We start from the raw sequence: 365,511 nt of genomic DNA on the forward strand, positions 1-365,511 counted from the left end.
GACAGACACTACGGAGAGGCGATCCGATCATCTGTGGACGAATCCACACACCGCATGTGATCGCCGCCACACAGCCGACAGCCCCGGTCAGCCGGCCCTGACCGCGGACGGCGGCCGGGTGACACGGGCACAATCGGTTTGTGATGCCATCGGTTACGTTGCGCAGGATCGAACTCGCGGACTGGCGAGCTGTCCATTCCTGGGCTTCTCTGGCCGAGGTCTGCCGGTTCCAGACCTGGGGTCCGGATACTGAGGAGCAGACTCGCACGTTCGTGACGACCGCGGTTGAGGCGTGGTCGCAGGCACCCCAGCTGCGCTTTCCGTATGCGGCGCGGATCGGCGGTGACGTGGTCGGCATGGGTGAGCTGCACATAAGGAGTCGAGAACAACGTCAAGGCGAGATCACCTACGTTGTCCACCCGCATAGGTGGGGCCAAGGGGTGGGAACAGCGATCGGTAATGAGCTTCTCAGCCGAGGATTCGAGGAGAACGGCCTGCACCGGATCTATGCCACCTGTGACCCGCGAAATGCCGGATCGGCTCGGGTGCTCAGGAAGCTCGGCATGACCTGGGAGGGACGGCATCGCCACACCGCGCTGATTCGTGACGGCTGGCGAGACTCTGAGCTGTTCAGCATTCTCGAAGATGAATGGCGCGCGACCACGCGGCGGTAGTCGATGCTCGTTCAGGTGCCTCCGGTCATCATGATGAGGTGCGCGGCCCAGGGGCCATACGCGTACGACGGAGTGTTCACCGGCGTACGGCGCGGATCAGTACGGGCAGGGCGGCCAGCAACGCGATCCCTCGCAGCACCCCCGCCACGGGGTACGGCGCGCGCAGCCCGAACGTGTCCGCCACCAGCCCGCCGGCCAGCGCTCCGAGCGGGATGAGGCCCCAGCCGAGCATCCGGTAGACGCTGTTCACCCGGCCGAGCAGTTCGGACGGCACGCTGCGCTGGCGCAGGCTGACCGTCACAATGCTCCACAGGGTCGTGACGAAGCCGTTGGCGGCCAGCAGGGCGCCGAGCACGATCGCGTTCGGGCTCAGTCCGATGCCGACGAAGACGATGACGTTCGTGACGAGCGCGGCGAGGAGGGTGGGGAGCTCTCCCGTCCTTGCGACTAGGCGCGCGCTGACCAGCCCGCCGAGCAGGCTGCCGATCGCGGCGCCGGCGAGCAGCAGCCCGTAGCCGCGGGTGTCGAGGCGCAGCGTCTGGGTCGCCAGGAGGACCAGGGAGACGTTGCCGAGGTGGAAGCAGAAGGTGTTGACGCCGAGCAGGACGGCGAGGGTGCGCAGAAGTTCGTGCCGGATCGGCCGGCGCAGGCCGTCCGCGATGGCCGTTCGCATCGGCGGCGGCTTGGTTCGCTCGCGCCCGTGTCTGGGCAACGTCGCCAGCAGCGCGGCTGACAGGGCGAACGAGGCGGCGTCCACCCCGAAGGGCAACGCCGCGGCGACCGCGAACAGCAGGCTGCCGAGCGGTGGCCCCGCGAACTGCGCGCCCGCCGTGGTGATGGTCTGCTGGTAGCCGTTCGCCTGGTGCAGCAGCGGCTCGGGGACGACGTCCGGCAGCACCGCCTGCGCCGCGTTGCCGAAGACGACCGCGCACGCGCCCAGCCCGAACGCGGTGAGCGCGAGCACCGGGATGCCGATCCGGCCGAACGCGGCGAGGATCGCGATGCCGGCGACGATCAACGCTTGGATCGCCTGCGCGCGCCACATGAGAGCGACGCGGTCGTGCCGGTCGACGAGTGCGCCGGCGGGCAGCGACAGCAGCAGCCAGGGCAGGTACGTGGCCGCGGACACGATCGACACGAGCCGAGGGTCGCGGGTGACCGTGACGGCCAGCAGGGGGACGGCCGCGGCGAACGCCCCGTCGCCGACGCCGTTGACGCCGGTCGCCCACCACAACCGCCAGTAGCTCCTGGACAAACGCTGCTCAGCTGACATGGGGCGATCTTCAGGTGGTAACCGGTCGTCACGACAGCATTTAGGCCAGTGCTACATAATCGGACCCGTGGCGCTGACGATCGATCTCGGGGTGACCGAGTTGGCGGCGACCCGGTTCGCGATCTCGCCGCTGTCGGAGACCGTGTCCGGCCTGCAGCAGCTCGGCGGCCTCGATCGGAATCCGGTCAACCTGCGGTGGCTGCGGTGGGCGGCCGACGAGCTCGCCAGGCGGCCACTGGATCTCTCGCGTACGTGGCCGCTGATCGTCAACGACAGGCTGAGCTGGCCGGAGTTCCTCGTCCCTGCCCCGTCCGGCTCGGGCGCCTCGATCGACGACGACCTCGCCGCGTTGTGCAGGACGCCCGCCTCTCACGTGCGGGTCAGCCTCCGGCGTGTCTTCGGTGACGACAGGCCGGCCGCGGCCGCCGTACTCGCTGAACGGCCTGCGGCAGGACTACGGGCGATCGCCGCGGAACTGCGCGCGGCCCACGATCGGCTGATCGCGCCGCACTGGCCGCGGATCCGGGCCGTACTCGACGCGGACGTCATCCATCGGGCCAGGCAGCTGGCCGCGGGCGGGGCCGAGCGGCTGTTTACCGACCTTCATCCGGATCTGCGCTGGCGTGATGGCCGGCTGAAGCTGGGGGAGACGCGCTGGCGGGTCGAGCGGGTCGTGGAGCGCGGTCCGGGTGGGCTGGTGCTCATGCCGGTCGCTCTCGGATCACCGTACGTGCTGATCAAGAAGCGGACGTCCACGCAGACCACCGTGCGTTACCCGGCACGAGGCGTCGGGACGCTGTGGACCGCCGGCACGCGGGCACCCGCCGGCAGCACGGTCCGGCTGCTCGGCCGGGCGCGTGCCGAACTGCTGGAGGCCCTGCGGTCTCCCGCGACGACGACGGACTTGGCCCGGGCGCTCGGGATCACGCCCAGCGCGGTCTCGCAGCACCTGCGGGTGCTGAGAGAAAGCGGGCTGGTCGCGCGTGAACGGTCGGGGCGCAGCGTGTTGTACATGACGACTCCTCTCGGGGCGTCTCTGACCGGAACGGCTACCTGAGTTCCGCTGCGACGGCGCACGTGAGACCGGCGAAGGAGATTGTGGTGGCCGATCCCCTCGCCCCTTTTCGTTGGTTGGCAGCCTCGCCAGGACAGCGAGCCGGACCGGCTCACCGAGCTCATGCGCGAAACCGCCGGCCGCGTTCGCCCTGGCAGGGCGAACGCGGCCGGCTTCGGGCGGGTCGCTCTGGTCGAGCGTTCAGCAGGTCTTGGTCTTCTGGTACGGCTCGCGGTCGTGGGTCGTCGTGATGGACTCGGAGGCCGTGCGGCCCTTGGAGATGTAGCGGCAGTTCGAGTCAGAGGCCCACGACCAGGCCACCTTGACCTTCACGGCGTTCTTGCAGTTGTTGGTGAGCTTGACGGTGGTCTTCACCAGCACCTCGCCGAGACTGTTCCGCTTGCCCGTGTACGAGCGGGTCACCTTGCGGTCGACGCAGGAGGGGGCGTTGCCGAGGATCTGGACCGCGCCGACGGCCTGGGTGGCGGTGGCGGCCTGGGTGGTGCCGGCGTGGGCCGGGGCCGCGAACGCGGTGATTACGGCGGCGCACGCGAAGGCAGTGCTCAGAAAGCGCATCGACATTCTCCGGTTTCTTTGGTGCCAGAAATGAGTGGTGCTGTGCTTCGGGTGATCGTGGGTCCGGTTCAGTCGCTCGAACCGGCATCGGGTCCACTGGTTCCGAGCCAGGTCCACATGTTTAGTGGGCAGCGGTATATGGCGGGTATGTTGTGCGCCGCTGCGCCCGTGGCGGGCTGTCGGTCACGGATCGCGGAGGCGTACCCGATGATCGGTCGTCGCGCGCCATACGCACGCACCTGCGGGCCTTGCGCGCTCTGCAGGTGGCCGACGAACTGGAGGCGGTCGGACGCGGCCGGATGGCTCAGCTGCCTGCGCGCCCACCAGGGGAGGTGGCTGATCTCTGCCGATCTGGCGGGGCCATGCTTATTTGCCGCCTTTATCGCTGCAGATGCGGGTCGTGTTCATGCCGCACCGGCTCGGGCTGGGCGCGGCACCAGTCCACGACGCGGTATGTGATGCGGTCGAAGGGTGCGTCATGGGTGAGGGGGCGTTCTAAGTCGGCCAGGCGATCCAGGTCCATGGCCAATTCCGCCAAGGTCTCCGCGGTGAAGAGCCCCGATCTGGTGAGCGTCTCGCGCAGGTAGGCCAGGAGTCGTTCATGGTGCTCGTCCCAGTTGCTGTTGCCGTTGCGCTGCGCCTCGTCCCGGAGCTTCTCGACCGCACGCAACAACTCGCCCTGGACGGTGTCCGCCTGGCCGCGGCGTGGCACATGGGTCTGCCAGATTCTGCGAGCATCGGCGGCATATGACGCATCCATGCCGGCACCGTACAGTCAGGTCGTCGGCGCGGCCTATGCAAGCACGAGATCGTGAATCCGTGACGGCTCCGCCAACTCGCGCAGACATCGAAGCGCACTTTGAGGGCCTTATCAGCGGCGCCATGACCCGGGATGAAGTCGACCGGTGGGCGGCGCGATGGGTAGCTGTCGAAGTCGCCGACGTAGACGATGACCTTGTGTGGTGGGCGCTGGAGCGCTTATGGGGGATCGACCTGCGTATCGGGCCGGAAGGCGAGTATTTGCATGACGAGGATCAGATGGCCGGCTGGCTCAGCGAATTCCGTAGGCGGGCACGTACTTCACGCACTTGGTCTGGCCGGAGCTGGCCGATCAGCCGGTGAAGATCGTCGTACTCTTCCTGCGGTGCCGTCATACTGTCGGATCTACGACGTGATCGGCGCAGGACGGCACTCGTCGATCGCGTCGGCGCAGGTAGAGGCACGTCGACGCTCGCGCTCTGCCACCTCGGATCACCGGTCTCAAGCGTTCACGAGCAAGTCTGTGCGGCGCGGCTGGGATTGTCGGTGGGGGGGGGGTCATACTCCAGCAAGCCAGGATGATCACCGACGCAGGCGAGGCACGGGCATGGCGCAGTTGTTACGGAGGCTCGACGACGAGGTTTACGTCGAGTACAACAGGTTCGGGCTGGACGGCACCGACCTGCCGGCGTGGGGCTCGCCCACCGATGAGATGTACCACTTCACCGCGGCCGTACGGCTGGAGTCGTGGGACGCCGAGCCGGAGGCCGCGGACGGCTCGTGGACACCGGTCAGTTCGGCGACGTTCGTCGCGGAGAGTGGCGTGGTCGCGATCCTGTCGATGATGGACGGCAAGGGGCATGACTTCCTGATCGGGCCGCCGCGTTTCGAGTACGGCGTGTCCATGTACCTGCGTGAGCCCAAGCCGGGCGACGGGCATGCCACGGGTGACTGCGAGGAGACGTGGCTGCTGAGGTTCTGGCCGATTCGGGATGTCTTCGATCCGATCGCGCATGCGGCGCCGTTCTCCTACATCGCGCGCGGCGTGCTGTACTACTCGATCGACCTTGAGCCCGAGCAGTTCGTGCAGCCTCCGTCGCGGCGGGAGGTACCGGTGCCGGTGTCGGCGGTGGCGGACTGGGCGTCGCTGCGGGTGGACCCGGACCTGGACACCTTCGACGGCTGGTTGCGCAGGGTGTACCGCAAGGCCGAGGGCGCGGGCGTCGGCGTTCACGAGTGGTTGCGCGCAGCCGGGTTGGATATCGCGGACGGTGTGGATCTCACCCCGGCCTCCTGCAGTCCGCCGCACGTGCGTCCGGGGCGGTTCAGTGATCCGCTGATCGACCGGTACTACGCGGAGCAGGCGCTGCGGTACGGCTCTTTGCCGAAGGAGGAATCAGGCGTGGATCGGCTGCGTGAGGCCGCCGACGCCGAGCGCATCGCCAAGGAACTGTGCCGCGGCGACAGCCACACGTTCTCGGTGCCCGTCGACGGACGTGGCGCCCTGTACGTACCACCGGGTGTCAGTCGTCGCGTGTGGCGGTGGGAGGACGACATGCTCGGCGGTGAGCTCATGGACGGCGGGCTGACGGTGGACCGGCAGGTGCTGGCCAGGAACCCGTGGACCAGGCAGGTCCTGGCCTCCGGCATCGTGACGATCCTGCGCCGCGATCCCCAGAGGCGCGGTGACGGCGACACCGTCTGGTACATGGCGCGCGACGCCGAGCCGCACGAGGCGGCCAGGGTGTTGTGCGCGGAGGCCACCTGGGAGGAGGACCCGGATCAGCGCCGGGCCCTCGACGAGGTGGCCAAGGAGAAGCTGATCGAGCTGCGGGCCACGTACAGGAGCCGGGAGAGGTGATCACGATTTCCGTCGCTGGCCGGGATGATGGTGGCGGGGTCGGGGTTGAGGATCGACAGTTCGCGGCGGGGCCGGGCGCCTTTCTCGCGCAGGTACGCGTCTGTCGTGGGCATGGAAGTCAGGCGATCAAGGCCGGAGGGGTTCGGATGGGGGTCTTCTACGACTATTACCGGGCGGCGAACAGACAGGCGGCCGTGGAGAAACCGGATTACCCCCGCGTGGTCGGGATACCTGGCAGACCGGCCTTCGATACCGTAGAGAGCAAGTGGTTCAACCCGTGGGATTCGCTATCGGGACTGATCGCGGTGATCAGGAACGTGCCCTACAGCAGTGATCTCGTGCGGACGGTTGAGCTCTATCCTCCTCCGGAGAACGCGCCCAAGACCGATCAGGAATTGGCGGCCCTTCCAGAGGATTCGCCGTACTTGGTGGGCCCGGGGATGGAGGAACTGCCGGTGGACGTTCGTGACACGCTCGCGGACGTTTCCGACGGGAGACTCGGCGAGCTCGGCGAGCGATGGGCGGCGGAGAACGGCTCTGATCCCGACTCGTTAGCCGGTCTGATCGCGGAGCTGCGAGACTTGGCTCGCCGCGCTCGTGACGAAGATCAGTCGCTGTATTGCTGGAGTTTCGGTTAGCGGGGTCAGTGCGAGCCGGTCAGGGGTCGTGGCGGGGGGTGACCTGGCTGATGATCTGTGGTTCTAACGTCTTGCGAGCTCGTCGGAGTGAACGATGATCTTCAAGAAGAGCCGGGCTTGGCTGATGGTGCTCATGAGCGTCGCTTTGGTGCTCGTGGTCGGGGTTCGGGTGGTGGATCGCAGTGAACCGGAGTCGGCCCGTCGATCCGTTCCGGCGCCTGCCGTGAGTGTCAGCGCACCGAACGCGAAGATCATCGACAAGGACCAGCGGATCGATCTCGACACCTTCGATCAGGAGGACAGCCCTCTGTGGCCGTTCGTCGAGGAGCTTCAGAGGGCCGCCACGACGCGGCCAGGTGGGTGATGCGCGTCGTTCATCCGCGCGGATCAGTCCACGTCGACGTGGTCGAGGAAGTGCAGGAGGTGGGTCAGGACTCGGATGCAGGCGGTGACGTCGGCCTCGGTCAGGTCGCCGCCGGCCTGCCGGAGGACGGCGCGTTCGCGGTCGAGTACGGCGGTGATGGCGGCTCTGCCCTCCTCCGTGAGGCGGATGAGTGAGGAGCGTTTGTGGGCCGGGTTGGGCATGGACTCGACCAGGTCGCGTGCCGCCGCGTCGTTGATCATGCGCTGGACGAACTGGCGGCTCAGCGCCTGCGCCCTGCCCAGCTGAGGGACGGTCATGGGGCCGTGTTCGCGTAGCAGGACGAGGACGGCGCGCACGCCGACCGACAGGCCCTCGATGGGCGCGTCCTGCTCCACCTTGCGGTGGGCGCGCCGGTAGAGCGGGCCCACCAGGTCGAACACCTCGGCGAGGCGGTCGGGGAGTTCGGGGAGTTCGGACGGCGATGGGGGTGGCTGGGGCCGGTCTGGTTCGCGCACCGTTTCATGATGACACCTGAGTTGTCATATTCGGGCCAAGATGACACCTTGGTTGTCATGAGTGATGTGTTCTGGCTCGACGTCGGCAGCGGCCGGCCCCTGGTCCTGTTGCACGGGGGCTTCGTGGATCACGGCATGTGGGAGGCGCAGATTGCGGAGTTCGCCGGGCGCTACCGTGTCATCGCGCCCGATGCTCGCGATCACGGCCGGTCCGCCAACGCCACCCAGCCGTACCGGCTCACCGACGACCTCGCCGCCCTGCTGCGTCATCTCCGTACGGGTCCGGCCGTGCTCATGGGTGTCTCCATGGGCGCGAGCGTCGCGGTGGAGACCGCGCTGGAGCATCCCGAACTGGTCAGCGCCGTGGTCATCACCGGCGCGGGCACCGGCGAGCCCTACTTCACCGATCCCTGGACCGTCCAGCGCATGACCACCTGGCACGCGGCCATGGGGGCCGGCGACCTGGAGGGGTCGGTCGAGGGGTTCATGGCGTTCGTGGCCGGCCCGCACCGCAGCCTCGACGACTGCGATCCCGAGGTCGTGCGCCGGCTGCGGCACATGGCCAGGCGGACCATGGCCAAGCACACCGCCGATGAACCTGATCTGCTCGTCCCCGTACGCGACACCTGGGAGCGCGTCGGCAAGATCGACGTGCCCGTGCTGGCCGTCAACGGCGCCCTCGACTCACCCGATCACATCGGCATGGCGGAACGGGTCGCCTCCGCCGTCGCCGACGGCCGCACCATCACCGTCGACGGTGCGGCCCACTATCCGAACATGGAGCGTCCGGACGTCTACTACGAGATCCTCACGGACTTTCTGCGGCGCGCTGCTGCGGAGCCGGGACGTCCAGGTCATGGATGGTGACGAGCTGGCTGATCTACGGGGGGCCAGTGCGGCTGCCGCCGCGCCAGCGCACGGTGTAGGTGTACTCGCCGGCCTCTGGCGTGTCGGGGAAGGCGTACGACCCATCGTTCCTGATCAGCGCTGACGAGCTTCGGGGTCGGCCGCCCTCCACGTTCAGAGTATGCACGATGTCGACTCGGGCGTTACGCGGCAGAGCGTTGCCTTCCAACAGGCTGGAGATGACAGCACTTCGCTGGCAACCTCACCCTCCGGGGAGTCGGCGATGTAGATTGGCGCGCGCCCGAAGCCCTGTCGTACAGCGTCGTTCTGACGCCGAGGGTGCGCGCGCCCGCGATGTAGGCGCCGGCCGAGCTGATGGAGACGTTTCCGGGGTATCCCTCGGCTTCGGGTCCTAGCTCTTAGGCGCGCGTCTTGGCCAGGGTGGCGGCGGAGTCGCTGGCAGGTCGGGACCGTTTAGTGCCGATGCCTCTGCAGAAGGTTGAGGCGGGTGAGCGCCCGCGCGGTGGTGTACGGCATGCTGCCCGCCTGCTGCAGAACGAGGACTGTTCGTGTCCGCGACCGTGGCCCCGCAGCGCGTCCTGTGCGACGCGCTCAGTCCGCCGGGCGGCTGTGCTCCCAGGCGGTGGCGAACAGGAGCAGGGCGTGGTCGTACAGGACGCTGGGCCGGTGGACGACGATGCAGGGGCTGTTGCGGCCGTGTTCGGTCTGACGGTACATGGTGAGGTACGCGACGTCGTCGGTGATCACTAGCCGGTGTACGTTCGGCAGGTTGTAGAAGCGCAGTGACACCAGCTCGCGCCGACGCCGCACCTCGCTGACGTAAGTGGCGTTGACCCGCACCTGATCGGCCAGCAGGCCGGCGGAGAACCCCAGGTCGACGTGGCGCATGTCGGATTCCCGCTGCGACAGCCAGGAGTCGTGGCCTGCCATGGTGTCCGGCAGCAGCACCTGCACGGAGTCCAGGCCCTTGCCCGCCGCCTCCCAGACCTGGGCGAAGCTGTCCCGTGTAAGCTCGTTGCCGCGTCCGGCGAGCACGCGCACCCAGCGTGCCCGCGCCAGGTCGGCGGCCAGCTCCCGGGCAGCCAGTTGCTGTCTCGGCAAGACGCGGATCACTCCCAGCCCGAGCAGCCGGGACAGGACGGCTGTCGGCCACCGGCGGGAGTTCGGGGAGAAGGCCCAGCCGCCGAGAACGGTGAGCGCGGCGGCGAGCAAGGAGCTCACCACGCCGAGCACGAACTCACTCATCTCGCAGGTCTTCCCTCACTCGCTCTGCAGGTAGGGCAGCAGGCGGCGCAGGGTGATGGCGGCGTGCCGGGCCGCGACGCGCTGATGGTCGTCGTTCTTGGCCGAGTTGGAGTCGTCGGAGATCCCCCGGATGACGGTCCAGCCGCGGGCGAGGCCGGGCCCGTCCTGCTCGTGGAAGGCCTGGGTGAGCCCGCCGGCCTCCATGTCCACGGCGAGGATCTTGTCGTTGAACGCTTTCAGGTAGCGGCGGATCTCCGATTCCGCGTCCGCGATCACCGCTTCGCCCGAGCCGATCGGCCCGGTCAGCACACGGAAGGAGGTTCTGCCGGTTCGTACGGTGGCCGGTTCCCCGTGCGTGGTGAAAAAGGAGTTGACCGCGTGTCCCGTCGTCGCTGGAGCCTGCCGTTCCTCGCCTCTGCGCCGCTGCCCTTGGGACGTCTCCTTGCGCAGGTCGTAGTAGACGACCCGGGTCGTGACCACGACGTCGCCGACCCGAACGCTCGGGTCAATGCTGCCGCCGATTCCGGTCAGCACGACGACGGAGGGGGAGTAGTGCCGCCGCAGGTGCTCGAAGGCGATGACGGTCGACCGTTGTCCCTGTGACAGGGCGCGGATGGCCACGACGCGCCTGGTGGTGCCGTCGGCGGCCACGTCTCCCTCGTAGAAGGGCAGCGTGCTTCGCCGCACCGGCCGCAGTCCCAGGACGTCGTGGACCGCGCCGGCTTCCACGCCGAGGATGGTGATGACGCCGATGTCGGCGCGTCTGGCGGGCTCCCGCTCCGGCGTGGCAGGGGAAAGGGGCTCCTTCTCCGGCGTGGCCGGGAGGATGACCGTCGCTCCGTCTCCAACGGCGGATTGATGGAGCTCCACGGAACCTCCGTAGCTGACGATGCCGCTGTTGCCGTTCATCGGTGATCTCCGTTCATGCCGTGGACGGGCCGCTGTGCTGGTCGGGTTCGCGGCTGTCGGCGCGTACGTGTGCTTGGGGGCCGATCGCCGACTGGCTCATGTCGACTTTGCCGCCCATGTTGAGTACGCCCGTGTTGACGATGCTGTCGGCGCGTTTCTTGAAGGCGGAGGTGTCGACCTTGCGCTCTTCGAGAAAGTCCTGGACGGCCTTGAGCAGCCGCTGCTCGATGAGCTTCATGTGGTCATGGATCGTGACGTCGTCCAGCCGCGTGTCCTTCCATGGCGTCGACTTCTCTTCCCTGACGCTGATCCGGGCGGCGACGGCCGTCCTGCGGTGCGGCTTGAGCACGCGGTTCCTGCGCGCTCGAAGTGCCCCGATGATCAGGGCGGGCGCCTGGGCCAGGTGCCATGCCGCCGTGACCTGGGTGGGGAGGGCGAGGAGCGCACGGAGCGTGGAGCGCAGCACCGCGCCCGCGCCGCTCTCACGGTAGAAGTTGAGCACGTGGTACTCGGCCGGCGTCCGGGTCAGCGCGCATGTGGCGAAGTCGAGGCTGAGCGCCTTGCCCTTCACCGTCACCCGGAGGAAGACCGTCGTGACGATTTCGCCGGCGACGCTCGCGCCGATTTCGAGGAAATGGTGTTCGGCCAGGTAGGGGGCGTCGATGATCCGGTCGATGGCAGGCTGGCCGGGCGTCGTGCGCAACCAGGCGGCGGCCGGCGGCACATCGGACTCGGCGATGTAGAGGCGGTCGTTCACGGTGAATCCGCGCAGGGCGTTGGGGTCGTCGGCGTCCCCCATCGGCGCCATGGCCCGCTTCAGATAGGCGACGAGTTCGTGCGTCTGGAACGGCGCGTTGACGTATTCACGCGCCTCCATCGGCCGGTGTTCCATGGCGTCCACGATGCTCACCGGCTCCAGGAGTTGGATGGTGAGCGGGGGAAGCCACCGGTGCACGAGGGTGCCGCTCCCCACGAAGGGGCTCTGGCCCTCATCGACCAGGTCCCAGCCGAGCCGGTCCGGTTCCGCCTCGGGATCCTTCGGTACGGGCCTGCGGTAAACCACGTACGGATGGGACTGCTGATCGGAGATGGCCTGTTGGCGCCGGGAGAGCCGTCGGGGGCGCAGCGAGTCGGCCCCGTGCATGTGGTTGAGGCTGAGCTGGCGAGCGGCGCCCTTTCCTGCCACCACCGCCGCGGCCAGCAGTAGGAGGACGGCTGCGGTCCGCGCTGTGCCGGCCGGCGGATCCTGGGCGAGCCCGGCGGCGAGGAGGGCGGCGACGACGGACAGCGCGCATCCGGTGCCGCTGAGCCGCAGAAGGCGCGCGTGATGCCGCAGTTCGTCGCTCTCGCTCCGCCACCGCGTACGCCGGAGCCAGTGGTCGGCGACCTCCTTGGCCCGCAGGGGCAGCACCACCAGCGCGCTCCTGCCCGCCAGGCGGGCCAGCTCCCAGAACGCCAGCACACAGAGGGCGGCCACGGCGGCGGCCGGGATGACGGCGAACCCCACGCCGAACACCGCGAGGACGCCGAGGTGCTGCGCCGTCTCCATCCACCAGGCTCGCCAGGCATGCTGGACGACGGCTACGAGGTCGAAGCCGTATGACGGGGCGACCAGGTGGCGCGAGTCGTTGTGCACCTGGCGCAGGACGGTCGTGCGGAACGCCGGATCGAGGTGTACGCCGGTGCACAAATGCCTGGTGGCCGCGTCCTGCCGTAACGCTCCTGCGTGTTCGGGTGTCCCCCGACGTGCCCTGGAACGACCCATAGGGTCCTCCGTCTCGTATTTAGGTCCTCCTGACCATAAGTCGCGAGGGTCCTCAGGTCAAGGTGACCTTAGGTATTCTGAGGCCGTGGTGAACAGGGCCTTGAAGCACGACGGGACCATGCCGGCGGCGGTGACCGTGGATCTGGTGATCTTCACCGTCCGTGCCGCCGCCCTGCACGTCCTCCTGATCGAGCGGGGCATGCCGCCCTTCGAGGGAGAGCTCGCACTGCCAGGCGGCTACGTGCGGGCAGGTGAAGACCTCGACCAGGCGGCTCTGCGCGAGCTGGCGGAAGAGACCGGTATCAACGGCCACGAGCTCCACCTTGAGCAGCTGCGAACGTTCGGGGCGCCGGAGCGTGACCCGCGTGGCCGCACCTTCACCGTTGCCTATCTCGCGCTGGGGCCCGATCTGCCCACGCCGGTCGCGGGCACCGACGCCGCGACCGCCTGCTGGGTGCCCGTCGACGTCGCGCTGTCGTCCGAGCTGGCCTTCGACCACCTGATAATCCTCAAGGAGGGGCTCGACCGGGCCAGGGCCAAACTCGAGTACACGACGGTCGCAGCGGCCTTCTGCCGGCAGCCGTTCACCATCGCGGACCTGCGCCGCGTCTACGAGGTCATCTGGGGATTTCCGCTGGATCCCAGCAATTTCCGCCGCAAGGTGACCAAGGCGGCGCACTTCGTGGAGCCCACGGGAGAGTCGCGAACGCCGGAGATTGGCCGTCCCGCCGCGCTTTATCGCCGAGGGTCGGCGGAACTGCTGTTCCCGCCCATGCCCCGGTCGGCGGACGGGGAACACGAGGTCCAACCGTCCGCCGCCACCGGCTGACGTACCGACCTTCCCGCAGCGACACCGTCTGGAAAAGAACGCTGCGCCGCGCACCCGAATACGGCATGGTGGAGCCGTGTCGACTGAGCGCTCGTCGAAGGCTCGTCGGGGGGAGAGTTTCGCAACACCGCTGTCGTTTCGCGCCGCGCGGGAAACGGCGGCGGCGCTGCGCCGTACCGAGTGCTACCGCGCGATGATCGACACGCTGCGGCCTCGCGGGATCTCCGGGCTGCTCCGGTCGCGTGCCCCGTTGCCGGCCATCCTGTATCTGGCGGCGAGGGACGGACGGCTGGTCCGGCAGGACGCCGGTGGGCTCGCGTTGTTGGAGCCGCCGTACGACGCGCGCGACCTCGGCCGGCCCGGCGGGTTCCTGCGACGGCTCGACCGGCACTGGGACCTGGCGATGTTCGCGCTGCCTCCTGCCGTGTCGCTGGTCATGTCGCTGGTGACGCTGGCGCTGGGAATGGCGTTGAGCTGGTCGCCGTGGCTGCTGGGCGCCGCGCTGGTGCTCTGTCTGCTGGCCATGCTGTACGTTGCCCTGCTCATGCTCACGATGGTCTGCACCCTGCTGTTCCGCTGGATCTTGGGCCTGCCGGTCAGCTCCCGCGAAGCACGGCGGGCGGCCGAGGAAATGAGATTCCTGCACTGGTCCATGCCGTTGTGCCACTGCCCGGACCCGGCGCGGGCCCCCCAACTGCTGGGCCTGGTCACCGACCGTCTGCGCGGACTGGTGCGGGCCCAGGTGGCGCGGGCGGTGGGTGATCTGAGCGCGCGTACGGAGACGTTCGAGGTCAACGAACCGCTGCTGTGCCTGCTCGGCGGCGCGACGACCACGGCGATGCGGGACGCTGTCACCACGGCGGCCAGAGGAGCCGCCTCCGGCGGGGTGACCTTCCTGGCGACGGGTTCCGAGTCGGGCGTGCGAGCTCCGAAGACGGTGGGCCTCGGCTCCGGGCTCGCTCTCTACTTGGTCGCGGTCGCCGTCGTCCTGGCCGCAGAGTCGTATCTGGTGGCCGTCTTCGAACGGGCAGAGTGCGACCCGGCCTGCGCCGGCCGGCCCGCCTCCTACGGCACCGCGTTCCGCTGGCTCGCCTGGCGGCTGTTGAACGGGAACCCGGCCGATCTCGTGCCCGCCACGACGCCCGCGTGGGTGGTCGGCTGGCTGACCACGCTCATGGGTTTCATGGCGGTCGTGTTGTTCCTGGTCACGGTATGGCGCTCGCGCGAGACGCACGCGGAGCGGCTGCGCAGCTTTCACGAGGAGATGGAGCCGGTCTTGGGCACGACAACCGTTTTGATCATGGTCGCCACGACCGAGGAGAGGCAGGCCGTGATCACGGCCGTCACCGGTGTCACGCAGGCGAAGCCGGTCCGCCGCCACTTGGGCCCGCACACCGCGTTCGAGCTGGGTGTGGTGAGTCGCGCCCGGGCGCTGGTCGCGCAGACCCAGGCCGGGACGGTGGCGCCGGGAGGCGCGGGATTCGGCGCCCAGGAGTTGATCGAGCGGCTCAACCCCGACTACCTGCTGCTCACCGGCATCTGCTACGGCCTGCGGGAGAAGGAGCAGCAGCTCGGGGACGTCCTTGTCTGCACCCAGCTGCGGGTCATGGACCACAAGAAGATCGTTGAGTACGAGCCGGGGCAGCCGGTCGAGATCATGCGCGGCGACCGGGTCGCCCCGTCGGTGACCCTCCTCGATCGCTGCCTGCACGCACGGCTGGAGCAGGACGAACCCAAGGTGCACTTCGGCCCGCTGCTGTCCGGGAACGTGCTGCTGAACTCGCCGATGATCCGCGCTCGACTGAAGGCGGCGGAGCCGGACGGGATCGGCGGCGAGATGGAGGGGCTGGGGGTCTACGGGGCGGCGGCCAGGAAGAAGGTCGAGTGGATCGTGGTCAAGGCCATCTGCGACTGGGGGATGGGCAAGACCGACGACTGGCACGAGGCCGCGGCGCGCAACGCGGCGGAGTTCGTCGTGGATGTGCTGCGCAATCAAGGCCTGGACGAGCCGCCTCACCGAGCATGAGGCCGGAGATCCTTAAGGTCATGTTGACTTAAATCGCGGGGGCGCGATATGGTCCACATGACCTTAAGGCGGCGCTTGACGGTTGGGCGGTGGATTTGTCGCCATTCTGCTGAATTGCGAATCGCATCATGTCAGGCGAGTCCGAGCTGTTGCTGATCATTTCTTCGTAGCGGCGAGTAGCGTCATATTCTGATTTCTCGTTCCCCGTCGTAGTGGAGGTCAATATGACGGAAAGCCGACCTCGACTCCCCGGGAATTCCCCGGGGTGGCTGCCCGGCGGAGTGGGTGGGGATCCGCCGGGCAGCTCAGGGAAATTATCCGGGCTTGTGATAATTGGTGTGCTCTTGCTGGCGGTCGGCGTCGCCGGTGGGATCTGGTACCTGAACGGCGGTGGGCAGCGCGAATCGCTCGGTGGGGCCACGCTGGTCGGCACACGGCAGGCGCAAGGGGTCGTCTGTCTCGACGTGGCCGGCGACTTCTCCGCCTCCATGGACGACAGCGCCGAGATGAGAAGCGAGGCGCTGGCCCTGCTCAAGCCCTTCATGGCCCGGGAGATGCGGCCGGACGACCTGCTGACGACGGTCGCGTTCGCGCGTACGGCGTCGCTGACCCTCCCGCCGACCCGCGTGGCGGATCTCGCGACGACCTCCGACTCGCCGGGCCGGCAGGTGTCGGGCCAGTTCACCTACTTCGTCCCCGCGCTCAAGGCGCTGGACCGCGGCCATGCCGAGAGCGGCGGGAAGTGCGTCAGGCGGGTCCTCGTGGCGATCACCGACGGCGAGTTCGCGGACGACGTCAACCAGATCGTGTCACTCGTCCACCATTTCGACCGGGTCTACCTGGCGGTGCCCGACCAGGCGTCCGGTTACCGGCCGCGGATCTTCAAGAACTACAAACTAGCCGCGGTCGCGACGGACGGCTTCGACGATGCCGAGACCCTCAGTCTGCTGTACGGCCAGGCGCTCGCGGTGGCCACGGGTCAGCGGCTCGCGCGTGAATAACCGAAAGTCCGAATAAGTGCATTCCGAATTCTGGTAAGACCAGTTTCTGAACAAATTTCACGTTCAAAATGACACGCTTCGCGCAGTATTCATGGCTCGACTTGCTGGATACACTCTGGTGCGCAAGATCCCACGTTCTCGTCGAGAAAGCGGAACTCGTCATGGTCATCCCCCCATCGAATCCGGACATTCCCCCAGCGAATCGCGAAATAGGGGATATGTCGGATAACACTCCTGTGGCGGCGGTCCTCGATCGGCTGACCGAGGAGATCAAAGTCAAGTTCAAGAACGACATGGAACGTGCCAATCACCGTGAAGAGATCATCGACCGCCTCTTCGAGGAGAACAAGGCACTGCGGCACGGCCTGCTGCAAGAGGCACTGACGCCTGTGCGCAGCGGCCTCTACCGCCTGTACGACCTGGCCGGGCGGGAGGCGGCCAGGCACCACGGCGCCCCCGGAGGCGATGAGCATCTCGCCTCTCTCTTCGACGCCATCGCGGCCGAGGTAGCCGAGGTGCTGGCGCGAACCGGCGCCGAACTGCTCGACGTGTCGCCAGGAGACCCCTACGACTCCGCCAGGCACCGGGCGACGCGGACGGGGCCGGGACCGGAGGGCCAGGTCATGGCGGTGGTCGCGGCGGGTTTCCACCTCGGGGAGCGCGTCCTGCGCAAGGCCGACGTGGTGGTCGGCAAGAGCGTCGACGACCGTCAGGAGTCGTCGGAACCGCAGAGAAAGGACGGGTAGATGGCCGTTTACGGGATCGACCTCGGCACCACGTACTCGTGCATCGCCAGCATCGACCGGGTCAACCGGGCCGAGGTGCACCGCAGCGGGGAAGGCGCCGACACCACGCCCTCCGTGGTCTTCTTCGAGACGCCCGACAACGTCGTGGTCGGCCAGCACGCCAAGGACAGCGCCGTCATCAAGCCGGATCTGGTGATCAGCCGGATCAAGCGCGACATCGGCCAGGAGGTCGTCAGGACGCTGCACGGCAAGCCGTACACGCCCGAGGAGATCTCGGCGCTGATCCTGCGCAAACTGGCGGAGGACGCGCAGGTCGCGACGGGGGAGACCGTGTCGGACGTGGTCATCACGGTCCCCGCGTACTTCGGCGCGGCCGAGCGGGACGCCACCAGGAAGGCCGGCCGCATCGCCAGGCTGAACGTGATCGACATCGTCTCCGAGCCGGTCGCCGCCGCCATCACCTACGGCGTGCTCAACCCGCAGGAAGACTGCCACATCCTGGTCTACGACCTCGGCGGCGGCACGTTCGACACGACCGTCATGGCCCTGCGCGGCGGCGACATCGAGGTCGTGTGCACCGACGGCGACCACGAGCTCGGCGGCGCCGACTGGGACGATCAGCTGGTCGAGCACCTGGCGGAGCGCTTCAGGCGGGAGCACGCGGACGTCGGCGACCCGCTGGACAAGGGCGAGACCGAGCAGGACCTGCGGAAGATCGCCGAAGACCTCAAGAAGACCCTTTCCGCGAAGGTCAAGCACACGGTCAGGGTGATGCACGAGGGGCGCGCGACCACGGTCGAGATGACCAGGGAGGAGTTCGAGTCGATCACCAGGAACCTGCTGGAGCGCACCCTGGAGATCACCCGCCGGACGATGGAGACGGCGCGGGCGAAGGGGGTCACCACCTTCGACCACCTGGTCCTGGTGGGCGGGCTGTCGAAGATGCCCGCGGTCGCCGAGACCCTGCAGAAAGAGCTCGGCCTGACCCCTCAGCTTCAGGACCCTGACCTGGCGGTGGCCAAGGGCGCTGCGCTCTACGCGTTCGAGGAGACCTACCGGCGGCTGCTGAGCTCGGGCGAGCGCGACAAGGCCGAGGCGATGGCGCTGGAGTCGGGGCTGTCCGGTACGCAGCGCCGGCAGATCGAGGGGCGGACGATCAAGACGGTCGCCTCGCGCGCGTTCGGCATCATCACCACGCGCGGATCGACGCGAGAGAGCTACGTCGCCCATCTCGTCCACGCCAACGACTCGCTTCCCGCCTCGGTCACCGAGGGGTTCCAGACCCTCGACGACAATCAGGTGTCCGTGGCCATCCGGGTGATGGAGCAGGCGGGCAGCGTCGAGTCCGAGGTGGTCGAGAACAACAACCAGATCGGGGAGGGCGAGCTGCGCATTCCGCCGGGCAAGCCCAAGGGCTTCCCGATCGAGGTGACGTTCGCTCTCGACGCCTCTGGCTTGCTCCACGTCACCGCTCGTGAGAACGAGCAGGGCGGGCAGCTCGACCTCGACATCCAGATCGGCGGCATGTCGGAGGAAGAGGTCGCCTCGTCGCAGACCGCGCTGTCCCGGATTCGCGTGGAGTGACGCATGCCGTTCGATGAGGAGCGTTACCTGCGGGAAGTCCTGGAGCCGGCCAGGCAGGCCGGTGGCACACCGCCGCTTGACCTGTGCCGGCGCTACCAGATCACCGACCGGATGAGCGCCGCGGAGGTCACCGAGATTGTGGGGCAGGTACGGCAGTGCTGGCGGCGGTCGCGGCAGAAGCTGAAGTTCCGCAAGCTGATCGACGCACTGGAGGTCGAGCACGACCAGCACTACCGGGCGATCTTCAAGGCGGCGGCGGATGGTGACCTCGCCAAGCTGCGCACGGAGATCAAGCTCGCCGCCGAGCGCGAGGGCAAGCGCGTGGTGGACCTGCGGCGGCGGCTGGACGACGCGGCGGGGAAGCTGCGACTGCTGCCCCCCGACGTCGTCGAGGGCATCGGAAAGTCGGCGGGAGTCAGCACACAGGCCGTGATGGCCCTGGCCGCGGAGCTCGGGATCGACGTGCGCGAACCCGACCAGCTCCCGCAGTCATCGCCGTACGAGCCCTACGCCAACGTCCGCACCGCGCTCGACCTGCTCGGCCAGCGCCATCTGGCTGGATACGTCCTCGCCGAACGCCCGGGCGGGCTCCAGATCATGGGTGACATTCCCGGCATCCTCGACCGGGTCGCCACCTTGGAACAACGCACCCAGGTCCGGCAGCGGGGAGCGGGGACGACGATCGCCGACGGCATCCTCGCCGCCCTGCGCAACACGCCGGATCCCGTGGCGCTCCTGCGGTACGACATCGCCGTCCGGCTGCGCGAACGCGTACGCGAGCACCCGTACGACGACACGCTGATGCGGCACGTCACCGACGACCTCGGCATCGAGGCGGGCGACGCCAAACGGCTCATCTACGCGATCCGCCAGGAGAGCGGCGTGTCGGGCGGCCCGGCGAGCCGGCTGCGCGAACTGGTGGACGCGGGGAGGATTCACGAAGCGGTGGGCTTCCTCGCGGTGCTCTCGGCCGAGACGCTGAGCGGCGAGGCGGCGGAACTGGCCGCGGAGGCCCGGGCCCGGCTGGCCGAGGCCGTGCGGCTGCGTGACGCGGCACGGACCGAGAGCGACGCCGACCAGGCGTGGACGATGCTGGACGAGGCACTGAGCCGGGTGCCCGATCTGCCGGGAGCCGAGGCCATGCTGGCCAGGCTGGCGCCGCGGCCGCCGGGCGCGGTGCGGGCGCGGCTGCACGGCGACGTGGTGGCCATCGTCTGGCAGCCGTCACCGTCCCGGGCCGGCGACATCGACTACGAGGTCTACCGCAACGGCGTCCCGTTCGCCGAGACTGGCCGGCCGAACGCCTCCGACGAACGCCCGCCGGTCAACACGCCCGTGACCTATTCGGTGACGGCCCGCCGCGGGCAGGCCACCTCGGCCCTAGCCGTGTGCGCGCCGCTGACGTACCGGCCGGAGCCGGAGGACCTGCGGCTGAGCGCGGTGGACGGTGTGGTAACCGGCCGCTGGCGGGTCCCCGCCGAGGTGCTGCGGGTCGTGGTGACGCGCGACGGCGGCCCCGTCCGCGTGGAGTCCACTGGCTTCCGCGATCAGCAGGTGCGCAACGGCATCACCTACGAGTACGTCATCTCTGCCGTGTACTCCGACGGCCGGGGCGAGGTAACCACGCCGGGTCTGCGCCGCTCCGTCACGCCGCAGGCCAAGCCGGTGCCGGTCGCCGACTTCACGGTGGAGCCCGACCCGGCGGGCCGGGACGAGTTGCTGATCCGCTGCGCCGAGCCGGCGTCGGGCGTGCTGGAGTTCGTGCTGCTCGCGTCGGAGCCACGCTGGCCGTTCGGGACGGACGTGCCGATCGCGGAGGTTCGCGCGGCCGGCCGGGTCCTGCCTGCCACCGCCACGCGCGAAGGGTACGTCCTGCGCGCCGCCCGGGTGTCCGGAGTGCTCCTCGCCATCACCGTCGTGGAGGACACCGCGACCGTCGGCGCGCATCGCGAGCACGTGAACCTTTCGGTGCCACGACGGGTGAGCGCGGTACGGCGCGGTGGAACGATCCACATCGGCCTGGAATGGCCTAAGGACGTGCCGGAGATCGAGGTCAGGTGGGGGAGCCGGACCATGGTCGTCTCGTCCGCGGCCTACCGGTCGCAGGGCGGCATCCGGCTCGACATCCCCGAGAACGAGGCGCCGAGGGTCGAGCTGGCTCCGACGACCGTGGTCAAGGGCGCCCGGGTGCGCGGCCAGGCCGTGCGGGTGCCGCTCTCCTCCGTCGTGCCGCTCCGCTACGACGTGCGCAGAGAGGGCGCGGTCTGGAGGCGGCAGCTGGTGGTCGAACTGACCTCCGAACAGCCGGCCACGGTGAACAGGTTCGTTCTCGTGGTCAAGTCGGGCCGGATCCAGCCCGGCTCGCCCGAGGACGGCCGCGTACTCGGTGAATGGTCCGGGCTCAGCGCTCCGGCCCGGCTTGTCGTTCCGATGCCGAGACAGCCGAAGCCCTACTGGGTGCGCTGTTTCGCCGAAGGGCCCGTCGAGCTCATCGATCCGCCCGTACGCGTACTGAAGGTGGGTTAGACCTGTGATCACCTGCCCGTACTGTTTCGTCAAGGTGCCCCCGGCCCGCATCGCGTTCCGCTGCCTGGGGGGCAGCGGCCGGATCAAGGGCTGCGAGCCACGCAAGGACGACGTGCTGAGCACGTTCACCGGCGTCGCGCAGGAGCTGCCGCCCGTCTTCTCCGTTCGGCGTCCAGGGCGGCGGGCGGTCTGTCCGGCTTGCCGCAGGGAGACCGCCTGGCGGGCCTGCCCTTCGTGTCACAGCAGGCTCGCGGCCGAATACTGTGCCAATCCCGGCAAGATCGTCGCGCTCGTCGGGGCCAAGCACGCGGGAAAGAGCACCTATATCGCGGTCCTGATCCATGAGCTGATGAACCGGGTCGGCGAAGAGCTCGACGCCTCGCTCGTGCCGTGCGATGACCGGACCATAGAACGGTACAAAACAGACTTTAATCGCCCGCTCTACGGCGACCACCGGCTCCTGTCCTTCACCCAGTCGGCGAAGACGGCCGCGCGCGATCCGCTCGTGTACCTCTTCACCCGCACCGGAGGCGGCTGGCGCCGCCGGACGGCCTCACTGACCCTGGTCCTGTTCGACACGGCCGGCGAGGACTTGCGTGAGCGCGAGATGAGCGAACTGCATCTGCGCTACCTGAACGCGGCCGACGCCGTCATCTTCCTACTGGACCCGCTGGAGCTGCCCGGCGCCCAGGCGGCGCTGCACGGCTCGGCCAGGGAACGCGGCGGGATACTCGCCGACGACCTGATGAGCGATCAGATGGACGTCGTCGTCCGGGTCACCGAGTTGCTGCGCAAGCGGAACAGCGGCCGACTGGCCATCCCGGCCGCCGTGGCCCTCAGCAAGATCGACGAGCTGCGGCCGTCGATGGAACGTCAGTCGGCCCTGCACCGCACCCGCGACCCGCTCGGCGCGCTCGACCTGGACGACAGGGAGGCCGTGGACGAGCAGGTGCGTGCGCTGCTGCACCAGTGGCAGGCGGGCATGATCGACCGTTACCTGAGCCAGCAGTACAACGACTACGCCTTGTTCGGGCTGTCGGCCCTCGGCGAAGTGCCGGAGGGCCAGAAGGTGGCACGCAGCGGAATCCGTCCCTATCGCGTTGAAGATCCGCTGCTGTGGCTGCTGTACCGGTTCAAGATGCTCGACGGCATACGGAGGTAACGTCGTGGCTTGGCAGCTCCACTACAGCTCGGCGGAGACAGGACCGTCGGGGCGCGCCGGGTTCCAGATCGTGGCCGACAGCCGGGGGCTGCCCGCCGGGTCGGCCGCCGAGGTCGCGCCATACCTCACCTACCGGCCGCCACCCAGCTCGCCGACCGCGCCCACGCGGCAGCAGATCGAGGCGATGCCGGTCGCTCTGTCGTACGGACCGGTCGGCGACAGGCACGCCCTGGTGCGCTGCTCCTACCTAGGACAGGACTATTCGGGCAGATTCGGAAACTTCCTCGGCCACGCCCTGGTGCTGGCGGAAGGAGACCTGGTCGGGGTGCGGCCGGTCGAGTTCTGGAAGGCGCCGTTATGGGCGCAAGCACCGGCCCGTCCCGGCACAACGCTGCCGGAGCTGACCGAGCTCATGCCGGGCGCGGAGCTGGACCCGGAAAGCCTTGGGCAGTGGCTCGGCGCCGGTGGGCAGGCCGCCTACCAGCGGCTCGGCGGCCTGCTCGAACTCGTCCGGCGCAACCTCGTCCGCGGGTACGGTCGGCTCATCCTGGTCGGCGCGGAGTGCGAGGAGATCGTCCGCTGGATCGCGGTGATCTCCTACTCGTTGCCGTGGGAGGCGGTCACCCGGCTGTCCTTCGTCACCTACAGCGGCGACCCGGCCTCCACCAGGCAGCTCATCGTGGGCACTACGCCCGACGTGTGGATTCCCTCCGACGTGGACGCGACGGTGCTGACGCTGGCCGAGGAGCCGCAGTCGGTCGAGATCGGCCGGTTCGCGCAGACGGCGCGAGACTTGTGGCGCTCGATGGACTTCGACGGGATCGACGAACTCGCCGCGTTCGACACCTCGGACCCTGATACGGCGGCCGCGCTCGTGGCGCTCTGCCTGACCGGCGCCGCGCTGTCGGAAAAGGAGCAGTCGGCGGTGGCCGAGCTGATCGAGGCCGGGGTGCCCGGCTGGGTGTGGCCGCATCTGGGCCGGCGCGCCGAGCTGCTCGGGCAGCGTCTCGCCCACGCGGTCACCGTGCACGGCCCCGCCGAGGCCGCGGACCCATGCGCCGCGCGGTGCGTCCTGCTGGCGTTGCGCGACCCCGGCGTGGCGCCCCCGCCCAGGCCGCTTCCCGAGGCGTACCGCGAGCAGGTGATGGCGGCGGCGCTGGCCGCCCTGAGTACCGCCGACCGGCTCGACCGCCTGGTCGGCGTCCTCCGGGTGGCCGACGCGGCGGACCTGCGCATCGCCGGTGCCCGGGTGGAAGAGGCTGCCGCCGCGCTCGTCGGATCCCGGCCGACCGGGGTGCCCGAGCAGCTCGATCGCACTCCGCGCAGGTGGCGGGAGGACCTGCTGGCAGGGCTGGTCGCCGGACTGGAACGAAGCCGGCCGGACGTCCGGGCGAGCGTGCTCACCCCGGAGCTGTGCCGTTGCCTGGCCGACCGGGATCTGCGGGCCGCGCCGGGCACCGCCATCACTGTGATCGCTTGGCAGGTGCGCTCGGACGGCCTCGACCGGGTCCAGGCGACCGTCAGGGTGTTGCGGCTCGACCGGGGCCGAGCGGCGACGAGCGAGCAGGACGCCGCCTTCGGGGACATCTGGCAGGAGGAGCCGACGGCCGCCGAGGTGTGCGAGCTCGTCGACGCCGCCGGTCCACGGCTGCCGGACTACTACACGCTGAGTACCCTGCCCGCACGCCTGTTCGTCCGTACCCGGCTCAAGGGGAAGGAGGCCGTGGAGGTCGCCACCCGGATCCGGCAGGCCGGGCTGACGGGGATCGCGGCCGAGGACGCGGAGGCGGTGCTGCTCGCCACCGGACTCGCCGACATGCGCAGCCTCGGCCACGCGTACACCGAGGTGGAGCAGCTCACCGCCCTGTTCCGCGGCCTCGATCCCAAGCTGGCCACGCTGGTTCGCACGCGGGCGGCGAAGAACCTGGCCCAGTACGACCCGTTGTTCCGCATGGCGTTGACGAAACGGCTCCCCGGGGCGTCCCGTGACTGGCTGCTCGACGAGTGGCTGGCCGCCCGCGCGAATCGGGACGAACAGGCGGCGCTCCTGGAGATCGCGATCCGGCTCAGGGAGGCCGGTGTGCTGCTGCCCGCGCTGGAGAAGTGGGCACAGAGCATGGTGAACAGCTGGTCGCCGTTCGGGTCGATGGAAGGCCGGTTCAGGAAGGACCCGGTGTTGTCAGACGGCCTGCGCAGGCTCATGAAGCCGAAACGCCGAGGGTCCTGGCTGCGGGGAGGCCGCTGATGTTCTACCTGATCCTCCTCGTCATCGCCTGGGTCGCCGCGATGTGGGCCGGCTCGATCGCCGCGGTCGTCCTCTATCCCGTGCTGCTGCTCACCAGCACGGTGGTGGCGATCGGCCTCTACCTCATGCAGGTACGCGCGACCCTGGTGCCCGACTCCTCCGCCGGGCTGTCGCCGGTCGTGCCCGTGGCCGCCGGGAAGGGACGTGATCCCGCCTATCCCCACTACCTGTCCCGTCAGGTGTGGAAGGACTGGACGGCGATCCTGCGCACCGCGTCCCCGCGCATCGCCGCCAAGGCCCAGAAGGCGCTGGGCACGGTCAGCGGCACCCTCATGGGCGGGCAGCAGGGCTGGTTCCTGTTCCCCGTCTGGCTCGCCATCTGCGGCGGGATTCTCTCGGCGGCGGTCCCCGTCTTCGTGGTCGCCGTGCTCATCATGACGTTGTACGCGGCAACCGTGGTGCTCGGCCTGCTCGTCTGGCTGATCTGCGTGGGGCTGCTCCGGCTGGTGGACCAGGCGTTCGTGCTGGCGTACCGGATTTTGCAGACCTGCCCCTATCCCGGCTGTTACTCCAGGTTCACCCTGCCCGTCTACGCCTGCCCGACCTGCGGCAACAAGCATGCCAAGCTCAGGCCCGACCTGAACGGCGCGGCCCGGCACGTCTGTCAGTGCGGCACCCGGCTGCCGACCACCATCCTGCTCGGCCGCTACCGTCTCCAGGCGTTCTGCCCGCACTGCGAGCGGTTGCTGCCCACGCGGGTCGGACGGGTGCGCATCGAACCGCTGCCGTTCGTCGGAGGGCCCGATGCGGGCAAGACGACGTTCATGGCGCTCAGCGTGGACGCCATCCACGGCGCGGTGAACGAGGCCGGTGGCCGGGCGTTCTTCGCGGACAAGACCGATGAGCTGGCGTTCCGGCGGCTGCGCGTCGAACTGTCGACGGGACGGATCAGCAAGACCGGGGCCGAGCTGCCCAAGGCGGTGATGCTGGACATCGCGCTGCCCGGCAAGACGGGCGGCGACCGGATCCTCTACCTGTTCGACCCGTCCGGTGAGCACTACACCGGAGCCAGCAAGGTCGAGGAGATGCGTTACCTGTCGCACGGGGAGGCCTTGATCCTGGTCATCGACCCGTTCGCGCTGCCCGACGTGCAGGCGCACCTCCTGCAGTCCGAACGCGAGATGCTGACCGCCAAGGGGGTCAGCCTCTCTCCCGAGGACCCGGCCGACACCTTCACCCGGCTCCGCAACGAGCTGGCCAGCCGGGCCGACGGCGGTAAACAGCGCCGGGTCGCGGTCGTGCTCTCCAAGGCCGACCTGCTCCGCGGGACCACCTCCGGGCGCGGCATCGACGATCTGCGTACCTGGCTCAAACTCATGGGACTGGGCAACCTCGTCAGGGAACTCGACCACCAGAGGGCCGACGTGCGATTCTTCGCCTCGGGCCTCCCACCGCGCGGGGCGGAGATCGCCGAGCTGCTGGGCTGGCTGGCCGGACTGCGGCTCAGCGCGCACCCGGCCGAGGCGGCCGGCGGCCACGCCACCGAGCCGGCGGCCGGTGATGCCCGGCGGCCGTGGGACAGCAAGCCGCGTCCCAGCGGCCGCCCGCCCCTGAGCTACCTGATCTTCAGAAGAGGGCTCGCCGCAGCGATCACGCTGACCTCCGCTCTCACCGTCATCCTGTTCAGCGTGCTGCTCCTGAACATGTGGCTGCCGAACGACGCGCCGGCGCTGGACTCCACGGCCTCCGCGATCGATCCGTCCGCGACGGCGGCTCCGATCGGCGAGGCGCTCGCCGGGCGGTGGCGCGGGCTCGTGCACCAGTCCAACGTGCGGGACTACCACGTCGAACTGACCCTCAAGGAGGGCGCGGCGCTCGGCGACCGGGCGGGCGCCGTTAACTATCCGGAGCTGGACTGCTCGGGCACCCTCACCCTGGAACCGGTCACCGCCACCGGGGCGACCATGCTCAGGGAGGAGATCGACGAGGACCCGGAGGACAGGTGCATCCCCACGTCGTGGCTGGCGTTGCAGGCGGACGGGTCAGGCGAGGTCAGCCTGTTCCTGTACGTGCAGCCGGAGGACGCCTCCGGGGGGAGTCCCCTCGCCTACGCGCAGTTGTCTAAGGACCCCTGACGGTCAGGGGTACAGCCAGCAGCGGGTCCAGTGACCGGTGGTGAACGTGTGCGTCGGTGGCGCCTCGGTGGAGCAGGTCGGGGTCGCGTGGGGGCAGCGGTGGGCGAAGGGGCAGCCGGTCGGTTCGGCGAGCAGGTTCGGGGGTTCGGCCAGGTCCTCCTCGTCGAGATCGTCCAGGTCGTCCGATCCCGAGGAGGCGGTCGGCCGGTCGGGGTCGGGGGAGGCGGCTAGCAGGAGTTTCGTGTACGGGTGCTTCGGATCCTGGGTGACCTGCTCCACGGGCCCCGTCTCCACTATGTGACCGGCGTACATGACGCTGATCTCGTCGGCGAAGTAGCGGGCGCTGGCGATGTCGTGGGTGATGTAGAGCATGGCGAGCCCGTCGCGGTTGCGCAGCTCGGCGAGCAGGTTGAGGATGTCGAGGCGGATCGAGACGTCCAGCATCGACACGGGTTCGTCGCCGAGCAGGACGGCCGGTTCGGCGGCCAGGGCCCGGGCGATGGCGATGCGCTGCCGCTGGCCGCCGGACAGCTCGTGCGGGTACTTGTCGATGAAGTCGTCGGCGGGGGTGAGGTTCACCCGTTCCAGCAGGTCCAGGACGCGCCGCTCCAGGTCGGCGGCCGGCGTGCGGCCGAAGTTGCGCAGCGGTCTGGACAGGATGTAGCGCACCCGGTGCAGGTTGTTCAGCGACGAGAACGGGTCCTGCAGCACCATCTGGACCCGCCCGAAGTGGGCACGGCGGTCCGCGCGCCGGATCGGTTTCCCGGCGAACCGGATCTCGCCGCCGGTGGGCAGGTCGCCGAGCGCCAGCAGCCGGGCCAGGGTGCTCTTGCCGGAGCCGCTCTCGCCCACCAGCGCCAGGATCTGCCCCCGCCGCAGGGTCAGGTCGACCCCGTTCAGCGCGTGCACGACACGGCCGCGGTCGCGGCCGTGCAGCGGGATGCGCTTGGTCACGGCGACCGCCTCAAGGATCGCCTCTGTCGATGACATCAACGCACCGCCTTGCTTCCGGGGAGGTCGGCCGGCTGCTGCAGCAGGCAGGCGGCGCCGTGCTCGGCCGCCGGCGGCAGTTCCGGCCGGGTGGTCGTGCACTCCGGCTGCCGTTTCGGGCAGCGCGGCTGGAAGGCGCAGCCGGGCGGCAGCGCGCGCAGGTCGGGGGGCGAGCCGGGGATGCCGCGCAGCTCGCGCAGCGGCCCGTGCAGCGGCGGGAACGAGTCACGCAGCCCCTGGCTGTACGGGTGCCGCGGGTCGTGGTAGAGGTCCGCGGCGGTGCCGAGCTCGACGATGCGGCCGGCGTACATGACCATGATCCGGTCGGCGAGCTCGACCAGCAGCGACAGGTCGTGCGTGACGAACACGATGGCGAAGCCGAACTGCTGGCGCAGCCGCATGAGGCGGCGGACGATCTGCCGCTGCATGACGACGTCGACCGCGGTGGTCGGCTCGTCCATCACGATGATCTCGGGCTCGCAGGCGAGCGCGAGGGCGATCGTGGCGCGCTGCCGCATGCCGCCGGAGAGTTCGTGCGGATAGCTGCGGACGCGGTTGGCCGGGATGCCGACGAGTTCGAGCAGTTCCTCGGCGCGGGCCCAGGCTTCCTTCCTGCCGACCTGGCGATGGGCCCTGATCACGTCGACGAACTGGGCGCCGAGGCGCATGACGGGGTTCAGCGCGGCCATCGCGCTCTGGAACACCACCGCCAGCGAGTCCCAGCGCAGCTCCCGCAGCCGGGCCGGGGACGCGGCGAGCAGGTCGATGCCAGGATCCGAGCTGCCGGGGTGGTAGGTCACCGCGCCGCCGGCGATCCTGGCCGGTGGGCGTTGCAGCCGGGTCAGCGCGGTCATCAGCGTCGACTTGCCGCTGCCGCTCTCGCCGGCCACGCCGAGGATCTCGCCACGGCGCAGCCGGAAGCTGACGTCGTCGACCGCGCGGACCGCGCCGGGGCCGGAACCGTACTCGACGGTGAGGCCCGCCACGTCGAGCAGAACGGGGGAATCCTTCATCAGCTCGCCTCCGCGATCGCCGCCGTCGCCCGGCCCGCCTTACGGGACGTCTTCTGGCCGCGGGCGCGCAGCCTGGGGTCGGACAGTTCGTCCACGCCGAAGTTGATCAGGCCGGCGGCGGTGCCGATCAGCGCGATGCACAGGCCGGGCGGCGCGAACCACCACCAGGCGCCGCTGAGCAGGGCGCCCTGGGACTGCGCCCAGAAGAGCATGGTGCCCCAGCTGACCGTGTTCGGGTTGCCGGCGCCGATGAAGTTCAGCCCGGCCTCGGCCGCGATCGAGCCGACCACGGCGAACAGGAACGTGGAGGCGATCAGCGGCGCCAGGTGCGGCGCCACCTCCAGCAGCACGATCCGTACCTTCGACTCGCCGGCGTAGCGCGCGGCCTGGACGAAGTCGCGGTTGCGCAGCGACAGCGTCTGGGCCCGTTTGACCCGGGCGCCGCCCGGCCAGCTTGTCAGCCCGATGATCAGCGCGACCATGATCCAGCCGCCGCGGCCCTGGGTGTAGCTCGCGATGATGATCAGCAGCGGCAGCCCGGGGATGACCAGGAAGATGTTCACGAACGCGGTCAGCAGCGCGCCGGCCTTGCCGGTGCTGTAGCCGCTGATCACGCCGAGCAGGACGGCGAGCGTGGTCGAGATCGCGCCGCCGGTCAGCCCGACCAGCAGCGAGGTACGGGTGCCGGTGACGAGCTGGGCCAGCACGTCCTCGCCCGCGGTGGTCGTGCCCAGCCAGTGCCGGCCCGACGGCGGCTCCAGCGGCCCGCCCGCGTGCAGGCGCTCCGCGCTCTGGCCGAGCAGCGCCGACACCAGCACGGGCCCGACGATCGCGATGACGACCAGCGCGACCAGGATGACCAGCCCGACCGCGACCTTGCGGTTGCGCGGCCGGCGGAGTTTGCGGCGCAGCCGCATCAGGAGACCTCCCGGGTCCGTGGGTCGAGCAGGACGTAGATCGAGTCGGCGATGAAGTTGATCACCAGCACCGTCAGGGAGATGACCAGGAACAGGCCCTGCATCAGCGGATAGTCGAGGTTGAGGATGGCCTGGTTGAGCAGGCTCCCGAGCCCTGGATAGTTGAACACCAGCTCGGTCAGCAGCGAGCCGCCGACGACCATGCCGATCGAGACGGCGAAGCCGGAGATGCTGGGCAGGATCGCGTTCCTGGCGGCGTAACCGGAGACCACCCGGGCGGTGTGCAGGCCCTTGGCCCAGGCCAGCAGCACGTAGTCCTCGTTGATCACCGAGGCGGTCATGTTGCGCATGTGGATCAGCCAGCCGCTGATCGAGGTCAGCACGATGGTCGCGGCCGGCAGGATCGCGTGTTCGAGCGCGCTGCCGATGAACTCGGCGGTGAATCCCGGCTCGACGTTGCGCCCGGCGCCGCCGGCCAGCGGCAGCCAGCCCCACTGGAAGGCGAAGACGAAGGCGAGGATCAGGGCGATCCAGAAGTACGGCACCGAGTGCACGAAGATGGACAGCGGGCTGGCGATGGAGTCGAACCGCCGCCCCGGCCGCCAGCCGGCGATCGCGCCCAGGACCGTGCCGATCACGAACGAGATCACCGTCGCGGTGCCGACCAGGACCACCGTCCACCAGAAGCCGGAGCTGACCACGTCGGTGACCGGCGTCGGATAGAAGGCGATCGACAGCCCGAAGTCGCCGCGGAACAGCCCGCCGAGGTAGGACACGTACTGGTCCCAGAGCGGGCCGCTGTTCGCGCCGCCGAAGAGCCGGTGCACGACCGCCTCCCGCTGCGGCGACACCGGCCCCAGCTCGGTCATCTTGAGCAGGATCGCCGAGGCCGGGTCGCCCGGCATCAGCCGGGGCAGCAGGAAGTTGAGGGTGATCGCGGCCCAGCCGGCGACCAGGTAGAACGCGATCCGCTTGACCAGCACGCTGCCGGCCAGCGCCCGCAGGGGGCCGCTGAGGGGGAGGGCCGTCGCCTGGGCTGCCATGACGCTCCTAGAGGGCCGGCTTGAGCGACAGCACCAGCTTGGCCGCGTAGACGCCGCTGATCGCGCCGGGATCGGGCGTGGTGTACGGGTTCCGCTCGCTCGGCCAGCCGGTCCAGTTCATCGTGGAGTACATGTACGGTGTGCCCTTGACCAGCAGCGGGACCACCGGCACCTGCTCCACCATGATCTTCTCCAACGGCAGCGTCGCCTCCTTCTGCTGCTCGGGAGCGGCCTTGGCGAGCGCGGCCAGCGCCTTGTTCGTGGCGGGGTCGTCCCAGCCGACGAAGTTGTGCTTGCTGTCGGGCGCGAGCATCGAGGAGTAGAAGTTGTACGGGTTCGCGCCATAGGTGAAGGCGTCACCGTAGATCGCGTCGAAGTCGCCCTTGCCCTCGCGCGTCGTGTACGCCGTCGGCGGGACGCCCTCGACCGTGGCCTTGACACCGATCTGGGTGAGCTGCGAGACCAGCTCCTGCGTGTAGGCCATGCCGTCGGCGAAGGTCGAGACCGTGAGCACGCCCATCGTGAGCTGCCTGCCGTCGGGGCCGACGAGCTGGTCGCCGTTCTTGTGATAGCCGGCCTTGGCGAACTCCGCCAGCGCCTCCTGCTGGTTCTGGGCCAGCGGGGCCCGGTCGGCTTCGGGGATCCAGTCGGTCCAGTCCTCCTGGTAGAGGCCGGTCGCGGACACCGGCGCGTACACGCCCGGGTTGTAGGCGTTCGCGATCTGCTCGCGGTTCAGCGCCAGCGCGAACCCCTTACGTACGTGCAGATCCTGGAACGGCTTGCGCTTGAGGTTCAGCAGCAGCGGCTTCATGCTGGCGTGCACCGGCCACAGGTGGTTGTTCGCCGGGTCCTTGGCGACGAACTGCTGCATGTCGGGAATGCCGGCGTAGGCCAGATCGACCTCGTGCCGGACGAGCTGCTGGGCCAGCAGGCTGGTGCTGCTGGTCGTGATGTAGTTGATCTGGCCGACCGGCACCTTCTGCTTCCAGTAGTCGTCGCGGGCCTCGAAACCGGCCTGCTGCCCGGTGACCCGGCCCAGTTTGTACGGCCCGCTGCCGACCGGGACGGTGTTGAGCTCGGTGTCGGGGTTCTTGCCCTGCCAGAGCTTGGCGGGCACGATCGCGGTGCGGCCGATGTCCTGGACGATCGCGTACGCCGGTTCGGAGAACTCCAGCCGGACGCCCTTGTCCGTCTTCGACGCCTTGGTCAGCGGCAGGGCGAGCAGCTCGTGCTCTTTCATGTACTCGAACGTGAAGACCACGTCGTCGCTGGTCAGCGGGCTGCCGTCGGACCACTTGGCCCGGGTGTCCAGGGTGACGTCCAGGGTCTTGCCGGCGTCGGCCCAGGCGATCTCGGTCGCCAGGCTGGGCATGAACTCGAACTTGCCGGCCGTGTTGAAGTCGTACAGCTGCTCGTAGATCAGCCCCATCGTGCCGCGCAGCGCGTTCGGCGAGAACGGGTTGAAGTTGGGCTGCAGCGTCGGCTGCGAGTAGGCGGCGACGGTCAGCGGCGCGCCGCCACCCGCGTCACCGCCTCCGCCGCCGTTCGCGCCGCCGCCGGAACAGGCCGCGAGCGAGGCCGCCAGCACCGCCGACACGACACCTGAAGCGATTCTTTTCGACTTCGTCACAGTCAACCCCTCTCGGCCGCACAGGGCCGGCTTCGTCGCCATGGCTCGCCACAGGCGCAGAGTCACGGGCAATCGCGACCGGGAGTCTTCAGCGGTACTGGAGCAGGGTCGCGGCACGATGCTGCCAACGCTTGCAGCAATTGTCAATGAATTGTCGGTTATGATCCGGTCGCGAGGCTTGTTTCCGCGCATACAGTGAGGCTGCGGCGCTGTCAGCAGGCTGCAAAACGCTTGCGGTGAGGTGGCAGTCATTGCAGCGACGACATGAAGGGGGCCGGGATGACGGTGACGCTCGCGGACGTGGCCGCGATCTGCGGGCTGTCCATGTCGACGGTCTCGCGGGCCCTGTCGCACCCCGAGCGGGTGAACGCGCAGACCCGCTCCCGGATCGAACGGACCGCCAAGGAGCTGGGGTACGTGCCCAGCCGGGTGACGCGCCCGCGGTTGTCCCGGCGGACGGCGACCATCGGGCTGATCGTCCCCGACATCGCCAACCCGTTCTTCGCCGTGCTGGCCAAGGCCGTCCAGGACCGGGCCTGGAAGAAGGGGTATCCGGTGCTGCTCGTCGACACGGGCGAGCGGGCGGCCGACGAGCTGGACCGTGCCCGTACGCTCGGCGGACGGGCCGACGGGCTCATCCTCGCCGCGCCGCGGACGGACGACGCGCGGCTGCGTGAGATCGCCGGGAGCCTGCCCGTCGCCCTCGCCGGCCGGGAGGTCGAGGGCGTGGCCGGCGTGGCGATCGACGAGTTCACCGGCATGAACGAGGCGGTGCAGTACCTCGTCTCGCTCGGGCACCGCGGCATCTGCTACCTGTCGGGGCCGAGCCGGTCCTGGTCCGATCGGCGGCGGCGGGCGGCGATCGGCGCGGCCTGCCGGACGCACGGGGCCGAGCTGATCGAGCTCGGGCCGTTCGAGCCGCAGGTCCAGGCCGGGATGCGGGCCGCGGACATGATCCGGTTCCGGGGTGCCAGCGCCGCCGTCGCGTACGACGACATGATCGCGCTCGGCGTGATCGCCCGGCTGGCGGAGCGGCGCGTGCGGGTGGGGCGGGAGATCAGCGTGATCGGCGTGGACTGCGGGGCGCTGCCGGGAGCCGCGTACCCGACGCTGACCACGGTGCATCTGCCCGCGGCCGAGATCGGCGCGCTGGCCGTGGACCTGCTGCTCGACCAGCTCGATCCGGTCGCCCGCGGCACGGCGGACGGACAGGCGGCGCGGCTGCGGCTGGAGAGCCGGCTGGTGATCCGCGGCTCCACCGGCCTGCGGATGCCGTCACACGCCCGTCCCTCAACGTGGATGCCGTGACGCGCCCGTCCCCCAGCGTGGGGGACGGGCGTTCCGGTCAGGACTTGCTGAGCACGAGACCGGAGTTCGGCGCGAGCGTCACCGAACGGGTGTAGGTCCGCCCTTGCAGGTCGGTGTAGGTGCCCCGGGGCAGGTGCAGCACGCCCGACTTGGTGGAGGAGGGGTTCACCACGGTCAGGCCGTGCTCGTAGCGCCGCTGCCGCAGCGTCGGGCCGTGCTTGACCGGCGGCGCGACCGGGCGGCCGATGTCGGCGCGCTGCTCGGGGACGTCGTTGAAGCCGGCGTAGTCCTTGAGCCCGGTGCTGGCCATCATCGTCGGCTGCTCGCGGACCAGGAAGTAGTTGGCGACCACCCATTCACGCTGCTCGGGCGTGGACTCGTACCAGTAGTCGGTGGGCAGCTTGCTGTCCACCACGATCGGCTTGCAGCGGTACTTCCTGAACAGCTCGAACGTGCCGAGCCACTCGTCGTCGTTGACGTTCTCCACCCGGTGCACGGTGAAGCCCTGCTCGTTCAGCCAGATGTCGGAGATGTCGATCGCCCGGCTGATCGCGGCCAGATACTCGGGCGAGCTGTCCTGGTACTGGTCGTGCAGCCCGCCGTGATAGGTGACGTTGAACGCGGCCGTGGTGCCCCGCGCGTGCAGCCCGTCGCGCAGGTACGTCAGCCAGTCGGTCAGATAGTCGATGTAGGCCGGGTCCTTGGGGTCGTCGGTGAACTGCTGCACCCAGTTGCCCTGCTCGTCATAGTGCCCGGCGCGCTTGAAGTCGTTGCGCACCTGCACGTTGTCGACCGCGATCACCTTGAAGCCCTCGGCGATCTTCGGGTCGATCATGTTCTCGAACATCCACTGCCGCACCTCGGGGTTGCCCACGTCGAGCGGGGTGTAGACGTGGTTGTTGAACTCCCAGGCCGGGGTGACCCGGTCGGCCGTGTAGGCGATCCAGGTCGGGTGGTTCTCCTTGAACCACTCGAAGGTGTACTGCCGTAGCGGGGCATTTCTGAACATCGTGATGTACGTGCTCGCGACGACGCCGGGCGGCTGGTTCGGGCTGAGCGCGGCCCAGACGAACTGGACCCGGCCGTCGTACACGGAGGGGTCGGGGACCTGGCGGTCGAAGACCTGCGCCTGCGAGACGCCGTGGTCGGGCGACTGGGGGAGGGTCAGGTCCGGGTTCAGCGGCGGGCACGGCGCGTTGGAGCTCGGCGCGGCGGCGCTCGTCGCCGCGCCGGCCGGCAGCGCGACCGCCGTGGTGGTGAGGAGGGCGGCGAGCCCGGCGGCGACGCCGGCGCGCCGGGCGAGGGTGGCAACGGGGGGTTTCATCGGGTTCCTTTGCTGGTTGGGACTCAGATGCTGAGCACGGTGCCGGAGTTCGGGGGCAGGGTGATGTGGCCGCTGTGGGTCGCGCCGTGCAGGTCGGTCCAGGTCCCGGCGGGCAGCACCATCGTCACGGCCTGCGTGGAGCTGGGATTGACCAGCACGCGTCCGCCGGTGTAACCGCGCTTCCAGCCGCCGGTGGTGTCCTGGACGGGCGCGCTCGACGGGGTGCCGATGTCGGTGTGCAGCTCCGGGTGGTCGACGAAGACGTGATACTGGCCCACCCCGCAGAGCGTCATCATGCTGAGCCGCTCGCGGTAGAGGAGGTAGTTCGCGATCGCCCAGTCGACCTGGGCCTGCGAGGCGTCGGCCAGGTCCGCGGCCGTGGTCTGGTTGATGGCCAGGTAGAGCTTGCCCGGCGCGACCGACCTGGCGAAGTCGAACTTGTCCCGCCAGGCCTGGTCGTTGTAGTTGGAGTCGCGGTGGACGGTGAACCCCTGCTCGTCCACGTAGATGTCGACGAGGCCGACCGCCTGCTGGATGTCGGACAGGACCACCGAGGCGTTCCAGGTGATGTTCGCCGCCATGGCGACGTCGCGGGCGTGCAGCTGACCGGCCAGGTAGCCGAGCCAGCCGAGCACCGCCGCCGGCCACGCGCGGTCGTCGCGGCCGTCGTACTGCTGGACCCAGGCGCCGTCCGCGTCGTAGTGCCCGGCGCTGTTGTAGACGTTGGGGGTGGCGACGTTGTCGAAGCCGATGATCGGGTAGCCCTGGTCGATCAGCGGCTGCACGAACGTGCTGAAGTAGTACGTCCGCACGGCCGCGTTGGTGATGTCGATCGGCACGTAGAGCGTGTTGCCGAACTCCCACGCCGGCGTGACCCGGTCGGCCTGGTAGACCACCCAGTCGGGATGGTTGGCCTGGTACCAGGCCAGGGTGTGGGTGCGGTCGAAGTCACGGAAGGCCGGCAGGTAGCCGGAGGGCACCGCGCCGGCGGGCTGCGTCAGGGTGGAGGCTCCCCAGACGAAGTCCACCAGCCCGGCGTAGACCGATCTGTCGGGGATCTGGTTGTCGAAGATCTGGCCGCGGGCGATGCCGTTGGCCGACGGGTCGGGCAGGAGCAGCGACGCGGCGTTCGCCGGACGTGCCCCCGGCCACAGAGCGCCTGCCGTCAGTGCCGCCGCGCCGGCCAGGATCTGCCGGCGGCTCGGGTGAGATTCGATCCGCGGGCTGCTGTCCATGATCAACTCCTTCGTCGAAGGCGTCCCGACGCCACGGTCGATGACATCGAACCTAGTGACCACAAACGATTGTCGCAATACCGCAAACGCAATCATTCACGTTGCAAGGATTTAGGAGCAGCACGATCTGGGATCGTTTGCCGCAAAGCAGTCGTTCAGGCGCCGCTGAGGCAGTCACGCACGCCGTACGCGGCGAAATCGGCCAGGTCGGCTCTGATGCGGCCGGCGACCTCCGCGTGGTCGGCCAGATCGGGAGCCACCGCGGCGAGCAGCCCGCGCGGGTCGTGCGCCAGTCGCCGCAGCTCGTCGGCGCGCGGATCGCTGACCTCGACCGGACGCCCGGCGTCGTCGGTCGCGACGGTGACGTGCCTGAGCCAGACGGCCACCGCGAGGCAGGCCCAGCGCGGCATCCCCCCGGCGGCCAGCCGGTCCCGCACCGTGCCGAGCAGGCGGATCGGCACCTTGAGCGACCCGTCCATGGCGATCTGCGCGCACCGGTGGCGCAGCGCCCGGTTCCGCATCCGGGATAGCACCCGCTCGCCGTACTCGCGCAAATCCACGCCGGGCGGCGCGGTCAGCGTGGGCAGCACGTCCTCGCGGATCAGCCGCCCGGCCAGGCGGGCGAGCACGGGGTCGCCGAGCGCGTCGGCGACGTGCTCGACGCCGGTCAGCGCGCCGGTGTAGGCGAGCGTGCTGTGCGCGCCGTTGAGGATGCGCAGCTTGGCCCGCTCGTACGGCTCCACGTCGGCGACGAACCGCGCGCCCGCCCGCTCCCACGCCGGCCGGCCGCCGGGGAAGTCGTCCTGGAGCACCCACTGGCTGTACGGCTCGGCCACCACGGCCGCCAGGTCCTCCCGCCCGGTCAGCTTCGCCGCGGTCGCCAGGTCCTCCCGGGTGGTGGCGGGCACCATCCGGTCCACCACCGTGGCCGGGAACGACACCCCCTCCGGCACGCTGCCGCAGGCGTTCCGCACGGCCTCGCGCAGCCGCCGGCCGTTGGCGAGCAGGTTGTCGCAGCTGACCACCGCCACCGGGCCGCCTCCGTCCGCGGCCCTGCGTGTCAGGCCGGCCGCCAGCAGGCCGATCGCGCTGCCCGGCCGGGTGTCGGCGTAGGCCTTCTCGGTGATCGTCAGCGTGATCACCCGGGTCGCGGGGTCGGCCACCTGCCGGACGACCTGCTCGGTCTCGGTGGGGGCGTGCAGGACCCGCCGTACCGAGGAGATCTCGGTGGCGGAGACGTCGTCGCCGTCGCTTACCAGCAGGGTGTAGCGGTGGTCCTGGGCGCGCAGCGCGCGGACGACGTCGGGGGAGCGCGGCGCGACCGCGCAGATCGCCCAGCCGTCGCCCGCCTCCTGCGTGTGCACGGCCTGGTGGGCACGGTGGAAGGCGCCGAGCCCGAAGTGCACGATCATGACTGGGCGAGGAGTTCGGCGATGTCGATCGGGCGTGCCTCCACCGCCGAGCGCCAGATCGCCTCGCCCGTCGCCACCGCCAGCGCCCCCTGGCGGGCGTCGGCGAGCAGGTTGTCGCGCAGCGACTCCGGCGCGGGCTCGCCGAACAGGTCGCTTCGCTGCAGCGGGTCCGCGCCCTCGTGCCCGCCCTCGCGGACGATCACCTCGATCGTCTCCGGCTCGCCGAACAGGGGTGAGAACGTGAACGTGTCCGAGCCCGGCAGCGGTGTCCCGTCCGGGGTCCTGCCGTGGCGGGACTCGATCTGGCCGTGCGTGCCGCTGATCAGCACCCGGTAACCCTCCCAGGGGGAGGAGAAGTCGAGGCTGTAGGCCAGGCTCGCGCCGCTGTCGTAGCGGACCAGCGCGGAGTAGGTGTCCTCGATGTCGATCTCGTCGTCGTAGAGGTAGGTGTCGGTGGGGTACTGGTGCTCGTAGGCCAGGCCGTACAGGCCGGTGCGGACGCCGCCGGGCTCGGCGAAGGCGAAGGCGCCGCTGCCCGCCTGCGCCCGGTAGTAGGGGTCGCGCTCGTACAGGTCGGCTCCCGTGTACGGCACGCCGGCGGCGTCGCGGGGGCGGTGCGGGCTGCCGGGGCCGTAGTAGTTGAGCGCGCCGTAGGCGAAGACCTGCTCGGGAGCGGCGTCGATCCACCAGGAGACCAGGTCGAGGTGGTGGCAGCCCTTGTGCACCGACAGGCCGCCGGACAGCGCGCGCACCCGGTTCCAGCGCTGGAAGTAGCTGCCGCCGTGCCGTACGTCCACGTGGTAGTCGAGGGCGACGTGGGTGATGCGGCCGAGCCGGCCGTCCTGGATCAGCCGCTTGATCTGGCGGTGCCGCGGGATGTAGCGCATGTTGTGCGTGACCAGCACCGACCCCTTGCTGTCACGCTCGGCGTTGAGGACGCGGACGGCGTCGGCGGCGGTGGTGACCATGGGCTTCTCGGAGATGACGTCCAGGTCGCGGGCGAGCGCGGCCACGATGTAGCCCGCGTGGGTGTGGTCGGGGGAGGCGACGATCACCGTGTCGGGCGCCAGCTCGTCCACCATCCGGTCGAAGTCGTCCGGCGCGTACCAGGGCAGGCGCTCGTGCCCCTCGGGCAGCACCGAGTCGTTGAACGACTCCACCCGCGCCCGGTCGGGATCCACCACGCCCGCGACGGTGTCACCGTGGTCGAGCAGGGGCAGCACGAAGCTCGCCAGCCCCCGGTTGGACAGCCCGCATACGACGTACCGCTTCATACGTGTCAGCCTCCTGCAAACGCAGTCATGTGATCCTCGTCGGGTTCCGTGCCATAATGCCGAGACTGCCCATGAAATTGCAACAAACGCTTGCAGGAGGACTTTCGTGGACGACCTGACGGCGATCGGCGATCTGCTGGCGGGCGAGACCCCCGTCACCTGGGTGTTCGCCGGCGACAGCATCGTGCAGGCGGCCCGGTGGACGGCCGGGGCGCGCGGCTACGCCGAGCTGTTCTCGGAGCGGGTCAGGTACGAGTGCGGGCGGTCCATGGACGCGGTGATCAACACGGGGGTCAGCGGCTGGCGGGGCGCCGACCTGGCCGCTCACCTGGACCACGTCGTCCTGCGGCACGCGCCCGACGTGACGGTGATCGGGGTCGGCACGAACGACGCCAAGGATCACTCCGTCGCGGAGTTCCGCGCCGTGATGACGCCGCTCCTCGATCGGGTACGGGAGGCGGGGTCGCGTGTCGTCCTGCAGACCCCCGTTCCCGGGGCGGTCGCGGCCATCCCCGCCTACGCCGAGGCGATCAGGGAACTGGCCGCCGAGCGGGGCGCGGCGCTCGTCGATCACCACGCTCGCTGGCAGGAGGCCGATTCCCGCTGGTACGGGGACCCGGTGCATCCCAACGCCGAGGGGCACCGGGTGATGGCGGGCACGCTCATCGACGCGCTCGGCGTACCGGAGCGTCCGATTGCAAGCGATAGCTGAAATAGCAGCATCGACCTGCAACGAGAGAACGCTTCCTCAGCTCCGCCCGTGCGATATCGTCGCTTCGTTGCAGCAAACCAGGAGGGTCAGGCTCATGCCAGTCACGCTTGCGGACGTCGCCCAGGCCACGGGGCTGTCCGCGTCGACCGTGTCACGGGCGTTGTCCGACCCCGACAAGGTCAACGTGCACACGCGCGAGCGCGTCCGCCGCGCGGCCCGCGAGCTCGGCTACGTGCCCAACCAGACGGCGCGCTCGCTGATCTCCGGCCATCACGACATCTTCGGGCTGATCGTGCCCGACATCGCCAACCCGTTCTTCCCGCCGATCATCAAGGCGATCCAGGCGCGGGCGGGGCTCAAGGGCAAGACCGTGATCATCACGGACGTGGACGAGCACCCGGGCGACGAGGTCGAGCGGGCGCAGATCCTCCGTAAGCGGGTCGACGGGCTGATCATGGTCTCCCCGCGTACCGGCGACGATCGGCTGCACGAGCTGGCCCGGCTCAAGCCCATCGTGTTCGTCAACCGGCGGGTCCCCGGCGCGGCCAACGTGCTGGTCGACAACGACGACGGCATGATCGAGGCCGTCGAGCACCTGACCGCGCTCGGCCACAGGAAGCTCGCCTACCTCAGCGGCCCGCGACGCTCGTGGTCCAACGCGCAGCGGCGCGAGGCGGTCGTCGCCGCCTGCCAGGCACAGGGGGTCGAACTGGTCGAGTACGGGCCGTTCGAGCCGCAGGTGCAGGCCGGCGTGCGCGCGGCCGACCTGGTGCACGCGGGCGACGTCACCGCGGTCATCGCCTACGACGACCTGATCGCGCTCGGCCTGATGACCCGGCTGGCCGAGCGCGGGGTGCGCGTCGGCCAGGACCTCAGCGTGATCGGCATCGACGACAGCCCGATGTCCGGCATGGCCTACCCGACGCTGACCTCGATCCACGTGCCGGGGACCGAGGCCGGGGTGGTCGCGGTCGATCTGCTGCTGGACATGATCAACAATCCGGGGGAGGAGGAGCCGCCGGTGGTCCAGCTGGAGACGCGGCTGGTGGTCCGCGGCTCCACCACCCTGGCACCGTCCAGGTGACGGCCGTCCCGGGCCGCCGGGCCGCGTGAAACGGCCCTCCGGGGTTGAACGGCCCTCCAGGGCTGCCGGCCTGTGTGAACGGCCCTCCAGGGTTTCCCGGGCTCGCGGCGGTGCAGGACTACATGACGGCGCCGAGCTGCCAGGGGGCGAACTCCTCGTCGCCGAACCCGAGCAGCTCGCTGGCGGTCTGCCGCCCCGACGCCGTGGCCAGGATCAGGTCGTAGACGGCCCGGCCGATCTCCTCGATCGTGCGCTCGCCGGTCGCGATCGGCCCGCAGTCCAGGTCCATGTCGTCGCGCATCCGCCGGTAGACGTCGCTGTTGGTGGCCAGCTTCAGGCTCGGCACCGGCTTGCACCCGTAGACGGAGCCGCGCCCGGTGGTGAAGCAGACGATGTTCGCGCCGCCCGCCACCATGCCGGTGACAGAGACGGGGTCGTAGCCGGGCGTGTCCATGAAGGCGAGGCCCGGCCGGCGTACCGGCTCGGCGAAAGAGTGGACGCCGGTCAGCGGCGAGCTGCCCGCCTTGGCCACCGCGCCCAGCGACTTCTCCAGAATCGTGGTGATCCCGCCGTCCTTGTTGCCCGGTGAGGGGTTGTTGTCGAGCGAGCCGCCGTGCCGCGCGGTGTAGTCGCGCCACCAGTCGATCCGGTCCAGCAGGGCCCGCGCCACCTTCTCGTCCACCGCCCTGGCCGCCAGCAGCCGCTCGGCGCCGTAGATCTCCGGCGTCTCGGCCAGGATGGCGGTGCCGCCCTGCGCGACCAGCAGGTCCGCGGCCACGCCCAGCGCCGGGTTCGCGGTGATGCCCGAGTAGCCGTCGGAGCCGCCGCACTTGAGCCCGAGCACCAGGCGCGAGGCGGGAACCTCCGTCCGCGCCACGTCGAGCGCGGGCAGCAGCTCGCGGATGGCCTCGACGCCCTTGCGTACGGCCGCCGCCGTCCCGCCCGCCTCCTGGATGGTCATCGTCGCGATCGGGGTGGCGGCGGGCAGGTCGAGCTCGGCGATCTGGTTCACCTCGCAGCCCAGCCCCAGCACCAGCAGCGCGCCGAAGTTGGGGTGGGCGGCGTAGCCGGACAGCGTACGGCGCAGCAGCTCCAGCCCTTCGCCGTCGGAGGCCAGGCCGCAGCCGCTGCCGTGCGTGATGGCCACCACGCCGTCCACTCCCGGCGTCGCGTCCAGCATCCCCGAACGGCGGGCCTGGTCGGCGATGAGCTTGGCGACGGTCGCCGAGCAGTTGACGGAGGTGATGATGCCGACGTAGTTGCGGGTGGCGACCTGGCCGTCGGGGCGCACGATGCCCTGGAACGTCTCGGGCTCCTGCCGGGTGACCGTCCCCGGTGTGGGGACGACCTCGGTCCGGGCGGTGTCGTGGAAGCCGAGGTTGTGCGTGTGCACGTGCTCGCCCGGCGCGATGGGGGCGGTGGCGTGGCCGATGACCTGGCCGTACTTGACGATCTCCGCGCCGGGTCCGACCGCCGCGAGGCTGACCTTGTGGCCGGGCGGGACGTCCTGGGCGGCGGTGAGTCCGTACCCGAAGGAGTCGCCGGCGGCGAGCCCGTCGAGCGTGACGGCCACCGTGTCGCCCTCCCGCAACCGGATGACTCTGCTCATGCGCTGATCCCCTCTTGACCGGTGCTCATGCCCTGATCCCTTCTGGGCCGATCCACCTGCCGCGCAGGACGGTCGCCCACGGATGGAAGCCTTCGTCGAAGACGGCGAGGTCGGCGTCGGCGCCGGCCGCGATCGTGCCCTTGCGGCCGGTCAGGCCGAGCACTCGCGCCGGGGTGCTGGTGGCCGCGGCCACGGCTTCGGGGACGGGCCAGCCGAGGTCGCCGGTCAGGTGGCGGAGCATGTCCGGCAGCGCCGAGGTGGAGCCGCCGAACGCGTCCGCGCCCACCACCAGCCCGACGCCGTCGCCGACCTCGCAGGTCACGGTGCCGAGCCGGTAGCGGGAGCCGCGCGGCAGGCCGGTGCCCGGCGTGCCGTCGGACACCACGCACAGGCGCTCGCCCACGCAGCGGCGGGCGATCTCCAGCAGCGCGGGCGGCAGGTGGCGGCCGTCGGCGATCACCTCGGCGGTGAGGTGATCGGCGGCCAGCGACTCCTCCAGCAGGCCGGGGACCCGCCACGGGCCCTGGCGTACGGTGCCGGACTGGCCGCTCCACAGGTGCGTGATGTGCGTGAGCCCGGCGTCGACCGCCGCGCGCAGGTCGTCGCCGCGGGCGTCGCTGTGCCCCGCCGCGACGACGACCCCGGCGCCGGCGAGCAGACCGGTGGCCTCGACGGCGCCGGGGAGTTCGGGGGCGAGCGTGATCATGCTGAGCACGTCGCGGTGCCGCAGCAGCAGGCCGACGTCGGCGGAGGTCGGCGGGCGGAGCACGGCCGGGTCGTGCGCGCCGCACTGCGCGGGCGCCAGGAAGGGGCCCTCCAGGTGCAGGCCGAGCAGCTCCGCGCAGTCGTCGGCGGTACGGTCCACGGCGGCGAACGCGGCCAGCAGCTCGGTCAGCCGCTCCACGGACGCGGACACCAGCGACGCCTGCACACTGGTGACTCCCTGCCGGGCCAGGCCCCGCAGCACCTCGGCGGCCTGGCCGGGGCCCGCGTCGAAACACGCGCCCGCGAACCCGTGCACATGCAGATCCACCAGCCCGGCCGTGACCAGCCGCCCACCCACGTCGACCACCCCGTCGGGGTGGCCGGTCGTATGGGGTCGGGGCGGCGTACCCACGTCGCCGGTCGGGCGGGGCGGCGGTGACGGGTCGCGATCGTCCGTCTCCTGCGGCGGCGGTGACGTACCCACGTGGCCGGTCGTGCGGGGTGGCAGTGACGTGATCCGGCCGCCGGTGATCATCACGTCCACGTCGTCACGGATGCCCTCAGGGAGCAGCACCCGTCCGCCGGTGAGGATCACCGCAGAGAGTCGATCTTGCTGGCGGAGTCCGTGTCGAGGAACAGCGTGGCGTGGGGGGAGCGGCGCAGGATCGTGGCGGGGCAGGCGGTCGAGACGGGATCGTTCAGCGTGGCGGCGATGGCCGCCGCCTTGCGCTGCTCGGGGACGCACACCTGGACCGCCTCGGCCGCCAGCAGCGCCGGCACGGTGAGCGAGATCGCGGTGGCGGGCACGTCCTCGACGGTCGCGAAGTGCCCCTCGCCGACCTGCTGCTCGCGCGAGCGCGGGGTCAGCGTGATCACCCGCGCCCACCGGTCGTCGTCGAAGCTCGCCTGGTACGGCTCGTTGAAGGCCAGGTGACCGTTCTCCCCGACACCCATGCACACCAGGTCCAGCGGCAGCTCACGCAGCTCGGCCTCGTATCGGGCGCACTCCGCCTCCGGGTCGGCGGCGTTGCCGTCGATGTAGTGGACCGCGGCGGGGGCGAAGGGGACCTCGATCCGCTCCCTGATCCAGCGCCGGAACGAGGCCGGGTGGTCGGCCGCGATTCTCACGTACTCGTCCATGTGGAAGACCGTCACCCGACCCCACGGGATCTCCTGCTCGCGCAGCGCGTCGGTGAACGCGTACTGGGAGTTTCCGGTGGCGACGACGACCCGGGCGGCGCCGCGCCGCCGGACCGCGTCCCGGATGGTCGCGGCGGCGCGCTCGGCCGCGGCGCGGCCCAGGTCCGCCTCGCTCGCGTACACCTCGACGGGCAGGCTGTCCGCCGTGAATCGGGAAAGTGGGGTGGACAAGTGATCCTCCTCGGACTAGGCGAACACCACCATACTGCAAACGTATGCAGCACTTGCAAGAAGCCTTGGCGACCGTTCCGGTGAAAGCTGCCCAGACTTCGGTGACAGCGCTTGCTACGACCAGCCAGTGCCGCGCCCCACGTCTGCCCCTGCCCACGGCTGGCCGCGGTGTGCGTATTGCCGCCGGATCACCACCTGATCCATGATCATCGGATAGTCCGTACCCGCGGAAAGCGAGGGCCACGTGCGCCGACTCCTGTCCAGGATCACCGCCCTGTGCTGTTTATCGCTGGGCCTCACCCTCGCGGCGCCCTTTCCCGCCCGGGCGGCGGATGCCGACCCCATGGCCGACCACCTGGCCAAGTCGTCGATCTCCCCGTTCACGCTGCGGAACATGGCGACGGGCAAGTACGTCACCACCGAGCTGAACGGCGAATCCGGTCGATGGGCGCTGCTGCGGGCACGCGGCGACAGCGCCGGCTCATGGGAGAAGTTCGTCCGGCTCTCCGATGACAACGGCGCCACCTGGTCCGTACGCAGTATCGCCAGTGGCCGCTATGTCAGCGCCGAGATCGGCGATTCCGGCACCGACAAGGGACGGCTACGGGCGCGCGGTCACAACACCGGCTCCTGGGAGAAGTTCCGCTTCGTCCGGCGCCAGGTCGGGGCCGACGTCTATTACGCCGTGCAGTCGGTGGCGAACGGCCTCTACGTCTCCGCCGAGAACAACGTCACCGGCGCGAACGCGGGCATGTTGCGGGCACGGACACCCGCGAACCAGATCGGCTCGTGGGAACTCTTCACAATGGACTTCCCCGAGCCCTACCCCGGCCAGGGCGAACCCGAGGCGCCGTCGCCCACGCCACGGAGACAGGCCCAGGTCATGTCCTGGAACGTCTGCGCCAACAACAACTCCGCCTGCGGCGATTACCGCGACGACGGCGACGCCGTCGCGACGGCGCTGGTCCAGCACCTGAACGCGACGCTGGGCAGCGCCTACCACCCGGACGTGCTCCTCCTCCAGGAGATCTGCGAACGGCACACCAGGACGATCGAGTCGTCCCTGGAGAGCCGTACCGGGAGAGGCTGGGACGTGCGATTCGCCCCGATCAAGGTCGAGTCGGAATACCCCGATCTCACTTTGGAAAAGCGCTGCAGGGACGACCAGAGCGGAAACGACCGGGGCCTTTACGGGGTGGCGGTGGCGGTCCCGGAGGAGAACACGAAGTACTTCTCCCGCGAATTGCGAGCCGCGTGGGGAACGGTTTCGGAACAGCGCGTCGCCCTGTGCGCGTACGTCCCGTCGCACGCGGCCGCCTACTGCTCGGCCCACCTCAGCACTCCCGGCGAGGACCCCTCAGGCGAAACCCGGCGAGGCCAGGTGAACGCCCTGCTGCGCATCGCCGGCGACATCGAGAAAGAGGGATACGCCCCCGTCATCGGCGGCGACCTCAACACCACACCTGCCACGGGCGGCATCCTGGACCCGCTCTACACGACATTCCAGGAATGCTGGTCCGCCCCCGGAACGACGGGCACGGGCGCCACGTACGGCACCGCCAAACTCGACTACATCTTCGCCCGAGGACACACGTCCTGCACCGTCTCCCGCGACAACGCCCACTCCGATCACCGATCCCTTCATTCCACGGTGACCCTGCACTGAGGTGAAGTCCTCTCCGCCCGACCGATGAGTTTCGCCGCCGTATCGGGTCTGCAGCACATACGGACGACTGTCAGACCCCACGGAGGACGCCATGACGACCACGCCGAGTGACCCGACCACCGCCCTGCCCGGGCGTCCGCCCGTCGTCGACCTGGCCACCTGGCAAGCCGCGCGGGACGAGCTGCTGGTGCGGGAGAAGGCGCACACCCGGGAGGGTGACGCGCTGGCCGCGGCCCGCCGGCGGCTGCCGATGGTGGAGATCGACGGGACGGTCGAGGTCGTCGGGCCCGACGGCCCCGTCCCGTTCGTCGAGCTGTTCGAGGGGCGTGACGAGCTCGTGGTCTACCAGCACATGTGGTACGACGGCGCGCCGCACCAGGGGCAGTGCGAGGGCTGCACCACCACGGCCTGGCACCTGAAGGACGCCGTCTACCTCAACGCGCGCGGCGTCTCGTTCGCCGTCCTGACCACGGGCCCGTGGGAGGAGGTGGCTGCCTACGTCGAGTTCATGGGCTACACCCAGCCCTGGTACTCCGTACGCGGGCTGGACGAGCCGGTCGGCGGGGAGATGGGATACCTCGCCTGTTTCCTGCGCGACGGTGACCGCGTGTTCCTCACCTACTCCACGACCGGCCGGGGCAACGAGCGGGTCAACGGGTCGATGGGCCTGCTCGACATGACCCCGTACGGCCGCGGCGAGTCGTGGGAGGACAACCCCGACGGCTGGCCCGAGGGGCGTCACGGCTCCTGGTCGTGGCGTACGGACGCGGACGGGAACGCCACCTGGGACGGGACCAGCCGCCCCGTACCGCAGTGGAGCCGCCCCGGCGCGACCCTCGTGCGGACCCTCGGCCGCCGCGGCCACCACCACTGAGCAGATGAGCAGATCCGGTCCGGCCGCTCGGTTCCTGTCGGTCGTGGGCGGTACGGTCGGGTCTCATGAAGGAGCCGGGTGGTGCGGTCGTGGTGGAGCGGGACGACGCACGGGAGCGGCTGGCGCGGCAGTTCGCCGGCATCACCCCCTGGGACGAGCAGGAAGCCGCCCATGTGGCCGAAGGGCTGGACTGGATCTCCAGCGGGGCGCCGCTCTACCGGACGGACGCGCCCGACGTGCCGGATCCGCACCTGGTGGCCTACACCGTGGTCGTCAGCCCGAGCGAGGAGATCCTGCTCGTCGACCATCGCAAGGCGCGGCTCTGGCTGCCGAGCGGCGGGCATGTCGAGCCCGGCGAGGACACCTGGCAGACCGTCGAACGCGAGTGCCGGGAGGAGCTGGGCGTAGCGGCCCGCCCGACCGGGACGGCCGGGAAGAGCCCGTTCTTCGTCACCGCGACGCGGACGCGCGGTGCGCGCTCCCACACCGACGTGTCGCTCTGGTTCCTCATCGAGACCGACCCCATCACCTCCTACGACGAGGGCGAGTTCGCCGGCATCAGGTGGCTGTCACCTGCGGAGGTCCTCGCGGAGCCCGTCGAACGGCTCGATCCGCACATGCACCGGTTCACCGGGAAGCTCGTCAAGGCGCTCGGCTGATCGAGCCGTCCGGTCAGCCCAGGGTGTGACGGGCGAGGCGGACCATGGCGCGATACAGGGCGGTCTGGCTGGGCGGTGGCGCCAGCGGCGGCAGCGGGGCGCCGGGGGTGGCGTAGGCGCGCAGCATCTGGCCGACAAGGCGGCGCCAGGTGTCGGGGGCCGCGCCGGCGGTGGCGGCGACGACGCCGGCGTTGGCCATCAGCAGGATGACGAGGTCGTCGGCGGTGAAGTCGGCGCGCAGGTGACCGCTCTCCTGAGCGCGGGCGATGATCGCCAGGAACCCTTCGTACGCCTCCGCGCGCCGCGCCTCCACGGCCTTGGCGGCCGGGAAGGACCTGGCCAGCACGTCGGCGAAGCCCCGGTCGGCGGCCTGCATGGCGCACACGGTCTCGATGAAGCCGGTGAAGCCGCGCCACGGGTCGGGGTCGGCCAGGGCCTGGGCGGTGGCGGCGGCGTAGGCGTCCATGCGGTCGGCGAAGACGGCGTTGATGAGTTCTTCGCGGCTGGCGAACCGGCGCGACAGGGTGGCCTTGCCGACGCCCGCCTCCCTGGCCACGCAGGCCATCGAGACGCCCAGCCCCTGTCCGGCGAACAGGCGGCGGGCCGCGGCCAGGATGCGGTCGCGGTTGCGTTCGGCGTCGGCGCGCAGTCCCGGTCCGGGCTGCCGGTCGTCGAGCGGGTCGGGGTCCGCGCTGCAGCTCATGTCTCCACTCTACCCAAGTGGAACGGTCTACCCACTTTGTCGCGGGACGTGGCATGATAAACCGGGCAGGCCGTTCCACTTACGTGGTGGACGAGGGCTCAACGTGCCCGAGCGCTGTCGTCGCACCGGATTCGCCGCACCCCCGACCATCAAGGAGATCCCCCGTGAACGTCGTCCTGTGGATCGTGCAGATCGGCCTGGCCGCGATGTTCGTCATGGCCGGCGTGATGAAGTCCACGCAGCCCAAGGAGAAGCTGGCCCCGAGGCTGCCGTGGGTGGACGACTTCTCCGCCGGCACCGTCCGCTTCATCGGCGTCGCCGAGCTCGCGGGCGGGCTGGGACTGGTCCTGCCCGCGCTCACCGGCATCGCCACCGTGCTGACTCCGCTCGCCGCGGCCGGCCTGGCGCTGACGATGGTGCTGGCCGCGGTGGTCCACGCCCGCCGCAAGGAGCCGTCCGGGATCGCGATCAACGCGGTCCTGTTCCTGATGGCGGCGTTCGTCGCCTGGGAACGGTTCGGCCCGTACGCCTTCTGACGGCCGTTCCCCTGTCACCACCAGCCGAAGGCGGCCCAGGTGAGGACGGGGGCGACGACGATCGAGATCAGCCCGTACACGAGCAGCTGGCGGAACAGGCGGGCCCGGGCCGAGGGCTCGGCGGCGCCGAGGATGAGGCCGCCGGTGATGCCGAGCGGGTTGAGGTCGACCAGCACCGAGGCCAGGGCGACGGCGAGCACCCCGCCGACCGGGGAGACACCGGCGGCCACCAGCGGCGGCAGCAGCGGCATGACGGTCGCGAACACCGCGATGGAGCTGGCGGCGAAGGAGGTGATCCCGGCGACGTAGCAGAGCACCAGCAGGCTGAGCAGCGGCGAGCCCGCCACCCCGAGCAGCTCGCTGATCTGCTTGAACGCGCCCAGGTGCTGCATCAGGCCCACGTACGTGAGCAGGCCGCCGATCAGCAGGACCACGTTCCACGGGATCCTGGAGACGATCGCGCCGAGCGGCAGCCGGAAGGCCAGCTGCAGCACCAGGGCGGCGGTGAGGCCGAGATAGCCGACGTTCATGTCGAAACCGACGGACAGGACGACGACGGCGGCCATGCACAGCAGCGTGAAGGCCCGCGTTCCGGAACCCGGGTCTCGTGTCGCCGCCGCCGTGGGTGCGACCGTCACGGTCGCGGTGCCGGAAGTGGCGCCGGAAGCCGTGTCGCCGGAAGTGGCGCCGGAGGTGGTGGTGCCGGACGCGGACTCGAGGCCGGTGGAGCCGGGCCGGGCGGCCGGCTCGGCGGTCCCGGACGCGGGAGCGGGGCCGGCCGGGTCGGTGGTGCCGGACGCGGGAGCGGGGCCGGCCGGGTCGGTGGCGCCGGGCGCGAGCGGCGCGGCCGTGGCCGGGACGGAGGCGCGGCCCCGGGGGATGCCGCCGGTGAACCGGCCGACGACCAGGCAGCCCGCGCACACGACCAGCCCCGCCAGCAGCCCCCCGGCCAGGAACGTCACCGGCGCCGACCCGGGCAGGTCGATGCCGAGCTTGTCGCTCAGCGAGCGCGCGGTGACCCCGTACACGGCCAGCGGCGACAGCAGCCCGCTGATGATGCCGGTGACGCCCAGGACGGCGGCCAGCATCGGCGAGATCCGGTACCTGGCGGCGAAGCCGAGGGCGATGGGGGAGACGATGGCGGTCGCGGCGGCGGGCAGGGTGCCGGCCGCGGTGAGCACGGCGCCGATGGCGAACGGCGCCAGCGCGATCAGCACGAGCCGGCCACCAGCGGCCCGCAGCAGCACGTCCAGTAACCAGTCGAGGGTCCCGTTGAGCTGCGCGACCGCGAACAGCGCGGTGATGCCGACGATGAGCACGAAGAAGTCGGCCGGGAAGAAGCCCGTCACGTCGTTCGTCGGGACGCCGGCCGCGAGCCCGAGCAGGAACGCCGCCGCCAGGGCGCCGAGGCCGAGGTCGAAGCCGGGGATCAGGGTCGCCGCGAGCAGGGCGGCCAGCACGATGATGGACAGGGTGGCCATGGTCATGGGCACGCCTCTTTCGGGTCAGACCACTCCTCGGTGGCGCAGGTCATGGATCTCCGGCTCGGCCAGCCCGGCGAGGTCGCGGAGAACGTCGGCGGTGTGCTCGCCCAAGGCGGGCGCGGCGCCGCCGATGGTCGGGTCGAACCCCGAGAAGCGCCCGGCCGGGGCCTGCATGAGCCGCGGGCGGCCCGTCCTGGCGTCCGGCACCTCCACGATCGAGCCGCGGGCCCTGATGTGCGGGTCGGCGCAGATGTCGGCGGCGGAGTTGACCGGCCCGGCGGCCACGCCGGCCTCGGTGAGCAGGGACATGAGCGGTTCGAGGTCGTGGGCGGCGACGAAGGCGGCGACCCTGGCCTCGATCTCCTCGCGGTGTTCCAGCCGGGCGGTCATGGAGTTGTGGACGGCGAGGTCGCCCGCGTCCATGACGGTGACCAGCCGGCGCCACATCTGCTCGGTCGAGGCGGGCAGGGCCAGCCAGCGGCCGTCGCGGGTGCGGTAGAGGTCGTTGGGGCTGATGTGCGGGTTGCGGTTGCCCTGGCGTTCGCGGGTCTCGCCGGTGACGCCGTACTCGACGACGAAGTCCTCCATCATCCGCAGCAGCGGCTCGTACAGGGGGATGTCGGCGAGCTGGGCCTGGCCGGTGAGGTCGCGCTGGCGCAGCGCGAGCATGGCGGCGAACGCGGCGTAGATGCCGGTCACGCCATCGGCCACGGGATAACCGGCGAAGACGGGCGGCCCGTCGGGGGTGCCGGTGCGGTGGGTCAGGCCCGCGAACGCCTCCGCGACGCGGGCGAAGCCGGGCCGGTCGGCGTACGGGCCGGTCCTGCCGAACGCGCTCACCTGGATCATCACCAGATCGGGCCGGTAGGCGCGCAGGTCGTCGAAGTCGATGCGGAACCGGCGCAGCGTCGAAGGGCGGAAGTTGGTCACCACGATGTCCACGGCCGCGGCCAGCCGGCCGACCAGCGCGGCCGCCTCGGCGTGGTGCAGGTCGATCGTGACGCTGCGCTTGCCGCGGCCGATCATCGACCAGGCGGCCGACTCGCCGTCCTCCAGGGGCGGGTAGTGGCGAGCCGGATCGCCCGTGGCGGGATGCTCGACCTTGATCACCTCGGCGCCGAACTCGCCGAGCAGCGCGGACGCGAGCGGCCCGGCCAGGATCGTCGACACGTCCAGGACACGCACTCCGCTGAGCGGACGGTCAGCCACTTGGTATTCCTTTCACCTCGGCTTCATCGGCCACGATCGCGCGCCGTCGGAGCGACGGGAAGACGTGGAAGCAGTTCACAGGTGAAAGGTTCTGCCTTTATGGTGGCCGCGTGCGGGTGGAACGGGCCCGGTATTTCCTGGCCGCCGTCGAGACGGGGTCGCTGCGCGCGGCGGCGGCCCGGTGCGGCGTGAGCCAGCCCGCGCTCGGGCAGCAGATCGCGCTGCTGGAGGAGGAGCTCGACGTCGTGCTGCTCACCCGCAGCCGGCACGGCGTGCGCCCGACCCCGGCCGGGCAGGCGCTGATCGAGCCGCTGCGCCGGCTGGTGGCGGCCGAGGAGGCGGTGCGCGAGTCGGCGATGGAGTCGAGCGGCACCTACCGGGGCCGGGTGCAGATCGGCGGCGTCACGGTGACCGTGGAGACCATCATCGCGCCGGTCGTGGGCCGGTTGCGGCAGTACCACCCGGGCCTGCGGTTCGCGGTCCGCGAGGGGGCGTCGGCCGCCGTCGAGGCCGACGTGCTCGACGGCGCGCTCGACTTCGGGGTGGTCACCATGCCGGCCGGGCCGCCCGCGCCCGGGTTGCGCCGGATCCCGCTCATCTCCGCGCCCGTCGGCGCGTACGTGCCTACGGATCATCCGCTGGCCGGGCGGGACCGGATCCAGTGGCGCGACCTCGCGACCTGGCCGATCGTCACCATGCGGGCGGGCACCGTGATGTGGGAGACGCTGCACCGCCACGTGCCCGCGCCGGACGTCGTGGTGCAGGCGATGTCGGCGCGGACCGTGAAGGTGATGGTCGGCCAGGGCGCCGGGGTGGGCATCCTGGCCCGGTTCGACACCTCGGCCGACATCGCGGACGTGGTCTGGCTGCCGCTGTCCGACGCCGAACCCGTCCACCTGTGCCTGACGCAGCGTCAGGACAGCCGGCCCTCGCCCTCCGCCCTCATCGTCAGGCGGCTCATCAGGGCCAGGGCCGGCGAGCTGGCGGTCAGCTGATCGAGCAGGTGTTGGCCACGTCGCCCGAGGTCTGGCGCGGGATGGTGGCGCTGGGAGGCGGCTGCTGCTGCCCGGCCGTCCAGCGTTCCAGCGCCTCGAACGCGGTCCGCATGCACGGCAGCAGGGGCCGCATCCGGTCGGGGAACATGTCGTACTCGATGTCGAGGTGGGAGGCGCCCTCGATCCGGTAGTAGCGGTGCTTGGCGGCCCGGCCCTGCGCGCGCACCGACTTGGCGTACGCGTCGCCGTGCACCTTGATCGGCAGCAGCGTGTCCAGCGTTCCATGCACGGTGATCAGCGGCTTGCCGATGCGGCCGGTGTGCGAGGCCCGCTTCACCGCCTGGTGCACGCTCTTCGGCCGCGCGTAGAAGTCGTAGTCGGCGTCACAGTTCGGCGTGCCGCTCTGGCAGAACGGGATGCCCGCGTCGAGGTCGCCGTCGAAGTCCGGGTCGAGCTCCTCGCGGACTTTGCGCTGGGTGGCGTCCCACAGGATGCGGTAGTTGAAGTCCCACAGGAACTCCGAGCCGGGGGCGAAGCCGGCCCGCAGCATCGCGGCGTGCGCCTCGGGGTCCCCGGTCGCCGCGTACTTGGGATATTCGCGCAGCGCCACCGGCAGGTAGGTCAGCGCGTTCGGCCGGCCGTCCGGCGGCCAGAAGGTGCCTTCCGAGTCGACGCCGCCGTCGTACAGCTCGGGGTGGTTCTCCAGGGCCCAGCGCACGAGCTGGCCGCCGTTGGAGATGCCCATCGCGTACGTCTTGCGCAGCTTCTTCCCGTAGTGGCGGGCCACGGTCACCCTGGCCGCGACGGTGACCTCGATCATCCGCCGGTACCACTCGGTGATGGCGTCGCCAGGGCGCTTCCCGTCCTTGTAGAACTCCAGGTCGACGTTGCCCTTGTCGGTCGAGGCGTAGGCGTAGCCCTTGGCCAGCACCCAGTCGGAGATGGTGAAGTCGTTGGCGTACTGGCGGCGGTTGCCCGGCGCTCCCGCGACGACCAGCCCGCCGTTCCACCGCTCGGGCAGCCGGATGACGAACTGCGCGTCGTGGTTCCAGCCGTGGGTGGGGTTGCTGGTGGAGGTGTCGTCGAAGTAGCCGTCGATCTGGATCCCCGGCACACCGCTCGGGTTGCGGGTGGCCGTCGAGTGCAGCCCCGTCCAGTCGGCCGGATCGGTGTGTCCCGAGGCGGTCGTGCTGGCGGTGGTCAGGTCGTCCAGGCAGGCGGCGACCTGGTGCCGGGCACCCGGTACGTGCAGACTGCCCAGGCGGCCGCAGCGGGCGTCGGCCGGCGCGGCGGAGGCCACCGGCGCCAGGGGGAGAGCCAGGAACGTGGCCACCAGGGCCGGGAGGAGGGCGGATCTGCGGAACGGAAAAGACATGTGCGACTCCCATCGGTCAGGCCGTGGTGGACGCCATGGTGATCGACGGCGGCGGGCGCGGCGACGTATGCGGTCGCCACTGTTCCCCGGCTACCTGTGGACACGTCCTCCACCGCCGCGCCGCCGGCGAGCCGGCCGGACCGGTGGCGGGCGTCACGGAGGAGTCCGCCCGCCGAAGAGGTGTGTACCACCGCACATCGGGCGGGACGAATGTGGAGGCACGTCACCTGGTCCCCCGTCCTGGCCGCCACCTAGCGTTCACGGTGTTCCAGCTCACCTTGTGAGTCGTGAGGAGGGGTGCATGGGCGAAGGTCCCGCGGCGGGCCCGCACGATGCCGGATCCGTCCCCGTCCTGCGGGCGCGAGGACTGGTCAGGGAGTTCCGCGGCTTCCGCGCCGTGGACGGCGTCGACCTGGACGTGGCCGAGGGCAGCGTGCACGCCCTGGTGGGACCCAACGGCGCCGGCAAGACCACCCTGTTCAACCTGCTCACCGGATTCCTCAGGCCGACCGCGGGCAGCGTCGTGATCGACGGCCACAAGGAGCTGGTCGGGCGCACCCCCGAGGCGATCAGCCGGCTGGGTTTGGCGCGCTCGTTCCAGATCACCAGCCTGTTCGCCGAGCTGACCCCGCACCAGCACCTGGAGCTGGCCCTGGCCGGGCCGACCGGGCTCGGCTGGCGCTTCTGGCGCTCCGACCGGGCGCTGGCCCGCTTCACCGCCCCGGCCGCCGAACTGCTCGCCCGGGTCGGGCTGGCCGGCCACGGCGACGTGCCCGCGGGCTCGCTGTCGTACGGACGCAAAAGAGCCCTGGAACTGGCGCTCGCCCTGGCCCTCGACCCCAAGGTGCTGCTGCTCGACGAGCCGACGGCCGGGATGGGCGCGGAGGACGTGGACCGCACCATCGAGCTCGTCCAGGAGATCCGCGCGGGCCGCACCGTGGTCATGGTGGAGCACAACATGAACGTGGTCGCCAGCCTCGCCGACCGGGTGACCGTGCTGCAGCACGGCAAGGTGCTGGTCGAGGGGCCGTACGCCGAGATCCGCCACGACCCTCGCGTCATCACCGCCTACCTGGGGGACTCCGATGTTGCGCGTTGACGGACTGTCCGCCTGGTACGGCGAGGCGCAGGCACTGCGCGAGGTGTCGATGCGGGTCGACGAGGGTGAGATCGTCACCCTCGTCGGCCGCAACGGCGCCGGCAAGACCACCCTGCTGCGCTGCCTGATGGGCCTGCACGGGACCTACGGCAGGACCATGGGCACGATCTCCGTCTCCGGCGTCGACGTCACCGGGCTGCCCCCGCACGCCAGGGCCCGCCGCGGCCTCGGTTACGTCCCGGACGACCGCGGCATCTACGCCACCCTGTCGGTGGAGGAGAACCTCATGCTCGCGCCCGTGGTGAAGAGCGGCGGCGGCCCCGAGCCGTGGCCGCTGGAGCGCGTGTACGAGACGTTCCCGCACCTGAGGGAGCGGCGCCGCTCGCCGGGCACGACGCTGTCGGGCGGCGAGCAGCAGATGCTCGTGCTCGCCCGGGTGCTGCGCACGGGAGCCAGGCTGCTGCTGTGCGACGAGCCGACCGAGGGCCTGTCGCCGCTGTTCGTCCAGCGCATCGGCGAGATCCTGCGCGAGGTCAGGGAGGCGGGCACGACGGTGCTGCTGGTCGAGCAGAACGTGCACTTCGCCGCCTCCGTCGCCGACCGCCACTACCTGCTCGCCGAGGGCCGCATCGTCGAGTCGCTGGACCGCGACCAGGTACGCGAACGCGAGCACCAGCTACTCGAATACCTCGGAATCTGACGACCGCCACCCAGTGACAGAACGGCCGAGCGCCCGGGAACAGAGGAGATGCCGTAATGCGAATCACGGGCTGGAGCGGCGGGCTGGCCGCCGCCGGGCTGCTGCTGGCCGGCTGCGGAGGCGGGCCGGGCGGCGGCGGAGGAGCGATCAGCGACGGCGGGGTGACGCTGGCCGTGCTGAACGACCAGTCGGGCATCTACGCCGACACCTCGGGCCGCAGTTCCATCGAGGCGGTCAAGATGGCCGTGGACGACTACAAGGCCAAGTACGGCGACAAGGCGGTGGCCACGAAGATCGAGGTGACCGGCGCCGACCACCAGAACAAGCCCGAGATCGCCAACTCCAAGGCGCAGGAGCTCTACGACCGCCAGCACGCGGACGTGATCCTCGACGTGCCCACCTCGTCCGCCGCGCTCGCCGTCGCCACCGTGGCCAAGAACAAGAAGAAGGTGTTCATCGACGTCGGCGCCGCCAGCACCGAGCTGGAGGGCAAGTCGTGCAACAAGTACACCTTCCACTACGGCTACAACAGCTACATGCTGGCCCACGGCACCGGCACGGAGGTCACCAAGGCCGGCGCCAAGAACTGGTACATCGTCTACCCGGACTACGCGTTCGGCCAGGACATGACCAAGACGTTCAGCGCGGCCATCAAGGGAGCCGGCGGCTCCGTGGTCGGGTCCGACCCGACCCCGTTCCCCAACGACAACTTCTCCACGTTCCTGCTCAAGGCGCCGGGGCTCGACCCCAAGCCGCAGGTGCTCGGCACCATGCACGCCGGCGGTGACCTGGTCAACCTGGTCAAGCAGTACAACGAGTACAAGCTGCGCGACAAGAACGTCACGCTGGCGATCGGGCTGCTGCTGCTCAGCGACATCCACTCGCTCGGGCCCGACGCCCTGGCCGGCACCCGCTACACCACCATGTGGACCTGGAACTTCGACGAGAAGACCAGGGCCTGGGCGGACAGGTTCCAGGCCAAGCTGAACAAGCGGCCGACCGCCAACATGGCCGCCAACTACTCGGCCGCCCTGCAGTACCTGGAGGCCGTGCAGCGGGCCGGCACCGACAACGCCGACAAGGTGGTCGCGCAGCTGGAGGGCCAGAAGGTCGAGGACATGTTCGTCCGCAACGGCACCATCCGCGCCCAGGACCACCTGCTGCTGCACGACTCCTACCTGGCGGAGGTCAAGGGATCCGCCGACGTCAAGGAGCCGTACGACTACGAGAAGGTGCTCAACACCATCCCGGCCGCTGAGGCGTTCCAGCCGCAGCCCGACCCGGCGTGCAAGCTGTAGGCGGCAGGACGTGCTCCAGCAAGCGTTCAACGGGCTGGTGGGCGGGTCGTTCTACGCCCTGCTCGCCCTCGGCCTGGCCGTCATCTTCGGCATGCTCGGCGTGGTCAACCTCGCGCACGGCGCGTTCTACATGCTCGGCGCGTTCGGGGCGTTCATCGCGCTCGACGCGTTCGGCCTGAACTTCTGGGTGGCACTGGTGCTGGTGCCGCTGCTGCTCGGCGTGGCCGGCGCCGTGCTGGAGCGGCTGTTCGTGCGGCGGCTGACGCCGCTCGACCCGCTCTACAACTTCCTGTTCACCTTCGGGCTCGCGCTCATCCTCCAGGACCTCGTCCGGCGCGAGTACGGGGTGAACTCCCAGCCCTACCCCCGGCCGCCCGAGCTGGCCGGCACGGTCGACCTGGGGCTGTTCACCTACCCGGCCTACCAGGTGTTCGTGCTGGCGGTGTCGGCGCTGATGTGCGTCGCGGTGTGGGTGGTGCTCACCAGGACCCGGGTGGGCATGATCGTCCGGGCCGCGACCGAGCGGCCTGAGCTGACCAGGGCGCTCGGCATCGACGTCGGCCGCTGGGTGACGCCGGTGTTCGGCTTCGGGATCGCGCTGGCCGCGTTCGCCGGGGTGCTGGCCGCGCCGATGCGCGCGGTCAACCCGCTGATGGGCGCCGACCTGATCATCACCGTCTTCGCCGTGGTCGTGATCGGCGGGCTCGGCTCGGTGTTCGGCTCGGTCGCCGCCGGGTTCGCCGTCGGGCTGGTGTCGGCGCTGGGCAACCTGTACGTGCCCGCGCTCTCCCAGATCACGGTGTTCATCCTGATGGCCGCCGTGCTGCTGTGGCGCCCGGCCGGGTTGTTCGGACGTGAGGAGGCGTACCGGTGATCTTGTCCAGGCTGGCCCGCTCGGGCCGGGGCGGGATCGTGCTCCTGGTGCTCGGGCTGCTGGCCGCCCTCGTCCTGCCGTGGCTGATCTATCCGCCGGTCGCGCTGGACATCGCCTGCTGGGCGCTGTTCGCCGCCGCCGTGGACCTGCTGCTGGGCTTCACCGGGCTGCTGTCGTTCGGGCACGCCGCGTTCTGGGGCGGGTCGGCGTACTGCACGGGGCTGATCGTGCTGCACGGCGGGATGCCGTTCCCGGTGGCGATCATCGGCGGCGCGCTGTTCGCGGCGCTGCTGGCGCTGCCGATCGGCCTGCTGTCGGTCCGGCTGACCGGCATCTACTTCGCCATGGTCACCCTGGCCTTCGCCCAGATGATCTACTTCGTGGCCAACCAGTGGCGCGACGTCACCGGCGGCGAGAACGGGCTCCAGGGCATCCCCCGCGAGTTCCTCGGCCTCGACCTGTCCGATCCGTTCTTCTTCTACTACGCGGGGCTGCCGTTCGTGCTGGCCGGGCTGTTCGCCGCGTGGCGGATCGTGCGCTCGCCGTTCGGCCGGGTGCTGGTGTCGATCCGCGACAACCCGGCCCGCGCGCGTGCCCTCGGCTATCCCGTCGAGCGCTACCGGCTGCTGGCCTTCGTCCTGTCAGCCGCGCTGGCGGGCACGGCCGGCGGCGTCTTCGCCATCGGCCACGGCTTCGCCGCGCTCGACGGGCTCTACTGGACCACCTCGGGCCAGGTGGTGATGATGGTCATCCTCGGCGGCATCGGCACGCTGTGGGGCGGGGCCATCGGCGCCGCCATCGTCGTCCAGCTCCAGGACTTCCTCGCGACCGCCGGGTTCGAGGGCGTCGGCATCGTCACGGGCTCGATCTTCATCGTGATCGTGCTGCTGTTCCGGCGCGGCATCTGGGGGACGGCCCGGCACCTGCTGATCTCCCGGCGGCAGGCCGATCCGCCGGTCAGCCCCGCAGCCGGTGCAGCCGAAGAGCCAGTTGAATCTCCAGAGCCCGCTCCGGCTCCTGCCAGTCCTCACCCAGCAGGCGACTGACCCGGTGCAGGCGCTGGTGCACGGTGTTGATGTGGACGTGCAGCCGCTCGGCGGTCTTGGACAGGCCGCACCTGCTGCTGAAGTACGTCTCCAGCGTCCTGACCAGGGACGTGCCGCGCCGGGCGTCGTAGTCGAGCACCGGGCCCAGCGTCGAGTCCAGGAAGCCGCGCGCGTCGCGGTGCGTGCCGATCAGCAGGCCGACGAAGCCGAGCTCGCGGGCGTCGGCGCCGTCGTCCAGCCGGTCGAGGGCGAGCAGCGTGTCGGCGCAGCGCCGCGCCTCCTTGTGCGCGGCGGGGACGCCGGTGAGGTCGCGGATCGGCCCGGCCGCGCCGACCGTCACGGGCGCGGCCAGAGCCGCGCCCAGCTCCTTGGCGACGCGGCGCGCGGTCTCGCCCGGCGCGTCGCCCGGCAGCAGCAGGACGACCTCCTCGCCGCGGGCCGCCGCCAGGCCGTGCGCCGCCGCCGCGTGCGCGGCCGCCCAGAAGGCGGCCCGGCCGCGATGCCTGGGGGAGGTGTAGCGGGCCGACAGCATCACGTACGAGGCGTCCGCGTCCAGCCCGGCCCGGCGCATGCGCGCCTCCAGCGCCGCCGACCCCTCCACGCGGCCGTCCAGCAGGTCGTCCAGGAGTTCGCCCTGCACCCGCGCCTCGGCCTCGGCCGCGCTGCACCGCAGCAGCAACAGCAGCGCGGTGACCAGCGCGGCCCGTTCCAGGATGCGCCGGTCGGCGTCGCCGAGCTCCGCCTCGGTGCGTAGCACCAGCGCGCCGAGCACCTCACCGGGGGTCGCGATCGGGGTGACCCACAGGTCGCCGTGCCTGGTCGTGCCGCCCCGCGTGTGCACGGAGCCGGCCACGGCCATCGCGGCGGAGATCTCGTCCTCGGCGAGCGGCACCTGATCGCCCGACACGGCCAGGCACCGGCCGTCGGCGTCCAGGACGTGCAGCGCCCCGCCCAGCACCTCGGTGACCACCGCGGCCACGTCGCCGGCGTCACCGCCCCTGACGACCAGGGCGGTCATCCGGTCGTGCGCCTGGGCGGCCCGCTCGATCGCCGCGCAGCGCGCCCGGATCCTCCCGTTGACCTCCTCCTGTTCCGCCAGCGCCGTACGGGTCCGCTCCAGCAGCCGCGCGTTGTCCACGGCCAGCGCCGCGTGCGCCGCCAGTGAGCCCAGCAGCACCGCCTTCTCCGGGGCGAACGGCCGCTGGCTGCGGTTGGCCGCGTACAGCACGCCGACCACCCGGCTGCCCAGCCGCATCGGCACGCCCAGGATCGCCACCAGCGCCTCCTCGGCCACCGCCGCGTCGATGAAGGCGCGGTGCCGGAACTGCGGATCCGCCGCGTAGTGGTCGGTGCTGTACGGCATCGCCGTCTGCGCCACCAGCCCGCCCAGCCCGTCGCCCAGCGGGACCCGCAGCCGCCGGAAGGCCGCCGAGATCGACCCGTCGGTCATCCGCATGCGGGTCTCGCCGCTCTCGTCGTCGTTCAGCGTCACGTACGCGACGTCCGCGTTGAGCAGCCGCCTGGCCCGGCGTACGACCGTCTCCAGGATCGCGTCCAGGTCGCGCAGCGCGGCCAGGTCGCCCGCCAGGTCGAACAGCGCGGTCAGCTCGGCCTCGCGGCCGGCCTGCCGCCGCAGGTCCGCGCTCACCCGCAGCGCCGTCAGCTTGGCGGCCTCCAGCTGCGCCAGCGTCTCGGGCGGCGCGCCCGCCGCGCGGGCCGAGAGCACCGGCTCCTCGAACTCGGCGGGCGCGGCCTCGCGGGCCAGCAGGTCGAGGAAGACGGTGCTCGATGCGAGGGGCGCGGGGGGAGCGAAGGGGGACTGCACGGTCAATGGCACGGTCATCGGTGCATCCGTCCATGTGCGGTGGGTCGGCGCTGGTCGGGGCGCGGGTACGGCATGGTCACGCATGCGGGCGGGGAACGGCGGGCCGTCCGCGTGAGAGGGTGGTCAGGTCCTGCGTCAAGGCATGCAAGGGGGCCTCCAGAGCACCACGGGCCGGGGTCTGATCGGGAGTCCGCCGAGGTTACTAAGCGCATAGTCAGGCTGTGAGCGGTCGCTTGTCAACCGGTCCGGCACAGCCCGTGCCGATTCCCCGGCCGCGCGTCAGCCCGGGGCGAGCAGCTTCATGGACAGGTCGGCGTAGAACTCGCCGAGCTGCTCGGGCGAGTCGGGGCCGTCCAGCCGATACCACCGGACCAGGTCTATGGCCAGCGACAACATCGCCCGCGTGACCCTCGTGACGTCGACCTTCGCGAACGACCCGTCGGCCACGCCGCGCGCGACCGCGCCCCTGAAGTAGCCGTTGGTCTGGTGGCGCAGCTCCACGATCTCGCCGTAGTGCTCGGGCGTCAGGCCGTGCAGCTCGATCTGGCAGACGCGGGCGGTCACGTGGTGGCGGGCGTGCCAGACGGTGTACGCCGAGACGATGGCGCGCAGCCGTTCCGCGGAACCGTCCAGGCCGGTGATGGAGGGATCCCTGACGTGCGCCAGGACCCGTTCGTGACCGGCCCTGACGATCTCGTACAGGACCAGTTCCTTGGACGGGAAGTGGACGTAGAGCGCGGCCGGGCTGAGCCCGACGCACTCGGCGATGTCGCGCGTGGTCGTGGCGTGGAAGCCGTTCGCGGCGAAGCAGCGCACGGCCGACGACAGCAGCCGGCGCTGCACCTCCCCCAGGTCGTCTCGCCACAGCTCGGGGGAGTGGTCCCGCAACCGGGAGTCGTCCGCCAGGTCCTGCGCGGTGAATCGGGCCTGCCGTCGGGCCATCTTCGATCCTCGTCCCCTTCGACCCCGAGTGCGTGGTCTCGATGCCGCCCGCGCTGCCCACCGGACATGCCGGCCACGATGAGGGGGTGGCCCGCCGCGAGTCTCTTGGTCACTCGCATTCTAGGGCTGACTATGCGCTTAGTCACCGGCGATATGTGACATGCCTGCATACGATACGGCGGAGCACTGCCGGAGTGCTCCGCCGCGGGGAACGCGAGAGTGACGGGACGGGTGGTGCGCCGGGGACGAAGGCGATGGACCGGGCGGGCCGGCACCCTGGTCAGGCGGCGTCGAGAGCCTCGGTGATCTTGCGGATCATGTCGGCCACCGCGGGGCTCGGCTGACGGCCCCCGTCGGTGTGGGTGGCCGCCTCGACGGCGACGAGGACGGTGTGGCGATAGTTGTCCGCCTCCGCCGAATCCCGCTCCTTGAGCAGGCTCATGGCCGCGGTCAGGGCGGGCAGCACGTGGTCGGCGATGGCGGCCACGGACTTGCCGCTCAGGTCCATGCCCCCCGACTTGTCGGCGAGCACGTGGCCGATCGGGCCGGTGGCGGAGTACAGGGCGATGGAGCCCTTGGTGGCGACCTGGTGCGGGCTGCCCGCGGTGTCGGCGGCGGCCAGCAGCGTGACGGCGCCGTACGCGGCGGTGCGCAGGGTCAGCTTGTCGTGGTCGGTGAAGGTGATGGTCATCGCGGGTGTGCTCCTTCTACGGGGTGTACGTGGACGGGGGTGGGACGGCGGTCAGTCGTCGATCGCCTGGTAGAGGGTGGTCCAGAAGTCGTGGATGAGCTGGGCCGGGTCCGGGACGGACATGCCGACCTGGGTGAGCAGGATGCCGGTGAGCTGCTTGGCCGGGTCGGCGTAGGCCGTGGTGCCGCTGCCGCCGTCCCAGCCGAACTGGCCGACGGAGGCGTAGTCGCCGCGGTGGGTGCGCACCGCCATGCCGAAGCCCCAGCCGCCGTGCTGGCCCTGGCCGAAGGACACGTGCACGTTGTCGGTCGCCATGGCATGCCGGGCGGCCTGCTGGGCGGGGGTGAGCCGGTTGGTGGTCATCAGCTCGACGGCCGGCCGGGACAGGATCCGCTCGCCCTCGTGCGTGCCGCCGTTCAGCAGCATGCGGAAGTAGGCGTGGTAGTCGTCCACGGTGGAGACCAGCCCTCCGCCGCCGCCCTGGAACGCCGGCGGCTTGCTGTGGCGCCCGCCCTCGGCCTCGTCCCACACGTGGAACTCCCCGGTCGAAGGGTCGGGGGCGTAGAGGACCGGCAGCCGGTCGATCTTGTCCGCGTCCAGGTGGAAGCCGGTGTCCTTCATCCCCAGCGGGTCGAAGACGCGCTCGCGCAGGAACGTCTCGAACGTCTGGCCGGTGACCCTGGCGACCAGGACGCCGAGCAGGTCGTTGCTGATCTGGTACTGCCACTGCTCGCCCGGCTGGCGCATCAGCGGCAGCGTGCCGAGGCGGCGCATCCACTCGTCCGGCTCGGGCATCGGCTCCGGCAGGTTGGGCGTGAGCCCCTGCTCGAAGATCGCGTTCATGATCGGGGTGCCCAACGACGTCATGTCCATGCCGAGGCCGAACGTGGAGGTCAGCAGGTCGCGGACGATGATCGGCCGCCGGGCCGGCACGGTGTCGTCGAGCGGGCCGTCGATCCGCTTCAGCACCCGCCGGTCGGCGAGTTCGGGCAGCCACTGCTGCACGGGATCGTCGAGCCGCAGCCGGCACTCGTCGACCAGGATCATCGCCGCGGCCATCGCGACCGGCTTGGACGTGGACGCCATCCGGAAGATCGTGTCCCGGCGCATCGGCGGGCCGCCGTCGTGGCGCATGGTCCCCAGCGCCTCGACGTGCGTCTCGCCGCCCCTGCTGACCAGGGCGACCAGGCCGGGGATCTTGCCGGACTCGACCCGCCGGGCCAGCACGTCGTGCAGCCTGCGCAGCCCGCTGACGGAGAATCCGCCGTTGCTCTGTTCCATCGCGAATCTCCTCAAGGATGTTTTGGAATCGCTGAACAACCATGAAGGTACATTGCGTTCACGAAGTCGTCAACAAGCAAAAGCGAGCGTATAACCTGTAGATACGCATCATAATTCTGATCTTTGCAATGATTGAGACGGTGAACGCAATGGCCGGATCCGAGCAGGTATTGCAATGAGGTGCGAGTGAACGCATACTGTGCAGCGGAACGCGCACGTCGGACAGACAGGAGCCGAGCACCGATGCCCGGAGGCAGACTCACCGGCCAGGACCGCCGGCACATCGCGACATGGCTGGCGGAGGGCCTCGGCTACGCGGAGATCGGCCGCCGTCTCGGCCGGCCCGCCTCGACGATCATGCGCGAGGTCACCAGGAACGGCGGCCCAAGCGACTACGGCGCGGACCGCGCGCACGAGGCCACCCGGCACCGGGCCCGCCGCCGCAAGCAGCCGCAGCCGCAGTCGCCGCAGATCCCGGACGGCGGCCACGGCCGCGACCCCCAGGCGGTCCAGGACTTCACCGAGTCCTTCACCGATCTCCTCGTCGGGCAGGGCCTGCCCCGGATGGCGGCCAGGGTCCTGGCCTGCCTGTACGTCACCGACGCCGGCAGCCTCACCGCCGCCGACCTGGTGCAGCGGCTGCGCATCAGCCCGGCCTCGGTCTCCCACGCCGTCACCTTCCTCGAACAGCAGGGCATGCTCAGGCGCGAACGGACCCCCGGCGGGCGCCGCGAACGCTACGTCACCGACGACGACATCTGGCTGCGTTCCATCCAGGCGTCCGTACAGATGAACGAGGCGCTGACGGCCGCGTCGCAGCGGGGCGGCGAGATCCTCGGGCCCGGCACCCCGGCGGGCGCCCGCTTCGAGACCGCCGCCGAGCTGCTGCTCCTCGTGAGCGGGGCACTCAGGCAGGCCATGGAGCAGTGGCGGCAGAACATGGCCGCGCGGGGGCGCTGAGGGGGTGGGCGGACGACGCCGGGAGCGTGGCGGACGGTGCTGAGGGGGTGGGCGCATGACGCCGGGAGCGTGGCGGACGGCGCTGAGCCCGTGGCATACTCCGTCACCATGAGGGACCTTGATCGCGTTCGCCTGCGGCTCGATCGGGTCCGCGCGGCGGCCGGCGAGATCGATCCGGTGTTCCTCGACACGCCGTCGCTGCCGTGCGCGCCGCTCGGCCAGGCGCTCGGATGCGCGGTGACGCTGAAGGTCGAGACGCTCAATCCGGTACGGAGCTTCAAGGGCCGCGGTACGGAGACCGTGGCGGCCCAGGCCCGCAGGCAGGGCGCGACGCGCATGGTGTGCGCGAGCGCGGGCAACCTCGGACAGGCGCTGGCCCACAGCGGCGCACGCAGGGGGCTCGACGTCACCGTGGTGGCCGCGACCACGGCCAACCCGCTCAAGCTGCGCCGGATCGCCGACCTCGGCGCGGAGGTGCGGCTCGAAGGCGCCGACATCGAGGACGCCCGGCTGCTGGCCCGCGAGCTGGCCCAGGCCGGCGGCGCGTACCTGGTCGAGGACAGCCTGGACCTGGCGACCTGCGAAGGCGCCGCCACCATCGGACTCGAACTCGTCCGCGACGATCCCGAGCTCGACGTCGTCCTCGTCGCCCTCGGCGGCGGGGCGCTGGCCGGCGGCGTGGGCTACGTCGTCCGCTCCCTCGCCCCGCACGCCGAGGTGATCGGCGTCCAGCCCGCCGGCGCGCCCGCCATGGCGCTGTCGTGGCGGCGGGGCACGGTCGTCGAGACCGACCACATCGACACGATCGCCGACGGCGTCGCCGGGCGCTGCCCGATCCCCGAGGTGCTCGACGACCTGCTCGTGGTGCTGGACGACGTCGTGCTCGTGGAGGAGGAGTCGATCAAGGCCGGGATGCGCGCCCTCTACGAGCACGCCGGGCTCGTCGTCGAGCCGTCCGCGGCGCTCGGGATCGCCGCCGTGCTGGAGCGGCCGGAGCGCTTCGCCGGGCGGCGCGTCACCACGATCCTGTGCGGCAGCAACGTGGTGCCGGCCGACTTCGCGCGGTGGGTCCTGGAACCGGCCGCACGCGCCTGACACGAGGGCGGCGCTGAGGGTTCGGAAACGGGAAAGGAGGAGAGACCACTCCCTTCCACTCTCAACGTATAGCGCACAGGGGGGCTTGCCACAAGGCCCCGGTCATGGCGCAGAATCGGCGGCCGAGGCCGACAGCTGCGCAAACGGGAGTCAATGACTGTGAACCACCTGACCATCAGCGCGTTCGACCTTCCCGCCCGGCTCGCCCCCAAGGCGGACCCGGCGCTGATCGCCCGGGACGAGGAGCGGTTCGCGGCCATCGCCGAGAGCCTGGAAGCGTCGATCGCCGAGTTGTCCGCCCGCCTCGACGCCGAGCGGAAGGCGCCCGGCGGGCTCGGCAGGCAGGCGATGGACCGGGACCTGGAGGTGCACCGGCTGACCGCCCGCCTGCGCGCTCTGCGCCGCTTCGGCCTGGACCTGTGTCTCGGGCACATGGTCGGCGCGGACGACTCCGAGCCCGTCTACATCGGCCGGCTCGGCCTGACCGACAGCGCGGGGCGGCGGCTGCTGCTCGACTGGCGCTCACCCGCCGCCGAGCCGTTCTTCGGCGCCACCCACGCCAACCCGATGGGCCTGGCCAGCCGCCGCAGGTACCGCTGGACCCGCGGCCGGATCAGCGACTACTGGGACGAGGTGTTCACCCCCGACGGGATCGAGGGACACGCCGCGCTCGACGACCAGTCCGCCTTCATCGCCAGCCTGAGCGGCAGCCGTTCGGCCCGGATGCGGGACGTGCTCGGCACCATCCAGGCCGACCAGGACGCCGTCATCCGCGCCGGATCGCGCGGCGCCCTCGTCGTGGACGGCGGCCCCGGCACGGGGAAGACCGTCGTCGCCCTGCACCGTTCCGCCTACCTCCTCTACTCCGATCCCCGTCTCGGCCACCGCAGGGGCGGTGTGCTGTTCGTCGGCCCGCACCAGCCGTACCTGGCGTACGTGGCCGACGTCCTGCCCAGCCTCGGGGAGGAGGGCGTACAACTTTGCACCTTGCGCGACCTCGTCGCCGAGGGCGCCACGGCGGCGATCGAGAGCGACCCGGAGGTGGCCCGCCTGAAGTCGTCCGCCGAGATGGTGAAGGCGATCGAACCGGCCGTCAGGTTCTACGAGAACCCCCCGGCCGAGGGGATGACGGTCACCACTCCCTGGTCCGACCTCTGGCTGAGCCCCGAGGACTGGGCCGAGGCGTTCGAGGCGGCGGAGCCGGGCACGCCGCACAACGAGGCGCGCGAGCAGATCTGGGAAGAACTGCTCACGATCCTGATCGACAAGCGCGAGGAGGACGTTCCGGACGGCCTGCTGCGCACGTCGCTGCTGCGCAACAGGGAACTGCGCACGGCCTTCAACCGCGCCTGGCCGCTGATCGAAGCCGCGGACCTCGTCGGGGACCTGTGGTCGGTGCCCGCCTACCTGCGGATGTGCGCCCCCTGGCTCAGCCCCGACGAGGTCAGGCGGCTGCGACGTCCGGACGCCCAGGCCTGGACGGTGTCCGACCTGCCGCTCCTGGACGCGGCCAGGCAACGGCTCGGCGACCCGGAGGCGTCCCGGCGCCGGCGCCGGCACCAGGCCTCCCTCGCCGCCGAACGCGAGCGCATGGACAAGGTCGTCGACGCCCTGATCGAGGCCGACCCCGACGGCGAGGGCCTGGTGACCATGCTGCACGGGGAGGACCTGCGCAACAGCCTGATCGAGGAGGGCACGCCGCCCGGCACCGAGCCCGACCTGCTCGCCGGGCCGTTCGCGCACGTCGTCGTGGACGAGGCCCAGGAGCTGACCGACGCGGAGTGGCAGATGCTGCTGCTGCGCTGCCCGTCCAGGAGCTTCACCATCGTCGGGGACCGGGCCCAGGCCAGGCACGGCTTCACGGAGTCGTGGCGGGAACGGCTGGAGCGGATCGGGCTCGACCGGATCGAGCTGGCCTCACTCAGCATCAACTACCGCACGCCCGAGGAGATCATGGCCGAGGCCGAGCCGGTCATCAGGGCCGTGCTGCCCGACGCCAACGTGCCTGCCTCCATCCGCGCCGCCGGCGTCCCCGTCGGGTACGGATCCGTCGCGGAGCTGGGCCCGATCCTCGACGCCTGGCTCGCCGAGCACGCCGACGGGACCGCCTGCGTCATCGGCGATCCCACGTTCCAGGAGACGCCCCGCGTCCGGTCACTGACCCCCGAGCTGTCGAAGGGCCTGGAGTTCGACCTGGTCGTCCTCGTCGATCCGGAGCGGTTCGGGGAGGGCGTCCAGGGAGCGGTGGACCGGTACGTCGCGATGACCAGGGCGACCCGTCGACTCGTCGTCCTCACCGGCTCCTGACGCCTGCTCAGCGGTGGTGCGAGCCGTCCGCGCGACCGCACCTTCAAGGCCCTGGCGACCGGCCGATCGGTGGAGGCGGGTCAGCCGTCCGGTGGAGCGGCGGTTCAGCCGCCGTACCGGGCGCTCGGCCGATGTGCGGGCGGCCGCGGCGCTGGGACGGTGAGGGCACCCCGGTCCTCTGGGGACCGGCGCCGAAAGGATGGGCATGAGTCAGTCGGAGCGAGACCAGGTGAGCCGCCGCAGGCTGCTGGCCGGCGCGGGAGTCGTGGCGGGCGGCGCGCTGGGCGCGGAGGTGACGGGTATGGCGATGGCGGACGCGGTCGCGAACGCCACCGGCTCGGCCGGTGGAGCCCTCGGGCCGGGCGGCGCGGCGGAGTTCGGGCCGGTGCGGATCCGTCCCGGCGACCCCCGCTACGACGGGCTGCTGCGCGGCAACAACTTCCGCTTCGCGGGCCGGCCGGACGAGATCCGCGTGGTCGGCTCGACCGACCAGGTGGTGCGCGCGGTGACGGAGGCGGTCCGCGCCGGACGGCGGATCGCGGTGCGCAGCGGCGGCCACTGCTTCGAGAACTTCACCGCCGACCCGGCGGTGCGCACGCTGATCGACCTCTCCCCGATGGACGCGGTCGGCTACGACCCGAAGATGAAGGCGTTCGCGGTGGAGCCGGGAGCCACGCTCGGGCAGGTCTACCGGACCCTGTTCAAGGGCTGGGGCGTGACGATCCCCGGCGGCGGTTGCCCGGCTGTGGGCGCGGGCGGGCACTTCGCCGGCGGCGGGTACGGCGCGCTGTCGCGCCGGTACGGCTCGGTGGTGGACCACCTGTACGGCGTGGAGGCCGTCGTGGTCGGCGCGGACGGCGCCGCCCGCGCGGTGGTCGCCACCCGCGAACCCGGTGACCCGAACCGCGACCTGTGGTGGGCGCACACCGGCGGTGGCGGCGGCAACTTCGGCGTGGTCACCAAGTACTGGCTGCGCTCGCCCGGCGCCACCGGCTCGGACCCGGCCGGGCTGCTCCCCGCCTCCCCCGCGGAGATGCTCGAACGCGTGGTCGCCTGGGCGTGGGAGGGCATGACCGAGGCGGCGTTCACCCGGCTGGTGCGCAACTTCGGCACCTGGCACGAGCACAACAGCGCGCCGGGCTCGCGCTCCGCCGGCGTCTACGCGATCCTGCTGCTGTCGCACCGCTCCGCCGGATACCTCTCGCTGGCCGTGCAGATCGACGCGGACCTGCCCGGCGCGGACGGCCTGGTGAACGAGTTCGTCGCCGCGGTGACCGCGGGCACGGGCCTCGCTCCCATCGTCGACACCCGGGGGACGACGCCGTGGCTGCACCGGATGACCTGGCCGGGCACCGGCGAGGCCGGCGACGCGACCGCCCGCCGGTACAAGAACAAGGCCGCCTACCTGCGCAGGTCGTTCACCGACCGGCAGCTCGCCGCCGTCCACCGCAACCTGACCGCCGCCACCGGGAACGACCGTTCCGGCCTGCTGCTCATCGGGTACGGCGGCCAGGTGCGCGCGGTCGCGCCCGAGGCCACCGCGGTCGCCCAGCGCGACGTGGTGATGAAGGCGGTCTACTACACGACGTGGGCCGACGCGGCCGACGACGCGAGCAGCCTGGCCTGGGTGCGCGGCTTCTACCGCGACGTGTACGCCCGCACCGGAGGCGTGCCGGTGCCCGGCGAGGTCGACGACGGCTCGTACATCAACTATCCCGACGTGGACCTGATCGACCCGGAGTGGAACACCTCCGGCGTTCCCGGGCGCACCCTCTACTACAAGGACAACTACCCGCGCCTTCAGCGGATCAAGGCACGCTGGGATCCGCGCGGCGTCTTCCGGCACGCGCTCAGCGTCGAACTGCCCTGAGACGGGCCCGCCGGGCGCGGCTAGGTTGTGGGCAGGGACACGAGTGCGGGAGGAGCGCGGCGCATGGACGGTGCGGTCACCCGCCTGCCGCCGGTGGTGACGGGCGTCGTGCCGTACGCCCTGCTGGCGGTTCTGGCGGTCGTCACGGTGCCGATCAGGTGGGCGCATGGCACGTCCCCGGCCGTGGACCTGGCTCTGTGCGCGCTGACGGCGGTGTGGATGCTGGGCGGCTTCACGCTGCGGCCCGCCTGGCGGGAGCGCCCGCCGGCGATGGCGGTGTTCTTCGCCGGGCTGGTCGTGATCATGATGGTGCTGGTGGTCAGGGCGCCGTGGTTCGGGTTCTTCACGCCCGCCGGCTACATCTTCGCGTTCGAGGTGCTGCCCTGGCCGTGGCGGCAGGTCGGCGTCGCGTCGGTCGCGGTGGTGGCGGGTACGGCGCAGTCGTACGCGGTGGACATGAGCACCGTCATGGGACTGGTCACGTACGCCGCCGTGGTGGCCGCGAACGCGATCCCCATGTGCGCGTTCGCCTGGCACGCCCGGCGCGACGACCGGCGCAACGAGGAGCGCCTGCGCGCGCTCGAAGAGGCGCGCGAGGCCAACCGCAGGCTGGAGGAGACCCTGGCGGAGAACGCCGCCCTGTACGAGCGGCTGGTGGCGCGGGCCAGGGAGGCGGGCGTGCACGACGAGCGGCAGCGGATGGCCAGGGAGATCCACGACACGCTCGCGCAGGGCTTCACCGGCATCATCAGCCAGCTCCGCGCGGCCGAGCAGGCCGGCGACGACCCGGCGGACCGGCGCCGCCACCTCGCCGCGGCGGCCGGGCTGGCCAGGGAGAGCCTGTCGGAGGCGCGGCGCTCGGTGGACGCGCTGCGCCCCGAGCCGCTGCGCGCGGCCCGGCTGGAGGAGGCGCTGGCGAGCGTGGCAGGCCGCTGGTCGGACCTGCACGGCGTTCCGGTACGGGTCACGACGACCGGCACGGCGCGGTCGATGCCGCCGGAGGCCGAGGTCGCGCTGTTGCGGGCCGCGCAGGAGGCGCTGGCCAACGTGGCCAAGCACGCCGGGGCGACTCGTGTGGGGCTGACCCTGTCATACCTGGAGGACGAGGTGGCGCTGGACGTGCGCGACGACGGAAGCGGCTTCGACCCGGCCCGGCTCGGGGGCGACGCCGCCCGCGCCGGATTCGGGCTGGAGGCGATGCGGCAGCGGATCGAGGGGCTGTCCGGCACGTTGGCGGTCGAGTCGGAGCCGGGCGCCGGCACGGGCATCTCGGCCCGCGTGCCCGCCGCGCGTGAGGAGGCCTGCCCGTGATCAGACTGCTGGTCGTCGACGACCATCCGGTGGTCAGGGACGGGTTGAGCAGCATGTTCGCCCGCGAACCCGACTTCGAGGTGGTCGGCGAGGCCGGCGACGGGGCCGAGGCGGTCCGGCTGGCCAGGTCGCTGCGGCCCGACGTGATCCTCATGGACCTGCGCATGCCGGGCACGGACGGCCTCGGCGCGATGCGGGAGCTGGCGCAGGACGGGGGTGGGGCGCGGGTGCTGGTGCTGACGACGTACGACACCGACAGCCACGTGCTGCCCGCGATCGAGGCCGGCGCCACCGGCTACCTGCTCAAGGACGCGCCCCGCGACGAGCTGCTGCGCGCGGTCCGGGCCACGGCGCGGGGCGAGGCGGTGCTCGCGCCGTCGGCGGCGGCGCTGCTGATGAGCCGGGTCCGCTCGTCCGCCACCGGGCCGCTCAGCCCGCGCGAGCTCGAAGTGCTCCAGCTTGTGGCCGCCGGGGCCACCAACCGGGAGGCGGCGGCGAAGCTGTTCGTCACCGAGGCCACGGTGAAGTCGCATCTGCTGAACATCTACGGCAAGCTCGGCGTCGGCGACCGGGCAGCCGCGGTCACCGAGGCGTTCAACCGGGGCCTGCTCGTCCCGCGCTCCCCCTGAGCGGTCCCGCGTTCTCCCTGAGCGGTCCCGCGTTCCCCTTGAGAGGTTGTCGGGTTTTCAGCGGATCTCGGCCATGACGCGTCGCATGTCGGAGACGGCGCGCAGGGTGCCGCCGAGGGTGCCGGTCACCTTCGAACGCCCGGTCCTCGGCAGGTAGTCCACCCGCACCTCGTCGATCCGCCAGCCGGCCGAGGCGGCGCGCAGCACCATCTCCAGCGGGTAGCCGAAGCGGCGGTCGGTCAGCGCGAGGTCCAGCAGCGCCAGGCGGTTCGCCGCCCGCATGGGGCCGAGGTCGTGCAGCGGCGCACCCGTACGGCGGCGCAGGTTCGCGGCCAGCACGGCGTTGCCCAGCCGCGCGTGCCGGGGCCAGGCGCCCGCGCCCCGGGGCGTACGCCGTCCCATGACCAGGTCGGCGCGCCCGTCGAGCACCGGGTCGGCCACCCGGGGCAACTGGCCGGGGTCGAGCGAGGCGTCGGCGTCCATGAAGCAGACCAGGTCGGCGGTGGCGGCGAGCAGCCCGGCATGGCAGGCGGCGCCGAAGCCGCGCGCGGGCTCGTGCACCACGAGCGCGCCGAAGTCGGCGGCGACCTCGGCCGACCGGTCCGTGGAGCCGTTGTCGACCACGATCGGCCGGTAGCCGGCGGGCATGCGGCCGAGCACCCAGCCGAGCGCGTCCTCCTCGTTCAGGCAGGGCAGAATCACGTCCACCGTCATGATCGGCGGGCCTCCTCGTTGCGGCGGTGCGGGATCACGTACTTCATGACCAGGCGAACTCCTTCACGCCCGCCTCGAAGCCGATCTCGGCGTGGAAGCCGAGCTCGGTCCTGGCCCGGGCGGCCGAGGCGACGATGTGGCGGACGTCGCCGAGCCGGTAGGCGCCGGTCACCTGCGGCTCGGGCCCGCCGCGCTCGGCCGCCAGCGCGGCGGCCATGTCGCCCACGGTGTGCGGGGTGCCGGAGGCGATGTTCCAGGCCCGCAGCTCACCGGCCGGCACGGTCGCCGGAACCGCCGCCGTCACAGCAGCCGGCACAGTCGTCGGCTCGGTCGGCCCGGTCGGCGCGGTCGCCGACATGGCCGCGAGGTTGGCCCTGGCCACGTCCCTGACGTGCACGAAGTCACGCCGCTGGCGGCCGTCCTCGAACACCTTCGGCGCCCGGCCCGCCTCCAGCTCGGAGCGGAAGATCGCGGCCACCCCGGCGTAGGGCGTGTCGCGCGGCATACGCGGCCCGTAGACGTTGTGGTACCGCAGCGCCGCAACTCTCCCGCCGGTCTGCCTGGCCCAGTTGGCGGCCAGGTGCTCCTGCGCGAGCTTGCTGGTGGCGTAGGCGTTGCGCGGATCGGGCTGGGCGTCCTCGTCGATCTCGGCGCTGGTCAGCGGCGCGCCGCAGCGCGGGCAGGGCGGCTCGAACCGGCCGCGCTCCAGGTCGTCCACGGTCCGCGGCCCCGGCCGGACCCGGCCGTGCTCGGCGCACTCGTAGCGGCCCTCGCCGTAGATCACCATCGAGGAGGCCAGCACCAGCCGGCCGATCCCGTGCCTGGCCATGGCGGCGAGCAGGACGGCCGTGCCGTACACGTTGACGCGGGCGTAGTCGGGCAGGTCGGAGACGTCCACGCCGAGCCCGACCTTGGCCGCCTGGTGCACCACGACGTCCGCGCCGGGCAGCAGCGCGTCGAGGACGTCCGAGTCCTGGACGTCCTGGCCGTTGCGCAGGTCGAGACCGACGACGTCGTGATGCGCCGCCTCCAGCGCCTCGGCCACGTGCCCGCCGATGAAACCGGCCGAGCCGGTGACCAACACTCTCATGCCGCCGACGCTAGGCCGCCGGACCGCTTGCCATAAGGGACGTTCGCAGTTCGTAAGGCTTCTTACGGAGATCGAACGGAGAGCGCACAGGCGGCCGTGAAGGGGGTCGCGGATGCGAGGCTGCCGCCTGTGAGCCGGAACACGTACGTGACAGGGGCGGTGCTCGTCCTCCTGGCGGCCACCGTGGCCGGGATGGTGACGGGGCCGCCCCGCCTGGGCTGGTACCTGACCGCCTGGGCGCTGTTCTGCGCGGCTCTGTGGCTGTCCAGGCGGGTGCCGGAGCGGCGGCTGACCGCGCTCGTCGTCGGCGGCGGGCTCCTGCTGGCCGCGATCGGGCTGGTCGCGCCGCCGAGCAGCAGCACCGACTCCTTCCGGTACGTCTGGGACGGCAAGGTGCAGGCCGCGGGCATCTCGCCCTACGACCACCCGCCGTCCGACCCGGCGCTGGCCGGGCTGCGCGACGGATGGCTCTTCCCCGCCGACTGCGCCGGGCCCGGCCTCTACCCGCTGCCGGACGGCGGCTGCACCCGGATCAACCGCCCCACCGTGCCGACGATCTATCCGCCGCTCGCCCAGGGTTACTTCCTGCTGGTGCACTGGCTGTCGCCGGAGGGGTCGCGGCACAAGGCCCTCCAGCTCGGCGGCTGGGCGATGGCCGTGCTCACGCTGCTCACGCTGTGCCGGCTGGCGGGCGCGCGGCGGGCGGCGCTCTGGGCGTGGTGCCCCGCCGTGCCGGTCGAGGCGGTGAACAACGCGCACGTCGACATGGTGGGCGTGCTGCTGGTGGCGCTGGCCTTCTGGACCGTACGGGGGCGCGGCGGGCCGCCGGTCGCACCGGCGTCCGGGGCGCCGGGGGGACTCTGGGCGCGCGGGGCGCTGCTGGGCGGCGCCGTGGCGGCCAAGCTGCTGCCCGCGACGGCGCTCGTGGGCTCGCTGTCCGGCGTGCTGGCGAACGGGGTGGCGTGGCGGCGGCTGCTCCGGGTCGGGGTGCCGGCGGCGGCCGTGGTCGGGCTGTCGTACGTGCCTTACGTGCTGGCCTCGGGCCCCGCGGTGGCGGGTTACCTGCCCGGCTACCTCGAGGAGGAGCGCTACGAGGGCGGCGGCAACCGTTACCTGGTCCTGCGGCTGCTCCTGCCGGACGCGTGGGCGCCGTACGCGGCGATCGGGGTCCTGGCGCTGGTCATCCTGGCCGTCCTGCGGTACGGCCGCCAGGAGCGGCCGTGGCTGGGCGCGCTGGTCGTCAGCGGCTCGCTGCTGCTGCTGTTCACCCCCGGCTACTCCTGGTACGCGCTGCTGGTCGTCGCGCTGGCCGCCATGACGGGCCGGTGGGAGTGGCTGGGCGCGGCCCTGGCGGGCGCCATCGCCTACGTGGACGGCCCGATGGGCGCCGGCATCCTCGCAACCGTCTTCTACGCCGCGGCCGTGGTGGCCGTGCTGATCGGCTGGGCCGTACGCCGCCCCAGTGGAAGGACTGAGCACGCTGAGCATTCCCGATCATCTGCCACAGATCCTGATCATCGCCAAGGAACCGGTGCCCGGCCGGGTCAAGACCCGGCTGACCCCGCCGTTCAGTCAGGAGGAGGCCGCGGCCCTGGCGCTGGCCTCGCTCCGTGACAGTCTGCGGGCGGTGGCGGCGACGCCGGCCACGCAGCGGGTGCTGGCCCTGGACGGCCTGCCGGGCGGCTGGCTGCCGGAGGAGTTCGTGGTGATCCCGCAGCGCGGCGACGGCCTGGACGAGCGCCTGGCCGCGGCCTTCTCCGACACGCACCGGCTGCGGCCGGGCCCGATCGTGCTGATCGGCATGGACACCCCGCAGGTCACGCCGGAGCTGCTGAGCGAGGCGGGGGAGGCGCTGGCGGAGCACGACGCGGTCTACGGCCCGGCCGCCGACGGCGGGTTCTGGCTGCTCGGCCTGCGCAGGCCCGACCCGGAACTGCTGCTGGGTGTGCCCATGTCGCATCCGGAGACCGGCAAGTTCCAGCTCGACCGGCTGGACCGCGCGGAGCTGACCGTCCACCAGCTGCCCGAGCTGATCGACGTCGACACGGCGGCGGACGCCGACGCGGTGGCCGCGCAGGCACCGGCGTCCTGCTTCGCCGCCGAACTGAGGAGGCTGGGCCGATGATCGGCGAGCTGTACGCCGACGCGCTCGCCGGGGAGAGCGCCGAGATCGAGTACGTGGACGGCACCCGCGTCACGCTGGAGGCCGCGCGCTGGTTCGAGCCGATCGACGGGGACGAGGAACTGCTGAGCCGGTGCGCCAGTCCGACGCTGGACATCGGCTCGGGCCCCGGACGCCTGACGGCGGCGCTGACCCGTCGCGGCGTGACCTCGCTCGGCATCGACATCACGCCGCGCGCCGTCGCCCTGACCCGCCGCGCCGGCGGGTTCGCCCTGCTCCGTGACGTGTTCGACGACATTCCCGGCAGCGGCCGCTGGGCGACCGCGCTGCTCGCCGACGGCAACATCGGCATCGGCGGCAACCCCGAGACGCTGCTGCGCCGGGTCAGGCAGCTCATCAGGCCGGGCGGCACGGTCCTGGCCGAGGTGGCGCCGCCGGGAACGCGCAGCCGGGTGGACCGGGTCCGGCTGCGCAGAGGGCAGCTGGCCGGCGAGTGGTTCGCCTGGGCGACGGTTTCGGCGAGCGACCTGCCTCGGGTGGCGCGGGCGGGCGGCTTCGACGGCGCCGACCACTGGAACGCCGACGGCCGCTGGCTGGCCCGGCTCTACTGACCCGGCTCAATGGGGACCGGCTCAATGGGGACCGGCTCAATGGGGACCGGCTCAATGGGGACCGGGTCGATGAGGAGGGCGGCTGATGGGACGGGGCCTGATGGGGATCGGGGCATGCCGATGGCGCGACGGTGGTGGGCCGCCGCGCCGCCGGAGATCCGCCCAGAGGGTCAGCTCGCGCTACAGGAGACCGTGGGCCAGGTGTAGTTGCCGTTGTGCTGGATCGTCACCCCCCAGTTGTTCCCGCTGCCGTTGGGTCTGGCGCTCAGCACCTGGGCGCTGGGATAACTGGCGCTGATGTTCCAGGTGGCCAGGACCTTCGCCGGGGACGGCACGTTCATCGTGACGGTCCAGTTGCTCGAACCGCTGACGGCGACGTTGAGGTTGTACCGGTCGCTCCACTGCTCACCGGCGGAGAGCGTCGCGGTGCAGCCGCCGCCCCCTCCTCCTCCGCCGCCACCACCGCCACCGCCGCCTCCGCCACCGGAGCCGCCGATCGTGATGTTGGAGTTGCCGCTGCTCTGGTAACCCTCGGTCGCCATGATCATGTAGTCGTGGTTGCCCAGGCTCATGCCGTTGCGGGCCCAGGCGTCGAAGTGGTTGCCGGCGGTGATGGTGCCGCCGGTCTTCTTCTGTTGCCGTACGCTCCAGTACTGGTTGAAGGTCCTGGTGCCCTCGATCGAGGGGGCGTTGTAGCGGGTGGTCTGGTAGATGTCGTACGTGCCGCCGTCACTGGTGACCGTGCCCTTGTACGTCCCCGTAGGCCGGTAGGTGCCCCAGTTGTCGACGATGTAGTACTCCACCAGCGGATTCCTGGTCCACCCGTAGAGGGTCAGGTAGGCGTTCCCCGACGGGTTGAAACTGCCCGAGTAGCTGACGGTCCTCCGTCCGCCGGGGTTCCAGCCCTTGCCGGCGACGAAGTTGCCGGTGTTGCGCCAGGACGTGCTGTAGTTGCCGCCGGATCCCAGATCCATGGAGACCGTTCCGGCACTGTCGGTCCAGAACGAGTAGAAGTAGCCGTTGTTGGTGCCGGTCTGGTTGGAGTTGATGGGAGCCGCGTGGGCGATGCCGGGCGTCATCGCCGTGGCCGCGACCAGGGCGACGACGCAGACGCGGCTGACGAGCCGTCTGACGCGGCCCTTCGAGGGAGCGGGGGAGTCGTTCATGTGACGGTGCTACCTCCCGTCGATGTCGAAACTATCGGCGTTTCGGCGAAAGTATCGGCCCGGTTTCCCGAGGCTGTCAACGGAGCCCGTCAAGGTGAGCGATCCCGCTCTGGTCAGGGGTGTCACAGGGTCGTGAAAGTTTCAAGAATGATCCGAAAATTGCCGTTGCGTACGTACGTGTCAATCAACCGAACGGTGGGTTCCAGGATCCGCCGCAGCCACCCCTGACGGTGGCCGTCGGGACGATTCGCCCAGGACGCCGCCGGAAGATCCTTGAGTCATGTCAGTCATCGAGGTCACCGGCCTCACCAAGAGGTACGCGGCTCAGACGATCCTGGACGGGGTGTCGTTCTCCGTCGAAGAGGGCGAGATCTTCGGCATCCTCGGCCCCAACGGCGCCGGCAAGACCACCGCCGTCGAATGCGTCGAAGGGCTCAGGCGGCCCGACGGCGGAACGGTCCGCGTCCTCGGGCTCGACCCGGGCGCGGACGACCGGACGCTGCGCGAGCAGATCGGCGTGCAACTGCAGCACACCCAGCTGCCGGAGAACATCAAGGTCTGGGAGGCGCTCGACCTGTACGCCTCCTTCTACGCCGCCCCGCGCGACTGGCGTGAGCTGGTCGAGCAGTGGGGGCTGGCCGACAAGCGCGACGCCCGCTTCGGCAAGCTGTCAGGAGGCCAGAAGCAGCGGCTGTTCATCGCTCTGGCGCTGGTCGGCAACCCCCGGGTGGCCTTCCTCGACGAGCTGACCACGGGCCTCGACCCGCAGGCGCGCCGGGTCACCTGGGAGCTGATCAAGCGGGTCCGCGCGAACGGCGTGACCGTGGTGCTGGTCAGTCACTTCATGGACGAGGTCGAGGAGCTCTGCGACCGGGTCGCGGTGTTCGACCGGGGCCGCATCGTGGCCGTCGACAGCCCGGACGGGCTCATCGAGGGCACCGGCGCCGAGCACCAGATGAGGTTCACCCTGATGGCGCCGGCCGACCCGGGGACGCTGCTCGGCGACGTGCCGGGGGTGTCGGGCGTGACCAGGGACGGTGACCAGGTGGTCGTCACCGGCAGGGGCGACTTCGCCACCGCCGTCACGGCCCGGCTCGCCCGCCACCACGTCCTGGTCAGCGACCTGCGCATCGACAAGCGCACGCTCGACGACGCCTTTCTCGCCCTCACCGGCCGTACCTGGGAGAACTGACATGACCGCGCTCGCCAAACTCACCACCGTCGAGCTGAAGCTCCTGGCCAGGGAGCCGGGCTCGCTGTTCACGGTGCTCATCCCGCTGTTCATCCTGGTCATCTTCGGCAGCTCGATCGAGCCGGGCGACACCGTGCTGCTGCCCATGGCGCTGGCCATCGCCGTCGGGCTGGTCGGGCTGTACATGTTGCCGACGACGCTGGCGACGTACCGGGAGAGGGGGATCCTGCGACGGCTGTCCACGACGCCGCTGCGGCCGGGGAACATGCTGGCGGTGCAGCTGCTGCTGCAGCTCGTCCTCACCGTCGTCACCTGCGGGCTGCTGGTGGCCGTCGGCGTGAACGTGCTGGGCGCGCGCCCGCCGGGCGCGGTGTGGGCGGTCGTGGTGACCATCGTGCTGGGCACGGCGGCGATGTTCTCGATCGGGCTGCTCATCGCCGCCCTCGCCGCGAACGGGCGCAGCGCGAACGGGATCGGCGTGCTGCTGTACTTCCCGATGGCCTTCCTGGCCGGGCTGATGCAGCCGGTGGACCAGATGCCGGTGCTGCTGGCGCGGATCGGTGCGTACACTCCGTTGGGCGCCTTCCGGCAGTCGTTGCAGGACGTCTGGACGGGCGGCGCGCCGAGCCTGCCGCTGCTGGCGGTGATGACCTGCTACGCGGTGGTCCTGAGCGTGGCCGCGGCCAGATTCTTCCGTTGGGAGTGAGCGTGACGAGGCTGGACCGGTGGGAGCGGCACCTGCAGCGGTACATGAGCGCCGTCCCCTACCTCCTGCTCGCCGTCTCCACCGCGCTCTACCTGCTCACCGAGCAGGGCGACGGCTGGGGCGAGCGGCTGGTCACGCTCGGCCTGGCGGCGCTCGCCGCCGCCTGGACGGGCCTCATGTCGCGCGGCCAGATGAAGGCCCTGTACGTCACCGGCCTGATCGTGCTGATCGCGGTGCTGAGCCTGCGGAGCGTCTGGTTCGCCAGCTTCTTCGGCTTCGTCGGCCACCTCCACTCCTGGCAGTACCTTCAGGGCAGGTGGCGCTTCGCGGGCGTGAGCGCCACCGCCGCCGCCACGGTCGCCGCCTACAGCGGCGGCCTGCCCGAGCCCACCCCGGCGGGCATCCTCACCTTCTCGTTCTTCACCGCCACCATCGTGGCCCTGGTCGGGCTGTTCAGCTTCGTCGGGGAGATCACCGCCGAGCGCAGCGCCGAGCGGAAGAAGATGGTCACCCGGCTGGAGGAGGCGATGCGTGAGAACGCGGGGCTGCACGCCCAGCTCCTGGTCCAGGCCAGGGAGGCGGGGGTCATGGACGAGCGGCAGCGGATGGCGGGCGAGATCCACGACACGCTCGCGCAGGGGCTGACCGGCATCATCACCCAGCTCCAGGCGGCCACGCAGGCCAAGGACGACGAGAGCGCGCGCGAGCGGCACATCGGCCACGCCGTGCGGCTGGCCAAGGAGGGGCTGTCCGAGGCGCGCAGGTCCATCCACGCCGTCGGGCCAGGACCGCTGGAGTCCGCGCCGCTGCCCGACGCCCTGGCCGAGGTCGCGGCCGAGTGGTCGGCGCTGAACTCCGTAGCGGCCGAAGTGCACACGACTGGTACGGTCCGTCCCATGCATCCCGAGGTCGAGGAGACCCTGCTGCGCACGGCTCAGGAGGCGCTGGCCAACGTGGCCAAGCACGCGGGGGCCGGTCGGGTCGGGCTGACGTTGTCGTACATGGAGGACGTGGTCGCGCTCGACGTGCGCGACGACGGCGCCGGCTTCGACCTGGATCGGGTACGCGAGGGTGGCGGCTACGGCCTGACCTCGATGCGCAGGCGGGTGACCCGCCTGGCGGGCGCGCTGGAGATCGAGTCCGAGCCCGGCGCCGGCACCGCGATCTCCGCCAGCGTGCCCGCCGTGCCCAGGGAGGTCCCGCGCACTGAGACCTCCGAGGCCGGCGAGGTCTCGCGCGCCGAGATCCCCGTGACCAACGAGGTTGGGCGTGACTGAGGCCCCCGTGCGGCTGCTGATCGCCGACGATCATCCCGTCGTCCGCGACGGCATCCGCGGCATGTTCACCGGCGACCCCGGCTTCGAGGTGCTGGGCGAGGCGGGCGACGGGGCCCAGGCCGTGGACCTGGCCCGAGTGCTCGACCCCGACGTCATCCTGATGGACCTGCGCATGCCCAGGATGGACGGCGTCGCGGCGATCAAGGAGCTGGCCAGGCTGGGGGTGCGGGCTCGCGTCCTCGTGCTGACGACGTACGACACCGACAAGGACGTGCTGCCGGCCGTCGAGGCCGGCGCGACCGGTTACCTGCTCAAGGACACGAGCCGGGACGAGCTGGTCCGCGCCGTGCGCGCGGCGGCGAGGGGCGAGGCCGTGCTGTCGCCTTCGGTGGCCACCCGCCTGCTCGGCCAGGTCCGCGCCCCCGCCGACCCGCTGAGCGCGCGGGAGCTGGAGGTGCTGCGCCTGATCGCCGACGGCGCGACCAACCGCGAGGCCGCCGCCCGCCTGTTCATCAGCGAGGCCACGGTCAAGAGCCACGTCCTGCACATCTACGCCAAGCTCGGCGTCAACGACCGCGCGGCGGCCGTCGCGGTCGCCTTCCGCCGCGGCCTGCTGAGTACCGACAAAGACTGAAACGGCTGGCTAGCATGCGCCGTATGAACGAGCCACAGCCCGTCACCCTGCCCCACGGCGCCAACCTGCGCTGTGACACCTGCCAGAACGAGCTGTTCGAACAGCACCGTTGGAAGCTCCAGACCACCGGCATGACGTTCATGAACCTCGACTGGGCCAACCGCGACGCCTCCTGCTTCGTGTGCACGGTCTGCCGCCGCATCCACTGGTTCCACCTCTGAGACGGTCTGCCGGGGGTCGCTTCTGTACAAGACCCCGGCGGCCGGCCGGGAGCTGAGGCGCTGCCGTACGCGCAAAATATGTCCAAGTTTCCACCCGTTACTGATTCTTCGTCCCTTTCCTGGGCAGGCCACGGTCGAGTGACCCGGTCATGGCCTTGGGGAAGGAACGCCGATCATGTCGAACACGTTGCGGATCGCTTGTGCCGTGCTCGCCGGCTATTACCTCGGACGACGCAGGAAGCTGCGCATGGCCGCGGCCTTGGCCGCCGCCGGGCTGGCCGGCCGGGCCAAGGGCGGCAAGGGCGGGGGCCTGCTGGCCCAGGGGATCAAGGTGCTGGGTTCGTCGCCGGAGGTCGGGCAGCTCACCGACCGGCTGCGCGGCGACCTCATGGAGGTGGGCAAGGCCGCCGCGGTGGCCGCCACCAGCAGGAAGATGGACACCCTGAGCGACAAGCTGCACGAACGCGCCGAAGCGCTGCGCACCCCTGACGAAGGTGCGGCGAAGCAGAACGGCGCGGCGAGCCAGAACGGGGAGACGGACCAGGGCGAGACAGACCAGAACGGCGAGACAGACCAGAACGGCGAGACGGACCGAAACGGCGAGACGGACCGAAACGGCGAGGCTGAGCAGAACGGGCAGGCCAAGCCGGGTGCCGCGGGGAAGCGGAGCGGTGCCGCCAAGCCGGGCGGCGAGGCGAAGCCCACGGGGGTGAACGGCCGTGGCTGAGAACAAGACGAGCCGGGTCGGCAACCCGGTCGGCGCGGCCGGCCGAGGTCTGGGCGGCGCGGCCAAGAAGGCCACCGGCGCGACCAGAGGCGTGACCGGCGCGGCCAAGGACACCGGCGAGCAGGCGGCCGGAGCAGCGAAGGACACCGGCGGCCAGGCGGCCGGAGCGGCGCAGGGCACGGCCCAGAAGGCGGCCGGCGCGGCGCAGAAGGCAGCGGGAGCGGCGCAGGGCACGGCGCAGAAGGCGGCGGGAGCCGCGAAGGACGTCGGCCAGGGCGTGGCGGGAACGGCCAAGGCTGCCGGAAAGGGACTTCTCGCCGCACTGCCCACCGAACGGCTCACCCAGGAGGCGCAGAACCTGCTGCACGCCGCCGGTGCCCGGCTGCTCGCCAAGGCGGGCGACAAGATCGAGGGCCTCACCGGCCGGCTGTCGGAGTACGCGGAGAGCGGCGGCGAAGGCGGAAAGGGCCTGATCGGCACGCTGACCGGGTCGGACAAGTCAGGTGGTGGCGGCGGGGTCATGGGTGAAGTCGTCAAGGGCGGCCTCAAGGGCGGCCTCAAGGGCGGCCTCAAAGGCATCATGCAGAAGATCACCGGCGGCAAGGGCGCGAAGGGCGGCTTCGAGAAGGTCACCAACATCGTCGAGACGATCGACGTCGGAGCGCCCCGCCGCCTCGTGTACGACCAGTGGACCCAGTTCCAGGACTTCCCGACCTTCATGAAGAAGGTGGAGACCGTCAAGCAGGAGTCCGACGAGGACCTGATGTGGAAGGCGCAGGTCTTCTGGTCGCACCGCAACTGGAAGGCCCACATCATCGAGCAGCTTCCCGACCAGCGGATCATCTGGCGATCCGAGGGCCAGAAGGGCTACGTCGACGGGGCGGTGACCTTCCACGAGCTGAGCGACGATCTCACCCGGATCCTGGTGGTGCTGGAGTACCACCCACAGGGGCTGTTCGAACGTACCGGCAACCTGTGGCGCGCCCAGGGACGGCGGGTCCGGCTGGAGCTCAAGCACTTCAGACGGCACGTGATGGCGCACCTCCTGCTGAATCCCGATGACCTTGAGGGCTGGCGCGGCGAGATCCGCGACAGCGAGGTCGTCAAGGACCACGAGACGGCCATGGAGGAGGAACGCGCCGCCCAGGAGGAGGAAGAGGGCGCAGAAGAGGGCGAGGACGAGGGCGCCGAGGCGACCGGCGAACGCGCGGAAGCCGAAGAAGGCGAAGAAGAGGGCGAAGAGGGGGAAGAGGAGGAAGGCGAAGAGCCGGAAGAGGGCGAAGGCGAGGAAGCCCGCCAGACGACCGCCGAAGACGAGCAGAGCACCGAGGACGAAGAACCGGAGGCCGGCGAGGGCGAAGAGCCGGAAGGCGGCGACCAAGAAGCCGGCGAAGAGCAACGAGGTAGCGAAGAGCAACAAGGTAGCGAGGACCAAGAGGGCAGCGAGGGCGAAGGGGACGAAGAAAGCGAGGCCGGGGAAAAGCCGCCAACCGGAAAGCAACGCACGTGGGACAAGCCCACGTCCCGCTCAGGCCGCAGCCCCAGAATTCCCCGCCGCATGCCCATCCGCCGCCGCCGATCCGAGTAGCGCCAAGGCCCGACGCGAGCACCCGCGACCCAAGGCCGGTCACCGCGACCCAAGGCCGGTCACCGCGCCCCGAGGCCGGGTGCCGCGCGCCTCGAGTCCTGGCACCGGAAGCCCGGCACCCGGGGACCGCGACCCGAGGACCAGCGTCGCCGCGCGGGTTGGAACAGAGGTCCGAAGGTCGCCAGCGTAAGGCGGTGGCCTGGCGGGACAGTGGGTGCATGAGCACTGTGGCCGCGTCGCATGTCCCCCTTGAGCCGAACATCCTCTACTTCGGCACCCCCGTCGTCCTGGTCTCCTCCATGAACGAGGACGGCACACCCAACCTGGCCCCCATGTCGTCCGCGTTCTGGCTCGGCTGGCGGGCGGTGCTGGGCTGGGGCGCGCGGTCGCAGACGGCGCGGAACCTGCTCAGGACCGGCGAGTGCGTGCTGAACCTCCCGTCCGACGCCCTCGCCCCCGCCGTCGACCGGCTGGCGCTGACGACCGGGTCGGATCCCGTCCCCGAGGGCAAGGCGCGGCGCGGATACCGGTACGTGGGGGACAAGTTCCGGCGGGCCGGGCTGACCGAGGTGCCGTCGGAGACGGTGAAGGCGCCGCGCGTGGCCGAGTGCCCGGTCGCCATGGAGGCCGTGGTCGAACGCTGCCATCCGGTGGGCGACGAGGGCGGGGTGCTGGCGTTCGAGGTGCGGGTGCGGCGGGTCTGGGTGCACGAGGAGATCCGCCTGGCGGGCAGCGACGACCACATCGACCCCGACGCGTGGCGACCGCTGATCATGAGCTTCCAGAAGTTGTACGGCCTGGGCCCCCAGGTGCACCCCTCCACGCTCGCCCAGATCCCCGAGCACCTGTACCGCCCCGACGCGGACCTCGAACGCGCCCGCAACACCTGATCGCCCGCGCCGGCAACGCCCGACGGGCCGTGCCCGCGAAGCCTGATCGCCCGCGCCGGCACGCCAGATAGGCCGTGCCCGCGACGCCTGATCGCCCGTGCGAAAGGCTAACCCGCCAGCAGGGCCAGCCAGGTGCGGCCGGCGCAGACGCGTTCGATCTCGGGCCGGGTCAGCCAGTCCGCATGGGTGCTCTCCGATCCGGCGGGCGGCCGCGTCGGAGCGCCCGGTTCAGGGAGCGCGGCCCGGAACATCGCCATGTACGCCAGCGCCGGATACCGGTAGGAGGCGGGCGGCGGCTCCAGGAGTTCGATGCGCTGCCAGGCGAAGATCGACAGGGCCGAGGGCGGCAGGTGGAGGCCGGTCTCCTCGTACAGCTCCCGGGAGGCCGCGTCCACCGCGCTCTCGCCCGGCTCCAGGTGGCCGCCCGGGATGTCCCAGCCGCGTCCCTCCCGGCCGACGCACGTCATGAGCGTCCGCCCGCCCTCGTCCGACACGAACGCGAACGCCGACGTCGTCCGTTCGGCCGGAGGAAGGGACTCGGAGAGGATCACGTCGAGGCGGTGCGCCACCGGGATCCAGGGCACCGTCTCGGTCGCCAGCACGAAGGTCATGCCTCACTGTCATCCGCACGGGAAACCGCTGTCAAAGCGAGGGCGCCGAATGCCGGGACGCGCTCGCGTCAGACGCCCAGGCACAGCGCGTCGGACGCGCTCCCCGTCAGACGCCCAGGCGCAGCGCGTCGGACGCGCTCCCCGTCAGACGCCCTGGCGCAGGGCGCGGTTGCCCAGGTAGAGGCCGGCCGCGGCGACGGCGCAGGCGGCGGCGGTGCCGTACAGGACCGAGGGGGAGGTCAGGTCGCCGGCGAACAGGGCCCGCTGCGCGTCCACGATGTAGGTGATCGGGTTGAGCTGCCCGGCGGCCCGCAGCCAGCCCGGTGCGGACTCCAGCGGCAGCAGCACGCCGGAGAGCAGCAGCAGCGGAAAGACGATCGACTGGCTGACGATGTAGAACAGGGTGCCGCCGGGCGCCGACTTGATGGCCAGCACGAACGAGAACGCGCCCAGCCCCACCCCGAAGAGCACCAGTTGCGCCAGCCCGGCCACGACCCCGGCCGCGTGCAGCTCGAAGCCGAGCGGAATGGCCAGGGCGATGATCAGCACCGCCTGCACGAGCAGGGTCAGCATGGCCTTGGCGCTCTTGCCGACCAGCATCGCGGTGCGGTTGAGCGGCGTGACCAGCAGCCGCTCCATCGCGCCGCCGATCAGCTCGACCAGCAGCGTGTATCCGGCGCTCATGGGCCCGGTCAGGCACATCATGACCAGGATCCCCGGCACGAACCACTGCCAGGACGAGCCCACGGCCCCGTCCAGCAGCGACCCGAACAGGAACAGGAACAGCAGCGGCTGCCCCATCTCGAACAGTAGCCCGGCGGGGTTGCGCAGGCTCGGCCGGAACTCGCGGGTGAAGACGGTGGCGGTGTCACGCAGGAATGTCGTCATCGGTGAGGCTTCTCCCGGTCAGGGTGAGGAACACGTCGTCGAGGGTGGGGCGGATGGTCTCGGCGGTCTTGACCTTGATGCCGGCGGCGTCGAGGCCGCGCAGGTAGTCGGGCAGGGTGGCGGTCGCTCCGGCGACCCGGAGGCGCACGGTGACGCCGTCCGCGCTGCCGCCGCCGATCTCGGCGGCCCGCGCGGCCTCCCGCTCAGTTGCCGTGGTGATGACGATGTGGTCGCCGGCCAGGTCGTTCTTGAGCTGCTCGGCGGTGCCGTCCGCGATGATCCGGCCGCCGTCGATGATCACCACCCGTTCCGCCATGTTGTCGGCCTCCTCCAGGTAGTGGGTGGTCAGGAACAAGGTCGTCCCGTACGTCGCGCGCAGGCGCAGGATGTGCTCCCAGATCTCCGCGCGGCTCTTCGGGTCGAGGCCGGTGGACGGTTCGTCGAGGAAGAGCAGGTCGGGCCGGTGGATGAGGCCGAGGGCGATGTCCAGGCGGCGGCGCTGCCCGCCGGACAGCGTGCCGGGCACCCGCCCGGCCAGCGGCGCCAGGTCGAGCAGGTCGAGCAGCTCGTCGGCGCGGGCGGCCGCCTCCTTCCGCCGCAGCCCGTAGCAGCGGCCCTGGGTGACCAGCTCGTCGCGGACGTGGAACTCCTCGCCCGCGCTGTTGCGCTGGCCGACGTAGCCGATGCGGGACCGTACGGCGGCGGGGTCGCGGGCCACGTCGTGACCGGCCACCGTGGCGGTGCCGGAGGTGGGCGGCAGGAGGGTGGTGAGCATGCGAAGGGTGGTGGATTTGCCCGCGCCGTTCGGCCCCAGGAAGGCGACGAGCTGACCGGCCTCCACGTCGAGGTCGATGCCGCGAACGGCCTCCACGGCCTCCTTCTTCATCGTGAACACTCGGGTCAGGCCCCGGGCATGGATCATGATCGGCCTCCTCCAGGCATGGCGAAGAAACCCCTGGTCGGGGGCGTTTTCGAAGGATCGGACTAAGTTTGGGCAGTTTCGAGGGGCTTTGGCAAACGTGAACATGACTTACACATACGGCTCTGACCTGCGAGAACGCCGTCAAAGACGATCTTGGCCGAGAACGAATTTCCGCCCCCTGAACTGCGGTTTCCGCACCACATCCGCACGAATTCTGCACACGGCTCTGTCACCATGCTGATCATGTGCGAACGCGTCGTCCTGGTGAACGGCCTGCCGGGGTCGGGCAAGTCCACACTGGCCCGCGCGCTCGGGCGCGAGCTCGGCTGGCCGGTCCTGAGCAAGGCGCGAGGTCTGGTGCGACGTGCCGGCCGAGGTCGCGCGGGGCCGGTACGAGCGGCGGGTGCGGTACCCCGTGCACCGGGACCCCTTCGTCGGGGACGAACGATGGCGGGAATGGGCGGCGGGCGCGCGACCGCCGGCTCTCGGACCCGTGTATTGGCTTGATACCGCGAAAGAAGTGGAAATTACTGGACTTGCGGAATTGTGCAGGGCTCCGCAATGATCTGCGGCGTGAAACGTCTGTGGTTATACACGGTAATTGCAACGCTTGGTATGACCGGCGTCGCCCACGCGGCCGAGGTGCCCGGGGTCGACGTCAGTAACTGGACCGGCGAGATCGACTGGGCCGCGGTGTCCTCCGGCGGCGCGAAGTTCGCCTTCGTGCACGCCACCGAGGGGACGGACTACACCAATCCCAGTTTCGACGCCCAGTTCGGTGGCTCGGCGTCGGCCGGTCTCGTTCGCGGCGCCTATCACTTCGCGCAACCGCATGAATCCGATGGGACGGCCCAAGCGGACCATTTTCTACGGAACGGCGGTAACTGGATCAGCGACGGCCAAACGCTTCCCGGTGTTCTCGATTTGGAGGACAACCCGTACACGAACACCAACGGCAAGAACAACTGTTACGACCTGTCCGCCGCGGACATGGTCACCTGGATCAAGGACTTTACCAAGAAGTACCGGGCGGCGACCGGCCGGCACGCGATCATCTACACCACGACGAGCTGGTGGCAGACCTGCACGGGCAACACCACCACGTTCAAGTCGAACCCCCTGTGGCTGGCCCGCTGGGGCTCCGAGGTGGGCGAGCTGCCGAAGGGCTGGAAGAAGCACACGTTCTGGCAGTCGGCGGAGAAGGGCACGCTGGCCGGCGGCCAGAACGTCTTCAACGGCTCCGAGTCGCAGCTGAAGTCGCTGGCCAACCCGCCGGCCGAGGTCAAGGTCGGGGGCCGGGCCGTGAGCAGGAAGTCGTACACGGTGACGATCTCCAACACGGGCCCGCATCCGGTCAAGGACGTCAAGGTGACCGGGCGGACGTTCGGCGGGCAGCGCGTGGTGAAGGCGCCGGGGTGCACGTTCAGTGGCACCGCCGTGACCTGCCGGATCGGGGAGCTGCCGCGCGGGCAGAAGAAGACGTTCGCGATCACGACCAGGCCCACCAGGTCCAAGGGCACCGTCGGCCTGAACGTGACGGTGGGTTCGGTGAAACTCGCCCTCAAAGCCCGATAAGGCAGGATAAATACGAAGGCTGATGCTTCGGGGGGTGTGGGATGAAACGGCGGTTAGCTGTGGCGGCGGCGCTGCTCCTGCTGACCGCCACGGCCTCGGTGCCGCTCGGGCTGTCCGTGCCGCCGCTGGTCGTCCGGATCGCGTACGAGATCGAGCGGCACGGCATCGTGTACTCCTGGGGCGGCGGCCACGGCGTGGACCCCGGCCCCTCCAAGGGGACGTGCCGGGGCTACCGGGGCAGCATCAGGCCCTGCCCGGCCGCCAGGACGCGGGGGCTCGACTGCTCGGGCTTCACCCGGTGGGTCTACGCCCTGACGTACGGCGAGGACGTGCTCGGGCCGGGCAACACCGACGACCACCTGCGCAAGATGCGCCGCGTCTCCCGCGCCAGGCCCGGTGACCTGGTCTTCTTCGGCAAGGTCACGAAGCGGTCGGTCAGGACCCACCACGTGGGCGTCTACCTGGGCGGCGGGAAGATGATGAACGCGCCGGAGACCGGGGCCCTGGTCAGGATCGACACGATCAAGAAGAAGAAGGACTTCGCCGGCTTCTACCGATACCGACGGTGACGCCTACCGGTTCGGTATGGCCGGTAACGGGAGTGACGGGGCAAAAATGAGAGACCCCGAGGCTAATGTGTGCGGCTATGGAGAGGCGATGGGTCGGCCTGGACGGCATTGAAGTCGTGGGCGCCCTGCGGGCCGGGCGGCAGGTGCTCCGGGTGCGCAGGAACGGGTGGGTGGTCGCCGACTGCACCTCTGTGGCGGAGGTGGCCAGACACGTCGATCTGGCCGACCTGTGCGAGGTGATCGAGCTCGCGCCACGGCGCGGCGCGACGCCGCGGGCGACCGCCGGAACGAGTTCGCATCATGGCTGAGCGCCGTGTATGGTTATGCCTGTCCGCAGCGCCGGACAGGCCCCTATAGCTCAGTCGGCAGAGCGTCTCCATGGTAAGGAGAAGGTCAACGGTTCGATTCCGTTTGGGGGCTCGCACACTGAACAGGCAGAACGCCCGGTCCGATGAAAATCGGAGCCGGGCGTTTCCGGTTTCCGGCACCTTCCGCCGGGCCGCGCCAAGGACGCGCGAGGGCCGCGCCGGGGGTTCGCGAGAGGACCCGAGCCGCATACGAGGCAGGGGCGCTTAAGGCCCTCTCCGCGGACCCGCGACTGGATAACGGAACGGTCACGATGACAGTCTCGAGCGGCGGCGCACGCGGCCACCGTAGTGTCACCCAGGTCGGCTGCCGGTAGTCCGGCGGAGAGCTGCTACGCTGACCCTGCTCGTATGGGGGGCGGCAGGCGGGGCTGTCGTTAATGATTTCGGTTGCGGGGCCTTCCTGAGGCATACTGGGAAGCACCCCGCCCGACCGGGTGAGTTACTAAGGTGCTCGCCGTGTCGGGTATCCTCTACGGGCCGGGTCGATTCCGGCCCAAAGGCGGAGTAGCTCAGTCAGGCAGAGCAAACGGCTCATAATCGTTGTGTCGCCGGTTCAAGTCCGGCCTCCGCTACTGCCCCAACCCAGGTCCACCGGCCTGGGTACGGGCGTGTCCATGTCCCGAACGTAGAAAGGCACTCCCAAGTGGCTGCCACCGACGTTAGGCCTAAGATCACGCTGGCCTGCCAGGAGTGCAAGCACCGCAACTACATCACGCGGAAGAACCGGCGCAACGACCCGGATCGGCTTGAGCTGAAGAAGTACTGCCCCAACTGCCGCTGCCACCGCGCGCACCGCGAGACCCGCTAGGGTCCAGGGCAGGGCTGCTGGCCCCACTCTTTTCACAACGCGCAACCGGCGTCCCCTAGCAGGGCGCCGGTTTCGTCGTGTCTGCGTGTCCCTCCGCTCGCGTCCAGGGCAAAAAGCAGGCCATCACCAGGGACAGCCGAACCTTGTTCTGTTAGCGTCGGCCTCATCAGCCGCCGGGACGGACATGCGAGGGAGCAGCGATGGCCCTGAATCGTGACTTCGTGGGCAGAACCTATCCGCCCAGTGCCCCGTACGAGGTCAGCCGCGTGAAGATCAGGGAGTTCGCCGCCGCGATCGGGGACCACAACCCGCTCTACCGCGACCAGGAGGCCGCCCAGGCCGCCGGATACCCCGACGTGATCGCGCCACCCACCTTCCCCATCGTGTTCAGCCTGCAGAGCGGCGGCGGGGCGCTGGTGGACCCCGATCTCGGGCTCAACCTGGCCATGGTCGTCCACGGCGAGCAGCGTTTCGAGTACACCCGGCCGGTCCACGCCGGCGACCGGCTCGTCATGACCTCCACGATCACCGACATCCGCACCGCCGGGCGCAACGAACTGCTCACCGTGAAGAGCGACGTGCGGACGGTCGAGGGTGAGCCGGTCTGCGTGACGTACAACACGATCGTCGAGCGCGGAGGGGCGGGCTGAGATGAGTGCCGCGGTGAGGTACGACGAGGTCGAGGCGGGGCAGGAGATCCCGGCCGTGGACTACAACGTGCGCCGGCTCAATCTGGTGATGTACGCCGGCGCGTCCGGCGACTTCAACCAGATCCACTGGAACGAGCGCTTCGCCAAGATGGTGGGCCTGCCCGACGTGATCGCGCACGGCATGTTCACGATGGCGCAGGCCGGGCGGTTCGTCACCGACTGGGCCGGCGATCCGGGCGCGGTGGTGGACTTCGGGGTGCGGTTCTCCTCGATGGTGGTCGTGCCCGACGACGACCAGGGGGCCACGGTCACGGTCAGCGGGGTCGTGGAGGAGAAGCTGGAGGACAAGAAGGTGGTCATCGGGCTGACCGCCCGGTCGGGCGACGCACGGGTGCTGTCCAAGGCCCGCGCGGTGGTCCAGCTCACCTGACGTCCGGGCTCACCTGACGTCCGGGCTCGCCCGGCCCCGGCTCGCCCGACACCCCGCCCGCCCGCAGGCCCGCTCGCCTCACGTCCCGCCTCGGCGGTGATAGGGCGGACGGGTCTCGGGTAGCGCGTCTCCGTATGAGTGATGTTGTGCGAAAGGTCTGGCCCACCGTTCGATCGATCCCCGTCTCCGCGGTGACCGACACCAAGCCGCCGGGTCACCTCAAACCCGCCCGGATCGAGCAGGTGGCCGGCACGGCCGGCACCGGCCGCGACACCGCGGGCGGCGCCGGCGAACCAGGCGCGGAGGCCGCCCCGGCCCCCGCGCCGGTGGCGGCGACGGGCGTCGGCACGGCGGGCACCAAGCGGACCAGGAGGAGCGCGGGAGCCGCGGCCACGCGAACGGGCGCGAGCCCCAACCCCGCCGCCGACCTGGGCTTCTCCGGCGACCCCGGCCAGCACGGCGACCCCGATGACGGGATGTTGCACGCCCAGCGCGCCTGGGACGCCTCGCTGGCCACCAACCGCCTGGACGACCAGGGCGTGAACCTCGAACGGCAGCGGGTGGAGACCAAGGGCGTCACCGCCGGCGTCGCGCTGCTGGTCGACGGCTGGCCCGAGGACGTCAGGCGGTGCGTGGAGTCGGTGATCGAGCACACCGGCGCGCACGTGCTCGCTCTCGACCTCGGCGACGTGGACGGCGCCGGCGACGTGCTGGAGGAGCTGGCCGAGCGCCACCCCGAGCGGATCACCGCCTGGCACGTGAGCGAGACACCCCACTGGCGGGGCGGCACCGCGACCTGGGGCGAGAGCAGGGCCAAGCTGCTGCGGCTGGACGAGTCCGAGGTGCACGTGCTGATGGAGACGAACGTCGTGCTCCGCGGCGACGCGCTGACCCCGCTGATCGCCGCAATCGTCGAGGGCGCGGTGGCCGCCGGGTGGAGAGGGCTGAAGCCGGTGGCGGCGGAGGAGCCCGACCCGGCCAGGGAGAGCACTGGCGACGTCGGCCCCAGGACGGTGTGGCGGGAGGCGGATCCCGGCACCGTACGGGCGCTGAGCGGCGAGCTCATCGCCGTCCGCAGGGCCCAGGCGTTCGGCGCGCTGCCCGAGGACGCCCACTACGGCCGGTACGCCGATCTGGAGCTCTCGCTGGCCCTGCCCGGCCACCTGGTCGTCCCCCACCGGCGGCTGCCGGTGACGCTGCTGGGCCGGCACGACGTGGCCGGCGACTACGCGGAGCGGGAGTCCCGGCGCAACTATGACGGGGTGCTGCGCAGGCTGCGCGCCTCATAAGCTGTCTGGTCATGGAGAACCTCGCGCCGTACACCACGCTGAGCCTGGGCGGCCCCGCCCGCGAGTTCGCCGAGGCCACCTCGGCCGAGCAGCTCGTGTCCCTGATCGCCGACGCCGACAGGAACGCGGTGCCCACGCTGGTGCTGGGCGGAGGCAGCAACGTCGTGGTGGCCGACGAGGGGTTCGACGGGCTGGTCATCAAGGTCGCGACCGAGGGTGTGACCGTCTCCCGCGACGGCGAGCAGGCCGTGGTGACGGTCGAGGCGGGCGAGGACTGGGACCGGCTCGTGGCCCGCGCGGTGGCCGAGGGCTGGTCGGGCATCGAGTGCATGTCCGGCGTGCCGGGGCAGGTGGGCTCGACGCCCATCCAGAACGTCGGCGCGTACGGCCAGGAGGTGTCCCAGACCGTCCGGTGCGTCCGCGCCTACGACCGGCTCACCCGGCAGGTGATCGACCTGGAGGCGCGGCAGTGCGGCTTCGCCTACCGCGACAGTGTCTTCAAGCGGGACCTGAGCCGGTACGTCGTGCTGGCGGTGACGTACGCGCTCGACCAGTCCGAGCTGTCCGGCCCTGTGGCTTACGAGGAGCTGGCCGCGCGGCTGGACACCGTGGCGGGAGGCCGGGTGCCGCTCGCGCGGGCCCGTGAGACCGTGCTGGCGCTGCGGCGGGGCAAGGGCATGGTGCTCGACCCCGACGACCCCGACACGAGGAGCGCCGGCTCGTTCTTCACCAACCCGATCCTCACGGCGGAGGAGGCGGAGGAGCTCGCGGTGCGGGCTCCCGGGCATCCGCGCTGGGACGTGCCGGGCGGCCTGATCAAGGTGCCCGCCGCGTGGCTGATCGAGCAGGCCGGCTACCCGAAGGGTTACGAGCGCGGCCCGGCGCGGATCTCGACCAAGCACACGCTCGCCCTCACCAACCCGACCGGCCGCGCCACCACCGCCGACCTGCTGGCCCTGGCCAGGGAGGTGCGCGACGGCGTCCGCGAGAAGTTCGGGGTGACGCTGGTCAACGAGCCGGTGCTGGTGGGCTGCACCCTGGGGGAATAGCTCCCGCGCGACGCCTGTTAGGGTGGTGCGGAATTACCGAAGGGGAGTAGTCCCAATCGCGTGGTCGACACACTGGCGCTTCACCGCGCCCGGTCACGCGGGCCTCAGACGGGCGGACGAGACCTTCGGCCTGGCAGTCATGGTGACCAAGACGCTGCCGGGCCGAAGTCGTGCCCGAAAAACTCCCCGGGCGTCTGCTTCCGGCCCGGTCGCGCGGAAGAGGACCGTTGGAAGCGTTCTGGATCAGTCTCGCCGTCATCTTCGTGGCGGAACTGGGCGACAAGAGCCAGTTGATGGCGATGACCTTCGCGACCCGTTTCAAGGCCTGGCCCGTGCTGGCCGGCATCACGATCGCGACGACCGTCGTGCACCTGCTCAGCGTGGCCGTGGGCGGCCTGATCGGCGGCGCGCTGCCGACGACGGCGATCAGCGTGGTGGCCGGGCTGGCCTTCCTCGCGTTCGCCGTGTGGACGTGGCGGGGCGACGAGCTGACCGAGGAGGAGTCGAAGAAGGCCCAGCGCACCACCAGGAACGCCCTGATCGCGGTGACGGTGGCGTTCTTCCTGAGCGAGCTGGGCGACAAGACCATGCTGGCCACCATCACGCTGGCCACCCGGCACGACTGGGTGGGCACCTGGATCGGCTCCACGGTCGGCATGGTGGCCGCGGACGCGCTGGCCATCGTGGTGGGGCGGCTGCTCGGCAAGCACCTGCCCGAGAAGGTCATCCGTTACGGCGCCGCCGCCGCGTTCGCCGTCTTCGGCGTCGTGCTGCTGGTCGAAGCCCTCATCTAGCCGGCAGCGACGCTCAGGACAGCAGGGACAGCCGGTGGGCCGCCGCGGCGGCCTCGCCGCGCGTGGTGACGCCGAGCTTGCCCAGGATGTTGGACACGTGCACGCTCACCGTCTTAGCCGAGATGAACAGCTCGGCGGCGATGTCACGGTTGGTGCGGCCCTGGGTCACCAGGCGCAGCACCTCCAGCTCGCGCGGCGTCAGCAGCTCAGACGGCTCCTGCGCCTCCTGGAGGCCGCCGACCCGGCGGGCCAGCATCTCGATCTCCTCCACCAGCGGAGTCGCCCGCAGCGCCTTGGCCAGCGGCAGCGCCGCCTTCAGCCGTACCGCCGCGCCCTCCCTGTCGCCGGCCGTGGCGGCCACGGAGGCGGCGCGCAGCAGGGCCTTGGACTGGTTGTGCGGGCGCTGCAGCCGCTCCCAGGCCGCCGCCGCGGCGTCGAAGTCGCCGGAGTAGGACAGCCGGTACGCCTCCACGACCGGCCCGATCACCGACAGCATGGCGGCCACCTCGGCGGCCTGCGCCCGCACCGCGGCGGCCCGTTCGCGCTCGGTGTCCTGGGCGGCGTCGCAGACCGTGCGCAGCAGCGCGAGCAGCCGCCAGCCCAGCATGGCCTTGCTCGACTGCTTCGGTTGGGAGAGCACCTGCTCGGCCACGCCGAGCGCGGCGCCCGGCTCGCCCCTCGTCAGGTGCCAGCCGATGAGCAGCCGGGCGTTGCTGATGATGTCCTGGACGAACTCCTCGGGACGGTTCTTGGACACGCCGACCTCGGCCAGGATGCCCTCGACGAGCTGCAGCTCGCCTCTGGCCAGGGCGATGTCGGCGCGTACCCGCAGCAGGCTGTAGCGGGTGCGCAGCACGGGGCCGTGGCTGAGCGCGGTGTCGACGATCTCGATGGCCTCGTCCCAGCGGCCGAGGGTCTCCAGCACCTCGGCCCAGTTGTTGGCGATGAACAGGCCGCTGCCGCGCAGGCGCCCGTACTTCTTGGCGACCGTCCAGCCGTGCTCGGCCATGCGCAGGGCGTCGTCCTGGCGCCCCATGTCGAGCAGCGCGTCGATGTTGTTGCCCATCGCCCGGGTGATCAGGCGGCCCGCGCCCTCCTCCCGGCCGATGGCCAGCGCCTGCTCGTTGACGGCGATGGTGGACTCGATCTCGCCGTTGAGCGAGTGGCCGAGGGCCCGGTTCATCAGCAGGTCGCCTTCGAGGCAGCGGTCGCCGTGCTCCCTGACCCAGCGCAGGCCCTCGATGATGAGCTCGTTGGCCTCCTCGATCTCGCCCCTCAGCATCAGGTGGCGGCTGAGCGGCGTGACGACCTCGGCCCGGTCGAGGCTGTTCTCGGGGACGAGCCGCAGCGCGTGCCGCAGGTCGTCGATGACGCCCGCCTGCCCCTTGGAGTTCTTCAGCCCGGCCCTGCGCACGATGAGCTGGGCCACGCGGCCGGGCTCGCGGGTCTCGTCCAGCTGGGACAGCGCGGCCTTGACGAACTTGCTGGCCTTGTCGGCGTCGCCGCCGGAGTTGGCGGCCTCGGAGGCCCGCTCCAGCACGCCGGTGTGGTCGCAGCCGATCAGCTCGGCCGCGTCGGGCACCCGGTCCCAGAGCGTGAGCACGCGTTCGAGCAGCGGGACCGCCTCGGTGTAGGCGAACGCCTTGGACGACTTGCGGGCCGCCTCCCAGGCGGAGATCAGCGCCCAGCGGTCGTTGCGGGCGCCGTACCAGTGGTGGGCCAGCTCGACGGCGGCCCGGTCGGACGGGACGAGCGTGCGGTCCTTGGAGATCTCCTCGGCGAACCTGCTGTGCAGGCGCTGGTGCTCGCCCGGCAGCAGCTCGTCGTGCACGGCCTCGCGGATGAGGGAGTGGCGGAAGACGTACGCTCTGCTGTCGGCGATCTGCAGCACGTTGCCCATGATGGCGGGGCGGAGCGCGGTCTCCAGGTCGACGTCGGACAAGCCGCTGACGGCGGCCAGCAGCGCGTGGCCGACCCGGTTGCCGCCGGCGGCGGCGACGCGCAGCACGCGCTGGGTCTCCTCGGGCAGCCGCTCGACGCAGCCGAGGATGAGGTCCTGCATCGAGTCGGGGAACGTGCACTCGTCGCCGCTCTCCAGCATGGCCTCGACGAACAGCGGGATGCCCTCGCTGCGCTCGTAGACCGTGTCGACCTTGCCGTAGGCGGGGGTGCGGCCGAGGATCGCGGTCATCTGCTGGGCGACCTCGTCCCGCGACAGGCGGGGCAGGTCGAGGCGGTGCACGCCGTGCACCCGGCCCAGCTCGGCCAGCACCGGCCTGAGCGGATGCTGGCGGTGCAGGTCGTCGGAGCGGTAGGTCATGACGATCAGGACCTGCGGCGTGTGCAGGTTGCGGCTGAGGAAGGCGATGAGGTCGCGGCTGGACCTGTCGGCCCAGTGGATGTCCTCGATGACCAGGATGGTGGGGCGGTGCTCGGCGAGGCGTTCGAGCAGGCTGAGGAACTGCTCGAAGAGCCGGGCGCGGCCGGTCTCCGTCTCGCCGTCGCGGCTGGGCTCGCCGAACTCGGGCAGCAGCCGGGCGAGGTCGCGCTCGGCCCCTTCCGGCAGCAGCCCGGCCACCGCTGCCGGACCCTGCTCCCTGACGAGCTGGCGCAGCGCGGCGGTGAAGGGCGCGTAGGCCAGGCCCTCGGTGGACAGCTCGACGCAGCCGCCGAACAGGACGTGGGCGCCGCCGGCGGTGCGGCTCGCCGCGAATCGCTGGACGAGCCTGGTCTTGCCGACCCCGGCCTCGCCCCCCAGCAGGACCGCCGTGACCTTGCCTTTGATGGCCTCGTCGAAGCTTTCGGCCAGAGCCGCCAGCTCCTCTTCCCGTCCGACGAAGACGGGACTTACCGAACGTCCCCGCATGTCATCCAGCATGCCATTCCACATCCGCTGCTTTCGACGTTTTTTGTGGTGGTTCGCGGGGTTCTACGGGCCCCGTGCGACCCGGCCGCGCGGATGCCGGCGGCCGGGTGCTCGTGGAGTGGTCATGAGGAACGGCGCTTGCCGAAGAGCGAACGGCGCTCGCTCTTGTTGCCCTGCTCCGCCTCGCGGACGCGGCGGTGGTGGGCGGCCGCCCGGCGCAGCTCGCTCGCGTGGTTCTTCATGAGCTCGAACTCGATCTCGGGGTTCATCATCCTCATCCTTTGCTGTGGTGCTTTTTCCTGACATCTTCAAGAATCGGGCTAAGGCCCGGCCCGCCACATCGGGTGGATGTCCTATCTCCTGCGCGGGCTCAGGCCCGGAATCCCTATGTAGGCGTGCGCGGAGGCGTACGGCATGCCTAGAAGAGGGGACGGCATGCCTAGGACCTGCGCCCGCGCTGCCCTAAGGTGATCCGGTTTGGAGGTAGAGGCCCTGGTCGGCGATGCTGTCTAGGTGTCAACTGTGACTACCTCGCTCGCGGACGTCGCCTCGTCCGACTCGGCGTTGCGAGCCTTCCTGCACGGCCTGCCCGGGGTTGACCGGGTCGGCGCGGACCAGCGGGCGGCGATGCTCGGCACCCGTTCGATCAAGACCACGGCCAAGGCCCAGGCCATCGACCTGGCCATCTCCATGGTGGACCTGACGACCCTCGAAGGAGCCGACACGGACGGCAAGGTGCGCGCGATGTGCGCCAAGGCCGTGCGGCCCGGCGGCGACGCCCCCTCGGTGGCCGCCGTCTGCGTCTATCCCGACCTGGTGGCGGTGGCCGTCGAGGCGCTGAAGGGCACGGGCGTCAAGGTCGCCTCCGTCGCCACCGCCTTCCCCAGCGGGCGCACCTCGCTGGAGGTCAAGGTGAGCGACACCACGCTCGCGGTGGCCGCGGGCGCCGACGAGATCGACATGGTGATCGACCGGGGCGCCTTCCTGGCCGGCCACTACATGAAGGTCTACGAACAGATCGTCGCGGTGAAGGCGGCCTGCGGCTCGGCCCACCTGAAGGTGATCCTGGAGACCGGAGAGCTGGCCACCTACGACAACGTGCGGCGCGCCTCCTGGCTGGCCATGCTGGCCGGCGCCGACTTCATCAAGACCTCCACCGGCAAGGTCGCCCCGGCGGCGACGCCGCCGGTGACGCTGATCATGCTGGAGGCCGTACGCGACTTCCGCGACGCGACGGGACGCCAGATCGGCGTGAAGCCGGCCGGCGGGATCCGCAGCACGAAGGACGCGATCAAGAACCTGGTGCTGGTCAACGAGACGGCGGGCGACGACTGGCTCACCCCCGAGTGGTTCCGGCTCGGCGCCTCCTCGCTGCTCAACGACCTGCTGATGCAGCGCCAGAAGCTGGCCACCGGCCGCTACGCGGGCCCCGACTACTTCACCCTGGACTGACGATGTTCGAATATGCACCGGCCCCCGAGTCGCGCGACGTCGTTGACCTGAAGTCCTCCTACGGGCTGTTCATCAACGGTGAGTTCGTCGACGGCTCCGGCACTCCGTTCAAGACCGTCAATCCCGCCACCGAGGAGACGCTGGCGGAGGTCGCCACGGCCTCCTCCGACGACGTCGACCGCGCCGTGCAGGCGGCACGCAAGGCGTTCGGCGTCTGGAGCGCGCTGCCCGGCGCCGAACGCGCCAAATACCTGTTCCGCATCGCGCGGATCATCCAGGAGCGGGCCAGGGAGCTGGCCGTGCTGGAGTCGCTCGACAACGGCAAGCCGATCCGCGAGTCGCGCGACGTGGACGTGCCGCTCGTGGCCGCCCACTTCTTCTACTACGCCGGCTGGGCCGACAAGCTGGAGTACGCCGGGTTCGGCAGTGCCAAGCCGCTCGGCGTGGCCGGCCAGGTCATCCCGTGGAACTTCCCGCTGCTCATGCTGGCCTGGAAGATCGCCCCGGCGCTGGCCTGCGGCAACACGGTGGTGCTCAAGCCGGCCGAGACGACGCCGCTGACCGCGCTGCTGTTCGCCGACATCTGCCGCCAGGCCGACCTGCCGCCCGGCGTGGTCAACATCGTCACCGGCGCGGGCGAGACCGGCGCCGCCGTGGTGGCCCACCCCGACGTGAACAAGGTGGCCTTCACCGGCTCCACCGAGGTCGGCCGGATCATCGCGAGGACGGTGGCCGGCACCGGCAAGAAGCTCACCCTGGAGCTGGGCGGCAAGGCCGCCAACATCGTGTTCGACGACGCGGCCGTGGACCAGGCGGTGGAGGGGATCGTCAACGGGATCTTCTTCAACCAGGGCCACGTGTGCTGCGCGGGGTCGCGGCTGCTGGTGCAGGAGTCGATCCAGGAGGAGCTGCTGGCCGCGCTCAAGCGCCGGCTGGGCACGCTGCGCCTGGGCGACCCGCTGGACAAGAACACCGACATCGGCGCCATCAACTCCGCCGAGCAGCTGGCCAAGATCCGGCGGCTCAGCGACCTCGGCGAGTCCGAGGGGGCCGAGCGCTGGTCGCCCGCGTGCGAGCTGCCCGGCAAGGGGTTCTGGTTCCCGCCGACGCTGTTCACCGGGGTGGCGCAGTCCCACAGCGTCGCCAGGGAGGAGATCTTCGGGCCTGTGCTGTCGGTGCTGACCTTCCGCACCCCGGCCGAGGCGGTGGAGAAGGCCAACAACACGCCGTACGGGCTGTCGGCGGGGGTCTGGACAGAGAAGGGCTCCCGCATCCTGTGGATGGCCGACCGGCTCAGGGCCGGCGTGGTCTGGGCCAACACCTTCAACAAGTTCGACCCGGCCTCGCCCTTCGGCGGGTTCAAGGAGTCCGGGTTCGGGCGCGAAGGCGGACGCCATGGTCTGGAGGCCTACCTTGAGGTGTGACAGCCGCCGGCCGCGCCGGCGCGACCAGGTGACCAGGGGCCACGCCTTCGCCAGGGCCGGCCGACCGGTGCGCGAGGGCTGGTTCGCCCACCGCTGCGGCGTCAGCCGGTGCGGCCAGATCTTCGTACCGGTGCAGGTGGAGCAGGAGTCCACGTGGAAGGGGCGCGGCGATGAGTAGGTTGTCCGTCAGAAAGACCTACAAGCTCTACATCGGCGGGGCGTTCCCGCGCTCGGAGAGTGGGAGGTCCTATCCCGTGACCTCGGCCAAGGGAGACTTCCTCGCCAACGCCTCGCGGGCCTCGCGCAAGGACGCCCGCGACGCGGTGGTGGCGGCGCGCAAGGCGTTCCCCGGCTGGTCGGGCGCGACCGCCTACAACCGGGGGCAGATCCTCTACCGAATCGCCGAGATGCTGGAGGGCCGGCGCGCGCAGTTCGCCGACGAGCTCGGCGGCGGCAAGCGGGCGGCCCTGGAGCAGGTGGACGCGACCGTCGACCGGCTGGTCTGGTACGCCGGCTGGTCCGACAAGATCGCTTCGGTGCACGGCGCGGCCAACCCCGTGGCCGGGCCCTACTTCAACCTGTCCACGCCCGAGCCGACCGGCGTGGTGGCCGTGGTCGCGCCCGCCGATCCGCTGCTCGGCCTGGTGTCGGTGGTGGCCCCGGCGATCGTGACCGGCAACACCTGCGTCGTGGTCGCCTCGGAGCCGTCGCCGCTGGGCGCGATCACGCTGTCGGAGGTCCTCGCCACCTCCGACCTGCCGGGCGGGGTCGTCAACGTGCTGACCGGGCGGCAGAGCGAACTGGCGCCGTGGCTGGCCGCCCACATGGACGTCAACGCGATCGACCTGACCGGGGTCGCGGACGCCGACCTGGCGCTCAGCTGTGAGCAGGCCGCCGCCGAGAACCTCAAGCGGGTGCTGCGGCCGGCGGCGGCGCCGGACTGGGCGGCCGATCCGGGGATCGGTCGCATGACGGCCTTCCTGGAGACCAAGACGGTCTGGCACCCCGTCGGCATCTGATCAGCGCGTCGGATCACCGCATCCCCTCGGCCTGGTCTCAGGCTGGGGGGATGTTGTGGTTCAGCCGGAACAGGTTCTGCGCGTCCCACGTGGTCTTGAGCCTGGTCAGGCGCTCGTAGTCGGCCGGTTCGTACGCCCTGCGCACGTTCTGCGGCGTGGCCTGGTCGCCGTACAGGAAGTTCAGCACCTGCCCGCCCGTCGCCCACGGCGACAGCGCCCGCGTGACGACCTCGTGGGCCGCGCGCACGGCCGTCAGGTCGGAGCCCGGGGCCAGGCCTGGGGTCAGCATGCCGGCGTAGTAGAGCGCGTCCCTGTTCCCCACCGAGTTGGCCGCTGACTGTGGCTTGGTCAGCGCGCCGCCGAGGTGGCGTACCTCGACCACGGCCCGCGCGCCGAGCAGCGCCCCCAGCGCCTCCTCCGGCAGCTCGCGCAGCAGTGAGTGGGTGGAGTAGTAGCCGGAGGGCTTCGTGGGGTCGTTGTGGATGGCGGCCGAGCCGGTGTAGGGCAGCTCGCCCACGGTGTCCGTCAGCCGGGGGCCGACCGCGCGCAGAGGAGCCAGCAGCTCCTCGCCCTCGGCCGCCTCTCCGGTGTACGCGACGCGTACATGGGCCACGGTCTGGCCGCGGAAGGGCGCGGGGGCGTGCGGCGAGTCGGGGAACGGGATGACGGCGATCGAGGAGGTCATCTCCTCGGGCAGCGACCGCGTCCAGTCCCGCCAGGCGCGCAGCGCGGGCCCGGCGAGGTCGGTGCCGAAGTAGAGCGCGCCGCCGTAGAGCCGCTGGACGGGCACGAGGCCGATCTCCAGCGCGGTGGCCACGCCGAAGTTGCCCCGGCCGCCCACCAGCGCCCAGAACAGGTCGGGGTCGCCGTCAGGGGTGACGCGGCGGAGCTCGGCGTCGGCCGTGACGACCTCGACGGCGCGCACCTGGTCGGCGGCGTACCCGTAGCGCCTGGCCATGAGGCCGATGCCCCCGCCCAGCGTGTACGAGACCGCCCCCACGACCGGCGACGAGCCGGACAGCGGGGCCAGCCCGTGCCCGGCCGCCGCTTCGATGACCTGCTCCCAGCGCACGCCCGCCTCGATGCGCGCGGTGCCGGCGGCCGGGTCGATCGTGACGGCGTTCATCACGCCGGTGGTGATGAGCAGGCCGCCCTCGGCGGCGACGGGCAGGCCGTGCCCGGTCGCCTGCACCGCGACGGGCAGCCCGCGCGCGGCGGCCTGGGACACCGCCTGCCGGACGTCATCGGCGCTCGCGGCCGGGACGATGAGCTCTGGGCGATGGGAGGCGAGCGTCTGGAAGCCGGCTCGCTCGGCGTCATATGCGGAATCGTGCTGGTCAAGGGTGGAACTCATGGTTCCAGCCTGTCGGCCGCGCTGTCATAAGTCCAAGAGATGGATCTGCTGATCACCAGAAGTGAGCGTTATGGAAGGTTCGTAGTGGCTCAGGACGGCTGGGGACAGCTGGGACGGCCTCGGCGGGACGGCCCGGGACGGCCTCGGGACGGCTCGGGACGGCTCAGTAGGTGAAGCCCGGCGGTCTGAGCGGCGGATGCGCGGACTGGAGCTGGGCGGCCAGGCCGAGCAGGTGGGGCTCGCCGCCGGGCGGCGCCACGAGCTGGACGGCGATCGGCAGCCCGCAGGAATGGGTGGCCAGGGGGACGGCCATGGCGGGCCAGCCGCACATGTTCCACGGGCCCGTGGCGGGGGCGTACCTGATGTTGGTCTGCGCGTTGCGCAGCAGGCCACGCCGCCCGTAGCGCTCGGCCCGCGGCGCGACGGCGGCCAGGGCGGGCATGATCAGCACGTCCGCGTCGCCGAGCCACTGGTCGGCGCCGTACCCGTGCCAGCGCGCGCGACTCCGCGCGCCGTCCAGCTTGAGCGCGGCGAGCACCCGGCCGGCCCGGGCCAGCGCGCGGGTCCGGCGTTCGAGCCGCCACCGGTCCAGCCCTTCGACCGACTCGGCGGCCCTGACCAGCCACGTCGCGACCGTGGCCGGGCCGAGCCAGGCGGGCAGCGTGCCGTCGTGCTCGACCACCGTGTGCCCGGCCAGGCGCAGCGTCTCCGCCGCCCCGCGCACCGCGGCCCGGAACTCCTTGTCGACCGGCAGTCCGGGCGGCAGCGGCTGCGGCGCGTAGGCCACCCGCAGGTCGAACGGCTCGGGGCCGGCGGGCGGCGGCTGCGGCTCCCACACCTCGTCGTCGTCCGCCCAGACCGAGCGGAGCATGCGCGGCACGGGCTCGACCCGGCGGCCGCCGCGCCACGCCTCCGCCAGCGACGGGTCCGCGGCCAGCACGGACAGCGCCAGCGACAGGTCGGCGGCGGTCGTGGCGATCGGGCCGTTCTCGGTCAGCCGGTCCCAGTCGTCCGTCGGCGGCGGCACCAGATCCGCGCCCGGCTTGATCGCCAGCACGCCGCAGCAGGCCGCGGGGATGCGCAACGAGCCCATGCCGTCGTTGCCGAGCGCGATCGGCACCATGCCCGCCGCCACCGCCGCGGCGCTGCCCGCCGACGATCCCCCCGCCGTGCGCGCGGGGTTCCAGGGGTTGCGTACGACGCCGTACGCGCTGTCGCCGAACGCCACCAGCCCCAGCTCCGGCAGGTTGGTCACGCCGATGACCACCGCGCCCGCCGCGCGCAGCCGTGCCACCGTCACGTGGTCCTCGGCCGCCGGTGCGTCGGAGGTGGCGGCCGACCCGCCGCGGGTGGCCTCGCCCGCGACCTCCAGGTTGTCTTTGACTGCGACCGGCACGCCCGCGAGCGGCAGATCCGGCAGATCGCGCCGTCTCTGCAGCTCCCGCGCCTCGTCCACGGCCTGCTCCCTGACCGCACGGAACGCCCCGACCCTGGTGTCCCGCTCCGAGATGGCATGGAGATGCTCCTCGACGACGGTCGTGGCCTTGACGTCCCCGTGCCGTACGGCCGTCGCGATCTCGATGGCGGACCTGCCTGCCCACAACATGATTCGAGTCTGCAGGTTTTCCCGCATCGTGGCGAGGCTCGATAGGGTCGATCCACGTGAACGGATCTTCGCTCGCCCTGCGCCAGCGTTCGCTGGGCGACCCCTCGGCCGAATATCCCCTGTTCCCGCCGCTGACGCGGGGCTGCCCCAGGACCAGCACCGACGAGATCGCCTATCCGCTCGACGTCGTGTACGACTACGCGAAGGCGGACCGCGCCCTGTTCGACCAGGAGCCGGGCCCCGACCTCGCGCGGTGGTCCCCGCTGCTGCCGCCCCTGGCGGTGCCCACGCTGGGGGAGGGCGGGACGCCGCTGGTGGAGTTCGGGGACGTGCACATCAAGGACGAATCACGCAATCCGACGTGGTCGCACAAGGACCGGCTCAACCGGGTCGCGGTCAGCGCCGCCGTGGCCGCCGGCGCGCCCGGCGTGGTGGTGGCCTCCTCGGGCAACCACGGCGCCTCCGCCGCCGCCTACGCGGCCAGGGCCGGGCTGCCCGCCATCGTGCTCTCCTCGGCCGACTCGCCGCCGGCCGTGCAGACGTTCGCCCGCGCGTACGGGGCGAAGGTCGTGTCCGTGCCGGTCGCGGCGCGCTGGCCGCTGCTGCGGGAGGTCGTCGACCGGCTCGGCTACCACCCGGTCAGCAACCAGACCGTCACCCACACCGGGCACCCGTTCGGGCCCGAAGGCTACAAGACGATCGCGTACGAGCTGTTCCTGCAGCTCGGCCGGACGGTGCCGGCGGCCGTCCTCGTGCCCACCGGCTACGCCGAGCTGCTCTACGGGGTGTGGAAGGGCTTCACCGAGCTGCGGCTGCTCGGGCTGGCGGAGCGGACGCCGCGGATGTTCTCCTGCGAGTCGGCCGCCGGTGGGCCGCACGCCAGGGCCCTGGCCACCGGCGCGCCCGCCGCGATCGTCGAGCTGGGCCCCACCGAGGCGTACAGCGTCGCGGGCACCGTCGGCGGGCACCGGGGCGTGCTGGCCGTGCGCGACAGCGGCGGCGAGGCCGTGCTGGTCACCGACGACGAGCTGCGGCGGGCGCAGCGCGACCTGGCCGGGCAGGGGCTGTGGCAGGAGCTGTCGGGCGCGGCGGGGCTGGCCGGGTACCGGAGGCTGCGGCGCGAGTTCGACGGGCCCGTGGTGTGTGTGGCGACGTCCAGCGGGTTCAAGGACATGGGGGTGGGCGGGGAGCGGCATCCGATGATCGAGAACCCGACGCTGGACGATCTCGTCAACTGACGTACGGCCTCAGGGCTTGATCCACACGCGCAGGGCGCCGGTCGTGGTGAAGCCGTGGCGGAGGGCGGTGGCCGGGTCGATCTCGTAGCCGACCAGGGGGCGGCCGGGGAAGAGCTCGGCTGCCATGGCCAGGGTGCCCTCCCAGGCTGCGTCCTCGTCGGGGCCGAAGACGTTGGAGACGCCGACGGCGGGGCCGCCGGTGGTGAGGATCGCGCCGGCGGTGATCTCGCCGTTCGTCCGGCCGGACACGATCGTCGCCTCTTCGAGCAGCGCGGGCGGGAACAGGCCGGGCTCGCCGAAGGCCCGCTCCCAGTCGCGCAGGGTGTCCGCGTCCTCGACCACCGTCCAGGCGGTGGGCGTGCGGCCGGGAGCGTCGCGGTGGATCCAGCGCGCCTCGAACAGCACCTCGAAGCCGGGAAGGGCGAGCGTGGCGAAGCTGTCCTTGACCGAAGCGCCGGGACCCGCGTCGATGCGGCCGAGCACGTCGGCCGCCGTGGCGTCGGGGGAGAGCGTGACGGCGTCGGGGTAGAAGGGCGGGGTCCTGGCCGGGTTGGTCCAGGCGCGCTCGGTGAACGTGCCCGGCCTGCCGTGGGCGCGGCACATCAGGTCGCACCACGAGGCGTTGTCGCGGGCCGCCACGGTCTGCCAGCCGGTCATGTCCGTCCTTTCGTCCGGCGGGTGGGCGGCGCGGTGAGCGGGTCCTCCGGCCAGGGGTGCTTGGGGTAGCGGCCGCGCATCTCCGCGCGTACGTGGCGGTAGCCGTCGCGCCAGAACGAGGCCAGGTCCGCGGTGACCGCCAGCGGCCGGCCCGCGGGCGACAGCAGGTGGACCAGGACCGGCACGCCCGCGATCAGCGGCGTCTCCTGCCGGCCGAACAGCTCCTGCAGCTTCACCGCCAGCACCGGCTGCTCACCCGAGTAGTCGACGCGAATGCGCGAGCCGGTGGGGACCTCCAGGCGTTCCGGGGCGACCGCGTCCAGCCGTTCGCTCCACGGGATCAGGCGGCGCAGCGCCGAGGCGACGTCGATGCGCTCCACGTCGGCGCGGCGGCGGGCCCTGGACAGCTCGGGCTCCAGCCACTGGTCGGCCAGGTCGACGAGCGCGTCCATGGACGGCCAGGGCGGGCCGATCGCCCGGTGGCAGAACGCCAGCCGGTCGCGCAGCTCCTTGGCGGGTTTCGTCCAGGTCAGCAGGTCTTCCGTACGCAGGCCGTACCGGATGGCCTCGTGGACGTCGGCGTCCTTGAGCGGGCTGGCGGACAGCTCGATCGCGCCCAGGCGCTCGACCCTGCGGGCGGACACGTCGCCGCGGCGCCCGCCCGGCGGCACCTTCCACTCGACCTCGTCCTCGACCGTGGTGCCCGCCGCCATCCTGGCCGTCGCCTCGTCGATCACCACCGCCTGCCTGACGCGGGCCGAGGCCGAGCCGGTCGGACGGTCGGCGACCGCGACGGCCAGCCACTGCGCGGTCGCGAGCCTGGAGCCCTCGGCCGGCTGCGCCTGGGTGCCCGAGGCCATGAGGAACCCGCCACCGCGCCTGCGCGCCACCCGCTCGGGAAACGCCAGCGCCACCGCCATCCCGGCCAGCGCGTCCTCCGACAGTTCCCGCCCGAGGGCCGCCGCACCGGTGGCGGTGCGGCGGAGGCGGGTGGATTCCTGGCGCCAGCGGACCGCGAAGCCGGTGCCGCCGCGGCGGGCCGTACGCCAGACCTCCACCAGGTCGTCGGAGGCGTCCCTGGGCAGCTGCTCCGACAACAGCGCCACCACCTCCGCGGCCCGGGGACCGAGGTCGAGCAGGGCCCTGGCCAGCCGGGGATGCACCCCGGCCAGCGCCATCCGGCGGCCACGGGCGGTGACGCGGGAGGCGTCGTCCAGGGCGCCGAGCAGCCGCAGCGTCGCGGTGGCGGCGGACATGGCGGCGGCGGGCGGCGGGTCGAGCAGGGCGAGGCCGTGCGCGTCCCGGCTGCCCCAGCAGGCCGCCTGGAGGGCGAAGCCGGTCAGGTCGGCGAGCGCGATCTCCGGCCGGGCGTGCTCGGCCAGGCGCTCGTGCTCGGCCGCCGTCCAGCAGCGGTAGACGGCGCCGGGCGCCTCACGGCCCGCCCGTCCGGCCCGCTGGGCGGCGGAGGCTCTGGAAACCCGGACCGTGGTGAGGGAGCCCAGGCCGCGCGCGTGGTCGGTCCGCGGCTCGCGGGCCAGCCCGCAGTCCACCACCACCCGCACGCCGGGAACGGTCAGGCTCGACTCGGCGACGGACGTGGCCAGCACCACCCTGCGCCCCGCCCCCGGCGACAGCACGGCGTCCTGAACGTGAGCTGGAGCCTGGCCGTGCACCTGGAGCAGCTGCTCGACGTCGCCGGCCAGCATGCCGGCCACCTTGGCGATCTCGCTCACGCCGGGCAGGAAGCACAGCACGTCGCCGTCCCGTTCGGCCAGCGCCCTGCGGACCACCGAGGCCACGTGCGACAGCAGCACGGGATCGACGCGCAGGCCGTGCGGCGGCGCGACCGGGCGCGGCGGCGGGGCCCAGACCGTCTCCACGGGGTGGGTGTTCCCGGTGGCGGCGACGACGGGGCCGCCGAGCAGTCCGGCCCACGGGGCGGCGTCGGCGGTGGCGGAGGTGGCCAGGAGGCGCAGGTCGGGGCGGAGCGTCTCGCGTACGTCGAGCAGGAACGCCAGCGCGGTGTCCGCGTCGAGGTGGCGTTCGTGGCATTCGTCCAGCATGACCGCGTCGACCCCGGCCAGCTCCTGGTCCCGCTGGAGCCGCTGCAGCAGCACGCCGGTCGTGACGACCTCGACCATGGGGTTGGCGCCCACGTGCCGCTCGCCCCTGATCGTGTAGCTCACGCCCATGCGCCGGGCCGCCGCGCGTACGGCCAGCCGCCGCGGCTCGGCCACCACCACCCGCATGCCCGCCCCGGCCAGCGCCAGGGGCACCACGGTGGTCTTGCCGGTGCCGGGCGGCGCGGTCAGCACCGCGCTGCCGTGCCCGTGGAGCGCGGCCAGCAGCTCGGGCAGCACGTGGTGGATGGGCAGGGCGCCGTCAGGCACGGGCATCAGCCTGGTGCGCTGAGACCGGGCGTCTTGAGGGGCGGTTCGCCGCGTGCAGGACCGCGTCGAGCAGGCCGGGGAAGCGGGCGTCGAGATCGGTGCGGCGCAGGCTCATGTACTTCAGCCGACCTTCCTGCTTCGTCTCGACCACGCCGGCCTCCCGCAAGGCCCGGTAGTGGTGCGAGGCGGTCGACTTGTGCACCCCGAGGTGGTCGGCCGCGGTGGTGCAGTTCATCTCCCCGGCGATGGCGAGGCGGATGGTGATCTCCAGGCGGACGGGGTCGGACAGCGCCCGCAGAACCTCTGTGAGCTCGATGTCCTCCGTCGCGGGGTGCGGTAGCAGGCGCATGACGGAAGCCTACCTTCGTCTCATTGTTTGACAACGATCCAACTATAAGTCAGTTTGATGGGCATCAAACTTTTGCTGGAGGAGGCTTCCGTGAGTTCACGGCTCTATCCGATGGCCGCCGGAAATTTCGCGATCGGTACGGGCATGTTCGTCACCGCCGGGCTGCTGGGCCCGATCTCGACCGACCTGGGGGTCTCCCGGTCGGCCGCGGGCCAGCTCATGACGGTGTTCGCGCTGGCGTACGCGGTGCTCTCGCCCCTGCTCGCGGCTCTGACGATCCACCTGCCGCGCAGGACGCTGCTGTTGCTGGCCATGGGGGTGTTCGTGGCCGGCAACGTGCTGAGCGCGCTGGCGCCGACGTACCCGCTGGTGATCCTCACCCGGGTGATCGCCGCGGCGGGGGCGGCCATGTTCACGCCGACCTCGTCGGCCGTGGCGAACGCGCTGACCACGCCCGACCGGCGCGGGCGCGCGCTGGCGCTGGTGATGGGCGGGCTGAGCGTGTCGTCGGCCATCGGGGTGCCGCTCGGCACCTGGCTGGGTGAGACGGCGAGCTGGCGGGCGACGTTGTGGATGGTCTCAGGGCTGGGCCTGCTCGGGCTCGTCGGGGTGGCCGCGCTGGTGCCCGACGTGCGGATCCCGGCGTCCGGGCGGCTGCGGGAGCGGTTCGAGCCGCTGCGCGACCGGCGGGTGATGGCGGTGATGGCCACGCAGTTGCTGGTCTTCGCGTCGGGGTTCAGCGCCTACACCTACATCGGCTCGCTGTTCGACCTGCCGCTGCCCGCGCTGCTGTGGGCCTGGGGGCTGGGCGGGATCGTGGGCAACCTGCTCGGCGGGCGGTTGTCCGACGCGTACGGGCCGCGCCGGATGATCCTGATCGGGATGTCGGCCGCCTTCGTGTTCGTCGCCCTCATCCCCGTCGCGAACCTCGCCCTGCCCCTCGCGCTGCTCTGGGGCTTCCTGTGGGGCGCGGTCGGCTGGATGATCGCCCCCGCCCAGCAGTTCAGGACCGTCACCGCGATGCCCGGTAACGTCTCGATCGGCCTGGGCCTGCTGTCGTCGGCCCAGTACTTCGGCCTGTTCGTGGCGGGGCTGGCCGGTGGGGTGGCGCTGGACGCGTACGGACGAGTGGGCGTGATCACGCTGTCCGCCGGCCTGGGCCTGGCGGCCCTGCTGTTCACCCTGGCCACCTACCGCGCACCGAAGCTCGTCCCTCAGGTGACCGAACCGGTCGGCTAGTGCCGGGTGCCGGGCTCGTCGGCTTTCCCCGCTGGGGAAGGCTGTTGGCCATAATGTCGGATGTGTCAGACGACCGTGACCCGAGCGACGAGCCCGTGCCCGGCCAGGACGAGCGGGCCCCCACGCCGCAGCCCCAAGACGAGCCGGTTCCTCGCCAGGACGAGCAGGCCCCCGCGCCGCAACCGGAGGACGACCCGCGTGACGAACCCGCGCCGCTGGCTGCCCTCGTCCTGCTGACGGCGGGGTCGGCGGTGGCGGTCATGGTGCTGGCGGCCTTCCTCTCCCAGCCGCCCCGCCTCAACTTCCTGTTGTTCGGCCCGGTCGCCCTGGTGGCGTTCGAGGTGGTCGCGTACGACGTGTGGTGGCGGCGGTGGTGGGGCGCGATACCGGGGGCACTGCTGGGCCTGCTGATCTATTTCGAGGGCCGCGCGGCACTCAGCGACGTGATCGGTGAGGTCTGGGCGCATCCGGTGGCGTACGTCCTGGCGTGGACCCTCTTCGCCGTCGTCTTCGCCCTGTGCAGCCGCTACCCGCGCCGGGTTTCCTAGCTGGTCGGCGCCGCCGCCGAGGAAGGGTTCACGGGGGGAGCGCGTTGAGGCGAGGGTGGCCGGGAACGAAAGACCCGGGTCGCCGGGTGCGGCTGAGGTGTGCGCTTCCAGGAACGATGACGACGGGGTGGACCGCGTTTCCGCCCAGGAGAGGGCGGAGCCGATGAGTCTGCGTCAGTTCGAGTACGCCCTGGCGGTCGCCGCTGAGGGCTCGGTGACGGCGGCGGCGGAGTCGCTGAGCGTCGCCCAGCCGTCGATGTCCCAGCAGATCCGCAACCTGGAGCGCGACCTCGGCGTGACGTTGTTCGACCGGACGCCGGCCGGGCTGGTGCCCACCGCGGTCGGCCGGGCGTTCCTCCAGGAGGCGGAGATCGCGGTGAACGCGGCGCGGCGGGCCAGGGAGACGGCGCGGGCCGGTGCGGACGACCTGGTGGGCGAGCTCGTCGTCGCGGCGCAGCTGGGCTTCGGCACCCGGCAGCTGCCGGGCGCGCTGGGCGCGCTGCGGCGCCGCTTCCCGCGGCTGGAGGTCACCGTCTTCGAGGAGTCGAGCTCCGCCGAGATGGAGCAGCTGTGCCGCAGGCGGCTGACGGATCTCGCCCTGATGGCGCAGTGCCGGCGGGGCCCCGCCGACGCCCACCGCCTCGGCGACGAGGAGTTCGTCGCGGTGCTGGGCGCCGGGCACCGGCAGCTCGCCGCGGACCGGGTGGACCTGCGTGCGCTGGAGGGGGAGCCGTGGGTCAGGTTCGACCGCGAGAGTGCGCTCGACGGCGTGCTGGAGGAGGTGGCGAGCGACAACGGGCTGAGGCCGGCCACGGTCGCCCGCGTGTCCCAGACGGCGACGGCGGTGCGGTGGGCCGCCCATGGCCTGGGCGTGACGCTCGTCCCCGCCTCCGCGGTGCCCAGCGGCTACGAGCACCTCGCGCGTCCGGTGTTCCCCGCCGTGTCCCAGCCCGTCATCGCGGTGGTCCAGCCCGACTCGGGCCCGGCGGCGACGGCGCTGCTGGAGCTCCTGCGCCAGGAGACCTGGAACAGCTCCGCCTCCTTCTGGTCACGCGCCGATGAGCCGCACGGCGAAGGTGGCGCGGTGAACGACGCGCGGCCGCTCAGAGCTGGGTGACGCCGCCGTCCACGGCGAGTTCGACCCCCGCCGTGTACGTCGCGTCGAAGGCGAGGAACGCGGCCGCGGCGGCGATCTCGTCGAGGGCGCCCAGCCGCTTCATGGGATTGTCCGCGACCCGCTCCGCGATGAACTCCGCCGCGGCCTCCTTGGACATCGAGCGCTCCAGCACCCCCGTGTCGACGGGACCGGGGCTGATCGCGTTGACCCGGATCTCGCGCGGCAGCAGCTCGCGGGAGAAGCTGCGGGCCATGGAGCGCAGCGCCGCCTTGCCGGCCGCGTAGACGCTGCTGTCCTTGATGCCGACGACGCCGGCCACCGAGGTGGTCAGGACGACGCCGGCGCCCCTGCTCAGCAGCGGGGCGAGCTTCTGCACGGTGAAGAAGGCGCCCTTGACGTTGATCGCGAACAGCTTGTCATACGCCTGCTCGGTCGTCGACTCGAACGGCGTGAGGGCGGTGACGCCCGCGTTGACGAACAGCGCCTCGATCGTGCCGAACTCGGCCTTCACCCGGTCCGCCAGCGTGTCCAGGTCGGAGAGCGAGGAGACGTCGCCGCGGACGGCGATCGCGTTCGCGCCGATGCGCTCCCGCGCGGCGTCGAGCGCGGCCTGGGACCGGCCGGTGATCGCCACCCGGGCCCCGCCGGCCGCCAGCGATTGCGCGATGGCGAGCCCGATGCCGCTGCTGCCGCCGGTGACCACGACATTCTTGCCGCTGTATTTACTCATGTCACAATTCCTTCGTTAATAAACAACGACAGGTCGCCGTCAATTCCTGGGATATTCGCCGCCGTCCACGGAGAAACTGGTCCCGGTGATCCAGCTCGACTGGTCGGACACGAGGAAGAGCACCGCGTTCGCGATGTCGCCCGGCAGGCCTTCGCGCCCGAGCGGCGGCGTGCCGGTCGCGCCCGAATCCTCGTCGGTGCTCGCCCACCGCCGGCGCGTCTCCTCGCCGCCGGGGGTGGCGGTCCTGCCGGGGGCCAGGGCGTTGACCCGGACCCCGAACGGGGCCAGCTCCGCGGCCAGCGCCCGGCTGTAGCTCTCCAGCCCCGCCTTGGCCGCCTGGTAGTGCGCGAAGACCGGCACCGGCGGGAGCAGCGCGGCGGTGGAGATGTGCACGATCGCCCCCGAGCCCTGGTCCCGCATCCCCGGCGTGAGCAGGGCGTTCAGCCGCACGGCCGCGAGCAGGTTGAGGTCCAGCGCGTCCTGCCAGTCCGCGTCGGGGATCGTCACGGCGCTGTCGCCGGCCCGGGCGCCGCCCGCGTTGTGCACCACGATGTCCACCCCGCCGAACGTCTCCTGGACGGTCGCGGCCAGAGCCTGGGTTCCGGCCTCGGTGCGGATGTCGGCCGTCACGAAGGCGGCCCCCTCCGGCGCCGGGTACGCGGTCGTCCTGGCGGTGGCCAGCACCTCGGCGCCCTCCTCAAGCAGCCGCCGCACGACCGCCGCCCCGATTCCCCGGGAACCTCCCGTGACGAGGGCTCGTTTTCCCCTGAGCTCTCCTGATCCGTTTCCGAGCGTCATGGCCCCTCCTGAATTGCCGAATTCGCTCGGCGCGGATATTCGCGGGCCGAGCAGGTTCACCGTACGCAAGGAAAAGAACGAGGAGCAAAGACGAAATCCGAGCGGCCGCCATAGGAGATGCCTATAACGGGTCACTCGCGAAGGGGACGGGCGGTAGCCCGGCAGGCGGACGACGGGCGGGGTCCGGCGCGCCTACCGTCGGCGGCATGTTCAGAGACCAGGTGACCTTCCGCCGCGTCACGGCAGGAGTCCTGCTCATCGTGGCCCCGCTGCTCCAGGCTCTCGCCGTCGTCGTCGATCCCGGCACCTGGGGCGACGACCGCGAGGCGGTCAGCTTCGGCGCGAATCCCGTGCTCGCCCAGATCCAGTCCGTGCTCTACCACTGGAGCTGGATGCTCATGGCCGTGGCCGTGCTCGGCCTCGTGCACCTGACCAGGCGCAGGGCGACCAGGCTCGGCCACGTCGCGGGCGCGCTCACGATGCTCGGCTACCTGCAGTTGTCCGGGCTGTTGCTCAGCGACCCCGTCGAGTGGTGGCTGGGGCGGCATCATCCGCCGGAGGAGGCGCAGCGGATCCTGGACGAGATGCTGGGGCTGCCCGGCGTGGTGTTCGGGTTCCAGCTCCCGTGGATGTTCTTCGGCTTCCTCGGCCTGCCGGTGCTGACCGCGGCCGTGTGGCGGGCCGGGTTCGTGGGGTGGTGGGCGCCGGCGGTGGTGACGGCCGGCTATCTCGGGTCGTTCGCGGTCTCGTACGGCCCCGCCACCGTGCCGTTCTGGGCCGCCCCCGTGACCGCGCTCGGCTGGATCGGCTGGAAGATCCTGCGCATGGGCGACGAGGCGTGGGCGGCCTGCTATCCGGCGGCGCGGGTCAGCCCTGAGCCGGAATCCAGCCGACGCTGACCGCGAAGATGACGAAGACGCCGAGCAGGATCCGGTAGATCACGAAGAGGGTGAAGCGGTGGGTGCTGATGTAACGCAGGAACCAGGCCACCGCCAGATAGCCGACGACGAAGGAGATGACGGTGGCGAGGATCGTCGGCCCCCAGTCGGGGGCCGGGCCCTCGCCGATGTCCTTCAGCTCGAACAACCCCGAGGCCAGCACGGCGGGGATGGCCAGCAGGAACGAGTATTTGGCCGCGTCCTCGCGGCGGTAGTCGAGCAGCAGGCCGGCGGTCACCGTGCCGCCCGAGCGGGACACGCCGGGGATGAGGGCCAGCGACTGGGCGAAGCCGTAGAGGACGGCGTGGGTGAAGCTGAGGTGCTTCTCCAGCGTGAGCTTGTTGCGGGCGGTGTGGTCGGCGTACCACAGGATGCAGGCGAAGACGATCAGCGTGGTGCCGACCAGGCGCAGGTCGCGGAAGCTGGTCTCGATCTGGTCCTTCAGCGTGAGGCCGAGGATGCCGATGGGCAGCGTGCCGACGATGACGTACCAGCCCATGCGGGCCGCCCAGTGGCCGCGCAGGCTCTTGTCGAAGAGCGAGCGCGTCCAGGTGGAGATGATCTCCCAGATCTCCTTGCGGAAGTAGATCAGCACGGCCGCCTCGGTGCCGAGCTGGATCACCGCCGTGAAGGCGGCCCCCGGGTCCTTCCAGCCGGCGAACGCGGAGACCACCCGGATGTGGGCGCTGGAGGAGATCGGCAGGAACTCCGTGAGCCCTTGGACCAACCCCAAGATCACCGCTTCTAGCCAGCCGATCACGACGACACCTTTCCAGCACACGCGGGAGTGACGAGGGTGAGGTTAGCGGAATCGGGGGTCCGATCGGGTGTCCAGGAGTTGCCGTCGTAGCGCGTTGAGCTGGTGGGAGTTCTCGACAGAGCGGGACTCGTCGAGCGAGTCGAGCGCCAGCAGCAGCGCGTCGGCCACGATGATGCCGGTCAGGGGTTCGGCCGTGATGCCGGTGGGCGTGTGCGGGGCGGCCAGCACGGCGTCCACGCGGTCGGCGAACGAACCGCCGAGTTCATCGGAAATTAGCACGATGTTCGCGCCCACGGCGTGCGCCCGGTCGATCAGCACGGTGAGCTCCTTGAGCTTGCGGGCCGGCTGGAAGATCACCAGCACCTCGCCGTGCGCGAGCTGGATCAGGTCGTCCGCCAGGGCGAAGCCGGTGGTCGAGACGGCGCGGGCGCGGTGGCCGCGCCGGTTGAGCTTGAGCGCCAGGTGGTGGCCGGCCGGCTCGGAGGCGCCCGCGCCGTAGACGAACACGCCGGGCGCGTCGACCAGCAGCTCGACCGCCTTCTTGAACGCCTCCGCGTCCAGCAGCCCCCTGCAGTGTTCGACCCGTTCGCGGGCCTCGTCGAAGACCCGCTCCCAGATGCCGGTCAGGTCCTGGCCGACGTGGCTGACGCGCTGCCGCAGGCGGACGTCGGGGGCCACCGCCGAGGTGAACTCGGCCGCCAGCGCCCGCTTGAGCCCCGGCAGGCCGCCGAAGCCGAGCCGCTGCATCGTCCGCACCACCGTGGCGTTGCTGGTGCCGGTGGCGGTGCCGAGCTCCTGCGCGCTGGCGAAGAGGATCTGCTCGGGCGAGGCGGAGATCAGGTAGTGGCACACCGCCCGCTCGGCCGGCGACAGCTCCTCCCAGAGCTGCCGTACCTGGGCCCTGAGCTGTTCGATCGGGCTGTGTGTATTTTCCATTACGGTTCTTGACTCCTGTGTAGCGCTCATTACCCTGTCTTGGAAACGACCGCTACAGACTCGCCGCTTCCTGAAATGGACATTACAGGCACCGGGTCGGTCCAAGGAGCACCATTGAGCCTCACATCCCTGCCTCTCGTCGAGATCTCCGGCGCTCCTCGCGAACGCGGGCGGCAGTACGGCGAGCAGGCGCGCGAACGGATCGAACGCGCGCTGACCTACTACGCGGAGGCGTTCGCGCACTCCAGCGGCCTGTCATGGGAGCAGGTCGTGGAGCGGGCGGCGCACTGGATCGAGCCCAGCAGGGCGTTCGCGCCGGAGCTGGTCGAGGAGATGGAGGGCATCGCCGAGGGGGCCGGGGTCGGCTTCCTCGACGTGCTCGCGCTCAACGCCCGCGGCGAGATCATCTACGACACCACCTTCAGCTCCATGGAGCCCGACGGCTGCACGTCGTTCGCGATGCTGGGGGAGGTGTCCGGCGACGGCCACGTCTACGCCGGCCAGAACTGGGACTGGCGCGACGGCGTGTCCGACACGCTGATGGTGCTCAGGGTCGTCCAGCCGGGACGGCCGACGGTCATCATGCACGTGGAGGCGGGGCAGGTCGGGCGGCAGGGGGCCAACTCGGCGGGCATCGCGCTCAACGCCAACGGGCTCGGCGGGCGCTTCGACGACACCGTGGGCGTGCCGCAGACCCTGATCAGGCGCAGGGTGCTGGACAGCGACAACCTCAACACCGCGCTGGAGGCGCTGACCAAGTCGCGGGCCCACATCGCCAGCAACGCGCTGGTCACGCACCGCGACGGGTTCGCGATCGACCTGGAGACCACGCCCGGCGCCGTGGGCTGGATGTATCCCACGGACGGGCTGCTCGTGCACGGCAACCACTACCAGGCGTTCGTGCCGCCGCAGCTCGCCGCCACCTACCGGCCCGGCTCGGCCGACTCGCTGTTCCGCGTGCCGCGGGCCGAGGGCGGGCTGCGTACGGTGCGCGAGGCGTCCGGCACCGACGAGGTGCGCAAGCGGATCAGGTTCGCCATGTCCGACCACCTGGGCTACCCCGAGTCCCTCTGCACCCACCCCGACCTCACCCAGCCCGCCGTGAAGCGGTGGGCGACCCTGCTGTCGAGCTGCGTCGACCTGACCACGGGCGACTACTTGATCGCGGCCGGCACGCCCTGCGACCACGAGTACGAGCGCGTGCCCTGGAACCTCTACGACGGACCGCATGGAGAAGTGACCCCGTGAAGAAGCTGCTCGCCCTCGCCGGGCTGGCCGGCCTGGTCGCCGCGTGCGGCGGGCCCGCCGCGACCACCAAGGCGCCCGATCCCGCCAAGCTCACCCTCGTCGACCGCACCGCCAGGGCGGCGGGGCCGCTCGACCGCGCCGTCTGGCTGCTCGACGAGGAGCCGGGCACCCTCGACCTCGACTCCGACGGCGGCACCCCCAACCGCACGGTCATGGCGAACGTCTGCGAGCGCCTCATGCAGACCCAGCCCGACATGACCGTCAAACCCTGGCTGGCCGAGCGGACCGCGCGCCCCGACCCCAAGACGATGGTGCTCACGCTGCGCGGGGACGCCACGTTCCACGACGGCTCGCCGGTCACGGCCGACGACGTCGTGTGGAGCCTGAAGCGGCACGCGGGCGAGGGCATGGACGAATCCGACGAGTTCGAGGACGTCGAGTCCATCGCCAAGAGCGGTGAGCACGAGGTCACGATCACGTTCAAGCGGCCCAACGCTCTGTTCGAGCAGGCCATCGCCGGGGGCGCGGGCATCGTGCTCAACCGGAAGGTGGTGCAGGCGCAGGGCGAGGACTTCGGCTCGCCGGGCAAGGAGGACGCCTGCGGCGGGCCGTACCGGCTCAAGGAGTGGAAGTCCGGCTCGCACATGACCATCGAGCGTTACGACGCGTACTGGAACAAGGACGTCAAGCCGCTCACCAGGACCGTCGTCTTCCAGTGGGCCCAGGACACGGCGCTGGTCAACAGCCTCGTGACGGGAGCGGCGCAGGGCGCCTACCTGTCCGACACGGGACCGGCCGTGGCGCTGCAGAGCAACCAGGCGGTCAGCGTGGCCTACGGCACTACCACCCGGGTGTTCGTGTTGCTGCCGACCGACCGCGGCGTGATGAAGGACCCGAAGATCCGGCGGGCGCTGTCGCTGGCCGTGGACCGGGCCGGCATCGCCAAGTCCGGGTTCGCGGGGCTGGCCAGGCCGTGGAAGGTGCCGGTGGGGGCCGGGGCGTGGTCGTACGAGAAGGAGGCGTTCCAGACGGCCTTCGACGAGCTGACAGGCGCTCCCGACACGCCCCAGGTCGAGCAGGCCAAGAAGCTGGTGGCGGAGGCGGGCTCGCCGAAGGAGCCGATCGTGGTGGCGACCGACGGCGAGCAGTCGCGGACGGTCATCGCCAACGCCGTCGTCGACGCGGCCACGAAGATCGGCCTGACCGCGCAGATCAAGACCGTGCCCTCGTCCGAGTTCGGCAGCTTCTACACCGACAAGTCGCTGCGTGCCCAGGTCGACCTGGTCCCCGACGACTGGTACATCACCAAGTCCGACCCCATCGGCTTCTACGACAACGGCCTGACCGGCTCGGCCAACAACTGGGTGAAGTACAGCTCGCCCGCCTACGACAAGCTGGTGGCCGAGGCGCTGGAGACCACCGACACCGCGGCCCGCGCCAAGCACGTCATCGAGCTGCAGCGCATGTTCACCGCCGACATGGTGTGGATCTCGCTGGTCGAGGTGCCCAACGCGGTCGTGCTCGGGGCCAAGGTCACGGGCCCGCCCGCCTCGCAGGTGCACATGGGCTACCCGTGGGCGGCCGATCTCGGGGCCAAGGGCTGAGCCGGTGGTCCGCAAGCTGGCCGGGCTGGTCGCCACGCTGCTCGCCACCTCGTTCGTGATCTTCGCAGCGTCGTACGCGGCGCCCGGCGACCCGGTCACGTTCCTGGCGGGCGGCAAGGAGAACCTGACGCCCGAATACCTGGCCGCGATCCGGGCCCAGTACCACCTGGACGATCCGTTCCTGGTGCAGTACGGCCGCTGGCTCGGCGACGCGGTGACCGGCGACCTCGGGCGTTCCACGCAGTACCACGACCAGGTGTCCGACCTGATGGCGGCCCGGCTGCCGAGCACGCTCGCGCTGGTCGCCTACGCCTCGGTGCTGTTCGTGGTGTTCGGGATCGCGCTGGGGGTGCTGGCCGCGGTGCGCGGCGGGCGGACCGACTCGGCGGTGGTGGCGGGCACGACGTTCGCCACCTCCGTGCCGGCGTTCGTCACCGCGACGGTGCTGATCTCGCTGTTCGGCGTGCAGCTCGGCTGGTTCCCCGTCATGGGCGGCGGCTCGCTGTGGCACCTGACGCTGCCGGCTGTCACGCTCGCGCTCGGCGCGCTGGCCATCATCAGCCGGGTGACCAGGCAGTCCATGATCGAGCAGCGCGAGCTCGACCACGTGAGCGTGGCCCGCGCCGGCGGGCTGTCCGAGCGGCTGATCGTGGTGCGGCACGTCTTCCGCGGCGCGCTGGGGCCGATCGTGACGATGTGCGGGCTGGTCACGGCCGGGATGCTGGCCGGGACGGTGACGGTGGAGACCGCCTTCGGGCTCAACGGGATCGGCTCGTTGCTGGTGAACGCGATCAACACGCACGACTTCCCCGTCACGCAGGCGGTGCTGCTGCTCATGGTGGCCGCGTACATCGCCGTGACCACCGCGGTCGAGCTGCTGCATCCCCTGATCGACCCCAGAGTGAGGAGCCGGGCATGACCACACTCGTCGCCACACTCTCCCCGAAGCCCGCGCGGCCGCTCGGCCAGCTGCTGGCCACGGCGTTCCTCGGCCTCGTCGTCGCGGCGGCGGTGCTGGCGCCGCTGGTCGCCCCCTACGCGCCTGAGGCGGTCGACTTCGCCGCCACGCTCGCGCCCATGTCGCCGGGCCACCCGCTCGGCGCCGACCAGTCCGGCCGCGACCTGCTCACCAGGGTCCTGTACGGCGCCCGTACCTCGCTGATCGGCCCGCTGATCCTGCTGGCCATCGCCTCGGCGCTGGGCGTCGCGCTCGGCACGCTGGCCGCCTGGCACCGGGGCTGGGTGGACGCCGTCGTGTCCCGGCTGACCGACGTCATGTACGCCTTCCCCGGGCTGCTGTTCGTGGTGCTGATCGTGGCCGTGTTCGGCAACGGGATGACCACGGCCGTGGTGGCGCTGGGGCTGGCGTACACGCCGACGATCGCCAAGTACACCCGCAGCGTGGCGCTGGGCGAGTGCGGCAAACCGTACATCGACGCCTACCGGGTGCAGGGCATGGGCGGGTTCGCCATCTGCGTGCGGCACCTGGTGCCCAACATGGCCCGCTCGCTCGTGGGCTACCTGGTCGTGCTGTTCGGCGAGGGGCTCATGAGCCTGGCCACGCTGAGCTTCCTCGGGTTCGGCGCGCAGCCGCCGTCCTCCGACTGGGGGCTCATGGTCAAGGAGGGGCAGCCGGCCATCGTGCAGGGGGCGTTCCTGCCGGTGCTGGTGCCGGGCGCGGCCATCGCCCTGGTGGTCGTGTCGTTCAACGTGATCGGCGTGCGCCTGGCCGACCGCATGGGGGTGAGGGGGACGTGATGCTGCTGTCCGTGGAAGGGCTGACGATCGAGGCGGGCGGGCGGCGGCCGATCCTGCGCGAGGTGTCGCTGTCGGTCGGCAGGGGCGAGATCGTGGGGCTGGTCGGCGAGTCCGGCTCGGGCAAGTCCACGATCGCCCGCTCGGTGCTGCGCCTGCTCCCCGCCGGCGCCCGCGTCTCCGGGCGGGTCGCGGTCGAGGGCGAGGACGTGCTGACGATGGGCCAGGGCGCCTTGCGCGACCTGCGCGCCTCGAAGGTGTCGATGGTCTACCAGGATCCGCGCTCGTCGCTCAACCCGGTGCGCAGGATCGGCGACTTCCTGACCGAGCGTATGGTCCGCACCCTGGGCCGGCCCAAGGCCGAGGCGCGGACGCGGGCGCTGGAACTGCTGGACGCGGTGGGGATGCGCGACCCCGGGGCGCGGCTGCGGCAGTATCCGCACGAGCTGTCCGGCGGCATGCTCCAGCGGGTGGTGATCGCCGCCGCGCTGGCCGCCGACCCGGCGCTGCTGCTGGCCGACGAGGCGACGAGCGCGCTCGACGTCACCACGCAGGCCGAGACGCTCGCGCTGCTGCGCCGGGTGCAGGCGGAACGGGAGCTCGGCATGTTGTTCATCACCCATGACCTGCACCTGGCCGCCGCCTTCTGCGACCGCGTCCACGTGCTCTACGCGGGCACGGTGGTGGAGTCGCGGCCGGCCAAGGAGCTGTTCGCCGACCCTCGCCACCCCTACACCGCCGGCCTGCTGGCCTGCACGCCCGAGCTGGGCGACCCGCGGCCGATCCGGCCCATCCCCGGCCGGCCGCCCTCGCTGGACGACGCCTTCACGGGCTGCCCGTTCGCGCCCCGCTGCCCCGAGGCCACGGCCGCCTGCGAGGAAGAGCCGCCGCGGCCCGTGGCCGTCTCCGGCGGCACCGCCGCCTGCCGTCTGGTGGAGGCCTGATGCTGTCCGTACGCGCACTGCGCAAGTCCTTCGGCGCCACGGTGGCGGCGGACGACGTCACGTTCGACCTGGCCGCGGGCGGCTCGCTCGGGCTGGTGGGCGAGTCGGGGTCGGGCAAGACCACGATCGCCCGCATGCTCGTCGGCCTGGTCGCCCCCGACTCGGGCACGATCGCCGTGGCCGGGCGGGAGCGGGGCACGAGGGAGCGCGGCCGGGCCGCCAGGCTGCGCCGGGCCAGGGAGATCCAGATGGTCTTCCAGGACCCGTACCTCTCGCTCGACCCCCGGCTGACGGCCGAGGAGTGCCTGCACACGGCGCTCAGGCTGCACGGCAGACCCCGGGCGCGCGCCGCCGAGCTGCTGGAGCAGGTGGGGCTCGGCGCCAGGGAGGCCGGGGCGCGGCCGCACCGGCTCAGCGGCGGCCAGCGGCAGCGCCTGGCCATCGCCAGGGCGCTGGCGGTGGAGCCGTCGGTGCTGGTGCTGGACGAGGCGGTGGCCGCGCTCGACGTGTCGATCCAGGCGCAGATCCTGGAACTGCTGGCCGGCGTACGCAGGGAGTCGGGGGTCGCGCTGCTGTTCGTCAGCCACGACCTGGCCGTGGTGCGGCACCTGTGCGAGGAGACGCTGGTGCTGCACCGGGGGGTCGTGGTCGAGCGGGGGCCGGTGGAGCGGGTGCTGGCCGAGCCGGAGCACCCGTACACGCGGCTGCTGCTGGACTCCGTGCCCAGGCCCGGCTGGGACCCGGCGGCGGTGGTGCGGCCCTGACGCTCAGCGATCCCGAGGCTGCCAGACCTGTGCGGAGTCCACGGCGGTGGTACCCGGCTCTAGCGCTTCCAGACCTGTGCGGAGGCGCGCGCGAAGTCGGTGAAGTCCCTGGCCGGGCGGCCGAGGGCCTGGCGCACGCCGTCGGTGACGGTGGCGTTGCGGCCGTCCAGGATGTCGGTGAACAGGTGGGTCAGGCCGTGCGCCTCGCCGACGGTCACGCCGTGCTCGACGGCCGAGGTCACGTACTCCTCTGGCGTGACCCGGAGGAACACGATCGTCCTTCCTGTGGCCCGGGAGAGCTCGGCCGCCACGTCGGCGAACGTCAGCAGCCGGGGCCCCGTCAGCTCGTACAGCCTGCCCGCGTGCCCCTCCTCGGTGAACGCCGCCACCGCGACGTCCACGATGTCCTCCACGTCCACGAACGGCTCGGGCACGTCGGCGGCGGGCAGCGCGATGACGCCGTCGAGGACCGAGCCGAGCAGGAAGTCCTCGCTGAAGTTCTGCATGAACCAGGAGCAGCGCAGCACCGTCCACTCCGCGCCCGACTCCCGCACCGTCCGCTCGCTGGCCTGCGCCTCCGGCTCGCCCCGGCCGGACAGCAGCACCAGCCGCCGCGCGCCCGAGCTCACGGCCAGCTCCGTGAACGCCTTGACGTCGTCGTACGCGCCGGGAAAGGCCAGGTCGGGATAGTAGGACAGGTAGACGGCCGTCACGCCGTCGAGCGCGTCGCGCCAGGTCGAGCGGTCCTGCCAGTCGAAGGCGGGGGAGGCGGAGCGCGACCCGATCCGTACGGGCAGGCCACGCGCGCTGAGCCGGTCGGCGATGCGGCGGCCGGTCTTCCCGGTGCCGCCGAGAACGAGAATCGTCATGCCTCTAGTAAGTCCCGATACCGATAAGACTCTCCATGGTTGAGAAGCGCAATCCCATATGCGATCGTCTACCCCATGGACCAGCTCGCGGCGCTCCTGGACGGCCCGAGAGCGCGCGGCGCCTTCCTGCTCCGGACGATCCTGGCCCCGCCCTGGGGGCTGCGCATCCAGGACGAGGCGCCGCTGTCGCTGGTGGCGCAGGTCCGCGGCGATTCGTGGATCACGTTCGACGGCGGCGACCCCGTTCACCTGGAGGCGGGGCAGGTGGCCATCGCGCGGGGGCCGGAGCCGTACACGATGACGGACGAACCCGGCACCAAGCCGCAGATCATCATCGACCCGGGCCAGCGCTGCACCACCCTCGACGGCGAGTCGCTCTACGAGAGCATGGACCTCGGCGTACGGACGTGGGGCAACGACCCGGAGGGCCCCACCGTGCTGCTGACCGGCACCTACACCATGGAGGGCGAGGTCACCCGGCGGCTGCTGGAGGCGCTGCCCCAGCTCATCGTGCAGCCGGGCGGCCCGCTGATCTCGCTGCTCGGCGCGGAGATCGTCAAGGACGAGCCGGGCCAGGAGGCGGTCCTCGACCGGCTGCTCGACCTGCTGCTCATCGCGGTGCTGCGGGCCCACTTCGCCACGAACGAGGCTCCCGCCTGGTACCGCGCGATGAGCGACCCCGTCGTCGGCAAGGCCATGCGCCTGCTGCACAACAACCCCGCCCACCCGTGGACCGTGGCCGCGCTGGCCACCGAGGTGGGCGTGTCCAGGGCCTCGCTGGCCAGGCGCTTCACCGAGCTGGTCGGCGAGCCGCCGATGGCCTTCCTCACCGACTGGCGCCTCGCCCTGGCCGCCGACCTGCTGCGAGAGCCCGACGCCACGATCGGCTCCGTGGCCAGGAAGGTCGGGTACGGCAGCCCGTTCGCGCTCAGCGCGGCCTTCAAACGCGTCCGCGGCATCACCCCGCAGGAACACCGGGCCGTCCGGTGAAGCCGCTGCTCCTGCTCGACGTGGACGGCGTGCTCAACCCGATGGGACGGCCGAACCCCGACTTCCGGCGTTACCGGTGCACGGTCGGCGGCGAGGTCTACACCGTGCACCTCAACCCCCGCCACGGCCGCCGCCTGCTCGACCTGGCCCTGACCACCGGCTCCGAGCTGGTCTGGGCCACCACCTGGGAGCACCACGCCAACGACTGGATCGCTCCCCGGATCGGCCTGCCCTCCCTGCCGGTCATCTCCTTGAGCCCCGACGTGCCCTGTGAGCAGGGGGAGATGTTCAAGACGCCGCACGTGGCGGCGTACGCGGGGCGGCGGCCGTTCGTCTGGTTCGACGACCAGGTGTGGGCGGAGGACGAGGAGTATCTCAGGGTGCGTCAGGGTCTGACCGACTTCCTGCTCGTTCACGTGGATCCGGAACGGGGACTGACCAGCCGACATCTGGGCATGGCACATGATTGGCTGACCCTTACAGGGTTTTCTCAGGGTTCCTGACGGGAGTCTGACGGCCCGCTCGTCCGTTCTCCCAGTAGGTTCGACACCACACGGAGGAACAGCATGTACCGCTCACGAGAGCACAGGATCCTGGCCGGCGTCTGCGGCGGTCTGGCCGACAAGATGGGCCTGCCCCCTACCCTCGTCCGGATCCTCTGGCTGCTGCTGTCGCTCATCCCGGGACCGCTGTGGGTGGTCTACGTCGCCATGTGGATCCTGGTCCCGGAAGAGCCGAAGGGCTACCGGGCCGCCTGAACGTGAGGGAGGGCGGGGACGAAGGCGTCCTCGCCCGCCCGCGTGCGTCTCCATCGAGGGCCCGGCATATCCTCGAACCATGAGGGCAAGGCCGCTGACGCTCATCCAGGATGAGCTGGTCGACTACGACAAGGCGATGGAGCGCATGACCGACCTCGTCGGGCAGCGCCAACGGGACGAGCGTCCTGACACGCTCTGGCTGCTCAGCCATCCGTCCGTCTACACGATCGGGCGCCGCACCCCGACCGCCCACCTGCCCGACCCCTCCCGCGGCATCCCCGTCATGGAGACCGGGCGCGGCGGCCAGCTCACCTATCACGGTCCCGGCCAGCTCGTCGGCTACCTGATCGTCAAGCTGGGCGCGGACGAGGGCATCGTCGACTACGTGCGCGAGGTGGAGCTGCGGCTGGTCGAGGCGCTGGGCAAGCTGGGGCTGCCCGCCGAGCGCCGGGACACGCCACCGGGATCCGAGCTGCTGACCGGGGTCTGGACGGCCGAGACCGGGCGCAAGATCGTGTCCATCGGGATGCGGCAGAGCCGGGGCGTCACCAGCCACGGGTTCGCGCTCAACGTCGACGGCGATCTGACGCCGTGGGACTGGGCGGTCGCGTGCGGCATGCCGGACGTGGACATGACCTCGCTCAAGCGGGAGCTGGGCGACACTGCCATGGACGACGTACGCGCGACCGTGGCGGGGGCCTTCGAGGCGTCCTGACGGGAGCGCTCCGCGGTCGGTTCTCGGAGGATGGCGGCGCCTGACCGGTGTCGTCATCCTTTCGGAGGAAATCTGGTTATTTTCCGCACGGCCACGGCCGTGTATGCGCGATGATCCGCTTCGGTCGCACGCCCCGACGGGGGGATCGACTGATGATAGGAGCATCGTGCGAAGCAGATTTTCCCTGGTCGCCGCCGCCTTCCTGGCGCTGGCGACGGTATTACCCGTCTCGGCCGCGCACGCGGACACCGGGACGACGCACACCACCACCGCTGACACCATCGCCTGGGCGCCGTGTGAAGAGGTGCCCGAGGCCGAGTGCGGCACGCTGAGCGTGCCGATCGACTGGTCGAAGCCCGCAGGAGCGAAGGTCGACCTCGCGGTCGCGCGGCGCAAGGCCACCGACCCGGCCGCCAGGATCGGCTCGCTGGTGATCAACCCGGGCGGGCCGGGCGGCTCCGGTGTGGAGGCCGTCTACGGCGCTCCCGGCTCCTACACCGAGGAGTTGCAGCGCCGCTTCGACATCGTCGGCTTCGACCCGCGGGGTGTCGGGCGCAGCCATCCGGTGATCTGCTCGGCGTCCGTCTACAACCAGATGCCGCACACCGTCATGAAGAGCCAGGCCGACTTCGACGCCTGGAACACCTTCACCAAGAAGCTGCACGCCGACTGCCGCGCCCGTACCGGACCGCTGTACGACCACGTCGACTCCACTGACGTCGCCCGCGACCTGGACGCGCTGCGCGCCGCCCTCGGTGAGGAGAAGCTCACCTACTACGGCATCTCGTACGGCACCCTGATCGGCCAGATGTACGCCGAGCTGTTCCCCGGCCGCGTCCGGGCACTCGGGCTGGACAGCAATATGGACCACAGCCTCGGCGTCGCGGGCTTCCTGTCCACCGAGGCGCTCGCCGTCGAGGACGCGTTCGACCAGTTCGTCGGCTGGTGCGAGCAGGACACCAGTTGTGTGCTGCACGGCCAGGACGTCCGCGCGATCTGGAAGTCGCTGCGGGAGAAGGCGCAGCGCGGCGAGCTCGTCTACCCGAGCACCGGCACGAAGATGACCGAGCTGCAGCTCATCTACAACGCCGCGCTGGGCAACGAGGGCCCCGACTGGCAGACGCTGAGCCAGGTGATCAACTGGCTGAACGGCGGCGCCGAGCCGGAGTGGGTGCCCCCGCTGCCCGGCCGCGGGCCCGTGGAGGGGGACGTGGCGGAGCTGCCGACCACGATCCTGTGCCAGGACTACAACCTCCGGGTGCGCAACTACACCGAGTACGCCGCGCTCATGCGCGTGTCCAACGCCCTCGCGCCGGACACGCGGTACCACCCGTACCCGATCGACGACCTGCCGATCTGCATGAACTACCCGACCACCAACCCGCCGCACGCGCTCAAGTACACCGGTGAGGCTCCGCTGCTGCTCGGGAACTCGCTGCACGACCCGGCCACCCCGTGGATCTGGTCGGCCAACGCGGCCCGCCAGCTCGGGTCCAAGGCGGTGCTGCTCACGTACGAGGGCTGGGGTCACCGCATCTACGGCAAGGACAAGTGCCAGACGGACATCTTCGACGAGTACCTGATCTCGCTGAAGGTGCCGCCGCACGGCACGAGCTGCGCCGTGGGCACGCCTGAGGAGAGCCTGCTCAAGCAGCGCTCCCAGCGGCCCGCGTGGCCGACGGACCGGCTCTCCTGGGCCGCTCCGGGCACGAAGTAAATCCTGAGGGGTACGGCGCGGCCAGGGGGTCGCGCCGTACCCCTTTTTTCAGGAGACGGGCATTTCCTGGTCGTCGACCGTGCGGCGCGGACCCGTGAACCAGTGGCGGGCCGACAGCGCCCACCACAGCGCGATCCCGATCAGCACCACTCCCACCGCGATCGGCGCGTAGTTGACCGACGTCCAGGTGAAGTCGGCGCTGCCGGGCACGCCGGCGGGGGAGAACGGCATCACGAAGTAGATCGACACGATGACGATCTCGACGCAGGCGATCCAGCACAGCGCCTTGTACTTCCGCCCCAGCGTCCACGGCCCCGGTTTGAACGCCTCTCCCATGCGCAGCCGCAGCCAGATCGGGATGAGGAAGGCCAGGTAGAGGCCGATGACCGCGATCGAGACGACGGCGTAGAACGCGACCGGCGTGGTCAGCCCGGGAGGGGCGTAGAGCGCGGGCAGCGTGATCAGGGCGGCGGCGAGGCAGCCGGCGATGATCGCGTTGACCGGGGTGCGGTTGCGGTCCACCCGCGACCACAGCCGCCAGCCGGGCACCGCGCCGTCGCGCGAGAACGCGTACGTCATGCGCGACATCGAGGTCACGCAGCTCATCCCGCAGAAGAACTGGCCGATCGTGGAGATGGCGAAGATCGCCGTGGCGAGCGGGGACGACAGGGCGCTCTCGAAGATGGACCCGACGAACCCGCCGTCCTTGTTCAGCTGATCCACGTTCGTGGCGGCGAACAGGAACGACAGCAGCAGGATCCAGCCGCCGATCGCCGAGTAGAAGATCGACTGCCACAGTCCTCGGGCCGCGCTGGTGGCCGCGCCCTGGGTCTCCTCCGACACGTGGGCGCAGGCGTCGAAGCCGGTGATCGTGTACTGGGTGAGCAGGAAGCCGAGCGGCAGCACGTACAGCCAGAAGGGCAGCCCGTCCGAGCCGTCGCCGAAGCCCGAGTTGTCGTTGGTGCCGAAGAAGACGAAGGACGCCGACTGGTGGTCGGACGGGGCGAAGATCAGGATGGCCACCACGATCGCGGCGCCGACCACGTGCCACCAGACCGAGACGTTCTGCAGCAGCGAGATCAGCCGGTGGCTGAAGATGTTGATCAGCGCGTGCAGCGCCAGGACGATCACGAACAGCAGGAACGCCTGCGGCAGCGTGCCCTCCCAGGCGCCGCCGGTCAGCCGGTTGAGGGTGATGTTGAGGAAGGTCGCGCAGCCGTAGTCGACCGACGCGGTGACGGCGATGAGGCCGATCAGGTTGAGCCAGCCGGTGAACCAGCCGTGGATCGGCTTGCCCAGCTTGGCGGCCCACCAGTAGATGCCGCCCGCCGTCGGGTACGCCGACACCAGCTCCGACATGCAGAAACCGATGATCAGGATGAACAGCGAGATGATCGGCCAGCCCCACGAGATGGCGATGGGGCCGCCGTAGTTCCAGGCTTGGCCGAAGGTCGTGAAGCAGCCGGCGAGGATGGAGATGATCGAGAAGGAGATGGCGAAGTTGGAGAAACCGCTCCAGGTGCGGGCGAGCTCCTGCTTGTAACCGAGCTCGGCGAGTCGCCTGGAATCCTCTTCCGTGGTCATTGAGGTCTCCCTGGGGGGCGGGACGCTCCTTTTGGTCTACCTCTAGACCATTTCTGCCCAGGGAACAAGGCGTTACAGCGGCTTTTCGATCTCGTCAGGCCCGCCCGCAGGCCGGGCGCGGTTGCGGGCCGGGCTCAGGTCATGGGCCGGGCCGGGCCCGAGGCCCGGCCCGCGCGCTCACATCACTGGCCGAAGACGTCGGTGACGGCCTGGCAGAACGCCTTGAGGTCGTCCGGCTTGCGGCTGCTCACCAGCATGTTCGGCCCGTCCGTGCAGACCACGACCTCCTTGTCCACCCAGGTCGCCCCGGCGTTGCGCAGGTCGGTCCGCAGACTGGGCCAGGACGTGATCGTCCGGCCGCGTACGACGTCCGCCTCGACCAGCGTCCACGGCGCGTGGCAGATGGCGGCCACAGGCTTGCCCGCGTCGAAGAAGGCACGGGCGAAGCGCACGGCGTTGTCGTTCATGCGCAGGAAGTCGGGGTTCGCCACGCCTCCCGGCAGGACGAGGCCGTCGAAGGAGGCCGCGTCCACGTCGTCCACCGTGTCGTCCACGGCGAAGGTGTCGGCCTTGTCCAGGTGGTTGAACCCCTGGATCTGGCCCGGGGCGGTGGAGACGAGCCGGGGTGTGCCGCCCGCCTGCTTGACCGCCTTCCAGGGTTCGGTGAGCTCGACCTGCTCGACTCCCTCGGGGGCGACCAGGAACGCGATGGTCTTGCCGTCCAGCATGTCTGTTCTCCCGTGAATCGCGTCTTTTCTCCCTTGAACCGGGACTCGCCATCCCCCTAACCGAGGCGGGGGGATGTATGCGTCTCTACCCCTGGGGGGTATAGTCGGGCTCATGACTGTCACGACATACCAGGTAGAGGGCATGACCTGTGGTCACTGTGTGAGCGCTGTGACCCAAGAGGTGGGCAAGGTCGCCGGGGTCAGCGGCGTCGAGGTGGATCTGGGATCAGGGTCCGTCAAGGTGACGAGCGCGGCCCCGGTCGACGCCACGCTCATCGGCGCGGCCGTCGAGGAGGCGGGTTACGAGCTGGGCGGCACGGTCGAGTTGCTGCCCCAGGCGGGTGGGTCGTGCTGCGGCTCGGGCGGCTGCCACTAGGGGCTCATCGCCTACCGGCCGGTCCGCGCGGGTGCGGGCCGGCCGTCCGCGTCACCACGGGAGAGGGCCGGCCTGGGTGAAGAAGCCGCCGGTCGGGCCGTCGCGGCCCACCTGCGCCATCCTGACGATGATCTCCGCCCCCTCCTCCACGGTCTGCGTGCCCGTGCGGCCGTTCAGGTCCGTGGCGGTGTAGCCAGGCTCGACCGCGTTGATCCGCATCTCGGGGAACGCCTTCGCGTACTGCACGGTCAGCACGTTCACCGCCGCCTTGGAGGCCGGGTAGGCGAGCCCCGGATACGCGTACGCCGGCGTCCCCTCGGCCGTGATGCCCGCCAGCGAGGCCAGGCCGCTGCTCACGTTCACCACGACCGGGGCCGCGGAGCGGCGCAGCAGCGGCAGGAAGGCGTGCGTCACGCGGACCACGCCGAAGGTGTTCGTCTCGAAGATCGTGCGCATGTCGGCGGCGGTCAGGTCCGCCGCGCCGATCACGCTGTTGTCCTCCCGCCGTCCTTCGACGCCGGCGTTGTTGATCAGCACGTCCAGCCCGCCGTCGGCCTCGACGGCCTTCGCGGCGGCGGCGACGGAGGCGTCGTCGGTCACGTCGATGAGCAGCGGCTTCGCGCCCAGCCGGGCGGCCGCCTCGCGACCGCGCCCGGCGTCGCGGCTGCCCACGTAGACGGTGTGGCCCGCGGCGATGAGCCGGCGGGCGGTCTCGAAGCCGAGACCCTTGTTCGCTCCGGTGATGAGTGTCGTCGTCATGCCGTCCACGCTGCCCGCGACGAGGGCGGACAGCCAGGCGTCCCGCTTTCCGGGGACTGCCAGTACCAGGATGAACGCGCGGGAAGGGTGTTGACTGAGGGCATGGCGGCGAGCGAGTTCGGACAGGCGGTGCGGCGCTGGCGCGACCGCGTCTCGCCCGCGACGGTGGGGCTGCCCGCCGGCGGCCGGCGGCGCGCGGCCGGGCTGCGCCGCGAGGAGTTGGCGCTGCTGGCCGGCATCTCCGTCGACTACGTCACCCGCCTCGAACAGGGCCGGGCGGACAATCCGTCGCCGCAGATCGTGGAGGCGCTGGCGCGGGCGCTGCGGCTGTCGGCGGAGGAGCGGATCTACCTGTTCCGGGTGGCCGGCCTCGCGGTCCCCGGTCCCGAGACGGTGCCCGCCTACGTCACCCCGAGCGTCCAGCGGCTGGTGGACCGGCTGGACGGCGCCGCGGTCGGAGTCTTCGACGCGGCCTGGACGCTGCTCATGGCCAACCCGCTCTACGCGGCACTCATGGGCGATCCGTCCGAATGGCACGGCATCGAACGCAACGGGGTGTGGCGCAACCTGGTCGGATCCGGCGGCCGGGTCCGGTACACGCCGGAGGAGCGGAGCGCGTTCGAGGCGGCGCTGGTCGCCGACCTGCGCGCGACCGCCGGCCGCTATCCGCGTGACCAGCAGCTGCGCCGGCTGATCGCGCGGCTGCGCGCCGACAGTGAGCGCTTCGCCGAGCTCTGGGACGCGGGCGTGGTCGAGTCGCTGCGGGCCTCCCGCAAGATCGTCGACCATCCGCAGGCCGGGGCCATCACGCTCGACTGCGACGTGCTCAGCGTGGTGGGCGACGACCTGCGCGTCATGGTCTACACGGCCGAGCCAGGCACGGCCGACGCCGAACGCCTCCGGCTGCTCGCCGTCCTCGGCACGCAGTCCCTCGTCGGATGAACCTCAGTGGGGCGCGCGTCTGAGCCACAGCGTGTGGGCGATCAGGCAGGCCGCCGCGCCCACGGCGTACCAGAGCAGGTCGGGCGGGTGGAAGGTGCTGCCCAGCAGTGGCCACAGGACCTCGGGGATGCCTCCGAGCTGGGCGAACTCGATCGCCCAGCTCAGCCCGCCCGACACCGCCGCCGCGGCCCAGGGCCGCGCGGCCGGCCGCACGAGCAGCACCACTCCGTAGATCGCCGCCGTGTAGAGCGCGTCGCCGGCGAACTTGGGCGCCGGACCGTCCCAGAGTGCCCGTACGATGAGCCCGCACGCCACGATCGCGGCGATGGACAAGGCGGTCAGGAGGCGGGGCAGCGGGCGGGACACCAGCTCAAGCTACTGCCAAGCCGACTGAAAATTTACACCGCCGAAAGAAACGAGACTGAAACAATTTTCCGCCACTCGTTGACACGCGGTCTCCGTATGGTGTGCCTTTTGCTACACAGGAAACCCCCGCCTGAAGGTGAGGCACTTATGAGGAAATGGTTCGCACGCCTGGCTGCGCTGGGCGTCGCGCTATTAGTGGCCGGTCAGGGCGCCACGGCGGCCCTAGCCCAGGACCCGGCGGCGGGGAAGAAGATCGTGCGGGTGGGCGCGACGCAGTCGATGGACTCGATGAACCCGTTCATCGCGGTCCGCCTGGTCTCCACGTCGATCCACCGCTGGATGTACGGCTACCTCACGGTGCCCGACTCCAAGACGCTTCAGCCCAGCCCCGACCTGGCCGAGTCGTGGACCACGTCGGAGGACGGGCTCACCTGGACGTTCAAGATCCGCGCGGCCAAGTGGTCCGACGGCAAGCCCGTCACCGCCGACGACGCGGCCTGGACGTTCAACAAGATGATGACCGACGAGGCCGCCAAGACCGCGAACGGCCCCGCGGTGGAGAACTTCGAGAGCGTCACGGCCAGCGGCCAGGACCTGACGATCAAGCTCAAGTCCCCGCAGGCCAGCATGCTGGAGAACCCGGTCCCGATCATGCCCAAGCATGTCTGGGAGTCGGTCACCGACATGGCCAACTACGACGCGGAGAAGTACCCGTCGGTCAGCAGCGGCCCGTACATCGCGGTCGAGCACAAGAAGGACCAGTACGTCAAACTGCAGGCCAACCCCAACTACTGGCGCGGCAAGCCCAAGATCGACGAACTGCAGGTCGTCTTCTACGACAACCCGCAGGCCGCCATCGCCGGGCTCAAGACGGGTGACATCGACCTGCTCGGCCGGATGACCCCGCAGGAGTTCGAGGCCATCCAGAACGACCCCAACATCGAGGCCTGGAACACCCAGGGCCGGCGCGCTTCGTACCTGCAGATCAACCACGGCGCCACCACGACCGACGACAAGTCCGTCGGCGACGGTCACCCCGCGCTGAAGGACCTCAAGGTCCGTCAGGCCCTGCACTACGCCATCGACAAGCAGAAGCTGGTCGACGAGGTGCAGAACGGCCTGGCCAAGCCCGCCGACGGCTCGATCGTGCCGCCGATCTACAAGGAGTTCTTCTGGGAGGCCGGCGGCGAGGAGAAGGTCTCCTACGACCCCGCCAAGGCCAACAAGATCCTCGACGACGCCGGCTACAAGAAGGGCGCCGACGGCGTCCGCACGATGCCCGACGGTGACCGCAAGCTGGAGTTCCGCTTCACCATCCACACCGAGACGCCGATCGAGGACAAGCTGGCCGAGTACCTGACGGCCTTCTTCAAGGAGATCGGCATCACGCTCACCACGGTGAAGCTCGAGTCGAGCAAGTTCACCGAGGAGACCGGCGTCACCGGCAACTTCGACATCGCGATCAGCGGCTGGTCGGTCAACCCCGACCCCGAAGAGGTCATGGCCACCCACCTGTGCAGCCGCAGGCCGGCCCCCAACGGCGAGGGCGGCGGCACCGAGTCGTTCTTCTGCGACGACACCTTCGAGCAGCTCTACAAGGACCAGCTCAAGGAGCTCGACCGGACCAAGCGGGTCGACCTGCTCAAGCAGATGCAGGAACGCCTCTACACGCAGGCGCCGATCATCGCGATCTACTACACCAACGACCTTGAGGGCTACCGCAAGGACAAGATCACCAGCATCACCCCGATCCCCGAGGACAAGGGTCTGCTCTACGGCGGCAGCGGCTACTGGCCGTTCTACACCGTGGACGCCAAGGCGACGGGGGGCAGCGCCACCGGCGCCGAGGGCGGCTCCAACACGGGGCTGATCGCCGGCGTCGTCGGCGGCGTGGTGGTCATCGGACTCGCGGCGTTCTTCCTGACCAGGCGGCGCAAGGCCGTCGCCGACGAACGCGAATGACCACACCGCTCGAAACGACAGAGCCCGCCGCCGCCCAGGCGGCGGCGGGCGCTGGCGATGAGCGCCCCGCCTGGCGCGGTACGCTGCGGTACGCGCTGGCCAAGGCCGGCGGGGCGCTGTTCAGCATCGCCATGGTGATCGTCGGCACGTTCTTCCTGTTCCGGCTGCTGCCCGGCGATCCCGTGCGCAACATGGCCCAGGGCCGCAACATGACCCCGGCCCAGCTCGACCTCGAACGCCACCGGCTCGGCCTCGACAAGTCGCTGATCCAGCAGTTCTTCGACTTCGTCGGTGACACGCTCAGGCTCGACCTCGGCATGTCGTACGAGTACAAGCGGCCCGTCCTCGACCTGATCGGCGAGCGGCTCGGCCCCACACTGCTGCTGGCCGGCACCGGCCTGGTGATCGCCGTCAGCCTCGGCATCTGGCAGGGCACCCGCGCCGGCTGGCGGCACGGCAGCCGCTTCGACCGCTTCTCCACCGCCACGTCGCTGCTGCTCTGGTCGGTGCCCACGTTCTGGCTCGGCCTGCTGCTCATGATGGTCTTCGGCGTCGGCGTCGGGCCCATCCCCGGGATCTTCCCCTTCCGCGGCATCGAGAGCGTGGACGCGCCCGACGGGTTCGCGTACGTGCTCGACGTGGCCTCCCACATGGTGCTGCCGTGCCTGACGCTGGTCGCCGTGGTCTACGCGCAGTACCTGCTCGTCATGCGTTCCTCGCTGGTCGAGGAGATCAGCCAGGACTACGTCACCGTGGCCCGCGCCAAGGGGCTGCGCGACGACGAGGTACGCCGCCGGCACGCCGTGCCCAACGCCCTGCTGCCCACGGTGACGCTCGTGTTCATGCGCATCGGCTTCGTGGTCGGCGGTGCGGTCACCGTCGAGACGATCTACACCTGGCCCGGTCTCGGGCAGCTGTTCTACGAGGCGGTCAGTGTGCCCGACTTCACGCTCATGCAAGGGACGTTCATGCTCATCACGGTGGCCGTCATCGTCATGAACACGCTGGCCGACGTGGCGTACCACATCCTCGACCCGAGGGTGAGGTCGGCGTGACCAGTGTCGCCGCGGCCCGCAGGAAACTGGCGCTCAGCCGGTTCTGGGGCGAATACCGCCGCCACCGCGCCGGAGTGGCCGGCCTCGTGATCCTCGTCGCTGCCGTGCTGCTCGCGCTGATCGCCCCGCTGTTCATCGGCGACGAGGTGACCAGCGTGGTCGAGAGCGTCGGCGAGAAGTTCGCGCCCCCGAGCCTCGGCGAGCCGTTCGGTACCGACGAGTCGGGCCGCTCCATCCTGCTCATGGTGTGGTGGGGCTCGCGCACGTCCCTGCTCATCGGCTTCCTGGCCGCGCTGCTCAGCATCGTGATCGGCCTGGTGCTGGGCGTCGCCGCCGGCCACTTCCGCGGCTGGGCGGGCGCCGCCCTGATGCGGGTGACCGACTGGTTCCTCGTGCTCCCCTCGCTGGTCACGGCTCTCGTGCTGGCGGCCATCCTGGGCGGCAGCACCTGGACGATCATCATGGCCATCGGCATCACCACCTGGCCGTCCACCGCCCGCCTGATCAGGGCCCAGACGCTCGCCGTGGAGGCCAGGCCGTACATCGAGCGCTCCAAGGCGCTCGGCGGCGGCCACTGGCACATCACCACCCGCCACGTCCTGCCGAACGTGGCGCCGCTGCTGCTGGCCAGCACCACGCTGGAGGTGGCCAGCGCCATCGTGACCGAGTCCACCCTCGCCTTCCTCGGCGCCAGCTCCAACCGGACCTCCTGGGGCACCATGCTGCGGGCCTCGTACGACTTCGGCGCGGCCACGCAGGGCGCATGGTGGTACATCCTCATCCCCGGCCTGGCCATCCTCGCCGTCGTCATGGCGTTCACCCTGGTCGGGCGGGCGCTGGAAGCGGTGCTGAACCCCAGGCTCAGGAGGGCCGCGTGACCGAGCAGGCTCAGGAGGGCCGCGTGACCGAGCACGACGAGGCGACGCGGCCGGTGAGCCTGCTCGAACTCGATGACGTGTCAGTGACCTACCGCATCGCCTCGGGCGAGGTGCCCGCCGTGCGCGGGGTGTCGCTGACCCTCGACTCCGGAGCGGCACTCGGAGTCGCCGGCGAGTCGGGATCCGGCAAATCGACGCTGGCCATGGCGCTGCTCCGGCTCCTGCCCCGGGACGCGCGGGTCGGTGGCCGGATCCTGCTCGACGGCGAAGACGTGCTCGCCATGAAGTGGGGCCGCATGCGCGCCGTACGGTGGGCCGAGGCGTCCATCGTCTTCCAGGGCGCCCAGCACGGCCTCAACCCCGTGCGCAGGATCGGCGACCAGATCGCCGAGCCGCTGCTCGTGCACGGCCTGGCCAAGCCGGACGCCGCCCGCAAGCGCGTGGCCGAACTGCTCGACCAGGTCGGCCTGCCCGCCTGGCGGGCGCGCAGCTACCCGCACGAGCTGTCCGGCGGGCAGCGGCAGCGCGTCATGATCGCGATGGCCCTGGCCTGCTCGCCGCGCCTGATCATCGCCGACGAGCCGACCACCGCGCTCGACGTGATGGTCCAGGCCCAGGTGCTGAGCCTGATCAAGGAACTGATCGCCGAGCACGGGATCTCCCTGATCATGATCTCGCACGACCTGTCCGTGCTGGCGGACGTCTGCGACCGGCTCGCGGTCATGTACGCCGGCCGCGTCGTCGAACACGGCCCGTCCGCCGAGGTCTTCCACAAGGCCGAACACCCCTACAGCCGGGCCCTGGCCGCGGCCTTCCCGACCGTGGGCGACCCGGTGTCGCGGATGGCCCCCAAGGGCCTCGGGGGCGACCCGCCCGACCCCATGCAGTTGCCCGGGGGGTGCTCGTTCCATCCGCGCTGCCCGGTGGCGCTGGACGAATGCTCGACCCTGGACGTCCAGCTGTGGCCGGCGGGGCCGGCTCGCGCGGCCGCCTGCGTACACGTCAGGCCCACGGCGCCTTCAGACCCGGAGCAGGACGTCGAGGCGAAGAAGGAGGAGGAGTCCTCATGACCGAGACGCAGACCGCCGCCGACGCGGTCGCGACCACGCGGCCGACCCTGCTGGAGGCCCGCGACCTGCACGTCGAGTTCTCCTCCCGAGGCCGGCGGGCCCGTGCCGTGGACGGCGTGAACCTCGCCATCGGCGCGGGCGAGATCGTCGCCCTCGTCGGCGAGTCCGGCTGCGGCAAGACCACGCTCGCCCGTACGCTGCTCGGCCTCGAACGCCCCACTTCCGGCGAGGTCCGCTACGACGGCGACGTCCTGAACTACAGCTCGAAGGCGCTCAAGGAGTACCGCAGGCAGGTGCAGCTCGTCCTCCAGGACCCGACCGGCTCGCTCAACCCCCGGCACACGGTGTACGAGGCCGTCGCCGAGGGCGCGCGCATCCACGGCCTGCCGGACGAGCAGGAGGTCGTGACCAGCGCCCTGTCCAGGGCCGGACTGCGACCGCCCGACCGGTTCTTCCTGCGCTACCCGCACGAGCTGTCCGGCGGCCAGCGTCAGCGCGTGGTGATCGCCGGCGCGCTGGCACTCGACCCGAAGGTCCTCATCGCCGACGAGCCCGTGGCCAGCCTGGACGCCTCCGTACGCGGCGAGATCCTGGCCCTGCTGCTCAAACTACGCGCCGACCTGGGCCTCTCAGCGCTGGTCGTCACCCATGACCTGGGCCTGGCCTGGAACATCGCCGACCGCGTGGCCGTGATGTACCTGGGCAGAATCGTCGAGTCGGGCCCGGTGGAGCAGGTCCTCACCGCGCCACGTCACCCGTACACACAGGCCCTGATGTCGGTACTGCCAGAATCGCCGGAACGAGTGGTGTTGACCGGCGAACCACCGGACCCGACCAGAATCCCCGGCGGCTGCCGCTTCCACGCCCGCTGCCAGATCCTCGCCTCGGGCAAGGCCGCCGAAGCCGGAGTGGCCGACCACTGCCGCACCAACCCCCTCCCCATCCTCCCCTCCACCGCAGACGCCCAAGCAGCCTGCTACTACGCCAACAACACCACCTGACCAGCCCACCGCCCTGCCGCACCTCGGGCCGACCGGGAAACGACGCCTCTGCCCTGCTCGTATCGACAGGAGGGTGAAAGTTCTGCTCGGCCCGAGGCGGGTTCGGTGGGGTGGTTGTCAGGCGAGGTCGGCGTCGTGGACCAGGATGGCGGCCTGGACGCGGTTGGCCAGGCCCAGCTTGGCCAGCACCCGGCTGACGTGGGCCTTGACCGTGGCCTCGGTCAGGCGTAGCTCGCGGCCGATCTCGGCGTTGGACAGGCCGCGGGCCAGGGCCCTGATCACGTCCTCCTCGCGCCCGGTGAGCGCGGCGAGTTGCTTGCGGGCGGCCTGTGCCCGGGAGGGGGCGCGGTCAGCGTAGGAGGAGATCAGGCGCTTGGTGACCGACGGCGAGAGCATGGCCTGACCCCCGGCCACCGTCCGGACGGCGGAGGCCAGCTCCCGGGGCGGGGTGTCCTTGAGCAGGAACCCGACCGCACCCAGCCGCAGGGCCTCATGCACGTATTCGTCCAGGTCGAACGTGGTCAGCATGATCAGCTTGGGCGGCTCGGACTCCGCGAGGAGATGCCGTGCGGCGGTCAGGCCGTCCATGACCGGCATGCGTACGTCCATCAGCACCACCTCGGGCCGCAGCCGCCGCACAGCCGAGAGGGCCTCGGCACCGTCGCGCGCCTCACCGGCGATGGCGATGTCTCCCGACGCCTCCAGAATCAGCCGCAACCCGGACCGCACCAACTCCTCGTCGTCCACCAGCAGAACCCTGATCACCCGCACCCCTCACCACGCCCAAGTTTCCGATCACCGCCGCTCCGAGTCTCACTCGGGAGCACACCATCCCGTCCCGTTCGGGCACTCGGTCGGGGTCGTGCCATCCCGCCTCGTTCAGACCCTTCGCCTGGACCGTCCCGTCCCCGCCGAGTTCGCTGCTCGCGGTGGGTCGATCGCCGGCGGTGGGTGGGGTGTCTCACGGCGGGCTCGTCTCCCTGGACGGGAGTTTGGCGCTCACCAGGAAGCCGCCGGCGTCGTCCGGGCTGGTGCGCAGGGTGCCGCCGAGCAGTTCGACGCGTTCGCGGAGCCCGACCAGGCCCCAGCCCGCACCCGGCACGTCTTCGTGAGGGTCGTGCGGGGCCTGGTTGCGCACTTCGACCTCCAGTTGCCCTGTGCCGTAGCGGATGAGGACGTCGGTGCCGGCGTTTCCGGCGTGTTTGTGCACGTTGGTGAGGGCTTCCTGGATCACGCGGTACGCGGTCCGCTCCACGGTGGCCTCCACCGGACGCGGCTCGCCCTCGTCGTGCCTGGTCACCGTGATGCCCAGGGCGCGGGACTGGTCGAGCAGCCGGTCGAGGTCGCCGAGCGTGGGCGGCGGGCGTACGTCGGCGTCGAGCGCCTCCCGCCGGGGTGAGCGCAGCACGCCGAGCACGTCGCGCAGGTTGGTCAGGGCCTCCCGGCCGATCCCGCCGATCAGGGCGGCGGCCCGCGCGGTCTCCTCGTCGGACGTGCGCACCTCCAGCGCCCCGGCGTGCAGCACGATCAGCGACACCCGGTGGGCCACCACGTCGTGCATCTCCCTGGCGATCCTGGCCCGCTCCTGTGTCCTGGCCTGATCGGCCCGCATGACCTGCTCGCGTTCGAGCCGTTCCGCCCGTTCCTTGGCGGCCTCCAGCACCTCGTGCCTGGCCCTGGCCCACAGGCCGGCCACCAGCGGCAGGCCCATCACGGCCAGCGCCGTGAGCAGGGCGTTGCCCAGGGACGCGGTCATCATCTCCCGCCGGCCGCCGAACCACCCGCCGGCCAGCGCCGAGAGGCCGCACACCGCCACACAGCCGCCGCCGTAGGCGAGCAGGCCGCGCCTGCTCAGCGTGCGACCGGCGTGGAACGAGGCCACCAGCAGCGGTGGCCACATCGCGAGCCAGGCGTACGTGACGGCGCCCACGGCGGCCAGTGGCCACCAGGAGCGCCGGGCGTGCCAGGCGGTCAGGCCCGCGACGGCCGCGACCGCGACGAGCACGGGGAGCGGCAGGCTCGACGGCACCCCGCCCTGACCGTGCAGGGTGAGCAGTGAGGCCGCGAAGACTCCGGCGCCGAGCAGAACGAACCGCATGGTCACAGGGTAGGGGCAGGGCTGGAGATGGCATGACGACGAAAGTAGTAAGCGGCGGTCGACGATCGGAGCGTCCGCAGGAGCGCCCCTCGCGGCCAATGTGGAGCCCATGCGTAGAACCCTCACCGTAACGACGGTGGTGTCGCTGAGCGTCCTCGGCCTCACCACCCAAGCCCAAGCCACCGCCCTTTCTCGCTCGGGGTATCTCGCTGCTTCGGGGCAAGTTGCCCGGACGGCACACTCCTCATTGCCCGCCGACCTCGCCAAGGCAGCGGGTCTGGCTCTGCCTGCCCCGACAGGTAAGAGGCCCGTCGGCACGACCGGTCTTCATCTGGTCGACAAGAGCCGCCCCGATCCGTGGAATCCGGAGGCGAAGGAGCGGGAGCTGCTCGTCTCGCTCTGGTATCCGGCGAAGAAGGCCACCGGCAGGCGGGCCCCGTACATGACCGCGGCGGAGTCGCAGGCCGTGCTCAAGGACTATCCCGTGACGGACAAGGACGCCCTGGCCGGGGTCAGGACGCATGCCAGGGTCGACGCCCGGCCGGTGGGCGGGCGGCGGCCGCTGGTCGTCATGTCGCCGGGGTTCAGCTTCCCGCGCGCCACCCTGACCTCGCTGGCAGAAGACTTCGCCAGCAGGGGATACCTGGTCGCGGCCATCGAGCACACGTACGAGTCGGTCGGCACCACCTTCCCCGACGGCCGCACCACCTCCTGCCTGGCCTGCGTGAAGGGGCAGGACAACGGGAAGGTGGCGGCGAGCCGGGTGAAGGACGTGCGGTTCGTGCTCGACCGTCTGATCGACGGCCGCTGGGGCAGGGCCATCGACCGGTCGAAGATCGCCATGGTGGGTCACTCGATCGGCGGGCACGCCACCGCCCAGACCATGCTCACCGAGCCCAGGATCAAGGCCGGCGTGAACCTGGACGGCTCGTTCGAGCTGACCGAGCCGATCAAGCGGCCGTTCATGCTGGTCGGGACGGCCAGCGGGCACACGCCGGAGGACGAGAAGTGGCGGCAGGCGTGGGCCCGCTTCACCGGCTGGAAGCGGTGGATCACGGTGCGGGGCACCGACCACTCGGCGTTCGTCGACTACGCCGTGCTCAGGCCGGCGCTGGGGCTGCCGGCGCAGGAGCTCGACGGCGCACGGGCCCTGGAGATCACCCGCGCCCACCTCGCGGGCTTCCTCGACCTGCACCTGAGGGGCAAGCGGACCCCGGTCAAGAAGTATCCCGAGGTCACCGATCACACCCGGAACGCCTCAGCGGCGGCCCACTGACCGAAGCTGCCCGCCTCCCGGTCACACGCGTGACCCGCCGACACTCTCGGCGGTCCGCTGAGCGAAGTCGCCGGTGTCCCGGTCATCCGCGGAACGCGTCGGCGTGCTCCGTGGCCCACTGGGCGAAGTCGCGCGCGTCCCGGCCGGTCACTTCGCGTACGGTCGGGACCACGGTGTAGCCGGCCTCGGGCGTGTCGCCGAGGGCGCTCACGAGGAACTCGATGGTCTGCTCGGCCATGCCGTCCGCGGCCCACTTGGCGCGGGCCTCGTCCACGGTCAGCTCCACGAAGCGCACGTCCCTGCCGATGGCGGCGCCCAGGATCTCCACCTTCCGCTTCAGCGTGATCGCCTCGGGCCCGGTGATCGTGTACGTCCTGCCGCCGTGTCCCCCCTCGACCAGCACGGTCGCGGCCACGGCGGCGATGTCGCGTTCGTGCACGAGGGCGCTCAGCCGGTCGCCGAACGGCTCCTTGATGACGCCTTCGGTCCTGATCGCGTGCGCCCACCAGCGCAGTGTGTTGGACATGAACTCGACCGGGTTGAGCAGCGTCCACTCCAGCTCGTCGGCGGCCAGCGCCTGCTCAAGGGCGCCGTCCGTGCGCCCGCCGAGCACCGTGGCGCGCCGCACGCCGGCCGCGGCGGCCAGCTCGACCAGCCGGGCGGGGTCGGGAAGGGGTGTGTAGTCGTCGCCGGCGAAGGTGATGAAGTGCACGCCCGTGACGCCTTCGAAGGCGGCGGCCACGGACTCGGGCCTGGCCAGGTCGCCGGCGACGACCTCGACGCCCGCGGGCAGCGCGGCCTTGCCGGGGTCCCGGGTGAGGGCCCGCACCTGAGCCCCCGCGTCGAGGAGCTCCTGGACGACGAGACGGCCGACGGTGCCGGTGGCTCCGGTGACGAGGAAGGTCATGGCGAACCTCTTTCAGGAAGGAACGGAACGTTCTGATCCCAGAATACCAGAACGGAACGATTCATTCCACATACGACTTCAGCGTGATGGCGTTCGCGGCGCGGGCGATCGGGCCGGTGATGCGTTCGATCATCCGGTCCCTGCCGGGCAGGCGCGGCAGCAGCCGCATCATCCTCAGCTGGAACCACAGGGCCGCCCGCGACCCGCTGACCATGCCCTTGATGTTCGTGGGCCCCAGCGCCTGGTTCGCCTCGACGAACGGCCGCAGCTCGCGCTCGTACCCCTCCAGCCCGTCGCCCCCGCTCAGCTCGCCGGCCAGCACGTACGCCCCCACGAGCGCCAGGCTCGTCCCCTGCCCCGAGGCCGGCGAGGCGCAGTAGCCCGCGTCGCCGACCAGCACGACCCGCCCCCGCGACCAGCGGTCCATGTGGATCTGGCTGACCGAGTCGAAGTAGAAGTCGTCGGCCTCGCGTACGTCCTCCAGCAGTGCGGGGACCCGCCAGCCGACCCCGTCCATGGCCCGCTCCAGCAGCTTCTTCTGCCCGGCGACGTCCCTGTGGTCGTGACCCAGCGGCTCGGACGACCACATGAACAGCGCCTTGGCGTCGCGGTCGCGTCGCGTGCTGTAGACGTTCGCGGTCCTGCCGACGGTCGCGTGCACGGCCTCCTCGCGGTCCAGGCCCAGGGAGTTGGGCACGGTGCAGATGGAGATGTAGTGGCCGAGGTCGCGGGTGAAGCCCGGCTCCTCGCCGAACGCGATCCGCCTGGTCGTGGAGTGCATGCCGTCGGCCCCGACGACCAGGTCGAACCGGCGCGAGGGCGATCGCTCGAAGGTCACCGTGCCGTCCTCGGCGATGCCGGTGATCGAGTCGCCGAAGACGTATTCGACGTCGTCGCGGGTCAGGTCGTACAGGAGCTCGTTGAGGTCGCCGCGCATGATCTCGAGGTCCTCGCCCGTGCGCCCGCCGAACAGGGCGGCGTCCAGCGTGCAGACGACGCGGCCCTTGGCGTCGTAGGTGGTGGCGACGCGCATGTCGGTGCTTCTGTCGCGGACCGCGTCCAGCAGGCCCATGCGCTCGACGACCGTGAGCGCGGCGCCCCGGATGTCCACCTTGTAGCCGCCTGTGCGGATCGCGGAGGCGCGCTCGACCACCGTGACGGTGTGGCCGTGCCGCCGCAGCCAGTACGCCGACGCCGTGCCCGCGATGCCGGCGCCCGAGATGAGGATGTTCGTCATGCCGAGGACAATACATCTGTCTAAGACAACTGTCTAGGACGGTTGTGCTAAACTGAGCGCATGGGAAACAGGGAAGATCTGCTGGCCGGGGCGAAGCGCTGTCTGATCGATAAGGGCTATTCGCGCACGACGGCGCGCGACATCGCCACCGCCTCGGGCGTGAGCCTGGCGGCCATCGGCTACCACTTCAGGTCGAAGGAGGCGCTGATGAACGAGGCGCTGTTCCAGGCGATGCAGGAGTGGGGCGACGAGCTGGCGGCCACCCTGTCCGCCGACGTCAAGGCGGACGCCACGCCGCTGGAGCGGTTCGAGGCGGCGTGGGACCGCGTGGTCGAGTCGTTCACCAGGCTGCGGCCGTTGTGGGTGACGCAGTTCGAGCTGCTGGGGCAGATCGACCACGTGCCAGAGGTGCGCGAGCAGCTCGTGCGCGGCATCAAGGAGGCGCGGCTCGGGCTCGCGGAGCTGTTCGAGGGCATTCCGCAGGGCACCGACCCCGAGCGCGAGCGCCTCACCGGCACGCTCTACCAGGCCATGCTGGCGGGCTTCCTGTCGCAGTGGCTGCTCGACCCGGACAGCGCGCTGTCCGGGCGCGAGGTGACCGCCGCCCTGCGCCTGGTCGCGGGCTGAGCCCTGCGGAAAAGGGTCAGCAGGCGCTGATCAGCGCCGGAGCGCGGCCACATCGGGTCAGAAGGCGCTGATGGTGGCCGGGGCGCGTTCGGCGCGGCTCAGCGTACGAATGACCGCCGTGGCCCCATGACGGTGTACGGCCAGGCGGGCCAGCAGCTCGACCACCGGATCGATCACCGACGTGGGCAGCTCGGGGGTCTCCAGGCCGACGCTGGCCGCCAGGTCGTCGGAGTGCACGACCAGCTCGACCAGCCGGGTCAGCAGCAGGTCGTCCAGCCGCAGCGACCAGCCCGCCCAGGGCAGGTGGACGACGCGGTCGTCGGGCTCGGCGGCCAGCGCCGCGCCGAGCATCTCCAGCAGCGCCTGCGCCCGCTCGACCAGCACCGCGGGCCCGGCCGCCGCCGAGGCTTCACCGCCGCGCCGAATGCTCAGGTTGCTCTCGTGGTCGAGCCCCGCCTGCACCCACGGCGAGCGGGTGAAGTGCTCGATGAGCGGGATCGGCTCCTGGACCTGGTCGTTCGGCGGCAACACGTCCGCGACCCTGACCAGCTGGTGCGCCAGATGCCCGGCCAGCCCGGCGACGCTGAACTCCACGAGCGCGCTCGGCTTGTCCCATGACGCCGCCACGGCCGGATCGCGCAGGAGCGACACCGCCGACGCCGCGGCCACCAGATAGGACTGCCTGCTTTCCCCCATGTGTCGCCCTCTCCCGGGTTTCAGGTGGTGATGTGCGATGACACTATGCACCTAACAAACCGCCCGCGCATTGCCATCCTGCCTGATGAGACAGCTGATCTCAGGCGAGGGCCCGCCTGATCGCGGACCTGACGAACGCCCGCGCCAGCCGCGCCCGCCTGAACCGGCTGAGCACCGGAGGCCGCGTGCCGTAGCGGCGGGCGCGGATGTCGGCCACCACCGTCTCGGGCGCCCCCAGCTCGGCCAGGACGTCGAACGCCTCCCGCTTGCTGATCAGCCGCCCCTCCCGCAGCGTGACCGTGGCCCTGGCGACCGTCAGCATGCCCAGGTCCACCCAGATGTCCTTCAGCCAGCGCCGCCGCTGCTGCGCCTTGACCAGCCAGAAGTCCCGCAGGTCCGTACGGACGAACCGGGTCAGCTCCTCGTCCGACACCGGCGGCAGCAGTCCGTCCGGCGGCGGCCCGAACAGCACCATGGCCCCTTCGTGCAGCTCGCGCCGCGTGACCGCGGTGACCGGACGGCGGAAGATCTCCCCGAACGCCCACGTGATGTGCTCGGCGGAGAGGTCGTCCAGCTCCTGCCTGGCCAGATAGGAACAGTGCAGCTGCTCGGCCAGCGGCAGGCGGAGCCGGCGGTGCACGGCCTTGATCCGGCGCCAGTGGTCCATCGTCGCGGGAGTGTCCATGACCGCGATCAGGTCGAGGTCGCTGCGCCCCGGCTGGTAGTCACCGCCCGCGAGCGAGCCGTGGGCCCAGAGCGCGACCAGGGGAACGGCCGATTCGACACCCTCCTGAAAATCCTTGAGCAGTCTTTCGGTGGCTGCGTGCATGATGGCAACTATGATCGATTCGAGGCTCGGAGGAAAGGTCGCGCTGATCACCGGCGCCAATCACGGCATCGGCGCCGCGACCGCGGTGGCGCTGGCCGCGGAGGGTGTCGCCGTCTTCCTCACCTACAAGCGGCTGACCCCGTCCAACGAGCCGGCCTATCCGGCGGCCTACGACGAGATGCGGGCCGCGAGCGCCGACGAGGTGGTGCGGCGGATCAGGGCGGCGGGCGGTTCGGCGGAGGCGGCCGAGGCCGACCTGGCCGACCCGGGCACCCCGCAGGTGCTGTTCGACCTGGCCGAGAAGGCGTTCGGGCCGGTGGAGATCCTGGTCAACAACGCCAGCGGCTGGCTCAGCGACACGTTCACGCCGGCCGGGCGCGACGGCTTCGGCCGTCCCCTGCGCCTGGTGGACGCGGAGACGTACGACCGGCAGTTCGCGGTGGACGCGCGGGCCCCCGCGCTGCTGATCGCCGAGTTCACCCGCCGGCACCTGACCCGCGGCGCGAGCTGGGGCCGCGTCATCGGGCTGACCTCGGGCGGCCCCGACGGCTTCCCGGCCGAGGTCTCCTACGGCGCGGCCAAGGCCGCCCAGGAGAACTACACCATGTCGGCCGCGCACGAGCTCGGCCGGTACGGCATCACGGCCAACATGGTCTATCCGCCCGTCACCGACACCGGCTGGATCAACGAGGAGGTGGAGAACGCGGTCGCCGCCTCCAGCGTGCTGCGCGACATCGCCCAGCCGGAGGACGTGGCCGAGGTGATCACGTTCCTGGCCTCCCACCAGGGGCGCCGGGTGACGGGGCAGCGGCTCAGGATGTACTGAACAGGGCGCTCACCGACTCGCCGTCGTGGATCCGGCGCATGGCCTCGGCCAGGGCGGGCGCGATCGACAGGACGGTGAGCTTGTCGCCGGCCTTGGGTGGCGGCGGCACGGTGTTGGTGCAGACGATCTCCTCGACCTCGGGCAGCTCGCTCAGCCGCTCGATCGCCCCGCCGGAGAACAGGCCGTGGGTGCAGGCGATGCGTACGGACCTGACCCGCTGCTCGCGCAGGCGGTCGAGCAGCTCGATGACCGTGCTGCCCTTGGCGATCTCGTCGTCGAGGATGATCACGTCCTTGCCCGTCACGTCGCCGATCACGGAGCTGATCACCACGCGGTCGTCGCTGAAGCGCTGCTTGGCGCCCATCGCGACGCCGGTGCCGAGCAGGCGGGCGAAGTGGGCGGCCTCCTTGGCGTTGCCGAGGTCGGGGGAGACCACGACCGTGTCGGACAGGTCGTAACGGCGGAAGTGCCTGGCCAGCTCGCGCAGCGCGTGCAGGTGGTCCACGGGGACGCTGAAGAAGCCGTGCACCTGCGGCGAGTGCAGCGTCATGGCCAGCACCCGGTTGGCGCCCGCGGCCACCATCAGGTCGGCCACCAGCCGCGCCCCGATCGAGATGCGCGGAGCGTCCTTCTTGTCACTGCGGGCGTAGGCGTAATGGGGCATCACCACGGTGGTCCTGGCCGCGGAGGCGCCACGGGCGGCGTCGAGCATGAGCAGCAGCTCGACCAGGTGCTCCTGGACGGGCGGCACGAGCGGCTGGATGAGGAACACGTCGCGTTCGCGGCAGTTGGCCTGCAGCTGCACTTCGAGCACGTCGTTGGCGAATCGGTTGAGCTGGACGGGGTGCAGCGGGGTGCCCAGGTGGGCGCAGATCTCTTCGGCCAGTTCGGGGTGGGCGCTGCCACTGAAAACCGTGATGTCTCGCACGATTCCGTAATCGTAGCCACAGGGGGTGACGTTCTACGAGAGCGACCCGGGCTGAGGCCGTGACGACAGGGATTCCGGGGTGAGCGCGTCGAGGCCGGGCAGCACCCGCCAGGCCAGCGCGAGCGCGTCCGGCGCGGGCGGGTAGCGGGGGTGCGGCACGGCGATCACCCGCATGCCGGCGGCGTACGCCGAGCGCAGCCCGTTGCTGGAGTCCTCGACCGCCACGCAGCCGCCGGGATCGGCCCCGATCCGGCGGGCCGCCTCCAGGTACCCGTCGGGCGCGGGCTTGCCGCGCGGCACCTCCTCGGTGGAGACGGTGGCGGCGAACGACTCCGTCAGCCCGGCCGCGTCGAGCACCACGTCGATCAGCCGCCGCGGTGACGAGCTGGCCAGGCCCAGCGTGGTCCGCTCCGACAGCCGCCGCACCGCCTCGACGGCGCCGGGCATCAGCGGCACCTCGTCGCGGTAACGCGCGGCCATCTGGTCGACCACCCCGCGGGCGATCTCCTCGGGCGGCAGGTCCACGCCCAGTTCGTGCAGGTACGCGGCCCACTCGGGGGTGCTCATCCCCATCAGCCTGGACTGCGTGTCGGGCTGCCAGGCGCCGCCGTGATCGGCGACGAAGGCCCGCCGCACCTCCTCCCACACCGGCTCGGAATCGACCAGCACGCCATCGAGGTCGAACACGCACGCTTCCATGAAGAACAAGCCAATCACATGGCCGGCGATGGGAGATGTCCTTATTGCCCTAGATTAGGGGTTTTGTTGAGCTATGCCGACGGATTCCAGGGCATGCGGCAGGGCATGGCAGACCTTCCCTTCCACGACAGAGGCGACTTCGAGGACGCCGACCGCGGCTTCCTCGCCAAGCTCAGCCCCGCGGTGATCAAAACGGTGGACGGCCGGGTCGTCTGGGACAACGACTCCTACGACTTCCTCCAGGAGGACTGCCCAGGCACGGCGCATCCCAGCCTCTGGCGGCACGGCCGGCTCTGCGCGAAACAGGGCCTGTACGAGGTCACCGAGGGCGTCTACCAGGTACGCGGCCTGGATCTGTCCAACATGACGCTGGCCGAGGGCGACCACGGCGTCGTCGTCATCGACCCGCTCATCTCCACCGAGTGCGCCGCCGCCGCGCTCAAGCTCTACCGCGCCCACCGCGGCGACCGCCCCGTCACCGGCGTCGTCTACACCCACGCCCACGCCGACCACTACGGCGGCGTGCGCGGCGTCACCTCCGGCGGCGTGCCGATCCTGGCCCCCGCCGGCTTCATGCGGCACGCGGTGACCGAGAACGTCTACGCCGGCCCCGCCATGACCCGCCGCGCCGCGTACATGTACGGCCCCGCCCTGCCCCGCTCCCCTGATGGCCAGATCGGCGCGGGCCAGGGCCTGACCGCCTCGACCGGCACCATGTCGCTCATCCCGCCCACGGTCGAGATCGCGCGTACCGGACAGGAGGAGACGATCGACGGCGTCAGGATGATCTTCCAGCTCACGCCGGGCGCCGAGGCGCCGGCGGAGATGAACTTCCTGCTCCCCGGCCGCCGCGCCCTCTGCCTGGCCGAGAACGCCACCCACAACCAGCACAACGTCCTGCCCCTGCGCGGCGCCGCCACCCGCGACGCGCGGGCCTGGGCGCGCTACCTGGGCGAGGCCCTGTCCATGTTCGCCGGTCTGGCCGACGTGGCCTTCGCCTCCCACCACTGGCCCACCTGGGGCGCCGAGCGCATCGAACGCTTCCTGTCCCAGCAGCGCGACATGTACGCCTACCTGCACGACCAGACCCTGCGCCTGCTCAACAAGGGCCTGACGGCGGCCGAGATCGCCGAGACCGTACGGATGCCGCCCGAACTGGAGCAGGTCTGGCACACCCACGGCTACTCCGGCTCGGTCAGCCACAACGTCAAGGCCATCTACCAGCGCTACCTGGGCTGGTTCGACGGCAATCCCGCGCATCTGTGGGAGCACCCGCCGCGGGAGAGCGCGATCCGCTACGTCGAGTGCATGGGAGGCGGCGCGGCCGTGGTCGCCTACGCCAGGCGCTACATCGACGAGAACGACCTGCGCTTCGCCGCCCAGCTGCTCAACCACGCGGTCTTCGCCGACGAGGGCAACAAGGAGGCCAGGGACCTGCTGGCCGAGGTCTACACCCGGCTCGGCCACGGCGCCGAGAACGCGACCTGGCGCAACTTCTACCTCATGGGCGCCCTGGAGCTGTCCGACGGCATCGCGCCCGCCCTCATGGAGACTGCCTCGGCCGACTTCTTCCACGCCCTGACCGTGGAGCAGATCTTCGACTCGATCGCCATCCGGGTGGACGGCCCGAGGGCCTGGCACGAGCGGCTGAACATCGACTGGCACCTGATCGACCTGGGGGAGCGGCATCGTACGACGCTGTCCAACGGCGTGCTCATCCAGCAGTTCGACCCGCCGGGCGAGAGCGCGGAGCTGACCCTGCGGCTGACCAAGGCCCAGCTCGTCGGCCTGCTGTCGGGCAAGGGGGTGGAGGGCATCGAACGCGAGGGGGACACGACGGTGCTGCAGCGGCTGGTGGCCGTACTGGACCGGCCGGTGCCCGACTTCGCCATCGTGACGGCCTGACCAACCCGTCAGGCGGCCTCGGACGCGCGCAGCGTGCGGCGGACGGCGTCGCGCAGCCAGCGGTGCGCGCCGTCCGCCGCCTGGCGGGGGTGCCAGGCCATGCCGATGGTCAGCGGCGGCAGCGGCAGCGGGATGTCGAGGAGCCGCAGCCCGGCGGCGGTGGCGTCGTGGGTGAGAGGCGATTCCGGCTCGCCGGGGAGCGCGGCGGGGACGAGGACGACGACGTCACTGCGGGCCGCCAGCGCCATCGCCGCCAGGTGACTGGGGAGGACGGCGGTGACCCGCCGGTAGAGGTTCCGCTCGGCCAGGGCGGTGTCGAGCGGGCCGGTGAACCGGCCGCGCCGGCTGACCACGACGTGTTCGGCGGCGGCGAGCCGCGCCGCGTCCAGCGGCTCACCGGCGAGGGGGTGCCCCGGGCGGACGGCGGCCGCCATCCGGAGCGTGACCAGCTCCTCGACCTGGGTCTCCGGGTCCACGTGGTCGATGGACCCGACCTCCAGGTCGATCCGGCCGTCGCGGAGGGCCGGACCGGCCTCCAGCTCCTCCGCCAGGAACCGGAACGACAGGCCCGGCGCCTCCTGCCCGGCCAAGTTCAGCAGCCCGGGGGCGAGTGCCGCACCGACCAGGTCGGCCGCCTGGAGGGTGAAGGTGGTGCGCAGGGTACTGAGGTCGGTGGCGCCGGCGGGGCTGAGCAGGGCGCCGAGGCGGCGTACCACCGCGGCGGCCTCGTCGCGCACGGCCAGGGCTCGGGGCGTGGGGACCATGGTCTGCCCGGCCCGCACCAGGAGCGGGTCCTGGAGGGTACGGCGCAGGCGGGCGAGCGTGCGGCTCATGGCGGCGGGGGAGGTGCGCAGGCGGGCCGCGGCCCGGGTGACGCTCTGCTCGGTCAGCAGGGCGTCCAGCGCGACGGCGAGATTGGCGTCGAGGGCCGACCGTGAGCTGTCCACCAGCATCATTCCATTTCGAGCAACAATCCCTTGCTGAGCTTCCCATTGTGGCATCACCGGGACCTTCCTCAGGATGGAGGGCGTATCCGTTCCGAATTCCGACCTTCGAGGTTTTCATGATCGTCATCACCGCCCCCACCGGGAACATCGGCCGTCACCTGCTCACCCGGCTCCAGGAGTCCGCCGCCGGGGAGAAGCTGCGCGTGATCGTGCGCGACCCCGCACGGCTGCCGGACGCGGCCCGCGAACGCGTCGAGGTGGTCACCGGCTCGCACGGCGACGCCGCGGTGGTCGACCGGGCCTTCGAAGGCGCCGACGCCGTCTTCTGGCTCGTCCCGCCGGACGCCTCCCTGACCCCGGAGGACGCCTGGACCGGCTTCACCCGCCCCGCCGCGAAGGCGCTCGCCGTTCACGGGGTCGGGCACGTCGTCGGCGTCTCCGCCCTCGGCCGCGGCACCCCGATGGCCGGCCGCGCCGGACTGGTCACCGCCTCGCTGGCGATGGACGACCTCCTGGCCGGCGCCGGTGTCGCCTACCGGGCTCTGGCCTGCCCGTCCTTCTTCGAGAACCTCCTGGAGGAGGCCGCCTCGATCCGCGACGAGGGCGTCTTCACCGACGTCGTGGCCGCCGGCCGCAGGGCGCCCATGGTCGCCGTCGCCGACATCGCGGCGGTCGCGGCCGGCCTGTTGCTGGACCGCTCGTGGGCCGGCGCCGGCACCGTCCCGGTGCTCGGGCCCCGGGATCTGTCTCCGGACGACCTGGCCCGCGTCATGACCGAGCAGCTCGGCCGTCCCGTCCGCTACGAACGCCAGTCGCTCGACGCGCTGCGCGCCGGTCTCGTCGGCCACGGCCTCGACGAGGCGTTCGTCGAGGGCATCGTCGCCATGAAACGGGCCAAGGACGAGGGCCTCGACGCCGGTGTCACCCGCACCCCGGACATCACCGGCCCGACCACCTTCGAGCAGTGGTGCGCCCAGGTGCTCAAGCCCGCCGTCCTCGGCTGAGGTCTGTCGCCGCCGGCTCGCGCCTGCCGGGTATGTGGCGCTCAGGACTCTTGGGGGCGCTCAGGAGGGGTGCTCATCGCCTCGCAGGCGAGCGCGAGCAGCGTCACCACGAGCGCCGCGACGCCGGGACCGACCAGGAGCGGCACGGTCAGCTCGCCCGCGTGCCAGGCCGCCGCCAGGATCGCGGACGAGGTCAGCACGGTCACGCCGAACATGGCGGCCCACAGCGGCAGCACCCGCAGGTAGGCGAACAGCAGCGGGAACGCCAGCCACACGAACGGCGCCGCCGCCACGGCCAGCACGGCCCACCCGGCGGTCACCAGCCCCAGCCACACATGCGCGAGCCGCACCTGCCCGGTGCCCTCACCGCGCCGGAAGGCGGGCACGGCGACCGTCTGGCGCCGGAACGCGGGCGCGGCGGCGTACACGAGGGCGAGCAGTGCGCCTCCGGCCGCCACCTCCGCGCGATCCTCGCGCAGCATGGTGATCACGGCCATCGCCAGCAGCCCGCAGGCGGTGACGTGCACCGCCCACCTCAGCAGTCGCAACGGAACGTCCATCATCGATCACCAAGCGTAGTGGACGTTCAGGCGCGCGCGTCCTCCCGGCGGCGGCCGCCGACGGCGGTGATCGCGAAGTAGAGCAGCCCGGCCAGCACGAGCGCGATCACCACGCCGATGTTCGCGCTGCCGAACGTGCCGCCCTTCAACTCCTCGCTCATCAGGAAGCCGACCACCCTGGCGATGTACGGGTCGGCCGAGACGATGAGCCCCAGCCCCACGATCGACGCCACCACCAGCGACACCAGCCCCGCGCCGTTGAGCGCCGGCGCGCCCTGCCGCAGCAGCCGCTCGTCGTACGACGCGCCGCCCGCCCGCAGCCGCCACATGTCCACCAGGAAGATCGCTACCCAGGCCGCCATCACCACGCCCGCGATGGCGAGGAACGCCTGGAAGGTGGCCAGGAAGCTGGTGGAGACGAACAGCAGGTAGTAGCCGCCCAGCACCATCAGCACCCCGTCGATCAGCACCGCGTAGTGCCGCCTGACGGGCACGCCCAGGGCCAGCATCGACAGCCCGGACGAGTAGATGTCCATGATCGCCCCGGCCAGGAACCCGCCGATGGCGGTCAGCAGGTACGGGAGCAGGAACCAGGTGGGCAACGCCTCGGCCAGCGCCGCCACCGGGTTGGCGCCCGCCGCCTCGGCCAGCTTCGGATCGCCCCCGGCCAGCAGCACGCCGAACACGAGCAGCACCATCGGCGGCAGCGCGCCCCCGAGCATCGTCCACAGGGCCACCGAGCGCGGCCTGGAGTTCGCGGGCAGGTAACGCGAGTAGTCGGCGCCGCAGTTGACCCAGCCCAGGCCGAGCAGGGTCATGGCGAAGATCACCCCGCCCACCCAGCCGCCGGGCCCGGCCGTGGTCTCCAGCGAGCCGCCCAGCCTGGGCGCCATCAGGGCCATGTAGACGACCGTGAGCACGACGAACACGTACGTCAGACAACGCTGGACCACCATGATCATCGCGTGGCCGTACACGCCGACGGCGATCACGACCAGGGCCGCGACCGCGAAGCACACGGCGGTGGTCGTGGTGGCCGGGATGCCGGGCGCGAGCCGCCGCAGGATCTCCGCGCCGCTCTGCGCCGCGAGGGTGACCAGCACGATCTCCCAGCCGACGTTGGAGATGTAGGAGAACAAGGTGGGCAGCTTGTTGCCGTGGTAGCCGAACGGCGCCCGTCCCAGCGTCATCGTCGGCACGCCCGAGCGGGCGCCGCCGATGGCCACCAGGCCGACCAGCAGGAACGACAGCGCGTACCCGATCGCGCCGGTGACGATCGCGGGCACCACGCCGAGTTGCAGGCCGACGATGTAGACGCCGAAGGCCACGCCGAACAGCGACAGGTTGGAGCCCGCCCAGGGCCAGAACAGGTCTCTCGGCCGGCCTCGCCGCTCCCCCTCGGGGACCGCGTTGATGCCGTTCTGCTCGACCGCCATCGTTCCCATGATCGGACGTTACCCGCGGGCGGGGGCTGCGGGCAAAGAAATCATCGCTCAAAGATATTTCCGGATTTGTCGGGAATTATGAGCACGAAGGCAAGCACAGGGGCAGGCGCAAAGGGCAGACGCAGCGGGCAAGCACAGGGGGCGAGCACAGAGGGCAGGCGCAAGCGCGAGGGGCGCCGGAGAGGCACCCGAGGGGCTTGCCCGCGGGTGGCCGCCGGGGACGGGCACCTGACGGGGTGCCTGCGGGAGCCGCCGGAGACGGGCGTCTGGGAGGCACCCTTGAGAGGGCGCCTGAGGGGTGCCTTGAGGGGCGCCTAAGGGGGTGATTCGTGGCGGCGCCGGATCCGCGACGGCGCGCGTTGGCCGTCTGCCTCGTGGCCGCGTTCATGACGGGGCTCGACGTGAGCATCGTCAACGTCGCGCTGCCGTCGATCCGCGACGGGCTGCACGCCTCGGACGACGGACTGCAGTGGACGGTGTCCGGGTACGCGCTCACGTTCGGCCTCCTGCTGGTCCCGGCCGGACGGCTGGGCGACGCCAGGAGCCGCCGGACGATCTTCATGTGGGGCGTGGTGCTCTTCACCCTCTCCAGCGCCGCCTGCGGCCTGGCCGGCAGCATGAACGTGCTGATCGTCTCGCGGCTGATCCAGGGCCTGGCGGCCGGGATGATGAACCCGCAGGTCTCCGGCATGATCCAGCAGATGTTCCAGGGGTACGAGCGGGGCCGCGCCTTCGGCGCCCTCGGCGCCACCATCGGCGTGGCCACCGCCGCCGGACCGCTGATCGGCGGCGCGCTGGTGACCGCCTTCGGCGCCGCTCACGGATGGCGGTGGGTGTTCCTGGTGAACCTGCCGATCGGGCTCATGCTGCTGCCGCTGGCCTGGAAGCTGCTCCCGAGGCAGCGGCAGGTGCACCGGCGGCCGGAGAGCATGGACCCGGTGGGCGTGCTGCTGCTCGGGATCGGCGTGGCGGGGCTGCTGCTGCCGTTCATCCAGCGGCACCAGTGGGAGGGCGAGGCCAAGTGGCTGCTCGTGCCGGCCGCGCTGGTGGTGCTGGCCGGATTCGTGACCTGGGAACGGTTCTACCGGCGCGAGCCACTGATCACCCTGGCGCTCTTCCGCAAGCGCTCCTACAGCCTGGGCTCGGCCATCGCGCTGTTCTACTTCGCCGGCTTCACCGGCATCTTCTTCATCTTCACGCTGTACCTGCAGAGCGGGCACGGCTACAGCCCGCTGCTGGCCGGGCTGGCGATCACTCCGTTCGCGCTCGGCTCGGCCTCGGCGGCCGTGGTCGGCGGCCATCTGGTGGGGCGGCTGGGGCGGCGGCTGGTGGCCATCGGGCTGTCCATGGTGATCGCCGGGCTGCTCGCCACGATGGCGGCCACCGCGCTGGTGCCAGGACAGGCGACGGGGCTGGCGACCGCGCTGCCCCTGCTGCTCGCGGGCACGGGCAGCGGCCTGGTCATCTCGCCCAACCAGGCCATCACGCTGTCGGAGGTGCCGCCGGAGGGCGGCGGCAGCGCGGCGGGGGTGCTGCAGACCGGGCAGCGCCTCGGGTCGGCGATCGGGATCGCGGCGGCGGGCACGACGTTCTTCGGCTCGCTGGGGCAGGGCTGGGCGACGGCGTTCAGGCACGGGCTCCTCGTGGTGGTGCTCGCGGTCGCCATCGCCCTGTCCGCCGCCCTCTACGACCTCCTCCACACCTCCCGCTCACCCCGTAAGACCACCCACCCCTCACCCTCGTGAAGTCAGCCTCCGCTCACCCTCGTGAAGCCTCCTCACCTGCGTGACGCCATCTCCGGCCCAGCCTCTTGAAGCCGTTGCCCGTTCACTCGCCGAGCAGCTTGGCCTCCACTGCCGGGTCGAGGCCCACGGCTGGGCGGTCGGGACGCATGGGGGCCCTGCCGCCGATGCTCCGCAGCCAGGCCCAGGTGTCGGCGACGGTCTCCTCGACCGGCCGGATCTCCAGCCCGGCCGCGACCGCCTTGCCGACGTCGCCGCCGTACATGAAGGCGGAGTCCTCGCCCGTCAGCCAGATCGGCAGCTCGGTCCACGGCCGCACCCCGGCCGCCAGCAGCCGCTCGCCCTCGACCCAGCGCAGCTCGGCTCCCGCCCCGGTCACCCGCGCGCAGATCTCCAGCAGCTCCCGCATCGTGGTGAACCCCGGCTGGCTCACCACGTTGAACGCCCCGCCGACGCCCCGTTCGGCCGCCCGCAGGCACCAGGCGGCCAGGTCACGGGCGTCGATGTACTGCAGCCCCGCCTCCGCAGGGCCGGGCGCGAGCACCGGCCCGCCCCTGGCCATCCGGCTCAGCCACCACGGCAGCCGCCCGACGTTCTCATAGGGCCCGAGGATCAGCCCCGCCCTGGCCAGCAGCGCCCGATCGCCGAAGGCGGCCACGGCCCCCAGCTCGGCGCCCGCCTTGTTGCGCGCGTAGTCGCCGTCACCGTCGCCGGCCGAGGCGGCCACCACGGGCGCGCTCTCGTCCGCCCCGAACGGCACCGGATCGGCGTAGACCGACCGGCTGGAGACGTAGACGTATCGGCCGGCCCGCTCGGCCAGCAGCGCGGCCGCGTCCCTGACCGCGACGGGCGCCCACGACCAGGTGTCGACCACGACGTCCCACTCGCCGCGCTCCAGCGCCGCCAGACCGCCGGGAGCCGACCGGTCGCCGCGCAGCGCCCTCACTCCCGCGGGCGGGGTTTGGCTGCCCCGATTGAAGACCGTCACCTCCCATCCCATGGCCAGCGCCTCGTCCACGACCGCCCGGCCGACGAACTCCGTACCACCCAGCACCAGAACCCTCATGGCCTCCACCCTGCCCGCCGCGACCCGAGGGCGGAACCCGTGCACGCCGTCAGCGGAATCGCCCGGAGCGGAATGTACGGAGAGTAGCCGCCATTCGCTCAGCCTCCGGCGAAAGTCCATGTTGTGAAGCCCTGCGGCGGGTAAATGTGACACACAGTGATGCTGCACGGAGGGTGGGATGGGGTGTGCGGCTGTTTCCCCGCTCGATCCGGGCGCGCCTGACCACGTTGGCGGTCCTGGTGGCGGGCGTCGTCCTCATCGGCTCGGCCTTCCTCACGCTCGGCATCGTGCCGGACAGCCTGCATGGCGTCGTCCACGGCCGGGTCGAGCTGGCCGTACGACGGGTCGCCATCGAAGCCCGTAACGGCAACCTGCCCGCGCAACTGGAGCCGCCGGCCCGCGTGCCACTGCTCCGCGTGGTGGCGGACGACGGCACGGTGGTCGCGAGCAGCCCCTCCTTCCCCGAGGCGGCGCGCGTCACGGCGGCGCTACGGCCGGGCACGTTCGACCGGGTCGAGACCACCAGGATCGAGCTGACCAGGCACGAGGAGGACGCCGAGACCAACCACCTGGTCAAGGCCATCCGGGTGCGGACGCCCGACGGCCCCGTCACCGTGTACGGGGCCTCCTCCCTCGCCGACGTGGAGCGCGGCCTCATGGTGATCCACCTCATGGTGTTCCTCGGCATCCCGCTCATCCTGGGGCTGATCGGCAGCATCACCTGGGCCGTGGTCAGGGGCGCTCTGCGGCCGGTCGAGCGGATCAGGGCCGAGCTGGCCGAGATCACCGGGCGTGACCTGAGCCGGCGCGTCCCCGTACCCGGGACCGGCGACGAGATCGCGGGGCTGGCCGCCGCCACCAACCACACCCTCGACCGTCTCGAACGCTCGGCCGAGACCCAGCGCCGCTTCGTCGCCGACGCCTCGCACGAGCTGCGCAGCCCGGTCTCGGCCCTGCGCGCCCAGCTGGAGGTGGCCGGCGCCTACCCCGGTGAGACCGACTGGCCGGTCGCCGGGGCGCGTGCCCTGGCCGCCGCCGACCGCCTCACCGGCATCATCGACGAGCTGCTCATGCTGGCCAAGCTCGACGCGGGCGCGATCACCCAGCGCGGGGTGGTGGACCTGTGCGGCCTGGTCGCCGACCAGGTACGCCGCCGCGAAGGCGGCAAGATCCCCATTCATCCGGACCTGTGCGACCAGGCCCCGGTCCACGGCTCGTCGCTGCAGCTCGACCGGCTGCTGACCAACCTGCTCGACAACGCCGCCCGGCACGCCGCGTCCCGCATCGACGTCGAGGTGACGGTACGGGGGGACCGGGTGGTGCTGACGGTGACCGACGACGGCGACGGGATCGCGCCGCAGGACAGGGAGCGGGTGTTCGAGCGGTTCACCCGGCTGGAGGCGGCCAGGGCCAAGGACAAGGGCGGCAGCGGCCTCGGCCTGCCCTTGTCGAGGGAGATCGCCACGGTGCACAAGGGCACCCTCACCCTCGCCGACCACGAGCCCGGCGCCCGATTCGTGGCCGTCCTGCCCCTGCACCGATCCTGAGCCCCAGCCGTCTTGCCCCTGCACCGATCCTGAGCCCCGGCCGTTCTGCTCCTACAGCCGGGCCCGGTCCGGCGGACCGGCCGCCGCGGCGGCCCTAGACTCGGCGGAATGGATCTGCGTGAGCTCTCCGACGAGATCGAGCCGATCTCGGCCCGCTACGCGAACGCCATCGGGGTCGAACGCGACGACACCTGGTTCCTGCTCAAGCTGCAGGAGGAGGTGGGCGAGCTGACGCAGGCGTTCCTCATGCTCACCGGCCGGGCCAGGACCAAGGGCCGCACCGAGGAGGAACGTGACGCCGACTTCCGCGCCGAGCTGGCCGACGTGCTGTGTCATGTGGTCCTCATGGCCCGCAACCACGGCGTGGACCTGGAGGCGGAGATCGAGCGCAAGTGGCTGGCCTGGAAACGCTGAGGGCCCGCCTCCAGCACGGAGACGGACCCTCGTGACAGTGCTCAGTCCACAGCGGTGATGCGGTTCGTCGCCGGCGGGGCGATCGGGTTGTCGCGGCCGAGCTGGTCGACGAAGGCGTCGATGTCCAGCGGCCCGCTCCACAGCTCCGTGCCCTCGGTGAAGGCGAGGAAGGCGTCACCACCGCCCACCAGGAAGTTGTTGGCGGCGACCCGGATCGTCTGGGTGTCCGTCACCGGCACCCCGTCGATCTTCATGTCGGAGACCTTGGAGCCCCAGGCGGCGCTCCGGCTGTAGGTGTAGGTGAAGTTCGCCGACGGCTGCAGGATCTTGGTGAAGGCCTGGTTGTTCGGCCCGCCGGTGAACTGCTGCTCAAGCACCGTCTTGAGCTGGGCGCCGGTCAGCGTGACGACCTGCATCAGGTTGTTGAACGGCTGCACGGTGAACGCCTCGCCGTAGGTGACGACGCCGTCCCCCTCGTTCACGGGAGAGCTCGCGTACGCCAGCGACGCCCGTACGCCACCCGGGTTCATCAGCGCGATCTGCGCGTTGCCGCCCGTCCGCGTGGCGGCGAGCTGACCGTCGGCGATGAGGTTGCCGAGCGGGGACTCCCCGGACGGCGCGGCCGTGTTCGTGATGTCGGCGCTGATCGTCCCGACCGGGCGGTTCGCGACAGGGGCGACGCGGTCCTTCCAGGTCTGCACGAACGCCGAGATCTCGGGGTCGGCGGGGACCGTACGGGTCACGACGTGGTTGTCCGCGACGACGGAGGCGCGTTCGACGTCCCGCGTCTTGGTGTTCACCCTCAGGTCGACCTGCGTGATCACGCGCCCGAACGAGCCGCCCTGGGAGAACAGGCGGTCCTTGCCGGCCGGGTCCTTCACCTTGCACAGGTACGCCTGGTGGGAGTGGCCGCTCAGGATGAGGTCGACCTCGGGGTCCACCTGCGTGGCGATGCGGTTGCCCGCGCCCGGGACGGCGCTGCAGGCGTCCGGCGACTGGCCGGCCGTGACCTGGTCGCCTTCGTGCACCAGGACGACCTGGGCCTTCACGCCGACCAGCTTGAGCAGCTTGGAGGCCACGTTCGCCGCCTTGACCTCGTCCACGAACTTGAGGTCCTTGATCCCCTCGCTCGTGACGATGCTCGGCGTCGTCTGCGTGACCAGCCCGATGAAGCCGATCGGCACGCCGTTCATCATCTTGATGCTGACGGGCGGCAGCGCGGGCACGCCCCAGTCGGCCAGGGCCTGCTTGACCTTGGCCGAGTTCGACCCGCCGAGGGCGGCCAGCGCGTCGGTGCGCTCACGGGGGTTCTTGAACAGGACGTTCGCGCCCACGTAGTCGAACGTGGCGCCCTTCCACTTGCCGGCCGGCGAGCAGCCGTCGACCGGGTGGCAGCCGCCGTTCATGATCCGGCGCAGCTCGGTGTAGCCCTCGTCGAACTCGTGGTTGCCGACCGCGGCCACCTTGAGCCCCAGCTTGCCCATGAACTCGACCGACGGCTCGTCGTGGTAGGCCGCCGAGACCAGCGGCGTCGCCCCGATGAGGTCGCCCTGGGCGACGGCGATGGTGTTCCTGTCGGTCAGGCCCTTCATGTGCGTGGCCACGTAGGCCGCGCCGCCGGCGTCGACCGTGTTGCCGTTCTCGTCCACCATGCGGCCGGAGGACCCGGTCGGCGGTTCGAGGTTGCCGTGGAAGTCGTTGAGCGCGAGCAGCCGGACGGGAACCGTCTTGGGGGCTTTGCCCGCGTCCGCCGGAAGGGTGGTGAACAGGACCCCACCCGTGGCGACGGCTCCGGCCAGCGCCAGCCGGAGGAAGGAACGAGACGTCATGGCCCAAGACGTTACGGCGGGAAGCCATGCAGCCAATGTCGCAAAGGTAACGATTTGCCGGGCAGCCGCATGGCGTTATTTGCCAGTCGGCCGCCTAGAGTTCGTTCTGTGACTGCGCGCGTGGAGATCAGGGAACGGCTGGACGACCAGGAGATCGACGGGGTGCTCGGCCTGGTGGCGGCGGCGACGGAGACCGACGGCGTCCGCCCGCTCAACGAGCACGTGATGCTCCATCTACGCTACGGCGGCGACGCGCAGGCGCGTTCGCTGCTGGCGTACGCGGATGACGCTCTGGTGGGTTACGCCCACGTCGACCCGACCGACGAGGTCGAGGGGCCGAGCGTGGAACTGGTCATCCACCCCGCTCATCGCCGCCACGGGCACGGCACGCGCGTGCTGCGCACGGTCATGGAGCTGACCGGCGGCAGGCCGCGGCTGTGGGCCCACGGGGACCACGCCGGCGCCGGCGCCCTGGCCGCCGCGTTCGGCTTCGACCGGGTGCGTTCGCTGTGGCAGATGCGGCGTTCCCTGTACGCGCCGCTGGCCCCGTACACGCTGCCCGAGGGCGTGAGCGTGCGCACCTTCGTCGCCGGACGCGACGAGGAGGCCTGGCTCAAGGTCAACGCGGCCGCCTTCGCCCACCACCCCGAGCAGGGCGCCTGGACGATGGACGACCTGCTGCGGCGCGAGCAGGAGCCGTGGTTCGACCCCGAGGGCTTCTTCCTGGCCTTCAGAGGTGATCGGCTCGTCGGCTTCCACTGGACGAAGATCCACGGCTCGTCCGACCACGGCCACGAGCCGCTGGGCGAGGTGTACGTGGTCGGCGTCGACCCCTCCCAGCAGGGCACCGGCCTGGGCAAGATCCTCACCCTGGCCGGGCTGAGCCACCTGCGCTCGCGCGGTCTCGCCCAGGCGATGCTGTACGTGGACGAGACCAACACGGCGGCGATCCGGCTGTACGAGTCCCTCGGCTTCAACCGGTGGGACGTGGACGTGATGTACGCGCCGGCGGAGTGATCCGGCGGACTGGCTTCGTTACCCTTCCACGACGGCGTGCAGGACGAAGTAGGACAGAGCGGCCACCAGCGCGGCCGCGGGGATGGTCAGGATCCATCCGGTCACGATGTTCCCCGCGACCCCCCACCGCACGGCACTGAGCCGCTTGGTGGCCCCCACGCCCATGATCGCCGAGGTGATCGTGTGCGTGGTGGAGATGGGCGCCCCGAACCCGATGGCGGCCCCGTACAGGACGGTCGCCGCCGCCGCCTCCGCGGCGAACCCCTGGGGCGGGTCCAGCGCGATGATCCGCCGGCCCAGGGTGCGCATGATGCGCCAGCCGCCCGCGTACGTACCCGCGGAGATCGCTCCCGCGGCGGCGAGGATGACCCACTGCGGGATGCCGTCCGACGGCTGCGCGAAGCCGCCGACGGTGAGGGCCAGGAAGATGACGCCCATCGTCTTCTGCGCGTCCTGCAGCCCGTGCCCGAGCGCCATGGCGGCGGCCGAGACGGTCTGCGCGTAGCGGAAGCCGCGGTTCGTCTTGCCCGGCTGGCTGTTGCGGAAGATCCAGTAGATCGCGATCATGATCACCGCGGCGAGGGTGAACCCGATCAGCGGCGAGAGCACCATCGGGATGACGACCTTCGCCACCACGCCGTCCCAGTGCACCACGCTGGCCGAGGCCAGCGCGGAGCCCACCAGGCCGCCGATGAGCGCGTGACTGGAGGAGGAGGGCAGGCCGAAGTACCAGGTGATCAGGTTCCAGGTGATCGCGCCGATGAGTCCCGCGGCCACGATGACCAGGCCGTGCGAGCCGTCGGGAGCGTCGATGATGCCCTTGCCGACCGTCTGCGCGACCTGGGTGCCCAGGTGGGCGCCGATGAAGTTCATGGCCGCCGCCATGAACAGCGCGGCCCTGGGGGTCAGGGCGCGGGTCGAGACGGAGGTGGCGATGGCGTTCGCCGCGTCGTGGAACCCGTTGGTGTAGTCGAAGATCAGGGCTATGACGACCACGCCGATGACGAGGCCGAGCGTGAGGTCCACCGCTGGTCCTAGCTTTCCTTGACCGCGATCGACTCGACCGTGTTGGCCACGTGCTCGAAGGCGTCGGCCGCCTCCTCGAGCGCGTCGACGACCTCCTTCATCTTCATCACCGTGAGGGCGTCGTACTCACCGCTGAACAGCTTGGCCAGCAGCCGCCGGTAGACCTGGTCGCCCTGGTTCTCGAGCCGGTTGACCTCGATCCAGTACTCGTTGAGGTTCTTCATCGAACGCAGCCGCGGCATCGCCTCGGCGGTCAGCTCCGCTGCCCGCTCCAGCACCTCGACCTGCCGTACGACGTCCTTGGGCAGGTGATCGATCTGGTAGAGCACGATGAGGTCGGAGGCGGCCTCCATCGCGTCCATGACGTCGTCGAGGTTCGAGGCGAGCCGGTAGATGTCCTCGCGGTCGAACGGGGTGATGAAGCTCTCGTTGAGCCGGTTCATGATCGCGTGGGTGCGTTCATCACCGGCGTGCTCGCAGGCGCGCATCTTCTCGGCCAGGGCTTCCCTGTCCGAGCCGTCACTGATGATCTCGACCAACAGACGGGATGCCGTGACCAGGTTGTTCGCGGAGTCGGCGAACAGGTCGTAGTAGCTGTCCTCACGTGGCGTGAGACGCAGGCGCACGTCGTTCTCCAGATGTGCGGGGATGGTCCGTGGATGAGGTTATGGCTAACCAGGCGAAATGCGAACTTCATGTCCCCTTCGCCTACTGGCTACCCGGCGGAGGTTCTGCGACACCGCGATTCCACGTAGTTTTCGGCGTTTCTCTGCACCTCGAACCTCTTCGAGAGCCGGTCAAAACACCTCGTGCGCGGGCGATGTCCCGATCTTGGTCACCTACTTGTTCCGCTGATGTTCACCTGTTGTTCATCTAGTGCGGCTCTTCTCATTCAGATCTTCGTCCGATGAAAGTTCCGGTACGACCGCGACGGGGTCGGACCCCGCTGGCCCTGATAGCGCGAACCGTACTTGGCGGACCCGTACGGGTGCTCCGACGGGGAGCTGAGCCGGAACACGCACAGCTGCCCGATCTTCATCCCCGGCCACAACTTGATCGGCAACGTCGCCACGTTCGACAGCTCCAACGTCACGTGCCCGTTGAACCCCGGATCGATGAACCCGGCCGTCGAATGCGTCAGCAACCCCAGCCTCCCCAGCGAACTCTTCCCCTCCAGCCGCGAGGCCAGATCGTCGGGCAGGCTGACGACCTCGTAGGTGGAGGCCAGCACGAACTCACCCGGATGCAGGATGAACGGCTCGTCCCCGCTCGGCTCCACCATCCGCGTCAGATCCGGCTGCTCGACCGAAGGGTCGATGTGCGGATATTTATGGTTTTCGAAGACCCGGAAGAACCGATCGAGCCGCACGTCGATGCTGGAGGGCTGGATCATCTCCGGGTCGAACGGATCCAGAGCCAGACGGCCGGAGTCGATCTCGGCAAGGATGTCACGGTCAGATAGCAACACGGGGAGCAACTTACCGGTCGGGTGGGGATGGGGTGCGAAGTTGGGTGGGGCTGAGATTGCTGAAGTGCGCCAAGTTTCCGCTAGAGTGGGGGACGCGCCTTCGGGCCGCACGCGGGTGTAGTTCAATGGTAGAACATCAGCTTCCCAAGCTGACAGCGCGGGTTCGATTCCCGTCACCCGCTCCAAGCCTTTTCCTGGGCCTCACTGCATGGCCTTCCACTTGGGGCGCTTCGCGCACGGGTGCTCCAGTCTGTGTCGCCCAGGGGGCTCCGCCCCCTTCGACCCCCTGAAAACCCCGCTCGCTTCGCTCGCCCCCGCCCGTTGCCTGGTTACACGGTGGGCTGGCTGATGCCCGCCCCGAGCGGGCCTCGCTAGCGCTCCTCTCGGGCCCTTTCCACCGGGTCGGTGCGAGCTTGCCGCCCACGATCACTTAGCGGATTCGCTGAACAGAGCGGCAGAGGCGAGACTGACGCCGGCATCATGTCGAGGCAGCTCATGGGACACCGCCGCAGTCGTCGTCATCGCCCACCATGCCGGAGTCGTTTACCTCTGTGGCGAGTCGTCCCGTGCGGCCCACCCATTGGCTGGCCGGGCGGTCCTGCTGACTGCTTTCTACGAGACGCGAGACAGGCGCCACGGGATGGGGAGCGCGCCTGCAAGGCGATGGCTGAATGAATGGTCGGCGGCTGGAGCACGGTGCCGCGCATGGACTTTATGAGGGGAGGGGATGGCCGGGCACTGCAAGTGGAAGACGATCAAGGCCAAGCGGCTTTCTGGTGAGGCGGTGAGTCCCGAGTATGCCGCGATGGTGGAGGAGGCACGCTTAGGGCAGGAGCTTGGTGCGGCCGTCTATCGCCGCAGGGTCGAGCTGGGTTTGTCGCAGGCGGAGTTGGCTGAGCGGTCCGGTATGACGCAGCCGCAGGTCTCCCGCTTGGAGGGTGGGGCGCACATGCCGACGATTCCGCTGATGGTGCGGTTGGCGGCGGCGTTGGAGATCGATGTGGTGACGTCTCCGCGCCAGTAGAATTTCGGGCCATCACGGCCGCGTGAGAAAGGAAGTATCGCGACATCAAGCTGAAAGGTGTGTCTGCTTTCTCTTCGCGCGGGTCGGCGGCGGACGGGGTGATCAGACTGGCGGTATGTGCGCGTTGCGCGAGTGTCGGACGAGACGATCCGCTTCAACGTGATCATCGTGGACCGGGCGTTGTGCGTGGTCCAGTCCCACCTACCGCAGGCACACGGAGCCGATACACCTACCTTTGTGATCAGGGACAACTCTGCCGCAGAGGGCTGTTCCCCATCTTCGACCAGGTGTTCAGGGATATGTGGAGCGGAGCACACCCGTATGACCGTCGACGCAAGATCGCTGCTCCCCATCGCTGAACAGGCTGTGTCGATCGCCAGCAAGATCATCCGCACCAAGGCACCCGGCGTCGTCACAGCCAAGGGCGACCGTGACATGGCGACGGAAGTGGATTACGGCGTAGAGCACGCCGTACGGGAGTTCCTGTCCCGCGAGACATCCGAGATCGGCTTTCTCGGCGAAGAGGAAGGCATCAGTCGCCTGGGCAACGGCCTGATATGGGCTCTGGACCCTGTAGACGGGACGGCCAACTTCCTGCACGACATCCCGCTCTGCGGCGTCTCCTTGGGCCTGGTCGACCAGGACACGCCCACGCTTGGAGTGATTGACCTGCCATTCCTCAACCTCCGCTATGCGGCGGCCGAAGAGGCCGGCGCTTTCGCCAACGGGACTGCGATCCGGGTGAGCGATGCCCAAGAGATGCAGAGTGCGATTGTGGCGATAGGTGATTACGCCGTGGGGGAGAACGCGGAGGAGCGCAACCGGCCGCGGCTCGCCCTGACCCAAGAACTTGCCGCGCGCGTTCAGCGCATTCGAATGTTCGGTTCAGCCGCGATCGATCTCGCGTGGGTGGCACACGGCAGGATCGACGCCGCCATCATGCTCAGCAACAACCCACGGGACACCGCAGCGGGCGTCATCATCGCCCGAGAAGCCGGGGCGACAATGGTCGATCTCGACGGCAGCCCGCACAGCATGACCGCCCACGCGACGATCGCAGCAAGCCCCAAGCTCGTAGCCGACCTCGTGGAACTCATCGTCGAGACCCGCAAGGCCGTGGTGTTCGACCGGAACATTGCCGAATAGCTCTTGTAGATATCAAGGGCGGCGCTGCGCGCCGCCTCGCGGCCCTCCGCCGCTCGGCGGCCGGGCATGCGGCCTGGGGGCCGGTCCCGGCAGTCGGCGGCCCGGGCCGCCTTCGATTGAGATACCTTGTTGCAACCCCTCGCCAGTAGCTGGAGTCCTCGTGTGGAACGCTGATCTCGTTCATCGCCGTCTTGCCGAGATCAAGCGCCAGGACCCCAAGCACAGACGTTTTGGGGCGTCCCGGCATCACTACCGGCTGGGACGAAAACTCTCCGAACGGAAAGCCGCAAGGCTTGAGAATCAAGCAGGGATCAAATTCCCCGATACCTTCCGGGCGTTCTTGACGAAGGTTGGAAATGGTGGAGCAGGTCCCTCGTACGGGCTGTTCACCATCGAGGAAGCGCTGCGGCTGGATGCGAAAGAACACGCCTACCCCGACTTCTACGCAACGCCGTTCCCACACACCGAGGACTGGGCACCTCCGCTCGATGAGCAGCCCGAGGACTATGGGGAGCCGCGCTGGATCACCGGATCGTTAGTCGTGGCCGAATTCGGATGCGGAGCTTTCCACCGCCTGGTGGTGAACGGCCCTGTCGCTGGAGAGGTTTGGTTCGACGATCAAGGCTCTGACGGCGGCGTCGTCCGAGAACGAGACTTCTACGAGTGGTACATGGCCTGGTTGGACAACCCTGACAAGGGCTTCTTCTCAAGCCAAGCCTCCGGCGGGGGCGCTCCGGCTCTGGGATGATCGCCGCACGGCGCGGAGAGCCGTAGTGGGCTGAGGTGGAAGCCTGATCATCCCGCCCGCCATCGACCCGGGACAAGCCGAGCGGGCCAGGGCCACGGATACCAGATCGTTCGTCCGGTGGGGCGCTCCATCTGGTATCCGTGGCCCTGGCCCGCTTCCCCTTCGGGCGGGTCGACGGCAGACGGGATGATCAGGCGGGCAGGGTGCGCGCGTTGCGCGGGAAACACCAGGTCGCGGGCTGATCGTCGTGCCATTAGCGTGCCATTAAGGGCGGTAACGAGGGGTCAACCACGGTCACTCACGACCGGTCTTAGACCCAGGTCAACGCCCCTACGAGCCAAGATCCCTGCAATTCCCAAGCTGACAGCGCGGGTTCGATTCCCGTCACCCGCTCTCATAGGGAAAGCCCAGGTGGACCGATGGATTCGATGCCTGGGCTTTGATCTTGTCGGGGCCTGGTTCCGCTGTCGTGCCAGATTCGTCCGAGACAGTTGATCTTGCCGTGATCACCCGACTGGTTCGAGTGTTCGGCCGCCGTCGTCAGTCCCTGCGTCGTCGCTGGGCTCGAGCCCTTGCTTGACGAGTTCGCTCAGCTGCGCAGGGCCGCAACCGCTTCGACGAGGCCGGCGCGCTCCAGAGCGTCGAGAACGTCGTAGATAGTCTGTGGCGGCTGAGTGCGTGAGTCCGCGATCTGTTGCACGCAAGCCCAGACGACGCGGTCATCGAAGTCAATCTGATCAAGGACGAAGTCGTCCGGGCTTTTGGCTTCTACGCCCCATGTGGCCAGCGTTTCGACTGGGAAGTCCCGCAGGTTCGACGTCACGATCACCTGGGCGTTCGCCTTGATGGCCGCAGCCAGCACGTGCCTGTCGTCAGGGTCTGGCAGCTTAAGACCCTCGATGATCGGTTCGTACCCTTCGACAATGCAGTCGGGGACGGCGTCAATCACCAGTTCGCGCAGCCGCTCCAGCTTGGCTGGAGCGATATCTGGCAGCTTCGCGGCGAGGTTCCGCTGTACCTCATCCAGGATCGCGTGTGTCCACTTGGCCTGAACCAGGCCAGATTGCGCTAGCCGGATCAGCAGGTCCCTTTGCGTGTTGCCGAATAGGGCGTTGGCATCGTAGATCACGACAAAAGGCATGACTACAGCCCCAGCTCCTGGCCTAGTTCGCTCAGCTCGTCGGCCGCCCCTCTGCGCTTAACCGAGTCCCGACGCTTGTACTCCATGAGGTCGTCATGCCGGATTCGTCGATGCCTGCCGACCAGCCGGTACGGGATGGCGCCGGCCTCCAATAGGCCGATGAGATACGGACGCGAGACATTTAGCATGGCCGCTGCCTGCTGTGTCGTCAGCTCCGCGTGCGACGGCATCACCTGCACGCCTCGCCCCTCGGCGACCTGAGCAAGGATGAAAGCCAGCATCGACACGGCTTCGCGCGGGAGGACCAAGGCGTCGTCGCCAACCACCTCTGCCGCAACCTCGATGGTCTTTTCCTCCGGATGTCGCATCAGGTACTCCTTGATGCGACGTAGGGCTCGCTCTGACTGCTCCGGGTCAAGGCTGCCAGGTTTGATCGAGCTTGCGAGTTGCGTTCCTGTCATGTGTCTATCCTTCCCCGCTGTAAGCGAATTATCCGCAACAAGCGCAGCAAACGCAAGCGGCTGGCTGCCGATCTCGGCCTACCTGAGCTGGCGCTGTCGCCAACGGATCTGACATCCGGGTGGGCGATGCCCGTGAGCTGCAGACCGCAATCGTGGCCATTGGCGACCCATAGTGGGGACGGGATGATCAAGCGGACAGGGTGCGGGCGTCGCGCAAGAGATCCTGGATCGCGGGCTGATCGCCCGGCCATTAGCGGGCCATTAAGAGGGGTGACGAGGGGTCAACCACGGTCACTCAGGACCGGTCTCCCGCCCAGCTCAGCACCTCAGTGGGCCGTGATCGATGCAGTTCCCAAGCTGACAGCGCGGGTTCGATTCCCGTCACCCGCTCTCGTAGCGAAAGCCCAGGTAGACCGGTGAACTCGGGGCCTGGACTTTGTCTTTCCTCGGAGCCTGCGATCTCTGCATGTCATGCGTGCCGTCGGGTCTGTCTGGCAAAACGATCACTATGCGGTTCGCCTGGTAGAGGACCCCTCGGGATCACTCGACGGGAACATGTTTGGTGGGTCGTCCTCGTCATCATCACTTACCCGCTTCGACTTGCACCCTCGGCCCCGATTAGCACCGTGACAGCTCCGGCTTCCACTTCCTCCGTCTCCGAGGCCGAGAAGCCGGGCATTGCAAGCAAGGTACTCAACTGCCCCACAGGGCGAGGTTCGCGTCCAGGCCGAGATAGCGGACCAGCGCATACTCGACCTGTCCCATGGCGACGGAGTCCAGGTGGTCGTACAGCCCGCCGAGGACATATTGGGTGTCGATAGTGCGGATTTGGTCGATCAGCGCGCACGTCTCGCGCCCCTGAATGGTCAGCCTGGGCCGAAATCCAGCCGGTCGGGCACTAGTCGACGTAGGCACGATCGTCACCGTGGACCAGTGGTCCTGCGAGATGCTGGCGACGATGCCGAGGCGTCTGCCGCGCTGCTCGTGACCGCGCTTGGCATCACCGAGATCAACTGGATAAACGCCGCCGCGGATCACCGTCCGGCCTCACGGTGAGCCGGAACCACGATGCCGGTGTCGATGATCCGGATGTCGCCGTCCTCTGTGTATTCCCACTCGTCGGGAAGCTGCGACAGGTCCTCGCCCTCATTAGCCAGGCGCGCCATGTCGGCACGGGCCTGCTGCTCCCACTCCACGCGCTCCAGTGCGCGCAATCCCCGGCGCAGCACGTCGGAGTTGGACTCACCTTCGCGGCGAAGCGAGTCGATAATCCGACTGTCGTCATCGGTGGGTCGGAAGCCCACAGTGCTTGGAGTGCTCATGACACCATCGTACAACAAATGTTCAACAAGCTGTGAAGAGGGGTGACTCCCCCTCCAGCAATCTCTGTACGCCGATCAACCGGATCGGCTATCAACACCACCCGATCAGCCTCTACATCGAACCCAGATCCCGATGATCAAAGAATCCACCAGGAGTCGTCAGTGCGGACCCCCGAGAACGTGCCCGCTGCGGCGGCCGGGCCGTTGCCGTCATCCGTGTCGCGAGGAACGGGAGAGATGAGAGGAGGAGTTCAAGCCTCGGCCGCGAATACCGGCGACAGACCACCATCAGTGCTGAGGCCGTCAAGAACGTCGGCAGCAGCCGGCAGGGCCGGGACATGACTCAAACTCTGATGACAGTGACGCGTACACCGCACAGCACGGGCGAGGTCCTGGGGGTCGGAGGTGAGGACCGTGACGGGGCCTGGGGCTGCGAGGGCGGTGGCAGTGAGGAAGGAGTCGATGGCTCACTTGTGCCCGTGCAGGCCGGCGTTCGACAGGAGTGTGGCGGCGTGGCGGGCGATCGGTTCGGTGACCGGCTCGATGACGAGGCGGGACAGCGTCCATTCCAGCGCCGACCGGTCGACGCGGGGGTGGACCACCTCGACGAGGGTGGCGGTAGAGGTGATGACGCGGAGGTCGTCAGCACGAGCGAGAGCGAGCCATGCGGTGACCGTACGGTCGCGCAGGACAGCTTTGGTCAGTCCTTCGCTGTCGAGGACGAGGGTGCCGCCGGGAGTACAGCTTCACCCGGTTGAACCGGATCTTGGTCGCCTCATGGGCAGCTCCGGCACCGGGCCGACTCATGTTTCGGACTTCCTGTCGGCCCAAGTCCTACGCTCGCTCACTCCGCTCACTCCTCCATCAGTGGTGTGCGCCTCATGGATTGTCGCCGGTGTGACGGTGGTTGCGCAGGATCGCGAGACCGCTTGGCCGAACCGCTCAAAGAAGAAAGGCCGCGGCCCGCTCGGCCACAACCGGGGCCGTTTTTCCTTCCAGCCCGAAATGGTTGAGGCCGTTCAAGGTCTCGAGTGTGGCGTTGGCAAGAGTGTCGCGAACGGCCGCGAACTCGGCTCTGCCGGCGCGCGCGGTGCGGCTTCCGCAAAGAAGCAGCACCGAAGCGGTGACGGCCGCGAACTCGGCGAGCCTGCCCTGCTGGGCTGCAATCTGCTCGTGCTCGGCCAAACTGGCCGGCAAAAGGGGCCGCATCCGCTGCCAGCTCGGCCCGCGGAAGCCGATGCGCAACGCAAAACGCAGATACCAGTACGGCAGCTTGGCCAGGAAGGCCGGCGCACCACCCGACCCCCGGATGAAGTGAACGAACGCGCCATAAGAATCGTCCGCGGCCAGCCGTTCCCGGTACGGGGACATCCAGCCGGTGGGGACGGGAGCGACGGGCACGCCGGGCTCGTAGACCACAATGCGGTCGAACACCTGGAACGACCGTGCGGTCTCAAGGATGACGAGGCCACCGTAACTGTGACCGAACGCCAACCGCGCACCGGTTTTCGCCTGAACGGCAAGAAGATCTTCTACTTCCTTCGCTAAGGCGTACTGGGACCCCTGAGGGCCGCTGGCGCCGCGCCCTCGCCGCTCGACGAGATGCACCGTGAAGGAGCGGGCCAGGATGGAGGCTAGCGGCAGGTAGTCCTCCGAGGTGCGCAGGGCGCCGCCGAGCACAATGAGGTCCGGCCCGGTGCCCATCGTCTGATAACTGATCGGTGTGCCGTCAGCTGAGGAGACGATGTTCTGGTGGGCCGGCGGGGTGTGAATACTTTGGCTCATTCGGTTCTCTCCCGTTCTGCGCGGTCGAATGTGGACAGCAGCCGCGCGGTGTGCTCGGCGTATTCGGCGTACGGCACTCCGCTGTGTGCGACGAGTGCGGCCATCCGTTCTTCGAGGCCCTGCTGGACCGACGCCACCAGCTGCTTTCCTTTGTCCGTGAGGCTCAACTGCCGGCGATGCCCTCCGGCCGGGTCGGGCTGAACGTCGAGAAATCCCTCAGTGGCGAGGATGGCGGTCATGCGGCTCACCGACGGCTCGGTCACACCGAGGGATTCGGCGAGGGCCCGTTGCGTTGAGGCGCCCAGTTCCCCTACGAGGGTCAGCGCCAGAAAGCGGCTGTAGGAGATGTTGTGCTCCGCTCGCAGGATCCGGTCGGCCGCTCGGTCCAGACGGGCGGTGAGTACGTGCAGATTGAAACTCAGATTCCGGTCCACTCACCTAACTTAGCACTCTAACTTAGACATGCAAGATGCTGCCCGGGCCAGTGGCGCGCACGGCCGCGCGTAAGGGGTGAGGAGTCATCCATGGTCGCTCGCCACCAAGTTTCCGCCCAGCTCAAAGGCCCGCCCTCACATCTGGTTTCCGGGCGTAGATGCTCAAGGAGCAGGCCTGACCATCTCGCCCGCCATCGTCCGGGACAAGCCGGGCAGGCAAGGGTCGCGGCCTCGCTGTGGCGCTCCACCTGCTACCCGTGGCCCTGGCTCTCTTCGGTCGGGCCAACGGCAGAGGGGCTGATCAGTCGGACGGGGAAGTGGACGAAGCTTCCGTTCCCAGACCGTGCCATGAGAAGCTGCGCTGATGATCCGGACCGGGACGTAGGAGTCGATGATGGGCAGGAAAGCGGAGCAGGAACCGCCACCCAGCGACGCTGAGACTGCCGAACACATGCGAACCCTGGCCGAACTCTTCGTGGAGCACACACGCGAAGACGGATACGCCTTCGACTGGGACCCCGCGTTCATTCACCACCTCGACAACTACTGCGCCGAGTTCGTCGCGTCGAAGCCGCCTCCTGAGGTCATTCACAGCGTGATCATGGGTGCGGGGGCGTATCTGGGCGAGATGATCGTCCGGAACGGTGACTGGAAATGGGTGTACTGCACGGACGAGAAGGCCGCTGCGGTGGAGAGCCCTGAAGAACTCCGCGGATATCCGCATAACAAAGTCGCCAAGCGGATCCATGAGGGGAACGAGCACAATCTTGAGGCGTTCTTCAAGTACGCCATGACCGGCGAGGCACCGCACGGGACGATCGCCCGTGTCAGCAAGCCTTCATGGTGGCAACGGCTGAGGTCGAGAGCCTGATCGTCGTGCCATCGAGGGCGGTGGCGAGGGGGCGCCCAGGGTGGCTTGCGCCTGACTGGTTCGTTTGTCTCAGGCCCCAGGCTTTGATCATCCCGCCGGGACCACCGCCACCGCGATTCTGGGGTTGAGGAAGATTGCGATCACATCCGGTACGACAACACGCGGGATGCGGCTCACTTCTTGAATCTATGTCTTCGGTAAGGGACTCTGGCGGCTTCAGCACCGGGAGGGTCGCGGCATCGTGGTAAGTGGCTGGCCCTTATCGGCCAAGCGTTCTCGGCAAGTGCTGCCGGATGAAGGACCTGTACCAGGATCGAGAGAAACCCGATAGCGGTCGGCTTGCGTGCACCGCGATGATGTCCCGATGCAGAAAGCGACCGCTTACCATGACGGGCTCGGTGACTTCTTCGCCGAACGTGCTGATACGAGCCCCCACAACGCCTACACGGACAGACCCGCGATGCTGCGGCTCGCCGGCGACGTTTCCGGTGCTCGGATTCTGGACGTGGGATGCGGGGCGGGTCACTACGCGTCCGAACTGTCGGCTCGCGGTGCCCAAGTCGTCGGGATCGAGGGCAGTGCCACGCTGCTGCGCCATGCGCGAGTGCGCCTGAACGGGCATGCGGAACTGGTCCTGCACGATCTGGAAGAGCCGCTCGCCTTCGCTGCTGACGCGTCATTCGACGGTGCGGTCTGTGCCCTCGTGTTTCACCACATCAGGAATCGGGAGCAGTTGCTGAGCGAGCTATGCCGTGTGCTGCGACCAGGTGGATGGCTGCTGATGTCCACCAGTCATCCCACAGCCGACTGGGATCACTTCGGAGGTTCGTACTTCAGTCACGAATGGAGTGACCTGGTTCTCGCCGGTGGTGAGCATTCGATCCACTACCAGCGCATGCCGTTGGAGACCTTTCTGGGCGAGCTCCTGGCCGCCGGGTTCGTGCTGGAGCAATTGGTCGAGCCCCGGCCCACGGCCGCCTTGCGGGAATTCGATGAAGCTGCGTACGACAAGCTCCGCCAAGCGCCGTCCTTTCTCGCCGTGAGACTGCGGCGTCCCTGAGCGCCCGACCATCGCTGGCAGGGGCGATAACATGACGATCGTGGCGGATTGGGTGCTTCGACCGGCTTCGGTGGCAGATGTCGAGGCGGTGGCTGAGTTGCGGGCTGTGGTGTTGAGGCGAGATCTCCAGCGGCTCGGGCGATATGACGAACAGCGGGTGCGGCAGCGGTTGCGGGACGGATTCGTGCCTGCGCATACCTGGATGATCGAGGCGAATGGTGCTCTGGCCGGCTGTGTGGCACTGCGGTCGGCGGAGGACGCCTACTGGCTGGAGCACTTCTATCTGGATCCGGAGGTGCAGGGCCAGGGCATCGGTACTGCCGTTCTGAGCAGGCTGTTGGAACGGTGTGATGGCGAGGGCGCCGTGGTTCGGCTGAATGTGCTGCAGGGGAGTCCGGCCCGTCGGCTGTACGCGCGGCATGGATTCACGGTCGAGACGGAGGACGAGGTGGACGTGTTCATGGTGCGTCACGCTCCTTCGCCTGGCGATCAACTGGCCGAAACGGCCGCCGGCAGCCGTCGTCCATAGCGGGAAGCGCTCGAAGGGATCGGGGGAGGGCCGTTCCCCAGCCCTCGGAACGGCGGGCGTACCGGCGTTCGCGTGCGACCTGACTTTCGACAGGGTCGAGGGTTGACGATCGACAGATGATTCGCTCCGCTCATTCTTGACACGCTCGCCCCATGAATTCGTACTTTCCCGGGCGGTGGATCAGCGGTGCGACACTCACCCTGGGGCCGGTGATCATGTGTGCCGGATATCTGCTGCGTTACCTGAGCACAGTCACCGCTCTCACCCCTCAGCAGCAAGCGTGGGCCGAGGCGCAGCCCTTCGCCGCCTATGGCCAACTCCTCGCGTACACCTCGGCACCCGCCCTGCTCACCCTCGCCTATGCGGTTTTCGCGCTGGGGGTGATGTTGCTCTTCCCCGCTTTCGTCGCCCTGGCTCAGCGAATCGGTGGCAGCCTGGCTTTCTGGGGCGCCACCCTTTTGGTCGCCGGGCTTTTCTCCCGCCTTTACTTCGCCGGCGCCGACCAGACTGCCTTTCAGCTCACCGAAAGCCTTGGGCTGGACCAGGCGACGCAGGCGATCATGAAGGAATACGTCGACATTTCTTACGGACCGTGGCGGATACCGGTCTGGGCCTCGGTCGGTCAGTACGCGGGCTCGCTCCTCCTGGCCGTCGCCGCCTGGCGATCAGGGCTCTTCGGCACCGCCCGCGCCTTGATGCTGCTGCTGGCAGGAGGCACCTGGATGGGCGTACTGAAGAGCGCCTCCATCCCTGACGTACTGGTCACCGGCCTGCTCTGTGTGGCCCTGGTTCCGCTGGGTGTGCGGGTGCTGCGGGATCGGCTGCCTGCCCCAGGCGGCCGTTCGAAGATATTCACCTGGTGAGAAAGGATCCGCCGCGGAGGTTACGGGACTTACGCGCTTTCCATTCCTTGTGGTTCACGACCGGTTGGCCTTCCATTCGTGGGAGAGGGTCGCGTAGACGCATTCGGTGCCCCAGCGGTCGCCGTCGAGATGGCTTTCGATGAGGCGTGCTTCTTGGCGCATGCCGAGGCGTTCGCACACGTTCGCGGAACCGGTGTTGAGTGCGTCGAGGCGGGCGAAGAGCCGGTGGGTGCCCAGCTCGGCGAAGGCCAGTTCGGCGACGGCGAGGGCTGCTTCCGTCGCGTAGCCCCGGCCGCCGTACGCGGGGTTGAAGATCCAGCCGATCTCGGTCTGGCGCGCCCGCGTGCTCGCCAGCTTCAGCACCACTTCGCCGAGCACCGTCGCCTCGCCGGTGCGGCAGACCGCGATCACCAGGTCATCGCCGTCCTCGGCCCACGCCGGGTCGGCTGCGCGCCGGGTCAGGCTCTCCGCGCACTGCTCGCGGGTGAGGGGCGGACGGTAGAGGTAGCGGGCCACCTCGGGGAGGCTCTGGTAGGCGTACAGGTCATCGAGGTCGCCGGGCGTGAACTGACGGAGGGTGAGCCGTTCGGTGGTGGTGGGCAGCGGGAGCTTGGTCATCGGGTCGGTGTCTTCCCTTCGTCTGCTGTCGCGCCGGTTTGATCGGTTATGCGACGTTCGAGGTCGGAGCGTACTCGATGGCTCTCTGGGTGCGACCGTTGGCGGGCTGTGGGGGTCGAGCGGGGCCGGTTGAAGGTTGGGACGCGTCGCCGTTCGGCGAAGTGCGTACCTTGACAGGCAGCCATTTGGCTGCCTAAATGGAAAGGCAGCCAAATGGCTGCATATCGATCGGCGGCAACACGGGTACGAGGGCGGGCATGGACGAGGTGTTCAAGGCGCTGGCTGATCCGAGCAGGCGCGCGCTGCTCGACTCGCTCAACGTCCGCAACGGGCAGACGCTGCGCGAGCTGTGCGCCGGACTCGACATGGCCAGGCAGTCCGTCAGCAAGCACCTCGCGGTGCTGGAGGAGGCCGGGCTCGTCACCACCGTACGGCGGGGACGGGAGAAGCTGCACTACCTCAACGCCGCGCCCGTGCACGAGATCGCCCACCGGTGGATCAGCCGCTACGACCAGGCCAGGGTCGAAGCCCTGGCGGACCTGAAACTCGCTCTGGAGGACGCCCCGATGGACGCGCCGACCTTCGTCTACACCACCTACATCCGCACCACTCCGCAGAAGCTCTGGCAGGCGCTGACCGAGCCCGCCTTCACCCGTCGCTACTGGGCCACGGAGTTCACCACCGACTGGGCCGCCGGCTCGCCGATGACCTGGGACAACCACGGCGTGCTGATCAGTGACCCGGAGCAGGTCGTTCTTGAGGCCGAACCGTACAGCCGGCTGTCCTACACCTGGCACGCCATCACGCCCGAGCTCGCCAAGCGCTTCGGGTGGGACGACGAGATGCTCGACCGGCTGGCCGGCGAGCCCCGCTCGAAGGTCACCTTCACGATCGAGGAGTCCGGGCAGGTGGTGAAGCTCACCGTCGTGCACGACGGCTTCAAGCCCGGATCGGTCCTGGCCGAGATGGTCAGCCATGGCTGGCCGAACGTGGTGGCGAGCTTGAAGTCGCTGCTGGAGACGGGTGAGCCGCTTCCGGACGATTCGTGACCTCGTTCATCCGGCCTAGCACGCTGTGGATTGATGCGAACCTCGGCGGAGCCCTTCCAGGGAAGGGCTCCGCCGAGGTCGCGGACTCTAACCGCGAAGTGGAGGGGAATGGCCGGTCAGGGGGTGGTGACCAGGCACCATTGGGGGTGCCGTTCTGGGCGCAGAGGTACGTCACCTACAGGCCGGCCTGTTGTCCTTGGTCGCCGGACACCCAGCAGACCTCGTAGCCGGCGTAAGGCCCGTAGACGGACTCGGCCGTCGCGGGAGTGACTCCGGCGCCCAGCGCCAGGAAGGTGGCGGCGACGAGGCCGGCGAGCAGACGGGCTCGGTGACTCATGATCGTTCCTTTCGGTGTGACGTCGTTCGCCGGACGTGGGCGGGGAGGGGTCGGGCCGCTGCACGATCGGGTGCTCGGGGTGGGGGTCAGCGGGAGATGCGGACGGAGAACGGGCGGTCGTCGTCGACGGTCCTCGGGTGCGGGCCGGAAGGGGCGGCCGTGCGGACGAAGAGCGTTCGCGGGCTGACGGCGCCGACCAGGATCGATGCGCTACCCGGCCCAGGGTCGTCGCCGCCATCGATGTTGATCATGCCGGTGAGGGCGCAGCGGGTGACGTCGGTGTTCGTCGTCAGGCTGTAGCGTCCCTGGCCGAACTTGTTGACGTCGCCGATGCCCGAGGCGGCGAGCAGGGCTCCGTTCGCGGCCACTGCGGCGTAGAACGTCGTTCCCGCGGCGGCTCGCTGGCCGCCGGAGTTCCTGGATCCAAATGTGCAGCGTGGCTGTTAGTGAGGAAATCCCGAGGTCTGGGGGTTGCGGTCGACTGGGATCCGCTGAGGGGGCGCCATCTGAGGGAGCCGTTCGTTCCGTGGATGTGTTGCCGCTGTCAGCGCTGCGGGTGGTGTTCTCGCCGTGGTGGGGTCGGAGAGCGGTGGGACGGATGTGGGTTTCGGTCGAAATGTTCGAAATTGTAGGTGACGCTTTTCTCGAACGGTAATAGCGGTGATGCGACGCCTGGACTGCGGCGTGCAGATCGGCAGGGTCAGGCCGGTGTGGGGTGAGGGGTGCCGGTCGTTCTGCGGATCCAGGTCTTGTAGGCCGCGGCGTCGGTCCACACGCCGGGGCCGACGCAGTTGGGGTCGGTCATCTCGTCGCCGTCTCGGCTGGTGATGCCGACCAGCTCCCAGCGGGTGCCGAACTTACGCACCATGGGGCCGCCCGAGTCGAGGATGCAGCTCTGCGCCTTCTTGGTGGGGTGTCGGGAGCAGATGTCGCTCGCGGCGTCGATGCCCGCGCACCGGCTGTCGGGGACGATGTCGCTGTCGAGCTCCTGGAGGGTGGTCGGCGGCTCAGGGCACTCGTTTCCGTCTTCGCAGGTCATGCCCCAGCCCAGGAGGCGTATCTGGGTCTTCGGGGCGCCCGGCCTGGCGGCGATCCTGATCGGGGTCTCGCGGACCGGGCGGTCCAGCTTGAAGAGGGCGATGTCGTGGCGCAGGTCGTTGGGGTCGGCGGTGTAGTCGGGGTGTCGGACGATCTTCGTCACGCGGCGTACGCTGCCGCCCTTCTCCACGTTCGTGCCGCCGACCTTGGCGCTGACCTGGCCGATCGGGACGTGCGAGCAGTGGCCGGCCGTCACCACCCACTGCGGGGCGACGAGGGTGGCGCCGCAGTAGTGCACGCCCTTGCCGTCGCGCAGGGTCACGGTGAAGGAGTAGTTTTCGGTGGCGTCGCGTCCGCCGATGATCGCGTTCGCGGGTGGTGCGGTCGCCGCCGTGAAGATCGCCGCGCTGCCGATCGCCGCCGCGAGGGTCAGGCTGCGCGCCCGGCCACGTCCGGACCGGTCGGTGGCGGCGGGAGTCGGGTTGCGCGCCTGGCCGTGCTCGGCTCCGTCGCCGGCCGCGAGGGTAAGATTGCGTGCCTGGCCGCGCTCGGCCCGGTCGCCGCGCTTGGTGAAGATGCTGGTGAGTGCGTGTCGGTTCGTCATGGCGACAACGTTCGCGGAATCGGCGGCCGGGGACATCGGAGCACGGTCTGGTCCTGAGATTCATACCGTGGTCTGAGTCGGAGGCGGGTCGGCGCGGGCTAACGTTCCGGCATGACCGATGGCCTCCGGCCGCCGCTGCTGTTGAGGCTGCGGCCCGCGTTCCTGCTCCTCGGCGACGTCGCGCTCGCCGTGTTCCTGACGTCCTTCGCCGTGCTGGCCGTCATCGAACAATTCCCGCTGAACGGGAGCATCGAGCCGCTGCCCGTCCTCGCCGGCGTGCTCATGGGGGTGCCGTTGGCGGTTCGCCGCCGGTGGCCTGTTCCGGTGCTGGCGGTCGTGAGCATGGCGAGCATACTGGCGGTGGCGCTGCGGTGGATGCCGCCCCACGCGGCCGTCGTGCCCGACCTGCTTCTCGTCTTCGCGATCTATCCGGTGGCCGTGACGGAGGCGACGCGTCGTGCCGTGGCCGCGCTCGTGCTGTCCGTGGGCGGGTTCGCCGGGGCGGTCCTGTTCGCGGTGGCGCAGGAGCCGCGACCGGATTGGGGCAGGTCGTTACCCGTACTCGTCACGCAGATCATCGTTCCGGTCGCGGTGTGGGTGGTCGGACGGGCGGTCCGTGCGCGCCGGGAGCACGAGACGCGAGCCGTCCGGCAGGTGCTGACCGACGAACGGTTGCGCATCGCGCGCGACCTGCACGACGGCGTCGCGCACAGCCTGAGCCTGATCACCGTGCAGGCGTCCGTGGCCCTCCATGTCGGCGACGAGCGGCCCGACGAAGCCCGCTCCGCCCTGACCGTCATCGAGGACACCAGCCGCGAGGCAGCCAGGGAGCTGCGGCGCATGCTCGGTCTGCTGCGCGCCGTCGACGAGGATCCGCAGGACGCCGCGCAGTTGGAGCCGGCGCCGACCGCCGATCGGCTGGCCGAGCTGGCCGACCACGCGACCGCCGCCGGGGCCCAGGTCGCCCTGCGAATCGGTGACGGGATCGACACCGTCCCGGCTACCATCGGGCTCGCGGCGTACCGCATCGTGCAGGAGTCCCTGACCAACGTGATCAAGCATGCGGCGCCGGCGCGTTGCGTGGTTCGGGTCGACAGGACGGACAACGCCATGGAGATCGAAGTGACCGACGACGGCCGCCGGGCTCTGATCGGCCATCCTGCGGGCGGGCATGGGTTGATCGGCATGCGTGAACGTGTCGCCGTCTATGGCGGTGACTTCGAGGCCGGGCCGGTGGCGGGGCGGGGGTTCCGGGTGCACGCGAGGCTTCCATTGGAAGGGGTGCCCGCGTGAGTGGGTCTGGGCGCATGGGAGCGCTCCGGTGGGAGGGGCATTCGCGTGAACGGGGTCTTGGAGGGAGTGCTCGTGTGAGTGGGGCCCGGGTGTACGAGAGTCCTCCGGTGGGAGGGGTGGCCGCGTGAGCGGGGTTCGGGTGCTGATTGCTGATGATCAGCGGTTGCTCAGGGCCAGCTTCGGGGTGTTGATCGGTGCCACCCCTGGGCTGGAGGTCGTCGGTGAGGCGGAGAACGGGTTGCGGGCGGTTGAACGGGCCGCTGAGCTGCGGCCGGACGTTGTGTTGATGGACATCCGGATGCCCGAGCTCGACGGGATCGAGGCGACTCGGCGGATCTGCGGGGATCCGGCGACCGCTGGGGTGAAGGTTCTGATTCTGACCACCTTTGACCTGGACGCTTATGTTTTCTCGGCGTTGCGGTCGGGTGCCAGCGGGTTTCTGCTCAAGGACACCCCTCCTGGCGATCTGCTCTCCGCGATCCGGGTCGTGGCCGGGGGCGAGGCGCTGCTCGCGCCCTCCGTGACGCGGCGGCTGATCGGGGAGTTCGCCAAACAGCCGCAACCTCGGCAACGGGCGTCCCGCTCCCTGGACGGCGTCACAGTGCGCGAACGCGAGGTGCTCAAGCTGGTCGGGCAGGGGCTGTCCAACACCGAGATCGCCGAACAACTCATCGTCAGCATGGCCACCGTGAAGACGCACATGGGCCAGTTGCTGGCCAAGTTACACGCCCGCGACCGCGCCCAGCTGGTGATCGCCGCCTATGAGAGCGGCCTGGTCGGCGTCGGCTGATCAGCCGTATCGACCCTGGAGCATTGTCAATGCGGGTGATGGGTGGGTGGCCGCCGAGTGCGGTGTGGCACTGGTGATGGTCGGTGTGCCGAGTCGTGTGTCATCGGACGCGGCAATGGCGGTTGTGGACGCGGCGATGACGGCTGTTGGTCGTGTCGCATTGGTGGTGGGCGGTGCAGCGAGTTGTTGCGTCATCCGGCCAGCTCTTCGATCAGGGCTGTGGCCAGGGTGTTCGTACGGTCCTGGTTGTCGTCCAAGGCGATGATGACGAAGCTGGACCGTTGGCCGGACAGGCGGACGAGTCGTGTGGTCAGACCGGCCCAGCTACCGCCGTGCTGATAGAGGCGGCGGCCCGCGTGTTCGCGGATGCCGAGGGCCCAGGCGTAGTCGAGTTCCGTGCCGTCGTCCAGGTGACCGGGGGTCTGCAGGAGTGTGGAGACGCCCAGTTCGTCGCGTTCTAGTGCCTGGTTCCAGCGGATGAGGTCGGGGGCGGTTGACCAGACGCCGCCGTCGCCGAGTGACAGCGGTGCAGGGTAGTGCGGGTCGAGGGGCGCGGCTCCAGGCGGATGTGGGGACGGGCCGGGCCAGAAGCGGGTGGCGGTCATCCCGAGCGGGGTGAACAGGTGGTCACGGGCGAAATCGGGCAAGGGGTGGCTTGTCGCGCGTTCGATGATGACGGCCAGGCAGACGTAGCCGGCGTTGCAGTAGCGGAACTCCGTCCCTGGCGTGCCCACGAGGTGGTCGAGGTGGGTGAGCGCGTGGATGACGCCGGGCGTGGTGTGGTCTTGCTTCGTGCGGTGGAGGTCGTCGAACTCGATGCCCTCGGGCAGGCCGCTCGTGTGGGAGAGGAGATGGCGCACTCGTACGGTGTCGGCCCAGGCGGGGAGTTCGGGCATCCAGTGCGCCAGGGTCGAGTCGGTGTCCAGCCGGTCCTGGCGTACGAGGAGAGCTGCGCAGGCGGCCGTCAGCTGTTTGGACAGAGAGGCGGTGTAGACGATCGTGTTGGGGGTGAGCGGTTTTCCGGCCAGGGTTCGGCCGCTGGTCAGGAAGATGGGTGGGGTGTTGTGGTGCTGTACGCCGACGATGAGGGGGTCGTGGGCGCGGTAACCGGCTGTTCTGGTCAGCGCGGTGATTCGGTCATGAAGGTGTGATTCGGGGGTTGACTCGGAGTGCGGTGGCATCGAGGCAAACCGGTTGTGCGGTGGTGAGGTTTCGGCCGGTTCCTGGGCCGGCGGCCCGCTGGACCTTTCGATCACCGGTTCATTATTCAAGCGGGCCCCACCAGATGTACATCGGTTGACTCTGTCGGGTACTTCGGCAGGGACGCGGGACGCTCCTGCGGTGATGCGGGGATGCAGACGCTCCTGCGGCGGTGGGGCGGTGCGGGAACACTCCTTCGATGGTGCGGTGCGGTGCGGCGGTGATGGGGAAAGCTCCGGTGGCGGTGCTGGCGGTGCCGGCGGTACTCACGGTGTAGCAGTGTGGGGCGCGGGTGCTGCGGCGATGCGGGGGATGTGGTGGTGCGGGGGATGTGGTGGTGCGGGGGGGCGTGGCGTCCAGGGGAGTGGTGTACGAGTTCGACCTGGTCACGGTGTAGCGGTGCGGTGGCGCTGGGTGGTGCGCTCGCGTGGCGTGGCGTGGCGTGGCGGTGCGGGGGATGCGGTGACGCGGCAGTGCGGGTGGTGCGGGACGCGGCGGCGCAGGCCGGTGCGGGCATGCGATCGTGCGGGGTGATGCGGGGATGCGGCGTGCGGGTGGTGCGGGACGCGGCGGCGCGGGGTGGGGCGCGGCGGTGCGGATGCTGTGGCAGTGCGGGGAGATGCGGTGGTGCGGGTGGGGTTGCGTCCTTGGGAGTGGTGTACGAGTTCGGCCTGGTCACGGTGTAGCGGTGCGGGGCGCGGTGGCGCTGGGTGGTGCGCTGGAGTGGCGGGGCGGTGCGGGCATGCGGTGGGCACTGGGGTGGTGCAGTGGCGTGGTGGTGTGAGGATGCGGCGGCGCAGGCCGGTGTGGGCATGCGGTCGTGCGGGGTGATGCGGGGATGCGGCACTGCGGTGGTGCGGGGGGCGTGGTGGTGCGGGGAAATGCGGCGGTGCGGGTGGTATGGGGATTGTCGCTTCGTGGGATTGCTTTGGCGATTGGCACGGTGCGGGAGGGAGGGTCCTGCCGTCGTCGGGAAGGTAGCTTCCGTCGTCGTCGGGAGGGAGCGTTCGTTAGCGAGGGGGTGGGGGCCGTCATGGGGGGTGCCGTCATGAGGGGGAGGGTGCTGCCATCGGGGGTGGGGCGTTGGCATGGGGAGTGGGGTGCCGTCATGAGGGAGAGGGTGCTGCCATGGGAGGTGGGGTGTCGTCAGGGGGAAGGGAGTGCCGTTATTGGGAGGGGGATGGGGGTTGGGTTAGGCGGGTTTTGATGAGGTGGTGGTGGTGTGGGGGGAGGGTGTGGGCGGTTAGGGCTTTGTGGAGGAGGGCGGCGTCGTAGCCGTGTGTGGACAGGTGGTTGAGGAGGGGTTCGTAGCGGTCGGGGCGGTTTCGTAGGAGTTCTGTGGCCAGGCGGAGTTCTGGGCGAACCACGGGGACTTGGTGTGGGCCGCAGGCGACCAGGACGTGGTGGAGCCATGGGCCTGAGCCGATGCACTCCATTGCGTCGGAGTCGGTTTCCTGCTCGACCGTGCTGATCTCCACCTGGACGCCGTGCACTTCGTACCTGGTGAAGTACTGGGAGCTTGCTGGGATCCAGGCGGGTGGATGGAGGCAGGGGTGGGAGGAGAGGGCCTTGGCGAAGGTGTCCACGTCGGCGCGCCGTGACACCAGGAGGTCGATGTCGCCGACGGGGAGGTGGACGCCTTGGAGCAGGGCGGCGCTGGTGCCGCCTACGCGGTAGGGAGGGGCGCCGCCCGCAGCTGCCAGGGCTGTGAGGGTTGTTGACAGGGCCGAGGTTACGTCCGCCGGCCGCAGGGATGCTGCACCGAGTGCCATGACGATCAGCGTATTGATCGTGTGAGGGTTTGGTCAGGGGTGCGGCCGGACGGTGGGACGTGATGCTTGGCGGGTGTCCTTTTTGGAGGTGCTCTCGGCCGTGTGCTTCAGGAGGTGCTCTCGGCTGGGTGTGTTCTAGGGAGTGCTCTCGCTGGGTGCCTCAACAGGGTGGTCTCTGTCGGGTGGTCTCTGTCGGGTGGTCTCGGTCGGGTGGTCTCGGTCGGGTGGTCTCGGTCGGGTGGTCCCGGTCGGGTGCTCCCGGCCGGGTGCTTCAGCAGGGTGTTCCCGGCAGGTGCTCTTTGCCGAGGGCTCTCAGCAGGGTGCTCTCTGCCGGGTGCTCCCCGCTGGGCTCTCACCAGGATGCTTTGGGAGGGCGAGGGGATCTGGGTCCCCGTCGCCGTCCATATCCCTGCTGGTGGGTGGGTGGTTCGGCGGGGTGGGGTGATCTTTGGTGGTTGAGGGGGTGTGGTGCTCAGCGGTGGTGGGCTGGGGAGGGTTCGGGTGCTGGTTTCGGGTGGTCGTGGCCGAGGCGGCTGGGCCACCAGGCGCGTCCGCCCAGGTCTCGTACCAGGGCCGGGACCAGCAGTGAGCGCACCACGAGGGTATCCAGCAGGACGCCGACGGCGACGATGAAGGCGATCTGGACGAGGAAGGCCAGCGGGATCACCACCAACGCGGCGAAGGTGGCGGCGAGCACGACGCCGGCTGAGGTGATCACCCCGCCTGTGGTGACCAGGCCGCGTAGTACGCCCTCGCGGGCCCCATGACGGGCGGTTTCCTCACGTACGCGTGACATCAGGAAGATGTTGTAGTCCACGCCCAGCGCGACCAGGAAGACGAAGCCGTACAGAGGCACGGACGCGTCGCTGCCGGTGAAGCCGAGCAGCGGGAAGACGAGGGTGGAGATGCCGAGGACGGCCAGGAAGTTGAGTGCCACGGTGGCCACCAGCAGCACGGGCATCGCCAGCGAGCGGAGCAGGACGATCAGGATGAGCAGGATGATCGCCAGGACGACGGGGACGATGAGCAGGGTGTCCTGCTCCGCGGTTTCTGTCGTGTCGAAGCGCTGGGCGCTGTAGCCGCCGACCAGTACGCGGTCCTCGTCGTGCAGCGTGGCGCGCAGGCGCTGGACGGTTTCCTGGGCGGCGTCGCTGTCCGGCGCGTCGCGCAGGGTGGCCTCCACCAGGACGCGTCCGTCGACCACCTTGGGCTCGTCTCCCGGCCGGCCGCCGGCGCTCACGGCGGTGGCCTCGGAGACGCCCTTGACGGCCTCGGCCTTGTCGACGATCGCCGTGGCCCGCTCGGCGGGGGCGACGATCACGGCCGGCTGTCCGGAGCCGCCGGGAAAGTGCTCGCTGAGCGCCGCCTGCGCGGACACGGACGGCGCGTCGTTCACGAACGTCTCGTCCAGCGGTACGCCCCTGGCGTTGAGCTGCGGCGCGAGCAGGGCGAGGGCGACGAGGGGCAGGACGGAGGCCACCCAGACGAGGCGGGGGCGGCGGTCGACCAGCGCGCCGACCCGGCTCCACAGCCCCTGCGCGCCCGCGTCGGCCGGGCGGGGGCGGGCCGGCCACAGGGCGGCGCGGCCCAGCAGCACGAGGGCCGCGGGCAGGAACGTGAGCGCGCTGAGCGCCGCGCAGGCGATGCCGATGGCGCCCACGGGGCCGAGCGCGCGGTTGTTGGTCAGGTTGCTGAGCAGCAGGGCGAGCAGGCCGAGCGCCACCGTGGCGGCGCTGGCCACGATCGGCTCGACCGAGCGCCGCAGGGCGATGCGGCCGGCCCGGTACCGGTCGGCGCCGCCGGCCAGTTCCTCGCGGAAGCGGGCGGTCAGCAGCAGCGCGTAGTCGGTGGCCGCGCCGATGACCAGGATGAACAGGATGCCCTGCACCTGGCCGTCGACCCGGACGATGTCGCGGTCGGCCAGGAAGTACACCACGGCGCACGCCAGCCCGAGCGCGAAGACCGCGCCGGTGATGATGATCAGCGGGAGGAGCACGCTGCGGTACACGGCCAGCAGGATGATCAGTACGGTGATCAGCGCGACGCCGAGCAGCACGCCGTCGATGCCGGCGAAGGCGTCGGACAGGTCGGCCCGGGTCGCCGCGGGGCCGCCGAGCTGCGTTTTCATGCCGTCGACCGGCAGCTTGGCGCCGATCTGCCCCAGGGCGTCGCCGAGTTCGCCGCCGCTGAGGTCGGGACTGAGCTGGACGACGCCTCGCAGCGCCCGCTTGTCGTCGGAGCCGAAGGCGGGCGTGGGCGTGCCGACGACGCCGGGCGCGCCGGGCAGGGCGGCCAGCGCGCGGGTGGCCGCGGCCTGCTGCTCGGGGGTGACGTCGCCGCCGCCGGAGGTCCACACGACGATGAGCGGCTGCGTGTCACCCTGGCGGAACTCCTCCTGCGCCTCCAGTACGCGTGTGGACTCCGCGCTCTGGGGCAGGAAGGCCGCCTGGTCGTTCGTGGAGACCTCGGTGAGCTTGCCGGCGAACGGTCCCAGTCCGCCGCCCACGGCCAGCCAGGCCACGACCAGCAGCGCCGGGACGAGCCAGCGGATCGAGCGCCGCGCCATGAGTCGCCCTTCCCTAAAGTTCAATGATTGAGATTCTCAATTATTGAGTTAATGTAGCATGGCCCCATGGACGGTGGCGGGGAGGGGGACATCGACCTGAGGTCGTTCGCGACCCGGTTGCGCAGGATGACCGCCGAGTTCAACCGCATCGCCCACGAGTTCGCCAACGAGCAGAGCCTGCACACCACCGACGTCCAGGCCCTGATCAAGATCTTCGACGCCCCGACGCCGATCACTCCCGGCAGGCTGCGCGAGGAGCTCAACCTCACCTCCGGCGCGGTGACCGCGTGCCTCGACCGGCTGGAGCGGGCCGGGCACATCCGCCGGGTCCGCGACGCGCACGATCGGCGCGTCGTTCACCTGCACTATCGCGACGCGGCCAAAGAGCTGGCCGCCGCCTTCTTCCGGCCGCTGGCCGGCAGCACCGACAACGTGCTGCGCCGCTTCAGCCCCGATGAGCTGCGCACCGTGGCCGCCTTTCTCGACGCGATGAACGAGGAGCTGGGGACACTGCGGTCCGCCCCGGGGCCGGGCTGACACGTTTTGGTCCGGGCTGGTGCTTGGACGTTTCCGTTACGGCTGGTCTGGGGTTCTGCCGGTTTCGAGCTGATGGACGAAGCGGTTGAGTGCGTACGGGCTCCGGAAGATGTGCAAGTGTGCGTCGTTGGCGTGTGTGTCGATCGCGGACAGGAGCAGCGGCCGGCTGTGGCGGCGGTAGCCCCAGACCCACAGCCAGAAGTCGACGCGTTCCCGGGAGCGCCGGATCGCTCGCCACGCGCAGCGCCAGAACGAGAAGTCCAGCAGGATGACGGTGTCCGCGGCGCGGAGCCGGACGTCGAGGACGTCGTACGGTCCCAGGTCGCCGTCCATGATCCAGCCCTCGGTCCGGACGAGTTCGCCCTGGACGGCGGCCCACTGATCTGGTGGCGTCGCCTCCGGACCCGGACGCCAGAAGTGCTGGTCGAGCTCGATGACGGGGAGTCCGGTGATGGTCCCGAGGCGGGCGGCCAGGGTGGACTTCCCCGAGCCGCCGCGTCCCAGGATCACGACTCGTCGCATGGTGTCATGGTCGCAGGTCGGCGCTTGTCGTAGGGCCGGTCGCGGGGCCGGTCGCAGGGCCGATCAAGGGTCGCGGGGCTGGAAATCGGTGGCCGGGAAACTGGTGGGCCGTGGCATCATCCGCCTCATGGAAACCCGGATGTTCTTCGTTCGACACGGCGATTCGCACCACAAACGGGACGGCGTGGTCGGTGGTCCGGAGGGATGCCGGGGGCTCACCGACGAAGGTCGCGGGCAGGCTGCGCTGCTCGGACGACGGCTCGCCGCCGACATCGCCCCGCGAGGTACGGCAGGTACGCGAGGTACCGGAGACATGGCACGTGCGGAACCTACGGCAGGTTCGGCAGCCGCAGGCGGCAGGCAAGGCGCAGGCGGCAGGCAAGGCGCAAAAGGCAGGGAGGGCGCAGAAGGCAGGGAGGGCGCAGAAGGCAGGGAGGGCAAGGGTGACGTGGAACGTGCGGGAGGCGTGAGGGTTGCGATCTACACGTCGCCGCTTCCGCGCGCCGTGGAGACCGCCGCCGCCATCTCCGCCGCCGTCGGCCGGCCGGCCGTACCGGATTGCGGCCTTTGTACGTGGCACACGCCGCCCGAGGCGGACGGCCTCAAGCAGGTGGAGTTCCTCGAACGGTTCGGGATCGAGGGCGGCGGGCTGTACCGGCCCTTCCAGCGCGGGAACGAGACGTGGGCCGAGATGGTGACCCGTACCAGCCGTACGATCACCGAGCTCGCCGACCGTCACCGCGGGCAGAGCGTCGTTCTCGTCGGCCACGCCGAGACGGTCGAGATCTCCTTCAACGCCCTCGGCTTGATGCCGGTTTATCGCCCGTTCGATCTGATGGTGTCTCCGGCCTCCATCACCGAATGGAGCACCAGCGAGGATCCCGCACAATGGCCGCCGCCGCGTTGGACTCTGCGCCGGTTCAACGTGAAGCCCGAGGGGGACTGACCGGTCAGAGGCGCCGGCCGATGGTGAGGACGGCCGACCAGTGGCGGGTGAGGCGTCCGTCGGGGCGGGCGGCGAGCAGGCGGCGGATCTCCTCGTAGAGGTGACGGCGGTGGTCCGGGTCCATGGCGATGTGGCCGGAGAACGTGTCGAGCAGCGCGATGTACTCGTCGGCCGTGTACCGCAGGCCCCAGACGTACGGCCGCCGTTCGACGACCGTGAAGAGGCCGGAGTCGTGGAGTTCGGTGGCCATGTGGTCGGGCTGGATCTCGGGCGGTGGCCACGGGTCGCCCTGCCCCTCGCCCAGCTCGTCGTAGACCCGCTGGATCTCGGTGAAGAACGGGTCGAAGTCCGGCGGGAACGCGTGGTCGGCGTTCCACACGGCCAGGTGGCCGCCGCGGTCGAGGAGGGAGGCGGCCTTGGCGTACCTGATCTTCGGGTCCACCCACTTCCAGGCGGTGGCCGCGTACACGAGGTCGAACCGGGCTCCCGCCGGAGGCTGCCAGTCCTCGAACGACGAGGTGATGACCGAGACGTCGGCGAAGTCGGCGAGGTGGTGCCGCGCCTGTGCGGCGAGGGCGTCGCCGAGCTCGACCGCGGTGATCCGGAAGCCCGCCCGGGCCAGCGGCAGCGTCGCCTTGCCCGGGCCGCAGCCGACTTCGAGCAGGTGGGCGCCTGGTTCGACGCCGGTGATCGCGAGCAGGTGGGTGTAGAGGTCAGCCGGGTAGTCGGGGCGGGCGTGCTGGTAGGTGGCGGCGGCGTGGTCGAAGGTGCGGCGCAGCGGGTCGACGGGCATCCGACCATCCTGGCAGCCGGCTAGATCATTCTCCGCCGGGTTTCCCGCCGTCGCGCAGGCGGGCGGCGCGCTGCTCGGCGAGGCGCTGCCTGAGCTCCCTGTCGGCCACCTCGTCCGGGGAAGGGGTCCGGCTGCGCCTGTCGTGCTTGAGCGCCAGCCTGGTCGCGGCGTAGACGACGAGGAACAGCGCGGCCATCGAGAGCAGCCATTCGATCACGTTACAACTCTCCCGCGTGTCGGTGCCGTCGGAGGTTGAGGGTACGACGCGTGGTGATGCTTTCGAGGCACATAGGTGTCATGAGGGTAACCGCAGGCGGACGACGTAGCCGGGGCTTGTCGGGTCGCGGTCGAGGGACTCCAGGGTCCAGGCCGATTCGGCGACGGCGGTCGCGAGTTCGTCCGGTGTCGCGAGCCAGTATTCGAACCACGGCGTCGCCGTCGCGCCGTCGCGTACCCGGATGCGGAGTTGCCCGCGGGCCCGTCCCCTGCGGAGGTTGCAGGCGTGGTAGGCGGCATGGGCGGTGCCGCCGTCGCCGGGATCCGTGCCCGAGCCGATCAGCCGTGCGCCGGGGCGGGCCACCGCGGCGAGTGACGCCAGGACCGCGGGTGCCTGCGCCGGCCCGGCCAGCAGGCCGAGGTTGTTGCCGAGCAGGGCGATCGTGTCGAACTGTCCGAGCCCGTCCGGAAGGGAGGGCACCGAGCCGACGACCGCCTTGACGCCGCGCTCGCCCGAGACGCGGACTGCCTCGGGTGACGGGTCCAAGCCCATCACCTCGTGGCCCTGGGCCGACCACGGGACCGCGTGCCGCCCACCGCCGCAGCCCACGTCGAGGATCCGGCCGGTGGCTTGTGCCCAGACGTGTCGTTCCAGGTCCGGCCAGCGTTCCGGTTCGGTGAAGTAGCGCGAGGCGTCGCCGGTGGAGATCAGGGCGTCGTCGCGTTCGATCACCTCCACCGCCGACCACGGCGTGGCGCCGGCGTCCCAGCAGCGGGCCAGGATGTGGCCGAAGGCGTCGCCGATGCGGGGGTACGGGTCGGTGGTCATGGGCGCGAGGACGGCGGCCGGTCGGTGGTCATGGGTGCGTGGATGCTCCTCGGTCGGTGGCCGGGGGGTGTCACCCTGAATCTGTGGTCGTGGGTGTGAGGGTGGCGTTCGGGGTTGCGTCAGCCGCGGGTGATGCGGGTGCCGATGTCCTCGCCCTCGCAGATCGCGGTCATCGCGCCCTTCGCGGCCACGTTGAAGACGTGCATGAGGAGGCCCTGTTCGTTGGCGAGGACGAACGCGCTCTCGTCCATGACTCTGACGCCCGCCGCCAGTGCCTCCCGGTAGGTGAGGGTGGTGTAGCGCTTGGCGTCGGGGCTCAGGTTGGGGTCGGTGTCGTACACGCCGTCCACCCCGCGCTTGGCCACGAGGAGGGCGTCGGCGTCCAGTTCCAGGGCTCGCTGGACGGCGGGGTAGTCGGTGGTGACGTAGGGCTGGCCGATGCCGCCGGCCAGGAGCACGATCAGGTCGCGGCGCAGGTGCCGGTCGGCGCGGAGCCTGATGAACGGTTCCGCGACGGTCTGCATGGGCACGGCGGTCATGACCCGTACGTCCGTCTCCGAGCGGGCGGTCAGGACGCCGCGCAGCATGAGCGCGTTCATGACCGTGCCGAGCATGCCGATGTTGTCGGCTTCGGCGCGGCCGATGCCCCAGCCTTCGGCCATCCGGCCGCGGAAGTAGTTGCCGCCGCCGATCACCACGGCGATCTGCACGCCGAGCCGGTGCACCGCGAGGATCTCGTCCGCCAGTTGGGCCAGGCTGGCCGGGTCGACGCCGGTGCCCGCGGGGCCGGCCAGGGCCTCGCCGCTGAGTTTGACGACCACGCGTGAGTAACGGCGCATGATGCTTCCCTTCGCGGTCGCGCGCGCGGCGACCTGGTCAAGGATAAAAGGTGTGGAGGTGGTACGGGGTGGAGGCGCTGGGGGTCGGTCCGGGGTGGTGGGAGAGGAACGGGTTCGGGGTGCTGGAAGGAACGGGTTGGGGGTGCCGGGGACCGGTCCGGGGGCTGGAGGGATGGGTTCGGGGGTTGGGGGCGGGGTCAGGGTGTTGGGAGTATGGGTGGATGGTGTCGGGGGAGTTGGGGGCTGGGGCGGCCAGATGACTGTTCTCGATCGGTATGATCCCGTCGAACTCGGGGCCCGGCTGGCGCACGTCCGCTGGCTGGCGGGTGGCACCGGGGCGGGCAAGAGCACGCTGGCCAGGGTGCTGGGTGAGCGGTACGACGTGCTCTGCTACGACGGTGACCGCGCGGAGGCCGGGTACGTCGGCCGGTGCACCCCGCTGCGCCAGCCGTACATGTGCGCGATGGTGCGCATGACGAAGGAGGAGCGGTTCGCCGCCCGTACGCCGGAGGAGATCTTCCGGTCCATGCCGAGTCTGCACGGTGAGACGTTCGAGTTCGTGGTGGAGGATCTGCTCGCTCTGCCCGCCGACCGGCCCGTGCTCGTGGACGACTTCCGTACGTTGCCGCGGGAGGTCGCGCCGCTGTTGGAGTGGCGGGAGCAGGCCGTGTTCCTGCTGCCGACGCCCGAGTTCCGGCGGCGGGCCTTGGGCGAGCGGTATGCCGATCCGGCTCGGGCGCGGGCCAACTGGGGGGATGGCGATCACGCGGCCGCGCTGGCGGCGCGGCTGGGGCGGGACGAGTTGTGGGACGAGGAGGTACGCGGGCAGGCCGAGGAACGTGATCTGGCTGTCCTGCGCGTGGACGGTTCGCGGGGGGTGGAGGAGTTGGCGGACGAGGTGGCCGAGATGTTCCGCCTGAGCTAGAGCCAGGGCATCAACCGATCGGTGGATGTCGGGGTGAGCGGGTGGCGGAGATCCTCAAGGCATGACAGCCATCGAGCTCAAAGCCCTCACCAAACGGTACGGCGACCGCACCGCCGTGGACGGGCTCACGTGCGTGATCGAGCCCGGCCGGGTCACCGGCTTCCTCGGGCCCAACGGTGCGGGCAAATCGACGACCATGCGGATGATCCTCGGCCTCGACCGCCCCGACGGCGGCGGCGCGTACGTGGGCGGGCGCCGCTACACCGACCTGCCGGACCCGATGCGGGAGGTCGGCGCGCTGCTGGACGCCCGCGCCGTGCACGGCACCCGTACGGCGCGTGATCATCTGCTCTGGCTGGCGCATGCGGCGGGGCTGCCCGAGAGCCGGGCGGACGAGGTGCTGCGGCAGGTGGGGCTGGAGTCGGTGGCCCGCAGGCGGGTGCGGACGTTCTCGCTCGGCATGAGCCAGCGGCTCGGCATCGCGGCGGCGTTGCTCGGCGATCCGGCCGTGCTGCTGTTCGACGAACCGGTCAACGGGCTCGACCCCGAGGGCGTGAAGTGGATCAGGGAGCTGATGCGCGGGCTGGCCGGTGAGGGGCGGGCCGTGCTGGTGTCCAGCCACCTGATGAGCGAGATGGCGCTGACCGCCGACCACCTGCTGATCATCGGCAGGGGAAGGCTGATCGCGGACGTGGCGATGGCGGACTTCGTCCGGCGCAGCTCCGGGGTGCTGGTGCGGGCCGACGATCCGGAGCCGCTGGTCAAGCGCCTCACCGGGGAGGGTGCGGAGGTGCGGACGGTGGCGGACGGCGGGCTCGTCGTCGGCGGCATGGAGGCGGGGGAGATCGGGCGGGCGGCGCTGGCGGCGGGGGTGGCCCTGACGGAGCTGACACCGCAGCGCACATCTCTCGAAGAGGCGTACATGGAGCTGACGCGGGACAGCCTCGAGTTCAAGGCGGTGGCGGTATGAAGGCGCGGCGGGCGTTGCGGTTCGAAGGGTCTCAAGCTCAAGGCGGCATGACGACGCGGGACAGCTTCGAGTTCAAGGCGGTGGCGGCATGAGGGCGCGGGCGTTGCGGGCCGAGTGGACCAAGTTTCGTACGGTGCCGTCCAACCTCGTCACGCTCGCGGCGGCGGTGGTGCTCATGGTGGGGCCGGGCACGCTGACGGCCTACCGCGCCGGCGAGGGGCATCAGGGAGCAGGGGTGTTCGACGCGGCCAACATCAGCCTGTACGGCGGGTTCCTGTTCGCGCAGATCGTGGTGGGCTCGCTGGGCGTGATGGTGGCCAGTTCGGAGTACGCCACGGGCATGATCCGGACCAGCCTGACCGCCGTCCCGCGCAGGGCGCGGTTGCTGGCCGCCAAGGTGACGATGTTCGGCGCGGTCGCGCTGGCCGCCGGGCAGGTGGCGAGCTTCGCCTCCTTCCTGCTCGGGCAGGTGGTCATCGCCGCGGCCGGTGCGCCCGCGGCCACGCTCGGGCAGCCGGGCGTGCTGCGCGCGGTCGCCGGGATGGGCGTGGTGTGGGCGCTGGTCGGGCTGGTCGGCGTGGCGCTGGGCTGCCTGCTGCGGGAGACGATGATCGCCACCACGGTGCTGGTGGCGATCAACTTCATCATCCCCATCATCGGCCCCAGGCTGCTGCCCGAGGCCGCGGGGGCGGCGGTGACGACGTACTGGCCGATCGCGGCCGGGCTGCGGATCACCACGACCGTGGCCGACCCCGCGCGTCTCGGGCCGTGGGCGGGTCTGGGGCTGCTGGCCGCCTTCACCGCCCTGCTGCTGGCCGCGGCGTTCGCCCTGTTCAGGACCCGAGACGCGTGAGATCAGCCGGTCCGGTCGAGATGCTGGTCGAGGAGGTGGAAGAAGGTGTCACCGCGGACGATCTCGAACGGCTCCGTGAGCAGGGAGCCGAGCTCGGCGATGTCACTCGGCGTCCAGTTCCAGGCGTTGACCGCCCCGGCGATGAACAGCGGCGACTTGCCGTCCCAGCCCTCGATCTTCTTGACCAGCGTGTCCCGGTACTCCTGTGCCTTGCCCTGCGGCGAGAAGTTCCCGATGACGGGCAGGCCCGCCGGGTGGATCTGCAGGTCGCCGGACTCCCACGACTGGATGATGCCGCGCAGCGGGGTGTTCTTCCGGTACGACCGCACGATCCGCTCGTCGAAGGCGACCCAGCCGTTGTCCTCGGGGTTGCGGTGGTTGTAGGCGTAGACCAGGTCCATGCCCGTACGGCGGAGGAACTGCCCGGTCAGCTCGGTGTAGGCGGCCAGGTCCTGCTCCGGCCAGGAGCCCGGGTAGGTGTAGCCGGCTCCGGAGGGACCGGCGATCAGCAGGTCGTTGGCGGTGGCCGTGCGCTGGTAGTGGGAGAGCAGCGCGGGGCCGATCTCGGCCAGCAGCGGGCTGACGGTCCAGTTGGTCGGCACGCGGCCCCGGGCGGGGTCGTCCCAGAGCTGGCGCATCCTGCGCTGGCAGTACTGGATGTTGTCGCCCTCGCCGACCGTGAGCGTGAGGTAGACCTTGTTGCGCAGGGTCGCCGGCGGCCTCGGGCGTACCTTGCTGGAGACCTTGGCCGCGACGCCCGCGTGCACGGTGGCGTTCATGTAGTAGTCGGCGGGCACCACTTCGACCGCGTGCTGCGAGGCCCGGTCCACGCCGCCCCACTCGCCGGCCACGTCGTTGGAGAACCAGCCCGCGTACGGCGTGGTGGGCTTGACCTTGCTCAGGATCTCGTCGAGCAGGTCGCCGGTCTGGCCGCTGGGCGGCAGCCAGAACACCATGGCCCGCATCGCCACCGTGTAGTCGCGGAAGTACGGGAACGGCTCGACCCGGGTCGGGGCCGTGGTGGTCGCGGTGACCAGGAACTGGTTCCACAGGTCCACCTCGACGGTGAGCTGCTGCGTGCCGGCGGGCGCGGTGAAGCGGTAGATGAAGTAGCCGCCGCCGTCGGAGAACCGGTTCTGGTCGCCGCCGATCGAGGAGTTGAGCCCGTCGAAGAGGTACGGGGTCTCGGCGTCCGTGCCCGGCGTGAACGAGGCGATCTGGGCGCCGTCGGCCTTGACCACGACCGAGCCCACGGAGGCGCCCCAGCCGTCGTCGCCGAGGGAGTCCTGGAAGCGCAGGTAGACGCCGTCCTCGCCGGACAGCTCCTGGCTGAGGTCGAACGTGCGCACCTCCCGGTTGGAGGAGTCCCTGATGCGCTCGGTCTCCCTGGCGATCTCGCGCCACCGCACGTCGTCCACCTTGACCGTCCTGGTCGGTGGCAGGCCGCTGAGCAGGGCGTGGGTGCAGCGGGGGAAGAGGTTGTCGAGCTGCCAGCGGTAGAGGCCGAGGATGTCGTCCGCCTTGAACCGGCCGCGCAGGTCGGTGATGGTGCGCAGGCCGTACTGCTCGGCCTGCTCGGCGGTGGCGGCCACGGCGTTCTCCAGGCCGGCCAGGGTGGTGGCGACGTTCACCGAGTCGGGGACGTCGGGGTCGTGCAGGATCGCGCCGCGCACCTCGCCCCGGTAGCGGGCGACCAGGTCGAGGGGACGCTCGTGCCGGGTGACGGCGGCGCCGGTGCTCGTTAACCAGGTGTTGTCGTAACCCTCGGTGGTGTAGTTGAAGTAGAGGCGCGGGCGGCGGCGGTTGACCACCCCTTGGAGGGTGGCGAGGAGTAGCTGGTCGTTTCCGTGGAGGGTGCTGATGTCGGCGAAGTCCAGGCGGGTGGCGCGGCCGAAGCCTGGCAGAAGGGGTGCGGGGGCGCGGGTCGCGGCGCCGGCGGGGCTGGCGGGCAGGGTGAGCCCCAGTCCGCCGGCCGCGAGGACCACGCCGTTCGCCCACAGGAATTCACGTCGGGACACCATCGGCGTTCACTGCTCCTTGCGAGGAGACCGTCAGATGACATCGTTGTCAGACAGCGTTGTCATAGGGACCGTAACAACGTGACGGAATGTTGTCCATGGCGTAAAACCCTCCGTTAGCTCGTCTCCGGCGAGCGAGCTGATCGGATCGGCGCCGACGGAGTTTCAGCGGCGATCACCATGGGTAAGGCCGACGGTGATTCTGAGCTGCCTGTACTTCAGGAGCCCCAGATGTCCCCTATCACGCTCACTCCCGGCGCACGTGAAGCACTGAGCGGCGACGAGGTCGTGTTCTTCGACTGGCATGTGACCGGTCTGTGCTGTGCGGACGCTGGGGAGTTCTCGGTAAGGCCGCTGCGCCGTTCCCGGCTACCCCGCCGCGCCCGCCGCCTCGGGGAGACCGGCCTGGTGTACGCCCATCCGACCGCCTGGGTGCATCTCGCCGAGTTGCCCGTGACGATCGACTGCCGTCCGCTGTGGCGCTGGCGGCGGTTCACCACCGATCTGCCGCCGGACGCCGGCCTGCGCTGCTGCCTGGGGCGCCCTATATATGGCCCTATATAGGAGGTAACCGGTGAAGCTGCGTTCCATCATCATCTGGACGGCGGTGGCGATCGTCGGCGCCGTCGGATGGGCGGTGCTCGCCTTGTCGAGAGGCGAGAACGTCAACGCGGTGTGGCTCCTCTGCGCCGCCCTCGGCTCCTACGCCATCGCCTACCGGTTCTATGCCCGCTTCATCGTGCGCAAGGTGCTGCGCGCCGACGACCGCAGGGCCACCCCGGCCGAGCGGCTCGACAACGGCATCGACTACCAGCCGACCGACCGCCGGATCCTGTTCGGCCACCACTTCGCCGCCATCGCGGGGGCGGGGCCGCTGGTCGGGCCGGTGCTGGCGGCGCAGATGGGCTACCTGCCCGGCACCATCTGGATCGTCGCGGGCGTGATCTTCGCCGGAGCCGTGCAGGACATGGTGATCCTGTTCTTCTCCATGCGGCGCAACGGCAGGAGCCTCGGCCAGATGGCCCGCGAGGAGATCGGGCCGGTCGGCGGGGCGGCGGCGCTCATCGGGGTCTTCGCCATCATGATCATCCTGCTCGCGGTGCTGGCGCTGGTCGTGGTCAACGCCCTGGCGCAGTCGCCGTGGGGTGTCTTCTCCATCGCCATGACCATCCCCATCGCCCTGTTCATGGGCTTCTACCTGCGGGTGCTCCGGCCGGGCAAGGTCGTCGAGACCACGCTGATCGGGGTCGCGCTGCTGATCCTGGCGATCATGGCGGGCGGCTGGGTGCAGGAGTCGAGCTGGGCGTCGTTCTTCACGCTGAGCCCGTCGGCGCTGGCGCTGTGGCTCATCGCGTACGGATTCGTCGCGGCCGTGCTGCCCGTGTGGATGCTGCTCGCGCCGCGCGACTATCTGTCGACCTTCATGAAGATCGGCACGATCGTGCTGATCGCCATCGGCATCGCCGTCACCGCGCCCCCGCTGCGGACGACGGCCTTCACCGACTTCGCCTTCAACGGCAAGGGGCCGGTGTTCGCCGGATCGTTGTTCCCGTTCGTTTTCATCATCATCGCCTGCGGCGCCCTGTCGGGGTTCCACGCGCTGATCTCGTCCGGCACGACGCCGAAGATGATCCAGAAGGAGAGCCAGGTCCGGATGATCGGCTACGGCTCCATGCTGATGGAGTCGTTCGTCGCGGTCATGGCGATCACGGCGGCCTGCGTGCTGTCCCCCGGCCTCTACTTCGCCATGAACGCCCCCGCCGGCGTCGTCGGCGCCACCGTCCAGACGGCCGCCGAGGCGGTCACCAACCTGGGCTTCGTCATCACACCGGACCAGTTGCAGGCCGCGGCGGCGGCCGTGCAGGAGGAGACGCTGATCGCCAGGACGGGCGGCGCGCCCACGCTGGCCGTGGGCATCTCGCAGATCTTCTCCGGCTTCCTCGGCGGCACGGCGCTGCAGGCGTTCTGGTACCACTTCGCGATCATGTTCGAGGCGCTGTTCATCCTCACCACGGTGGACGCGGGCACGCGGGTGGGGCGGTTCATGCTCCAGGACACGCTCGGCAACCTGTGGAAGCCGATCTCCCGGGTCAGCTGGTGGCCGGGGCTGATCGCCTCCAGCGCCGTGGTCGTGGCGGCCTGGGGATACTTCCTCTACCAGGGCGTCAACGACCCGCTCGGCGGCATCAACCAGCTCTTCCCGCTCTTCGGCATCGCCAACCAGCTGCTCGCCGCCGTGGCGCTCACCGTGGCCACCACCGCGCTGGTCAAGAGCGGCCGGCTCAAGTGGGCCTGGGTGACGGGCATCCCGCTGGCCTGGGACGCGGCCGTCACGCTGACCGCCAGCTACCAGAAGGTGTTCTCCGCCGACCCCACGCTCGGCTTCTTCGCCCAGCGCGACCGCTACCAGGCCGCGCTCGACCAGGGGCAACTGCTCGCCCCGGCGAAGACGACGGACGCGATGCGGCAGATCGTGGTCAACTCGACCGTGGACGGCATCCTGGCCGCGCTGTTCGCGATCCTCATCATCGTGGTGATCCTCGACGCCGCGCGGGTCTGGATCAAGGCGATCAGGTCGCCGGAGCCGCTGCCGGACGCGGAGGCGCCGTTCGAGGAGTCGAAGCTGCTGGCCCCGGCCGGGCTCATCGCCACCCGCGAGGAGAAGGAGATGATGGCCAAGGCCACACAGGGAGGCTGACCCGGCGGCCCGGGACGTTGACCACACGTTCGAATGTGGGCAAGGTGGTCGGGTGGCCGCTGATGAGACGCGCGACGAGGTCGCCCTGACCAACCTCGACCAGCCGCTGTTCGACGGCGCCGAGGCGACCAAGCGTGACCTGGTCGACTACCTCGACGCCGTCCGCGACCGCATCCTGCCGGTCCTGCGCGGCCGGGCGCTCTCGGTGATCCGGGTGCGCCCGGGCCAGCCGCCGTTCATGCAGAAGAACCTGCCCAAATACGCGCCCGACTGGGTGCGGTCGGTGTCCATGTGGGCTGATTCGTCGCGCCGGCAGGTGACGTACGCGCTGTGCGACGACCGCAGGACGCTGCTGTGGTTCGCGAACCAGCGGGCGGTGGAGTTCCACCCGGCGCTGTTCGTCGGCGACCATCCCACCCACCTCATCCTCGACCTCGACCCGCCCGAGCACGACGACTCCTTCGCGCTGGCCGTGCGCGGCGCGTTCCTGGTCCGCCAGGCGCTGGAGGACTCCGGTCTGGCGGGCGCGGTGAAGACGAGCGGGGCCAAGGGCGTGCACGTGTTCGTCCCGGTGGCCGAGGGCACCGCCCCCGACGACCTGGCGGCGGCCACCAGGGCGCTGGCCGCCCGCGCCGAGCGGGTGGATCCGGCGCTGGCCACCACGGCCTTCATCAGGGAGGACCGCGAGGGCAAGGTCTTCCTCGACTCCACCAGGGCCGGCGGGGCCACGGTCGCCGCCGCCTACAGCCCGCGCATCCGGCCGGGGGTGCCGGTGTCGTTCCCGGTGGCCTGGGCCGACCTCGACCGGGTCACGCCGCGCGACTTCACCCTGCGCACCGCCCCCGGGCTGCTGGAGGGGGCCGATCCGTGGGCCGAGCACATGCCGGCGCCGCAGCGGCTGCCGGCCGACCTCGTCGAGGAGGGGCACACGATCCCGATCGCCCGCGTCCAGGCGATGCACGAGGGCAAGCGGAGGGCCCGCGCCCGCCGCGCGGAATAGTGTCCGGATTTTGCCGCATGAGTGGGTCTTCTCAGCGGTTCCCGGCCGGGTTACGTTTCCGTTCGCGGCGGCTCGGGGGGAAATCGCCGCCCTGATTCCCGTCCTACCCTGGGGGAAACCTCCATGCGAAGAACGCTCATCGTAGTGATCGCCGCTCTGTCCTTACCGCTGGCCATGGCGGCGCCGGCCCACGCGGGCGGCCTCGACGACGTGTTCGCCAAACTGCTCGTCAAGCAGGTCAAGGGCAGCAACGTCAAGAAGCATCTCGACGCCTTCCAGGCCATCGCCACCGCCAACGGCGGCAACCGCGCCGCCGGCTCGCCCGGATACGACGCCTCCGTCGACTACGTGGCGGGCAAGCTGCGCCGGGCCGGGTACAAGGTGACGCTGCAGCCGATCAACTTCGTCGAGAGCTGGTCGGAGAACAGCGCGCCGGTCCTCGACCGCACCGCGCCGAGCGCGAAGTCGTACGCGCCGAACGAGGACTTCTTCACCTTCCAGCCCTCCCCGTCGGGCGACGTGACCGCCGAGGTCCAGGGCGTGGACCTGACCCTGCCGCCGACGCCGGAGCCCACCTCGACCAGCGGTTGCGAGGCCGCCGACTTCGCCGGGTTCGTGCCCGGCCGCATCGCGCTCGTCCAGCGCGGCACCTGCCCGTTCGTGAACAAGGTGCAGAACGCGGCCGCGGCGGGCGCGAGCGGGCTCATCGTCTTCAACGAGGGCCAGCCGGGACGTACGGATGCGAACCCGCTGGACATCGGCGAGTGGCGCGGCGGGATCCCCATGGTCTACGCCGACTTCGCCGTCGGCCAGGAGCTGGCCGCCACCCCGGGCGCGACCGTGCACCTCAAGGTGGACGCCAACCTCGTGCTCGGCACCAACAACAACGTGATCGCCGAGTCCCGCGCCGGTGACTCGCGCAACGTCGTCATGCTCGGCGCCCACCTCGACAGCGTCCCCGAGGGGCCCGGCATCAACGACAACGGCTCCGGCAGCGCGGCGATCCTGGAGGTCGCTGAGCAGATGGCGCTGTACCCGGTCAAGAACAAGGTCCGCTTCGGCTTCTGGGCCGCGGAGGAGATCGGCCTGCTCGGGTCGGACCAGTACGTCGCGTCCCTGTCGCAGGCGCAGCGCGACCGGATCAAGGTCTACCTGAACTTCGACATGATCGGTTCGCCCAACTACGCGTACATGCTGTACGACGGTGACGACTCCGACGCCGAGGGCTCGCCGGCGGGCCCGCCCGGATCCGACGAGATCGAGCGGCGGCTGGAGCGCTTCTACGACTCCCTCCACCTGCCCACCATCGGCACCGACTTCGACGGGCGCTCCGACTACGGGCCGTTCATCGCGGTCGGGATCCCGGCGGGCGGCATCTTCACCGGTGCTGAGGAGATCAAGACGCCCGAGGAGGCGGCGTTGTTCGGCGGGACGGCGGGGATCGCGTTCGACCCCTGCTACCACCAGGCGTGCGACACGATCGCCAACGTCAACGCCAAGGCCCTGGACGTGGACGCGGACGCGATCGCCGACTCGGCGGCCCGCTTCGCCTTCAGCCTGAAGGGCATCCCGAAGCGCACGACCGCCAAGAAGGCGGCGGCCGCCCTGTCGGCCGAGGGCACCAGGTAGAGATGCGGGGCCGGGCGGACGATTCCGCCCGGCCCTGTGCTCGATACCGCTAGTTAGTGATCTTGACGTCGTCGACGCCGGCCTCGACCAGGGAGGCGCCCGAGGCGTCGGCGGCGTCGATGACGATGCGGACGGTCTGGCCGGCGAACGCGTTCAGGCTCGCCGTGGCCGTGGCCCAGGCGCCGTTGCGGTTGGTGGCCGCGCCGGCCTGGTTGAGCACGGTCGCGGTGGTGCTGCCGACGACGCGGACCCGGAGGTAGTCGGCGCTGCTCGAATTCGAGCCGTGCGCCAGGTACCAGGACAGCGACAGGTTCAGCGCGCCCGCCGGCAGCGTGATCGGCGGTGACTGGATCGAGGTGACGCCGCCGTCGATGTCGTAGTCTCCGGCCGACGAGCCTGCCAGGCGGCCGGTGACCAGGTCGTTCGTGCCGCTGACCGTGGTGCCGAGCTGCTTGGCGCCGCTGGAGGTGGTCGCCGCGGGATCGCCGCGTTCCCACACGCCCGTGGTGGCCGTGTCGGCGCCGTTCGGGTTGACCGTCCAGCCGGTCGCCGTCTCGAACGTGTCCTGCCAGATCACGGCCGGCGGCACCGCGGTGCCGATCGTCCACACCGCGTACGCGATCGCGTCGGCGTTCCGGTCGAGCGCGGTGTCGTTGACGTTGGCGGTCGTGTCGCAGGAGCGGTGGTAGCAGACGTCGAACGCCTGCCCGGCCGTGCCGCCCCACAGCCCGGCCTGGGCCGAGCTCTTGGTGCCCTCCGCGCCGGTGAACGTGCCGCCCGCCGGGATGCCGACCGCGATGAAGGGCCCGTAGTCGGAGCGCCCGTCGAAGTCGGTGCCCCGGGTCGGCACGCCGATCGAGGTGAAGTAGTCCTGGAGGGTACGCTCCAGCGCCGCCGATCCGGCCGGTCCAGGGCCGGAGCCCGTTCCGTCGGAGTTGTCGCCGTCGTAGATGAAGTATCCGGCGTTGGGGGAGCCGACCATGTCGAAGTTCAGGTACCCCTTGATCCGCGCCCGCTCGGCGGCCGGCAGGTTGTTCACGTAGAACTGCGAGCCGCGCAATCCCTGTTCCTCCGCGCCCCACCAGGCGAAGCGCAGATGCTTGACCGGCTGAAGCGACTGGCGGGCCACTTCGAGCGCGGTCTCCAGGATGGCCGCGCTGCCCGAGCCGTTGTCGTTGATGCCGGGGCCGGCGGTGACGCTGTCGAGGTGGGCGCCGACCATGAGAATGTCGTTCGGGTCCCCGCCGGGCCAGTCGGCGATGAGGTTGTAGCCGGTGGCGCCGTTGTAGGTGAAGGACTGCAGGACGGTGCTGAATCCGGCGGCGTCGAGCTGGCCCCTGACGTAGTTCGCCGAGGCCAGGTAGCCGGGCCGGCCGTGGGCGCGGTTGCCGCCGTTGGCAGCGGCGATGGACTGGAGCTGGGACAGGTGGGCCTTGACGTTGGCCAGCGGAATGTCCGGCGCCGCGGCCGCCGAGGCGGGCGCGGCCGGCACGAGGGCGGCCAGGGTGAGGGTGAGTGCTGCGATCGCCGCGACGAGGGGTGATCTCATGCCGTTTTTCCAGGTCAGGTGCCTAGATAAGAGCATGGCGGCGCCTCCATCCGAGGTCGAGGGTGGAAGATCCCGAGATGGTGCTCTATGGAAGGTAACGCCGCAAATAGGGTTCGCCTAGGGCCCAGATCGACGCCTCGCGCGCCCCAAGGGCCGGGCCGGCAGCTCCGCGCCTCGCGGGCTTCAGGAGCGGGCCGGCAGTTCCGCGCGCAGGGGCGGTCAGGAGCGGCTCCGGGGAGTCGGCGAAGAAGCGGATCGAGGTGACCTCCGCCCGGCGGCCGAGCGGGCGGACCACGGTGATCGGCTCCGTCAGCTCGACCGTCACGTTCGTCTGAGAGGAGACGGCCACGCTGACCCGCCCGCCCTCGACGGTGACCATGTGACCCGCCCCGTACGCCCGCCCACCCCGTACGGAGGCGATGAGCTCGCGCGGCACCCGTACGTCGAAGTAGGCGCCGTACCGGATCCGCAGCTCGCCGGCGGTCAGCACATGAGGCCGGGTGACGCAGGCGGCGACCAGCACGGCCACGAAGAGCAGCCCGTAAACGTCGGCGATCAGCACCGTGTACCGGAGCCAGGCGGGCACCCCGAGCGAGACCAGCAGCAGATCGAGCACCACGGTCTCGACCGCCATCGCGAACGCCATCAGCGTCATCATGAACGTCTGCTCCTTGCTGTACGTCACCACGGTCGCGCCCGCGGGCACCCCGTGCCGGCGGCGGACGATCCACAGCCCGATGGCGGCCAGGCCCTTGAGCTCGAATCCGACGATCCGTAGCGCGGCGTACAGCATCACGTTCCTCTCCGCGGCGAATGCTTCACCTCCAAGGAGAAACGTTGCCGTCGCGTCAAGGTCAAGCCCCGGGGAAAGATCGATACCCATCGCGGCACCTGGGAGAGATTTTCCGGAATTCGCTTGAACCGTTGTCGGGCCGACGGCGTACAACCTTTCGGAAAACGGTGCCGCCGGTGGCTGGAATTCACGGCCTGAGCTGTGTCGCAGCGAAATGCCGGCGGGCCCGCTGCGCTGACCGGAATGCTTCACGGGGACGGCGATGGAATTTCAGGGATGGAGCGAAGGCCTGGCCCTCAGGCCACGCGATTACCTGGGAAAGGGCGACTCGCTCGCCGCTGTCGTCAGGGCGGCGGGGCCGTACCAGGGCGAATCGCTCTACCTGCTCGCGCTCGGCACCGCCACCACCATGGCCAGGCTGCACCTGGGCGGGATCGCGGGGCTGCGGCTGCGCCCGGGCAACGTGGTGATCGGGGCGGGCGGGCAGGCGTCCTTCGCGCCGGGCCCGCGCGACGCCGAGTTCCCCGCGCAGGACGTCAAGGACTGGGCCGACGTGATCGTGTTCGCGGGGACGGGGCACATGGCCGGCGGCGGCGTGGAGCCCGATCTGGACCGGCTGCTGCCCGCCCTGCGCGCGGTGATCGACGAGTGCCGCCGGCCCGATCCGTTCGCCCGCCCGACCGCCGTCGACCTGGTGCGCATCCTGCTCGGCCACTCCGGCGGGGCCCGCGGCGCCACGGTGCACGAGCTGCTGCTCGAAGCCGAGCGGCGGACCAGGCCGTACGAGCCGGAGCCCCCTGCGGACGACCCCGTACCCGCGCCGCTCTGGCGCAGGCCCGCCTACCTGGCCGGCCTCGCCGTCGGCGTGCTCGCCGTGGCGGTGGCGGCCGGCACGGTCGTCCTGATCTCCGGCCGGGTGACGCCGCCTTCGTCGGCCGCGCGCCCGGCCGTGAACGACGTCACCGCCGCCATCGGCCGCCGTACGGCCACGTTCGAGCAGCGCACAGAGTTGTCGCGCTACGACGAGACGGTCGTCGCCGACGGCCGGCTGAGCTTCGACGCGAACGCGGCCACGGCCTACGACATGAAGCTGACCTGTGGGAACGCTCCACGCACCACCCGCGTCTCCCTGGTGGGCAGGAGCGGCGTCGCCGCCGGCGTGCCCTTCGACGCCGTCCGGCCGCCGCTGGAGCCGTGCGACCAGAGCCGCGCCCCGTCCGTCCGCGACCTCAGCTCGCCGCACTCCATCCAGGCCCTGATCGACGCGGCCGAGTCGAACGTGACCAGCACGCCGGCGGCCGGCGGGCGCACGATCACCGGCTCGGCCCTGGCCCACCGGGTCAGGGGAGAGGAAGGACTGGCCGCGTACGCGGGAACGAGCGCGGAAGGACCGATCGAATTCACGCTTCGGGTGGACGCGAAAGGACTGCCGATAAGCCTGAAACTGCACCTGGAAAGCCGGGCCGACGGCACGCGTGACGTCGAAACCGTTTATCGGGATTGGCGCGCGTTCGAAGCCATCGAGGGGGAGACGCCGAATGGCTGAGGAATTCAGCGCCGACCGCCGCGAGGCCGCGAACGTGGCCCGCGATCTCAAAGCCGTTCGCGCGGCACTGGACGGCGGGAACGCCGGCGCGCTCGACGCGCGGACGGGCTCGGAGAAGGTGGACGAGGCCGTGCGGAAGTTCTTCGCGGAGTCGTCCGACAACAGGGAGCGGATGAACGCGCTCCTCGAACGCGCGGCCGGCCTGCTCGACGCCCTCGTCGAAGGCACGGGCACGCTGGACGGCTCGCTGGCCGACTCGCTCACCACCGGCACGGGAGGCACGTGATGAGGACCTTCGCACTCGGCGCGCTCACGGGCGTGCTGGCCGCGACCATCGCCGCGTCGCTGCTGTTCGCGCTGACCGACCACACCTCACCGGCGACCACGACCCGGTCCGCCCCCGTCACGGCCCACCTAGGAGATGGCTGATGGCCGACCTGCCCTTCGGGTTCACCGTACGGGTGCCCGAATCCTGGTACGAGTTCGACGTCTGGCGCGCCGGAAGGACCGGCGACCTGGCCCGCCTGGTGGACGCCCGCGTCGCGGCCGAGCCCGTGCTGGCCCCGCACCGGCCGGTGCTGCTGAAGGTCCTGCGCGAGGTCGCCGACGTGGCGGCCAGGAACGGCGCGGTGTTCGGCGCGGCGATGACCGACCACGTGGAGGACGTGGGCACGGTGCTGGCCACGCTCATGGTCCTGCACACCCAGGGGCGGGCGGGAGGCGACACCGTCGAGGAGATCGCCGCGGGTGTCGTCGCCGTCCCGCCCACGCCCGGCACGCCAGTCTGGCGCGACGTCGGGATCGTCGGGCTGGCCGCGGGCCGCGCCGTCCGGGTGACCGGCGTCGAGCCCGGCGAGATCGACTCGGTGGTCATGCAGACCCTCGTCCCCGTGCCCGGCGGCCACGGCGTGCTGGACCTGGTGATCGCCAGCCCGCACCTGAGCCTGACCGAGCCCATGCTCGACCTGTTCGACGCGATCAGCGCCACCCTGGCCTGGTCGGACCCAGAAGGAGAGTGAACCGTCATGGCCGCAGGCACCCATCACCTGAGCTTCCCGCAGGTGGAGAACAGCGCGACCCGGCTCGGCAGGGAGAAGGAGGACATCGAGACCCGCCTGACCCAGCTCAAGGCGATGATCGACCAGCTCGTCGGCAGCGACTTCGTCACCGAGCGGGCCTCCGGCAAGTTCCAGCAGGACTACGAGCAGTGGAACACCGGCGCCCGGCAGGTCATGCAGGGCCTGGAGGGCATGAGCCAGTTCCTCAAGACCGCCATCGCCAAGCACCGCGAGCTGGACGCCTCGCTCAGCGGCGGCGCGGGAGCGTGACGACGTGCCGGGCGGATGGGAAGTGCTCGGGCTGGCCGGCGACCCCGCGCCGGGGGACCCGGGGCAGGTGCGAGGTCTCGCCGACCGGCTGCTCAAGGAAGCGCGGCTGGCCGAGGACAACAGGGGCAAGCTCGGCGTCATCTCGGGTGACGGTTCCGCGCTGAAGATGCGCGGCGACTACGCGGCCAAGTACGCCGAGGCGCTGGCCGAGCTGCCCGGCGAGCTGGCCAAGCTGGGCAAGGCCTACCGGGGCGCCGGCGAGGCGCTGATGACGTACGCGGGCAGCCTGGAGCAGGCCAAGACGCAGGCCGGGGCCGCGCTGCGCCAGGGTCAGACCGCCGACGCCGCCTACCAGGGGGCGCTCAGGGAGGTGCGGGCCCATCTGCCCGCCGCGGCCGCCGTACGCACGCTGCCCGAGGTCGAGTCGGCCGTCGGCGCCGCAGACGCCACGGTGCAGGCGGCGGTGCGGCCGGCGGTGCAGCGCGCCCGCGCCGCCGACGCCGACCGCGTGCGCGCCCGCCGCATCGCCGACGAGGCCGCCCGCCTGCGCGGGGACGCCGAGAACCGGGCGACGCGGGAGATCGAGCAGGCGCTCGAAGGCAGCGGCATCAAGGACAAGAGCTGGCTGCAGCAGGCCTGGGACACGATCTCCACGCCGTTCAGGTCCTGGGACGACTTCGTGGCGTTCGCGGGCACGGTGGCGATGGTGGCCGGGCTGATGGTGCTGGTCATCGGCACCGGCGGCCTGGCCGGGGCGATCCTGGCCGGCGTGGCGTTGGCGGCGAGCGCGGTGGTGCTGGGGGACGCGCTGCACAAGTACCGGCAGGGCAAGGGCTCGCTGGGCCAGGTGGGCATGGCCGCGCTGGGCGTCCTGCCGGTGGGCCGGGGCCTGGCCTTGGTGGCCAAGGGCGCCAGGGCGGTGACCGGCCTGCGCGGGGCCGCGGGCGGCATCCGCGCGGGCGGAGGCGTCGTGATCGGAACCGGCGCGCTGCGCCGAGGCGTCCCCGGCGCGGCGCTGGGCGCTCAGGCCGGGCGGTCCGGGGCGTCGCTGCGATCGGCGCTGGACGCGGGCGGGGCCCGCGCCACGACGGCCGCGACCACCTCGTGGCAGCGCGGCCGCCAGTTCTTCAGCCAGGACCCGGTGCACTTCCCGACCGGGGTCGTGCTGCTCCCGCAGACCGACGTCGAGCTGCCCGGCGCGCTGCCGCTCCACCTCGAACGCACTCATCTGTCCGGCTGCCACACGGGCCGCTGGTTCGGCCGGTCCTGGGCCTCCACCCTGGACCAGCGCCTGGAGGTGGACGCCGACGGCCTCTGCCTGGCCACCGAGACCGGCGCGCTGCTCACCTTCCCCCATCCGGAGCTCGACGGCGAGTCCCGTCCCGACGGCGGTCCCGCCCTGATCCTGCGCGAGACCGACACCGGGTACGCCGTCACCGACCCGCTCACCGGCCGCACCACCTGCTTCGCCGAGACCACCGAACCCGGCGTGCTGCCGATCGCGGCCATCACCGACCGCAACGGCGCGCGCATCGACGTCCGCTACACCGACGGCCTGCCCACCGAGGTCGTCCACTCCGGCGGCTACCACCTGGACATCGAGACGCATCAGGGCCGCATCGTCGAGATCCGGCTGCGCGGGGCCGGTCAGACGCTGCTGTCGTACGCGTACGACGAGGCCGGCGACCTGACCGAGGTGACCAACTCCTCCGGCCTGCCGCTGCGCTTCAGCTACGACGACGAAGGCCGGCTGACCCGCTGGCGCGACCGCATCGGCACCTGGTACGCCTACACCTACGACCTGGAGGGCCGCTGCGTCTACGGCACCGGCTCGGCGGGCGTCTTCAACACCGAGCTGTCGTACGGCGACGGCGTCACCAGGGCCCGCGACTCCTTCGGCCGGCTCACCGTCTACCGCTACAACGAGCTGCTCCAGGTCACCAGTGAGACCGACCCGCTCGGTCACACCACCCGCTACCTCTGGGACGAACGGGACCTGCTGCTCGCGCGTACCGACCCGCTGGGCCGTACCACCCGATACGCCTACGACGACGCGGGCGCCCTGATCTCGGTCACCAGGCCCGACGGCGCGCGGCGCACCTGCGCCCGCGACGCCCTGCACCTGCCGGTCACCATCACCGACTACGACGGCGGCAGCACGACCCTGCGCCACGACGAGCGCGGCAACCTCGTCTCCGACCCGTCCGCCACGTACGCCTACGACGAGCACGGCCACCTGACGGCGATCACGAACGCGCTCGGCCACATCCACACCGTCGACAACGACGCCGCCGGCCTGCCCGTGGCGATCACCGACCCGTCGGGCGCCACCACGACCTGCGCGCGCGACCCGTTCGGCCGCGTCAGCGCCGTCACCGACCCGCTCGGCCACACCACCCGCCACACCTGGACCGTCGAGGGTAAACCGGCCACCCGCACCACCGCGGGCGGCGCCGTCGAGCGGTGGTCCTACGACGCGGAGAACAACCTGGTCGAGCACGTGGACGCCATGGGCGAGGCCACCCGCTTCGAGATCGGCCCCTTCGACGTGCCCACCGCCCGCACCACCCCCGACGGGGCGCGCATCACGTTCACCTGGGACACCGAGCTCCGCCTCACCCAGGTCACCGACCCCCAGGGGCTGACCTGGACCTACACCTACGACCCCGCGGGCAACCTGGCCGAGGAGCGCGACTTCGACCGCCGGGTGCTCACCTACGTGCGCAACCCGGCCGGCAACCTCACCGAGCGGATCAACGGCGAAGGGCAGTCGACCAGCTACGTCTACGACGTCCTCGACCGGCTCATCGGCCGGCGCGCGGGCGACCGGCTCACCACGTACGACTACGACATGCTCGGCCGCCTCACCCACGCGGCGAACCCCGACGCCGACCTGACCATCACCCGCGACGCCCACGGCCGCGTCACCGCCGAGACCTGCAACGGCCGCACCCTGACCTCCGCCTACGACGCCCTCGGCCGCCGGGTGCTGCGCCGCACGCCGTCCGGCACCGAGACCGTCTGGACGTACGACGCCCGCGGCCTGCCCCTGAGCCTGGAGACGGCCGGCCAGACCCTCCACTTCGACCACGACCCGGCCGGCCGCGAGCTGTCCCGCACCTTCGGCGCCGCCGTCTCCCTGACCCACGAGTGGGACGACGAATCCCACCTGCAGTCCCAGACGCTCACCAGAGGTCCTGGCCGGCGCGTGGTCCAGCGGCGCGCGTACGGCTACCGCAGGGACGGGCAGCTGACCGAGATCGACGACCTGCTGTCCGGCCGCCGCCGCTTCGACCTCGACCCGGTGGGCCGCGTCACCGCCGTCCACGGCGCCGGCTGGTCGGAGAGCTACGCCTACGCCCCCTCGGGCCGGATCACCGACGCCACCTGGCCCGAGCCCGGGGACGGCCAGGGGCCGCGCGCCTACACCGGCACCATGATCCGCCAGGCGGGCCGCACCCATTACGAGTACGACCGCCAGGGCCGCACGGTCGTGCGCCGGCGCAGGGGCCTGTCCGCCAAGCCCCGCACCTGGCACTACACCTGGGACGCCGACGACCGGCTGACCCACGTCACCACCCCGGACGGGGCCCGCTGGCGCTACCTCTACGACCCGCTCGGCCGCCGCATCGCCAAGGAACGCACCGACGGCTCCCAGCGCACCGACTTCGTCTGGGACGGCCTCACCCTGGCCGAACAGTCCGCCGACGACCGGGTGACCGCCTGGGACTGGGCCCCCGGCACCTTCCGCCCCCTGACCCAGACCGAGCGCTCCCAGGACCAGGTGGACGAACGCTTCTACGCCATCGCCACGGACCTGGCCGGCACCCCGGCCGAGCTGGTGGACGAGCGGGGCGAGGTCGCCTGGCGCACCCGCCGCACCCTCTGGGGCACCTCACCGGGCGCGCTCACCACCGGCCCCGACTGCCCGTTACGCTTCCCCGGCCAGTACGAGGACGCGGAGTCGGGCCTGTACTACAACTACCGCCGCCACTACGACCCGGACTCGGGCCGCTACGCCACCTCGGACCCGATCGGTTTGAGAGGCGGCTGGGACCCCCACGCCTACGTCCCCAACCCCCACACCTGGATCGACCCCCTGGGGCTGAGCCCGTACGGGATCTGGAGCTCGACCAACAGCAGGACCTCGGTCGAGAACGCCTACGGCCACTGGCGCAGCCACGGGGCCGAGTTCCCGCACCTGAACAACGCGAAGGAGTACGTGGAGGAGGCGACGGGCTTCCTGACCGGCAGCAGTCCGGGGACCCTCACGAGGCAACGGCCGAACGGCGACGTCGTTCGTTACAATCCCCAGACCGATCAGTTCGGGGTGCTGAACGCGCAGGGTGCTCCACGGACGTACTTCATCCCCGATCCACAGGTACACGGCTATCCGACGAACCTGGACTACTTCAATGCCCAATAACGGCGACCCCTACTGCCGGGTCTGCGGTCTTCTGCAAGCGACCCCGCCATGGGGCGACGACGGCAGGTCGCCCACGTGGGAGATCTGCGCCTGCTGCGGCACGGAGTTCGGCTATCAGGACGCGACGCCGGCGGGTGTCCTGCGGGCCAGGCAGGCGTGGACGGCCAAGGGCTACCCCTGGTTCCAGGAGTCGGAGCGGCCCCCCGGCTGGCGCGCGGAAGATCAGCTCGTCCACGCCCAGCTACTCCAGAACGACAGCGACTCAGGGCGCTGACAGCACCGCCAGCTGAACCAGCTCCACCTTCCTGGCGGTCCCCAGGTATCCCCGCCCCACCGGCCCCGTGAAGAACTGGTCGGGTTCCAGGTTCACGCCGTGTTCGCGGGCGTTCACCCGGTTCGTGGGGGTCAGCAGGCAGCGGGTGCCGGAGCGGAGCATCTCCGTGACCTCGCCGGACAGCGAGCGCCGGTGCCCCTCCAGGAGCGGGGTCGCGTCCCCGGCCAGGACGAGCGCGCGCCGGCCCAGCTCGGACGGGGCCAGGATGTCCTGGAGCAGGGTGGGCAGGGTGTCGAAGCCCTGCTCGCGGGGCGTGATGGTGAGCTGGTCGAAGTCGTCCACGACGACCGCGTAGCGTTCGCCCGCGAAGGACTCGGCGGCCTCGCGCAGGTCGGCGTCGGTGAACGAGGTGCCGGTGAGCGTCCTGGCGCCGGGGAGGGCGTGGGCCAGAGGGGATCGGGGCGGTGCGAGGGCCAGGACGTGCACCCCGGCCCGGAGCAGGGTCGTCGCCAGGACCAGGGCCGCGTTGCTGCGGCCCGACCCGGGAGGCCCGGACACCAGCACGAGGTGCGGGCCGAGGTCGAACAGATCCAGCGAGACAGGCGTGACGTCGGGGCCGCCGATCCCGACGGCCGCGCCGGGCAGCCGGTCCAGCGGGACGTGCGCCGGCAGTGGCGGGAACGTCTTCACGGTAGGCGCGGGGTCGCGGCCGTGCCGGGGTCTGCCGGGCGGCGACGGAACGCGTTCCGGCGGCAGGCACACCTGGACGTGCAGCCCCGAGGCCGCCTCGATGGCTCGCCCCGGCAGGACGGGCGGCGAGACCATCCCCGACGACAGGTACGACCGCCGCGTCTCCTCCCGCGCGAACGGCAGGAACAGCCGCCGCGAGAACAGGTCGGGCGTCTTGCCCCGCAGCATGTCGTGCCCGCCCGCGGCCACCGTGTGCACGCCCACCGGCGGCCCGCCGGCCACGATCGCGCGCAGCGTGGCCAGCAGCGGCGTCTCGAAGAAGTCGGGGCTGGCGCGGTCCTCGAAGCACTCCCACCCGTCGATCACGAACACGATGACCGGCCCGGCCGGCTCACCCGGCGCCGCCTGGGCCAGCCGCCGCCGCTCCACCTCGCCCGCCAGCCAGGTCACCATGCGCCTGATCCGGTCGGGCTCGCCCGCCCCCGCGACGGCCCCGCAGTGCGGCAGGTCCGCGTACGCCGCCAGCCCGCCCGGCCGGTGCTCGACCACGTACAGCCAGACCTGCGCGGGCGAGGTGCGGGCGGCCAGGCTGGAGATCAGCGTCCGGCAGAACGTGGTGCGCCCCGACTGCGGCCCGCCCGCCACCATGAGCCGCTCGTTCCCGCGCAGGTCGAGCGCCATCGCGGGCTGCGCCTGGTTCGCCGGGTCGTCCGCGAGCCCGTACGGCACCCCGCCCGCCCCCTCGACGGCGCTGAGCGGCAGCGCGGCGGGCAGAGGCGGCAGCAGCGGCCGGAACGGTGGCTCGGTGGGCAGCTCACGGGCGGCGGCGAGCACCGCGGCGATGGCCAGGTCCTGATCGCTGCGGCCGGCCCGCGGCGCGCCGCCGGACGCGGGCCGCGGCAGCCCGAGCGCCGGCCACGGGGCGAGCCGCGCGGTGGCGGGGGCCGCGCCGGTGGGCGGCGGGTCGCCCAGATAGCCGGTCTGGAACAGCTGCGGAGTGCGCTGCTCCCCGCCCACCCGCATGATCATGCCCCGGCCGCGCAGCCGCGACGGGATCGTGGCCGCGTCGGGCACGCCGAGCACCTCGGTGCTGTCGGAGGGCTCGTTCTGCCGCAGCGTGATGCGCAGCGAGATGTTGTTCTTCAGCTCGGGCGAGAGCTTGCCCTGCAACGACTGCGTGGCCAGCACCAGGTGCATGCCGAGCGAGCGCCCCTTGGCCGCCACGTTCACCAGTTCGCGCAGGAAGTCGGGCGAGACCTCCAGGACCCGGGCGAACTCGTCGAACACCATGACCAGCCGGGGCAGCCGGCCGCCCGCGTTCCAGTAGACGTCGATCTCCCCGCCGTACCGGGCCAGGATCGCCTCGCGGCGGCGCACCTCCGCGCGTACGGAGGCCAGCACCCGCCGCGCCGCGCTCTCGTCGAACACGTCGGCCGCCGTGTCGCCGGTCGAGCGGATCAGCCCGACCACGTGCGGGCAGTGCTCGAACGGCAGGAACGCGCTGCCGCCCTTGAAGTCGACCAGCACCAGGTTCAGCTCGTCCGGCCGGTTGGCCAGCAGCAGCGAGGTGACCAGCGTCTGCAGCAGGATGCTCTTGCCCGCGCCCGTCGCCCCGCCGAGCATCGTGTGCGGCCCGTCCGCGGCCAGGTCCACGGTCACGGGCCCGGAGCCGTCGGCGCCGACGCACACCCTGGTCGTCGGCCCAGGGTCGGCGGCCCAGCACCCCAGTACGGCCTCCGCGCCCGGAACGGGCAGGCCCAGGGCGTCCAGCAGGCGTACGGAGGCGGGGATGACGCTCTCGGCCCTGGCCAGCGTGAGCCGGTCGCGCATGGGCGCCACCGCGCGGGCGATGCGTTCGGCGGCCTGCTCCCCGAGGCTCTCCGGCTGTACCGACACCGGCAGGCCCTGGCGGCCCCGGGTGAGCAGCATGCCGGCGCCGTCCAGCTCGCAGACGCCGCGGCACTCGTTCAGGCTGCGCTGGTCGGCGCAGATCACGTACACGCCGACGGAGGGGCCTTCCCTGAGCACCTCCTTCATGCCGGGGATGTCGCGTAACGCGCGGGCTCCGTCGAGCACCACGACCACGTCCTCGGCGAAGCGGCGGTCTCTGACCTTGAGCCGCTCGGTGACCAGGTTCTTCAGCTCCTCGATCCGCTCCGTCCTGGTCTCGGGCGTGTTGCCGATCAGGCAGGGGACGGGGGCGTCCACGTTCAGGTGCGGCAGCCAGCGCGCCCAGGCCAGGTGCTCGCCTCCCGAGGCGGTGATGAGGACGAGACGCAGCTCGTCGGGGGCGCGCAGCGTGCCGAGCTGGATCAGCAGCCAGCGCAGCAGCGCGTCCACCGGCTCGGGCGGGCCGATCACCCCCAGCACGCCGATCTCGCGCAGGTCCACCGTGACGGGCACCCCGCGCAGCGCCGGCTCGGCGAAGCCCGGCCACGGCTCGCCGTCGAACGCGATCGTGGCCGGTTCGTCGGCCACTCCGACGCGCAGCGTCAGGCCGTCGGGAGAGTCGGCGTTGCGCGGCCACAGCCCAGGACCCTCGTGGGTGGCGGCGAACGTCAGGTCCACCTCGTCGGGCGCGACGACGTGCCGCAGCCACTGCTCACGCACCACGTGCTGCCGCATCCGCTCGACGGTCTCGTGTCTGCGCTGGTCGAACTCGCGTTCTTTCTTCCTGCGCTGCCGTCCTTCGACCCACTGGGTGGCGAAGAACGTGATCGGCGTCAGAATTCCGAAAAGGAGAAAATACGGGCTTTTCAACAAGATGGCCATCGCGACCGCGATGGGCAGCGGAAGAAGCGAAGAAAGAAGCGCCACGGCGAAATTGCGCGGCGGCGTCTCGTTCCTGGGCAGGGCGACGCGGGCGCCGGGAACGGCGGGGGCGGGGGAGAAGGCCCGGTCGAAGTCGATGTGCCCGTCCCTGCTGGGGGTGGTGCGCAGTCGGGCGGACGGCAGCGGGGCCCAGCGCAGCCGGTCGTCGCCCACCTGGAGCACCCCGTCGGGCCGCAGCACGGCCGGGCCGCGCACCGGCAGCTCGTCCACCAGCGTGCCGTTGCGCGAGCCCAGGTCGACGACCGTGGCCTCGCCGGTCCACGACACGTCCAGCCGGGCGTGCCGCCGGGAGACCTTGTGGTCGCGCGGCAGGCTGATGTCGGTCCACTCGCGGCCGATCACGTGGCTGCCGGGGCTCAGCCAGACCACCTGGCCGGCGTCGGGCCCGGCGAACACCCGCACGGCCCCCGCCGCGGCGAGCGGGCGCCAGGGCTGCACGCGCTCGGGCTCGCCGACGCTGATCGTGACGCCCGGCACCAGCGGGCTGTCCGCGACGGTGGAGTCGGGGTCGAGCTTGCCGCTGCCGACGTAGCACGGGCGGCCTTTGACGGGGAAGGGCAGGGCTCGCAGCAGGGAGCCGACGGTGGTCTCGGGCTCCGCCGTCACCTCGATGTCGGCGGCGGTGGAGGCCGCTGGATCGCGGATCGTCAACCGAATGATCATGATCCCCTCTCCAGGGGACTGAAGCACGATTTAACGGATATTTCTATCGATGTGGCGAGACGGGCAAACTACCTGACCCGGAGGCTCGGCCGAGGCTAGAGTGTCAATTCTCAATATCAGCGGAGCGAGCGCGATATTTCATGATATCCGCCGCGCGAGGGAGCACGCCCCCACGTGAATCACCGCGTAACCGACGAGGCCATGGTCCGAGCCCTCTATCGCGAATACGGCGCCCCCTTGATGGCCTTCGCCATCAGGCTGACGGGCGGCGATCGGCGTTGGGCCGAGGACGTCGTTCAGGAGACCCTCGTCCGTGCCTGGCGCAACATCCACGATCTCCGTACGGACTCGGGCTCGTTGATGCCCTGGCTGGCCACCGTCGCCCGCCGCGTCGTCATCGACAACCGCCGCCGCTCCGGCTCGCGCCCCCTCGACACGGTCGAGGACATCTCCGACCGCGTCCAGCCCGTGGCGGCCGAGGACGAGCGGCTGCTGCGGGAGATCGTCGTGACCGACGCGATGATGTCGCTGTCCCCGGCCCACCGTCAGGTGCTCACAGAGACGTTCCTGCTGGACCGCACCGTCCAGGAGGCGGCGGAGACGATCGGCGTGCCCGTGGGCACGGTGAAGTCCCGCGTGTACTACGCGATGCGCGCGCTGCGCGTCGCGCTTGAGGAAAGGGGGGTGACGTTGCCGTGATCGGACAGCGTCACAGTAACAGGGGGGTGACGCCATGACGGAGGTACACCACGAGGACGTGGCCGCGTACGCGCTCGGCCTGCTCAGTGACGACGAGCGGGCCGATTTCGAGCGCCATCTCGGCATGTGCCCGATCTGCGCCTCCGAGGTGGGGTCGTTCGCGGCGATGGGGGAGCTGATCAAGGGGGTGCACCCCGACGATCTGCTGCCGCATCCGCCGGACCAGCAGGTCGAGTCTCTTCTAGTACGCCGTGCGGCCGCCGAGCGCCGGCGCCGCCGGTTCCACCGGGGGTTCATGAGCGCCGCCGCGTGCCTCGTCGTCGCGGCCGGGATCTTCCTCGGCATCAGCTCCGTGACCAGCGGGCCCAACCCGGACAGCATCCACAGTCCGGCCCGGGCCCTGCTCATGACCGGCCGCACCTACGCCGTCAACGATGCCTCCACCGGCGTCTCCGGGGTCGTCGGCGTGGAGGACAAGGGATGGGGGACCCACGTCGCGCTGGAGCTCAAGGGCGTCAAGGGGCCGTTGCAGTGCCGGCTGATGGCGGTCGGCGACGACGGCCGCTCCGAGGTGGTGGCGAGCTGGGGCGTGCCGGACAAGGGGTACGGCGTGCCGGGGGCCGAGGATCCGCTGCTGCTGCACGGCGGCACCAGCCTGCCTCAGTCCGAGATCAACCACTTCACGGTCCAGACCTTCGACGGCCGGATCCTGGCGTCGGTCGCGGTATGACCCGCACGAGTTTCCGGGGAGGAGTGCCCACGGTCGCCGTATGACCTGTACGAGTTCCGGAGGAGGCGTGCCCACGGTCGCCGTGTGACACCATCGGGGGCGATGCGCATAGACCTGCACAGCCACAGCAGCGCCTCCGACGGCACCCAGCCCCCGTCCGACGTGGTCAGGCGGGCCCGCGAGCGGGGGCTCGACGTGCTCGCGCTGACCGACCACGACACCGTGGCCGGGCACGTGTCCGCCGCCGGCGCGCTGCCGGCCGGGCTGACGCTCGTGCCCGGCATGGAGCTGTCCTGCCGGCGCGGCGGCCGGAGCATCCACCTGCTCGCCTACCTGTTCGACCCGCGCGAGCCGGAGCTGCTCGCGGAGTGCGCGCGGATCAGGCGGGCCCGCGAGGAACGCGCCAGGCTCACCGTCGAGCGGCTGGTGGAGCTGGGCGTGTCGGTCACCTGGGAGCAGGTGGCCGAGCTGGCCGCGGGCGCCCCCGTCGGGCGGCCGCACATCGCCCGCGCCATGGTCGCCGCCGGGGCCGTGGCCGAGCCGGCGCTCGCGTTCACGCCGGAGTGGATCGGGGCGGGCGGGCGCGCCCACGTCTCCCGTTACGCCCTCGACCCCGGGCACGCGGTACGCCTGGTGCGCGCGGCCGGTGGCGTGCCCGTCCTGGCCCATCCGAAGGCGGAACGGCGCGGCGAGGCGGTGCCGGACGAGTGGATCGCCGAGCTGGCCGCGGCCGGGCTCTTCGGCGTCGAGGCCGACCACCTGGACCACGACGAGGCGGCCCGCCGTCACGTGCGCGGCCTGGCCGGCGAGCTCGGCCTGGCCGTGACCGGCTCTAGCGACGACCACGGCGAGCTGACCGGGCACCGGCTGGGCTCGGAGACGACGGACCCCGAGGTCTACGAGCGCCTCGTCGCCACGGCGACGGGCGCGGCGCCGATCACCGGCGCCTGACGATCACCCGGTACCCGGCGATCACCGCCGTCCGACGGCCCCGCCACCGCCCGCTTCGGGTCACAGGGCTTGGAGGAGGGCGCGCAGCTCGGTGATCTGCTGGGGTTCGGCGATCCCGTCCCACGGCGAGAGCGCGGCCAGCCCGGCGTCCTGGTGCTCGGCCGCCCGGTCCCCGCGCAGCCGCCCCAGGTGCAGGTGGGCCAGCGCGGTGCTCACCCCGAACGGCGGCAGCCGCGGCTCGGCCTCCTCCAGCAGCGCCACCACGGACTCGGCCGCGTGCCCAGGATCCTCCAGCAGCACCCCGGCCCGCTGCACCAGGCAGCGCGCCCTGCCGGTCTCGTCCGCGGTCTCCGTGTAGAGCCGTTCGGCCTGCTCCAGGTGGGAGCGGGCGTCGAAGCCCTGGCCCAGGTAGTGGTGGGTGAGCGCGAGCAGCTCGTGCGCGTGCGCCTGCGCGCCGGGGTCGCCGGCCCGCCCGGCCAGGTCGAGGGCGCGGAACAGCACGGCCCTGGCGTCGGCGTACAGGCTGCGCGCCTCGGGGGCCCGGCCGTCGTGGTCGAACGTCTGCCCCTTGCGCATGAGGAGCGCCGCCACGTTGGTCATCCTGATCGCGTGCCCGGTGACGTCGCCGCCGGACAGCGCCTGCCCGTACCGTACGAGCGCGGACTCCACGGCGGTGAACTCGTCGCCGCCCGCCAGCAACAGCGCGGCGTGCTCCAGGTGCAGCTCGGCCGGCCACGACTCCACCCTGACGCGCAGCTCGGCCGCCCGGGTGAAGTGCTGGCGCGCCTTGCGCGGATCTCCCCAGGTGAGCTGGATCGCGCACTGGCGCAGCTCGGCGGTGGCCTGCACGCGCTCGTCCCCGAGCGCCTTCGCGGCCGCGGACAGCGCGGCCGCCGCCCGCAGCCGGTCCTCGTGCCGCTGTTCGAGCCGGAACCAGGCCTCCAGGCCGTCCGCGATCCGCCCGAGCGCGCGGGCGGTCTGGCGTCCTGGCTCGGCGCCGGCCAGGACCTGGAGCAGCACCCTGTCCTCCATCGCGAACCAGGTCCTGGCCTCGTCGGCGGGCAGCCGGGCGGCGTAGGCGGCGGCCTGCTCGGCGAAGTGCTCGACCAGGCGGCGCCAGGCGGCGTTCTCCTGCGGCGTCCCGGCCGCGCCGCTGTCCCTGAACGCGCCGGTCACCCTGACCCGCGTCATCCGTACGTTCTCCACCAGCCCGAAGTCCGCCAGCTCGGTGATCGCGTCGCCGGCGGAGGGCACCCCGAGCAGCGCGGCGGCGGCCTGGTGGTCGACCTCGGCGATCGGCAGCCCGGCCAGCAGGATGAACAACTGCTTGGCCGTGGGCCGCAACTGCTTGATGCTCAGGTTGAGCACGAAGTCGAGCGTCTTGTCGATGGACAGGTTCCGCAGGTCGTCCACCAGCGACCGCAGCGGCACGTTGGGGTTGCCGGCCAGCCAGCGGCCCACCCTGACGATCTCCAGGGGGCTGCCCAGGCAGGCGTCCACCAGCAGCGCGAGCGCCTTGGGGTCCTGGGTCACGCGGTCGTCGCCGATGTGGCGGGCCAGCAGCGCCCGCCCGGCCTCCGGCGCGAGCGGGCCGAGCTGGATCGGCTCCGCGTGCTGCGGCAGCTCGTCGGAGAGCGTGCCCGCCACCACGATGTGCGCGCCGGGCACCCTGGTCGGCAGCCAGTCGACCTGGCTCCACGTGCTGACGTTGTCGAGCAGGAGCACGCAGCCGGTGCCGTTGAGCGCCTCGATCACCTGCGCGGTGGCGTCCTGCGGCTCCTGGATGCCGCCCGGCGGCCGGTTGAGCGTGCGCAGCACCCGCTGCGCCACGCTCAGAGCCGTCTCCGGATGTTTCCTGTCGGGGCCGCGCAGGTCGGCGTAACGCTGCTTGCGGGCCTCGCCGGCCAGGTCCCAGACGGCGCTGATCGCCACGGAGGAGGTGCCCGAGCCCATCGCGCCCTGCACCACGACCAGGCCGCGTTCCAGGGCCAGGTCCTTGACCTGCTGGAGCTCGGCGTCCCGGCCCACCAGGCCGTCCGGCCGGTCGGGGAAGGGCATGGGGGCCAGGGCGGGGCGGGCTGGGCGTTCGCGGCGGCGGCGGACGAGATGGGTGATCCAGCCGGCCGCGATCGGGAGGGGCAGCGCGAGGATCGCCAGCAGCCAGGTCGGCAGGTCGCCCGCGAGCTGCTTGATCAGCTCCTCCTGGAACAGCAGGAAGGTGCCGCCCGCCGTCACCAGCCCGCCCAGGCCGAGCTCGGGCAGGTGCGCCGTGGCCCGCCGGTGCCACCGCGACAGCCGGAAACCCAGCCGGTCCTTCCGCGAGATGTCCGTCACCGCCGCACCCCCCGCCGGCCCGGCCGGTCCGCACGCGGCCTGCCCGTCATCGCCGCACTCCTCGGGTCAGTCCCCGGTACAGGCGGCGGGCGGTGACGGCGACCACGAGCACCGGCACTGCGGTCGCGATCACCGCCTGCGCCGCCAGCGGGCTCGCGGCGCTCATGAAGTGGCGGGCCTGCTCCAGCAGGATCAGCGGCAGGTGGTCGCCCGACGGCCAGTTCAGCAGCAGCCCGACGACCGCGTCGTTCCAGACCAGGACGAACGCCAGCACCCCGGCCAGCACCACGGCGGGCCGCGCCTCGCGGACGACGTGGAACAACTCCCAGCGGTCGCGGGCCAGCATGGGGGCGGGCACCTGGACGAACGCGTTGTGCAGGACCAGCACGGCCAGCGGGATCACCAGCGCCGCGTGCACGATGGCCAGCGCGGGAGCGGTGCCGATCGGACTCAGCCAGCGTTGCAGCGGCACGGCGAACGCCTGCGGCGGCAGCGCGGCCAGGGCCACCGACACCAGCAGGACCGGCCGCCAGGCGCGGCGCGGCAGCAGGTGTTCGTGGGCCAGCACGTACGCGGCCGGCACCGCGGCCAGCAGCACCACGCACACGACCGCGAAGGCCCGCAGGAACGTGGTGCCCAGCGCGGCGGTGAACCCGTCGTCGGCGAAGGCGTCGGCGTACGAGGAAAGCGTCCACGGCCCGCCGCTCCACCACCCCGACCGGGCGGCGGCGGCCGGCTCACGCAGGGACGTGAGCAGCAGCGCGACGAACGGCAGCAGCCACAGCGCCGACACCACCGCGCACAGCGGCCACAGGCGCCGGCCGCGGGCCGCAGGAGGCGCGGACGCCGGCTCGGACCAGCTCACCCGCCCGCGCAGCCCGAGCAGCGCCAGCGAGGCCGCCCCCGCCACCACCAGCGACATCAGCACCGCGAGCGCCGCGGCCCCGGCGTCGCCCAGGTCGTCGTTGTGCCGCCACCAGAACAGCCCGCCGCCCTCGACCAGCGCCTGCATCGACCCGGGCGCGCCCATCAGTACCAGGTCGAACACGCGGGCCGCCGCCACCAGCGCGAACACGTACGCCAGCGCGGCAGGACCGGCGAGCGCGGGCAGCACCACGGACCAGATCCGGCGCCGCCGGGTCACGCCGAACGCCCTGGCCATCCGCAGCAGCCCGGCCGGCAGTCGCGCCAGGGCCTCGTGGAAGACCAGGAACGCGATCCCGGCCCACTGCCAGACGAACGCCAGCCCGAGCACCAGCCAGATCCAGCCGGGACCGAGGAAGGGCGTGTCGGAGCCGAGCAGGGCGGCGGCCAGCCCGCGGTGGTGGCTGGTGTCGAACAGCAGCCGGAAGATCGCCCCCGTGGTGAGCGGCGAGACCACGGCCGGCAGGACCAGGACGACGCGCAGCACCCGGCCGGGCAGCGGGCCCGCGTTCCTGGCCAGCCAGGCCAGGCCCAGCCCGACGGCGCAGACGACCAGGACCAGCACCCACCACAGCAGCGTGTTGCCGAGCGCCTGCCAGGCCGCGGCGTCGCTCAGCACGCCGGACCACGCGCCCGGCTCCGAGAAGCTGATGCCCACGGTCACCAGCAGCGGGGCCAGGATGACGCCCGCCGACAGCAGCACCGCGAGCAGCAGGTAGAGGAAGGCGTGCCGGCGGCTGAGCCGGTGCCCGACAGCCGGCACCCCCGCGTCGTGGTGCGGCGCCACCTCGAACAGGAACGCGTTCCGGCCGCTCACCCGACGCCCTCCCCTGCGGCGGCCACGATCTTGTCGCGGGCGGCCGCGGCGGCTCGCGCGGGCGCCGCCGCCTCCGCCGCGACCTCGGTGAACAGCTCGGTGAGCACCCGCCACAACCCCCTGCCGTCCCCGCCCTCCAGCGGCCCGATGAGCCGGTCGGACAGGTCGTAGTGGCGGTTCGCCCCCTGGTTCAGCTCTTCCGCGGGCCCGCGCAGCAGCGGGTGGGACGGCACGCTGAACGGCGTCAGGAAGCCGCCGTCGTCGACCCAGGCGGTCAGCTCGTCCCGCTCACCCGGCTCGCGCGGCCTGGTCAGCCAGTCGACGAAGGTGACGGCGTCGGGCCCGCCGCCGCGCATGGCCACCGCCACGTCGCCGCCGACCACGAGCGGCGGCGCCTTGCCCTGGTGGGCGGGGAAGCGGAAGTGCCCGGCCACGTTCACGCCGCCGTGCAGCTCGATGACCGGCAGCGCGAAGTCGGGCGCGGCGACCAGGTCGGCGGTGCGGTAAGTGAAGACGTCGAGGATGGAGTCGTGGAACTGCAGGGTCAGCGCCCGCCGCCCCTGCTCGGGGGTGAACGCCGCGCGCCAGATGTCGGCGAGCAGCGTGAGCGCCTCGGTCACCTGGGGCACGCCCCACCAGTCCGCGTTGCCGCGCCCGGCGGGCGGGAAGAGCCCGTCGTACACCTCGGGGGCGTAGGCGAGCAGGACGTTCTCGAACCAGTCGCTGAGCACCCACCCGTCGGCCGCCCCGATCGCCAGCGTGCCCGGCGCCGGCCTCCAGGTGGCCAGGTCGGCGGGCCGCGCCTGCTCGCCTGCGCGGTGCCACACGAGCGACTTGTGCGCGAGCTTGAACCAGGTGCCGAGCTCCTCCCCGCTCCCGTACGGCGTCACGAGCCGCCGCCAGAACCCGGGCTGCGGGTGACCGCCCTCCCTGGGCCGGACGCGGGGGCGTACGAGAGGATCGAAGAGCAGCCCCAGCCGGGGGATGACCGCCACGTCGGGGATGACGTCCTGGGCGGGCCCGCGCAGCAGGGCACTGATGTTGTCGCCGGCCGAGTAGACGCTGACGGGCCTCCTGAACCGCTCCACGAACGCGTCCACCACCCGCCGGAACCGGCCTAACTCCGCCCCGCTCCAGACCACCGCGACGCGCAGCGGCGGCTGCGCCGCGCAGCCCGCCAGCGCGACGCCCGACACGACGCCCGGCACGGTGGCGAGCAGCGCCCTACGGCTGAGCGGCATCGGCGATCTCCCAGTAGTGAGAGGGGGAGGCGAGGCTGGCCACCCTGGTCCTGTCGTCGGTGACGACGAGCACCGCGAGCCCGGGATCGGCGCCCAGGGCGCCGCTCACGGCGGCGTGGCAGGGCCCGCAGCCCGTGCGGTCCTCGATCACCATCACCTTCACCGGCAGCAGCCGGCACAGGGCGCGGGCCAGCGCGACGCTCAGCCGCTCGTCGTGGGCCAGTTCGTGCGGTCGTGAGCGGAGAAAGCCCTGGATGTCCAGCCGCCTGGCCATGTACGCGATCCGCCCGTGCACGAACGACGGGGCCAGGTCGTCGCGGGCGGCCAGTGCCAGGTTCCGCTCGACGGTCAGGTGCGGCAGCAGCCCGGCGTTCGCCGGGACGAGCCCGATCTCGCGCTCCGCCGGCAGCCGCATGGTGATCTCCTCGCCGCCGACCAGGATCCGGCCGCCGAGGGGCATCTCCAGGCCGAGCAGCAGATCGGTGAACGCGTCGGCCTCGGCGGCGTCGGCGGCCACCACCACGGCGGTCTGGCCGGGGTCGAGCGTCAGCGGATCCGGCGTCAACCGGCGCCGGGTCCCGCGCGGGTCCCAGGTGAGGCCGGTGATCTCCAGAAGTGACACGTGTGCAACCGCCGTGGTCTCGCCCTGTCATCCGCACTTGACGTTTTCACAGTCGGTGGATCACGGCAACGTGATTGCCCGATCCCGCTACGTGCACACGGGCCGATCCCGCTGCGGGCTCGCGGGCCGGTCGCGCGATGGGTGCGCCGGCCGACCCCGCTACATGATCGGGTGCGCTCTGGGGAAGTGGGCGCGGAACCAGTCCGTGGCGTGACCGGCCACCGCGTCCAGCGCGCCGGGCTCCTCGAACAGGTGGGTGGCGCCGGGCACGACCGTGATCCGGCTCTCGACCGCCAGACGTTCCTGCGCCAGCTCGTTCAGCTCCATCACCACCGGGTCCCTGCCGCCCACGACGAGCAGCGTCGGCGCGCGTACCGCCGCCAGCCTGGGCCCGGCCAGGTCGGGCCGGCCGCCGCGCGAGACGATCGCGGCGACGTCGTTGCCGGGCGTGGCCGCCGCCCACAGGGCCGCCGCCGCCCCGGTGCTGGCGCCGAAGTAGCCGATGGGCAGGCACGCCGCCTCGGGTTGCTCACGCGCCCACGCGGTACGTTCCAGCAGCCGCCCGGCCAGCAGGCCGATGTCGAAGACGTTCGCCCGGTCGGCCTCCTCCTCCGGGGTGAGCAGGTCGAACAGCAGCGTGCCCAGCCCGGCCTCGTTGAGCGCGCCGGCCACGTACCGGTTGCGCGGGCTGTGCCGGCCGCTGCCGCTGCCGTGGGCGAACAGCACCAGGCCCTGCGCCGCGTCAGGAACGATCAGATCGCCGGACATCCGTCCCACCTCTCTCGCCGCACGCTGCCGCTACCCGGTTACGGACAGCTCTATCAGCCGCCTAGCTGGGCATTTATTCGATATGGAGACCGAAACCGGGCGCCAACCCGCACCGGCCGGTTCCCCGCTCGAACGCATCGTCTCAGGCGGGGCGTCGGCGCTCGGGCTCGTGCGCAGCATGGGGATCGGGCGCTGGCTGCGCATGGAGCGGGAGGTGCTGGCCCAGACGGTCAAGGTGACCGGCGCGTGCGTGCTCGGGTGGTGGCTGGCCGCGTACGTGCTCCATCTGGACCTGCCGGTGCTCGTGCCCGTCGGCGTGCTGCTGACGGTGTCGGCGACCGCCTACAGCACGCTGGTACGGGGAGCCCAGCAGGTCATGGCCGTCGTCGTGGGCGTGGCCGGGGCCACCGCGCTGGTCTGGCTGATGGGCGTCAACGCGGTGACGCTGGCCGTGCTCGTGGTGGCCGGCCTGGTGGTGTCGCGGCTGCTCAACCTGCCCGCCCAGAACGTGCAGATCCCGATCTCGGCGCTGCTGGTCTTCGCCCTGGGCAGCAGGTACGGCTTCGAACGCCTCGCGGACGTGCTCCTCGGCGCGGCCATCGGCATCGCGGCCAACCTCCTGGTCGCGCCCCCGCGCTACGTGGACAAGGCGGGCAAGGAGCTGTGCGGCCTGTCCGCCGAGCTGGGCGACCTGGCCGACGACATCTCGCGCGGGCTGCGGGAGGGGTGGGACGCGGAGACGGCCCGCGAGTGGCTGGATCGGGCGAGGACGCTCTCGCAGCGGCTTGAGGACACGGAGCAGGCCGCCGAGCAGGCGGCGGAGTCGGTACGCCTGTCGCTGCGCCGCCGCCGCTTCGACCGCAGCCTGAACCAGGTGGCCGAGGCCGCCACCTGCCTCGACCATGCCTGTCACCAGCTCAGGAGCCTGGCCAGGGGCCTGGTCGACCTCATCGCCGGGGTCCGCGGCCTGCCGGGCGAGCGCGGGGCCGACCTGCCCGAGGCGCTGGCGGACGAGCTGGCGGCGCTGGCGCGCGTCTTCCGCGGCTTCGGGGCGCTGCAGGTCGGCCGGGGCCGGCGGGAGGACCTGGCGGATCTGCGCGCCGCCCTGAAGGAAGGGGAATGGCAGCAGCAGCGGCTGGCGACGACGTTCCGGCAGACCAGGCACGCGGAGCTGGGCCTGCTGCAGGGCGCGCTGCTGGACGCCTGCGCGCGCATCCGTCACGAGTTCGACCCGGACGACGGCCCGCACACCGCCGCCTTCCCGACGCATGATTGACCCATGCTGGAACCCCCGGACCACGACTGCCGGCTCCACCCGCACCTGGAGGTACGGCCTTCGCGCATCGAGGGCACGGGCCTGTTCGCCACCGCCGCCATCCCCGCCGGCACCGTCGTCTCCCGGATGGGCGGACGCCTGGTGGACGACGCCGGCCTGCGCCGGCTGCTCGCCGCGCCCGGATACGTCGACACCATCACGGTCGACACCGATCGCCACCTGGTCCTGCCGCCCGGCCGCCCCATCGGCAAGAGCAACCACAGCTGCGATCCGAACCTGTGGTGGACCGGTCCCTACACCCTGGCCGCCCGCCGCGACCTGGCCCCCGGCGACGAGGTCACCAACGACTACGCCACCAGCACCGCCGATCCCGGCTTCGTCCTCGACTGCCGGTGCGGCACGGCGCTCTGCCGGGGCCGGGTCACGGGGGAGGACTGGCGCCGCCCCGAGCTGCACGAGCGTTACGGCGAGCACTGGGTGCCGGCGTTGCTGCGGCTCATCGCCAGGGCCTGAGCACGGGCTACTCACGCCGCCGCTGCTCATCGCCGGGGGCCTGAACGTGAGCACGAGGTACGGCTCATCTCGCACACCCATGACGCCGGTGCCTGGCATACTGCTCGGATGTCCGATTTCGCCGAGTTCCGTGCCAAGGGACGTGAAGCCCTGCTGTCCGGCCGGGCCACCTATGACAGTCCCATGGTCGAGGGCGCCCGTCGCTGGGGAGCCGCTGCCGTGCTGCGGCCCGAGGGCGAGGTCGTGGCCCGCCTGACGGACCTGGCCGCCACCCTCGACGCACCCGGCCACTGGGTGCACGGCGGCCGGACCCTGCACGTCACGATCAGCTCGCTGGAGCCGTACCGGGAGAACATCCCCGTGGACGACCCGCTGCGCACGGCCTACGGCGCGGCGCTGGCGGAGGCCGCCGAGGACCTGCCGCCGGCCAGGGCGTACCTGGCGGGGGTGAGCCCGCATCCGGGCGGCGTCCTGGTGGGCGTGCACCCGCTGGACGAGACCCTGGACACGCTGCGCAAGCGCTTCGCCGGCGCGCTGGACGCGCGCCGCGTGAAGGACCTGGACCACGGTCGCGTCCGCGATTTCTGGTACGTCAGCGTGCTGCACTTCGCGGCCCCGCTGACGGACGCCGGGCGGATCGTCGAGTGGTGCGACGCCCACGCCGACGCCGACTTCGGCACGGCCGAGCTGCCGACGGCGGAGATCGTCCAGTTCGCCCTGACGGGCACGGCCGTCCGCGTGGACCGCCTGGAACAGGTCACGCTGGGCACCGCCGGACCCCGGCCCCTCTTCTGAGGAGCCGGGGCCGCCCCCGTTCGCGCAGGCCGGAGCGCCGCGTTATGACGGCTGAGCCTCACGCTCAGCTCAGCAGCAGCGCCGTGACGAAGTGCAGCAGGTGCCAGGCGACGTAGGCGCTGAGCGAGCAGAACGCCCACTCCTTGCCCCGCCCGATCCCGGCGATCCAGCGCAGTTCCTCGGCCGGCTCCCGCCGCGCCCGCAGGCTTCTCGTGACGAAGTACGCCGAGATCAGCCAGGCCGCCCCCGACCCTGCCACGAGGGTCAGCGAGAGGGCCGTGAGCACGGGCGAGCCGACGGGAAGGTCGGGGGGCAGGAACTGGCGGCCCCAGACCCCCGCGACCCCGGCGAGCACGACGGCGGTGATCCGCCTGTCCTTACGCGCCTGTCGCTTGAGCCATTGCAGGTCTCGACGCAGATGATTCTTGAGCATCCGGATCACCTCCGAGTGGAGTAGCTGGCCCTGCCAGCTAACGAGAAGATCCGGAAAAGATCTGCGACCTCTGATTTCCACTTTCCCGACTTATGTCGGCCTTTCACGACAAATTGCGGATTTCCGCGGCGACCCGCTGTGCCTCCAAAACGTCGCCCACCTCTTCCAGCGTCCGCCGGGCGTCTCGGAGGTAGGCCAGCGCCGCCCCGCGCCGCCCCAGCCGGGCCGAGATCAGCCCGAGCGCCCGCAACGCGCACCCGTGGTCCCGCCGCGTCCCGCACTCCAGGTGCACGTCCCTGGCCTGCCGGGCGTGCACCAGCGCCTCGTCCGCCCGGTCCAGGTCGAGCAGCACCATGGCCAGGGTCGTCAGCGCCGCCGCCCACCGGTCGCGGGTGCCGGTCTCGTTCTGCAACTCGGCCGCCTCCCTGGCCGGGTCCAGCGCGCGGCCCGGCTCACCGGCCGTGTGCAGCGCCGTCGCCATCGACAGCAGCGCGCTGGCCCGGTTGTCGCGCAGCTCCTCCCTGATCTCCAGCGACGCCGTGGCCGCCCGCAGCGCGGGTCCGTGCAGCCCGAGCGACAGGTACGTGTACGCCAGCGTCTCCTGCACGTCGGCCTCGGCCCGCCGGTTGCCCATGCCCTGCACGATGTCCAGGGCTTCGAGCGCGTACACGAAGGCCACCTGGGGCAGGCCCTGCCGCCTGCGCACCCGCGCGAGCCGGTTCAGCATGCGGGCCTCCACCGGCTCGTCGTGGATGACCCGGCTGATGACCAGTGCCTGGTTCAGGTAGTCGTCGGCCCGCCGGTAGTCCGACAGCCGCCAGTGCACCAGCCCGATGTCCCCCAGCGTCTCGGCCTTGCCCTGCTCGTGGTGGAGCTCCACCTGTACGGCCAGCGCCTGCTCGTAGTGGTCGAGGGCCTCGTCGTAGCGGGAGCCGTTGCGGGCGATCCGGCCGAGCGCGCACAGGGCCCGGCCGCAGCCGTACTGGTCGCCGGTGGCCGTGTATCCGGCGAGGGCGCGTTCGGCGTCGCGCTGGGCGTCGTGCTGCAGCCGCAGCAGGTCGTAGCTCTCGGCCAGGCAGAGCAGCGTCTCCGCCTCGGCGTGTTCGTCGCCGAGCTCGTGGCAGATGGACAGCGCCTCCAGCCCCTCGGACAGCGCCGCCTGCGGCTCGCCCAGGTTGCGCTGCACCGTGGCCAGGATGATCAGGCTCTGCGCGGTGCCGCGCCGGTCGCCCAGCTCCGCGCGTACGTCGAGGGCCTGCCCGGCGTGCTGCAGGGCCAGCTCGTACCGCTCCTGGGACAGGTGCAGCCGCGACAGCGCGTGCAGGCTGCCGGCCACGCCCGCCCGGTCGCCGATCTCCCGGTAGAGATCGAGGGCCTCGCCCGCGCAGGCGAGCGCCTCCTCGCTGTTGCCCGCGATGCCGTGCACCTCGGCCAGGTCGTTGAGCGCCCGCGCCCGCCCGACGCGGTCGCCGAGCGAGTCGAAGTCGGCCAGCGCCTCGCCGATGAACCTGGCCGCCAGCGTCGACGGCCCGATGTCGCGGTGGATCGAGCCCAGGTGGCCGCGCATCAGCGCGATGGCCCGCCGGTTGCTCACCTGCATCGCGGAGGCCAGCCCGCCCTGCTGGATCTCCAGGTTGTTCTCGTAGTACCGCAGCCGCCTGAACGGCTCGAACACCGCCTCCGCCAGCCGCCAGGCCATCCCGTGCGCGCCGCTCTCCTCGGCCAGCCGGACGACCGAGACCAGCGAGCGCCGCTCCGCCTCGAACCACTCGCGCGGCGTCTCCGGGTCCGAGGCCACCGCCAGGTAGTGGTCGAGCAGCCGCGCCCTGGCCTCGCGCACGCCCGCCTCCGCATGCCGGCCCAGCTCCCTGGCCAGCCGCTTGACCAGGTCGTGCACCCGGTAGCGGGGGCCGGGCAGCGGCTCGACCAGATACGCCCGGTGCAGCCCCTCGACCGCCAGCACGGCCTCGCTCACCGGCGCGCCGAGCGCCGCCGCCAGCACCTCGGGCGTGAAGTCCCGTCCGGGCAGCAGCCCGACGTGCCGGAACGCCCGCCGCTGCGCCCGGCTCAGCGACTCGTACGCCAGGTCGAGCGCCGACCTGAACGCCTCCTCCGGATCGCCCACCAGCAGCCGATCGGGTCTGCGCAGCTCACGCACCCGCGAGCGCACGCTCAGCCCGGGGTTCTCGGCCAGCTTGGCCGCCGAGATCCGCAGCGCGAACGGATGGTATGAGCACACCCGCGCCAGCTCGGCCAGCGCGTCCCGGTCGGCGGCCCTGGGCGAGCCCTCACCGAGCACCGCCACCAGCAGCGCCACCGCGTTGCCCGGATCGAGCACCGGCAGGTCCATCAGGTCGGCGTGCCCGGTGGCGCGCAGCGGCGCCATCCGCGTCCTGCTGGTGACCAGCACCACGCAGTCCCCGCTGCCCGGCAGCAGCGCCCGCACCTGCGCCGGGTCGGCGGCGTTGTCGAGGATGAGCAGCAGCCTGCGCCCGGCGATCCTGCTGCGGTAGAGCAGCATCAGCTCGGCCTCGTCGGCGGCGGGCATGTGCTCGCCCACGCCGAGCGAGCGCAGGATCTGCCCGAGCGCCTCGGCCGGGCTCATCGGCGGCTGCGTGGGCGACTGGCCGCGCAGGTCGATCACGATCTGCCCGTCGGGGAACCGGTCGGCGTGCATGTGGCCCCAGTGCGTCACCAGCGCGGTCTTGCCCACGCCCGGCAGACCCTGCACGACCATGGTGTTCGTCCTGCTGGGCCGCTCCAGCCAGGCGGTGAGCAGCTCCAGGCTCTGGTGCCGCCCGGTCAGGTCGGGCACGGTGGCGGGCAGCTGGCGCGGCTTCGGCACCTCGCCCACCGGCAGCGGCTCGGCCGGGCCCGCGGCCCGCGTCAGGAACGGCGTCACCCGGCCCTGCCACGGCGCCGACAGGTGCTCCCAGCTCCCGGCGGCGGCACGCAGCGCGGAGGGGTCGGCGATGCGCAGCCGCCGGTATCCGGGTCGCACCAGCCAGCCGCGCCGCGCCCACTGGCCGAGCTGGCGCTGCACCACGTCGGGCGAGGTGCCCACCAGGTCGGCCAGGGTCTCGGTCGACAGCGGCGGCGGCGACTCCGAGGCCAGGCCGTAGCGCTCGTCGAGGTGCAGCAGCCACACCGCCAGCCGGGCGGCGACCGGGGCGCGGGCCAGGGCCTCGTGCCTGCGGGCGGCCACGTTCCTGGCGAACAGCTCCTGGATCAGCGCGCCCGCCACGGCCGTGCCGGCGCCCGCGCGCTCACGGAGCCGGCGCAGGTCGATCGGCCAGAGCCGCACCTCGGTCAGCGCGTCCACCCGGACGCGGTCGGCGGGGCTCCAGAAGGCCAGCTCGCCCACGAGGTCGCCGTCGCCGCGCAGGTCGTGCACCACCTCGCGCTCGCCGGCCGGGCCGTACTCGCGGGCGTAGCCGTAGTCGATGACGTACACGCTGGGCGTCGGCCGGAGCGGCGAGCAGATCACCTCGTTGCGGCGGTAGAGCCGCGGACGGACGCCCTCCTCGACCAGCGACCTGAAGAACCCCACCGGACACCACCCCCTTCAGGACGGCGGTGTCCCCCACGTGACAGCGGTCGCGCAGCCCGTACGGCGACCTGTCAGATCAGTGGAGCGCAGCGGGAACCCGCTGTCAATCAGAGGCCGGCGGCCGGTCAGACGTTGGCGGCGTCGGCCCGGTCGGGCACGAAACGGTAGCCGACGTTACGGACGGTGCCGATCAGGGATTCGTACTCGGTGCCGAGCTTGGCGCGCAGCCGCCGGACGTGCACGTCGACCGTCCTGGTGCCGCCGAAGTAGTCGTAACCCCACACCTCCTGCAGCAGCTGGGCCCGGGTGAACACCCGGCCGGGGTGCTGGGCGAGGTATTTGAGCAGCTCGAACTCCTTGAAGGTGAGGTCGAGCACCCGCCCGCGCAGCCGGGCGGTGTAGGTGGCCTCGTCGATGGACAGGTCGCCGCTGCGGATCTCGTCGGGCACGTCCTCGGCGGTGGCCTGTGAGATGCGGCCGGTGGCCATCCGCAGCCGCGCCTCCACCTCGGCCGGTCCGGCGCTGTCGAGCAGCACGTCGTCGGCGCCCCATTCCGCGGTCATCGCGGCCAGCCCGCCCTCGGTCACGATGACCAGCAGCGGGCAGTCGATCCCGGTGGTGCGGATCAGCCGGCACAGGCTCTTGGCCTGCACCAACTCCTTGCGCGCGTCGACCAAAACGGCGTCGGCGGGCGGGGTGTCGATCAGGGCGGACGCCTCCGCGGGGGCGACGCGGACCGAGTGGAGCAGCAACCCGAGCGCCGGGAGCACCTCGGCGGACGGCTCGAGGGCGTTGGTCAGCAGCAGCAGGTTGCTCATTACGGCCTCCTCAAACGCGCAAGGACCCGGGGGCTTCGTCGCCCAGGTCCTGTAGGTGAGGATATCCCACGAGTAAGTCGCGTCCATTGCGCGTCCAGCAGGTGAACAGCGCGTCTCCGGAAACATGCTTGTTAAGGACGGCGCACAATGGACGCAAACCGATTGTGAGGCAAGGCATGGCCACGGGAAAAATACGTTATTGGGCGGCGGCCAAGGAAGCGGCCGGTGTCGCCGAGGAGTCGTTCGACGCGCTCACGCTTGGTGAACTCATGACCAAAATCACACAAAATCGTACAGAACTGGCCCGAGTTGTCCGGCGCTGCTCGTTCCTGGTGGACGGTACGCCGGTCGGCCGGCGACCCCATGACGAGGTGATCCTCGGCGACGGCGTGACGGTCGAGGTGCTGCCCCCGTTCGCGGGCGGGTGACGCGGCGCTCCGAGGCGGGTGATCCGGCGCTCCAAGAGGGAAGGAGCATGCCAGTCGGTAGGCTTCTGATCCCCCGCTCATGACAGGGAGCCCCATGCGCAAGCTGATCGTTTTCCTGATCGTGCTCATCGTCCTCCTTGTCGCCGTCGACCGGGTCGCCGTGGCCGGGGTCGAGCGCGACCTGGGAAACAGGATCGCCGCCGCCGCCGACCTGTCCGGCCCGCCCACCGTGTCCATCGAGGGCATCCCGTTCCTCACTCAGGCGGCGTCGGGGCACTATCCCGAGGTACGGTTCGACCTCGGCACCTTCAACTACGGAGGCGTGCCGGTCAAGAACCTGCGAGGCGCCGCCTACGACGTGACGGCGCCCCTCGCCGACGTCCTGCAGAACCGAGCCAACATCGAGGCCCGTCGCGTCACCATCAGCGGCACCCTCACCCGGGCGACGATCGACAAGTACGCCCCCGAGGGCGTCAAGATCGGCGGCAACGGGCGCCGGCTCACGGCGTCGGGCGAGGTGACGATGGGGGTGAACAAGGTGAAGTTCAACGCGGAGATGCGGATCGAGGTCGCCGACGGCGGGATCAAGCTCCAGGCCGAGAAGATCCAGGGCGTGCCCGTGCCCGGCCAGCTCGCGCAGCTGATCTCCTACACCATCCCGTTCAAGGGGGACCTGCCCTTCGACGTCAAGGTCACCGGCGTCAAGAGCGTGGCCGAAGGGCTCGAGTTCTCCGCCGAAGCGTCTGACGTGCCGATCCGTGGATGAGGCTGAACCACTTCGCCCCGCCGTCCGTGATGAGGGTGTGAGTACAGCAGGCACCGCCGACGAGGAACTCGTGAGGACCCTCTTCGACGAGCATGCTGGGCCCCTGTACGGCTACGTTCTGCGACTGACCGGTGACTCCGGGCGGGCCGAGGACGTCGTCCAGGAGACGCTGCTGCGTGCCTGGCGACATCCCGACGCGCTGTCCGACCGTCCCATCCGCGCGTGGCTGTTCACGGTGGCCCGTAATCTCGTCGTCGATCAGCATCGCGCGAAGAAGGCGAGACCGCAGGAGACCGGTGACGAGGCGCTGGCGGTGCTGCCGGCGGACGACGAGCTGGAGCGCGCGGTCGAGTCGTGGGCGGTGGCCGAGGCGCTGGCGGCGCTGCGGCAGGAGCACCGCGAGGTGCTGCTGGAGGTCTACTACCGGGGGCGATCGGTGAAGGAGGCGTCGGCGACGCTGGGCATTCCGCCGGGCACGGTCAAGTCCCGTACCTACTACGCGTTGCGCGCCCTGAGACTGGCGCTGGAGGAACGGGGGCTGGCACCGTGATGACGTGCGAGGAGGTGCGGATCGCGCTGGGCGCCCACGCCCTCGGCGCGCTCGACCCAGAAGAAGCACTGGAGATCGACCACCATCTGGCCACCTGCGAGGCGTGCGGCGCCGAGCTGATGGAGCTGGAGGGCGTGAGCGCCTTCCTGGGCAAGGTGTCAGAACGCGATGTCGAGCTGGTGGCCAGCCCCCCGCGCCAGGTGCTCGACCGGCTGCTGAACGACCGCGCCAGGCGCAACAGGCGCGGCCGGATCCTGATGTCCGTGGCCGCTTCGGCGGCGGTCCTGGTGGTCGGCGGCACGGTGTGGACGGCGATCCAGACCAGGCCGGCTCCTGAATCCGCCGCGGCGGGGGCGCCGGCGGCCGCGCGGAGCTCCGAGCCGGCCTCGGACGCGCCCCGCATGCTGCAGGACGACAGCTCCGCGGAGCGGGCCGCGCCGGCCGAGTCCGTTCAGCCACGCAAGGCGAAGCCGTCGGCGAGCGCCACGGGACAGTCCGAGAGCGACGTCGCGCCGTACGGCGCGGCCACGCCGAAGCCGTCCGCGAGCCCCATGCCGAGCCGGAAGGCGGTCGAGAACGGCCGCGAGTTCACCGGGGCCGACCGGGCCGCCGGCTACCGCGCCACCGTGCTGGCCTGGCCGACCGCGAAGGGCACCGAGCTGGGCGTACGCGTCAGCGGGGTGCCGGTGGAGACGAGCTGCGCCCTGGTCGTCGTCGGCCTCGACGGGCGGCGCGAGACCACGATGGACTGGGTGGTCAGCCGGGAGTCGTACCAGGACAAGGCGGTCTTCAGGAGTGAGACGACGATGAGCGTCCGCGAGATCGCCAGGTTCGAGATCGTCGACAGGAAGGGCGAACGGCTCGTCGTGGTACCCGTCCCGGACAAGGCGCGCGAATAGGTCGTGGTGCGGCGCCGCAATGGGCGTGGCACCCGTTCCGGGAAGGCGTGCGAATGGTCCCCGTCTGCCTGGAAGCAATCGCGGGCGCGCGTGGTTGCATCGAGGGATGACGGGATTGTGGGTGGTGCTGGCGACGCTGGCGCTCGGGACACTGATCGGGGTGATCCGCCTGCGCCGCGACGGCCGCGTACGCGACACGGACGGCGAGCGGCTGTCCGCCGCCGACCTCGGCTCGGGGCTGGGCGAGCGGGCCACGCTCGTGCAGTTCTCGACCGCCTTCTGCCAGCCCTGCCGGGCCACCCGGCGGATCCTGGCCGACGTGAGCGAGCTCGTGCCGGGGGTCAGCCACGTCGAGATCGACGCCGAGTCCCGGCTCGACCTCGTCCGCCGGCTGGAGATCATGCGCACCCCGACCGTGCTGGTGCTCGACCGGGCGGGCGTGATCGTCAAGAAGGCGGCCGGTCAGCCGCGCAAGGCCGACGTCCTGGCCGCGCTGGCGGCGGCCGTACCGGAGTCGTGACTGTGAGCCACATCACAATCGTCTCACCAACCGGACGAGATGTGACAGATGTCGAGACGCCGAGTAGTGTCGTGCTCATGAACCCGACGACAGAGCTGCTGACGAAGCGGCGCGCGGTTGATTTCTGCCGCGTCGCCACCGCGCTCTGTCGCGCTGCCTGAGGACGATCTCGCGCGGACTTTCGATCCGCCCCAAATCGACCCCTTCAGGAGCATCCCGCGATGCGTGCCGATCCTAGAGCGCTGCGCTTCGGCGCGGCCATCACCACCCTGGTCCTCGCCTCCGTCCTGGTGACGGGGAGTTCCTGGCTGCTCGCCGCCCAGACGGTGGTCTTCGCACTCGGAGCGGCATGGCGTTCGCCGTACGCGATGCTCTTCAAGGCGCTGGTCCGCAGCGCCCCGAAGGAGACCGAGGACGCCCGCCCGCCCCGCTTCGCCCAGGGGGTCGGACTGGTCTTCGCGGTCGTGGGTCTGGCCGGATATCTCACCGGGATCACGCCGCTGGCCCTCGTGGCCACGGCCGCGGCTCTCCTCGCCGCCTTCCTCAACGCAGCCTTCGGATTCTGCCTTGGCTGCGAGATGTACCTGCTCATTCGCCGTCTACTGCCCGCCGCCAAAATGGAGGTATCCCAATGAGCCGCTCCGCCGCCCTGGTGGACGCCGAGTGGGTCGAGGCCAACCTCGACACGCCCGGAGTCGTCCTCGTCGAGGTCGACGAGGATGTCAGCGCGTACGACAAGGGCCACATCCGTGGCGCCGTGAAGGTCGACTGGCGCACGGACCTGCAGGACCCTGTGCGCCGCGACTTCGTGGACAAGACCGGTTTCGAGGCCCTGCTGTCCGACCGAGGCATCTCCAACGACGACACCGTCGTGCTCTACGGCGGTAACAACAACTGGTTCGCGGCGTACGCCTACTGGTACTTCAAGCTTTACGGCCACCAGAACGTGAAGCTGCTCGACGGCGGGCGCAAGAAGTGGGAGCTCGACTCGCGCGAGCTGGTCCGCGACGTGCCCGAGCGGGCCAAGACGCAGTACGTCGCCAACGAGCAGGACACCGCGATCCGCGCCTTCCGCGACGACGTCGTCAGCGCGATCGGCAAGCTCAACCTGGTCGACGTGCGCTCGCCCGACGAGTTCACCGGCAAGCTGCTGGCCCCGGCCCACCTCCCGCAGGAGCAGGCCCAGCGCGGCGGCCACGTGCCCACCGCCCGCAACATCCCGTGGTCGAAGGCGGCCAACGACGACGGCACGTTCAAGTCCGACGACGACCTGCGCACCCTCTACCAGGAGGCCGGCGTCAACTTCGGCAAGGACACCATCGCCTACTGCCGCATCGGCGAGCGCTCCGCGCACACCTGGTTCGTCCTGCACGAGCTGCTGGAGCAGGCCAACGTGAAGAACTACGACGGTTCGTGGACCGAGTACGGCTCGCTCGTGGGCGTGCCGATCGAGCTGGGGGAGGCCCGCTGATGTCGAGCGCAGCACAGGGGTGCGGAGCACCTGAGCAGACCATCGCGTTGCCGGCCGGGATCGACCTGGCCAACCAGGCCGTGATCCAGGGCGTGGTGACCGGCGCCGGCACCGCCTACGCGCGGCTGCTCGACCACTCCGGTGAGTTCACCGGCGAGGTCGTGGTGTCCGACGACGGCATCTTCCGCTTCTTCGCCGCTCCCGGCGACTGGACCGTGCGCATCATCGCGGGCGGCGGCGTCACCAGGGACGTCCAGGTGGAGGCCAAGCTGGGCGAGGTCGCCCAGCTCGCGGTGGCCGTCTGACCCGTAAGTCGTACGAGGGGCCCGCGTCCGTCACGGACGCGGGCCCCTCGCGTGCAACCGCCGCCCGCCGGGTGGTGTTGTAGAGGGTGTGAGTCACTCCGACTGCGCCGACCCGGTGCGCAAGGCACTGCTCGACGACCTCGACGAGGGGTTCGCCGAGCTGTACGCCGCCCATCGCAGCCTGGTCTTCTCGACCGCGCTGCGGCTGAGCGGGCGCCGGCCGGACGCCGAGGACCTCACCGCGGAGACGTTCCTGCGCGCGTACCGGGCGCTGGCCGGGTACGAGCGCGACCGCGTCGCCCAGCTTCAGCCGCGTGCCTGGGTGATGACGATCCTGATGAACGTCTGGCGCAACTGCGTCCGGACCAGAGCCCGCAAACCGCCGCCCGACCTGCCCGGCGAGCCGGTGGAGGTGGTCGATCCGCACGAGGGCGTCGAGGAGGCGGCCGTCCGCCGCGAGACCGGCGACGAGCTGGCCGGGCTGCTGGCCCTGCTGCCCGAGGAGCAGCGGGCCGCGGTCGTGCTGCGGCACGTCGTCGACCTGCCGGTCAGCGAGATCGCCACCGTGCTCAAGATCCCCCAGGGTACGGTCAAGTCGCACGTGTCACGGGGGCTGAAGCGGCTACGCGCACTGGGAGGTGCCCGATGACCGAGGACTCGCTGATCGCCGGACTGGCGGCGCTGGCCGCCGAGCCGCCGGACGGGCTGCTCGACCGGATCGCGGCGCGCTGGGTCAGCGTGCCGGGGCCGATCGGGGAGCTCTCGGTGGCCTTCACCGAGCAGGGCGTGGCTTACGTGCACGCGGGCGACGGGTTCGCTCGGGCACACAGGGAGCGCTTCGGCCGCCCGCTGCTGCCCGCGGCGCGCCCGCCCGCCGGGCTGCTGCCCGCGCTGCGCACCGGCAAGCCGTCCGGGCTGCGGCTGGACCTGCGCGGCGCGAGCGACTTCCAGCGTGACGTGCTGGAGGTCGTCCGGACGATCCCGCGTGGCGAGGTACGCCCTTACGCGTGGGTCGCGGCCCGCGTCGGCCGGCCCAGAGCGGTGCGTGCGGTGGGGACGGCGCTCGGCCACAACCCGGTGCCGCTGCTCATCCCGTGCCACCGGGTGACCAGGTCCGACGGGGTCCCCGGCGACTACGTGTTCGGCGCCGCGGCCAAGGAAGGGCTGCTGCTGGCCGAGGGGGTCGATCTGGACCGGCTCCGCCGGCTGGCCGGGGAACGCGTCTTCTACCTGGCCAGCGACACGACCGGGGTGGTGTGCTTCCCTACCTGCCACAACGCCAGACGGATCACCCCCGCGCACCGGCACGGCTTCCGCAGCCTCGCCCAGGCCAGGGCGGCCGGCTATCGCCCCTGCCGCACCTGCCGCCCGGCCCAGCCGGATCCGGTCTGACTCTTCAGATCGGTTTGGTGGGGTAACGCATGAGAAGGGTGGCGCGGACGACGTCGGGGCCGTGCGCCCGGTAGCCGTGCGGCACGTCGGAGACCCACGAGATGTGATCACCGGGACCGGCCGTCAGCGGCTCCTTGATGGGGCCGGCGCTGAGGGTGCCGGTGAAGACCGTGACGTGCTCGCTGACGCCCTCGTGGTGGGCGGGGGAGGTCTGGGTGAGGCCGGGCGGCACGCGTACGCGGTAGAGCTCGTAGGTGACGCGGTCGTCCTCGAACACCTCCAGCAGCTCCGCCTCGATCGCCGTGCCGCGCATGATCTGCGGCTCCGGCGGCGCGTCGAGTATCGCCCCGATCGGCACCCCGAGCTGCGCGGTGATGGCCCAGAGCGTGTCGAGCGTCGGGTTGCGGGTGCCGGTCTCGACGCCCGACAGCGTGGCCTTCCCGATGCCGGCACGCTTGGCGAGCTCGGAGAGCGAGACGCCGCGGGCCTGCCGCAGCTGCCGCAGTCGATCTCCCACCACGCGGGGATCGGTGTCCATGGCCGGCCGCGAGTCCATACAAGCCATGGTGCCGCAGAATCGGCCGAACGGGTGCCTCCAGGGCCGGCGGATGCGCCCGGCGGCGGCCGTAGCCGCGCGTCCATGATCGATCTGCGGAGCGTGACCTTCTTCCCGTGTTGCGGCTGCGGCATGAGGGACAGACCGATACGATTCCACAGATGTCCGGATCGACAGGTGTGATGGTGCCTCCGCGACCTGGGCCTACGCCGGCTCAGCGGATGCCGTCGCCGTACTCGCTGCCCCTGCACGCACTGCGTCTCGCGGGGAAGTGCGCCCTGCCCTTGATCTTCTGGTTCGCCGCCGGCGAGCTGGCGCGCTACGTGCTGATGTACGCGGCGACGGAGGTCGCGTACGGCGACTTCCGCCAGGTCCGCCTGGTGCTCGTGATGACCCTGCTGACGGTCATCGTGCTGACGGCGATGACGGTCACGACCGGCATGCTCTACACCCTGCGCAGCTCCCTGTGGGAGATCCGCGCCAGGGAAGGGGTGGCGGACGAGCGCTTCTTCCGCGCGCTCGACCGGGTCGCCCCGGCGTTCGCGGTGCTCTACCTGGCCTGGGGCTTTCAGAACCAGGACGCCAGGGACACCATCCAGATGGACTACTTCCACAACTTCCAGGAAGGGTTGAACAACTCCCTCTTCGGCGAGGACAACTTCGTCGGCCGGGGCCTCATCGACCTCGACTGGCGGGTGTCGATCGGCGCGATGGTCGTCACGTTCGGGCTGAAGATGCTCTTCGCCAAGCTCGTCGAGAACGGCAAGGGGAAGTTCGCCGGCTTCGGCGCCGCCTTCTCCGAGTTCGCCTTCGTCTTCTACGGCCTCAACGGCACCGTCGCCATCGCGGACGCGCGCTCCGAGTGGATGGAGCACCGCGCGGTGATCGCCGACACGAAGGACGTCTGGGAGAAGGCCCAGGAGAGCCTGCCGCTGTGGAAGGACATCACCGGCGTCTTCGACGACCTCTGGCCGGTGTTCCTCGACTCGGTCGCCGTTCCTCTCGCCTGGCTCACGGTGGCGATGCTGGTCTTCGGGGCGTACTCCGACGAGGCCCGCACCCTGGTCAAGGGCACCGCACTGGAGCGGGGCGTCGATCGGCTCGAAGGCGCCCACGACCTCACGCAGAAGTCGTTCGACCAGGTCACCGGCGGGTTCAAGGATCGCTGGCTGCCGCTGGCCAACTCCCTGCGGATGATCTACCGGGCCGGGCTGCCGCTGTTCGGCATGATGTGCCTGTGCTACGTGGCGCTCGACGTGGGCGGCCAGTACGCCGACCGGGGGTTGCGCGCGCTCATCGGCTCGCAGTCGGAGTGGATGTGGACGGTCCAGGGGCCGCCGCTGGCCTTCGTCCGCGACTGCGTCGTCACCGTGCTGACCATGGCGCTGCTGGCGGCCACGTACGACATCGCGGCCACCAGAGCCCGCCTCGGCGGCGAAACACTCGACGACGCCTGAACCGGACACGCGACGGCCGGCCGGATCAGACGCTCAGCCGGCCTGAGCCCGACGCTCAACGGCGTCTGAACCGCAGCACCTCGGTGTCCTGCGGCATCTTCTCGACGACGTCGCGCTTGAACAGGTCCTCGGTCGGGGTGTCCGCACGGTAGTTGCTCGGCCTGAGCAGCAGCTCCACCTCGTCCGCCACCTTGGTCGGCACGATCGCCCCACCGGGGATCCGGTACGTCTTGCCCACCTCCAGCCGCTCCGTCGGCCGTTCCGCGTCCGTGGAGACCTCCACGACCCAGGTGCGGCCCGCGCGGTCCGTCAGCTTCATGTCCCGGGGGAAGGCGGTCATGGTGGCGCTGCTGGCGTCGAGGACCTTCTTGGTGACGTTCACCTCCAGCCAGGTCACCTCGGGGCCGTAGCCGCCGTTGCCGGCCGGCATCTTCATCGGCTTGATGGCGGCCGTCCACTCGACCTTGTTCACCGTGCCCGCCTGGCCGGCGGCGACCACGATCTCCTTGGTCTCGTCCTGCGTCTGCACGGTGTAGAAGCCGTAGCCGTCGTAGGTCTGGGCGCCGGTGATCAGCAGCGACACGAGTACGGCGCCGACCCCGATCAGCACCTTACGACCACGGGACTTCCCAGCCACCGCCCGCCCCGCCCCGGGCCCGCCCTGGTGTGCTGCCGGCCCACTCTGCTGCGCCCCGGGCCCGCCCTGCTGCGCTGTGGCCGCCGCATGCCCCGCCTGTGCCGGCTGCCCCGATCCCGGTTGCCCCGGCTGTCCCGGATACGCGGCGCCTGCGCCCGCTGCGCCCGCCGCCGGGAGCGGCATGCCCGGCTGCGGAGAGCTCGCCGGATACGACTGCCCGGGCGCCATCGTCTGCTCGGACGCGGATGCCTGCGGTCCTCCCGGCCACTCCTGCTGCTGCGGGTAGCCCCCTGGGCCGTCCTGCTGCCCGTACGTGGCGTCCGGTTGTCCGTACGCGGTGTTCACGGCGTCCGGTTGCCCGTACGCGGGGTTTGACGGGCGGTCGGAGCCTTCCTGCGGCAGTCCCGGCTCCGCGACCGGGGTGGCCCGTTCCGCGTGCCTGCGGCCGGGGTAGAGGGGAGTGGACCCGCCGACGGCGGGGAGGGGCTGAGTGGCCATGCCGGGCGGCTCGGGGGCCTGAGGGGCCTGTGCGGGCGGCCAGACCTGCTGGTCCGGGTGCGCGTGCCGGCCGCCCTGAGCGGCCCGTCCCTGCGGCGAAGGAACGCCGTATCCAGGAAAGCCCGGACCGGACCCTTGTCCCGGTTGCTGCCCCTGCGCCGCCGCCCGCCTCCGGGTCGGCCTGCGCCGCAACAACGGAGCCTCCCGCCGCTCCACCCCTCCGGCCGCCTGCGCCTCCTGCCCGTAACCTGCCTGCACGTCGGGGGCCTGCGACCCCTGCCCATAACCCGTCTGAGCTTCGGGAGCCTGTGGGTCCGGCCCATAGCCCGTCTGCGCCCCGGAGGGCTGCGGGTCCTGACGGTGCCGGGTCTGAGGTCCGGAGGGCGGTGCTTCCCCGCCGTGCCGTGCCTGGTGGCCGGGCGGCGGGGGCTGCTCGCCGTGCCAGGCCTGCTGCGCCCCCGCCTGCGGGTCCTGTCCGTGGCGGGGCTGCGGTCTGGCAGGCAGGGCGTCCTGACCAGGACGTGCGTGCTGGCCGAGGAGCGGGCCATAAGGCTTGGTGTCACCGGCGTCGTCCAGTGCGTCGTACGCCGGGCCCAGCGGCGCGCCCGACGACGGACCCTGAGCGGAGGACTGGGGCAGACCCTGCGGCGAGCTCTGAAACGGACCCGGCACGGAACCCTGTGGGGGGCCGAGCGGAGAGCCCTGTGGCGCGCCGGGGGCCGGGGGGAACTCCACGGCCGGGTGAGCACCACGCCCGGACGGCGGCGGCGGCTGGAGCCCGGCGGGCTGCTGCGCACTGGCCGGCGGCTGCACAGGTGGCGACTGCAGCCCGGCAGGCTGCTGCCGACTGGGCGGCGGAGGCTGGAGACCACCCGGAGCCTGCCGCCCGCTGGGCGGGGGTTGGAGGTCGTCCGAGACCTGCCGGCCGGAGGGCGGGGCCTGGAGGCCGTCCGGGATCTGCCGTCCGGAGGGTGGGGGTTGGTAGGCGTCCGGGGCCTGCCCGGACGGCGGGGAGGGCTGACCGGGCGGCGCCGGGGGTTCGTCGTCGCGTCGTCTCTCGCTCCTGGGCGAGAACCAGTCGCGCTCGTCGTTCGTACTCATACCGCGATCACTTCTTGTCAGTCGAGTAGACGGCCTGCGCCGACGTGGCCAGCTTGCGCGCGCCCTCCTCGTCCAGGCCGAGATCGATCTCGATCTCCGGCTGGTACGACTCGACGAGGAAGGAGCCGGGGAGAGCGTACGTGACGGTCGCCCCCGCCAGGGCCGACGGCGGCACCTCGAAGAAGGACTGGCCGGCCCGCCAGATGTCCGGCTGCACCCACTTGCTCGCCAGCGACAGGGAGTTGTCCACCCGGTCGGTGGCGGCGAACTTCTTGCCCTCGGCGGTCGTCAGCACCGGCTCCCCCAGGTGGTACGGCTTGAGGGCGGACGTGGCCTTGACCGTGAGGATGAGGAAGATCTGGTCGGTCTGGAGGGTCTTGTCGCCGCTCTTGATCGACTTGGCCGCGACGAAGTTCTCCAGCCGCACGCTGAAGCGCCGCGCGTCCACGGTCTCGCCCTTGGCGCCGCTGTAGACGAGCGGATCGCTGGTCTCGAGGTCGGACATGTGGTGACTCTGCACCCACATGGCGACGGCGATCAGCGCCACCCCGGCGAGCGCGGCGAGCGCCTTGGCGCCGCCGCCGGCGCCGCCCGCCCGGCGCTGCGCCCGCCTGGCGCCGCGCGAGGGCACCATGGAGGAAGGCTGCTGGGTGGTGGTCACGTCGTGCCCTCCTTCTTGACCGGCAGCACGACCCGTGCCTTGATCTCGGGCATCTGCCGGTCACCGACCTCCTTGCTGGCCAGCGACCAGTACGGAACCGCGGCGACGGGGTCGGCGGAATACTCGAACGACCCCACGTCGAGCGTGATCTTCTCCGGCGGCTGCTCGTTCTCCTTGAGCCGGTAGCGCAGGATGACCTCGCTCTGCACCCCCGGGTGCAACTGCCTGCTCTCCCCGCCCTTGACGCGGACGAACGTGAACGGACCCGCGTCCTTGGGGAAGGCCGGCGAGATCTTGATCAGCGAGCCGGCGAAGTCACCGCTCGTGACGGCGCTCTCGGGCTTCTCCGGCGGCATCCCGATCCCGGAGGTGTCGTCGCCCAGGTTGACGACGTCGAAGACCAGCTCGACGAAGCGCTTGTCCTCTTCCCAGTCGAACTGTCCCTTCTCCACCGTGACGCGCGACCCGACGAACTTGGTGGAGTAGCGGCCCTGGTCGAGCACGGCGCCCTGGCTCAGGGGCTCCGGTTCGTCGGGGGCCTCGCTGAGCCCGCCGAGCAGAGCCGTGATGCCGACGACCGTGAACGCCGTCAGGGCGATCGCGGGCACCACTACCGGGCGTCTCGGCTTGTCAGTGCTGCCGCCGGAGGGTTCCGTCATGGGTAAGGATGGTAATAGGTATCGCTTGTCCCATCTGCCGCAATGCTCCCATCGGACTGGTCGAATTGCCGAGAAACCCTGCCGCTACGGGCCTTGTAGCTCATACGCTGTCACGGAGCGGAAAGGGCTGATCCCTACTCCTCATGACATACCGGCGGCCGGAGGGTCACGTGGCGGACGTGCATCCCGAGCATGCCCAGCTCCAGGCGGACCGCATCTACCTGGGCTGGCAGTACATCCTGCTGCACCCCGACCCAGGCCCCCCGCCCAGGCGCCCCTCTCCCGCCGAGGAGCCCTCTCCCCAGGTCCAGGCCGAGGACGATCCCGCCCGCCTCGAACTGCTGCGCCGCGAGCGGCTCCAGGAGGACATGCTCAACCGGCCGGTCCGGGTCTTCCGCATGTTCATGCTGATCCTGACCGTGCTGATCATCGCCGCCGCCCTGGCCGGCTACCTGCCCTGGTCGTTCGCCCTGGTCGGGCTCGTGGCCGCGGGCGGCGTGGCGGCCGTGTGCAGCTTCGCGCTGATGCAGGGCGACCGCGCGGTCCGCTACCGGGTGCTGGAGCAGCAGGCCCGCGACGAGCGGCAGCAGCGGGAACGTGACAAGGAGCTGTTCCAGGCCCAGGAGGAGCACGCCCAGCGCTACCGCGAGTGGCAGGAGTCGAAGGACCGGCACGACAAGCAGCTCACCTGGTACGCCGTCGCGGTGCCGGACGAGATCGACCGCATCGACGTGGCCGGCGGGACCTTACCCGGCTGGTCGGCGCTCGTGACGCTGCTGGGCGCGACCCGGCTCTACAGCGGCGGCCATCTGACGGTGCTCGACCTGTCGGAGGGCGCGATCGCCAAGGACCTCATCGAGCTGGCCCGCAAGGGCGGCGACGACCCGCTGGTGTGGGTGCTGCCGGTCGACCTGCCCAAGCTCGACCTGGGCGCCACGCTGAAGCCCGAGGCCTTCGCCGACGTGCTGGCCCACGTCGTCAGCGTGAGCGAGGAGCACCGCACCACCCGCGACCTCAGCTTCGACAACGCCATCCTGGAGCGGGTCCTGGAGGTGCTCGGCGAGAACGCCACGATCAGCCAGGTCACCGCCGCGCTGCGGGCGCTGGCGCAGGTGGGCGATCCGCGCGACGACCTCAGGTTCGGGCTGATCACCGCGACCCAGCTGGAGCGCATCGGCACGCTGTTCGGGCGCGGCGTGAGCGACCGGGTGGTGATCGAGCGGGCGTGGGCGCTGGAGTCGCAGCTGCGCAAGCTGGAGACGCTGGGCACGCAGGCCGTACGGCTGCCGCCCGCCAGGCTGCGCGTGGTGAGCATGGACCGGCAGGCGGGCGTGTTCGGCAACCGGGTGCTCGGCACGTACGTGGCCACCGCCCTGACCCACATCCTGCGCCAGTCGCCCGCCTCCGACCGGCCCTGGTACCACACCATCATCGTGGCGGGCGCGGACAAGCTCAGGGGCGACGTGCTCGACCGGCTGATGGACGCCTGCGAGACCTCGCGTACGGGGCTGGTGCTGACCTACCGGTCGCTGACCCCGGCCGTACGCGAGCGGCTCGGCCGAGGGCACGCGGCGGTCGCGTTCATGCGGCTCGGCAACGCCGAGGACGCCCGGGTCGCCAGCGAGCACGTCGGCACCGAGCACCGGCTGGAGCTGGCCCAGCTCACCGAGACGATCAGCGACTCGCTGCCCGGCCTCGACGGCGGCTACACCTCCACCGTCGCCCAGCTCGACGACGACGAGCACGAAGGGCGCGACGAGAACCACGAGGACCTGGCGGGCGACATCACCGAGTCCACGGAGTGGGGCAGGACCGCCGACAAGATCGCGGAGAAGGAGCGGGTGCTGCAGCGCTCGCGCGAGTTCCTGGTCGAGCCGCACCAGCTGCAGCAGCTCCCCACGACGTCCGTGATCGTCACGGACGCCACGGCGGAAGGGAGGCGCGTACGCCTGGCAGACGCGAACCCGGCCATCCTCACCTTTCCCAAGACCACGCTCGGCGAGCTGGAGGACGTGCGCGAGGCCGTACTGGCGCTCGATCCCCGGGCCGGGGACGGCGACGGAGAGCCGCCGCCGAACCTCGGGCCACCACCGCCACGCCTGGACTGGCGCAAGGGCAGGCAATGACATGGTCAATGTCAAGGTGACGAGCTGACGGTTGGCGGAATTTAACAAAGAACCGTCTGTGGGGGAATGAAATGCAGCCGAGTGTCTCGCTGAGCGGGCCCTGGTATCGAATCCAATCGATCGCAGCACCCTCGCGAAGCTCGTCGGCAGAGTGGGACTTCGTCACCGTGCTTCCCGCGGTGCTGTCGGCGGCGCAGCGCGACCGGCCATTCGTCATCGGCTGGCTGTCGAGAGGATCGGGGGCGCCGCTCGAACTCATCACCAACGCCGGGCCGCTGTCGCCGCCGCGCCAGCCGCGCCGGGCCACCGACGCGCCCGGCCACCCGAGCGGGCCGCAGCCGCTGCTGTTCCCCGGCGGGGCGCGCGGCATGGAGCTCGACGAGGGCTATCTCGCCGACCTGGCCGACCTGGTGTGGGCGCCGTGCCCGGGACGGCAGGCGCCGCCGCTGGGCAGCAGGGGGCGCGAGTTCGATCCCGACGAGCTCAAGCGGCCGACGTTGTTCGAGTCGACGCTGGTCACGCTCATGTCGCGGCCCTTCGCCTGGCTCGTCGTCGCCGAGCCGACCGACCTGCTCGACGCCGAGGTGGCGCACCTGCGCACGCAGCTCAACGTGCTGCGCCAGTACGGCGACGCCTCGGAACGCTCCCGCTTCGACGCCGAGCGGGCCGAGCGGCGCATGCAGGAGCTGGACGCCTTCCGCGAGGCGGGCCTGTGGAACGTGCGCGTGCTGGCCGGCGGCGCCACCGCCGACGAGCTGCGCCAGATCGCACCCGTGCTCGTGGGGTCGGTCGAGATGAGCCATCACCCGTACCGGCTGCGCAGTTCGCACGGCGCCGCCTACGCGCTGACGGAGGCGCTGGCCGTCACCATGCAGGACCCGTCCGACGGGGCCGCCGCGCCGTTCGCCGCCACCGCCGGCGCGCTGGCCGCGCTGGCCGGGCTGCCCAGGCGGGAGGTGCCGGGCCTGCGCGTGCTGGAGTCCGGCTTCTTCGACGTCACCGCCGAGTCGAACGAGGGCGCCACCGGGGGAGAGCTGGAGCTGGGCGAGATCCTCGACGGCCAGGACCGGGGCGTGGGCACGTTCCGGGTGCCGCTGTCCACGCTCAACCGGCACGCGTTCGTCACGGGGGCGACCGGGTCGGGCAAGTCCCAGACCGTCCGGCACCTGCTGGAGCAGCTCAGCAGGGCCCGCATCCCGTGGCTGGCCATCGAGCCGGCCAAGTCCGAGTACGCCGCCATGGCCGGCCGCGTCGACGACCCCGTCACCGTGATCAACCCGTCGGCCCCCGACGGCGTGCCGTTCAGCGTCAACCCGCTCGAACCCGAGCCCGGCTACCCCGTCCAGGCGCACATCGACATGGTCAGGGCGCTGTTCATGGCCGCGTTCGACGCCGAGGAGCCGTTCCCGCAGATCATGTCGCTGGCCCTGCAGCGCGTCTACGAGGCCACCGGCTGGGACGTGGTCACCGGCGGCGCCGTGCCGGGCTCCAGCGTCCCGCCCAGCGTGCCCACGCTCGAACAGCTCCAGCAGCACGCCATGGACGTCATCAAGGAGATCGGGTACGGCCGCGAGGTGCAGGCCGACGTCGAGGGCTTCATCTCGCTGCGCCTGCGCTCGCTGCGGGTGGGCTCGGCCGGGCGCTTCTTCGAGGGCGGCCACCCCGCCGACATCGGCGGCCTGCTGGAACGCGACGTCGTGCTGGCCATCGAGGACGTGGCCAACGACGAGGACAAGGCGTTCCTCATGGGCACGCTGATCATCAGGATCGTGGAGCACCTGCGCATGCGGGCCAGGCGCGAGCGCAGCCCCGAGCTGCGTCACGTCATCGTGATCGAGGAGGCGCACCGCCTGCTGCGCGACCGCGGCCACGGCCGGGCCTCCACCCACGCCGTGGAGCTGCTGGCCGGCCTGCTCGCGGAGATCAGGGCGTACGGCGAGGGCATCGTGGTGGCCGAGCAGATCCCCACCAAGCTCATCTCCGACGTGGTCAAGAACACCGCGCTGAAGGTCGTGCACCGGCTGCCCGCCGAGGACGACAGGTCGCTCGTCGGGGGCGCGATGAACCTGAGCGAGGAGCAGTCCCGCCACGTGGTCTCCCTCCAGCCGGGCTCGGCCGCGGTGTTCGCCGACGGCATGGACCGGCCGCTGCGCGTGCGCGTGCCGCTGGGGGAGTCCAGGGAGAAGGTGCTGCCGGGGCCGCCGCCGCCCATCCGCGGGCGCAGGTCGGCCGCCTGCGGGGCGCAGTGCCGTACCGGGCAGGCGTGCACGCTGGTGGAGCTGCGCGAGGCCGACGTGCTCGCCGACGCCCCCGACTGGGCCTGGCTGCGCATCTGGTGCGACACGGTGGTGCTGGCCTTCGTCAGCAACCGGCCGCTGCCAGGAGTGCCGCGGGCCCTGTCGGCCGCCTGGGCCGACCTGCCGGCGCGGCGCAGGGAGTGCCTGCTCGCCACCCTCGTCGAACGCTCGGTGCAGCGGCGCGCCTGGTCGCTGCGGAGCTGGTTCGACCCGGCACTGCTGACGGAGAAGGCGGCCGAGACCGCCACTCGCCTGCTGTCCGCCCTCGACGGCGGCGGCGAGCGCCCCGGAGCGTCGTGGGTCATCCCGCAGGTGCGCTGGCTGCACGAGGTGGACCGGCTCTTCCCGTACGGGCAGCCGGCCCCGAACCTGCGCAGCCCCGCACCGCCCATGGAGTACGCCCTGTTCCGCCCGCCGAACGGCAACGGCTCAGGCGACCTGATCCACGCCGAGCTGCTCGGCCACCGGGCCAAGGCGCTGCGCCACCATCCGCTGTCGATGGAGGTGGAGCACAACCGGGCACTGGCCTGGCGGGTCATCCTCGGTGACGACGAGGCCGAGGGCGTGCAGCGCGACATCGTCACTGTTGCCATCGGCGTCGAGGCGTCGGCCAGGATCAGGCACGTGGGGCAGACGATGGGGGCCGGGTGGCTGGAAGGGGTGCTGTCGTGGCCGCGCAGGTTCGTGCTGCCGTTCGAGCAGGGCGGCGCTCCGGAGATCGCCTTCGCCGAGCCCGCCCCCTCCCCGGCCTGACCGCCGCCCGCTGCCCGCCGCCGCCCGCGACCCCGGCCCGCCGCACGGACCGCGCGCGAGCGCGGAGCGGTCCGTGCGAGCCGCGGGCTTGCTAGCCGGCGGGCTGCGTTTTGCTGTGCTTCTCCAGAGTTGGGGCCAACGACGACTAGGATCCATGCACATGACCCAGCTTCCTCTGCGGGCCCAGCTCGCCAGCGCCCTGGGCCGCAGTGCCGCCACGCTGTCCAGGATGACCGGGCGTGGTGACGGCTCGGTGATCGGCGGGCGGGTCGGCCTGATGCTCGAGCCCGACCTCCTGCGCCAGCTCGCCAGAGATCGCAAGCTGGCTCTCGTCAGTGCGACCAACGGCAAGACCACCACGACCAGGTTGATCACCTCGGCGCTGCTAGAGCTCGGTGAGGTGGCCACCAACGTCTTCGGGGCCAACATGCCGGCCGGCCACGTCTCCGCGCTCTCCCAGCACAAGCGGGCCCCCTACGGCGTGCTGGAGGTGGACGAGAAATACCTGCCGGAGGTGCTCGACACCACCGGCGCGAGCGTCGTCTGCCTGATGAACCTCAGCCGCGACCAGATGGACCGCGCCGCCGAGATCTGGCTGCTGGCGCAGAAGTGGCGCAGGGCGCTGTCCGGCAAGCCGACCCACGTGATCGCCAACTGCGACGACCCGCTCGTCACCTGGGGCGCCTCGACGGCCGCCAAGGTGACCTGGGTCGCCGGTGGGCAGCGCTGGAAGGAGGACTCCTGGTGCTGCCCCGAGTGCGGCGGCCCGCTCGACCGCAAGGACGCCGACTGGGCGTGCAGGGAGTGCACGTTCCACCGGCCGGAGCCGCAGTGGGCGGTCGACGACGACGCGGCGATCGACCCCCAGGGGCAGCGCTGGCTGCTCGACATCCAGCTGCCCGGCCAGGCCAACCGCTCCAACGCGGTGATGGCGCTGGCGGTGGCCGACGCGTTCGGGCTGCCGGTGGAGCGGGCGCTGCCCAGGCTGCGCGAGGTCACCTCGGTGGCCGGCCGCTACACCACCGTCGAGCGTGACGGCCGGCACGCGCGGCTGCTGCTGGCCAAGAACCCGGCGGGCTGGCTGGAGGCGTTCGACGTCGCCGACCCGCAGTTCCCGATCATCCTGTCGGTCAACGCGCAGGGCCCCGACGGCCGCGACACCTCGTGGTTGTGGGACGTCGACTACCGCATCCTGCGCGGGCGGCCCGTCTTCATCACCGGTCAGCGCCGGCTCGACATGGCGCTCCGGCTCGACGTGGCCGACGTGCCGTTCACGCTGTGCGGCACGTTCTCGGAGGCGCTGGCCATGCAGCCGCCCGGCCGGGTCGACGTGATCGCCAACTACACCGCCTTCCAGGACATCCGAACGGAGTTCGGCCGTGCCGTCTGACAGTGCCCTTCGCATCGTCTGGATCTACCCCGACCTGCTGAGCACCTACGGTGACCAGGGCAACGTCCTGGTCCTTGAGCAGCGGGCGCAGCGCAGGGGCATCGAGACCGAGACGATCCACGTACGCTCGGCCGACCCCGTTCCCGAGACCGGCGACATCTACCTGATCGGCGGTGGCGAGGACCGGCCGCAGATCCTGGCCGCCGAGCGCCTGCGCAGGGACGGCGGCCTGCACCGGGCCATCGCGCGCGGGGCGGCCATGCTGGCCGTGTGCGCCGGCTACCAGATCATGGGCAGCACGTTCGGCGGCGAGGAGGGTCAGCCGGTCGACGGCATCGGCCTGCTCGACATCGCCAGCGCCCGCGGTCCCGCGCGGGCCGTGGGCGAGCTGGTGGCCGAGGTGGACGCCGCGCTCAACCTGCCCACGCTGACCGGCTTCGAGAACCACATGGGCGTCACCAGCCTCGGCCCCGGCGTCAAGCCGCTGTCGCGGACGATCAAGGGCGTGGGCAACGGCGACGGGTTCGAGGGCTGCTACGCGGGTCACGTGGTGGGCACCTACCTGCACGGGCCCGCGCTGGCCCGCAACCCGGCGCTGGCGGACCTGCTGCTGTCGTGGCGGGCCGGGGAGCTGGCCCCGCTCGACGACTCCCGCTACGAGGCCCTGCGCCAGGAACGGCTCGCGACCGTCCTGCAAGGCTGACCCAGCCGCCTGGGGCGGCGCCACGTCCGTTCTCGTGGCGCCGGCCCGGTCGGCGTCAGCGTCTGTTTGTGCGCGGCCCGGTCGGCGTCAGCGTCCGTCCTTGTGGCGCGGCCCGGCGGGCGTCAACGCCTGTTCCCGCCTCGGCCGTGTTCGATCATCGGGGTGAGCCCGTCGAGCAGCGCGCCGAGGCCGAACTCGAAGAGCCGGTCGAGGTCGAGGTCGAACTCGCCCAGATCGTCCAGGAGCTGGACGAAGGCCGGATAGTTCCGCGACTCGCCGATCCAGCGCAGCTCGTCGCCCTGCTCGTCCATCCACTCGTCGGCGGTGACCCCGGTGGCGGCCTGGGCCCGCCGCTCCTTCTCGATGTTGGCGGCGACGCCCTGCACGTAGCCGTAGAGCGTGATCTGCACGTACATCCTGGTCTCGGCGTCGAGCCCGCTGCCCGCCAGCGCCCGCATGGCCCACTCCGTGTGCCGGAGGAGGGCGGGTGAGGGCACCGGCCGGGTGATGGAGCTCAGCCCGGCCATCCACGGGTGGGCGCGGTAGGCGGCCCACTGCAGCCGGGCGATCGTCTCCAGGCCGGTCCGCCAGTCGTCCGGCTGCCCGCCGGGCAGCGCGAACTCCGCGATCCCCGCGTCCACCATGAGCACGACCAGGTCGTCCTTGCCGCCCACGTGCCGGTAGAGGGACATGGTGGCCACCCCGAGCCGGTCGGCGAGCGCGCGCATGGTCAGCTCCGCCAGGCCGTCCGCGTCGGCGAGCTCGACGGCCGCGCGGACCACGCGCTGCCGGGTCAGGTCGTGCTCGGAGGAGGCCGCCGGCCTGGCCTTCTGGCCGCGGCCCCGCGCCACCACGGTGCCGACGCGCGGCTCGGCCACCACCACGCCCTCCCTGGCCAGCAGCGTGAGCGCCTTGGCGGCGGTGGCCAGGGCGACGTTCCAGTCGCGGGCCAGCTGCCTGGTCGAGGGCACCCGGTCGCCGGGGCGCAGTCTGCCCTCGGCGACGCGCCGCTTGATGTCGGCCGCGATCCGGGCGTGGGGCGGGGTGGTCATGCGATCCTCCTGTACTAGTACAGATCCTCTCACTATAGCCTTGTTGCCTCCTGTATGTACTGCGTACAGTCAGTTCTGCGTACAACGTCAACAGCTTGGAGCGGATCATGAAGGTTCTCGTGTCAGGGGCGAGCGTCGGCGGGCCCGTGCTGGCGTACTGGTTGCGCGAGCACGGCCACGACGTCACTGTCGTCGAGCGCGCGCCCGCCCCGCGCAAGGGCGGCCAGGCCGTCGACATCAGGGGCGCCGCGCTCACCGTGGCCGCGCGCATGGGCGTGCTGGAGCGGATCAGGGCGCGGCGCACGACCATGCGGGGCATGTCCATGGTGGACACCGCCGGCAACGAGCTCATGCGCGACGAGGAGAGCACGCTGAGCGGCGGCCGCTTCGACAGCCCCGACGTCGAGATCATGCGCGACGACCTCGTCGCGATCCTCATCGGCGCCTCCGACGCCCGCTACCTCTACGGCGACTCGATCGCCACGCTGGACGAGGACGGCGAGGTGACGTTCGAGAGCGGCCGCCGCGAACGCTACGACCGCGTCATCGGCGCCGACGGGCTGCACTCCAACGTGCGCGGGCTCGCCTTCGGCCCTGAGCGGCAGTTCGTGCACCACCTCGGCACCTACGTCTCCATCTACACCGCGAGCAACTTCCTCGGCCTGGACCACTGGCAGACCTGGTTCAACGAGGGCGAGGCCGGCGGCGCGCTGTTCAGCGACCGCGACCCGGGCGAGATGCGGGTCAACCTGGGCTTCAGGTCCGGCGCGATCGACTACGACCACCGCGACGTCGAGGGGCAGAAGCGGCTCGTCCAGGAGCACTGCAGCGGGGTCTTCGAGGCCGAGCGGCTGCTGAAGGCGATGTGGCAGTCCGACGACTTCTACTTCGACGCCATGGCCCAGGTCAGGATGGAGCACTGGACGAAGGGGCGGGTCGCGCTGGTGGGCGACGCGGGCTACTGCCCCTCGCCGCTGTCGGGGCAGGGCACGAGCCTGGCCATGGTGGGGGCGTACGTGCTGGCGGAGGAGCTCGTTCGCGACCCGCGTACGGCGTACGCGCGCTACGAGGAGCGGATGCGCCCGTTCGTCGCGGCGAACCAGGCGCTCGCCCACGAGAACCCGGGCCAGGGCGCCGCTCCGGAGAGCGTCCAGCGGGCGGCGACCAGCATCAAGCTGGACTGACCAGTCCGAACCGCTACGATTTGCCGCCATGACGGGTATCAGACTCACGTTGGCCGCCCTGGCGGCCACCGCTCTGACGTTGACCACAGCCCCCGCCGCCCTGGCAGCGGAGGCCGGGATCACGGACGAGGTGACGATGACCCTCGGCAAGGACGGGACCCTGCACGTGGTCGAGAAGATCACCGGGGCTTCGGGCGGGCTCAAACGGACGTTCATCACCAGGACGCGGTACGACGACGCCAACGACCGCCTCTACCGGATCTCCAACGTCAAGGGCGGCACCCTCAGCGGCGACGTGCTCACCGTGACGGGCGAGACCGTCGAGTACGACGTCAAGGGAGCGGTGACCACGTCGGGCGGTGTCGAGGAGCTGCGCTGGTTCGCCGTGAACGGCTGGAACCAGCAGGTCGCCAAGGCCACGGTCAAGGTGAGCGGCCCCGGGCAGGTGCAGAACCTGTCCTGCTTCGCCGGCGAGCTCACCTCCGCCATCGGCTGCACCTCGGCCTCCATGGACCACTCGGCCACCCAGGCGGACTTCGAGCAGGACGCGATCCCGGCCGGCCAGGCCCTCACCGTCGTCGTCGGCTATCCGAAGGGCTCGAGCAGCGGTCAGCCGATCCTGGACAAGCGCTTCTCCCTGGCCGCCGCCTTCACGCTCGACACCGTCACCGGCGGCGCGCTGGTCGGCCTGCTGGTCCTGCTGCTCGGCGGCATCGCGCTGATCTACTGGACGCGCGGCCGGGACGCCAGGGTCGCCGGGCACGAGGGCGGCGCGGTCGATCCGGTGCAGGGCGGTCACTTCTCCCCGCCCGACGGCGTCCGGCCCGGCCAGATCGGCACCCTGGTCGACGAGCAGGCCGACGTGGTCGACGTGACCGCCACCATCGTCGACCTCGCGGTCCGCGGTTACCTGCGCATCGACGAGCAGCCCCGGCAAACGTACGACGCCCCGGACTGGATGCTGGTCAGGAACCCGAACGCGCCCGTGGGCGACCTGCTGCCGTACGAGAAGGCGCTCTACGACGCCATCTTCGACGGGCGCGACGCGGTGCTGCTGTCGCAGCTGTCCGGCTCGTTCGCCAGCCACCTGGGCAAGGTGCGCGACGCGCTCTACGCCGACGTGGTCAAGCAGGGCTGGTTCGCCCGCCGCCCCGACACCGAGCGCACCCGGTGGACCACGATCGGCGTGGTGCTCATCGGCGTCGGGCTGCTCGCCACGGCGGCGCTGGCCTGGCTCACCACGTACGGGCTGCTCGGCCTGGCCGTGGTCATCGCGGGCGGCGCGCTGGCCGTCGGCGGCCAGTACATGCCGGCCAAGACCGCCAAGGGCTCGGCGGCACTGGCGCACACGATGGGCTTTCGCCAGTACCTGTTCTCCGGCGAGCTGGGCGAGGTGCCCGAGCAGCACCGGGTCGAGCTGTTCTCCCGCTACCTGCCCTACGCCGTGATCTTCGACGGGGTCGAGCACTGGGCGCGGGTGGTGGCCTCCGTCACCGGCAACGGCCACCAGACCGACAACCTGTACTGGTATCACGGGCCGGCGGAGTGGGACCTGTCCAAGTTCGCCGGATCGATGCGCACGTTCACCACGACGACCTCGGGCGCCATCTCCGCCACCCGCCAGTTCCGCACCCTCTAGGACCGCCGGTTCCGCGCTCTGTGAAGGGCCCTAGCGGATCCTGAGCTCCCCGACGGGCCGCCCGCCGCCGAGGACCGGCGGAGCGGCCAGCTCGGCCAGTTCGGGCGCGTCCAGGCCGAGCGAGCGCAGCGCCGCCACCGTTGCGGGCACGCGGGCGCGCCCCGAGCCGTCCTCCACCTTGACCGTGCCCGCGCGCCCGTCCTCGAACACGAACGCCTCGAACCCCTCGGCGCCCGTCTTCAGCATCAGGCCGGGCAGGGCCCGCATCAGCCTGGCCTCCGCCCGGTCGGTGCCCGACGTCCACTCGGGGTGGGCGCGCATAGCGTCGAGGATCTTGCGCTCGTACGAGTCCTCCGACGACTGCGCGAACGCCCTGAACGCCCTGGTCACCCCGAGCATCGAGACGAAGAACAGCGGCGCGCCGCACCCGTCGACCCCGGAGGCCGCGACGCGTTCGCCGGTGAACTCCTCCACGGTCGCGCGGATCGCCCGCTGCAGCGGGTGCGCCGGCTCCAGGTACGTGCTCAGCGGCCAGTCGTTCAGCACACAGGTGGCCAGCATCGCGGAGTGCTTGCCCGAGCAGTTCATCCACACGCGCCCGTGCTCGGTGGACGCGCGGTCGAACGGATAGTCCTCAGGACAGAGCAGCGCCTCCTCCGCCAGCCCCGCGCCCGCCAGGATCTTCCGCACGCCGTCCACGTGGAAGGGCTCGCCGGAGTGGGAGCCGCAGGCCAGCGCCAGCAGCTCGCCCTCCAGGTCCAGCCCCGCGCGGAGCATGCCGAGCGCCTGCAGCGGCTTCATCGACGACCGCGGGGAGATCGGCACGTGCACCGCGCCCCTCGTCTCGACCGGGCGCCCCTGGGCGTCCACCGTCAGCACGCGCACCTGATGCGTGGACTCCACGAACCCGGATCGGACGACTTCAACGATCATCGACATGTCACATCCCCTTTCGGCATGAGTTTAGGGACTGTTCTTCCTGGTCCAGAATGGGATCCCATGCGAGCAGTCGTACAACGGGTCAGTTCCGCGTCGGTCGAGGTCGAGGGGCGCACGGTCGGGGCCGTCACCGAGCCCGGCCTGCTCGTCCTCGTGGGCGTCACACACGGCGACACCCACGCCGAGGCCGCGAAACTCGCCGCCAAGCTGTGGGGCCTGCGCATCCTGCACGGTGAGAAGTCCTGCTCGGACGTCTCGGCGCCGCTCCTGGTGATCAGCCAGTTCACCCTGTACGGCGACGCCCGCAAGGGCCGCCGGCCCACCTGGCAGGCGGCCGCTCCTGGCCCCGTCGCCGAGCCGCTGGTCGAGGCCGTGGTGGAGGAGTTGCGGGCGCTGGGCGCGCACGTGGAGACCGGGATCTTCGGCGCCGACATGAAGGTGTCCCTGGTCAACGACGGCCCGATCACCCTGACCCTGGAGCTCTGACCCCGCCTTGGGGCGGCCGGTCAGCGGATGCGGCGGCGCAGCGACGGGTCGATGCTCACGTTGCGGCCCGCGTCCGGCGGCACCACGACCTCCTGGGCCGCGGCCACCCCACCGGCCAGCAGCGGCGCGTCCACCGGCACCGTCCGCTTGATCACGGCCAGCGCGATCGGGCCGAGCTCGTGGTGCCGGGCGGCCGAGCCGACCACGCCGACCTCCTGGCTCTCGAAGATGACCGGCGCGCCGTGCGGCGGCAGGGTGTCCACGCTGCCGTCGAGGTGCAGGAAGACCAGGCGGCGCGGCGGATGCCCCAGGTTGTGCACCCGCGCCACCGTCTCCTGCCCCCGGTAGCACCCCTTGCTGAGGTGCACCGCCGCACCGATCCAGGCCACCTCGTGGGGGATCGTCTTGTGGTCGGTCTCGAAGCCGAGCCGCGGCCGGTGCGCCTCGATCCGCAACGCCTCGTACGCCCACAGCCCGGCCAGCGGCTTGCCCAGGTGCTCGGCCAGCTCGGCCCGCGGCACCAGGAAGTCCTCGTCGGCCGTGGACAGCACCGCCAGGTCGTCGACCAGGGTGACCTCGACGCGCAGCATGAACCGCATCCGGTCGAGGTAGTCGGCCAGGCTCTGGCCGGTGCCCGGCTCGACGTGGGCGAGGATGCTCTCGCCGTCGTCCACGAGCGTCATATGGTGCTGGACGCGGCCCTGGAGGTCGAGGTCGAGCGTCTGGGTCCATTCGCCGGGACGCAGCGAGTCGAGCTTCTGCGAGGTCAGGTCGTTGAGCCATTTCAGCCGGTCGGCGCCGGAGATCCGGATCACCTCGCGGTTGCTGCGGTCGACGACCGCCTCTCCCTTGGCCAGGGCGCGCTGCTCGGCGAACAGGTCGCCGTAGTGCGCCGCCACATCGGAGTCCGGAGCGTCTGCCTGGACGGCGCCGGGGAGGTCGAGCAGAGGGCTACGCATGCCCTCCAGGCTATCCGCAGTCGCGCACGCGCAAGAAAGGGGGCGCGTCCGCCCGGCACCCGGTTCGTTCGGGTGTCCGGCTCAGCGCGGGAGCGCCGCCGCGCGGAGGCGGTCAGCGGCAGTTGCGACAGCGGCCGAAGACGGTCAGGTGGTGCACGTCGGCGGCGAACCCCATCTCCGCGTCCAGCCCGTTGACCAGACCCTCGGCCATCTCCGGCCGCACCTCGGACACCTCGCCGCACCCCCGGCAGACCAGATGGACGTGGTCGGCCTCGGCCGCCAGGTGATAGGTCGGCGCGCCGTGCCCGAGATGGGTGTGGGTGACCATGCCGAGCTCTTCGAGCAGCTCAAGCGTGCGGTAGACGGTCGAGATGTTGACCCCGCGGGCCGTCTCGCGGACCTTGACACAGATTTCCTCGGGCGTGGCGTGCTCCAGGTCCTTGACCGCCTCAAGGACGAGCTGGCGCTGTGGGGTGACCCGGTAGCCCTTGGCGCGGAGTTCCTCATGCCACTGCGTCTCGGTCATGCCCCGAGTGTAGGCGCAGGGATCCAGGGGCGGCGAAGTCCGGCCGCATGCCCCGGAGGATATTGACTTGCCCCGTTCGCGGCATTCCGCATAGCTTCGTTGGTACGCGGAAAGGAGGTGGTCCGAATAATGGTTAGTCATAGACGGATCAGCGAGGTGGTTGTCCGCTGACCTCGCGGACTGTTGTCTCGTGACGGTACAGCGAATCCGAGGCAACCACCGGGGCCCCTGGCAGCCGGAGGGCGGGACGCCGTCCCGACCTTGGTCCATCCGGCCCGCCCGCACCGCGGGCGGAGTGATGCCCGGGGCCCTTCTCATCTCCTCGATCAGTACGCGCCTCCAGCAGGCGCCGTCAGTGCTCGCCGCGGGCCGGCAGGCCGAGCCGGCCGCACGCCTCCCGGTAGAGCGTCACCACGGCCTTGCGCACCTGCGCCCGCTCGGTGAGCGTCGCACCCCAGGGCACCCGTACGAGCTCCCCGCCGTCGATCGTGAACGTGATCGCCTCGGCGTCCACGTCACTCGTCACGGCGCTCGTCGCCTCGGGCCGCCCGCCCATCCCGCGCACGATGATCAGTGAGTCGCCGGCGTGGTCGTCGTTCATGTGGCGCTTGATCGCCTCGACGGCGTCAGCGGTGAAGGGGGTGCTCACGCTCGCTCAGGCCACTTTCTTCAGCTCGGCCGACATGTGGTCCGTGAGCGGATGGCCGACCGCCGCCATCTCGTACGCCCACATGAGGTTGCCGTTGACCAGGCCGTAGAGCCGGTGACCCGCGCTGTACTCCTTGGCCGTGGCGGTGCGCGCCACCACGTCGGTGCGCAGCTCGATCTTGTGGAAGACGACCTCGCCGATGTAGATCTCGACGATCCCGGTCGGGTGCGAGAGCACGACCTCGATCTGCCGCTCGGGCAGGGCCCGCCAGTAGCCCGACTCCGTCGCCAGCGGCCTGACCCGGTTGCCGTCGTCGTCGAGCAGCCAGGTGCGGCTGACGTAGGTCAGGAACGGCTTCCCGTTGTGCCCGAACTCGATCTCCTGGCCGAAGTTGAAGCTCTCGATCGTGGGATAGCCGCCCACTCCGGCGCCCTCCCACCGGCCGAGCAGGAACGAGATCGGCTCCAAGGCCGGGTGCACCTCAGGTTCTTCCATGGTCCCCAAGAGTAGTGGGGGGCGGCGCGTTAGGGTGGCGGGCATGGCACGATCACTGGTGATCAAGGTTACCGCCGGAGCCGACGCCCCCGAGCGCTGCAACCAGGCGTTCACGGTCGCGGCGGCGGCGCTGGCGAGCGGCGTCCCCGTGTCCCTGTGGCTGACGGGGGAGTCGTCGTGGTTCGCGCTGCCGGGGCGGGCCAAGGAGTTCGTCCTGCCGCACGCCGCGCCGCTGCCCGACCTGCTCGACGCCGTCCTCGCGGCCGGCCGGGTGACGCTGTGCACCCAGTGCGCGGCGCGCAGGAACATCACCGTGGACGACGTCATCGAGGGGGTCCGCATCGCGGGCGCGCCCGCGTTCGTGGAGGAAGCGGTCGCCGACGGCGCCCAGGCCCTGGTCTACTGACCCGCCCCCAGATGCGGGGTGGCGGTCAGTCGGAGATCTGGATGCGCAGGCGGCGGAAGCCGCGGCCCTTGCTCTCGATCTTGGCGACCTTGATGTGCCCGATCTGCTTGGTCGAGGCCACGTGGGTGCCGCCGTCGGCCTGGGTGTCCAGGCCCACGATGTCGACGATGCGCACGTCCTGGACGCTCTCCGGCACCAGGTTGGTCGCGGTGCGGATGATGTCGGGGATGGCGAACGCCTCCGGCCGGGGCAGCACCTTCACGTCGATGCGGCGGTCGGCCACGATCTCGGCGTTGCAGGCGTCCTCGACGGCCTCCTTGAACCCCGGCGGCACCTCGGGCAGGTTGAAGTCCATCCGCGCGCTCAGCTCGTCCATGTTGCCGCCGGTGACCAGGCAGCCGTAGTCCCTGAACACGACCCCGCACAGCACGTGCAGGCCCGAGTGCGTGCGCATGAGGGCCGAGCGGCGCGCGTCGGCCACCGCGGCCTCGACCACGGTGCCGGCCGGCGGGATCGGGTCGCCGTCGGCCGGGATCAGGTAGAGGTCGTCGCCCTTGCGCACCCCCACGATCCGGGTCTCGACACCCTGCCAGACCAGAACTCCGTGATCCGCCGGCTGGCCGCCCCCGCCCGGATAGAATGCCGACCTGCTCAGCACGATCCCTTCGGGCGTCGCGTCCAGCACGACGGCTTCGAAGTCACGCAGATTCTGGTCGGACAGTTCCAATCGTCGCGTGCGTCCGTGGAGATCGGTGCTCATATCGGCAGCCTAGTGCCCTGAGGTGGTCATGCGTGGCCTGACGAACCGACTCTCGCTGCTCCTCGCGGTGCTGGCGGTGCCGTCCTGCGCGGCGGTCCAGCGCGCCGAGCCCGGCCCGCCGGCGGCGAAGGTGATGATGTTCGTGGGCGACAGCTTCACGGTCGGCTCGGGCCCGGTGTCGGCCTGGCGCACGTACGCGTCCGCGACCGCCCGCCTGCTGGGCCGGCAGCCGATCATCGCGGGCGCGAGCGGCACCGGCTACTGCAACGAGGGCAGGGTGGGCCGCACGTTCCAGCGCTCGTTCGAGGAGGAGCTGTCCTGGCGCCCGGCTCCCGACCTGCTGATCGTCTCGGGCGGCCACAACGACCGGCGCTGCGGCGCCGAGCAGGCGCGCCAGGCCGCCGGGCGGTTGCTGGGGAAGGTGCGCGCGACGTGGCCGCGGACCGAGATCGTCATGATCGGCCCCATCTGGCTGAGCGAGCCGCCCAGGAAGGCGTACGGGATCCGCGACGCCCTGGCGGCGGCGGCCAGAACGTGGAACGTTCCATTCCTCGATCCGCTGGGCCGGCGCTGGTCTCCGGGGGAGGTCCTGCCCGACGGCGTGCACCCCACGCTCGCCGGGCACGAGAGCCTGGCCGCCTGGCTGGCGGCCGAGCTGAGGTGAACGGTGCGCCCTGCCGGGGTTACCAGGGCCCGTACGGGCCGCTGTTGCCGCCGCGGCCGCCCATGCCCTTGACGGCGGGCTTGACGTCGACGATGTAGATCGTGGCCGCGATGACCGCCGCGATCGAGAAGATGCCGAGGCCGATGCCGAGGAACGCCTGCCCGCCGACCCGCATGAAGGCGTCGAAGTAGGACAGCGCCCCGGCCGCCGAGAACAGCGTGGCGAGACCCAGGATCAGCAGCCACAGGTTCTTCTTCAGCTTGCCCGCCGAGAGGAAGGCGTTGGTCGGCACCCGCACCGCGTGCACGAACGCGTAGACCGACATGCCCAGGATGACTACGGCGAGCACCAGGAAGAGGAGGTTGAAGACCCCGTAGATCATGTTCATGTGTTCGTCTCCGCCCAACGCCGATGGATCGGATTCAGCCTAATAGGCGGCCCCGTCGCGCGGGCACCCCTGAACGGAAAGGCCCGCCTCCGCTTCGGAGACGGGCCGGTGGGCCTGGTCAGGCCTGGGTGGTCTTCGTGGTCTTGGTGGTGCGGGTCTTCTTGACCGGCTCGATCGGCTCGGCGACGGGCGGCTCGGCGGCCACCGACACCTCTTCCAGCTCCAGCGCGGCCTCGCCGGTGGTCTTGCTGACGACCTGACGGCCGCGGGTGGCGAAGTCCTCGTAGACCTCGGTGGCCTTGTGGGAGAGCTGGTCGGCGTACTCGCGCGCCTTCTCGGGGAACTCCCTGGCGATGCCCTCGGCCTTGTCGGCGTACTCGCGGGCCTTGACCGGCAGGTCCTTGGCCAGCTCCGTGCGGCGAGACTGCAGCTTCAGCAGCTGCTCGGGCAGCTCGCGCAGCTTCTCGACCGCGTAGTCGCCGACGCCGGCGACCGCGTAGAACGGCTTGGACTCGGTGAGCTTCTTGACCTCGGTGGCGAGCGTCATGGGTTAACCTTCCTTGGTTTCCTGGGTGACGTTGCCGTTGCGTGAGGTCGCCGCGTAGGGCTCAAGTGCGGCGAGAAACTCCTCGGGCAGCGGCGCGTCGTCCTCGTCGGAGTCGTGCCGGGGATGAGCATTCTGGGAGGTCTGCTCGTCTTCGGCGCGTCTCTCCTTGAGGAACGACTCGTAGATGTCGATCAGCACCTGGCGTTGCCGTTCGCTGAGATTCGCGTCGGCCCGGATCGCGGTGATCACATCGCTCGGCGGCTCGCGGTCCTCGATGAGGCCCGCCTGCACGTAGAGCGCCTGTGAGGAGATGCGCAGTCCTTTGGCGATCTGGTTGAGAATCTCCGCGCTCGGTTTGCGCAGCCCCCGCTCGATCTGGCTCAGGTAGGGGTTGGAGACCCCGGCAGCCGCGGCCAGCTGGCGCAGCGAGATCTTCGCCTGCTGCCGCTGATCACGGATGTATTCACCGATCGAGCCGACCTTGGGTAGTGCCATGCCTGTAGTCTGCCTCGCGCTGCTTGCAATTGCAAACGCGGTGATTAACTCCAGCAAGCATTACAGCTGGAAGAGCCACAGCAGCGGCGTGCTGGTGACCAAACTCACAGACAGGGCGATGAAGCCGTAGCGCACCGACGCGGACAGCTCGGGATCGGGCTTGACCAGGCGATTCACCCTGGCCATGACGTTGTGGGCCTGGACGCCCAGCATGCCGTTGGGGGTCGGCATGGCGCCCGCCGTGCCGAATCTGAGCAGCGCCGTCGCCAGCCTGCGCGGCGAGCAGTAGCGGCGGGCCCGGTCGTCGGCGGCCATCTCGATGAGCAGCTCCACCTGCGCCTGGGCGTCGGCCACCACCTTCGACCAGGGCATCGCCCGGCGCAGCGCGGCGAAGGGCAGCAGCACCAGGTCGTGCCGCTCGCGTACGTGCGCCGCCTCGTGCGCGAGGACCGCCGCCAGCTCGTCCTCCGACAGCAGCTTGAGCGCGCCCTCGCTGACCACGACCTGCGAGCGCAGCCCCGGCACGCAGTAGGCGGCGGCGCTGGGATGGGCCAGCACCCGCACGCCCGGCACGCCCGGGTCGTCGTGGGAGATCAGCGTGAGCAGCATGCGGTGCCGGCGGCGGGCCCGCAGCGCCTGGACGCCCGCGGTGAGCAGCACCACGATCAGCACCGCGAGCGCGGTGAGCCCCGCGATCAGGGCCAGCACGTGCAGCGGGTCCCACGCCCGCGCGGGCGCCCACCCGTGCGCGAACGCGATGAGCCCCGGCAGGGCGCCGACCTCGTAGGGCTGGACCGCGTAGGCGAGCATGGCCCCGGTGGTGGCCAGGCCCCACGACACGCCGAGCGACTGCCAGAGGATGATCGCCAGCCGCGGGGCCCGCGAGGTCCACCGGGCCGTGGTGAAACGCCAGGAGCCGACCGCGCACGCCGTGGCGAGCGCTGCCAGCACCGCTGCCGTGATCACTCGTCCTCCAGCTCCGTAAGGGCTCTGCGCAGGATCTCCGCCTCTGGGTCCGACACTGCCTGGGCGAAGCGGGTCAGGGCGGCCGAGCGGTCGCCCGTCAGGTCCAAGGCTTCCAGCATAAGCTCGGCGATGTACGCGTCGCGGCTTTCGGCCGGCTGATATCTCCACGCGCGCCCGTCGCGGGTGCGTTCGAGGAAGCCCTTGCGGGTGAGCCGGTCGAGGACGGTCATGACCGTGGTGGGGGCCAGGTCGCGGTCGGCGATCAGTTTGCCGACCTCGCGGGCGGTCAGCGCGCCGCTCTCCGCCCAGAGGATGTCCATGATGCTGCGTTCAAGCTCGCCAAGACCCTTCACACCATTCAGAGTAGCTCTACAACGCGTCGAGCTGGCATCCGGGTGGCGCGGCTTCGTGAAAGTGTCGGAGCCATGAAGCTCACGCTGGTCCGAGGCGACATCACCGAGCAGGCCGTGGACGCGGTGGTCAACGCCGCCAACTCCTCCCTCCTCGGCGGGGGCGGCGTCGACGGCGCCATCCACCGCCGCGGCGGGCCGGAGATCCTGGCCGAGTGCAGGAAACTGCGCGCGAGCCGGTACGGCCGCGGCCTGCCGACGGGCCAGGCCGTGGCGACCACGGCCGGCCGGCTGCCCGCCCGCTGGGTGATCCACACGGTCGGGCCCGTGCACTCCGCCTCGGAGGACCGCTCGGAGCTGCTCGCCTCCTGCTACCGGGAGTCGCTGCGGGTGGCCGGCACCCTGGAGGCCGCCTCGGTGGCCTTCCCCGCGATCTCGACCGGCATTTTCGGCTGGCCGATGGACGACGCCGCCCGGATCGCCGTGGAGACTGTCCGGGGGTCGGAGACGTCGGTGGAGGAGGTCAGGTTCGTGCTGTTCGACGAGGCGGCGTACGCCGCGTTCGGGGCGCGCCTCTGAGCGCGCCCCGAACTCACGTCACGGCGCCCACGGGGGCGCGACCGCCCAGGTGACGTCCTGGTCGTAGCTCACCGCGTTGTCGAAGGCGTGCGGGCCGCCCGGCACCGCGATGTGCACGGCCTCGGCGTAGTGACGCACCGCGTGGCCGGCGATGTTGTACGACGCCAGCGTCACGCCCGTGCCCCCGGCCCTGGGCGGCTGGGCGCAGAAGGTGGCGTCCTGGTCGAACAGCGCCGTCCCGTCACGCGCGTCCTTGCGTACCCGGAAGTCGGCGTGCCGCAGGTAGTGCCCGGCGAAGTTGCGCGACTCGAACGAGTAGCAGCTCCCGTCGGCCAGCCCCCGCCGCACGTAGAACGTGGCGTCCTCCTTGAGCACCTGCGCGCTGCCCGCGGTCACCACGTCGGTGCGCGCGAGCGCGTCCTGGTGACGCAGGTACCGGTCGGTGAACCCCGGCGTCGTCACCCGGAGCGACTGCGCCGCCCCGATGGTCAGGTCGGCCCCGCTGCGCCACCAGGGCGTCGCGGGCAGCCAGGTGACGTCGGCGGCGAACGACGCGGCGCTGTCCCAGGCGTTCGGCCCGCCGCTGCGCGCCACGTAGACCGCCTCGGAGAAGTGGCGCAGGAAGTGTCCTGGCAGGTTGCGCGACTCCAGCGACACGCCGGTTCCCGACTGCGCGGGCCGGACGCAGAACGTGGCGTCCTGGTCGAACAGCGCCGTCCCGTCGCGGGCGTCGGCGCGCACCCGGAAGCCGGAGTGACGCAGGAACCGGCCGGGCAGGTTGCGCGACTCGAACGACACGCACGCGTTGTCGGCCAGCCCGGCCCGCACCCGGAACGTGGCGTCCAGCTTGAGCCCGTCCGCGCTCGCGGCGTTCACCACGTCCGTGCGGGCCAGGTCGTTCTGGTGGCGCAGGAAGCGGTCGGTGTAGCCGGGGGTGGTGACGCGGAGCGAGGTGAGCCCGCCCGTCACCAGGCCGGTGGCGGACTGGATGACCGAGCGGTTGACCGCGCGGACGCGGTCGGCGTTCGGCTTCAGCACCCGGCGGTCGTACGTCCACAGGCCGTTGACCTCGTTCTCCACGTCTGTCGGCTGGGTGTAGATCGAGGCAGACAGCCCGTTGTCGGTGATCAGCGGCTTGAGCTGCTCGTTGATCGAGACGTAGCGGTCGGTCAGCGCCGCCGGGTTCGCGGTCATCTCGTACGCGAAGCCGGTGCCCGGCCACTGGTTGCCCGGGCTGAGCAGGCCGAGGCCGCCGAACTCGCCGAGCACGGCCACCCGGCTCGCGCTGGGTCGCTGCGGCGTCCCCGGGCCCACGTAGATGTGGTCGTCCACCACGTCGCCGTTGCCGCCGTCGAAGCCGCAGCAGTTGGAGCCGGAGTTGTTGTTCACCAGACGGCTCGGGTCCCAGCTCTTGACCAGGTCGGCGATGCGGGCGGGGTCATACTCGCCCCAGCCCTCGTTGAACGGCACCCACTGCACGATCGAGGTGATCCCGCGCAGATGGTCGATCATGCGGCGCAGCTCGCTCTCGAAATTGGCGCGATCGGCCGTGGAGGGGGTGACGCCGGCGCGCATCGAGGGCATGTCCTGCCAGACCATCAGGCCGAGCCGGTCGGCCCAGTAGTACCAGCGGGCGGGCTCGACCTTGACGTGCTTGCGCACGGTGTTGAAGCCGAGCGCCTTCTGCTGTTCCAGGTCGAAGCGCAGGGCCGCGTCGGTGGGGGCGGTGGAGATGCCGTCGGGCCAGTAGCCCTGGTCGAGGGTGCCGAGCTGGTAGAGGAACCTGCCGTTGAGCGTCGGGCGCAGCACGCCGCCGACGACGGCCTTCCCCACCGACCTCATCCCGAAATATCCGGACACGGTGTCGCCGCCGCCGGTGCCGGTCAGCGTGACCCTGAGGTCGTACAGGAAGGGATCGTCGGGCGTCCACAGCCGGGCGTTCGGCACCGGCACCCGCAGGTGCGCCCCGATCGCGCCGGTCGCGCTGCCGACCACGGTGCCGCCACTCGTGCCGCCGGTCATGACCTCGGCCCGCACCTGCTGGCCCGAGGCTCCGGCCGCCTGCACCACCAGGTCGAGCTGCCCCGCGGCCACGTCGGGCACGGTGTCCAGCCGGGTGATGCTCGCCGCGTCGACCGGCTCCATCCACACCGTCTGCCAGATGCCGGAGTGGGCGGTGTAGAAGATGCCGCCCGGGGCGCGGCGCTGCTTGCCGATCGGGGCGCCCGCGCCGTCGACCGGGGCGTACACGCCGACGATGAGCTCGTTGACGCCCGCCCGCAGGGCCGGGGTGATGTCGAAGCCGAACGGGTCGTAGCCGCCGGTGTGGGCGCCGACCGAGGTGCCGTTCACCCACACCCGGCTCTCCCAGCTCACCGCGCCGAAGTTGAGCCGCACGCGGCGGCCCGACCAGGCGGCGGGCACGGTGAAGGTCCTGCGGTACCACATGCGGTCCTCGTGCCGCTGGACGCGCGACAGCCCCGACTCGATCGGGTACGGCACCAGCACCTGCCCGGCGAGGTTCTGCCCGGTCGGCGGGGTGGTGATGGAGCCGGTTGCGGCGAACTGCCACAGGCCGTTGAGGTTCTGCCACTCGGGGCGGACGAGCTGGGGCCGCGGATACTCCGGCAACGTGTTGTCCGGGCTCACCTCGGCGGTCCATGGGGTGGTCAGCGGAGGCGCCGCCAGCGCCTCCTGCACGGGTAAGGCGACGACTGCTCCTGAGAGGACCAGCACCGCGGTGAGGCGGCGGGCCCAGCCTGAGAATCTGCTCATCTCGGCTCCTTGACGAGGACCGGTGCTGACTCCCCCCGACAGGTTGCGACCGAACTTGAACGAGTTAGATCGCACCGTGACCATATACCGAAGATCACCTGTGCGAAATAGACCATTTACTGGGATTTGTCAGGCGCGTGGATCGACCGCCGACCAGGGGAGCGTCAGCTCGCCCAGTCGCCACCGCGCCACGCCGCCCAGCGGCGGCCGCATCGGCACCGGCCAGGAGGCGGACAGGGCCTGGATCGCGGCCAGCCACCGCTGCCGCCGTCCATGGGCCCCATAGGGAGCGCTGACCGCCCAGGCCCGATCGAAGTCGCTCAGGAACGCATGAATCCGCTCACCCGGCACGTTCCGGTGGATGAGCGTCTTGGGCAGCCGGTCGGCCAGATCGGACGGCCGCTCGAACGCCTCGAACCGGGCCGAGAACGTGATCGTCCGCGGCCCTCCGGCCGTCAGCCCCGCCCAGACCGCCCGCCGCCCGTTCTCCGACGAGGTGCCCTCGACCAGGACGCCGCCGGGGGCCAGCCGCCCGGTCAGCGCGTCCCAGTACCGCCAGGCCTCCTCCTCGCCGTACTGGCGCAGCACGTTGAAGGCGCGCACCAGCGTCGGCGGGCGCGGGACCGGCAGTTCGAAGCCGCCCAGCCGGAAGCTCAGCCCCTCCCGCTCGTACGGCTTCGCCACCGCCACCCGGGCCGGATCGATCTCGATCCCCACGACCTCCACCCCCGGCACCACCCGGCGCAACCGGGTGAACAGCTCCAGCGTCGTCGTGTGCGACGCGCCGTAGCCGAGGTCGACCACGAGCGGCCGCCCGGCCGAGCGCAGCAGCGGGCCGTGCACGGCCGCGATCCAGCGGTCGCAGCGCCGCAGCCGGTTGTAGCCGGTCGTCCCCCGGGTGATCGCCCCGACGGGCTTAGCCACCGACCCGGTGCACCTTGTGCTGCGCCGCCTGCGCCCGCGGGCGGATGACCATGCGGTCGACGTTCACGTGGGCGGGCCTGGTCACCGCCCAGGCGATGGCGTCGGCCACGTCGTCGGAGCTCAGCGGGTCGGGCACGCCGGCGTACACGCGGGCGGCGGCCGCCTCGTCGCCCCTGAAGCGGGTGACCGCGAAGCCCTCGGTCTTGACCATGCCCGGCGCGATCTCGACGATCCGCACCGGCTGACCGACGAGTTCGAGGCGGAGGGTCTCGGCCATCGTGCGCAGGGCGTGCTTGGCCGCGACGTATCCGCCGCCGCCCTCGTACGCGTCGAACGCCGCCGTGGAGGTGAGCATGACCAGCACCCCGTCACCCGACTCCACCAGCCGGGGCAGCAGCGCCTGGGTCACGCGCAGGGAGCCCAGCACGTTGACGTCGTACATGTGCCGCCAGTCCTCCAGCCGGCCCTCGGCCACCGGTTCGAGGCCGTAGGCGCCGCCGGCGTTGTTGACCAGCACGTCGCAGCGCTCCAGCGAGGCGGCCAGCGCGTCCACCGACTCCTGCGCGGTCACGTCGAGCGTCACCGGCCTGATCGAGGGTGTCTCCGCGGCCAGTTTGTCCAGGCGGTCGCGGCGGCGCGCCCCCGCCACCACGTCGAAGCCCTCGGCGGCCAGCCGCCGCGCGGTCGCCTCTCCGATCCCGCTGCTCGCACCGGTCACCACAGCCGTCTTCCGCATGCACCACATCCTGCCAGGCGGGCTCCGAGACGCCGGTTGTGCACCCCCGGTTGTGACTGTCTGTCGGGAATGTCGAAAAATTCGGATTTGTTGTACATCGCTTGGAGGTGATGTCGAGTGAGGCGACGACGGGTGAGCCGGGTCGCGACCATCAGCATGCACACGTCACCGCTGGACCAGCCCGGCACGGGCGACGCCGGCGGCATGAACGTGTACATCGTCGAGTCCGCCAAACGGCTGGCCGAACTCGGCGTGGAGGTGGAGATCTTCACCCGGGCCACCGCCCGTGACCTCCCGCCCGTGGCCGAACTCGTCCCGGGCGTCCTCGTCCGCCACCTCACGGCCGGTCCGTACGAGGAGATGGACCGCGGCGACCTGCCCGGCCAGCTCTGCGCGTTCCTGTCGGAGGTGCTGCGCACCGAGGCCGTCTACGACCCGGGCCGCTACGACGTCATCCACTCCCACTACTGGCTGTCCGGCCAGGTCGGCTGGCTGGCCAAGGAGCGCTGGGGCGTTCCGCTCGTGCACACCATGCACACGATGGCCAAGGTCAAGAACCGGCTGCTCGCCGCCGGCGACCGGCCCGAGCCCCAGGCGCGCGTGGTCGGCGAGGAACAGGTCGTGAGCATCGCCGACCGCCTCGTGGCCAACACCTCGGAAGAGGCGTCCGAGCTGATCGACCTGTACGGCGCCGAACGCGACCGCGTCGTGGTCGTGAACCCCGGCGTCAACCTCACCCTCTTCCAGCCCGCTTCACAGGGCGCCGCCCGGCACCGGCTCGGCCTGCCGCGGGACGCGCACGTGCTGCTGTTCGTCGGCCGCGTCCAGCCGCTCAAGGCGCCCGACGTGCTGCTGAAGGCCGCCTCCAGAATGCTCATCGACGACCCCTCCCTGCGCGGGCGGCTGGTGGTGGCCTGCGTCGGAGGCCCGTCGGGCAACGGCCTGGCCCGGCCCTCGTTCCTCGCGGAGCTGGCCACCGAGCTGGGCATCTCCGACGTCGTCCGCCTCGTCCGCCCCGCCCCTCAGGAGGAACTGGCCGACTGGTACCGCGCCGCCTCCGTCACCGTCGTGCCCTCCTACAGCGAGTCGTTCGGGCTCGTGGCGCTGGAGTCGCAGGCGTGCGGCACGCCGGTGGCCGCGGCCGCGGTCGGGGGGCTGCGCACGGCCGTACAGGACGGGGTCTCCGGCCTGCTCGTGGACGGCCACGACCCCTCGCAGTGGGCGCGGGCGCTGCGCCGCTTCGTCACCGAGCCGCGCTGGCGCGATCAGCTCTCGGCGGGGGCACGCGCGCACGCCGCCGCGTTCGGCTGGCAGGCCACGGCCGTCCACCTCAGGGAGGTCTACGCCGCCGCCGTGGCGAACCTGCACCGGGTCCCCGTGGCCGTGTCGAACTTCTGACCGTACTTTGTTCTAGCCTGGGCGGCATGCGCGAAGTCGTCGAAGCCGCGCTCAAGGCCGCGGACGTCTCCTATGACGAGCCGCGGCCGGGGGCGTTCCTCGCCAAACTGCCCGGACAGCACAAGCTCGCCACCATGACCTGGCTGATCGTGGGGGAGCGGATGCTGCACGTAGAGGCGTTCTTCTGCCGGCAGCCCGACGAGAACCACACGGAGTTCTACCGCTGGCTGCTGGGCAAGAACGGCTCGATGTACGGGGTGCACTTCTCCCTCGACCCCGTCGGTGACGTCTATCTTGTCGGCCGCCTGCCCCTCGACGCCATCACCGAGGAGGAGATCGACCGGCTGCTCGGCTGCGTGCTGACGTACTCGGACGAATGGTTCGACCGGGCGCTGGAGCTCGGGTTCGCCTCGTCGATCAGGCGGGAGTGGGAGTGGCGGGCCAAGCGGGGCGAGTCGCTGGCCAACCTCCAGGCCTTCGCCCGCTTCGCCGACCCCGACCGATAGGAGCCTCCGGGCTCTCGCCGACCCCGGCCGGTAGAACCTTCCGGGCTCTCGCCGACCCCGGCCGGTGGCTCGTCCCGGGAACCATAGGATTGGCCGCATGGCGACTTTGGTGCTGCTTAGGCACGGCGAGAGTGACTGGAACGCGAAGGGCCTGTTCACCGGCTGGGTGGACGTGAGCCTGTCGGCCAAGGGCGAGGACGAGGCGCGGCGCGGCGGCCGGCTGCTCCAGGACGCCGGGCTGCGTCCCGACGTCCTGCACACCAGCCTGCTGACCCGGGCCATCCAGACGGCCCAGCTGGCGCTGGGGCAGGCCGACCTGCTCTGGCTCCCGGTCAAGCGCAGCTGGCGGCTCAACGAACGCCACTACGGCGCCCTCCAGGGCAAGAACAAGGCGCAGACCCGCGAGGAGTTCGGCGACGAGCAGTTCATGCTCTGGCGCCGCTCCTACGACACGCCCCCGCCGCCCATCGCCGACGACGACGAATACTCCCAGGCGGGAGACGCCCGCTACGCCCTGCTGCCTCCGGAGCTGATGCCCCGCACGGAGTGCCTGAAGGACGTGGTCGACCGGATGCTGCCGTACTGGTACGACGAGATCGTCCCCGACCTGGCGGCCGGCCGCACGGTCCTGGTGGCCGCCCACGGCAACTCCCTGCGGGCCCTGGTCAAGCACCTCGACGGCATCGACGACGACGCCATCGCCGGGCTCAACATCCCGACCGGCATCCCGCTGGTCTACGAGCTCGACGCCGACTACCGCCCGGTGCGGCGGGGCGGCGAATACCTCGACCCCGAGGCCGCCGAGGCCGCCATCGAGGCCGTCGCCAACCAGGGCCGCTGACTTCCATGGGGCGGGCGCGGCCCGCCCCATGACCTCACGCCGCCGGCTTCCCGAGCAGCGGCAGGCGGCGCAGCCCGGTCAGCGACGGCGCCGAGATGAACTCCACCGGATCCGCGGGATCGCTGCGCAGGACGGCGAAGCGGTCGAGCAGGATGTTCAGCGCGACCCGCCCCTCCAGCCTGGCCAGGGGCGCGCCCAGGCAGAAGTGGATGCCCCGGCCGAAGGCCAGGTGCGGGTTGGGGTCGCGATGGGGATCGAACGCCTCGGGGTCCTCGAACTGCCGCGGATCCCGGTTCGCCGCGGCCATCCAGCACATCACCAGCTGATCGGCCGGTATCGTCACCCCGCCGAGCTCGCTCTCGCGCGTGGTGGCCCGGCCGAGCAGCGCGAACGGGGTGAACAGCCGCAGCGACTCCTCGATCACGGCCGGGACCGAGGCGCGGTCGGCGCGTACCTTGTCCTGCTGGCCGGGGAAGGCGTCCAGGCACAGCACGGTGTTGCCGAGCAGCATCGTCGTGGTGATGTGCCCGGCCAGCAGGAGCAGGATGGCGAAGTTGACCACCTGTTCGGTCGGCAGGCGCTCGCCGTCCACCTCGGCCTCGACCAGCCTGGTGAGCAGGTCGGCGCGCGGCCCCTTGCGGCGCTCGGCCGCGTGCCCGGCCAGGTAGTCGCTCATCTCCCGCCACGGCTTCATCGTGGCCTCGAGGCTCTCCGCGCGCTCCTCGGCGGACTGGCCGAGCGAGACCTCCGCGTCCCGCTGGAACAGCGCGTCCGCCCATCGCTTGAACAGGGCCCGATCTTCGCTGGGCACGCCGAGCAGCTCGGCGATGACGATGACCGGCAGCGGATAGGCCAGGTCGCGCACCAGCTCGAACCCCTCGCCCTCGCGCGCCGCGTCGAGCAGCTCGTGCGTGATCGCGGCGATCCGCGGCTCCAGGTCCGCGACCACCTTGCGGGTGAACGCGCTGCTCACCAGCTTGCGCAGCTTCCCGTGCTCCGGCGGGTCGATCTGGGTGATGAAGCCCTCCAGCGAGAAGCCGTCCTTCGGCATCATCTCCTTCGGCACCACCCGCATCGTGTCGGAGGAGAAGGTCGCGGGGTCGCCGAGCACCTCCTGCAGCTCCGGGTAGCCGTAGACGGACCACATCCCGGCCCGCGGGTCGAACTCGACCGCCGGGCCCGTCCGGGGTCCGTGCAGCCAGAACAGTTGCCGGGGAACGTCGTACCGTTCGACGATGTGCGCCATCGTCACTCCTTGGTTGAGGATCCCTCTTCTGTGGCGTACGTCAGGACGACTCCTTGCGGTACTCCTCCCACCGTTCGAACAGCCGGTCGGCGTCGTGCATGAGGAAGGCGAAGAACTCGCGCGTCTCCGCCAGCCGGGCGCGCGGCCCGGGCCGATCCTCGGGGAGGACCGACAGCCCGAAGTCCAGCGCGTCGAGACTGACCTGCAGACCGGCGAGCTGGACCCGCATGACGTGGGCCCAGCCGCCGTCGGCCGTCCGGTAGCGGTGCTCGCGGCCGGCCGACGGCACCCGCTCGACCATGCCGACCATCTCCATCTGCCTGGCGACGGTGCTGACCGCGGTCTTGCTCACGCCGAGCTCGGCCGCCAGGTCGGTGAGCGACTGGTCGGGCGGGTCGCAGACCATGAGCCAGGCGGACAGGCGGCCCATCGTCCGCGTGCCGCCCAGCCGCTCCATGACGAGCCCCATCCGGTCGACGAACTCCCGCACCGGAGGCTCCACAGGCACCAACTCCGCAATTATCGTCAAGTACGTACTTTACGTACAGTACGCCGAGACTCGGGAGCTGTGAAGTACGGGTCAGTCCTTGGAGGGAGGCCAGCTCTCCCACGTGGGAGGGGGCGCGTTGTAGGTCTTCCAGAGCTCCGCCGCCTTCTCCAGGCATTCGGGGCAGATCGGCTGGTCGGCGGAGCGGGCCACGGAATCGGGCCCGGCCGGGCGGAAGGTGCCGAGCACGGTGAAACCCGGCGGCAGGCCGGTCTCGGGGTCGATCAGCACCGTCTCCACCGTCGCCGGGTCGTAGCCGAACGTGCGCTTGCACATGAGGCAGCGCCCGGTCGCCCGCGCTTCTTCCTCCGCCATCGCTCAGCCCTCCAGAACGGAACCCGTACCAGCATGGTCCATCCCGTCCCGGCGTCAAGCCCGGCCCCGCGTCAGGTCGGGCGGGTCCCGGTGACGAGGTAGACGACGTCCTGCGCCACCCGTACCGCGTGGTCGGCGTAGCGCTCGTAATAGCGTCCCACCAGCGTGATGTCGATCGCCGGCTCGACCCCGTGCTCCCAGTCCTTCGACAGGATCTTCCTGAACAGCCGCCGGTGCAGCCGGTCCATCGCGTCGTCGTCCTGCTCCAGCTCCAGCGCCGACTCGACGTCGCGTGAGGCCACGCAGCTGCCGGCCTTCGTGACCAGCGTCTCGGCGATCTGGCCCATCTCCAGGATGGTCGAGCGCAGCTCGGGCGGGATGGCCGAGTCGGGGTGCCGCAGCCGGGCCACCTTGGCGACGTGGACGGCCAGGTCGCCCATCCGTTCGAGGTCCGTGCCCATGCGCAGCGCCGTGATGACCATCCGCAGGTCCACCGCGACCGGCTGCTGCCTGGCCATCAGCTCGAAGATCGAGGTCTCGATGTCGGCGAAGGTCGCGTTCACCTCCTCGTCGCGGGATATGACGCTCTCGGCGAGCGTGAGGTCGGCGTCGAGGAGTGAGGTGGTGGCACGGGAGATCGCCGAGCGGACAAGGCGGGTCATCTCGACCAGCTTGTCGGTCAGTGCGTCGAGTTCTTCGTGGTACGCGTCGCGCATGCCGTCACCGTACGACCCGGTCGATGAACGAACCCCAACAGCCAGATGAACTTTCCAGGAAAGGGGTGTTCATCCCCTGATGAGAGGGTCTGTCCCTGCGAAAACGCCACCTACCATCGGAGGCATGAGTGAGATGGCCATGAGCTTCGCGGCCCTGGCCGGGTTCGTGGTGGGCGCCCTGGCGGTCCTGTTCTACCGCAATCAGATCGAGGCCCCCAGCCGCACCGCCGCCGCGGACGGAGCCGGGGACGGCGCCGCGCTGCCGCAGGGCATCGCGTCCGTGCTGGCCGTGCTGCCCTCGTCCGCCGTGGTCCTCGACGCCCACGACCGCGTCCTGCGCGCCAGCTCGGCGGCGCGGGCGTTCGGGCTGGTCAAGGGCGACCGGCTGATGGCCGCTGAGCTGCTCGCGCTGGCGAGACAGGTACGCCGCGACGGCGAGATCCGCGAGAGCGAGATCGACGTCGCCGGCCACAAGTTCGGCCAGGAGACCACGAACTTCGCCGTCCGCGTCGCACCCCTCGGCTCCTACGGCCAGGTGCTGGTGCTGGCGGAGGACCAGACCGAGCGGCGCCGCGTCGAGGCCGTGCGCCGCGACTTCGTCGCCAACGTCAGCCACGAGCTGAAGACCCCGGTGGGCGCCATGAGCCTGCTGGCCGAGACCATCCAGGACGCCGCCGACGACCCCGAGGCGGTCAGCCGCTTCGCCGGGCGCATGCAGCTGGAGGCGGCCCGGCTCAACTACCTGATCCAGGACCTGATCACGCTCAGCCGGATCCAGGGCGCCGAGCCGATCCCCACCCCCGGCCAGGTCGCGATCGACGAGGCCGTGTCCGACGCCATAGACCACTGCAACACCAGGGCCTCCGCCAAGGACATCACGCTCGTCACCGGCGGCATCGAGGGCCTGCGCATCTGGGGCGACGTCGAGCTGCTCGTCACCGCCCTGCGCAATCTGATCGACAACGCCGTCGCCTACAGTCCCGAGCACACGAGGGTCGTCGTCAGCGTGCGGCCCGCGGGCGACTCCGTCGAGATCAGCGTCAGCGACCAGGGGATCGGCATCCCCGAGGAGGCGCTGGAACGCATCTTCGAGCGCTTCTTCCGCGTCGACGCGGCCCGCTCGCGCGCCACCGGCGGCACCGGGCTCGGCCTGGCCATCGTCAAACACGTCGCCGCCGCGCACGCGGGCGAGGTGTCCGTATGGAGCAAGGAAGGGTCCGGCTCCACCTTCACGCTCCGCCTGCCCGCCTTCGGCGGGACGGCGGTGGCAGTACCACCCTCGATTCCCCTGGAGGCAGCCCCATGACCCGTGTTCTCGTCGTCGAGGACGAGGAGTCCTTCTCCGACGCCCTGTCCTACATGCTGCGCAAGGAGGGCTTCGAGGTGTCGGTCGCGGCGACCGGGCCCGAGGCGCTCGACACGTTCGACCGCAACGGCGCCGATCTGGTGCTGCTCGACCTGATGCTGCCCGGATTGCCCGGCACGGAGGTGTGCCGCTCGCTGCGGCAGCGCTCCAAGGTGCCGGTCATCATGCTGACGGCCAAGGACAGCGAGATCGACAAGGTCGTGGGCCTCGAACTGGGCGCCGACGACTACGTCACCAAGCCGTTCTCCTCGCGCGAGCTGGTCGCCCGCATCCGCGCGGTCCTGCGCCGCCAGGGCGACGTCGTCGAGGAGCTGGAGACGGCCGTGCTGGCCGTCGGCCCGGTGCGGATGGACGTCGACCGCCACGTCGTCGCCGTGCGCGGCGAGCCGGTGCAGCTGCCGCTGAAGGAGTTCGAGCTGCTCGAGGTGCTGCTGCGCAACGCCGGGCGGGTGCTCACCAGGGGCCAGCTCATCGACCGCGTCTGGGGCGCCGACTACGTGGGCGACACCAAGACGCTCGACGTCCACGTCAAGCGGCTGCGCGCCAAGATCGAGTCGGATCCGTCCAACCCGCGCTGCATCCTGACCGTGCGCGGCCTGGGCTACAAGTTCGACGCGACGGAGGGGTGAAGGGCCCCGGCCGCGGGGCCCTTCAGCTCCGCTGTCAGTGGGCCTCCTCCGCGGGGGCGGAGGCCGACGGGGTGGGCGTGGGCGCCGGGGTGGCGCCGGGAGCCGGGGGATACTCCGCGAACTCACGGCTGCGCGTGACCACAGGCACGTTCATCGACACGACACCGGCCTGGGCGAACTGGAGGTCCAGCTTGATGCTCTCGCCGCCCCTGAGGCTCTTGGGGATCGCCTCCAGCATGAGCTGAGGGGTGGGCTTGCCGGTGTTGACGAGCTGGTTGGACGGGAGCTGGATCGGGGCGGTGACCTTGACCGTGCCCATGTTCCCGGCGGAGACGGCCTGCAGCGTGTCGGCGGTGCCGGCCGTGTTGAGGATGTTCAGGTAGATCGGGGCCGAGCCGCGCCAGGGGAGCTGTGCCCCTGAGTCGGGGCCGAGGATGAACGCCTGCGGGATGTGAATGCCGCTCTTGTTGCCGTACTGACCGTTATCGATCAACGCTTGCGCCTCGTTCGGCGCGTACGGCTTGTTGGTGGTGGCGTCGAATCCTGCCCCGCAGCCCGCCAGCACGGGGGCGGCCAAGAACGCGGCGGCTACGACAATCCAGCGACGGCTGGTCACGGGCGGGTTCTCCTTGGTCTTGCGCAGGTGTCGCGCGTGCGTGATGGGCAGCGCCCACCATATCCACCCCAATGCAAGGTCATATCCGCACCCCCGCAGGTCATTCGCTATGTCCGGAAATGCGATTCATACAGTTGAGCGCTTGTCAAGCCCCAATATGCGGCGTTGACCTGCAGTTATGAGGATTTCACTGTTCCGGGAGGCTGTGGATGCGTGGTACCCTGGAGTACAGCGGAAGGGGTACTTGTCACATGACTTTCCAGGTCGGCGACACTGTCGTCTACCCCCACCATGGGGCTGCTCGGATCGAAGCAATCACGAAGCGATCCATCAAGGGTGAGGAAAAGACCTACCTGGTGCTCAAGGTCGACAAGGGCGACCTTACCGTCCAGGTGCCAGCTGAAAACGCGGAACTCGTCGGTGTGCGCGATGTTGTCGGCCAGGAAGGCCTTGAGCGGGTTTTCGACGTCCTTCGCATGCCGCACACGGAAGAGCCGACCAACTGGTCTCGTCGTTACAAGGCCAATCTGGAGAAGCTCGCCTCCGGCGATGTGAACAAGGTCGCCGAGGTGGTTCGGGACCTGTGGCGCCGGGATCGTGAGCGTGGCCTGTCGGCGGGTGAGAAGCGCATGCTCGCCAAGGCTCGCCAGATTCTCGTCAGCGAGCTGGCTCTTGCCGAGAAGACCAATGAGGACAAGGCTGAGGCCCTGCTCGACGAGGTTCTCAACTCCTGAACACACATCTTCCACGGGTGGGCGTCGGAGTCGACGTCCACCCGTTCGCATCGGATGACTCAGGACGCGAGCTCAACCTCGCGGGCCTGACCTGGCCGGACCAGGTCGGCCTCGAAGGACACTCCGACGGCGACGCCGCCGCCCACGCGGCGTGCGACGCGCTGCTGTCGGCGGCCGGCCTGGGCGACCTCGGGCGGCTGTTCGGCACCGCCGACCCGCGCTGGGCCGGTGCCACGGGCGCGGCCCTGCTGGAGGAGACCGCGCGCCAGGTGCGCGCGGCCGGCTACGAGATCGGCAACGTGGCGATCCAGGTGATCGGCAACCGGCCCAAGCTGGCGCCACGCCGCGAGGAGGCCGAGAAGGCGCTCAGCGCGGCCCTGGGGGCGCCGGTGAGCGTCTCGGCCACCACGACCGACGGTCTGGGCCTGACCGGCCGCGGTGAGGGCATCGCGGCCATCGCGACGGCTCTCGTGGTCAACCTTTCCTGAACGCCGGGCGTCTTCACATAGGGATACGTGAGGGTGTCCCGGCGGGTCGCCGGCCGACCCGCTGCATGCGGAGGCGGCGGTTCGTCACTGGCGCGGTACGGGCCGCCGCCTTCCCATCCGTTTCTCTGGCGCGGTACGGGCCTGGCTTCCCCGTCTATGCGTAGTTTGCCTGATCAGAGGGTATGTGTCCCAAGACATGTGAACGTCTCGGGGGGAGCTACACATGATCGGCGCGATCGTATCCGCGGTAGTCATCGGCGCCATCGTCGGTGCGCTGGCCCGGCTGCTGGTGCCCGGCCGGCAGAACATGTCCATCGGCCTGACCCTGATCGTCGGCATCGTGGCGGCCCTGATCGGCACCCTGATCGCCCAGGCGTTCGGCTGGGCCGACACGCGAGGGATCGACTGGATCGAACACATCCTCCAGCTCGTCCTGGCCGTCGTCGGCGTGCTCCTCGTGACCCGGATGGGCATGGGGCGCGGCGGCCGCGGCGGCCGAACAACGACCTGACCTGCAGATTCGTAAAATCGGCGCATAATCGTCGTAGATCGGGTAGCCCATCCCCGTGAGAGTGAACGGCACTCTCACGGGGAGGTTTCATGTCATGACCATCGAATCCATCCTTGGCGCCATCGTGATCGGCGCCGTGATTGGCGCAATCGGTCGTCTGCTGCTGCCCGGCAGGCAGGCCATCGGGTGGATCCTCACCATCGTCGTCGGCATCGTGGCCGCGCTGCTGGGGACGCTGCTCGCGCAGGTACTCGGTGTGGAGACGACCCCCGGCATCGACTGGATCGAACTGGTGATGCAGGTGGTGCTCGCCATCGTCGGCGTCGGCCTGGTCGCGGGCCTGCGGCGCGGCCGAAGCGTTTGACGTAACGTCCGACGCGGCGTCCTGACGCGATGGAGCGTCGGACGCGCCGGCGAGGCGGGATACATGGACCCGCCCGGGATGCGATCCCGGGCGGGTCCCCTCATGCTGTCCTACGGGCTGTTTCCTCCGCGTTGACTCCCCGGGCCCCCGACAGCCCCTGACGTTGACCTGAGCGGGCCTCTGGCAGCCCTGGGCGCCGGCTGCGCGGGCCTGTGGCGGCTCGGTCCCCGCGTTGACCGTTCGGGCCCTCGACGATCCCGTCCGCCTTGCTGGCGGCCCGTCTCCTCGGGTTCAGTCCTCGGGCGGGCGTGGGGTGCTGCGGAGGCGCTCGGCCGGGGCCGGGGTGTCGTCGTGGATCACCGGATGGGGCGCGGTGTCCTCCGTCTCGCCGGTCTCCTCCGTCCTGCTCGCGACCTGCCTGCGCTCCTCCACGTCGGCCGCCTCAGGGCCGTGCTTCGGGTCGGGCGTGTCGTCGGCGACGATGGGGTGCGGCTGGGTGTCGGCGTCCTTGTCGTCCGCGCTGGGGCGAGGGTGGACGAGGACGTCGGCCGGCTTGACCCGATCCCCCCAGCGCACGGGCCGCGTCACCGGCTCGGGTTCCGGTTCCGGTTCCGGCTCGGGGGCGGGCTCGGGCTGGGGCTCGTCAGCGGCCTCGTGCGCCTGTTCAGGCCGGGGCAGGTCGACGGCCTCGTACACCTGGGTCGGGTGCGGGTCGTCGACGGCCTCGTCCACCGGCGTCTCGTCGTACACCCGAGCAGGTGACGGCTCGTCGGCGGCCTCATGGGTCTGAGCGGGCCGCGGCTCGTCGGCGGAGTCGTCCGCCGGGGCCGGCCGAGGTGCGGGAGGGGCCTCGTGCGCGGGGCCGGGCTCAGGGGCGGGACGGGGCGCGGGCACGGCGGGAGCGCCGGTGGTCGGCTGAGGCGACTCCTCCTCCGGCACGGGCCACTCGCTCACCCGTGCCGACACCGGCGGCGTCTCGGGAGCGGCGGTGGGGCCGACCACCGGGGTGGGCTCAAGGACGGGCGCGGCCGACGCCGTGGCGAGCGAGGGCGGCGTATCGGCCTGGGGATGCGGCCGGTTGAAGGGCACGAGGTCCTGCTCCGCCGTACGTTCGGCGTCGTGCTCCGCGGTCAGCCCGCGACGGCCCTGCACGTGCTTGATCAGCAATAACCACAGCCACAGCGCCAGGGCCAGCATCACCCACGGCGCCAGGGCCACACCGATGGCCGCCTCCCGCGCGCCGAACTCGAACCGCACCGCCGAGGCCACGTTCACCGCCGCGGCCGCCACGATGAGCAGCACCAGCACGAACGCCGCCTGCACGCGTACCAGCATCCTGGCCGGGCGCAGCAGCAGCACGCCGATGAGCGCCACCAGGAGCAGCGCGTCGAAGGCGGCCGGATAGAGGAAGGCGAGGTCCTGCCGGGCCTCGCCGGTGAGGGCCAGCCCGCGCAGATCGTCGAAGGACAGCGCGCACGCGGCCCCGGCGAGGGCGGCGACCGCGAGACCGGCCAGAGCGAGGCCGAGTCGGCGGAGCACAGAGGGGGGAGTCACGTCCATGTCGGTTCGAGCCTACAGAAGATTGACTTCCCTTCCCGCTCTTGACGGCGGGCGATTCCTCGGCCGTTCACGGGGATTCCGGCTTTCCGTGGCCCTCGGCGGAGCGCGCCGCGTCCATCGGGACCCGTCGCGGGGGTGGGCCGGTCGCGTCCGCGAGGCGCGTTCCGTGCGGCCTCCCGCAGCGACGGCCCCCTGCCCGGCCCGGGAGCCACCCAGCCACGGCGGACAGAGGACGCGGCCGGGACGCCGGAGGACGGCATCCGCGCAGCCCTGAGTATCGTCGATGAGATTCCAAGACGGATGGACGGACGGACCGATCGACCGCCGGCCAACCAATCGAGCCAATCGACCGATGGATCCAGTAGTCAAGGGAGCACCACATGGCCGCACTGTCAGCCGATGTCCGCAAACTCCTGGACGCGCCGAATTACGCGACGGTGACGAGTCTGAACCCCGACGGCGGGCCGCAGTCGTCCGTCGTGTGGGTGCGTACGGACGGGGACGACGTGCTGTTCTCGACCGTGAAGGGGCGCAGGAAACCGCGGAACTTCGAGCGCGACCCGCGGGTGAGCCTGCTGGTGATCGATCCGGACGATCCGCTCCGCTACGTGGAGGTGCGCGGCCGGGTGACGGTGACGCCCGACCCCGAGGGGGCGCTCATCGAGGAGTTGTCGCAGAAGTACCGAGGTCGCTCATGGGAGGACAAGCCGGGCACGGAGCGGCTCATCATACGGATCTCGCCGGACAGGGTCTACTTGCGAGGCTGATTTATCGGCGTGATGACGGCTCTGAGGCGTTAGCCTTGCGTTCGTGAGCCTGCACATCTACGACACCAGTACACGCGCCATCCGTGAATTCGTTCCGGTCGAAGCCGGCCGGGCGTCGATTTACCTGTGTGGGGCGACCGTGCAGGCTCCTCCGCATATCGGACATATCCGGTCAGGCGTCAACTTCGACGTGCTGCGCCGCTGGATGGCGCGTTCCGGTTACGAGGTGACGTTCTGCCGCAACGTCACCGACATCGACGACAAGATCATCAGGGTGGCGGCCGCGGAGGGCGTGCCCTGGTTCGTCGTGGCCGAGCGCAACCAGCGGGCCTTCACGTGGGCGTACGAGACGCTGGGCTGCCTGCCGCCGACCGTCGAGCCGCGCGCGACCGGCCACGTGCCCGAGATGATCACGCTGATGGAGCGCCTGATCGAGCGCGGCCACGCCTACGCCTCGGGTGGCGACGTCTACTTCGACGTACGCTCCTACGCCGACCGCTACGGCTCCCTGTCCAACCAGAAACTGGAGAACATGCGGGCCGCGGCCGACACCGACGACGAGTCGTGCAAGCGCGACCCGCGCGACTTCGCCCTGTGGAAGGGCGAGAAGCCGGGCGAGCCGACCTGGCCGACCCCGTGGGGTCCCGGGCGTCCCGGCTGGCACCTCGAATGCTCGGCGATGGCGACGAAATACCTCGGCCCGACGTTCGACATCCACGGCGGCGGGATCGACCTGATCTTCCCGCACCACGAGAACGAGATCGCCCAGTCCCAGGCGGCCGGCGACGGCTTCTCGCACTACTGGATGCACAACGGCATGCTGAAGATCGGCGCCGAGAAGATGAGCAAGTCGCTCGGCAACTCGCTGCTGATCCCCGAGATGGTGCAGAAGGTACGACCGGTCGAGCTGCGCTACTACCTGGCGGCGCCGCACTACCGTTCCTCGATCGACTACTCGGAGGAGGCGCTGCAGGAGGCCGCGGCCGCGTACCAGCGGATCGAGGGCTTCGTGACGCGCGCCGCCGAGGTCATCCACGACGTCGACGCCGACGCGCCGCTGCCGCAGGCGTTCGCCGACGCGCTCGACGACGACCTGGGCACGCCCCAGGCGCTCGCCGTCGTGCACGAGGTGGTGCGCGAGGGCAACGTGGCGCTGGCGCGGGGCGACAAGGAGGCCGTGGCCCGGCTGCTGGCCGAGACCCAGAACATGCTCGACGTCCTCGGCCTCGACCCGCGCTCGCCCCAGTGGCGCACCGCCGGCACCGACCTGACGCCGGTGGTGGACGCGCTGGTCGCGGTGGCCCTGGAGCAGCGCAAGGCGGCCAGGGAGCGCAAGGACTACGCCGCCGCCGACGCGATCAGAGACCAGCTGTCGGCCGCGGGCATCACCGTCGAGGACACCCCCCACGGCGCCCGCTGGGAGCTCAGCCGCTGACGGGCTGAGTGGGGCGGCGACCCGAGTACCCTTATTGCATGGCAGCTGGGGGTAGATCGTCGGGCAGGCCCGCGAAGAAGAAGGGCCCGGCCAAGGGCACCGGTGGGCAGAAGCGCCGGTCGCTTGAGGGCCGCGGCGCGACTCCGCCTGCCGAGATGCGTCACTGGTACAAGGACAAGGCCCGCGACGAGCGCATCGCCCGCGAAGAACGCGGCGGCGGCGGTGCGCGCCGCCCCGCACCCGCCAGGCAGCGCCGCTCGGAAGACGCCCCCGAATACATCGGCGGCCGCAACCCGGTGCTGGAGGCGCTGCAGGCGGGGGTGCCGTGCAACGCCCTCTACGTGGCGCAGCGCATCGACAACGACGATCGCGTACGCGACTCCATCAAGATCGCGGCCGAACGCGGCGTCGCCCTGCTCGAAGTCACCCGCGACAAGCTCGACCGCCTGACCGAGGGCGCCGTCCACCAGGGCGTGGCCCTGCAGATCCCCGCCTACGACTACGCGCACCCGTCGGAGCTGGTGGAGCTCGCCCACGACGCCGGCGAGGCGCCCCTCATCATCGCCCTCGACTCGGTCACCGACCCCCGCAACCTGGGCGCCATCGCCCGCTCCGCCACCGCCTTCGGCGCCCACGGCCTGCTCATCCCGTCCCGCCGCTCAGCCGGCGTCACGGGCGGCGCCTGGAAGACCTCCGCCGGCACCCTGGCCAACCTCCGCGTCGCCCGCGCCGCCAACCTCACCACGGCCCTACGCGAATACCGCGAAGCCGGCCTCTTCGTCATCGGCCTCGACGGCGCCGGCCAGACCGACATCGGCGACGTCGACCTCCTGACCGAGCCCCTGGTCGTCGTCGTGGGCTCAGAAGGCAAGGGCCTGTCCCGCCTGGTCCGCGAACACTGCGACGTGGTGACCCGCATCCCGATCCACGCCGCCACGGAATCCCTGAACGCGGGGGTGGCGGCTGGGGTGGCGCTGTACGAGGTCGCTCGTCACAGGCGCCTCTAGCGTCTACACTGGTAGGCCGTGCCGACGTAGCTCAATCGGCAGAGCATCTGTCTTGTAAACAGAAGGTCAGGGGTTCGATTCCCCTCGTCGGCTCTGATGCGAAAGCCCCTGAACAGGCGTTATGCCGTCAGGGGCTTTCTATTTGTCAGGACAATTTCGAGATCTTGCTAACACCCTTGCTAGCAGCGGTGGCTCGCGGGTGGAGCCAGTGGTATCTCTACACCTTCGTCTCACACGCGGCCATTCGCTCCGTGCACGCGAAGGTCCGTGCCTTGACGCCCAGAACGTCACAACACGACCTGGCCAAACTGCTACGGAGAATCAACCAGATCACCCACGGCTGGGCGGCCTACTTCCAGCACGCCGTGGCCCAGCGCACCTTCGACAGCCTGGACCACTTCACCTGGTGCAGGCTGATCCGGATGCTCACGGTTCGGCACCGCTGGAAGTGGAGGGACATCCGCCGCCGCTACGTCATGCCCAACGGGCAATGGCAACCCATTACGGCAGGCGGGATCGAGTGGAACCGGACAGCGGCCATCGCGATCACACGACACCGCTACCGAGGCAACACGATCAGCAACCCCTGGGTCCCCGGAACCACCTGACGGCAGAAACCGTGGAGAGCCCGTTGCGTTGAAAGGCGCACAGCGGGTTCGGCGAGCGGCATGAGGAAACGGACCGAGAGTAATCCCGACACCGCGCCTCATGCCGACTCAAGCTGCCGCGCCGCTTCCGGTGCTCGGTAAAGACCCCACTACCACCACTCCTTGATCACGACTCGATACGTGCCTTAAGGGGTGCTGCGGATGATTCGGGCCGCGGTGACGGCGCCGTCCTGCAGACCTCGATCGGCGAGCATCTCGCCGTACTCGCCGTTCTTGATCAGTGTGTTGAGCGCCTTCACGATCGCGTCGCGTAGCGCGGGTTTGGCGCTGTCGACGGCCATGACGAGGGGGACGTCCTCGGTCAGATCGGCTTTCGAGAGGTGGAGCTCGCCCTTGGAGTTCCGCGCGCGGTCGACGGCCCATGGAAGGCTGGTGACATATGCGTCCAACCTGCCGTTTCTCCTGGCCGGCTTGATGGAATTCGGGCCGCACTTTTCGTAACTCGTCTTCCCCACCAGGTCCTCGTAGCTGCTCATCGAGAGGCTCATGCCGCAGAGGTCGGCTTTGGAGCGGATGCGCTGAGCGGTCTTCCACGTGGCGTAGACCGCGAATCCGATGTCGAAGTAGTGGATGAGGGCGAGTTTCTGCCCGGCGGAGAATGTGCCCGTGCTCGGCAGGGCCACATCGAACTGCTCGGTCTCCAGCACCCCGTCGATCATCTGGCTTGGCGTCGAGACGCTGACGATCTCTACCTTCAGGCCGAGCCGGTCACCGATGGCGAGGGCCAGGTCCGGGTCGAGGCCGGTCGGGTTGGCGCGGTGAGTACCGTCATCATCGGAATAGATTCCCGGCTGGTCCACGGCGGTGCCATCGTATACAGCGACTTTGAGAGTGCCGGGTCGCAAGAGGCCGAGCTTGTTCTGGGCAGCGGGTTTGTGATCGCCGGTCGATGCTTTCTGCGAATTGTTCACGAAGTAGATCGTGGTCGCGGCCAGCACCGTGGTCAGTACTGCGGCTCCGGCGGCGAGCCAGGCGCGCTTACGGCGGGGCGAGCGAGGAGGTGTGGACGGGGGGTGAACGTCCGGTTCCGTGCCGCCGGGTGGCGTGGGCCGGTCCGGTTCAGTAGCAAGCTAGTCCGGGCCGTGCTACCATCCGCGATGGCGGCCAGCATCGCGTCGAGCCGCTCGGCCGTGGGTTGCGCCGCCGGATCGGCTACGAGGAGCTCCCGCAGCACGGGGGCCAGAGCGCCGGCCCGGACCGGTGGTGGCACCACGCCGTCGATGACCGCCGCCATGGTGGCCAGTGCGGTCGGCCGGCGCATGGGGTTGTGGCCCTCTACGCAGACGTACAGCATGATGCCCAGTGACCACAGATCCGAGGCGGGGACGTCGTCCCGGCCTCGGATGCGTTCTGGGGCGAGATACTCGGGCGTGCCGATGAGCTCGCCGGTCGCGGTCAGCGGCACGGACCGGGCCGCGGTGTCGGCGGAGCCGATCCGCTGGAGGGCGGCGATGCCGAAGTCGGTGAGAACCGCGCTGCCGTCAGGGCGCAGCAGCACGTCGGCGGGCTTCACGTTACGATGGCAGATTCCTGCGGCGTGCGCGGTACGTAGCGCGGAAAGGACCTGGCGGCCGATGCCGGCGGCCTCCTGTGGTTCCAGCCGCGTCCTTTCCTCCAGCCGGTCTGCCAGGCTGCCGCCGGGCACCAGTTCCATCACCAGCCAGGGGTAGGAACCCGCACCCTCCTCAACGATGTGATGAATGGTCACCAGGTGCGGATCGCTGATCCGCGCCAGCGCGCGGGCCTCCCGCAGCACCCGGGAAGACTCCGCGTCCTGGACGAGCTCAGGAGCCAGGGGACTGACCTGCTTGACCGCGACCTCGCGATGCAGCGCCAGGTCACGCGCCCGCCACACGGTGCCCATCCCGCCGCTGCCCAGCCGCTCCACCAACTCGAAGCGTCCGTCAAGGACGTGCCCGCCAGCGCCATCGATCACACTCGCAGGCTAACGCTTCTTGATGTTGTCGACAGCAACTGAGAATTTCTCGTGCGCCCAGCTGAGCAGGAGGTGAAGCCGTGACGTATCGGTGGATCTTGTAGTTCGTAAGGCGAAGCTGGCGGCGTCGTTCCTCGGCCTGCCTCTTTGCGGGACGAGGGAGTGCCGAGCCTCTTGCAATCGGTGTGAAGGTCATGGACGCGGTGAAGATCTGGGTGCAGCCGTTAAGGACGCTCCGGCGTATAGGCATTGATCGGCAGGTCCAAGGGCGCTCGTTGGCCGGCTTTGCCTCGCGGAATATACGCGGCATGCTCTTCCTGGTAGCGGACAAGCTGACGTCGCGGCCGGTACCGTGCCCAGGTGCTCACCATCCGGATGAACGAGGCGGCGGCATCCGCGCTTCGACCGCTGCCAACCGTCGATCTGCCGCCCGCCGTTCCCAGCCTGAGCCAGAGTCTCCGAGACAAGGTCACCCGGGGGCTCACCTACAACGAGGGCGCCTGGATATTCACCGAGCACGTCGGCCAATGGGTGGGCGCGCCGGCTTCTGCTTCGGCGGCGATCGCCAAGATGGGCTGGCAGGATCTGTCTGGCTATGAGTGGAACGTCAACGCCTTCCACCTGGAGGACTACGCGCCGGTACAGGTGGAGAACCTTGATGGGCAGCCGCAGATCGGCCGCGAAGATCAGGTTCTGGCGCTCCGACTCGGCCTCGCCGTAGCCGACGGCGTGTTCGCTCTCATCCGAGCGTTGCCGGAGCCGGTGCCCGTCCGATGCGTCATCAGCGCGAACGACACCTGCGTCGTGTTCCGCTTCCACCAGATCCGCCCCGGGGACGAGTGGATCGACGGGATGCTGAGGGATCTGGACCATCCCGAGATGATTGTCGTTGCCGACCACCATCCTTGATCACCTGGCGATGTACTCACCCAGGAGCTTCGCCGCATCCTCCGGATCGGAGGTCGGGTGCCGCTGCTCCGGCGCTCTGCCAGGAGTAGTAGGCCCCGCCGTACCCGACGAACACCCACACCGGTATCCCCGGCTTCCGCTTGTGCACCATGAGGGCAGTGTTGTTGTCGCGCAGCTCGGCGTTGAGGCCGAGGTGTGTGAGCTCGTCGCGCAGCCGGACGAGTATGTCGCCCTCTTCCTGAGTCGGCGGGAAACCGGCTATCGCAGACCGCATGATCTCATCGTTTCGCGACCCGCTCTGACAGGGAAAGCCCGGGTAGGCCGAGGGATTCGGTACCTGGGCTTTGGTCCTTCCTCAGGCTGTCGATCTTTGCGTGCCGTTAGATTCATGATCGCCTGTTGGAACCAGCGGTACGGGGCGTGATTCAAATCTTGATGACGGTGACCCGCACATCGCACAGTGCGGCAAGGTCCTCGGGATCGGAGGTGAGGACCGTGACGGGGCCTGGGGCAGCGAGGGCGGTGGCGCTGAGTATGGCATCGGTGGCGTACTTATGCTCATTGTCGGTGGTTGCGCATCGGCGAGAGCTGAGTGCTCTCGTGCCTTTCTCTTCAGGGTGGGACCGTCTGGCACGGTCACTCAGGACCGGTCTCAGTCCCAGGTCAACGCTCCTACGAGCCAAGATCCCTGCATTTTCCGCCCAAGCTGACAGCGCAGATTCGGTTTCCCGTCGCCCGCTCCAGGTGCAACACCGCCGTCATGATGGCGTCGAGAGTGAACAGATGTCCCCCTGCGCGGTATCTCGGTCGCTCTTGCCTGGCCGACCTGGCAGTATCAGCAGGGGAGGATGACACCATGAACTTCGATCGGATCACCGTCGAGCCTGACAAGATCGAAGGCAAGCCCGCCGTCCGTGGTTTGCGCATCACGGTGGAGACGGTGGTACGACTCGTCGCCGGCGGATGGACCTTCGACGAGATCCTCTTGGACTACCCGGACTTGGAGCGGGAGGACATCAAGCAGGCGCTCGAGTACGCAGCAGCGTCAACGAATGTCCACTTCTACCGTCTCCGCGAGCCAGCGTGAACTTCCTGGTCGATGAGAATCTCTCACCCCGTGTCGCAGAGCTGCTGGCCAAGGCTGGTCACGATGCGGTCCACGTACGCGATCTCCAGGCAACGAGCGCGCCCGACACCACTATCATGCAACTCGCTGCCGCGGACGGTCGAACATCATTTCCGCCGACACCGACTTCGGCGCGCTCCTGGCCCACGCCCGCGCGACTGAACCCTCCGTAATCCTCGTGCGAGAGCTGGTGGAGCTTCGTCCACCCGACCTGGTCAACATCATCTTGGCCAACCTCGAGTTCTCGAACAGCACCTGCACACAGGCGCAATCGCGGCCTTCACCAGCTCGGGCATCCGTGTCCGGGCGCTCCCTTTGCGCTGAAGTCGAGACGAATGGCTCCGCGGAGATTTCGACGGCGTGCCGCCTTCGCCTTTGCTTCAGTGAACCGGGCTTTGTGCGTGGTCCAGCCGTACCTGCCGCAGGCACGCGGAGTCGACTCCCTACGTTGATGATCACGCTCGTGCCGGTACGACAGACCCTGATGGTGCTGTGCCGGGGCTGGTCACTTGGTGCCCGCGGTTCAGCGGGCCGGTTGATCGATGAAAGGCACCACCGGCATGTCGCCTCAGGATGCCCACCGGTCTGGATGTCTCGCCGACAGCGTCCCTGGACGTCTGGGTATACCGAGTCGGACGGGGGTTGCCCAAAGCGTCGGAACATCACCGCTCATGACGTCCTGGCCCGGGCGAGGGGTGGGCGGTGGGTCCAGGTGGCCCAGCGCCAGAGCCACTCGATGGGGCCTTGACGGTAGTGGCGCAGCCAGAGGGTGCAGAACAGCCACTGGGTTGTGAGGATGGCTCCTGCGGTCCAGTATGCCGTCGTCAGGGACTGTCCGATCGGCAGGCCGAGGATGTGGTCGGCGGCCAGGACGAGGAGTGTGGCGGTCAGGTAATTGGTCAGCGCCATCTGGCCCAGTGGTGCGAAGAGGAATCGCAAGGCTGGTCGTAGCGGGGTTCTGAGCAGGAGTAGCAGGCCGCACACGTACACACCGACGAGCAGTAGGTCGGCCAGGCTGGACAGGGAAGACAGGTGCGTCGTGGCACCCGCGGCCCGCATGCCGGCCTGTGCCCACAGGGTGCAGGCCAGGCTCGCCGCGAAGAGCAGGCCCAGCAGGAGCGGGCCTCTGGTGGACCGGTCGAACTGCTCGATCACGCCGTAGCGGACCAGTGCCGAGCCCAGTAGGAACAGTCCGGCGATCAGCAGGGGCCCGCCGCCGCCGAAGATCAGCGCCGTCGGGATGAGTGCGGCGGCGAGGCCGGCCATGGCCCAGCGCGGCAGCCAGGTCGAGGGCAGCAGGATCACCAGGCCGACGACGGCGTAGTCGGTCAGGATCTCGCCCGGCCACAGCAGCATGTGCACGAGGCCGATCGCGAGCAGCGTTCCGAGTCGGCGTAACAGGACCAGCCGGGGGCGGGGGACGCGGCGCGCGGCGGAGTCCAGCAGCAGCGCGAAGCCGATGCCGAACAGCAGGGAGAAGATCGGCAGGCCGAGCCAGGGGTCCCAGTCGCCCATCGGCTGCACCACGACGGCGGAGGTGCCGGTGGCCATGAGTTGGATGTTCGCGAGCAGGATCTCGCACAGTGCGAAGCCGCGTAGTACGTCGAGTGCGATGATTCGTGGCCGGCCCGAGGAGTGTGCGCCGCTGTCGGGCAGGTCGGACGCGGGCGCAGCGGGGTGGCGCTGGTCGGATGCGGATGCGGATGCGGATGCAGTGGGCTGGGGCTGGTCGGACGTGGGTGCAGTGGGCTGAGGCTGGTCGGATGCGGATGCGGATGCGGATGCGGATGCGGCTGCCGATGCGGGTGCGGTGGGCTGGGGCTGGTCGGGGGCGTGCGTGGTGGGCTGGGGGTGGCCGGTCGCGCGCGTGGCGGAATGAGGTGGCTGGGGGGAGTCGGTGGGTCCGGCGTGCGGGAGACGGTGGCCGGGATGGCCGGTTCGCCCCTGGGGAGGCGACCCGTGGGGGAGTTCTTCGGGTGGCATGGGGCCTCATCCTGCAAGCCCGCCCGGCGGGACGGCACCAGCCGAAAGCAGGGTCCGCAGCGCGCGAGATCATACTTTCGGGTGGTCAGCCGGTCCGGGTCCTGGCGTCGATCGTCGGCGGCCGAGCCCTTGGTGACGGCAAGCTTGAGGCGAACGTCGCTCTCCAGATTCGAGGTGAGCCGGATGACCGGACGCGACATGGACGAGGTCCGCTCCCACTGGTGGCCGCGGGAAGGGTGGTGGCCGGGGCGGCTGGTCTACACGTGGCACCTGACCTTCGAGGGCGCGCCGCAGCTCCATCGCCTCGCCGAGCGGTACCAGCAGGCGCTGGCGGTGGTCGGCGGACACGACCCGGTGCCGGTCCAGTGGCTGCACCTCACCGTGCAGAGCGTCGGGTGGGTGGACGAGGTCTCCGAGGAGAGGCTTGAGCAGGTCACCCAGGCTGTGGCCGTACGGCTGGGCCGGCTCGCGCCGGTGGAACTCACCTTCGACCGGCCGGCTGTCAGAAGCGAGAGTGTCGCGTGGGAAGTCACACCGGCGGAGCCGCTGCGCGAGATCTGGCGTGAGATCAGGAACGGCATCGCCGAGGTGGCAGGGGAAGTTCCGATGGCGGCCGAGCAGGCTGGAGGGCTGCATCCGCATGTGAGCCTGACCTACATGAATACGTCAGGGCCGGCTGAGCCCTACGTGGAGGCGCTGGGTGGCGTCGATGCGGAGCCGGTTCGGGTGAACGTCGATCGTGTCACGTTGATCGTCCAGAACCGGGTTCTTGAACCGGAGTGGGTGTATCGGTGGAGCACGCACGCGGTCGTACCGCTGGGTGCCGACGATGGTCGTCGGCACGTTGCTCGGTCCACTTGAGGTCACGTCAGGTACAGCCTCGGTGAAGTACCGGCGGACGGTTCAACGGCATTCGGCTCGGGTCCGTGATCGGTGGGGGCGCCGGGTGGTTCCTGCCACGCTGGGCCGCTGCAGATCTTATGGATGTCGTGTTCGCGGGACCGTCTGCGCTGCGGTCCATCGCACTATTGCGTGAAGGGCAACGCGTCCGTGGCGAATGTCAGCGCCTCGACTTCCCGTGCGAGAGCGGACTCTGCGAGGGGCAGCGCTCGCCACAGCGCGAGGCCGTTCACGACGCAAAGCAAGAAGTGCGCTCTGGCGGTGTTGTCGCCTTCCTCGAGTGCTCCTTGCTTGACGAGCACCGAGAGCCACGTTTCGACGCGGCGCGCCGCTTGTTCGTCGAACGCGGCGTAGGTGCCGCGGACGTCGTCGGGGGCGTCGGGGCTGATGTAGTTACGGAAGATGTCGCCCCATCGCGCCCGAGCCTCGTCTCCGATGCCGATGGCGGCGACGAGTCTGCCCAGGTTGTCGATGAGGCGTTGTCGCGCTGGTAGTGCCGTGTCGTGGATGCGATCGTCGGGCATCGCCGACTCGTACATCGACGCGAGGACGGCGTCGAGCAGGACGCGTTGTGTCGGGAAGTGATGGCGCAGCGTGCCCATGCCGACGCCTGCCCGTGCGGCTACCGCGCGCACCGTCAGCTGCTGCCCGTTGCCCTCTTCCAGCATCGACGTGGCCGCGTCCAGGATCTTGCGTCGCGTGCTCATGGCCCCTCCAGCGTCCTGCGAATCGACGTGACAACAAGCTAGCACGCTGTGCTAGTCTCGCTTCTAGCACAGCGTGCTAGTCGTGGAGTCGGCGAGCGTCCCTCAGGGGCCCTGGGCGCTGAAAGCTTCCTGCCCGCATTCCTGCTTCCCCTCCACTCGCAGCCGCCGAGTGGCGATTCGCGCACCTCAAAAGGAGAGACATCATGATCGAGACCCTGCAGACCTTCATCCAGTCCTTCCCGGGCTGGCTGCAATGGTTCGCGGTCTTCCTGGTCGCCACCATCCCGTTCGTCGAGTCGTACGCCGGGACGCTCATCGGCGTGGCGATCGGCCTGCATCCCGCAGTCGCGGTGAGTGCCGCGATCTCAGGGAACGCCGCGGCCGTCGTGCTCATCGTCGTGATTTCGAGCCGGATCCGGCAACGTGTCCGGTCGGCGCCGAAGACGGAGACACCTTCTCGCGGACGCGAGCGCGTCAGCCGTCTGTTCCAGCGATTCGGGATTCCAGGTGTCGCGCTCATCGGTCACCCGACGCAGATCTCGTCCGCGGCGATGGTCGGTTTCGGCGCGAACCGCACCAAGGTCCTCGCCTGGGAGCTGGTGTCAGTGGTCGTCTGGGGGCTCGCCGTCGCCGTCCTCGGCGGACTCGGCATCGAGGTACTCGCACACTAGCGCCGCACCGTCGATCGGTTGGTCGACGACAAGCGCGAACCTCGGCGGCTCCGCCGTGTTCATCACCCACGTCTCGGACAAGTCCTGCTGACGAAGGAAACGCACTCATGCTCAGAAAGCACAAGCTCGCCGCCGCGCTCATCCCGGCAGTACTGATGATGTCCTCCTGCACTACGGCGCCCGCATCCGACACATCAGGGACAGCGACCGAGCTGAGCCGCTTCTACGACCAGGAGCTGCGGTTCGGGTCCTGCGAGGACTACGCCGTCACCGAACTGCAGGAGAAGACGTTCGCCGCCGTCACCCGCGCCGAGTGCGCGCGCCTGACGGTCCCCATCGACTACGACCACCCCGACGACGGCACCACGGAGCTGGCCGTGACGCGGATGGCCGCCGGCGGAGCCGCGAAAGGCTCGGTGGTCGTCAATTCCGGCGGCCCCGGCGGCTCTGGACAACTACAGGCCGTCATCGCCGCCGGCGGTCTGAAGAACACCCCCATAACGGAGCAGTACGACATCGTCGGCGTCGACCCTCGTGGCGTGTCAGCATCGTCCCCGGCCATCGACTGCATCTCCGACGAGCAGACCGACAAGACCGGGTTCGTCTTCCCCGCCGGCGTCGTCCAGGGCTCCTGGACGGCGGCGGACACCAGGAGATTCGCCGACGAGTGCGTCAAGCGCACCGGCACCGAGCAGTTCCTGGCCGAGGTCGGCACTCCGAACGTCGCGCGCGATATGGACATCCTCCGAGCGGTCCTCGGCGACGAGAAGCTGACCTACATCGGGCAGAGTTACGGGACCCGGCTCGGCGCCGTGTACGCCGAGATGTTTCCGTCGAAGGTGCGTGCCCTCGTCCTCGACGGCGCTCAGGACCCCACCCTGCAGAGCGCGGATCGGAAGGTCACTCAATACGCCGGGTTCCAACGCTCCTTCGACCTGATGGCCGACGCCTGCACCCGGCAGCCGGACTGCGTCCTCGGGCAGGACCGCGGACGGGCGCTGCGGCGGTTCCACGACATCGTCCGCCCGCTCATCGACACACCCGCCACAACCAGCAGCGGCCGGCCCGTGGACTACAACACGGCGATCGGCGCCGTCATCGGCGGGCTCTACCAATCCACGACCTGGCCCGCCGTGCAGGCCGGCATCGCGGAACTGACGCAAGGAAAGGGTGACACTCTGCTCGCGCTCAGCGACGGGTTCGCCGAACGCGGCACCGACGGGGTCTGGTCCAACTACCTCGAGGCGAACGTGGTCATCAATTGCATGGACGAGCAGCGCCGTACCCCCGAGCAGGAAGAGCGACTGCGCGCGCGGATCTGGAAGGAAGCCCCGTTCCTGGACCCGGGAGGGAGCGTCAAGGGAGCCCGCGACGGCTGCGAATCCATGCCGGGCAGCACCGAACTGTCCTACCCGTATGCGCAGAACATCACTGGTCTGCCCGCCACCCTCACCATTTCCATCACGGGCGACCCCACCACCCCGTACGAGGGCGGCGTCACCCTCGCCAACACCCTCAACGGCGCGCTGCTCACGGTGAAGGGCGAACAGCACACCGTGGCCATGCGCGGCGCGAACGCCTGTGTCAACGACATCGTCAGCGACTACATCGTCGACCTCAAGACTCCCGGCGAGGGCGCCACCTGCACCCTCGGCTGACCGGTGTTCGGATACGCGTTTCGGACCCGCTGTCGTTTCCGTTCAAGACAGCCACCGCGGCCGTGCTCTAGCGTGAGCCCGGCAATTCGCCCGAGCACGAGGAGACGGCACAGTGCGTAAATTGGTCTACACCGGTTTCATGTCGCTCGACGGCATCGTGGACTCGCCTGGCGGCGGGCCGGGGGAAGAGCATCGCAGCGGCGGGTGGGTGGTCAAGGACCTCGAGTTCGTCCCCGAAGCCTGGTCGTTGAAGGGTGAGGAGCTCGCCGACACGACGGCGCTGATGTTCGGCCGTCGCAGTTACGAGTCGTTCGCGCCGCTCTGGCCCGGCTCGGAGGACCACGCCGACTACAAGGAGCTGCCCAAGTACGTGGTGTCGACCACGCTGTCCGACGACGCCATCGTCGACGGATGGGGGCCGACCACGATCCTGCGCTCGACCGAGGACGTCGCGGCGCTCAAGGAAAGTGAGGGCGGTGCCGTCTACATCCACGGGAGCGCGGAGCTGGCCCGGCGGCTGTCGGACGCGGGGCTGATCGACCAGTACAACCTGCTGGTCTTTCCCGTGCTGCTCGGCGCCGGGAAGAGCCTGTTCGGCCGGGCCGACCGGGACAAGCACATGCTGACCCTGCGGGAGTCGGAGAGCTACTCGAACGGGATCCTGAAGCTGGTCTACGACGTCAGGCGCTGATCCAGGTCGAGGCCGATCGCGCCGCCGGCGCCCTCGCGCAGCTGCCTGACGGTGCGTCCGACGTAGGAGCGCAAGGCCCGGGCCAGGTGCGGCTCGTCGCAGTAGCCGAGTTTGCCGACGACGTCGGCGGCTGGATCGCCGGCGGCCAGGAGTCGCGCCGCCGTGCGGGCCCGCTCGATCTGGCGGACCGCGCCCCGCGTCAGTCCGGTCGCGGCGCGGAACCGGCGTTCGACCGTGCGCCCCGAGAGGGATGGGTGGTGACCCCGCAGTACCTCGACGCAGAGCGGGTCACGGACCACGATCCCGGCCCGGACGAGACGTTCGACCAGGGCTTCGGCGTCGTCAGGGCCGGGCGTCTCCCACCGCGCGCCGTCCAGGCGGAACGTGCGGCGCGTGGTGTCGGGCAGCACGATGCCCCCGTCGACCAGCGCCGACATGGGCATGGCCCGTAACGAGGTGCCCACGGCGAAGTCGATGCCGGTGAAGGTCGCGCCCTCCGGCACCGGCGCCGTGCCGGTCCGGGTCTCGGGACCGGTGATGGTCGTGTACGCCTGGCCGGCCTGTTTCCAGAACACCAGGCCCCAGCGCACCCCTGCGACGGACGTCATTGTCGTGACCTGCTCGCTCGTGCATGTCCACACGGTGTCGACCCACGCCGAGTCCGACTCACGCGTCTTGAACCGCAGTTTCACGGGCGAATGATACGTCGCTTCGCGTTCTTGATGGTTTGCCGCGCTATGCGGCTTCGCGCTTCGGCTACCCCCCGGCGCTCAGGTCGGGAGCCAGTTGCCGTGGAAGCCGGCCGGGATGCGTACCGGGACGTGTACTTCGGCGAGCGGCGGCGCGGCGAGGTCGGTGGCGTCCAGGATGGCCAGGTAGCTCGTGCCGGTGCCGCGGTCGTGGGCGAACGTCATCAGGTAGCCCGCGTTCTCGCCGGTCCCGGCCCGGGGTACGAAGACGGCCTCGCCGCAGGTGTGGCCTGGTGGGAAGCGGTGCACCGCCCGTTCGCCGCCGCTGATGAGGTCGTAGGCGTAGATCTCCGAACGTTCCGGCTCGGCGTTCAGGGAGAAGCTGGTCGTGTAGCCGTAGCGGTGCGGGAGCCCGAGGGTCGAGTCGGCCACGCGGGGGTATTCGCTGGGGGCGTCGTCGAGCGGTTCCTCGGTGACCGTGCCCGAGCGCAGGTGCAGTGTCCAGCGGTACGCGATCGGGAGCCCGCCCTCCAGGTCGTCGGCGCCGGCGCGCCAGAGCGTGGGGACGCGGGTGCCGGTGACGGTGATCGTGTCGCCCGCCGGGTCCTCGTACGCGTTCATGGTGTGCCACACGTAGCACGGTTCGACGTCGAACCAGCGTACGGGCGCGTCGTCGCCGGCCGTGCGCGCCAGCACGCCGAACCGGGCGCGGTGCGCGTCGTCCCAGCGCCACGGCGGTCCGCCCGCCGCGGCCTGGGCGGCGTCGAAGACGACCGGAAGGTCCATGAAGAGCACGTGGTGGCGGGTGATGGCGAAGTCGTGCATCATCGTCGCCCGCGGCACGTCCACGGTCCGTGTCTGCACCACCTCGCCGGTGGGCGAGGCGCGGTAGCAGGTCAGGTACGGCGGGCGCAGCTGGTAGCCGAAGAACAGCAGCTCACCCGTGCTCGGGCAGGTCTTCGGGTGCGCGGTCATCGGGGTGCGCAGGGCTCCGTCGAACGTGTACGCCCCGACCGTGGCGAGATCCGGCGTCACCTCGTACGGGAAACCGCCCTCCTCCAGGGCGAAGAGCCGGCCCGCGTGCGCGATCAGGTGGGTGTTGGCCGTGGTGACCCGGTAGTCGATCCGCCTGGTCTCCTGGTCGAAGGCGAGGGCGAAGCGGGACTGGCCGGGGTGCTCGTACAGGGGCGTGCGTACGTACCGGTTGCGGTACCAGCGCGCCCTGCCGCCGTCCAGCGCGATGGTGTGGATCATGCCGTCGCCCGCGAACGAGTGCGGCGACCAGCCGGTACGCGGGTTGGGCCCGTTGCGGAAGAACTGCCCGCTCAGCTCGGCCGGGATCTCGCCGACGACCTTGGACGGCTCCAGGGACACCTCGTCGGCGACCGGCGCGTTGTTGCCCGCGAGATGCAGCGGCACCGTTTCGGACATGTGGGGACTCCCGTCGGTATGTGTGGGGGGTCAGACGCCGACAACCGTGCACGAGAAGATGCGCGGACAACAGTCTTGTTCTTCCTGCCTGCCTCAGCCGGTCGGAATGAGCCCAGGTGAGGGCGATACCAGAAATATCCGTACCGGCCGCCTCGACCGGGCTACCCGATTTGCGACCGATCGGTACAGAAGTGCTACAGTCGATTTCTAGACCGATCGGTGCGGAAGTCGCCTGGATGCGGGCGAAGACCTTCGCGAAGCCGGTGGTACGACCAGAGAGGACGATCCTGTGACCGACAACGACCTGCGCGCCTGGTACATGCGATACGCGGCGGCGCTGAACGCCCACGAGTTCGACGGCATGGACGAGTTCATCAACGACGAGGTCCTGCTCGGCGGCGTGCCCGGGACCCGTGACGACGTCGTCGACACCCTGAAGGGGATCGTCGACGCCGTCCCGGACATCCACTGGGAGGTCGAGGAACTGCTGCTCGACCGCGACGGGATCGCGGTCCGCGCGATCAACACCGGCACACCCGCCAAGGACTGGCTCGGCGTCCCGCCGACCGGCGCCTCGTTCAAGATCGTCGAGTACGCCATCTACAAGGTCAGGGACGGCCGCTTCGTCCACATGACGAACCTGCACGACTCGGCCGAGATGCGGCGGCAACTCACGACCTGAACCCGGACGACCGATCGGGTCGTACAGCGTCGCCTCAGGCCGGGGCGATCTCCCCGGTGAAGCCGCGCAACTCCCGGCTGACCGCCGCCGCGGCGGCGGTCGCGCCGAGTAGCCCACCCAGGACGACGAGCGCCGCCGCGCCGCCCAGCGCCGCGGCCAGCGTTCCGCCGAGAACCGGGCCGAAGGGCTTGAGCGCCATGCCGCCCATGCTCAGCACCGCGCCCATCCGGCCGAGCATCTCGTCCGGCACCATCCGGGCGATCACCACGTTCAGCACCACATTGAGCGAGGGGGTCGACAGCGTGATGAACACCAAGGGGACCATCGGCCACCACGCCCCCCACGGCAGCGCGGTGGCCGCCAGGGCGGCACCGAAGATCGTCAGGACGGCGAGCAGCAGGATACCGGGCGGCAGCAGCCTGCTGATGCGGCCCGACAGCAGGGCGCCGGCCAGCCCGCCGATGCCGAGGGCGGCCAGAACCGTGCCGGTGGTGAGCGCGCCGCCGCCGCGTTCGCCGACCAGCACGATGAGCGGTATCAGGAAGGCTCCACCCAGGAGGTTGAGGACCATCATCGCCGCGGTGACCTCCCGCAGGCCCCGGCGACGCCACAGCCAGGTGATGGCCTCAGCCGCCTCCCGGTGTACACCACGCCGGCGCTCCTCACCGTCCGCTCGTGCGGACGTTCGTGACTGGTTCGCCGGACGGCGCGGCACCTTCGCCAGGGCGTAGAAAAGCGCGGCGGCGGCCAAGGTGACGGTCTCGGCGAGGAAGGGCACCGCACGCCCGAGGGTGTACAGCAGGCCGCCGAGCGGAGGGCCGATCAGGCCGGCGGCATGCGTGCGGGACTCCTCCTGGGCGTAGGCGCTGTGCAGCTGACTCGCGGGGACGATCCCGCGGATGGCCGTGTCTCGGACCGGCTCGATGAAGGCGGCGCACAGCGCGTCGAGTACCGCCAGCGTGACGAAGTGCCAGATCTGTACCTGGCCGGTGAGGATCAGCACGGCCAGCAGCGCTGAGACGCCCGCCTGGAGGATCTGGGCGATCATCAGCGTACGGCGGCGGTCCCACCGATCCACCCAGACGCCGGCCGGCATCTGGACCAGCAGGAGAGCGACCATGCGGGCACCGGCGACGACGCCCGCCAGGCCGGGCGAGCCGGTGAGCGCGAGCACCAGCAGCGGCATGGCCAGTCTGGTGAACTCCGACCCCAGCCTCGACGCCGCGCCGCCGATCCACACCATCTGAAAACGCACGTTCCTGCGCAGGGGGACAATGCCGGTCACGGACCATCTTCCTCGAAAAGGGGTGCCATCTCTGGCTTTAGGCGCCGTTCCGGAAGAGGCAGGGCTTCAGGCTTTCGGGCAGGCGCGCAACGGGACCCGCAGAAGCTACTCAGCGGACATGACGCTGTCTACCGAATATCGTCGATGGGGTAAGCAATCTCGCAGGATGTCCGCTGACCGCTGACCGCTGACCGCTGTCGGGCTCGTCGGCGATGATGCCGGCGAACGAGAGCGTCCGCCGTCTTTCTGCTCGCTCCGTCGTCGGCGTCACCTGGTCGTGAACGAGTTCGAGTGCGGCGGCGCGTGCCCTGTCAGCTGGGTTCTTCGAAGTGGAACGCCTTGATGAAGCAGTCACGTGGTTGGCCGATCGCGAAGAGGATGCAGTTGATCAGGGATTCGCTGGTGAGCGGATTGTGGGGACCTCGTGACTTGGTGTGCCAGTCGGGCGTGAGCGGGTCCGCGTTGTCGAAGTCGGGCGGATAGAGGGAGATCACGCGTACCCCTTGCGGGCGGAGGCGCTTGGAGAGGATCTCGGTGAAGCCGGCCTGGGCGTTCTTCGCGCTGTAGAAGGCGGCGTGTGCGGTGGAGCGCGCGTGTCCCGGGAGCCCGGCGGTGGAGATCATGGTGATGATGTCGGGTTTGGCCGAGCGCAGGAGCAGGGGCAGGAAGTTCTTGGTGACCAGGACGGTGCCGGTGGCGCCGGAGGCCAGGGCGTCGATGACGTCGTCGTCGGAGGCGGCCAGGAGGTCTTCGCCTTCGACGTAGCGCGCCCCGTTGTTGACCAGGACGTCGATGTGGCCGGTCTGCGCGCCGACCTGGTGGGCGAAGTCGCGGATGGAGGCCGGGTCGGTCAGGTCGCAGGCGAAGGCGTACGCCTCTCCGGCGCCTCGGCCGCGGATGTCGTCCCGGGTGCGTTCGGCGGCCGCGAGCGTCCGGGCGGACAGGAAGACGGTGGCGCCGAGATCGGCCAGGGTGATGGCCAGGGCTCGTCCGAAGTCGCGTCCGGCCGCGGTGATGACGACGCTGTGATCGTCCAGTCTCATGTACGTTCCCTGCTCGTGGTCGGCGGCTCAGGTTATCCAGTCGCGGGGAGAGGTGTGTTGCCGGGCCGACCGGCGACTTCGCCGGGTCGACCTTGGGACGGGGACCGACGGTCGATGGCGGGCCTGTCGATGGTGGTTACGCAGGGAAGCGTTCTGGGCGGAAGTCCGCGAGTGACTCGGCTCTCTCGCCGTCGAGGATCTCCGTGGCCAGCAGGCGGCCGATGATGGGGCCGAGGGTGATGCCGCTGTGGGAGACGGCCTCGTAGTAGCCCGGCACGGACGGCACCGCGCCGACCGAGGGGTAGCCGTCGGCTGGGATGGGGCGTTCGGCCACGCGTGATTCGGTGATGCGGGAGTCGCCCAGGGCGGGTACGAGGTTCCGGGCCGATTCGTGGAGCAGCCGGGCGAGAGGCGACGGGTCTGCGCCTGCGTCGAGGTGGGCGTCCACCTCGACGCTGTGGAGGACCATCGTCGTGTCGCCGTCAGGGCGGAGGGCGAGGTGAGGGGCGTGGACCACCCGGTGGATCGGGGTTCGGGCGCAGGTGATTCGGGTGACGAGACCGGGTTCGTGGCGCATCGGGAGGTGGCGTCCGAGGAGGGCGGCGAGGTGGGCGGCGCCGGGGCCGGCCGCGTTCACGACGATGTCCACGTCGAGGCGGGTTCCGTCCGAGAGGGTGACGGTACGGACGCCGCCGTCGGAGCCGGTGTCGATGGCGGTAACCGCGGTGCCGAAGCGATGTTCCGCGACGGTCCGGCCGACCAGGCGGGTGACGAGGTGGCGTCCGTGCACCCAGGCTTCGTCCGGGTAGAGGACGGCGGCGACCTCGTCGGGCAGAGTGAGCGCGGGTTCGAGGTGGCGGCGTACCTCGGCGCCCGTGTGCACCTCGGCCCGGTAGCCGAGGCCGGTCAGCAGGCCGGCGGTTTTCAGGAGGTCCGCCTGCGCGGCAGGATCGTCCGTCCAGCGCAGGTGGCCGCTCGGATGCCACCACGGGTCGGGGCCGATGACGGTGGCGAGGTCGCGGTAGGCCGCCATGCCCGCGATGTTCAGGTCGAAGTACGACCTGCGCTCGGTCTTGTTGCCGGCGTTGACCCACGAGAAGGACCAGTCGGTGACGCCCTCGCCGGGGCGGCCCGCGTCGATGAGCGTCACCTGGGCGCCCTGCCGGGACAGGTGCCAGCCCACACAGGCTCCGATGACGCCCACACCGATGACGGCGACCCGGTACGGCCGCCGCACGGGCCCGATGGTCATGAACGCCCCTTCCCGCCATGGGTGGACTTCCGTTCCCAGTATGCGAGGGTGCGGAGGGCTCCGGTCATGGATGATCAGATCTTGTGCGAAAGGTGATCGTGTGTCTGGTGCTGGCCCTGTCCTCCTGCGGTGGAGGACCCTCGTCCGCGACCGATGCGTTCGAGGCGCGGGCTCGGGAGGTGGCGGAGCGCTGGCAGGGCTCGGCCGACGATCGCGCCTGGCGGGACGGGTTCGTCGCGCTGGAAGTGCTCAACCCGCACGGATGGAACCACGCACGCAGGGTTCCGGCCTGGGTGAACAGGAGCTCGCACAACGGCGCCTGGCGGCTGGCCACCGAACTGCCCACCGGCTCCCCGACGCGGGCCGACGTGCGATGGCCGGACGGCGAGGTCTCGCCGGTGCCGGTCGTCTCGGCGGCGCGGGCGTACGCGGAGTTCAGCGGACCGGCCGACCCCATCGAGGAGGAGTGCCCGGCCAAGGGATGCCGTCCGCTCCGGGTGACCGGCGCGGAGCTGGGCGAAGTCCCGTTGGAGACCAGCCGGGGCCGGATCCGGGTGCCGGCGTGGATGTTCACCGTCGAGGGCGTCGAGCAGAAGAAGGTGCACGTGGCCGTCGATCCCTCCGCCGTCACTCCCCGTCCTGAACGGACGCGGGGCGGTGAAGAAGAGGTGATGGCGTACGAGCTCGTCCCCGGCAAGCCGCGCGAGCTGCTGCTCCGCTACGGTTACGGCGCCTGCGACACCGTTCGCGGGCCGCGCGCGTACGAGACCGGCGACCTGGTGGTGGTCGACATGGACGAGCGGGACACCAGCTCCGGTGAGCCCTGCCTGCTGATCCGCAAAAGCGCCACGGCCACGGTCACACTCGCCCGGCCGCTCGGCGACCGTCTCGTGCTCGACCTCGGTACGGGGTTGCCGGTGCTCCGAGGTCTGAACGGGCGTTACGACGACGGCGGTTCGTAGCGGGTGACGATGGTGGTGGCGCGGGTGTGCAGGGAGTCGCGCAACCACTGCGGTGACAGGGCTTCCACGCTCGTCGAGAGCTGCCAGAGCGCCCATTCGGCGTGTCTCGGGTCCTGGAAGGTCACCTCCAGGCGCAGCCACCCGTCCGGTTCGGTCTCTTCCGCGAGTACGGCCAGCGCGGTGCCCACCAGGTCCTCCCGCCGCGCCGGGTGCAGCCGTACCAGCACGGTGACCTGGTCGCCGCCGGTGCGGAAGCGGGTACTGCGTTCCTGCCAGGCCTGGTCAAGGTCGACGCGGTCCGGTCGTTGCGCGGGCTCGGGGAGTGCTTCGGCGTCCAGGATGCGGGACAGCCGGTACGTACGGTCCGCGCCGGACCTCGTGGCCAGCAGGTAGCTGCGGTCGCGGACGGTGACCAGGCCGATCGGGTCCACCGTGCGCCACCGCGGCTCTTGGTCCGCGGCCGCGTAGTGGATGCGCAGCTTGTGCCCGGCCAGCACTGCGCGCAGAACTTCGGCCGCGATGGCACCGGGCGCGTCCTCGGCGGCCAGGCGGCGCGACAGCAGGTCGATCTCCGGGTCGATGAGCAGCCGCTCGGCCGCGCCGGCCGCGGTGTCGCGGTAGCTGTCGGGCAGCGCGTCGATCACCTTGAGCATCGCCGACGCCAGCGCCGAGCCGAGGCCGAACGCCTGCGCGCCGCGCCGCGATCCGGCGACCAGCAGGGCGAGGGCCTCGTCGTGGTTCAACCCGGTGAGCTCGGTACGGAAGCCGGGTAGCAACGCGAAACCGCCGTGCCGTCCGCGTTCGGCGTAGACCGGGACGCCCGCCGCGGACAGCGCCTCGATGTCGCGCAGCACCGTGCGGGTGGACACCTCCAGCTCGCGGGCCAGCGTCGCCGCTGACAGTCGGCCGTGCTGCCGCAGCAGCAGGACCAGCGAGACCAGCCGGTCGGCACGCATGGGGAAACTCTATTCGAATACACGACAAAGGATGTCGTGATTCTCCGGAAGGCTAATCCACGCACGCCGGAGGCTTACCGGGCCGATGGCGACGAACGAATGGAGTGGAGCAGATGATGGAACGGACGGCGGTCAACCCGTGGGCGTGGTCGGCGGACCTGGGGTACAACCAGGGTGAGCTCGTTTCGGGGCAGACCCGGACGTTGTACTGCGCGGGGCAGACCGCGATGAGCGGCGACGGCAAGCCCCAGCACGCCGAGGACATGGCGGGGCAACTGGCGCTGAGCCTCGACAACCTGGAGGCCGTGCTGGGGGAGGCGGACATGTCGCTCGCGAACCTGGTCCGGCTCAACGTCTACACCACCGACGTCGACCGGCTCTTCGAGCACTACGGCGTGCTGGCGGCGCGGCTGGGCTCGGCCGGGGTGGCGCCGGCCACCACGATGCTCGGGGTGACGCGGCTGGCGATCCCCGACCTGATGGTGGAACTCGAGGGCACCGCCGTCGCGTGACAGGGTGACGCACGCTCGCCGAGGTCCACGCCGAGCATGGGGTGGTGGTCGGGCCGTGTCTGCACGGTGCCTGGGCGACGGCGCCCCGATGACCGTGCCCGTCGTCAGAGTTTCACCTTGACGCCGTTCGAGAAGATCGAGTCGTGCAGTTCGATGGCGGCCGGGTCGGTGTTCTTCGGAATGTCGAACAGGACGACGCCCCGCACGGAATTACCCGGATTGATCTTCTCGTACAGGCTCTTGGAGTCCTGCAGGTAGATGGCCGCCTCCGCTGACGCCTCGAATTCCCGGCCCTTCGCGTCGTAGAGCTTCTGTGCCGATCCGCTAAAAGCCTGCGCCTCGTCGCCGATGTTCTCGACCGTGATGTACACGAGCAGGAACACGCCTTGGGCGTCCTTGCTGAGGAAGTCGCCACCGACCCTGGCGCGCTTGTCCATTTTGGTGACGGTGAACGAGAACTCGCCGTCGCGGACCGCGGTCCCGATACCCGCCTGCTTCTCCCGGGTCTTCTTCCGGGCGGTGGGCTCATCGGCGGGGTCGTCCGATTCGGCGATCCGCCCGGTGGTCACCCGCGAGGTGTCACCGGAGCTGCCGATCGCCGCGACGATGGCGGCGCAACCGCCGAACAGGAGGAGGACGAGCGCGCCGATGACGACGAGCACCACGGGGGCGCTGCTTCTCTTTCTGGGTGGCGGCGGAGGCGGATAGCCGTATCCGGACGGGTGAGTCTGGTAGGGCTGTGAGGGCGGCTGCTGTCCCTAGGGGTCGTGCCCGTATGGCTGCGTCATCGAAGCCTCTCCGTTCGGCGTTGCTGATTGGGACGTTCCAAACGGCGGTGTGGTTGGCGTGGACAGCGCGATTCCTGTGTCCACAAGCGGACACAGAGGAGAGGGTTGTGTCATGGGAAAAGATGGGAGTGGTGGGTTGCCGGCGGGTGACGGTCCTGGGCGGGTCGTCTTCTTGAACGGAACGTCGAGCGCGGGCAAGACCTCGCTGGCCCAGGCGATTCAGCAGGAGAGTGACACCCCCTACCTCTCCTGGGGCATCGACACCCTGTTCCAGCTCGTCCCGCCGAAGTGGGGTGGCGGGCTCGACGGGCCGCTCAGCCGGGTCGGGTTCTGGTACGACCGGACCGGCACGGACGACGACGGCACGCCTTTCGTGGTGGTGCGTTACGGGCCGGTCGGGCGGCGGATGCTGGAGTCGGGGTGTGTCGCGGCCGCCGCCTTCGCCCGTGGCGGTGACGACGTCGTCATCGACGAGATGTTGCTGACCCCCGACCTGCTGCCGGTGTGGCGGAAGGCGCTGGAAGGGCTGGACGTGCTGTGGGTCGGCGTGATGTGCCCGCTTCCGGTGGTCGAGGAGCGGGAGGCGGCGCGTCCGCGCGGGGTGAAGGGGCTCGGACGAGGGCATCTGCGTACGGTGCACGATCACGGTGCCGGATATGACATGACGGTCGACACCAGCACGGGGACTCCGGCTGAGCTGGCCAGGGCGGTGTTGCGGCGGCATCGGGGCCGACCGTGATGACTTTCCGGCCTTGATCGGGTTGCGGCTCGGGGGCGATCGTGATCGTTTTCCGGCGCTCGGGTACGTAAGCGCGAGACAATCGCTGTCGTGGCTTGGGAATGGGTGGCACCCGTCATCGTGGGCGGGGCCGGTGCGGTCGGCGTGTTCTTCACCTGGTTCGCGGGTGCGCAGGGTCGGGCGCACGCGGAGCGGATGGTCGGGGCGGCCAAGGACGAGGAGTTGCGGGTCTGGCGGCTCAAGGAGCGGCGGGACGCGTACCTGGAGATCCTGAAGGTCGTCGAGCTGGACCTGCGCCGCCGGCGCTACCAGCGGGACGGCGAGGATCGGAAGCTGGCCGAGCTGGAGCAGACCTGGCCCGAGAAGCTGCGCGCCCGGATGGGCGTCGAGGCGGTCGTCGGGGTGCAGGTCTTCGGCAGCGCCGGCCTGCGCGAGCTGGCCGAGAGCTGGCGGGCGGCGGCGGAGAAGGGCGACTACGCGACCATGGTCATCCTGGCCGAGCAGCTGCGCGGGCAGGTGCGGCGGGAGCTCGGGCCGCGTGAGGGCGACGGGACGTTGCCCGAGTCCGGGCCGGGAGAGGCTGAGGAGACGGGTTCTCCTCCGGTCGAGGCCGAGGCGACTCGTGCGCGCGAGGTGGACGCCGAGACGGCCAAGGCTCGCCCGGCCGCCACCGAAGCAGCTCTCCTGGCGGACACCAAGGCGGCCGGGGCTTCCGACGAGGTCGAGAAGGTGAAGGCCGCCGCGGGGGTTTCGGCCGAGGAGCAGGGCTGAAACGGCGGGCCGAAGACTGGAGGTTCGGCTCCGGGGAAATGTGCGCGAAATTCGAGAGAGCGCTCTCTTGACAGCACCACTCGACGTGCCGCAAGGTTTCGGTAAACTCACCCCCGTGCACCGGATGAGGTAACCCCCCATGGCACGCACCCCCCGTTCCAGAACGTTCTTAGCCATCGGCGCCGCTCTCGCCGCGGTCGCCGCGCTGGTCGTCCCCATGACCGGCACCGCCAGCGCCGCCCCCGCCCCCGGCCCGCTGGTCTGGTCCGACGAGTTCGACGGAGCCGCAGGCAGCGCGGTCGACCAGTCGAAGTGGCGCTTCGACACCGGCGGTGGCGGCTGGGGCAACAACGAGCACCAGTACTACACCGACACCACCCGCAACGCCGCCAAGGACGGCAACGGCAACCTGGTGATCACCGCCCGCCGCGAGAACCCGGCCAATTTCCCGTGCTGGTACGGCACCTGCCAGTACACCTCCGCCCGCCTGCTCACCCGCGACACCTTCACCCGCGCGTACGGGCGGTTCGAGGCGCGCATGAAGCTGCCGCGCGGGCAGGGCATCTGGCCGGCCTTCTGGATGCTCGGCGGCACGACCTGGCCCGACAACGGCGAGATCGACATCATGGAGAACATCGGCCGCGAGCCGAACACCGTCCACGGCACCATCCACGGCCCCGGCTACAGCGGGGGCGGCGGCATCGGCGCCGGCTACACCATCGGCTCCCCGTTCGCCGACGCCTTCCACACCTTCGCCGTCGACTGGTCGCCGAACCTCATCATCTGGTACGTGGACGGCAACGAGTACCAGCGCCGCACCCCGTCCGACCTGGGCGGCAACCGCTGGGTCTTCGACCACCCGTTCTTCATGATCATGAACCTGGCCGTCGGCGGCAACTGGCCCGGCTACCCCGACGGCAGCACCACGTTCCCGCAGACCCTGACCGTCGACTACGTCCGCGTCTACGCCCCGCCGACCACCGGCACCGGCGGCCGGATCAGCGGGTACGGTGGCAAGTGCGTGGACGTCGCCGGCGCCGCCACCGCCAACGGCACCCCCGTCCAGCTCTGGGACTGCAACGGCACCGGCGCGCAGAACTGGTCCTGGAACTCCGACGGCTCCGTCCGGGCGCTCGGCAAGTGCATGGACGTGACCGCCGCCGGCACCGCCAACGGCACCCCCATCCAGCTGTACGACTGCAACGGCACCAGCGCCCAACGCTGGACCTTCAACTCCGGCACCGGCCAGATCGTCAACCCGCAGTCCGGCCGATGCCTGGACGCGACCGGGCCGAGCTCGGCCAACGGCACCCGGCTGCAGATCTGGGACTGCGCGGGCAGCGACAACCAGCGGTGGGCGCGCTCCTGACGCCCCCGCCGTGACCGTCGATGGGCCCCGCGCGGACGGAACGGGGCCCATCGGCCATTCCGTAGATCCGTGGACGCCGACGAGAGAGCGCGTTCTCACCCGGAGATCCAGGGCCCCCGTCACAGCTCGCCGAGCTCGCCCAGGGGTTTCGTCCAGTAGCCGGCGTCGGTGAGGAAGCCGGACGGGTTGATGGCGATGTGCATGATGTCGTTGAACGTACGGAAATCTCGGTCGTCGCCGGGCTTCATCCGGCAGTGGTGAATCCGGGCGTACCAGTACTTCTGCTCCTCCTCGATCCGGGGGAGCAGCTCGACCCTGGTGAGGGTCCTGGCCTCTTCGACGGTGAGCCGCTGGAAACTCGGCATGCGACTCATTGTGACGCGCGCGTCCGAAGACGTGAAGGGCCGAAACGCCGAGGTGTCAGCGGACGCCGCAGAGCAGCCGGTTGTTGCCCCGCTGCCACAGCGTGCCGACCTCCGCGAACCCGGCCTCCCGCAGCGCCCGCACGTGGTGCGACAGCAGGTGGGACTCCGAGGAGTGGTGGTCGCCCCCGGCCGTCGAGCGTTCCCGGTTGAGATCGGCGAAGGCTGGGTCGGCCTCGATCGCGTCCCACCAGGCCCGCCAGCCCTCCGGCCGCTCGGCGCCGAACAGCCGCTCGGTCTGGCGCTCGTGCACCGCGTACTCCAGCCGCGACAGGGCGGGCGTGACCTCCTCGGTGTCCATGTGGTCGCCGTTGAGCAGTAGGCCGCCGGGCCGCAGCACCGTCGCGACTTCGGCGTACACGGCCTTGATGTCCTGCTCGGAGATCCAGTGCAGCGCCGTCGTGCTGACCGCCGCGTCCACCGGCCGCTCCAGCCCCAGCGCCTGCGTCCACCCGCCGGTACGCAGGTCCGCCGAGACGAACCTGAGGTACGGGTACGCGGCCCGCCCGAGCCCGAGCAGCAGCGGGTCGGCGTCCACGCAGACGACCTCGGCCTCCGGCAGCCGCTCGACCAGCCGGGCCGACAGCGAGCCGGGGCCGCAGCCCAGGTCGATCACCAGCGGGTCGGGTCGGCCGAGCGCCTCCACGGCGTCGATCAGCGCGGTGAAACGCTCCTCGCGGTCGGGCAGGTAGCCCTCCTGCTGGCGGTCCCAGCGCGCCATCCACGCGGTCGCGGCATCATGAGTGAGCACGAGAACGTCTCCTTGTAACTGTCGTCTAAGATTTGGACAGTTACAACGCTACGACACGAAGGTGTAACCGGTCAATTGGACTACAACAGTCACACCGACGCGGTGGTCAGGGTGGCGGTGGCCCTCGTCAACGCACTGACCCCGGGCGAGCGGCGGGGGCGGCCCTTCGCCCGACCGGCCGACGCCGGCGCCGCGGCCACCGCGGGCCTGCGTACCGTCTATCCCGCCTACCGCGACCTCGGCGACGAGGACGGCGACGCGCTGGCCGCGGTCGCCGCCCGGCTGCGCGCCGTCTTCACCGCGGTCGCCGCCGACGACGTCGACAGCGCGGCGCGGCAGGTGAACGCGCTGCTGGAGGAGTTCCACGCCAGGCCGATGCTCGAACGGCACGACGGCGAGCCGTGGCACCTGCACTTCCACGGCAAGGACACCACGACGGCCGGCGAGTGGGCGGCCAGTTGCGCCACCGGCCTGGCGATCGTGCTGGGCAGCGAGTTCGGCGACCGGCTCGGCGTCTGCACCGCGCCGCACTGCGACCGCGTCTACGTGGACGTCTCACGCAACGGCACCCGCCGCTTCTGCTCCACCGCCTGCCAGAATCGGGTCAAGACGGCCGCGTTCCGGGCGAGAACCAAGACCGGCTGAGGTCAGGTGAGCAGCCGGATCGGGGCGCCGGCGACGAAGGCGTCGATGTCCTCGACGGCCTCGCGGAAGTACGTCGCGTAGTTCGCCTCCGTCACGTATCCCAGATGCGGCGTGGCCAGCACGTTCGGCAGCCGGCGGAACTCGTGCCCGTCCGGCAGCGGCTCCACCTCGAACACGTCCAGCCCCGCCCCGGCGATCCGCCCCTCACGCAGCGCGGACGCGAGCGCGTCCTGATCGACGATCGCCGCCCGCGAGGTGTTGACCAGGTAGGCGGTCGGCTTCATCAGCCCCAGCTCCCGGTCCCCGAGCAGCCCCCGCGTCCGGTCGCCGAGCACGAGGTGGATGGAGACGACGTCGGCGGCGGACAGCACCGCGTCGAGGTCGGGGGCCAGGCGCGCGCCGGCCGACTCGGCCCGTTCCTTCGTCAGGTTCCGGCTCCAGGCCACGACGTCCATGCCGAACGCCCGCCCGACCGCCGCCACGCGGGACCCGATCCGGCCCAGGCCGAGCAGCCCGAGCGTGCGCCCGTGCAGGTCGAGGCCGAGGGTGCTCTGCCACGGGCCACCGGAGCGCAGGGCGCCGGCCTCGGTCAGCAGGTGGCGGGTCAGGCCGTGGATCAGCGCCCAGGTCAGCTCGACCGTCGGTGTCGCGCTGCCGCTCGTGCCGCAGACCGTGACGCCGTGCTCGCGCGCGGCCGGCAGGTCGATGGAGGCGTTGCGCATGCCGGAGGTGATGAGCAGGCGCAGGTTGGGCAGCCGGGCGAACAGTCCGGCGGTGAACGGCGTGCGCTCGCGCATGATGACCACGATCTCGCAGTCGTGGACGGCCGCCACCAGCTCGTCCTCGCTGGTAAAGTGCTCGCGCAGGCTCCTGATCCGCACCCGGGACCAGTCGGCGAGTCCGAGGGCCACATCCTGGTAGTCGTCCAGCACGGCGCAGCGCAGCATGACCCGCAATCTACCGGCCGGCCCCCTGCTCCAGCTCCCCGGGTGCGCCCGGGGAGCTGGAGCCCGTTCAGTCGGCGGCCAGCCGTTCCGCCTCCTCGTGCAGCGCCAGGATCAGGACGAGCTCCAGATGGAGCCGGTCGAGCTCGGGCGCCGCGAGACCTTCCAGGACACGCATGTGGGGCCTCCCTGAAGAGGAGACGCCTCACGCGTCACAAAGGTTCACGCCTCGCTCCTGAATCGCTCCCACGCCGACTGCCGCGTCATGTTCAGGGACGATCCGATGCGCTCCCAGCTGACGTCACGGGTGCGGAGGTGCGCCACCCAGTCGCGCAGATTGTCGTCCACCTGCGCCTGAACCGTGGCGATTTTCGGGAGGTGTTCGAGGATTTGGTCGTCTGTCATGCTTTCCCACGCGGGAAGGCGAGGCTCGGTCGATTCGGCGAGCCGTTCCTGTTCGAGAATGTCGTTGCACAGACCGACGCACTGGTCGCAGATATGCACACCAGGCCCGGCGATGAGTTTGCTCACATCCCCACTGTTCTTGTGACAGAACGAGCAGTGGAGGTTGTCCTTCCAGTCAGGCATGGCCTGACACTAGACCCGTCAGGCCACTCCTGACAAGCCTGAGATCCGGCCGTGGTTCAGCTGGCCCTCGATGATCTCCTGCCGCTCCTCGGTGATCCGCTGCAAGATGCGCATGTACGCGTCCAGGATCTGGGCGTACTTCGCCCGCGCCAGCTCCAGCTGCTCCCGCAGCAGGACGACGCGTTCGAGATCGCCGTCGTCTATGGCCTCCTCCAGCAGGGCACGAGCCTCGTCCACGATCTCTTCCGACCGGGCTCTCGTACGGCGCAGCAGTGCGGCGCACTCGCACAACTCCGTCAGTCGCGCCGACGCGATGATCATCTCAGCGCCTCGCACAGCCGGACCGTCGGCCGTTTCCTCACGGAGATCGGATCCCATTTCACGCCACCTCCTGGTCAAGGTTGCCTAACTGTAGACGCGCAACCCGGCCTCGCGGATCACCGGCGGCTCGCGGTAGAAACTGAACTCTCCCAGCGGTGTTGTTTCTTCTCCCAGGTAGAAAATCCTCACCCCTGAAACTCGTTCGGTGTGGCAAGTATCAACTATTCGACGGCCGTTCACTCCTCTTATCTGCAGAATGCCGTGTTTTGCCGGTGTTACTAAAAGCCGCCGGAGGAAGACATCCGATCTGCCCGCACGGCCTCCGCGTTGGTCACATACTGAAACGGACCGACAGCGCAACGTGACTCTGGAGTGGTGGGCGATGGCGGCGACAGGGAGCGAGGGCGACGCGGTGGACGTCAGTGTCGTCATCCCCGTACACAACTGCCGGGCCTATCTCGACCGGTGTCTCACGTCCGCGCTCGTCCAGCGGGTGCGCAAGGAGATCGTCGTCGTCGACGACGGCTCCACCGACGGCAGCGGCGAGCTGCTCGACCTCTACGCCGCCTATCACCCCGAGAGCGTCAAGGTGATCCACATCGAGGCCAGCGGCGGCGCCGGGCGGCCGCGCAACGTCGGGATCGAGCACGCGACCGGCCGCTACGTCTTCTTCTGCGACGCCGACGACCACCTCGGCCCCGAGGCGCTGGAGCGGATGGTCGCCGCCGCCGACGGCAACGGCACCGACATCGTGCTGGGCAAGATCGTGGGCCACGGCAGGCGGGCGCCGGCGTCGATGTTCCAGCAGGGCGCGGACCGGGTGGGGCTCGGCGACAGCAACGTCTACAACAGCCTGAGCTGCTTCAAACTGTTCCGGCGCGAGCTGCTCGAACGCCACCGCATCAGGTTCGGCGAGGGCATGCTGGTCGGGGAGGACCTGCTGTTCACCGCGCACGCCTACTGCCACGCCGAGGCGGTCTCCGTGGTGGCCGACTACGACTGCTACCACCTCGTGTCCAGGCCCGACGGCAGCAGCATCATGCAGCAGTCCGGCAGCAGGGACCCGCTGGCCTGGCTGGCCATGATCAGGGGCCCGATCGAGGTGATGGCCCGGCACGTCGAGCCGGGCCCGCTGCGCGACCACCTGCTCCGCAGGCACTTCAGGCTCGACGTGTTCACCCAGCTCGGGACCGTGTTCCTGGAGAGCGACGACGTACGGCGCAAGGACATCGCGCGCGAGGTCGCGGCACTGTGCGACGAGTGGTACACCCCCGGCGTGCACGAGCGGCTCAACACCATCGACCGGCAGCGCGCGGGCGCGCTCGACGACATCGACCGCCTGGTGCGCCTGGCCAGGATCGAGAGCGCCACCGTGCGCAGGAAGCTGACCGGGCTGCGCTGGGAGGGCGACCGCCTGGTGGTGACGGGCGCGGCCAGGCTCGACGGCATCACCAGGGACGACGGCCTGTCCGTGGTGCTGCGCGCCCGCCACGACCCGGCGATCGAGCTGGTGCTGCCGGCCGAGCGCAAGGGCGGCGAGTTCACCGCGCGGGTGGACGTGGCCGCGCTCGGGTCCGGCATCTGGGACCTGCGGGTGGCGGTGGAGATCGAGGGCGTGATCAGGCTCGGCCGGCTCGGCGCCGACCGGGACAGCGACATCGCCCGCCCGCGGCCCCGCCTGATCGGCGGCGTGGTGGCCGTGCCCTACTTCACCAGGGACAACGGCAACCTGAGCATCGACATGGGCGGGCACGCGGTCGCGGTGCCGGGCCTGGCCAGGCTGATCAGGGCCCGGTGGGCGCTGGGGCACCGGCTGGTGGTGGACGGCGAGATCACCGTGGTCGGCACCGCGCCGGCCGCCTCGGCGATCAGGCGGATCGTCTGGCGCGAGCGGCGTACCGGCTGTGAGCGCACCGATCCCGTGGTCGCCCTGCCCGGAGGCGGCTTCGCGGCCAGGCCCGCCGTGGGCCGGCTCGCCCCCGGCACCTGGGACGCCTATCTCGAACTCGACCTGGGCGGGCCGCCCGCGCGCTTCCGGATCGAGACCGACGCCGAGACGGTCGCCGCGCCGCGCCGGTGGTGGGGCGCGCCGCTGCTCAGGAGCGTGCGGCCGTACGCGACGGCGGGCAAGGGGCGCTTCAGCGCCGTGGTGCGGCGGCTCACGGCCGAGACACTGATCAGAAGAATCCTCAAGTAATTGCCATCTATGTGCAGGTGCAAGGCGATGTCGTAAAGTAGGACCGTTTGTCCGTCCACTTTGGATCTGTCCTCTTCAGGAGGGTGCCGTGCACGTTCCCGATGGCTTCTTCAACGCAGCGACGTCCGTGTCGGCCGGGGTCGTGGCGGCGGCCGGGGTCGCGGTGTGCCTGCGCGGCGCGCGACGCGAGCTCGACGACAGGACCGCGCCCATGGCCGGCCTGGTCGCCGCGTTCATCTTCGCCGTGCAGATGCTCAACTTCCCCGTCGCCGCCGGCACCAGCGGCCACCTCCTCGGAGGCGCGCTGGCCGCGATACTCGTGGGGCCGTACACAGGAGTGTTGTGCATGGCCGTGGTCCTGCTGGTGCAGGGCGTGTTCTTCGCCGACGGCGGGCTGACCGCGCTGGGCGTCAACATCACCATCATGGGCATCGTCACCGTGCTCGTCGGCTGGGGCGTCTTCCGGCTGGTCACCGGGCTGGCCAGGGGGAAGGTCGTGATCGCGGCGTTCCTGGCCGCGCTGATCTCGGTGCCGGCCTCCGCCCTCGTCTTCACGCTGCTGTTCTGGATCGGCGGCACCGCGCCGATCGAAATCGGCGCGGTCGCCGCCGCGATGGGCGGCGTGCACCTGCTGATCGGCCTCGGCGAGGCGCTCATCACCGCCGCGACCGTCGGCGCCGTGCTGGCCGTGCGGCCCGACCTCGTGTACGGCGCCCGCGGCCTGGCCAGGCCCCTGGTCCTGCGTGGCGCCGAGGGCGAGAGCACGACCGTGGGCGAGCCCGAGCCGGTCGCCGCGACCCGGTCGCTCAAGCCGTTCCTGCTCGGCGGCGTCGGCGTGACGCTGGTGCTGGCCGGGCTGGTGTCCTTCTTCGCCTCCTCCTCGCCCGACGGGCTGGAGGCGGTGGCCGAGAACGAGGGCTTCATCGAGCGGTCGAGCGACCACCTGTTCGGCGGCTGGGCGCTGGCCGACTACGGTGACGTGGGCGGGATCCCCGTCGGCGTGGCCGGCATCATCGGCGTCGGCCTCGTGCTGCTCATCGCCGGTGCCGTGGCCTACGCCGCGCGGAGACGTAACGAGATCAAGGTGTGACACGTGGGCGCGGGGCATCGTCATCAGCTCTACCTGCCGGGCGACTCGGTCGTGCACCGGCTGCCGCCGCAGTGCAAGCTGCTCGCGGTCTTCGCCTTCGCCCTGGTGGTGGTGGCCACGCCGCGGGAGCGGTTCTGGGCCTTCGCGGTCTACGCCCTCCTGCTCGCGGGCGTCGTGATGATGGCCAGGGTGCCGCTGCCGTACGTGCTGCGGCGGATGGTGATCGAGGTGCCCTTCGTGCTGTTCGCCTTCTTCATCCCGGTCATCGGGCTGGGGGAGCGGACCACGGTGCTGGGCCTCTCGCTGAGCGTGCCCGGCCTCTGGGCGGCCTGGAACATCCTGGCCAAGGCCACACTGGGCGTGGTCGCCTCCATCCTGCTGGCGGCCACCACGGAGCCGCGGACGATCCTGCTGGGGGCGCAGCGGCTGCGGCTGCCCGGTCTGCTGGTGCAGATCGCCATGTTCATGCTCAGGTACATGGACGTGATCCTCGACGAGATGCGGCGGATGCGGGTGGCCAGGGAGTCGCGCGGGTTCGTGGCGCGCGACCTGCGGCACGTCCCGGTGATCGCCAGGTCCGCCGGGGCGCTGTTCATCCGTTCGTACGAGCGGGGCGAGCGGGTGCACCTGGCGATGCTGAGCCGCGGCTACGACGGTCAGATGCCGATAATTCATGACATGTCGGCGTCTGTTCGCCAATGGGGGACCGCGCTCGCCCTGCCCGCCGTCGCCCTGGCAACATGGGGACTGACGTGGTGAACTCTCTCGAAGTGCGGCAACTGGCCTACGCCTACCCCGACGGCACGCAGGCGCTGTTCGGCGTGGACCTGTCGATCGCACGCGGCGAGCGGGTGGCCCTGCTCGGCCCCAACGGCGCCGGCAAGACCACGCTCGTCATGCACCTCAACGGCATTCTCACCGCCGGGCACGGCAGTGTCTCCGTGGCGGGCACCCCGGTGCGCAAGGACACGCTGAAGGAGATCAGGCAGCGCGTCGGCCTGGTCTTCCAGGACCCCGACGACCAGCTCTTCATGCCCACCGTGCGCGACGACGTGGCCTTCGGCCCGGCCAACGCGGGCCTGCGCGGCGCGGAGCTCGACCGGGTGGTCGAGGACGCGCTGGAGCGGGTGGGCATGCTGGCGGCCGCTGACCGGCCGCCGCACCACCTGTCCTTCGGCCAGCGCCGCCGGGTCGCGGTGGCCACGGTGCTGGCCATGGCGCCCGAGATCCTGGTGCTGGACGAGCCGTCGTCCAACCTCGACCCGGCCGCGCGCAGGGAACTGGCCGAGATCCTGCGCTCCCTGGACGTGACGGTGCTCATGGTGACGCACGATCTGCCGTACGCGCTGGAGTTGTGCGAGCGCTCGCTCATCCTGTCCGGCGGCGTGATCGCGGCCGACGGGCCCACGCGCGAGCTGCTGGCCGACTCGGAGCTGCTGGCCGAGCATCGCCTGGAGCTCCCGTACGGGTTCGCGATCCCCGCGGTGTGAGCCCAGTTTGGGCTCCAGCCTGCGGGATCGTGCGTTCCAGGTTGCCGCAAGCCTCCGAGATGGGTAGAAACTCGGGAGCATGGCGCTTGACGGGGCTTTTGGTGCGCGTTTAGGCCCGCCTTGTCCTCCTGCATCCGACTTTTCGTAGTTTGTGCATGCCCGCTATCCGGGGATGTCGAAGTACAGTGGCTCATCGAGGAGGGGCCCAATGAAGCTGCGGCTTGCGCGACACGCCCTGGGCGACGCCGTGGTGGTGGCCGTCGAGGGAGAGCTTGACCTGTTCACCGCACCGTTCCTGCGCGACGAGGTGCGTGACGCCATCAAACAGGACAGCGCGCGGCTCGTGCTCGATCTGCAGCAACTGTCGTTCATGGACTCCAGCGGCCTGTCCGTGCTGATCGAGGCCTGGCGCCTGGCCACCGGCGAGGGCGGCGGCGTGTCCCTGGCGGCGCCGCAGGCGCCCGTGGCGCGCATCCTGCGCACGACCGGGCTGGACCGCCGGATCAAGGTGTATTCCGACGTCGACAGCGCCGTGGGTGAGATTTAACCGCCCCCGAGTAGAACTTCATTCGGTAGGCGGCTAGGGTCCGGGATATGGACGTGAACGGATCTGCAGCAATCATCTCGGGCGGCGCCAGCGGCCTGGGCGAGGCCACGGCCCGCGAGCTCGCCCGCGCCGGGGCCACGGTGGTCGTCGCCGACCTCAACGAGGAGCGCGGCAAGGCGGTCGCCGACGAGCTCGGCGGCGTCTTCGCCAGGACTGACGTCTCCGACGACGAGCAGGTACAGGCGGCCGTCGACGCCGCCGTGGCCACCGGCAAGCCGCTGCGGGTGGTCGTCAACAGCGCCGGCATCGGCTGGGCGGAGCGCACGGTCAACCGTGACGGCAACCCGCACAACCCGGCCTCCTACCGCAAGGTCATCGAGGTCAATTTGATCGGCACGTTCAACCTCATGCGCCTGGCCGCGGCCGCCATCGCCAAGACCGAGCCCGCCGACGCCGACGGGCAGCGCGGCGTGGTGATCAACACGGCCTCCGTGGCGGCCCTCGAGGGGCAGACCGGGCAGCTGGCGTACTCGGCCTCCAAGGGCGGCATCGTGGGCATGACGGTGCCCGCGGCGCGCGACCTGGCCGCGATCGGCGTCCGGGTCAACACGATCTGCCCCGGCATCATCGACACCCCCATCTACGGCTTCTCGGCCAACGCCGACGAGTTCAAGGCCAAGCTGGTGGCGCCGGTGGTCTTCCCCAAGCGCATGGGACGGGCCGACGAGTTCGCCCACCTCGTCAGGTCGCTGGTCGAGAACGACTACATGAACGCCGAAGTCGTCCGCTTCGACGGCGGCATCCGCTTCCAGCCCAAGTGAGGTCTCGTGTCTGACGAAGTGCTCGTCGAGGAGTCCGGCGAAGGATCGGGCGCCGAAGGATCGGGCAAGGTCGCGATCCTCACCATCAACCGCCCCAAGTCCCGCAACGCCGTCAACGGGGCCGTGGCCAGGGGCATCGCCGACGCGCTCGACACGCTGGACGCGCGTCCCGACATCTCCGCGTACGTGCTGACCGGAGCCGGCGGCACCTTCTCCGCCGGCATGGACCTCAAGGGGTTCCTGTCGGGAGACTTCCCGGTCGTCGAGGGCCGCGGGTTCGGCGGGCTCACCGAGTCGCCGCCGAAGAAGCCGCTGGTGGCCGCGGTCGAGGGGTACGCGCTGGCGGGCGGGTTCGAGCTGGCGCTGGCCTGCGACGTCATCGTGGCCTCGTCGGAGGCCAAGTTCGGGCTGCCCGAGCCCAAGCGCGGGCTGGTGGCGGCGGCGGGCGGCATCATGCGGCTGCCGCGGCGGATCCCGTACCACGTGGCCATGGAGATCGCGCTGACCGGCGACCACTACCCGGCCGCCCGCCTGTACGAGCTCGGCCTGGTCAACCGGATCACCGAGCCGGGGGCGGCGCTGGAGGGCGCGCTGGAGCTGGCCCGCAAGATCGCCGCCAACGCGCCGCTGGCCCTCGCCGCGACCAAGCAGGTCGTCATCGAGTCGCAGGACTGGTCGCTCGCGGAGATGTTCGGCAAGCAAGGCGCGATCGTCAATCCGGTCTTCGGCTCGAAGGACGCCATGGAGGGCGCGGCGGCCTTCGCCGAGAAGCGCGCCCCTCAGTGGAAGGGCGAATGACCCCGGTCTGAGCGGTACGTCTTGCCGTCCCCTCCCGTCCGACGCGTCCCGCGGAACGGGAGGGGACTCCTTTAGCGCGCGCATAGCCGTTCCTGGTTACGGTAAAGAGAGGCAGGACGACCAACCGGGAGAGCGCATGAGCGACTATTCGGGCTCCAGATTCGAGTCGGCCAAGCGCGGCGCCGGAGCCCTGTTCTCCGGTGCCCTGAGTTCGCTCATCATCGTCGTCGGCATGCTGGTCGTGATGTGGGCGGTCGAAGGGGTCGACTTCTTCCTCGGCGGCGCGCTCGACCGGCAGTTCGGCATCGTCGGCTGGGAGCCCGACGGCCTGGTCGGCATCATCTTCGCGCCGTTCCTGCACGGCGGCTTCGGCCACCTGATGGCCAACTCGGTGCCGCTGCTGATCCTGGGCTTCCTGGCCGGGCTGCGCGACGTGCGCAAGTTCCTGTGGGCCAGCGTGCTGATCATCTTCATCGGCGGCCTCGGCACGTGGGCGACCAGCCCCGGCGTCTACACGGTCGGGGCCAGCGGGCTCGTCTTCGGCTACTTCGGCTACATCCTGGCCCGCGGCCTGTTCGACCGGAGCCTGCTCGACGTCGCGATCGGCATCGGCGTCGGCATCGCCTACTGGGGGATCCTGGCGGGCCTGCTGCCGAACCAGCAGGGCATCTCCTGGCAGGGACACCTGTTCGGCCTCATCGGCGGCGTGGTGGCCGCCTGGGTGCTGCGCCGCAGGCGGGCGCTCCCGCCCGCCAGGACCTCCTACCCGTACTGACCTCTCAGAGGTGCGGCTTCGTGTGCTCGGCGGGTGAGCCGGCCAGCAGCCGGTCGATGTAGGCCAGGCCGACCGCCGACGCCACGAACGCCAGATGCATGATCGTCTGCCACATCATCTTGTCGTTGGGCGTCGACTGCGCCCTGATGAACGTCTGCAGCAGATGCACCGACGAGATGCCGATGATGGCCGTGGCCAGCTTGACCTTCAGCACGTTCGCGTTGACGTGGGAGAGCCACTCGGGCTCGTCGGGGTGGTCGTTGAGGTCGATGCGCGAGACGAACGTCTCGTAGCCGCCGATGATCACCATGATGAGCAGGTTGGAGATCATCACCACGTCGATCAGCGCCAGGACCGTGAGCATGACCACGACCTCGGGCGAGGGCGCGTTCGCCACGGTCACCTCGCCGTGCAGGAACACGGTCTCGACGAGGTGCCACAGCTCCAGGGCGAACTGCCAGACGTAGACGGCCTGGGCCACGATCAGGCCCAGGTAGAGCGGCACCTGGAGCCAGCGGCTGGCGAACATCAGGTAGCCGAGGCTCTTCGGCCGTACGACCCGGCGGGGGGTGACTGACAACAAGGGTTTCCTAGCCGTCGGAGGACAGGTGGCAGCAAAAGCCAGCACCGGCGGATCGCCGGTGCTGGCCGAGATGAGCGGGAACGAGGCCGGCTAGAGGCGCTCGACCACGTGGTCGACGCAGACCGTCAGCGCCTCGATGTCGGCCGGGTCGACGGCCGGGAACATCGCGATGCGCAGCTGGTTGCGGCCCAGCTTGCGGTAGGGCTCGGTGTCGACGATGCCGTTGGCGCGCAGCACCTTGGCCACCGCCGCGGCGTCGACCTCGTCGGAGAAGTCGATCGTGCCGACCACCTGCGAGCGGAACTCGGGCGCGGCGAACGGCGTGGTGTAGGAGGTCTTCTCCGCCCACGTGTAGAGCCGCGAGCTGGAGTCGGCGGTGCGGCCGGTGGTCCAGGCCAGGCCGCCGTTGCCGTTCATCCAGTCGAGCTGGTCGGCCAGCAGGAACAGCGTCGCCACCGCGGGCGTGTTGTAGGTCTGGTCCTTGCCGGAGTTGTCGATCGCGACCGGCAGGCTGAAGAACTCGGGCACGTAGCGGCCGCTCGCGGCGATCTCCTCGACCCTGGCCAGCGCCCGCGGCGACATGATCGCGATCCACAGGCCGCCGTCGGAGGCGAAGCTCTTCTGCGGCGCGAAGTAGTAGACGTCGGTCTCGGCGATGTCGACGGGCAGGCCGCCGGCCCCGGACGTGGCGTCGACCAGCACGAGCGCGTCGTCGCCGGCCACGCGCGTGATCGGCATGGCCACGCCGGTCGAGGTCTCGTTGTGGGTGAGCGCGTAGGCGTCCACGCCGTCCTCGGCCACGGCGGCCGGGTGGGTGCCGACCTCGGCCTTGATCACGCTCGGCTCGGCCAGCCAGGGCGCCTTCTTGGTGACGGTGGCGAACTTCGAGGAGAACTCGCCGAACGACAGGTGCTGGGACTTCTCGCGGACCAGCCCGAAGGCGGCGATGTCCCAGAACGCGGTGGTGCCGCCGTTGCCCAGGACCACCTGGTAACCCTCCGGCAGCGAGAACAGGTCGGAAAGGCCCGACCGCACCCGGCCGACGAGGTTCTTGACCGGCTTCTGGCGGTGCGAGGTGCCCATGAGGCTCGCGCCGGACGCGGCGAGCGCGGCCAGTTGCTCGGTGCGAACCTTCGAGGGCCCACAGCCGAACCGGCCGTCCACGGGCTTGATGTCAGCGGGAATAACGATGTCAGCCACGTAACGGAGCCTACCGACCGGCGTGGAATGGCTCGTACGCGGTCCGGATTCTGAGACCTGTCAAGGTCTCCTCAAGGTTGCCGTACCGGGGGAAAACGAAACGGCTACCGCGAGGCCGCGGGGCCGCGCGGTAGCCGTGAGAAGCTCCGGTGAGGGAGGGTTCAGATCTTGCCGGTCACCTCGGCGGCGCCGGGAACGTCGCTGAGCGGACGCGAGGCGGGGCCGATGTAGTTGGCGCTCGGACGGACGAGCCGGCCCGTGAGCTTCTGCTCCAGGATGTGCGCGGCCCAGCCGGCCGTGCGGGCGCAGGTGAACATCGAGGTGAACATGTGGGAGGGAACCTCGGCGAAGTCGAGCACGACGGCCGCCCAGTACTCCACGTTGGTGGCCAGCACGCGGTCGGGCTTGCGGGCGTGCAGCTCCTCCAGCGCGGCCTGCTCCAGCGCCGCGGCGACCTCGTAGCGAGGCGCGTCGAGCTCCTTGGCGGTCCTGCGCAGCACGCGGGCGCGCGGGTCCTCGGCGCGGTAGACGCGGTGGCCGAAGCCCATGAGGCGGTTGCCCTTGTCGAGCTCGCCCTGGACGTACTTCTTGGCGTCGCCGAGCTGCTCGACGCCCTCGATCATGTGCAGGACGCGCGCCGGGGCGCCGCCGTGCAGCGGACCCGACATGGCGCCGACGGCGCCGGACAGCGCGGCGGCCACGTCGGCGCCGGTGGAGGCGATGACGCGGGCGGTGAACGTCGAGGCGTTCATGCCGTGCTCGGCGGCGGAGGTCCAATAGGCGTCGATGGCCTTGACGTGCTTGGGATCAGGCTCACCGCGCCAGCGGATCATGAAACGTTCGACGATCGTGTCGGCCTCGTCGACCCGGCTCTGCGGAACCATGGGCAGGCCGAGGCCGCGCGCGGACTGCGCGACGAAGGACAGCGCCATGACGGAGGCACGGGCGAGCTGGTCACGCGCCTCCTCGCCGCTGATGTCGTGCAGCGGCTTGAAGCCGTAGGCGGGCGCCAGCATGGCCAGCGCGCTCTGGACGTCGACGCGGATGTCACCGGAATGGACAGGGATGGGGAACGGCTCCGCCGGGGGCAGGCCCGGCTGGAACGTGTTGTCGACCAGCAGGCCCCAGACCGCCCCGAACGGGACCTGGCCGACCAGCTCTTCGATGTCGACGCCCCGGTATCGAAGGGCGCCCCCTTCTTTGTCCGGTTCCGCGATCTCGGTTTCGAAAGCTACGACGCCTTCGAGCCCGGGTTTGAAGTCGGACATACTCGGCCGCCTCCCCTTCTCTTGCCATGTTTGGGCAATGCCTTGATGTCGAGATACCGGCGGGTCAATTTAACCCCCTCGCAGCTCATGGTCGGTCTCGGGACCCGCCGTAAGCCCAAACCCGCTGGTCGGGAGCGGTGCGTGGGATCTACCACGCGAGCGCGACAGAATACCGTCTCGTGGATGCCACCCCGCGCCCGCCCATGCTGGCGGGGCTTCGCCGTACGTACGAGGGCGAGCCGCTGCTCGAATCCGACCTCGCGGCCGACCCCATCGCGCAGTTCACCGTCTGGTTCCAGGACGCGCTCGACGCCGGCCTGCCCGAACCCAACGCCATGGTCCTGGCCACGGCCTCCGCGGGAGGCCGCCCGAGCGCCAGGACGGTCCTGCTGAAGGGCTGCGACGAACGCGGATTCGTCTTCTACACCAACTACGAGTCGCGCAAGGGCCGCGACCTGACCGAGAACCCGCGCGCGTCGCTGCTGTTCCCGTGGCATCCGCTACGCCGTCAGGTGCGCGTCGAGGGCACCGTGGCGCGGATCTCCCACGAGGAGTCGGCCGAATACTTCGCCTCCCGCCCGTACGGCTCGCGCGTCGGCGCGTGGGCCTCGCGGCAGTCGGCGGTCGTCCGGTCGAGGGAGGAACTGGACGCCCGCTACGAGGAGCTGGCGGCGCGCTGGCCGGAGGATCCGCCGGTGCCCGACTTCTGGGGCGGGTTCCGGGTCACGCCCATGGAACTGGAGTTCTGGCAGGGGCAGCTGGACCGGATGCACGACCGGCTCCGCTACCGGCGGACCCGACCCGGCTGGGTTTTGGAGAGACTCGCCCCTTAATCTCCCTTAAGTGGCAATCGGGGAGCTGGTAAGACGTCATCTGGTGGACACCCGGCCGCTGGGCGTGCCCGCGTACCGGCGGATCTGGATGGGCCAGGCCGTGACGCACGTCGGCGTCGGCGTGACCGTCGTGGCGGTCGGCCAGCAGGTCTTCGAGCTCACCCACTCCTCGTTCTACGTCGGCCTGATCGGCATCGCCAACCTGGTCCCGCTGGTCGTCTTCGGCCTGTGGGGCGGGGCGGTGGCGGACGCCGTGGACCGGCGCAAACTGCTCATCGTCGGCTCGCTGATCGCCTGGACGGCCACGCTGCTCATCCTCGCCCAGGCGGCGCTCGGCCTGGACAACATCTGGGTGATCTTCGGCGCGGTCGCGCTCAACTCCACCGGCTTCGCCATCACGGGCCCGACCAGGGGCGCCATCATCCCGAGGATCCTCGATCCCGAGCTGGTGCCGGCGGCCAACGCGCTCAACTCGCTCGTCTACAGCCTCGGCGCGGTGCTGGGGCCGATGGTCGGGGCGGTGGCGCTGGCCAACGGCAAGTTCGCGGCGGCGTACACGGTGGATGCCCTGCTGTTCACCGCGAGCCTCTACGCGGCCCTCAAACTGCCCCCACTGCCTCCGTTGGGAGAAGTGACGCGTCCGGGTGCCCGGGCTGTCTGGGACGGCCTCAGCTTCATCGTCAGGAGCCCGGTGCTGCTGATGTCGTTCGTGGTGGACATCATCGCGATGGTCTTCGCCATGCCGCGGGCGCTCTTCCCCGAGCTGACCGCCGAGCGCTTCGGCGGCTCGATGATCGCGCTCGGCTGGATGACCTCCGCGATGGCCATCGGCTCCGTCGCCGGCGCGCTGTTCTCCGGCTGGGTCGGCCGGGTGAAGCGGCAGGGGGTTGCCTTGTCCATCGTCATCGCCGTCTGGGGCCTGGCCGTGGCCGCCGCGGGGCTCGCGCACGAGCTGTGGCTGGTGGTGGCGTTCATGGCGATCGGCGGCGTGGCGGACGTCATCTCGTCGGTGTGGCGGCAGTCGATCCTGCAGTTGTACGCGCCGGACGAGATGCGCGGGCGGCTGCAGGGGGCGTTCATGGTGGTCGTGGCGGGTGGTCCGCGCCTGGGTGAGCTGCGCGCCGGAGCCATGGCGACGGGGATCGGGCTCAGCGGGGCATGGGTGGGCGGCGGCATCGCGTGCGCCGTCACCGTGCTGATCGTCGGCCTGTCGGTGACCGGCTTCAGGAACTACCGGGCCCGTTAGACGGCCGCGGCGGTACGGGCCCGGTAGTCCTGACCCCGGCGGTGCGTTCAGACGGCGGCGGCGGCGCGCAGGTCGGCCAGGAAGCCCGCGTACGCCTCGTCCCGGTCCGGGGCCCGCAGCACGGCCGACGGATGCACGGTGGCCACCGCGAGCGCGTCGCCGAGCGGCACCGGCTCACCCCGCTGCCGCGTCACCTTGAACTCCCGCCCCAGCAGCGACCTGGCCGCCGTCGCGCCGAGCACCACGACCACCCCGGGCCGCACCACGGACAGCTCGGCCTCCAGCCACGGCCGGCAGGCGTCGATCTCGGCCGCGGTCGGCTTCTGGTGGATCCGCCGCTTGCCCCGGGGCACGAAGGAGAAGTGTTTGACCGCGTTCGTGAGATAGACGTCGTCACGCGCGATCCCGGCCTCCTCCAGCCCCCGGTCCAGGATCCGGCCCGCCGGCCCCACGAAGGGGCGGCCCTCGCGGTCCTCCCGGTCGCCCGGCTGCTCGCCCACGAGCATGAACCTGGCCCGCCGCGGTCCCTCGCCGAACACGGCCTGCGTGGCGTTCCTGAACAGGTCGCATCCTTCGCACCCGGCCGCCGCACGACGTAGCGTGTCAAGATCGAACCGGTCGGGAAGGAACTCGGCCGCTCCGTTGTTGCCGTCCTTAACCATCGTCGGTCGTTCTCCCCATAGGGTTCCTGTGATTCCTGTGCCCGCAGCGGACGGGCTCAGTCCCCGCCATGACCGGCGTACCATTCAGTTGGGAGGAGCCTTGACCGCACACGGCCTGATCGACACCACGGAGATGTATCTCCGCACCATTTACGAGCTCGAAGAGGAGGGCATCGTCCCCCTCCGCGCCCGGATCGCCGAGCGTCTCCAGCAGAGCGGCCCCACCGTGAGCCAGACCGTCGCCCGGATGGAGCGCGACGGCCTCGTCCGCGTCGAGGGCGACAGGCACCTGTCGATGACCGAGCTCGGCCGCACCCTGGCCACCCGCGTGATGCGCAAGCACCGCCTGGCCGAGTGCCTGCTGACCCAGGTGATCGGCCTTCCCTGGGAAGAGGTGCACATCGAGGCGTGCCGCTGGGAGCACGTCATGTCGGAGTCCGTCGAGTCCCGGCTCGTGACGCTGCTCGACAACCCGACCGTCTGCCCGCACGGCAACCCGATCCCCGGCCTGGCCGAGCTGGGCGCCAGAGAGCCGGCCGACAGCGGCGCCGACACGCTGACCACCATGTGCGACCTCGCGGGAACGCGTGACACACCGGTTGTCGTGCGGCGAATTAGCGAACAAGTGCAAAGCGATCCTGCTGTGATGCTTAAACTCAAGCAAGTTGGGATACAACCCGGACGCGAGGTGACGCTCGCGGCGAGCGACGACGGTGTACGGGTGACAGGTGACGGTGACGCTAACGACACTCCTGCGGATCTTCCGCGCGACATCGCGGCGCACGTTTTTGTCTCCAAGCGCTGACGCGCGCGCTGCTACTTGGTTGAATCCCTCCTGGGAGGCCCTCCACTCTCCCCTGGCCAAGACTGTTGCAGGAGCGCTCGTGGTCCGCTGCTTTGCATACACGCCACCCCGAGGAGTGGTCTCCGGATGAAGCGTTGGGGGGATCTGTCACAAGAAGCGGCTGATCACCTAGCTGCCGGATCCGTGCTCGATCACGCCGAAATGGCGGTGGTCGTGACCGACCGTTTCAGCAATCTCCTCTATTGGAACCCCTTCGCCGAGAAGCTGTTCGGCCGTCAGGGTAAGTCGCCTTCGCGTGACTCGTCCGTCCTGTCCCTCGGGATCATGGAGAAGGACCACCCGCTGGCGATCGAGCTGGCCAAACACGTGCTCAAGGGCGGCGTGTGGGAGGGCACGTTCGACGTCAGGCGCGGCGACGGCACCATCGTCTACGTACGCGCCCAGGCCGTGCCGCTGCGCCACTCCTCCGGCGCGGTGACGGGGATCGTCATCATGGCCCGCGAGGCGCTGCGCAGCAACGAGCGCGAGAAGGACCGCTTCGGGCTGCTCGAACGCATCGGTGAGCGGCTGGCCGGCTCCCTCTACGTCGAGGAGACGCTCAAGCGCGTCACCGAGATGCTCATCCCGCAGTTCGCCGACCACTGCTTCATCGAGCTGATGGAGGGCGACCGGCTCGTCCGCAGGGTCTCCCAGCACGTGCAGGGGTGGGCGCCGCCGTCGGGAACATGGAAGCCGGTGGGGGCGGAGATCCGCTACCCCTCCGGCCACTACGCCGACACCGCGCTGCGCCGCCAGGAGACGATCCTGGTCGAGGACTTCTCCAACAGCCGTTTTCCCGCCCCCCACGAGAACAGCGCCCGCCTGTGCGGCGAGATCGGCATGACCTCCGCCATCGTCGCCCCGCTGCTCGTACGCGGTGAGACCCTCGGGCTGATGTACCTCGGCCTGTCCAACCTCACCGACCGCCGCAGCCCCCACTACGACGCCTTCGACCGCGACTTCGTCGGCGCGATCGCCACCAGGGTCGCGCTCGCCATCGACAACGCGCTGCTGTTCGAGGAGGAGCGGCACACGGCGGAGTCGTTCCAGAAGCACCTGCTGCCCAGGGCGCTGCCGCAGCTCGACGGGCTGCAGATCGCCGTGCGCTACTACCCGGCGGCCCCGCTGGCCTCCCACGGGCAGGGCATCCAGACGCAGGTGGGCGGCGACTGGTACGACGTCATCCCGCTGTCCGCCGGCCGCGTCGGCATCGTGATCGGCGACGTCGAGGGCAGGGGCGCCAAGGCCGCGGCCATCATGGGCCAGTTGCGGGCCGCGCTGCGCGCCTTCGCCCAGGACGACAAGTCCCCGGCCGACATCCTGGCCAGGCTCGACGAGTGGACCCGCATCATCGCCACCCCCGAGCAGGACGACAACGGCGCCGAGGTCAGCATCCCGCCCATCGTGACCTGCCAATACCTGGTCTACGACGCCTGGTCGCGGCAGCTGTCGTTCGCCAACGCCGGTCACGCGCCGCCGCTGCTGCTGGTCGACGGCCAGTGCCGCGAGCTCGACATCGAAGAGGTCGGCCAGCCGCTCGGGGTGCGCGCCAAGGGCCTGCACGCCGACCTCGTCTACAAGGAGGAGACCCGCACACTGCCGCCGGGCGCGGCGCTGCTCCTCTACACCGACGGCCTGGTCGACCGCCGCCCCACCCGCGACGGCCGGATGCCGACCGAGGAGGAGACGCTCGGCGTCCTGTGCGAGAAGCTCGCCAAGATGGCCGACGCCGAGGTCGAACGGATCGCCGACGCCGCCACCGTGGCGGTGCCCGGCGAGATCGACGACGACATGGCCATCCTCGTGGTCCGCTCCAGCGACGTCGATCTCGACGTCGAGTCGCAGACGTTCGCGGCCCAGCCGATCATGGTGAGCGAGGCGCGCCGCATGGCCGCGGAGGCGTTCTCCAGGTGGAACGTACCTGAGGAGAGGGCCGAGCTGGCCTGCCTGCTGGTCTCCGAGGTCGTGACCAACGTGGTGCTGCACGCCGCCACCGCCGGGGTGCCGCGCAGGGAACTGGTCGTGGAGGGGCCGCCGCTGCCGTTCGAGGAATCCTGGGACACTCCGGGCTTCGAGGACGAAGTGGTCGGCGACAAGGAGTTCACGCTGAGACTGCGCAGGGGCGAGGAGTCGGTCTGGGTCGAGGTGTTCGACCAGGACCTGCGCCTGCCCCGCATCCGCAGCGCGGGGGAGAACGACGAAGGCGGGCGCGGGCTTTACCTGGTCGACCAGCTGGCCAGGCGCTGGGGATCGCGTCCCACCAGGGAAGGCAAAGCCGTCTGGTTCGAGATTCCCACGCGCGGCAGGTGAATGATTAGCTGGCGCCATGGAGCTGGCCTTCGAACGACGGGGCACCGGTGCGCCACTGGTTCTCATCCACGGCATCGGCCACCACTGGCAGGGGTGGCTGCCGGTCATGGACCGGCTGGCCGCCGCGCACACGGTGATCGCGGTCGACCTGCCCGGTTTCGGGGTCTCTCCGGGGCTGCCGCCCGGCATCCCCTACACCGCCGAGACGCTCGCCGACGCCGTCGAGTCGTTCTGCGCCTCAATGGGCATCCGCGAGCCCGCCGTGGCGGGCAACTCGCTCGGCGGCTACATCGCGCTGGAGCTGGCCTCGCGTGGCGTCGTCCGTACGGCGGCCGCGCTGTCCCCGGCCGGCTTCTGGTCGCGGCCCGAGCTGCTCTACTGCCAGTCCGTGCTGCGCGCCATGCGTGCCTCGGCCCGCTCGCTGCCTCCTGAACAGCTCGCCATGACGGCCGGCAACCGCCACCTGCGCGCGGTGTCCGCGGGCCTGCTGGTCGCCCGGCCCTCCCGGCTCGACCCCGCCGCGCTCGTCGCCGCCACCCAGGCGCTCGGTCAGGCCGTCGGCTTCGAGGAGACGCTGGAGTCGTTCGGGGGCCTGATGCCGCCCGCGCCACCCAAGTCACCGATCACGATCGCGTGGGGCGAGCACGACCGGCTGCTGCTCCGCCGCCAGGCCGTACGCGCGGCGCGCTGGTCGGGGCAGCGGGTCAAGCTGCTGCAGGGCTGCGGTCACCTGCCGATGAGTGACGATCCCGCGCTGGTGGCCCGGGTGATCCTGGAGTCTTCGGCCCGCTAGATCTTGGTCTGGCCCCAGAGCATCAGCATCACCAGCACGAACACGATGACCACGCCGGCATAGCCGACGGGGCCCAGGCGGAACGCCCGGCGCACGCGGTTGAGACCCCAGGCGAACAGCAACGCCAGGAAAACCAGGAGGATCAGGCCGCCGTCCATGGTGTCCAGTATGCGGTGCGAACGGGCTCACCGCGCGGGGACGGCACGGAAGCGGCATGACCGCGCGAGCGCGCTGACCCCCGCGCCCGCGCGTCGGCCCCGCCTCAGAATCCGAAAGAGCGGCCGATGATCTCCTTCATGATCTCGGTGGTGCCGCCGTAGATCGTCTGGACCCGGCTGTCCAGCCACGCCTTGGCGACCGGGTACTCGGTCATGTAGCCGTAGCCGCCGTGCAGCTGCAGGCAGCGGTCGATCACCTTGGTCTGCAGCTCGGTGGTCCACCACTTGGCCTTGGCGGCGTCCACCGCCGTGAGCTCCTTCGCGTTGAGCGCGGTGATGCACTTGTCCACGTAGTGGCGGGCGATCTCCGTCTCGGTGGCCAGCTCCGCCAGGACGAACCGGGTGTTCTGGAACGAACCGAGGTTGCGCCCGAACGCCTGGCGCGTCCTGCAGTACTCGACGGTCTGCTCCAGCACGACCTCGGCCGCGGCCACCGCCGCCACCGCGATCGACATGCGTTCCTGCGGCAGGTTGTTCATCAGCTGGAAGAAGCCCTGGCCGTCCTCGGGGCCGAGGCGGTTGGCGACGGGCACCCGTACGCGGTCGAAGAACAGCTCGGCCGTGTCCTGGGCCTTCATGCCGATCTTGTCCAGGTTGCGCCCGCGGGCGAACCCCTCCATGCCCCGCTCCACCACCAGCAGCGTCACGCCCCTGGCGCCCGCCTCCGGATCGGTCTTGGCCACCACCACGACAAGATCGGCGTTCACCCCGTTCGTGATGAACGTCTTCTGCCCGGTGAGCACGTAGTGGTCGCCGTCGCGTTCGGCCCTGGTCGTGATGCCCTGCAGATCGCTGCCGGCCCCGGGCTCGCTCATGGCGATCGCCGTGATCAGCTCGCCGCTCACGAAGCCGGGCAGCCAGCGCTGCTTCTGCTCGTCGTTCGTCAGATCCACGACGTACGGGGCCATGACGTCGTTGTGCAGGGAGAAACCGAGACCGCTCGCGCCGCTTCTGATGATCTCTTCGACGATCACCGCGTTGTAGCGGAAGTCGGTGATGCCCGCGCCGCCGTACTCCTCCGGCACCGAGAACCCGAACATGCCCAGTTCGCCGGCCTTCTTCCAGACCTCGCGCGGGACAATGCCCTCCTTTTCCCACTGCTGATGGTGCGGCACGACCTCGCGGGCCATGAATTCGCGCACGGTCTCCCTGAACAGCAGGTGCTCTTCGTCGAAGAGGTCTCGCCGCATGTCGCCTCCGGGGGGACAGAACTCCATTCTGTTAGCGCCAGGTATACCCCCTTTCGTGGTGCGGGAGGAGCCTGTGGACACGGGTTCATCACAAGTGCCGGAGGAAGCGGCATTCGGTATGTGTTGCGGGTGTTTAGGACTCTAAGATCTACCCTCGGTCTATTTGTGGGTGATCGGAGTCTCCGTGAGTCGGTGGCACAAGGCGTTGATCGCCGCTTCGATTGGGTCCGTGGTGACGTTAGGCGTCGTGGTGCTTCCCGGCGTACCCGCTTCCGCCGCGCCGGCCGACCTCGTCATCGACTACACCTGCACGTCGGACGGCAACACCAGCAGCATCGTCCGGCACGGCGCGGTCAAGCTGCGGACCAACCTCACCTTCGCCACCGATCTCGCGGTCGGCGGCCCGCTGAACTTCGCCTGGAAGCTCGCCTACACCGGCTCCGACCCCAACCGGCTGCAGTCGCCCGGCTACTTCAAGGCCGGCGGTCTGGTGCACGCCACGGGCCGGATCAAGCTGGAGAAGGACTGGAAGGGCATCCTGGAGCCGCAGGGCGTCTCCGACCCGGCGGAGGCTCTGCGCCCCGACGACGAGCTGCCGCTTCCCGAGCTGATGAACGATCCCGGCCTGACCAACAAGGCGGGCGTCGTCAAGATCACGCCGCAGGACATCGAACTCGACTTCACCCCGCCGGACGGCCCGGTCACCGTCAACGACGGCGACGACGCCGACAACCCGAGCGACATGCAGATCGTCTACAGCGGCATCGCCGACTGGACGCCGCAGACCGGCCTGCCGGGGTCCGAGCACCATGTGCACAACGACCTGCACCACACGACCAAGATGGGCGCCTACGCCGAGCTCAAGTTCGTCGGCACGAGCGTGAAGTACATCGGCCCGACCGACAAGGACGCCGGCCCCGTCAACGTCTACATCGACGGGGCTCTGGTGTCCACGATCGACCCGTCGCGTGACGCCGACGACGACCCTGTCAACCACGACCTCGACGGCGGCAAGACGCTCTACACGATGCCCGCCCAGGACTACGGCCAGCACACCATCAGGGTCGAGAAAGCCACGGACCAGGGTGACATGTGGGTGGACGCGTTCGAGGTGTCCACCACCACGGCCGAGACCCCGACCGGTTTCCACAAGGCGAAGTGCAGCATCGTAGGCACCGCGCCGTCGGTCGAGGTGACCATCGGTGGCGGCACGGACCCGACCGACGACCCCGACCCCACAGACGACCCCGATCCCACGGACGACCCGGACCCCAACGACCCCGACCCGGGCAACCCCGGCAACCCGGACCCGGGCAACAACGGGGTCGGCGATGGGGACGGGCTCACCAACGTGGTCGTGATTCCTCAGGCGTCCGGCACGACCTCGTCCACGCCGAAGAGCACCGGGCCGACCGCGACCAAGTACTACAAAGCGCCCCAGGTGGCCAAGACGCCCAGTGGCGGTGTCGAGACCGGGGTGGCGCCCGATGGGGAGCGGCATCCGTACGGGCTGATGGCCGGCGGTATGGCGCTGGTCATGGGGACCGCCGGTGGTGGGTTGCTCATGCGCAGGAGACGGGCCGAGCACGCGGGAGGAGCGCACTCATGACCGATCAGAACATGCCGGCCGAGAACGCCCCGGATCCGATGGCGCCGGTTCCGATCGCGCCCGATCCGATGGCGCCGGTTCCGATCGCGCCCGATCCGATGGCGTCGGTTCCGGTCGCGCCGGTGCCGGTGGCGCCGACGGAGAAGACGCCGATGCAGAAGGCGCTGCCCGGGCTGCTGATCGCCGGCTCGCTCGGCGGGGTCGGCCTGGTCATGGTGAGCCTGCTCTCGCTGGCGCCGCCGGTGGACGACGGCTCGGGCCCGCGGCCGATGGCGGCGCCGCAGGACGTGCCGACCACGGTCGAGATGCAGAACGCGGGCGCGTTCATCCTGCCGCCCACGGTCGGCCCCGGCGGCAAGAACAAGCCGCTCACCCCGGCCCGCCTCGACGCCCCGCCGCCGCTGGCCGCCGTTCCCGTCATCCCGGCGATCCCCAAGGCCAAGACGAAGACCGCCAAGGCCAGGCCGACCCGCATCAAGATCCCCAAGATCAAGGTCAACTCCGCGATCGGCGGGGTCACGGTCAGCAAGAAGGGCAGGCTCGGCACTCCGCCGCTGAGCAGGCCCAACCAGACCGGCTGGTACAAGCTGTCGCCGGTGCCGGGCGAGGTGGGCCCGTCGATCATCAACGGCCACGTCAGCACCCGCAAGGGCCCCGCCGTCTTCGACCGCCTGCGCGAGCTGGCCAAGGGCGACCAGATCTACGTGTACCGGTCGGACGGGAAGGTCACCCGGTTCACGGTCAGCGGGATCGAGCAGGCCAGCAAGACCTCGTTCCCGACCAAGCGGGTGTACGGGAACACCAACGACTCCCAGCTCAGGCTCATCACGTGTGGTGGGGTCTACAACCGGACGACGCATCACTACACGGACAACATCGTCGTGTACGCAACGTTGTCCAAGAAGAAGGGCTGACCGGAACTTGAGGTCTTTTCACCGGTTTACGGGAAGTTGACAGGGACAGTTCGTAGGATCTCAACCTAACCGTGACCAACGGCTGGAATTCTGGCACGACTGTTGACACTGCTTTGAAACGGAGATGGACCCGTGCTTATGTCCCAGGTGGGGCGCCGCCTCGCCCAGACGACGTCCGCGTTGGGATTAGTAGGCGCGCTGGTCGTCCTCGTTTGCGGCGTCTTCGTCATGGCGACACCGACCACGGCGTTCGCGGCGACGAAGACGTTCTCCTACACGTGTCAATCCGGTGGGCCGTATACGGTCACGACGGGTACACCGCTCACGGTGACGCTGACGGCGCCCACCTCGGTGACGGCAGGTCAGACATTCGATCTGACGGTGGGCATCCCGGCATTGACGCTGGCGACGGGCAGCATTCCGCAGGCCGCCACTACTGTGGCCGTCAATTTGGCGCTGACGCCGTCGGGTGGCACGGTCACTGAGCCGACCACCCCGAAGCCTGGGGCGGCCATCACGGCAAACCAGGCCGCGGTGCCTGCCGGTAGCGCCACTTACAAGGTCGCGGTCAACTCCACCACGACAGGCAAGATCAGCCTGGACCCCGGTGATCTGAAACTCGGCCTCACCTCCGCTACGAGCGCCGCCACGACCAATTGCACCACGACCTCGACCGAGGTCCTGGACGTCCCGATCGGCACCGGGGGCGGAGGCGGCACCGGCACTGACCTCGTCGAGTATGAGTGCGTCGGCCCTGAGGACTCAGATGTCCAAGACGTCGAGATCAAGGTCGAGCTGACCATGCCGACCACTGCCAAGGTGAATGAGCAGTTCGCCATCAAGTGGAAGGGCACCTACACGACGGGCAAGGAGCTCAAGGCGCCCACCACGGGTCAGACGATCCCCGCCAAGATCTTCGCCTACGCATCTCTGACCGGGATCACCGGTCTGACCTCCGCCACCGGTGAAGGCACGACGGGCACCATCACGGCCGGGAGCACCATCCCGCTTCCCACCACCGCGTTCGATATGAAGACCACTGCCAGCACGGCGGGCACAGCCACGGTGAAGCCGGCGGATGTGAACTTCGGCGCCAACACCGCGACCGGCAACAATCCGGCGATCGCGTGCAAGGTCCAGAACGCCACCGAGCTCAAGTCCTACACGCTCACGGTGGGCAGCGGAACCACGAGCCCGAGCCCCACCACGACGAGCCCCACAGCCAGCCCGACGACCACCAGCCCCCGCCCCACCACCACCCGCACCGCCACCCTGACGATCACCCCGTCGAAGACCCGTAAGTCGCAGACCCCCAAGGCGGGCGCTGACACCGGGGCCGGTGGGACGATGGGGCCTGATGGGCGGGTGTTCATTCTGACGGGGACCGGGCTGGTCGCGGTGGCGGCGATCGGTGGGCTGGTCATGCGACGCCGTTCCGTCAAGGGCTGAGCGAGATGTCCGGCTACTACCCGTACGGCGGCGGCCAGCCGAACCAGCCGCCCCCTCCGGCCGACAAGGGCGGCACCGCGTTGCGGACCGTGCTGATCGTGGCGGCCATCGCCGGCGTCGTGACGGTCGTGGCGGGCCTGCTGATCGTCTTCAGGTCGCCCGAGGAGTACGGCCTGGCCAGCAACAGGGACTCCCTGGCGCTGCGCGCGCAGCCGAAGAACACGGGGCAGCCCGAGCAGGCGCTGTTCCAGGCCCCGGCGAACGTGCCGCCGCCGCTGCCGCAGATCAACCCGGCGCCCCCCATGCTGCCCTCGACCCCGATCAGGCTGGTCGTCAAGCGGCTGGGGATCAACGCGCCGATCCGGTCGGTGGGTCTGGCCAAGGACGGCACGATCCAGGTGCCGCCGTCGGAGAACCACAACCTGGTGGGCTGGTACCGGAACATGTCCACCCCGGGTGAGGTCGGTCCGGCCGTGCTGCTCGGGCACAAGGACACCCGGACGCGCGCGGCCGTCTTCTCCCGCCTGCCGGAGCTGAGGCACGGCGACACCATCGAGGTCAAGCGCCAGGACAAGACGACCGCGGTGTTCACCGTGGGCGGGATAGAGCAGGCGAGCAAGAAGACGTTCCCGACCCAGCGGGTCTACGGGAGCCAGGAGAACGCTCAGCTGCACCTGATCACCTGCGGTGGCACCTACGATCGGACCACCGGGCACTACACCGACAACGTCATCGTCTACGCGACGATGACGAGCTCCTATCGAAGCTGAGCGCGGAGGCGGGCATGGGCTGGATGGCGAAGCGGAGACTGCGTACTGGCCCGACGGCGGCCTTGCCCGCCAAACCGGACCTGGACGAGTTGTTGCGCGTCGTCAGGCTCGCCGACCCGGCCGCGAGGCGGGACGGCGACGACATCGTGGCGACCGACGTGCGCGTGTGCGCGCCCGTCGAGGCCGAGGGCGAGCTGACCGGCGGTGAGCTGGAGAAGGTGTGGGCGGTGCGGGTGGCCGCGGAGGGCCCGCTGCCGCTCGACTTCTTCGACCGCTTCCTCGCCGAAGGGCTGGCGTTCCGGCTGGGCGGGCTCGCGGTGTGCCGGGGCGAGGTGAGCGATCCGGCCGACGACGAGGAGAGCGGCCCTGCGGTGATTCTGCCGGTACGTCCCACGCCGGAAGAGCTGGCCCCGCTGCTGGAGCAGGAGGAAGAGGGCATCGCGTTCACGGCGGGCGACATCCGGGCCGTGGTGGTACCGCAGAAGGGCCGGCCGCCGGCCGTGCAGGAGCTGCTGCCGTTCGCGACCGAGCTGACCGCGATCGAGCTGCGCGGCGGCGAGCCGGTCAAGCTGGGGGCGCTCGCGCTGGAGCTGTCCGAGGCTCTGAACGGGATCGCGGTGGACCGCTGGCGCTTCCGGATCGACACGGCGGAGGATCTCCTGTCTCCCGCGTCGGCGGAGGAAGCGGAGGAAGCCGAGGAATCGAAGGGACCCGAGGAGTCGAAGGGTGCCGAGGAGGCGGAGGAGGTCGTACCCCCGGCGGAGCCTGCGTCCGAATGACGTTCTGTTGTACTCTGCACCTAGTAACCGAATAATGCTCGGTTTCCAGGAGGCACTGTGGCAGAGGCGTACATCGTCGGGGCGGTTCGCACCCCGGTCGGCAAGAAGAAGGGCGGCCTTTCCACCGTCCACCCCACTGACCTGGCCGCGCACGCGCTGAAGGCGCTGATCGACCGCACCGGCGTCGACCCGGTCGCGGTCGAGGACGTCATCATGGGGTGCGTCATGCAGTTCGGCCCCCAGAGCATGGACATCGCGCGCAATGCCTGGCTGTCGGCAGGGCTGCCCGAGACCACCGCCGGCGTCACGATCGACCGGCAGTGCGGCTCCTCCCAGCAGTCGATCCACTTCGCCGCGCAGGGCGTCATGTCCGGCACCCAGGACCTGGTCGTGGCGGCCGGCGTCGAGTCGATGAGCATCGTGCCCATGGGCGCGTCGATCACGGCCGCCCTGGAGAAGGGCATGCCGTTCCCGTTCGGCGACAAGTGGGTCGAGCGGTACGGCAAGCAGGAGATCTCGCAGTTCCGCGGCGCCGAGCTGATGTGCGAGAAGTGGGGTTACACGCGGGACGTGCTGGAGCAGTACGCCTTCGAGTCCCACCAGCGCGCCGCCAAGGCCATCGCCAACGGCTACTTCAAGGACCAGATCGCCCCCGTCAACGGGGTCGAGGACGACGAAGGGCCGCGGGCGGACACGACGCTGGAGAAGATGGCCGGCCTGAAGACCCTCAAGGAGGGCGGCCAGATCACCGCGGCCACGTCGTCGCAGATCTCCGACGGCTCCGGCGCCGTGCTCATCGCCTCCGAGCAGGCCGTACGCGAGCACGGTCTCACCCCGAGGGCCCGCATCCACCAGCTCGCGCTCATGGGCGACGACCCGGTCTACATGCTGACCGCGCCGATCCCCGCCACGCAGCGGGCGCTGAAGAAGGCCGGCATGTCGATCGACGAGATCGACGTCGTCGAGATCAACGAGGCGTTCGCGCCGGTGCCGCTGGCGTGGATGAAGGAGATCGGCGCCGACCCGGCCCGGGTCAACCCGAACGGCGGCGCCATCGCGCTCGGCCACCCGCTCGGCGGCACGGGCGCGATCCTGATGACCAAGCTGCTGCACGAGCTGGAGCGCACCGGCGGCCGGTACGGCCTGCAGACGATGTGCGAGGGCGGCGGCCAGGCCAACGTCACCATCATCGAACGGCTGTGAAGGGTGGAGCGCCGCCTCCGGGCGTACGGGGGAGGCGGCGCTCCGCTAACTACCATCCCGGTAGTTGTCTAACGGCCCTTGGGCGGAAGGCGCCGGGGCGGCATGATCGGCCGCTGCGGCATCTTCGGCATCGGGCGCACCACCGGCAACTGGGGCCGGTTCTTCTTGTTTCCTGAGCGAACGCGCATAAGGGAAGCTCCTCTACGTAACTCACGACGCGGCTCGATAGAGGCCGGTCGACATGCTCAGCTGCCGCGTCTCATGGATGGACTGGCTGAGTGGCGGGCGGAAAGCCCCGCGAATTACAGGTAAAGGCGCATGTCCATGAGGCTATGGGGGCCTCGGACGGCCGCGCAACCGAATTAACGGCGAGCCGGATCGCGGGCGGCGTTCAGCCGCGCGCCCGCCTCAGGCTGTCAGCCGCGCACCCGGCTCAGGCTGTCAGCCGCGGGCCTGGCCCGCCGCGATCACGCTGTCGAGGGCCGCGCGCGACTCGCGCATCGCCTCCATGGCCCGGTCGATCCGGTCGCGTTCGGCCCGCAGCCGCCCCAGCATGTCAGGACAGGTCGGGGCGAGGTGGTCGCTCCCGGCCTCCAGGCAGGGCAGCACGGTCGCGATCATCGTGGTGCCGAGGCCAGCGGAGAGCAGGCAGCGGATCCGGCGCACCACCTCGACGTGGCCCTCGCCGTATTCGCGCTGGCCGCCGGCGCCGCGCTCGGGGCGCAGCAGGCCCTGCTCCTCGTAGTGCCGCAGGAGCCGCTCACTCACACCGGTGCGTCGGACGAACTCCCCGATGCGCACGTGGCCTCCCTCACGCCGGTTCGACTCTCACGTGCCTGTGGGAACTCAGCGTACTCGCATGACGTGGAGTTTCCCGGGACCTCAGCGCACGGAGTCGGGCGGCCGTCACCGCCGCGCCGGCCAGACCGAAGACCGCCACCGTCACGGAGAGGGGCGCGGGGAAGTAGGTGAGCTGCGCCCAGGTGACCGCCCGGCCGTTCACCAGCACCGACACGAGGTCCGGATACGCGGCCAGCACCCCGGCCGGGACGAGCGCGGGCACCAGCCGCGGCGCGATCCGCCACCAGGGCCGGCCGGAGCGCCCGGCGGCCCAGCGGCGCGCCCGCAGCACGCCCATGACGCCCAGCCCGGCCGCGACGAGCGCGAGCGCGCCCAGCACCGCCTCCCAGAGCTGCCGGTCGGCGTCGGGACCCTGCGGCTCGCGGCCCTCGCTCAGGGCCGTGAGGCCGAGCATGATGTCGTACGTCGGGTCGTACAGGGTGGCGTTGTTGGTCATCACGGCGAAGCCGTAGCCGGTCTTGGGGGAGACGGCCTCGACGGCGTTGTAGGTGAACAGGTTGCCCGAGTGCACGAGCTGCCCGCCCTCCTCGACGCCCCACCCCATCCCGTACGGGCGCAGCTTCGTCGGCCGGTGCATGGTCTCCAGGCTCTCCCGCTTGACCAGCGGCCGGCCGTCGCCCGTCTGCGCGATCAGCCACTTGCCCATGTCGGAGGCAGTGGTGATGACCCCGCCCGCGCCGCTGTCGTCGTGGAACCCGTCCAGTTCCGGCCGGGGCAGCCAGGCGCCGAAGAGCGAGGTGTAACCGTTCGCCGGCCGTACGTCGGCGGCGGAGACGGCGCTGGTGCGCATGCCGAGCGGCCCGAACACCCGGTCGCGCAGGTAGTCGCCGAACGTCCGGCCCGAGGCGACCTCCACCAGCCGCGCGGCCAGGTCGTAGTTGACGTTGCAGTACTCGTAGCGGGTGCCGGGGTCGGCGGCGAGCCGGGAGCCGGCCAGGCGGGCGGTGTAGTCGGCCAGGGAGGTGGCGCGTTCGGTCGCGGCGATGTCGATCGTGCGGTCCGACAGCCCCGACGTCTGGTTGAGCAGCTGCCGTACGGTGATGCGGGCCGCACGCGGGTCGGCCATCGCGAACCCGGGCACCTGCGCGGCCACCGGCTCGTCCAGCTTGATCCTGCCGCGCTCCACGAGCGTCATGACGGCCATGGCGGTGAACGACTTGCTCACCGAGGCCACCCGCATGGGGGTGTCGGCGGTGACGGGACGGCCGTCGGAGTCGTGGCCGTAGCCGGCGGCGTGCACGACCTCGCCGCCGTGCGTCACGACCACGGACAGGCCGGGCACCCCGGTGGTCTCCATGGCCTCGCGCAGGTAGGAGTCGACGGCTGCGGGCGTCAGTTCGGCGGGCGCCGCCGTGGCGGAAACGGGGCTGAGGGCGAGAGCGAGGGACAGAAGGAGTTTCACGCTGAAGAACCTAGGAAGACCAGGCCCTCTTCCGTATCCGCCGACCGTCCATGACCACCCCTGACGAAAGTCAGGTCTCGGGCAGCCGCTCGGGGGCGACCTCGCGGACCTGCTGGAAGATCATCGAGGTGCGCCAGCCGACGATCTCCTTGCGCTTGCTCAGCCGGTCGAGCAGGAACCCATGCAGGTGGTCGAGATCCCTGACGCCCACGTGCAGCAGGAAGTCGTCGCCGCCGGACAGCACGTACACGCTCATGACCTCAGGCATGGCGGCCGCCGACGACTTGAACGCGTTGATCACCGCGCGGCTCAGCGGGCGCACCTGGACCGAGACCATCGCCTGGACGCCGCGGTTGAGCGCGGCGGGGTCGATGTCGGCGTGATAGCCGCGGATCACCCCTTTACGGGTCAGCGCCCTGACCCGCTCCAGGCAGGTCGAGGGGGCGATGCCGAGTTGCCTGGCCAGCTCGCGGTTGGACTGCCGGGCATCCGTTTGGAGCAGGCGCACGATCGCCGAATCTAGTTCGTCCATGGTGCCATATTGCCATGCGATTCCGGTCAGGCGTTCGGTAGAGCGGCGGTCAGCCCGAACGGCTGAACTAGTTTCAGGCGTTATGAGTGGACGAATGGGAGCCTGGCAGGGGACGGCGCTGCTGGTGGGCGCGGTGCTGGGGCCGGGCATGCTGGTGCTGCCGCACCTGGCCGCGAGCGCGGCGGGGCCCGCCTCCGTGCTGGCCTGGGCGGGGATGCTCGCGCTGAGCGTGCCCGTCGCGCTGACCTTTGCCGCCCTCGGCTCGCGCTATCCGGGCGGCGGGGGAGTGGCCGCCGTCGTCGGCCTGGCGTTCGGCCGGCCCGCCGCCGCCGTGGCCGGCTGGTGGTTCTACGGCGCCGTGCCCATCGGCACCGTCGCGGGCGCGCTCGTCGGCGGCCGGTACGTCGAAGCCGCCCTCGGCGTGAACGCCACCCTGGCCGCCTGCCTGATCCTGGCGGCCGCGTTCGCGGCCAACGCCGCCGGGCTGCGCACCTCGGGACGGCTGCAGATCGTCATGGTCACCCTGCTCGTCACGCTGCTGGCCAGCGCGGTCATCACCGCCGTCCCGCACGCCGGCGCGGCCAACTTCACCCCCTTCGCCCCGTACGGCGCCGCGGGCGTGGCGGGCGCGGCCGGTGTGCTCATGTTCGCGTTCGTCGGCTGGGAGGCGGCCAGCCACCTGTCCGGCGAGTTCGCCGACGGGAGGAAGGGCCTGCTCCGGGCCACGGTGGTGACCCTGATCGTGATCGGCGTGCTGTACGCGGGCGTCGCCGTCACCTCTGTCGGCGTGCTCGGCGCGGACATGACCGGCGTGCCGCTGACCGCGATGCTGGAGACGGGCATCGGCCCGGCGGCGCGACCGGTCACCGGGGTGGTGGCGGTGCTGCTGTCGTTCGGGGCGGTCAACACCTACATCGCCGGGGCGGCCCGGCTGGGGGCGGCCCTGGCCAGGGACAAGGCGCTGCCCGGCTGGTTCGCCCAGGGCGGAGGGCCGGGCGAGACGCCGTACCGGAGCCTCGGGCTGGTGCTCGCGCTCAGCGTGCCGGTGCTGGTGTGGGGCGCGGACCTGGACCTGCTCATGCGGGCCACCTCGGCCTGCCTGGCCGCGGTCACCTCGGCCGGGGTCGCGGCGGCCGTGCGCATGCTGCCGGCCGGCCGGCACCGGACCACGGCCGTGATCGGGACCGGGATGTCGCTTTTGGGGCTGGCGTCCTGCGGTCTCTACCTGGTGGTACCCGCCGTGCTGGCGCTGGTGGCGGTCGGAGCGCTGAAGGTGAATGCTCGCCGTTCCTACAAAATCGGGCTATAAACGGGCGACAGGGCGCCGTCAGGCGGGCAGTACTCATGAGCACAAGACGGCGCAACGTCGGGAGGTGCGATGACCGAGCCCACCAAGTACGCGGAGTCCAGGGAAGTCGGCGAGCAGGCACGCGAGAAGGAGTGGACGCGTCCCAGCTTCGCCAAGCAGCTCTTCCTCGGTGACTTCCGGCTGGATCTGGTGCATCCGGCCCCGACCCCGCCCGACGAGGCGGCCAAGCGGGGCGAGGAGTTCGTCCGGGCGGTACGGCGCTACCTCGACGCGCACGTGGACCCCGCCCTCATCGAGCGGACCGCCCAGGTGCCGGACGACGTGGTGAAGGGGCTGGCGGAGCTCGGCGCGTTCGGGATCACGATCAAGGAGGAGTACGGCGGGCTCGGGCTGCCGTACCTGTACTACTGCCGCACCCTCATGCTCGTCGGCTCCTACTGCCCGGCGCTGGCCACGCTGCTGTCGGCGCACCAGTCGATCGGCGTGCCCCAGCCGCTCAAGCTCTTCGGCACCGAGGAGCAGAAGCGCGAGTTCCTGCCCAGGTGCGCGGCGGGGGAGATCTCGGCGTTCCTGCTGACCGAGCCCGACGTCGGCTCCGACCCGGCCCGCCTGGGCACCACCGCCGTACGCGACGGCGACGACTACGTGCTCGACGGCATGAAGCTGTGGACCACGAACGGCGTCGTCGCCGACCTGCTCGTGGTGATGGCCAGGACCGGCAAGAAGATCAGCGCGTTCATCGTCGAGGCCGACTCGCCGGGCATCACGGTCAAGCGGCGCAACTCGTTCATGGGGCTGCGCGGCATCGAGAACGGCGTCACCGAGTTCTCCCAGGTCAGAGTGCCGGCCAAGAACCTCATCGGACGCGAGGGCGAAGGGCTGAAGATCGCCCTCACCACGCTGAACACCGGCCGCCTGTCGCTGCCCGCCACGTGCGCGGGCAACGCCAAGTGGGCCGTCAAGATCGCCCGCGAGTGGGGCAACGAGCGCGAGCAGTGGGGGCGCAAGGTCGGCCGGCACGAGGCCGTGGCCACGAAGATCGCCTTCATCGCGGCCAGCGCGTACGCGCTCGAAGCCGTCTGCGAGCTGAGCAGCCGGCTGGCCGACGACCAGCGCAACGACATCAGGATCGAGGCGGCGCTGGCCAAGCTGTACGCGTCCGAGCTGGCGTACCAGGTGCTCGACGAACTGGTCCAGATGAGGGGCGGGCGCGGCTACGAGACGGCCGAGTCGCTCGCCGCCCGCGGCGAGCGCGGCGTGCCCGCCGAGCAGATGCTGCGCGACTCGCGCATCAACCGCATCTTCGAGGGCTCGTCCGAGATCATGCACCTGATGATCACTCGCGAGGCGGTGGACGCGCACCTGTCGGCCGCCGGCGAGCTGATCAACCCCGAGGCGGGCCGCCAGGAACGCGCGCAGGCGCTGCGCCGGGCCGGCCGCTTCTACGCCAAGTGGCTGCCCACACTGGTGGCCGGCACGGGCAACCTGCCCACCTCGTACGCCGACTTCGGCCCGCTGGCCGCCCACCTGCGCTTCGTGGAGCGGACCAGCAGGAAACTGGCCAGGTCCACCTTCTACGGCATGTCCCGCTGGCAGAGCAGGCTGGAGCACAAACAGTCCTTCCTCGGCCGGATCGTGGACATCGGGGCCGAACTGTTCGCCATGACCGCCGTCTGCCTCAAGGCCGAGGAGGACGCCAAGGACCTGGGGCGCAGGCCGTACGAGCTCGCCGACACCTTCTGCCACCAGGCACGACGTCGCGTGGACGAGCTCTTCGACCGGCTCTGGGACAACAGCGACAGCCACGACGTACGCCTGGCGAACTACGTCCTGGAGGGCCGCTACACCTTCGTCGAGGAGGGCATCCTCGACCCGTCGATCGAGGGCCCGTGGATCGGCACGCCGTCGGGCGGGGAGAACGTGCGGCGGAAGATCACCTGACATCCGGTCTAGACCGCATGTGCGGTCTGGTTTCCGCGAGTGTTGCCAAAACGAGACGGACCGGTATAGACCGGCCGCTCAACTCAGGCTTACGCTGGCGCAAACGCGGGCGAGCCGTTACTCGCGCGCCTCATCCCCCTGGGCTGGGTCCGCCGGCTGGTACGGACCAGCTCGGCCCGGCCCGACGAGAAGGCGGTATCTCCAGTGAACATCAAGCTTGTGAGCGGCGCCGCTCTCGGCCTTGCCACGATGCTGGTCCTGTCCAGTTGCGGCTCTGGCGGCTCCGGCGGAGGCGACGACACCCAGGCGTCCGGCGGCGGTGCGGTCACGCTGAAGATGGTCGCGGCCGACTACGGCGACGGCCCCGGCAAGCCGAACTCCGGTGAGACGTTCTGGAAGGGCGTCGTGGACGAGTTCCAGGCGGCCAACCCGAACATCAAGGTCGAGGTCCAGGTCATCAACTGGAACGACATCGACAAGCAGGTCGCCACCATGATCCAGAACGGTCAGGTGCCCGACATCCTGCAGACCGGCGACTACTCCGGCTTCGTCGCCGACAAGCTCCTCTACAAGGTGGACGAGGTCCTGTCGCCGAACGTCTCCGGCGACATGCTGCAGAAGTTCGCCGACTTCGGCAAGGTCGACGGCGCCGCGTACGGCATCCCGTTCGTCTCCTCAGCCCGCGCCCTGTTCTACAACAAGGACCTCTTCGAGAAGGCCGGCATCGCCGAGCCGCCGAAGACGTGGGACGAGCTCAAGGCCGCCGCCGAGAAGCTGAAGGGCGCCGGCGTGACGCAGCCGTTCGGCCTGCCGCTCGGCCAGGAGGAGGCCCAGGCCGAGTCCTTCCTGTGGATGCTGGGCAACGGCGGCGGCTACAAGGACGCCTCCGGCAAGTGGTCGATCAACTCCCCGCAGAACGTCGAGACGTTCACGTACGTGAAGGGCCTGGTCGACGCCGGGCTGACCACCCCCAACCCGGGCACCAAGGACCGCAAGACGGTCTGGGAGGACTTCGGCGCGGGCAAGGTCGGCATGGTCAACGGCGGCCCCATGTCCATCCCGATCTTCGACGCGGCCGGCCTGAAGAACTACGGCGTCGCGCCCATCCCCGGCAAGGCCGGACCGCTCGACACCACGCTCGGCGTCATGGACTGGATCATGGCGTTCAACAAGAACGGCCACGCCGCCGAGATCAAGAAGTTCTTCGACTTCTTCTACACCGGCAACGCCGCCCAGAAGATCTCCGACACCTACAAGCTGCTGCCCGTCACCAACGGCGGCATCGAGAAGCTGTCGAGCGACGAGAAGCTCAAGCCGTTCCTCGACGCGCTGCCCAACGCCAGCTTCTACCCCTTCCAGGACCCCAAGTGGGCCGAGGTGAACCCCGCCATCAAGCAGACCATCGGCGGCGCCGTCAAGGACGACCCCGCCAAGGTCCTCGGTGAGCTGCAGAAGACCGCCGAAGCGGCCGGCTGATCCAGCGGGACGCGGATACGGCCGGCACTCGCCGGCCGTATCGTCGTGGAAAGGTGTCTGATGAGAAGGTTGCGCGCCCTGGAGCCCCTCGCCTGGGTCGGGCCCGCCATCGTCCTGATCGCCCTCGTCGTGCTCTGGCCCGTGATCGAGATGATCAGGTCCTCGTTCCTGGAGATCAGCCGGCTCGGCGTGGAACGCGGCTACACCGGCTTCGCCAACTACGAGAAGCTGTTCGGCGAGAAGGACTTCGCCGACATCATGGTCCGCAGCGTGATCTGGGTCGTCGCCGTCGTGGTGCTCACCGTGCTGCTCTCGCTGGCCCTGGCCCAGCTGTTCAACCAGCGCTTCCCGCTGCGCAAGGTGGCCCGCTGGGCGCTCATCGCGCCGTGGGCCGCGTCGGTGCTCATGACCGCGATCATCTTCAAGTGGATGCTCGACCCCGAGGTCGGCGTGATCAACCAGATCCGGCTGAAACTCGGGTGGATCGACGCCATGGGCGGAGCCGCCGCCGACCAGCTCGGTGACGCCTCCACCGCGATGCCGTGGCTGGTCTTCGTCGCGGTGTTCGTGTCGGTGCCGTTCACCACGTACGCGCTGCTGGCCGGGCTCGCGACGATCCCCGCCGACGTGTACGAGGCCGCCCGGATGGACGGAGCCGGACGCCTGCGGACGTACTGGTCGATCACGCTGCCGCTGCTGCGCCCCGCGCTCACCGTGGCCGCGCTGATCAACGTCATGAACGTCTTCAACAGCTTCCCGATCATCTGGGCCATGACGCACGGCCAGCCCGGCTACTCCACGGCCACGTCGACGATCCTCATGTACATCCTCAAGGGATCCGACATCGGCGAATCGGCCGCCATGTCCGTCGTCAACTTCGGCATGGTGATCGTGCTGACCGTGATCTTCCTGCGGGTGTCGCGGTGGAACAAGGAGGTGACGTGATGGCCGTCAAGACCATGCCGTCGCAGACCAGGCCACACCATCACGCCCGCGCCGGCCGGGGCGGCGGCGCGGCCCGCGCCATGCCCAGGCTCAAGACGGTCCTCGTCGCGGGCACCGCCTACGTCGTCTCGCTGCTGTTCCTGTTCCCGTACGTGGTCATGCTGCTGACCTCGCTGCGCTCCCAGGACTCGCTGCGCGAGGTGACGTTCTGGCCGCGTGAGTGGATCTGGTCGAACCTGGCCGACTTCTGGGGCACCGGCCTGGCCGTCAACCTCTGGGTCACCATCAAGGTGGCGGCCGGCTCGACCGTGCTCGTGCTGCTGGTGGCTCTGCCCGCCGCGTACTACTCGGCCCGGCACCAGTTCAAGGGACGCACCGCGTTCCTGGTGCTCGTGCTGATCACGCAGATGTTCCAGCCCACGGCCATGGTCGTCGGCATCTACCGCGAGTTCTTCCAGTTCGGGCTGGTGGACTCGATCTGGGCGCTGATCCTGGTCAACGGCGGGTTCAACCTGGCGTTCGCCGTGTGGATCCTGAACGCGTACTTCTCCTCCATCCCGCGCGAGCTGGAGGAGGCCGCCTTCATCGACGGCAACGGGCGCTTCGGCGCGATGTTCCGGATCACGCTGCCGCTGGCCATGCCCGGCGTCATCACCGCGCTGATCTTCACGTTCATCGCCGCGTGGAACGAGTTCGTGGTCGCCCTGACCCTGACCACGACCACGGCCAACCAGCCGCTTCCCGTGGCGCTCAACTCGTTCATCGGGCAGTACCAGGTGGACTGGCAGAACCTGTTCGCCGGCTCGGTGATCGCCACCATCCCGGTGATCATCCTGTTCGCCCTGATCGAGCGGAAGGTGGTCGGCGGCCTGACCGCCGGCTCCATCAAGTAGACCGTCCGGCCGCCCCGGTGACCCCTGGGCGCGGCCGGGCGGTTCAGTCCTGCTTGGGTACGGGGACGCGGGCCACGCAGAACACCGTCTGGCCGAACGGCGGCGTGATGAACCGCTCGATGAAGCGCGTCGTCGGCACCACCGTGCGGTCGTAGATCTTGACCAGCCGCGGGTCCGGATAGCCCACGCCGCCCCGGCGCACCGCCGCCCACCAGGCGATGCCGCCCAGGAAGTTGATCGGCTTGAGCACCTCGACGTCCAGCCCCGCCTTGGCCACCGTGGTGCCGAGCGTCTTGGGCGTGTAGCGCTGGACGTGACCCACCTTGCGGTCGAAGTCACCGTAAAGCTGCGGATAGCCGGGCACCCAGATGATGATCCGCCCGCCCGGCTGCGTGACGCGCGCCAGCGAACGCAGCGCCTCGGCGTCCTCCTCGATGTGCTCCAGCACGTTCATCATGACGACGGTGTCGACCTTGTCGTCCAGCGGGATGTCCGTCGGCAGGCCGAACTGCAGCACGCTGATGTCGTCGCGGTCGGCGAAGCGCTTCTCCAACTGCTCGACGCAGTAGGGGTCGAAGTCGCTCACGACCAGGCGGTCGAGGCGCGGCATGAACTGCTCGGCGAAGTGGCCCAGCCCCGAGCCGATCTCCAGCATCGAGCGGCCGACATGCGGGGCGACCATGTCGAACTCGTACTGCCGGTAGTTCTTGGCCTCGTCCCCACCCAGGTGGTTCTCCAGGGCCTCGTCACCGGCCGCCGGTTGCACTACACGGTCATACCCAGAAGACATATTCCCGTTCCTTCAAGGGGCTCATGGATTGCCCGAGTCTAATGCCCCGCATCGTCATGAGGATGACACGATCAGCGAAACGCCCTTCCCCAAGTGCCCGGGATGCGGTGGAATCTGACTCGTCATGGACGACGACGAGGCGGTCACGCGCTCGCTCGACGGTGACCTGGCCGCCTACGAGGTGCTGGTCGCCCGCTACAGCGCGCTCGCGCACCGCACCGCCGCCATGCTCGGGGCGGGTGACGAGGCGGAGGACGTCGTCCAGGAGGCTTTCGTCAAGGCGTTCCGGCACCTGCCGGGCTTCCGCAGGGACGCGCCGTTCCGGCCGTGGCTGCTGCGCATCGTGGCCAACGAGACCCACAACCTGACCCGCTCCCGCGGGCGGCGCTCCGACCTGGCGCTGCGCCTCGCCGCCGGCGCCGATCCGGTCGCGCCCGACGACCCCGAGGGCGCCGCCGTGGCCGGCGACCGGCGCTCGCGGCTGCTGGCCGCCGTACGCCGGCTGCCGGAACGGGAACGTCAGGCGGTCGTCTGCCGGTACTTCTTACAGCTGAGCGAGGCGGAGACCGCGCAGGTGCTCGACTGGCCGGTCGGCACCGTCAAGTCCAGCACGCACCGGGGGCTGGCCCGGCTGAGGGAGGAGGTGGGCGGTGAACTCGCGTGAACCCTTCGACGACCTGGAGGCCGAACTCGTGGCGCTCGGCGACCTCCTCGACACGCCCGCGCCACCACCACCCGCCGACGTCGCCGCCGCCGTCCGCGCCCGCCTGGAACAGCCCGGCCCGGCAGTCACGGACCCCACCACCGGCACCTCTGCCGATCCCGGCATCTCGGTCGGCCACGGACCCGGCCTGCACTCCGAGCTCGGTCCCGAGTCCGGCTCGGGGCCCGACGACGGTCCCGATCCGGCGCACGGGCCCATTGCCGTGCCTGTACGGCCGCACTCCCGGGTGCCTGGCCGGCGGGGTCGGCGGTGGGCGGTCATGGCGGCCGTGGTCGCCGTCGTCATCGCCGTCACGGCCGCCACCCCCCAGGGGCGCGCCGCCGTGGCGTACATCCTCCGCTTCGCCGGCATCGAGCTGCGGGTCGGTGACACCCCGCCGCCGCCCGTCACCACCACGGCCGGGCTCCCGGGCGAGCACACCGTGCCGCCGTCCGCCGTCGCGGGCCAGGCGCGCTTCCCGGTCAGGACCCCCGCGGCCCTCGGCCCCCCGCAGCGCGTGACGGTCGCCGACGGCGGCCGGGTGGTGTCCATGTTCTGGCCGGACGGCGTCCGCCTGGACCAGTTCGACGGCGCCATGGACCCGTACTTCTTCAAGAAGCTCGGCCCGCCCTACCCCGACCACGTCCTGGTCGGCGGGCGCTCCGCCTGGTGGCTCCCCGGCGCGCACCCCCTCGGCTACATCCGCCGCCAGGACGGCACCGAGGTCCCGCTCCGCCAGGCCGCCCCCACGCTCGTCTGGCAGCAGGGCACGCTCAACTACCGCCTGGAGGGCGCGGCGGACAAGGAGGAGGCCGTCCGCGTCGCCGAGTCACTCCGGTGACGACGTCAGCCAGTCGTCCACACCCTTGAGCAGCTCCTTGCGCACCGTCTCGGGGGCGGTGGAGGAGCGTACGGACTGGCGGGCCAGCTCGGCCACCTCCGCGTCGCCGAACCCGTAGACGTCCCTGGCCAGCTCGTACTGCCGCAGCAGCCGCGTGCCGAACAGCAGCGGGTCGTCGGAGCCCAGCGCGATCGGCACCCCCGCGTCGAACAGCCGGCGCAGCGGCACGTCGGCGGCCCGCTCGACCACCCCCAGGCCCACGTTGGAGGTGGGACAGATCTCGCAGCAGATCTGCCGGTCGGCCAGCCGCCGCATCAGCCAGTCGTCCTCGGCCGCGCGCACCCCGTGGCCGACCCGGTCGGCGCCCAGGTCGTCCACGCACTGCGCGACGCTGCGCGGCCCCATCAGCTCGCCGCCGTGGGGCATGGCCAGCAGCCCGCCGCGCTTGGCGATCCTGAACGCCCGCTCGAAGTCCCTGGCCTGGCTGCGCCGCTCGTCGTTGGACAGCCCGAAGCCGACCACACCCTTGTCGGTGTACTGGACGGCCAGCCGGGCCAGCGTGTTCGCGTCGAGCGGATGACGGGTCCTGTTCGCCGCCACGATCACCGCGATCCCGATCCCCGCGTGCGCCGACGCCTGGCGTACCGCGTCCAGCATCAGCTCCAGCGTGGCCGTCAGCCCGCCGAAACGCTGGGCGTACCCCGACGGGTCCACCTGGATCTCCAGCCACCGCGACCCGGCCGCCACCTCGTCCTCGGCCGCCTCACGCAGGAGCCGGTAGACGTGCTCGGGACGGGTCAGCACGGACCTGGCGATGTCGTACAGACGCTGGAACCTGAACCAGCCCCGCTCGTCGGTCGCCCGCAACTTCGGCGGCCAGTCCTGCTCCAGCGCGTCGGGCAGATGCAGCCCCTGGTCCCTGGCCAGCTCGATCAGCGTCGAATGCCGCATCGAGCCGGTGAAGTGCAGGTGGAGATGGGCCTTGGGAAGTGCGTGCAGGGGCCGTGGCATCTGCATATCTTGCCACTCAACCTCCAGGCGGGTCGGCGCGTTGGGGAGGGCGGGGCGACGCCGCACGACGCCGAGGACCTGGTCCAGCACACGCTGGGAGATCGACGGCGAGGCCGAGTCGCGCAGGATCGCTGAGGGCGTACGTCCCGACCGGCCGAACGTACGGTAGGGAGCGCTCGGGCGGGGGATCATGGGGGGATGATCCCCGAGGGACACGAGCTCGGCCAGGGCGCCCGCGCGGCTCTCGCGGGGCTGGCGCTGGGCGTGACGGCCCTCATCATCTACGGGCTGTTCTCCTCGGGGTTCGGCCGCCCGCCCCGCCTGGCCCTGCCCACCCCGCGCCCCGCCCCCGCCCTGCCTCCCGAGCCCGCGCCGGCCTCCGACCCCGCGCCTGCCTCCGAGCCTGTGGCCGGACCGGCTTCCGGAGTCGCGTCCGGCGCTTCGGCGCCCGGACCGGCGGCTACCGGCCCAGGCTCCGAGCGGCCGGCCGCCGCGGGGGCCGTGGGGCCGCGGCCGGTCAGGGCGCTCGCGGTGGTCTCCGGCGATCTGTGGCTCACCCACCTGCCCTCGGACCTCGAACGCGCCGCCGGCGGCGTCCTCGCGCGGCGGCCCGGGGTCGAGAGCGGGGCCTGGGCCAGGTTCGGCGGCGCGGGCCGGTTCGTCGAGGTCCAGGTCGAACGGGGTACGGTCGCCGCCGGCTGGGACCGCTACCGCACCCGCGTCGCCGTGCGGGCCGCCCGTGCCGTCACCGTGCGCGGCAGGCCGGCCCTGGTCGGCAGGCATCCCGCCGGCGGCCGGGTGATCGTCTGGCTCGAACGTCCTGGCATGGGTGCGTGGGTCCGGGTCAGCGATTCGCTCAGTGACGATCTCCTCGCTATTGCCGCCTCCGTTCAGGCTCGTGTAGGAGACTAGGAGCCCTTTCCCCCGGTAATCCGCTCACGTCAAAGGGGAGGTCGATGCGGCGGCTGGCAGCGGTGCTCCTCATGTTCACGCTGACGGCGTGCGGCGTCGGCGGCGACCCCACGCCGCCGCTGCAGGCGACCCTGCCCCCGCCCAAGCCGGTCATCACCCGCAAGAACATGGCCTCGCTGTCCTGCGACGACACCAAGGTGCACGTGCCCGCCGAGATCCCCGGCCTCGACGACGCCGGCAAGTTCGCCCGTCTCGACTCGCTCAGGCAGCGGCTCAAGGTGCGCGGCCGGATCTGGCGCGAGGACGACGAGCGCGTGTACGTCGGCGTGGTGTGCGGGGTGCAGACGGCCGAGCGGTTCTCCACGCTGGTGGCCAGGTCGACGCTGACCCTGTACCAGGGCAAACCGGCGCTGCGCTGGATCACGCGTACGGGCATGCGCAACTTCATGTGGCTGGAGCGGCCGGGCACCGCCGTCTACATCGGCGCGACGCCCGGCCTGGCCACGGAGATCAGGCTGATCGCCGCCGACATCACCGCGGCCTGACCCGCCCCTGCCACCACCGCTTCCACCCACGGCCCCGATCAGACCAGAACCGCTCGAACCGACCCTCATCAGTCCGCGCGAACCGGCACTGATCGGATCAGCGAGCCTCGGACAGCAGCTTGCTCAGCCGGCTGACGCCCTCGACCAGGTCCTCGTCACCCAGCGCGTAGGACAGCCGGAAGTAACCCGGCGTGCCGAAGGCCTCGCCCGGCACCACGGCCACCTCGGCCTCCTCCAGGATCAGCTCCGCCAGCTCCGCGGACGACTGAGGCCGCCGACCGCGCAGTTCCTTGCCGATCAGCTCCTTGACCGAGGGATATGCGTAGAACGCCCCCTTCGGTTCCGGGCACAACACGCCCGGGATCTCGTTCAGCATCCGCACCATCGTCTGACGCCGCCGGTCGAACGCCTCGCGCATTTCCGCCACCGCCGACAGGTCGCCGGAGACCGCCGCCAGCGCGGCGATCTGCGCCACGTTGGAGACGTTGGAGGTGGCGTGCGACTGCAGGTTGGTCGCGGCCTTGACCACGTCGGACGGACCGATCAGCCAGCCCACGCGCCAGCCGGTCATCGCGTACGTCTTCGCCACGCCGTTGAGGATCACGACCTTGTCGCCCAGCTCGGGAACGGCGGTGGCGATGCTGGTGAACTCGGCGTCGCCGTAGATCAGGTGCTCGTAGATCTCGTCGGTGACCACCCAAAGGCCGTGCTCCGCCGCCCAGCGGCCGATCGCGATCGTCTGCTCGCGCGAGTAGACGGCGCCCGTCGGGTTGGACGGCGAGACGAACAGCAGCGCCTTCGTCCGCTCGGTGCGGGCCGCCTCCAGCTGCTCGACGTCCGCCAGGTAGCCGGTGGACTCGTCGGTCACCACGTCCACCTGGACGCCCCCGGCCAGCTTGATCGCCTCGGGGTAGGTCGTCCAGTAGGGGGCCACGACGAGGACCTCGTCGCCCGGGTCGAGCAGCGTCGCGAACGCCTGGTAGACCGCCTGCTTGCCGCCGTTGGTGACGAGCACCTGCGCGGGCTCGGCCGCGTAACCGGAGTCGCGCAGGGTCTTGGCCGCGATCGCCTTCTTCAGCTCGGGCAGCCCGCCGGCCGGCGTGTACTTGTGGAAGCGCGGGTCGCGGGCCGCCTCGATCGCCGCCTCGACGATGTAGCCGGGCGTCGGGAAGTCGGGCTCGCCGGCGCCGAAGCCGATGACGGGCCGGCCCTCGGCCTTCATCGCCTTCGCCTTGGCGTCCACGGCGAGCGTGGCGGACTCGGAAATCGCGGAAATTCTCGCGGAGATGCGGGGTCGGGTGGACATGTATTCATGTTCCCACGCGGCCCACACGCGGGCGTGACCTGGGCGATCAGGTTTTGGTTCGACGTACCCGGCAATCACCCGTATGCTTTCGCCTGGTCCTTCCGCCGCATGTCGGCGAGCGGTTCGGTCCAGGCAGTGAGTCGATCAGGGTAGTCTGGTCAACGACATAGGGCACTGGCGCAATTGGTAGCGCACCGGTCTCCAAAACCGGCGGTTGGGGGTTCGAGTCCCTCGTGCCCTGCGAGTGCGGTCCGCGCAATGCTTGGCGTGTAAGCGCGCCGCATTACTGCGTTGGATACGACGGATCAGGTGAGGACTGTGGCGATCGACACGCGCGGCGAGACCGCAGACAAGCCTAGTGGCGACAAGAAGGCGCGCACGACTCCTGCCCTCTTCTACCGGCAGGTCGTCAACGAGCTTCGTAAGGTCATCTGGCCGACACGCAAGGATCTCATCACCTACACCACGGTCGTTCTGATATTCGTTCTGATCATGGTTGCGATCGTGTACGGGCTCGACAGCGCCCTGGGATGGGCGGTCCTCCGCGTCTTCGGCGGATCCTGACCGAGACTCCGGCGGTGGTCGCCTGACGGGGTCGCCATTCGATTACCACGAAAGAGGAAGAGTCACCGTGTCCGAGTCTTCAATTCCGGCTGACGGGTCCCGCGACGAGTGGGGCGACGAGCTGGAAGAGGCCACTGAGGAGTCCGCCGAGGCGGCTCTGGAAGAGGCCGAGGTCGAGGAGAGCGACGAGGAGGCGGCCGAGGTCGAGGCTTCCACCGTCGACGACGACGGTGAGGAACTTCCCGAGGTCGACCCGGTCGAGGAGTTCAAGAGCTCGCTGCGCGGGCAGCCCGGCGAGTGGTACGTCATCCACTCCTACGCCGGTTACGAGAACCGGGTGAAGTCCAACATCGAGAGCCGCAACGTCTCGCTCAACATGGAGGACTACATCTACCAGGTCGAGGTGCCCACGCACACCGTCCAGGAGTTCAAGAGCGGCAAGAAGGTCCCGGTCAAGGAGCGGGTGCTGCCCGGCTACGTGCTGGTGCGCATGGAGCTGACCGACGAGTCCTGGGCCGCCGTGCGCAACACGCCCGGTGTGACCGGCTTCGTGGGCCTGTCCAACAAGCCGAGCCCGCTCAGCCTCGACGAGGTCGCCAAGCTGCTGGCGCCCGAGCCGACCGAAGAGGCCAAGAAGGCCACCACCAAGGCCTCCGCGGGCCCCACGGTCGAGTTCGAGATCGGTGAGTCCGTCACCGTCATGGACGGCCCGTTCGCGACGCTGCCCGCCTCGGTGAGCGAGATCAGCCCCGAGTCGCAGAAGCTCAAGGTGCTCGTGTCGATCTTCGGCCGCGAGACCCCGGTGGAGCTCTCGTTCAACCAGGTCTCGAAGATCTGAGACGATCACATACACTTAGACGTTCGGCTGGCCGCCTCACGCGAAGGGCGGCCTCCGACATGTCAGGGGCGCACCCGCGACCCTGACGGCATCGCAATCAGGACCCGGAGAAGGACTAATGCCTCCGAAGAAGAAGATCGCCGCACTGGTGAAGGTCCAGCTTCCCGCTGGACAGGCCACCCCGGCGCCGCCCGTCGGTACCGCCCTCGGTCCCCACGGCGTCAACATCATGGACTTCGTCAAGCAGTACAACGCTGCGACGGAGGCCCAGCGGGGCAACATCATCCCCGTTGAGATCACCATTTTCGAAGACCGCAGCTTCACCTTCATCACGAAGACGCCGCCGGCGCCCGAGCTGATCAAGAAGGCCCTGGGTCTCGACAAGGGCAGCGCGGTCCCGCACCGCGACAAGGTCGGCAAGCTGAGCCGCGAGCAGCTGCGCAGCATCGCCGAGACGAAGATGCCCGACCTCAACGCCAACGACATCGAGGCGGCCGAGAAGATCATCGCCGGCACCGCCCGGTCGATGGGCATCACCGTCGCCGACTGAGACCTTTCCCCGTAGTCGTGGGAGGGCCGGCACCGCGATCGGCCCGGACACCACAAGGAGTCAACATGCAGCGCAGCAAGGCGCACAAAGACGCGACCGCCAAGGTCGACCGCGACAAGCTCTACACGCCCGTCGAGGCCGCGAAGCTGGCCAAGGAGACGTCGACCACCAAGTTCGACGCCACCGTCGAGGTCGCCCTCCGGCTCGGCGTCGACCCTCGCAAGGCCGACCAGATCGTGCGCGGCACGGTCAACCTTCCGCACGGCACCGGTAAGACCGCCCGGGTCCTGGTCTTCGCGACCGGTGACCGTGCTGAGGCGGCCCGCGAGGCGGGCGCCGACATCGTCGGCGCCGACGAGCTGATCGACGAGATCTCCAAGGGCAACCGGCTCAACGAGTTCGACGCCGTGGTGGCCACGCCGGACCTGATGGGCAAGGTCGGCCGCCTGGGCCGCGTCCTCGGCCCGCGCGGTCTCATGCCCAACCCCAAGACCGGCACCGTGACGCCCGACGTCGCCAAGGCCGTGACGGAGATCAAGGGCGGCAAGATCGAGTTCCGCACCGACCGGCAGGCCAACCTGCACTTCATCATCGGCAAGACGTCGTTCGGCGAGCGCCAGCTCATCGAGAACTACGCCGCCGCCCTCGACGAGGTGCTCCGTCTCAAGCCGTCGGCCGCCAAGGGCCGCTACCTGAAGAAGGTCACCTTCTCCACGACGATGGGCCCGGGCGTCCCGGTCGACCCCAACGTCACCCGCGGCCTCACGGCCGAGCTGGAGAGCTGACCGCTCCCCGCAGAGCTTCACCACGCCCCCGTCCGGTGCTTCCGGGCGGGGGCGTTCTGCGTCCCTCACCCTGTCCGAGGCTGACCGGCCTGTTCGGCCTGTACGGGGCTGACCGGCATGACGGGCGCGAAGGCCTGCGCCGAGTCGCCGCCGGACGACCGGGCCGCCACTGTCGGCTGTGCCTTCGTCCGGAGCTCTCCGGGGGGAGAGAGACCGGCCGTCGCCCCCGATGGGCTGCCGGACGGCGGTGTCGCCGTTGCGGACGCCGGTCGTCCGCGGTGGGTCGCCGGAAGGCCGTGTCGGCGGGTCGTAGGCGATGGGCTTGCGAGGGCGGTCGTGCGGGGCGTTCGTGAGGGCGTCCTGAGCGGGGTGACGTAACTCGTTCGCGGGGCTGTCAACCGAATGTGCGGGCCGGCCGGTAGTCATCGCTGGAGTCGATGAGACGGAGATGACTGATGGACGACGGGTTCGCCGAGTACGTGGCGCACCGCCATTTACGGCTGTGCCGGATGGCGTACCTCCTGACCCGGGACTGGGGTACGGCCGAGGATCTGGTGCAGACGGCGCTGGCCAAGGCATGGGTGGCCTGGCGGCGGATCGACGGCAATCCCGATCCGTACGTGTATCGGATCATCGTGAACACCCACGCCTCGTGGTGGCGGCGGCTGTGGCGGGGTGAGGTGCCGGTCGAGACCTTTCCCGAGACTGCCGATCCGCGCGATCAGACCGCCGTGGCGGACGACCGGGCGGCGCTGTGGAACGCCATCGGCGCCCTGTCGCCACGTCAGCGGGCGGTGATCGTCCTGCACTACTTCGAGGGGCGGACGCTCGCCCAGGTCGCCGAGATCGTCGGCTGCTCACTGGGCGCGGTCAAGAGCCAGCTCGGCAGGGCCCTGACCCGTCTCAGGGTCGACCCGGACATCCGCACGATGCACCTGGAGGAGTCGCAGCGATGAGGGAGACAAGGGAGACGGGGGAGCCGGGGATGAGGCGTACGGAGAGCGGCCTGCGCGCGTTGCTGGAGGAGCGTGCCGGCGACGGGGCCGGTGCGGAACCGAGCCCGCACCTCGACCGGATCATCCGGCGGGGCCGCCGGACGCGGGCGACCAGGCGAGCGCTGAGCGTCGGAGCGGCGCTGGCGGTCACTGCCACCGCCACCGCCGCCGTCCTGCTGGCGGGCTCCATCACGGGCACGGGTCCCGTCCGTCCGGATGAACCGGCCGTGGTGGCTCGGCAACCCGACTCCGCGCAGGTCGAGACGGGCCCAGAACTCCCCGAGACCTTCCCCGTCGTCCTCGGAGCCAAGAGGTACTCCATTCCCCTCCTGCACGCCGAGCGCTTCGCCACGACGGGCGTGGGCAGGACGGTGACGTTCACCCCGACGAGCACCGACACCGGCTTCAAGGTGGTCTGCGGCGACCCGAACGCCTGGTTCGTCCTCTCGGGCCCGGTCAAGGGCGGCGAACTAAGCGGCACGGCCGGGCGGTGCGGGAACGGAGGAGGGGGGCATCACGACCATCTCTCCGCGCCCACCGGATGGCTCAAGGGCCCCCAGAAGATACAGGTGTGGGTCTTCCCCCCGGACGCGCCCGTCGTCGAGGTCGCCGAGGAGCTCGGCCGCTGCCTGCCGGTCCCGGCTTCGGCGCCGTGCGACGAGGGGGCGGCCGGGCGTGCGCTCTTCCGCAAGGACGTGCGCGAACGGCTCTTGGCGAAGGTGAGCGAGCAGCCTGGCACGTGGGCGGTCGGCGTGTACGACCACCCGCCCGCCGGCACCTCCGCGACCACCACTGGCCCGTCCCCGACTGACGGTTCGTCCGAGACCACGGATTCGTCCGTGTCCGCTGGATCGTCCGCTGGATCGTCCGCTGGATCGTCCGCGACCTCAGACCCGTCCGTGACCTCAGACCTGTCCGTGACCTCAGACCCGCCCGCGACCAACGGCCGTCCGTGATCTCGTGGGCGAATCGCGGGGATTCGCCGGATCCGTACGGCGACGCGATCTTGCAGGTGAGGGTGGCTGCGACGGGGAATGTGTGGAAAGTGTGCGGGGCGTGTGAGGGATAACCCTGGGTTTTCCCTTATTTGTGAGGGGAAGACGCCCCGGCGAGAGCACTTAAACGTAAGGTCAAAACATGCTGAAGCGCACGATAAGTATGACCGCGGCCGGAGCCGCGCTCGTCGTAGCCGCGGTCGCCGGTTGTGGATCGAACGCGCAGCCCATCCAGGTCAACCTGGCCGCCTCCGAGGTGCTCGCGCAGGCCGCGCAGAAGACGTCGGATGTCACCAGTTACACGGTCGACGCCGTGGTGAACCTCTCGCACGCGCAGGAGGGCGACGGCAAGGTGCAGGGCCGCATGCTCTACCAGAGCAAGCCCGAGCTGGCCGTCGACCTCACGCTGGACACCGTCGACATGGGCGGGCGCAGCGTTCCGGGTGGCGTGCGGGCGGTGCTGCAGGGCGACACCGTCTACGTCAAGGTCGAGGCGCTGAAGGAGCTCCTGGGCGGCACCAAGCCGTGGATCAAGGTCTCGCTGAGCGAGATGGGCGGCGACTCGGCCCAGGTGAGTCAGTACCTCACCCAGATCCAGCAGTTCGACCTCGGCAACATGACCAAGCTCGTCACGGCCTCGCAGGACGTCAAGTCCGTCGGGACCGAGAGCGTCAACAACGAGGACACGACCCACTACAGCGGGACGTTCCCCGTCGACGCGGCCGTGCAGCAGCTGCCGGCCGACAAGCAGGAGCAGGCCCGTGAAGGTCTGGCCGAGCTGAAGGACGTCAAGTTCGACATCTGGGTGGCCGCCGACGGGCTGCCGCGCAAGCTCGCGCTGAACGGCTCCAAGGAGGGCGCCACGCTCGACGCCACCCTGTTCTTCAAGGACTTCAACAAGGCCGTCAACATCCAGACGCCGCCCGCCGACCAGGTCGGAGAGCTGCCCAAGGGTACGAACAACTGAGAACGATTTGGAAACTCGGCGGCCAGCGCGTAGTCTGGTCGTTGCCGAAGACCGCCGGTCGTCGTCAGGTGCCTCAAAGCCTGGCGACCGAAGGATCCACATTCTGTGGACGGCCCGCGCAGGTGTGATACGAGTTTCCCACGTGGAGTGATCCGTGTGTGTGAAGCCCCGTGCGCCCTGCGCCCGGGGCTGTTCTCATTTCTGGGGCCCTTCGCCGGTGGCACATCTGGAAGGAGGCCCATGGCGAGGGCGGATAAGGCGACAGCGGTTGCCGAGCTCAAGCGTGAGTTCGAAGGCAGCGCCGCCGCCGTTCTGACCGAGTACCGCGGTCTCACCGTCGCGCAGCTCAAGGAGCTGCGCACCTCTCTCGGTGGGAATGCGAAGTTCGCCGTGGCGAAGAACACCCTGACCAAGATCGCGGCCAATGAGGCCGGTCTTGCGGGCCTCGACGGCCTGCTCGCCGGTCCGACCGCGATCGCCTTCGTCAACGGTGACGTTGTCGAGGCGGCCAAGGGCCTGCGTGACTTCGCCAAGGCCAATCCCCTTCTGGTGATCAAGGGCGGCGTCCTCGACGGCAAGACGCTCGACGCCACCGAGATCACCAAGCTCGCCGACCTCGAGTCCCGCGAGGTTCTCCTCGCGAAGCTGGCCGGTGCCATGAAGGCCAAGCAGAGCGCCGCCGCCGCGGTGTTCGCCGCTCTGCCCACGCAGATGGCCCAGCTGGCCGACGCCCTTCGTGCCAAGCGCGAAGAGTCCGGCGAGTAACACGGGGGTTGCCGCACATACCGCGGTCCCGTTCCTAGTTTTCTGCAAGTCCTAAACGTAAGGAAGACATCATGGCGAAGCTCAGCACCGACGAGCTGCTCGACGCTTTCAAGGAGATGACCCTCCTTGAGCTGTCCGAGTTCGTGAAGCAGTTCGAAGAGGTCTTCGACGTCAAGGCCGCCGCCCCCGTCGCGGTCGCCGCCGCCCCCGCCGCCGGTGGCGGTGGCGAGGCCGCCGCGGTCGAGGAGCAGGACGAGTTCGACGTCATCCTCGAGGCCGCCGGCGACAAGAAGATCCAGGTCATCAAGGAGATCCGCGCCCTCACGTCCCTGGGCCTCAAGGAGGCCAAGGACCTGGTGGACGGTGCTCCGAAGGCCGTCTTCGACGGCAAGGTCAACAAGGAGCAGGCGGAGAAGGCCAAGGAGGCCCTCGAGGGCGCCGGCGCCACCGTCACCGTGAAGTAACTTCCCCTTCGCTTCACGCAAAAAGCTCTTCGGAAAGAGGCGGACACACCCTGGTGCCGGGTGTGCCGCCTCTTTTCGCGTTCGCGGGCAGGTCCAGCTTTCGCGGGCAGGTCCAGCGTTCTCCGGCGGGTCCAGCGTTCCGGCACGTTCGGCGTTCAGCTCGCGGCGGCGCGGACCCGGGCGATGGCGCTGGTGTCCATGTAGTCCCTGGCGTGCGTGATCCGCCCGTCCCTGATCCTGAGCACCAGCAGGCCGGGGACGGTGACCAGCTGTCCGCCCGCCGTGACGTGCGCGTCCTGCTCCACCACCACGATCTCAGGGTCCTCGGTACGGTGCAGCGCCACCCGCCGCACCTCCCTGGCCTCGAACGGCGCGGCGCCCCACATCGCGCGGTATCCGGCGCGCACCGCCTCGCGCCCCTCGAAGGGCGGCAGCCCGCCGAACGGGAACTCGTGCAGCCCGTCCTCCGCGTACAGGTCGGCCAGCTCGTCGGCCGACTTGTGCAGCATGGCCGCGTGGTAGCCGGTGACGATCTCCTCGATGGACATGACGAACCCCATTCCGCTCAACAGGCGTTGACTCAACGAGCGTAGAGCGAATCGGAAGGTTCGGTCAACGCGGGTAGAGTCAGGGCCGTGAGCGAGCGACCGCTGCCGCGGGCCGAGCGGCGGCGCAGGACGGAAGGCCGGATCCTCGACGCCGCCAGGTCGCTCTTCGCCGAGGTCGGCTACGAGCGCGCCACCATCAGGGGCGTCGCCAGGGCGGCGGAGGTCGATCCCGCCCTCGTGATGCAGTACTTCGGCAGCAAGCAGGAGCTCTTCCAGCGCGCCGTACGCGTCACGCCGGTTGCCGCCGGGGAACGGGACGCCGAAGGGGTGGTCGAGGAGCTGCTCGGCACGCTCTCCGTCAAGATGGGGGAGCTGCCCCAGAGCTCCCTGGCCATGATGCGTTCCATGCTGACCCATCCCGAGGCCGCCGTGTCGGCGCGCGAGGTGCTGGGCGGGCAGATCGACCGCCTCGCCGCGGCGACGCCCGGCGCGGACGCGCGGCTGCGCGCGGCGCTGATGACGCTGGTCATGCTGGGCGTCACGGTGGGGCACCAGCTCCTGGAGCTGGACGAGCTGCGCGACGTGCCGCGCGAGGAGATCGCCCGCCTGCTGCGCCCCGCCCTGCGCGCGCTCGCCGGACAGGACGCCGGACAGGACCCAGGACAGGACCCAGGACAGGGCTCAGGTCAGGACGCCGGGCAGGACGGCTGATAACCGCCCGGTAACAAGCTATTGGATGGCGGTCCAATGCGCCGCGACGCCGTTACGGTGAGGGCAGCGCCGAAGCCTGGCGCGTGATCCCCCGGACACCCCTTGCGGTCGGGAAGGTGACAGTGGGCGTCGAGGTCGTGGTCGATGGGCTGACCAAGTCGTTCGGTCGGCAGGTCATCTGGGAGGACGTCTCGCTGACGCTGCCCGCGGGCGAGATCTCGGTGCTGCTCGGCCCGTCGGGCACCGGCAAGTCGGTCTTCCTCAAGACGCTCGTGGGCCTGCTGCGGCCGGACCGCGGCCACATCTGGATCGACGGCTACGACCTGGCCAACTGCAGGGAGGACAAGCTCTACGAGCTGCGCCGCCTGTTCGGCGTGCTGTTCCAGGACGGCGCGCTGTTCGGCTCGCTCAACCTGTACGACAACATCGCCTTCCCGCTGCGCGAGCACACCAGGAAGAGCGAGTCCCAGATCCGCCAGATCGTGATGGAGAAGGTGGAGCTGGTCGGCCTGCGCGGCGCGGAGACCAAGCTGCCGGGGGAGATCTCGGGCGGCATGCGCAAGCGGGCGGGGCTGGCCAGGGCGCTGGTGCTGGAGCCGGAGATCATCCTGTTCGACGAGCCCGACTCGGGTCTCGACCCGGTGCGCACGGCGCTGCTCAACCAGCTCATCGTGGACCTGAACGCCGAGATCGAGGCCACGTTCCTGATCGTCACCCACGACATCAACACCGCCCGTACGGTGCCCGACGACATCGGGATGTTGTTCCGCAGGGAGCTGGTCATGTTCGGCCCCCGCGAGATGCTGCTGTCCAGCGACGAGCCGGCGGTGCGGCAGTTCCTGAACGCCAGGAAGCACGGCCCCATCGGCATGTCGGAGGAGAAGGACGTCTCCGAGCTGGAGGCCGAGGCGCAGCTGGGGCACGACCCCGGGGCGCTGCCGCCGATCCCGCCGCAGCTCATGCCGAGCGGGAACCGGATCCGCCGCACGCAGAAGCCGCCGGGCACCTGGCTGGCGGCCAACGGCGTGATCCCGCCGCAGGGCTCGTTCGTGGACGAGCGCGGCCGCAACTGGCTGGAGGAGTACCCCCGCCTCCTCAACGCCCACCTCCACGGAATCGGCTGAACGGGCGCCGGGTGTCGTCCTGGAGTCATGAGGGCCTGTAAGGCGCTCAGCGGGCCTCTGAGGGCCGTCTGGAGGCATTCGCGGGAAATCCGACGGCCTTGCCCGATTCCCCCGGGGAAAGCCTTCGGAGCTTCTGAGGAGCCCGAGGGCGTGCGCCGCCTCCATCAGACCGCCTGCCTCCACCCAGACCGCCTGCGTCGATTCGCGGACTTCGCGAGCGGGTGTCGCGTTATGATCCGGCACGCGACCGGGCCAGGAGTTCCGGCGCACGACCGGCCGGGAGGAGGTGGGCACCATGGCGGGACTCGCCGTCCGGCCCGCCCGCATCCTGATCGCGGCGCTCAGCGGGATACTGGCGGCCCTCGTCGGCACCGGCGTGTGGATCGCCGCCCAGGCGCGCGACGAGCAGGGCAGGGCGGGTGACAGGCAGGCGGCGCTGCTCGCGGCGGGCGTACACGCCAAGAACCTGGTCTCGCTCGACTACCGGACGGTGCGGGACGACCTGCGGCGCATCGTCGACAGCTCGACGGGGCCGGCCAGGGCCGAGTACACCGCGACCGCCGCCAAGCTCGAGTCCACCACGGTCGGGAACAAGGTCGTGCAGCACGGCGTGCTGCGCGCGACCGGCCTGGTCTCGATGACCGCGACCACGGCCAGGGTGCTGGTGGTGGCCGACGTGGAGATCCGCTGGGACGGCTCGAAGAGCGCGCCGCAGGACCGGTACTACCGCTGGCAGATGGACCTGAGCAAGGTCGGCGGGCTGTGGCTGGTGTCGAAGGTGGTGCAGGTGACGTGAGGCTCGTCACGATCGTGCTGCTGGGCGCCCTCGTCCTCGTGTCGGGGGTGATGGTGCCGACCATGTGGTTCAACCTGAGCGACCTGCGCGCGGCGGAGGCGGCCGCGGCGCAGGCGAAGGTCGCGGCGGAGAAGGTCGCGCCCGATCTGCTCTCGTACGACTACCGGACGGTGGAGGAGGATCTGGCCCGGGCGGGGACGTTCACCACGGGCGATCTGACCGAGCACTACAAGGAGCTGAGCAAGAGCCTGGCGTCCCGCGCCAAGGCGCAGAAGATCGTGCAGACCGTGGACGTCACGAACGTGGGAGTCGAGCGCGCCGAGCCCGATCGGGTAGAGGTTCTGCTCTTCATGAACACTGGTACGGTCAAGGAGATCCCTGGTAAAGAAGGGCTCCAGCGGGAGTCCACCCAGAATCGGGCAAGGTTCGTCATGGTGCGGCAGGAGTCGCGCTGGCTGGTGGCCGGCCTGTCCACCCTCCTGGGTACGGCATGAGGGCCCCAGAGATCGCTGGCGCGTCGCTTCCTTCAATTGTTACCAAAAATCAGGTTTAGCGAAGCCTTTGTCGGGGGTATCCCAGTCACTGCAACACCGGTTGTCGGCATGGGTTCGGCCCCCGGGGTGACAGAGCGTTAACCGCCCCCGTTCGCGGGTATCGTCTTGGGCCTGGCGGTAGGCGATCAGTCACACAGGGGAGAAAACCCAGCGTCCGGGCCCTGAGTCGGCTAAAAGTCGGGCTTGTGGGCTTGACGTTTCCGCCTGAACGGGCGATGCTGCGACCAACGTGGAGCATGCAGCGAGGGTGAAGTGGACAGGCGTGTGCCGTTCGGCTACACTGCCCCTTTGCGCTGCCCTTTGACGACCCGTGATGCTTGCTCACGTTGCGAGGTTGTCTGGCGTGCGTGTAGTCAGTCCGCCGCGAGCCCTCGGAAGGACATCTGTTGGCAGCCTCGCGCAACGCCTCCGCCGTACCCGCTGGTCCCCGTCGCGTCTCTTTTTCGCGCATCCAGGAGCCCCTCGAAGTTCCTGATCTTCTGGCCCTGCAGACCGAGTCTTTCGACTGGCTGCTCGGCAACGAGAAGTGGAAGGCCCGGGTAGAGGCGGCTCGCCAGGCCGGGCGCAAGGACGTCCCGACCCAGTCGGGCCTCGAAGAGATCTTCGAAGAGATCAGTCCCATCGAGGACTTCTCGGGGACCATGTCCTTGTCGTTCCGCGACCACCGGTTCGAGCCGCCCAAGTACTCCGTAGACGAGTGCAAAGACAAGGACATGACCTTCTCCGCCCCGATGTTCGTGACGGCGGAGTTCATCAATAACACCACCGGTGAGATCAAGAGCCAGACGGTGTTCATGGGCGACTTCCCGCTCATGACGCCGAAGGGCACGTTCATCATCAACGGCACCGAGCGTGTCGTGGTCTCGCAGCTGGTCCGTTCGCCCGGTGTCTACTTCGAACGCAATGTCGACAAGACCTCGGACAAGGACCTCTACGGCTGCAAGGTCATCCCCTCGCGGGGTGCCTGGCTGGAGTTCGAGATCGACAAGCGCGACAGCGTCGGTGTCCGCATCGACCGCAAGCGCAAGCAGGCCGTCACCGTGCTTCTCAAGGCACTGGGCTGGACCAACGAGAAGATCCTCGAGCGCTTCGGCCAGTACGAGTCGATGCGGGCCACCCTGGAGAAGGACCACACGGCCGGCCAGGACGACGCCCTGCTCGACATCTACCGCAAGCTGCGGCCCGGTGAGCCGCCGACCAAGGAGTCGGCGCAGACCCTGCTGGAGAACCTCTACTTCAACCCCAAGCGGTACGACCTCGCCAAGGTCGGCCGCTACAAGATCAACAAGAAGCTCGGCGTCGACGCCGAGATCACGCACGGCACCCTGACCGAGGACGACATCGTCGCCACCATCGAGTACATCGTCCGCCTGCACGCGGGCGAGGAGTCGATGCCGGGCGCCGGTGACCGTGAGGTCATCGTCGAGGTGGACGACATCGACCACTTCGGCAACCGCCGCCTGCGCAGCGTCGGCGAGCTCATCCAGAACCAGGTCCGTCTCGGCCTGGCCCGGATGGAGCGCGTCGTGCGCGAGCGGATGACGACTCAGGACGTCGAGGCGATCACGCCGCAGACCCTGATCAACATCCGCCCGGTCGTGGCCTCCATCAAGGAGTTCTTCGGCACCTCGCAGCTGTCGCAGTTCATGGACCAGACCAACCCGCTGGCCGGCCTGACGCACAAGCGGCGTCTGTCCGCGCTGGGTCCCGGTGGTCTGTCCCGTGAGCGGGCCGGCTTCGAGGTCCGAGACGTGCACCCGTCCCACTACGGCCGGATGTGCCCGATCGAGACCCCTGAAGGCCCCAACATCGGCCTGATCGGCTCGCTGGCCTCCTACGGCCGGATCAACGCCTTCGGCTTCGTCGAGACGCCCTACCGCAAGGTCGTCGACGGCAAGGTGACCGACCAGATCGACTACCTGACCGCCGACGAGGAAGACCGCTACGTCAAGGCGCAGGCCAACACGACGCTCAACGCCGACGGCTCGTTCGCCGACTCGCGCGTCCTGGTCCGCACCAAGGGCGGTGAGACCGAGCTCGCCCGTGCCGAGGAAGTCGACTACATCGACGTGTCGCCGCGCCAGATGGTGTCGGTCGCCACCGCGATGATCCCCTTCCTGGAGCACGACGACGCCAACCGCGCGCTCATGGGCTCCAACATGCAGCGCCAGTCGGTGCCGCTGCTCAAGAGCGAGGCGCCGCTGGTCGGCACCGGCATGGAATACCGTGCCGCGACCGACGCCGGCGACGTCATCAGCGCCGAGAAGGCCGGTGTGGTGGAGGAGGTCTCCGCCGACTACATCACCGTGATGAACGACGACGGCACGCGGACGACGTACCGGGTGGCCAAGTTCAAGCGCTCCAACCA

363 protein-coding genes and 5 tRNA genes are annotated in these 365,511 nt (G+C 70.5%); 217 read left to right on the plus strand and 151 right to left on the minus strand.

Translation table 11 applies throughout. The features are described 5' to 3' along the window. Positions 1-158 precede the first annotated feature (158 nt). Positions 159-674, plus strand: coding sequence for a GNAT family N-acetyltransferase (locus B0I32_RS24690; protein WP_219912003.1), 516 nt, complete (start codon positions 159-161; stop codon positions 672-674). A 76-nt stretch (positions 675-750) separates the two neighbouring features. Here B0I32_RS24690 and B0I32_RS24695 read toward each other — a convergent pair whose 3' ends face one another. Then, positions 751-1,947: an MFS transporter gene (locus B0I32_RS24695; RefSeq protein ID WP_106243624.1), complete on the minus strand. Its 1,197-nt coding sequence runs from the start codon at positions 1,945-1,947 to the stop codon at positions 751-753. Positions 1,948-2,014: 67 nt separating this feature from the next. Here B0I32_RS24695 and B0I32_RS24700 point away from each other — a divergent pair, with 67 nt between their 5' ends. Beyond that, on the plus strand, positions 2,015-3,004 hold the full coding sequence (locus B0I32_RS24700) for an ArsR/SmtB family transcription factor (RefSeq protein ID WP_219912004.1): 990 nt from the start codon (positions 2,015-2,017) through the stop codon (positions 3,002-3,004). A 198-nt stretch (positions 3,005-3,202) separates the two neighbouring features. Here B0I32_RS24700 and B0I32_RS24705 read toward each other — a convergent pair whose 3' ends face one another. Next, complete coding sequence (locus tag B0I32_RS24705) at positions 3,203-3,577, minus strand: hypothetical protein (RefSeq protein ID WP_146178306.1); 375 nt, start codon at positions 3,575-3,577, stop codon at positions 3,203-3,205. Positions 3,578-3,956: 379 nt separating this feature from the next. Further along, entirely contained in the window at positions 3,957-4,337 is a 381-nt protein-coding gene (locus tag B0I32_RS24710; RefSeq protein WP_106243629.1) for a hypothetical protein, read from the minus strand. Between the two features lie 606 nt (positions 4,338-4,943). Here B0I32_RS24710 and B0I32_RS24720 point away from each other — a divergent pair. The 3 genes from B0I32_RS24720 to B0I32_RS24730 all read left to right on the plus strand — a co-directional run bounded on the left by B0I32_RS24720 (position 4,944) and on the right by B0I32_RS24730 (position 7,199). Beyond that, positions 4,944-6,197 carry a hypothetical protein gene (locus B0I32_RS24720; RefSeq protein ID WP_106243635.1) on the plus strand — a complete coding sequence of 418 codons (1,254 nt, stop codon included), beginning with the start codon at positions 4,944-4,946 and terminating at the stop codon, positions 6,195-6,197. Continuing rightward, positions 6,194-6,835 (plus strand): hypothetical protein, encoded by a 642-nt coding sequence (locus tag B0I32_RS24725; RefSeq protein WP_106243638.1) that lies wholly within the window; start codon positions 6,194-6,196, stop codon positions 6,833-6,835. The genes B0I32_RS24720 and B0I32_RS24725 overlap by 4 nt, the downstream gene beginning before the upstream one ends. A 94-nt stretch (positions 6,836-6,929) precedes the next feature. Further along, on the plus strand, positions 6,930-7,199 hold the full coding sequence (locus B0I32_RS24730; RefSeq protein ID WP_106243640.1) for a hypothetical protein: 270 nt from the start codon (positions 6,930-6,932) through the stop codon (positions 7,197-7,199). Between the two features lie 23 nt (positions 7,200-7,222). Here B0I32_RS24730 and B0I32_RS24735 read toward each other — a convergent pair whose 3' ends face one another. After that, entirely contained in the window at positions 7,223-7,714 is a 492-nt protein-coding gene (locus B0I32_RS24735; RefSeq protein WP_106243643.1) for a MarR family winged helix-turn-helix transcriptional regulator, read from the minus strand. Positions 7,715-7,771: 57 nt separating this feature from the next. Between B0I32_RS24735 and B0I32_RS24740 the strand changes: the two genes are divergently transcribed. Continuing rightward, the gene (locus B0I32_RS24740) at positions 7,772-8,581 is read left to right on the plus strand and encodes an alpha/beta fold hydrolase (protein ID WP_106243645.1); all 810 of its coding nucleotides are present in this window, start codon (positions 7,772-7,774) and stop codon (positions 8,579-8,581) included. A gap of 591 nt (positions 8,582-9,172) precedes the next feature. Here the strand turns inward: B0I32_RS24740 and B0I32_RS24745 are convergent. Genes B0I32_RS24745 through B0I32_RS24755 form a run of 3 tightly spaced genes read right to left on the minus strand, consistent with a single transcriptional unit; the run spans position 9,173 to position 12,425 of the window. After that, on the minus strand, positions 9,173-9,826 hold the full coding sequence (locus B0I32_RS24745) for a hypothetical protein (RefSeq protein ID WP_106243647.1): 654 nt from the start codon (positions 9,824-9,826) through the stop codon (positions 9,173-9,175). 15 nt (positions 9,827-9,841) lie between these two features. Next, positions 9,842-10,735 carry a 5'-methylthioadenosine/S-adenosylhomocysteine nucleosidase family protein gene (locus B0I32_RS24750; RefSeq protein ID WP_106243649.1) on the minus strand — a complete coding sequence of 298 codons (894 nt, stop codon included), beginning with the start codon at positions 10,733-10,735 and terminating at the stop codon, positions 9,842-9,844. Between the two features lie 13 nt (positions 10,736-10,748). Next, a complete protein-coding gene (locus B0I32_RS24755) occupies positions 10,749-12,425 on the minus strand; it encodes a hypothetical protein (RefSeq protein ID WP_219912005.1) in 1,677 nt (558 codons plus the stop codon). A gap of 205 nt (positions 12,426-12,630) precedes the next feature. Between B0I32_RS24755 and B0I32_RS58965 the strand changes: the two genes are divergently transcribed. The 9 genes from B0I32_RS58965 (at position 12,631) to B0I32_RS24800 (ending at position 26,754) form a co-directional block, all read left to right on the plus strand. Continuing rightward, positions 12,631-13,329: an NUDIX hydrolase gene (locus B0I32_RS58965; protein ID WP_245956035.1), complete on the plus strand. Its 699-nt coding sequence runs from the start codon at positions 12,631-12,633 to the stop codon at positions 13,327-13,329. 76 nt (positions 13,330-13,405) lie between these two features. Then, entirely contained in the window at positions 13,406-15,355 is a 1,950-nt protein-coding gene (locus tag B0I32_RS24765) for a 5'-methylthioadenosine/S-adenosylhomocysteine nucleosidase family protein (protein ID WP_146178308.1), read from the plus strand. A gap of 338 nt (positions 15,356-15,693) precedes the next feature. Continuing rightward, positions 15,694-16,356 (plus strand): vWA domain-containing protein, encoded by a 663-nt coding sequence (locus B0I32_RS24770; RefSeq protein ID WP_106243660.1) that lies wholly within the window; start codon positions 15,694-15,696, stop codon positions 16,354-16,356. 218 nt (positions 16,357-16,574) lie between these two features. Continuing rightward, positions 16,575-17,102 carry a nucleotide exchange factor GrpE gene (grpE, locus tag B0I32_RS24775; protein WP_181307744.1) on the plus strand — a complete coding sequence of 176 codons (528 nt, stop codon included), beginning with the start codon at positions 16,575-16,577 and terminating at the stop codon, positions 17,100-17,102. Continuing rightward, a complete protein-coding gene (locus B0I32_RS24780) occupies positions 17,103-18,686 on the plus strand; it encodes an Hsp70 family protein (protein WP_106243664.1) in 1,584 nt (527 codons plus the stop codon). Positions 18,687-18,689: 3 nt separating this feature from the next. Continuing rightward, complete coding sequence (locus tag B0I32_RS24785; RefSeq protein ID WP_106243667.1) at positions 18,690-21,212, plus strand: SaeA-related protein; 2,523 nt, start codon at positions 18,690-18,692, stop codon at positions 21,210-21,212. 112 nt (positions 21,213-21,324) lie between these two features. After that, the gene (locus B0I32_RS24790; protein WP_245956011.1) at positions 21,325-22,374 is read left to right on the plus strand and encodes a TRAFAC clade GTPase domain-containing protein; all 1,050 of its coding nucleotides are present in this window, start codon (positions 21,325-21,327) and stop codon (positions 22,372-22,374) included. Between the two features lie 4 nt (positions 22,375-22,378). Further along, a complete protein-coding gene (locus B0I32_RS24795) occupies positions 22,379-24,619 on the plus strand; it encodes a GAP1-N2 domain-containing protein (RefSeq protein ID WP_106243671.1) in 2,241 nt (746 codons plus the stop codon). Further along, on the plus strand, positions 24,619-26,754 hold the full coding sequence (locus B0I32_RS24800; RefSeq protein WP_106243674.1) for a TRAFAC clade GTPase domain-containing protein: 2,136 nt from the start codon (positions 24,619-24,621) through the stop codon (positions 26,752-26,754). The genes B0I32_RS24795 and B0I32_RS24800 overlap by 1 nt, the downstream gene beginning before the upstream one ends. A 3-nt stretch (positions 26,755-26,757) precedes the next feature. On the opposite strand, the gene B0I32_RS24805 is transcribed toward B0I32_RS24800, so the two are convergent. From B0I32_RS24805 to B0I32_RS24825, 5 genes are read right to left on the minus strand one after another with little or no spacing between them, the layout of a single operon-like run. Further along, entirely contained in the window at positions 26,758-27,744 is a 987-nt protein-coding gene (locus B0I32_RS24805) for an ABC transporter ATP-binding protein (protein ID WP_106243676.1), read from the minus strand. Next, entirely contained in the window at positions 27,744-28,757 is a 1,014-nt protein-coding gene (locus tag B0I32_RS24810; protein WP_106243678.1) for an ABC transporter ATP-binding protein, read from the minus strand. The genes B0I32_RS24805 and B0I32_RS24810 overlap by 1 nt, the downstream gene beginning before the upstream one ends. Beyond that, complete coding sequence (locus B0I32_RS24815) at positions 28,757-29,674, minus strand: ABC transporter permease (RefSeq protein WP_106243680.1); 918 nt, start codon at positions 29,672-29,674, stop codon at positions 28,757-28,759. The genes B0I32_RS24810 and B0I32_RS24815 overlap by 1 nt, the downstream gene beginning before the upstream one ends. Beyond that, positions 29,674-30,717: an ABC transporter permease gene (locus B0I32_RS24820; RefSeq protein ID WP_106243683.1), complete on the minus strand. Its 1,044-nt coding sequence runs from the start codon at positions 30,715-30,717 to the stop codon at positions 29,674-29,676. Before B0I32_RS24820 ends, B0I32_RS24815 begins: the two co-directional genes overlap by 1 nt. Positions 30,718-30,724: 7 nt before the next feature. After that, positions 30,725-32,314 (minus strand): ABC transporter substrate-binding protein, encoded by a 1,590-nt coding sequence (locus B0I32_RS24825; protein ID WP_181307747.1) that lies wholly within the window; start codon positions 32,312-32,314, stop codon positions 30,725-30,727. A gap of 312 nt (positions 32,315-32,626) precedes the next feature. On the opposite strand from B0I32_RS24825, the gene B0I32_RS24830 reads away from it, so the two are divergent. Beyond that, a complete protein-coding gene (locus B0I32_RS24830) occupies positions 32,627-33,655 on the plus strand; it encodes a LacI family DNA-binding transcriptional regulator (protein WP_106243688.1) in 1,029 nt (342 codons plus the stop codon). Positions 33,656-33,692: 37 nt separating this feature from the next. On the opposite strand, the gene B0I32_RS24835 is transcribed toward B0I32_RS24830, so the two are convergent. The 4 genes from B0I32_RS24835 to B0I32_RS24850 all read right to left on the minus strand — a co-directional run bounded on the left by B0I32_RS24835 (position 33,693) and on the right by B0I32_RS24850 (position 38,900). Further along, positions 33,693-34,979, minus strand: coding sequence for a putative glycoside hydrolase (locus B0I32_RS24835; RefSeq protein WP_106243690.1), 1,287 nt, complete (start codon positions 34,977-34,979; stop codon positions 33,693-33,695). Between the two features lie 23 nt (positions 34,980-35,002). Beyond that, positions 35,003-36,214 carry a putative glycoside hydrolase gene (locus B0I32_RS24840; protein WP_106243692.1) on the minus strand — a complete coding sequence of 404 codons (1,212 nt, stop codon included), beginning with the start codon at positions 36,212-36,214 and terminating at the stop codon, positions 35,003-35,005. A 155-nt stretch (positions 36,215-36,369) separates the two neighbouring features. Then, the gene (locus B0I32_RS24845) at positions 36,370-37,626 is read right to left on the minus strand and encodes a mannitol dehydrogenase family protein (RefSeq protein ID WP_106243694.1); all 1,257 of its coding nucleotides are present in this window, start codon (positions 37,624-37,626) and stop codon (positions 36,370-36,372) included. Further along, complete coding sequence (locus tag B0I32_RS24850; protein WP_106243696.1) at positions 37,623-38,900, minus strand: Gfo/Idh/MocA family protein; 1,278 nt, start codon at positions 38,898-38,900, stop codon at positions 37,623-37,625. The genes B0I32_RS24845 and B0I32_RS24850 overlap by 4 nt, the downstream gene beginning before the upstream one ends. A gap of 106 nt (positions 38,901-39,006) precedes the next feature. On the opposite strand from B0I32_RS24850, the gene B0I32_RS24855 reads away from it, so the two are divergent. Then, a complete protein-coding gene (locus B0I32_RS24855; protein WP_181307749.1) occupies positions 39,007-39,612 on the plus strand; it encodes an SGNH/GDSL hydrolase family protein in 606 nt (201 codons plus the stop codon). A 94-nt stretch (positions 39,613-39,706) separates the two neighbouring features. Next, positions 39,707-40,696: a LacI family DNA-binding transcriptional regulator gene (locus tag B0I32_RS24860; protein WP_106243700.1), complete on the plus strand. Its 990-nt coding sequence runs from the start codon at positions 39,707-39,709 to the stop codon at positions 40,694-40,696. A 118-nt stretch (positions 40,697-40,814) separates the two neighbouring features. On the opposite strand, the gene B0I32_RS24865 is transcribed toward B0I32_RS24860, so the two are convergent. From B0I32_RS24865 to B0I32_RS24875, 3 genes are read right to left on the minus strand one after another with little or no spacing between them, the layout of a single operon-like run. Further along, on the minus strand, positions 40,815-42,305 hold the full coding sequence (locus tag B0I32_RS24865) for a UxaA family hydrolase (RefSeq protein ID WP_106243702.1): 1,491 nt from the start codon (positions 42,303-42,305) through the stop codon (positions 40,815-40,817). Between the two features lie 25 nt (positions 42,306-42,330). After that, the gene (locus tag B0I32_RS24870) at positions 42,331-43,605 is read right to left on the minus strand and encodes an N-acetylglucosamine-6-phosphate deacetylase (protein WP_106243705.1); all 1,275 of its coding nucleotides are present in this window, start codon (positions 43,603-43,605) and stop codon (positions 42,331-42,333) included. Continuing rightward, positions 43,602-44,381, minus strand: a complete 780-nt coding sequence (locus B0I32_RS24875; protein WP_106243707.1) for a glucosamine-6-phosphate deaminase — start codon at positions 44,379-44,381, stop codon at positions 43,602-43,604. The genes B0I32_RS24870 and B0I32_RS24875 overlap by 4 nt, the downstream gene beginning before the upstream one ends. 244 nt (positions 44,382-44,625) lie before the next feature. Here B0I32_RS24875 and B0I32_RS24880 point away from each other — a divergent pair, with 244 nt between their 5' ends. The 3 genes from B0I32_RS24880 to B0I32_RS24890 all read left to right on the plus strand — a co-directional run bounded on the left by B0I32_RS24880 (position 44,626) and on the right by B0I32_RS24890 (position 47,580). Further along, positions 44,626-46,047 carry an endonuclease/exonuclease/phosphatase family protein gene (locus B0I32_RS24880; protein WP_146178310.1) on the plus strand — a complete coding sequence of 474 codons (1,422 nt, stop codon included), beginning with the start codon at positions 44,626-44,628 and terminating at the stop codon, positions 46,045-46,047. Between the two features lie 91 nt (positions 46,048-46,138). Beyond that, positions 46,139-46,921, plus strand: a complete 783-nt coding sequence (locus tag B0I32_RS24885; RefSeq protein WP_106243712.1) for a DUF899 domain-containing protein — start codon at positions 46,139-46,141, stop codon at positions 46,919-46,921. 65 nt (positions 46,922-46,986) lie between these two features. Then, positions 46,987-47,580, plus strand: coding sequence for an NUDIX hydrolase (locus B0I32_RS24890; protein WP_106243714.1), 594 nt, complete (start codon positions 46,987-46,989; stop codon positions 47,578-47,580). Between the two features lie 13 nt (positions 47,581-47,593). Here the strand turns inward: B0I32_RS24890 and B0I32_RS24895 are convergent, their stop codons facing one another. Further along, entirely contained in the window at positions 47,594-48,283 is a 690-nt protein-coding gene (locus tag B0I32_RS24895) for a TetR/AcrR family transcriptional regulator (RefSeq protein WP_106243717.1), read from the minus strand. A 164-nt stretch (positions 48,284-48,447) separates the two neighbouring features. Here B0I32_RS24895 and B0I32_RS24900 point away from each other — a divergent pair, with 164 nt between their 5' ends. Next, the gene (locus tag B0I32_RS24900; protein ID WP_106243719.1) at positions 48,448-48,819 is read left to right on the plus strand and encodes a DoxX family protein; all 372 of its coding nucleotides are present in this window, start codon (positions 48,448-48,450) and stop codon (positions 48,817-48,819) included. A 14-nt stretch (positions 48,820-48,833) separates the two neighbouring features. Here B0I32_RS24900 and B0I32_RS24905 read toward each other — a convergent pair whose 3' ends face one another. Both B0I32_RS24905 and B0I32_RS24910 read right to left on the minus strand, forming a co-directional pair. Then, positions 48,834-50,306 (minus strand): SLC13 family permease, encoded by a 1,473-nt coding sequence (locus B0I32_RS24905; protein ID WP_106243721.1) that lies wholly within the window; start codon positions 50,304-50,306, stop codon positions 48,834-48,836. Positions 50,307-50,324: 18 nt separating this feature from the next. Further along, on the minus strand, positions 50,325-51,512 hold the full coding sequence (locus B0I32_RS24910) for a CaiB/BaiF CoA transferase family protein (protein ID WP_106243724.1): 1,188 nt from the start codon (positions 51,510-51,512) through the stop codon (positions 50,325-50,327). A gap of 110 nt (positions 51,513-51,622) precedes the next feature. On the opposite strand from B0I32_RS24910, the gene B0I32_RS24915 reads away from it, so the two are divergent. Then, positions 51,623-52,507 (plus strand): LysR family transcriptional regulator, encoded by an 885-nt coding sequence (locus tag B0I32_RS24915; protein ID WP_181307751.1) that lies wholly within the window; start codon positions 51,623-51,625, stop codon positions 52,505-52,507. Here the strand turns inward: B0I32_RS24915 and B0I32_RS24920 are convergent. Further along, positions 52,500-53,882, minus strand: coding sequence for a 3-hydroxybutyrate oligomer hydrolase family protein (locus B0I32_RS24920; RefSeq protein ID WP_106243728.1), 1,383 nt, complete (start codon positions 53,880-53,882; stop codon positions 52,500-52,502). The genes B0I32_RS24915 and B0I32_RS24920 overlap by 8 nt on opposite strands. A gap of 301 nt (positions 53,883-54,183) precedes the next feature. Here B0I32_RS24920 and B0I32_RS24925 point away from each other — a divergent pair, with 301 nt between their 5' ends. Genes B0I32_RS24925 through B0I32_RS24945 form a run of 5 tightly spaced genes read left to right on the plus strand, consistent with a single transcriptional unit; the run spans position 54,184 to position 58,899 of the window. Beyond that, a complete protein-coding gene (locus B0I32_RS24925) occupies positions 54,184-54,981 on the plus strand; it encodes an ABC transporter ATP-binding protein (RefSeq protein ID WP_106243731.1) in 798 nt (265 codons plus the stop codon). After that, entirely contained in the window at positions 54,968-55,681 is a 714-nt protein-coding gene (locus tag B0I32_RS24930; protein WP_106243733.1) for an ABC transporter ATP-binding protein, read from the plus strand. The genes B0I32_RS24925 and B0I32_RS24930 overlap by 14 nt, the downstream gene beginning before the upstream one ends. A gap of 56 nt (positions 55,682-55,737) precedes the next feature. Then, positions 55,738-56,979, plus strand: coding sequence for an ABC transporter substrate-binding protein (locus B0I32_RS24935; RefSeq protein WP_106243735.1), 1,242 nt, complete (start codon positions 55,738-55,740; stop codon positions 56,977-56,979). A gap of 10 nt (positions 56,980-56,989) precedes the next feature. Continuing rightward, the gene (locus tag B0I32_RS24940; RefSeq protein WP_106243737.1) at positions 56,990-57,853 is read left to right on the plus strand and encodes a branched-chain amino acid ABC transporter permease; all 864 of its coding nucleotides are present in this window, start codon (positions 56,990-56,992) and stop codon (positions 57,851-57,853) included. After that, positions 57,850-58,899 (plus strand): branched-chain amino acid ABC transporter permease, encoded by a 1,050-nt coding sequence (locus tag B0I32_RS24945; protein ID WP_106243739.1) that lies wholly within the window; start codon positions 57,850-57,852, stop codon positions 58,897-58,899. Before B0I32_RS24940 ends, B0I32_RS24945 begins: the two co-directional genes overlap by 4 nt. Here the strand turns inward: B0I32_RS24945 and B0I32_RS24950 are convergent. The 4 genes from B0I32_RS24950 to B0I32_RS24965 all read right to left on the minus strand — a co-directional run bounded on the left by B0I32_RS24950 (position 58,811) and on the right by B0I32_RS24965 (position 63,638). After that, positions 58,811-60,742, minus strand: a complete 1,932-nt coding sequence (locus B0I32_RS24950; RefSeq protein WP_106243741.1) for a helix-turn-helix domain-containing protein — start codon at positions 60,740-60,742, stop codon at positions 58,811-58,813. The genes B0I32_RS24945 and B0I32_RS24950 overlap by 89 nt on opposite strands. A 261-nt stretch (positions 60,743-61,003) precedes the next feature. Then, positions 61,004-61,666, minus strand: coding sequence for a TetR/AcrR family transcriptional regulator (locus tag B0I32_RS24955; protein ID WP_106243743.1), 663 nt, complete (start codon positions 61,664-61,666; stop codon positions 61,004-61,006). Positions 61,667-61,946: 280 nt separating this feature from the next. Then, the gene (locus B0I32_RS24960) at positions 61,947-62,357 is read right to left on the minus strand and encodes a hypothetical protein (RefSeq protein WP_106243745.1); all 411 of its coding nucleotides are present in this window, start codon (positions 62,355-62,357) and stop codon (positions 61,947-61,949) included. 51 nt (positions 62,358-62,408) lie between these two features. Then, positions 62,409-63,638, minus strand: coding sequence for a serine hydrolase domain-containing protein (locus B0I32_RS24965; RefSeq protein ID WP_106243746.1), 1,230 nt, complete (start codon positions 63,636-63,638; stop codon positions 62,409-62,411). A gap of 243 nt (positions 63,639-63,881) precedes the next feature. Between B0I32_RS24965 and B0I32_RS24970 the strand changes: the two genes are divergently transcribed. From B0I32_RS24970 to B0I32_RS24995, 6 genes are all read left to right on the plus strand, one after another. After that, positions 63,882-64,598 carry a GbsR/MarR family transcriptional regulator gene (locus B0I32_RS24970; RefSeq protein WP_106243748.1) on the plus strand — a complete coding sequence of 239 codons (717 nt, stop codon included), beginning with the start codon at positions 63,882-63,884 and terminating at the stop codon, positions 64,596-64,598. 108 nt (positions 64,599-64,706) lie between these two features. Continuing rightward, on the plus strand, positions 64,707-65,693 hold the full coding sequence (locus tag B0I32_RS24975; RefSeq protein WP_106244343.1) for a threonine ammonia-lyase: 987 nt from the start codon (positions 64,707-64,709) through the stop codon (positions 65,691-65,693). A 153-nt stretch (positions 65,694-65,846) separates the two neighbouring features. Further along, complete coding sequence (helR, locus tag B0I32_RS24980) at positions 65,847-68,000, plus strand: RNA polymerase recycling motor ATPase HelR (RefSeq protein ID WP_219912007.1); 2,154 nt, start codon at positions 65,847-65,849, stop codon at positions 67,998-68,000. 205 nt (positions 68,001-68,205) lie between these two features. Next, positions 68,206-69,870, plus strand: a complete 1,665-nt coding sequence (locus B0I32_RS24985; protein ID WP_245956012.1) for an FAD-binding oxidoreductase — start codon at positions 68,206-68,208, stop codon at positions 69,868-69,870. Positions 69,871-69,933: 63 nt separating this feature from the next. Then, positions 69,934-71,181, plus strand: coding sequence for a sensor histidine kinase (locus B0I32_RS24990; protein ID WP_106243751.1), 1,248 nt, complete (start codon positions 69,934-69,936; stop codon positions 71,179-71,181). Continuing rightward, positions 71,178-71,810 (plus strand): response regulator, encoded by a 633-nt coding sequence (locus B0I32_RS24995; protein ID WP_181307753.1) that lies wholly within the window; start codon positions 71,178-71,180, stop codon positions 71,808-71,810. The genes B0I32_RS24990 and B0I32_RS24995 overlap by 4 nt, the downstream gene beginning before the upstream one ends. A gap of 57 nt (positions 71,811-71,867) precedes the next feature. On the opposite strand, the gene B0I32_RS25000 is transcribed toward B0I32_RS24995, so the two are convergent. Then, the gene (locus tag B0I32_RS25000) at positions 71,868-72,524 is read right to left on the minus strand and encodes a glycosyltransferase family 2 protein (protein ID WP_106243756.1); all 657 of its coding nucleotides are present in this window, start codon (positions 72,522-72,524) and stop codon (positions 71,868-71,870) included. Between the two features lie 43 nt (positions 72,525-72,567). Beyond that, positions 72,568-73,614 carry an NAD-dependent epimerase/dehydratase family protein gene (locus tag B0I32_RS25005; RefSeq protein WP_106243759.1) on the minus strand — a complete coding sequence of 349 codons (1,047 nt, stop codon included), beginning with the start codon at positions 73,612-73,614 and terminating at the stop codon, positions 72,568-72,570. A gap of 129 nt (positions 73,615-73,743) precedes the next feature. Here B0I32_RS25005 and B0I32_RS25010 point away from each other — a divergent pair, with 129 nt between their 5' ends. From B0I32_RS25010 to B0I32_RS25020, 3 genes are read left to right on the plus strand one after another with little or no spacing between them, the layout of a single operon-like run. Further along, positions 73,744-75,228, plus strand: a complete 1,485-nt coding sequence (locus B0I32_RS25010) for a glycosyltransferase 87 family protein (protein WP_245956013.1) — start codon at positions 73,744-73,746, stop codon at positions 75,226-75,228. After that, complete coding sequence (locus B0I32_RS25015) at positions 75,146-75,739, plus strand: TIGR04282 family arsenosugar biosynthesis glycosyltransferase (RefSeq protein WP_245956014.1); 594 nt, start codon at positions 75,146-75,148, stop codon at positions 75,737-75,739. Before B0I32_RS25010 ends, B0I32_RS25015 begins: the two co-directional genes overlap by 83 nt. Further along, complete coding sequence (locus tag B0I32_RS25020; protein WP_106243761.1) at positions 75,736-76,347, plus strand: class I SAM-dependent methyltransferase; 612 nt, start codon at positions 75,736-75,738, stop codon at positions 76,345-76,347. Before B0I32_RS25015 ends, B0I32_RS25020 begins: the two co-directional genes overlap by 4 nt. Positions 76,348-76,517: 170 nt before the next feature. On the opposite strand, the gene B0I32_RS25025 is transcribed toward B0I32_RS25020, so the two are convergent. After that, positions 76,518-77,513 (minus strand): glycoside hydrolase family 11 protein, encoded by a 996-nt coding sequence (locus B0I32_RS25025; RefSeq protein ID WP_106243763.1) that lies wholly within the window; start codon positions 77,511-77,513, stop codon positions 76,518-76,520. A gap of 280 nt (positions 77,514-77,793) precedes the next feature. Between B0I32_RS25025 and B0I32_RS25030 the strand changes: the two genes are divergently transcribed. The 8 genes from B0I32_RS25030 (at position 77,794) to B0I32_RS25065 (ending at position 84,748) form a co-directional block, all read left to right on the plus strand. Next, entirely contained in the window at positions 77,794-78,705 is a 912-nt protein-coding gene (locus B0I32_RS25030) for an ABC transporter ATP-binding protein (protein WP_106243765.1), read from the plus strand. 1 nt (position 78,706) lies between these two features. Further along, complete coding sequence (locus B0I32_RS25035; RefSeq protein WP_106243767.1) at positions 78,707-79,411, plus strand: ABC transporter permease; 705 nt, start codon at positions 78,707-78,709, stop codon at positions 79,409-79,411. A gap of 2 nt (positions 79,412-79,413) precedes the next feature. Next, positions 79,414-80,688, plus strand: coding sequence for a sensor histidine kinase (locus B0I32_RS25040; RefSeq protein ID WP_342751768.1), 1,275 nt, complete (start codon positions 79,414-79,416; stop codon positions 80,686-80,688). Then, entirely contained in the window at positions 80,681-81,322 is a 642-nt protein-coding gene (locus tag B0I32_RS25045) for a response regulator (RefSeq protein ID WP_106243769.1), read from the plus strand. Before B0I32_RS25040 ends, B0I32_RS25045 begins: the two co-directional genes overlap by 8 nt. Before the next feature lie 23 nt (positions 81,323-81,345). Continuing rightward, on the plus strand, positions 81,346-81,543 hold the full coding sequence (locus tag B0I32_RS25050; RefSeq protein WP_106243771.1) for a hypothetical protein: 198 nt from the start codon (positions 81,346-81,348) through the stop codon (positions 81,541-81,543). A gap of 175 nt (positions 81,544-81,718) precedes the next feature. Then, positions 81,719-82,270, plus strand: a complete 552-nt coding sequence (locus tag B0I32_RS57850; protein WP_181307755.1) for a hypothetical protein — start codon at positions 81,719-81,721, stop codon at positions 82,268-82,270. Between the two features lie 91 nt (positions 82,271-82,361). Then, the gene (locus B0I32_RS25060; protein WP_106244349.1) at positions 82,362-83,858 is read left to right on the plus strand and encodes an SRPBCC family protein; all 1,497 of its coding nucleotides are present in this window, start codon (positions 82,362-82,364) and stop codon (positions 83,856-83,858) included. Positions 83,859-84,076: 218 nt separating this feature from the next. Continuing rightward, positions 84,077-84,748, plus strand: a complete 672-nt coding sequence (locus tag B0I32_RS25065; RefSeq protein ID WP_106243776.1) for a flavin reductase family protein — start codon at positions 84,077-84,079, stop codon at positions 84,746-84,748. A 107-nt stretch (positions 84,749-84,855) separates the two neighbouring features. Here B0I32_RS25065 and B0I32_RS25070 read toward each other — a convergent pair whose 3' ends face one another. The 3 genes from B0I32_RS25070 to B0I32_RS25080 form a co-directional block, all read right to left on the minus strand. Then, complete coding sequence (locus B0I32_RS25070; protein ID WP_106243779.1) at positions 84,856-85,359, minus strand: NUDIX hydrolase; 504 nt, start codon at positions 85,357-85,359, stop codon at positions 84,856-84,858. Between the two features lie 144 nt (positions 85,360-85,503). Next, entirely contained in the window at positions 85,504-86,247 is a 744-nt protein-coding gene (locus B0I32_RS25075; RefSeq protein ID WP_106243781.1) for an ABC transporter permease, read from the minus strand. Then, entirely contained in the window at positions 86,228-87,169 is a 942-nt protein-coding gene (locus tag B0I32_RS25080) for an ATP-binding cassette domain-containing protein (RefSeq protein ID WP_106243783.1), read from the minus strand. Before B0I32_RS25080 ends, B0I32_RS25075 begins: the two co-directional genes overlap by 20 nt. A 615-nt stretch (positions 87,170-87,784) precedes the next feature. On the opposite strand from B0I32_RS25080, the gene B0I32_RS25090 reads away from it, so the two are divergent. From B0I32_RS25090 to B0I32_RS25140, 11 genes are all read left to right on the plus strand, one after another. Then, positions 87,785-88,744 carry a lysozyme gene (locus B0I32_RS25090; protein ID WP_181307757.1) on the plus strand — a complete coding sequence of 320 codons (960 nt, stop codon included), beginning with the start codon at positions 87,785-87,787 and terminating at the stop codon, positions 88,742-88,744. A gap of 41 nt (positions 88,745-88,785) precedes the next feature. Beyond that, positions 88,786-89,313, plus strand: a complete 528-nt coding sequence (locus tag B0I32_RS25095; protein WP_106243791.1) for a C40 family peptidase — start codon at positions 88,786-88,788, stop codon at positions 89,311-89,313. Between the two features lie 77 nt (positions 89,314-89,390). Then, positions 89,391-89,621 carry a transposase gene (locus B0I32_RS25100; protein ID WP_106243794.1) on the plus strand — a complete coding sequence of 77 codons (231 nt, stop codon included), beginning with the start codon at positions 89,391-89,393 and terminating at the stop codon, positions 89,619-89,621. Between the two features lie 39 nt (positions 89,622-89,660). Further along, positions 89,661-89,733: transfer RNA gene (locus tag B0I32_RS25105), tRNA-Thr, on the plus strand. Between the two features lie 446 nt (positions 89,734-90,179). Then, positions 90,180-90,253 (plus strand) — tRNA-Met (locus B0I32_RS25110). Between the two features lie 71 nt (positions 90,254-90,324). Continuing rightward, positions 90,325-90,489 (plus strand): 50S ribosomal protein L33, encoded by a 165-nt coding sequence (gene rpmG, locus B0I32_RS25115; protein WP_019632658.1) that lies wholly within the window; start codon positions 90,325-90,327, stop codon positions 90,487-90,489. A 200-nt stretch (positions 90,490-90,689) separates the two neighbouring features. Continuing rightward, positions 90,690-91,139: a MaoC family dehydratase N-terminal domain-containing protein gene (locus B0I32_RS25120; RefSeq protein ID WP_106243796.1), complete on the plus strand. Its 450-nt coding sequence runs from the start codon at positions 90,690-90,692 to the stop codon at positions 91,137-91,139. A 1-nt stretch (position 91,140) separates the two neighbouring features. Next, positions 91,141-91,569 (plus strand): MaoC family dehydratase, encoded by a 429-nt coding sequence (locus B0I32_RS25125; RefSeq protein WP_106243798.1) that lies wholly within the window; start codon positions 91,141-91,143, stop codon positions 91,567-91,569. A 191-nt stretch (positions 91,570-91,760) separates the two neighbouring features. After that, positions 91,761-92,858 (plus strand): hypothetical protein, encoded by a 1,098-nt coding sequence (locus B0I32_RS57855; protein WP_181307759.1) that lies wholly within the window; start codon positions 91,761-91,763, stop codon positions 92,856-92,858. 11 nt (positions 92,859-92,869) lie between these two features. After that, complete coding sequence (locus B0I32_RS25135) at positions 92,870-93,907, plus strand: UDP-N-acetylmuramate dehydrogenase (protein ID WP_106243802.1); 1,038 nt, start codon at positions 92,870-92,872, stop codon at positions 93,905-93,907. 227 nt (positions 93,908-94,134) lie between these two features. After that, positions 94,135-94,701 carry a TMEM165/GDT1 family protein gene (locus B0I32_RS25140; protein ID WP_106243804.1) on the plus strand — a complete coding sequence of 189 codons (567 nt, stop codon included), beginning with the start codon at positions 94,135-94,137 and terminating at the stop codon, positions 94,699-94,701. Between the two features lie 13 nt (positions 94,702-94,714). On the opposite strand, the gene B0I32_RS61020 is transcribed toward B0I32_RS25140, so the two are convergent. Together B0I32_RS61020 and B0I32_RS57860 are read right to left on the minus strand one after the other, a co-directional pair. Beyond that, a complete protein-coding gene (locus tag B0I32_RS61020; RefSeq protein ID WP_281262617.1) occupies positions 94,715-97,567 on the minus strand; it encodes an ATP-binding protein in 2,853 nt (950 codons plus the stop codon). 122 nt (positions 97,568-97,689) lie between these two features. Next, complete coding sequence (locus B0I32_RS57860) at positions 97,690-97,839, minus strand: hypothetical protein (RefSeq protein ID WP_181307807.1); 150 nt, start codon at positions 97,837-97,839, stop codon at positions 97,690-97,692. A 250-nt stretch (positions 97,840-98,089) separates the two neighbouring features. Here B0I32_RS57860 and deoC point away from each other — a divergent pair, with 250 nt between their 5' ends. From deoC to B0I32_RS25160, 4 genes are read left to right on the plus strand one after another with little or no spacing between them, the layout of a single operon-like run. Continuing rightward, positions 98,090-99,019, plus strand: a complete 930-nt coding sequence (gene deoC, locus B0I32_RS25150) for a deoxyribose-phosphate aldolase (protein ID WP_106243808.1) — start codon at positions 98,090-98,092, stop codon at positions 99,017-99,019. Between the two features lie 2 nt (positions 99,020-99,021). Beyond that, entirely contained in the window at positions 99,022-100,443 is a 1,422-nt protein-coding gene (locus tag B0I32_RS25155; protein WP_106243811.1) for an aldehyde dehydrogenase family protein, read from the plus strand. Next, positions 100,433-100,621 carry a hypothetical protein gene (locus tag B0I32_RS56625; RefSeq protein ID WP_146178312.1) on the plus strand — a complete coding sequence of 63 codons (189 nt, stop codon included), beginning with the start codon at positions 100,433-100,435 and terminating at the stop codon, positions 100,619-100,621. Before B0I32_RS25155 ends, B0I32_RS56625 begins: the two co-directional genes overlap by 11 nt. After that, entirely contained in the window at positions 100,614-101,462 is an 849-nt protein-coding gene (locus tag B0I32_RS25160) for an aldehyde dehydrogenase family protein (RefSeq protein ID WP_106243813.1), read from the plus strand. Before B0I32_RS56625 ends, B0I32_RS25160 begins: the two co-directional genes overlap by 8 nt. A 37-nt stretch (positions 101,463-101,499) precedes the next feature. Here B0I32_RS25160 and B0I32_RS25165 read toward each other — a convergent pair whose 3' ends face one another. Both B0I32_RS25165 and B0I32_RS25170 read right to left on the minus strand, forming a co-directional pair. Then, complete coding sequence (locus tag B0I32_RS25165) at positions 101,500-102,816, minus strand: FAD-binding oxidoreductase (RefSeq protein WP_106243816.1); 1,317 nt, start codon at positions 102,814-102,816, stop codon at positions 101,500-101,502. Between the two features lie 163 nt (positions 102,817-102,979). Continuing rightward, positions 102,980-104,422 (minus strand): amidase, encoded by a 1,443-nt coding sequence (locus tag B0I32_RS25170; RefSeq protein ID WP_106243819.1) that lies wholly within the window; start codon positions 104,420-104,422, stop codon positions 102,980-102,982. Between the two features lie 56 nt (positions 104,423-104,478). On the opposite strand from B0I32_RS25170, the gene B0I32_RS25175 reads away from it, so the two are divergent. After that, the gene (locus B0I32_RS25175; RefSeq protein ID WP_106243821.1) at positions 104,479-105,660 is read left to right on the plus strand and encodes a threonine synthase; all 1,182 of its coding nucleotides are present in this window, start codon (positions 104,479-104,481) and stop codon (positions 105,658-105,660) included. Positions 105,661-105,669: 9 nt separating this feature from the next. Here the strand turns inward: B0I32_RS25175 and B0I32_RS25180 are convergent, their stop codons facing one another. Genes B0I32_RS25180 through B0I32_RS25190 form a run of 3 tightly spaced genes read right to left on the minus strand, consistent with a single transcriptional unit; the run spans position 105,670 to position 109,056 of the window. Further along, positions 105,670-106,317, minus strand: coding sequence for a hypothetical protein (locus tag B0I32_RS25180; RefSeq protein WP_106243823.1), 648 nt, complete (start codon positions 106,315-106,317; stop codon positions 105,670-105,672). After that, entirely contained in the window at positions 106,314-108,713 is a 2,400-nt protein-coding gene (hrpB, locus tag B0I32_RS25185) for an ATP-dependent helicase HrpB (RefSeq protein ID WP_106243826.1), read from the minus strand. Before hrpB ends, B0I32_RS25180 begins: the two co-directional genes overlap by 4 nt. Then, positions 108,700-109,056: an ArsR/SmtB family transcription factor gene (locus B0I32_RS25190; RefSeq protein ID WP_106243828.1), complete on the minus strand. Its 357-nt coding sequence runs from the start codon at positions 109,054-109,056 to the stop codon at positions 108,700-108,702. Before B0I32_RS25190 ends, hrpB begins: the two co-directional genes overlap by 14 nt. Positions 109,057-109,146: 90 nt before the next feature. Between B0I32_RS25190 and B0I32_RS25195 the strand changes: the two genes are divergently transcribed. From B0I32_RS25195 to B0I32_RS25205, 3 genes are all read left to right on the plus strand, one after another. Further along, positions 109,147-110,295 carry an MFS transporter gene (locus B0I32_RS25195; RefSeq protein WP_181307761.1) on the plus strand — a complete coding sequence of 383 codons (1,149 nt, stop codon included), beginning with the start codon at positions 109,147-109,149 and terminating at the stop codon, positions 110,293-110,295. A 62-nt stretch (positions 110,296-110,357) separates the two neighbouring features. After that, a complete protein-coding gene (locus B0I32_RS25200) occupies positions 110,358-110,843 on the plus strand; it encodes a hypothetical protein (RefSeq protein WP_106243831.1) in 486 nt (161 codons plus the stop codon). A gap of 163 nt (positions 110,844-111,006) precedes the next feature. Then, positions 111,007-111,960, plus strand: a complete 954-nt coding sequence (locus B0I32_RS25205) for a LysR family transcriptional regulator (RefSeq protein WP_181307763.1) — start codon at positions 111,007-111,009, stop codon at positions 111,958-111,960. Here B0I32_RS25205 and B0I32_RS25210 read toward each other — a convergent pair. Together B0I32_RS25210 and B0I32_RS25215 are read right to left on the minus strand one after the other, a co-directional pair. After that, the gene (locus tag B0I32_RS25210; RefSeq protein ID WP_106243834.1) at positions 111,947-112,690 is read right to left on the minus strand and encodes an SDR family oxidoreductase; all 744 of its coding nucleotides are present in this window, start codon (positions 112,688-112,690) and stop codon (positions 111,947-111,949) included. The genes B0I32_RS25205 and B0I32_RS25210 overlap by 14 nt on opposite strands. A gap of 39 nt (positions 112,691-112,729) precedes the next feature. Then, on the minus strand, positions 112,730-113,488 hold the full coding sequence (locus B0I32_RS25215; RefSeq protein ID WP_106243835.1) for an oxidoreductase: 759 nt from the start codon (positions 113,486-113,488) through the stop codon (positions 112,730-112,732). Positions 113,489-113,694: 206 nt separating this feature from the next. On the opposite strand from B0I32_RS25215, the gene B0I32_RS25220 reads away from it, so the two are divergent. Then, positions 113,695-114,387 carry a hypothetical protein gene (locus B0I32_RS25220; protein WP_106243838.1) on the plus strand — a complete coding sequence of 231 codons (693 nt, stop codon included), beginning with the start codon at positions 113,695-113,697 and terminating at the stop codon, positions 114,385-114,387. Here the strand turns inward: B0I32_RS25220 and B0I32_RS25225 are convergent. After that, positions 114,356-115,186 carry an undecaprenyl-diphosphate phosphatase gene (locus tag B0I32_RS25225; protein ID WP_219912008.1) on the minus strand — a complete coding sequence of 277 codons (831 nt, stop codon included), beginning with the start codon at positions 115,184-115,186 and terminating at the stop codon, positions 114,356-114,358. The two genes, B0I32_RS25220 and B0I32_RS25225, sit on opposite strands and share 32 nt — an antisense overlap. A 42-nt stretch (positions 115,187-115,228) precedes the next feature. Then, positions 115,229-116,122 (minus strand): MurR/RpiR family transcriptional regulator, encoded by an 894-nt coding sequence (locus tag B0I32_RS25230; protein WP_219912009.1) that lies wholly within the window; start codon positions 116,120-116,122, stop codon positions 115,229-115,231. 114 nt (positions 116,123-116,236) lie between these two features. Here B0I32_RS25230 and B0I32_RS25235 point away from each other — a divergent pair, with 114 nt between their 5' ends. The 6 genes from B0I32_RS25235 to B0I32_RS25260 are packed head-to-tail and all read left to right on the plus strand — an operon-like array spanning position 116,237 to position 122,437. After that, the gene (locus B0I32_RS25235; RefSeq protein ID WP_245956016.1) at positions 116,237-117,370 is read left to right on the plus strand and encodes a C45 family autoproteolytic acyltransferase/hydrolase; all 1,134 of its coding nucleotides are present in this window, start codon (positions 116,237-116,239) and stop codon (positions 117,368-117,370) included. Continuing rightward, the gene (locus B0I32_RS25240; RefSeq protein WP_219912010.1) at positions 117,367-118,974 is read left to right on the plus strand and encodes an ABC transporter substrate-binding protein; all 1,608 of its coding nucleotides are present in this window, start codon (positions 117,367-117,369) and stop codon (positions 118,972-118,974) included. Before B0I32_RS25235 ends, B0I32_RS25240 begins: the two co-directional genes overlap by 4 nt. Positions 118,975-118,978: 4 nt before the next feature. Then, positions 118,979-119,893, plus strand: a complete 915-nt coding sequence (locus tag B0I32_RS25245) for an ABC transporter permease (protein ID WP_219912011.1) — start codon at positions 118,979-118,981, stop codon at positions 119,891-119,893. Next, the gene (locus B0I32_RS25250) at positions 119,890-120,732 is read left to right on the plus strand and encodes an ABC transporter permease (protein WP_106243846.1); all 843 of its coding nucleotides are present in this window, start codon (positions 119,890-119,892) and stop codon (positions 120,730-120,732) included. Before B0I32_RS25245 ends, B0I32_RS25250 begins: the two co-directional genes overlap by 4 nt. After that, complete coding sequence (locus B0I32_RS25255; RefSeq protein WP_106243848.1) at positions 120,732-121,673, plus strand: ABC transporter ATP-binding protein; 942 nt, start codon at positions 120,732-120,734, stop codon at positions 121,671-121,673. The genes B0I32_RS25250 and B0I32_RS25255 overlap by 1 nt, the downstream gene beginning before the upstream one ends. Next, entirely contained in the window at positions 121,673-122,437 is a 765-nt protein-coding gene (locus B0I32_RS25260) for an ABC transporter ATP-binding protein (protein ID WP_106243850.1), read from the plus strand. Before B0I32_RS25255 ends, B0I32_RS25260 begins: the two co-directional genes overlap by 1 nt. Before the next feature lie 59 nt (positions 122,438-122,496). On the opposite strand, the gene B0I32_RS25265 is transcribed toward B0I32_RS25260, so the two are convergent. After that, the gene (locus B0I32_RS25265) at positions 122,497-123,306 is read right to left on the minus strand and encodes an NmrA family NAD(P)-binding protein (protein WP_106243853.1); all 810 of its coding nucleotides are present in this window, start codon (positions 123,304-123,306) and stop codon (positions 122,497-122,499) included. Between the two features lie 75 nt (positions 123,307-123,381). Between B0I32_RS25265 and B0I32_RS25270 the strand changes: the two genes are divergently transcribed. The 5 genes from B0I32_RS25270 to B0I32_RS25290 all read left to right on the plus strand — a co-directional run bounded on the left by B0I32_RS25270 (position 123,382) and on the right by B0I32_RS25290 (position 127,486). Further along, positions 123,382-124,296 carry an AraC family transcriptional regulator gene (locus tag B0I32_RS25270; RefSeq protein ID WP_106243855.1) on the plus strand — a complete coding sequence of 305 codons (915 nt, stop codon included), beginning with the start codon at positions 123,382-123,384 and terminating at the stop codon, positions 124,294-124,296. Then, positions 124,293-124,799 (plus strand): HAD domain-containing protein, encoded by a 507-nt coding sequence (locus B0I32_RS25275; RefSeq protein WP_245956017.1) that lies wholly within the window; start codon positions 124,293-124,295, stop codon positions 124,797-124,799. The genes B0I32_RS25270 and B0I32_RS25275 overlap by 4 nt, the downstream gene beginning before the upstream one ends. Before the next feature lie 63 nt (positions 124,800-124,862). Then, complete coding sequence (locus tag B0I32_RS25280) at positions 124,863-125,054, plus strand: PspC domain-containing protein (RefSeq protein ID WP_106243857.1); 192 nt, start codon at positions 124,863-124,865, stop codon at positions 125,052-125,054. Positions 125,055-125,133: 79 nt separating this feature from the next. Further along, entirely contained in the window at positions 125,134-125,769 is a 636-nt protein-coding gene (lipB, locus tag B0I32_RS25285) for a lipoyl(octanoyl) transferase LipB (protein ID WP_106243859.1), read from the plus strand. A 166-nt stretch (positions 125,770-125,935) separates the two neighbouring features. After that, positions 125,936-127,486 carry an alpha/beta fold hydrolase gene (locus B0I32_RS25290; RefSeq protein WP_181307765.1) on the plus strand — a complete coding sequence of 517 codons (1,551 nt, stop codon included), beginning with the start codon at positions 125,936-125,938 and terminating at the stop codon, positions 127,484-127,486. A gap of 48 nt (positions 127,487-127,534) precedes the next feature. Here B0I32_RS25290 and B0I32_RS25295 read toward each other — a convergent pair whose 3' ends face one another. Both B0I32_RS25295 and B0I32_RS25300 read right to left on the minus strand, forming a co-directional pair. Beyond that, positions 127,535-129,070: an amino acid permease gene (locus B0I32_RS25295; protein WP_106243864.1), complete on the minus strand. Its 1,536-nt coding sequence runs from the start codon at positions 129,068-129,070 to the stop codon at positions 127,535-127,537. 182 nt (positions 129,071-129,252) lie between these two features. Then, positions 129,253-129,798: a type 1 glutamine amidotransferase domain-containing protein gene (locus B0I32_RS25300; protein WP_106243867.1), complete on the minus strand. Its 546-nt coding sequence runs from the start codon at positions 129,796-129,798 to the stop codon at positions 129,253-129,255. A gap of 112 nt (positions 129,799-129,910) precedes the next feature. Here B0I32_RS25300 and B0I32_RS25305 point away from each other — a divergent pair, with 112 nt between their 5' ends. Continuing rightward, positions 129,911-130,174 (plus strand): heavy-metal-associated domain-containing protein, encoded by a 264-nt coding sequence (locus tag B0I32_RS25305; RefSeq protein ID WP_106244357.1) that lies wholly within the window; start codon positions 129,911-129,913, stop codon positions 130,172-130,174. A gap of 51 nt (positions 130,175-130,225) precedes the next feature. On the opposite strand, the gene B0I32_RS25310 is transcribed toward B0I32_RS25305, so the two are convergent. Beyond that, the gene (locus tag B0I32_RS25310) at positions 130,226-130,933 is read right to left on the minus strand and encodes an SDR family NAD(P)-dependent oxidoreductase (RefSeq protein WP_106244359.1); all 708 of its coding nucleotides are present in this window, start codon (positions 130,931-130,933) and stop codon (positions 130,226-130,228) included. 102 nt (positions 130,934-131,035) lie between these two features. Between B0I32_RS25310 and B0I32_RS25315 the strand changes: the two genes are divergently transcribed. After that, positions 131,036-131,875 (plus strand): helix-turn-helix domain-containing protein, encoded by an 840-nt coding sequence (locus tag B0I32_RS25315; RefSeq protein ID WP_106243869.1) that lies wholly within the window; start codon positions 131,036-131,038, stop codon positions 131,873-131,875. A gap of 3 nt (positions 131,876-131,878) precedes the next feature. Here B0I32_RS25315 and B0I32_RS25320 read toward each other — a convergent pair whose 3' ends face one another. Next, entirely contained in the window at positions 131,879-132,241 is a 363-nt protein-coding gene (locus tag B0I32_RS25320; RefSeq protein ID WP_219912012.1) for a DUF2809 domain-containing protein, read from the minus strand. A 147-nt stretch (positions 132,242-132,388) separates the two neighbouring features. On the opposite strand from B0I32_RS25320, the gene B0I32_RS25325 reads away from it, so the two are divergent. Genes B0I32_RS25325 through B0I32_RS25345 form a run of 5 tightly spaced genes read left to right on the plus strand, consistent with a single transcriptional unit; the run spans position 132,389 to position 138,207 of the window. Beyond that, positions 132,389-134,203: an ABC transporter substrate-binding protein gene (locus B0I32_RS25325; RefSeq protein ID WP_106243873.1), complete on the plus strand. Its 1,815-nt coding sequence runs from the start codon at positions 132,389-132,391 to the stop codon at positions 134,201-134,203. Beyond that, positions 134,200-135,258: an ABC transporter permease gene (locus B0I32_RS25330; RefSeq protein WP_181307767.1), complete on the plus strand. Its 1,059-nt coding sequence runs from the start codon at positions 134,200-134,202 to the stop codon at positions 135,256-135,258. Before B0I32_RS25325 ends, B0I32_RS25330 begins: the two co-directional genes overlap by 4 nt. Continuing rightward, positions 135,255-136,136, plus strand: coding sequence for an ABC transporter permease (locus tag B0I32_RS25335; RefSeq protein WP_106243875.1), 882 nt, complete (start codon positions 135,255-135,257; stop codon positions 136,134-136,136). The genes B0I32_RS25330 and B0I32_RS25335 overlap by 4 nt, the downstream gene beginning before the upstream one ends. A 53-nt stretch (positions 136,137-136,189) precedes the next feature. Further along, positions 136,190-137,206: an ABC transporter ATP-binding protein gene (locus B0I32_RS25340; RefSeq protein WP_181307801.1), complete on the plus strand. Its 1,017-nt coding sequence runs from the start codon at positions 136,190-136,192 to the stop codon at positions 137,204-137,206. Next, on the plus strand, positions 137,203-138,207 hold the full coding sequence (locus B0I32_RS25345; protein ID WP_106243877.1) for an ABC transporter ATP-binding protein: 1,005 nt from the start codon (positions 137,203-137,205) through the stop codon (positions 138,205-138,207). Before B0I32_RS25340 ends, B0I32_RS25345 begins: the two co-directional genes overlap by 4 nt. 117 nt (positions 138,208-138,324) lie before the next feature. On the opposite strand, the gene B0I32_RS25350 is transcribed toward B0I32_RS25345, so the two are convergent. Then, positions 138,325-138,972 carry a response regulator gene (locus B0I32_RS25350; RefSeq protein WP_106244363.1) on the minus strand — a complete coding sequence of 216 codons (648 nt, stop codon included), beginning with the start codon at positions 138,970-138,972 and terminating at the stop codon, positions 138,325-138,327. A 196-nt stretch (positions 138,973-139,168) separates the two neighbouring features. Next, the gene (locus B0I32_RS25355; RefSeq protein ID WP_106243879.1) at positions 139,169-140,305 is read right to left on the minus strand and encodes a sensor histidine kinase; all 1,137 of its coding nucleotides are present in this window, start codon (positions 140,303-140,305) and stop codon (positions 139,169-139,171) included. A gap of 109 nt (positions 140,306-140,414) precedes the next feature. Here B0I32_RS25355 and B0I32_RS25360 point away from each other — a divergent pair, with 109 nt between their 5' ends. Beyond that, positions 140,415-141,581, plus strand: a complete 1,167-nt coding sequence (locus B0I32_RS25360; protein ID WP_106243881.1) for an alpha/beta hydrolase family protein — start codon at positions 140,415-140,417, stop codon at positions 141,579-141,581. 82 nt (positions 141,582-141,663) lie between these two features. Here the strand turns inward: B0I32_RS25360 and B0I32_RS25365 are convergent, their stop codons facing one another. Further along, entirely contained in the window at positions 141,664-142,488 is an 825-nt protein-coding gene (locus B0I32_RS25365; RefSeq protein WP_106243882.1) for an NAD(P)H-binding protein, read from the minus strand. A gap of 61 nt (positions 142,489-142,549) precedes the next feature. Continuing rightward, positions 142,550-143,725, minus strand: a complete 1,176-nt coding sequence (locus B0I32_RS25370; RefSeq protein ID WP_106243884.1) for an FAD-dependent monooxygenase — start codon at positions 143,723-143,725, stop codon at positions 142,550-142,552. A gap of 60 nt (positions 143,726-143,785) precedes the next feature. Between B0I32_RS25370 and B0I32_RS25375 the strand changes: the two genes are divergently transcribed. Then, positions 143,786-144,352 (plus strand): TetR/AcrR family transcriptional regulator, encoded by a 567-nt coding sequence (locus tag B0I32_RS25375; RefSeq protein WP_106243886.1) that lies wholly within the window; start codon positions 143,786-143,788, stop codon positions 144,350-144,352. Positions 144,353-144,409: 57 nt separating this feature from the next. Here B0I32_RS25375 and B0I32_RS25380 read toward each other — a convergent pair whose 3' ends face one another. Both B0I32_RS25380 and B0I32_RS25385 read right to left on the minus strand, forming a co-directional pair. Beyond that, positions 144,410-145,048, minus strand: coding sequence for a maleylpyruvate isomerase N-terminal domain-containing protein (locus B0I32_RS25380; RefSeq protein WP_106243887.1), 639 nt, complete (start codon positions 145,046-145,048; stop codon positions 144,410-144,412). A gap of 100 nt (positions 145,049-145,148) precedes the next feature. Then, positions 145,149-145,877, minus strand: a complete 729-nt coding sequence (locus tag B0I32_RS25385; RefSeq protein ID WP_106243889.1) for a nucleotidyltransferase domain-containing protein — start codon at positions 145,875-145,877, stop codon at positions 145,149-145,151. A 10-nt stretch (positions 145,878-145,887) separates the two neighbouring features. Here B0I32_RS25385 and B0I32_RS25390 point away from each other — a divergent pair, with 10 nt between their 5' ends. Beyond that, positions 145,888-146,703 carry an SDR family NAD(P)-dependent oxidoreductase gene (locus B0I32_RS25390; RefSeq protein ID WP_106243890.1) on the plus strand — a complete coding sequence of 272 codons (816 nt, stop codon included), beginning with the start codon at positions 145,888-145,890 and terminating at the stop codon, positions 146,701-146,703. Here the strand turns inward: B0I32_RS25390 and B0I32_RS25395 are convergent. Both B0I32_RS25395 and B0I32_RS25400 read right to left on the minus strand, forming a co-directional pair. Further along, a complete protein-coding gene (locus tag B0I32_RS25395) occupies positions 146,690-147,631 on the minus strand; it encodes a ribose-phosphate diphosphokinase (protein WP_106243892.1) in 942 nt (313 codons plus the stop codon). The genes B0I32_RS25390 and B0I32_RS25395 overlap by 14 nt on opposite strands. Before the next feature lie 33 nt (positions 147,632-147,664). Continuing rightward, on the minus strand, positions 147,665-148,318 hold the full coding sequence (locus B0I32_RS25400; protein ID WP_219912013.1) for an HAD family hydrolase: 654 nt from the start codon (positions 148,316-148,318) through the stop codon (positions 147,665-147,667). A 117-nt stretch (positions 148,319-148,435) separates the two neighbouring features. Here B0I32_RS25400 and B0I32_RS25405 point away from each other — a divergent pair, with 117 nt between their 5' ends. Beyond that, complete coding sequence (locus B0I32_RS25405) at positions 148,436-150,235, plus strand: alkyl/aryl-sulfatase (RefSeq protein WP_106244367.1); 1,800 nt, start codon at positions 148,436-148,438, stop codon at positions 150,233-150,235. 8 nt (positions 150,236-150,243) lie between these two features. On the opposite strand, the gene B0I32_RS25410 is transcribed toward B0I32_RS25405, so the two are convergent. After that, entirely contained in the window at positions 150,244-151,182 is a 939-nt protein-coding gene (locus tag B0I32_RS25410) for a LysR substrate-binding domain-containing protein (RefSeq protein WP_245956018.1), read from the minus strand. Between the two features lie 116 nt (positions 151,183-151,298). On the opposite strand from B0I32_RS25410, the gene B0I32_RS25415 reads away from it, so the two are divergent. Next, the gene (locus B0I32_RS25415; RefSeq protein ID WP_106243896.1) at positions 151,299-152,186 is read left to right on the plus strand and encodes an NAD(P)H-binding protein; all 888 of its coding nucleotides are present in this window, start codon (positions 151,299-151,301) and stop codon (positions 152,184-152,186) included. Positions 152,187-152,227: 41 nt separating this feature from the next. Here the strand turns inward: B0I32_RS25415 and B0I32_RS25420 are convergent, their stop codons facing one another. Together B0I32_RS25420 and B0I32_RS25425 are read right to left on the minus strand one after the other, a co-directional pair. Beyond that, positions 152,228-152,734 carry a hypothetical protein gene (locus tag B0I32_RS25420; protein ID WP_146178313.1) on the minus strand — a complete coding sequence of 169 codons (507 nt, stop codon included), beginning with the start codon at positions 152,732-152,734 and terminating at the stop codon, positions 152,228-152,230. Between the two features lie 38 nt (positions 152,735-152,772). Then, positions 152,773-154,191, minus strand: coding sequence for a purine-cytosine permease family protein (locus B0I32_RS25425; RefSeq protein WP_106243899.1), 1,419 nt, complete (start codon positions 154,189-154,191; stop codon positions 152,773-152,775). Positions 154,192-154,520: 329 nt separating this feature from the next. Between B0I32_RS25425 and B0I32_RS25430 the strand changes: the two genes are divergently transcribed. Continuing rightward, positions 154,521-155,936, plus strand: a complete 1,416-nt coding sequence (locus B0I32_RS25430) for an MFS transporter (protein ID WP_245956019.1) — start codon at positions 154,521-154,523, stop codon at positions 155,934-155,936. A gap of 82 nt (positions 155,937-156,018) precedes the next feature. Here the strand turns inward: B0I32_RS25430 and B0I32_RS25435 are convergent, their stop codons facing one another. Next, positions 156,019-156,999, minus strand: coding sequence for an NAD-dependent epimerase/dehydratase family protein (locus B0I32_RS25435; RefSeq protein ID WP_106243900.1), 981 nt, complete (start codon positions 156,997-156,999; stop codon positions 156,019-156,021). Between the two features lie 185 nt (positions 157,000-157,184). On the opposite strand from B0I32_RS25435, the gene B0I32_RS25440 reads away from it, so the two are divergent. Then, the gene (locus tag B0I32_RS25440) at positions 157,185-158,546 is read left to right on the plus strand and encodes a sensor histidine kinase (protein WP_106243902.1); all 1,362 of its coding nucleotides are present in this window, start codon (positions 157,185-157,187) and stop codon (positions 158,544-158,546) included. Positions 158,547-158,654: 108 nt separating this feature from the next. Continuing rightward, positions 158,655-158,960, plus strand: a complete 306-nt coding sequence (locus tag B0I32_RS25445; protein WP_106243903.1) for a MazG nucleotide pyrophosphohydrolase domain-containing protein — start codon at positions 158,655-158,657, stop codon at positions 158,958-158,960. 41 nt (positions 158,961-159,001) lie between these two features. On the opposite strand, the gene B0I32_RS25450 is transcribed toward B0I32_RS25445, so the two are convergent. Then, positions 159,002-160,789, minus strand: a complete 1,788-nt coding sequence (locus B0I32_RS25450) for a bifunctional metallophosphatase/5'-nucleotidase (protein ID WP_106243906.1) — start codon at positions 160,787-160,789, stop codon at positions 159,002-159,004. Positions 160,790-160,897: 108 nt separating this feature from the next. Here B0I32_RS25450 and mshD point away from each other — a divergent pair, with 108 nt between their 5' ends. Further along, on the plus strand, positions 160,898-161,806 hold the full coding sequence (mshD, locus tag B0I32_RS25455; protein WP_245956020.1) for a mycothiol synthase: 909 nt from the start codon (positions 160,898-160,900) through the stop codon (positions 161,804-161,806). 18 nt (positions 161,807-161,824) lie between these two features. Here the strand turns inward: mshD and B0I32_RS25460 are convergent, their stop codons facing one another. From B0I32_RS25460 to dcd, 3 genes are all read right to left on the minus strand, one after another. Beyond that, the gene (locus B0I32_RS25460) at positions 161,825-162,832 is read right to left on the minus strand and encodes an inorganic phosphate transporter (RefSeq protein ID WP_106243911.1); all 1,008 of its coding nucleotides are present in this window, start codon (positions 162,830-162,832) and stop codon (positions 161,825-161,827) included. 8 nt (positions 162,833-162,840) lie between these two features. Then, positions 162,841-163,458: a DUF47 domain-containing protein gene (locus B0I32_RS25465; RefSeq protein ID WP_106243913.1), complete on the minus strand. Its 618-nt coding sequence runs from the start codon at positions 163,456-163,458 to the stop codon at positions 162,841-162,843. Positions 163,459-163,724: 266 nt separating this feature from the next. After that, positions 163,725-164,426: a dCTP deaminase gene (dcd, locus tag B0I32_RS25470; RefSeq protein ID WP_181307769.1), complete on the minus strand. Its 702-nt coding sequence runs from the start codon at positions 164,424-164,426 to the stop codon at positions 163,725-163,727. Between dcd and B0I32_RS25475 the strand changes: the two genes are divergently transcribed. From B0I32_RS25475 to B0I32_RS25490, 4 genes are all read left to right on the plus strand, one after another. Further along, positions 164,412-164,485: transfer RNA gene (locus B0I32_RS25475), tRNA-Gly, on the plus strand. The two genes, dcd and B0I32_RS25475, sit on opposite strands and share 15 nt — an antisense overlap. A gap of 542 nt (positions 164,486-165,027) precedes the next feature. Next, on the plus strand, positions 165,028-165,324 hold the full coding sequence (locus B0I32_RS25480; RefSeq protein WP_106243918.1) for a helix-turn-helix domain-containing protein: 297 nt from the start codon (positions 165,028-165,030) through the stop codon (positions 165,322-165,324). A 321-nt stretch (positions 165,325-165,645) separates the two neighbouring features. Beyond that, positions 165,646-166,470, plus strand: a complete 825-nt coding sequence (locus B0I32_RS25485; RefSeq protein ID WP_106243921.1) for an inositol monophosphatase family protein — start codon at positions 165,646-165,648, stop codon at positions 166,468-166,470. A gap of 160 nt (positions 166,471-166,630) precedes the next feature. Further along, positions 166,631-167,218 (plus strand): SMI1/KNR4 family protein, encoded by a 588-nt coding sequence (locus tag B0I32_RS25490; protein WP_106243923.1) that lies wholly within the window; start codon positions 166,631-166,633, stop codon positions 167,216-167,218. 589 nt (positions 167,219-167,807) lie between these two features. Here the strand turns inward: B0I32_RS25490 and B0I32_RS25495 are convergent. The 7 genes from B0I32_RS25495 to B0I32_RS25525 form a co-directional block, all read right to left on the minus strand. After that, a complete protein-coding gene (locus tag B0I32_RS25495) occupies positions 167,808-168,359 on the minus strand; it encodes a PIN domain-containing protein (protein ID WP_106243925.1) in 552 nt (183 codons plus the stop codon). A 2-nt stretch (positions 168,360-168,361) separates the two neighbouring features. Continuing rightward, positions 168,362-168,820, minus strand: coding sequence for a helix-turn-helix domain-containing protein (locus tag B0I32_RS25500; protein ID WP_106243928.1), 459 nt, complete (start codon positions 168,818-168,820; stop codon positions 168,362-168,364). A 693-nt stretch (positions 168,821-169,513) separates the two neighbouring features. Further along, a complete protein-coding gene (locus B0I32_RS25505) occupies positions 169,514-169,858 on the minus strand; it encodes a type II toxin-antitoxin system PemK/MazF family toxin (RefSeq protein ID WP_106243929.1) in 345 nt (114 codons plus the stop codon). Then, positions 169,855-170,142: a hypothetical protein gene (locus tag B0I32_RS25510; protein WP_106244371.1), complete on the minus strand. Its 288-nt coding sequence runs from the start codon at positions 170,140-170,142 to the stop codon at positions 169,855-169,857. The genes B0I32_RS25505 and B0I32_RS25510 overlap by 4 nt, the downstream gene beginning before the upstream one ends. Before the next feature lie 467 nt (positions 170,143-170,609). Next, the gene (locus tag B0I32_RS61025; protein ID WP_281262618.1) at positions 170,610-170,744 is read right to left on the minus strand and encodes a hypothetical protein; all 135 of its coding nucleotides are present in this window, start codon (positions 170,742-170,744) and stop codon (positions 170,610-170,612) included. 340 nt (positions 170,745-171,084) lie between these two features. Then, complete coding sequence (locus tag B0I32_RS25520) at positions 171,085-171,927, minus strand: alpha/beta fold hydrolase (protein WP_106243932.1); 843 nt, start codon at positions 171,925-171,927, stop codon at positions 171,085-171,087. Beyond that, positions 171,924-172,361 carry a MarR family winged helix-turn-helix transcriptional regulator gene (locus B0I32_RS25525; RefSeq protein ID WP_106243934.1) on the minus strand — a complete coding sequence of 146 codons (438 nt, stop codon included), beginning with the start codon at positions 172,359-172,361 and terminating at the stop codon, positions 171,924-171,926. Before B0I32_RS25525 ends, B0I32_RS25520 begins: the two co-directional genes overlap by 4 nt. A 391-nt stretch (positions 172,362-172,752) precedes the next feature. Between B0I32_RS25525 and B0I32_RS25530 the strand changes: the two genes are divergently transcribed. The 4 genes from B0I32_RS25530 (at position 172,753) to B0I32_RS25545 (ending at position 175,684) form a co-directional block, all read left to right on the plus strand. Then, entirely contained in the window at positions 172,753-173,232 is a 480-nt protein-coding gene (locus tag B0I32_RS25530; protein WP_146178314.1) for a hypothetical protein, read from the plus strand. 364 nt (positions 173,233-173,596) lie between these two features. Next, positions 173,597-174,292 carry a class I SAM-dependent methyltransferase gene (locus B0I32_RS25535; RefSeq protein WP_106243939.1) on the plus strand — a complete coding sequence of 232 codons (696 nt, stop codon included), beginning with the start codon at positions 173,597-173,599 and terminating at the stop codon, positions 174,290-174,292. A 31-nt stretch (positions 174,293-174,323) separates the two neighbouring features. Further along, positions 174,324-174,821 (plus strand): GNAT family N-acetyltransferase, encoded by a 498-nt coding sequence (locus B0I32_RS25540; protein WP_245956021.1) that lies wholly within the window; start codon positions 174,324-174,326, stop codon positions 174,819-174,821. A 152-nt stretch (positions 174,822-174,973) separates the two neighbouring features. Beyond that, on the plus strand, positions 174,974-175,684 hold the full coding sequence (locus B0I32_RS25545; RefSeq protein ID WP_106243941.1) for a hypothetical protein: 711 nt from the start codon (positions 174,974-174,976) through the stop codon (positions 175,682-175,684). Positions 175,685-175,738: 54 nt separating this feature from the next. Here B0I32_RS25545 and B0I32_RS25550 read toward each other — a convergent pair whose 3' ends face one another. Further along, entirely contained in the window at positions 175,739-176,302 is a 564-nt protein-coding gene (locus tag B0I32_RS25550; protein ID WP_106243944.1) for a GNAT family N-acetyltransferase, read from the minus strand. 257 nt (positions 176,303-176,559) lie between these two features. Here B0I32_RS25550 and B0I32_RS25555 point away from each other — a divergent pair, with 257 nt between their 5' ends. Beyond that, complete coding sequence (locus B0I32_RS25555; RefSeq protein WP_106243946.1) at positions 176,560-177,351, plus strand: ArsR/SmtB family transcription factor; 792 nt, start codon at positions 176,560-176,562, stop codon at positions 177,349-177,351. A 175-nt stretch (positions 177,352-177,526) separates the two neighbouring features. Here B0I32_RS25555 and B0I32_RS57865 read toward each other — a convergent pair whose 3' ends face one another. From B0I32_RS57865 to B0I32_RS25565, 3 genes are all read right to left on the minus strand, one after another. Then, entirely contained in the window at positions 177,527-177,688 is a 162-nt protein-coding gene (locus tag B0I32_RS57865; protein WP_181307771.1) for a hypothetical protein, read from the minus strand. An 86-nt stretch (positions 177,689-177,774) separates the two neighbouring features. After that, positions 177,775-178,056 carry a hypothetical protein gene (locus B0I32_RS25560; protein ID WP_106243949.1) on the minus strand — a complete coding sequence of 94 codons (282 nt, stop codon included), beginning with the start codon at positions 178,054-178,056 and terminating at the stop codon, positions 177,775-177,777. A 332-nt stretch (positions 178,057-178,388) separates the two neighbouring features. Continuing rightward, entirely contained in the window at positions 178,389-179,330 is a 942-nt protein-coding gene (locus tag B0I32_RS25565) for a S1 family peptidase (protein WP_106244375.1), read from the minus strand. 111 nt (positions 179,331-179,441) lie between these two features. Here B0I32_RS25565 and B0I32_RS25570 point away from each other — a divergent pair, with 111 nt between their 5' ends. Both B0I32_RS25570 and B0I32_RS25575 read left to right on the plus strand, forming a co-directional pair. Next, positions 179,442-180,623 (plus strand): sensor histidine kinase, encoded by a 1,182-nt coding sequence (locus tag B0I32_RS25570; protein WP_219912014.1) that lies wholly within the window; start codon positions 179,442-179,444, stop codon positions 180,621-180,623. Positions 180,624-180,747: 124 nt separating this feature from the next. After that, positions 180,748-181,413, plus strand: coding sequence for a response regulator (locus B0I32_RS25575; RefSeq protein ID WP_106243951.1), 666 nt, complete (start codon positions 180,748-180,750; stop codon positions 181,411-181,413). 191 nt (positions 181,414-181,604) lie between these two features. On the opposite strand, the gene B0I32_RS25580 is transcribed toward B0I32_RS25575, so the two are convergent. The 3 genes from B0I32_RS25580 to B0I32_RS25590 form a co-directional block, all read right to left on the minus strand. Next, complete coding sequence (locus tag B0I32_RS25580; protein WP_106243954.1) at positions 181,605-182,594, minus strand: serine hydrolase domain-containing protein; 990 nt, start codon at positions 182,592-182,594, stop codon at positions 181,605-181,607. 1,185 nt (positions 182,595-183,779) lie between these two features. Then, on the minus strand, positions 183,780-184,385 hold the full coding sequence (locus B0I32_RS25585; protein ID WP_106243957.1) for a hypothetical protein: 606 nt from the start codon (positions 184,383-184,385) through the stop codon (positions 183,780-183,782). Between the two features lie 472 nt (positions 184,386-184,857). Beyond that, complete coding sequence (locus tag B0I32_RS25590; RefSeq protein WP_106243960.1) at positions 184,858-186,951, minus strand: MMPL family transporter; 2,094 nt, start codon at positions 186,949-186,951, stop codon at positions 184,858-184,860. A 66-nt stretch (positions 186,952-187,017) separates the two neighbouring features. Here B0I32_RS25590 and B0I32_RS25595 point away from each other — a divergent pair, with 66 nt between their 5' ends. Next, positions 187,018-187,488 carry a MarR family winged helix-turn-helix transcriptional regulator gene (locus B0I32_RS25595; protein ID WP_106243962.1) on the plus strand — a complete coding sequence of 157 codons (471 nt, stop codon included), beginning with the start codon at positions 187,018-187,020 and terminating at the stop codon, positions 187,486-187,488. Positions 187,489-187,524: 36 nt separating this feature from the next. On the opposite strand, the gene B0I32_RS25600 is transcribed toward B0I32_RS25595, so the two are convergent. Next, a complete protein-coding gene (locus B0I32_RS25600) occupies positions 187,525-188,010 on the minus strand; it encodes a P-loop NTPase family protein (protein ID WP_106243964.1) in 486 nt (161 codons plus the stop codon). Positions 188,011-188,137: 127 nt separating this feature from the next. On the opposite strand from B0I32_RS25600, the gene B0I32_RS58970 reads away from it, so the two are divergent. Further along, positions 188,138-188,956, plus strand: a complete 819-nt coding sequence (locus B0I32_RS58970; RefSeq protein ID WP_219912015.1) for a histidine phosphatase family protein — start codon at positions 188,138-188,140, stop codon at positions 188,954-188,956. Positions 188,957-188,960: 4 nt separating this feature from the next. On the opposite strand, the gene B0I32_RS25615 is transcribed toward B0I32_RS58970, so the two are convergent. The 4 genes from B0I32_RS25615 to pyrH form a co-directional block, all read right to left on the minus strand. After that, positions 188,961-189,749 (minus strand): class I SAM-dependent methyltransferase, encoded by a 789-nt coding sequence (locus tag B0I32_RS25615; protein ID WP_106243967.1) that lies wholly within the window; start codon positions 189,747-189,749, stop codon positions 188,961-188,963. Positions 189,750-189,774: 25 nt separating this feature from the next. Continuing rightward, positions 189,775-189,966, minus strand: a complete 192-nt coding sequence (locus tag B0I32_RS25620) for a hypothetical protein (protein WP_106243969.1) — start codon at positions 189,964-189,966, stop codon at positions 189,775-189,777. 78 nt (positions 189,967-190,044) lie between these two features. Beyond that, positions 190,045-190,794 carry a class I SAM-dependent methyltransferase gene (locus B0I32_RS25625; RefSeq protein ID WP_106243972.1) on the minus strand — a complete coding sequence of 250 codons (750 nt, stop codon included), beginning with the start codon at positions 190,792-190,794 and terminating at the stop codon, positions 190,045-190,047. 119 nt (positions 190,795-190,913) lie between these two features. Next, positions 190,914-191,633: a UMP kinase gene (pyrH, locus tag B0I32_RS25630; protein ID WP_106243974.1), complete on the minus strand. Its 720-nt coding sequence runs from the start codon at positions 191,631-191,633 to the stop codon at positions 190,914-190,916. 256 nt (positions 191,634-191,889) lie between these two features. On the opposite strand from pyrH, the gene B0I32_RS25635 reads away from it, so the two are divergent. The 3 genes from B0I32_RS25635 to B0I32_RS25645 all read left to right on the plus strand — a co-directional run bounded on the left by B0I32_RS25635 (position 191,890) and on the right by B0I32_RS25645 (position 194,381). Next, a complete protein-coding gene (locus tag B0I32_RS25635) occupies positions 191,890-192,558 on the plus strand; it encodes a hypothetical protein (RefSeq protein WP_106243976.1) in 669 nt (222 codons plus the stop codon). Positions 192,559-192,619: 61 nt separating this feature from the next. After that, positions 192,620-193,528, plus strand: a complete 909-nt coding sequence (locus B0I32_RS25640) for an ATP-binding cassette domain-containing protein (protein WP_106243978.1) — start codon at positions 192,620-192,622, stop codon at positions 193,526-193,528. A gap of 88 nt (positions 193,529-193,616) precedes the next feature. Next, complete coding sequence (locus B0I32_RS25645) at positions 193,617-194,381, plus strand: ABC transporter permease (RefSeq protein ID WP_106243981.1); 765 nt, start codon at positions 193,617-193,619, stop codon at positions 194,379-194,381. 2 nt (positions 194,382-194,383) lie between these two features. On the opposite strand, the gene B0I32_RS25650 is transcribed toward B0I32_RS25645, so the two are convergent. Further along, positions 194,384-196,402, minus strand: coding sequence for a GxGYxYP domain-containing protein (locus tag B0I32_RS25650; protein WP_106243984.1), 2,019 nt, complete (start codon positions 196,400-196,402; stop codon positions 194,384-194,386). 228 nt (positions 196,403-196,630) lie between these two features. On the opposite strand from B0I32_RS25650, the gene B0I32_RS25655 reads away from it, so the two are divergent. From B0I32_RS25655 to B0I32_RS25670, 4 genes are all read left to right on the plus strand, one after another. Then, positions 196,631-196,963, plus strand: a complete 333-nt coding sequence (locus B0I32_RS25655; protein WP_106243987.1) for a hypothetical protein — start codon at positions 196,631-196,633, stop codon at positions 196,961-196,963. Positions 196,964-196,973: 10 nt separating this feature from the next. Continuing rightward, positions 196,974-199,097 carry a carbon starvation CstA family protein gene (locus B0I32_RS25660; protein ID WP_106243990.1) on the plus strand — a complete coding sequence of 708 codons (2,124 nt, stop codon included), beginning with the start codon at positions 196,974-196,976 and terminating at the stop codon, positions 199,095-199,097. A 52-nt stretch (positions 199,098-199,149) separates the two neighbouring features. Next, positions 199,150-200,097: a DNA polymerase domain-containing protein gene (locus B0I32_RS25665; RefSeq protein ID WP_106243993.1), complete on the plus strand. Its 948-nt coding sequence runs from the start codon at positions 199,150-199,152 to the stop codon at positions 200,095-200,097. A 123-nt stretch (positions 200,098-200,220) separates the two neighbouring features. Continuing rightward, a complete protein-coding gene (locus tag B0I32_RS25670) occupies positions 200,221-201,726 on the plus strand; it encodes a M28 family metallopeptidase (RefSeq protein ID WP_106243995.1) in 1,506 nt (501 codons plus the stop codon). Positions 201,727-201,775: 49 nt separating this feature from the next. On the opposite strand, the gene B0I32_RS25675 is transcribed toward B0I32_RS25670, so the two are convergent. Both B0I32_RS25675 and B0I32_RS25680 read right to left on the minus strand, forming a co-directional pair. Then, positions 201,776-203,275 (minus strand): M28 family peptidase, encoded by a 1,500-nt coding sequence (locus B0I32_RS25675; protein ID WP_106243998.1) that lies wholly within the window; start codon positions 203,273-203,275, stop codon positions 201,776-201,778. Positions 203,276-203,360: 85 nt separating this feature from the next. After that, positions 203,361-204,071 (minus strand): hypothetical protein, encoded by a 711-nt coding sequence (locus B0I32_RS25680; protein ID WP_146178315.1) that lies wholly within the window; start codon positions 204,069-204,071, stop codon positions 203,361-203,363. 259 nt (positions 204,072-204,330) lie between these two features. On the opposite strand from B0I32_RS25680, the gene B0I32_RS25685 reads away from it, so the two are divergent. The 7 genes from B0I32_RS25685 to B0I32_RS25710 are packed head-to-tail and all read left to right on the plus strand — an operon-like array spanning position 204,331 to position 211,642. Continuing rightward, positions 204,331-205,614 carry a protein kinase family protein gene (locus tag B0I32_RS25685; protein ID WP_106244003.1) on the plus strand — a complete coding sequence of 428 codons (1,284 nt, stop codon included), beginning with the start codon at positions 204,331-204,333 and terminating at the stop codon, positions 205,612-205,614. After that, positions 205,607-205,900, plus strand: a complete 294-nt coding sequence (locus B0I32_RS25690; RefSeq protein ID WP_106244004.1) for a hypothetical protein — start codon at positions 205,607-205,609, stop codon at positions 205,898-205,900. The genes B0I32_RS25685 and B0I32_RS25690 overlap by 8 nt, the downstream gene beginning before the upstream one ends. Next, positions 205,900-206,043, plus strand: a complete 144-nt coding sequence (locus B0I32_RS57870) for a hypothetical protein (RefSeq protein ID WP_181307773.1) — start codon at positions 205,900-205,902, stop codon at positions 206,041-206,043. Before B0I32_RS25690 ends, B0I32_RS57870 begins: the two co-directional genes overlap by 1 nt. Further along, positions 206,043-206,633, plus strand: a complete 591-nt coding sequence (locus B0I32_RS25695) for a hypothetical protein (protein ID WP_106244007.1) — start codon at positions 206,043-206,045, stop codon at positions 206,631-206,633. The genes B0I32_RS57870 and B0I32_RS25695 overlap by 1 nt, the downstream gene beginning before the upstream one ends. A 6-nt stretch (positions 206,634-206,639) precedes the next feature. Then, positions 206,640-206,942: a WXG100 family type VII secretion target gene (locus B0I32_RS25700; RefSeq protein WP_106244009.1), complete on the plus strand. Its 303-nt coding sequence runs from the start codon at positions 206,640-206,642 to the stop codon at positions 206,940-206,942. Positions 206,943-206,946: 4 nt separating this feature from the next. Then, a complete protein-coding gene (locus B0I32_RS25705; RefSeq protein ID WP_146178316.1) occupies positions 206,947-211,368 on the plus strand; it encodes an RHS repeat-associated core domain-containing protein in 4,422 nt (1,473 codons plus the stop codon). Beyond that, positions 211,358-211,642 (plus strand): hypothetical protein, encoded by a 285-nt coding sequence (locus B0I32_RS25710; RefSeq protein WP_106244014.1) that lies wholly within the window; start codon positions 211,358-211,360, stop codon positions 211,640-211,642. Before B0I32_RS25705 ends, B0I32_RS25710 begins: the two co-directional genes overlap by 11 nt. On the opposite strand, the gene B0I32_RS25715 is transcribed toward B0I32_RS25710, so the two are convergent. Further along, on the minus strand, positions 211,631-215,827 hold the full coding sequence (locus B0I32_RS25715) for a type VII secretion EssC family protein (RefSeq protein WP_106244016.1): 4,197 nt from the start codon (positions 215,825-215,827) through the stop codon (positions 211,631-211,633). The genes B0I32_RS25710 and B0I32_RS25715 overlap by 12 nt on opposite strands. A gap of 174 nt (positions 215,828-216,001) precedes the next feature. On the opposite strand from B0I32_RS25715, the gene B0I32_RS25720 reads away from it, so the two are divergent. From B0I32_RS25720 to B0I32_RS25730, 3 genes are all read left to right on the plus strand, one after another. Further along, positions 216,002-216,526 (plus strand): sigma-70 family RNA polymerase sigma factor, encoded by a 525-nt coding sequence (locus B0I32_RS25720; RefSeq protein ID WP_245956022.1) that lies wholly within the window; start codon positions 216,002-216,004, stop codon positions 216,524-216,526. Positions 216,527-216,560: 34 nt separating this feature from the next. Beyond that, positions 216,561-217,256 carry a zf-HC2 domain-containing protein gene (locus tag B0I32_RS25725; protein ID WP_106244019.1) on the plus strand — a complete coding sequence of 232 codons (696 nt, stop codon included), beginning with the start codon at positions 216,561-216,563 and terminating at the stop codon, positions 217,254-217,256. A gap of 102 nt (positions 217,257-217,358) precedes the next feature. Continuing rightward, positions 217,359-218,207, plus strand: coding sequence for a PHP domain-containing protein (locus B0I32_RS25730; RefSeq protein ID WP_106244021.1), 849 nt, complete (start codon positions 217,359-217,361; stop codon positions 218,205-218,207). A gap of 60 nt (positions 218,208-218,267) precedes the next feature. Here B0I32_RS25730 and B0I32_RS25735 read toward each other — a convergent pair whose 3' ends face one another. From B0I32_RS25735 to B0I32_RS25750, 5 genes are all read right to left on the minus strand, one after another. After that, positions 218,268-220,541 (minus strand): tetratricopeptide repeat protein, encoded by a 2,274-nt coding sequence (locus tag B0I32_RS25735; RefSeq protein WP_106244024.1) that lies wholly within the window; start codon positions 220,539-220,541, stop codon positions 218,268-218,270. Positions 220,542-220,587: 46 nt separating this feature from the next. Next, complete coding sequence (locus B0I32_RS25740; RefSeq protein WP_181307775.1) at positions 220,588-222,282, minus strand: ABC transporter permease subunit; 1,695 nt, start codon at positions 222,280-222,282, stop codon at positions 220,588-220,590. Continuing rightward, positions 222,279-223,523, minus strand: coding sequence for a hypothetical protein (locus B0I32_RS57875; RefSeq protein WP_181307778.1), 1,245 nt, complete (start codon positions 223,521-223,523; stop codon positions 222,279-222,281). The genes B0I32_RS25740 and B0I32_RS57875 overlap by 4 nt, the downstream gene beginning before the upstream one ends. Then, positions 223,507-224,145 carry an ATP-binding cassette domain-containing protein gene (locus tag B0I32_RS25745; RefSeq protein ID WP_106244028.1) on the minus strand — a complete coding sequence of 213 codons (639 nt, stop codon included), beginning with the start codon at positions 224,143-224,145 and terminating at the stop codon, positions 223,507-223,509. Before B0I32_RS25745 ends, B0I32_RS57875 begins: the two co-directional genes overlap by 17 nt. A gap of 159 nt (positions 224,146-224,304) precedes the next feature. Further along, positions 224,305-224,913 (minus strand): dienelactone hydrolase family protein, encoded by a 609-nt coding sequence (locus B0I32_RS25750; protein WP_106244030.1) that lies wholly within the window; start codon positions 224,911-224,913, stop codon positions 224,305-224,307. Between the two features lie 82 nt (positions 224,914-224,995). On the opposite strand from B0I32_RS25750, the gene B0I32_RS25755 reads away from it, so the two are divergent. The 3 genes from B0I32_RS25755 (at position 224,996) to B0I32_RS25765 (ending at position 227,497) form a co-directional block, all read left to right on the plus strand. After that, on the plus strand, positions 224,996-226,189 hold the full coding sequence (locus B0I32_RS25755) for an FUSC family protein (RefSeq protein ID WP_106244032.1): 1,194 nt from the start codon (positions 224,996-224,998) through the stop codon (positions 226,187-226,189). A gap of 3 nt (positions 226,190-226,192) precedes the next feature. After that, entirely contained in the window at positions 226,193-226,702 is a 510-nt protein-coding gene (locus tag B0I32_RS25760) for an SET domain-containing protein (RefSeq protein ID WP_106244034.1), read from the plus strand. A 108-nt stretch (positions 226,703-226,810) separates the two neighbouring features. Further along, positions 226,811-227,497: a hypothetical protein gene (locus B0I32_RS25765; protein ID WP_106244037.1), complete on the plus strand. Its 687-nt coding sequence runs from the start codon at positions 226,811-226,813 to the stop codon at positions 227,495-227,497. 64 nt (positions 227,498-227,561) lie between these two features. On the opposite strand, the gene B0I32_RS25770 is transcribed toward B0I32_RS25765, so the two are convergent. From B0I32_RS25770 to B0I32_RS25780, 3 genes are all read right to left on the minus strand, one after another. Then, a complete protein-coding gene (locus tag B0I32_RS25770; RefSeq protein ID WP_106244038.1) occupies positions 227,562-227,930 on the minus strand; it encodes a hypothetical protein in 369 nt (122 codons plus the stop codon). A gap of 103 nt (positions 227,931-228,033) precedes the next feature. After that, on the minus strand, positions 228,034-231,480 hold the full coding sequence (locus B0I32_RS25775; protein WP_106244041.1) for a tetratricopeptide repeat protein: 3,447 nt from the start codon (positions 231,478-231,480) through the stop codon (positions 228,034-228,036). A gap of 125 nt (positions 231,481-231,605) precedes the next feature. Continuing rightward, positions 231,606-232,298 (minus strand): response regulator transcription factor, encoded by a 693-nt coding sequence (locus B0I32_RS25780; protein WP_106244044.1) that lies wholly within the window; start codon positions 232,296-232,298, stop codon positions 231,606-231,608. A 176-nt stretch (positions 232,299-232,474) separates the two neighbouring features. Here B0I32_RS25780 and B0I32_RS25785 point away from each other — a divergent pair, with 176 nt between their 5' ends. The 10 genes from B0I32_RS25785 (at position 232,475) to B0I32_RS25830 (ending at position 238,629) form a co-directional block, all read left to right on the plus strand. Further along, positions 232,475-232,726, plus strand: a complete 252-nt coding sequence (locus B0I32_RS25785; protein WP_106244047.1) for a MoaD/ThiS family protein — start codon at positions 232,475-232,477, stop codon at positions 232,724-232,726. Between the two features lie 94 nt (positions 232,727-232,820). Further along, positions 232,821-233,492, plus strand: coding sequence for an LmeA family phospholipid-binding protein (locus B0I32_RS25790; protein ID WP_181307779.1), 672 nt, complete (start codon positions 232,821-232,823; stop codon positions 233,490-233,492). A gap of 37 nt (positions 233,493-233,529) precedes the next feature. Continuing rightward, complete coding sequence (locus B0I32_RS25795) at positions 233,530-234,042, plus strand: sigma-70 family RNA polymerase sigma factor (protein WP_106244053.1); 513 nt, start codon at positions 233,530-233,532, stop codon at positions 234,040-234,042. Further along, positions 234,042-234,941, plus strand: coding sequence for a zf-HC2 domain-containing protein (locus tag B0I32_RS25800; RefSeq protein ID WP_106244056.1), 900 nt, complete (start codon positions 234,042-234,044; stop codon positions 234,939-234,941). The genes B0I32_RS25795 and B0I32_RS25800 overlap by 1 nt, the downstream gene beginning before the upstream one ends. 106 nt (positions 234,942-235,047) lie before the next feature. Then, a complete protein-coding gene (locus B0I32_RS25805) occupies positions 235,048-235,461 on the plus strand; it encodes a thioredoxin family protein (protein ID WP_106244058.1) in 414 nt (137 codons plus the stop codon). A gap of 221 nt (positions 235,462-235,682) precedes the next feature. Continuing rightward, positions 235,683-236,096 (plus strand): DUF4395 domain-containing protein, encoded by a 414-nt coding sequence (locus B0I32_RS25810; protein WP_106244059.1) that lies wholly within the window; start codon positions 235,683-235,685, stop codon positions 236,094-236,096. Continuing rightward, positions 236,093-236,932, plus strand: coding sequence for a sulfurtransferase (locus B0I32_RS25815; protein WP_106244061.1), 840 nt, complete (start codon positions 236,093-236,095; stop codon positions 236,930-236,932). The genes B0I32_RS25810 and B0I32_RS25815 overlap by 4 nt, the downstream gene beginning before the upstream one ends. Then, a complete protein-coding gene (locus tag B0I32_RS25820; protein ID WP_106244064.1) occupies positions 236,932-237,237 on the plus strand; it encodes a DUF1416 domain-containing protein in 306 nt (101 codons plus the stop codon). The genes B0I32_RS25815 and B0I32_RS25820 overlap by 1 nt, the downstream gene beginning before the upstream one ends. Positions 237,238-237,325: 88 nt before the next feature. Further along, on the plus strand, positions 237,326-237,886 hold the full coding sequence (locus tag B0I32_RS25825; RefSeq protein WP_245956023.1) for an RNA polymerase sigma factor: 561 nt from the start codon (positions 237,326-237,328) through the stop codon (positions 237,884-237,886). After that, a complete protein-coding gene (locus B0I32_RS25830) occupies positions 237,883-238,629 on the plus strand; it encodes a methylated-DNA--[protein]-cysteine S-methyltransferase (RefSeq protein WP_106244066.1) in 747 nt (248 codons plus the stop codon). The genes B0I32_RS25825 and B0I32_RS25830 overlap by 4 nt, the downstream gene beginning before the upstream one ends. Before the next feature lie 4 nt (positions 238,630-238,633). Here the strand turns inward: B0I32_RS25830 and B0I32_RS25835 are convergent, their stop codons facing one another. Continuing rightward, a complete protein-coding gene (locus B0I32_RS25835) occupies positions 238,634-239,185 on the minus strand; it encodes a helix-turn-helix domain-containing protein (RefSeq protein WP_106244068.1) in 552 nt (183 codons plus the stop codon). Positions 239,186-239,406: 221 nt separating this feature from the next. Here B0I32_RS25835 and B0I32_RS25840 point away from each other — a divergent pair, with 221 nt between their 5' ends. Further along, the gene (locus tag B0I32_RS25840; RefSeq protein WP_106244070.1) at positions 239,407-240,642 is read left to right on the plus strand and encodes a hypothetical protein; all 1,236 of its coding nucleotides are present in this window, start codon (positions 239,407-239,409) and stop codon (positions 240,640-240,642) included. A 55-nt stretch (positions 240,643-240,697) separates the two neighbouring features. Here the strand turns inward: B0I32_RS25840 and B0I32_RS56630 are convergent, their stop codons facing one another. The 3 genes from B0I32_RS56630 to B0I32_RS25855 form a co-directional block, all read right to left on the minus strand. Further along, on the minus strand, positions 240,698-241,777 hold the full coding sequence (locus B0I32_RS56630) for a hypothetical protein (RefSeq protein ID WP_146178319.1): 1,080 nt from the start codon (positions 241,775-241,777) through the stop codon (positions 240,698-240,700). A gap of 1,108 nt (positions 241,778-242,885) precedes the next feature. Then, on the minus strand, positions 242,886-243,539 hold the full coding sequence (locus B0I32_RS25850; RefSeq protein ID WP_106244074.1) for a hypothetical protein: 654 nt from the start codon (positions 243,537-243,539) through the stop codon (positions 242,886-242,888). After that, on the minus strand, positions 243,536-244,198 hold the full coding sequence (locus B0I32_RS25855) for a hypothetical protein (RefSeq protein WP_146178320.1): 663 nt from the start codon (positions 244,196-244,198) through the stop codon (positions 243,536-243,538). The genes B0I32_RS25850 and B0I32_RS25855 overlap by 4 nt, the downstream gene beginning before the upstream one ends. Before the next feature lie 170 nt (positions 244,199-244,368). On the opposite strand from B0I32_RS25855, the gene B0I32_RS25860 reads away from it, so the two are divergent. The 4 genes from B0I32_RS25860 (at position 244,369) to B0I32_RS25875 (ending at position 251,467) form a co-directional block, all read left to right on the plus strand. Then, the gene (locus B0I32_RS25860; protein WP_181307781.1) at positions 244,369-246,324 is read left to right on the plus strand and encodes a hypothetical protein; all 1,956 of its coding nucleotides are present in this window, start codon (positions 244,369-244,371) and stop codon (positions 246,322-246,324) included. 167 nt (positions 246,325-246,491) lie between these two features. Further along, complete coding sequence (locus B0I32_RS25865; protein ID WP_106244080.1) at positions 246,492-249,374, plus strand: ATP-binding protein; 2,883 nt, start codon at positions 246,492-246,494, stop codon at positions 249,372-249,374. Between the two features lie 160 nt (positions 249,375-249,534). After that, positions 249,535-250,764 carry a MurT ligase domain-containing protein gene (locus B0I32_RS25870; RefSeq protein WP_106244082.1) on the plus strand — a complete coding sequence of 410 codons (1,230 nt, stop codon included), beginning with the start codon at positions 249,535-249,537 and terminating at the stop codon, positions 250,762-250,764. Next, positions 250,754-251,467, plus strand: coding sequence for a type 1 glutamine amidotransferase (locus B0I32_RS25875; protein WP_106244084.1), 714 nt, complete (start codon positions 250,754-250,756; stop codon positions 251,465-251,467). Before B0I32_RS25870 ends, B0I32_RS25875 begins: the two co-directional genes overlap by 11 nt. 122 nt (positions 251,468-251,589) lie before the next feature. Here the strand turns inward: B0I32_RS25875 and B0I32_RS25880 are convergent, their stop codons facing one another. Next, positions 251,590-252,519 carry a TetR/AcrR family transcriptional regulator gene (locus tag B0I32_RS25880; RefSeq protein WP_106244087.1) on the minus strand — a complete coding sequence of 310 codons (930 nt, stop codon included), beginning with the start codon at positions 252,517-252,519 and terminating at the stop codon, positions 251,590-251,592. 107 nt (positions 252,520-252,626) lie between these two features. On the opposite strand from B0I32_RS25880, the gene B0I32_RS25885 reads away from it, so the two are divergent. Together B0I32_RS25885 and B0I32_RS25890 are read left to right on the plus strand one after the other, a co-directional pair. Further along, positions 252,627-253,703 (plus strand): FAD-dependent monooxygenase, encoded by a 1,077-nt coding sequence (locus B0I32_RS25885; protein ID WP_106244089.1) that lies wholly within the window; start codon positions 252,627-252,629, stop codon positions 253,701-253,703. A gap of 28 nt (positions 253,704-253,731) precedes the next feature. Further along, positions 253,732-255,342: a DUF2207 domain-containing protein gene (locus tag B0I32_RS25890; RefSeq protein ID WP_106244092.1), complete on the plus strand. Its 1,611-nt coding sequence runs from the start codon at positions 253,732-253,734 to the stop codon at positions 255,340-255,342. Positions 255,343-255,372: 30 nt separating this feature from the next. On the opposite strand, the gene B0I32_RS25895 is transcribed toward B0I32_RS25890, so the two are convergent. Then, the gene (locus B0I32_RS25895; protein WP_106244095.1) at positions 255,373-256,281 is read right to left on the minus strand and encodes an asparaginase; all 909 of its coding nucleotides are present in this window, start codon (positions 256,279-256,281) and stop codon (positions 255,373-255,375) included. A 60-nt stretch (positions 256,282-256,341) separates the two neighbouring features. On the opposite strand from B0I32_RS25895, the gene dtd reads away from it, so the two are divergent. Next, a complete protein-coding gene (gene dtd, locus B0I32_RS25900) occupies positions 256,342-256,767 on the plus strand; it encodes a D-aminoacyl-tRNA deacylase (protein WP_106244096.1) in 426 nt (141 codons plus the stop codon). 20 nt (positions 256,768-256,787) lie between these two features. On the opposite strand, the gene ygfZ is transcribed toward dtd, so the two are convergent. From ygfZ to B0I32_RS25920, 4 genes are all read right to left on the minus strand, one after another. After that, positions 256,788-257,726 (minus strand): CAF17-like 4Fe-4S cluster assembly/insertion protein YgfZ, encoded by a 939-nt coding sequence (gene ygfZ, locus B0I32_RS25905; protein ID WP_106244099.1) that lies wholly within the window; start codon positions 257,724-257,726, stop codon positions 256,788-256,790. 112 nt (positions 257,727-257,838) lie between these two features. Next, the gene (locus B0I32_RS25910; RefSeq protein WP_106244101.1) at positions 257,839-258,252 is read right to left on the minus strand and encodes a Fur family transcriptional regulator; all 414 of its coding nucleotides are present in this window, start codon (positions 258,250-258,252) and stop codon (positions 257,839-257,841) included. Between the two features lie 352 nt (positions 258,253-258,604). Continuing rightward, entirely contained in the window at positions 258,605-258,901 is a 297-nt protein-coding gene (locus B0I32_RS25915) for a DUF2470 domain-containing protein (protein WP_106244103.1), read from the minus strand. Between the two features lie 6 nt (positions 258,902-258,907). After that, on the minus strand, positions 258,908-259,396 hold the full coding sequence (locus B0I32_RS25920; RefSeq protein ID WP_106244105.1) for a heme-binding beta-barrel domain-containing protein: 489 nt from the start codon (positions 259,394-259,396) through the stop codon (positions 258,908-258,910). 43 nt (positions 259,397-259,439) lie between these two features. On the opposite strand from B0I32_RS25920, the gene B0I32_RS25925 reads away from it, so the two are divergent. Beyond that, positions 259,440-259,802, plus strand: coding sequence for a DsrE family protein (locus B0I32_RS25925; protein WP_106244108.1), 363 nt, complete (start codon positions 259,440-259,442; stop codon positions 259,800-259,802). A gap of 25 nt (positions 259,803-259,827) precedes the next feature. On the opposite strand, the gene B0I32_RS25930 is transcribed toward B0I32_RS25925, so the two are convergent. Further along, positions 259,828-260,562 carry an alanyl-tRNA editing protein gene (locus B0I32_RS25930; protein WP_106244109.1) on the minus strand — a complete coding sequence of 245 codons (735 nt, stop codon included), beginning with the start codon at positions 260,560-260,562 and terminating at the stop codon, positions 259,828-259,830. Between the two features lie 28 nt (positions 260,563-260,590). On the opposite strand from B0I32_RS25930, the gene B0I32_RS25935 reads away from it, so the two are divergent. Next, the gene (locus tag B0I32_RS25935; protein ID WP_146178322.1) at positions 260,591-261,226 is read left to right on the plus strand and encodes an SGNH/GDSL hydrolase family protein; all 636 of its coding nucleotides are present in this window, start codon (positions 260,591-260,593) and stop codon (positions 261,224-261,226) included. A 19-nt stretch (positions 261,227-261,245) separates the two neighbouring features. Here B0I32_RS25935 and B0I32_RS25940 read toward each other — a convergent pair whose 3' ends face one another. The 5 genes from B0I32_RS25940 to B0I32_RS25960 all read right to left on the minus strand — a co-directional run bounded on the left by B0I32_RS25940 (position 261,246) and on the right by B0I32_RS25960 (position 263,975). Continuing rightward, positions 261,246-261,614 carry a DUF2516 family protein gene (locus tag B0I32_RS25940; RefSeq protein ID WP_106244115.1) on the minus strand — a complete coding sequence of 123 codons (369 nt, stop codon included), beginning with the start codon at positions 261,612-261,614 and terminating at the stop codon, positions 261,246-261,248. A gap of 118 nt (positions 261,615-261,732) precedes the next feature. Next, positions 261,733-262,161, minus strand: a complete 429-nt coding sequence (locus B0I32_RS25945) for a hypothetical protein (RefSeq protein ID WP_106244117.1) — start codon at positions 262,159-262,161, stop codon at positions 261,733-261,735. Positions 262,162-262,164: 3 nt separating this feature from the next. Continuing rightward, positions 262,165-262,656: a helix-turn-helix transcriptional regulator gene (locus B0I32_RS25950; protein ID WP_106244120.1), complete on the minus strand. Its 492-nt coding sequence runs from the start codon at positions 262,654-262,656 to the stop codon at positions 262,165-262,167. A 60-nt stretch (positions 262,657-262,716) separates the two neighbouring features. Next, on the minus strand, positions 262,717-263,622 hold the full coding sequence (locus B0I32_RS25955; RefSeq protein ID WP_106244122.1) for a M56 family metallopeptidase: 906 nt from the start codon (positions 263,620-263,622) through the stop codon (positions 262,717-262,719). Next, entirely contained in the window at positions 263,619-263,975 is a 357-nt protein-coding gene (locus tag B0I32_RS25960; protein ID WP_106244125.1) for a BlaI/MecI/CopY family transcriptional regulator, read from the minus strand. Before B0I32_RS25960 ends, B0I32_RS25955 begins: the two co-directional genes overlap by 4 nt. Positions 263,976-264,047: 72 nt before the next feature. Here B0I32_RS25960 and B0I32_RS25965 point away from each other — a divergent pair, with 72 nt between their 5' ends. Then, a complete protein-coding gene (locus B0I32_RS25965; protein WP_106244128.1) occupies positions 264,048-264,551 on the plus strand; it encodes an O-acetyl-ADP-ribose deacetylase in 504 nt (167 codons plus the stop codon). Between the two features lie 18 nt (positions 264,552-264,569). Here the strand turns inward: B0I32_RS25965 and B0I32_RS25970 are convergent, their stop codons facing one another. The 3 genes from B0I32_RS25970 to B0I32_RS25980 form a co-directional block, all read right to left on the minus strand. Beyond that, a complete protein-coding gene (locus B0I32_RS25970) occupies positions 264,570-267,326 on the minus strand; it encodes an AbfB domain-containing protein (protein WP_106244129.1) in 2,757 nt (918 codons plus the stop codon). A 129-nt stretch (positions 267,327-267,455) separates the two neighbouring features. Continuing rightward, on the minus strand, positions 267,456-268,250 hold the full coding sequence (locus B0I32_RS25975) for a class I SAM-dependent methyltransferase (RefSeq protein ID WP_106244132.1): 795 nt from the start codon (positions 268,248-268,250) through the stop codon (positions 267,456-267,458). Then, positions 268,243-268,986 carry an SDR family NAD(P)-dependent oxidoreductase gene (locus B0I32_RS25980; RefSeq protein ID WP_106244134.1) on the minus strand — a complete coding sequence of 248 codons (744 nt, stop codon included), beginning with the start codon at positions 268,984-268,986 and terminating at the stop codon, positions 268,243-268,245. Before B0I32_RS25980 ends, B0I32_RS25975 begins: the two co-directional genes overlap by 8 nt. Before the next feature lie 117 nt (positions 268,987-269,103). On the opposite strand from B0I32_RS25980, the gene mshA reads away from it, so the two are divergent. The 3 genes from mshA to B0I32_RS25995 all read left to right on the plus strand — a co-directional run bounded on the left by mshA (position 269,104) and on the right by B0I32_RS25995 (position 271,731). Next, positions 269,104-270,384: a D-inositol-3-phosphate glycosyltransferase gene (mshA, locus tag B0I32_RS25985; RefSeq protein ID WP_281262619.1), complete on the plus strand. Its 1,281-nt coding sequence runs from the start codon at positions 269,104-269,106 to the stop codon at positions 270,382-270,384. Between the two features lie 26 nt (positions 270,385-270,410). Beyond that, entirely contained in the window at positions 270,411-270,890 is a 480-nt protein-coding gene (locus B0I32_RS25990) for a type III secretion system chaperone family protein (protein WP_106244136.1), read from the plus strand. Positions 270,891-270,987: 97 nt separating this feature from the next. Beyond that, the gene (locus B0I32_RS25995) at positions 270,988-271,731 is read left to right on the plus strand and encodes a phosphoglyceromutase (RefSeq protein ID WP_106244139.1); all 744 of its coding nucleotides are present in this window, start codon (positions 270,988-270,990) and stop codon (positions 271,729-271,731) included. Positions 271,732-271,765: 34 nt separating this feature from the next. On the opposite strand, the gene B0I32_RS26000 is transcribed toward B0I32_RS25995, so the two are convergent. The 4 genes from B0I32_RS26000 to phoU form a co-directional block, all read right to left on the minus strand. Beyond that, complete coding sequence (locus tag B0I32_RS26000; RefSeq protein WP_106244141.1) at positions 271,766-272,977, minus strand: cytochrome P450; 1,212 nt, start codon at positions 272,975-272,977, stop codon at positions 271,766-271,768. Positions 272,978-273,017: 40 nt separating this feature from the next. Next, positions 273,018-273,467, minus strand: coding sequence for a GbsR/MarR family transcriptional regulator (locus tag B0I32_RS26005; RefSeq protein WP_146178323.1), 450 nt, complete (start codon positions 273,465-273,467; stop codon positions 273,018-273,020). Between the two features lie 90 nt (positions 273,468-273,557). After that, a complete protein-coding gene (locus B0I32_RS26010; protein WP_146178324.1) occupies positions 273,558-273,839 on the minus strand; it encodes a hypothetical protein in 282 nt (93 codons plus the stop codon). A 71-nt stretch (positions 273,840-273,910) separates the two neighbouring features. Next, positions 273,911-274,555: a phosphate signaling complex protein PhoU gene (gene phoU, locus B0I32_RS26015; RefSeq protein ID WP_106244149.1), complete on the minus strand. Its 645-nt coding sequence runs from the start codon at positions 274,553-274,555 to the stop codon at positions 273,911-273,913. Between the two features lie 133 nt (positions 274,556-274,688). On the opposite strand from phoU, the gene B0I32_RS26020 reads away from it, so the two are divergent. Together B0I32_RS26020 and B0I32_RS26025 are read left to right on the plus strand one after the other, a co-directional pair. Further along, complete coding sequence (locus B0I32_RS26020; RefSeq protein ID WP_106244151.1) at positions 274,689-275,861, plus strand: sensor histidine kinase; 1,173 nt, start codon at positions 274,689-274,691, stop codon at positions 275,859-275,861. Further along, entirely contained in the window at positions 275,858-276,550 is a 693-nt protein-coding gene (locus B0I32_RS26025) for a response regulator transcription factor (RefSeq protein WP_106244153.1), read from the plus strand. Before B0I32_RS26020 ends, B0I32_RS26025 begins: the two co-directional genes overlap by 4 nt. A 34-nt stretch (positions 276,551-276,584) precedes the next feature. Here B0I32_RS26025 and B0I32_RS26030 read toward each other — a convergent pair whose 3' ends face one another. Next, on the minus strand, positions 276,585-277,166 hold the full coding sequence (locus B0I32_RS26030; RefSeq protein ID WP_245956024.1) for a copper chaperone PCu(A)C: 582 nt from the start codon (positions 277,164-277,166) through the stop codon (positions 276,585-276,587). A gap of 251 nt (positions 277,167-277,417) precedes the next feature. Here B0I32_RS26030 and B0I32_RS26035 point away from each other — a divergent pair, with 251 nt between their 5' ends. From B0I32_RS26035 to B0I32_RS26050, 4 genes are all read left to right on the plus strand, one after another. Then, complete coding sequence (locus B0I32_RS26035) at positions 277,418-277,900, plus strand: CarD family transcriptional regulator (protein WP_043624891.1); 483 nt, start codon at positions 277,418-277,420, stop codon at positions 277,898-277,900. Positions 277,901-277,917: 17 nt separating this feature from the next. Next, positions 277,918-278,388 (plus strand): 2-C-methyl-D-erythritol 2,4-cyclodiphosphate synthase, encoded by a 471-nt coding sequence (gene ispF / locus B0I32_RS26040; protein ID WP_106244156.1) that lies wholly within the window; start codon positions 277,918-277,920, stop codon positions 278,386-278,388. Positions 278,389-278,611: 223 nt separating this feature from the next. Continuing rightward, entirely contained in the window at positions 278,612-278,899 is a 288-nt protein-coding gene (locus B0I32_RS26045; RefSeq protein ID WP_106244157.1) for a GlsB/YeaQ/YmgE family stress response membrane protein, read from the plus strand. 94 nt (positions 278,900-278,993) lie between these two features. After that, complete coding sequence (locus B0I32_RS26050; RefSeq protein WP_106244160.1) at positions 278,994-279,263, plus strand: GlsB/YeaQ/YmgE family stress response membrane protein; 270 nt, start codon at positions 278,994-278,996, stop codon at positions 279,261-279,263. A gap of 291 nt (positions 279,264-279,554) precedes the next feature. On the opposite strand, the gene B0I32_RS26055 is transcribed toward B0I32_RS26050, so the two are convergent. Continuing rightward, complete coding sequence (locus B0I32_RS26055) at positions 279,555-280,823, minus strand: DUF2637 domain-containing protein (RefSeq protein WP_106244162.1); 1,269 nt, start codon at positions 280,821-280,823, stop codon at positions 279,555-279,557. 380 nt (positions 280,824-281,203) lie between these two features. On the opposite strand from B0I32_RS26055, the gene B0I32_RS26060 reads away from it, so the two are divergent. The 5 genes from B0I32_RS26060 (at position 281,204) to B0I32_RS57880 (ending at position 284,640) form a co-directional block, all read left to right on the plus strand. Then, positions 281,204-281,590, plus strand: coding sequence for a PPOX class F420-dependent oxidoreductase (locus B0I32_RS26060; RefSeq protein ID WP_106244164.1), 387 nt, complete (start codon positions 281,204-281,206; stop codon positions 281,588-281,590). A 43-nt stretch (positions 281,591-281,633) separates the two neighbouring features. Continuing rightward, the gene (gene cysS, locus B0I32_RS26065; RefSeq protein ID WP_106244167.1) at positions 281,634-283,025 is read left to right on the plus strand and encodes a cysteine--tRNA ligase; all 1,392 of its coding nucleotides are present in this window, start codon (positions 281,634-281,636) and stop codon (positions 283,023-283,025) included. A 38-nt stretch (positions 283,026-283,063) separates the two neighbouring features. After that, positions 283,064-284,032, plus strand: coding sequence for a 23S rRNA (guanosine(2251)-2'-O)-methyltransferase RlmB (rlmB, locus tag B0I32_RS26070; protein ID WP_106244169.1), 969 nt, complete (start codon positions 283,064-283,066; stop codon positions 284,030-284,032). A gap of 20 nt (positions 284,033-284,052) precedes the next feature. After that, positions 284,053-284,125: transfer RNA gene (locus tag B0I32_RS26075), tRNA-Thr, on the plus strand. A 158-nt stretch (positions 284,126-284,283) separates the two neighbouring features. Continuing rightward, positions 284,284-284,640 (plus strand): group II intron maturase-specific domain-containing protein, encoded by a 357-nt coding sequence (locus B0I32_RS57880; protein WP_281262620.1) that lies wholly within the window; start codon positions 284,284-284,286, stop codon positions 284,638-284,640. 185 nt (positions 284,641-284,825) lie between these two features. Here the strand turns inward: B0I32_RS57880 and B0I32_RS26085 are convergent, their stop codons facing one another. Together B0I32_RS26085 and B0I32_RS26090 are read right to left on the minus strand one after the other, a co-directional pair. Next, positions 284,826-285,638 carry a transporter substrate-binding domain-containing protein gene (locus B0I32_RS26085; RefSeq protein ID WP_181307785.1) on the minus strand — a complete coding sequence of 271 codons (813 nt, stop codon included), beginning with the start codon at positions 285,636-285,638 and terminating at the stop codon, positions 284,826-284,828. A 5-nt stretch (positions 285,639-285,643) separates the two neighbouring features. Then, the gene (locus tag B0I32_RS26090) at positions 285,644-286,636 is read right to left on the minus strand and encodes a serine/threonine-protein kinase (protein ID WP_245956025.1); all 993 of its coding nucleotides are present in this window, start codon (positions 286,634-286,636) and stop codon (positions 285,644-285,646) included. Between the two features lie 360 nt (positions 286,637-286,996). On the opposite strand from B0I32_RS26090, the gene B0I32_RS26095 reads away from it, so the two are divergent. Further along, positions 286,997-287,545, plus strand: coding sequence for a hypothetical protein (locus tag B0I32_RS26095; protein WP_106244178.1), 549 nt, complete (start codon positions 286,997-286,999; stop codon positions 287,543-287,545). Between the two features lie 16 nt (positions 287,546-287,561). Here the strand turns inward: B0I32_RS26095 and B0I32_RS26100 are convergent, their stop codons facing one another. Beyond that, positions 287,562-287,819, minus strand: a complete 258-nt coding sequence (locus tag B0I32_RS26100; RefSeq protein WP_106244180.1) for a hypothetical protein — start codon at positions 287,817-287,819, stop codon at positions 287,562-287,564. Positions 287,820-288,401: 582 nt separating this feature from the next. On the opposite strand from B0I32_RS26100, the gene B0I32_RS26110 reads away from it, so the two are divergent. Both B0I32_RS26110 and B0I32_RS61720 read left to right on the plus strand, forming a co-directional pair. Next, a complete protein-coding gene (locus tag B0I32_RS26110) occupies positions 288,402-288,632 on the plus strand; it encodes a DUF433 domain-containing protein (protein WP_106244182.1) in 231 nt (76 codons plus the stop codon). Further along, positions 288,629-288,844: a DUF5615 family PIN-like protein gene (locus B0I32_RS61720; RefSeq protein ID WP_181307787.1), complete on the plus strand. Its 216-nt coding sequence runs from the start codon at positions 288,629-288,631 to the stop codon at positions 288,842-288,844. Before B0I32_RS26110 ends, B0I32_RS61720 begins: the two co-directional genes overlap by 4 nt. 496 nt (positions 288,845-289,340) lie before the next feature. Here B0I32_RS61720 and B0I32_RS26115 read toward each other — a convergent pair whose 3' ends face one another. Beyond that, entirely contained in the window at positions 289,341-290,222 is an 882-nt protein-coding gene (locus tag B0I32_RS26115; protein WP_106244185.1) for a DUF418 domain-containing protein, read from the minus strand. A gap of 615 nt (positions 290,223-290,837) precedes the next feature. On the opposite strand from B0I32_RS26115, the gene B0I32_RS26120 reads away from it, so the two are divergent. Next, positions 290,838-291,515, plus strand: coding sequence for a 2'-5' RNA ligase family protein (locus tag B0I32_RS26120; protein WP_181307789.1), 678 nt, complete (start codon positions 290,838-290,840; stop codon positions 291,513-291,515). A 164-nt stretch (positions 291,516-291,679) separates the two neighbouring features. On the opposite strand, the gene B0I32_RS26125 is transcribed toward B0I32_RS26120, so the two are convergent. After that, positions 291,680-292,261 (minus strand): TetR/AcrR family transcriptional regulator, encoded by a 582-nt coding sequence (locus B0I32_RS26125; RefSeq protein WP_106244191.1) that lies wholly within the window; start codon positions 292,259-292,261, stop codon positions 291,680-291,682. A gap of 203 nt (positions 292,262-292,464) precedes the next feature. On the opposite strand from B0I32_RS26125, the gene B0I32_RS26130 reads away from it, so the two are divergent. From B0I32_RS26130 to B0I32_RS26140, 3 genes are all read left to right on the plus strand, one after another. Next, a complete protein-coding gene (locus tag B0I32_RS26130) occupies positions 292,465-292,932 on the plus strand; it encodes a hypothetical protein (protein WP_106244194.1) in 468 nt (155 codons plus the stop codon). A gap of 107 nt (positions 292,933-293,039) precedes the next feature. After that, a complete protein-coding gene (locus B0I32_RS26135; RefSeq protein WP_219912016.1) occupies positions 293,040-294,590 on the plus strand; it encodes an alpha/beta fold hydrolase in 1,551 nt (516 codons plus the stop codon). A gap of 112 nt (positions 294,591-294,702) precedes the next feature. Further along, positions 294,703-295,281: a dihydrofolate reductase family protein gene (locus tag B0I32_RS26140; RefSeq protein ID WP_106244196.1), complete on the plus strand. Its 579-nt coding sequence runs from the start codon at positions 294,703-294,705 to the stop codon at positions 295,279-295,281. Here the strand turns inward: B0I32_RS26140 and B0I32_RS26145 are convergent. After that, positions 295,263-295,973, minus strand: a complete 711-nt coding sequence (locus B0I32_RS26145; protein WP_106244198.1) for a helix-turn-helix domain-containing protein — start codon at positions 295,971-295,973, stop codon at positions 295,263-295,265. The genes B0I32_RS26140 and B0I32_RS26145 overlap by 19 nt on opposite strands. Positions 295,974-296,051: 78 nt before the next feature. Continuing rightward, the gene (locus B0I32_RS26150; protein ID WP_106244200.1) at positions 296,052-297,401 is read right to left on the minus strand and encodes a carotenoid oxygenase family protein; all 1,350 of its coding nucleotides are present in this window, start codon (positions 297,399-297,401) and stop codon (positions 296,052-296,054) included. A 289-nt stretch (positions 297,402-297,690) separates the two neighbouring features. Between B0I32_RS26150 and B0I32_RS26155 the strand changes: the two genes are divergently transcribed. Next, positions 297,691-298,083, plus strand: coding sequence for an ester cyclase (locus tag B0I32_RS26155; RefSeq protein WP_106244202.1), 393 nt, complete (start codon positions 297,691-297,693; stop codon positions 298,081-298,083). Between the two features lie 34 nt (positions 298,084-298,117). On the opposite strand, the gene B0I32_RS26160 is transcribed toward B0I32_RS26155, so the two are convergent. From B0I32_RS26160 to B0I32_RS26170, 3 genes are all read right to left on the minus strand, one after another. After that, positions 298,118-299,368 carry an MFS transporter gene (locus B0I32_RS26160; RefSeq protein WP_245956026.1) on the minus strand — a complete coding sequence of 417 codons (1,251 nt, stop codon included), beginning with the start codon at positions 299,366-299,368 and terminating at the stop codon, positions 298,118-298,120. A 311-nt stretch (positions 299,369-299,679) separates the two neighbouring features. Further along, positions 299,680-300,411 carry an SDR family oxidoreductase gene (locus tag B0I32_RS26165; protein ID WP_106244207.1) on the minus strand — a complete coding sequence of 244 codons (732 nt, stop codon included), beginning with the start codon at positions 300,409-300,411 and terminating at the stop codon, positions 299,680-299,682. 136 nt (positions 300,412-300,547) lie between these two features. Beyond that, a complete protein-coding gene (locus B0I32_RS26170) occupies positions 300,548-301,663 on the minus strand; it encodes an NAD(P)/FAD-dependent oxidoreductase (RefSeq protein ID WP_106244209.1) in 1,116 nt (371 codons plus the stop codon). Positions 301,664-301,746: 83 nt separating this feature from the next. Here B0I32_RS26170 and B0I32_RS26175 point away from each other — a divergent pair, with 83 nt between their 5' ends. Continuing rightward, positions 301,747-302,625, plus strand: coding sequence for a hypothetical protein (locus B0I32_RS26175; protein ID WP_106244212.1), 879 nt, complete (start codon positions 301,747-301,749; stop codon positions 302,623-302,625). On the opposite strand, the gene B0I32_RS26180 is transcribed toward B0I32_RS26175, so the two are convergent. Further along, a complete protein-coding gene (locus B0I32_RS26180; RefSeq protein WP_106244215.1) occupies positions 302,604-303,581 on the minus strand; it encodes a helix-turn-helix transcriptional regulator in 978 nt (325 codons plus the stop codon). The two genes, B0I32_RS26175 and B0I32_RS26180, sit on opposite strands and share 22 nt — an antisense overlap. Positions 303,582-303,697: 116 nt before the next feature. On the opposite strand from B0I32_RS26180, the gene B0I32_RS26185 reads away from it, so the two are divergent. Next, positions 303,698-304,093, plus strand: a complete 396-nt coding sequence (locus B0I32_RS26185) for a RidA family protein (protein WP_106244390.1) — start codon at positions 303,698-303,700, stop codon at positions 304,091-304,093. Positions 304,094-304,197: 104 nt separating this feature from the next. Here B0I32_RS26185 and B0I32_RS26190 read toward each other — a convergent pair whose 3' ends face one another. Then, on the minus strand, positions 304,198-304,758 hold the full coding sequence (locus tag B0I32_RS26190) for a DUF4352 domain-containing protein (protein WP_106244217.1): 561 nt from the start codon (positions 304,756-304,758) through the stop codon (positions 304,198-304,200). Between the two features lie 235 nt (positions 304,759-304,993). Between B0I32_RS26190 and B0I32_RS26195 the strand changes: the two genes are divergently transcribed. The 3 genes from B0I32_RS26195 (at position 304,994) to B0I32_RS26205 (ending at position 307,760) form a co-directional block, all read left to right on the plus strand. Continuing rightward, positions 304,994-305,620: a chloramphenicol phosphotransferase CPT family protein gene (locus B0I32_RS26195; protein WP_106244220.1), complete on the plus strand. Its 627-nt coding sequence runs from the start codon at positions 304,994-304,996 to the stop codon at positions 305,618-305,620. A 90-nt stretch (positions 305,621-305,710) separates the two neighbouring features. Further along, a complete protein-coding gene (locus B0I32_RS26200; protein WP_146178325.1) occupies positions 305,711-306,391 on the plus strand; it encodes a hypothetical protein in 681 nt (226 codons plus the stop codon). Positions 306,392-306,530: 139 nt separating this feature from the next. Then, positions 306,531-307,760 carry a glycoside hydrolase family 16 protein gene (locus B0I32_RS26205; RefSeq protein ID WP_106244225.1) on the plus strand — a complete coding sequence of 410 codons (1,230 nt, stop codon included), beginning with the start codon at positions 306,531-306,533 and terminating at the stop codon, positions 307,758-307,760. 119 nt (positions 307,761-307,879) lie between these two features. Here the strand turns inward: B0I32_RS26205 and B0I32_RS26210 are convergent, their stop codons facing one another. Then, positions 307,880-308,125 carry a hypothetical protein gene (locus B0I32_RS26210; protein ID WP_106244227.1) on the minus strand — a complete coding sequence of 82 codons (246 nt, stop codon included), beginning with the start codon at positions 308,123-308,125 and terminating at the stop codon, positions 307,880-307,882. 55 nt (positions 308,126-308,180) lie between these two features. Next, positions 308,181-308,933, minus strand: a complete 753-nt coding sequence (locus tag B0I32_RS26215) for a class I SAM-dependent methyltransferase (RefSeq protein WP_106244230.1) — start codon at positions 308,931-308,933, stop codon at positions 308,181-308,183. Between the two features lie 75 nt (positions 308,934-309,008). Between B0I32_RS26215 and B0I32_RS26220 the strand changes: the two genes are divergently transcribed. After that, on the plus strand, positions 309,009-309,578 hold the full coding sequence (locus B0I32_RS26220) for a CGNR zinc finger domain-containing protein (protein WP_106244232.1): 570 nt from the start codon (positions 309,009-309,011) through the stop codon (positions 309,576-309,578). Positions 309,579-309,580: 2 nt separating this feature from the next. Here B0I32_RS26220 and B0I32_RS26225 read toward each other — a convergent pair whose 3' ends face one another. The 3 genes from B0I32_RS26225 to B0I32_RS26235 form a co-directional block, all read right to left on the minus strand. Beyond that, entirely contained in the window at positions 309,581-310,525 is a 945-nt protein-coding gene (locus B0I32_RS26225) for a D-2-hydroxyacid dehydrogenase family protein (RefSeq protein WP_106244234.1), read from the minus strand. 219 nt (positions 310,526-310,744) lie between these two features. Then, positions 310,745-311,110 carry a ClpX C4-type zinc finger protein gene (locus B0I32_RS61725; protein WP_106244237.1) on the minus strand — a complete coding sequence of 122 codons (366 nt, stop codon included), beginning with the start codon at positions 311,108-311,110 and terminating at the stop codon, positions 310,745-310,747. Between the two features lie 18 nt (positions 311,111-311,128). Beyond that, complete coding sequence (locus tag B0I32_RS26235) at positions 311,129-311,431, minus strand: hypothetical protein (protein WP_106244240.1); 303 nt, start codon at positions 311,429-311,431, stop codon at positions 311,129-311,131. A gap of 382 nt (positions 311,432-311,813) precedes the next feature. Between B0I32_RS26235 and B0I32_RS26240 the strand changes: the two genes are divergently transcribed. From B0I32_RS26240 to B0I32_RS26275, 8 genes are all read left to right on the plus strand, one after another. After that, positions 311,814-313,628 carry a glycosyltransferase family 2 protein gene (locus B0I32_RS26240; RefSeq protein ID WP_181307791.1) on the plus strand — a complete coding sequence of 605 codons (1,815 nt, stop codon included), beginning with the start codon at positions 311,814-311,816 and terminating at the stop codon, positions 313,626-313,628. A gap of 88 nt (positions 313,629-313,716) precedes the next feature. Beyond that, positions 313,717-314,718, plus strand: coding sequence for an energy-coupling factor ABC transporter permease (locus tag B0I32_RS26245; RefSeq protein ID WP_106244244.1), 1,002 nt, complete (start codon positions 313,717-313,719; stop codon positions 314,716-314,718). 3 nt (positions 314,719-314,721) lie between these two features. Further along, positions 314,722-315,477 (plus strand): cobalt ECF transporter T component CbiQ, encoded by a 756-nt coding sequence (gene cbiQ / locus B0I32_RS26250; RefSeq protein ID WP_106244247.1) that lies wholly within the window; start codon positions 314,722-314,724, stop codon positions 315,475-315,477. Further along, the gene (locus B0I32_RS26255; protein ID WP_425438111.1) at positions 315,471-316,208 is read left to right on the plus strand and encodes an energy-coupling factor ABC transporter ATP-binding protein; all 738 of its coding nucleotides are present in this window, start codon (positions 315,471-315,473) and stop codon (positions 316,206-316,208) included. Before cbiQ ends, B0I32_RS26255 begins: the two co-directional genes overlap by 7 nt. A 208-nt stretch (positions 316,209-316,416) precedes the next feature. Next, positions 316,417-316,755 (plus strand): STAS domain-containing protein, encoded by a 339-nt coding sequence (locus B0I32_RS26260; protein WP_101785558.1) that lies wholly within the window; start codon positions 316,417-316,419, stop codon positions 316,753-316,755. Positions 316,756-316,802: 47 nt separating this feature from the next. Continuing rightward, positions 316,803-317,576 carry an SDR family NAD(P)-dependent oxidoreductase gene (locus B0I32_RS26265; protein WP_106244252.1) on the plus strand — a complete coding sequence of 258 codons (774 nt, stop codon included), beginning with the start codon at positions 316,803-316,805 and terminating at the stop codon, positions 317,574-317,576. 6 nt (positions 317,577-317,582) lie between these two features. Next, a complete protein-coding gene (locus B0I32_RS26270) occupies positions 317,583-318,374 on the plus strand; it encodes a crotonase/enoyl-CoA hydratase family protein (protein ID WP_425438112.1) in 792 nt (263 codons plus the stop codon). A 136-nt stretch (positions 318,375-318,510) separates the two neighbouring features. Next, on the plus strand, positions 318,511-319,149 hold the full coding sequence (locus B0I32_RS26275; protein ID WP_106244257.1) for a rhomboid family intramembrane serine protease: 639 nt from the start codon (positions 318,511-318,513) through the stop codon (positions 319,147-319,149). A 4-nt stretch (positions 319,150-319,153) separates the two neighbouring features. Here B0I32_RS26275 and B0I32_RS26280 read toward each other — a convergent pair whose 3' ends face one another. The 3 genes from B0I32_RS26280 to B0I32_RS26290 form a co-directional block, all read right to left on the minus strand. Next, positions 319,154-319,729 carry a TIGR00645 family protein gene (locus B0I32_RS26280; protein ID WP_245956027.1) on the minus strand — a complete coding sequence of 192 codons (576 nt, stop codon included), beginning with the start codon at positions 319,727-319,729 and terminating at the stop codon, positions 319,154-319,156. A gap of 93 nt (positions 319,730-319,822) precedes the next feature. After that, complete coding sequence (gene serC, locus B0I32_RS26285; RefSeq protein ID WP_106244259.1) at positions 319,823-320,932, minus strand: phosphoserine transaminase; 1,110 nt, start codon at positions 320,930-320,932, stop codon at positions 319,823-319,825. A 161-nt stretch (positions 320,933-321,093) separates the two neighbouring features. Next, the gene (locus B0I32_RS26290) at positions 321,094-322,200 is read right to left on the minus strand and encodes a citrate synthase 2 (protein ID WP_106244261.1); all 1,107 of its coding nucleotides are present in this window, start codon (positions 322,198-322,200) and stop codon (positions 321,094-321,096) included. Between the two features lie 179 nt (positions 322,201-322,379). Between B0I32_RS26290 and pdxH the strand changes: the two genes are divergently transcribed. Together pdxH and B0I32_RS26300 are read left to right on the plus strand one after the other, a co-directional pair. After that, positions 322,380-323,033, plus strand: coding sequence for a pyridoxamine 5'-phosphate oxidase (gene pdxH / locus B0I32_RS26295; RefSeq protein ID WP_245956028.1), 654 nt, complete (start codon positions 322,380-322,382; stop codon positions 323,031-323,033). A gap of 10 nt (positions 323,034-323,043) precedes the next feature. Next, positions 323,044-324,279, plus strand: a complete 1,236-nt coding sequence (locus B0I32_RS26300; RefSeq protein WP_245956029.1) for an MFS transporter — start codon at positions 323,044-323,046, stop codon at positions 324,277-324,279. Positions 324,280-324,326: 47 nt separating this feature from the next. Here the strand turns inward: B0I32_RS26300 and B0I32_RS26305 are convergent, their stop codons facing one another. Next, positions 324,327-324,941, minus strand: coding sequence for a UdgX family uracil-DNA binding protein (locus B0I32_RS26305; protein WP_106244271.1), 615 nt, complete (start codon positions 324,939-324,941; stop codon positions 324,327-324,329). Between the two features lie 100 nt (positions 324,942-325,041). Between B0I32_RS26305 and B0I32_RS26310 the strand changes: the two genes are divergently transcribed. From B0I32_RS26310 to B0I32_RS26320, 3 genes are all read left to right on the plus strand, one after another. Next, positions 325,042-325,746 carry an iron-dependent transcriptional repressor DtxR gene (locus tag B0I32_RS26310; protein ID WP_106244274.1) on the plus strand — a complete coding sequence of 235 codons (705 nt, stop codon included), beginning with the start codon at positions 325,042-325,044 and terminating at the stop codon, positions 325,744-325,746. Positions 325,747-325,872: 126 nt separating this feature from the next. Next, complete coding sequence (locus B0I32_RS26315) at positions 325,873-328,095, plus strand: ATP-binding SpoIIE family protein phosphatase (RefSeq protein WP_106244276.1); 2,223 nt, start codon at positions 325,873-325,875, stop codon at positions 328,093-328,095. Positions 328,096-328,111: 16 nt separating this feature from the next. Further along, on the plus strand, positions 328,112-328,888 hold the full coding sequence (locus B0I32_RS26320) for an alpha/beta fold hydrolase (RefSeq protein WP_106244279.1): 777 nt from the start codon (positions 328,112-328,114) through the stop codon (positions 328,886-328,888). Here the strand turns inward: B0I32_RS26320 and B0I32_RS57890 are convergent. Beyond that, entirely contained in the window at positions 328,885-329,046 is a 162-nt protein-coding gene (locus tag B0I32_RS57890) for a hypothetical protein (RefSeq protein WP_181307793.1), read from the minus strand. The genes B0I32_RS26320 and B0I32_RS57890 overlap by 4 nt on opposite strands. 104 nt (positions 329,047-329,150) lie before the next feature. Further along, the gene (locus tag B0I32_RS26325) at positions 329,151-330,296 is read right to left on the minus strand and encodes an acyl-CoA dehydrogenase family protein (protein WP_106244393.1); all 1,146 of its coding nucleotides are present in this window, start codon (positions 330,294-330,296) and stop codon (positions 329,151-329,153) included. 229 nt (positions 330,297-330,525) lie between these two features. On the opposite strand from B0I32_RS26325, the gene B0I32_RS26330 reads away from it, so the two are divergent. From B0I32_RS26330 to B0I32_RS26355, 6 genes are all read left to right on the plus strand, one after another. Further along, a complete protein-coding gene (locus tag B0I32_RS26330; protein WP_146178326.1) occupies positions 330,526-331,905 on the plus strand; it encodes a hypothetical protein in 1,380 nt (459 codons plus the stop codon). Further along, complete coding sequence (locus B0I32_RS26335) at positions 331,902-332,819, plus strand: class F sortase (RefSeq protein ID WP_181307795.1); 918 nt, start codon at positions 331,902-331,904, stop codon at positions 332,817-332,819. The genes B0I32_RS26330 and B0I32_RS26335 overlap by 4 nt, the downstream gene beginning before the upstream one ends. A 138-nt stretch (positions 332,820-332,957) precedes the next feature. After that, the gene (locus B0I32_RS26340; RefSeq protein WP_106244286.1) at positions 332,958-334,268 is read left to right on the plus strand and encodes a hypothetical protein; all 1,311 of its coding nucleotides are present in this window, start codon (positions 332,958-332,960) and stop codon (positions 334,266-334,268) included. Between the two features lie 5 nt (positions 334,269-334,273). Further along, a complete protein-coding gene (locus tag B0I32_RS26345; RefSeq protein WP_106244288.1) occupies positions 334,274-335,038 on the plus strand; it encodes a class F sortase in 765 nt (254 codons plus the stop codon). A 23-nt stretch (positions 335,039-335,061) separates the two neighbouring features. Then, positions 335,062-335,817: a hypothetical protein gene (locus tag B0I32_RS26350; protein WP_146178329.1), complete on the plus strand. Its 756-nt coding sequence runs from the start codon at positions 335,062-335,064 to the stop codon at positions 335,815-335,817. A 57-nt stretch (positions 335,818-335,874) separates the two neighbouring features. Continuing rightward, a complete protein-coding gene (locus B0I32_RS26355) occupies positions 335,875-337,020 on the plus strand; it encodes an acetyl-CoA C-acetyltransferase (RefSeq protein ID WP_106244293.1) in 1,146 nt (381 codons plus the stop codon). Positions 337,021-337,461: 441 nt separating this feature from the next. Here B0I32_RS26355 and B0I32_RS26360 read toward each other — a convergent pair whose 3' ends face one another. The 3 genes from B0I32_RS26360 to B0I32_RS26370 all read right to left on the minus strand — a co-directional run bounded on the left by B0I32_RS26360 (position 337,462) and on the right by B0I32_RS26370 (position 339,815). Beyond that, the gene (locus tag B0I32_RS26360) at positions 337,462-337,821 is read right to left on the minus strand and encodes a MerR family transcriptional regulator (protein WP_106244295.1); all 360 of its coding nucleotides are present in this window, start codon (positions 337,819-337,821) and stop codon (positions 337,462-337,464) included. A gap of 10 nt (positions 337,822-337,831) precedes the next feature. After that, positions 337,832-339,283: a serine hydrolase domain-containing protein gene (locus B0I32_RS26365; RefSeq protein WP_106244297.1), complete on the minus strand. Its 1,452-nt coding sequence runs from the start codon at positions 339,281-339,283 to the stop codon at positions 337,832-337,834. A 70-nt stretch (positions 339,284-339,353) separates the two neighbouring features. After that, a complete protein-coding gene (locus tag B0I32_RS26370) occupies positions 339,354-339,815 on the minus strand; it encodes an Lrp/AsnC family transcriptional regulator (protein WP_106244299.1) in 462 nt (153 codons plus the stop codon). 94 nt (positions 339,816-339,909) lie between these two features. Here B0I32_RS26370 and B0I32_RS26375 point away from each other — a divergent pair, with 94 nt between their 5' ends. The 5 genes from B0I32_RS26375 to B0I32_RS26395 all read left to right on the plus strand — a co-directional run bounded on the left by B0I32_RS26375 (position 339,910) and on the right by B0I32_RS26395 (position 346,379). After that, positions 339,910-341,124 (plus strand): APC family permease, encoded by a 1,215-nt coding sequence (locus B0I32_RS26375; protein ID WP_219912018.1) that lies wholly within the window; start codon positions 339,910-339,912, stop codon positions 341,122-341,124. A gap of 69 nt (positions 341,125-341,193) precedes the next feature. Next, positions 341,194-343,065 carry an acyl-CoA dehydrogenase family protein gene (locus B0I32_RS26380; protein ID WP_106244304.1) on the plus strand — a complete coding sequence of 624 codons (1,872 nt, stop codon included), beginning with the start codon at positions 341,194-341,196 and terminating at the stop codon, positions 343,063-343,065. Positions 343,066-343,269: 204 nt separating this feature from the next. Beyond that, complete coding sequence (locus B0I32_RS26385; protein WP_245956030.1) at positions 343,270-344,541, plus strand: extracellular solute-binding protein; 1,272 nt, start codon at positions 343,270-343,272, stop codon at positions 344,539-344,541. A 60-nt stretch (positions 344,542-344,601) separates the two neighbouring features. Then, complete coding sequence (locus B0I32_RS26390) at positions 344,602-345,486, plus strand: carbohydrate ABC transporter permease (protein ID WP_245956031.1); 885 nt, start codon at positions 344,602-344,604, stop codon at positions 345,484-345,486. After that, the gene (locus tag B0I32_RS26395) at positions 345,486-346,379 is read left to right on the plus strand and encodes a carbohydrate ABC transporter permease (RefSeq protein ID WP_245956032.1); all 894 of its coding nucleotides are present in this window, start codon (positions 345,486-345,488) and stop codon (positions 346,377-346,379) included. Before B0I32_RS26390 ends, B0I32_RS26395 begins: the two co-directional genes overlap by 1 nt. Positions 346,380-346,422: 43 nt before the next feature. Here B0I32_RS26395 and B0I32_RS26400 read toward each other — a convergent pair whose 3' ends face one another. Beyond that, complete coding sequence (locus B0I32_RS26400) at positions 346,423-347,169, minus strand: class I SAM-dependent methyltransferase (RefSeq protein WP_106244309.1); 747 nt, start codon at positions 347,167-347,169, stop codon at positions 346,423-346,425. A gap of 124 nt (positions 347,170-347,293) precedes the next feature. Here B0I32_RS26400 and B0I32_RS26405 point away from each other — a divergent pair, with 124 nt between their 5' ends. Further along, positions 347,294-347,833, plus strand: a complete 540-nt coding sequence (locus B0I32_RS26405) for an RNA polymerase sigma factor (protein WP_106244311.1) — start codon at positions 347,294-347,296, stop codon at positions 347,831-347,833. Then, entirely contained in the window at positions 347,820-348,713 is an 894-nt protein-coding gene (locus B0I32_RS26410) for a hypothetical protein (RefSeq protein WP_106244312.1), read from the plus strand. Before B0I32_RS26405 ends, B0I32_RS26410 begins: the two co-directional genes overlap by 14 nt. Here the strand turns inward: B0I32_RS26410 and B0I32_RS26415 are convergent. After that, entirely contained in the window at positions 348,702-349,724 is a 1,023-nt protein-coding gene (locus B0I32_RS26415) for an adenosine deaminase (RefSeq protein WP_106244398.1), read from the minus strand. The two genes, B0I32_RS26410 and B0I32_RS26415, sit on opposite strands and share 12 nt — an antisense overlap. Positions 349,725-349,922: 198 nt before the next feature. On the opposite strand from B0I32_RS26415, the gene B0I32_RS26420 reads away from it, so the two are divergent. Continuing rightward, positions 349,923-350,636, plus strand: a complete 714-nt coding sequence (locus B0I32_RS26420) for a hypothetical protein (protein ID WP_106244314.1) — start codon at positions 349,923-349,925, stop codon at positions 350,634-350,636. 44 nt (positions 350,637-350,680) lie between these two features. Next, positions 350,681-351,181 (plus strand): hypothetical protein, encoded by a 501-nt coding sequence (locus B0I32_RS26425; RefSeq protein WP_106244315.1) that lies wholly within the window; start codon positions 350,681-350,683, stop codon positions 351,179-351,181. Between the two features lie 97 nt (positions 351,182-351,278). On the opposite strand, the gene B0I32_RS26430 is transcribed toward B0I32_RS26425, so the two are convergent. Then, a complete protein-coding gene (locus tag B0I32_RS26430; protein WP_106244317.1) occupies positions 351,279-352,487 on the minus strand; it encodes a pyridoxal phosphate-dependent aminotransferase in 1,209 nt (402 codons plus the stop codon). A gap of 168 nt (positions 352,488-352,655) precedes the next feature. Between B0I32_RS26430 and B0I32_RS26435 the strand changes: the two genes are divergently transcribed. The 10 genes from B0I32_RS26435 (at position 352,656) to rplL (ending at position 359,410) form a co-directional block, all read left to right on the plus strand. Next, positions 352,656-352,728: transfer RNA gene (locus tag B0I32_RS26435), tRNA-Trp, on the plus strand. A gap of 77 nt (positions 352,729-352,805) precedes the next feature. After that, positions 352,806-353,051 (plus strand): preprotein translocase subunit SecE, encoded by a 246-nt coding sequence (secE, locus tag B0I32_RS26440; protein WP_181307797.1) that lies wholly within the window; start codon positions 352,806-352,808, stop codon positions 353,049-353,051. 67 nt (positions 353,052-353,118) lie between these two features. Next, positions 353,119-353,889: a transcription termination/antitermination protein NusG gene (gene nusG, locus B0I32_RS26445; RefSeq protein WP_106244320.1), complete on the plus strand. Its 771-nt coding sequence runs from the start codon at positions 353,119-353,121 to the stop codon at positions 353,887-353,889. Positions 353,890-354,007: 118 nt separating this feature from the next. Beyond that, on the plus strand, positions 354,008-354,439 hold the full coding sequence (gene rplK / locus B0I32_RS26450; RefSeq protein WP_106244322.1) for a 50S ribosomal protein L11: 432 nt from the start codon (positions 354,008-354,010) through the stop codon (positions 354,437-354,439). Positions 354,440-354,504: 65 nt separating this feature from the next. Then, positions 354,505-355,224, plus strand: a complete 720-nt coding sequence (gene rplA, locus B0I32_RS26455) for a 50S ribosomal protein L1 (protein WP_106244324.1) — start codon at positions 354,505-354,507, stop codon at positions 355,222-355,224. A 455-nt stretch (positions 355,225-355,679) separates the two neighbouring features. Continuing rightward, on the plus strand, positions 355,680-356,180 hold the full coding sequence (locus B0I32_RS26460; protein ID WP_106244325.1) for a SigE family RNA polymerase sigma factor: 501 nt from the start codon (positions 355,680-355,682) through the stop codon (positions 356,178-356,180). Continuing rightward, positions 356,177-357,175, plus strand: coding sequence for a hypothetical protein (locus tag B0I32_RS26465; protein WP_146178330.1), 999 nt, complete (start codon positions 356,177-356,179; stop codon positions 357,173-357,175). Before B0I32_RS26460 ends, B0I32_RS26465 begins: the two co-directional genes overlap by 4 nt. Before the next feature lie 181 nt (positions 357,176-357,356). Further along, positions 357,357-358,181, plus strand: a complete 825-nt coding sequence (locus tag B0I32_RS26470; protein ID WP_245956033.1) for an SCO4651 family lipoprotein — start codon at positions 357,357-357,359, stop codon at positions 358,179-358,181. 240 nt (positions 358,182-358,421) lie between these two features. After that, positions 358,422-358,946: a 50S ribosomal protein L10 gene (rplJ, locus tag B0I32_RS26475; RefSeq protein WP_106244329.1), complete on the plus strand. Its 525-nt coding sequence runs from the start codon at positions 358,422-358,424 to the stop codon at positions 358,944-358,946. A gap of 71 nt (positions 358,947-359,017) precedes the next feature. Continuing rightward, on the plus strand, positions 359,018-359,410 hold the full coding sequence (rplL, locus tag B0I32_RS26480; protein ID WP_106244331.1) for a 50S ribosomal protein L7/L12: 393 nt from the start codon (positions 359,018-359,020) through the stop codon (positions 359,408-359,410). A gap of 155 nt (positions 359,411-359,565) precedes the next feature. Here rplL and B0I32_RS26485 read toward each other — a convergent pair whose 3' ends face one another. Continuing rightward, the gene (locus tag B0I32_RS26485; RefSeq protein WP_219912019.1) at positions 359,566-359,958 is read right to left on the minus strand and encodes a nuclear transport factor 2 family protein; all 393 of its coding nucleotides are present in this window, start codon (positions 359,956-359,958) and stop codon (positions 359,566-359,568) included. An 87-nt stretch (positions 359,959-360,045) separates the two neighbouring features. Here B0I32_RS26485 and B0I32_RS26490 point away from each other — a divergent pair, with 87 nt between their 5' ends. The 5 genes from B0I32_RS26490 to rpoB form a co-directional block, all read left to right on the plus strand. Further along, entirely contained in the window at positions 360,046-360,669 is a 624-nt protein-coding gene (locus B0I32_RS26490) for a TetR/AcrR family transcriptional regulator (RefSeq protein WP_106244335.1), read from the plus strand. Between the two features lie 122 nt (positions 360,670-360,791). Then, complete coding sequence (locus B0I32_RS26495; RefSeq protein ID WP_106244337.1) at positions 360,792-361,793, plus strand: ABC transporter ATP-binding protein; 1,002 nt, start codon at positions 360,792-360,794, stop codon at positions 361,791-361,793. Positions 361,794-362,088: 295 nt separating this feature from the next. Further along, positions 362,089-362,589 (plus strand): hypothetical protein, encoded by a 501-nt coding sequence (locus B0I32_RS26500; RefSeq protein ID WP_106244402.1) that lies wholly within the window; start codon positions 362,089-362,091, stop codon positions 362,587-362,589. Beyond that, positions 362,586-363,083 carry a hypothetical protein gene (locus B0I32_RS26505; RefSeq protein WP_245956034.1) on the plus strand — a complete coding sequence of 166 codons (498 nt, stop codon included), beginning with the start codon at positions 362,586-362,588 and terminating at the stop codon, positions 363,081-363,083. Before B0I32_RS26500 ends, B0I32_RS26505 begins: the two co-directional genes overlap by 4 nt. Positions 363,084-363,529: 446 nt before the next feature. Then, on the plus strand, positions 363,530-365,511 hold a 1,982-nt coding region (gene rpoB, locus B0I32_RS26510), incomplete at its 3' end, for a DNA-directed RNA polymerase subunit beta (protein ID WP_106244339.1).

Origin of the sequence: Nonomuraea fuscirosea (genome assembly GCF_003001935.1) — a bacterium.
GTDB classification, from domain to species: Bacteria; Actinomycetota; Actinomycetes; order Streptosporangiales; family Streptosporangiaceae; genus Nonomuraea; species Nonomuraea fuscirosea.

Bases quoted from the DNA above. Each gene is read 5' to 3' on its own strand.
- B0I32_RS24695 (WP_106243624.1), bottom strand. From the start codon at position 1,947: ATGTCAGCTGAGCAGCGTTTGTCCAGGAGCTACTGGCGGTTGTGGTGG.
- B0I32_RS24705 (WP_146178306.1), bottom strand. From the start codon at position 3,577: ATGCGCTTTCTGAGCACTGCCTTCGCGTGCGCCGCCGTAATCACCGCG.
- B0I32_RS24710 (WP_106243629.1), bottom strand. From the start codon at position 4,337: ATGGATGCGTCATATGCCGCCGATGCTCGCAGAATCTGGCAGACCCAT.
- B0I32_RS24720 (WP_106243635.1), top strand. From the start codon at position 4,944: ATGGCGCAGTTGTTACGGAGGCTCGACGACGAGGTTTACGTCGAGTAC.
- B0I32_RS24730 (WP_106243640.1), top strand. From the start codon at position 6,930: ATGATCTTCAAGAAGAGCCGGGCTTGGCTGATGGTGCTCATGAGCGTC.
- B0I32_RS24740 (WP_106243645.1), top strand. From the start codon at position 7,772: ATGAGTGATGTGTTCTGGCTCGACGTCGGCAGCGGCCGGCCCCTGGTC.
- B0I32_RS24745 (WP_106243647.1), bottom strand. From the start codon at position 9,826: ATGAGTGAGTTCGTGCTCGGCGTGGTGAGCTCCTTGCTCGCCGCCGCG.
- B0I32_RS24750 (WP_106243649.1), bottom strand. From the start codon at position 10,735: ATGAACGGCAACAGCGGCATCGTCAGCTACGGAGGTTCCGTGGAGCTC.
- grpE (WP_181307744.1), top strand. From the start codon at position 16,575: ATGTCGGATAACACTCCTGTGGCGGCGGTCCTCGATCGGCTGACCGAG.
- B0I32_RS24780 (WP_106243664.1), top strand. From the start codon at position 17,103: ATGGCCGTTTACGGGATCGACCTCGGCACCACGTACTCGTGCATCGCC.
- B0I32_RS24785 (WP_106243667.1), top strand. From the start codon at position 18,690: ATGCCGTTCGATGAGGAGCGTTACCTGCGGGAAGTCCTGGAGCCGGCC.
- B0I32_RS24800 (WP_106243674.1), top strand. From the start codon at position 24,619: ATGTTCTACCTGATCCTCCTCGTCATCGCCTGGGTCGCCGCGATGTGG.
- B0I32_RS24805 (WP_106243676.1), bottom strand. From the start codon at position 27,744: ATGTCATCGACAGAGGCGATCCTTGAGGCGGTCGCCGTGACCAAGCGC.
- B0I32_RS24810 (WP_106243678.1), bottom strand. From the start codon at position 28,757: ATGAAGGATTCCCCCGTTCTGCTCGACGTGGCGGGCCTCACCGTCGAG.
- B0I32_RS24815 (WP_106243680.1), bottom strand. From the start codon at position 29,674: ATGCGGCTGCGCCGCAAACTCCGCCGGCCGCGCAACCGCAAGGTCGCG.
- B0I32_RS24820 (WP_106243683.1), bottom strand. From the start codon at position 30,717: ATGGCAGCCCAGGCGACGGCCCTCCCCCTCAGCGGCCCCCTGCGGGCG.
- B0I32_RS24830 (WP_106243688.1), top strand. From the start codon at position 32,627: ATGACGGTGACGCTCGCGGACGTGGCCGCGATCTGCGGGCTGTCCATG.
- B0I32_RS24835 (WP_106243690.1), bottom strand. From the start codon at position 34,979: ATGAAACCCCCCGTTGCCACCCTCGCCCGGCGCGCCGGCGTCGCCGCC.
- B0I32_RS24840 (WP_106243692.1), bottom strand. From the start codon at position 36,214: ATGGACAGCAGCCCGCGGATCGAATCTCACCCGAGCCGCCGGCAGATC.
- B0I32_RS24845 (WP_106243694.1), bottom strand. From the start codon at position 37,626: ATGATCGTGCACTTCGGGCTCGGCGCCTTCCACCGTGCCCACCAGGCC.
- B0I32_RS24850 (WP_106243696.1), bottom strand. From the start codon at position 38,900: ATGAAGCGGTACGTCGTATGCGGGCTGTCCAACCGGGGGCTGGCGAGC.
- B0I32_RS24860 (WP_106243700.1), top strand. From the start codon at position 39,707: ATGCCAGTCACGCTTGCGGACGTCGCCCAGGCCACGGGGCTGTCCGCG.
- B0I32_RS24865 (WP_106243702.1), bottom strand. From the start codon at position 42,305: ATGAGCAGAGTCATCCGGTTGCGGGAGGGCGACACGGTGGCCGTCACG.
- B0I32_RS24885 (WP_106243712.1), top strand. From the start codon at position 46,139: ATGACGACCACGCCGAGTGACCCGACCACCGCCCTGCCCGGGCGTCCG.
- B0I32_RS24890 (WP_106243714.1), top strand. From the start codon at position 46,987: ATGAAGGAGCCGGGTGGTGCGGTCGTGGTGGAGCGGGACGACGCACGG.
- B0I32_RS24895 (WP_106243717.1), bottom strand. From the start codon at position 48,283: ATGAGCTGCAGCGCGGACCCCGACCCGCTCGACGACCGGCAGCCCGGA.
- B0I32_RS24905 (WP_106243721.1), bottom strand. From the start codon at position 50,306: ATGACCATGGCCACCCTGTCCATCATCGTGCTGGCCGCCCTGCTCGCG.
- B0I32_RS24920 (WP_106243728.1), bottom strand. From the start codon at position 53,882: ATGTCTTTTCCGTTCCGCAGATCCGCCCTCCTCCCGGCCCTGGTGGCC.
- B0I32_RS24925 (WP_106243731.1), top strand. From the start codon at position 54,184: ATGGGCGAAGGTCCCGCGGCGGGCCCGCACGATGCCGGATCCGTCCCC.
- B0I32_RS24930 (WP_106243733.1), top strand. From the start codon at position 54,968: ATGTTGCGCGTTGACGGACTGTCCGCCTGGTACGGCGAGGCGCAGGCA.
- B0I32_RS24935 (WP_106243735.1), top strand. From the start codon at position 55,738: ATGCGAATCACGGGCTGGAGCGGCGGGCTGGCCGCCGCCGGGCTGCTG.
- B0I32_RS24950 (WP_106243741.1), bottom strand. From the start codon at position 60,742: ATGACCGTGCCATTGACCGTGCAGTCCCCCTTCGCTCCCCCCGCGCCC.
- B0I32_RS24955 (WP_106243743.1), bottom strand. From the start codon at position 61,666: ATGGCCCGACGGCAGGCCCGATTCACCGCGCAGGACCTGGCGGACGAC.
- B0I32_RS24960 (WP_106243745.1), bottom strand. From the start codon at position 62,357: ATGACCATCACCTTCACCGACCACGACAAGCTGACCCTGCGCACCGCC.
- B0I32_RS24965 (WP_106243746.1), bottom strand. From the start codon at position 63,638: ATGGAACAGAGCAACGGCGGATTCTCCGTCAGCGGGCTGCGCAGGCTG.
- B0I32_RS24970 (WP_106243748.1), top strand. From the start codon at position 63,882: ATGCCCGGAGGCAGACTCACCGGCCAGGACCGCCGGCACATCGCGACA.
- B0I32_RS24975 (WP_106244343.1), top strand. From the start codon at position 64,707: ATGAGGGACCTTGATCGCGTTCGCCTGCGGCTCGATCGGGTCCGCGCG.
- helR (WP_219912007.1), top strand. From the start codon at position 65,847: ATGACTGTGAACCACCTGACCATCAGCGCGTTCGACCTTCCCGCCCGG.
- B0I32_RS24985 (WP_245956012.1), top strand. From the start codon at position 68,206: ATGAGTCAGTCGGAGCGAGACCAGGTGAGCCGCCGCAGGCTGCTGGCC.
- B0I32_RS24990 (WP_106243751.1), top strand. From the start codon at position 69,934: ATGGACGGTGCGGTCACCCGCCTGCCGCCGGTGGTGACGGGCGTCGTG.
- B0I32_RS25000 (WP_106243756.1), bottom strand. From the start codon at position 72,524: ATGACGGTGGACGTGATTCTGCCCTGCCTGAACGAGGAGGACGCGCTC.
- B0I32_RS25005 (WP_106243759.1), bottom strand. From the start codon at position 73,614: ATGAGAGTGTTGGTCACCGGCTCGGCCGGTTTCATCGGCGGGCACGTG.
- B0I32_RS25020 (WP_106243761.1), top strand. From the start codon at position 75,736: ATGATCGGCGAGCTGTACGCCGACGCGCTCGCCGGGGAGAGCGCCGAG.
- B0I32_RS25025 (WP_106243763.1), bottom strand. From the start codon at position 77,513: ATGAACGACTCCCCCGCTCCCTCGAAGGGCCGCGTCAGACGGCTCGTC.
- B0I32_RS25030 (WP_106243765.1), top strand. From the start codon at position 77,794: ATGTCAGTCATCGAGGTCACCGGCCTCACCAAGAGGTACGCGGCTCAG.
- B0I32_RS25035 (WP_106243767.1), top strand. From the start codon at position 78,707: ATGACCGCGCTCGCCAAACTCACCACCGTCGAGCTGAAGCTCCTGGCC.
- B0I32_RS25050 (WP_106243771.1), top strand. From the start codon at position 81,346: ATGAACGAGCCACAGCCCGTCACCCTGCCCCACGGCGCCAACCTGCGC.
- B0I32_RS57850 (WP_181307755.1), top strand. From the start codon at position 81,719: ATGTCGAACACGTTGCGGATCGCTTGTGCCGTGCTCGCCGGCTATTAC.
- B0I32_RS25065 (WP_106243776.1), top strand. From the start codon at position 84,077: ATGAGCACTGTGGCCGCGTCGCATGTCCCCCTTGAGCCGAACATCCTC.
- B0I32_RS25070 (WP_106243779.1), bottom strand. From the start codon at position 85,359: ATGACCTTCGTGCTGGCGACCGAGACGGTGCCCTGGATCCCGGTGGCG.
- B0I32_RS25075 (WP_106243781.1), bottom strand. From the start codon at position 86,247: ATGACGACATTCCTGCGTGACACCGCCACCGTCTTCACCCGCGAGTTC.
- B0I32_RS25080 (WP_106243783.1), bottom strand. From the start codon at position 87,169: ATGATCCATGCCCGGGGCCTGACCCGAGTGTTCACGATGAAGAAGGAG.
- B0I32_RS25090 (WP_181307757.1), top strand. From the start codon at position 87,785: ATGACCGGCGTCGCCCACGCGGCCGAGGTGCCCGGGGTCGACGTCAGT.
- B0I32_RS25095 (WP_106243791.1), top strand. From the start codon at position 88,786: ATGAAACGGCGGTTAGCTGTGGCGGCGGCGCTGCTCCTGCTGACCGCC.
- B0I32_RS25100 (WP_106243794.1), top strand. From the start codon at position 89,391: ATGGAGAGGCGATGGGTCGGCCTGGACGGCATTGAAGTCGTGGGCGCC.
- B0I32_RS25120 (WP_106243796.1), top strand. From the start codon at position 90,690: ATGGCCCTGAATCGTGACTTCGTGGGCAGAACCTATCCGCCCAGTGCC.
- B0I32_RS25125 (WP_106243798.1), top strand. From the start codon at position 91,141: ATGAGTGCCGCGGTGAGGTACGACGAGGTCGAGGCGGGGCAGGAGATC.
- B0I32_RS25135 (WP_106243802.1), top strand. From the start codon at position 92,870: ATGGAGAACCTCGCGCCGTACACCACGCTGAGCCTGGGCGGCCCCGCC.
- B0I32_RS61020 (WP_281262617.1), bottom strand. From the start codon at position 97,567: ATGCGGGGACGTTCGGTAAGTCCCGTCTTCGTCGGACGGGAAGAGGAG.
- B0I32_RS57860 (WP_181307807.1), bottom strand. From the start codon at position 97,839: ATGATGAACCCCGAGATCGAGTTCGAGCTCATGAAGAACCACGCGAGC.
- B0I32_RS25155 (WP_106243811.1), top strand. From the start codon at position 99,022: ATGTTCGAATATGCACCGGCCCCCGAGTCGCGCGACGTCGTTGACCTG.
- B0I32_RS25160 (WP_106243813.1), top strand. From the start codon at position 100,614: ATGAGTAGGTTGTCCGTCAGAAAGACCTACAAGCTCTACATCGGCGGG.
- B0I32_RS25165 (WP_106243816.1), bottom strand. From the start codon at position 102,816: ATGAGTTCCACCCTTGACCAGCACGATTCCGCATATGACGCCGAGCGA.
- B0I32_RS25170 (WP_106243819.1), bottom strand. From the start codon at position 104,422: ATGTTGTGGGCAGGCAGGTCCGCCATCGAGATCGCGACGGCCGTACGG.
- B0I32_RS25180 (WP_106243823.1), bottom strand. From the start codon at position 106,317: ATGACCGGCTGGCAGACCGTGGCGGCCCGCGACAACGCCTCGTGGTGC.
- hrpB (WP_106243826.1), bottom strand. From the start codon at position 108,713: ATGCCCGTGCCTGACGGCGCCCTGCCCATCCACCACGTGCTGCCCGAG.
- B0I32_RS25190 (WP_106243828.1), bottom strand. From the start codon at position 109,056: ATGCGCCTGCTACCGCACCCCGCGACGGAGGACATCGAGCTCACAGAG.
- B0I32_RS25205 (WP_181307763.1), top strand. From the start codon at position 111,007: ATGAGTCTGCGTCAGTTCGAGTACGCCCTGGCGGTCGCCGCTGAGGGC.
- B0I32_RS25210 (WP_106243834.1), bottom strand. From the start codon at position 112,690: ATGAGTAAATACAGCGGCAAGAATGTCGTGGTCACCGGCGGCAGCAGC.
- B0I32_RS25215 (WP_106243835.1), bottom strand. From the start codon at position 113,488: ATGACGCTCGGAAACGGATCAGGAGAGCTCAGGGGAAAACGAGCCCTC.
- B0I32_RS25220 (WP_106243838.1), top strand. From the start codon at position 113,695: ATGTTCAGAGACCAGGTGACCTTCCGCCGCGTCACGGCAGGAGTCCTG.
- B0I32_RS25230 (WP_219912009.1), bottom strand. From the start codon at position 116,122: ATGGAAAATACACACAGCCCGATCGAACAGCTCAGGGCCCAGGTACGG.
- B0I32_RS25250 (WP_106243846.1), top strand. From the start codon at position 119,890: ATGACCACACTCGTCGCCACACTCTCCCCGAAGCCCGCGCGGCCGCTC.
- B0I32_RS25255 (WP_106243848.1), top strand. From the start codon at position 120,732: ATGCTGCTGTCCGTGGAAGGGCTGACGATCGAGGCGGGCGGGCGGCGG.
- B0I32_RS25260 (WP_106243850.1), top strand. From the start codon at position 121,673: ATGCTGTCCGTACGCGCACTGCGCAAGTCCTTCGGCGCCACGGTGGCG.
- B0I32_RS25265 (WP_106243853.1), bottom strand. From the start codon at position 123,306: ATGACGATTCTCGTTCTCGGCGGCACCGGGAAGACCGGCCGCCGCATC.
- B0I32_RS25270 (WP_106243855.1), top strand. From the start codon at position 123,382: ATGGACCAGCTCGCGGCGCTCCTGGACGGCCCGAGAGCGCGCGGCGCC.
- B0I32_RS25280 (WP_106243857.1), top strand. From the start codon at position 124,863: ATGTACCGCTCACGAGAGCACAGGATCCTGGCCGGCGTCTGCGGCGGT.
- lipB (WP_106243859.1), top strand. From the start codon at position 125,134: ATGAGGGCAAGGCCGCTGACGCTCATCCAGGATGAGCTGGTCGACTAC.
- B0I32_RS25295 (WP_106243864.1), bottom strand. From the start codon at position 129,070: ATGACCACGGAAGAGGATTCCAGGCGACTCGCCGAGCTCGGTTACAAG.
- B0I32_RS25300 (WP_106243867.1), bottom strand. From the start codon at position 129,798: ATGCTGGACGGCAAGACCATCGCGTTCCTGGTCGCCCCCGAGGGAGTC.
- B0I32_RS25305 (WP_106244357.1), top strand. From the start codon at position 129,911: ATGACTGTCACGACATACCAGGTAGAGGGCATGACCTGTGGTCACTGT.
- B0I32_RS25310 (WP_106244359.1), bottom strand. From the start codon at position 130,933: ATGACGACGACACTCATCACCGGAGCGAACAAGGGTCTCGGCTTCGAG.
- B0I32_RS25315 (WP_106243869.1), top strand. From the start codon at position 131,036: ATGGCGGCGAGCGAGTTCGGACAGGCGGTGCGGCGCTGGCGCGACCGC.
- B0I32_RS25325 (WP_106243873.1), top strand. From the start codon at position 132,389: ATGAGGAAATGGTTCGCACGCCTGGCTGCGCTGGGCGTCGCGCTATTA.
- B0I32_RS25330 (WP_181307767.1), top strand. From the start codon at position 134,200: ATGACCACACCGCTCGAAACGACAGAGCCCGCCGCCGCCCAGGCGGCG.
- B0I32_RS25345 (WP_106243877.1), top strand. From the start codon at position 137,203: ATGACCGAGACGCAGACCGCCGCCGACGCGGTCGCGACCACGCGGCCG.
- B0I32_RS25355 (WP_106243879.1), bottom strand. From the start codon at position 140,305: ATGCGGTTCGTTCTGCTCGGCGCCGGAGTCTTCGCGGCCTCACTGCTC.
- B0I32_RS25360 (WP_106243881.1), top strand. From the start codon at position 140,415: ATGCGTAGAACCCTCACCGTAACGACGGTGGTGTCGCTGAGCGTCCTC.
- B0I32_RS25365 (WP_106243882.1), bottom strand. From the start codon at position 142,488: ATGACCTTCCTCGTCACCGGAGCCACCGGCACCGTCGGCCGTCTCGTC.
- B0I32_RS25370 (WP_106243884.1), bottom strand. From the start codon at position 143,725: ATGACGAACATCCTCATCTCGGGCGCCGGCATCGCGGGCACGGCGTCG.
- B0I32_RS25375 (WP_106243886.1), top strand. From the start codon at position 143,786: ATGGGAAACAGGGAAGATCTGCTGGCCGGGGCGAAGCGCTGTCTGATC.
- B0I32_RS25380 (WP_106243887.1), bottom strand. From the start codon at position 145,048: ATGGGGGAAAGCAGGCAGTCCTATCTGGTGGCCGCGGCGTCGGCGGTG.
- B0I32_RS25385 (WP_106243889.1), bottom strand. From the start codon at position 145,877: ATGCACGCAGCCACCGAAAGACTGCTCAAGGATTTTCAGGAGGGTGTC.
- B0I32_RS25390 (WP_106243890.1), top strand. From the start codon at position 145,888: ATGATCGATTCGAGGCTCGGAGGAAAGGTCGCGCTGATCACCGGCGCC.
- B0I32_RS25405 (WP_106244367.1), top strand. From the start codon at position 148,436: ATGGCAGACCTTCCCTTCCACGACAGAGGCGACTTCGAGGACGCCGAC.
- B0I32_RS25415 (WP_106243896.1), top strand. From the start codon at position 151,299: ATGATCGTCATCACCGCCCCCACCGGGAACATCGGCCGTCACCTGCTC.
- B0I32_RS25425 (WP_106243899.1), bottom strand. From the start codon at position 154,191: ATGGGAACGATGGCGGTCGAGCAGAACGGCATCAACGCGGTCCCCGAG.
- B0I32_RS25435 (WP_106243900.1), bottom strand. From the start codon at position 156,999: ATGAGGGTTCTGGTGCTGGGTGGTACGGAGTTCGTCGGCCGGGCGGTC.
- B0I32_RS25445 (WP_106243903.1), top strand. From the start codon at position 158,655: ATGGATCTGCGTGAGCTCTCCGACGAGATCGAGCCGATCTCGGCCCGC.
- B0I32_RS25450 (WP_106243906.1), bottom strand. From the start codon at position 160,789: ATGACGTCTCGTTCCTTCCTCCGGCTGGCGCTGGCCGGAGCCGTCGCC.
- B0I32_RS25480 (WP_106243918.1), top strand. From the start codon at position 165,028: ATGGCCGGGCACTGCAAGTGGAAGACGATCAAGGCCAAGCGGCTTTCT.
- B0I32_RS25485 (WP_106243921.1), top strand. From the start codon at position 165,646: ATGACCGTCGACGCAAGATCGCTGCTCCCCATCGCTGAACAGGCTGTG.
- B0I32_RS25495 (WP_106243925.1), bottom strand. From the start codon at position 168,359: ATGCCTTTTGTCGTGATCTACGATGCCAACGCCCTATTCGGCAACACG.
- B0I32_RS25500 (WP_106243928.1), bottom strand. From the start codon at position 168,820: ATGACAGGAACGCAACTCGCAAGCTCGATCAAACCTGGCAGCCTTGAC.
- B0I32_RS25510 (WP_106244371.1), bottom strand. From the start codon at position 170,142: ATGAGCACTCCAAGCACTGTGGGCTTCCGACCCACCGATGACGACAGT.
- B0I32_RS25520 (WP_106243932.1), bottom strand. From the start codon at position 171,927: ATGAGCCAAAGTATTCACACCCCGCCGGCCCACCAGAACATCGTCTCC.
- B0I32_RS25530 (WP_146178314.1), top strand. From the start codon at position 172,753: ATGATGGGCAGGAAAGCGGAGCAGGAACCGCCACCCAGCGACGCTGAG.
- B0I32_RS25535 (WP_106243939.1), top strand. From the start codon at position 173,597: ATGCAGAAAGCGACCGCTTACCATGACGGGCTCGGTGACTTCTTCGCC.
- B0I32_RS25540 (WP_245956021.1), top strand. From the start codon at position 174,324: ATGACGATCGTGGCGGATTGGGTGCTTCGACCGGCTTCGGTGGCAGAT.
- B0I32_RS25545 (WP_106243941.1), top strand. From the start codon at position 174,974: ATGAATTCGTACTTTCCCGGGCGGTGGATCAGCGGTGCGACACTCACC.
- B0I32_RS25550 (WP_106243944.1), bottom strand. From the start codon at position 176,302: ATGACCAAGCTCCCGCTGCCCACCACCACCGAACGGCTCACCCTCCGT.
- B0I32_RS25555 (WP_106243946.1), top strand. From the start codon at position 176,560: ATGGACGAGGTGTTCAAGGCGCTGGCTGATCCGAGCAGGCGCGCGCTG.
- B0I32_RS57865 (WP_181307771.1), bottom strand. From the start codon at position 177,688: ATGAGTCACCGAGCCCGTCTGCTCGCCGGCCTCGTCGCCGCCACCTTC.
- B0I32_RS25565 (WP_106244375.1), bottom strand. From the start codon at position 179,330: ATGACGAACCGACACGCACTCACCAGCATCTTCACCAAGCGCGGCGAC.
- B0I32_RS25570 (WP_219912014.1), top strand. From the start codon at position 179,442: ATGACCGATGGCCTCCGGCCGCCGCTGCTGTTGAGGCTGCGGCCCGCG.
- B0I32_RS25580 (WP_106243954.1), bottom strand. From the start codon at position 182,594: ATGCCACCGCACTCCGAGTCAACCCCCGAATCACACCTTCATGACCGA.
- B0I32_RS25585 (WP_106243957.1), bottom strand. From the start codon at position 184,385: ATGGCACTCGGTGCAGCATCCCTGCGGCCGGCGGACGTAACCTCGGCC.
- B0I32_RS25590 (WP_106243960.1), bottom strand. From the start codon at position 186,951: ATGGCGCGGCGCTCGATCCGCTGGCTCGTCCCGGCGCTGCTGGTCGTG.
- B0I32_RS25595 (WP_106243962.1), top strand. From the start codon at position 187,018: ATGGACGGTGGCGGGGAGGGGGACATCGACCTGAGGTCGTTCGCGACC.
- B0I32_RS25600 (WP_106243964.1), bottom strand. From the start codon at position 188,010: ATGCGACGAGTCGTGATCCTGGGACGCGGCGGCTCGGGGAAGTCCACC.
- B0I32_RS58970 (WP_219912015.1), top strand. From the start codon at position 188,138: ATGGAAACCCGGATGTTCTTCGTTCGACACGGCGATTCGCACCACAAA.
- B0I32_RS25615 (WP_106243967.1), bottom strand. From the start codon at position 189,749: ATGCCCGTCGACCCGCTGCGCCGCACCTTCGACCACGCCGCCGCCACC.
- B0I32_RS25625 (WP_106243972.1), bottom strand. From the start codon at position 190,794: ATGACCACCGACCCGTACCCCCGCATCGGCGACGCCTTCGGCCACATC.
- pyrH (WP_106243974.1), bottom strand. From the start codon at position 191,633: ATGCGCCGTTACTCACGCGTGGTCGTCAAACTCAGCGGCGAGGCCCTG.
- B0I32_RS25635 (WP_106243976.1), top strand. From the start codon at position 191,890: ATGACTGTTCTCGATCGGTATGATCCCGTCGAACTCGGGGCCCGGCTG.
- B0I32_RS25640 (WP_106243978.1), top strand. From the start codon at position 192,620: ATGACAGCCATCGAGCTCAAAGCCCTCACCAAACGGTACGGCGACCGC.
- B0I32_RS25645 (WP_106243981.1), top strand. From the start codon at position 193,617: ATGAGGGCGCGGGCGTTGCGGGCCGAGTGGACCAAGTTTCGTACGGTG.
- B0I32_RS25650 (WP_106243984.1), bottom strand. From the start codon at position 196,402: ATGGTGTCCCGACGTGAATTCCTGTGGGCGAACGGCGTGGTCCTCGCG.
- B0I32_RS25655 (WP_106243987.1), top strand. From the start codon at position 196,631: ATGTCCCCTATCACGCTCACTCCCGGCGCACGTGAAGCACTGAGCGGC.
- B0I32_RS25670 (WP_106243995.1), top strand. From the start codon at position 200,221: ATGCGAAGAACGCTCATCGTAGTGATCGCCGCTCTGTCCTTACCGCTG.
- B0I32_RS25675 (WP_106243998.1), bottom strand. From the start codon at position 203,275: ATGAGATCACCCCTCGTCGCGGCGATCGCAGCACTCACCCTCACCCTG.
- B0I32_RS25685 (WP_106244003.1), top strand. From the start codon at position 204,331: ATGGAATTTCAGGGATGGAGCGAAGGCCTGGCCCTCAGGCCACGCGAT.
- B0I32_RS25690 (WP_106244004.1), top strand. From the start codon at position 205,607: ATGGCTGAGGAATTCAGCGCCGACCGCCGCGAGGCCGCGAACGTGGCC.
- B0I32_RS57870 (WP_181307773.1), top strand. From the start codon at position 205,900: ATGAGGACCTTCGCACTCGGCGCGCTCACGGGCGTGCTGGCCGCGACC.
- B0I32_RS25695 (WP_106244007.1), top strand. From the start codon at position 206,043: ATGGCCGACCTGCCCTTCGGGTTCACCGTACGGGTGCCCGAATCCTGG.
- B0I32_RS25700 (WP_106244009.1), top strand. From the start codon at position 206,640: ATGGCCGCAGGCACCCATCACCTGAGCTTCCCGCAGGTGGAGAACAGC.
- B0I32_RS25710 (WP_106244014.1), top strand. From the start codon at position 211,358: ATGCCCAATAACGGCGACCCCTACTGCCGGGTCTGCGGTCTTCTGCAA.
- B0I32_RS25715 (WP_106244016.1), bottom strand. From the start codon at position 215,827: ATGATCATTCGGTTGACGATCCGCGATCCAGCGGCCTCCACCGCCGCC.
- B0I32_RS25725 (WP_106244019.1), top strand. From the start codon at position 216,561: ATGACGGAGGTACACCACGAGGACGTGGCCGCGTACGCGCTCGGCCTG.
- B0I32_RS25730 (WP_106244021.1), top strand. From the start codon at position 217,359: ATGCGCATAGACCTGCACAGCCACAGCAGCGCCTCCGACGGCACCCAG.
- B0I32_RS57875 (WP_181307778.1), bottom strand. From the start codon at position 223,523: ATGCCGCTCAGCCGTAGGGCGCTGCTCGCCACCGTGCCGGGCGTCGTG.
- B0I32_RS25750 (WP_106244030.1), bottom strand. From the start codon at position 224,913: ATGTCCGGCGATCTGATCGTTCCTGACGCGGCGCAGGGCCTGGTGCTG.
- B0I32_RS25755 (WP_106244032.1), top strand. From the start codon at position 224,996: ATGGAGACCGAAACCGGGCGCCAACCCGCACCGGCCGGTTCCCCGCTC.
- B0I32_RS25760 (WP_106244034.1), top strand. From the start codon at position 226,193: ATGCTGGAACCCCCGGACCACGACTGCCGGCTCCACCCGCACCTGGAG.
- B0I32_RS25765 (WP_106244037.1), top strand. From the start codon at position 226,811: ATGTCCGATTTCGCCGAGTTCCGTGCCAAGGGACGTGAAGCCCTGCTG.
- B0I32_RS25770 (WP_106244038.1), bottom strand. From the start codon at position 227,930: ATGCTCAAGAATCATCTGCGTCGAGACCTGCAATGGCTCAAGCGACAG.
- B0I32_RS25780 (WP_106244044.1), bottom strand. From the start codon at position 232,298: ATGAGCAACCTGCTGCTGCTGACCAACGCCCTCGAGCCGTCCGCCGAG.
- B0I32_RS25785 (WP_106244047.1), top strand. From the start codon at position 232,475: ATGGCCACGGGAAAAATACGTTATTGGGCGGCGGCCAAGGAAGCGGCC.
- B0I32_RS25790 (WP_181307779.1), top strand. From the start codon at position 232,821: ATGCGCAAGCTGATCGTTTTCCTGATCGTGCTCATCGTCCTCCTTGTC.
- B0I32_RS25800 (WP_106244056.1), top strand. From the start codon at position 234,042: ATGACGTGCGAGGAGGTGCGGATCGCGCTGGGCGCCCACGCCCTCGGC.
- B0I32_RS25805 (WP_106244058.1), top strand. From the start codon at position 235,048: ATGACGGGATTGTGGGTGGTGCTGGCGACGCTGGCGCTCGGGACACTG.
- B0I32_RS25810 (WP_106244059.1), top strand. From the start codon at position 235,683: ATGCGTGCCGATCCTAGAGCGCTGCGCTTCGGCGCGGCCATCACCACC.
- B0I32_RS25815 (WP_106244061.1), top strand. From the start codon at position 236,093: ATGAGCCGCTCCGCCGCCCTGGTGGACGCCGAGTGGGTCGAGGCCAAC.
- B0I32_RS25820 (WP_106244064.1), top strand. From the start codon at position 236,932: ATGTCGAGCGCAGCACAGGGGTGCGGAGCACCTGAGCAGACCATCGCG.
- B0I32_RS25830 (WP_106244066.1), top strand. From the start codon at position 237,883: ATGACCGAGGACTCGCTGATCGCCGGACTGGCGGCGCTGGCCGCCGAG.
- B0I32_RS25835 (WP_106244068.1), bottom strand. From the start codon at position 239,185: ATGGACTCGCGGCCGGCCATGGACACCGATCCCCGCGTGGTGGGAGAT.
- B0I32_RS25840 (WP_106244070.1), top strand. From the start codon at position 239,407: ATGCCGTCGCCGTACTCGCTGCCCCTGCACGCACTGCGTCTCGCGGGG.
- B0I32_RS56630 (WP_146178319.1), bottom strand. From the start codon at position 241,777: ATGGCCACTCAGCCCCTCCCCGCCGTCGGCGGGTCCACTCCCCTCTAC.
- B0I32_RS25855 (WP_146178320.1), bottom strand. From the start codon at position 244,198: ATGACGGAACCCTCCGGCGGCAGCACTGACAAGCCGAGACGCCCGGTA.
- B0I32_RS25870 (WP_106244082.1), top strand. From the start codon at position 249,535: ATGACCCAGCTTCCTCTGCGGGCCCAGCTCGCCAGCGCCCTGGGCCGC.
- B0I32_RS25880 (WP_106244087.1), bottom strand. From the start codon at position 252,519: ATGACCACCCCGCCCCACGCCCGGATCGCGGCCGACATCAAGCGGCGC.
- B0I32_RS25885 (WP_106244089.1), top strand. From the start codon at position 252,627: ATGAAGGTTCTCGTGTCAGGGGCGAGCGTCGGCGGGCCCGTGCTGGCG.
- B0I32_RS25890 (WP_106244092.1), top strand. From the start codon at position 253,732: ATGACGGGTATCAGACTCACGTTGGCCGCCCTGGCGGCCACCGCTCTG.
- B0I32_RS25895 (WP_106244095.1), bottom strand. From the start codon at position 256,281: ATGTCGATGATCGTTGAAGTCGTCCGATCCGGGTTCGTGGAGTCCACG.
- dtd (WP_106244096.1), top strand. From the start codon at position 256,342: ATGCGAGCAGTCGTACAACGGGTCAGTTCCGCGTCGGTCGAGGTCGAG.
- ygfZ (WP_106244099.1), bottom strand. From the start codon at position 257,726: ATGCGTAGCCCTCTGCTCGACCTCCCCGGCGCCGTCCAGGCAGACGCT.
- B0I32_RS25910 (WP_106244101.1), bottom strand. From the start codon at position 258,252: ATGACCGAGACGCAGTGGCATGAGGAACTCCGCGCCAAGGGCTACCGG.
- B0I32_RS25920 (WP_106244105.1), bottom strand. From the start codon at position 259,396: ATGGAAGAACCTGAGGTGCACCCGGCCTTGGAGCCGATCTCGTTCCTG.
- B0I32_RS25925 (WP_106244108.1), top strand. From the start codon at position 259,440: ATGGCACGATCACTGGTGATCAAGGTTACCGCCGGAGCCGACGCCCCC.
- B0I32_RS25930 (WP_106244109.1), bottom strand. From the start codon at position 260,562: ATGAGCACCGATCTCCACGGACGCACGCGACGATTGGAACTGTCCGAC.
- B0I32_RS25935 (WP_146178322.1), top strand. From the start codon at position 260,591: ATGCGTGGCCTGACGAACCGACTCTCGCTGCTCCTCGCGGTGCTGGCG.
- B0I32_RS25940 (WP_106244115.1), bottom strand. From the start codon at position 261,614: ATGAACATGATCTACGGGGTCTTCAACCTCCTCTTCCTGGTGCTCGCC.
- B0I32_RS25945 (WP_106244117.1), bottom strand. From the start codon at position 262,161: ATGACGCTCGCCACCGAGGTCAAGAAGCTCACCGAGTCCAAGCCGTTC.
- B0I32_RS25950 (WP_106244120.1), bottom strand. From the start codon at position 262,656: ATGGCACTACCCAAGGTCGGCTCGATCGGTGAATACATCCGTGATCAG.
- B0I32_RS25965 (WP_106244128.1), top strand. From the start codon at position 264,048: ATGAAGCTCACGCTGGTCCGAGGCGACATCACCGAGCAGGCCGTGGAC.
- B0I32_RS25970 (WP_106244129.1), bottom strand. From the start codon at position 267,326: ATGAGCAGATTCTCAGGCTGGGCCCGCCGCCTCACCGCGGTGCTGGTC.
- B0I32_RS25980 (WP_106244134.1), bottom strand. From the start codon at position 268,986: ATGCGGAAGACGGCTGTGGTGACCGGTGCGAGCAGCGGGATCGGAGAG.
- B0I32_RS25990 (WP_106244136.1), top strand. From the start codon at position 270,411: ATGCGCGAAGTCGTCGAAGCCGCGCTCAAGGCCGCGGACGTCTCCTAT.
- B0I32_RS25995 (WP_106244139.1), top strand. From the start codon at position 270,988: ATGGCGACTTTGGTGCTGCTTAGGCACGGCGAGAGTGACTGGAACGCG.
- B0I32_RS26000 (WP_106244141.1), bottom strand. From the start codon at position 272,977: ATGGCGCACATCGTCGAACGGTACGACGTTCCCCGGCAACTGTTCTGG.
- B0I32_RS26010 (WP_146178324.1), bottom strand. From the start codon at position 273,839: ATGGCGGAGGAAGAAGCGCGGGCGACCGGGCGCTGCCTCATGTGCAAG.
- phoU (WP_106244149.1), bottom strand. From the start codon at position 274,555: ATGCGCGACGCGTACCACGAAGAACTCGACGCACTGACCGACAAGCTG.
- B0I32_RS26020 (WP_106244151.1), top strand. From the start codon at position 274,689: ATGGCCATGAGCTTCGCGGCCCTGGCCGGGTTCGTGGTGGGCGCCCTG.
- B0I32_RS26025 (WP_106244153.1), top strand. From the start codon at position 275,858: ATGACCCGTGTTCTCGTCGTCGAGGACGAGGAGTCCTTCTCCGACGCC.
- B0I32_RS26035 (WP_043624891.1), top strand. From the start codon at position 277,418: ATGACTTTCCAGGTCGGCGACACTGTCGTCTACCCCCACCATGGGGCT.
- B0I32_RS26045 (WP_106244157.1), top strand. From the start codon at position 278,612: ATGATCGGCGCGATCGTATCCGCGGTAGTCATCGGCGCCATCGTCGGT.
- B0I32_RS26050 (WP_106244160.1), top strand. From the start codon at position 278,994: ATGACCATCGAATCCATCCTTGGCGCCATCGTGATCGGCGCCGTGATT.
- B0I32_RS26055 (WP_106244162.1), bottom strand. From the start codon at position 280,823: ATGGACGTGACTCCCCCCTCTGTGCTCCGCCGACTCGGCCTCGCTCTG.
- B0I32_RS26060 (WP_106244164.1), top strand. From the start codon at position 281,204: ATGGCCGCACTGTCAGCCGATGTCCGCAAACTCCTGGACGCGCCGAAT.
- rlmB (WP_106244169.1), top strand. From the start codon at position 283,064: ATGGCAGCTGGGGGTAGATCGTCGGGCAGGCCCGCGAAGAAGAAGGGC.
- B0I32_RS26100 (WP_106244180.1), bottom strand. From the start codon at position 287,819: ATGCGGTCTGCGATAGCCGGTTTCCCGCCGACTCAGGAAGAGGGCGAC.
- B0I32_RS26110 (WP_106244182.1), top strand. From the start codon at position 288,402: ATGAACTTCGATCGGATCACCGTCGAGCCTGACAAGATCGAAGGCAAG.
- B0I32_RS26115 (WP_106244185.1), bottom strand. From the start codon at position 290,222: ATGGCCACCGGCACCTCCGCCGTCGTGGTGCAGCCGATGGGCGACTGG.
- B0I32_RS26120 (WP_181307789.1), top strand. From the start codon at position 290,838: ATGACCGGACGCGACATGGACGAGGTCCGCTCCCACTGGTGGCCGCGG.
- B0I32_RS26125 (WP_106244191.1), bottom strand. From the start codon at position 292,261: ATGAGCACGCGACGCAAGATCCTGGACGCGGCCACGTCGATGCTGGAA.
- B0I32_RS26130 (WP_106244194.1), top strand. From the start codon at position 292,465: ATGATCGAGACCCTGCAGACCTTCATCCAGTCCTTCCCGGGCTGGCTG.
- B0I32_RS26135 (WP_219912016.1), top strand. From the start codon at position 293,040: ATGCTCAGAAAGCACAAGCTCGCCGCCGCGCTCATCCCGGCAGTACTG.
- B0I32_RS26150 (WP_106244200.1), bottom strand. From the start codon at position 297,401: ATGTCCGAAACGGTGCCGCTGCATCTCGCGGGCAACAACGCGCCGGTC.
- B0I32_RS26165 (WP_106244207.1), bottom strand. From the start codon at position 300,411: ATGAGACTGGACGATCACAGCGTCGTCATCACCGCGGCCGGACGCGAC.
- B0I32_RS26170 (WP_106244209.1), bottom strand. From the start codon at position 301,663: ATGACCATCGGGCCCGTGCGGCGGCCGTACCGGGTCGCCGTCATCGGT.
- B0I32_RS26180 (WP_106244215.1), bottom strand. From the start codon at position 303,581: ATGCGTGCCGACCGGCTGGTCTCGCTGGTCCTGCTGCTGCGGCAGCAC.
- B0I32_RS26185 (WP_106244390.1), top strand. From the start codon at position 303,698: ATGGAACGGACGGCGGTCAACCCGTGGGCGTGGTCGGCGGACCTGGGG.
- B0I32_RS26195 (WP_106244220.1), top strand. From the start codon at position 304,994: ATGGGAAAAGATGGGAGTGGTGGGTTGCCGGCGGGTGACGGTCCTGGG.
- B0I32_RS26205 (WP_106244225.1), top strand. From the start codon at position 306,531: ATGGCACGCACCCCCCGTTCCAGAACGTTCTTAGCCATCGGCGCCGCT.
- B0I32_RS26210 (WP_106244227.1), bottom strand. From the start codon at position 308,125: ATGCCGAGTTTCCAGCGGCTCACCGTCGAAGAGGCCAGGACCCTCACC.
- B0I32_RS26225 (WP_106244234.1), bottom strand. From the start codon at position 310,525: ATGCTGCGCTGCGCCGTGCTGGACGACTACCAGGATGTGGCCCTCGGA.
- B0I32_RS61725 (WP_106244237.1), bottom strand. From the start codon at position 311,110: ATGCCTGACTGGAAGGACAACCTCCACTGCTCGTTCTGTCACAAGAAC.
- B0I32_RS26235 (WP_106244240.1), bottom strand. From the start codon at position 311,431: ATGATCATCGCGTCGGCGCGACTGACGGAGTTGTGCGAGTGCGCCGCA.
- B0I32_RS26240 (WP_181307791.1), top strand. From the start codon at position 311,814: ATGGCGGCGACAGGGAGCGAGGGCGACGCGGTGGACGTCAGTGTCGTC.
- B0I32_RS26260 (WP_101785558.1), top strand. From the start codon at position 316,417: ATGAAGCTGCGGCTTGCGCGACACGCCCTGGGCGACGCCGTGGTGGTG.
- B0I32_RS26265 (WP_106244252.1), top strand. From the start codon at position 316,803: ATGGACGTGAACGGATCTGCAGCAATCATCTCGGGCGGCGCCAGCGGC.
- B0I32_RS26275 (WP_106244257.1), top strand. From the start codon at position 318,511: ATGAGCGACTATTCGGGCTCCAGATTCGAGTCGGCCAAGCGCGGCGCC.
- B0I32_RS26290 (WP_106244261.1), bottom strand. From the start codon at position 322,200: ATGTCCGACTTCAAACCCGGGCTCGAAGGCGTCGTAGCTTTCGAAACC.
- B0I32_RS26305 (WP_106244271.1), bottom strand. From the start codon at position 324,941: ATGGTTAAGGACGGCAACAACGGAGCGGCCGAGTTCCTTCCCGACCGG.
- B0I32_RS26315 (WP_106244276.1), top strand. From the start codon at position 325,873: ATGAAGCGTTGGGGGGATCTGTCACAAGAAGCGGCTGATCACCTAGCT.
- B0I32_RS26320 (WP_106244279.1), top strand. From the start codon at position 328,112: ATGGAGCTGGCCTTCGAACGACGGGGCACCGGTGCGCCACTGGTTCTC.
- B0I32_RS57890 (WP_181307793.1), bottom strand. From the start codon at position 329,046: ATGGACGGCGGCCTGATCCTCCTGGTTTTCCTGGCGTTGCTGTTCGCC.
- B0I32_RS26325 (WP_106244393.1), bottom strand. From the start codon at position 330,296: ATGCGGCGAGACCTCTTCGACGAAGAGCACCTGCTGTTCAGGGAGACC.
- B0I32_RS26335 (WP_181307795.1), top strand. From the start codon at position 331,902: ATGACCGATCAGAACATGCCGGCCGAGAACGCCCCGGATCCGATGGCG.
- B0I32_RS26340 (WP_106244286.1), top strand. From the start codon at position 332,958: ATGTCCCAGGTGGGGCGCCGCCTCGCCCAGACGACGTCCGCGTTGGGA.
- B0I32_RS26345 (WP_106244288.1), top strand. From the start codon at position 334,274: ATGTCCGGCTACTACCCGTACGGCGGCGGCCAGCCGAACCAGCCGCCC.
- B0I32_RS26350 (WP_146178329.1), top strand. From the start codon at position 335,062: ATGGCGAAGCGGAGACTGCGTACTGGCCCGACGGCGGCCTTGCCCGCC.
- B0I32_RS26370 (WP_106244299.1), bottom strand. From the start codon at position 339,815: ATGGACGAACTAGATTCGGCGATCGTGCGCCTGCTCCAAACGGATGCC.
- B0I32_RS26375 (WP_219912018.1), top strand. From the start codon at position 339,910: ATGGGAGCCTGGCAGGGGACGGCGCTGCTGGTGGGCGCGGTGCTGGGG.
- B0I32_RS26380 (WP_106244304.1), top strand. From the start codon at position 341,194: ATGACCGAGCCCACCAAGTACGCGGAGTCCAGGGAAGTCGGCGAGCAG.
- B0I32_RS26390 (WP_245956031.1), top strand. From the start codon at position 344,602: ATGAGAAGGTTGCGCGCCCTGGAGCCCCTCGCCTGGGTCGGGCCCGCC.
- B0I32_RS26395 (WP_245956032.1), top strand. From the start codon at position 345,486: ATGGCCGTCAAGACCATGCCGTCGCAGACCAGGCCACACCATCACGCC.
- B0I32_RS26400 (WP_106244309.1), bottom strand. From the start codon at position 347,169: ATGTCTTCTGGGTATGACCGTGTAGTGCAACCGGCGGCCGGTGACGAG.
- B0I32_RS26405 (WP_106244311.1), top strand. From the start codon at position 347,294: ATGGACGACGACGAGGCGGTCACGCGCTCGCTCGACGGTGACCTGGCC.
- B0I32_RS26415 (WP_106244398.1), bottom strand. From the start codon at position 349,724: ATGCCACGGCCCCTGCACGCACTTCCCAAGGCCCATCTCCACCTGCAC.
- B0I32_RS26420 (WP_106244314.1), top strand. From the start codon at position 349,923: ATGATCCCCGAGGGACACGAGCTCGGCCAGGGCGCCCGCGCGGCTCTC.
- B0I32_RS26425 (WP_106244315.1), top strand. From the start codon at position 350,681: ATGCGGCGGCTGGCAGCGGTGCTCCTCATGTTCACGCTGACGGCGTGC.
- B0I32_RS26430 (WP_106244317.1), bottom strand. From the start codon at position 352,487: ATGTCCACCCGACCCCGCATCTCCGCGAGAATTTCCGCGATTTCCGAG.
- rplK (WP_106244322.1), top strand. From the start codon at position 354,008: ATGCCTCCGAAGAAGAAGATCGCCGCACTGGTGAAGGTCCAGCTTCCC.
- rplA (WP_106244324.1), top strand. From the start codon at position 354,505: ATGCAGCGCAGCAAGGCGCACAAAGACGCGACCGCCAAGGTCGACCGC.
- B0I32_RS26460 (WP_106244325.1), top strand. From the start codon at position 355,680: ATGGACGACGGGTTCGCCGAGTACGTGGCGCACCGCCATTTACGGCTG.
- B0I32_RS26465 (WP_146178330.1), top strand. From the start codon at position 356,177: ATGAGGGAGACAAGGGAGACGGGGGAGCCGGGGATGAGGCGTACGGAG.
- B0I32_RS26470 (WP_245956033.1), top strand. From the start codon at position 357,357: ATGCTGAAGCGCACGATAAGTATGACCGCGGCCGGAGCCGCGCTCGTC.
- rplJ (WP_106244329.1), top strand. From the start codon at position 358,422: ATGGCGAGGGCGGATAAGGCGACAGCGGTTGCCGAGCTCAAGCGTGAG.
- rplL (WP_106244331.1), top strand. From the start codon at position 359,018: ATGGCGAAGCTCAGCACCGACGAGCTGCTCGACGCTTTCAAGGAGATG.
- B0I32_RS26485 (WP_219912019.1), bottom strand. From the start codon at position 359,958: ATGTCCATCGAGGAGATCGTCACCGGCTACCACGCGGCCATGCTGCAC.
- B0I32_RS26500 (WP_106244402.1), top strand. From the start codon at position 362,089: ATGGCGGGACTCGCCGTCCGGCCCGCCCGCATCCTGATCGCGGCGCTC.